The organism is Clostridium sp. CM039, from assembly GCF_055081075.1.
The window spans coordinates 57,672-519,044 of record NZ_CM143649.1 but is presented as its reverse complement, the minus strand read 5'-3'; the positions used below and the strand labels follow the sequence as shown (position 1 = coordinate 519,044).

The 461,373-nt window shown below is 31.1% G+C and carries 436 protein-coding genes, 2 tRNA genes, 1 other RNA gene, 4 pseudogenes and 1 riboswitch (2 of these 444 running past the window's edge); of the genes and pseudogenes, 49 read left to right on the top strand and 394 right to left on the bottom strand.

Annotated elements, in window-relative coordinates; genetic code table 11:
* On the bottom strand, positions 1–794 hold the 5' portion of the coding sequence (locus ACWJJ2_RS02395) for a MurR/RpiR family transcriptional regulator (RefSeq protein WP_216303110.1). It extends 79 nt beyond the left edge of the window; the window shows 794 of its 873 coding nt (coding positions 1–794); it begins with the start codon at positions 792–794; its stop codon lies off the left edge, out of view.
* 83 nt (positions 795–877) lie between these two features.
* Positions 878–1,588 carry a pseudouridine synthase gene (locus tag ACWJJ2_RS02390; RefSeq protein WP_216303111.1) on the bottom strand — a complete coding sequence of 237 codons (711 nt, stop codon included), beginning with the start codon at positions 1,586–1,588 and terminating at the stop codon, positions 878–880.
* A 416-nt stretch (positions 1,589–2,004) separates the two neighbouring features.
* Between ACWJJ2_RS02390 and ACWJJ2_RS02385 the strand changes: the two genes are divergently transcribed.
* Positions 2,005–3,105, top strand: a complete 1,101-nt coding sequence (locus ACWJJ2_RS02385; RefSeq protein WP_462952926.1) for an iron-containing alcohol dehydrogenase family protein — start codon at positions 2,005–2,007, stop codon at positions 3,103–3,105.
* Positions 3,106–3,200: 95 nt separating this feature from the next.
* Here ACWJJ2_RS02385 and ACWJJ2_RS02380 read toward each other — a convergent pair whose 3' ends face one another.
* From ACWJJ2_RS02380 to ACWJJ2_RS02290, 19 genes are all read right to left on the bottom strand, one after another.
* On the bottom strand, positions 3,201–4,619 hold the full coding sequence (locus tag ACWJJ2_RS02380; RefSeq protein ID WP_462953384.1) for an IS1182 family transposase: 1,419 nt from the start codon (positions 4,617–4,619) through the stop codon (positions 3,201–3,203).
* A 164-nt stretch (positions 4,620–4,783) separates the two neighbouring features.
* A complete protein-coding gene (locus ACWJJ2_RS02375) occupies positions 4,784–6,796 on the bottom strand; it encodes a complex I subunit 5 family protein (RefSeq protein WP_462952925.1) in 2,013 nt (670 codons plus the stop codon).
* Positions 6,797–6,813: 17 nt separating this feature from the next.
* Positions 6,814–8,259: a monovalent cation/H+ antiporter subunit D family protein gene (locus ACWJJ2_RS02370; protein WP_216303051.1), complete on the bottom strand. Its 1,446-nt coding sequence runs from the start codon at positions 8,257–8,259 to the stop codon at positions 6,814–6,816.
* 16 nt (positions 8,260–8,275) lie between these two features.
* The gene (locus ACWJJ2_RS02365; RefSeq protein WP_220285877.1) at positions 8,276–9,748 is read right to left on the bottom strand and encodes a complex I subunit 5 family protein; all 1,473 of its coding nucleotides are present in this window, start codon (positions 9,746–9,748) and stop codon (positions 8,276–8,278) included.
* A gap of 1 nt (position 9,749) precedes the next feature.
* Complete coding sequence (locus ACWJJ2_RS02360; protein ID WP_216303053.1) at positions 9,750–10,112, bottom strand: sodium:proton antiporter; 363 nt, start codon at positions 10,110–10,112, stop codon at positions 9,750–9,752.
* 2 nt (positions 10,113–10,114) lie between these two features.
* Complete coding sequence (gene mbhE / locus ACWJJ2_RS02355) at positions 10,115–10,837, bottom strand: hydrogen gas-evolving membrane-bound hydrogenase subunit E (protein WP_220285878.1); 723 nt, start codon at positions 10,835–10,837, stop codon at positions 10,115–10,117.
* Positions 10,834–11,073 carry a hydrogenase subunit MbhD domain-containing protein gene (locus ACWJJ2_RS02350; protein WP_216303055.1) on the bottom strand — a complete coding sequence of 80 codons (240 nt, stop codon included), beginning with the start codon at positions 11,071–11,073 and terminating at the stop codon, positions 10,834–10,836. Before ACWJJ2_RS02350 ends, mbhE begins: the two co-directional genes overlap by 4 nt.
* A complete protein-coding gene (gene mnhG, locus ACWJJ2_RS02345; RefSeq protein WP_216303056.1) occupies positions 11,060–11,380 on the bottom strand; it encodes a monovalent cation/H(+) antiporter subunit G in 321 nt (106 codons plus the stop codon). The genes ACWJJ2_RS02350 and mnhG overlap by 14 nt, the downstream gene beginning before the upstream one ends.
* The gene (locus ACWJJ2_RS02340; RefSeq protein ID WP_216303057.1) at positions 11,377–11,646 is read right to left on the bottom strand and encodes a monovalent cation/H+ antiporter complex subunit F; all 270 of its coding nucleotides are present in this window, start codon (positions 11,644–11,646) and stop codon (positions 11,377–11,379) included. Before ACWJJ2_RS02340 ends, mnhG begins: the two co-directional genes overlap by 4 nt.
* A complete protein-coding gene (locus ACWJJ2_RS02335) occupies positions 11,639–12,109 on the bottom strand; it encodes a Na+/H+ antiporter subunit E (protein ID WP_216303058.1) in 471 nt (156 codons plus the stop codon). Before ACWJJ2_RS02335 ends, ACWJJ2_RS02340 begins: the two co-directional genes overlap by 8 nt.
* Positions 12,110–12,468: 359 nt before the next feature.
* Entirely contained in the window at positions 12,469–14,457 is a 1,989-nt protein-coding gene (locus ACWJJ2_RS02330; protein ID WP_220285879.1) for a sigma-54-dependent Fis family transcriptional regulator, read from the bottom strand.
* A gap of 132 nt (positions 14,458–14,589) precedes the next feature.
* On the bottom strand, positions 14,590–15,069 hold the full coding sequence (gene msrA / locus ACWJJ2_RS02325) for a peptide-methionine (S)-S-oxide reductase MsrA (protein WP_220285880.1): 480 nt from the start codon (positions 15,067–15,069) through the stop codon (positions 14,590–14,592).
* A gap of 65 nt (positions 15,070–15,134) precedes the next feature.
* Positions 15,135–15,464, bottom strand: a complete 330-nt coding sequence (locus ACWJJ2_RS02320; RefSeq protein ID WP_220285881.1) for a single-stranded DNA-binding protein — start codon at positions 15,462–15,464, stop codon at positions 15,135–15,137.
* 102 nt (positions 15,465–15,566) lie between these two features.
* Positions 15,567–16,742 (bottom strand): ABC transporter permease, encoded by a 1,176-nt coding sequence (locus ACWJJ2_RS02315; protein ID WP_462953764.1) that lies wholly within the window; start codon positions 16,740–16,742, stop codon positions 15,567–15,569.
* A gap of 47 nt (positions 16,743–16,789) precedes the next feature.
* Positions 16,790–18,028, bottom strand: a complete 1,239-nt coding sequence (locus ACWJJ2_RS02310; RefSeq protein WP_462953763.1) for an ABC transporter permease — start codon at positions 18,026–18,028, stop codon at positions 16,790–16,792.
* Between the two features lie 20 nt (positions 18,029–18,048).
* Positions 18,049–18,987 (bottom strand): ABC transporter ATP-binding protein, encoded by a 939-nt coding sequence (locus ACWJJ2_RS02305; protein ID WP_216303064.1) that lies wholly within the window; start codon positions 18,985–18,987, stop codon positions 18,049–18,051.
* 134 nt (positions 18,988–19,121) lie between these two features.
* Complete coding sequence (locus tag ACWJJ2_RS02300) at positions 19,122–19,778, bottom strand: response regulator transcription factor (protein ID WP_216303065.1); 657 nt, start codon at positions 19,776–19,778, stop codon at positions 19,122–19,124.
* A gap of 14 nt (positions 19,779–19,792) precedes the next feature.
* Positions 19,793–20,983 carry a sensor histidine kinase gene (locus tag ACWJJ2_RS02295; RefSeq protein WP_216303066.1) on the bottom strand — a complete coding sequence of 397 codons (1,191 nt, stop codon included), beginning with the start codon at positions 20,981–20,983 and terminating at the stop codon, positions 19,793–19,795.
* 38 nt (positions 20,984–21,021) lie between these two features.
* The gene (locus tag ACWJJ2_RS02290; RefSeq protein WP_220285884.1) at positions 21,022–21,657 is read right to left on the bottom strand and encodes a HutD/Ves family protein; all 636 of its coding nucleotides are present in this window, start codon (positions 21,655–21,657) and stop codon (positions 21,022–21,024) included.
* 428 nt (positions 21,658–22,085) lie between these two features.
* On the opposite strand from ACWJJ2_RS02290, the gene ACWJJ2_RS02285 reads away from it, so the two are divergent.
* The gene (locus tag ACWJJ2_RS02285; protein WP_220319505.1) at positions 22,086–22,940 is read left to right on the top strand and encodes a cell division protein; all 855 of its coding nucleotides are present in this window, start codon (positions 22,086–22,088) and stop codon (positions 22,938–22,940) included.
* A 245-nt stretch (positions 22,941–23,185) separates the two neighbouring features.
* On the opposite strand, the gene uvsE is transcribed toward ACWJJ2_RS02285, so the two are convergent.
* The 44 genes from uvsE to ltrA all read right to left on the bottom strand — a co-directional run bounded on the left by uvsE (position 23,186) and on the right by ltrA (position 75,342).
* Positions 23,186–24,430, bottom strand: coding sequence for a UV DNA damage repair endonuclease UvsE (gene uvsE / locus ACWJJ2_RS02280; RefSeq protein WP_220285885.1), 1,245 nt, complete (start codon positions 24,428–24,430; stop codon positions 23,186–23,188).
* A 9-nt stretch (positions 24,431–24,439) separates the two neighbouring features.
* The gene (locus ACWJJ2_RS02275) at positions 24,440–24,766 is read right to left on the bottom strand and encodes a CGGC domain-containing protein (RefSeq protein ID WP_165412195.1); all 327 of its coding nucleotides are present in this window, start codon (positions 24,764–24,766) and stop codon (positions 24,440–24,442) included.
* Positions 24,767–25,039: 273 nt separating this feature from the next.
* On the bottom strand, positions 25,040–26,017 hold the full coding sequence (locus ACWJJ2_RS02270; protein WP_462952924.1) for a tyrosine-type recombinase/integrase: 978 nt from the start codon (positions 26,015–26,017) through the stop codon (positions 25,040–25,042).
* Positions 26,018–26,109: 92 nt separating this feature from the next.
* Positions 26,110–26,370 (bottom strand): HPr family phosphocarrier protein, encoded by a 261-nt coding sequence (locus ACWJJ2_RS02265; RefSeq protein ID WP_165412193.1) that lies wholly within the window; start codon positions 26,368–26,370, stop codon positions 26,110–26,112.
* A gap of 100 nt (positions 26,371–26,470) precedes the next feature.
* Entirely contained in the window at positions 26,471–27,667 is a 1,197-nt protein-coding gene (locus ACWJJ2_RS02260) for a pyridoxal phosphate-dependent aminotransferase (RefSeq protein ID WP_462953762.1), read from the bottom strand.
* A 191-nt stretch (positions 27,668–27,858) separates the two neighbouring features.
* Positions 27,859–29,415, bottom strand: a complete 1,557-nt coding sequence (gene rny / locus ACWJJ2_RS02255; protein ID WP_224578977.1) for a ribonuclease Y — start codon at positions 29,413–29,415, stop codon at positions 27,859–27,861.
* A gap of 297 nt (positions 29,416–29,712) precedes the next feature.
* Positions 29,713–30,768, bottom strand: a complete 1,056-nt coding sequence (recA, locus tag ACWJJ2_RS02250) for a recombinase RecA (protein ID WP_165412191.1) — start codon at positions 30,766–30,768, stop codon at positions 29,713–29,715.
* A gap of 163 nt (positions 30,769–30,931) precedes the next feature.
* Entirely contained in the window at positions 30,932–31,477 is a 546-nt protein-coding gene (gene pgsA, locus ACWJJ2_RS02245; protein ID WP_216303072.1) for a CDP-diacylglycerol--glycerol-3-phosphate 3-phosphatidyltransferase, read from the bottom strand.
* Positions 31,461–32,798: a 30S ribosomal protein S12 methylthiotransferase RimO gene (rimO, locus tag ACWJJ2_RS02240; RefSeq protein ID WP_216303073.1), complete on the bottom strand. Its 1,338-nt coding sequence runs from the start codon at positions 32,796–32,798 to the stop codon at positions 31,461–31,463. Before rimO ends, pgsA begins: the two co-directional genes overlap by 17 nt.
* Before the next feature lie 184 nt (positions 32,799–32,982).
* Positions 32,983–35,301 carry an FtsK/SpoIIIE family DNA translocase gene (locus ACWJJ2_RS02235; RefSeq protein ID WP_462953761.1) on the bottom strand — a complete coding sequence of 773 codons (2,319 nt, stop codon included), beginning with the start codon at positions 35,299–35,301 and terminating at the stop codon, positions 32,983–32,985.
* Positions 35,302–35,484: 183 nt separating this feature from the next.
* Positions 35,485–36,150, bottom strand: a complete 666-nt coding sequence (locus ACWJJ2_RS02230) for a ClpP family protease (RefSeq protein ID WP_258280654.1) — start codon at positions 36,148–36,150, stop codon at positions 35,485–35,487.
* A 56-nt stretch (positions 36,151–36,206) separates the two neighbouring features.
* Positions 36,207–37,397: an aspartate kinase gene (dapG, locus tag ACWJJ2_RS02225; protein WP_462953760.1), complete on the bottom strand. Its 1,191-nt coding sequence runs from the start codon at positions 37,395–37,397 to the stop codon at positions 36,207–36,209.
* Between the two features lie 15 nt (positions 37,398–37,412).
* Entirely contained in the window at positions 37,413–37,688 is a 276-nt protein-coding gene (locus tag ACWJJ2_RS02220) for a YlmC/YmxH family sporulation protein (RefSeq protein WP_165412185.1), read from the bottom strand.
* Between the two features lie 85 nt (positions 37,689–37,773).
* Positions 37,774–39,048: a M16 family metallopeptidase gene (locus ACWJJ2_RS02215; RefSeq protein ID WP_216303076.1), complete on the bottom strand. Its 1,275-nt coding sequence runs from the start codon at positions 39,046–39,048 to the stop codon at positions 37,774–37,776.
* Positions 39,049–39,142: 94 nt separating this feature from the next.
* Positions 39,143–41,260 carry a polyribonucleotide nucleotidyltransferase gene (locus tag ACWJJ2_RS02210; RefSeq protein WP_216303077.1) on the bottom strand — a complete coding sequence of 706 codons (2,118 nt, stop codon included), beginning with the start codon at positions 41,258–41,260 and terminating at the stop codon, positions 39,143–39,145.
* Positions 41,261–41,353: 93 nt separating this feature from the next.
* Positions 41,354–41,617, bottom strand: coding sequence for a 30S ribosomal protein S15 (gene rpsO, locus ACWJJ2_RS02205; RefSeq protein ID WP_165412182.1), 264 nt, complete (start codon positions 41,615–41,617; stop codon positions 41,354–41,356).
* A gap of 131 nt (positions 41,618–41,748) precedes the next feature.
* On the bottom strand, positions 41,749–42,672 hold the full coding sequence (locus ACWJJ2_RS02200) for a bifunctional riboflavin kinase/FAD synthetase (protein WP_462953759.1): 924 nt from the start codon (positions 42,670–42,672) through the stop codon (positions 41,749–41,751).
* A gap of 12 nt (positions 42,673–42,684) precedes the next feature.
* Complete coding sequence (gene truB / locus ACWJJ2_RS02195) at positions 42,685–43,554, bottom strand: tRNA pseudouridine(55) synthase TruB (RefSeq protein ID WP_220285891.1); 870 nt, start codon at positions 43,552–43,554, stop codon at positions 42,685–42,687.
* On the bottom strand, positions 43,551–44,513 hold the full coding sequence (locus ACWJJ2_RS02190) for a DHH family phosphoesterase (RefSeq protein ID WP_462953136.1): 963 nt from the start codon (positions 44,511–44,513) through the stop codon (positions 43,551–43,553). Before ACWJJ2_RS02190 ends, truB begins: the two co-directional genes overlap by 4 nt.
* Positions 44,503–44,910, bottom strand: coding sequence for a 30S ribosome-binding factor RbfA (gene rbfA / locus ACWJJ2_RS02185; protein WP_216303080.1), 408 nt, complete (start codon positions 44,908–44,910; stop codon positions 44,503–44,505). The genes ACWJJ2_RS02190 and rbfA overlap by 11 nt, the downstream gene beginning before the upstream one ends.
* A 21-nt stretch (positions 44,911–44,931) precedes the next feature.
* Positions 44,932–47,007 (bottom strand): translation initiation factor IF-2, encoded by a 2,076-nt coding sequence (infB, locus tag ACWJJ2_RS02180; protein ID WP_216303082.1) that lies wholly within the window; start codon positions 47,005–47,007, stop codon positions 44,932–44,934.
* Between the two features lie 23 nt (positions 47,008–47,030).
* Entirely contained in the window at positions 47,031–47,345 is a 315-nt protein-coding gene (locus ACWJJ2_RS02175) for a ribosomal L7Ae/L30e/S12e/Gadd45 family protein (protein WP_187351404.1), read from the bottom strand.
* Positions 47,332–47,619, bottom strand: a complete 288-nt coding sequence (gene rnpM / locus ACWJJ2_RS02170) for an RNase P modulator RnpM (RefSeq protein ID WP_462953758.1) — start codon at positions 47,617–47,619, stop codon at positions 47,332–47,334. Before rnpM ends, ACWJJ2_RS02175 begins: the two co-directional genes overlap by 14 nt.
* 11 nt (positions 47,620–47,630) lie before the next feature.
* Complete coding sequence (gene nusA / locus ACWJJ2_RS02165) at positions 47,631–48,779, bottom strand: transcription termination factor NusA (protein ID WP_462953757.1); 1,149 nt, start codon at positions 48,777–48,779, stop codon at positions 47,631–47,633.
* Between the two features lie 13 nt (positions 48,780–48,792).
* On the bottom strand, positions 48,793–49,251 hold the full coding sequence (gene rimP / locus ACWJJ2_RS02160; protein WP_216303085.1) for a ribosome maturation factor RimP: 459 nt from the start codon (positions 49,249–49,251) through the stop codon (positions 48,793–48,795).
* A gap of 203 nt (positions 49,252–49,454) precedes the next feature.
* Complete coding sequence (locus ACWJJ2_RS02155) at positions 49,455–53,777, bottom strand: PolC-type DNA polymerase III (RefSeq protein WP_462953756.1); 4,323 nt, start codon at positions 53,775–53,777, stop codon at positions 49,455–49,457.
* A gap of 203 nt (positions 53,778–53,980) precedes the next feature.
* Entirely contained in the window at positions 53,981–55,030 is a 1,050-nt protein-coding gene (gene ispG / locus ACWJJ2_RS02150) for a flavodoxin-dependent (E)-4-hydroxy-3-methylbut-2-enyl-diphosphate synthase (protein WP_462953755.1), read from the bottom strand.
* A 12-nt stretch (positions 55,031–55,042) separates the two neighbouring features.
* Positions 55,043–56,080 carry an RIP metalloprotease RseP gene (rseP, locus tag ACWJJ2_RS02145; RefSeq protein ID WP_216303088.1) on the bottom strand — a complete coding sequence of 346 codons (1,038 nt, stop codon included), beginning with the start codon at positions 56,078–56,080 and terminating at the stop codon, positions 55,043–55,045.
* A gap of 14 nt (positions 56,081–56,094) precedes the next feature.
* Complete coding sequence (gene dxr, locus ACWJJ2_RS02140) at positions 56,095–57,255, bottom strand: 1-deoxy-D-xylulose-5-phosphate reductoisomerase (protein WP_462953754.1); 1,161 nt, start codon at positions 57,253–57,255, stop codon at positions 56,095–56,097.
* 435 nt (positions 57,256–57,690) lie between these two features.
* The gene (locus ACWJJ2_RS02135) at positions 57,691–58,497 is read right to left on the bottom strand and encodes a phosphatidate cytidylyltransferase (protein ID WP_462952917.1); all 807 of its coding nucleotides are present in this window, start codon (positions 58,495–58,497) and stop codon (positions 57,691–57,693) included.
* Positions 58,498–58,508: 11 nt separating this feature from the next.
* The gene (locus tag ACWJJ2_RS02130; RefSeq protein ID WP_253198183.1) at positions 58,509–59,213 is read right to left on the bottom strand and encodes an isoprenyl transferase; all 705 of its coding nucleotides are present in this window, start codon (positions 59,211–59,213) and stop codon (positions 58,509–58,511) included.
* Between the two features lie 144 nt (positions 59,214–59,357).
* A complete protein-coding gene (frr, locus tag ACWJJ2_RS02125; protein ID WP_216303094.1) occupies positions 59,358–59,915 on the bottom strand; it encodes a ribosome recycling factor in 558 nt (185 codons plus the stop codon).
* A gap of 15 nt (positions 59,916–59,930) precedes the next feature.
* On the bottom strand, positions 59,931–60,659 hold the full coding sequence (gene pyrH, locus ACWJJ2_RS02120) for a UMP kinase (RefSeq protein WP_216303097.1): 729 nt from the start codon (positions 60,657–60,659) through the stop codon (positions 59,931–59,933).
* A gap of 70 nt (positions 60,660–60,729) precedes the next feature.
* Entirely contained in the window at positions 60,730–61,650 is a 921-nt protein-coding gene (tsf, locus tag ACWJJ2_RS02115) for a translation elongation factor Ts (RefSeq protein WP_220285896.1), read from the bottom strand.
* A 112-nt stretch (positions 61,651–61,762) separates the two neighbouring features.
* A complete protein-coding gene (gene rpsB, locus ACWJJ2_RS02110; RefSeq protein ID WP_165412164.1) occupies positions 61,763–62,464 on the bottom strand; it encodes a 30S ribosomal protein S2 in 702 nt (233 codons plus the stop codon).
* Positions 62,465–62,696: 232 nt separating this feature from the next.
* Positions 62,697–63,473, bottom strand: a complete 777-nt coding sequence (codY, locus tag ACWJJ2_RS02105) for a GTP-sensing pleiotropic transcriptional regulator CodY (RefSeq protein WP_165414693.1) — start codon at positions 63,471–63,473, stop codon at positions 62,697–62,699.
* 223 nt (positions 63,474–63,696) lie between these two features.
* On the bottom strand, positions 63,697–65,808 hold the full coding sequence (gene topA / locus ACWJJ2_RS02100; protein WP_216303099.1) for a type I DNA topoisomerase: 2,112 nt from the start codon (positions 65,806–65,808) through the stop codon (positions 63,697–63,699).
* Between the two features lie 47 nt (positions 65,809–65,855).
* On the bottom strand, positions 65,856–66,938 hold the full coding sequence (gene dprA / locus ACWJJ2_RS02095) for a DNA-processing protein DprA (RefSeq protein ID WP_216303115.1): 1,083 nt from the start codon (positions 66,936–66,938) through the stop codon (positions 65,856–65,858).
* A gap of 199 nt (positions 66,939–67,137) precedes the next feature.
* On the bottom strand, positions 67,138–68,661 hold the full coding sequence (locus tag ACWJJ2_RS02090; protein ID WP_462952916.1) for a YifB family Mg chelatase-like AAA ATPase: 1,524 nt from the start codon (positions 68,659–68,661) through the stop codon (positions 67,138–67,140).
* 234 nt (positions 68,662–68,895) lie between these two features.
* The gene (locus tag ACWJJ2_RS02085; protein WP_220285898.1) at positions 68,896–69,369 is read right to left on the bottom strand and encodes a (2Fe-2S)-binding protein; all 474 of its coding nucleotides are present in this window, start codon (positions 69,367–69,369) and stop codon (positions 68,896–68,898) included.
* A complete protein-coding gene (locus ACWJJ2_RS02080) occupies positions 69,366–70,205 on the bottom strand; it encodes an FAD binding domain-containing protein (RefSeq protein ID WP_462953753.1) in 840 nt (279 codons plus the stop codon). Before ACWJJ2_RS02080 ends, ACWJJ2_RS02085 begins: the two co-directional genes overlap by 4 nt.
* Positions 70,205–72,535 carry a xanthine dehydrogenase family protein molybdopterin-binding subunit gene (locus ACWJJ2_RS02075; protein ID WP_462953752.1) on the bottom strand — a complete coding sequence of 777 codons (2,331 nt, stop codon included), beginning with the start codon at positions 72,533–72,535 and terminating at the stop codon, positions 70,205–70,207. Before ACWJJ2_RS02075 ends, ACWJJ2_RS02080 begins: the two co-directional genes overlap by 1 nt.
* Before the next feature lie 182 nt (positions 72,536–72,717).
* Positions 72,718–73,641, bottom strand: coding sequence for a polysaccharide deacetylase family protein (locus tag ACWJJ2_RS02070; RefSeq protein ID WP_216303106.1), 924 nt, complete (start codon positions 73,639–73,641; stop codon positions 72,718–72,720).
* A 291-nt stretch (positions 73,642–73,932) separates the two neighbouring features.
* Positions 73,933–75,342, bottom strand: a complete 1,410-nt coding sequence (ltrA, locus tag ACWJJ2_RS02065) for a group II intron reverse transcriptase/maturase (RefSeq protein ID WP_462952630.1) — start codon at positions 75,340–75,342, stop codon at positions 73,933–73,935.
* A 582-nt stretch (positions 75,343–75,924) separates the two neighbouring features.
* Here ltrA and ACWJJ2_RS02060 point away from each other — a divergent pair.
* The 3 genes from ACWJJ2_RS02060 to ACWJJ2_RS02050 all read left to right on the top strand — a co-directional run bounded on the left by ACWJJ2_RS02060 (position 75,925) and on the right by ACWJJ2_RS02050 (position 79,153).
* The gene (locus ACWJJ2_RS02060; RefSeq protein WP_462953751.1) at positions 75,925–77,343 is read left to right on the top strand and encodes an IS1182 family transposase; all 1,419 of its coding nucleotides are present in this window, start codon (positions 75,925–75,927) and stop codon (positions 77,341–77,343) included.
* A gap of 233 nt (positions 77,344–77,576) precedes the next feature.
* Positions 77,577–78,260 (top strand): helix-turn-helix domain-containing protein, encoded by a 684-nt coding sequence (locus ACWJJ2_RS02055; protein WP_258280590.1) that lies wholly within the window; start codon positions 77,577–77,579, stop codon positions 78,258–78,260.
* A gap of 74 nt (positions 78,261–78,334) precedes the next feature.
* Positions 78,335–79,153: an IS3 family transposase gene (locus tag ACWJJ2_RS02050; RefSeq protein ID WP_253198320.1), complete on the top strand. Its 819-nt coding sequence runs from the start codon at positions 78,335–78,337 to the stop codon at positions 79,151–79,153.
* 113 nt (positions 79,154–79,266) lie between these two features.
* On the opposite strand, the gene ACWJJ2_RS02045 is transcribed toward ACWJJ2_RS02050, so the two are convergent.
* The 4 genes from ACWJJ2_RS02045 to ACWJJ2_RS02030 all read right to left on the bottom strand — a co-directional run bounded on the left by ACWJJ2_RS02045 (position 79,267) and on the right by ACWJJ2_RS02030 (position 83,367).
* Complete coding sequence (locus ACWJJ2_RS02045) at positions 79,267–79,461, bottom strand: DUF6199 family natural product biosynthesis protein (protein WP_216302552.1); 195 nt, start codon at positions 79,459–79,461, stop codon at positions 79,267–79,269.
* Between the two features lie 505 nt (positions 79,462–79,966).
* A complete protein-coding gene (locus tag ACWJJ2_RS02040; RefSeq protein ID WP_220319502.1) occupies positions 79,967–80,890 on the bottom strand; it encodes a DUF2935 domain-containing protein in 924 nt (307 codons plus the stop codon).
* A 248-nt stretch (positions 80,891–81,138) separates the two neighbouring features.
* Entirely contained in the window at positions 81,139–82,689 is a 1,551-nt protein-coding gene (locus tag ACWJJ2_RS02035; protein WP_220319501.1) for an FAD-dependent oxidoreductase, read from the bottom strand.
* Positions 82,690–83,004: 315 nt separating this feature from the next.
* Positions 83,005–83,367, bottom strand: a complete 363-nt coding sequence (locus tag ACWJJ2_RS02030; protein ID WP_165414002.1) for a phage holin family protein — start codon at positions 83,365–83,367, stop codon at positions 83,005–83,007.
* A 427-nt stretch (positions 83,368–83,794) separates the two neighbouring features.
* On the opposite strand from ACWJJ2_RS02030, the gene ACWJJ2_RS02025 reads away from it, so the two are divergent.
* Positions 83,795–84,955 (top strand): M20 family metallopeptidase, encoded by a 1,161-nt coding sequence (locus ACWJJ2_RS02025; RefSeq protein WP_216302549.1) that lies wholly within the window; start codon positions 83,795–83,797, stop codon positions 84,953–84,955.
* 131 nt (positions 84,956–85,086) lie between these two features.
* On the opposite strand, the gene ACWJJ2_RS02020 is transcribed toward ACWJJ2_RS02025, so the two are convergent.
* Entirely contained in the window at positions 85,087–85,479 is a 393-nt protein-coding gene (locus ACWJJ2_RS02020; protein ID WP_216302548.1) for a DUF1523 domain-containing protein, read from the bottom strand.
* A gap of 249 nt (positions 85,480–85,728) precedes the next feature.
* Here ACWJJ2_RS02020 and ACWJJ2_RS02015 point away from each other — a divergent pair, with 249 nt between their 5' ends.
* Entirely contained in the window at positions 85,729–86,097 is a 369-nt protein-coding gene (locus ACWJJ2_RS02015; protein ID WP_216302547.1) for a YraN family protein, read from the top strand.
* Between the two features lie 38 nt (positions 86,098–86,135).
* On the opposite strand, the gene ACWJJ2_RS02010 is transcribed toward ACWJJ2_RS02015, so the two are convergent.
* The 21 genes from ACWJJ2_RS02010 to pta all read right to left on the bottom strand — a co-directional run bounded on the left by ACWJJ2_RS02010 (position 86,136) and on the right by pta (position 104,223).
* Positions 86,136–86,939: a ribonuclease HII gene (locus tag ACWJJ2_RS02010; RefSeq protein ID WP_369811891.1), complete on the bottom strand. Its 804-nt coding sequence runs from the start codon at positions 86,937–86,939 to the stop codon at positions 86,136–86,138.
* 179 nt (positions 86,940–87,118) lie between these two features.
* On the bottom strand, positions 87,119–87,970 hold the full coding sequence (ylqF, locus tag ACWJJ2_RS02005; RefSeq protein ID WP_216302558.1) for a ribosome biogenesis GTPase YlqF: 852 nt from the start codon (positions 87,968–87,970) through the stop codon (positions 87,119–87,121).
* Between the two features lie 7 nt (positions 87,971–87,977).
* The gene (gene lepB / locus ACWJJ2_RS02000) at positions 87,978–88,490 is read right to left on the bottom strand and encodes a signal peptidase I (RefSeq protein WP_220285905.1); all 513 of its coding nucleotides are present in this window, start codon (positions 88,488–88,490) and stop codon (positions 87,978–87,980) included.
* A 114-nt stretch (positions 88,491–88,604) separates the two neighbouring features.
* Complete coding sequence (rplS, locus tag ACWJJ2_RS01995) at positions 88,605–88,955, bottom strand: 50S ribosomal protein L19 (RefSeq protein ID WP_165414008.1); 351 nt, start codon at positions 88,953–88,955, stop codon at positions 88,605–88,607.
* A 225-nt stretch (positions 88,956–89,180) separates the two neighbouring features.
* Positions 89,181–89,906, bottom strand: a complete 726-nt coding sequence (trmD, locus tag ACWJJ2_RS01990; protein WP_216302545.1) for a tRNA (guanosine(37)-N1)-methyltransferase TrmD — start codon at positions 89,904–89,906, stop codon at positions 89,181–89,183.
* The gene (rimM, locus tag ACWJJ2_RS01985) at positions 89,903–90,394 is read right to left on the bottom strand and encodes a ribosome maturation factor RimM (protein ID WP_165414010.1); all 492 of its coding nucleotides are present in this window, start codon (positions 90,392–90,394) and stop codon (positions 89,903–89,905) included. The genes trmD and rimM overlap by 4 nt, the downstream gene beginning before the upstream one ends.
* Before the next feature lie 84 nt (positions 90,395–90,478).
* The gene (locus ACWJJ2_RS01980; protein WP_165414011.1) at positions 90,479–90,706 is read right to left on the bottom strand and encodes a KH domain-containing protein; all 228 of its coding nucleotides are present in this window, start codon (positions 90,704–90,706) and stop codon (positions 90,479–90,481) included.
* 34 nt (positions 90,707–90,740) lie between these two features.
* The gene (gene rpsP, locus ACWJJ2_RS01975; protein ID WP_165414012.1) at positions 90,741–90,983 is read right to left on the bottom strand and encodes a 30S ribosomal protein S16; all 243 of its coding nucleotides are present in this window, start codon (positions 90,981–90,983) and stop codon (positions 90,741–90,743) included.
* A gap of 44 nt (positions 90,984–91,027) precedes the next feature.
* On the bottom strand, positions 91,028–92,377 hold the full coding sequence (ffh, locus tag ACWJJ2_RS01970) for a signal recognition particle protein (protein WP_216302544.1): 1,350 nt from the start codon (positions 92,375–92,377) through the stop codon (positions 91,028–91,030).
* Between the two features lie 10 nt (positions 92,378–92,387).
* Positions 92,388–92,735 carry a putative DNA-binding protein gene (locus tag ACWJJ2_RS01965; RefSeq protein ID WP_216302543.1) on the bottom strand — a complete coding sequence of 116 codons (348 nt, stop codon included), beginning with the start codon at positions 92,733–92,735 and terminating at the stop codon, positions 92,388–92,390.
* A gap of 110 nt (positions 92,736–92,845) precedes the next feature.
* Entirely contained in the window at positions 92,846–93,757 is a 912-nt protein-coding gene (ftsY, locus tag ACWJJ2_RS01960; RefSeq protein WP_216302542.1) for a signal recognition particle-docking protein FtsY, read from the bottom strand.
* Positions 93,758–93,809: 52 nt separating this feature from the next.
* Positions 93,810–97,364: a chromosome segregation protein SMC gene (gene smc / locus ACWJJ2_RS01955; RefSeq protein ID WP_216302541.1), complete on the bottom strand. Its 3,555-nt coding sequence runs from the start codon at positions 97,362–97,364 to the stop codon at positions 93,810–93,812.
* Positions 97,365–97,381: 17 nt separating this feature from the next.
* On the bottom strand, positions 97,382–97,480 hold the full coding sequence (locus ACWJJ2_RS01950; RefSeq protein ID WP_165414017.1) for a DUF4044 domain-containing protein: 99 nt from the start codon (positions 97,478–97,480) through the stop codon (positions 97,382–97,384).
* Between the two features lie 123 nt (positions 97,481–97,603).
* Positions 97,604–98,695 (bottom strand): elongator complex protein 3, encoded by a 1,092-nt coding sequence (locus tag ACWJJ2_RS01945; RefSeq protein ID WP_216302540.1) that lies wholly within the window; start codon positions 98,693–98,695, stop codon positions 97,604–97,606.
* Complete coding sequence (gene rnc, locus ACWJJ2_RS01940; protein ID WP_369811881.1) at positions 98,688–99,389, bottom strand: ribonuclease III; 702 nt, start codon at positions 99,387–99,389, stop codon at positions 98,688–98,690. The genes ACWJJ2_RS01945 and rnc overlap by 8 nt, the downstream gene beginning before the upstream one ends.
* A 197-nt stretch (positions 99,390–99,586) precedes the next feature.
* A complete protein-coding gene (acpP, locus tag ACWJJ2_RS01935) occupies positions 99,587–99,820 on the bottom strand; it encodes an acyl carrier protein (protein WP_304518712.1) in 234 nt (77 codons plus the stop codon).
* Between the two features lie 41 nt (positions 99,821–99,861).
* A complete protein-coding gene (gene plsX / locus ACWJJ2_RS01930) occupies positions 99,862–100,884 on the bottom strand; it encodes a phosphate acyltransferase PlsX (RefSeq protein ID WP_220285907.1) in 1,023 nt (340 codons plus the stop codon).
* Between the two features lie 183 nt (positions 100,885–101,067).
* Complete coding sequence (gene rpmF, locus ACWJJ2_RS01925; protein ID WP_165414022.1) at positions 101,068–101,253, bottom strand: 50S ribosomal protein L32; 186 nt, start codon at positions 101,251–101,253, stop codon at positions 101,068–101,070.
* Positions 101,254–101,265: 12 nt separating this feature from the next.
* Complete coding sequence (locus ACWJJ2_RS01920) at positions 101,266–101,766, bottom strand: YceD family protein (RefSeq protein WP_165414023.1); 501 nt, start codon at positions 101,764–101,766, stop codon at positions 101,266–101,268.
* A gap of 212 nt (positions 101,767–101,978) precedes the next feature.
* Positions 101,979–103,172: an acetate/propionate family kinase gene (locus ACWJJ2_RS01915; protein WP_165414024.1), complete on the bottom strand. Its 1,194-nt coding sequence runs from the start codon at positions 103,170–103,172 to the stop codon at positions 101,979–101,981.
* Positions 103,173–103,212: 40 nt separating this feature from the next.
* Entirely contained in the window at positions 103,213–104,223 is a 1,011-nt protein-coding gene (gene pta, locus ACWJJ2_RS01910; RefSeq protein ID WP_165414025.1) for a phosphate acetyltransferase, read from the bottom strand.
* A gap of 301 nt (positions 104,224–104,524) precedes the next feature.
* Between pta and ACWJJ2_RS01905 the strand changes: the two genes are divergently transcribed.
* Together ACWJJ2_RS01905 and ylbJ are read left to right on the top strand one after the other, a co-directional pair.
* Positions 104,525–105,748 (top strand): nucleotidyltransferase, encoded by a 1,224-nt coding sequence (locus ACWJJ2_RS01905; RefSeq protein WP_216302536.1) that lies wholly within the window; start codon positions 104,525–104,527, stop codon positions 105,746–105,748.
* A 125-nt stretch (positions 105,749–105,873) separates the two neighbouring features.
* A complete protein-coding gene (gene ylbJ, locus ACWJJ2_RS01900) occupies positions 105,874–107,052 on the top strand; it encodes a sporulation integral membrane protein YlbJ (RefSeq protein WP_216302535.1) in 1,179 nt (392 codons plus the stop codon).
* Here ylbJ and ACWJJ2_RS01895 read toward each other — a convergent pair.
* The 6 genes from ACWJJ2_RS01895 to ACWJJ2_RS01870 form a co-directional block, all read right to left on the bottom strand.
* Positions 107,035–107,559 carry an ATPase gene (locus tag ACWJJ2_RS01895; protein WP_165413702.1) on the bottom strand — a complete coding sequence of 175 codons (525 nt, stop codon included), beginning with the start codon at positions 107,557–107,559 and terminating at the stop codon, positions 107,035–107,037. The genes ylbJ and ACWJJ2_RS01895 overlap by 18 nt on opposite strands.
* 9 nt (positions 107,560–107,568) lie before the next feature.
* Positions 107,569–108,051 carry a pantetheine-phosphate adenylyltransferase gene (coaD, locus tag ACWJJ2_RS01890; RefSeq protein WP_165413701.1) on the bottom strand — a complete coding sequence of 161 codons (483 nt, stop codon included), beginning with the start codon at positions 108,049–108,051 and terminating at the stop codon, positions 107,569–107,571.
* A gap of 73 nt (positions 108,052–108,124) precedes the next feature.
* Entirely contained in the window at positions 108,125–108,697 is a 573-nt protein-coding gene (gene rsmD / locus ACWJJ2_RS01885; RefSeq protein WP_216302534.1) for a 16S rRNA (guanine(966)-N(2))-methyltransferase RsmD, read from the bottom strand.
* Between the two features lie 77 nt (positions 108,698–108,774).
* Positions 108,775–110,811, bottom strand: coding sequence for an ATP-dependent DNA helicase RecG (recG, locus tag ACWJJ2_RS01880; RefSeq protein WP_216302533.1), 2,037 nt, complete (start codon positions 110,809–110,811; stop codon positions 108,775–108,777).
* A 289-nt stretch (positions 110,812–111,100) separates the two neighbouring features.
* The gene (locus ACWJJ2_RS01875) at positions 111,101–112,744 is read right to left on the bottom strand and encodes a DAK2 domain-containing protein (RefSeq protein WP_220285908.1); all 1,644 of its coding nucleotides are present in this window, start codon (positions 112,742–112,744) and stop codon (positions 111,101–111,103) included.
* A gap of 10 nt (positions 112,745–112,754) precedes the next feature.
* Positions 112,755–113,105: an Asp23/Gls24 family envelope stress response protein gene (locus ACWJJ2_RS01870; protein WP_165413697.1), complete on the bottom strand. Its 351-nt coding sequence runs from the start codon at positions 113,103–113,105 to the stop codon at positions 112,755–112,757.
* Positions 113,106–113,299: 194 nt separating this feature from the next.
* Between ACWJJ2_RS01870 and rpmB the strand changes: the two genes are divergently transcribed.
* On the top strand, positions 113,300–113,491 hold the full coding sequence (rpmB, locus tag ACWJJ2_RS01865) for a 50S ribosomal protein L28 (RefSeq protein WP_165413696.1): 192 nt from the start codon (positions 113,300–113,302) through the stop codon (positions 113,489–113,491).
* 756 nt (positions 113,492–114,247) lie between these two features.
* On the opposite strand, the gene ACWJJ2_RS01860 is transcribed toward rpmB, so the two are convergent.
* From ACWJJ2_RS01860 to ACWJJ2_RS01760, 21 genes and pseudogenes are all read right to left on the bottom strand, one after another.
* Positions 114,248–114,883 carry a thiamine diphosphokinase gene (locus tag ACWJJ2_RS01860; protein WP_165413695.1) on the bottom strand — a complete coding sequence of 212 codons (636 nt, stop codon included), beginning with the start codon at positions 114,881–114,883 and terminating at the stop codon, positions 114,248–114,250.
* Between the two features lies 1 nt (position 114,884).
* Entirely contained in the window at positions 114,885–115,535 is a 651-nt protein-coding gene (gene rpe / locus ACWJJ2_RS01855) for a ribulose-phosphate 3-epimerase (protein WP_220285909.1), read from the bottom strand.
* The gene (gene rsgA, locus ACWJJ2_RS01850) at positions 115,532–116,401 is read right to left on the bottom strand and encodes a ribosome small subunit-dependent GTPase A (protein WP_165413693.1); all 870 of its coding nucleotides are present in this window, start codon (positions 116,399–116,401) and stop codon (positions 115,532–115,534) included. Before rsgA ends, rpe begins: the two co-directional genes overlap by 4 nt.
* 70 nt (positions 116,402–116,471) lie before the next feature.
* The gene (gene pknB, locus ACWJJ2_RS01845) at positions 116,472–118,466 is read right to left on the bottom strand and encodes a Stk1 family PASTA domain-containing Ser/Thr kinase (RefSeq protein WP_220285910.1); all 1,995 of its coding nucleotides are present in this window, start codon (positions 118,464–118,466) and stop codon (positions 116,472–116,474) included.
* Positions 118,441–119,193 carry a Stp1/IreP family PP2C-type Ser/Thr phosphatase gene (locus ACWJJ2_RS01840; RefSeq protein WP_165413691.1) on the bottom strand — a complete coding sequence of 251 codons (753 nt, stop codon included), beginning with the start codon at positions 119,191–119,193 and terminating at the stop codon, positions 118,441–118,443. The genes pknB and ACWJJ2_RS01840 overlap by 26 nt, the downstream gene beginning before the upstream one ends.
* A gap of 2 nt (positions 119,194–119,195) precedes the next feature.
* Positions 119,196–120,242 carry a dual-specificity RNA methyltransferase RlmN gene (gene rlmN / locus ACWJJ2_RS01835; RefSeq protein WP_165413690.1) on the bottom strand — a complete coding sequence of 349 codons (1,047 nt, stop codon included), beginning with the start codon at positions 120,240–120,242 and terminating at the stop codon, positions 119,196–119,198.
* A gap of 12 nt (positions 120,243–120,254) precedes the next feature.
* Complete coding sequence (gene rsmB / locus ACWJJ2_RS01830) at positions 120,255–121,583, bottom strand: 16S rRNA (cytosine(967)-C(5))-methyltransferase RsmB (RefSeq protein WP_216302530.1); 1,329 nt, start codon at positions 121,581–121,583, stop codon at positions 120,255–120,257.
* A 27-nt stretch (positions 121,584–121,610) separates the two neighbouring features.
* Positions 121,611–122,288 carry a zinc metallopeptidase gene (locus ACWJJ2_RS01825; RefSeq protein ID WP_216302529.1) on the bottom strand — a complete coding sequence of 226 codons (678 nt, stop codon included), beginning with the start codon at positions 122,286–122,288 and terminating at the stop codon, positions 121,611–121,613.
* A gap of 15 nt (positions 122,289–122,303) precedes the next feature.
* Positions 122,304–123,233 (bottom strand): methionyl-tRNA formyltransferase, encoded by a 930-nt coding sequence (fmt, locus tag ACWJJ2_RS01820; protein ID WP_216302528.1) that lies wholly within the window; start codon positions 123,231–123,233, stop codon positions 122,304–122,306.
* Position 123,234: 1 nt separating this feature from the next.
* Positions 123,235–123,687, bottom strand: coding sequence for a peptide deformylase (gene def / locus ACWJJ2_RS01815; RefSeq protein ID WP_165413686.1), 453 nt, complete (start codon positions 123,685–123,687; stop codon positions 123,235–123,237).
* A 40-nt stretch (positions 123,688–123,727) separates the two neighbouring features.
* Positions 123,728–125,929, bottom strand: a complete 2,202-nt coding sequence (gene priA, locus ACWJJ2_RS01810; RefSeq protein ID WP_216302527.1) for a primosomal protein N' — start codon at positions 125,927–125,929, stop codon at positions 123,728–123,730.
* 48 nt (positions 125,930–125,977) lie between these two features.
* Entirely contained in the window at positions 125,978–127,168 is a 1,191-nt protein-coding gene (gene coaBC / locus ACWJJ2_RS01805) for a bifunctional phosphopantothenoylcysteine decarboxylase/phosphopantothenate--cysteine ligase CoaBC (RefSeq protein ID WP_216302526.1), read from the bottom strand.
* Between the two features lies 1 nt (position 127,169).
* The gene (gene rpoZ, locus ACWJJ2_RS01800; RefSeq protein WP_165413683.1) at positions 127,170–127,388 is read right to left on the bottom strand and encodes a DNA-directed RNA polymerase subunit omega; all 219 of its coding nucleotides are present in this window, start codon (positions 127,386–127,388) and stop codon (positions 127,170–127,172) included.
* Positions 127,381–127,992: a guanylate kinase gene (gene gmk / locus ACWJJ2_RS01795; protein ID WP_165413682.1), complete on the bottom strand. Its 612-nt coding sequence runs from the start codon at positions 127,990–127,992 to the stop codon at positions 127,381–127,383. Before gmk ends, rpoZ begins: the two co-directional genes overlap by 8 nt.
* On the bottom strand, positions 127,992–128,264 hold the full coding sequence (remA, locus tag ACWJJ2_RS01790) for an extracellular matrix/biofilm regulator RemA (protein ID WP_165413681.1): 273 nt from the start codon (positions 128,262–128,264) through the stop codon (positions 127,992–127,994). Before remA ends, gmk begins: the two co-directional genes overlap by 1 nt.
* 14 nt (positions 128,265–128,278) lie before the next feature.
* On the bottom strand, positions 128,279–129,157 hold the full coding sequence (locus ACWJJ2_RS01785) for a YicC/YloC family endoribonuclease (protein WP_165413680.1): 879 nt from the start codon (positions 129,155–129,157) through the stop codon (positions 128,279–128,281).
* A 339-nt stretch (positions 129,158–129,496) separates the two neighbouring features.
* Positions 129,497–130,651: pseudogene (locus tag ACWJJ2_RS01780) on the bottom strand (aminotransferase class I/II-fold pyridoxal phosphate-dependent enzyme).
* Positions 130,652–130,882: 231 nt separating this feature from the next.
* A complete protein-coding gene (locus tag ACWJJ2_RS01775; protein WP_165413679.1) occupies positions 130,883–132,238 on the bottom strand; it encodes an NCS2 family permease in 1,356 nt (451 codons plus the stop codon).
* A 149-nt stretch (positions 132,239–132,387) separates the two neighbouring features.
* Positions 132,388–133,383: an asparaginase gene (locus ACWJJ2_RS01770; RefSeq protein ID WP_165413678.1), complete on the bottom strand. Its 996-nt coding sequence runs from the start codon at positions 133,381–133,383 to the stop codon at positions 132,388–132,390.
* 256 nt (positions 133,384–133,639) lie between these two features.
* Positions 133,640–133,840, bottom strand: a complete 201-nt coding sequence (locus ACWJJ2_RS01765) for a hypothetical protein (protein WP_165413677.1) — start codon at positions 133,838–133,840, stop codon at positions 133,640–133,642.
* 278 nt (positions 133,841–134,118) lie between these two features.
* On the bottom strand, positions 134,119–134,262 hold the full coding sequence (locus tag ACWJJ2_RS01760) for a hypothetical protein (RefSeq protein ID WP_165413676.1): 144 nt from the start codon (positions 134,260–134,262) through the stop codon (positions 134,119–134,121).
* 321 nt (positions 134,263–134,583) lie between these two features.
* Here ACWJJ2_RS01760 and ACWJJ2_RS01755 point away from each other — a divergent pair, with 321 nt between their 5' ends.
* Positions 134,584–134,769 carry a hypothetical protein gene (locus tag ACWJJ2_RS01755; RefSeq protein ID WP_165413675.1) on the top strand — a complete coding sequence of 62 codons (186 nt, stop codon included), beginning with the start codon at positions 134,584–134,586 and terminating at the stop codon, positions 134,767–134,769.
* A 196-nt stretch (positions 134,770–134,965) separates the two neighbouring features.
* Here ACWJJ2_RS01755 and ACWJJ2_RS01750 read toward each other — a convergent pair whose 3' ends face one another.
* From ACWJJ2_RS01750 to ACWJJ2_RS01740, 3 genes are read right to left on the bottom strand one after another with little or no spacing between them, the layout of a single operon-like run.
* Positions 134,966–135,388: a putative ABC transporter permease gene (locus ACWJJ2_RS01750; RefSeq protein ID WP_462953750.1), complete on the bottom strand. Its 423-nt coding sequence runs from the start codon at positions 135,386–135,388 to the stop codon at positions 134,966–134,968.
* 47 nt (positions 135,389–135,435) lie between these two features.
* Positions 135,436–136,713 (bottom strand): FAD-dependent oxidoreductase, encoded by a 1,278-nt coding sequence (locus tag ACWJJ2_RS01745; RefSeq protein ID WP_216302524.1) that lies wholly within the window; start codon positions 136,711–136,713, stop codon positions 135,436–135,438.
* Positions 136,710–137,672, bottom strand: a complete 963-nt coding sequence (locus tag ACWJJ2_RS01740; RefSeq protein WP_216302523.1) for a sulfide/dihydroorotate dehydrogenase-like FAD/NAD-binding protein — start codon at positions 137,670–137,672, stop codon at positions 136,710–136,712. The genes ACWJJ2_RS01745 and ACWJJ2_RS01740 overlap by 4 nt, the downstream gene beginning before the upstream one ends.
* Positions 137,673–137,799: 127 nt before the next feature.
* Here ACWJJ2_RS01740 and ACWJJ2_RS01735 point away from each other — a divergent pair, with 127 nt between their 5' ends.
* Complete coding sequence (locus ACWJJ2_RS01735) at positions 137,800–138,486, top strand: phosphatase PAP2 family protein (protein ID WP_216302522.1); 687 nt, start codon at positions 137,800–137,802, stop codon at positions 138,484–138,486.
* 48 nt (positions 138,487–138,534) lie between these two features.
* Here ACWJJ2_RS01735 and ACWJJ2_RS01730 read toward each other — a convergent pair whose 3' ends face one another.
* Entirely contained in the window at positions 138,535–140,853 is a 2,319-nt protein-coding gene (locus ACWJJ2_RS01730) for an ATP-dependent Clp protease ATP-binding subunit (protein ID WP_165414968.1), read from the bottom strand.
* Between the two features lie 212 nt (positions 140,854–141,065).
* Complete coding sequence (locus ACWJJ2_RS01725) at positions 141,066–141,218, bottom strand: hypothetical protein (RefSeq protein ID WP_165414967.1); 153 nt, start codon at positions 141,216–141,218, stop codon at positions 141,066–141,068.
* 238 nt (positions 141,219–141,456) lie between these two features.
* Between ACWJJ2_RS01725 and ACWJJ2_RS01720 the strand changes: the two genes are divergently transcribed.
* On the top strand, positions 141,457–143,049 hold the full coding sequence (locus ACWJJ2_RS01720) for a recombinase family protein (protein ID WP_165414966.1): 1,593 nt from the start codon (positions 141,457–141,459) through the stop codon (positions 143,047–143,049).
* Positions 143,050–143,341: 292 nt separating this feature from the next.
* Here the strand turns inward: ACWJJ2_RS01720 and ACWJJ2_RS01715 are convergent, their stop codons facing one another.
* Complete coding sequence (locus ACWJJ2_RS01715; protein ID WP_216302521.1) at positions 143,342–144,472, bottom strand: D-alanyl-D-alanine carboxypeptidase family protein; 1,131 nt, start codon at positions 144,470–144,472, stop codon at positions 143,342–143,344.
* A gap of 99 nt (positions 144,473–144,571) precedes the next feature.
* On the opposite strand from ACWJJ2_RS01715, the gene ACWJJ2_RS01710 reads away from it, so the two are divergent.
* Complete coding sequence (locus ACWJJ2_RS01710) at positions 144,572–145,144, top strand: DUF2953 domain-containing protein (RefSeq protein ID WP_216302520.1); 573 nt, start codon at positions 144,572–144,574, stop codon at positions 145,142–145,144.
* Positions 145,137–145,559: a GerW family sporulation protein gene (ytfJ, locus tag ACWJJ2_RS01705; protein ID WP_216302519.1), complete on the top strand. Its 423-nt coding sequence runs from the start codon at positions 145,137–145,139 to the stop codon at positions 145,557–145,559. Before ACWJJ2_RS01710 ends, ytfJ begins: the two co-directional genes overlap by 8 nt.
* A gap of 123 nt (positions 145,560–145,682) precedes the next feature.
* On the opposite strand, the gene scpB is transcribed toward ytfJ, so the two are convergent.
* The 6 genes from scpB to spoIIM form a co-directional block, all read right to left on the bottom strand.
* Positions 145,683–146,282: an SMC-Scp complex subunit ScpB gene (gene scpB / locus ACWJJ2_RS01700; RefSeq protein ID WP_216302518.1), complete on the bottom strand. Its 600-nt coding sequence runs from the start codon at positions 146,280–146,282 to the stop codon at positions 145,683–145,685.
* Positions 146,269–147,024: a segregation/condensation protein A gene (locus tag ACWJJ2_RS01695; protein ID WP_216302517.1), complete on the bottom strand. Its 756-nt coding sequence runs from the start codon at positions 147,022–147,024 to the stop codon at positions 146,269–146,271. Before ACWJJ2_RS01695 ends, scpB begins: the two co-directional genes overlap by 14 nt.
* 303 nt (positions 147,025–147,327) lie before the next feature.
* Positions 147,328–148,509 (bottom strand): D-alanyl-D-alanine carboxypeptidase family protein, encoded by a 1,182-nt coding sequence (locus ACWJJ2_RS01690; RefSeq protein ID WP_216302516.1) that lies wholly within the window; start codon positions 148,507–148,509, stop codon positions 147,328–147,330.
* A 225-nt stretch (positions 148,510–148,734) separates the two neighbouring features.
* A complete protein-coding gene (locus ACWJJ2_RS01685) occupies positions 148,735–149,613 on the bottom strand; it encodes a tyrosine recombinase (RefSeq protein WP_216302515.1) in 879 nt (292 codons plus the stop codon).
* Between the two features lie 43 nt (positions 149,614–149,656).
* Positions 149,657–149,884: an endonuclease III gene (locus ACWJJ2_RS01680; RefSeq protein ID WP_220285920.1), complete on the bottom strand. Its 228-nt coding sequence runs from the start codon at positions 149,882–149,884 to the stop codon at positions 149,657–149,659.
* Positions 149,881–150,531, bottom strand: a complete 651-nt coding sequence (spoIIM, locus tag ACWJJ2_RS01675; protein ID WP_165412064.1) for a stage II sporulation protein M — start codon at positions 150,529–150,531, stop codon at positions 149,881–149,883. Before spoIIM ends, ACWJJ2_RS01680 begins: the two co-directional genes overlap by 4 nt.
* 299 nt (positions 150,532–150,830) lie before the next feature.
* Between spoIIM and ACWJJ2_RS01670 the strand changes: the two genes are divergently transcribed.
* On the top strand, positions 150,831–151,643 hold the full coding sequence (locus tag ACWJJ2_RS01670; protein WP_165412065.1) for a hypothetical protein: 813 nt from the start codon (positions 150,831–150,833) through the stop codon (positions 151,641–151,643).
* Between the two features lie 205 nt (positions 151,644–151,848).
* Here ACWJJ2_RS01670 and spo0A read toward each other — a convergent pair whose 3' ends face one another.
* From spo0A to spoIIIAA, 21 genes are all read right to left on the bottom strand, one after another.
* Positions 151,849–152,664 (bottom strand): sporulation transcription factor Spo0A, encoded by an 816-nt coding sequence (spo0A, locus tag ACWJJ2_RS01665; protein WP_165412066.1) that lies wholly within the window; start codon positions 152,662–152,664, stop codon positions 151,849–151,851.
* A 205-nt stretch (positions 152,665–152,869) separates the two neighbouring features.
* Positions 152,870–154,099, bottom strand: a complete 1,230-nt coding sequence (spoIVB, locus tag ACWJJ2_RS01660) for a SpoIVB peptidase (protein WP_216302514.1) — start codon at positions 154,097–154,099, stop codon at positions 152,870–152,872.
* A 292-nt stretch (positions 154,100–154,391) separates the two neighbouring features.
* A complete protein-coding gene (gene recN, locus ACWJJ2_RS01655; protein WP_216302513.1) occupies positions 154,392–156,080 on the bottom strand; it encodes a DNA repair protein RecN in 1,689 nt (562 codons plus the stop codon).
* A gap of 11 nt (positions 156,081–156,091) precedes the next feature.
* On the bottom strand, positions 156,092–156,544 hold the full coding sequence (locus tag ACWJJ2_RS01650) for an arginine repressor (RefSeq protein ID WP_165412069.1): 453 nt from the start codon (positions 156,542–156,544) through the stop codon (positions 156,092–156,094).
* Positions 156,513–157,394, bottom strand: a complete 882-nt coding sequence (locus tag ACWJJ2_RS01645; protein WP_165412070.1) for an NAD(+)/NADH kinase — start codon at positions 157,392–157,394, stop codon at positions 156,513–156,515. Before ACWJJ2_RS01645 ends, ACWJJ2_RS01650 begins: the two co-directional genes overlap by 32 nt.
* A gap of 31 nt (positions 157,395–157,425) precedes the next feature.
* Positions 157,426–158,265, bottom strand: a complete 840-nt coding sequence (locus ACWJJ2_RS01640; RefSeq protein WP_216302512.1) for a TlyA family RNA methyltransferase — start codon at positions 158,263–158,265, stop codon at positions 157,426–157,428.
* A 35-nt stretch (positions 158,266–158,300) separates the two neighbouring features.
* The gene (gene dxs, locus ACWJJ2_RS01635; protein WP_462953749.1) at positions 158,301–160,163 is read right to left on the bottom strand and encodes a 1-deoxy-D-xylulose-5-phosphate synthase; all 1,863 of its coding nucleotides are present in this window, start codon (positions 160,161–160,163) and stop codon (positions 158,301–158,303) included.
* Between the two features lie 157 nt (positions 160,164–160,320).
* Positions 160,321–161,193: a polyprenyl synthetase family protein gene (locus tag ACWJJ2_RS01630; RefSeq protein WP_216302557.1), complete on the bottom strand. Its 873-nt coding sequence runs from the start codon at positions 161,191–161,193 to the stop codon at positions 160,321–160,323.
* Positions 161,194–161,237: 44 nt separating this feature from the next.
* Positions 161,238–161,471, bottom strand: coding sequence for an exodeoxyribonuclease VII small subunit (locus ACWJJ2_RS01625; protein WP_216302510.1), 234 nt, complete (start codon positions 161,469–161,471; stop codon positions 161,238–161,240).
* Positions 161,471–162,676, bottom strand: a complete 1,206-nt coding sequence (xseA, locus tag ACWJJ2_RS01620; RefSeq protein ID WP_216302509.1) for an exodeoxyribonuclease VII large subunit — start codon at positions 162,674–162,676, stop codon at positions 161,471–161,473. The genes ACWJJ2_RS01625 and xseA overlap by 1 nt, the downstream gene beginning before the upstream one ends.
* Entirely contained in the window at positions 162,666–163,514 is an 849-nt protein-coding gene (locus ACWJJ2_RS01615; protein ID WP_216302508.1) for a bifunctional 5,10-methylenetetrahydrofolate dehydrogenase/5,10-methenyltetrahydrofolate cyclohydrolase, read from the bottom strand. Before ACWJJ2_RS01615 ends, xseA begins: the two co-directional genes overlap by 11 nt.
* Before the next feature lie 146 nt (positions 163,515–163,660).
* Positions 163,661–164,056, bottom strand: coding sequence for a transcription antitermination factor NusB (gene nusB, locus ACWJJ2_RS01610; protein ID WP_216302507.1), 396 nt, complete (start codon positions 164,054–164,056; stop codon positions 163,661–163,663).
* A 98-nt stretch (positions 164,057–164,154) separates the two neighbouring features.
* Positions 164,155–164,544, bottom strand: a complete 390-nt coding sequence (locus tag ACWJJ2_RS01605) for an Asp23/Gls24 family envelope stress response protein (RefSeq protein ID WP_165412078.1) — start codon at positions 164,542–164,544, stop codon at positions 164,155–164,157.
* 81 nt (positions 164,545–164,625) lie between these two features.
* Complete coding sequence (locus ACWJJ2_RS01600; protein WP_216302506.1) at positions 164,626–165,129, bottom strand: SpoIIIAH-like family protein; 504 nt, start codon at positions 165,127–165,129, stop codon at positions 164,626–164,628.
* A gap of 38 nt (positions 165,130–165,167) precedes the next feature.
* The gene (gene spoIIIAG / locus ACWJJ2_RS01595) at positions 165,168–165,821 is read right to left on the bottom strand and encodes a stage III sporulation protein AG (RefSeq protein WP_216302505.1); all 654 of its coding nucleotides are present in this window, start codon (positions 165,819–165,821) and stop codon (positions 165,168–165,170) included.
* A gap of 53 nt (positions 165,822–165,874) precedes the next feature.
* The gene (gene spoIIIAF / locus ACWJJ2_RS01590) at positions 165,875–166,468 is read right to left on the bottom strand and encodes a stage III sporulation protein AF (RefSeq protein WP_216302504.1); all 594 of its coding nucleotides are present in this window, start codon (positions 166,466–166,468) and stop codon (positions 165,875–165,877) included.
* Positions 166,469–166,527: 59 nt separating this feature from the next.
* Positions 166,528–167,673 carry a stage III sporulation protein AE gene (spoIIIAE, locus tag ACWJJ2_RS01585; RefSeq protein ID WP_216302503.1) on the bottom strand — a complete coding sequence of 382 codons (1,146 nt, stop codon included), beginning with the start codon at positions 167,671–167,673 and terminating at the stop codon, positions 166,528–166,530.
* Between the two features lie 48 nt (positions 167,674–167,721).
* Complete coding sequence (gene spoIIIAD / locus ACWJJ2_RS01580; RefSeq protein ID WP_165412082.1) at positions 167,722–168,105, bottom strand: stage III sporulation protein AD; 384 nt, start codon at positions 168,103–168,105, stop codon at positions 167,722–167,724.
* A 9-nt stretch (positions 168,106–168,114) separates the two neighbouring features.
* Complete coding sequence (gene spoIIIAC / locus ACWJJ2_RS01575; RefSeq protein WP_216302501.1) at positions 168,115–168,312, bottom strand: stage III sporulation protein AC; 198 nt, start codon at positions 168,310–168,312, stop codon at positions 168,115–168,117.
* A 15-nt stretch (positions 168,313–168,327) separates the two neighbouring features.
* On the bottom strand, positions 168,328–168,846 hold the full coding sequence (spoIIIAB, locus tag ACWJJ2_RS01570) for a stage III sporulation protein SpoIIIAB (RefSeq protein ID WP_216302500.1): 519 nt from the start codon (positions 168,844–168,846) through the stop codon (positions 168,328–168,330).
* A gap of 1 nt (position 168,847) precedes the next feature.
* Positions 168,848–169,765, bottom strand: a complete 918-nt coding sequence (spoIIIAA, locus tag ACWJJ2_RS01565; RefSeq protein WP_216302556.1) for a stage III sporulation protein AA — start codon at positions 169,763–169,765, stop codon at positions 168,848–168,850.
* A gap of 337 nt (positions 169,766–170,102) precedes the next feature.
* Between spoIIIAA and ACWJJ2_RS01560 the strand changes: the two genes are divergently transcribed.
* On the top strand, positions 170,103–170,786 hold the full coding sequence (locus ACWJJ2_RS01560; RefSeq protein WP_258280590.1) for a helix-turn-helix domain-containing protein: 684 nt from the start codon (positions 170,103–170,105) through the stop codon (positions 170,784–170,786).
* Positions 170,787–170,860: 74 nt separating this feature from the next.
* Positions 170,861–171,679 (top strand): IS3 family transposase, encoded by an 819-nt coding sequence (locus tag ACWJJ2_RS01555; protein ID WP_253198320.1) that lies wholly within the window; start codon positions 170,861–170,863, stop codon positions 171,677–171,679.
* A 105-nt stretch (positions 171,680–171,784) separates the two neighbouring features.
* Here ACWJJ2_RS01555 and efp read toward each other — a convergent pair whose 3' ends face one another.
* The 11 genes from efp to dapF all read right to left on the bottom strand — a co-directional run bounded on the left by efp (position 171,785) and on the right by dapF (position 179,955).
* Positions 171,785–172,342 carry an elongation factor P gene (gene efp / locus ACWJJ2_RS01550; protein WP_165412085.1) on the bottom strand — a complete coding sequence of 186 codons (558 nt, stop codon included), beginning with the start codon at positions 172,340–172,342 and terminating at the stop codon, positions 171,785–171,787.
* A gap of 275 nt (positions 172,343–172,617) precedes the next feature.
* Positions 172,618–173,040 (bottom strand): hypothetical protein, encoded by a 423-nt coding sequence (locus ACWJJ2_RS01545; RefSeq protein ID WP_220319494.1) that lies wholly within the window; start codon positions 173,038–173,040, stop codon positions 172,618–172,620.
* A 2-nt stretch (positions 173,041–173,042) separates the two neighbouring features.
* Positions 173,043–173,498, bottom strand: a complete 456-nt coding sequence (locus ACWJJ2_RS01540; protein ID WP_462953748.1) for a hypothetical protein — start codon at positions 173,496–173,498, stop codon at positions 173,043–173,045.
* Between the two features lie 6 nt (positions 173,499–173,504).
* Positions 173,505–174,281: a hypothetical protein gene (locus ACWJJ2_RS01535; RefSeq protein WP_462953747.1), complete on the bottom strand. Its 777-nt coding sequence runs from the start codon at positions 174,279–174,281 to the stop codon at positions 173,505–173,507.
* Between the two features lie 27 nt (positions 174,282–174,308).
* Entirely contained in the window at positions 174,309–174,755 is a 447-nt protein-coding gene (locus tag ACWJJ2_RS01530; protein ID WP_216302496.1) for a hypothetical protein, read from the bottom strand.
* Positions 174,745–175,188: a type II secretion system protein gene (locus ACWJJ2_RS01525; RefSeq protein WP_216302495.1), complete on the bottom strand. Its 444-nt coding sequence runs from the start codon at positions 175,186–175,188 to the stop codon at positions 174,745–174,747. The genes ACWJJ2_RS01530 and ACWJJ2_RS01525 overlap by 11 nt, the downstream gene beginning before the upstream one ends.
* Positions 175,185–175,595: a hypothetical protein gene (locus ACWJJ2_RS01520; protein ID WP_216302494.1), complete on the bottom strand. Its 411-nt coding sequence runs from the start codon at positions 175,593–175,595 to the stop codon at positions 175,185–175,187. Before ACWJJ2_RS01520 ends, ACWJJ2_RS01525 begins: the two co-directional genes overlap by 4 nt.
* 16 nt (positions 175,596–175,611) lie before the next feature.
* Positions 175,612–176,055: a prepilin-type N-terminal cleavage/methylation domain-containing protein gene (locus ACWJJ2_RS01515; protein WP_216302493.1), complete on the bottom strand. Its 444-nt coding sequence runs from the start codon at positions 176,053–176,055 to the stop codon at positions 175,612–175,614.
* On the bottom strand, positions 176,055–177,251 hold the full coding sequence (locus ACWJJ2_RS01510) for a type II secretion system F family protein (protein WP_216302492.1): 1,197 nt from the start codon (positions 177,249–177,251) through the stop codon (positions 176,055–176,057). Before ACWJJ2_RS01510 ends, ACWJJ2_RS01515 begins: the two co-directional genes overlap by 1 nt.
* Before the next feature lie 54 nt (positions 177,252–177,305).
* On the bottom strand, positions 177,306–178,985 hold the full coding sequence (locus ACWJJ2_RS01505) for a GspE/PulE family protein (RefSeq protein ID WP_462953746.1): 1,680 nt from the start codon (positions 178,983–178,985) through the stop codon (positions 177,306–177,308).
* A 148-nt stretch (positions 178,986–179,133) separates the two neighbouring features.
* Positions 179,134–179,955, bottom strand: a complete 822-nt coding sequence (gene dapF, locus ACWJJ2_RS01500) for a diaminopimelate epimerase (RefSeq protein ID WP_220286024.1) — start codon at positions 179,953–179,955, stop codon at positions 179,134–179,136.
* Between the two features lie 184 nt (positions 179,956–180,139).
* On the opposite strand from dapF, the gene ACWJJ2_RS01495 reads away from it, so the two are divergent.
* The gene (locus ACWJJ2_RS01495) at positions 180,140–181,879 is read left to right on the top strand and encodes an Rqc2 family fibronectin-binding protein (protein WP_220285928.1); all 1,740 of its coding nucleotides are present in this window, start codon (positions 180,140–180,142) and stop codon (positions 181,877–181,879) included.
* A gap of 414 nt (positions 181,880–182,293) precedes the next feature.
* Here ACWJJ2_RS01495 and ACWJJ2_RS01490 read toward each other — a convergent pair whose 3' ends face one another.
* The 25 genes from ACWJJ2_RS01490 to mraZ all read right to left on the bottom strand — a co-directional run bounded on the left by ACWJJ2_RS01490 (position 182,294) and on the right by mraZ (position 204,869).
* The gene (locus ACWJJ2_RS01490) at positions 182,294–182,755 is read right to left on the bottom strand and encodes a hypothetical protein (RefSeq protein WP_216302489.1); all 462 of its coding nucleotides are present in this window, start codon (positions 182,753–182,755) and stop codon (positions 182,294–182,296) included.
* A gap of 404 nt (positions 182,756–183,159) precedes the next feature.
* Positions 183,160–184,299, bottom strand: a complete 1,140-nt coding sequence (locus ACWJJ2_RS01485; protein ID WP_216302488.1) for a THUMP domain-containing class I SAM-dependent RNA methyltransferase — start codon at positions 184,297–184,299, stop codon at positions 183,160–183,162.
* Between the two features lie 151 nt (positions 184,300–184,450).
* Positions 184,451–185,734: a uracil permease gene (uraA, locus tag ACWJJ2_RS01480; protein ID WP_220285929.1), complete on the bottom strand. Its 1,284-nt coding sequence runs from the start codon at positions 185,732–185,734 to the stop codon at positions 184,451–184,453.
* A gap of 96 nt (positions 185,735–185,830) precedes the next feature.
* A complete protein-coding gene (pyrR, locus tag ACWJJ2_RS01475) occupies positions 185,831–186,367 on the bottom strand; it encodes a bifunctional pyr operon transcriptional regulator/uracil phosphoribosyltransferase PyrR (protein ID WP_220285930.1) in 537 nt (178 codons plus the stop codon).
* Between the two features lie 222 nt (positions 186,368–186,589).
* Positions 186,590–187,501, bottom strand: coding sequence for an RluA family pseudouridine synthase (locus ACWJJ2_RS01470; RefSeq protein ID WP_216302485.1), 912 nt, complete (start codon positions 187,499–187,501; stop codon positions 186,590–186,592).
* Positions 187,502–187,948, bottom strand: a complete 447-nt coding sequence (gene lspA, locus ACWJJ2_RS01465) for a signal peptidase II (RefSeq protein WP_216302484.1) — start codon at positions 187,946–187,948, stop codon at positions 187,502–187,504.
* Between the two features lie 103 nt (positions 187,949–188,051).
* Positions 188,052–188,651 (bottom strand): TraR/DksA C4-type zinc finger protein, encoded by a 600-nt coding sequence (locus ACWJJ2_RS01460; RefSeq protein ID WP_216302483.1) that lies wholly within the window; start codon positions 188,649–188,651, stop codon positions 188,052–188,054.
* A 118-nt stretch (positions 188,652–188,769) separates the two neighbouring features.
* Positions 188,770–189,462: a 5'-methylthioadenosine/adenosylhomocysteine nucleosidase gene (locus tag ACWJJ2_RS01455; protein WP_165412104.1), complete on the bottom strand. Its 693-nt coding sequence runs from the start codon at positions 189,460–189,462 to the stop codon at positions 188,770–188,772.
* A 106-nt stretch (positions 189,463–189,568) separates the two neighbouring features.
* A complete protein-coding gene (locus ACWJJ2_RS01450) occupies positions 189,569–190,189 on the bottom strand; it encodes a DivIVA domain-containing protein (protein ID WP_165412105.1) in 621 nt (206 codons plus the stop codon).
* 15 nt (positions 190,190–190,204) lie between these two features.
* On the bottom strand, positions 190,205–190,978 hold the full coding sequence (locus ACWJJ2_RS01445; RefSeq protein ID WP_462953745.1) for a YlmH family RNA-binding protein: 774 nt from the start codon (positions 190,976–190,978) through the stop codon (positions 190,205–190,207).
* A gap of 24 nt (positions 190,979–191,002) precedes the next feature.
* Positions 191,003–191,254 (bottom strand): YggT family protein, encoded by a 252-nt coding sequence (locus tag ACWJJ2_RS01440; protein WP_462953744.1) that lies wholly within the window; start codon positions 191,252–191,254, stop codon positions 191,003–191,005.
* 71 nt (positions 191,255–191,325) lie between these two features.
* A complete protein-coding gene (locus tag ACWJJ2_RS01435) occupies positions 191,326–191,772 on the bottom strand; it encodes a cell division protein SepF (protein ID WP_165412107.1) in 447 nt (148 codons plus the stop codon).
* Positions 191,773–191,774: 2 nt separating this feature from the next.
* On the bottom strand, positions 191,775–192,446 hold the full coding sequence (locus ACWJJ2_RS01430) for a YggS family pyridoxal phosphate-dependent enzyme (RefSeq protein WP_462953743.1): 672 nt from the start codon (positions 192,444–192,446) through the stop codon (positions 191,775–191,777).
* Positions 192,447–192,583: 137 nt separating this feature from the next.
* On the bottom strand, positions 192,584–193,282 hold the full coding sequence (locus ACWJJ2_RS01425) for a DUF881 domain-containing protein (protein WP_462953742.1): 699 nt from the start codon (positions 193,280–193,282) through the stop codon (positions 192,584–192,586).
* A 12-nt stretch (positions 193,283–193,294) separates the two neighbouring features.
* Positions 193,295–193,633, bottom strand: coding sequence for a small basic family protein (locus tag ACWJJ2_RS01420; protein WP_165412109.1), 339 nt, complete (start codon positions 193,631–193,633; stop codon positions 193,295–193,297).
* 10 nt (positions 193,634–193,643) lie between these two features.
* Positions 193,644–194,372 carry a DUF881 domain-containing protein gene (locus tag ACWJJ2_RS01415; protein ID WP_216302479.1) on the bottom strand — a complete coding sequence of 243 codons (729 nt, stop codon included), beginning with the start codon at positions 194,370–194,372 and terminating at the stop codon, positions 193,644–193,646.
* Positions 194,373–194,412: 40 nt separating this feature from the next.
* Positions 194,413–195,231, bottom strand: coding sequence for a cell division protein FtsQ/DivIB (locus ACWJJ2_RS01410; RefSeq protein ID WP_216302478.1), 819 nt, complete (start codon positions 195,229–195,231; stop codon positions 194,413–194,415).
* 256 nt (positions 195,232–195,487) lie between these two features.
* Positions 195,488–196,594: a stage V sporulation protein E gene (gene spoVE, locus ACWJJ2_RS01405; RefSeq protein WP_165412112.1), complete on the bottom strand. Its 1,107-nt coding sequence runs from the start codon at positions 196,592–196,594 to the stop codon at positions 195,488–195,490.
* 20 nt (positions 196,595–196,614) lie between these two features.
* Positions 196,615–197,568 (bottom strand): phospho-N-acetylmuramoyl-pentapeptide-transferase, encoded by a 954-nt coding sequence (gene mraY, locus ACWJJ2_RS01400; RefSeq protein WP_220285936.1) that lies wholly within the window; start codon positions 197,566–197,568, stop codon positions 196,615–196,617.
* A complete protein-coding gene (locus ACWJJ2_RS01395) occupies positions 197,565–199,019 on the bottom strand; it encodes a UDP-N-acetylmuramoyl-tripeptide--D-alanyl-D-alanine ligase (RefSeq protein WP_462953741.1) in 1,455 nt (484 codons plus the stop codon). Before ACWJJ2_RS01395 ends, mraY begins: the two co-directional genes overlap by 4 nt.
* Entirely contained in the window at positions 199,020–200,465 is a 1,446-nt protein-coding gene (locus tag ACWJJ2_RS01390) for a UDP-N-acetylmuramoyl-L-alanyl-D-glutamate--2,6-diaminopimelate ligase (protein ID WP_462953740.1), read from the bottom strand. It lies immediately after the preceding gene.
* Between the two features lie 281 nt (positions 200,466–200,746).
* Positions 200,747–202,942: a stage V sporulation protein D gene (locus ACWJJ2_RS01385; RefSeq protein WP_462953739.1), complete on the bottom strand. Its 2,196-nt coding sequence runs from the start codon at positions 202,940–202,942 to the stop codon at positions 200,747–200,749.
* 39 nt (positions 202,943–202,981) lie between these two features.
* Positions 202,982–203,467, bottom strand: a complete 486-nt coding sequence (locus tag ACWJJ2_RS01380; RefSeq protein WP_216302473.1) for a hypothetical protein — start codon at positions 203,465–203,467, stop codon at positions 202,982–202,984.
* Between the two features lie 27 nt (positions 203,468–203,494).
* Positions 203,495–204,427 (bottom strand): 16S rRNA (cytosine(1402)-N(4))-methyltransferase RsmH, encoded by a 933-nt coding sequence (rsmH, locus tag ACWJJ2_RS01375; RefSeq protein WP_165412118.1) that lies wholly within the window; start codon positions 204,425–204,427, stop codon positions 203,495–203,497.
* A gap of 13 nt (positions 204,428–204,440) precedes the next feature.
* Entirely contained in the window at positions 204,441–204,869 is a 429-nt protein-coding gene (gene mraZ / locus ACWJJ2_RS01370; protein ID WP_165412119.1) for a division/cell wall cluster transcriptional repressor MraZ, read from the bottom strand.
* Between the two features lie 308 nt (positions 204,870–205,177).
* Between mraZ and ychF the strand changes: the two genes are divergently transcribed.
* The gene (ychF, locus tag ACWJJ2_RS01365; protein ID WP_165412120.1) at positions 205,178–206,275 is read left to right on the top strand and encodes a redox-regulated ATPase YchF; all 1,098 of its coding nucleotides are present in this window, start codon (positions 205,178–205,180) and stop codon (positions 206,273–206,275) included.
* Between the two features lie 89 nt (positions 206,276–206,364).
* On the opposite strand, the gene ACWJJ2_RS01360 is transcribed toward ychF, so the two are convergent.
* A complete protein-coding gene (locus tag ACWJJ2_RS01360) occupies positions 206,365–208,656 on the bottom strand; it encodes an AAA family ATPase (RefSeq protein WP_165412121.1) in 2,292 nt (763 codons plus the stop codon).
* 249 nt (positions 208,657–208,905) lie between these two features.
* Between ACWJJ2_RS01360 and ACWJJ2_RS01355 the strand changes: the two genes are divergently transcribed.
* Positions 208,906–209,319 (top strand): hypothetical protein, encoded by a 414-nt coding sequence (locus ACWJJ2_RS01355; RefSeq protein ID WP_216302471.1) that lies wholly within the window; start codon positions 208,906–208,908, stop codon positions 209,317–209,319.
* Positions 209,320–209,405: 86 nt separating this feature from the next.
* Here the strand turns inward: ACWJJ2_RS01355 and ACWJJ2_RS01350 are convergent, their stop codons facing one another.
* Positions 209,406–211,931, bottom strand: coding sequence for a calcium-translocating P-type ATPase, PMCA-type (locus ACWJJ2_RS01350; RefSeq protein WP_462953135.1), 2,526 nt, complete (start codon positions 211,929–211,931; stop codon positions 209,406–209,408).
* Between the two features lie 361 nt (positions 211,932–212,292).
* Here ACWJJ2_RS01350 and ACWJJ2_RS01345 point away from each other — a divergent pair, with 361 nt between their 5' ends.
* Positions 212,293–213,939, top strand: coding sequence for a putative manganese-dependent inorganic diphosphatase (locus ACWJJ2_RS01345; protein ID WP_216302470.1), 1,647 nt, complete (start codon positions 212,293–212,295; stop codon positions 213,937–213,939).
* 71 nt (positions 213,940–214,010) lie between these two features.
* Here the strand turns inward: ACWJJ2_RS01345 and ACWJJ2_RS01340 are convergent, their stop codons facing one another.
* The 11 genes from ACWJJ2_RS01340 to ACWJJ2_RS01290 form a co-directional block, all read right to left on the bottom strand.
* Positions 214,011–214,790 (bottom strand): hypothetical protein, encoded by a 780-nt coding sequence (locus ACWJJ2_RS01340; RefSeq protein WP_216302469.1) that lies wholly within the window; start codon positions 214,788–214,790, stop codon positions 214,011–214,013.
* A 289-nt stretch (positions 214,791–215,079) separates the two neighbouring features.
* Positions 215,080–215,232, bottom strand: coding sequence for a hypothetical protein (locus ACWJJ2_RS01335; RefSeq protein WP_216302468.1), 153 nt, complete (start codon positions 215,230–215,232; stop codon positions 215,080–215,082).
* A gap of 40 nt (positions 215,233–215,272) precedes the next feature.
* On the bottom strand, positions 215,273–216,022 hold the full coding sequence (locus ACWJJ2_RS01330) for a protein-glutamine gamma-glutamyltransferase (protein ID WP_462953738.1): 750 nt from the start codon (positions 216,020–216,022) through the stop codon (positions 215,273–215,275).
* Between the two features lie 49 nt (positions 216,023–216,071).
* A complete protein-coding gene (locus tag ACWJJ2_RS01325; RefSeq protein WP_216302466.1) occupies positions 216,072–216,827 on the bottom strand; it encodes a hypothetical protein in 756 nt (251 codons plus the stop codon).
* A gap of 271 nt (positions 216,828–217,098) precedes the next feature.
* The gene (locus ACWJJ2_RS01320; RefSeq protein WP_216302465.1) at positions 217,099–217,977 is read right to left on the bottom strand and encodes an aminotransferase class IV; all 879 of its coding nucleotides are present in this window, start codon (positions 217,975–217,977) and stop codon (positions 217,099–217,101) included.
* Positions 217,978–218,090: 113 nt separating this feature from the next.
* A complete protein-coding gene (locus ACWJJ2_RS01315) occupies positions 218,091–218,735 on the bottom strand; it encodes an HAD-IB family hydrolase (RefSeq protein ID WP_216302464.1) in 645 nt (214 codons plus the stop codon).
* Positions 218,736–218,881: 146 nt separating this feature from the next.
* Positions 218,882–219,292, bottom strand: a complete 411-nt coding sequence (locus ACWJJ2_RS01310; RefSeq protein ID WP_165412130.1) for a DUF1292 domain-containing protein — start codon at positions 219,290–219,292, stop codon at positions 218,882–218,884.
* A gap of 151 nt (positions 219,293–219,443) precedes the next feature.
* The gene (nifJ, locus tag ACWJJ2_RS01305; RefSeq protein ID WP_220285942.1) at positions 219,444–222,956 is read right to left on the bottom strand and encodes a pyruvate:ferredoxin (flavodoxin) oxidoreductase; all 3,513 of its coding nucleotides are present in this window, start codon (positions 222,954–222,956) and stop codon (positions 219,444–219,446) included.
* Between the two features lie 208 nt (positions 222,957–223,164).
* Complete coding sequence (locus ACWJJ2_RS01300) at positions 223,165–223,590, bottom strand: flavodoxin (RefSeq protein ID WP_216302462.1); 426 nt, start codon at positions 223,588–223,590, stop codon at positions 223,165–223,167.
* A 236-nt stretch (positions 223,591–223,826) separates the two neighbouring features.
* Positions 223,827–225,218 (bottom strand): MBL fold metallo-hydrolase RNA specificity domain-containing protein, encoded by a 1,392-nt coding sequence (locus tag ACWJJ2_RS01295; RefSeq protein ID WP_216302461.1) that lies wholly within the window; start codon positions 225,216–225,218, stop codon positions 223,827–223,829.
* A gap of 175 nt (positions 225,219–225,393) precedes the next feature.
* The gene (locus ACWJJ2_RS01290) at positions 225,394–226,467 is read right to left on the bottom strand and encodes an undecaprenyldiphospho-muramoylpentapeptide beta-N-acetylglucosaminyltransferase (RefSeq protein ID WP_220285943.1); all 1,074 of its coding nucleotides are present in this window, start codon (positions 226,465–226,467) and stop codon (positions 225,394–225,396) included.
* Positions 226,468–226,689: 222 nt separating this feature from the next.
* On the opposite strand from ACWJJ2_RS01290, the gene ACWJJ2_RS01285 reads away from it, so the two are divergent.
* From ACWJJ2_RS01285 to ACWJJ2_RS01275, 3 genes are all read left to right on the top strand, one after another.
* Positions 226,690–226,875: an alpha/beta-type small acid-soluble spore protein gene (locus ACWJJ2_RS01285; RefSeq protein WP_165412135.1), complete on the top strand. Its 186-nt coding sequence runs from the start codon at positions 226,690–226,692 to the stop codon at positions 226,873–226,875.
* 52 nt (positions 226,876–226,927) lie between these two features.
* A complete protein-coding gene (locus ACWJJ2_RS01280) occupies positions 226,928–227,113 on the top strand; it encodes an alpha/beta-type small acid-soluble spore protein (RefSeq protein ID WP_165412136.1) in 186 nt (61 codons plus the stop codon).
* A gap of 291 nt (positions 227,114–227,404) precedes the next feature.
* Positions 227,405–227,587, top strand: a complete 183-nt coding sequence (locus tag ACWJJ2_RS01275; RefSeq protein ID WP_165412137.1) for an alpha/beta-type small acid-soluble spore protein — start codon at positions 227,405–227,407, stop codon at positions 227,585–227,587.
* A gap of 151 nt (positions 227,588–227,738) precedes the next feature.
* On the opposite strand, the gene recJ is transcribed toward ACWJJ2_RS01275, so the two are convergent.
* Both recJ and ACWJJ2_RS01265 read right to left on the bottom strand, forming a co-directional pair.
* A complete protein-coding gene (recJ, locus tag ACWJJ2_RS01270) occupies positions 227,739–229,508 on the bottom strand; it encodes a single-stranded-DNA-specific exonuclease RecJ (RefSeq protein ID WP_462953737.1) in 1,770 nt (589 codons plus the stop codon).
* Between the two features lie 2 nt (positions 229,509–229,510).
* Entirely contained in the window at positions 229,511–230,770 is a 1,260-nt protein-coding gene (locus tag ACWJJ2_RS01265; RefSeq protein ID WP_216303994.1) for a M16 family metallopeptidase, read from the bottom strand.
* 157 nt (positions 230,771–230,927) lie between these two features.
* On the opposite strand from ACWJJ2_RS01265, the gene ACWJJ2_RS01260 reads away from it, so the two are divergent.
* Positions 230,928–231,395, top strand: a complete 468-nt coding sequence (locus ACWJJ2_RS01260) for a GtrA family protein (RefSeq protein WP_165412140.1) — start codon at positions 230,928–230,930, stop codon at positions 231,393–231,395.
* A gap of 35 nt (positions 231,396–231,430) precedes the next feature.
* Here the strand turns inward: ACWJJ2_RS01260 and ACWJJ2_RS01255 are convergent, their stop codons facing one another.
* The 7 genes from ACWJJ2_RS01255 to ACWJJ2_RS01225 form a co-directional block, all read right to left on the bottom strand.
* On the bottom strand, positions 231,431–234,355 hold the full coding sequence (locus ACWJJ2_RS01255; protein ID WP_462953736.1) for a DNA topoisomerase IV subunit A: 2,925 nt from the start codon (positions 234,353–234,355) through the stop codon (positions 231,431–231,433).
* 16 nt (positions 234,356–234,371) lie between these two features.
* Positions 234,372–236,327 (bottom strand): DNA gyrase/topoisomerase IV subunit B, encoded by a 1,956-nt coding sequence (locus ACWJJ2_RS01250; protein WP_462953735.1) that lies wholly within the window; start codon positions 236,325–236,327, stop codon positions 234,372–234,374.
* 227 nt (positions 236,328–236,554) lie between these two features.
* A complete protein-coding gene (locus tag ACWJJ2_RS01245; protein ID WP_216303991.1) occupies positions 236,555–236,941 on the bottom strand; it encodes a hypothetical protein in 387 nt (128 codons plus the stop codon).
* Between the two features lie 120 nt (positions 236,942–237,061).
* Positions 237,062–237,670 (bottom strand): GDSL-type esterase/lipase family protein, encoded by a 609-nt coding sequence (locus ACWJJ2_RS01240; RefSeq protein WP_216303990.1) that lies wholly within the window; start codon positions 237,668–237,670, stop codon positions 237,062–237,064.
* A 95-nt stretch (positions 237,671–237,765) separates the two neighbouring features.
* Positions 237,766–238,266 carry a GNAT family N-acetyltransferase gene (locus ACWJJ2_RS01235; protein WP_216303989.1) on the bottom strand — a complete coding sequence of 167 codons (501 nt, stop codon included), beginning with the start codon at positions 238,264–238,266 and terminating at the stop codon, positions 237,766–237,768.
* Positions 238,267–238,616: 350 nt separating this feature from the next.
* Entirely contained in the window at positions 238,617–239,975 is a 1,359-nt protein-coding gene (gene rlmD, locus ACWJJ2_RS01230) for a 23S rRNA (uracil(1939)-C(5))-methyltransferase RlmD (protein ID WP_216303988.1), read from the bottom strand.
* Between the two features lie 17 nt (positions 239,976–239,992).
* On the bottom strand, positions 239,993–240,331 hold the full coding sequence (locus ACWJJ2_RS01225; protein WP_220285945.1) for an RDD family protein: 339 nt from the start codon (positions 240,329–240,331) through the stop codon (positions 239,993–239,995).
* Positions 240,332–240,624: 293 nt separating this feature from the next.
* Between ACWJJ2_RS01225 and ACWJJ2_RS01220 the strand changes: the two genes are divergently transcribed.
* The gene (locus ACWJJ2_RS01220) at positions 240,625–241,377 is read left to right on the top strand and encodes a TSUP family transporter (RefSeq protein ID WP_216303986.1); all 753 of its coding nucleotides are present in this window, start codon (positions 240,625–240,627) and stop codon (positions 241,375–241,377) included.
* A 52-nt stretch (positions 241,378–241,429) separates the two neighbouring features.
* Here the strand turns inward: ACWJJ2_RS01220 and purD are convergent, their stop codons facing one another.
* From purD to ACWJJ2_RS01140, 16 genes are all read right to left on the bottom strand, one after another.
* Positions 241,430–242,680, bottom strand: a complete 1,251-nt coding sequence (gene purD, locus ACWJJ2_RS01215) for a phosphoribosylamine--glycine ligase (RefSeq protein ID WP_216303985.1) — start codon at positions 242,678–242,680, stop codon at positions 241,430–241,432.
* Between the two features lie 11 nt (positions 242,681–242,691).
* Complete coding sequence (gene purH, locus ACWJJ2_RS01210; RefSeq protein WP_462952895.1) at positions 242,692–244,194, bottom strand: bifunctional phosphoribosylaminoimidazolecarboxamide formyltransferase/IMP cyclohydrolase; 1,503 nt, start codon at positions 244,192–244,194, stop codon at positions 242,692–242,694.
* 2 nt (positions 244,195–244,196) lie between these two features.
* Positions 244,197–244,817 (bottom strand): phosphoribosylglycinamide formyltransferase, encoded by a 621-nt coding sequence (purN, locus tag ACWJJ2_RS01205; protein WP_462952894.1) that lies wholly within the window; start codon positions 244,815–244,817, stop codon positions 244,197–244,199.
* On the bottom strand, positions 244,805–245,803 hold the full coding sequence (purM, locus tag ACWJJ2_RS01200) for a phosphoribosylformylglycinamidine cyclo-ligase (protein ID WP_216303982.1): 999 nt from the start codon (positions 245,801–245,803) through the stop codon (positions 244,805–244,807). Before purM ends, purN begins: the two co-directional genes overlap by 13 nt.
* A 9-nt stretch (positions 245,804–245,812) precedes the next feature.
* Entirely contained in the window at positions 245,813–247,237 is a 1,425-nt protein-coding gene (purF, locus tag ACWJJ2_RS01195; RefSeq protein ID WP_216303996.1) for an amidophosphoribosyltransferase, read from the bottom strand.
* A 60-nt stretch (positions 247,238–247,297) separates the two neighbouring features.
* Positions 247,298–247,963, bottom strand: coding sequence for a phosphoribosylaminoimidazolesuccinocarboxamide synthase (purC, locus tag ACWJJ2_RS01190; protein ID WP_253198258.1), 666 nt, complete (start codon positions 247,961–247,963; stop codon positions 247,298–247,300).
* Between the two features lie 95 nt (positions 247,964–248,058).
* A complete protein-coding gene (purE, locus tag ACWJJ2_RS01185) occupies positions 248,059–248,538 on the bottom strand; it encodes a 5-(carboxyamino)imidazole ribonucleotide mutase (protein WP_216303980.1) in 480 nt (159 codons plus the stop codon).
* 254 nt (positions 248,539–248,792) lie between these two features.
* The gene (locus ACWJJ2_RS01180) at positions 248,793–252,587 is read right to left on the bottom strand and encodes a phosphoribosylformylglycinamidine synthase (protein ID WP_216303979.1); all 3,795 of its coding nucleotides are present in this window, start codon (positions 252,585–252,587) and stop codon (positions 248,793–248,795) included.
* 294 nt (positions 252,588–252,881) lie between these two features.
* Positions 252,882–254,225 carry an alanine/glycine:cation symporter family protein gene (locus ACWJJ2_RS01175; protein WP_216303978.1) on the bottom strand — a complete coding sequence of 448 codons (1,344 nt, stop codon included), beginning with the start codon at positions 254,223–254,225 and terminating at the stop codon, positions 252,882–252,884.
* A gap of 144 nt (positions 254,226–254,369) precedes the next feature.
* Positions 254,370–254,499, bottom strand: a riboswitch (glycine riboswitch).
* Between the two features lie 179 nt (positions 254,500–254,678).
* Positions 254,679–255,064, bottom strand: an RNA gene (gene rnpB / locus ACWJJ2_RS01170) — RNase P RNA component class A.
* Positions 255,065–255,115: 51 nt separating this feature from the next.
* Entirely contained in the window at positions 255,116–255,931 is an 816-nt protein-coding gene (locus ACWJJ2_RS01165) for a Nif3-like dinuclear metal center hexameric protein (protein WP_216303977.1), read from the bottom strand.
* The gene (locus ACWJJ2_RS01160; RefSeq protein WP_216303976.1) at positions 255,922–256,611 is read right to left on the bottom strand and encodes a tRNA (adenine(22)-N(1))-methyltransferase; all 690 of its coding nucleotides are present in this window, start codon (positions 256,609–256,611) and stop codon (positions 255,922–255,924) included. Before ACWJJ2_RS01160 ends, ACWJJ2_RS01165 begins: the two co-directional genes overlap by 10 nt.
* Before the next feature lie 11 nt (positions 256,612–256,622).
* Positions 256,623–257,510: a PH domain-containing protein gene (locus tag ACWJJ2_RS01155; protein WP_216303975.1), complete on the bottom strand. Its 888-nt coding sequence runs from the start codon at positions 257,508–257,510 to the stop codon at positions 256,623–256,625.
* Between the two features lie 119 nt (positions 257,511–257,629).
* The gene (gene rpoD / locus ACWJJ2_RS01150) at positions 257,630–258,727 is read right to left on the bottom strand and encodes an RNA polymerase sigma factor RpoD (RefSeq protein ID WP_165414745.1); all 1,098 of its coding nucleotides are present in this window, start codon (positions 258,725–258,727) and stop codon (positions 257,630–257,632) included.
* 22 nt (positions 258,728–258,749) lie between these two features.
* Complete coding sequence (dnaG, locus tag ACWJJ2_RS01145) at positions 258,750–260,519, bottom strand: DNA primase (RefSeq protein ID WP_216303974.1); 1,770 nt, start codon at positions 260,517–260,519, stop codon at positions 258,750–258,752.
* Between the two features lie 223 nt (positions 260,520–260,742).
* Complete coding sequence (locus ACWJJ2_RS01140; RefSeq protein WP_216303973.1) at positions 260,743–261,771, bottom strand: deoxyguanosinetriphosphate triphosphohydrolase; 1,029 nt, start codon at positions 261,769–261,771, stop codon at positions 260,743–260,745.
* Between the two features lie 181 nt (positions 261,772–261,952).
* Here ACWJJ2_RS01140 and ACWJJ2_RS01135 point away from each other — a divergent pair, with 181 nt between their 5' ends.
* Positions 261,953–263,017 (top strand): CotS family spore coat protein, encoded by a 1,065-nt coding sequence (locus tag ACWJJ2_RS01135; protein WP_216303972.1) that lies wholly within the window; start codon positions 261,953–261,955, stop codon positions 263,015–263,017.
* Between the two features lie 88 nt (positions 263,018–263,105).
* Here ACWJJ2_RS01135 and ppdK read toward each other — a convergent pair whose 3' ends face one another.
* From ppdK to gpr, 23 genes are all read right to left on the bottom strand, one after another.
* Entirely contained in the window at positions 263,106–265,742 is a 2,637-nt protein-coding gene (gene ppdK / locus ACWJJ2_RS01130; RefSeq protein ID WP_220285956.1) for a pyruvate, phosphate dikinase, read from the bottom strand.
* Positions 265,743–266,143: 401 nt separating this feature from the next.
* On the bottom strand, positions 266,144–266,752 hold the full coding sequence (locus ACWJJ2_RS01125) for a DUF4342 domain-containing protein (RefSeq protein WP_216301806.1): 609 nt from the start codon (positions 266,750–266,752) through the stop codon (positions 266,144–266,146).
* Between the two features lie 64 nt (positions 266,753–266,816).
* Entirely contained in the window at positions 266,817–267,599 is a 783-nt protein-coding gene (gene recO, locus ACWJJ2_RS01120; protein WP_165414669.1) for a DNA repair protein RecO, read from the bottom strand.
* Entirely contained in the window at positions 267,596–268,477 is an 882-nt protein-coding gene (gene era / locus ACWJJ2_RS01115) for a GTPase Era (RefSeq protein ID WP_165414665.1), read from the bottom strand. The genes recO and era overlap by 4 nt, the downstream gene beginning before the upstream one ends.
* A 54-nt stretch (positions 268,478–268,531) precedes the next feature.
* On the bottom strand, positions 268,532–268,930 hold the full coding sequence (locus ACWJJ2_RS01110; RefSeq protein ID WP_216301805.1) for a cytidine deaminase: 399 nt from the start codon (positions 268,928–268,930) through the stop codon (positions 268,532–268,534).
* Positions 268,931–269,076: 146 nt separating this feature from the next.
* Positions 269,077–269,775 (bottom strand): diacylglycerol kinase, encoded by a 699-nt coding sequence (locus tag ACWJJ2_RS01105; RefSeq protein WP_165414663.1) that lies wholly within the window; start codon positions 269,773–269,775, stop codon positions 269,077–269,079.
* 63 nt (positions 269,776–269,838) lie between these two features.
* Positions 269,839–270,339 (bottom strand): rRNA maturation RNase YbeY, encoded by a 501-nt coding sequence (ybeY, locus tag ACWJJ2_RS01100; RefSeq protein WP_216301804.1) that lies wholly within the window; start codon positions 270,337–270,339, stop codon positions 269,839–269,841.
* Positions 270,340–270,355: 16 nt separating this feature from the next.
* Positions 270,356–272,485 carry an HD family phosphohydrolase gene (locus ACWJJ2_RS01095; RefSeq protein ID WP_462952893.1) on the bottom strand — a complete coding sequence of 710 codons (2,130 nt, stop codon included), beginning with the start codon at positions 272,483–272,485 and terminating at the stop codon, positions 270,356–270,358.
* A gap of 81 nt (positions 272,486–272,566) precedes the next feature.
* Positions 272,567–273,733, bottom strand: coding sequence for a sporulation protein YqfD (yqfD, locus tag ACWJJ2_RS01090; RefSeq protein WP_216301802.1), 1,167 nt, complete (start codon positions 273,731–273,733; stop codon positions 272,567–272,569).
* On the bottom strand, positions 273,717–274,001 hold the full coding sequence (gene yqfC / locus ACWJJ2_RS01085; protein ID WP_165414659.1) for a sporulation protein YqfC: 285 nt from the start codon (positions 273,999–274,001) through the stop codon (positions 273,717–273,719). Before yqfC ends, yqfD begins: the two co-directional genes overlap by 17 nt.
* A 341-nt stretch (positions 274,002–274,342) precedes the next feature.
* A complete protein-coding gene (rpsU, locus tag ACWJJ2_RS01080) occupies positions 274,343–274,519 on the bottom strand; it encodes a 30S ribosomal protein S21 (protein WP_165413737.1) in 177 nt (58 codons plus the stop codon).
* A 208-nt stretch (positions 274,520–274,727) separates the two neighbouring features.
* The gene (locus ACWJJ2_RS01075) at positions 274,728–275,021 is read right to left on the bottom strand and encodes an HIT domain-containing protein (protein ID WP_253198067.1); all 294 of its coding nucleotides are present in this window, start codon (positions 275,019–275,021) and stop codon (positions 274,728–274,730) included.
* Positions 275,022–275,249: 228 nt separating this feature from the next.
* On the bottom strand, positions 275,250–276,002 hold the full coding sequence (locus tag ACWJJ2_RS01070; RefSeq protein ID WP_220285958.1) for a 16S rRNA (uracil(1498)-N(3))-methyltransferase: 753 nt from the start codon (positions 276,000–276,002) through the stop codon (positions 275,250–275,252).
* Between the two features lie 69 nt (positions 276,003–276,071).
* Entirely contained in the window at positions 276,072–277,007 is a 936-nt protein-coding gene (gene prmA, locus ACWJJ2_RS01065) for a 50S ribosomal protein L11 methyltransferase (RefSeq protein WP_216301799.1), read from the bottom strand.
* Positions 277,008–277,065: 58 nt separating this feature from the next.
* Positions 277,066–278,190 (bottom strand): molecular chaperone DnaJ, encoded by a 1,125-nt coding sequence (gene dnaJ / locus ACWJJ2_RS01060; protein ID WP_216301798.1) that lies wholly within the window; start codon positions 278,188–278,190, stop codon positions 277,066–277,068.
* A 345-nt stretch (positions 278,191–278,535) separates the two neighbouring features.
* Positions 278,536–280,392 (bottom strand): molecular chaperone DnaK, encoded by a 1,857-nt coding sequence (dnaK, locus tag ACWJJ2_RS01055; protein ID WP_216301797.1) that lies wholly within the window; start codon positions 280,390–280,392, stop codon positions 278,536–278,538.
* Positions 280,393–280,500: 108 nt separating this feature from the next.
* Positions 280,501–281,109, bottom strand: coding sequence for a nucleotide exchange factor GrpE (grpE, locus tag ACWJJ2_RS01050; protein WP_462953166.1), 609 nt, complete (start codon positions 281,107–281,109; stop codon positions 280,501–280,503).
* Between the two features lie 107 nt (positions 281,110–281,216).
* Positions 281,217–282,263, bottom strand: coding sequence for a heat-inducible transcriptional repressor HrcA (gene hrcA / locus ACWJJ2_RS01045; RefSeq protein ID WP_216301796.1), 1,047 nt, complete (start codon positions 282,261–282,263; stop codon positions 281,217–281,219).
* Between the two features lie 215 nt (positions 282,264–282,478).
* A complete protein-coding gene (hemW, locus tag ACWJJ2_RS01040) occupies positions 282,479–283,600 on the bottom strand; it encodes a radical SAM family heme chaperone HemW (RefSeq protein ID WP_216301795.1) in 1,122 nt (373 codons plus the stop codon).
* Positions 283,601–283,621: 21 nt separating this feature from the next.
* Entirely contained in the window at positions 283,622–285,427 is a 1,806-nt protein-coding gene (gene lepA, locus ACWJJ2_RS01035; protein ID WP_216301794.1) for a translation elongation factor 4, read from the bottom strand.
* A 179-nt stretch (positions 285,428–285,606) separates the two neighbouring features.
* Positions 285,607–285,864 carry a hypothetical protein gene (locus ACWJJ2_RS01030; protein ID WP_462952892.1) on the bottom strand — a complete coding sequence of 86 codons (258 nt, stop codon included), beginning with the start codon at positions 285,862–285,864 and terminating at the stop codon, positions 285,607–285,609.
* 92 nt (positions 285,865–285,956) lie between these two features.
* Complete coding sequence (locus ACWJJ2_RS01025) at positions 285,957–287,117, bottom strand: stage II sporulation protein P (protein WP_462953734.1); 1,161 nt, start codon at positions 287,115–287,117, stop codon at positions 285,957–285,959.
* A 52-nt stretch (positions 287,118–287,169) separates the two neighbouring features.
* Positions 287,170–288,144, bottom strand: coding sequence for a GPR endopeptidase (gpr, locus tag ACWJJ2_RS01020; RefSeq protein WP_216301791.1), 975 nt, complete (start codon positions 288,142–288,144; stop codon positions 287,170–287,172).
* A 250-nt stretch (positions 288,145–288,394) separates the two neighbouring features.
* Between gpr and rpsT the strand changes: the two genes are divergently transcribed.
* Positions 288,395–288,667, top strand: a complete 273-nt coding sequence (gene rpsT / locus ACWJJ2_RS01015; RefSeq protein ID WP_165413726.1) for a 30S ribosomal protein S20 — start codon at positions 288,395–288,397, stop codon at positions 288,665–288,667.
* Positions 288,668–288,788: 121 nt separating this feature from the next.
* On the opposite strand, the gene holA is transcribed toward rpsT, so the two are convergent.
* The 15 genes from holA to ACWJJ2_RS00940 all read right to left on the bottom strand — a co-directional run bounded on the left by holA (position 288,789) and on the right by ACWJJ2_RS00940 (position 302,443).
* Positions 288,789–289,823, bottom strand: a complete 1,035-nt coding sequence (holA, locus tag ACWJJ2_RS01010) for a DNA polymerase III subunit delta (RefSeq protein WP_220285961.1) — start codon at positions 289,821–289,823, stop codon at positions 288,789–288,791.
* Entirely contained in the window at positions 289,820–291,607 is a 1,788-nt protein-coding gene (locus tag ACWJJ2_RS01005; protein WP_462952890.1) for a ComEC/Rec2 family competence protein, read from the bottom strand. The genes holA and ACWJJ2_RS01005 overlap by 4 nt, the downstream gene beginning before the upstream one ends.
* Before the next feature lie 314 nt (positions 291,608–291,921).
* Positions 291,922–292,068, bottom strand: coding sequence for a hypothetical protein (locus ACWJJ2_RS01000; protein WP_165413723.1), 147 nt, complete (start codon positions 292,066–292,068; stop codon positions 291,922–291,924).
* A 199-nt stretch (positions 292,069–292,267) separates the two neighbouring features.
* A complete protein-coding gene (locus tag ACWJJ2_RS00995; protein WP_165413722.1) occupies positions 292,268–292,813 on the bottom strand; it encodes an MORN repeat-containing protein in 546 nt (181 codons plus the stop codon).
* Between the two features lie 153 nt (positions 292,814–292,966).
* Positions 292,967–293,131, bottom strand: coding sequence for a zinc-ribbon domain-containing protein (locus tag ACWJJ2_RS00990; protein ID WP_165413721.1), 165 nt, complete (start codon positions 293,129–293,131; stop codon positions 292,967–292,969).
* A 188-nt stretch (positions 293,132–293,319) separates the two neighbouring features.
* Positions 293,320–293,502: a hypothetical protein gene (locus tag ACWJJ2_RS00985; RefSeq protein ID WP_165413720.1), complete on the bottom strand. Its 183-nt coding sequence runs from the start codon at positions 293,500–293,502 to the stop codon at positions 293,320–293,322.
* A gap of 254 nt (positions 293,503–293,756) precedes the next feature.
* Positions 293,757–294,377: a V-type ATP synthase subunit D gene (locus ACWJJ2_RS00980; RefSeq protein ID WP_165413719.1), complete on the bottom strand. Its 621-nt coding sequence runs from the start codon at positions 294,375–294,377 to the stop codon at positions 293,757–293,759.
* 1 nt (position 294,378) lies between these two features.
* Positions 294,379–295,761, bottom strand: coding sequence for a V-type ATP synthase subunit B (locus ACWJJ2_RS00975; protein WP_165413718.1), 1,383 nt, complete (start codon positions 295,759–295,761; stop codon positions 294,379–294,381).
* Positions 295,762–295,803: 42 nt separating this feature from the next.
* Positions 295,804–297,561, bottom strand: coding sequence for a V-type ATP synthase subunit A (locus ACWJJ2_RS00970; protein ID WP_216301788.1), 1,758 nt, complete (start codon positions 297,559–297,561; stop codon positions 295,804–295,806).
* A 16-nt stretch (positions 297,562–297,577) separates the two neighbouring features.
* Positions 297,578–298,189: a V-type ATP synthase subunit E gene (locus ACWJJ2_RS00965; RefSeq protein ID WP_216301787.1), complete on the bottom strand. Its 612-nt coding sequence runs from the start codon at positions 298,187–298,189 to the stop codon at positions 297,578–297,580.
* Positions 298,190–298,238: 49 nt separating this feature from the next.
* Entirely contained in the window at positions 298,239–298,547 is a 309-nt protein-coding gene (locus ACWJJ2_RS00960; protein WP_216301786.1) for a V-type ATP synthase subunit F, read from the bottom strand.
* A gap of 19 nt (positions 298,548–298,566) precedes the next feature.
* On the bottom strand, positions 298,567–298,992 hold the full coding sequence (locus ACWJJ2_RS00955; RefSeq protein ID WP_216301785.1) for an ATP synthase subunit C: 426 nt from the start codon (positions 298,990–298,992) through the stop codon (positions 298,567–298,569).
* Between the two features lie 88 nt (positions 298,993–299,080).
* A complete protein-coding gene (locus ACWJJ2_RS00950; RefSeq protein ID WP_220285962.1) occupies positions 299,081–301,048 on the bottom strand; it encodes a V-type ATP synthase subunit I in 1,968 nt (655 codons plus the stop codon).
* A gap of 38 nt (positions 301,049–301,086) precedes the next feature.
* The gene (locus tag ACWJJ2_RS00945) at positions 301,087–302,127 is read right to left on the bottom strand and encodes a V-type ATPase subunit (protein ID WP_462953733.1); all 1,041 of its coding nucleotides are present in this window, start codon (positions 302,125–302,127) and stop codon (positions 301,087–301,089) included.
* Entirely contained in the window at positions 302,111–302,443 is a 333-nt protein-coding gene (locus ACWJJ2_RS00940) for a hypothetical protein (RefSeq protein ID WP_216301782.1), read from the bottom strand. The genes ACWJJ2_RS00945 and ACWJJ2_RS00940 overlap by 17 nt, the downstream gene beginning before the upstream one ends.
* A gap of 312 nt (positions 302,444–302,755) precedes the next feature.
* Between ACWJJ2_RS00940 and ACWJJ2_RS00935 the strand changes: the two genes are divergently transcribed.
* Complete coding sequence (locus tag ACWJJ2_RS00935) at positions 302,756–303,016, top strand: hypothetical protein (RefSeq protein ID WP_220285963.1); 261 nt, start codon at positions 302,756–302,758, stop codon at positions 303,014–303,016.
* Between the two features lie 375 nt (positions 303,017–303,391).
* On the opposite strand, the gene ACWJJ2_RS00930 is transcribed toward ACWJJ2_RS00935, so the two are convergent.
* The gene (locus tag ACWJJ2_RS00930) at positions 303,392–304,174 is read right to left on the bottom strand and encodes a helix-hairpin-helix domain-containing protein (protein ID WP_462953732.1); all 783 of its coding nucleotides are present in this window, start codon (positions 304,172–304,174) and stop codon (positions 303,392–303,394) included.
* A 150-nt stretch (positions 304,175–304,324) separates the two neighbouring features.
* Between ACWJJ2_RS00930 and ACWJJ2_RS00925 the strand changes: the two genes are divergently transcribed.
* The gene (locus tag ACWJJ2_RS00925) at positions 304,325–305,575 is read left to right on the top strand and encodes a D-alanyl-D-alanine carboxypeptidase family protein (protein WP_220285965.1); all 1,251 of its coding nucleotides are present in this window, start codon (positions 304,325–304,327) and stop codon (positions 305,573–305,575) included.
* A gap of 65 nt (positions 305,576–305,640) precedes the next feature.
* On the opposite strand, the gene ACWJJ2_RS00920 is transcribed toward ACWJJ2_RS00925, so the two are convergent.
* The 36 genes from ACWJJ2_RS00920 to ACWJJ2_RS00745 all read right to left on the bottom strand — a co-directional run bounded on the left by ACWJJ2_RS00920 (position 305,641) and on the right by ACWJJ2_RS00745 (position 339,702).
* Positions 305,641–306,597 (bottom strand): RluA family pseudouridine synthase, encoded by a 957-nt coding sequence (locus ACWJJ2_RS00920; protein WP_165413707.1) that lies wholly within the window; start codon positions 306,595–306,597, stop codon positions 305,641–305,643.
* A 178-nt stretch (positions 306,598–306,775) separates the two neighbouring features.
* The gene (locus ACWJJ2_RS00915; protein ID WP_462953731.1) at positions 306,776–308,050 is read right to left on the bottom strand and encodes an LCP family protein; all 1,275 of its coding nucleotides are present in this window, start codon (positions 308,048–308,050) and stop codon (positions 306,776–306,778) included.
* A gap of 4 nt (positions 308,051–308,054) precedes the next feature.
* A complete protein-coding gene (gene yqeK, locus ACWJJ2_RS00910; RefSeq protein WP_165412896.1) occupies positions 308,055–308,627 on the bottom strand; it encodes a bis(5'-nucleosyl)-tetraphosphatase (symmetrical) YqeK in 573 nt (190 codons plus the stop codon).
* A gap of 10 nt (positions 308,628–308,637) precedes the next feature.
* Entirely contained in the window at positions 308,638–309,291 is a 654-nt protein-coding gene (gene nadD / locus ACWJJ2_RS00905; protein WP_216301778.1) for a nicotinate-nucleotide adenylyltransferase, read from the bottom strand.
* Between the two features lie 44 nt (positions 309,292–309,335).
* Complete coding sequence (locus ACWJJ2_RS00900) at positions 309,336–309,626, bottom strand: YhbY family RNA-binding protein (protein ID WP_165412894.1); 291 nt, start codon at positions 309,624–309,626, stop codon at positions 309,336–309,338.
* A 52-nt stretch (positions 309,627–309,678) separates the two neighbouring features.
* Positions 309,679–310,962, bottom strand: coding sequence for a GTPase ObgE (gene obgE, locus ACWJJ2_RS00895; RefSeq protein ID WP_165412893.1), 1,284 nt, complete (start codon positions 310,960–310,962; stop codon positions 309,679–309,681).
* Positions 310,963–311,004: 42 nt separating this feature from the next.
* Positions 311,005–311,586 carry a Spo0B domain-containing protein gene (locus ACWJJ2_RS00890; protein ID WP_216301777.1) on the bottom strand — a complete coding sequence of 194 codons (582 nt, stop codon included), beginning with the start codon at positions 311,584–311,586 and terminating at the stop codon, positions 311,005–311,007.
* 53 nt (positions 311,587–311,639) lie between these two features.
* Entirely contained in the window at positions 311,640–311,942 is a 303-nt protein-coding gene (rpmA, locus tag ACWJJ2_RS00885) for a 50S ribosomal protein L27 (RefSeq protein ID WP_165412891.1), read from the bottom strand.
* Positions 311,943–311,946: 4 nt separating this feature from the next.
* Positions 311,947–312,279 (bottom strand): ribosomal-processing cysteine protease Prp, encoded by a 333-nt coding sequence (locus tag ACWJJ2_RS00880; protein ID WP_216301776.1) that lies wholly within the window; start codon positions 312,277–312,279, stop codon positions 311,947–311,949.
* A 2-nt stretch (positions 312,280–312,281) separates the two neighbouring features.
* The gene (rplU, locus tag ACWJJ2_RS00875; RefSeq protein WP_165412889.1) at positions 312,282–312,593 is read right to left on the bottom strand and encodes a 50S ribosomal protein L21; all 312 of its coding nucleotides are present in this window, start codon (positions 312,591–312,593) and stop codon (positions 312,282–312,284) included.
* A gap of 136 nt (positions 312,594–312,729) precedes the next feature.
* On the bottom strand, positions 312,730–314,172 hold the full coding sequence (locus tag ACWJJ2_RS00870) for an Rne/Rng family ribonuclease (protein WP_220285966.1): 1,443 nt from the start codon (positions 314,170–314,172) through the stop codon (positions 312,730–312,732).
* Between the two features lie 20 nt (positions 314,173–314,192).
* Entirely contained in the window at positions 314,193–314,930 is a 738-nt protein-coding gene (locus ACWJJ2_RS00865) for a TIGR03936 family radical SAM-associated protein (RefSeq protein ID WP_462953730.1), read from the bottom strand.
* Positions 314,881–316,728 (bottom strand): TIGR03960 family B12-binding radical SAM protein, encoded by a 1,848-nt coding sequence (locus ACWJJ2_RS00860; protein ID WP_165412886.1) that lies wholly within the window; start codon positions 316,726–316,728, stop codon positions 314,881–314,883. Before ACWJJ2_RS00860 ends, ACWJJ2_RS00865 begins: the two co-directional genes overlap by 50 nt.
* Positions 316,729–316,901: 173 nt before the next feature.
* Complete coding sequence (locus ACWJJ2_RS00855; protein ID WP_220285967.1) at positions 316,902–317,762, bottom strand: M50 family metallopeptidase; 861 nt, start codon at positions 317,760–317,762, stop codon at positions 316,902–316,904.
* 171 nt (positions 317,763–317,933) lie between these two features.
* Positions 317,934–318,320 (bottom strand): hypothetical protein, encoded by a 387-nt coding sequence (locus ACWJJ2_RS00850; protein WP_220285968.1) that lies wholly within the window; start codon positions 318,318–318,320, stop codon positions 317,934–317,936.
* Between the two features lie 147 nt (positions 318,321–318,467).
* Positions 318,468–318,839, bottom strand: coding sequence for a methylglyoxal synthase (locus ACWJJ2_RS00845; protein WP_165412883.1), 372 nt, complete (start codon positions 318,837–318,839; stop codon positions 318,468–318,470).
* 32 nt (positions 318,840–318,871) lie between these two features.
* Positions 318,872–319,981, bottom strand: coding sequence for a rod shape-determining protein RodA (rodA, locus tag ACWJJ2_RS00840; protein ID WP_369811907.1), 1,110 nt, complete (start codon positions 319,979–319,981; stop codon positions 318,872–318,874).
* A gap of 98 nt (positions 319,982–320,079) precedes the next feature.
* Positions 320,080–320,343 (bottom strand): cell division topological specificity factor MinE, encoded by a 264-nt coding sequence (gene minE / locus ACWJJ2_RS00835; RefSeq protein WP_165412881.1) that lies wholly within the window; start codon positions 320,341–320,343, stop codon positions 320,080–320,082.
* Positions 320,344–320,357: 14 nt separating this feature from the next.
* Positions 320,358–321,164 (bottom strand): septum site-determining protein MinD, encoded by an 807-nt coding sequence (minD, locus tag ACWJJ2_RS00830; RefSeq protein ID WP_165412880.1) that lies wholly within the window; start codon positions 321,162–321,164, stop codon positions 320,358–320,360.
* A 14-nt stretch (positions 321,165–321,178) separates the two neighbouring features.
* Complete coding sequence (minC, locus tag ACWJJ2_RS00825; protein WP_216301769.1) at positions 321,179–321,811, bottom strand: septum site-determining protein MinC; 633 nt, start codon at positions 321,809–321,811, stop codon at positions 321,179–321,181.
* 237 nt (positions 321,812–322,048) lie between these two features.
* Entirely contained in the window at positions 322,049–324,910 is a 2,862-nt protein-coding gene (locus ACWJJ2_RS00820) for a penicillin-binding transpeptidase domain-containing protein (RefSeq protein ID WP_268064112.1), read from the bottom strand.
* Between the two features lie 40 nt (positions 324,911–324,950).
* Positions 324,951–325,442: a rod shape-determining protein MreD gene (gene mreD / locus ACWJJ2_RS00815; RefSeq protein ID WP_165412877.1), complete on the bottom strand. Its 492-nt coding sequence runs from the start codon at positions 325,440–325,442 to the stop codon at positions 324,951–324,953.
* 10 nt (positions 325,443–325,452) lie between these two features.
* Positions 325,453–326,304: a rod shape-determining protein MreC gene (mreC, locus tag ACWJJ2_RS00810; protein WP_216301768.1), complete on the bottom strand. Its 852-nt coding sequence runs from the start codon at positions 326,302–326,304 to the stop codon at positions 325,453–325,455.
* A 2-nt stretch (positions 326,305–326,306) separates the two neighbouring features.
* Positions 326,307–327,314: a rod shape-determining protein gene (locus tag ACWJJ2_RS00805; protein WP_216301767.1), complete on the bottom strand. Its 1,008-nt coding sequence runs from the start codon at positions 327,312–327,314 to the stop codon at positions 326,307–326,309.
* A gap of 20 nt (positions 327,315–327,334) precedes the next feature.
* The gene (radC, locus tag ACWJJ2_RS00800) at positions 327,335–328,021 is read right to left on the bottom strand and encodes a RadC family protein (RefSeq protein WP_165412874.1); all 687 of its coding nucleotides are present in this window, start codon (positions 328,019–328,021) and stop codon (positions 327,335–327,337) included.
* An 11-nt stretch (positions 328,022–328,032) separates the two neighbouring features.
* Positions 328,033–328,608, bottom strand: coding sequence for a Maf-like protein (locus ACWJJ2_RS00795; RefSeq protein ID WP_216301766.1), 576 nt, complete (start codon positions 328,606–328,608; stop codon positions 328,033–328,035).
* A 10-nt stretch (positions 328,609–328,618) separates the two neighbouring features.
* Complete coding sequence (locus tag ACWJJ2_RS00790) at positions 328,619–328,879, bottom strand: DUF4321 domain-containing protein (protein WP_165412872.1); 261 nt, start codon at positions 328,877–328,879, stop codon at positions 328,619–328,621.
* Between the two features lie 201 nt (positions 328,880–329,080).
* Complete coding sequence (locus tag ACWJJ2_RS00785; protein ID WP_216301765.1) at positions 329,081–329,833, bottom strand: SPOR domain-containing protein; 753 nt, start codon at positions 329,831–329,833, stop codon at positions 329,081–329,083.
* 138 nt (positions 329,834–329,971) lie between these two features.
* The gene (locus ACWJJ2_RS00780; RefSeq protein ID WP_216301764.1) at positions 329,972–330,484 is read right to left on the bottom strand and encodes a GNAT family N-acetyltransferase; all 513 of its coding nucleotides are present in this window, start codon (positions 330,482–330,484) and stop codon (positions 329,972–329,974) included.
* A 213-nt stretch (positions 330,485–330,697) separates the two neighbouring features.
* Entirely contained in the window at positions 330,698–331,219 is a 522-nt protein-coding gene (locus ACWJJ2_RS00775) for a hypothetical protein (protein WP_165412869.1), read from the bottom strand.
* 144 nt (positions 331,220–331,363) lie between these two features.
* Positions 331,364–331,486: a hypothetical protein gene (locus tag ACWJJ2_RS00770; RefSeq protein ID WP_258280648.1), complete on the bottom strand. Its 123-nt coding sequence runs from the start codon at positions 331,484–331,486 to the stop codon at positions 331,364–331,366.
* A gap of 179 nt (positions 331,487–331,665) precedes the next feature.
* Positions 331,666–331,747 (bottom strand) — tRNA-Leu (locus tag ACWJJ2_RS00765).
* 119 nt (positions 331,748–331,866) lie between these two features.
* Positions 331,867–332,427 carry a lytic transglycosylase domain-containing protein gene (locus tag ACWJJ2_RS00760; protein WP_216301763.1) on the bottom strand — a complete coding sequence of 187 codons (561 nt, stop codon included), beginning with the start codon at positions 332,425–332,427 and terminating at the stop codon, positions 331,867–331,869.
* Complete coding sequence (gene coaE / locus ACWJJ2_RS00755) at positions 332,427–333,038, bottom strand: dephospho-CoA kinase (RefSeq protein WP_462953729.1); 612 nt, start codon at positions 333,036–333,038, stop codon at positions 332,427–332,429. Before coaE ends, ACWJJ2_RS00760 begins: the two co-directional genes overlap by 1 nt.
* Positions 333,039–335,654: a DNA polymerase I gene (polA, locus tag ACWJJ2_RS00750; protein WP_216301761.1), complete on the bottom strand. Its 2,616-nt coding sequence runs from the start codon at positions 335,652–335,654 to the stop codon at positions 333,039–333,041.
* Between the two features lie 127 nt (positions 335,655–335,781).
* On the bottom strand, positions 335,782–339,702 hold the full coding sequence (locus ACWJJ2_RS00745) for a 5'-nucleotidase C-terminal domain-containing protein (protein ID WP_462953728.1): 3,921 nt from the start codon (positions 339,700–339,702) through the stop codon (positions 335,782–335,784).
* A 282-nt stretch (positions 339,703–339,984) separates the two neighbouring features.
* Between ACWJJ2_RS00745 and ACWJJ2_RS00740 the strand changes: the two genes are divergently transcribed.
* Positions 339,985–340,071, top strand: a tRNA-Leu gene (locus ACWJJ2_RS00740).
* A gap of 181 nt (positions 340,072–340,252) precedes the next feature.
* Here the strand turns inward: ACWJJ2_RS00740 and ACWJJ2_RS00735 are convergent.
* The 12 genes from ACWJJ2_RS00735 to ACWJJ2_RS00680 form a co-directional block, all read right to left on the bottom strand.
* A complete protein-coding gene (locus ACWJJ2_RS00735; RefSeq protein ID WP_165412864.1) occupies positions 340,253–340,804 on the bottom strand; it encodes a Fe-S-containing hydro-lyase in 552 nt (183 codons plus the stop codon).
* A gap of 12 nt (positions 340,805–340,816) precedes the next feature.
* A complete protein-coding gene (locus tag ACWJJ2_RS00730) occupies positions 340,817–341,659 on the bottom strand; it encodes a fumarate hydratase (RefSeq protein WP_220285977.1) in 843 nt (280 codons plus the stop codon).
* 74 nt (positions 341,660–341,733) lie between these two features.
* Positions 341,734–342,906 (bottom strand): NAD(P)-dependent malic enzyme, encoded by a 1,173-nt coding sequence (locus ACWJJ2_RS00725; protein WP_220285978.1) that lies wholly within the window; start codon positions 342,904–342,906, stop codon positions 341,734–341,736.
* Between the two features lie 234 nt (positions 342,907–343,140).
* The gene (locus tag ACWJJ2_RS00720; RefSeq protein WP_216301757.1) at positions 343,141–344,751 is read right to left on the bottom strand and encodes an FAD-dependent oxidoreductase; all 1,611 of its coding nucleotides are present in this window, start codon (positions 344,749–344,751) and stop codon (positions 343,141–343,143) included.
* A 51-nt stretch (positions 344,752–344,802) separates the two neighbouring features.
* Entirely contained in the window at positions 344,803–345,483 is a 681-nt protein-coding gene (locus tag ACWJJ2_RS00715) for a 4Fe-4S dicluster domain-containing protein (protein WP_216301756.1), read from the bottom strand.
* A 60-nt stretch (positions 345,484–345,543) separates the two neighbouring features.
* A complete protein-coding gene (locus tag ACWJJ2_RS00710; protein ID WP_216301755.1) occupies positions 345,544–346,401 on the bottom strand; it encodes an FAD/NAD(P)-binding protein in 858 nt (285 codons plus the stop codon).
* On the bottom strand, positions 346,385–347,437 hold the full coding sequence (locus ACWJJ2_RS00705; RefSeq protein ID WP_253198054.1) for a 4Fe-4S dicluster domain-containing protein: 1,053 nt from the start codon (positions 347,435–347,437) through the stop codon (positions 346,385–346,387). The genes ACWJJ2_RS00710 and ACWJJ2_RS00705 overlap by 17 nt, the downstream gene beginning before the upstream one ends.
* The gene (locus ACWJJ2_RS00700; protein WP_220285981.1) at positions 347,434–348,417 is read right to left on the bottom strand and encodes a 4Fe-4S dicluster domain-containing protein; all 984 of its coding nucleotides are present in this window, start codon (positions 348,415–348,417) and stop codon (positions 347,434–347,436) included. The genes ACWJJ2_RS00705 and ACWJJ2_RS00700 overlap by 4 nt, the downstream gene beginning before the upstream one ends.
* Positions 348,405–348,869 (bottom strand): hydrogenase iron-sulfur subunit, encoded by a 465-nt coding sequence (locus ACWJJ2_RS00695; RefSeq protein ID WP_165412857.1) that lies wholly within the window; start codon positions 348,867–348,869, stop codon positions 348,405–348,407. The genes ACWJJ2_RS00700 and ACWJJ2_RS00695 overlap by 13 nt, the downstream gene beginning before the upstream one ends.
* Positions 348,860–350,845: an FAD-dependent oxidoreductase gene (locus ACWJJ2_RS00690; RefSeq protein WP_462953727.1), complete on the bottom strand. Its 1,986-nt coding sequence runs from the start codon at positions 350,843–350,845 to the stop codon at positions 348,860–348,862. Before ACWJJ2_RS00690 ends, ACWJJ2_RS00695 begins: the two co-directional genes overlap by 10 nt.
* A 47-nt stretch (positions 350,846–350,892) precedes the next feature.
* Entirely contained in the window at positions 350,893–351,303 is a 411-nt protein-coding gene (locus ACWJJ2_RS00685; protein ID WP_216301752.1) for a 4Fe-4S dicluster domain-containing protein, read from the bottom strand.
* A 19-nt stretch (positions 351,304–351,322) separates the two neighbouring features.
* Positions 351,323–352,111, bottom strand: a complete 789-nt coding sequence (locus ACWJJ2_RS00680; protein ID WP_216301751.1) for a CoB--CoM heterodisulfide reductase iron-sulfur subunit B family protein — start codon at positions 352,109–352,111, stop codon at positions 351,323–351,325.
* Positions 352,112–352,564: 453 nt separating this feature from the next.
* On the opposite strand from ACWJJ2_RS00680, the gene ACWJJ2_RS00675 reads away from it, so the two are divergent.
* Entirely contained in the window at positions 352,565–353,458 is an 894-nt protein-coding gene (locus ACWJJ2_RS00675; protein ID WP_462953726.1) for a LysR family transcriptional regulator, read from the top strand.
* A 612-nt stretch (positions 353,459–354,070) separates the two neighbouring features.
* Positions 354,071–354,556, top strand: a complete 486-nt coding sequence (locus ACWJJ2_RS00670; protein WP_462953725.1) for a DUF4883 family protein — start codon at positions 354,071–354,073, stop codon at positions 354,554–354,556.
* A gap of 21 nt (positions 354,557–354,577) precedes the next feature.
* On the opposite strand, the gene folK is transcribed toward ACWJJ2_RS00670, so the two are convergent.
* From folK to ACWJJ2_RS00590, 16 genes and pseudogenes are all read right to left on the bottom strand, one after another.
* A complete protein-coding gene (gene folK, locus ACWJJ2_RS00665; RefSeq protein ID WP_220285984.1) occupies positions 354,578–355,393 on the bottom strand; it encodes a 2-amino-4-hydroxy-6-hydroxymethyldihydropteridine diphosphokinase in 816 nt (271 codons plus the stop codon).
* 33 nt (positions 355,394–355,426) lie between these two features.
* Complete coding sequence (gene folP, locus ACWJJ2_RS00660; protein WP_220320161.1) at positions 355,427–356,233, bottom strand: dihydropteroate synthase; 807 nt, start codon at positions 356,231–356,233, stop codon at positions 355,427–355,429.
* Positions 356,234–356,274: 41 nt separating this feature from the next.
* On the bottom strand, positions 356,275–356,781 hold the full coding sequence (locus ACWJJ2_RS00655) for an HD domain-containing protein (RefSeq protein ID WP_258280787.1): 507 nt from the start codon (positions 356,779–356,781) through the stop codon (positions 356,275–356,277).
* Positions 356,782–356,966: 185 nt separating this feature from the next.
* Positions 356,967–357,517 (bottom strand): annotated as a pseudogene (locus ACWJJ2_RS00650) (RNA-guided endonuclease InsQ/TnpB family protein); the annotation flags it as partial.
* Positions 357,517–358,290, bottom strand: coding sequence for an aminotransferase class IV (locus ACWJJ2_RS00645; protein WP_220320159.1), 774 nt, complete (start codon positions 358,288–358,290; stop codon positions 357,517–357,519). The gene ACWJJ2_RS00645 and the pseudogene ACWJJ2_RS00650, both read right to left, overlap by 1 nt.
* Positions 358,291–358,363: 73 nt before the next feature.
* Positions 358,364–359,713 carry an aminodeoxychorismate synthase component I gene (gene pabB, locus ACWJJ2_RS00640; protein WP_462953724.1) on the bottom strand — a complete coding sequence of 450 codons (1,350 nt, stop codon included), beginning with the start codon at positions 359,711–359,713 and terminating at the stop codon, positions 358,364–358,366.
* A gap of 9 nt (positions 359,714–359,722) precedes the next feature.
* The gene (locus ACWJJ2_RS00635; RefSeq protein ID WP_462953723.1) at positions 359,723–360,316 is read right to left on the bottom strand and encodes an anthranilate synthase component II; all 594 of its coding nucleotides are present in this window, start codon (positions 360,314–360,316) and stop codon (positions 359,723–359,725) included.
* A gap of 146 nt (positions 360,317–360,462) precedes the next feature.
* Positions 360,463–361,578 (bottom strand): hypothetical protein, encoded by a 1,116-nt coding sequence (locus ACWJJ2_RS00630; RefSeq protein WP_462953722.1) that lies wholly within the window; start codon positions 361,576–361,578, stop codon positions 360,463–360,465.
* Between the two features lie 4 nt (positions 361,579–361,582).
* Positions 361,583–362,800 (bottom strand): hypothetical protein, encoded by a 1,218-nt coding sequence (locus ACWJJ2_RS00625; protein ID WP_216301744.1) that lies wholly within the window; start codon positions 362,798–362,800, stop codon positions 361,583–361,585.
* A gap of 2 nt (positions 362,801–362,802) precedes the next feature.
* Entirely contained in the window at positions 362,803–363,666 is an 864-nt protein-coding gene (locus ACWJJ2_RS00620; protein ID WP_462953721.1) for an ATP-binding cassette domain-containing protein, read from the bottom strand.
* 115 nt (positions 363,667–363,781) lie between these two features.
* Entirely contained in the window at positions 363,782–364,795 is a 1,014-nt protein-coding gene (locus ACWJJ2_RS00615) for a sensor histidine kinase (protein WP_462953720.1), read from the bottom strand.
* A complete protein-coding gene (locus ACWJJ2_RS00610) occupies positions 364,785–365,477 on the bottom strand; it encodes a response regulator transcription factor (protein ID WP_462953719.1) in 693 nt (230 codons plus the stop codon). The genes ACWJJ2_RS00615 and ACWJJ2_RS00610 overlap by 11 nt, the downstream gene beginning before the upstream one ends.
* A gap of 149 nt (positions 365,478–365,626) precedes the next feature.
* Complete coding sequence (locus ACWJJ2_RS00605) at positions 365,627–366,982, bottom strand: HAMP domain-containing sensor histidine kinase (RefSeq protein ID WP_462953718.1); 1,356 nt, start codon at positions 366,980–366,982, stop codon at positions 365,627–365,629.
* Positions 366,966–367,655, bottom strand: coding sequence for a response regulator transcription factor (locus ACWJJ2_RS00600; protein ID WP_462953717.1), 690 nt, complete (start codon positions 367,653–367,655; stop codon positions 366,966–366,968). The genes ACWJJ2_RS00605 and ACWJJ2_RS00600 overlap by 17 nt, the downstream gene beginning before the upstream one ends.
* A gap of 40 nt (positions 367,656–367,695) precedes the next feature.
* The gene (locus tag ACWJJ2_RS00595; protein WP_462953716.1) at positions 367,696–370,014 is read right to left on the bottom strand and encodes an ABC transporter permease; all 2,319 of its coding nucleotides are present in this window, start codon (positions 370,012–370,014) and stop codon (positions 367,696–367,698) included.
* Positions 370,001–370,669: an ABC transporter ATP-binding protein gene (locus ACWJJ2_RS00590; protein ID WP_220285991.1), complete on the bottom strand. Its 669-nt coding sequence runs from the start codon at positions 370,667–370,669 to the stop codon at positions 370,001–370,003. Before ACWJJ2_RS00590 ends, ACWJJ2_RS00595 begins: the two co-directional genes overlap by 14 nt.
* Positions 370,670–371,015: 346 nt before the next feature.
* Between ACWJJ2_RS00590 and ACWJJ2_RS00585 the strand changes: the two genes are divergently transcribed.
* Positions 371,016–371,849: a PHP domain-containing protein gene (locus tag ACWJJ2_RS00585; protein WP_216301737.1), complete on the top strand. Its 834-nt coding sequence runs from the start codon at positions 371,016–371,018 to the stop codon at positions 371,847–371,849.
* A gap of 489 nt (positions 371,850–372,338) precedes the next feature.
* Here the strand turns inward: ACWJJ2_RS00585 and ACWJJ2_RS00580 are convergent, their stop codons facing one another.
* From ACWJJ2_RS00580 to ACWJJ2_RS00570, 3 genes are all read right to left on the bottom strand, one after another.
* Complete coding sequence (locus ACWJJ2_RS00580) at positions 372,339–373,745, bottom strand: aminopeptidase (RefSeq protein WP_216301736.1); 1,407 nt, start codon at positions 373,743–373,745, stop codon at positions 372,339–372,341.
* A gap of 120 nt (positions 373,746–373,865) precedes the next feature.
* Positions 373,866–374,786, bottom strand: coding sequence for an HPr(Ser) kinase/phosphatase (gene hprK, locus ACWJJ2_RS00575; RefSeq protein WP_165411867.1), 921 nt, complete (start codon positions 374,784–374,786; stop codon positions 373,866–373,868).
* Positions 374,787–374,839: 53 nt separating this feature from the next.
* The gene (locus ACWJJ2_RS00570; protein WP_216301735.1) at positions 374,840–375,007 is read right to left on the bottom strand and encodes a DUF896 domain-containing protein; all 168 of its coding nucleotides are present in this window, start codon (positions 375,005–375,007) and stop codon (positions 374,840–374,842) included.
* Positions 375,008–375,343: 336 nt separating this feature from the next.
* On the opposite strand from ACWJJ2_RS00570, the gene ACWJJ2_RS00565 reads away from it, so the two are divergent.
* The gene (locus tag ACWJJ2_RS00565) at positions 375,344–375,520 is read left to right on the top strand and encodes an aspartyl-phosphate phosphatase Spo0E family protein (protein WP_216301734.1); all 177 of its coding nucleotides are present in this window, start codon (positions 375,344–375,346) and stop codon (positions 375,518–375,520) included.
* Positions 375,521–375,537: 17 nt separating this feature from the next.
* Here the strand turns inward: ACWJJ2_RS00565 and ACWJJ2_RS00560 are convergent, their stop codons facing one another.
* Positions 375,538–375,936, bottom strand: coding sequence for a hypothetical protein (locus ACWJJ2_RS00560; protein ID WP_216301733.1), 399 nt, complete (start codon positions 375,934–375,936; stop codon positions 375,538–375,540).
* A 231-nt stretch (positions 375,937–376,167) separates the two neighbouring features.
* Positions 376,168–377,343: an FprA family A-type flavoprotein gene (locus ACWJJ2_RS00555; protein ID WP_462953715.1), complete on the bottom strand. Its 1,176-nt coding sequence runs from the start codon at positions 377,341–377,343 to the stop codon at positions 376,168–376,170.
* Between the two features lie 299 nt (positions 377,344–377,642).
* Here ACWJJ2_RS00555 and ACWJJ2_RS00550 point away from each other — a divergent pair, with 299 nt between their 5' ends.
* On the top strand, positions 377,643–378,479 hold the full coding sequence (locus ACWJJ2_RS00550; protein ID WP_216301731.1) for an SDR family oxidoreductase: 837 nt from the start codon (positions 377,643–377,645) through the stop codon (positions 378,477–378,479).
* A 52-nt stretch (positions 378,480–378,531) separates the two neighbouring features.
* On the opposite strand, the gene def (ACWJJ2_RS00545) is transcribed toward ACWJJ2_RS00550, so the two are convergent.
* The 15 genes from def (ACWJJ2_RS00545) to ACWJJ2_RS00475 all read right to left on the bottom strand — a co-directional run bounded on the left by def (ACWJJ2_RS00545) (position 378,532) and on the right by ACWJJ2_RS00475 (position 393,107).
* The gene (gene def, locus ACWJJ2_RS00545; RefSeq protein WP_462952871.1) at positions 378,532–379,002 is read right to left on the bottom strand and encodes a peptide deformylase; all 471 of its coding nucleotides are present in this window, start codon (positions 379,000–379,002) and stop codon (positions 378,532–378,534) included.
* A gap of 150 nt (positions 379,003–379,152) precedes the next feature.
* Positions 379,153–379,794, bottom strand: a complete 642-nt coding sequence (locus ACWJJ2_RS00540) for a V-type ATP synthase subunit D (protein WP_253198064.1) — start codon at positions 379,792–379,794, stop codon at positions 379,153–379,155.
* Positions 379,795–379,826: 32 nt separating this feature from the next.
* On the bottom strand, positions 379,827–381,209 hold the full coding sequence (locus ACWJJ2_RS00535; protein WP_165411875.1) for a V-type ATP synthase subunit B: 1,383 nt from the start codon (positions 381,207–381,209) through the stop codon (positions 379,827–379,829).
* Positions 381,202–382,974 (bottom strand): V-type ATP synthase subunit A, encoded by a 1,773-nt coding sequence (locus tag ACWJJ2_RS00530; protein ID WP_216301728.1) that lies wholly within the window; start codon positions 382,972–382,974, stop codon positions 381,202–381,204. Before ACWJJ2_RS00530 ends, ACWJJ2_RS00535 begins: the two co-directional genes overlap by 8 nt.
* Positions 382,975–382,991: 17 nt before the next feature.
* Positions 382,992–383,300, bottom strand: a complete 309-nt coding sequence (locus ACWJJ2_RS00525; protein WP_165411877.1) for a V-type ATP synthase subunit F — start codon at positions 383,298–383,300, stop codon at positions 382,992–382,994.
* Complete coding sequence (locus ACWJJ2_RS00520; RefSeq protein WP_216301727.1) at positions 383,293–384,294, bottom strand: V-type ATP synthase subunit C; 1,002 nt, start codon at positions 384,292–384,294, stop codon at positions 383,293–383,295. The genes ACWJJ2_RS00525 and ACWJJ2_RS00520 overlap by 8 nt, the downstream gene beginning before the upstream one ends.
* A 79-nt stretch (positions 384,295–384,373) precedes the next feature.
* Positions 384,374–384,973 carry a V-type ATP synthase subunit E gene (locus tag ACWJJ2_RS00515; RefSeq protein ID WP_216301726.1) on the bottom strand — a complete coding sequence of 200 codons (600 nt, stop codon included), beginning with the start codon at positions 384,971–384,973 and terminating at the stop codon, positions 384,374–384,376.
* Positions 384,974–385,006: 33 nt separating this feature from the next.
* Positions 385,007–385,483, bottom strand: coding sequence for a V-type ATP synthase subunit K (locus ACWJJ2_RS00510; RefSeq protein ID WP_216301725.1), 477 nt, complete (start codon positions 385,481–385,483; stop codon positions 385,007–385,009).
* Positions 385,484–385,496: 13 nt separating this feature from the next.
* A complete protein-coding gene (locus ACWJJ2_RS00505) occupies positions 385,497–387,464 on the bottom strand; it encodes a V-type ATP synthase subunit I (protein ID WP_216301724.1) in 1,968 nt (655 codons plus the stop codon).
* Positions 387,451–387,777 (bottom strand): ATPase, encoded by a 327-nt coding sequence (locus ACWJJ2_RS00500; protein ID WP_165411882.1) that lies wholly within the window; start codon positions 387,775–387,777, stop codon positions 387,451–387,453. Before ACWJJ2_RS00500 ends, ACWJJ2_RS00505 begins: the two co-directional genes overlap by 14 nt.
* 264 nt (positions 387,778–388,041) lie before the next feature.
* A complete protein-coding gene (locus ACWJJ2_RS00495) occupies positions 388,042–389,775 on the bottom strand; it encodes a B12-binding domain-containing radical SAM protein (RefSeq protein ID WP_462953714.1) in 1,734 nt (577 codons plus the stop codon).
* Entirely contained in the window at positions 389,750–390,289 is a 540-nt protein-coding gene (locus ACWJJ2_RS00490; RefSeq protein ID WP_165411954.1) for a class I SAM-dependent methyltransferase, read from the bottom strand. The genes ACWJJ2_RS00495 and ACWJJ2_RS00490 overlap by 26 nt, the downstream gene beginning before the upstream one ends.
* 104 nt (positions 390,290–390,393) lie before the next feature.
* Positions 390,394–391,095, bottom strand: a complete 702-nt coding sequence (locus tag ACWJJ2_RS00485; protein WP_216301722.1) for a zinc dependent phospholipase C family protein — start codon at positions 391,093–391,095, stop codon at positions 390,394–390,396.
* A gap of 95 nt (positions 391,096–391,190) precedes the next feature.
* The gene (locus ACWJJ2_RS00480) at positions 391,191–392,489 is read right to left on the bottom strand and encodes a hypothetical protein (protein ID WP_220285994.1); all 1,299 of its coding nucleotides are present in this window, start codon (positions 392,487–392,489) and stop codon (positions 391,191–391,193) included.
* Between the two features lie 63 nt (positions 392,490–392,552).
* Positions 392,553–393,107, bottom strand: coding sequence for a ferritin-like domain-containing protein (locus tag ACWJJ2_RS00475; RefSeq protein ID WP_462953713.1), 555 nt, complete (start codon positions 393,105–393,107; stop codon positions 392,553–392,555).
* Between the two features lie 421 nt (positions 393,108–393,528).
* On the opposite strand from ACWJJ2_RS00475, the gene spoVB reads away from it, so the two are divergent.
* Positions 393,529–395,028, top strand: coding sequence for a stage V sporulation protein B (gene spoVB / locus ACWJJ2_RS00470; protein ID WP_216301719.1), 1,500 nt, complete (start codon positions 393,529–393,531; stop codon positions 395,026–395,028).
* A gap of 86 nt (positions 395,029–395,114) precedes the next feature.
* Here the strand turns inward: spoVB and ACWJJ2_RS00465 are convergent, their stop codons facing one another.
* The 5 genes from ACWJJ2_RS00465 to ACWJJ2_RS00445 all read right to left on the bottom strand — a co-directional run bounded on the left by ACWJJ2_RS00465 (position 395,115) and on the right by ACWJJ2_RS00445 (position 401,780).
* The gene (locus ACWJJ2_RS00465) at positions 395,115–396,743 is read right to left on the bottom strand and encodes a putative polysaccharide biosynthesis protein (protein WP_462953712.1); all 1,629 of its coding nucleotides are present in this window, start codon (positions 396,741–396,743) and stop codon (positions 395,115–395,117) included.
* A 201-nt stretch (positions 396,744–396,944) separates the two neighbouring features.
* On the bottom strand, positions 396,945–397,898 hold the full coding sequence (locus ACWJJ2_RS00460) for an RluA family pseudouridine synthase (protein WP_216301717.1): 954 nt from the start codon (positions 397,896–397,898) through the stop codon (positions 396,945–396,947).
* Between the two features lie 152 nt (positions 397,899–398,050).
* Positions 398,051–399,208 carry a M20 metallopeptidase family protein gene (locus ACWJJ2_RS00455; RefSeq protein WP_253198063.1) on the bottom strand — a complete coding sequence of 386 codons (1,158 nt, stop codon included), beginning with the start codon at positions 399,206–399,208 and terminating at the stop codon, positions 398,051–398,053.
* Between the two features lie 153 nt (positions 399,209–399,361).
* Complete coding sequence (locus ACWJJ2_RS00450) at positions 399,362–399,661, bottom strand: hypothetical protein (protein ID WP_165411963.1); 300 nt, start codon at positions 399,659–399,661, stop codon at positions 399,362–399,364.
* 88 nt (positions 399,662–399,749) lie between these two features.
* Positions 399,750–401,780: an ATP-dependent helicase gene (locus ACWJJ2_RS00445; protein ID WP_220286030.1), complete on the bottom strand. Its 2,031-nt coding sequence runs from the start codon at positions 401,778–401,780 to the stop codon at positions 399,750–399,752.
* 157 nt (positions 401,781–401,937) lie between these two features.
* Here ACWJJ2_RS00445 and ACWJJ2_RS00440 point away from each other — a divergent pair, with 157 nt between their 5' ends.
* Complete coding sequence (locus ACWJJ2_RS00440; protein ID WP_165411964.1) at positions 401,938–403,416, top strand: nicotinate phosphoribosyltransferase; 1,479 nt, start codon at positions 401,938–401,940, stop codon at positions 403,414–403,416.
* 44 nt (positions 403,417–403,460) lie between these two features.
* Positions 403,461–403,820 (top strand): hypothetical protein, encoded by a 360-nt coding sequence (locus tag ACWJJ2_RS00435; protein WP_165411965.1) that lies wholly within the window; start codon positions 403,461–403,463, stop codon positions 403,818–403,820.
* A gap of 76 nt (positions 403,821–403,896) precedes the next feature.
* Here ACWJJ2_RS00435 and ndk read toward each other — a convergent pair whose 3' ends face one another.
* The 3 genes from ndk to ACWJJ2_RS00420 form a co-directional block, all read right to left on the bottom strand.
* Positions 403,897–404,388: a nucleoside-diphosphate kinase gene (gene ndk / locus ACWJJ2_RS00430; RefSeq protein ID WP_216301715.1), complete on the bottom strand. Its 492-nt coding sequence runs from the start codon at positions 404,386–404,388 to the stop codon at positions 403,897–403,899.
* Positions 404,389–404,476: 88 nt separating this feature from the next.
* Entirely contained in the window at positions 404,477–404,686 is a 210-nt protein-coding gene (locus ACWJJ2_RS00425; protein WP_165411967.1) for a hypothetical protein, read from the bottom strand.
* A gap of 185 nt (positions 404,687–404,871) precedes the next feature.
* On the bottom strand, positions 404,872–405,513 hold the full coding sequence (locus tag ACWJJ2_RS00420) for a lactate utilization protein (protein ID WP_462953711.1): 642 nt from the start codon (positions 405,511–405,513) through the stop codon (positions 404,872–404,874).
* Positions 405,514–405,670: 157 nt separating this feature from the next.
* On the opposite strand from ACWJJ2_RS00420, the gene ACWJJ2_RS00415 reads away from it, so the two are divergent.
* The gene (locus ACWJJ2_RS00415) at positions 405,671–406,030 is read left to right on the top strand and encodes a winged helix-turn-helix transcriptional regulator (protein ID WP_165411969.1); all 360 of its coding nucleotides are present in this window, start codon (positions 405,671–405,673) and stop codon (positions 406,028–406,030) included.
* Positions 406,031–406,531: 501 nt separating this feature from the next.
* Here ACWJJ2_RS00415 and ACWJJ2_RS00410 read toward each other — a convergent pair.
* Entirely contained in the window at positions 406,532–407,146 is a 615-nt protein-coding gene (locus ACWJJ2_RS00410; protein ID WP_216301712.1) for an NUDIX hydrolase, read from the bottom strand.
* Positions 407,147–407,418: 272 nt separating this feature from the next.
* Here ACWJJ2_RS00410 and ACWJJ2_RS00405 point away from each other — a divergent pair, with 272 nt between their 5' ends.
* Positions 407,419–408,636: a D-alanyl-D-alanine carboxypeptidase family protein gene (locus ACWJJ2_RS00405; RefSeq protein ID WP_309550645.1), complete on the top strand. Its 1,218-nt coding sequence runs from the start codon at positions 407,419–407,421 to the stop codon at positions 408,634–408,636.
* 214 nt (positions 408,637–408,850) lie between these two features.
* Positions 408,851–409,138, top strand: coding sequence for an ArsR/SmtB family transcription factor (locus tag ACWJJ2_RS00400; RefSeq protein WP_165411973.1), 288 nt, complete (start codon positions 408,851–408,853; stop codon positions 409,136–409,138).
* 116 nt (positions 409,139–409,254) lie between these two features.
* Here the strand turns inward: ACWJJ2_RS00400 and ACWJJ2_RS00395 are convergent, their stop codons facing one another.
* Positions 409,255–409,530, bottom strand: coding sequence for a hypothetical protein (locus tag ACWJJ2_RS00395; protein WP_462953710.1), 276 nt, complete (start codon positions 409,528–409,530; stop codon positions 409,255–409,257).
* Positions 409,531–409,819: 289 nt separating this feature from the next.
* On the opposite strand from ACWJJ2_RS00395, the gene ACWJJ2_RS00390 reads away from it, so the two are divergent.
* A complete protein-coding gene (locus tag ACWJJ2_RS00390; RefSeq protein ID WP_462953709.1) occupies positions 409,820–411,580 on the top strand; it encodes a phosphoenolpyruvate carboxykinase in 1,761 nt (586 codons plus the stop codon).
* A 215-nt stretch (positions 411,581–411,795) separates the two neighbouring features.
* Here ACWJJ2_RS00390 and radA read toward each other — a convergent pair whose 3' ends face one another.
* From radA to ACWJJ2_RS00370, 4 genes are all read right to left on the bottom strand, one after another.
* Positions 411,796–413,181 (bottom strand): DNA repair protein RadA, encoded by a 1,386-nt coding sequence (radA, locus tag ACWJJ2_RS00385; RefSeq protein WP_216301708.1) that lies wholly within the window; start codon positions 413,179–413,181, stop codon positions 411,796–411,798.
* A gap of 90 nt (positions 413,182–413,271) precedes the next feature.
* Complete coding sequence (locus tag ACWJJ2_RS00380) at positions 413,272–415,269, bottom strand: DNA topoisomerase (RefSeq protein ID WP_216301812.1); 1,998 nt, start codon at positions 415,267–415,269, stop codon at positions 413,272–413,274.
* A gap of 136 nt (positions 415,270–415,405) precedes the next feature.
* Positions 415,406–418,237 (bottom strand): AAA family ATPase, encoded by a 2,832-nt coding sequence (locus ACWJJ2_RS00375; protein ID WP_216301707.1) that lies wholly within the window; start codon positions 418,235–418,237, stop codon positions 415,406–415,408.
* 13 nt (positions 418,238–418,250) lie between these two features.
* Complete coding sequence (locus ACWJJ2_RS00370) at positions 418,251–419,633, bottom strand: metallophosphoesterase family protein (RefSeq protein ID WP_462953708.1); 1,383 nt, start codon at positions 419,631–419,633, stop codon at positions 418,251–418,253.
* Between the two features lie 144 nt (positions 419,634–419,777).
* On the opposite strand from ACWJJ2_RS00370, the gene ltaE reads away from it, so the two are divergent.
* A complete protein-coding gene (gene ltaE / locus ACWJJ2_RS00365; RefSeq protein ID WP_462953707.1) occupies positions 419,778–420,815 on the top strand; it encodes a low-specificity L-threonine aldolase in 1,038 nt (345 codons plus the stop codon).
* Positions 420,816–421,433: 618 nt separating this feature from the next.
* On the opposite strand, the gene ACWJJ2_RS00360 is transcribed toward ltaE, so the two are convergent.
* From ACWJJ2_RS00360 to ACWJJ2_RS00350, 3 genes are all read right to left on the bottom strand, one after another.
* Positions 421,434–422,048 carry a GerMN domain-containing protein gene (locus tag ACWJJ2_RS00360; RefSeq protein ID WP_462953706.1) on the bottom strand — a complete coding sequence of 205 codons (615 nt, stop codon included), beginning with the start codon at positions 422,046–422,048 and terminating at the stop codon, positions 421,434–421,436.
* Between the two features lie 156 nt (positions 422,049–422,204).
* The gene (locus ACWJJ2_RS00355) at positions 422,205–422,954 is read right to left on the bottom strand and encodes a hypothetical protein (protein WP_216301704.1); all 750 of its coding nucleotides are present in this window, start codon (positions 422,952–422,954) and stop codon (positions 422,205–422,207) included.
* A 106-nt stretch (positions 422,955–423,060) separates the two neighbouring features.
* Positions 423,061–425,373 carry a VIT and vWA domain-containing protein gene (locus ACWJJ2_RS00350; protein ID WP_462953705.1) on the bottom strand — a complete coding sequence of 771 codons (2,313 nt, stop codon included), beginning with the start codon at positions 425,371–425,373 and terminating at the stop codon, positions 423,061–423,063.
* A gap of 281 nt (positions 425,374–425,654) precedes the next feature.
* Between ACWJJ2_RS00350 and ACWJJ2_RS00345 the strand changes: the two genes are divergently transcribed.
* The gene (locus tag ACWJJ2_RS00345) at positions 425,655–426,884 is read left to right on the top strand and encodes a 6-phosphofructokinase (protein ID WP_216301702.1); all 1,230 of its coding nucleotides are present in this window, start codon (positions 425,655–425,657) and stop codon (positions 426,882–426,884) included.
* Between the two features lie 103 nt (positions 426,885–426,987).
* On the opposite strand, the gene ACWJJ2_RS00340 is transcribed toward ACWJJ2_RS00345, so the two are convergent.
* The 15 genes from ACWJJ2_RS00340 to ACWJJ2_RS00270 form a co-directional block, all read right to left on the bottom strand.
* A complete protein-coding gene (locus ACWJJ2_RS00340) occupies positions 426,988–427,626 on the bottom strand; it encodes a hypothetical protein (RefSeq protein ID WP_165411984.1) in 639 nt (212 codons plus the stop codon).
* A gap of 182 nt (positions 427,627–427,808) precedes the next feature.
* A complete protein-coding gene (locus ACWJJ2_RS00335; protein ID WP_462953704.1) occupies positions 427,809–428,585 on the bottom strand; it encodes a prepilin peptidase in 777 nt (258 codons plus the stop codon).
* A 316-nt stretch (positions 428,586–428,901) separates the two neighbouring features.
* Positions 428,902–429,294, bottom strand: coding sequence for a prepilin-type N-terminal cleavage/methylation domain-containing protein (locus tag ACWJJ2_RS00330; protein ID WP_290441233.1), 393 nt, complete (start codon positions 429,292–429,294; stop codon positions 428,902–428,904).
* Between the two features lie 308 nt (positions 429,295–429,602).
* Positions 429,603–429,935, bottom strand: coding sequence for a DUF3267 domain-containing protein (locus ACWJJ2_RS00325; protein WP_216301700.1), 333 nt, complete (start codon positions 429,933–429,935; stop codon positions 429,603–429,605).
* A 244-nt stretch (positions 429,936–430,179) separates the two neighbouring features.
* Positions 430,180–430,710, bottom strand: coding sequence for a PulJ/GspJ family protein (locus ACWJJ2_RS00320; protein ID WP_216301699.1), 531 nt, complete (start codon positions 430,708–430,710; stop codon positions 430,180–430,182).
* A gap of 6 nt (positions 430,711–430,716) precedes the next feature.
* A complete protein-coding gene (locus ACWJJ2_RS00315) occupies positions 430,717–431,091 on the bottom strand; it encodes a type II secretion system protein (protein ID WP_216301698.1) in 375 nt (124 codons plus the stop codon).
* A gap of 27 nt (positions 431,092–431,118) precedes the next feature.
* Positions 431,119–432,468, bottom strand: coding sequence for a DUF7305 domain-containing protein (locus tag ACWJJ2_RS00310; RefSeq protein ID WP_462953703.1), 1,350 nt, complete (start codon positions 432,466–432,468; stop codon positions 431,119–431,121).
* Between the two features lie 14 nt (positions 432,469–432,482).
* Positions 432,483–433,169, bottom strand: coding sequence for a hypothetical protein (locus tag ACWJJ2_RS00305; RefSeq protein WP_220286008.1), 687 nt, complete (start codon positions 433,167–433,169; stop codon positions 432,483–432,485).
* A 28-nt stretch (positions 433,170–433,197) separates the two neighbouring features.
* Entirely contained in the window at positions 433,198–433,725 is a 528-nt protein-coding gene (locus ACWJJ2_RS00300; RefSeq protein WP_220286009.1) for a PilN domain-containing protein, read from the bottom strand.
* A 3-nt stretch (positions 433,726–433,728) separates the two neighbouring features.
* The gene (pilM, locus tag ACWJJ2_RS00295; protein WP_216301694.1) at positions 433,729–434,757 is read right to left on the bottom strand and encodes a type IV pilus assembly protein PilM; all 1,029 of its coding nucleotides are present in this window, start codon (positions 434,755–434,757) and stop codon (positions 433,729–433,731) included.
* Positions 434,758–434,851: 94 nt separating this feature from the next.
* Positions 434,852–435,247 carry a type II secretion system protein gene (locus ACWJJ2_RS00290; RefSeq protein WP_220286010.1) on the bottom strand — a complete coding sequence of 132 codons (396 nt, stop codon included), beginning with the start codon at positions 435,245–435,247 and terminating at the stop codon, positions 434,852–434,854.
* A 77-nt stretch (positions 435,248–435,324) separates the two neighbouring features.
* Positions 435,325–436,530 (bottom strand): type II secretion system F family protein, encoded by a 1,206-nt coding sequence (locus ACWJJ2_RS00285; protein ID WP_462953702.1) that lies wholly within the window; start codon positions 436,528–436,530, stop codon positions 435,325–435,327.
* 31 nt (positions 436,531–436,561) lie between these two features.
* Positions 436,562–438,262 carry a GspE/PulE family protein gene (locus ACWJJ2_RS00280; protein ID WP_220286012.1) on the bottom strand — a complete coding sequence of 567 codons (1,701 nt, stop codon included), beginning with the start codon at positions 438,260–438,262 and terminating at the stop codon, positions 436,562–436,564.
* Between the two features lie 393 nt (positions 438,263–438,655).
* A complete protein-coding gene (ade, locus tag ACWJJ2_RS00275) occupies positions 438,656–440,356 on the bottom strand; it encodes an adenine deaminase (protein WP_216301690.1) in 1,701 nt (566 codons plus the stop codon).
* A gap of 117 nt (positions 440,357–440,473) precedes the next feature.
* Positions 440,474–441,151 carry a ribonuclease H-like domain-containing protein gene (locus ACWJJ2_RS00270; protein ID WP_216301689.1) on the bottom strand — a complete coding sequence of 226 codons (678 nt, stop codon included), beginning with the start codon at positions 441,149–441,151 and terminating at the stop codon, positions 440,474–440,476.
* A gap of 218 nt (positions 441,152–441,369) precedes the next feature.
* Here ACWJJ2_RS00270 and ACWJJ2_RS00265 point away from each other — a divergent pair, with 218 nt between their 5' ends.
* The 3 genes from ACWJJ2_RS00265 to ACWJJ2_RS00255 are packed head-to-tail and all read left to right on the top strand — an operon-like array spanning position 441,370 to position 443,602.
* Positions 441,370–441,594, top strand: coding sequence for a FeoA family protein (locus ACWJJ2_RS00265; protein ID WP_165414912.1), 225 nt, complete (start codon positions 441,370–441,372; stop codon positions 441,592–441,594).
* A gap of 33 nt (positions 441,595–441,627) precedes the next feature.
* Positions 441,628–443,391, top strand: coding sequence for a ferrous iron transport protein B (feoB, locus tag ACWJJ2_RS00260; RefSeq protein ID WP_165414911.1), 1,764 nt, complete (start codon positions 441,628–441,630; stop codon positions 443,389–443,391).
* Between the two features lie 55 nt (positions 443,392–443,446).
* The gene (locus ACWJJ2_RS00255; protein WP_165414910.1) at positions 443,447–443,602 is read left to right on the top strand and encodes a FeoB-associated Cys-rich membrane protein; all 156 of its coding nucleotides are present in this window, start codon (positions 443,447–443,449) and stop codon (positions 443,600–443,602) included.
* 63 nt (positions 443,603–443,665) lie between these two features.
* On the opposite strand, the gene ACWJJ2_RS00250 is transcribed toward ACWJJ2_RS00255, so the two are convergent.
* The 14 genes and pseudogenes from ACWJJ2_RS00250 to ACWJJ2_RS00185 form a co-directional block, all read right to left on the bottom strand.
* The gene (locus ACWJJ2_RS00250) at positions 443,666–444,385 is read right to left on the bottom strand and encodes a ribonuclease H-like domain-containing protein (RefSeq protein ID WP_216301687.1); all 720 of its coding nucleotides are present in this window, start codon (positions 444,383–444,385) and stop codon (positions 443,666–443,668) included.
* Positions 444,386–444,558: 173 nt separating this feature from the next.
* Entirely contained in the window at positions 444,559–446,283 is a 1,725-nt protein-coding gene (gene argS / locus ACWJJ2_RS00245) for an arginine--tRNA ligase (RefSeq protein WP_216301686.1), read from the bottom strand.
* Positions 446,284–446,786: 503 nt separating this feature from the next.
* Positions 446,787–448,865: a thioredoxin domain-containing protein gene (locus ACWJJ2_RS00240; protein WP_216301811.1), complete on the bottom strand. Its 2,079-nt coding sequence runs from the start codon at positions 448,863–448,865 to the stop codon at positions 446,787–446,789.
* Positions 448,866–449,169: 304 nt separating this feature from the next.
* Positions 449,170–449,607 (bottom strand): SRPBCC domain-containing protein, encoded by a 438-nt coding sequence (locus ACWJJ2_RS00235; protein ID WP_216301685.1) that lies wholly within the window; start codon positions 449,605–449,607, stop codon positions 449,170–449,172.
* A 15-nt stretch (positions 449,608–449,622) separates the two neighbouring features.
* Positions 449,623–449,820: a hypothetical protein gene (locus tag ACWJJ2_RS00230; RefSeq protein ID WP_462954364.1), complete on the bottom strand. Its 198-nt coding sequence runs from the start codon at positions 449,818–449,820 to the stop codon at positions 449,623–449,625.
* A pseudogene (locus ACWJJ2_RS00225) lies at positions 449,821–449,928 on the bottom strand (hypothetical protein); the annotation flags it as partial.
* A 362-nt stretch (positions 449,929–450,290) separates the two neighbouring features.
* A pseudogene (locus ACWJJ2_RS00220) lies at positions 450,291–450,482 on the bottom strand (DUF255 domain-containing protein); the annotation flags it as partial.
* Positions 450,483–450,608: 126 nt separating this feature from the next.
* The gene (locus ACWJJ2_RS00215; protein ID WP_216301683.1) at positions 450,609–451,001 is read right to left on the bottom strand and encodes an acetyl-CoA carboxylase biotin carboxyl carrier protein; all 393 of its coding nucleotides are present in this window, start codon (positions 450,999–451,001) and stop codon (positions 450,609–450,611) included.
* A 96-nt stretch (positions 451,002–451,097) separates the two neighbouring features.
* Entirely contained in the window at positions 451,098–454,385 is a 3,288-nt protein-coding gene (locus ACWJJ2_RS00210) for a condensation domain-containing protein (RefSeq protein ID WP_462953701.1), read from the bottom strand.
* Complete coding sequence (fabD, locus tag ACWJJ2_RS00205; protein ID WP_216301681.1) at positions 454,375–455,604, bottom strand: ACP S-malonyltransferase; 1,230 nt, start codon at positions 455,602–455,604, stop codon at positions 454,375–454,377. Before fabD ends, ACWJJ2_RS00210 begins: the two co-directional genes overlap by 11 nt.
* Positions 455,597–456,301: an ABC transporter ATP-binding protein gene (locus ACWJJ2_RS00200; protein WP_216301680.1), complete on the bottom strand. Its 705-nt coding sequence runs from the start codon at positions 456,299–456,301 to the stop codon at positions 455,597–455,599. The genes fabD and ACWJJ2_RS00200 overlap by 8 nt, the downstream gene beginning before the upstream one ends.
* A 26-nt stretch (positions 456,302–456,327) precedes the next feature.
* The gene (locus ACWJJ2_RS00195; protein WP_216301679.1) at positions 456,328–458,841 is read right to left on the bottom strand and encodes an ABC transporter permease; all 2,514 of its coding nucleotides are present in this window, start codon (positions 458,839–458,841) and stop codon (positions 456,328–456,330) included.
* A gap of 24 nt (positions 458,842–458,865) precedes the next feature.
* On the bottom strand, positions 458,866–460,209 hold the full coding sequence (locus ACWJJ2_RS00190) for an MFS transporter (RefSeq protein WP_216301678.1): 1,344 nt from the start codon (positions 460,207–460,209) through the stop codon (positions 458,866–458,868).
* On the bottom strand, positions 460,199–461,373 hold the end of the coding sequence (locus tag ACWJJ2_RS00185; protein ID WP_216301677.1) for a non-ribosomal peptide synthetase. The gene runs 5,818 nt beyond the window's last position; 1,175 of the gene's 6,993 nt are visible here — the last part of the coding sequence; the start codon falls outside the window, past its right edge; its stop codon occupies positions 460,199–460,201. The genes ACWJJ2_RS00190 and ACWJJ2_RS00185 overlap by 11 nt, the downstream gene beginning before the upstream one ends.

Sequence of the window (461,373 nt, the reverse complement as noted above, 5' to 3'; positions counted from 1 at the left end):
TCTTTTTCTCTTAATCCCACAGCAATAATTAATGCGTTTATTACACTGAGTGGCGCTACTAAAGAATCAACAAATGAAGCCATATTACTTTGAGCTATTAATGTATAGTCGGCTTTAGCAGCTAGTGGAGATAATAAACCATCTGTAATTGCTACAACATTAGCATTTCTACTTTTAGCAAAAGCCAAAGCTTCAACTGTTCTTGTTGCGTACCTTGGAAACCCTATTCCAATTACTACGTCTTTTTCATTAACATTAAGCATCTGCTCAAATATATCGCTGACACCATATGCTACAACCTTAACATTATCTAAAATAAGATTTAAATAAAAACCCAAAAATTCTGCTAATGCAGATGAACTTCTAAGCCCGATTATGTATATTCTTTCAGCCTTAAATAGTGAATTTACTATCTCCTCAAAAGTTTTATAATTAATCTTCTCCAGAGTAGCTCTAATATTTTCCATATCAGCTTTTAATACACCTTTTAATGCATTTTCTTGCGTAATGAAGTCGTTAGACAACTCAATTCTTTGAACGGTAGTTAGTTTGTTTTTAATTAATTCTTGAAGAGCTTTCTGTAGTTTTGGATAACCAGTGAAATCTAACTCATTAGCAAATCTTACAACAGTAGATTCACTTACTCCTACACTAGTACCTAATTTGGCTGCGGTCATAAATGCTGCCTTATCATAGTGTTTTAAAATATATTCTGCTATTAATTTTTGCCCCTTGCTTAACCGTGGAAACTTGATTTGAATAGACCTCATCAAATCTTGTTTGCTGTTTTCCATAACTAACTCAATCCTTTCTATGTTAATTCCAACCAAATAAAATGAAAAACTCCTTCATGTCCCACATAAAATGCATCATTTAATTATAGATTTTTCAAATATTTTATTTCATCTTCAGTCAAGTTTCTCCATGAACCCTTTTCCATATCGCCTAATAAAATATTGCCCACAGAAACTCTTTTTAATGCAATAACTGGATGTCCTATTGCATCACACATTTTTCTGATTTGGCGATTTTTTCCTTCATGTATAGTAATTGTAACCCTGCAGTTGAATCCAACCCTCTTATTTATTTGAAGATCCGCTTTCGCTGTAATGTATCCTTCAATATCTATCCCATTACAGAACTTAGATATTTCTTCTTCATTTGGGCATCCTTCTAGTATTGCTAAATAAACTTTGTTGATTGCTTGTCTTGGGTGAATAACCTTATTATAGATATCTCCATCATTCGTTAATATAATTAAACCGCATGTATCATAGTCTAACCGTCCTATGGGATATATTCTTTCTTTTACCTTCACCAAATCTAGAATAGTTTTTCTTTCTTTTTCGTCCTTTACAGTAGATACTATCCCTTCTGGTTTATTTAGTGCAATGTAAACTTTGTTTTCTTCCATATTGATAATTTTATTATCCACATGTACCCTATCTTTTTCAGGGTCAACTTTATGACCAAGTTCTGTAACCATTAAATCATTTACTTTTACTCTTCCTGCTGTAATTATTTCCTCACATTTTCTTCGTGAAGCAACACCACAGCTCGCCATGAATTTTTGCAATCGTTCTTCCACTATATCACTTCCTAATATTATTTTAGTCACTGTATAAATATATATCTCCTATTAAAAAAATTTCATAAGCTAAATTCCACTTAATAAATGAATATCACTATAAATGTATTTTTCACCAAATATTTCTAACCACATTTCATAATCTATTATGAAATAAAATTGATTTAAAATTAAAATTAATATATATATAAATAAGTCTTCACGGATAATTATATAGTATATTAATAAAAAATCAATTGTTGAAAAATTATTTTTCATTTTAAAACACAAGCACCGTTAATAATGCAATATATTTCCAAGGAAATATATTGCATTATTAACAACTTCAATTACTAATAGATTTGACTTGTTTTTATTTTGATGTATCTAATGCTATAATATACACAAAATATATTATTATAAAAGGAGGATATACTATGAACTTTACTAATTACTACATGCCAACAAAAATATTACTAGATGAAGACGTAGTACTAAAAAATAGCAATTTATTTTGTAATTATGGAGAAAAAGCTTTAATTGTTACTGGTAAAACCTCTTCAATCACTAATGGTTCATTAAAAGATGTTACTAATGCGCTGAAAAAAGAGGGAATTAAATATGATGTTTTTAATAATGTAGAAGAAAATCCCTCTTTAGAAACTGTAGAAGCCATTGCAAAACTTGGAATATTACAAAAATCTAATTTCATTATTGGAATCGGAGGGGGATCTCCCATTGATGCCGCAAAGGCAGCCGGTGTGCTCATAAATAACCCAAATGATACAATATGTAATTTATTTGAAAGCCCAAATTTAAAATCTATACCTATAATTGCCGTGCCAACAACAGCTGGAACAGGAACTGAAACAACTCCTTATTCTATAGTTACAGATAATGAACTACAAACAAAGCATGGTATATGTCAAAGAATATTTCCTGAATATGCTCTGCTGGATGTAAAATATCTAATGTTTTTACCAGAAAAAATAACTATTAATACTTCAGTAGACGCTTTATCACATTTAATAGAAGGATATTTGTCAACAAACGCAAGTATATTAAGTGATGCTTTAGCAGAAAAGGGATTAAAATTATTTGGTGAATGTCTAAATATGATAAAAGAAAAAGATTTCACCTACACTATAAGAAAAAAACTAATGGTAGCCTCTACTTTAGCTGGTATGGTTATAGCGCAATCTGGAACATCTCTTCCACATGGAATGGGTTATGCTCTTACATATTTTCATAATATACCTCATGGGAAAGCAAATGGAATACTTTTAAAGTCATATTTAGAATTTTGCGGTGATAAAAGTAAAGTTAAAAAGATTTTATATCTATTAACCCTAGAGAATTTAGATGAACTTGGCTATTTTCTAAACTCTATGCTTGGTGATGTAAATAGTGTAACTTATGAAGACGTATGTTCTTATAGTGACAAAATGACCTTAAACAATAATAAGTTAAAAAATCATCCCACACCTGTAAAGCGAGAAGATATACTAAATATTTATAAGAATAGTTTCAAATTATAAATATTTTAAAAAAAAGCAAATTAACATTTGCTTTTTTTCAGGTTGTTTACAAACCCAGTATAATTTTTTTATTATACTGGGCTTTTTACATGCAATTATGCGATAGCATTTTGAGTTATGGATAAATGTAAAATAACAACTATCTTCTTAGTTAGAAAATCAAAAAACAGTAAAGATAGCAGGCTAGCTATCTTTTTCATATTCTGCACTGCTGCTGTAAGCAGACACTGCTCTTGCACATTTTCTAATCCACGCATATGGCAATAGCGAAGCCCATGCAGTTGTTTTGAATCTGCGAAGCTTCGCTCTATAGTTTCTTTTCTTCTTCTATATATATTTCTGCCTTTATCTGTTCTGGTGAACTTTACAACATCTTCTTTATACGTTTCCCAAACATGTCTTCTAATAGTTTTAAACTTGCTTTTTGCAGAAAAGCATTGAGCTCTATTTGGACATATCTCGCAATATTTTGCATTACCAACATATTCTTTATATCCTTCTCTTGTTGTCGTTTTATAATGTAAAGCCCTTAGGTCAGGGCATACGTAAATGTCCTGTTCTTTAAGATATTGGAATTTATTTTTTGTGTACATTCCTTTTGTATGTGGAGACCTACGGTATCCCATTACAGATTTTAATTCCCTCTCATATAGTTCTTTACATATAAGATTTGTAGCATAACCAGCATCTGCACCAACATATTTTGTATTAAAATTAAACTTTTTTATTTGCACATCTAATCTATCGATATAAGGATCAACATCATTTATGTTTCCAGGAGTAACATACACATCAGTAATTATATTATGTCTGCTATCGACAGTTCTGTGATCTAAATATGAGAAGCCTTCCGGCTTGCCATCTCTCATCATATATCCACTGTCAGGGTCGGTTGTGCTAACTTTAGTTTCTTTTATTTTGGTGACAGGTTCTTTTTCCTTTAAAGGTTTTTTACCATGGTTTATTCTATCTTCTTCCACTGCTTTATTAAGTTCAGCTACATATTCTTTCGGCGTTTTTTCAACTTCAATTTTCACAAGCTTTCGCTTATTAGCATTTGCTTTTAGGTGTGTAGAATCTGTGTAAAGTATTTTACCGGTTACCATCTTAAGATTTATAGCCTTAAATACTACTTCGTCAAATATTTTTTGAAACACATCTGTACCTTTAAATCGTCTACGCCTATTTTGGCTAAGTGTTGAATGATCTGGAATAGGATCAGTAAGACTTAGTCCTAGAAACCATCTATAAGCCACATTTACTTCAATGTCCTTTACAAGTTGTCGCTCAGATTTTACTCCAAATAAGTACCCAATAAACAGCATTTTAAAAAGTATAATAGGATCTACGCCAGGTCTTCCATTATCTAAGCAGTAATATTTTTTAGTCAGTTCTCTTATAAAAGAGAAATCCATGTATTTATCTATATTTCTCAGAATATGGTCTTTAGGAACTAAATCTTCTAAATACACCATTTCTAGTTTTTGTTGTGTGAAGTTCTTTTCATTAATCATAATAATGCCCTCCGAATTATAAAGTTTGTATCCTATATATATTCGACATTGATGTCCTAAAATCCTTTTTGAATATGAAAAAAACACTCCAATTTTAAATTAGAGTGTTTTACATTTTATGTTTGTCAACGGTCTGAAAAAAAGCAAATTAACATTTGCTTTTTTTAGGACATTAAAAATAACAAACACACTACGAGTAATATACCAAATATAAATAGTGAGTAAGTTAAACTATTCATGTTATACCCTATTTCTTCTATTTTTGATTTTACATTTATAATTTCTGACTTTTCCTCTGCCATCTCAATTTTGCATTTATTAATATCTTGAGTATTAAATAAATTGATGAATACGCTTCTCATCCTTCTTATAATAGCTTTTCCATAATCGATTTCCCTTTTATTAATTGAATCAATACTTCTCCCTATAAAAGTAACACTGTTAACTACTAAGCGATCAATTATATGAAAAATAAAGCAACTAATAAAAATAATACCTTTTCCTAGAGGCTTATATATATGTTTTTCTAAACTTATCCAATTTAAAGTTGGGTTCACATAATACCAATTAGTACCTTCCCCTTTTTTTAACACTTTTCTTATAAATCCCATATAAATTACGATACCAATTAATATTATTATAAAGGAGCTTTTAATATTATTTAAAGTGTAGAAATCCACGGCTATTGGCTCAGCATTTCCAAATGGCTTTAAAGCTTTATCTAGCACATGTAAGATTACACTTGGATTAAGTCCAATATAAATACTCATTAAACTAAATATAACCATTGGTAAAAGTGTCATTTTAGTTATCTTTGCCTTTACCTTTTCAATATTTTGATTGCTTTTTTCTATAAATACAGCTACAAATATTTTCAGTAAATAGGCTACAGTAAAGCTACTACTTATTATAAACACAATTTCACATGTTTTAAAAAACACCCCCCCATACATATGCTCCGCTTCGATAAGTGCCTCATGCAGCATTGTTTTACTAGTGAATCCATTAAAACCAGGCATCCCTATTACCGATAGAACGCCTATAAAAAACATTATCTTTAATGCATGTTTATTAATTCCAAAGCCACCAATTTTATTTATGCTAACCTCATTTAGCACCAAATATATGGTTCCTGTGCCCATAAATAATAAGGCTTTAAAAATTCCATGATTTATAACATGATACATTGTACCATAAATAGCTATAGTTCTATGCTCTTTCAAAACCCCTATTAATCCTATTCCAACAAGAATATAGCCAATTTGACTCATGCTACTATATGCAAGAATTCTTTTTATGTTTCTCTGCATCATGGCTAGAAAACCACCAATGAACATATTTAGAAGACCTATCACTAGAATAATAATTGAAATCATAAAATCTCCACTCATAATTACTTCAATAGTTAATATAATTCCAAATATACCGGTCTTCGCTAAAACTGCAGATAAAACAATAGTTGCAGGCGTTGGCGCTGCAGGATATGCCTTCGGTAACCATATGTGTAATGGTACCATTCCTGCTTTTACACCAAACCCTATAATAATTAGAGTTACGATAAGATACTTTACATCACCTAACTTGCTTACGCAAGCTCTAAGTTCACTAATATCTAATGTTTGAGTATAATTATACAGCAAAAATAATCCCATAAGCAAAATAAGACCACCAGTTACTGCCATTATAATGTAAGTATTTCCTGCATCATGCGAATAATCATCTTCATCGTTAATTATTAAAGCATATGATGTAAACGACATAATTTCGAAGAAAGTAAACAAATTTAAGAAGTTTTCTGATATGAAAATTCCAATAGTACTCGCTAGAGTTAACATAAAAAACAGATAATATCTATTCCTATTTTTAGGATTTTTTAAATACTGTGTTGAATATATTGTAGTTAAAAACCATATCATAGCTGTAAGCCAGACAAAAACATACCTAAACATATCCAATTTTAAATGAAGGCCTGTACCCATAATATAAGGTATAGATAGCTCTATTGGCTGTACTACAACATATTTATATAATATAGTAGTAACCACAAATACAATGGCAGTCATTACAATATTAAAGATATCTCTATATTTTTCATTTTTCATGCCTATAATGTAGCCTATTAAAGAACTAATAAGTGGGAACAGCAGAATAAACAGTAAATACGTAGTGGATTTCAATATAATACCCTCCTTTCTTAAATTACCTCACTAGCAATTTTCTGAATAAATGAGATAAGCATATTAGGAAATAATCCAAGTAAAACAATTATAATGGTTATCATAACTATGGGTAGTAACATTTTTATTGGTGCTTCCTTAACTATAGTGTTCTCCCCTTTTTTGAAAAAGGCTTCTTTTATAACTGGAAGAAGGTATAAAGCAGTTAATAATGCACTAATAAGCAATATTGCAGGAAAAACCATTTTCCCTTCTGTAAGTCCGCCTTGAGCTAGAAACCACTTACTAACAAAACCATTTGTTGGTGGAATTCCGATAAGTGATATTGCAGCTACACTAAAACACCCCATTGTTATTGGCATCTGTTTGCCAATACCTCTAATCTGACTAATCTCTGTTTTCCCCGTAGTGTACATTATCGCTCCAACACAGAAAAAAAGAACAATCTTAATTACTGCATGATTAATTAAATGAAGCAGACCTCCAACAAATGCATCTTCATTTAAAAGAACCACGCCTAATAATACATATCCTAATTGACTAATGGTTGAGTAAGCTAACCTCTTTTTTAAATTTTCTTGATGTAATGCTAAGAATGAACCCATTAAAATTGAAATTACTATCAGAATACTTAAAAATATATTTATATGGAGCTGCCTAATTATTTCTGTCCCAAAGATAAAATAACTCATCCGTATAATAGCAAAAATTCCCGATTTTACAACAGCGACTGCATGAAGCAGTGCACTAACGGGAGTTGGAGCAACCATTGCTGCAGGTAGCCATGAATGGAATGGCACAAGGGCCGCTTTAACTCCAAAACCTAAAAACATGGAAACGTAACTTACCAAATATAGGTTTTTATTATCATTTGTTAGTGCTGGCAAAATACCATGAGCATCAAATGTTGTATCCTTCGTAATGCTGAATAATAAAATCATTCCAAGCAAAACCAATGTGGCTCCTACAAATGAATATATCAGATATTTTTTCCCGCTTTTTAACGCTTCTTTTGAATCAGTGTGAATTACAAGCGGGAAGGTTGACAATGTAAGAAATTCATAAAAAGCGTAAAGTGTTATAAGATTTCCCGAAAAGGCAATTCCTATGGTTACACCGAGTGTTGCAAGAAAAAAAGTATAAAATTTTCTCTCTTTGCCTTCGTGTTTCATATATTCTATGGCATAGAAAGCAGTGAAAATCCATAAAATTGCAACTAATAAAGAAAACAATATACTTAACTTATCTATTTTAAAATAAATATCTAGAAATTCATTTATTTTGAATAGATGAGTTCTACTTTCTCCAAACACATAAAATATAGTAACTAGAAAAATAAAATTTAATATAACGCCCATACTAACAAAAATATTTCTTTTCTTTTCATCTAATTTTATTGTTGCCATAATTATTGCTAATATAAATGGGAATAAAATTGGTATTATTATTGTGATATTATTCAACTGCGAAGCATCTCCTCTACTTAAGTCCTAGGCTAATTAAATCTATAATACCACTAGATGTTAATCCCACGTAAACCATTGAAATCACTAGAAAAATTACAGGCATCAATTCTTTTACAGGTTTGCTTTTAGATTTATATACTTTATCTTGTAAATTTTCTTCTCCAAAAAATCCATTTATTATGATTGGAAAATAATATACTGCATTTAATAAGCTGCTAAGCAATATAACCGCTACTAAAATTGTATCTCCAGATGCTATAGATGCTAAAGATAAGTGCCACTTGCTTACAAATCCAGGCAATATCGGAATTCCTATCATAGATAGTGCACCCATAGAAAATAATCCTAAGGTTAGTGGCATTTCTCTCCCTATTCCCTTTAAATGTTCTAATGTTTTATGTCCTGTTTGTTCTATCATTCCACCAACTAATAAAAACAAAGCTGATTTAGTTACCGAATGCCCAATAATATGGAATATAGCAATGGAAACTCCTAAATCAGTTCCAAGACCTATACCAAGAAATATATACCCCATTTGTGCCACAGTAGAATATGCTATAACTCTTTTTATATTTTTTTGAAAGATAGCAAAAACTGAGCCCATTATCATTCCTAAACTACCTAATATCAGTATAATATTCAAAACAGAATAATACTTAATTATTTCTATTCCATAAAGTCTATATAATATTTTAATTAAAAGTAAAATAAATGCCTTTAAAACTAAAGAAGATAAAAGTGCACTTGAGGAGGTAGGTGCACTTGAATGGGCATCTGGTAGCCAATTGTGAAGTGGGAACATAGCACTTTTTACTCCAAGACCAACAATAAATAAAACTATAGAAATCAGTACTGCATTTGGATAATTTAAGTGGCTTTTAATTAATATTTCATGAATGTAGTCTATATTCAAATGCCCAGTCATTGAATACAAATAAGCAATTCCCATAAGTACAAGGCCGGATCCGATGCAACTCATAATTAAATATTTCATAGTGGCTTTTATGTTTTCTTTTTTGTCTTTAACAATAATAGTGCCACAAGACGCAAGTGTTCCTACTTCTATAAATACAAAACAGTTAAACAAATCATTAGAATATACTACGCCGAGTAAGGAACCTATTAAAATGTTTATAAGTAAATAATATAAAGCTACCTTTGATTCTTTGATTTCCTTTTCTATACTATAAATTGAATACCAAATTATCATAAGTGAAACAAATGTAAAAACCAAACCCATTATAGCCTCAATTATTCCAATGCGGAATTCAATTCCATAAGGTGCATTAAAATGTCCAATTCTATATAAATATCCTCCCTTGTTAATAACAAAGATTAAATTTATCACTGCTAAAATCATTACTATTGTCATTGATATTAAACTAATACCCTTAACAATCTTTGTGTTTTTAATTAAAGGCATTATAAATGCCGAAATGAACAATATCAATATAATTGTAAGTGGAAAACTCTCGATTAGGCTCATTTTAATCACTCCTCATCTTAATAATTTCATCTAGTTCAATGGTACCGTATCCTTCATACAACCTCACTGTTAGTGCAAGGGCAAATGCTGTTGTACTGACTGCTACAACTATCCCAGTAAGCATAAGCGCAGATGGAACAGGATTGATGTAACCTTGAATTCCTTTATGCGCCCCTATAATAATGGGAGCATCTTTACCTAAAATATATCCTTTTGCAATAAAAAATAAAAAAATTGCTGTATCCATTATATTCATACCAATTATTTTTTTTATTAAATTATTATGCAATAATAATATTGCAAAACCAATTCCAAACAGTATGATTGCGCCAGTCTCATAATAATTATTTATTAATCCTTCCATAATTAAATTTCCCCTCTGTCAAATAAATTGAAAAAAAAGTATATAGTAATCGCTACAATACTTCCTACTAATATGTTAAGTGGCAATAAAAATCCACCACTGAGTATATTGCCTGGTGTTCCTAAACTAGGCTGCGGAAGCCCTAAATGATTTCCACCAGTTATAAAACTATACCCTTTTAATAACCCATAAAACATAATTGCTCCACATAGATAGGTTATTAATCTTGCGTATGGTAATTTTTTATCTGTAAACTTTTTACCATAAATTATTCTATATAAGATGAAACTTGTGCCTATAATTGTTCCACCTGCAAATCCCCCACCTGGGCTTAGATGTCCATAAAAAATTATATAAATCCCAAAAATCTGAATGCAAGGTATTAGCACTTTACTTACTTCTTTTAAAATAGTACTTTTTATAATGATTTCGTAAGTACCTGTATCCTTAGGGTTCCTTTCTTTCTTTAGAAGTAACAAAACTATAATTGAAGCAGTAAACAATACACTTGACTCAACAAAAGTGTCAAAGGCACGGTAATCTAAAATAATACCTGTAACAATGTTCATTGCACCAGTTTCTTTTGTTGTTTTCTCTATATAATAATGTGCAACTTCATTATTGGCGGGATTATCATATTGTCCAAATTTGGGGAGTTCATTAACTCCCAAAAGTAAAATCATAATTAGAGTTGCTGTAATCCCAATAGATAAAAATTTTCTCATTTTCTTACTCCTTTAACTCTTTTTAGTGTAAGTATAAATAAAATTGTAGTAATACCTGCTCCAACTGCGGCTTCAGTTATTGCTAAATCGGGAGCATTTAGCTGTTGCCATAGAATTGTCATGATAAGGCTATAAACCATAAATACTATTATTGCACCAAGCAAACTTTTTATAGTAGAAACGACTACAGCAGAGCCTATTAAGAACATCAGCATTATCAAACTAAATATCTTCATGTTTTTTCACCCCATTTATTTTCGCAAGAGACGCTTGCCGGGTATACTCAGCCTTAGCAATTAAGTGTGTAGCTGTTGGATTCGCAATCCATACAAATACAATAATTAATACAATTTTCAAACTAACCATATTTAATCCATTTAATACTACCAATGCAGATAGGCATAATATAGCCCCTAAGGTATCACATTTAGCCGCGCTATGGGCTCTTGTAAACACATCTGGAAATCTTATAATTCCTAGTGTTCCAACCATGAAAAAGAATAACCCTCCAAAAAGAAAAATAGCAACAATCAACTCTCTCATATATTTCTCCCTTCTGAATTTCCAATAAATTTAGCTATTACAATAGAAGATAAAAAACTAATCAAAGCATATACTATTGCTACATCCACAAAATAAGTTTCATTAAGTAAAAATGAAACTATAAGAATAAGTACAATAGTTTTAGTGCCTATAACATTAATAGCAATAAGCCTATCTGCTGCACTTGGCCCCTTAATCGCTCGCAACATACATAAAAAAATTGTAGCCGCTAAAAATAAAATAGAAAAAATCAATAGTTTACTCATAAATGTCTTCCTCAACTTCTAAAATTATTTTTTCAAAATCTGAATCAATTAGCCCATTTACAAATTCATTTTTCAAACAATGCACAGTAATTTTATCTCTATCCATTGAAATGGTTAAGGTTCCCGGCGTTAATGTTATAGAATTAGTAAAAATTGTTTTAAGAAACCCAGATTTTATTTTTGTGTTAATTGTTACTATCTGTGGCGATATTACTATTCGAGGGCTCAAAACTATTTTTGCCACACTAAAATTGGACACTATTATTTCTTTTATCAATATAATAGTGTAAGATAACCATTTTCCAGTGCTTTTCTTGAAATTTACTCGTCTATTACTACACATCAAATCTTTATTTAAATTTCTAACTAATAAACTTATTATTATACCAATGCAAATAGTTTCAACTTTCACATTTGCTGATAGAATGATCCAAAATAATAAATATACAATTCCAAAATACATTTTAAAAATCCCCCTATAAATTTTCACTTAGTTTCTTTATATATTCAATTAGCAATAAACATGCCAAATTTTCTTTGACAAAAAAATGAAGTTTATAATCCATTGATTTTCAACGGTTTATAAACTTCATTTTTTTATTTTAAATAAAATTTTTGTTTTTCATAAAAGCACCTTATTTAAAATCGTACCAATACGATACACTATATTATTATAGCTAACGATTACATGCACCATTTTGAAACACTTGTGCCACATTGATACGATTTTTATAATTATATTAACTGGTAATGGTTACTCTATTCTACACTAATCATTATTGGTGTAGAAATTCAACTTATTACAGAACCGCAGGTGATTATTTAACTAATCTTATATTTTTCCATCTTTCTATACAATGTGGTTCTCCCTATACCTAATATTCTGGAAGCTGCTGCCATATTATCATTTACATTAATCAATGTTTGCATAATAGCATCTTTTTCAATTTGTTCTAATGTAAGTAGTTGCTTTGCGCCACTTACTTCTCCAACATTTTCTTTTTCATTTATATAACTTGGCAAACTCTTATTTGTAATTACACTATTATTTTCAGCTACATTTAATACAAGTTGCATAACATTTTGTAATTCCCGAACGTTTCCGGGCCAATTATAATTAATCATACTTTTATAAAAGCTTTCACTTATTCCTTTTATATTCTTTTCATTAGATTCACTGAATTTTTCATAAAAATAATCAATAAATATCTTAATATCCTCTTTTCGGTCTCTAATGGAAGCAATATAAATTGGCATAACATTTATCCTATAAAACAAATCACTTCGGAATTTTCCTAGTTCAACTTCTTTTTTTAAATCTTTGTTAGTAGCTGCTATAACCCTAACATTTATTGGTATAACATCATGTCCTCCAACTCTTACTACCATGTGGTCTTCTAAAACCCTAAGTAAACTTATCTGAGCGTCTAAGGGCATATCGCCTATTTCATCAAGAAATATTGTTCCGCCATTTGCGAGCTCAAATTTCCCTGGATGTCCACCTCTTTTAGCTCCAGTAAAAGCCCCCTCTACATACCCAAAGAGTTCACTAGAAACTAGATCACGAGGAATAGCACCACAATTTAAAAATACAAAGGGCCTATCTTTCCTTCTACTAGCATTATGTATAGCTTGTGTAAACATTTCTTTGCCTGTGCCACTCTCGCCTTGTAAAAGTATAGTATCATCAGTCTTAGCCGCAATTGATGCTAATTTAATAGAATGGGTTATACTTTGACTTTTTCCAAATATATCATCAAAGGTATATCTTGCATTAGCTCCAACAATTTTATTAATCATACTTAGAACTGCTTTATTCTCTTTAAAAGTAATTAGCACCCCACCTAAGTCACTAGAGCTAAAAATCTTTATGGGGGTAACGTTAACTATACAAGTTTTATTTCTACCCATTTTTGTAGTAAAATCTATTTCTTCCTCCTGATACTCTTTTCCATTATTCATAACATTTATAATATCCTTACCACTATTAGTATATAAAACATTACTTATGTGAATATTATGTACATCTTTCCCACTATATCCCAAGAGTTTTCTTGCAAACCTATTCATACTAATTATATCACCTTGATTATCTATTCTAATAATGCCCTCGGAAATTGATTCTGTAATTTGGTAAAATTGTTCATTTACTATTCTCAATTTTTTATTGTAATACTCTAACTTCATTTCTTTTTCTATAGCCTTTGCTGCGGCTACTACCATACCTAACGTATGTGGATGTACAAATTCATAATTACCTGTAATACTTAATACCCCTAAAACTTTTCCCTTTTCATTTTTTATAGGACATGCAGATGAAGTCCAATTATGATACTCATGTAAATAATGTTCGCCACCAAGTACTTGTATTGGCTCACCAGTTATTAATGAAAGACCAATTGCATTAGTGCCTATTACTTCTTCTTTTACATTATATCCGTCTTGTAATACCAGAAATTTATTTTGCCGCATTAAGCTATCCTCTCCAATATGATCTAATACATATCCATCTCTATCTGTTAAACGAATCATAAAATCAGAATTTTGTAGTAGATTGTACAGTGTTTGCATAAATGGTTTAGCTGTCTGTAATAGAGGCATAAATTCCTTATACTTATTTTTTAGATCATCCTGCGTAAGTTCAATTGTAAAATCCTTTTTAAATGGATCTATATCATTCAATTTGCTTCGTTCCCAAGACTTTGAGATAATATCTCGAAGTCCATTTTTATTTAAAATACCCTTTGAAACAAATAATTGCCGCTTTTTTATAATATCTTCAGAATTACCAAGCAATCTTTTATTTGGCAAATAAATCCTCCCTCTCATAGCATTTTAATATCATTATATATCTAATTATATAAAATGGCTATTGAAAATATCAAATAAGCAAAAAAAATTCCCTGAAAAAACAAGGAATTTTTAAGAATCAATTAATTTAACTTAATCATCATTTAAATTGATATGACAGTAACCACCTGGATTTTTTTGTAGATATTTTTGGTGATAATCTTCAGCATCATAAAAACAAGAAAGAGGTTGTATCTCTGTAACTATCGGCTTATCCAATCTACTTTGGACCTCATCCTTTGTTCTTAATATAATGTCTAAATCTTTCTTATCAGTATAATAAATACCACTTCTGTATTGATGACCGATATCAGCTCCTTGTCTATTATAAACAGTAGGATCTATTATTCCCCAAAATTTATTCAATATTTTTTCTAGAGATATCACACCTTCATCATAGCTTATCAAACAGGCTTCTGTATGTCCAGTATTTGCCTTACAAACCTCTTCGTATGTAGGTTCCTTCTTTGTACCATTAGCATATCCAACCTTAGTTTGGGCGATACCATTTATTTTTGACATATAAGCTTCTACACCCCAAAAACATCCTCCCGCTACAACAATGCTTTCCATTAAATCATCCCCTTTTGAATTGCAACCTCTTCATAGAAGATGCAATAACGACCTCAGAAGTATATTTATACTATTTGCTGTTTGTTATCCAAAAATTTAAAATCTTCTGCGACAACTTCTATGCTATATCTTTTATTTCCATCTTTATCTGTGTAGCTATTACTAGATAGTCTACCTGTTATAGCAATTTGACTTCCTTTTTTCAAATATTTACACAGCGTCTCTGCCATTCCATTCCATGCCACAATGTTTATAAAATCAGCTTCAGGTTGTATATCTTTATGTGATACTTTATTAATTGCCAATGTGAATCTAGTATAAAACCCTTTACCCTCATTAAAACTCTTAAGTTCCAGTTCTCTTGTTATTCTTCCAATTATTGATACATTATTCATATAATATCTCTCCTTTTTATTTAGTAACTTTTTAAAATTATTGACAATAAGAAGAGGTTTTATACAAACAAATGTTTGTTATTCTTTTAAATATTAGTGTGCTTATACTTCAACCATTTCCTTTAATGATTTTGATCCTGCTGTGAAAAAGACAAGTGCAAACAGAATTAAGATCCCTAACTTTGGAAGGATATCTATAACACCACTATTTTTTAATGCCACATCACTAAGTGCAGACAGTGCCCAGTTTTGCGGAGTAAAATAAGATATTTTCTTAAATACTGCTGGAAGAAATTCAAGTGGCATAAATGTTCCACTAATAAGACATGTTGGGGTTACTACTAAATTAACAATACCAACAGCCTGAGATTGATTTTTAGCATACCTTGATATTAATAATCCAAGACTTAAAACAACCACTATAAAGATAGTAAATATCAGAAAAACTGCAAGCATTGATTTCCCCCAATATATATGAAAAATATATTTTGTTACTGTTACCATAAGTCCTATTTGAATCCAACATAAGAACAGCATAGCTAAAAGCACAGAGCCTATTATGCTACCATTTTTATTTGGCGTAGAAATACTTCTTCTTAGGGTTTTATTATTTCTAAGTTCAACCATTTCTATGACAATGTATATCATTGAGAACATAAGAAAATTAATTATAAGACTTGTAGATAATGAACCTGATAAAGTACGCGTTCCATCCTTTTTAATCTCTTCTAGCTCCACTTTTACCGGATTATTACTTAAAGACGTATCTATTTTCCTTGAAATTTCACCATAGCTTTTATTTATCACAATATCATTCTGTTTTATAACGGATATAACTTTATTTGAAAGAAGTCTTTGAGTTACAAAATTATTTACTTTTTTAGAAATAATAATATCCATATTACCATCTGACAATTTCATTATATCTAATTTCTTTAAGTTACCACTTTCTAAATTTTCAGTGAATTCTTCAGATATAACCAAAGCTACTCCTGTCTTATTCTGTTTTATTCTTATTTGCGCCTCTTTAATATTTAATTCTTTGATTTCAAAATATTTATCTGTCTTTAATTCTTCTATAAGTTTAATACCTAATCTTCCCTTGTCTTTATTGACTATTGTAATATCAACAGTCTCATTAAATGAATCTTTAGAATCTCTTGTAAAATATGCAATTGTGCCTACTACTATAACCGGTATTAAAATCATTGAAAATATAGGTGTTTTTTGCTTTAACATTCTTTTTAAATGTAAAAATGCCATATAAATAACCTGCATTCTTGTCGCCTCCTTATCCTAACAATAAATTCACTTAAACTTTTTTACTATATCTGAACCTTTTCTCCCTTATTTAATGTTTTAAATAGATTATTCCATTCTTTTTTTCTCATGAAAAATGCACCAAAAGCTATTCCTAAAATTCCAATACTTAAGAGTACTATAATATTTACTGTTAGCTCTTTTATGCTTCCTCCAAGTGTTATTTTATTATAGCTATCCTGAATCCAATAATTAGGGGTTGCTTTAGCAATTTCCCTCATGATTTTCCCACTGTTTCCAAGAGGATAGAAACTTCCACCAATCATAGCAAATACCATAATTACTGCTGTAAAGATTGCATTTAAATTTTTCTGGCTTTTATATAAGTTCATTATGAAAGCGCTAATACCTGTTATAGCAAAGGCGTGTAAAATACTAATTAAAATAAGCTTCACATAACTGTCTCCAACGCTTATTCCAATGACCTTGCAAATACCCATGTATAATGTAATATCCACTAGAGTTATAAAAAACACAAAACATATTTTAGCCACATATAAATTTCTCATACTTAAAGTGGTAGATTTTAATCTTGCAAATGTACCCTCCTCTTTTTCTCTTACCATATTTTGCGCTCCAATTACTGATAGATAAAGACTAATGAATGCTAACATCGAGATTGTAAAAATTTGTTTACCACTAAGCTTTTTATCTTTAGTTATATTAACTGTATTTATAAAATTTTTACTATTTAAAGTGATTGTCTGAGTTATAACTGCTTCTTTCAACATGTCTATAGAACTTTTATCATTAACACTCACGTCTATTGCAGAAAATATATTTACATTATTATTAAGTATTTGCACATAAGAATTTACTATATCAAAAATAATCTGTGATTCAACACCAGAGGAGGAGGCCTTTAAAACTTTTATATTAACAGTTTCACCTTTTTCAACCTTTTCTGAAAAACCCTTTGGTATCACTATGGCAGTCTTAAGCTTTCCTTTTTGAAGATTAGCTTTTACTTCATCTATATCAGGTGTCTGGCTAAGTTCTACAAATTTTTTCATATCATCATTTGTAAGAATATCCTTTAAAGGAGCTGTGTATGAGCTTTTGTCCATATCTATTAAGGCTACATTTACTATAGGAATATGCCTATCTGGATTAAGTTGTTTTTCATACATCATACCGTAAAGAACTCCTAATAAAAGAGGCATAATCAAATATATAAGTACATAGAATTTTATATTTCCTAAAAATACCTTGATGTCTTTTATAAATATCCTAAATATTTTCACTTATCCCACCTCCACATTTTTTAGTCTCTTAAGTTCTTTCCAGTTAAACTTAAAAATACAGTTTCTAAGTTTGGTGAATCAACACTTATATTATTTATTCTTACGGATGAAGACATAAGGATTATAATAATATCCTGAAGATTCCTCTGCGAATTTTCAACAGTGAAAATTAGCAACGGATCACTATATTTTATTCTCTTAACCCCCTCTATCCTCTTCAATTTTAATATGATTTCTTCTTTAAAATTCTCTACAATAATTTCTAATTTCTCTTCATTTGTTACCATTCTCTTAATTTCATCTTTAGTACCACTAGCAACAACCCTGCCTTCATCTATTATTGCAATCCTATTACACAAACTCTCTACTTCTTCCATGTAATGACTTGTATATATAACAGTTGTCCCATATTCACTATTTAAGTTTTTAGTAAACTCCAGTATATGATTTCTTGATTGGGGGTCAATCCCCACTGTTGGTTCATCCATAATGATAATATCTGGATGGTGCATTATTGCCGCTGCAATATTAAGACGTCTTTTCATACCTCCCGAATATTTTTTTACTTTGTCCTTTGATCTTTCAGTAAGTCCTGTAGCTTCAAGAACCTCCTTAATTCTATTTTTAAGCGTGCTTCCCTTTAATCCATACATGCTACCCCAAAATACAAGATTGTCATATGCATTTAAATTCTCATATAGTGCCACTTCCTGAGGTATAAATCCTATGTGTCTTTTAGCTTCTACAGGTTTTTTATTTATGCAATTATCAAAAATTTTTATATCACCTCTATCGGCTTTTAATAATCCACAAATCATTGAAATAAGAGTGGATTTTCCAGCACCATTAGGTCCAACCAATCCAAACAATTCCCCTTTTTCTATATTAAGATTTATACTATCAACAGCTAATTTATCCTCATATCTTTTTGTTACATTGTTTATCTCAATTATTGACAAATTCAACACTCCTTTAAATAATTTGCTTATAATTATATTATATAAATTTCCAGTATCTATAGCAATTGAGTTAAGTAATGACTATAAAAAATTGACCATTACTTAAGTCATGTTCTTAAGTAATGGTCATAAAATTAAAAATCCACTAAAGAATTCTTAAGTGCGAAAATTGCTATTTGAGTTCTATCTCTTAATTCAAGCTTTGAGAGTATTTCTGTAATGTGATTTTTTACTGTTCCCTCTGTAACAAAAAGATTGCTAGCAATTTCTTTGTTTGTAAGCCCTGTTCCTATCCCAATTATAAATTCTACTTGTCTTAACGTTAGCTTATATTTATCCATAATATTACTTAGTGTATTTTTGGAATTGGACTTAGTATTATTTATAATTTTGGCTGCTACCTCAGGGTGCATAACTACATTGCCTCTATACACACTTTTAATGCCATCCATAATAATATCATAGGATGTATCTTTTAGAAGATAGCCACTTGCACCATGCTTCATAGCATCATATATATACTCATCATCTTTAAATGTAGTTAGTATTAGAATTTTTATATCCTTAAACTCACTTTTTATAAGTTTAGTACCCATAACTCCATCGCACAAAGGCATTCTTATATCCATTAGGACTACATCTACTTTTTCATTTCTACATAATTTTAGAGCTTCTTCTCCATTACCACATAACCCCACTACATTTATTTCTAAATTAGAGCTTAAAATAATCTTTAATCCTTCTCTTATAAGTACTTCATCATCTGCAATTGCTATATTAATCTTTTCCAAATTCCTGCCCCCTGTTATTCTATAAAGCTTTCAATTTTTGGTATGGACATACTAATTTCAAAGCCTTTATCACCATGAACATTAACTTCTCCCCCAAGACTTTTAACTCTCTGTTCTATACCCTTTAATCCAAAACCACTTTTAATTTTAAGACAGCCTTTTCCGTCATCTTTTATATGTAAATATAACCTATCTTCTAAAAACTGAAGTGATATAATCACACTAGATGCATTACCATGATTAAGTGAATTATTAAGTGCTTCCTGAACTATTCTATATAAAGTGAAGCTCTGATCTCCATTCAATGTCCATTTTTCATTAGAAACAATAAAACTTACCTTAACTCCACTAAGTTTTTCAAAATTAGAAGTAAGTTCTTGAAGGGCAAAAACCCCTTGATAACTGTCAAAATCTGTTGGTTTAAGCTCTTTTACTGCCCTTCTAACATTTTCAATTCCATTTTTAGTGAAATGGATTAAATTACTCACCATTTTTTCACCTTCATTTTGGTCATTTTTCATTACATAAGGAATTGCTTGAAGCTGAATAAGCAGTGTAGATAAGGTATGACCAACAGAATCATGGATTTCTCTCGATATTCTATTTCTTTCTCTCAAAATAGTTAGTTCTTCCACAGTATTTGAATACTGCTGTAATTTTTCGTAGGTCTCTTTTAAATTTTCCTCTGATATTCGTAGCTTATCATATAAGTGCTGTGCTTCACTTTTCCTCTCGCTTTCTTCTGCAATATATCTTCCCAAGACTCCAAATATAACTACAATTACCGTATTAAAAATCACATTAACTAAAATATAATTCTGCATCTTACCATAAACTGGTTTACTACTTTGAAATACTACCGCTGCATATAAAAATGAAATAACTACGTATGCATATGCTTTAGGAAGCATCAAAGCAGCATCCAAAACTGAAATGAAATAATATATAAAAATAAACCCACCAAAACTATAATAGATTATAGAAATTAATACTAAATCTATAAAAAGAGAAATTATCACTGCATATTTTTTCTTATATAAAAAATACATTCTTATCTGAGTATTCAATATATATAGCAGCATACAAATAATGAATTTAGTCATAATATTCATAGAATATTCACCGGTCATAACAACTGAAAGCGCTACTAAAAAATATACTATATATTTAATTAATTCTAAAAACGGATAGTTATTTTTCTTCAATTTACCACATCCAATTTATATATATATTAATTTTAAAATTATTCACAATAAAATATAGAAGCTCTTATAATTTTAGATTCTTCCTGACTGCTACTATAAACCTTAAGTTCTAAATTGTTTTCTTTCTCTGTTGTAGTTACTAATGCTAAATCACCTTTGTTAAGATTTATTTTTTCCTTTGTTTCTGTAGCTATTTCTACATCACCTTTCACTATATAAAATGCTTCTGTGATTTGATGAGATTTTTCAGCATCATTGATATTATTGTGTAACAATATATCTTTAAACTCCCCTTTATTAACTGAAATTGATTCTAATCTCCCCGTGTAGCCTTGTGCCATCATTAAATTAAAATCTACAACTTTACCAAAACTTGTTGTTTTCCACTCTCCACTAAAGCTATCCTGCTCGAATGCTTTTAACACAGCATTATGATGACCTTCATGGCCAAGAAGTAGTTTTCCTTCAATAATCATAATAATCCTTGATATTCCGGGTAAAGATGTAAATGTAGATTGTTCTACTCCAACCTTTGCAGAACTCAGCCTCCATTTAAAATTACGATTACCATATAGTGAATCATTAGGATAAATATAAAGCTCTGTTGTTGTACCACCAGACCATTCACTTGTTTTATGTTGATTTTTTCTAATTATTTCAATATTGTAAGACATTTATAATTCCCCCCTATTACTTATCATATTTACATTCTATTTTTATATGTATTTTCCTTTTATTTCGAAAGTAGAAGTCATAATTTTTAGTTTGTACTTTAATCTGGGACTTAATTAAAAATATTTAGGATTAACAATTTCTAAATCTGAACTTGATATCGTGTAAACTATCCGATATTATTATATCTTAAGTGATATAATAATAAAGTAAAACAACAGTTAAAGTTATTTGCAGTATGTTTGATATTTCAAAGCCAACTTTATACAAATCAATAGAGGAAATAAGTAAAACTAATAATTTATAAATACTTTGGAGAGATTAAACCTAATAATTCTAATAATATATTCATATCAGTTAATTCAGGATTGTATTTTATCATTCATTAATATAAATTCCAAAATAATATTTATTTGGTAAGGAGTTAAAAATGAAAAAATTGAGGTTATTGAATTTTATACCGTTATTGATGGCAGTACCATCAATAACTATTGGAGGGATAGCAATGTACACCACTAAAGTACCAATTGCTATTTTTGTTCAAAACATTTTTTATTTAGTATTAGCTGGAATAATTTCATACTTTATACTATTAAAAAAATCTAAAGTTAAAAATAATGCAAGCACTAATACCACTACTATTATAGTTGCAGTTATTCTTTTATTTCTAACTTTTATTAGTTCAGGAATAGAAGGCGTTCATAGATGGGTATCTGTTGGGCCAATTAAGTTTTACGTTGCAGTTATTGTCCTACCTATTATAATTATAAATCTATGGGAATTGTTACAAATAAGAGATTGGTGGTTTTCAGCTGCTATTACAATAGTTATATCAGTTTTGCTTGCTTTACAACCTGATGCTTCTATGCTAACTGCATTTGCTATTCCAATGATAATGTTGTTATGGAATAAGATTAATAACAATATTTTTCGTTCTTGTATTGTAGTGTTACTTTCTGCGTTGATTATTATTTCATGGGTGTTTTTAGATGGATTACAACCTGTATCTTATGTTGAAAATATAGTTAGTTTGGTAGCGAGTATGGGAATAATATGGCTTAGTTTAGGGGTTATTTCTCTTGTAATATTGCCATTGCCATTTATATTTTTTTCACCAAAAAAATATAAATTGTTATCACTAAGCATTGGTATGTATTTTATAATTATTTTAATTTCTACTCTATTTGGAAATTTTCCAGTTCCATTGATGGGATACGGAGTTTCCCCGATAATAGGATATTTTATATCTATAACTTGGTTCGCAAAATCCAAAATTAATTCATAATATTCTTAACGTTCGGCCCCCCTTTTGGAGTATCAAAATCAAGAAATTTGCGAGCAATACCCCTAGTTATTTAGTACTAACAAGGATTATTAAAGGATATACTTCTGAAGTCGTTAATATGCAGCTCCGCAGGAGATGATTTAATCCAGAAATTTTATATTCATAGTTTATTCAAACAAATTCTTGATATAAAAAATTGCAAATAAAAAACACCATATGGCGTTTTTCATTTGCAACAATCTTTATTAATAATAAAAATAATAGGAATTAAGTATATATTCAGCATTATATCTAACACTTAATTTTTTCAAATAAAGCTTAACCTTTTCTTTATGTTCCATATCTAAAAGGATTTTTTTAAAATGAGTTAGTTCTTTATCCGAAGCAGCATTTTTAACATATCCCCAAACATGCTCTGCAGTACTTACAAAACTTCCATTCTCTACATCAAAATTTATTATTTCATCCGTATACTCATAGAATTCCTCAATACTGCAATTCTCTTTTATCAATTTACTACACTCTTTATAATATTTATAATTTCTTTCCATTAATACATATTTATATTTAGCCCACTGTTTTTCTATAATTCCAGCCTTTGATTTCTTATCCCTGTTGTTAATTATAATATTGCATTTTATAGCCGAAATATCTTTGTCTTTTACCTCTAGCATAATATCAATATTAAATTCTTTAACTTCATCATAGTATTCTAGAAAGGTTTTAACTATTATCGTATTTGAATGAGCCCCTATCTGTTTATGCAAATTTTGCTGACTATAGTGGGCTTTTATATTACCATCTTTTTTCTGCCATGTTTTAGCTACCTTCCTCATTATTTCTTTTATAGGCACCTCTATTTCATGATTACACTGATGGTGAAGGTTATCAAATATTACTGGTATATTAATTTCCTTACTTACTAAAAGTACATCATCAATATTAAATATTTTTCCATCATTTTCAATTACGAGCCTATCCTTTACCGAAGATGATAATCTTTTAAAATTTTCAATAAACCTATTCATAGCAGCACTTTTATCACCATAACCGCCACCAATATGAAGTATTATCTTATTGCTTGAATCCACACCTAATGAATCAAGGAATCTAGCATGGTATTCCAAATCTTTAATTGCTTTTGCTACAATCTCTTCTTTTTCTGCATTGAGTACTGTGTACTGACCTGGATGCATAGACACTCTCATGCCATATTCTTTTATATACTCGCCTATTTCATTTAATTCGTTTTGAAAATGTTTATGCCATGGAATTTCATTAATACTGTGACTTCCTAATGGAACTATATCTGAACTTATTCTAAATAACTTTATGTTATACTTCTCATTATTCTCTAATATTCCTCTTAGATCTATTAAGTTTTGCTCTAATATTTCTAAAAACATTTCTTCCGAAAAGTTTTTGAGCGTTAATCTTCTATTTGTTCTTGCATTTGTTGTAAGTGGTATGCATGCATATCCGATTTTCATATTTACCTCCTATTTTTTCCTCCCATGAGTGTATCCAACAACCTCAAATTCCTTTGAAAGTCCTTTAACAAATTCATTATAATAAGGACATGTTGCTCTAATGCATGTTGATAAATGTATACTGCTTACACCCTGTTTTTTTAATTCCTCTGAGGAATTAAGCATTTCTTTTAATGAATCTGCGTTACATCCGCTACATGGTATTTGCATTACCATGTCTAAACTAGCATCATAATCATTGAATGAGGCTGTCTTATTGTTAAATGCCTTTATACAACCAGAACCTGAGCATTTACTAGAAACTTTAAAACATCTTAATACAGCAATCTTTTTCATATTTATAACCACCTTAATAATTTATATACTATATTATATCTAAATACAAAAGTATAAGATGTGATTTATATAACATATTTAATTAATGTTTTATAACAAAATTGCCTTCCTTATTTAAAACCCCTACTTATTACATGTTTAAACCAACCTTATGCCTTCTTAGAGGTACAAAACCAAGTTAAAGGTATAATTGCATCCTAATGCTTTCGGCTATCCATATAGCCATATTTATCATTATTTTCAATATACGCTAACCCTTTCCGATACTTCAATTTAAAATACATCAATTAAATCTCCAGCATTATTTTTCAGCTTATCTACGGAGTGAATGTACCTATTAGTAGTAGCTAGATTTTTATGTGCAGCAAAATCCCTAACTTTCTCTACTGTAGCCCCTGCTAAAATTGCTAGTGTAATAGCTGTATGCCTGGTAGAATGAACTCGTAAATCTTTATCTATACCTGCATTTTTGCATACTCTTTTTATCATGTAATTTAAAGTGCTTGCATCTAATTTTTCTTTATTATTCCCATTAGTTGAATGTCCAATAAATAAATACTCCTCGCCACTAGATAACTTATTTCTTTTAGTCAACCTAATATATTCATTTATCATAGTAAGAACGTTCCCTTGAATTTTTACTATATCCTCTTTACCGCCTTTTCTTATTACTTTTACTACATCATAACCTGTATGCGTTGTAATATGCTTTATCTTAATATTTATAATCTCAGATTTTCTTAAAGCAGTTGTTAAAGCAAGTACTAATATAGTTTTATTTCTATGTCCTAATATAGTGGATGTATCTATACTATTTAATAAGACTTTACACTCTTCTTTTGTTAAAAACTCAGTTTCCTTATTATTTATCACTGGTTTTTCTTCTTTTAAATTTCCAAAAGGATTATATTTAATTATATGAATGCCTGTAGAATTATCTTGATATTTTAATAACCACTTATAGAGAGCACTCAATGATGATATTTTCCTGTTTATAGTAGCAGAGGACATATTTTCATTCATTAAATTCATTATAAAATTTTGCGAATGTAGTATAGATACCTTTTTAATATCTTCTATAGTGATGTCATAAATAGAACTTACGCAAAAAAAATCTTTTATATCTCGTTCATAGCTTTTAGCAGTATATTTACTTTTTCTAGACTTGATTTCAAGAAAATACCATATAAAATTTTTGTTATCTAAAGTCAAATCTGAATTATAGTTGAATTGTGTAATATTGTTTATCATATGTATTCCCCTTTAATATTTTTTAAATTTCTATACATTTTAAAAAGCTGCAAACAGTAAGTTAGCAGCTTTTTAAAATATACAGGCTATAATTATTCTTCTAAATCATTAATTAAGTTTACTATTTCTTCTAAAGCTAATTTTTCATCATCACCATTAGCTATAACGTTTACAGTTGTATTAGGACCGACTCCTAGAGATAAAATGCCTATTAAACTCTTAATATTAGCTTTTTTGCCCATATATTCTATACCTATATCTGATTTAAAAGACGCGGCTTTTCTTACTAATAATGTAGCTGGTCTAGCATGCAATCCTTTAGAATTACTAACGAGAACTTCCTTTGTTACCAATTAACTTCACCTCGATACTTTATTTATTATTGCATGCGATAATATAAAATATCTTATCTATTAACGCATGCTATTATAATATCATTAAAAATCATGTAAATCAATTTTTAATATTTTCAACAAACCTCGCTATTCTATCAAGTCCAATTTTTATATTTTCCATAGAAGTAGCATAAGACAATCTTATAAAATTATCTACTCCAAATGCTATACCTGGTATAACAGCAACTTTTTCTTTTTCAAGTAAAATATCTGAAAAAGCAATCGAATCTTTTATAACTTTTCCGTCGATTGATTTATTTAAAACATCCCCTATATTCACCATAACATAAAAAGCGCCTTCAGGTTTTATGCAAGATAAATTATTAATGCTATTAATTTTTTCCACCATATAATCTCTTCTTAGCTTAAATTGTCCAATCATTTTAGCTATATCATCTTGATTTCCATTTAAAGCTTCAACTGACGCATATTGCGCAATTGAATTGGGATTTGATGTAGTATGACTTTGAATATTAGACATTAACGATACTATTTCCGTGCTGCCAGCAGCATATCCTATTCTCCATCCTGTCATAGCGTAAGCCTTAGAAAGGCCGTTGATTACGATAGTTCTTCTGTAAGCATCCTCTGAAAGACTTGCTATACTAATATGGTCATTACTACCATACAACAATTTTTCATAAATTTCATCCGATATTATGATTAAGTTATTTATTTTTGCAAAATCAGCAATTTCCATAAGTTCTTCCTTTGAATATACGGTACCTGTAGGATTATTGGGACTATTTAATATTATTGCTTTAGATTTAGGCGTTAATGCTCTATTAAGGCTCGCTATTGTTAATTTAAATTCATTAATTTCTTCTGTTTCTATATAGATAGGTTCTCCATCTGCTAATTTAACCAATTCTGGATAACTTACCCAATATGGAACTCCAATTAAAACTTCATCTCCTGGATTTAAAATAGCTTGAAATACATTAGCTAAGCATTGTTTTGCTCCAGCTGAAACTATAATTTGAGCTGGTGTGTAAGTTAAGTTGTTTTCTCTCTTTAACTTTCCAATTATTGCCTGTTTTAGTTCAATAATACCTGAAGCCGCTGTATATCTTGTCCTGCCTTCTTTAATTGCTTTTATAGCTGCTTCTTGAATGTTTTTGGGTGTATCAAAATCAGGTTCACCAGCACCAAATCCTATGACATCTATGCCCTCAGCCTTCATTTTTTTAGCCTTTGCAGTTATATCTAGTGTTAAAGATGTTGTTATTTGCTTTGCTTTTTTAGATAATACCATTTTTCTTACCCCCAATACTTATATTAATTTAATTCTTATGATACTAATATATCACTTTTTTTTTGTGATGTAAATGAAGCAACCTGATTCCACATTACATACTTTTCCAAATAATATGTAATATGAAATAAAAAACCCTCTTAGGGTTTAGAAATATTCTAAATCTCAAGAGGATTTAATCTTACATTTAATTATTTAGCATAGTCAATAGCTCGTGTTTCTCTAATTACATTTACTTTAATTTGACCAGGATATTCTAGTTCATTTTCAATCCTTTTAACTAGATTTCTTGCCATTTCAACAGCACCTGCATCATCAATTATTTCTGGTTTAATCATAATTCTAACTTCTCTTCCAGCTTGAATAGCATATGACTTTTCTACACCTTCATAAGAATTTGCAATTTCTTCTAATTTTTCCAATCTTTTAATATAAGCTTCTAAAGTTTCTCTTCTTGCACCTGGTCTTGCCGCTGATATAGCATCTGCCGCTTGAACTAGTATTGCTTCAAGGGATTCTAACTCAACGTCACCGTGATGCGCTGCAATAGCATTTACTACAATAGAGGACTCATGGTGTTTTTTAGCTATTTCTGAACCTATAAGCGCATGTGGACCTTCAACTTCATGATCTACAGCTTTACCTATATCATGAAGTAGACCGCATCTTTTAGCGAGTGTTGGGTCAATTCCAAGTTCAGATGCCATAAGTCCAGCTAAATATGAAACTTCTATAGAATGCTTTAATACATTTTGACCATAACTGGTTCTGTATTTAAGCCTTCCAAGCAGCCTGATAATTTCCGAATGAAGTCCATGCACTCCTGTTTCAAAAGTTGCTTGTTCTCCTTCTTCTTTTATGTCACTATCAACTTCTTTTTTAGCTTTTTCTACCATTTCCTCAATTCTAGCAGGGTGAATTCTTCCATCCACTATTAGTTTCTCAAGTGCTATTCTAGCAACTTCGCGCCTTATAGGATCAAATGCTGAAAGAATTACTGCTTCAGGTGTATCATCTATTATTAAATCTACTCCTGTAAGCGTTTCTAGAGTTCGAATATTTCTACCCTCTCTACCTATTATTCTTCCTTTCATCTCATCATTAGGAAGCGAAACCACATGAACTGTTGTTTCTGCTACATGATCGGCTGCACATCTTTGAATAGCATAAGTAATAATTTCTCTTGCTTTTTTATCAGCTTCTTCTTTTGCCTTAGTTTCAATTTCTTTAATCATAATTGCAGCATCGTGTTTAATTTCTTTTCTAATTTCATCTAATAAAACTTGTTTTGCCTCATCAGATGTCAACCCTGATAATCTTTCTAATTCTCCTCTTTGCTTTGTGTATAAATCTTGTACACTTGCTTCTAGCATTTCACTTTCTTGTTGTTTTTTATTAAGATTTTCTTCTTTTCTCTCCAGCACATCACTTTTTTTATCTAATGATTCTTCTCTTTGGATGTTTCTTCTTTCTAACCTTTGAACTTCATTACGTCTTTCTCTTGATTCTTTTTCTAAATCAGTTCTAAGTCTGTGAACTTCTTCTTTGGCTTCTAAAATAGCCTCTTTCTTTTTTGATTCAGCATCTTTTACACTTTCATCAATAATTTTTTTAGCTTCTTTTTCGGCCTTGAAAATATTTGCTTGAGATATATTTTTTCTAATATAAATTATAACAAAAATACATGCTAAAACAACAACCAAAATAGCACAAACTACTATGAGCATTGTTTGACTTTTAGTATCCATTGATTATCAACACCTCCTTTGCTTATTTCAAATCTATTTAAGAGTAAATATGAAAGCTAGAAAAGGTGCTATATTTAATTGGTAACAATTTAAATATACTAAACCAGTATTTGTATTTATTTTATATTACTTTTCAGTTAATGTCAAGATTTTAACGTTTAAATAAGTCTTTATTCTTACTATTATATAGTAGTTATGATAAACTTTAGCATATTGCATCATAGAATGCAATGCCTGATACCATAATAATATTCCTTAATTATAAGTTAAAGAAAAAAAGCAAGTAAAAACTTGCTTTTATGCTTCTTTTTTACTTGCTTCTTTTTTGCTAACTTCTTTTTTACTAGTCTCTGCGTTCTTGTATAATGGTAGGTTATGTTTTGCTCTAATTTTGTTTTCTATCTCTAACATAACCAAAGGGTTTTCTTTAAAATATTGTTTTGAATTTTCTCTTCCCTGTCCAAGTCGTATATCTCCATATGAGAACCATGCTCCACTTTTTTGTACAATCTCTTCTACAACTCCTATATCTAGAACATCGCCCTCTCGAGATATGCCGTGACCATACATAATATCAAATTCAGTTTTCTTAAATGGAGGAGCTACTTTGTTTTTAACTATTTTTATTCTTGTTCGATTACCCATAAATTCATCGCCTTGTTTAATTGTATCTATTTTTCTAATATCTAGTCTAACAGATGCATAAAATTTCAACGCTCTACCACCAGGGGTTACTTCTGGGTTACCAAACATTACTCCTACTTTTTCTCTTAATTGATTTATAAATACAAGAACACATTGGGATTTATTTATAGAACCCGCAAGTTTTCTTAAAGCTTGCGACATAAGTCTTGCTTGGAGTCCTACATGGGAGTCTCCCATTTCGCCTTCAATTTCAGCTTTAGGCACTAAAGCTGCTACCGAATCCACTACGATAACATCTATAGCCCCAGAGCGAACTAAAGCCTCTGTAATCTCTAACGCCTGTTCACCAGTATCTGGTTGTGATACTATTAAATTTTCTATATCTATTCCTAGTGCTTTAGCATATTCAGGGTCTAAAGCATTCTCTGCATCTATAAATGCAGCTGTACCACCATTTTTTTGAGCTTCTGCAACTATATGAAGTGCAACTGTAGTTTTACCTGAAGATTCTGGTCCAAAAACTTCTATTATTCTTCCTCTAGGTACACCACCTATGCCTAGGCCTATGTCAAGTCCTAAACAACCAGTGGAAATAGCCTCTATATTTAACTTACTATTTTCTCCAAGTTTCATTACAGAGCCTTTTCCGAATTGTTTTTCTATTTGACCCATAGCTACTTCTAGCGCTTTTAATTTTTCATTATTCATAAATTTCCCCTGCGGGTTCACCATCCTTTTTCGACGAACGTTTGTTCTGAATTTAAGTATACACCATTTATTTTATATGGTCAACATACAAAGCAATATCTGCCATTTTCATTTACTAAAGAAATCCTTTTATTTGTATTATTAACAAACTCTAATAATTTAATCACTTATCGACTCTAATTGTACCTTTGTTTTTTACAAAATAGTCAACACCAGATATTATTGTAATAATTACTGCGGCAGCCATGAAAATATTGGTTAACGCATTTAATAACGTATTTGCGTAAGATAAATTTATCAATGCTGTAATTATAGCTACTATTTGAATAACGGTTTTAAGTTTCCCCCATTTACTAGCCGCAATTACTTTTCCCTCTGAAGCAGCTATTGTTCGAAGTCCTGAAACTGCAAATTCTCTAGCAATTATAATCATAGCTACCCAACTAGACACAATCTGAAGCTCCACTAATGAAACAAGTGCAGCAGTTACTAAAAGTTTATCTGCTAGAGGATCCATGAATTTTCCGAAATTAGTTATTTGATTTCTGCTTCTAGCTACATAGCCATCCAACTTATCAGTGAGAGATGCTACTATAAAAACAATTGTCGCCAGTTCTCTTCCATAAGGTATTCCTTTAACCGCCATAAATACTAAAAATATAGGTACTAAAAAAATTCGAATCATTGTAAGTTTATTTGCAAGATTCATAGCACACAACTCCTATTAAATCATATTCTAACGCTTTGGTAACCCTTACTGTTACGAATTCTCCCTTATTATAATCTTTGTCAGATTCAAAGAAAATAGTTCCATCAACTTCTGGTGCCATTTCATAACTTCTACCAAAATAAGTTTTACCATTAAATCCTTCTACTAAAACTTTGTAAATTTTGTCTATTTTTTTACTATTTATCTCTTTTGATATATTTTGTTGCACAATCATTAATTCTTCTTCACGTTTTTCCTTTATTTCTTCTGGAATTTGATTTTTCATCTCTGCAGCTGCAGTACCATCTTCCATTGAGTACTTGAACACTCCCAATTTATCAAATTTAGTTTCATTAATAAACTGTTTCAATTCTTCAAAATTTTCTTCCGTTTCTCCTGGAAATCCAACGATTAATGTAGTTCTAAGGGTTAATCCCTTAATACCCTTCCTCATCTTATTTATGTTTTCTGTTATGATATTTTTTCTTCCTTTCCTTTTCATGGATTTAAGAAGATCATCGCTTATATGTTGAATTGGTATATCTACATATTTGCAAACTTTATCATTTAAAGAAATTTCATTAATAATATCATCCGTCATTTCTTCTGCATAACAGTAAAGTACTCTAATCCATTCAATCCCACTTATTTGAGAAATTTTTCTTATTAATTTATGTAGGTTTTTTTCACCATATAAATCTATCCCGTATCTAGTGGTATCTTGAGCAACTAAAATAATTTCCTTGCAACCATGTTCACTTAAATCCTTAGCCTCTTGTATTATATTCTCCATTTTTCTGCTTCTATATTTTCCTCTAATATTTGGTATTGCACAATATGCACAAGCATTATCACAGCCCTCGGAAATTCTAATATAAGCAGAGTATGTTTCTGTAGTTAATACTCTTTGTCCTTCATTAATATTATCATCACTATAAGTGCAATGTTGTACTTTAATATTTTTTAAAAGAACCTCTTCTATACTACTTACTAACTTGTCATAATCATTAACACCGAGGATTATATCAAGTTCTGGCATCAATTCAATCAGATCCGACCCATAACGCTGAGTAAGGCAACCCGTCGCAATCAATACTGTGCAATTATATTTCTTTTTGTATTCTGACATTTCTAGAATAGTGTCTATTGATTCTTGTTTTGACGATTCTATGAATCCACAAGTATTCACTAAAATTATATCTGCTAGTTTAGGATCATTTGTCATATCATATTTCCCACTTAAACTGCTTATTACAATCTCACTATCAATTCTATTTTTATCACAGCCTAAATTTATAACTCCAACTTTTAATTTTTCCACCAGTCATCCTCCTTGTTTATCAACCTGAGTAACTCCTATTTACCAAATATCATACTACTTGTTTGACTCTTTATGTAAATAATAGCTAATTATTTTTATCTTCCTACATTTGTACCCATAAATTATTGTAAATGTGATTTGCAAATTAAACAAGGGTATTTACAATTATTCTTACATTTTTTTTTTATTGTTCCTTTAACTCACTATCACTTAATAATATTTCCCTAGGTTTGCTTCCATTTCTACCTGATATAATCCCTCGTTCCTCCATTTGTTCAATAATTCTTGCTGCTCTATTATACCCTATTTTTAGCTTACGTTGCAATAAGGAAGTAGATGCTTGTCCATTTTCAACTACTATTCTTATTGCTTCATTTAATAATTCATCAATATCATCATCAATACTTTTATTATTTGAACTACTCTCTATTTCATCTATTATTTCTTTTTCATAGTTTACTTCTGTCGTCTGATTCTTTATAAAATCAACAACTCGTTCAACTTCTTCTTCTGACACAAAAGCTCCTTGTATTCTAAATGGTTTAGCCTCTCCAACCGGATAAAAAAGCATATCACCTTTCCCAAGTAATTTCTCTGCACCAGAGGAATCCAAAATTGTTCTTGAATCTATTTGACTCGAAACTGCAAAAGATATTCTTGAAGGTATATTGGCTTTTATTACACCCGTAATAACGTCAACTGATGGTCTCTGCGTCGCAATTACTAAATGCATTCCTGCCGCTCTTGCCATTTGCGCAAGTCTTCCAATATATTCCTCTACATCATTAGCACAGACCGTCATTAAATCTGCTAACTCATCAATTATAATAACAATCCACGGCAATTTATTTTCAACAATGCCTTTATTTACTAATTCATTATATCCTTCTATACTTCGCACATTGTTTTCAGCAAAACTCTTGTATCTTCTTGACATTTCGTTTACAGCCCAATTTAAAGCACCTGCAGACTTTTTGGGATCTGTTACAACTGGTATTAATAGATGAGGTACCCCATTATAAATATTTAATTCGACAACTTTAGGGTCAATTAATAATAGCTTAACCTCCTCTGGAGAATACTTATAAAGTATGCTTATTATTAATGAATTTATACAAACACTTTTTCCAGAGCCTGTAGCCCCTGCTACCAGCAAATGTGGCATTTTTGTTAAATCCGAAACAACACAGTTACCGCCTATATCTTTTCCTAAACTAAAGGATAAATTTTTGTTTGAAGCTGAAAATTCATTAGATTCTATTACTTCTCTTAAGTATACTGCGCTTAACTCTTTATTTGGTACTTCAATGCCTACAGCTGCCTTACCAGGTATCGGTGCCTCGATTCTTACCCCGGAAGAAGCTAAATTCAGTGCAATATCATCTGCTAGATTTACAATTTTACTCACCTTAACACCAGCATTTGGTTGAAGTTCAAACCTTGTCACTGAGGGTCCTTTTGTAACTTGAATAACCTTTGCTTCAACTCCAAAGCTACTTAGTGTCTCTTGTAGCTTATTGGCACTATTAAGCAATTCTTTTTTATCGTTTTTATTCATTTTGGAAGTATTATTTTCATTTAATAAATCTACAGTGGGGTATTCATATTTATAGTTTGGCTTTGAATTTACACTATTTAATTGAATTTCTTTCTCCAACTCTTGGTTGATAGAATTATCTATATGCCTTTCTTTTAAAGTACGTGCATTGTCATTCCTAACACCACTAACAGTTTCTTCTTTATTTAATCCTTCCGCATCTGTAGCAATTTCATTTGATTTTATAAAATCGATTATTTTAATTTTATCGCTGCTAATATCTTTAATAAATTTATTTTTTTCTCCATTTGGAACTACTAATTCTTCTTGCTTATCATTATTTTCTATATATAAATCCTTACTATCATTTTTACTCGCAGTCTTTTTAATAATAAATTTATCCTTTAAATAAAAAAAGACATCATTAAGCGATACGTTTAATATTATAATAAAGCATATAACATAAATAGCAATAAAAATTATATAGCTACCCGCAGCTCCAAATAGTGTATGTAATAGTACATCAATTGAATAACTAATAATCCCACCATGTAGTACACTTTCTGAATTGTATATCTTATTTATTCCGAGCAAAAAATCTCCTTTAGTGTAATACTTATTTAAAGATAACATTTGTATAAATAATAGTGTATTTATTATAAAAAGTATTATTCCACAAAACTTCTTACTAAAATTTATCTTACCTTTCTTAACGATTTTGCAAATACCAATAAATACTATAAGGAACGGCGAAAGATATGCACCCACTCCTAATATTGCAAAAAGCACATGATTAATCAGATTACCTATCATACCTGATATGGAATTAGAATTTGAACCCCTAGTTGAGAAGATACTTAATAAAATTAATATGCCTATTGTTATTAAAATAATTCCATAAATTTCACTATTAGCATCTACATTACTTGCAACTTTAGATTTAGTTTTAGTTTTTTTTCTAGCCAAAGTATCACCTCTATCCTTATTATTTCTACAAAGTTTAGAAATCTCCTCTAACTTTCAATAGATTTATAAATCAATTTTAAACTAGTTATATAAAAAAATTATTAGATTATATTTGTCATAGTAACAAATCATTAAAAATAGACATAAATAGGCTATTTTAACCTGTTTATATCTAATTTATTTTTAACCTATCATTTCGTTTAATTTTGATAATGCCTCACTAATGCCACCAACCTCATCTATTAACCCATTATCAACTGCTTGTTTTCCTATAAGTATAGTACCCATATCATTTAAAAGCTCATCAGTTTGAAGCATTAATCTATTTACCGTTTCCTTATCAATCTTAGAGGTTCTAATAATAAATTCTGTTATTCTTTCTTGCATTTTATTGAAGTATTCAAAAGTTTGAGGTACCCCTATTATTAGACCATTCATTCTTATAGGATGAATTATCATAGTTGCAGATGGGGAAATGAATGAGTACTTAGCTGCTGTTGCCAGTGGTATACCTATTGAATGGCCTCCACCTACTACAAGTGATACAGTTGGTTTGCTAAGGCTTCTAATCATCTCTGCTATTGCAAGACCCGCTTCCACATCTCCTCCTACAGTATTTAAAACTATAAGAATACCTTTTACTTTATCATCCCTCTCCATAGCAATTAGCTCTGGAATAACATGTTCATACTTAGTAGTTTTTGTTTGAGGGGACAACATCATGTGTCCTTCTATTTGACCTATAATAGACAAAACCTGAATTTTAGTATCCTGAGTTGGGATGTTAGTTGTTCCCAGTTCTTTAATATTTTCAACCTGTTCATTTACGTTTTTTTCAGTTTTCAACATTTTCATTCCTCCTAATCCATTTTATTTTGTGCATTAAGAGAAACTATATACATTTTTTATCCTAATTTAAATTCCCTGTGTAGAGCGTTAATTGCTTTTTCAACATATCCTGTTTCTACAAGGCACCATATAGTCATATTAGAATCTGCTGTTTGCAGTACTTCAACATTTTCTTTAGTTAACGCCTTAAGTATTCTCGCCATAACGCCAGGCATACCTCTCATTTTTGAACCTATAATTGAAAGTTTACTACAATCCTTCACAAATGAATAGGACATATTAAGGTCTCTTATTAAATCAGCAAATTTAGTAAAGTCTTTTTCATCAATAGTAAATATTTTTTCCTTAGGAAAAACATTTATAAGATCTATACTTATAAGATTCTCAGCTAAAATATCAAATATATCATCATAACTAGAACCTGAATTTTCACATATTTTTATTTGAATTCTATTATTCATATGCGTAATACCTGTAATTATATTTTCATAACCTTCATTTCCCAAATTACTAATTACTGTTCCATCACAATCATTCATAGTATTTTTTATTACTAATGGTATATTATACTTTCTAGATATTTCAACTGCCCTTGGGTGTATAACATTTGCTCCTTGATCTGCAAATTGAAAGATTTCATCATAACTTATTTTTTTTATTAAAGTCGCTTCAGAAACTATTCTTGGATCCGCTGTCATAATCCCATCTACATCAGTGTATATTTGAGTCTGAGAGGCCTTAAGTGCTGCCCCTAGTATTGCAGCAGTAACGTCACTCCCACCTCTCCCAATAGTCGTAACATAGGCATTTTCATCCATGCCTTGAAATCCTGCTACTACTGGGGTTTTCCCTTTTTGTAAAATATCCAATATTTTTTTTGTGTCCACATTAAGTATTGCTGCATTGTTATAATTAGAATCTGTGATTATACCTGCTTGTCCACCAGTTAAAGGCACAGCATCAATTCCACTATTATTTAGTTCGCTACACATTATTACAGTGCTTATAGTTTCACCACAACTCATTAGCAAATCTATTGCTAATGGATTTGCTACTTTGAAATTATCATCTACCAAAGATAGCAATGTGTCTGTAGCGTAAGGCTCACCTTTTCTTCCCATTGCAGATACTACTACCACAGGAAAATATCCTTGAACCTTTGCATTTAAAACTTTGTTTACTACAAGCTTCCGCTTTTCCTCTGTTGAAACAGATGTACCTCCAAACTTTTGCACTAATATCTTCATTTCTGTCCTCCAAAATTATATATGAGATTTTTTTAAAAATTCATTATCAACATCAATTATTATAGTTCTGGAACCAATTTTTTTAACATATTCCCAAGGTACTTCAATAATATCATTATTTTTTAAAAAACTAAATTTAGAGCTTCCTTCATTTATAATTAAAAATTTTAAAAGCCCATTCTCATCAATAACTACATCATTATTACCTAAATTGCTATATTTGTCACCATCATTGATATTGATAATTTCATATCTTTCCATTTCACTATACAGTTTTATATTATCTTCCATATTATCATCTCCTTAACAACTCTCATAAAATACTATGAAATCTGTTAAGGATTTATGCATAATTTCTACATTTTTATAGATAAATTTACTTATCCATAGAAATAATATTACCTTTAAAAACTTTTTTAAGCATCTCTTTTTCTTTTCCTACATATGCAGAATTTATTATACCTTTTTCAAAAGTTTTTTGCATGACAGAATTTACCCTTTCCATGTCTATTTCATTGATTTTTCGCAATACGTCTTCTGGCGTATTAATTTTGTTCATAAACATTACTGATCTCCCATTACTAAACATTCTACTGCTTGTGCTTTCAAGCCCTAGGATATAACTACCCTTTAACTGCTCTTTAGCTTTACTTAACGTTTCATTGTCAATTCCGAGTTTAGCGAATTTACTAACCTCTTCTTTTATTGCATTAATAGCAACTTCCACGTTCATTGGACTGAGTCCCGCATAAACGCTTACAACTCCTGTGTTTTTAAACGTAGATATATAACAGTAGATTGAATAGCACAAACCTAGCTCTTCACGGATTTTTTGGAATAGCCTTGAGGATGCTCCTCCGCCTAATATATTGCTTAGTAAGATTAACGTGTATGTATCATCATTTCCAAGACCTACACCAGGTATTCCAAGACTCACATGGAATTGCTCAATATCTTTTTTTCTGAAATAATGTTGATTTAATATTTCAGGGCTACTATATTTAGTAATATTTTTGTCTTTACAACGCCATTTACCAAAATACTTTTCAACAAGACTTTCTATCATTTTCATGTCAAATTTACCTGAAATAGATATTACTGAGTTTTCGGGTATATAATGCGAGTCAATATAATCTGCTATCATTTTTCTACTAAAAGATTTTACAGTATCAATCGTTCCTAAAATCGGTAACGAAATAGAATCTGCACCCCAGATTGCTTTTGTGTGTAAATCTGCTAAAACATCTTCTGGCGAATCTTCACTCATATTTATTTCTTCAACAATTACGCCTTTTTCCTTCTCAATATCATCTTCTGATAAATTACTATTGAAAATCATATCTGAAAGAATATCTAAGGATAGTTCTAAATGAGTGTCTAATGCTTTTATATAAAAACATGTAGCTTCCCTACCTGTAAAGGCATTTATTTGACCACCAACATCTTCAATCGCTTCAGCAATTTGTTTTGCAGTTCTATCACACGTTCCTTTAAAGAGCATATGCTCAATAAAATGTGATATCCCACTGCTAGTTATATTTTCATTTCTTGACCCATTTTCTACCCATAAGCCTACACTAACCGAATTTACATACTCAATATTTTCCACTACAACTCTTAACCCATTATTTAACTTAAACAAATTATACATATGCGCCTCTCCTTAATGAGAATTTATATTTACTATGTGCATATTAAGGCAATATTATTAAAAAAAATAAAAAGGCATCTAAGCCCTTCTATTATTATTCTTTATCTTTGTTTTCATTTTCATTTTCGCTATCTTTCATAGCATCTCTTCTCGAAAGATTTACTCTTCCTTGATTATCTATTTCCATTACTTTTACTAATATTTCATCACCAACTGAAACTATATCTTCTACTTTATTTACTCTTGTAAAATCAAGTTTAGAAATATGCACTAGGCCTTCTTTATTAGGAAGTATTTCAACAAAAGCTCCAAAAGCAGCAATTTTTGTTACTTTTCCTAAATATATTTCTCCTACTTTAACAGATTTAGTTAGTTCTTCGATAATTTTTACTGCTTTATTGGCACTAACGCTGTCGCTCGACATAATTACAATTTGTCCATCGTCATTAGTATCTATTTTAACGCCGGTTTCTGCTATAATTTTCTTTATAGTTGCTCCGCCTTTACCTATTACGTCCCTAATCTTGTCTGGTGCTACATTTAGCACATACATTCTAGGAGCATAAAGTGACATTTCACTTCTTGGTTGCGGTATACATTCGTTCATTTTTTCTATTATATGAAGTCTAGCTTTTTTGGCATCTATAATTGCAGTTTTAATGCAATAATTAGATAATCCATGAAGCTTTGTATCAACTTGTATAGCTGTAATACCTTTAACAGTTCCAGCTACTTTAAAGTCCATATCTCCAAAGAAATCTTCTATGCCTTGAATATCCGTTAATACTTTTTCTTTAGATAAGTCAGCGTTTGTAATTAGCCCCATTGCGATACCCGCAGCAGGTCTTTTAATAGGAACCCCTGCATCTAATAGTGCTAAAATACTTGCACTTACACTAGCTTGAGATGTTGAACCATTAGAACTTAATACTTCTGACACTACACGAATAGCATATGGGAATTCTTCTATAGATGGTAAAAGTGGTTCTACTGCTTTTTCTGCTAGTGCTCCATGACCAATTTCACGTCTTCCAGGTCCACGCATTGGCTTAGTTTCTCCTACGCTATAGGCTGGAAAATTGTAATGATGCATATATCTTTTAGTATCTTCAGTACTTATTCCATCTAGTATCTGGGCTTCTTTTAATGCTCCGAGTGTTGCAACTCCCATTACTTGAGTAAGTCCTCTTGTAAATAAACCAGTACCATGAGTTCTTGGAAGTATTCCTACTTCACAACTTATTTGTCTAACTTCATCAAAAGCTCTTCCATCTGGTCTTCTATTTTCATTTAACATCATATTTCTAACTATTTCTTTTTGAATATTATAGAAAACTTCACCGATATCTGATTTTTTATCTGCGTATTTTTCATTAAATTCAACACTTATTTTTTCTTTAATTTCGTCCACTTTTTTGTTTCTCTCATCTTTATCCATTATGTACATTGCTGTTTTTGTCATATCAACTGAAAATTCTCTTACTTCACTTTCGAGAGTTTCATCTATTTTATTTAATAAAGGTATAACTTTTTTCTTTCCAAACTTAGCTACAGCTTCTTCTTGGAAAGCTACAATTTTTTTACATGCTTCAAAAGCAAAGTCAATTGCATCTATCATTACATCTTCAGGTATTTCGTCTCCATTTGCTTCTATCATTGTTACATTATCTTTTGTTGCACAAACTGTAAGTTTCATAGAACTAGCACTTCGCTCTTCTACAGTAGGACTCAATATAAATTTACCATCAATTAAACCCACTGAAACAGTTGCAACAGCATCCGTATAAGGTATACTTGATAAACATAATGCCAGTGACGCTCCGTTCATAGCAAGTATCTCAGGTGAATTATCTTGTTCAACTGACATTACTGTACAAACAATTTGGACATCATTTTTATAGCCTTTAGGGAATAATGGTCTTAATGGCCTATCAATACCTCTTGCTGTTAAAATTGCTCTTTCTGATGGTCTTGCTTCCCTCTTTATGAATCCCCCTGGAATTTTACCAACAGCATAAAGTCTTTCTTCATATTCTACACTTAGTGGGAAGAAATCAATACCATCCCTTGGTTTTTCTGATGCATTTGCATTAATTAAAACTACTGTTTCTCCATAACTCATGACTATTGCACAGTTTGATAGCATTCCAACTTTACCATATTCAACTTTAAGATTTCTGCCTGCTACAGTAGTTTCTATAATATGAATCATATATTTGCCTCCCTTCAATTTGCACTAATATTATTAGCTAATTGTATATATTTCCCCTAATCTAAAATAATAGAGCGGCTAAGCCGCTCTGAATTATTTTCTTAGTCCGAGTTCTGCAAGAATTGCACGATATCTTTCGATATCTTGGTTCTTTAAGTAACCGATCATACCTTTTCTTTGTCCAACCATCATTAATAGACCTCTTCTTGAATGGTGATCTTTTTTATGGATTTTCAAATGTTCATTTAACTCTTGAATTCTTTCAGTAAGTAGTGCGATTTGCACTTCTGGAGAACCTGTATCTCCTTCATGTCTTGCATGTTTTAACATTACTTCTTGTTTTTTAGCTTTTTGCATTTTACAACACCTCCGAATATAATCCCCATATTCCAAGTACACCGTTGGTGATTCGGTGAACTTAGCATAAGGTTCAAATCAATTATAACAAACTAAGATTAAATTGTAAATTAATTTTTACATCTTAGCACTTATTTTTCTATTTTTTGATTTATTGCATATTCCTTATCCTTTAAAAGTTGCTTTTTTAATTCATCAATAGAATTAAATTTAACTTCATCTCTTATTCTGTTTATAAAATAAATTTTAACTATTTCATTATAAATTTTTTTATCAAAGTTCAAAATATGCGTTTCTACTGATAGCTTGCCACCTTCTACAGTAGGATTGTAACCTATGTTGGTTATAGCTCTGTAAAAGTTATTATCATACTCCGCTAAAGTATAGTACACCCCTCCCTTAGGAATGATATACTCTTTATTGTAATTTAAATTTACAGTTGGAAACCCAATAGTTCTCCCAAATTGTTTTCCCTTAATTACTTTCCCACTAATAGTGTGTGGTCGTCCTAAAAGCTCATCTGCTTTAGTGATATTACCCTCCGCTATTAGATGGCGTATTTTTGAACTACTTACAATTTCATGGTTAATACTAACGGCTTCACAAACATATAGTTTATATCCTAAAATAGTACTATATGTTTTAAGCATTTCTACATCACCTAAATTTTTATATCCAAATCTATAATTAAAACCAACAACTATTCCCTTTGCATTATAAAACTTCACCATATTTTTTATGAACTCTTCCGGAGTTATCTTCATAAAATCCTTATTAAAATTAACTAAGTTAACAATATCAATACCAGTGTTTTTTAACAAATTTATTTTGGTGTCATTATCCATTATCAACTTTGGACAAATTTCCTTGTTAATAACAGACAATGGATGATTTTTAAAGGTACAAATCATACTTTTAGCATTATTTTCTTTTGCTAATACTACTGTTCTATTTACAAGAGACATATGCCCTAAATGGATGCCGTCAAAACTTCCTAAAGCAATGTACGTTGGTTCTTTAAGTTTTGTTTTAAAATTATCTTTTATAACTAACATTTTAATATACTCCTATATAAATGATTTTATTAGCTTAACACTATCATTACTTCTATGTGCAATTCCAACAAAGTCATTATCTTTATTATATATATTATATATTATATCAACTTCAAATTTGCGAGTTAGTGCTCTATCTTTTACTACAACACCATTTAATAAGAATTTAACAAATCTATCTTCTATGGTAATTTTACTATTGTTTTGAAAAATCTTTTCTATAGGCATAACATGTTTGTTTATGTTTTCCTCGTTTAAATCTTCAATATTTATAGCATCTTCAATATGAAATGGCCCTGTAGCAATTCTTTGTAAATTCCACATCATACCACCGCATTTTAATAATTGCCCAATATCATAACATAGACTTCTAATATATGTACCCTTAGAGCATTTAACCCTAAACTTTACGTAAGGTGTTTTAATATCAATAATATCTATATCATAAATTACTAAAGTCCTTGCTTCTCTCTCTATTTCTATTCCAGACCTTGCCAATTCATAAAGTTTTTTCCCATTAACCTTTAGAGCTGAGTACATAGGAGGAATTTGTTTTATTTCACCTATAAATGAATTAATAGCGCGAATAATTTCTTGTTCGGTTGCATTAACTTCACTTTCACTAAGAATCTTACCTTCTCTATCATATGTATCTGTAATAACTCCCAACTTTAATTCAGCTTCATAAATTTTAAAGTCACCCATTATATAGTCAATAGCCTTCGTTGCTTTTCCTATACAAACAGGTAAAACCCCGCTAGCCTCAGGATCTAGAGTGCCAGCGTGGCCTACTTTTTTTACATTGCTGATTTTTCTTATTTTACGTACTACATCAAAAGAAGTAATTCCGGTAGGTTTAAATACATTTAATATACCGTTCATTTCATCAACTCTTTTTCTAAAATTTCTATTAATTTAACTTTAATATCATCAAAATTTGCTTCTGCATAAAAACCTGAAGCTCTAATATGACCTCCACCACTAAAACCTTCTGCAATTTTACTAACATCTACTAAAGACTTAGATCTTAAACTTACTTTAACACCATTCTCAGCTTCTTTTATAAGAATAGTAACTTCAACGGTATCTATTGAATCACCAAAAGTAATAACATCTGATGTATCCGAGGACGCCAAATTGAATTTTCCAAGTACATTTTTAGATATATGCATAATACAGACTTTACCATTGAGTTCTACTGTCATATCACTAATAATTTCTCCATAAAATTTTATCTTTTCAAATTTCTTATTTTCAAAAATTTTTCTATGGATGTTACTGAAATCTATACCTGTATTTATAAGTTCACCAGCGATACCATGAGTTACTGCTGTGGTATTCGAATGTCTAAAGCAGCCTGTATCTGTAAGTAAGGAAGTATACAAACATGTAGCTATTCCTTTGTCTAATTCTACATGGAGAAGTCTAAGAACTTCGTATGCAATTTCTCCCACTGCAGAAGATTTTGTATCGACAAAATTTAAATCTCCATATAAATCATTAGATAAATGATGATCTATATTTATTAATTCAAACTTTTTGTTTTGCATACATAAATTAGCATTAATTCTTTTAAAATCACCACAATCTAACACTATTACACATTCCGTATCCTTTAACGGCTGACTTGTTTCACCATTAATTTCATCAGAGCAAGGCAAAAATAAAAAAGTTTGCGGAATAACTTCTTTTGAAATTATATATACTTCCTTGTTTAATTTTCTAAGACCAATAAGCAGCGCTAATGCGCTACCAATTGAATCACCATCTGGTGAAGTATGAAAAGTTATAGCAATTTTTTTGAATAACTTAATTCTGGTAACAATATCATTAATCTTCATTGTTATCTTTTTCGTTGCCATCTTCCTCATTTATATCTTCATCATTCTTAGTTTTTTCTTTTATTTGATTAAAAATGCCTTCTAAATGTATTGCACGTTCTATAGTTTCATCTACCTCTATAATAACCTGAGGAACATGTCTTAACTTAACATGACTCCCTATTTCTTTTCTAATGAGACTAGTTGAACTTTTAAGTGCTTGAAGTGTTTCTTTCTTAGCATTTTTGTCACCAAATATACTAACATAAATTTTTGTATAGCTTAGGTCTTTTGTTGTGTCTACTTTTGTTACACTTACCATAGCACTTAATCTTGGATCCTTTATTTTGTTTTGAATTGTATTGCTTACATCTTTTTTAATTTCTTCATTTATTCTACCATTTCTATAACTAACCATACAATTCACTACTCCTTATACTTATATTAATTTTGGTTTTACTTCTTCCATTATGAATGCTTCAATAATGTCGCCTTCTTTAATATCATTGAATTTTTCTACACTTAATCCACATTCAAATCCAGCAGCGACCTCTTTTGCATCATCTTTAAATCTTTTTAAGGAAGCTAAAGTTGATTCAGTAATTACTATTCCATTTCTAAGTACTCGTACACTACTGTTTCTCGTGATTTTACCGTTCAATACATAAGACCCTGCTATTGTTCCTACACTTGAAACTTTATATATTTGTCTTATTTCAACTCTACCTAAGACAACTTCTTTATATACAGGATCGAGCATTCCAACCATTGCATCTTTTATATCATCAAGAGCGTCATAAATTATTCTATAGGTTTTAATTTCTACATTTTCTTTCTCACCAATTAAAGAAGCATTATTATCTGGTCTTACATTAAACCCTATAATTATTGCGTTTGAAGCTGCTGCAAGTACAACATCTGTTTCTGTAATAGCGCCAACTCCAGAATGGATAACCCTTACTTTAACATTATCAGTAGATAATTTTTCGAGAGATTGTCTTACAGCTTCTACAGATCCTTGAACATCAGCTTTAACAATTACACCAAGTTCTTTAACAGATCCTTCTTGTATTTGGCTATATAGGTTTTCCATGGAAACTCTATTACTAGATTCAAAATGTTCTTCTCTTAAATTTGTTTTTCTAGTTTCTGCCATATTTCTTGCAGTTTTCTCATCTTTAACTACATTAAATCTATCTCCAGCTGCTGGAACTTCAGATAATCCAAGTATTTCTACTGGTATAGAAGGTCCTGCTGTCTTTATTTTGTTACCCTTATCATCGAACATTGCTCTTATTCTTCCATAAGTTGAACCAACTATTATAGAATCTCCAGCTTTTAGTGTACCATTTTGCACGAGTAAAGTAGCAAGTGGTCCGCGACCTTTGTCAAGTTTAGCTTCTACTACAGTTCCTTTTGCAAGTCTACTAGGGTTTGCTTTTAGCTCTAACATTTCTGCTGTAATCACTACCATTTCAAGCAAAGTATCTATACCCTCTTTAGTATGAGCTGATACTGGAACACAAATTGTGTCTCCGCCCCAATCTTCTGCTACAAGTCCATGTTCTGTTAATTCTTGCTTAACTTTATCAACATTAGCTCCTGGCCTATCTATCTTGTTTATAGCTACTATCATTGGTACCTTAGCCGCTTTACAGTGATTTATAGCTTCTTCAGTTTGTGGCATAATACCATCATCTGCAGCTACAACAAGTATAACTATATCTGTTATTTGGGCACCTCTTGCTCTCATTGCTGTGAAAGCTTCGTGACCAGGTGTATCTAAAAATGTAATTTTTTCACCATTAATATCGACAGTATATGCACCTATATGTTGTGTTATTCCGCCCGCTTCTGTTTCTGTAACTTTAGCTTTCCTAATACAGTCAAGTAGCGATGTCTTGCCGTGATCAACATGACCCATAACTGTAACAACTGCTGGTTTTTTGTCTGTATCTATTTCAACTTCAACATTTCCGAAGTCTTCTTCATCAGCAATTTTTCCTTCTTCTTCATCTTTTAGTACAGCAAGTGCACCATATTTTTCTATTACTTTTTCAGCTGTAGCGAAATCAATTTCTTGATTCATCCCAGCCATAACACCTATAAAAATAAGTTGTTTTATTACTTCTACATAAGGTCTCTTTAACGTATCAGCTAAGTCTTTAACTGTAATAGTACTTTTGATTACTACAACTTCATCATCTATTGCTTCAACGGCATTGTTTCCGCTTCCTAATTCATCTCTACCTTTTCTACCTCTTTTTCTAATAACAACTTTATTAGCATCTTCATTAGCTAAGTTTTCATAGTGTTCCACTGTTTCATTTTTATTATCCTTAAGTCCTGAATTTTCATCACTATAAAGTTCCTTTATTAACTCAGCATCTTCTTCCTCAATCACACTCATATGATTTTTGGCCTTTATACTAAACTCTTCTAATAGTACATTAATTAATTCTTTACTTGACACTTCTAACTCTTTTGCTAATTCATATATTCTGACTTTTGCCAAATCATTCACCCCCGAAATTTAATTTATTCATCATTTTCATTCCATAAGCTTAATAGCTTATTACTCATTTTTTTGTCATTTACGCACAAAACATTGATTTCTGCTCTACCTAAGCACTTGCCTAAAGTCTCATTGGATATTCCTTCTATAAGAGGTATAACCCTTTTGATAGCTAATCTTCTAAATTTATCTTTAGTATTGGTAGCGCTCTCCTCTGACAAAATTATGAGGGTCCCTCTCCCGTGTGATAGTGCATCTTCACATTGATTGTACCCTTCAATAAGTTTGCCTGCCTTTTTAGTTAAACCCAAAAATTGAAAAAATTTATTGTTCATGATTTACCTCATCCTCGTAATTTATCTTATCCCTTAGTTTACCATAAATTTCTTCACTTATTTTTTCACCTAAGTTTCGCTCTAATCTTTTTGTTTTAAAAGATTTTTCAAAGCATTCCATATTCTTACAAACATATGCGCCTCTACCTGGTTTTTTTCCTGTTAAGTCTATAGAAATTTCGCCTTCTTTGCTATGAACTATGCGTAATAATTCTTTTTTGCATTTCATTTCCATACAACCTGTGCACATGCGCTGAGGTATTTTTTTCACTTTCATAAAGCTATCACCTACTCTTCAGTAATGGTTTCAATTACTTTATTTTCATTTTCAATAACTTGAATATCTTCAATATCTTGAATATCTTCAATATCTTCAATATCTTCCATGTTATATTGGGCTTGTGTTCTACTTTTTATGTCAATTTTCCAACCTGTTAATCTCGCTGCCAATCTAACATTTTGACCTTCTTTTCCAATAGCTAATGATAATTGATTATCTTCCACTATAACTTTTGCAGATTTAGAAACTTCTTCAACTACTACATTCAATACTTTTGCAGGGCTTAGCGCATTTGAAATGTACTCTTCAGATTTCTTACTCCATTTAATAATATCAATTTTTTCATTTCTTAATTCATTAACTATGTTTTGAACTCTGATACCTTTTGGCCCAACACAAGCTCCCATAGCATCAACATTCTCATCGTTTGAATATACCGCAATCTTAGTTCTTGATCCTGCTTCTCTTGAAATACTTTTTATTTCAACCACTCCACCAAAAACTTCTGGCACCTCTAATTCAAATAATCGTTTTACAAGACCTGGATGCGTTCTTGATACGCCTACTTGAGCACCTTTAGTAGTATTTTTAACTTCAACAATATATAGTTTCAACTTTTCATTAAAATTATATTCCTCGCCAGGCATTTGTTCATTAGCTCCAAGCACAGCTTCAATTTTACCTAAATCTATAAATACATTTCCTCTATCTTTTCTTATAACACTTCCTGTAATAATATCAAATTCTTTGGTTATAAATTCATTGTAAATTATATTTCTTTCAGCCTCTTTAATTCTTTGAATAACCACTTGTTTTGCAGCTTGTGCAGCTATTCTTCCAAATTTTCTTGGAGTAACTTCAATATCAACAGTATCATCAATTTGATATTTAGGGCTATATTCTTTAGCTCCTTCTAGTGATATTTCATTGGCATCCTCAAATACTTCTTCTACAACTGTTTTTTGACCATAAATATGTATTTCACCTGTTTCTCTATTCATTGACACTTTTACACTTTGGTTACTATTAGATAGAGTAGCAAAATTCTTCTTATATGCTGCAACTAATGCATCCTCAATAGTTTCAAAAAGTAAATCTTCACTGATTCCCTTTTGTTCTACAATTTCTCTCAATGCTTCAATAAATTCCTGATTCATTTTAACTTCCTCCTTACAGCACCGGTTTCAAACTCACAATGGAAATCTTTTCTTTCGGAATAGATATATTATTCCCATCATATTCAATTTCTATTTGCACATCCGAAAATCCTAATAAATTGCCTTCAATTTTTTTTGTTCCCTCATATAGACTATTTAAATTAATTAATACGTTTTGGCCTATATATTTTTTCAGATGATTGTCATCATATAAAATTCTCTCAATTCCTGGAGAGGAGACTTCTAAACAGTAACTATCAGTTATTAGATCTTCTACATCTAATATTTCACTTACAGCTCTACTTGTTTTTTCACAATCTTCTAATGATATCCCATTAGAACTATCTATATAAATCCTCAAGAAATTTTCTCCTGATTCTTTTACATACTCCAAATAATATAATTCGCAATTATTTTTTTCTGCTATTGGTTGAATTATTTTTCTAAGTTTTTGCAACAAGGCATTTTTCATTTTAACACCCTCCTTTTATAAAAATTTTCTACAATTATTACATAATTAATCGTAATATTATAATTAAAACGCAACCATGAGTTGCGTTTCAATAAATAGAGAGTAGGACGAGCCTACTCTCTTGAAATAAAATTACCAACGGTAACTAATATATATTATTCTATCATATAAAATTTGCTATTTCAAGGGTTAATTGCATTTAGCTAAAAAAACGACAACTGATTTGTATCAGGTAGTTCTTTTAAACACCCATGATTATCTAAGGACTCAATAACTGTTTTGGAAACCTTGCAGCGAATTCTCAAATCTTCTTTAGATATAAACTCCCCTTCAGGTCTTTCCAAAACTATGCTTTTAGCGGCATTTTCACCTACACCTTCAAGCCCGCTTAGTGGAGGCCTTATCGCGTCATCTTCAATTGTAAATTTAACTGCCTCAGACTTATAAAGATCTACATTTAATAATTTTATCCCTCTTTTATACATTTCAAAAGATAACTCCAGCGCTGTAAGAAGTCCTTTTTCTTTCATACCTATGTCCTTACCTAGAGCTGTTAGTTCATCCATTTTAGCACTTATAGCACTCTCACCTTTTACAATCAAATTAGCATCAAAGTCATCTGCTCTTATAGTAAAGAAAGTAGCATAGTATTCCTTTGGGTAATAAACCTTATAATATGCTATTCTTACCGCCATCATTACATATGCAACTGCATGTCCTTTAGGAAACATGTACTTTATCTTTTTACATGACCCTATATACCAATCTGGCACGTCATGCTCTCTCATTACTTTCTCATCGTCTTCCGTAAGCCCTTTACCTTTTCGTACCTTCTCCATGATAGTAAAAGCAGTCTTAGGTTCAAGATTTTTCTGCATTAGATAAACCATTATATCATCTCTTGTAGAAATACAATCTTTAAGTGTAGTAAATCCTTCTTTAATATAATATTGTGCATTATTAATCCATACGTCAGTACCATGAGAGAGTCCAGAAATTCTAACCAAGTCTGAAAAAGATTTAGGCTGTGTATCTAAAAGCATTTGTCTAACAAATTTCGTACCAAATTCTGGAACACCGTAACTTCCTACTTCACAGCCCAACTCTTTAATGGTGAGCCCCAGTGCCGCAGGAGATGTAAATAAACTTATTACACTCGGATCTGATAGTGGAATAGTTATAGGGTCGAGTCCAGTTAAATCCTGAAGCATTTTAAGCATTGTAGGATCATCATGTCCAAGAATATCCAGTTTTAATAGCCTTCCACTTATGGAATGATAATCAAAATGTGTTGTAATAATATCTGAATTCGGATCATCAGCAGGGTGTTGCACTGGGCAAAAATTATATATATCATTGTCACTTGGGACAACCATTATTCCACCTGGATGTTGCCCTGAGGTTCTCTTAACGCCAGTACACCCTAGCACAAGTCGTTCTATTTCAGCTTGGGGGACCATAACGTTTTTTTCACCTAAATATTTTTTCACATAACCATAAGCAGTTTTGTCAGCAATTGTTCCAATTGTTCCAGCCTTAAAGGTATGCCCCTTTCCAAACAACACCTCTGTATACCTATGTATATCTGCTTGATTTTCACCTGAGAAATTTAAATCTATATCTGGCTCTTTGTCTCCTTCAAACCCTAAAAAAGTTTCAAATGGAATATCATGACCATCTTTTTTATATAGTGCACCACAATTTGGGCACTCTTTATCAGGTAAATCAGCACCCGAACCAATAGATCCATCTAAAAAGAATTCGCTCTTTTTACAATCAGGACATACATAATGAGGCGGAAGCCCATTTACTTCTGTTATATTAGACATATTAGCTGCAAAAGAAGATCCAACTGAGCCTCTCGACCCTACTAAATAACCGTCAGCAAGTGATTTTGCTACTAATTTTTCAGCTATTAAGTAAAGTACAGCATATCCATTATTTATAATAGAGTTTAACTCCTTCTCCAATCTTTTTTCAACTACCTCTGGTAAGGAATCTCCATATATTGAATGAACTTTATCTGATGTCATCTTGCGGATGTCCTCTTCTGCACCTTCTATTTTAGGGGTATAAGTTCCATCTGGTATTGGTTTTATAACTTCTACCATTTCAGCAATTTTATTAGGATTACCAATTACAACTTCTCTGCATTTTTTTTCACCTAGATATGAAAATTCTTTTAACATTTCATTAGTAGTTTTAAAATATAGTGGCGGTTGATCATCTGCATCTGAAAAACCTTTGCCAGCCATTAAAATTTTTCTGAAAACTTCATCAGAAGCTTCTAAAAAATGTACATCACCTGTAGCAACTACAGGCAAATTATTTTTTTCTCCTATATCACATATTTTTCTATTAATATCCATTAATTCACTTTCATCTTTTACTGTTCCATTTTTAATCATGAATTTATTATTTAGAAGAGGTTGTATTTCTAAATAATCATAGAACTTCACAATCTTCCTAATATCTTCTTCCGATTTCCCATGTAGAACTTCCTTATACACTTGCCCGGCTTCGCAGGCTGATCCTACTATAAGACCATCTCTATACTTCTCAATTAAGGTTTTAGGAAGCCTAGGTCTTCTATGAAAATGTTCTAAATTGGAAGCTGAAATAAGCTTGTAAAGATTTTTAAGACCTACTTGATTTTTTGCCAAAATAATCACATGATAAGTATTTGCCTTTTTTATATTAAAGTCACCTAAAAACTCTTTGTTTAAAGTATCTAAGTCAAAAATGTTATTTTCTTTAAGTAAACCAAAACAATGTAATAATATTTGCGCTGTGGCTTTAGCATCATCTACAGCTCTATGATGGTTCTCCAGGGTGATGCCCAAATGCTTAGCTACTACATTCAGCTTAAATGTTTTAAGGTCTGGAAGTAAATATTTAGCTAAAGGAATTGTATCCATAATTGCATTTCCAAACTTCAAATTCAACCTCTCTGAATTTTTTTTGATAAAAGATGTATCGAAGTCAGCATTATGGGCTACCACTACGCTACCACGTGCAAACTGCAAAAAATTAGGAAGCACTTCTTCAATAGAAGCAGAGCCTGCAACCATATCATTTGTAATTCCAGTTAGTTCAGTAATTTTATAAGGTATGTCTATCCCCGGATTTACAAATTCATTAAATCTATCTACTATTTTCCCATTTTCAACTTTAACTGCACCAATTTCAGTAATTCTATCATTTTCACTAGAAAGCCCTGTTGTTTCTAAATCAAAAACTACAAAACAATCATCTATATTTTCATTTTTACTATTAATAACAATTGGTACTCCATCGTCTACTAAATAGCCCTCTACACCATATATAACCTTTATTTTATTCTTTTTAGCTGCATCCATAGCTTCTGGAAAAGCTTGTACCACGCCATGGTCAGTTATCGCTACTGCGCAGTGCCCCCATTTAGCCGCTCTTTCTACAAGTTTAGCCGCAGGGCTTATCCCATCCATTGCACTCATTTGTGTATGCAAATGAAGTTCAACTCTTTTCTCCTGCGCAGTATCCATTCTTTCTATTTTCTTAAGTTTAATTATATCCCTAGCCATTACAACAACTTCTTTTGCGTAGGTATCATAACTTGCTTCTCCTCGCACCTTACAGAAAAGTCCCACTTTAATTTCGTCCATTATCTTTTCTACATCTTTAGGCTTTGGAAAACATTTCACTGTAATTGAACTTGAATAATCTGTAATATAGAATGTAATGATTATTCTACCCGTTTTTGTTTCAATTATTTTAATTTTAAAGATATCTCCACAGACACAGACTATTCCTGAAGCTTCATCTATCTCTCCTATCGCTATGGTCTCACTTTTTATATTTCTTCCCATTATAGTGTTTGCATCCGCTGCTTCATCTTTTCTGTAGCCCGGTTTGCTAAATTTATTTGTTTTATCATTATTTTGATTATTACTTTGAGGTTTGTCCTTCTTTTCTATATTAATATTTTTAATAATTTCTTTTATAATAACTTCATTTTCTTTTTCCTTTTTACCAAAATAATCTTCTTTAGAAAGTTTACTGTTATGTTCCAATTTCACTAATGAACTAACTCCAAACATATCGTTTATAGTATCTTTTATAAGAATTTCTATGTTCTTATCTCTTAAAATTTTGCACATAAAATCATTTCCACACTGGATTTTTAGAGTGCCGTTTTCAATTATTCTAGAAGATTTAAGTAAACTATCCTTACTTGACGGCTGTGAGGTAGCTATTACATTTACAACATCTACCCAAAACTTATCTTTTATATCTTCTATAGTGGCATTTGACACATCTTTGTAGCAAATTAACTGTATATCCTCAAAACTACCTACTCGTTTTGAAATAATATTTTTGATTAGTAGCTTTTTATTATCATCTATATCCTCTAAAGATTTGATTAACACCCTTAATTTATTGCTTTTTTTAAGGTATTGAACTCTCAATACCTTAATATCAGCTGCTAATGTTTCTTCATTTAAGTTAAAATCATTTTTCAGCATTTCAGCTAAATTTACATTCATTAATATTCCTCCTGATAAGACATTTTAGGCACATGAAATCATCTCCTGGGTCGCTGCAACATCTTCGTAGAAGATGCATTAACGACTTCACAAGGAAATTTATACTCCAACTTAAGTTTTCTATTTGTTAGGGTAAGTAACTCCTACTTATAGAAGTAGGAGACTTTCCTTCTGAAATGTCGTTAAAATAACTTTGAATGTGCCTATAATTTATCTATCTCGCGAATAAGTTCTTCCACTAAATCTTCTTCTTTAACGGTTTTAATTATTTCACCTTTTTTAAATATGAGACCAACTCCGTTACCTCCGGCTATGCCAATATCAGCTTCTCTTGCTTCACCGGGGCCATTAACGATACATCCCATTATTGCAATCTTTATGTTCTTATTGCAACATTCTAATCTTTTTTCTACTTCATTTGCAATTTTAATAAGATTAATTTGAGTTCTACCACATGTTGGGCATGATACAAATTTAATTCCATCATCTATATACCCTAAGGATTTCAGGATTTCTATGCCGACTTTAACCTCGTCTACTACATCCCCCGTTAGTGACACCCTTATAGCATCTCCAATCCCCTCAGCTAAAAGCGCCCCAATACCTATACTTGATTTTATTGTCCCTCTCCATGTAGTTCCAGCCTCAGTAACACCGAGGTGTAGCGGATAATCTACTTTACCTGATAATAATTTGTAACTTTCAATCATCATGACCACATCTGACGATTTTATAGAAATAACTATGTCATAAAAATTAAAACTTTCAAGTATTTTAACATGTCTTAACGCACTTTCAACTAGTGCCTGCGCGCATACATGACCATACTTTTCAAGAATATCTTTTTCTAGTGATCCTGAATTCACACCAATTCTAATGGGAATGCCATTCTCTTTAGCTGCTTCTGCGACTAATTTTATTTTATCGCGGCTTCCAATATTACCTGGATTAATTCTTAATTTGGATATCCCGTTCTCAATAGATTTTAAAGCTAGCCTATAGTCAAAATGAATATCTGCCACAAGTGGTATGTGAATTCTTTTCACTATGTTCTTAACAGCCTCAGCCGCTTGCATATCTGGGACCGCGCATCTTACAATGTCACACCCTACCTTTTCTAGCTGAAGAATTTGATTTACTGTAGCTTCTACATCCCTTGTGTCTGTATTGGTCATCGACTGTACTGCTATCTTTGAATCTCCACCTATATACACATTTCCAACTCTAATCTTCTTCGTTTTGCGCTCCCTCATAGTCTTCATCTCCTAGAATTTTAGCGGACTAACTATATCCTTAATAACTACTAACACCATAAATGCCATTAAAAACATAAATCCAATGTAATTTATAGTTGCAACTTTATTATCATCTAATTTTTTACCTGATATTATTTCAAATAACAACATAAAAATCCATCCTCCATCTAGTGCTGGGAAAGGTATTATATTGAATATTCCTAATTGCACACTCATTAATGCAGTAAAATACATTAAGGTTGTAATTCCAGCTTGTGCCGCTTTTCCAGAAAATCTTATTATGCTTATTGGTCCTCCGACATCATTTGCTGAAACCTTCCCGTGGAATACGTTACCGAAAAATTCAAAAATTTGTTTTACAGTATTACCAATTTGATCAAATCCATAAATCACAGCTTTGCCAGGGTTCATTTTTTTCTCAACCATAGAAGGAGAGACTCCTACAAAAAATAATTTTTCTTTCACGTTCTTAATGGGTTTAAGGGTGATTTTTTCTACTTTTGAATTTCTTACTATTTCAATATCCATACTTTCACCTTTAGAAACAAAAATCTCATTTTGAACTTGATCCCATCTATCTATTTTAGTCTTATTAATCTTAGTAATTTCATCTCCAACTTGTATCCCAGCTTTCATGGCTGGACTATTAGGTACCAACTCCCCAATTATTGGTAATATGTATCCTTTAGACGCACCTACCATAGCAAATAAAACTACTGCCAATATTAAATTCATAATTGCTCCAGCAGAAACTATGCTTAGTTTTTGACCCGGGGTTTTATTTGTGAAAGATCTCGGATCATTACTTTCTCCATCTTCCCCTTCCATTTTAACATATCCTCCAATAGGAAATGCCTTAATCAAATACTCCGTTTCTTTTCCTTTAATTCCAAAGATTTTAGGTCCCATCCCTAAAGAAAATTCACTTACTTTTACTCCATTTAGCTTACATAGAATAAAATGACCTAATTCATGTATTATAATCAGAAGACTAAATGCTAACATAGCCATAATAAAGTATGGTATGTTTGCTATAATATTACTCATAATAATTTTCCTCCCTACTCTTTATCATAATTATTTCTTACATATTCTCTTACCTTTAAGTCAATTTCTAAAATTTCTTCTAAATCTGGATTAATATTATGCTCAAATTTATTCATGCATTTTTCTATAATATCTTCTATTATAAGATACTTAATTTTATAATCCAAAAATAATTCAACAGCTACTTCATTAGCAGCATTCATAATAGCAGGCATATTTCCGCCCATTTTACCTGCTTTATAGGCTAATTTAAGACATTTGAACGTATCCATATCCGGTTTTTCAAAAGTTAAATTACCCATATTATAAAAGTCCAATTTATCGATAACAGCATTATTTCTTTCAGGATAGTTTATAGCATATTGAATAGGAAGTCTCATGTCAGCAGAACTCATTTGTGCTATTACACTTGCATCCATGTATTCTACCATAGAATGTATTATACTTTGAGGATGAACTACCACTTGTATATTTTCGTAATCTACCCCAAATAACCAGTGTGCCTCTATAACCTCTAGGCCTTTATTCATAAGTGTTGAGGAGTCAATAGATATTTTTCTACCCATTTCCCATTTAGGATGTTTAAGCGCCTCTTCCGGTTTTATTTCTATTAATTGTTGCTTATTTTTGCCTCTAAACGGACCACCTGATGCGGTTATTATTATTTTGTTAACAGATTCCGACTTATTACCCTGTAGACATTGAAAAATAGCACCATGTTCTGAATCAACCGGTAAAATATTTACATGATTTTTTTTAGCAGCATCCATTACTAGTCCACCTGCTGCAACTAGTGTCTCTTTATTAGCTAAAGCAATATCCTTACCAGCATTAATTGCTTTCATAGTGGGAACTAAGCCTATCATACCCACAACTGCGGTTACTACAATATTAACTTCAGGTAGTGTACTTATATAATTTAGTCCCTCCAGTCCCTGCAATATTTTTGTTGAATATTTTTTTAGCATGCAATGTTTTTTAAGTTTTAATGAAGCCGCCTCGTCCATCATGGTAACATATTTAGGCTTAAATTCTTCTATGATGGGTATAATCTTCTCATAGTTGGTGTTAGCAGAAATTCCCATAATAGTGAAATTTTCAATATCATTTCGAATAACATCTAAAGTTTGAGTTCCTATCGACCCAGTAACTCCTAAAATAGTAATCTTCTTCATGTACTCTCTCCATTCACGTAATTCTGTTATTTATACTTCAAAATCTTGTTTTTTCCTTTAATTTCACACTTATAAATTTACCTGTTTTTTTTAGTAAGCAATTCTTCTACAGCATATAATATAACATATTTATGTTCTAAAATAAAGTAACTAGTAATATTTACAAATATATGGGTAATTATTTCACATATATTATATAGTGCTCCTTTTGATTATATTCATTAATCAACGCAGATATTAATATAAAATATAACCCAATTATTATTTTAAAATTTTACGTAATAATAAAATCATATATTGCCAGTAATGCTAATTTACAACTAATTGTTTATCTGCATTCTGTTCAATATATGATTTTATTAATCACTAAAGTATATTAGATCATCTCCTGCGGAGGTGCACTATTAATTTCTTGTACCTTTAGTATATATGAATTTAAATTACTAATATAAATGTAATATAATAAAATGCTACCACAGACACAAATAGAATACTATCAAACCGATCTAAAACTCCACCATGTCCTGGAATAAGGCTACTGTAATCTTTGGCTCCTACAAATCTTTTTATAGATGACGCAATTAAATCTCCAAGTTGTCCGAAACTGCCACAAAGAACGCCAATTATAGCGTAATGATATAATTGAATAGGTACACCATATTTTGAAATAACATAGCCATAAATTGTACACCCTATAGTGCTGCCTAAAAGGCCTCCTATTGAGCCCTCAATTGTTTTATTAGGGCTAACTTTAGGGCAGAGCTTATGTTTGCCACCTTTACCTAAAAATCTTCCACAATAATAGGCTGACGTATCACAGACCCACGAGCAAATAAATATAATCCAAACTAAATATTGACCGTAGGTTCTATTGTTTATAAACACTATAAAACTAAAAAATACTGCCACATATAAAAATCCGAATATAGTGAGGGCCACATCAACAAAATTATATTTTGTATAAATGACCGGAATACATAATAGTAAAAGAATTGTTACTATTAAAATGTATACATTAAAACTTGCTGAAAAATCCTTGCTCATATTCAAGTAATATACTATACATAAAATATATCCTATAATTCCAATTGGCTTATAGTGTTTTTTTCTAGAAACTTTATAGAACTCATACATTCCAAAAAGCGAAAGTACCATTACACTATATTTTAAGTACTCTCCACCTAAAATTAAAAATATTATTAACGGAGCTAACATCAGTGCTCCTATATATCTATTATTCATAATTTTCTCCTCTATTTAACCTTTCCAAATCTTCTGTCTCTTTTTTGATAATTCAATATTGCACATTTCAATTGCTTCTCATGAAAATCCGGCCAATTAATATCTGAAAACCAAAGTTCTGAGTATGCACTCTGCCATAGTAAAAAATTACTTAATCTTAACTCCCCACTAGGTCTTATTATAAGGTCTGGGTCGGGCATTTCTTTTGTATACAAATACTTTGAAAATAAACCCTCAGTTATTTCATCTTCATATATTTTTTTATTCTTCAAATCTAAACAAATTTCTTTTACAGCATCTACTATTTCGTTTCTTCCTCCATAATTTAAAGCTAGATTTAAAATTAACCCCTTATTATTCTTTGTCCTTTCATAAGCAGAGTTTAATTCCGTTATGCAAATCTGTGGTAATTTTGATATGTTACCAATAGAATTGATAACAACATCATTGGCGTTCAATTCCTCGAACTCATTTTTTAAATATTCTACTAATAATTTCATTAGAGCGTCTACTTCTTGTAAAGGTCTATTCCAATTTTCAGTTGAAAATGCGTATAATGTTAAATATTTAACCCCTAATTTGTTGCACTCTTTTACAATTCTTCTTATTGCTTCTACTCCAGCCTTATGTCCAAGTGCTCTCGGCAAATTACGCTCCTTAGCCCATCTACCATTCCCATCCATTATAATTGCAATATGTTCAGGTATTCTCGACATATCTAACTCAATATTATTACTTGTATTTTTATTTTTTTTAAAAAAAGCGAATAATGTTTTCAATAAAATTCCCTCCTTTTTATTAGTTATATTATAATCTTAAATAGAACCTGCATAACTGCAGGTTCTATTTAAAATTATATATTAAACGGCCATTACTTCTTTTTCTTTAACCTCTATTAATGTATCTATTTCTTTAATAAATTTATCTGTTTCTTTTTGGATGATATCTTCTGATTTTTTAGCTTCATCCTCAGTAATTTCGGTGTTTTTTTTCAAAGCCTTAATTTTATCATTAGCATCTCGCCTAATAGATCTTATAGCTACTTTAGCATCTTCTCCTGTTTTCTTTACAGTTTTAATTAAAACTTTTCTTGTTTCTTCTGTAAGTTCAGGAATAATTAATCTAATTGCTGATCCATCACTTGATGGGTTTAATCCTAAATCGGATTTCAATATAGCTCTTTCTATATCTTTCATAGAAGATTTATCCCATGGCTGGATAAGTAATACTCTAGGTTCCGGTGCTGAAATGTTTGCTATTTGATTTAATGGCATAAGACTTCCATAACATTCAACATGAACCCTATCTAGCATTGTAGCATTTGCTCTCCCTGCTTTCATACCTGAAATCTCATGTTTAAAAACAGCAATAGTTTTATTCATTTTTTCATCAGCAATACTAATAATTTGTTTAATCATAGAATTCCCTCCATTTTATATTGATTCTTTAGTACAATCTGATACTAAAGTACCAATTTCTTCTCCTAAAATTGCTCTTTTTATATTTTCAGGATTATCTAGTCCAAAAACTAATATAGGTATATTATTGTCCATACATAATGATGTAGCCGTAGAATCCATAACTTGTAGACCTCTTTCAAGAACATTAAGATATGTAAGATTATCAAACTTCTTCGCATCATTATATTTATGAGGATCCTTATCGTAAACTCCATCTACTTTTTTAGCAAGCAAAATTACTTCAGCTTCTATTTCTGCCGCCCTAAGTGCCGCTGTTGTATCTGTTGAAAAATATGGATTGCCTGTACCAGCTGCGAATATAACAACCCTACCTTTTTCTAAATGCCTCATAGCTCTTCTTCTTATAAATGGTTCTGCTACCGCCTTCATTTCAATGGCAGTTTGTACTCTAGTATTTACGCCTATATTCTCCAAAGAGTCTTGAAGCGCTAATGCATTAATGCAAGTTGCCATCATTCCCATATAATCCGCAGTAGTCCTGTCCATGCCTTCACCACTTCTACCACGCCATATGTTTCCGCCTCCAACAACTATGCCTATCTCAACACCTAACTCAACCAATTCTTTTATTTGAAGTGCTATCTCATTTGTAATTTCAAAGTCTATTCCAAATCCTTTTTCACCAGCTAAAGCTTCTCCTGAAATCTTTAACATAACTCTTTTATATTTAGCAACCTCCATAAACATTATACCTCCAATTTATAGTATTACTTATTTTAAAAAAGAGAACACGTAGTGTTCTCTTTAATTGTTATTTACCCTGTACTTGTCTTTGAACTTCTTCAGCAAAGTTTTCTTCCTTCTTTTCTATGCCTTCTCCTCTTTCAAATCTCACATATCTTGTTATAGTTATGTCAGCACCAAGTTTTTTAGATTCTTCTTGAAGATATTTTTTAATAGTATAGTCAGCATTTTTAACCCAAACTTGTTCAAGCAAGCAAACTTCTTTATAATACTTATTTACTCTACCCATAACCATTTTTTCAATGATTTTTTCTGGTTTTCCTTCGTTTATTGCTTGTACTCTGTATATTTCTTTTTCTTTTTCTAAAGTTTCACTATCAACACAAGTGTTATCTAAGAATAAAGGACTAGTAGCTGCAATTTGCATTGCAACATCTTTAGCAATCGTAATTAATACATCATCTTGTTTTGCGCAAGCGAGTTCTACTAAAACACCTATTCTGCCGCCACCGTGAATATAGCTTTGAACTATACCATTTTCAATAGAAAACTTTTGAAATCTTCTTACAGACATGTTCTCGCCCAATTTTGCTATTAAAGCTGTTACGGCATCCGTAACAGTAATTGCTTCATCAGCTATGTATTTTTCAGAAACTAATTCATCAATAGTAGTTGAAGTAGTTTGTACTGCTTGCATTGTTATGTTTTTCGCTAAAGTAACAAAATCTTCATTATCAGCTACAAAATCCGTTTCGCAATTAACCTCTACAACAGATCCAACTTTCATGTCATCTGAAATATATGAGTTTACTAATCCTTCTGCAGCTATTCTTCCAGATTTTTTTGCAGCTGCTGCTAAACCTTTTTCTCTTAAAAGTTCAACCGCTTTTTCTATGTCACCCTCTGTTTCACTTAGAGCCCTTTTACAATCCATCATACCGGCTCCAGTTTTTTCTCTTAACTCTTTAACCATACTTGCACTAATCATTATTATTTCCTCCTATTCCTATCTAATTTAAAAGGTAAATGAAAGAATTAACTTTCACCTACCCCCCAACTGTTATATCAATAATTATATTATTAGATAAATATAGTTACTATTATTCAGCTAATTGTTCACCTTGTCTGCCTTCTATAATAGCATCAGCTAATCTTTCAGTTATTAATTTAACTGCTCTTATAGCATCATCATTACCTGGAATTACATAATCAACTTCATCTGGATCACAGTTTGTGTCAACTATTGCAACTACAGGAATTCCAAGAATTTTAGCTTCAGAAATCGCATTCTTTTCTTTTCTTGGATCTACAACAAATAGAGCTCCAATTTTATTTGCATCCATGCTTCTTATTCCGCCTAAATTCTTTTCTAGTTTTTCTCTTTCATTTAGAAGGTGACTAACTTCTTTTTTTGGAAGAACTTCAAATATTCCGTCTTCTTCCATTTTAAATAACTCTTCTAATCTTTGTATTCTTGTTTTAATTGTTTTAAAGTTTGTTAACATTCCACCTAACCATCTATTGTTTACAAAATGCATTCCTGCTCTTACTGATTCAAATTTAATAGCTTCTTGAGCTTGTTTTTTTGTTCCTACAAATAGAACATCCTTACCTTCTTCAGATACAGATTTTATGAAATCATATGCCTCATCTATTTTTCTAACTGTTTTTTGTAAATCGATAATGTATATACCATTTCTTTCTGTAAATATGTATGGTGCCATTTTAGGATTCCATCTTCTAGTTTGATGTCCGAAGTGAACACCTGCCTCTAATAATTGTTTCATTGAAATAACTGCCATTAATAATAACCTCCTTGGTTTTTACCTCCATCACCATCATCTTATTGAAGTCCAAATATCGGAACCCTTCCATAATCAAGCAATGTGTGTATTTTCTTACCTACATAGTATATCACAATGTGATAATGTATTCAATATTTTTTTTAATAAAATTGAAATACTTGTTTCATCTATATTTATATTTTAATAATTAAAAACAATTTAAGGCAGAACAAAATTGCTCTGCCTCAAATTATTTTATTTTTTTAAGCTCGTCAATTAGCTTCTCATTTAATATTTTGATATGAGTACCCTTCATTCCAAGTGATCTTGATTCTATTACTCCTGCACTTTCAAATTTTCTAAGTGCATTAACAATAACAGATCTAGTTATTCCAACTTTGTCTGCTATTCTAGATGCTACTAACAAGCCTTCAATTCCGTCTAATTCATTGAAAATATGTTGTACAGCTTCTAGTTCAGAATAAGATAGTGTTCCAATAGCAAGTTGCACTACTGCTTTTTTCCTTTCTTCTTCTTCTATCAAATCATTTTTAGCTCTCAAAATCTCAAGTCCAACTATAGTAGCACTATATTCAACTAAGACTAAATCATCATCTGTAAACTCTTTATCAAATCTAGCAAGTAAAAGAGTACCTAATCTCTCTCTGTTACCATTTATCGGTACTATGGTGGATAATTTATTTTCTATTGAACATTCCCTATCATCTTGGAATACACAAATATTTTTATTCGTAAGATTAGCCCTTGTTTCGTTGACATTAAGCAAACTATTATTGTAATTTTCCGGAAATCTCATATTTTTTATAATTTCATCCTTTACGATTTCACATTCAAATCCGCTTGATAAATTATAACCCAATATTTTTCCTTTTCTGCTAATAATATATACATTACATTGCAATACATCGCTTAGCAAATTACAAATATCATCAAAAACTACTGGCTCCGTTCCTGATTTTTGCAATATTTTATTTAGCATTCTTGTTTTAGCTAATAGTGACACAATATTCCTCCTCATTTATGTTATAAAACACAATCTATATTATTTAATCCAATTCATAAATCTATCTTGCTTTAGCATAAGCAAAATTCAAAATATTTCAAATTTTTAGAATCGTTCCTTGTCCACTTAATACTATCACAACATTCATGCTATATCAACAGTGTTTTTTAAATTTCGACATTATATTTATTAAATTCTAGTAAATTTTTGACTTATTGTATAAATTTTACTTTTCCTCACTACTCTCTTCCCTATTTTCTTCGACTTTGTATTCCTTATGTTTACATTCTTTATTAGAACATTCCATATAATCGCCTTTAGTTTTACTATATCTTTTTAACATATATGTACCACACTCAGAACATTTTATTTCGGTAGGCTCAAACCAGCTTACAAAATCACATTCTGGATAATTACTGCATCCAAAAAATCTAGTTCCTTTCTTACTTCTTCTTTCTAAAATTTTCCCGCCACATTTAGGGCATGGAAGTTCTAGTTCTTTAGTAATTGCTTTTGTATTTTTGCATTCTGGGTAACCAGGGCATGCCATGAAATCACCAAATCTTCCATGTTTTATTACCATTAACTTGCCACATTTATCACATTCTACGTCTGTAACTTCATCTTCTATTGTGATTTTAGCTATCTCTTTTTCAGCAATTTCAATATCTTCTTTTAATGGTGTAAAAAATTCACTAACTATATTTTGCCACTTTTCCTGTCCTTGTTCTATATAATCTAAATTATTCTCCATTTGTGCTGTAAATTCAATATCCACTATCTGTTTAAAGTATTCACTTAAAATGTCATTCACAATATTTCCTATTTCTGTAACTTCTAAAATCTTTTGGTCTTTTTCTACATACTTTCTATTTAGAAGAGTTGTAATAATAGGTGCATAAGTACTAGGTCTTCCTATGCCATTTTCTTCTAATGTTTTTACAAGAGATGCCTCAGAAAATTTAGCAGGTGGCTGAGTAAAATGCTGCTTTCCTTCGGTTTTTTCACATTGCAGAATGTCTCCTTCATTCAATTCTGGAATTTTCAAAGTATTTTCTTCTTCATCTGGCTCTTCATCATAAATTTTTCTGAATCCATCGAAGGATACTTTAGACCCCGATGCCTTAAACACATAGTCTCCATTTACTATATCAATAGATATGGTATTTAGTAAACATGATTCCATTTGACTTGCTACATATCTATTCCAAATTAATTTATATAGTTTGTATTGTGGAGCTTTAAGAGTTTTTTTTGCTATCTCTGGCGTTATTTCAACATAAGAAGGTCTAACAGCTTCATGAGCATCTTGTATGTTTTTTTTACTTTTGTATATTCTAGGGGTACTCGGATAGTACTTCTCCCCATATTTACTCTCAATAAATTCTTTCGCATTTATTTGAGCTTCTTCAGCTATTCTAGTAGAATCAGTTCTCATATATGTAATTAATCCCACTGTTCCATGTCCTTCTATCTCCATACCTTCATATAATTGTTGCGCAATAGACATAGTTCTTTTAGTTGCAAAATTAAGTTTTCTATATGCATCTTGCTGCAATGTACTTGTTATGAATGGTGGTAATGGTTTTCTAGTCTTCGATGATTTCTTTATTTTGCTTATAATGAATTCTTTTTCCTTAAGTTCATTAATGACATTATCACTTTCTTCTTTAGAATTCATTTCAACTTTTTCTTTACCCTTAGAAGCTAATTTAACATTTAATTTCTGAGAATCTCCTTCTTTGTACAACTCGCATTCTATAGTCCAATACTCTTTGCTTATAAATTTTTCTATTTCCTTTTGTCTGTCACAGATTATTTTAAGTGTAACTGATTGAACTCGACCTGCACTAAGTCCCCATTTAACTTTTCTCCAAAGTATAGGACTAATTTCATATCCAACCAATCTATCAAGTATACGCCTTGCTTGTTGGGCATCCACAAGCGTCGCATTTATTACCCTTGGCGACTTTATAGCGTTTTTAACCGCTGTTTTGGTTATCTCATTGAATTCTATCCGACACTTATCTTTTTCATCTATTTTTAAGGCTTTTGCTAAATGCCAAGCTATAGCTTCACCCTCCCTATCAGGATCTGTTGCCAAATAAATCTTGTCGCTTTTTTTTGCTTCTTTTCTTAGTTTCGAAAGAAGTTCTCCCTTACCACGGATAGTTATATATTTAGGTTCATAATTATTTTCTATGTCAACCCCCAATTGGCTTTTTGGCAAATCTCTAACATGCCCCATGGACGCCTCAACTACATAACTACTTCCTAAATATTTTTTTATAGTTTTAGCTTTAGCCGGCGACTCAACTATAACAAGTTTTTGTCCCATCTTATCCCCTCCATCAATGTATTCTAATATAGTTAATATATATTTACTTATATTTTGTCATTTACTTTTACATAATAGTTTCCTGATAGACATAATATTTCATTTTTAATCTGCATTTCAAATAATACCTCATATAATTGTTTTATGTCAATGTTAGTTATTCTAATAATATCGTTTATATGTAGTGGACTATCATTTATAATGCTATATATCTTTTTGTTAATTTGACTATTAAAAGACCGCACAGTGGTTTTTTTTTGATTCTTCATCTCTATCCCCATTAAATTAAATATATCATCAGAACAAGTCATAGGGTATGCTCCATCCTTAATTAATTTATTGGTTCCTTTGCTTTCATATGAAAATATAGAGCCTGGCACAGCCATAACATCTTTGCCTTGTTCGAGTGCTAAATTTGCAGTAATTAAAGATCCACTTTTTTCACCAGCCTCTATTACAATAATAATATCACCGAGAGCGCTTATTATTCTATTCCTTTGGGGAAAGTTGTAAGCATGTGGTGGTGTTCCTGGTAAAAACTCTGAAATAACAGCACCTTTTTCAATTATCTCATTGAAAATTTTAAGATTTTCTTTTGGGTATACTATATCTAACCCTGAACCTAAAACTGCACAAGTATAGCCTTCGCCTTCTAAACAACTTTCATGGGCAAAAGTGTCAATGCCCTTAGCCATTCCGCTAATAATGTTAATATTATTAGCACATAAATCCGAGCATATAATTTTAGTAACATCCTTACCATAATTTGAATACTTCCTCGAACCAACTATAGAAATATTGAATCCATCCTCTAATGGCAATATGTTTCCTTTATAAAATAACGCAAATGGTGCATCATCATAATTTTTTAATTTTTTAGGATATTCCTCTTCTAAATAAGTAACTGATTTTATTTCATTAACCTCTAATTTTTTTTTTACCTTATCAATTTCACCCTCATTCCAAGCATCTGTAAGTACGTCAATTAAATTATTTTTAAAATATTCTGTTTTTTTATTATGTACACCATAATACCATATTTTTTCTGTATTATGAAAATCATTTATTAATTTCAGTTTATTTTTAGGGGATAATTTAATTAAAGAAAACCATATATCATAGTCATTCATTTTTTTCACTCTACCTCCACTAACTTAAATTTATTTTTTTATATTACCAATTAAATCATCTCCTGCGGAGCTGAAACATCTTCACAGAAGATGCATTGACGACTTCAGAAGGAGATTTACACTCCCACTGAAGTTTTCTCTTTGTTATAGTATGGAACTCCCACTTATAGAAGTGGGAGACTTCCCTTCTGAAATGTCGTTAAACTATCTTTTCATCTATAAATTTTCTATATTGCATAGCTTCAATTATATGTTTATCTAAGATATTCTCACTTTCATCTAAATCTGCAATAGTCCTTGCTACCTTAAGAATTCTAGAATAAGCTCTTGTGCTTAGAGTAAATTTATTATACATTAATTCCATGATTTTACTAGCTTTATTATCTAAATGGCAGTACCTTTTAATTAGCTTTTGGCTCATCTCTGCATTACAGTGAATTTCTTCCGTTCTAAATCTTTTTTCTTGAATATCTCTTGCTACCTCTACTCTTTTTTTAATAACATTAGATTTTTCACTACTTTTCCCACTAGCTATTTTATTATAAGGCAGAGCATTTACTGCTGTAAATATATCAATGCGGTCTAGAAGTGGGCCTGATAGTTTACTCAAATACCTTCTTCTTTCATAATCACTACAACTACATCGCTTCTCATAAGATCCGTAATATCCACAAGGACATGGATTTAAGGCACTTACAAACATAAAGTTTGATGGATATTCTACAGTTCCATTTATTCTTGAAATATTAATTTTTCTATCCTCTAAAGGTTGCCTTAGTATTTCTATTACATTTTTTTTAAATTCTAATATTTCATCTAAAAACAATACTCCTTTATGCGCTAAAGAGATTTCTCCAGGTATTAACTTATTTCCACCACCAACCAAAGCAATTCGTGATATAGTATGATGCGGACTCCTAAAAGGTCTTTGCAGAATAATCCCTCCATTATCACCAAGATTTCCAGAAACACTATAAATTTTAGTAACCTCAAGTGATTCCTCTTGACTTAAAGATGGTAGTATAGTAGGAATTCTCTTAGCCATCATGGATTTACCTGAACCAGGTGGACCATACATAAGTAAATTATGATTTCCTGCAGCGGCTACTTCAATAGCACGTTTTGAGCTTTCTTGTCCCATAACGTCTTCATAATCTAACTCTTCATTTATTAATATTTCTAAATCATTGCACTGCTTATAAGGCAACAAGTCCTTATAAGTTAAAAAACTCACTACTTGATTTAAATTATCTAAAGGAAATATCTTTGCAGATTTAACAAGACTACATTCTTTTGCGTTGTTACTAGGAACAATAAATTTTTCAATTCCGTTTTCTACTCCTTCCATAACCACAGGTAATGAGCCTCTTACTTTTCTTAACTTTCCAGACAAAGATAATTCTCCTATAAAAAGATAATCGTTAATATCGTTAACGATAATTTGTTTAGTTGCCAGAAGTATCCCTATAGCTATAGGCAAATCAAATAGAGACCCTTCTTTTTTTAAATCTGCAGGTGCTAAATTTATAGTTATTCTATTTACTGGAAAATCAAACCCTGAGTTTAGTATTGCAGAACGTACTCGCTCTTTTGATTCTTTAACTGCAATATCTGCAAGTCCAACAATGTTTAAAGCAGGCAACCCTCGAGTGATATCAATTTCAACAGTAACTATAACCCCTTTAATTCCTGTAAAAGCAGCAGACATAATTTGTATTGCCATATTATCACCTTAACCTTTATTATTCCTTCTATTTCATAATTATTGACAAAATAATTTTCTGTAGACTCATTATTCATATAATTTAGTTCATTAAAGCTTTTTATTTTAAACAAAAAACAAAAAACACAGGCATAATAACTTTACCTGTGCTATAAGTTGGGTTAAATCTGACCTAATACAATGCATCCAAACTTAGATACCATGCTACTTATTCCGTTAATTTTTACATAACCCTCATTTTTTATTTAAGAGTAATACTGATTTTACAGCTTCTCTAATCTCTTCATATGATGTGCATCTGCAAATATTGGATTGAAGCCATTCCTCAATAGTTTCGTCATCTGCATCCGGGTGAATGGTTATAAGTCCATAACAGTTCATTATGAAACCTGGAGTACAATATCCACATTGAAAACTCCATTTATCTATAAAAGCTTTTTGAATTGGCTCTTCTTTTAAGCCCTCAATAGTGGTCACTTTATGTCCAATAGCTTCAACAGCTAGCATAATACATGATTTAACAGGCAATCCATCTAAGAGTACAGTACATGTACCACAATCTCCATTTTCGCACCCAGCCTTTGCTCCAGTTAGTCCCAATTGTTCTCTAAGCACCCTAAGTAGGGTATCCGCAGGCCTAATAACTAACTTTCTCTTTTCGCCATTAATATTGAGTTCTATTTTTGATGTCTCAATATATGATATCATTTCCCTCCACCATCCAGTATTTCCAAAGTATAATCTAGCAAATTTCTTAATACGAACTTCTTATATCCAGAGGAACCTTGCATATTGCCCAATATAGGAGCAGGCAAATGACTTATCGCCTGTTCTATCCTTTTCTCCTTTGAAACATTTTTGTTATTTATATACCCTTCCATTTCTATAGACCTAAATGGAAAAGCACAGACCCCGCTAAATGCCATTTGAATATTATTGTGTTTCCTAAGTGCAGCCATACTAATTAAAGGGTACCCTATCTTTTCTTGTTTGGTCTTCTTTATACATATATTAGGCAAATCGGAATAACTCACATCTGTTGTCAATTGAAAAAGCAATTCTCCTTTTTCCAGTTGAAGACTTTGATTAAAAGCACGATTTATTGGAACTATCCTTTTACCTTTTTCTCCATATATAACTGCATTGCTATCTGCAATTAAATAGCCTAAAATCGCTTCCTTATATATGATTTTACCACAAATATTCCCTCCTACAGTTATCAAATTACGCGATGTATGATCTGCCGGAAAGTTTGCTGTCTTACTCAAGAATGGGATTAATTTATTCTCGGCAATGCGAGCAAGCGTAACTGCAGCTCCTATTACTAGCTGGTCGCCTCTTTTTTCAAATACATTGCACTCAGAAATTCCTTTAGTGTCTATTACTGCCTTTGTAGATATATCATTTCTCCTTGCCCTAGTGATTATTTCTGTACCACCCGAATAATATAAAGGCTCCTTACCGCTCTGGCGAAGATTGTGATACAGTTCTACTGCCTCATCTAATGAATCAGGTTTATAATACTCAAAATCCAATGCAATCATTATTGTCCTCCCTCTTTTGCTTTCCATATGAACTCAGGAGTTAACGGCAATTGGTTAAGGGGGACATTTGCCGCATAAGATAAGCCGTTTGCAAGCGCTGCTGGCATTCCAATTACACCATGTTCTCCAATTCCTCTTGCACCATATGGGGCGTCTATTTGTGGAGTTTCTATAAAGTCTACAAGATACTCTGGAGTTTCTCCAAATCTCGTAATTTCATATGTTCTTAGCTGCTTATTCTGAATAATGCCTTTATCCGTAAACAAAAATGCTTCTCTACTAGCAAAACTCAATCCCTGGTTCATACCACCAGAAATTTGACCTTTTGCAATCGCTGGATTAATAACCTTCCCTGCATCTATAACACAAGCTGCCTTTGTAATTTTGTAGGTATATTCCTTTTTATCAAATTCTACTTCTACAGCTGTTGCACCAACAGTCCACTCTGGACCTGGATTACCTTTGCCAGTTTCAGGATCTAATCCTGTTAGATGTTTTAAAACAAAACTTCCTCTTCCAATAACCTGTCCTCCAACTGAATTTCCATTGGGATAGGTATAGCCAAATGCTATTTTACTTATTTTTATTCCTATTTGGGGATTGTCTTTTAAAAATACTCTTCCCCAACCAACTTCCAGTTCATCGGTGGAACACCTTAAAGGAATAGCTGCTGTTATACATAGTTGATCAATGGCATCCTCAGCTGCTCTAAGTATTGCTCTACCAATCAGCAAAATAGTCCTGCTTGCAGCTGTTTTCCAGTGATCTGGAGATATCTGAGTATTAACATCCATCACTACATGGATTTGATCTACATCCATTTTCATTTTTTCTGCTAATATCTGTGCCAAAGCTGTTTTAGTTCCCTGCCCCATTTCAACTGCACCACAAATAAGATTAATGCTTCCATCCGGATTAAAGGTAAGAATTGCTCCTCCTCCTGCATTTAAAGCTGTATTTGAATTCTTCCAGAAGAAGCTTATACCTTTAGCCTTCACTTTACCATCCTCGGTTTCAGCTATTCTTCCCTCTTCCCAATGTATTAGTTCAGATAACCTTCCAATACACTTCGGTAAATTTCCCAAATTACTTCTAGTGAGTAAAGTTTGAGTAGGGCTAGTATCCCCTGGTAATATTGCATTTCTTAATCTTAATTCTAAAGGATCCATCCCAATCTTATCCGCTAGTATATCGATTATTCTCTCTATTGGGAATGTAAGCTCCGCATGACCGAAGCCTCTGAAAGCTGCAGCATAAGGATGATTTGTATACATACACAATGAATCACACCATACATTTTCAATATTGTATGGCCCTGTACAGTCTATAGCAGCTGCCCTGCTTATAATTACCGCTCTATCTGAGTATGCACCTCCATCAAATAAATATGTTATCTTTACAGCAGTTAGCCTCCCATATTTTGTGCATCCTAGCTTAACTTTTGCATCAAGACCTATATGAACTGGAGATGTAATCATATCTTCTTCTCTTGTATTTGTAAGTTTAACTTGTCTTCCTCCAACCGCCTTTGAACACAAATAAGCAATGAATTCTAGCTGTACAGCTGTTTTACCTCCATAAGCCCCACCTACTAAAGGTACATTAACAATAACCTTACCAGGGTCAATTTTAAAGAAATCACTTATAAGCTTTTTTATTACAAAGGGTGCCTGAGAAGCAGAGTATATAATAACCCTACCATCCGGTAATATTTCTGCCCGTACACACCTGGTTTCCATAGCAGCATGATCTGAGGGTGGAAAAGAAAAGCTAGCTTCGACAGTTACCTCACTTTTATCCAAAGCCTTTCTAATATCACCTTTTCTTATTTTAGTTCTGTTAGCAATATTTGTATTAGCTTCTGGCAGCGTATCATCTATAATTGTATATTGACCAAGATTTTCATGAACCAATGGGGCATCTTTTTTAAGAGCCTCGCCAGGAGAATTCACAACTTGCAAAGGTTTATACTGTATTTTTATAAGCAAAGCCGCTTTTTCAGCCTCGATTTCGCTATCAGCCACCACCACCGCCACGGGTTCACCATTGTATCTTACTTTATCTATTGCAATAGGAGGTCTATCAATAATAGTTGATCCTATAAGCTGCGGAAAGTACTTGCCTGTTATTACCGCCCTAACTCCTGGAGATTTTAATGAATCTGCATATTCAATAGATTTTATTTTTGCATGAGCATGAGGACTTGTTATCATTCTTGCATATAAAAGTCCTGGAATTTGATAATCATTGGTATATTTAGCCATACCTGTCACTTTATCTAAAGACTCTTTTCTAGGCACACTTTTACCTATATTATTTATTTTATGCATAGACTCTCCTTTAAATAATATTCATATACTTTTATAATGTATTTATTATTGTTAATCATTATGAATTTATTTCAGGCTGAGGTGCTCAAATGAATTATCAAAGAAATAGTAGCATATGATCCTGATATCTTATGGATACAGTGTAATTGACTAAAGCAAATTGACATTCAGTTAAGTTTTAATTATTTATATGCTGATATCTCTAAAAGCTTATCTACAGTAACGAAGCTGTATCCCATTTCTTTAAGCTTTGAAATAATTTGTGGCAGTGCCTCGGTAGTGACTTTTTTATCTTCATTACAATGCATTAAGATTATTTCTCCAGGACGTACGTTTTCAACTGAATTTTTAACAATATTATCAACTTCGCGTTGCTCCCAATCTAAGGTATCGGTGGACCAAATTATGTTTTTGTAATTTAATGTTGTTAAAGAATTCTGAACAGCATCATTTGTATCACCATAGGGTACTCTTATTAATGCAGGCGTTTTTCCTATTACCTTATTGATTTCATTTTCAGTTAAAGTTACTTCATTCCTAATTTCAGATGCATTAATAGTGGCGAAGTCTTTATGAGCCCAACTATGATTTGATATTACATTTCCATCTTCATAGGCCTCTTTAATTATGGATTTGCATGCTTCGATTTGTTTACCAATACAGAAAAAAGTGCCTTGAATATTATTCTCGCGTAATACTTTAATAATTTTAGGAGTATTTATGGGGTCTGGACCATCATCAAATGTAAGTGCTACTACCTTGTTTACATTTTGGCCATTAATATATAAGTCAGAAGGATATTTTTTAGCTAAGTTCACTACATTTTTTCTCCATTTTGTCATTGCTGCATCGGGATAGATTGTAGGTCTACTACTTGTACCTAAAATATCATAAATGACTTGAGCTTTTTTCGTAGCTGTGTCCGAGGAAGTTTGAGGTAGCGTGAGTTCACTGGCAGTAGGTTGAATTATGTTTTCTTTATCTGTAGTCTTATCTACAGAAGATTGCGTCTCTGTTATTTTAATCGGAGCATGTATTTTATAAGTAATAAATACTGAACCTATAAGTAATACTAAGAGGCCAAATACGTTAAATAATTTTTTCATAAAATAATCAAACCTTTCTTAAATTATTAAGTTTTCATAATTTTGCTATTATATAAAATGAGTTAGAGTGCCAGTAATACAATACATAGAATTCTTTATATCCCTCAAAGCATTTACATCCACACCCTCACCTCCCACTCTTTTAACTTCTATAAAAGAATGTAAAACCCTTTAATTACTATAAAAGCAGCAGGCATAATTTGAAATCGAGTAGGAGCTAAATAATTAATTTATTTAGCGACCTCTCACACCACCGTGCATACCGTTCGGTACACGGCGGTTCAATAGAAATTAATGTTTTAATAAATATGTCTCAGATATAGAAACTAATCCTATATTTTTAAGGTATTTATTGGTCAATGTTTTGTTTAATATAGGGCTATTGGATGTTCTCCAATAGCCTTTCCTTGTATTTGCATATTGCAAAGCTTTATTGTTTGGTATTCCTAATTTAACAAGGTTCCCATATTTTGTTTTAATCTTTTTCCATTGTTTCCAAAAACACATTCTAATTCTTCGCCTTAACCATTCATCAAGTGTTTTAAGAATACTTTTAATGTCTGCAATAGCAAAATAATTTATCCATCCAACTATCACTTGCTTAAGTTTCATAAACCTATATTTCATGCTCATCGCATTACTTCTTGAAGTTAATTCTTTTAGCTTTGCTTTGAATTTGATTATAGGTTTTTGAGGAACTCTCATTCTGTATTCACCTTTTGCTCGGTAAAATGAAAATCCTAAAAATTTAAGTTTCCAAGGTCTATCTACTGTACTCTTTTCTTTATTCACTCTAAGCTTTAACTTTTCCTCAATAAATCTCGTAATACTCTTCATTACTCTATTTGCTGATTTCTCACTTTTGACGTATATATTCGCATCATCAGCATATCTACAAAAGTTTAGTCCTCGTTTTGTTAGTTCTACATCGAGTTCATGTAACATTACGTTACTTAATAATGGGGACAAAGGCCCGCCTTGAGGTGCTCCTTCTTCTGTATTCATAAATACCCCATTTATCATCACTCCACTTTGTAGATACTTTCGTATCAGAGAAATTACTCTACTATCTTTAATATCTTCCGATAGTATCCTTATTAATTTATCATGATTTATCGTATCAAAGTATTTAGAAAGGTCTATATTCACCGTCCATGTATGTCCAGCATTAATATATCCCCTACATTTTTCAACAGCTTGTTTTCCACTTCTTAAAGGTCTAAAACCGTAACTATTATCAGAAAATTTCTTTTCATATATTGGTATTAGAGTTTGTGATATCGCTTGTTGAATAACTCTATCTAATACAGTAGGTATTCCAAGTAGCCTAATTCCACCGTCAGGTTTTGGTATTTCTACCCTTCTTACGGCTAGAGGTCTATATCTACTTTCTAATAATGATTGCCTTAATTCTTGTCCATGCTCTTTTAGATAATGTAGAAGTTCATCTACTGTCAAACCATCAATCCCATGACTTCCTTTATTGGCTTTTACTCTTTTATATGCTTTATTCATATTATCTCTCGATAATATCTGCTCGAGTAAACCATTATCATATTCATTCACATCGTTTCTTCCTTCTTCTGACATAGAGGAAATACTATGCACTTCTACATTACCTTCGAGTTCCACTCTATTCTCTCGTAGAGAGCCTTCTTTATGAAGTTGTCTGCTTTTATCATATTTTCTCGTATCCTTCAAAATTCCAAACCTCCTATTGTTCAGTCCTTCCCACGCTAACGCGTTTTGCATGGTACTATGACGTCTGCTGACTTCTGATAGTTCAGCCATACATCACTGTATGGGTTGTTATTTCTAAATTCATATCCACAACTTACCTATCAGATCTCCCCGGGTAAGAACGCAATCTTTCACTCCATCTATCTGCTACATTTACACCACTTGTTTCGAATAGTTTTGGGCTTCGTTTTGTATTGCAAACTTACCCACAAGCATATGCCTTATATGTAGTTTCTGTTCGTCAGACCGGAGTTTGGCCGCCAACTTCCTTCAGATTCCATCTCACGATGGACACCCTTGTCTTAAGCTATGCACTTGGCACTATTAACCCGTGCTAGGGACTTTCACCCATTAGATTGCGCCCATGCCGGGCGCACAATAAAAACCGCTAAGTATAACTTAGCGGTCAGACCGTTGACAAACATAAAATGTAAAACACTCTAATTTAAAATTGGAGTGTTTTTTTCATATTCAAAAAGGATTTTAGGACATCAATGTCGAATATATATAGGATACAAACTTTATAATTCGGAGGGCATTATTATGATTAATGAAAAGAACTTCACACAACAAAAACTAGAAATGGTGTATTTAGAAGATTTAGTTCCTAAAGACCATATTCTGAGAAATATAGATAAATACATGGATTTCTCTTTTATAAGAGAACTGACTAAAAAATATTACTGCTTAGATAATGGAAGACCTGGCGTAGATCCTATTATACTTTTTAAAATGCTGTTTATTGGGTACTTATTTGGAATAAAATCTGAACGACAACTTGTAAAGGACATTGAAGTAAATGTGGCTTATAGATGGTTTCTAGGACTAAGTCTTACTGATCCTATTCCAGATCATTCAACAATTAGCCAAAATAGACGTAGACGGTTTAAAGGTACAGATGTGTTTCAAAAAATATTTGACGAAGTAGTATTTAAGGCTATAAATCTTAAGATGGTAACCGGTAAAATACTTTACACAGATTCTACACACCTAAAAGCAAATGCTAATAAGCGAAAGCTTGTGAAAATTGAAGTTGAAAAAACGCCGAAAGAATATGTAGCTGAACTTAATAAAGCAGTGGAAGAAGATAGAATAAACCATGGTAAAAAACCTTTAAAGGAAAAAGAACCTGTCACCAAAATAAAAGAAACTAAAGTTAGCACAACCGACCCTGACAGTGGATATATGATGAGAGATGGCAAGCCGGAAGGCTTCTCATATTTAGATCACAGAACTGTCGATAGCAGACATAATATAATTACTGATGTGTATGTTACTCCTGGAAACATAAATGATGTTGATCCTTATATCGATAGATTAGATGTGCAAATAAAAAAGTTTAATTTTAATACAAAATATGTTGGTGCAGATGCTGGTTATGCTACAAATCTTATATGTAAAGAACTATATGAGAGGGAATTAAAATCTGTAATGGGATACCGTAGGTCTCCACATACAAAAGGAATGTACACAAAAAATAAATTCCAATATGTTAAAGAACAGGACATTTACGTATGCCCTGACTTAAGGGCTTTACATTATAAAACGACAACAAGAGAAGGATATAAAGAATATGTTGGTAATGCAAAATATTGCGAGATATGTCCAAATAGAGCTCAATGCTTTTCTGCAAAAAGCAAGTTTAAAACTATTAGAAGACATGTTTGGGAAATGTATAAAGAAGATGTTGTAAAGTTCACCAGAACAGATAAAGGCAGAAATATATATAGAAGAAGAAAAGAAACTATAGAGCGAATCTTCGCAGATTCAAAACAACTGCATGGGCTTCGCTATTGCCATATGCGTGGATTAGAAAATGTGAAAGAGCAGTGTCTGCTTACAGCAGCAGTGCAGAATATGAAAAAGATAGCTAGCCTGCTATCTTTACTGTTTTTTGATTTTCTAACTAAGAAGATAGTTGTTATTTTAAATTTATCCATAACTCAAAGCGCTATCGCATAATTGCATGTAAAAAGCCCAGTATAATAAAAAAATTATACTGGGTTTGTAAACAACCTGAAGAGTTATATTATAGAAATATAATATAACTCTTATTTTACTTTTTATATATTATTTAGTCACAAGCATAGTGTTGAAAACATGGCAATTTCTAAGGGAATCCCTTTTGATATGCTCCCCTTATGGTAGACAGTTAAAATAATAAAACTGTTTACTATAAGGAGGGCTATTTTTTTATGGGAAGAAAATCAACTATATCAGACCAACAAAAAATTAAGGCTGTAACATCATATTTAAATGGAAAAGCTAGTATGTTAAGTTTATGCAACAAACTTCAAGTACATAAGAGTTCTTTTCAAAAATGGGTAATACGATATAAATCAGAAGGTGAAGCTGGGTTAAAACATTCTAGCAAAAATACTTCTTATACTGCCAAAATCAAGATTAACATTGTAAAAGAATATCTTGATGGGCATGGCTCACTGAATGATTTATGCATTAAGTATCATATTTCGTCAAATACAGTTTTATGCAATTGGATAAAGAAGTATAATGGTCATGAAAACATAAAATCTTCTGGAACAGGAGGAAAAATAATCATGACCAAAGGACGCAAAACTTCTTATATTGAACGCATTGAAATCATAAAGTACTGTATTGAAAACAATAACAGTTATAATAAAACTGTTGAAAAATATAAGGTATCTTATCCTCAGATTTATACCTGGATGAAGAAGTATAATCAGTTTGGTATTGAAGGGCTTTTGGACCGACGTGGAAAGCCAAAGGCTGAAGAGTTAATGACAGAAGATGAAAAGCTAAAAGCTCAATACAAGCTTTTAGAAGCACAAAATAGAAGATTACGGATGGAGAATGCTCTTCTAAAAAAAATCCAAGAGATAGAAAGAAGGCGATATTAAGCGAAGCTAGATACGAAGATACTTATCTTGCAATCCAAGAATTATCTAACAAAGATAAATTTCCTATAACTGAGTTGTGCATTATAGGCGGCGTTAGCCATTCTGCATATTATAAATGGCTACACAGAGAAAAAAGTAACCGAGTATTGAAAAACGAAGAATTATTAAAGCTTATTTGTGAGTTATATGAGGAAAAAGACGGTATCTTAGGCTATCGCCAGATGACGATTAAAATCCGTAGAGAATATAATAAAAAAGTTAATTATAAACGAATTTATCGTCTGATGCAGATATTAGGATTAAAATCCGTATGCAGAAAAAAAAGATATAATTATATTAAGTCAACTCCTGAAGTTACTGCAGAAAATATTTTGGATAGAAATTTTAAAGCAGAACAAGTCAATAAAAAATGGCTTACAGATGTAACCGAGTTTAAATATGGGAGAAGTGGACAAAAGGCTTATCTAAGTGCAATATTTGATTTAGGTGATAGAAGTATTGTTTCATATGTCATTGGTCATTCTAATAATAACCAATTGGTTTATCAAACCTTTAATCTTGCTGTTAAAGTATACCCTGATGCTAAACCAATATTTCATAGTGACCGAGGTTTCCAGTATACTTCAAAAATATTTAAAGAAAAACTAAAAAAAGCTGGAATGATACAGAGCATGTCGAGGGTTGGGCATTGTATTGATAATGGTCCAATGGAAGGATTTTGGGGAATCTTAAAAACAGAAATGTATTATCTTCATAAATTTGAAGACTATGAAAGCTTAAAGAAATCGATTGAAGACTATATAGAATATTATAATAATAGACGTTATCAAAAACGTTTAAAGTGCATGACACCAATGGAATATCAGCGATATCTATTAGGTAATGCAGCATAAATAAAGCGCCTACCAAATGATAGACGCCTTACATAAAATCTTTAATTATTTCCACTGTCTACTTGACAGGGGGCAGTTCATTTAGCTTCCCTTAGTTGCTGTTTTTACAATTATTACATCTTAAAAATTGCAAAAATACCACCTATAACTAAAATACAACCACCTATCCGTATAATTACCATATATAAATCAGTAGGTTCTGCATTAGTTTTTGTTTTCCATGATTCTGCAATTTTCCACATTGCTTTAGGCTTAATTAGCATTACACATCCGATAATAACCAAAAATATACCAACTGTTAATTCCATTGGACATCCTCCCTCGTATAATATAAATAACACCCTCGAGATATTAACAAGTATTTCTAAATTATACTTCATTTACATAATTGCTATAACATAATTTCAATTATAAGAACCATAATTATACATAAATTACTTCCCCTAATAAGACCTCCTCTTGTTGCGTTTAAGAGATATTTGATTTATAGTGGCAAAGGGAAAACAGTGGGGAAAGGTCATTTATGGAATTAATTTCTCGTATTCCTGGCTATCCATGTGGTTCAATACAATTATGACAAAAATACCCTACAAAGTAGAGTCAGTTAACTTTGAGACAATTATGCCTCTTTTTTTAACTGTATCCCTTATAGGGTCCATTTTATACTTGTATAATATGATTCTTATTTTATTTTTTATGTCCTATTTAATAATAAGTACTATCAAAATTTAACTTGTTTATCCATTATTTTTATACTCATAGAAAAACTTTATTTCCCATGTAATCCTTCTTTACTTTAACATATTAAATGTCCTACTTGTCACGGAATAACTCTAAAAGGTTTATATAATGATTGGCTTCTCTAAGGACATGATCTGCCAAAAGCGGAACAATTATTGACTTGATTTTACAATTTAAGAGTCCTTCAGTAGCCTGAGTCTTAAATTCTCTAATCTTAATAGTTTGTCTTAAAGTGTTATCCGTAAGGCCAGATAACTCTAATGAAGATTTATTCACAGCAGATGCTTCTTTTCTTAGTGTTTCAAATTCTTTCCCAAAATTATTTGATATATCGAATAGTTCCACTTCAGTAGGATCTAATAACCCTCTAATAAAGTAAGAATGCTCTGACATTATTCTGTTCCAAAAGGTTTCCTGTTCAACTATATCTCTTTGCACATCAATCTCAATACCATTTTGTAATCTTGTTAATAACGTTGCAAAGAATATTGCCTCCCTAAGTATATGATCTATTAACAATGGATAAGCGGTAGTAAATACCTTGCAGGATAAAACATCGCTTTTAAGTTTGGCTTTGAATTTAGCAATCATATTAGTCGCTGCTATAGAATTGTAATTCAGCGCATAAACATGTTCAGTTAACATGGATAGGTTCATATTATTCATTCCAGGTACTAATGAGTTCTCCATAGCAGTTACGCTTGAGTCTATAAAAATTCCAGTAGCAAATTGAGTCGCCCTCTCAGCATCCATTGTATATTTAGTCGAAATTTCATTTGCCTTTAACACTCTAACAGGAATTACTCCGTCAGACAAGGATATTGCATGTGAAAGCAATCTAGTAAATTCATTTTTAAAGGCATCCGCTTGATTGATTAAATTTCTATCCTTTATAACAAATGCTGCCTCCAAAAATATGGAGTGCTCCTTCATTATTCTTAGAAAGAATAGATTTAACTCTAAAGATTGATTTATAAATTTTTGATTTGATATCATAACATACTCCTAAATTATTATTTCATCATTAATAATATATTCAGAATAAATGTATTAAATGATTATAAAAATAATATTTTACAACAACTTTTATTTCAATCATAATACTCTTGATGAAACTGTGACGTCCAAAGGTCTGATGGACAATAAATCACCGAAGGCTTTCACCGTAAAATAACCCCATACTATTATTGTATGGAGTATACTAATTTTATAGATGAAGCTTATTGAATTTTGACGTAGATCTTTCACTCCATATTATCACTTTCTTTGTAGTGATTTAACCTGTTAACGGCTGGGCCTTCTATAATATCGCCTTCAAAAGTAAATCTTGATCCATGACAAGGGCAATCCCAGGATTTTTCCGCACTATTCCATTTCAGTTCACAACCTATGTGCGTACATGTTATATCAACTATATGCAGTTTTCCATTTTTGTCCCTATATGCTCCATACCTTTCTCCATCAATCTCTACCATCTTTCCCTCATCATTTTTTAATTCAATATTATATTGTCCAACTTGAAGTTTTCCCTTTATTAATTGCTTTGCAACATCAAAATTCTCCTTAGCAAAATTCTTAATCCCATCAGTTGAAATATTACGCGATGGATTATATACGTCTTGATAAGGACTTACCTTATTAACTATAATATCCCTTAGTATATTCGCAGCCGCTGTTCCATTTGTCATTCCCCATTCACCATAACCTGTAGCAACATAAATATTTTCTGATGAAGAAGTAAGATTACCTACATATGGCACACCATCTATTGTTATATAGTCTTGAGTCGACCATCTATACAAAAATTTTTCAATACTAAAGTTTTTTTCAGCATACTTTTCTAAATTAACATAATGTTTTATCATATCACCACCATGAGCAGTTTTATGATCTTGGCCCCCGATAATTATCATCTGGACATCCTTATACTTTTGTGAACGAAAATACCAACCTTTCTCCCCTGCATCTACAAATGTACCTTTTGGCAATTCATCCTTTATTTTTGCAGTTATTACATATGACCTTTGTGGTCGAAGCCTTGCAAAATACAGCCCTAACCCATCATAAAAAGGAAAATGTGAAGCTAAAACAACTATTGGAGCTATTACTTTAAAGCCTGTGTCTGTTATTACAGTGTATAAATCATCATGTTCAATATCTACAGCTCTGGTATTTTCATATATGTTACAATCATTGCTAGAAATGTTTTTAGCAATTTCAAGGAGGTATTTTCTAGGGTGAAATTGAGCTTGATTTTCAAAACATAATGCACCCTTTATTGAAAATGGCAAATCCAACTTTTCAACATATTTTGCTTTTATACCTAGCCTTTTAGCAGCTTCTGCTTCTTCCTTAATAGTATCTATATAGTTTTCATCCGTTGTATAGATGTATGCTGGTAGCCTACAAAAATCGCAATCAATATTATATTTTTTTACCATACATTCTATAAAATCTATTGCCCCTTCATTAGCATCTGCATACTGCTTAGCTTTTTCAATTCCCACACTTCTAATTAAATTACTATATATTATATCATGTTGTGAAGTAATATAAGCTGTGGTGTGCCCTGTAGCTCCCTTGGCTATTTTATCTGCTTCAATTAACGCAACTTTGAACCCTTCATTTTTTAAAAGGAGAGCAGTTGTTATGCCTGTAATACCTCCCCCTATTATTGCTATATCAACTTTAACATCTTTTTCTAAAGCTTTATAGTTTGTTTCATTAGTTGAATCAATCCAATAAGATTTTGATTTTAATTGTTTATTAATACATACATCATTTTTTTCATCCATAAAATTACTTCCTCCCTTTAATAATAAAAGAACAATTTTATTTTGTGTTTACAAATTAAAAATATGTACATTAAAAATTATGTCACAAATTTTCAAAAAAAGATTGATAGAAAATATAGAAGTAGTTTGTGCATGTCACGGGTGAATAATATTGTATCTGTATTGATTTAATGTGATGAAAATGGTTAAGAGGAGCATAAGCTCCTCCTAACCATTTTAAAAATATTCAATATTCAAATATAATTTATTATTTGCTGTTTATTACAAAAATGTACTAACTATAAATTTTAATTTTTAATGCTCTCACTCCAGCGATTATATTGCTCTTCCTGGTAGTATAGCATCTAGTATTCCAATGACTATTGAAGCAAATATTGCACCTATCATAGATACTCTCATCCCAGGTACTAGGAATTGCGCTATATATAATATTATAGCCGCTATTACAAACCCTTTTATTCCCTTCCCAAAAGGCGATGCATCGACGCGCATAAGTTTTTCCACTAAATAATCTATTAAAGATATAACTACCGCCGCTAATATAATTGACCGTAGACCCACAAGTACAAAACCTGGTGTTAAAAATGACGTTATAGCTAATATAATTGAAGTTACTACAAATCTTATTATCATACCTGTTAAGCTATTAAAAGCACCTTTTTTCTCTTTATTTTCCATAATTAAATTACCTCCTTATTTAAATTTTTTTATACTTATATGTTTACCAAGAAGCTGAAATTTTATTATGAAAAATAAACAAACATTATTTCACTAACTATTACCATAAAATAAAAATTATAAATTAATAAAAGCTGTTAATAATATAAGTAGTAATTAATAAGAAAGTGTTACCGTGAATGACCATTTAATAACCAGTTACAGCTATCTTACTTCTACCTTCCATTAAAACTACATTTTAAAAATTCTTTTATACTTGATACTCAATTAACTTTATAAAGTGAACACAGAAATCATGCTTACTTATATTTGACAAAAAATATTAATCACCGTATAATTATGCATATTTCCCATTTTAAATATAGCAAATGTTACAACCATTTTAATTATTATGTTATATAAGCCTAAGAACAAAGGAGTATACAAGATGAAAAATCAAATCATTAATGAAATTGAAAATATAAAAGAAGATCTATTGGAAATAAATGATTATATATATAATAACCCAGAATTAGGTTGTGAGGAATTTAAAGCGGTTGAAAAATTAACATCTTTTCTTGAAGAACATTCTTTCAAAGTCGATATTAATATAGCAAACAGGGAAACTGCATTCAAAGCTATATATGACAGTAACCTAAAAGGTCCAACCATTGCATTTTTGTGTGAATATGATTCATTACCAGGAATAGGACATGGCTGTGGTCACGACATGATAGGAACAATTAGTGCCGGAGCAGCTGTTGCTTTAAGCAAAGTAATAAGCCAAGTTGGTGGGAAAATAGAAGTATATGGAACCCCTGCCGAGGAAACATTTGGTGCGAAAGTTGATATGGTTGAACAAGGAGTATTTGACAATGTTGATGTTGCTATGATGATGCATCCGTATGGCAAGACATGTTCAAGTGGATCATCCTTGGCTATGGAAGCACTAGAGTTTGATTTTACAGGAAAGTCAAGCCACTCTGCAAGCACACCTGAAAATGGAATTAACGCACTGGATGCTGTGCTATTAATGTTTAATGGTATAAATGCAATGAGACAACATGTGACCTCAGATGTAAGAATACATGGCATTATCAGCGAAGGTGGTGTAGCTGCCAATATAGTGCCCGATAAGGCTGTTGCAAAATTCTACATAAGAGCCCAGAAAAAGGCCTATCTTAAAGAAGTGATACAAAAGGTGAAAAACATTGCAAATGGAGCCGCACTCATGACTGGGGCGAGTGTAAAAATCAGCTTATATGAGCCCTCTTTTGATGATATGAATACTAATAAAAATTTATCTGATGCATTTAATGAAAACTTGAGAATGTGCGGTATAACAGATATCAACCCACCAGAAAATATCGGCTCACTAGATATGGGAAATGTAAGTTACATTGTACCATCAATACATCCTCTGCTTGGAATAGGAAACCCAAAATTGAACTTACATACCGATGAAATGGCTAAAGCAACAATAACGCATCAGGCCCATAATTCTTTGATTATAGGGGCTACGGCACTCGCTTGTACTGGGTACGATGTTATTACTGATAACAACCTGCTTTCCATGATAAGAAAAGAGTTTGATGACAGTTTAAAGTAATCATTCCTAATAAAAAGCAAGAGCATTAACTTACTGTATAAATATGCACAAAAACATATAATAAATGTATGTCTCATGAAAATAAAAAAAGAACAAAAATTGATATCGTAACAACGAATCAATATATAACTTCATTTTTCCCTATTTAACCCTTTAATTTTTGTGATATTTTGATAATACGATAATAAAGGTATACTCAAGCCATATGCTTTAATTTCGTATTTTCTATTAATTGTCAATCCCCAGTACACATCTTCAGAATGAATTTTAAATTCTAATAAACTATTAGCATCCTCAAATACCTTTATATCGCCATTCTCCATTTGTGCATAAATTAAATACCTATCAATATTATCATGTCTTATTATTCGTTTATTTGCAATGGTTACTGTATAAGTATTTCTAAAAAAATGCGGAAAGAATATACCTACGCCTACCATTACAATAATGATAATTATTATTTTTCCAATCTTAAATTTCGAAAAAAATCTATCCCTAAATTTATAAGAAATGTTTTTTATCATAAAATCTCCTTTATTTTAATAAATTCATTTACTTTAATTGTTACTCCTTTTTCTAGATATTAGAACATAATATATATAAATTTTTTCTAAACTAATTTTGTTTTAATACATAGCATAAATAAATGGATTGAGGTAAACTAGAACATTATCCAATCTACAGACTTTTTGAATTTATAAACATTATATTGATTTTTAATCTATTTTAATTTATTATTAGTATATATAGAAATTTATGGAAGGATGTTTGCAATGAAAACTTTCAATAAAGATATCGGAGCACTTGGTGAAGATATATCAGAAAATTATTTAGAAAATTTAGGATACAGAATATTAGATAAAAATTTTAGATGCAAATGTGGTGAAATTGACCTAATAGCAATAAATAAAGGCTATATTTGCTTTGTCGAGGTGAAAACTAGATATGGAATACATTATGGAACACCCGCTGAATCGGTTACCTCCTCTAAACAGAAGAAGATTTGTAAAACAGCTCAAGTATATATTTCTAGAAAAAATATTATTGACTACAATTTCAGATTTGATGTTGTAGAAGTTATGTTGAATAATGATAATAATAATTTTTTAATTAATCATATTGAGGACGCTTTTCAATTATAATTTTAGATAAAAAATAAAAATAAAAATTAAAATATATTTTAATTTTTATTTTCGTCTAAAATATTTTTCAAAAAACTTTTTCTATGTATTGGAATAGTTCCGTATTTTTTTATTGCAAGCACATGTTCTTCTGTGCCGTAACCAACATTTCTATCAAATCCGTAATTTGGGTATTCATTATGATACTGTGCCATCAGTTCATCTCTATATACTTTTGCAATTATAGAAGCACACGCTATGCTTATACTTAATGCATCTCCCTTTATTACAAACTCATTTAAATCTGAAAAGTTTTTTATTTTATAACCATCTGATAATACTAATTCTGGTTTAATAGTTAGCCCCGCACAGCATTCTATAAATACTTGATTATTGCACCAACCAATGCCTTTTTCATCAATCTCTTTATTGTCAATAGCAATAATTTTATAGGCTAAGGCTCTTTCTTTAATAATATGAGCTAGCTCTTTTCTGCTAGATATTGATAATTTTTTAGAATCGTTAGCTCTTAAGATTAAATCTCTATCCTCGTTTGATTTTAAATCTAATACTACTGCCGCTGCAACTATAGGTCCAGCTAAAGGGCCTCTTCCAACTTCATCTACTCCAGCAACATATTTATAGTCCCCAAAGCTTCTATCAAATTCGTACATTTTTTTTACTCTCTGAATTTCCTTTTCTTTTAGCTCAATCATTCTAGATATTTTAATACCTAATTTTTGAACGGTTTTCCTCTTGTCTTGTAATAGCATATTAGATATGATTTGCTTATCACCATCAGAGAAATCGTTTTCAGCATTCTCTAAACTCAACATATATGTAGATATTTCCTTGTAACTCATGTCTGAAAATTTAATATTAAATTCCATGGTATTGTCTCCTTACTATTTCTTAATAGTGTTATTTAGGCATCTTAAAAAACAAGTATAGCACTAACGTTTTTTTAAGATGCTCTATTTATTTTTTAAAATGCCTACCTGTTTTCAGATAGGAATTGCATATGATTTTTTTATATAAAAATTTAAACTTCATCTAGTCTTTCTAATGATATAGGTCCTAATTTTCCACCTCTAAATTCATCTAAAAGCATAACTGCGACTCTATTATAGTCAATATTACCTCTAGAAATTACTGATCCTCTTTTTTTAGCAATATTATCTAGATTGTCTAAAGGATTCTCCATAATCTCATCAAGTTTATATCTTTCCATTAGCCTTTCTCCATTATTAACTTGTAGTCTTTCTACTAATCTAAGTGCTAATTCCTCTATATCTATGACTTCATCTTTTACAGCACCTGTAAATGCCAAATTAAGTCCAACTGTCTCGTCTTCAAATCTAGGCCATAATACACCTGGAGTATCCATTAATTCTATACCTAAGCTAGTTTTTATCCATTGCTTGCTTTTAGTAACTCCCGGTCTATCACCAGTTTTAGCAATATTATTTTTTCCTAATTTATTTATAAAAGAAGATTTACCAACATTAGGTATACCAACTACCATAACCCTCGTAACTATGTTAACTAATCCTTTTTTTCTTTGTCTATCATGTTTTTCTTTTAATAACTCATCAAGCGTAATCTTTATACTTTTTAGACCTTGACCTGTAATACAATTTACAGCCAATGGCTTTATAGTATCAGTTGTAAGCTTTTTTATCCAGTCTTTGGTTACTTTGTCTTCAGCTAGATCACTTTTGTTTAGTAAAATGACTCTAGGCTTATCTTTACATATCTCATCAATTTGTGGATTGGCGCTTGATTTAACTATCCTTGCATCTCTAATTTCTATTACAGCATCAACAAGTTTTAAACTCTCTCCAATTTGTCTTCTTGTCTTAGCCATATGACCTGGAAACCAATTTATTGTCATTGCCATACTATTTAATCCCTCCCATTTTATTGAATGGATAAAGCCTTATAACCGCTTTTCCTTCCAACAGATTGAGTTTTACAAACCCAACATCACTACTACGACTATCTTTACTGAAATTTCTATTATCTCCGAGGACAAAAATTGAATCTTGTGGCACCAAAACTTCATTATAGTCTTCCATAAAATTTTCATTTTTATAGTGCTCATTAATAATTTCATCATTTATGTACAATATATTGTTGTTAATTTTAACTTTATCTCCAGCAACTGCTATAACTCTTTTTATTATTCTTTGACTTATATCAGCAGGGTACTTTATTACTACAATATCATTTCTCTTAGCCGATGTTATTCTATATGATACTTTTTCAATTATTAATTTATCATTATTTTGCACCGTAGGAACCATAGATTCGCCATTCACTGTAACTATTTGGAATAAGAAATTTATAATAAATACAGCGATTAAAAGTGAAATTGCTATAGATTTTACTACTGCAAAAACTTCTTTTGTCAATATATTCACCTACTTAATAAACTACTTAAATTACTTAATTGAAAACTTATGAAGAATATTTACACCTAAGTTTAATTATCTTTAAAAGTAAAAAGGGACTTTTCAGCCCCAATTTTATTTTCTCATTCTTTCTTTAACTTTTGCAGCCTTACCAACTCTATCTCTTAAGTAGAATAGTTTAGCTCTTCTAACTTTACCTAGTCTTACAATTTCAATTTTCTCGATTACTGGAGCGTTTACTGGGAATGTTTTTTCAACACCAACACCAGATGCTACTCTTCTTACTGTGAAAGTTTCTCTTAAACCGCCGTGTTGTCTTTTAAGAACGGTTCCTTCGAATACTTGGATTCTCTCCTTGTTACCTTCACTAATTTTGATGTGAACCTTAACAGTATCACCTACACTAAATTCTGGTAAGTCAGTTCTGATTTGTTCTAATTCTATTGCTCTTATAATTTCTAACATGTGCATTCCCTCCTAAAATTTTATTGTGACGTTCATGCTTATTATAATATAACAGAGGACCGTCCGTACTAGCACAAACTATATTTTATCATAAAAAAATATATATATCAACATAAAAACACTTTTTATACTTATATATAAGATATTTTTAATTTTAAATAACTCTCCGGAAATTAATTAACCACCTGTAAAAAATAACTAGTCAGTATACTAGTACATTTATACTTATTGCTTTCTTTCAAAAGCCTTACTTAATAGTTTTTTATCTTCCTTCGTAAGATTAAGTTTTTGAAATAAATCTGGTCTTTTTTCTTTAGTTATTAAGAGTGACTGCACTCTTCTCCATTTTCGTATGTTTTCATGGTGTCCTGATGTCAATACCTCTGGAACCTTTTTACCCTCAAAGCATTCTGGTCTTGTATACTGAGGATATTCTAGTACGCCATCATAAAAGGATTCTTCTGTGAAACTCTCCGGGCAAGATAATACCCCTGGAATTAATCTACAAATACTATCGACTATAGGAATACATGCCATTTCTCCACCTGTCAAAACATAATCACCTAAAGAAATCTCCATATCTATATAGTCATAGGTTCTCTCATCAATACCTTCGTAATGTCCACATACAAATATTAATTCTTTTTCCGTGCTGAGCTTTTTTGCAATATCTTGGGTAAAAGTAATACCCCGTGGCCCCAAAAATATTACCTTTCCACCATTATGCAATTTAACATCATTAATACAGTGAACTAGCGGTTGAGTTTGCATTACCATACCTGCTCCTCCACCATAAGGAGTATCATCTACCTTTTTATGTTTGTTTATTGCATAGTCCCGAATATTACGAGGAGAAATCTCCAGTATATTTTTCTCTATGGCTCTTCCAATGATACTATAATTAAAAATATCAAACATTTCAGGGAATAGAGTTAGAATGTCTATTTTCATTCTTGCCATTCTTTTATTGGCTTAATTATTATTTCGCGTTTATTAATGTCTATACTAACTATAATATCCTTAAGCACTGGAATTAGCACTTCTTTATTTCCCTTAACCCAATATACATCATTACCCGGAGTATGAAGAACATCATATACTTTTCCAAGTTCTTCTCCGCCCTGCTCGAAAACATTGCAATTTAATAAATCAGCCACATAGTAACTATCCTCAGTCAGTTCAACTGCATCTTCTCTTTTAACCATCAAGTACTTATTTCTATACAATTCTGCTTGCTCTATGCTGTCTATACCTTCAATTTTAAGTATTGCGTTAGCTGCTTGAAGTTTGCAACCTTCAATTTTTCTAATTTCACCATCAATATACACACTTTTTAATTTTTTAAATCTTTCAAGACTATCCGTTAGCGAAAAGACTTTAACTTCACCCTTTAAGCCATGTGTCTTGCCTATCTTACCTACGCTCATAAAATCTTCCATTTAAAATCCTCCTTTCAAAATCACTTATATAAATAACTAAAACTCAAAATTTAATTAAAATAAGAGTTAGGCAGAACCTAACTCTTACTTTATTTCAACAACTACTTTTTTATTTTCTTTAACAGCAGCTGCCTTAACAACCGTTCTAATAGCTTTAGCTATTCTACCTTGTTTACCTATAACTTTTCCCATATCCTCATGAGCTACAGATAATTCAAGAAGTACTGCATGCTCATGTGCTACTTCGTTTACTACTACCATTTCTGGTTTATCAACTAAATACTTTGCCAATACTTCAAGTAACTGTTTCATGGAAAACTCCTCCATTCATTACTTACAAACTTTTCTAGTTGACTGCTATTTTGCTAAGTAACCTTTTAACTGTATCAGATGGTTGTGCACCATTTTTCATCCACTTAGTTGCTTTTTCAACATCAATTTTAATAGTAGTTGGCTCTGTTGTTGGGTTATAGTATCCTATTTCTTCTATAAATCTTCCATCTCTAGGAGCTCTTGAATCTGCAACTACTACTCTATAAAATGGAGCATGTTTAGCACCCATTCTTTTTAATCTTATTTTAACTGCCATGTATAATCACCTCCTTAAATTTAATCATTGCTCAAGTAGTTTTATTAAAAAGGCATTTTACCAAACAGACCTTTTTTACCAGGTTTTTGGAATCCTTTTGCTTGCTTCATAAATTTCTTTGCCATTTCAAAATCTTTTAACAGCTTATTTACTTGCTGTACCAATGTGCCTGACCCATTAGCAATTCTCTTTTTTCTAGAAGAAGAACCACTAATTAAACTAGGATGCGTTCTTTCTGATATAGTCATTGATTTTATGATAGCTTCAACTTTTCCCATTTCTTTTTCGCTTTGAGACAAATCTACACCCTGTAATTCTTTTTTATTTACACCTGGCATCATTTCAACCAATTTATTCAATGGTCCAAGCTTTTTCATCTGTTGCATCATTGCTAAAAAATCATTTAGATTGAATTCTTGAGATAGCATTCTGCTTCCAAGTTCTTTTGCTTCATCTTCATTTATAGCTTCCTGAGCTTTTTCTATTAATGAAAGCACATCCCCCATACCAAGTATTCTTGATGCCATTCTATCTGGATAGAAAACTTCCAAATCATTCATTTTTTCGCCAACACCAACGAATTTTATAGATTTACCAGTTATTGCTTTAATTGATAAAGCTGCACCACCTCTTGTATCACCATCTAACTTAGTCAAAATTATTCCAGTTATATCCAGCTGCGAATTAAAACTATCTGCTACATTAACTGCATCCTGACCAGTCATAGAATCTACAACAAGCATTATTTCGCTTGGCTTAACACTTGATTTTATATTTTGAAGTTCCTCCATTAAAGTTTCATCTATATGAAGTCTTCCTGCTGTATCTATTATAACTACATTATTACCATTATCTTTAGCAAAGTCTAATGATGCTTTTGCTATATCTACAGGGCTCACATTCTCTCCCATGGTAAAAACCGGAACATCAATTTGTTTTCCTACTACCTGTAATTGTTTAATTGCAGCTGGCCTATATACATCACAAGCAACCAATAGTGGTTTTTTGTTTTTTCGTTTCAGTGAAAGGGCAAGTTTCCCACCCATTGTGGTTTTACCGGCACCTTGAAGACCAACAAGCATTATAACTGTTATCCCATTTATAGAAAACTCTAACTTACTTTCTGAATTACCCATTAAATCAGTTAACTCATCATTAACAATTTTGATGACCTGTTGCCCTGGTGTTAAGCTTTCTAATACTCCATTACCTAAACACTTTTCGCTAACATTTTTCACAAAATCTTTAACCACTTTATAGTTAACATCTGCTTCAAGCAATGCTAATTTTACTTCTCTCATAGCATTTTTAATATCTTTTTCGGAAAGCTTACCCTTACCTTTTAATTTTTTTATGGTATCCTGTAACTTAGAAGATAACCCTTCAAAAGCCATAATAAACCTCCTAAATGTTTTCAATAATCTGGGTTTTTATATCACATATAATCTTATTTATATTTTCATCTTTTATATTAACTTGTAAGTTATCTAATTTTGATATAATGTCTTTTAAAGTTTCTTTTAGTTCATGATTTTTATTTAATAACTTTAATTTTTCTTCATATACTAAAAGCACATTATCAGATCTTTTAATGGTATCATGAATAGCTTGCCTGCTAGTATTATTTATCTCTGCTATTTCTGATAAAGAGAGGTCATTATTAAAATACATATCCATTATGTTTCTCTGCTTTTCAGTAAGCAATTCACCATAAAAATCTAATAATAAAGAAATTTCAAATCTTTTTTCCATTTCATCACCTTGCTCACAAGTCATATATTATCAGATTTTAAATGCAGTGTCAAGTAGTTTTACTTAACAGGTCAATATTTTTATATGAACCAGTGTCTTAGATCTACATTTTAAAATAAAGCCTCTACGAAATCCTTTGAATTAAACTCTTGTAAATCATCTACACCTTCACCAACGCCTATATATTTAACCGGTATATCAAGTTGATTTTTTATTGATATTACAACGCCACCTTTAGCCGTGCCATCTAATTTAGTTAGTATTATACCATCTATAGGACATATCTTCATAAATTGTTTAGCTTGCTCAACTCCATTTTGTCCTGTTGTACCATCAATTACTAATAAAGTTTCCATATGGGCCTCACTATACTCTCGCTTAATCACCCTATTTATTTTTGCTAATTCATCCATAAGATTCTTTTTATTATGTAGCCTACCTGCCGTATCACAAATTAGAACATCAACTTTCCTTGCTTTGGCTGCTTGAACAGCATCAAAAACCACAGCCGCAGGATCAGACCCCTCTTGATGTTTTATTAATTCCACGCCTGCTCTACTGCTCCAAATCTCTAACTGATCAATTGCTGCCGCTCTGAACGTATCCGCTGCAGCAATGAGAACTTTATATTTCTTGTCTTTTAGCGATGCAGCGATTTTACCAATGGAAGTGGTTTTACCAACACCATTAACCCCAATTATCAAAAGTACCTCCGGTAGATTTGCATGTTGTATTGGGTTTTCATTTTCACCTAATATGTCAATCAAAACTTCTTTTAAACATGGCCAGATTTCTTCTGGTTCTTTTATTTTGTCTTCCTTCACCTTTTTTTTAAGCTTTTCAATGACATGAATAGAAGTCTCTACCCCTATATCTGATGTGATTAATATTTCTTCTAGTTCCTCATATAATTCATCGTCAATTGTAATGGCTAAGTTTAGTACTTCACTGACTTTTTCTGTGATGCTATTTCTTGTTTTTGCTAGTCCGTCTTTTAATTTTCCAAAAAAATTTCCAAACATTTCTACTCCTCCTTGTTTATTTTTTGTAACAAAGTAATTATTATAAATAATTTTACTTATTCAAATCCACAGATACTATTTTTGACACTCCCTTTTCCTCCATGGTAACCCCATATAATACATCTCCAGCTTCCATAGTTCCCTTCCTGTGAGTTATTATAATAAACTGAACATTATCCGAAAATCTCTTTAAAAATTCAGCATACCTAACTACATTCGCATCATCAAGTGCTGCTTCAATTTCATCTAAAATGCAAAAAGGTGTTGGCTTCATCTTTAATATTGCAAATAATAATGCTATTGCGGATAAAACTTTTTCTCCACCAGACATTAAACTTATGTTTTGAAGTTTTTTCCCTGGTGGTTGAACATTAATATCAATTTTGGCAGTAAGTTCGTCGCCTTCTGTAAGTATTAAATCTGCACTTCCACCCTTAAATAATTCCGTGAAGGTTTCATTAAAATTTTGTCTTAATATAATAAAATTTTCTGCAAATATTTGTTTCATTTTTTCAGTCATTTCACCTATTACAGTTAATAATTCGTTTTTCGCTAAAACCAAATCTTCTTTTTGACCATTCATAAAAGTGAATTTATCTTTAACTTCTTTATATTCTTCAATCGCACTAACATTAATTTTACCAAGCATTGATATTGCCGCTTTTAGTGCTATTATTTCCTTTTTAAGCTTATCAATGTCTTCAATTTCATTTTTAAATTGCAATGCTTCCGCATATGTTAATTCAAAGTCATCGTTCAGTTTCTGATAGTAAGTATCCTTTTCCATTTTAACTTTCGCAAGGGCTAATTCACATTTGTGCATTTCTTTTTCGGTTTTTTCTAGCACTTGCGAAACATTTTCTAAATGCTCCACACTTATTTTTATATGCTCTTTAATTTTAATTCTTTTAATTTCATTGTCTTCAAATTTTTTTTCCGTTTTTTCTAGTATACTCATTATTTCTTTTACTTTTACTTCGGCACTTTGAATTGAAAATAAATTTTTGTTTTTATTTTTCATGGATTCTTCTATTTCTCTAGAAAATACAATTATTTTTTCATTATATACCGATATTTCATCATTTAATCTTTGAATTTCAGATCGCTTATTATGTATTGTTTCATCAATTTGAGCTTTTTTTATCTTAGCATCAATAATTGATTCTTTTATATTTTCAATTTCTTGCAATTTATCTTTTAATTTAAAATCAACCTTGTTAAGACTTTGTTGTATTTCATCTTTCGCATGAATAAATTTAGCAACAGATTCATTTTTTTCATCAATTTCTTTATTTCCCTTTTCAAGTTTACCCTCTTCTAATGACTTTTCAGTGTTTAGAGCCATTATATTGTTTTTTAATCTGTTTGTTTCATTAATTATTGAGCTTACTTTAGCTTCCACCTTCGTTACTTCAATATTTTCAAAGTGAACCTTATCCTTTAAATTTAAGTTTTCTTCGTTTAACCCTAAAATTTCAGATTTGCTTTGTTTTATTTTTTCCAAGTAAATAATTGATTCATCTTTTAACACATCTAAATCCTTAGCCAACTCTTTTATTTCTCTTTTTCTACCAATTATGCTTGAAGTCTTTGAATATACGCTTCCACCAGTTAACGAACCGCCAACGTTTATAATTTCTCCTGATAATGTAACGATTTTATATCTAAAATTATTTTTTTTAGATATTTGGAGGGCCGAATTCATATCTTTACATATAATTGTCCTACCTAAAATAAATGCAATAACTTCACTAAATTTCTCATCATAACTTATTAATTCATTTGCCATTCCAACAAATCCAGGATTGTTTTTAGTTTCATTATCAATTGTAAGTCTTTTACCCTTAATAATGTTTAAAGGTAAAAATGTTGCTCTTCCGAGATTGTTTACCTTCAAAAAATCTATTAATAATTTTGCCACGGTTTCATCTTTAGTTATTATATGTGATATAGATCCCCCCAAGGCAATTTCTATAGCTACTTCTAAATTTTTTTCCACCTTTATAATTTCTCCAAGTACAAAACACTCACGAATATTTCCTACTTTACCTTCATTCACGTGTTGCATTAAATTTTTTACCGATTTATTATAACCTTCATGCTTTTTTTCCAAAGTTGTAAGTACATTAAAATTAGCTTCTGTTTTATTAATTTTAAAATTACAATTTTTCATAGTTCTTTCATTAAACGTTAGAATGTTTTGTAATTTATCACTTTCTTTTTTATTATCCCTAACCTTACTTTCATAGCGAACTATTTTATCTTTAAATTCTTCCATTTGACTTTCAAATACTGTTTTTGTATTCGCATTGATTTTTATTGAATTGTCGAAATTTTCAATGTTATTTTTCAAAGTATCAATTCTTTTTTTAGAGATATCCATGTTATTTTTTAAAATTAATAGATTATTGGTAAATTCAATAGTTTTATCAATGCTGCTTTGCTCTTTTTCCTTAAGAGTTTTAGCTTCATCACTTTCAATCGCTATATTTCCCTCAATACCCTTAATTTTTATTTCTTCATATTGAATTTTTTCTACTATTTCCATTTGAGTATTTTTTATAATATTCAAAGAATCTTCTGATACATCCTTATTGCGTTTAAATTCCAATAAATTTTTACGAATAATATCGCTCTCATTTGATGTTTTATCAATTGCTTTTGCTAAATTATCTATTCTTTCATTTAGTATCTTTATTTCAGAGACATTATTTTGGTAAATCAACTTATTGTTGTAATATATTTGTTTTTCTTCTCGGTTTTTATTTTCAAATGTTTCAAATTCACTGTTCCAGTATTCAACATCTTTCTTAAATTGGGTTTTTCCCTTTGTGCTTTGTATTACTTCGCCATCTAATTCAGTACCTTCATCGTGTAATCTTTTAATTTTTTCTTCAACCTTATTAATGGAGTCAATAATTATGCTAACCTCTTTGCTTTTTAATTCTTCAAAAAGTTTTAAAAATTTCTTTGCCTTTTCGCTTTCATTCATTAATGGTTCTAGTCTTTCTTCATAAGTGCTTAAAATATCTTCTATTCTAATCAAATTTTGATCTGTACTATCTAATCTCTTTTCTGCTTCTTCTTTTCTTGTTTTAAACTTAACAATTCCTGCAGCCTCTTCAAACAATTTTCGTCTTTCCTCAGTTTTACCACTTAAAATAGCATCAATTTTACCTTGACCAATAATTGAGTATCCTTCTTTTCCTATACCAGTATCCATAAAAAGCTGTTGAACATCTTTTAATCTACAAGATGTATTGTTTATTAAATATTCGCTTTCTCCTGAACGATATAATCTTCTCGAGATTGTAACATTAGAATAATCAATGTCCAGTCCAGAATCGCTATTATCCAAAATCAAGGAAACTTGCGCCAGGCCAACCGGTTTCCTAAACTGTGTGCCAGCGAATATAATATCCTCCATTTTATCTCCTCTTAAGTTTCGTGCACTTTGTTCTCCGAGGACCCACCTAACAGCATCAGATATATTGCTTTTACCACTTCCATTTGGCCCAACTACTGCCGTAATTCCCTTCGTGAATGTTAACTCTGTTTTATCTGCAAAGGATTTAAATCCTCTTATTTCAATAGATTTTAAGAACATTAAAACACTCTCCTATTTTACCTAAATAGCATTGGCGATATAAATCCTATAATAAAAATTACAACTATACTATAAATAAATACCTTTGTATATTTATCTCTTGTTTTCTTTTTCATAATTCACCTCATATTTTTATTTTTTTCTTTAATATAAATAAAGTATATATTACTACAAATAATTTAACGTAATATATACTTTATTTAACGTGCAAGGATAGACACTATATTCTATACACCAAATTAAAATCCTTCTTTATACTTTGAGGACACATACTCATGTATGGTCATAATAATGCATTTTTCTTCTTTAGATATACTAATACTTCCACGGCTAATGGTAATATCTTGGGATATTTCTATTGAAACTGTTTTTATTTGTTTTTTTATGCCATAAAAAAAACTTTTGCCATTAGCGTAAAGTTTTGAAATGTCTTTTGGATTTATTTTCACTAAAACTTTATTAACGCCCGTGTCACTTTTAAAATTATTCACTATAACATCATATAATAAATCATTATATATACTGCCTTCAACTAATTCTCTAAATGCAGGATGAAATGGTCCTGCAACTAAATCATTGCCTTCTGAGATTTCAACAGTTGGCTGTAATCCTATCCTGATCACATTTATTTGGTTTGCTACCATCATAATGTAAATAATCTTACTTATGTTTACTGCTTCACTTAATGAATAAGGTTTGAATTCTTGCTTTATATACATGCTCTCCATAGGTGTATCTTTAATCACAAGTGCCGGATATATCCGACAAATATCTGGCTTAAGATCAATCGCTCTTTTGGCTGTCTCTATATCTTTATTTATATTATCTCCTGGAAGGCCTATCATTATTTGGTGTCCTAAAACAAAACCATACTGCTTTATAAGTTTTGAAGCATTCACTACATCACTTGCAGTGTGACCTCTTCCAGACTTTAATAACACTTCTTCATCAAGGGATTGTACTCCGAGTTCTATAATATCTACAGAGTATTTTTTTAGATTGCTCAATATTTTATCATTAATATAATCTGGCCTTGTAGATAATCTAATGAATTTTATTTTATTATCATCTTTTAATTTCTTAGCAACAGTTAAAAGTTCTATTTGCTTTTCCATTTTTATAGCTGTGAAAGTTCCTCCAAAAAATGATACCTCAATAATAGCATCATCATTATTTATTGTTTTCAAATATTCATTTACCGTTTGCTCCACATACATTGCATCAACTTTTGTTGATGTTCCTGTTATGCTATTTTGATTACAAAATACACAATCATGTGGGCAACCCTCATGTGGAACGAAAATAGGAATAATGTAATGCAAATTACTCATGTACATCCTCCTGATTCATCATAACCTGTTTTGCTGCATTTTGCTCTGCTTCTTTTTTACTATAACCTTGCCCTGAGCCTTTTACACAATCATTTATTAATAGGCTTACAAAAAATTTTCTCTTGTGTGGTGGCCCTTCAAATTTCACAAGTTCATAGCAAATATTTACTTCCCCATTCTGCTGAAATATTTCCTGAAGCTTAGTCTTATAATCCAAAACTATCTCGTTGCTAATTGCTTTCTCAATGATTTCTTTAAAGTTGTTAAGTATAAATGAATTAGAATATTCTATTCCTTTATCCAAATATACAGCAGCAATTATTGCTTCAACACAATCAGCCAATATTGAAACTCTATTTCTACCACCAGTAATTTCTTCACCTTTGCTCATGTTCATGTACTTTCCAAGTTCCCATACGTTTGCAATATCGCACAGCGAATTTTCGCAAACAATTAGGGACCTAATTTTAGTTAAGTATCCTTCAGGTTTTTCCGTAAAGCGACTGTATAAGTATTCGGATATTACAAGTTGTAATACAGAATCGCCCAAGAACTCAAGCCTTTCATTAAATTCAACCTTCTTTTTCTGATTTGCATAGGAACTGTGGGTTATTGCTGTTTTCAATAACTCTTTATCACTAAAATTCAATTTCAGTTCCTTCTCAAGTTCCTGTAATTTTATATCGTACTTCATAATCATTCCTCCTTTTCGGAAGTTTATTTAAATAATGTTTTCTTCATTCGCAAGATTCTTCAAGTTTATTATTCAATTTACTTAGCCTGACAAATAAAACAATACATTTACTGGTTATCTTAGAAAGATAACTTTTATAGTAAATTCAAAAATAAGTTTGAAAAAGCTAAAGGCCCGCAATACTGCGGGACCTCATGTTACTCTTCTGAGTGAATTTTAATATATTCCACTATATCGCCAACAGTCGCAATTTTCTCAACATCTTCATCCGGAATTTCTATATCGTACTCTTCTTCGAGTGCCATAATTAATTCTACGATATCAAGAGAATCAGCGCCTAAATTATTCATAAAAGATGATTCCATTTTTATTTCTTCTTCATCTATGCTTAATTGCGATGCTATACACGCTCTAATTTTTTCAAACATAATATACTCACCTCCTTACCTTTCTATATTATATCTAACAATTATTACAAGTTCTCATTTATGTTCTTTTCCTGCTGAGATAATTTTTCAATTTCTAATTTTAATTTATCTACAACATTATTTTCATAAAATATTGTAGCTTGTCTAATTGCATTTTTAAAAGCTTTAGAATCTGAACTACCATGAGCTTTTATGCAAATCCCATTTACTCCGAGAAATGCAGCTCCGCCATATTCTTTATAGTCGAAATCCTTTTTAAAGCTTTTAAAAATTGGTTTTAATAGCATTCCTCCAAATTTAGTTCTGAAGGATCCCATTATTCTTGTTTTTAATAAATCAAATACACTAGCAACAACACCTTCATATAGCTTTAAAATTACATTTCCTGTAAACCCATCACAAACTATAACATTGACGTCTCCAGTTGGAATTTCTCTAGCTTCCACATTGCCTACAAAATTTAAATCTGCTTCTTTTAATAGTTTATGAGCTGATTTTGAAAGTTCATTACCCTTTTCTTCTTCAGTTCCTATATTCACAAGACCTACTGATGGATTAGCTATTTTTAAAATGTTTTCAAAATATGTTTTCCCCATAAGTCCAAATTGCACTAAATAATGAGGTTTACATTCTGCATTTGCTCCACAGTCAATTATCATAAAGGGGCCTTTTTTACCTGGCACTATTGGTGCTAGAGCCGGTCTATCTATACCTTTTATTCTTCCTACTATAAGTGTACATCCAGCTAAAAAAGCACCTGTACTTCCAGCTGAAATAATAGCATCTGCCTCTCCATTTTTCACAAGATTCAATGCTTTTACGAGGCTTGAATTCTTTTTGCGTTTAACCGCCATTACAGGATGTTCATTTGTACTAATAACTTCTATAGCATCAACAATTTTTATTTTGTTACAATCATAAGTATACTTCTTTAGTTCTTCGCGAATTAATTGTTCAGGACCAGTTATTACTATATCTATATCATATTCTTTTATAGCTGCGATGCAACCTTCAACCACAGCATTTGGAGAAAAATCTCCACCCATTCCATCTACAACAACTACCATTTTAAACCCTCACTTTAAATGTGCATTATAACAAACAAATAAATACAAATAAATATTTATTTATATTTATTTGTTTGTTTATATTATATACCATAGTGCGCAAATAATTCTAGTATTAATAATACCAGAATACAAATATAATTGTATTTAAAAAATAAAAAGAAAGTCTTTCGACTTTCCTTTTTATTTTTGCTCCATTGAAACAACTTCTCTATTTTTGTAATATCCACAGTTTTTACATACTCTGTGCGAAAGTTTCATATCGTGGCACTGAGGACACTCAACTATTCCTGGTAAACCAAGTTTAAATGTTTGCGCTCTTCGAGAATCTCTTCTACCTTTAGAAAATTTTCTAGCAGGATTTCCCATTGTAACACCTCCTTAATCAGTTAAAAACAGTTCTTTTAGTTTTGCCAACCTTGGATCAACATCGTCAATTGCACATTTACATGCACTATGATTTAGATTGATTCCACAATGATGGCATAACCCTTTGCAATCTTTATTACAAAGTTTTTTTATAGGCAGCATAGAAATGATATTATTTTCCATAATTTCATTTAAATCTAATCTATCATTTTCAATAAAAATAATATCCTCATCTTCACTCTTTAGAGTTTTTGACAATCTTTCATTTAATTCAATATGTATTGAATAAGAAAAAGTCTCAAGACACCTAGAACAAGCAAGTAATAGTTCTGTCTCCATACTTCCAGTTAAATCTATTTCATCATCGATAGATTTTAAAATTAAATGCGTTTTAACTGGTTTAGAAAATTGTACAAATTCATTATCATAGAAAAACTTATCTTTTTCCAAATCTAAATGAAGTTCTTTTCTTTTGTTTTTATTACTAAATAATTCTGAAACGTCTATTACCATATTATCCACTCTGAAAAACTAAATACTATTTAGTTCTAGTTCTTCTCATATAAAGAAAATCTTTATACCTTGTATAAAAAAATATACAGCTCGAGCAAAGCTTCCGCGTCCCTCCTAACTAAATAGTTTTTTACTTACATCAAACACAGTTAATTATATAAACAATACAGTAAAAAGTCAAGAATTATTTATTATAGACATTAGCAATAATTTTATTTTATTAAAGCCTTCGTGTCTCTTGCTATTACTAATTCTTCATTTGTTGGTATAACAAGTATTTTAGTTTTAGAATCTTCTGTACTTATTTCTGCCTCTTTTCCGCGAATCTTATTCTTTGCCTTATCTAAGACTGCTCCCAAGAACTCTAGTCCCTTGCATATATCTTCTCTTGTTTCTGGAGAGTTTTCACCAAGTCCGGCAGTGAATATAATTGCATCTACTCCGCCCATTACTGCAGCATAAGATCCTATAAATTTCTTAACTTTATAGACAAATATATCAAGCGCTAACTGTGCTCTATGATTTCCATCTTTCCATGCAGCATCTTCTATATCTCTAAAGTCACTGCTTACCCCTGATATTCCTAAAACGCCTGATTTTTTATTCATTAAATCATTAGCTTCATCAATTGTTAATTTTAATTCTTGCATTATATATATTATTATAGCTGGGTCTATATTTCCGCATCTAGTTCCCATAGCTATTCCTTCAAGTGGAGTAAATCCCATACTTGTTTCTACTGATTTACCATTTTGCACTGCAGAAATACTTGCTCCATTTCCTAAGTGACAAGTAATTAATTTTAGATCTTTTATGTCTTTACCCATCATTTTTGCAGCTTTATCTGAAACATATTTGTGAGATGTTCCGTGGAATCCATATTTTCTAATACCATGTTTAGTATAAAGGTCATACGGAAGTGGGTATATGTATGCAACTTCTGGCATTGTCTGATGAAACGCGGTATCAAATGTAGCTACCATAGGCGTACTAGACATTAATGCTTTACAAGCATTAATCCCGATTATATTAGCTGGATTATGAAGTGGTGCAAGTTTTGCACATTCTTCTAAGTTCTTCATCACTTCATCATTAATTATAACTGATTCTGCATATTTTTCTCCACCATGAACAATTCTATGTCCCACTGCATCTATTTCTGATAAATCTTTAATAACACCATGATCACAATCTACAAGTGCGCCAATTACTAATCTAATAGCATCTGTATGATCTTTCATAGTCTCTTCAATAATATATTTTTCCCCATTAACCTTTTGCGTTAATTTTGAACCTTCCATTCCTATTCTTTCTATTAATCCGAGTGCTAAACATTCTTCATTTTCCATGTTTATTAATTGATACTTAAGTGATGAACTTCCACAGTTTATGACTAATACTTTCATTAAATTTTCCTCCTAATAATATATATTTAAATTATATGTTTTATATAAGTTTATTTTGAATTTGAGCTTGAACCGCAGTAACTGCAACAACATTAACTATGTCATCCACACTGCATCCTCTTGATAAATCATTTATAGGCTTTGCAAATCCTTGACAAACCGGTCCGATAGCTTTTGCTTTAGCAAATCTTTGCACTAATTTATATCCAATATTTCCAGATTGTATGTCTGGAAATATTAAAACGTTTGCGTTTCCAGCTACAGTACTATTTGGTGCTTTTTGTTTTGCTACACTAGCAACAATCGCTGCATCTAACTGAAGTTCTCCGTCAATTTGTAAATCAGGTCTAGCCTTCTTTGCAATTTCAGTAGCATTTACTACTTTATCAACTAATTCATGCTTTGCACTTCCTCTAGTTGAAAAAGACAACATTGCAACCTTAGGTTCAAAATCGCATAACAATCTTGCATTATCTGCAGTGCTAATAGCTATAGCTGCTAGGTCCTCCGCATTAGGGTTTATATTAACAGCGGAATCTGCAAATAAAAGCAGTCCATCTTCTCCATATTCATCGTGAGGCAATTCCATTATAAAGAAACTTGAAATAATCTTAATTCCTGGTGCAGTTTTAATAATTTGCATTCCAGGCCTAAGTAAATCTCCTGTATAATGTACAGCTCCGGAAACCATTCCATCAGCTTCTCCCATCTTAAGCATCATAGTTCCAAAATACACACAATCTTGCATTGTTTCAGACGCTTTTTCTAGAGTCATTCCTTTATTTTTTCTTATCTCATAAAATTCCTTTGCATAAAAATCAGTTCTTTCAGAAGTTTTTGGGTCTACAATTTCTATACCTTCAATGCTAACTGATAACTTAGCTGCTTTTGCTTGTATTACACTTTTATCTCCTATTAATATTACCTCGGCTAGTGAATTATTTTTGATGATTTCACTAGCTTTTATAGTCCTCTCTTCTTCTCCCTCTGGAAGTACTATTCTTTTTTTATCTGCCTGTGCCAATTTACACATTCTAGCTATAAATGCCATTCTTATTGCCCCTCTCGTTTATTATCAACTTAATATACAATAATAATATACACCCTTTGCCCTATACATTTCAACATAAAACTACAAAATCATTTACATATATTATATTTTAAATATTCTTAATTTTCATCCTTTTTGTCTTTTTTGAAATATATGTACTTTAATTAATTCATTTTATATTATATAATATGTATAAGTTTTAACGACATTTCAGAATATAATTATTGCATTATTTTTAGTGGTTTCTCTTTAGACATAAATTATTAGCTTATATTTATATGAGCTTTCATGAGGTGATTTAATGAATATTTCAGGTATAATTGTTGAATATAATCCATTACATAACGGTCACGTATATCATATTAATAAAACCAAGGAGCTCACAAACTGTGATGCCTTAATTTGTGTTATGAGTGGGAATTTTACTCAACGTGGTATTCCATCAAGTATAGACAAATGGACAAAAACTAAAATGGCATTAAATAACGGAGTAGATTTAGTAATAGAGCTACCAACTATCTACAGCGTATCATCAGCAGATTTTTTTTCCTTTGGCGCTGTAAGTCTTCTAAACAGCCTAGGAGTAGTGGATAATATTTGCTTTGGTAGTGAACATGGAAATATTAATGATTTATATAATATTTCCAATATATTACTTCAAGAACCTATTGAATTTAAATCACTGTTAAAAACTTATTTATCAAAAGGTATCACTTACCCTTTAGCAAGATCTAATGCACTTTATGATTATTTGATGAATTCAAAATTGGACATATCAGACTTATTATTAGATAACTGTTTAAATTCACCTAATAATATACTAGGTATAGAGTATTGCAAAAGCTTAATCAAGTTAAAAAGTTCTATTACACCTTACACATTAAAAAGAGAAGGTGCATCTTATAACAGTGATCTTTTACATAATGAATTTTCAAGCGCGACAGCTATAAGAAAATTTTTGAAAGAAAATGGTTCTTTAATAAAACTTGCAGGTCATATCCCAAGTTCAGTATTAACTGAACTTCAAAACTTATACTCGAAAAATTATGAATTTACATTTGAAGATTCCATGTTCCCGTATATTAAACATAAATCTGCTACATCAAAAAATTCTTTAGTAAATTTACCAGACGTATCTGAGGGTCTTGATAATAGGATTATTAGCTCCTTACAAAATAGTTTAAGTTACTCTAGTGCACTGGCCAATATAAAAAGCAAACGCTACACTTACACTCGCATTAGTAGAATATTATGTCAATATTTTATAGGATTTGATAGCTTTGATACTAAAAAATTAAGATCAATGCCTTGCCCTTATGCTCGAATTTTAGGATTTAACTCAAATGGAAAGTCAATTCTAAAATCTATAAAATCAAACAGTAGCATTCCGCTTTATACTAAAATTCCTAAAAAGTGCAATGACACCATGCAACTAGATACTCAGTCTACAAGGGCTTATAGCATTATAAATAGTAGTATAAGTCATAATAGCGATTATTTGATATCGCCTATAATTATAAAGTAAAAATAAATGCTGCTATCATAAATAGATAGTAGCATTTATTATATTTAAAATTAGTGTTTCCAACACATAAATTTATGAAAATTTAAATATATTTAATACAGTAATACTTAAAAAGGGGTCTAACATTGAAATTACTATTAATTATATTATTAATTTTCATAATATTATTATTATTTGAACTATTTAAAGCTTTGAAGATAAATCTATCAATAACATTAATTTGTTCTCTTTTTATTCTACAAATAATAATAGCTCCTAATATTTGTATCCAGTACACTATCTCTGGTGCAAAATTGTTTTTCAATTCAATTTTTCCTTCTCTTTTTCCATTTTTAGTTGTAATAAATATTATAATAAGCTACGACGGCATTCATATTTATTCTAAATTGTTAGGCAATCTAATTTGTAAACCCTTAAAGCTACCAAAAGAATGTAACTTTGCTCTTTTAGTTAGTTTACTATGTGGTTATCCCCTTGGTGCGAGATACACTTGCGATTTGTACGAAAAAAATATAATTGATTTAAATACCTGTGAACGATTGCTAAATATAGCTTCTAATGCAAGCCCACTTTTTATTATAGGCGCAGTGGGCGCTTCTATGATGTCAAATGCTAAAATTGGTTATATGTTAATACTCTCTAATATTCTCTCTTGCATGTTTATGGGATTTATTATTCCCTCAAAAGATTCTTATTTTAAAATTAAAAATAGAGGTGACAATTTTTCAAGAAACCATCCACCCACCACAAATATTGGCATGATATTGAAAAACAGTATTGAAGATGCCATGAAGAATGCCTTAAATATCGGTGGTTTTATTGTAATATTCTCCGTAATAACAGGATTAATTAAAGACAATGTAATATTTCACATTGCCCTTAATAAGTTTTCTTTAATTATTGGCTGTTCTGGGAATTTTATAGAAGGGTTATTATTAGGAATGTTAGAGATGACTAACGGATGCTATTTAATATCCTCTAGTAATTCAAATCTGTATGTAAAACTTCCAGTTTTGAGTTTTTTAATTGCTTTTAGTGGTTTGTCTATAATTTCTCAAGTTTATAGCTATACCTATAAATATGATGTCTCAATAAAAAAATACATTGCTCGAAAGTTTATTCAAGGCATAATTTCCTCAATTTTAACGCTGATTCTATATTGTATTTTTCTACATACTACATCGGTTTTTACTTTTAATAATGTAAGTATATATAAAGTTAGTAATTTATATTTTTTAATATTAATCATTTTATTTATCCCGATATTACTTATAAATATAGTTAAACTATTTCATACTTCTTAGCTCTTTTACATTATCTCTTATTGAAGTTGTGGTATCCGTAACTTCTCCTTGTAGAGATATTAAAAAATCTTGAACATCGCCCTTAATCTTATGAAGCATTTTCTGACCTTTTAATTCAATCTCTTTATCTAATTGGGATAATATTTCATCCGCATAATCTTTAGCCCCAAGCCTCATAATTTTAGCATCTCTCTGAGCTGATGCTATAATTTCTTCAGCTCGAGTTTGTGCTTCTTTAACTAAGTCTTGCTTTTCAACTCTTCTTCTTATTTTATCAATGGTCTCTTCTTCAAAAATTTCAGCTTGTTTTTTTGAATCAACAAGAATTCTTTCTTTTTCATCACAAATCCACTGAGCCTTTTTAAACTCATCTGGCAAATGACTCATAATTTGATCAATTATATCTAATATTTCTCTTTTATTTACAACCACCTTACCTGTAACAGGTATTTTAGAAGAACTTTCAACAATTTCTTGAAGGTATTCTAAAAGTTTTATAACATCCATATTTCCCCCCTATTTAGAATTAATTTTCCTAATAATATCTGGAATAATTTCCTCAGGTACTAATTCTTCAATACATCCTCCAAGCATTGCAACCTGTTTAACTGAAGAGGAACTTATATAGCTATATTCTGTCTTTGTCATCATGAACACAGTTTCCTTACTTGGATCCAATTTGTTATTCATTGATGCCATTTGAAACTCATATTCAAAATCTAAAACACTTCTGAGTCCCTTCACAATGACACTAGCACCCTCTTGATTCATTAGTTGAACAAGTAAACCACTAAACTTCTTCACGCGTACATTGGGTAAATTTTTAACTACATTTTTTATTTGTTCTATTCTCTCATCTACAGAGAAGAGACATTTTTTCTCAGGGTTAACAAGCACTCCTACGATTAATTCATCATAAACTCTAGACGCCCTCTTAATAATATCCAAATGTCCGTTAGTTATTGGATCAAAACTTCCAGGGCAAATTGCTTTTTTCATCTTATTCCTCCACGTTTTCCTCTGAGGTAGGTAACAATTATAAATTGTTACCCTCATGTATTTTCTTAAGGAACTAATAATTCTTAACTATTAGTTCCTTATATTTGTAAAGCAATACAGTAGTATTACCATATTTTCTTAAATCGGAAAGCTGAATAATAGAATTTCCTTCATATATTTCTTCTGAAGAATCTATTTTACAAACAATCAACCCATCTTCCCTTAAAAGGCTATTTGATGCAATAATCTCAATAGCAGGTGGAATCATGTCTTTAGCATATGGTGGATCTATAAAAATCAAATCAAACACAATCTTTTCATCTGCAAATTGTTGCATGTATTTATATGTGTCACCTTTTAAGCACTTGCATTTATCGTTAAACTTTAAATTATCTACATTCTTTTGTAACATATCAAATGTAGTATCACCCATATCAATTAGATAACATTTCTCAGCTCCCCTACTTGCGGCCTCTAGACCTAAGCTACCAGTACCTGAAAACATATCCACGACTACAGCATTTCGTGTTCTATCCTGGATTATATTAAATATAGCTTCTTTTATTCTATCTAATGTGGGCCTCGTTCCCATCCCTACAGGGGACAACAATTTTCTTCCTCTTGCACTTCCTGAAATAATTCTCATATGTTTATTCCTCCATTTAAGCCAGTTTCGATAATATTTTAACATATATATATAATTTATACAAAGAAATTTTTTCTTTAGTTAAAACAAATGTAGTTAGAACTTTGCTCGATTTTTTCTATTATTGCATCCTTTATTTTAACGTCTTCAACATTCCTACTTTGCATTAACTTTTTTGCTTCACTATTTGCAAGTTTTAAAATATCTATATCTTCAATTAAATCTGATAAAATCAACCCTGATTCACCATGCTGCTTGATGCCAAATAATTCTCCTGCGCCTCTATTTTTTAAATCTTCTTCAGCAATAAAAAAACCGTCATTACTTTTTATAAGTATTTCTAATCTTCTTTTCACTATATTATTTGTAATATTCGCCAGTAGTATACAATATGACTTATGCTTTCCTCTTCCTACTCGTCCCCTAAGTTGATGGAGTTGTGCAAGTCCAAATCTTTCTGAGTTTTCAATTATCATAACTGTAGCGTTTGGTACATTTACTCCAACCTCAATTACTGTAGTTGCAATCAGCGCTTTAATTTCTCCGAGTTTAAATTTATCCATGATTTCATTTTTTTGTTTACTTGGCATTTTACCATATATCATCCCTATTTCTATAGAGTCAAAATATTCTTCTTTTAATTTTTCGTAAAGCTTCTCGACTGAACTTAACTTCATCTCCTCATTTTCTTCCACTAATGGACAAACTATGTAAACTTGCCTCCCCATATTAATCTCGTTTAAAGCAAATTCATACACCTTTTTACTATAGGACATACTTTCATAGCTTGTATCAATTTTCTGCCTGCCTGGAGGCAATTCATCTATAATAGATACGTCTAAATCACCATATAAATATAAAGAGAGTGTCCGGGGAATAGGGGTAGCTGTCATTACAAGAATATCAATGTTTTTACCTTTATTAGAAAATCTATTTCTTTGTGATACTCCAAAACGATGCTGCTCATCAGTAACAATCATTCCTAAGTTTTTAAACTCTACATCATCTTCAATAAGTGCATGAGTTCCAACAATAATATCAATGGTTCCATCTTTTAACTCCTGTTTAATTAATTGTTTATTTTTTGCTGTAACACTTCCGCTTAGTAGTTGTATTTTTAGTGAAAAATTTTTTAATACATTTTGAATTTCTTCATAATGTTGCTTTGCTAAGATTTCAGTTGGTGCCATCATAGATGCCTGATACCCATTTTTCACAACATTAAACATAGTAATTATAGCCACTATAGTTTTACCACTTCCAACATCTCCCTGCACCATTCGATTCATTCCTATATCCTTCTTTTGATCTATTAGAATTTCTCTTACAACTTTACTTTGTGCCTTAGTAAGCTGAAATGGAAGTTGCTCCTTTAAGATTATAAGCTCTGGTGCTATTTTAAATTGAATACCATTATTATGATATTTTATAAACTCTTTTAGCATTAATATTTTTAATGAATAAGTGAATAATTCTTGAAATTTAAGCCTTCTCTTTGATTTATTAAGGAGTTCTAAGCTTTTAGGGCTATGTATATTTCGAGCAGCATTATCTAAAGAACAAAAATCATATTTTTCCACAAGCCATTTAGGCAAATTCTCCGTTATTTCAACATCACATAATACGTCAGATATAATTTTATTAAAAAAATTATTTGTAACATTATTTTTAAGTGGATACTTGGCAATAATGTTATTTGTAGCCATAGACGTATTTTTTACTATCTTAGGATTCATAATTGTGATTTCTTCCCTGAATTTATTAACTTTGCCTGTGATAATATATTTATTTGAAATTTTAAAACTATTTTTTGCATAGGTTTGATTAAACCATTTACCTTTGAATCTATTATCCCCTTGGCAAAAAACTATGGTAGAAAGAGTTTTATTATTTTTTAACCTAACATCTTTTAATATATTTAGCACAGTACACTCTACAATGAGTTTTTCACTTTCCGCGCATTTCAGAATGCTTTTATTCGCAGATACATTCTCATAATCTCGTGGAAAATATAATATCAGATCTAATACGTTAAAAATTCCACACTTATTCAAATTTTCTGCCATTTTAGGTCCAACACCCTTTATATATTTTATATCGCTATGAATATCCACCTATACCACTCCAAAAATAAGATTTTAACGAGATTTTAGAAGGAAAGACTCCCACTTCTATAAGTGGGAGTCGCATACCCTAACAGATAGCAAACTTCAGTGGTGGGAATAACAATTGAGAATTGTTATCTACTCCAGAGGTTTACAAAGGGGTAACTCTCCTTTCGAAGTCGTCAATGCATCTTCTGCGAAGATGTTGCAGCTCCGCAGGAGATGATTTAATATTAGTTTTGTTCGTTACTAATCTTTAAGGTACATTAAATACCTAAGAAAAAAAGCCCTAAGGCTTTTATTCAACTGACGCAATAAAATAATAAAGTGGTTGTTTTCCATTATAATGTTGAATATCTAAATTCGGATATTTGTGTTCTAGGGCAGAAATAAATTCTTCCACTTCGCTTATTATACAATCTTCACCATAGAAAATTGTAATAAGCTCACTATCCTCTGTAACCATACTGTCTATAGTATCTTCGCAAACTTTATAAATATCTGTTCCAACTTCTTTAATTTTTTGCTCAATTAAACCTAGAATGTTTCCTTCTTTTATTAGATTACCATCAGATTCAGTGTCTTTAACTGCATATGTTACAGAAGCTGTTGCAACATTTTTTATTGCTTCTTTTAATATATTTTCATTTTCTTCTACACTAACTTCTGGATTAAACATTGTTACAGCAGTTATTCCTTGTGGGATAGTTTTCGACGGAATAACAATTACATTTTTATCTGACAGTTCGACCGCTTGCAGCGCTGCCATAAGTATATTCTTATTATTAGGTAATACAAATACATTTTCCGCATTAACTTTATTAATACTCTCTAATATATCTTGTGTACTTGGATTCATGGTTTGGCCGCCTTCTATTACAACGTCCACACCTAAATCCTCAAAAATATTCTTAATTCCTTCTCCAAGCGCAACAGATATAAATCCATATTTTTTATTCTCAATAATGTTTTCTTTCACTGGTCCTTCAACTTTCTCATCCGCAATGCCTAATAAATTTCTATGTTGTTCTCTCATATTTTCAATTTTCACCTTAGACAGTTCCCCTAGTGTTACTGCTTTTGAAAGCACTACCCCTGGATCATTTGTGTGTATATGGATTTTAACAAATTCATCTTGCGAAACCACAACCATTGAGTCTCCAAACTTTTCTAAATATCTCTTTAATTCATTAGCATCAACATTTTCAGCGATAACTAACAATTCAGTACAGTATCCAAACTTTATGTCTACAGGCATATCTAAAGCTGCAGGTGTTTTTGTTTGTGATTTTGTACTTTTCTTTTCCGATTTGCTAATTAGAGATTCCATATTATTACTTAGAGCTTCATGCATTCCTTTAAACAATATTAAAAGTCCCATTCCACCTGCATCAACTACTTTTGCTTGTTTTAATGCTGGAAGCATATCTGGAGTTTTATCTAGCATAATTTCACTACACTTGCAAACTTCTTGCATGAGCGCAACTACTTCAGTTGCTCCGCTATTAACTGCACTTTCACCCGCAGCTTTAATAATAGTTAAAATCGTACCTTCAGTGGGTCTCATAACCGCCTTATACGCAAAATGGGCACCTTCTAAAATGCTTTTAGCCAATTCTTCAGAAGTAGCTTCATCTACGCCTTCTAGCCCTTTTGCAATGCCTCTAAATATTTGTGATAATATAACACCTGAATTACCCCTTGCGCCCATCAGCGCGCCCCTAGCTAGTTTTTGAGATATCTCAGCAATAGACTTAGTTGACATACTTTCAATTTCTTGCACTGCGGCTTTAAAAGTCATTGACATATTAGTACCTGTATCTCCATCCGGAACAGGAAATACATTTAACGAATTTACATATTCTTTTTCTTCTTCTAACCTATTAGATGCGTTTATTACCATATTACGAAAATTTTGTCCGTTAATTTTTAAGTATTCCATTGCTACCTCCCTAGACCCTTACACCTTGGACGTTTACGGTTATTGCTGCAACTTTCAGTCCTGTATAATTTTCAACATTATATCTTGTTTTTTGAATTATATTATTTGCTATTACAGATATTTTCGTGCCATATTCAACTATTATAAATAATTCAATAAATAGTTGGTTTTCCTTAGAATTAATTTTAACTCCTTTATTTAAAGCGTCGCTCTTAATCAATTGCCAAAATCCATCCTTGGCATCTTTGAGTGCCATCCCAACAACTCCATAACACTCTGTTGTAGAAATACCAACTATGTTTGCTAACGCTTCCTCTGAATAATATATATTACCATTCTCTCTTGCAATGTTACCTTTCATTTTAATTCCTCCTTATACCGCTATATAGATTATTTTATAGTATAATACTAATTTATTCAACAAAATTAATTTTATAATTGCTTTAGTTACGAATAATTTCTTATTTAACTTGCAAGAGTAGTAATATTCATGTTACAATTATGCGTGTTTCAATTGAGAAGATTTTTTTCTTCGTAGTCAAGGAGGTGTTTTCATTGTCAAGAAAATGCGAAATATGCAATAAAGGTGTAATTTCAGGTAGCCAATATAGTCACTCACACCGTGAATCAAAAAGAAAATGGGCTCCAAATATTCAAAAAGTTAAAGCTATAGTTAGCGGAACGCCTAAATCTATACATGTATGTACTAGATGTCTTCGTTCAGGTAAAGTCCAACGTGCTATATAATTAAAAAATAAAAATGCAGCTTTTAAAGCTGCATTTTTTATTTAAATCCAGCTTTAAAAGCTACATCGCTTATTTAAATCCAGCTTTAAAAGCTGTTTTTTTTAAACCCACCTCTAAAAACTGATTTTTTTTGTAATAACTGAGTTTTTCTATGTTATTTTTTTAAAAAAAATCTAATTATTCGAGATATAAATCTCGGTAACTTAATAGCCATAATTTTCATCTCTCTTACCTCCCAAACATGAAATCCGTAAAATTTCTTCTAACTTTCACTATCTATCTGAACCTCACTAACAATGATGGTTATGATCCATTATAGTAAAGCCATAATAAACAATTCCTCCTCCTACAACAATTATCCACCACCAAAATGGGACTATTACTACTGTTATGATTCCTATGCCTAAACATGCAATGATTACTCCAAGCTGCTTTTCTAAACACTTATAAAACCTTTTCGTAAGTTAATCCCCTCTCAAAGTATTCCAATATTATTATATGAATTACTTTCAATAATATTGCCAAAAATAAAAAATAAAAAAGTATATATTACTATTAATGCATTCACTTCGCTAATAACTACTAATTTTATTTTTAATTAATCTGTTAAAAACATAAACTCGATTTCTACTCAACCATATGTTTTCCTTAACGCATCTTAATTAAAAATAAAATAAGAAGTTCTAAAGCTCGCTTCAATGCATTATACGTAATATATACTTTTTTTGCGCATAAAAATATTTATTAATTGAAGTATTAATCTGATGATAATATTATCATCAGCGTTCCAGATTTAAATTTAAGCTGAACCTGAGGTCCTGCAAACTCATTTGAAATAGTTATACTCTGTCCAATTTTCAAATTGTAATTATTTAAAGGATATTTTGCGCCTTTAATAGTTAATCCTATTATTTCATCGCCATAAGATTGTACCGAGAATATATCGCCTACGGTGCCACTTAATGAAGTCCCGGCATCAATCAACCTAATATTATTGTTTTCATCCTTAATGCATGCACTAACGCCATTTTCTAAGCAACTTTTTAGCATTCCAATATTTCCAAGCAGATGATCAACTCTACTTCCAGTGCACCCTAATAATACTATTTCATTTGGTTTCATTTTCAAAGCCTTTTTAACTGCAATTTCAGTATCAGTAAAATCTTTTTCTGTAGGATAAATATCTATTATAGAATTATTTTTTTTAAAATAATCCAAGGCCTCTTTATCAATAGAATCAAAATCTCCTACAAGTAAGTGAGGATTTATATTATAGTCATATAGGCAATTGGCACCACTATCTGCTCCAATTAAAAATGCATCCTCAGTAATTTCATTCATGAGTAATTGTTGTGATGGTGGATTTCCTCCTGAGATTATTATGACTTTCATGTTAAATACCTAATCTTAATGCTTTTATGTTTTTCTCAATTTCATCATTCTTAAATACTGCCGACCCAGCCACAATAACATTAGCACCACTATTAACAACTTCTTGAATATTACCTACATCAATGCCACCATCTACTTGAATCATAATGTCTTTATTATAAATATCTGCAAGATCTCTAACTTCTTTAATTTTATCCGAGCAGTATTCAATATACTTTTGCCCACCAAATCCAGGGTTTACTGACATAATAAGTACCATATCAAGATTACTCATTAAATGTTTTATGCATTCTACAGGTGTAGCAGGATTTAATGCAACACCCGCTTTAATCCCAAAACTTTTTATGTAATTAATAGTTCTATCAATATGCCTATCGGTTTCATAATGGACAGTTATAATGTCAGCTCCCGAATTTACAAAGTCTTCTACATATCTAGACGGTTCTTCTATCATAAGGTGCACATCAAATGGTAATTTTGTTAGTTTTCTAATGCTCTTAATAACTGGAATACCGAAAGAAATATTAGGTACAAACATACCATCCATTACATCAATATGAATCATATCAGCACCGCACGCTTCTAGCTGCTTAATATGTTCCCCTAGCCTTGAAAAATCCGCTGACAGTATAGATGGTGATATTTTTATCATTTTTTATTCCCCCTAGCAATAATTTCTTCTAATGTCTTTATATAAAATTTATATCTATCCCTGTAAATTTCATTATCTTCTACAGCTTGCTTAACTCTACAGTTAGGTTCTTTATAATGCATGCAATTAGAAAACCTACATTCACATCTATGTTTTTCAAATTCCGGGAAACAATCTTGTAATTGTTCTTTCTCAATGAAATCTAAACTTAAGGCTGAAAATCCTGGAGTATCTAACAAAAATCCTTCTTCATATTCAATAAGTTCACTGTGCCTTGTAGTATGCTTACCCTTTTGCGATTTTTTACTTATATCTCCAGTTTTCATAGCTTCTCTTCCAAGTATACTATTAAGTATAGTTGACTTTCCAACTCCAGACGGTCCACAAAAAACGGTAATGTTATCTTTTATTCTAGTCTTAAGTTCAGAAAGTCCATCACCCTCTTTTGCTTTTAAAAATACTATGTCACATCCTACGCTTTTTAATTCTTTTATAAGGCCCTCATCAACTTGCTCAACTAAATCCAACTTATTTAAACAAAGAACTATCTTTAACTTGTAATGTTCACAAAGCACTAGAAATTTATTGAGCAAATCCATATTTAAGTCAGGTTGTTTAAAGGCAAAAACTACAAAAGCTTGAGTAACATTAGCAACCACTGGACGTATCATCTCAGTCTCTCTTGGAAAAATCTTTTCAATTACACCTTTGCTCTCATCTGTCTCAAGCATTATTTCCACTTTATCACCAATAACAGGGGAAAGCCCAGTATACCTGAACTTCCCTCTTGCCTTACATTCTATGACTTTGTCTTGAACTTTTACAAAATATAGCCCGCCTACACCTTTTATGATTACTCCTTGCATATATCCCTCACCATTTACCTTCTATTTAATATTTTTGAATATATTTCATATATCTTGTAATTACTTATTCTTATTGAGGAGTCGCTGGGGGTGTTTCAGTTGTTGCTGGGGGTGTTTCAGTTGTTGCTGGAGGTGTTTCAGGAGTTACTGGAACTTCCGCAGCCTTAGATGTTAAAGTTATAGTATCCCCAACATTTGCCTTAGTCCCTGGCTCCTTGTCTTGCGACTCAATGATATCTTCATCATTACCAGAAACTACTATGTTTATATTCGATTGTGCAGCTGACTCACGTGCTGCTTTAACAGTTTTCCCCTTAAAGTCTGGAACATCAAATTGTTCTTTTTTAGGTTCTTCATACTTGTAATAATTAACTCCTACAGAATTACCTTCCGTAACTTCCGTATTTGCAGCAATACTTTGATTGAATATTTTACCATCAAGTGACTTATCATGAGTTACCACCGGGTGTCGCTCACCTAATTTTAAATTTGCATTTTGCAATACTCTCTCTGCATCATTTAAAGATACGTCATTTAGATTTGGAACCTTTGTTAATTTAATCTCTACACCCTTACTTATTACTAAATCTACTTTATCGCCTTTTTGAACTAAACTACCCGGATCTGGGTTTTGGCTTATTACTAAACCACTAGCAATGGAATCATTGAATTCAGATGTTACATTTCCTAGCACCAATCCATTTTGTTCAATAATAGCAGTAGCCGAAGCTTTATCAGTCCCCTTGACAGAAGGAATTTTGAAACTTGCAGGCCCTTTACTCACCGTAACTCTTACTTCACCCTTAGCCTTTAATTCTGTTCCCTCATCAGGAAAACATAACAGTACCTCGCCTTCGGGTTTTTCGCTATTTTCTTCTCCAGCCACTACAAAATTCAAGCCTTTTTCTACAACTAATTTTTCTGCCTCTACCTTATCTAAGCCAATAATTTTAGGCACCAATATCTTATCTGCCACATTAACTTGCTTGTCAGTAAGATAGTTCTTTAATGTGACTCCCGCAACACTACCTAAAACAATCAATAAAATTACTGCAACAAAAGCCATTATTATCGTTTTATTTTTTTTGTTATTTTTAGACTTCGGTTTTTTAATTACTTGTTCTTTTTCTACTACTTCTTCTTTTTCTTCTTCATGATCATCTTCTTTTTCATAGTCATCTACATTTACAGCTGCCATAACCCTAGTGTATTCATTTTCCATGCTATTTGTTGCGATAGTATATGAACTATTCTTTTGTATTCTCTGCAGATCTAAAAACATCTCATTCGCAGTTTGATACCTCTTTATAGGTTCTTTTTCTATAGCCTTTAATATTAATTTGTTCAAATTTTCAGGAACATTACCATTTATTTTCTTAGGTGGCACAACTTGTTCCTGTATATGTTTTAATGCTACTGATACAGGACTTTCTGCATCATAAGGCACTTGCCCTGTAGACATCTCATAAAGTACTATTCCAAAAGAATAAATATCTGTTCTACAATCTACAAAACTTGCTTTAGCTTGTTCTGGTGAAAAATAATGAGCTGATCCCATCACTGTGCTGGTATTAGTTATAGTTACAGAACTAGCAGCTTTTGCTATACCGAAATCTGTAACTTTAACCGTTCCATCTTCAGTCACTAAAATATTATGAGGTTTTATATCTCTATGTATAATGTTATTCTTATGAGCACACTCAAGTGCTTTTGCAATTTGCATTCCATAGTCTATTATTTGATCATAATTCATACTACCATTTTCAAGTATAATTTCCTTTAAAGTCTTTCCTTTTATATATTCCATTACAATGTAGTTAATATCTCGCTCTTGTCCAACATCATAAATATTAACTATATTATTTGATGAGAGACTAGCTACGGATGAAGCCTCTTTTTTAAATTTATCCATAAAATCTATATTATTTGAAAATTCTTCTTTTAATATTTTTACAGCAACATAACGATTGAGCAAACGACATTTAGCTTTATAAACTATCGCCATTCCACCCTCTCCAATTTTTTCAAGGAGTTCATATCTACTCCCTAATATGGTTCCTATCATCTCTGCACTCTCCTTCAAATACGATAACCGATATGTTATCGCGTCCACCCTTAGATTTACTTAAATCCACCAACATTTTACAGCTAGAAATATTGTCATTTTCATTTTTAATAATAATATCATACATTTCAGAATAAGTCACATCGTTAGTAAGGCCATCTGTGCATAAAATACATTTGAATATATTGGTCAAATTAACATCAAATAAATCAACTTCTACTAACTCATTTGTTCCAAGTGCCCTTGTAATAATATTTTTATTCGGATGAGTTCTAGCTTTTTCTTCAGTTATAGTACCATTATCTAAAAGCTGTTGTACCAAAGAATGATCTCTTGTAATTTTTAATAATTTTTTGTTATTATCAATAATATAACAACTACTGTCACCTACATTTGCAACAACCATTTCATTTTGTTTTTTAAAGCAGATTGTTATAGTTGTCCCCATCCCTTTAAGCGAATCATTACCACTTGCCATGTCATAAATTTTCTTGTTTGCAGATTTTATTCCTTCAGAAAGCACTTCTTTGAGATCTAAACCATGATGATTCTTCTTTATATATTCTATTATAACCTTAATAGCTAGCTGACTTGCAACTTCTCCTGCATTATGACCACCCATACCATCTGCTATAGCATAAATACCAAAATCAGTATCTTCAAAATAGCCTACCGAGTCTTCATTTGTTTTTCTAACATTTCCAACATCAGATAAAACCCCAAGCATTTTTACACCCCCTCATTTAAGTTTTCACTTTTAATATAGCTTCTCCGAAGTTGACCACAAGCCGCATTAATATCCAGGCCCATTTCGCGCCTTATTGTTGTCTGGATATTATTAGTTTCAAGTACCCTCTTAAACTCAGCAACGTCATCATTTGAAGATCTTTTTAATTCATTCTCTTCTATTTCATTAACTGGAATTAAATTAACATGGCATAACATATCCTTTAACAATACACTTAATTTTTCTGCATCTTGCGTGCTATCATTAAGACCCTTTACAAGAGCATATTCAAAAGTTATGCGTCTATTAGTCTTATTTATATAGTATTTAGATGCATCAATAATTTCTGCAATAGAATACTTATTTGCAATTGGCATACTCTTCATTCTAATCTCATCCGTAGATGCGTGAAGTGAAATAGCCAGTGTCGTTTGCAAGTTAATATCAGCAAACTCTTTAATCTTTGGTACGATACCACAGGTAGAAATAGTTATATGTCTTTGACCAATATTTAACCCATTTTCTGAATTCACAATTTCAAGAAATTTTATTACATTATGAAAATTATCAAATGGCTCCCCACTTCCCATTAATACAACATTAGAAATTCGCTCATTAATTAGATGCTGTGATTTCATTATTTGAGCTAGCATTTCCCCTGGAGTTAGATTTCTAATCATTCCTCCAATGGTAGATGCGCAAAATTTACATCCCATCCTACATCCAACTTGAGTCGATATGCATATAGAGTTCCCATGTTTATATTTCATAACAACGCATTCAATTAAATTACCATCGTTTAAAGCGAAAAGATATTTTCTTGTATCATTTTGTTTTGAAGTATATTCCTCTACGAGCTCAGGTATTCCTATGTAAAAATTATTTTTTAACTTTTCTTTTATACTGAGCGGAATATTATTCATATTTTCGAATTCCCATATTCCCTTATAAATCCAGTCTAATACTTGCTTAGCTCTAAATTCACTTTCCCCATTACTTTTCATCCATTGCTTTAACTCTACTAAATTCATATCTAATATATTTATCATTTTATACACCTACTATGATTTTATAATTTTGGCTATGAAAAATCCATCCATGTATTCATTCGGTAAAATAGTAACATACCCTTTATCACTATAGTTTATATTATCAAATTCACCGTAAAATACTGGTTCAATCTTAAATTCTGAATGAGACTCTAGGAACCATTCAATATTGCTTTCATTTTCTTCCTTATTAAGGGTACATGTTGAATATACAAGTACTCCACCTTTTTTTATGTATTTTGAAGCATTCTCCATTATTTTTCTTTGTGTGTGAATTATATTTTCTATGTCTTTTATATGTTTACTCCACTTTATCTCAGGTTTTTTTCTAATAATTCCAAGACCAGAGCAAGGTACATCAATAAGTACCCTATCTGCAGATTGAAGTAAACTTGGATCATAAATTGTAGCGTCCATAACATCACAAGTTGTATTTACAATTCCTATTCTATTTAAATTTTGTTTTATTAATGATAACTTATTTTCATGTAAATCAAATGCAAAAATATGTCCTGTGTTTTTCATAATTTCTGCAATGTGTGTTGTCTTTCCACCTGGTGCACTACAAAGATCTAATACTTCTAGATTTGGCAAAAGGTCCATAGAAAGAGCTGTAAGCATTGCGCTTTCATCCTGGACTGTTATACTTCCTTCATTAAATAAAAGGTTATTCTCTATATTTTTCCCTTTAATAATTCGTATTGCCTCAGAACACGCATAGCCTTTTTCTATATTATACCCATTTTCTATAAGTTTTTCCCATATTTCCTCATAAGTTAATTTCAGAGTATTAACTCTAACTGTAACATCAGGTTTTTGATTTAAGCCACTTAGAATTTTCTCAGCGCTTTCAATCCCATATTGCTTTATAAAGAGTTTAGCTAAAGCCTTAGTGAAGGAATACTCAAAGCATAATCTTTCAATATCATTTTTTTCATTATAATACACCGCGGTGTCGCCCCTTAGATAGTTTCTAAGTACTCCATTAACAAATTGTGCCGCTCCTACATTACTCATCTTTTTTGTTAAGTTTACAGCCTCATTAACCACAGCAAAACTTGGTATTTTATCCAAAAACCTAATTTGATATATTGATATTCTTAATATGTTTAAAACAAAACTATCTACCTTTTCAAAGCCTTTTTTTAAAAAACTGCTCAATATTTTATCTATTGTGTATTTATATTTTAAAGTACCGTAAACTATTTCTGTAACTAACGCTTTATCCTTATCATTTAAATCGGATTTATTAAGTTCCAGACCCAAAACTATATTAGAATAAGCGTTTTCATTTATTACTTTTTCTATAACTACAATTGCTACTAACCTACTATTGTTCATGTTATTACCTCAATTTTCTATTTGATTTTATCTATCGCGACTTAAAAGAACAAGACGTATAAGCTGAGAAACTGCCATAAGTGTTGCCGCCACGTATGTCATAGCAGCTGCACTCAATACTGCTTTAGCTCCTTTTATTTCATCTCCATAAAGTATACTTTTGGATTCTAAAATTGTAAGTGCTCTACTAGATGCATTAAATTCAACTGGCAAGGTAATTAACTGGAATACTACCACTGCTGAAAATAATATAATTCCAATATTCACTAGAGAAGGTACACTTAAAATTATTCCTATTAAAAATAGTAACCAGGATACATTAGAACTAAAATTAACTGCTGGCACTATAGCGTTCCTTATTTTTAAAGGCGCATATTTTTCTTTGTCTTGAAGCGCATGCCCAGTTTCATGAGCCGCAACCCCTATAGCTGCAACTGTTGTCCCATTATAAACCTCCTTGGAGAGCCTCATAACTCGTTTAGAAGGGTCGTAATGGTCAGTAAGCTTTCCACCTACTATTTCCACTGGTATATCAAAAAGCCCTCCATCATCAAGTAGCATTCTAGCTACCTTCTCCCCTGTATATCCATTTGCACTATTCACCTTTGAGTATTTACTAAATGAAGACTTAATTTTAAGTTGTGCTAAGCCTGATATAATTATAGCTGGCAATAATACAACCATAGTATTATCATAAAAAAGCATATTATTCACCCCTTCTTATTTCAAAATCGAACCTTCATTTATCTTATTTCCTATTATATAATCCCTTACTTTTAAAGGCTTCTTACCCGGAAATTGTATCTCTTCAATAAGTAAAACACCACTACCAGTCGCTACCTTTAATCCTTCTTTTGAAACCTCTATAATACTCCCAATCATTTTATTTGATTGTTCGTTTATTACTTTTGACTTATATATTTTCATTACTATATTCTCATAATGAGTATATGCAATTGGCCATGGATTTAATCCTCTTATAAAATTATGAATATTAACATTACTACATTCCCAATTTATCTTTGCCATTTCTTTGCCTAACTTAGAAGCATATGAACTAAATTCATTTTCCTGTTTAACTGGCTCTATTTCGTTACTTACTATACCATTTATTGTTTTAACTAAAAGTTGTGCTCCGCTATTCATAAGAATATCGTGCAATTCTCCCGCAGACATAACACCTGGCAGTTCCATTTCCTCTGTTAAAAGTATATCACCTGTATCAAGACCAACATCCATAAGCATTGTTGTATTTCCACTTTTACTCTCACCATTAATAACACACCAATTTATAGGAGCCGCGCCTCTATATTTGGGTAATAAAGATGCATGTAGATTTATACATCCATATTTAGGAATACTAAGCACTTCCTTTGGAAGGATTTGTCCAAACGCTACTACTACAATAAAATCCGGTTTTAAGTTTTTAATCATTTCTATCATTTCTTCATTATTTCTGAGTCTTAAAGGCTGATATACCGGTATATTATAAGTCACAGCTAACTGTTTAACAGCGGACATTGCTAAATTTTTACCTCTTCCTTTTGGTCTATCAGGCTGAGTAAAAACAGCAGAAACTTCAAATTCATTTATAAGTTGCGAAAGGGATGGCACTGAAAATTCTGGCGTACCCATAAAAATTATCTTCATATTATTTTTCCTCACCCTCTATTGCTTTGTCTATAAATAATATCCCATCTAAATGATCAATTTCATGGCAGAGTGCTCTTGCAAGAAGACCTTCTCCATCTATTATTATCTCTTCTCCATTTTCACTTAATGCCTTCACTTTTACTGTTTCTGGCCTATCTACATTTTTTTGTACTCCTGGTATGCTTAAACAACCTTCATTGTCTATTTGTGAACCTTGTATTTCTACAATCTGTGGGTTAATAATTGCCATAGGTCCATTACCAACATCAATAACTACTATCCTCTTTAAAATGCCAACCTGCGGTGCAGCAAGCCCTACTCCCTTAGACTTATACATAGTTTCTTTCATATCTTTAACTAATAATAGAATCCTAGGGTTAATTTCATCTACCACTCTACTTTTTCTCCTTAATATGTCGTCGCCATAGGTTCTAATCGTTCTTATAGCCATACGAAAACCTCCTTGTCATTAATTATCACCAAAGGTGCTGTTAGATCATGTTACTTGGATTAATATCTATACTAACTCGTATACTAGTATAAACATTCTTAAGCAATTCATAAACCGATTTTTTTATTTCCTCTGCAATTGTTTGTTCAATATTTCCTTTAATTATAATTTGCCATCTATAGAAATTTTTAATTTTTGAAACTCCACAAGGGCATGGACCTAGCAATGTAATTTTATCATTGTTTTTAATCTTATATTTTAAATTTTCACCAACATTTTGTGTACTTTTTATTAACAAATTTTCATCCTCAGAACTCATAGTTATGACTAGAATACTTGTAAAAGGTGGATAGTCCATAACTTTTCTCATCATGATTTCATTTTTATAGAAACTATCATAGTCATTCTCCGCTGCATACTGTATGGTCAAATTGTCAGCATTATATGTTTGGATAACTACCTTGCCTTCTTTCTTACCTCTACCTGCTCTTCCTGAGACTTGAGTAAGTAGTTGAAACGTCCGCTCAAAAGCCCTGAAATCCGGTAAATTCAATGATAAATCCGCAGCTATTACTCCTACTAAAGTAACATTTTTAAAATCTAATCCTTTAGCAACCATCTGAGTTCCAATTAAAATATCTGCCTGTTTATTTTTAAAGGTATTATATATATATTCATAAGAATTTTTTTTCCGAGTTGTGTCAAAATCCATTCTTAGAGTTTTTGCACTTGGAAAAATCCTATTAATTTCTTGCTCAATTTTTTCTGTTCCAACTCCAAAATATTTAACATAACTACTTCCACAATTAGGACATGTTTTACTTATTTTTTCTTTTTCTCCACAATAATGGCAAGTTAGGTATTCACTTGAATTATGGTAGGTTAATGATATATCACATTTTTTGCATTTGAAAACATAACCACATTTCCTACAGGATACGAAGGTCGAAAAACCTCTTCTATTTAAAAACAAAATCACCTGCTCGTTTCTGCTTAGAGATTCAATAATACCCTCATGCAGTGGCTTACTAAATATTGAACGATTGTTATTCATTAACTCTTCGCGCATGTCAACGATTTCTACTTTTGGCATGGCAGCACCATCTGCCCTCTCATTAATAGTAATTAATTCTAATTCCTTTATGGTAGACCTATAATAACTTTCAATAGATGGAGTAGCTGACCCCAATATTAATTTGCAATTTTCTAGTTCACATTTCATATAAGCTATTTCACGAGCATCAAATTTTGGATTACTGTCGGATTTATAACTCGCTTCATGTTCCTCATCTATAACAATTAATCCTAAGTTTTCAAAAGGTAAAAATATAGCTGACCTTGCCCCAATAGCAATTTTAACATTTCCGAGCTTTACTCTCATCCATTCGTCATATCTCTCACCATCTGATAGCCTACTATGAAAAACTGCTATATCACGTCCAAATCTACCTTTAAACCTTTCAACCATTTGTGGGGTTAACGATATTTCTGGTATAAGTATTATAGACTGCTTATTCTCTTTTAACATATAACTAACTAAATTCATGTATATCTCAGTCTTTCCACTACCTGTAACTCCATGTATCAAGAATTTTTTCGCCTTAGAATTTATTATAAAATCAACTGACTGCTGTTGTCTTTCATTTAGTGTTTTTTCTTCATACCTAGAATAGTTTTTTTCGCTATACCTATTAATTATAACCTCTTGCGTGGTTAAGAATCCATGCTTAATCATTGTATTTATTGATGACAGTGATTTATTAAAATTTTTACTGAACTCAGTCTTATTATATTTCATATTATTTAATTGTATTATCTCATAAATATTTTTGTAAGGTTCATTTAAAAATTTGCCTTCTAGTTCCTTGCTCGCAGTTAATACTTGCATCGTCTTATTCTTTATACCTTTTGTTATACCTCTTGGAATAATAACTTTTATGCATTCCAAATATGTACAAAGGTATTTTTTTTTCATAATCTTTACAAGTTCAATATCAGTTATTTTAAGGAGTGGCATTTCATCACATATAGTTGTTATCTCCTTAATATTCTTCACATTCTCACATTGCTTATAAAGTTCCAATACAAAAGCGTCCACTGTCCTGTTTCCTCTACCAAATGGCACTTTAACTCTAAATCCTAAATGGACACTGCCTATTAATCTAATAGGTATTTTATATGTAAAAACCTTATCCACTTGAACCGAATCATTATTCACCACAACTCCAGCATACTGATACACTTAATCACCCTTTTAATTTTATGATTTTATATAACATAAAAAAGCGCATTAGCGCTTTTTATTTATTAAATCAAACAATTCCCTAGCAACTTCTTTTTTTGGCATTTTGTCTATTGTTATTGGACTATTGTCTTTGCTTAAAATAATCACTTTATTATCTTCAGTTCCAAACCCAATATCTGTTCCCGTTATATCATTGGCAATTATGTAATCTAAATTTTTCTTAAGAAGTTTTGATTGCGCATTTTGTAGCAAATCATTACTCTCAGCTGCAAAACCCACTAATACTTGATTCTTCTTAAGCGATCCTAATTCTTTTAAAATATCATTATCACGCACAAATTCTAAGTTTAATCCATTTCCACTTTTCTTAATTTTGCTACTACAGTATGTTTTAGGCTTAAAGTCAGATACAGCTGCTGCTTTTATAACTATATCACTATCGTAAAAATTATCTATTACAGCAGTTCTCATCTCTTCATTAGTATTAACCTTTATGGCATTTATACCAAAAGGTGTTTTTTCACCAGATGGTCCAGATACTAAAGTTACAACCGCCCCTCTATCTCTAGCTTCTCTCGCAATTGCATATCCCATTTTGCCTGTTGACCTATTTGTTATAAATCTTACAGGATCAATAGGCGCAATTGTAGGCCCAGCTGTAACTAAAACTTTAGTGCCTTTCATATCTTTTATAGGATACAACTTGCTCATGATTTCTTCAAAAATATCTTCAGTTTGTGCTAACTTTCCTTCTCCTATGTCCCCACAGGCGAGTCTTCCTGATGTTGGCGCAATAAAATCATATCCAAAAGCCTTAAGCTTTTGAATATTACCTTGCAGTATTGGATTATTGTACATATTGACATTCATTGCTGGAGCAAAAATCACTGGTGCCTTTGTTGCCATAATAGTAGTAGTTAACATATCATCTGCAATCCCATTTGCAACTTTACCAATTATATTGGACGTTGCTGGAATTACAGCAAATAGATCTGCTTTTTTAGCAAGAGATATATGTTGTAGTTCCCATGCTTTAGGCTCATCAAACATATCATGAATGACAATGTTCTGACTCATAGATTGAAAACTTAGAGGGGTTACAAACTCCGACGCCGCTTTAGTCATGATAACATGTACGCAAACATTTTCTTTTCTTAATCTACTAATAACATCTAAAGCCTTATATACTGCTATCCCACCTGTTACACCAATAACTACTGTCTTTTTGTTTTCCATACTATTTTATTCCTTCTTTTGTTGTCATCGCCACAATAGCTCCTTCATAAATTTCATGTATAGATATAGTAACTGGCTTTGTGGAATCTACCTGTACAAGTGGGCTTTGACCTTCTATTATTTGTCTTGCTCTTTTTGATGTTGCTACAACTAACGAATACCTATTATCTACTTTTTCTAATAAATTTACTATTGATGGGTTAATCATTGAATTATTCATTACTAATTTCCTCCTTTAGAAAATCTCCATTCATTCTATCGACTCTACATCTTTCTGCAATTACAATGCTTTGAATTTTTTCACAAGCATTATCTACAGTGTCATTTACAACTGCATAATCATATTTTGATACAAAACTAATTTCTTCATGCGCCGATGTAAATCTAGTAATTAAGGACTCTGGCGTTTCACTGCCCCTATTTGTAATTCTATTTTTCAATTCCTCCATAGACGGTGGAAGAATGAAAATAAATAAACCGCTTGGATAAGCCCTTTTCACCTTAAGTGCGCCTTGAATATCTATTTCTAGTATTACATCCCTACCGCCATCTAATATTTTTAGAACTTCAGATTTAGGAGTACCATAACAATTTCCATAAACCTCTGCGTATTCAAGAAAATCTTCTAATGCGATTTTTTCTAGGAATTTCTCTTTAGTTATGAAATAATAGTTTATTCCTTCTATTTCATCGCTTCTTGGGCTTCTTGTAGTCGCAGAGACCGAAATCCAAAAATTGTTTTTTTCGAGAAGCGCCTTGCATACAGTCCCTTTACCAGCACCAGAAGGGCCTGAAATAACAATTAGCTGTCCTTTACTCCTCATTATTCATCAACCTCGTCTAACCTTTCATCATCTTTAACAGATAACCTATGCGCAACAGTTTCAGGTTGAACAGCTGATAGAATAACATGATCACTATCAGTTATAATAACTGCTCTGGTTCTTCTTCCATAAGTGGCGTCAATTAGCATACCTCTATCTCTCGCTTCCTGAATTATTCTTTTAATTGGAGCCGATTCAGGACTAACTATGGCTACTAATCTGTTTGCTGAAACAATGTTCCCAAAACCTATGTTTATCAATTTTATACTCATCGTGTGCCTCCTGTTTATTCTATGTTTTGTATTTGTTCTCTAATTTTTTCTATTTCGCTTTTCATATTAATTACTGTATTTAAAATTTCTAAATCATTTGCTTTTGATGCTATAGTGTTAGTTTCTCTATTCATTTCTTGAATAATGAAATCAAGCTTTCTGCCAATTGGTTCGTCTAAAATTAAAGTTTCCTTCATTTGCTCTATATGACTATTTAATCTTACAATTTCTTCATCAATTCCAGCTTTGTCAGCAAAAATCGCAACTTCCATGGCAACTCTATTCTCATCAAACCCTACTTCTTTATGCAAAGCATTTAGTTTTTGAACTAGTTTTTCTTTATACTCACAAACAATAAACGGTGCTCTTTCCTTGACTTTTTCAACTAACCCATTGATTAAATCACATTTAATGATAACATCCGCTAATAATTTTTGGCCTTCTCTTTCTCTCATAAAAAGAAGAGCTTCAAGAGCTTTTTTTAGTGATTGTTCAATCTGATCAAAAGTTTCTGAACCCTCTTCTTCCTTTTGTTTAAGAGTTATTACCTCCGGCAATCTAGCTATTGTGTCAACTAGAATGTCGCCATCCAGATTATATTTATCTTTTAATGTTCGAAAGCAGTTTATATAGCTTTCAGCTAATTTTTCATTCAAATAAGCCTCAACATCTTCCTTATCATAATTCCCTTGAGTTACAAAAACATCAAGCTTTCCCCTTTTTACTTTTTCACCAATTATCTTCCGAATTTTATCCTCAAACGCTATTAATACTCTAGGCATTCTTATATTAGTTTCGAAATATCTATGATTGACACTTTTAATCTCTATGGTAAAGCTTTTACCATCTTTTTCACAACTTCCTCTTCCAAACCCAGTCATACTCCTAATCATAACAACGCATCCTTCCAATGTTCATTGTGAATCTTTATAATTATACATAAACTATCACCTAAGTTTCAAGCTAAAATTATAAGTTCTCACTTTATTACGATTTTCATATAAAAAAATACTTTTAAATTCTCACTTAAGTGATTCAATATTAACGAATTCAGAAGGGAATTTATACTTCTACTGAAGTTTTCTCTTTGTTATAGTATGTACCTCCCACTTATATAAGTAGGATATTTTCCTTCTGAAATGTTATCAAATTATAAATCGACTTATTTTAAAAACAGCTCATCCTTATATTAAAATATTTCCTATATAATTTATATTATACCAATAATAATATTAATCACCACATTTTTTTAGAGATTTTAAAGCTTTTTCAATAATAAGCTTATCTTTAGTCAATGCTATACGGAAATAATCGTATCCAAGTTTTCCAAATACATTTCCAGGCGTAACCACAATCCCATAATTCTCCAATAATTCTTCACAATACTCATTTGTTGTATAATTTTTAGGTGTTTTGCACCACAAATAAAAAGTGCCCTCTGCATCAAAAAAATCAACATTCTTTTGTAGCAAAACACTTTTAGCAACTTCACGTCTTTCATCATATATTTTTCTTGTATTATGAATATAATCACGTTCTAAATTAAGAGCAGCAATAGCAGCCTTTTGAATTGGAATAAATTGACCAGAGTCACAATTGCTTTTTATCTTTAAAAGAGAGTTTATTACCTTAGCATTACCTACAGCATACCCTATTCTATACCCTGTCATATTGTAAGTTTTAGATAAAGTTCCAAACTCTACGCATTTCCTTTTTTAATCATATTGCATAAGACTTATATTTTTTTTATTTACTTGAATTATTTCATTATATGCTGAATCATTGCATAAAACAATATTATTATCATAAGAAAACTTTATAATCCTCTTATAGAACTCAGAACCCGCTACTGCACCTGTTGGATTATTGGGATAATTTATAAAAATAAGCTTACATTTTTTAACAATTTCTTCGGGGATGACCTCAAGATTCATCATATATCCATTGTTTTGTGTTAGGGCTACAGTATATGGCACGCAACCCCAGAGTTTTGAACAAGTACTGTAAACAGGATATGCAGGCTCAGGCACTATTACACAATCCCCTATATCACATACAGCTGGTATTATATTGCTTATACCTTCTTTTGATCCTATAAGAATTATTACTTCATCCAAACTTAGACTTACGCTGTAAACCTGATTATAGTACCTTATAACTGCTTTTTTAAGTTCCATTAACCCATCGTAGGGAGGGTAATTATTATATCTATCATCCTTTAATCCCTCTATTAAGGCATCGGTAATTTTTGAATGAACTGTTAAATCTGGATCCCCTATACTAAGGTCAATAATTTTTTTCCCATTCAGCAAAGCTTCATTTTTTTTATCGTTAATCTTTTTAAAATGATATTCATAAACATTGGATAGTCTATTATTTATTTTCATAATATCACCCTTTATATATTTCTTTTATTATGTTATTCGGGCGGCACTAACCTTGTTACAGTTATTTTACTTATCCGCGTTAAATCACTGTCGAAGTTATTTATTATATTCAAAACTACAATATTAATGACTTCTAAATTTTCGTTAAAAAATATACTAAAGCACGATAAGTTATACTATCATGCTCTAGTATATTCATAATACACATATTATTACTGCTTTACAGATAATTTAACCAGTTACAATTAATTTGATAATAAACAATACTGCTAAGATATAAATTACAACTGAAACCTTCTTCTTTTTACTAGCATCCCTAGTAAATATATTGTTTACTAGGTTTAACACCGCATAAGAAAGAATACCTATAGTTAAACCATCTCCAATACTATAAGTCAAAGGCATTAATGCGATTGTTAGGAAAGCAGGAACTCCCTCTGTAAAATCACTGAAATCTATTTTAACTATATTCTCCATCATAAAGAATCCTACAATTATCAAAGCAGGTGCAGTTGCACATGATGGTATTGCAATGAACAAAGGTGAAAAGAACATTGCTATTAAAAATAATATTCCTGTTACAACGGAAGCGAGTCCAGTCCTAGCACCTTCTGCAACTCCCGCTGAGCTTTCTACAAAAGTGGTTACAGTTGATGTACCAAGAAAAGCTCCCACAGTAGTACCAACGGCATCTACTAGTAACGCACGTCCAGCATTTTTTACCTTACCATCTTTATCAAGCATTCCAACCTTTGAAGCAACTCCTACTAAAGTTCCTACAGTATCAAAAAAGTCAACAAATAAAAACGTTAAGACTATTGTCATAAATCCCAATATTCTAGTTGTATCAGTTAAGTATGAAAAATCTAGTTTACCTGCAATTGGTTTTATTGATTCAAATTTAAATATACCTTGTGGTGTACCTATTTTATAAGTTGCTGCAGCTTCTGGTAATATTATTGCAAATAACCAAGCCAATACTGTACTTGCAACTATTCCCCATAATATAGCCCCTTTAACTTTCTTTTTAGACAACACCACTATTATAATTACTCCTATTACAGTTATTAATACTGTAGGACTTCTAAAACTACCCATAGAAACCTTTGTTGCTTTATTAGTAACTACAATACCAGCATCTACAAAACCAATAAATGCAATGAAAAGTCCAATACCTGCGGTAACTGCCAATTTTAAAGTTGTTGGTATAGCATTAACTACAGCTTCGCGAACATTAGTTAATGATAATATAATAAAAATAATTCCTTCTACAAAGACAGCTGCTAATGCTACTTGCCACGGAACTTTCATTCCTATTACTACAGTATATGCAAAGAATGCATTTAATCCCATTCCTGGTGCTAAAGCAAAGGGCAAGTTAGCATATAACCCCATAAATATAGTAGCGAAAGCCGCTGTTAAACAAGTTACAGTTACTATAGCGGGTACAGGCATTCCTACACCAGGATTACCTAATGTGTTTGCATTAACCGCAATAATGTATGCCATGGTTAAAAATGTAGTTATCCCTCCAATAACTTCCTTTTTTACGTCACTTCCGTTTTCTTTCAATTTAAAATATTCCATTTAGTTTCCCTCCATGTGTTTGCAATACAAAATAAAACCACTATGGTTATTAATAAACCATAGTGGTTATTTTACTTTTATACAAACATAATAACAAAAATAGGCATGTACGTCAATACCATCACGAATATTTAAGCTTAATTTGTTTTTTAAATTCGGCTTTTGTACCGACCGCTTTCAAATATGCATTTAATTTCTTCTCTCCTAGTTGTACTTGCAAGTGCAAGCATAAGTTTAATTCTAGCTTTTTGGCCTGGCAGGCTATCTCCAAAAATCACACCATCATTTCTAAGTTCTTTTCCACCACCTGGATATCCATAAGAATCTAATACTCGTCCTTTAAAACATCTAGATACCATAACTACTGTCACTCCATTTTCTATAGCTGATTTTACTCCATCCGCCATTTTAGGTGGAATATTTCCTCTTCCCATAGCTTCAATAACAATCCCTCTTGCCCCTTGCTGCACACAAAAGTCAATTAATTTCGAATCCATCCCAGCACAAGCTTTTATTAAATCTACTCTAGTTTCTATTTTTTCTGTTATAATATGTTCTTTTTTTAAACTTTCCCTATAGAATATTGCTTCATTATTATCTATAATCCCTATTGGTCCAAACTCTGGGCTCTGAAAAGTATTTAAGTGCATTGAATGTGATTTAGTAACCTCTCCAGCACAATTAAGTTCGTCATTTAAACATACTAATACGCCCCTATTACGTGCATCTTCCGAAATAGCGGTACAGATGGAAGCTGATAAATTTGCTGGGCCATCATATCCAAGCTCCGAACTATTTCTCATTGATCCTGTAACAATTACAGGCTTTGGATTATCAATAGTTAGGTGTAACAGATACGCTGTTTCCTCAAGTGAATCTGTACCATGAGTAACTACAACCCCACATATATCGTCTCTACATAAAAAACTTTGTATATATTTAGATAAATCCATCATTAGTTCCGGTGTCACATGAGGTCCCGGTAAATTTGAAAAAGTATGTGATTCTATTTCTGCATAATTTTCAATTCCCGTAACCATAGACATTATTTCTTCTCCACTTAGCGTTGGAACCGCAGCCTTTATTCTTTGGTCAACCGTCATAGAGATTGTTCCTCCATTAAAAATAACCACAACTTTTTTCAATTAAAATTCCTCCTACCCTTATTAAAAACAGATATTTTTTTGTTTATTTTTAAACTGTAAAATAATTATAACCTTAAATAGCTTATCACACAAATATTAGCAAATGAATTTTTCGTGTATTTGCATACTCACCTGCCGGTCTAACAAAAAAATAAGATATGCTTATAGTTATAAGCATATCTTATTAACATCATTTTCATTATACATAATTTATTACTACATAATCGTTTATGGATTTGGTAGCTAGAGAACCATACTATTTACTTTTTAAATATTCAAATAATTTTTTTTCTATTTCATCGGCACAATTATCATCTAAGGTTATATACTGCCTATATCCGTCTAACGCCTTAACTTCAATCTTCCCTACCTCTTGACCAGTAACTTTATCAATATCACGTTCAAACTTCATTATTTTATAACCTTCACTTATAAAATCCTCTATTTTACTTATCATTAAATCACACTCCTTTTCTTTTTATAGTTAAGACTTTAAACTAAAAAAAACTGTAGCTTTTAGTATGAAAATTTATTTTAATTTCTTTTTTCTTTCTTCACACCTTTCTGCTTATCGCTAGCATCTGTTCTTTTAGTCCCAATATTAATTTCTTGACCATTAACTTCACTTTTTTTGCCTTTTTGCATATTATTAACCTCCTTCATATATCTAATATAATCTAAGCCACATGTATTCATTTGATTTAGGCACGCAATACTAGCCACTAGTTTTATAACCTAATCAAGGGTTTTTCCATTGAAATTTTCATACAAAGGTGGTTTTTTCTTATCCCCTTTGCTTTTCTTAGGTTTATTGATATCGTCGCGTTTAACATCAATATTACTATTTTTACTACCTCCAACATGTTGATGATCAGGCATCGTTAAAACTCCCTTCAAATTTAATTATGTTCCGCTTTTAAATAAAGTCTGAAACTTTTACCTCAATAACGATATTTGTGTTAAAATTCTTTACATTCACTTTATTATTTTCCTCAATATAATATTTATTATACCCAGCATCTTTACTTAGAATTTATTTTCATATATGTCAAAGTTTTAGTTTTACAATCAATTATTTTAGTTTATTTCCACAATTGAATGATAAAATTTATAATAATCATGGAATTATTCACAAATGGAATATTAATTTATATGTAGATAATATATATAAATAAGTAATTGATTAATGAGGTGTATTAAATGGACAATGACTTTAAAAAAATTATACATGAAGAAATTAATAAACCACTTAATAATATTGTTGATGTTTTCACTCCAAAGGTAAAAAAAAACGATTATAAACTAGCTGTTTTTTGGATTATAGTGGGTATTCTAGCTATGTTATTACTTTACTATACTTATAAAATGCTATACATTTATTTTTAAATTCCAATTTCAAATTATATTAACAGTAAACTCATAATAAAAAAGAAAAAAGCAAATATTTCTATTAATGCATCATTTCAGTTCCGCAAGCTGTTTCCTATATAATAAACGAAAACTTGATGAAGTAAGTTTAATGTACTTGTTACATTAAACCTACGTCATCAAGTTTTTATAATTTTTAAGACCTAATCTAAACCTAATTAGAATTACCACTGAGACTGTTTTCAATGCGTACTATAACATCATGTATTTTTTCAAACATAATTCCGTAGGCCATCCATACCGGTGCATAACCTAATGTAATTATCCCACATATTGAATTTTTTTTATTTACATAGTTCCATGGACACTCACCTAAAAACGCCCTAAGCAGTAGTCCGCTAATTAATTCTACTGCAAATATAAGGACCATATATATGCCTCCCCTCACAATAAGCGGAAGATGTTTTATCCTATAATGCACAGGTTCAAGAAATACAGCAAGCCCATATATAGGAAACATCCAGATACAGGTAGTGCCCCTAAGTAATACATCGCCCTTAATCATTGCTCCAAACCCATTCCACAAAATCTCTGCTAAAAGCCCTAAAAATCCGTATATAATAAATCTTTTCCACATGAGAATATTGTGTGTATTACCTTGTAAAATATACTACTAACCCTCTTTTATATAAGTTTTTCATTAAATATATTAGTTAAATTTAGTTTTTCTACTTTCCCCTTAATTTCATCTTTATCTAAAGTATAAAGTCCAAGTTCTTGCATTCTCTTAAAATACCCCGCTCCCGCAAAAGTATATCTGTTTCTTCTTCCTTCTTTAGATTTCATTTTTTCATTCGCATAGGCCATTATGTCTCCAACGGCAAGGGACCTTGGCAACATCAAAAGAGGCATTCCTATATAATTTCTTATGGCATTGTGTCCGGCTAAAGCCCCTGTTATCATTGCTTCTGTGTGACCTACAAATAATCCAGACTTCTCGCCTGCACAGAACAAATTATCCAGGCCTATAACCTTCATACTATTTGTCCTTGGAGCTACTGATAGATACCTTATAGAGTTTCCCTTTCCCCCTGCATATGGATCTATATATTTTGCATTTTCAAGTCCTTTAATTTTTCTTAACTTATCTAATGGATAATATGAAGTCATAAGCTTTACATGACCTGTATCTAATAAAATTACATTTTCTGCAAATTCTTTAAGGGCATACTGCTGACATACCTTTAATTTAAGTTTTTCTAAATTTATATCTTCTTCTGGAATCTTCAAAACAACCACTCCTGCTTCATCTAGTTGTTTTACAACGTCATCGGCTAAAGAATCCTTAGCTAGTTTACACGAGCCGCTAAAAGCTCCATATACGTCTTCTTGTCTTTCTCCTTTTAAGTCTTCAACTCCTGCTCTGTAGCTTATGCTTACCCTTGGCCCAAAAGCTGGACATCTTAAAATACACATTGAACATCCATTTCCATATTTTAAGCAGTTACCCATTGGCCCTGTTGAACCTGTAGTTTCTATAAATACATCTGCCTCAACATATTCCCCGTCTGATAGATATATTCCTTTTATTCTATTGCCTTCTTTTTCAACATCTACCACTCTTGTTATCATGTTTAATTCTATATCCATAGCTTTTAAATATTTTACTACTGCTGGTTCGATCTTGTTTACATCGTAAAGCCAGGCATGTTTATGCCCCGGAAAATCAATATTTTTATGTCTAGTGTTTTCATCAGTCAAATGTATTAAATCTCCTGCCCCAAGCGCTATCATTTCTTCTGCCGCAGTATACCTTCCATTATTTCTCATTATACCGCCTACATTGCCAAGTCCTAAGAGCATATCTGTTTTTTCATATAACGCAACCGTAGCTCCTGCTTTTTTTGCTATTATTGCCGCGCTGCAACCAGACCACCCACCACCAATTACGATAACCTTCAAAATATTCTCCTCCCTTCTAATACATATTTAGGTTCTGTCTGCATTTTGCAGAGCCGCCTTAATTTAAGGTCGTTATTTATTCTTGTGCAACAGCCACACACACCTTCTCCACAGCACATTTTGGCATTATTACAACAAGAATATTTAATGTTTTTGTCCATATCTTCTACGACCTTCATCAATTCATAATTTAAAACATCTGCAGCATCACAGTGAACTAAACTAATGTTATTATTACTAATTAAATCATTTAATATATTATTAAATTCATCTGTTACTCTTCCATTCTCTATAGTATTGCACTGTATAACTTTTGAAGCATACTTTTCTAAATACTCACTCACAAAACTATTTTTATAAGGGGAATTATCAAGCACAACTATATTTTCATTATTATTTGCATGCAAATATTTAAGTACTGGTATCATAGGTGCCTGCCCTATACCTCGTGCTACAATTAAGCATATACTATTTTTAACTTTATATATGTTTTTTAGTCCTAAAGTACCATTCCAAAATGGCCCTTTTACAAGCAACTCTTCCCCTAGCTTTAACAAATCTAATGCTTTGGTTTTAGTCCCCTTAAGTTCTATAGCAATAGTTATAGTATTATTTCTGGTATCCGTATCCAATATTGATATTGGCGTATCAAACCTCGTTTCTGTATCTGGTCTTCGTGCAAAAATATAACTTCCCGCATAAACTAATTCACTTACCAATTTATCACTTGCACCTACTGTAAGTATAATAACATTGTCCTCTAATTTATTTTTTTCTAATATTTTACAATGATAATATTTCCTACCCTCTTTAGCTTTAAAATTGTTTGAAACATATTCTTGATATATACATACCCCATTAAAGTTGCAGCAGTCGCAGAAATCTTTACCTGCTAGCTGTGAACATAATATGCAGTCCCCTGTTTCTGCCAGATGGCAAGGACATGGTTGAGACGCCAAACTACGATATTCTTTTAATCAAGTCTATACTTATATACATACAATCACTTAATTTTCATATTAATTACATAATATTCATAAAAACTTTTTACAAAAATCATTGAAATTATTGTTATTTTCCGTTAAAATGGTCATTGAAGAAAGGACTGATTATTTGAAAGCTCTTTTAAAAAAATTATTGCCATTATTACTTATTGGTTCTGTTCCTTTTTCCAATTTATTCTATTGGACATTAAATAATACTCAAAGAGGAGTTTATGATCTAACTACTGATTTAGATAGATCTTTACCACTTATAAAAATTTTTATAATACCTTATATGACTTTGTGGTTTTTCTTAGCATTTTGTTTTATTTATTTATGCTTTAAGAACAGAAAAGTTTATTATAGGATTATGCTTACTTTAGTCCTATGTTATGTTGTTGCTTTTGTCACTTATTACTTTTTTCAAACAACTGTTCCAAGGCCTATTGTTACAGGGGATGATATATTCTCGAAGCTGATTTTATTTACCTATAATTCTGATGGACCATATAATTGTTTTCCAAGCATCCATGTAATTACTGCATACCTAGCTGTTAAAGGGATTAACGCTGCTAATGCTAGAAAACGTATTAAAATTCCAGTTAATATCTTAGGATTTCTCATTATTATATCCACTGAATTTGTTAAACAACACGTAATAATGGATATTTTTTTCGCAATATTCTTATGTAATGTGATATTCACTTCAATCATTTATGTAGAAGAACATTACAAACTTTATAATTCCAAAAAAGTTTATACCTTCACAAAACAAGATATTGAACAATAATACTGCTAAATCAAAAGCTGCTGAATAATTTTCAGCAGCTTTTTAACTTTATATTATAACAATTTTGTCATCTTTTAATTCTATGGATATATTTGATCCTTCACTAAATTTATTCTCAAGATAATGCTCTGCAATTTCATCTTCAATGTATTTTTGAATAGTTCTTCGAAGTGGCCTTGCACCGTATTTATCATCGTATCCTTTTTCTAATATAAAGTCCTTTACATCTTCTGAAACATGCACTGTAATTTTCTTTTCCTTTACCTCTCCTATTACTTCCATCATCATTAAATCTACTATTTTACGTAGCTCTTCCTTTTTAAGAGTGGTAAATACAATAATCTCATCTACTCTATTTAAAAATTCTGGTCTAAATGTTTCTTTTAAAGCGTCCTTTACACGTGATTCTAAGATATCATAATCACCTTGAACAAAACCAATATTACCTGAATTAAACTTAGTACCTGCATTAGACGTCATTATTATTACAGTGTTTTCAAAGGAAACAGTTCTGCCTTGACTATCTGTTAGTATTCCATCTTCAAGAATTTGAAGCAGCATATTAAATACATCCGGATGAGCCTTTTCAATTTCATCTAAAAGAATCACTGAATATGGCTTTCTTCTGACTTTTTCAGTTAATTGTCCACCCTGATCATATCCTATATACCCTGGTGGTGCACCAATTAGCTTCGAAACTGTATGTTTTTCCATGTATTCAGACATATCTATACGAATTAATGACTCCTCACTTCCAAAAAGCTCACAAGATAGTGCTTTAACTAGCTCTGTTTTTCCAACTCCTGTTGGTCCTACAAAAATAAAAGAAGATGGCTTTTTCTTTTTTCTAAATCCGGAACGATTCCGCCTAATTGCTCTAGATAAGCTTATAATAGCTTCATTTTGACCTATAACTCGTTTGTGTAGCCTACCTTCCAAATTTAATAGCTTTTTCGCTTCTTTTTCTGTAATTTTTTTAATTGGAATTCTAGTCCATGACTCAATCACAAAAGCAATATCCTCTAGAGTAATTTGAACATCACTATATTTTTCTTGAGTTTCGTTAATATCTTCTTTTACTTTGCATAGCTTCATCCTATATTCTGCAGCCTTTTCAAAATTTCCGGCAACCTCAGCTTCCTTCTTTCCATTTTGAATTTTTTCTGATTCCTCTTTTAATTCTGCAAGTTCGACAAGACCTTTATTTTTTAAATTAGCTCTAGAACCGGCCTCATCAATAACATCAATGGCTTTATCTGGCAGAAATCTTTCTGTTATGTATCTTTCAGATAAATTTACAACTTCTTCAATTACTTCATCAGATATTTTAACTTTATGGTATTCTTCATAGTAGCCTCTTATTCCTTTTAAAATTTCTATTGTCTCAGCTATACTAGGTTCCTCAACTAGGACTGGCTGAAATCTTCTCGCGAGTGCTGCGTCTTTTTCTATATATTTTCTATATTCCTCCAATGTAGTAACTCCAATAACTTGTATTTCCCCCTTGGCCAAAGCTGGCTTCAAAATATTTGCTGCATTCATTGCACCCCCCTGAACCTCACCAGCACCCATAATATTGTGCACCTCATCAATAACTAATATTATATTTCCATTTTCCTTAGCTTCTTCAATAATTGACTTCATGCGGCTTTCAAATTGCCCTCTAAATTGTGTACCTGCAACCACCGCAGTTAAATCAAGCAGGTAAACTTCCGCATTAAATAATTTTTCTGGAACTTGTTTTTCTACAATTCTTACAGCTAACCCTTCTGCAATAGCTGTTTTACCAACACCTGCTTCTCCAATTAATATTGGATTATTTTTGCTTCTCCTATTTAAAATCTGTACCACTCTATCGATTTCTTTATCCCGTCCAACAACCTTGTCGACGCCATTTTGATTTGCTTTGTTAGTTAGATTTATACCATATGTATCTAAATTCTTTCGCTTCTTTTTAAACCAATTCTTTTTTGATTTATCTTCAGCTGTTTCTTTAATCTTTGATGAGATTTGACCTTCATCCTCTATAAAATCACTATTTTCATCAACAGGTGAAAATAATCCATTAAAAATATTACCAATGGTCTTTTTTTTATCACCATTCTCAATATCCATATTGGGAGCATTTAAATCCTCAAGATCTATATCCTCTAAATTCATATTTTTGAACATATTACCCATTTGTTCATTTAAGTTTTCAATATCCTCTGAGGATAATCCAGCTTGTTGCACTAATTGATCCATAACTGGAATACCCCTTTTTTTAGCACACTCTATGCATAATCCTATAGTTTCGGTTTTTCCATTCTCAATTCTTGATGTTAATATCATTGCAATATTTTTTTTACATATTTCACATAACTTCATATAAATCATCTCCATATTTTATGTTGTATACAATATTATAACAGTATATCATCTTTCAATAGAATTTGTTCGATATATTCTGATTGTTTATTTCTCATTAATAGAATAACTGCTCCTTATTATTTTAACTCTTTTACTTTTCTATTTTATTCTACTATTATACATATATTCCTTTTTATTGTAGTGCTGTTTTTCCTGCAATTTGAAATATCTTAGCTAATCATTAACTTTTCTATTAATTCGTTCATTTCTTGTAACGTAAGCTCTGAAGCTATTATTTTCGCAACAGTCCTTGTATACTGCTCATCCAAGAGTTCTACTTCTTTTTTATTTAATTCTAAAACAATTGTAGAATTAACTTTCATTTATAATCCTCCAAATAAACTATTATATTATAGTATGCATCTTTAAACCTTAGTGTTACGTAATCATGTATATACCTATATATATTTAATTATATACATGATTACGTAATATTATTTTTCTAAAATACATATCTTTATTTTGTGAAGAAATTATAGTTTATAGAATATATCATAATTATTTATAATGCTTATATAAGCTTTTATAAATTTTATAAATCAATTATTAAGGAGTAATAAATTGAAAATTGCCGCTATATACTCCAGAAAATCAAAAATCACAGGAAAAGGCGAATCGATAATTAACCAAATTGAATTATGTAAACATGAATGTAATCATTTAGAAATCGAAAAATTTATAATATATGAGGACGAAGGTTTTTCAGGAAAAAATATCAAAAGGCCTCAGTTTCAAAAAATGCTCATTGATGCAAGGGAAAAAAAATTTCATGTACTAATTTGTTATAGACTGGATAGAATTAGTAGGAATATCTCTGATTTTACTACTCTTATAAATGAATTAGATAGTTTACACATTAGCTTTATAAGTGTTAATGAACAGTTTGATACATCAACCCCTATGGGTCGTGCCATGATGTATATTGCATCTGTTTTTGCGCAGCTAGAACGTGAAACTATTGGTGAAAGGGTTCGTGACAATATGTTAGAACTCGCTAAAAGTGGAAGATGGTTAGGAGGTCAAACCCCTTTGGGGTATGAAAGTAGAAAACTATCCTATTTGGATGGTGAATTTAGAGAAAAATCTATGTATACATTATCACCCATAAAAAAGGAATTAGATGTAGTAAAAATTATTTATGATAAATATCTACAGTATAAATCTATTAGCCAGGTTTTTATTTTCATCTTTAAAAAGAATATTAAAACAAAAAACGGCGCTGACTTTAATAAGAAAAGGATTCAACTTATATTAAGAAACCCCCTTTACGTTAGAGCAAATGAAGCTGTTATGAATCACCTTCAGCTTATTGGCATGAATGTAATGGGAAAAGCTAATGATAAACAAGGTATTATAACTTATAATAAGAGTAAAGGTGCTAGGATTAAACGAGATATAACTGAATGGATAGCTGCTATTTCTAAACACGAAGGAATTATTGATGCTTTCAATTGGCTTAAGGTTCAACAAATATTAGATGATAATAAAAACAAGGCACCACGGCTCGGAACCTCTGCAGCAGCATTACTTACCGGAATTTTAAAATGTTCTAAATGTGGTAAAAGTATGATTGTTAAACATGGTCATATTAGTGCAACAACTAATAAAAAAATCCAGTATTATGTTTGTAGTACTAAAGATTATTCAAAAGGCGAGCGATGTAATAATCCTAATGTACGCGTAGATGAACTCGAAAAGGTAGTTATAGATAATTTAAAAAATATCACAATTTCAAGAAATATTTTATTAGAGGAGTTAAATAAAATAAAATCCGAACTATCAAAAACTAATTTGGTACAATCTGAAATAGAGAGTTTATCATCACAAATAAATATAAAACAAGATCAAATAGATATTCTAGTAAATCAATTATCTTTGGACAATGAAATATCCAAATATATAAGGCCTCAAATTTACAAATTAGGAATTGAATTAGAAAAATTAAGTGTTAAATATAAAGACTTAGCCTCTACTTCCTATAAATTTAAAAATAATAATCCGATTGTCGATAAATTTTTAAATTCTTCAAATAGCTTTTCATCAATAATGGATATCTTAGATTTTAATAACAAACGCTTATTAATTAATAATATTGTAAACTCAATATACTGGGATGGCGCTAGAGGCATTGTAAAAATTAAAACACTAAACTGATTATCGCAGTTTAGTGTGGCAAGGACAAAATTCACTTCCTACATCAATGCAATCGTAGGGTTCATAACTCATCATTCTAACCTCCTAAAGTACTATACTATTAAAATATTTGAAATTGTGAAATTTGTTACAACTTAAATTTAATATTCATAATTAATCATTCCCACATATTAGAAAAATCTAAATTATATAAATCATTATTATCAATGAATCACCTTGAAAAATAACCAGAAATTGTATTTGTACACTGTTAAAGTTTTCTAACAAATAAGAGAGAGACTTATATTCTCTCTTATTTGTTAGGTATAATTAAATCTTTAATTTTATCAAATTCTTGTCTAACCTTATTTTTCTTTTTTATAGAATTTTTAGCCACTAAGGCTTCTGTAAATAAGAGTTTATTATTTGCATATACATCTATCCTACCAACCTCTTCCCCTTCATGTATTGGGGCATAAATCTCATTTAGTGGCTTTCTAATTTTGACTTCTATTTTTTGATTGTTTTTTACTGGAATTATAATATCTCTTTTACTTACTATTTCAACATTACCCACTCCGTCTTTTATGCTTAGATGTTCTAAAATGTCATTTTTACTGATTATTTTTTTGTATTCATAATTTTTTTCAACATACTTACTTATTTTCTCAGTTTCCTTCCATCTAGGTGTACAATTTAGTGTAATTATAATAACATCTCTATTTTGAATTTTAACAGAAGTTACTAAACATTTACCTGCCTTTCCAGTAGATCCTGTTTTTACTCCTGTTGAATTTGGTAAAAGATATAAAATTTTATTTATATTGTGGTAACTTCTAGTAAAGTTATTCTGTTTACCATCCACATCTTTAGATCCTACTATATCATTAAAAAATTTAATTTCTTTTGCCTTTGCAGTAACTAAGGCTAAATCATACGCTGTAGAATAGTGATTTGCACTGTCTAACCCGTGAGGAGACTCAAAGTTGCTATTCAATAATCCAATTTCTAAAGCATACTCATTCATAAGCTTTGAAAACTCATCAACACTTCCACTAATTCCTTCAGCAATTGCAATTGCGGCGTCATTTCCAGATCTCAACAAGAGTCCATACAACAATTCTTTTAAGGTTACTTCCTCTCCTTTTTTTAATCCTATTTCTGAACCGCGTATAGATGCTGCTTTCTCTGATACAATTATTTTCTTGTTTAAATCTCCACATTTTATTGCTACAAGCGCCGTTAGTATTTTTGTAGTACTTGCAATTTCAATTGGTGTATATGCATTTTTTTCATATAAAACAATTTTCGAATCAGCATCTATTGCTATAGCACTTATAGCATTAACATATAAATCCTCTGCAAAAACATTTTCAACAAATGACGAAAATAGAAAAAACAAACTTAAACATAATGATAAATATACTTTAAAATTTTTTCTCATTATTTCACCTCTCTTAAATTTGAATATTATATACACAAGTTGATATTTTTATAAATTATTGGACATAATACCAGTTATTAGATAGATTGGGAGGTTAAGATGTTTAAATGTATAATAGTATTTCTTTTAACTATAATAATTATATTATTTCCAATCCATTTAAAAATAACCCTTAAGTACTCAAACAAAATTTTGGGAATTTACATTTATAATAAGAAATTAAAGGTTAAAAAAGTTTTAAAAAATGGTAATAAAAATGATTTAAAAGGTAGCCTAAAAGAAAATTTCTTTAAGTCTTTAATTTTAAGCGATATAAAATTAATTACCTATAAAATTAAGAAATTAAAATTCAAACCAACATTAACTTTAAATACTAAACTAGAATATGGATTTGATGATGCTGCATTGGTCGCTATTTTATTTGGCTTAATTCATTCAACTTATAGTTTTTTGTATTTAATATTAACAGATTTTGTAAAAGTTAAAAATATTGATCTTAAAGTTAACCCTCATTTTAAAAAAAATGATTTTGTTATAGAAATTTCGAGTATAATTTACGTCAATTTAGCAAAAATTACTTATATAGCATTTATTATGTTAATTTGCCTTATAACCATAAAACATAACAAAATGAATATAAAAAAATATAAAGGAGGAAATATACATGGATAATCATCCAATTGAAAATTTGATGAGGAGCACGATGGAAAGCATAAAAGATATGATAGATGTGAATACCATTGTAGGAGAACCTATCCAATCATTAGATGGGACTACAATTATCCCTATTTCAAGAGTATGTTTTGGTTTTGCATCTGGAGGTAGTGAATTCAATAGTGTTACGTCTTCTGACTCAAGTAATAACTATCCTTTTGGTGGTGGTTCTGGAGCTGGAGTCACTGTTAAGCCCGTTGCATTTTTAGTTGTTAAAAACGATTCAGTAAGACTATTGCCTGTAGATCAGCAAAATACATATGATAAAATCGTTGATACTGTACCACAGGTTATCGATATTATTAAGGGTATGTTTAAAGATAGTTGTGATAAGAATACAGAATGCGAAGATAGCGATAAGTATTCTGAATAACTTCTCTTAATTGTTCAAATTATATATTAAAAATATTAACCCCACCATAATAAGAATTTTCCACTGGAAATTTTATTATAGTGGGGTTAATAAGTGTATACATCAGTTGCCTTCAAAAAATATCTACTCAGTTTGATTGCTATCAATATTTTGTTGTACTTTTCCTTTGTTAATCTCCTCTAAAGAAGGCATTTCATTTAGACTCTGAAAATCAAAATGTTTAAGAAATTCATCCGTGGTTGCATAAATAATTGGTCTTCCCGGAACATTTTTTCGTCCAGTTTCTTTAATTAATTTTTTATCTGACAATGTATAAATTGCTCTATCGCTCTTAACTCCTCTTATCTCCTCGATTTCCACTCTGGTTATGGGTTGCTTGTACGCAATTATTGCTAAAGTTTCAATAGACGCTTGAGATAAAGATTGTCTAATACTTGTCTTTAATAGCTTTTGTACATATTCACTATTGCAAGATTTTGTAACAAATTGGTATTCATCATTAGTTACTATAATTTTAATTCCTCTTTGCTCTTCTTCATATTTTGCTCTTAATTCATTTGTTAATTCTCTTGTGAAACCAATGCTACATTCTAATATATTCGCTATTTCAGTTAGCTTTAATGATTCACCGGCAACAAACAACAATGATTCTATAATAGAAAAATATATATTTTTAGTAGAAACTTCTTCAATCTCTAATTGTTTAGTGTTAAATTCGTTCATATTCATTTACCCTTTCTAAATATATATCTTTAAAATTACTTTCTTGAATTACTATCACACTTCTAATCTTTATAAGCTCAAGTAATGCTAGAAACGTAACAATAATTTCTAACTTTGATGAATATCCATATATTAACTTTGTAAAATGAATTTTTCCAAAACATTCAAGCTCTCTTTTTAATTCCTCCATTTTATCTTCTATTTTATATTCATCTAATAGGATTTTTTTATTTATAATATTATCAGTATTCATTTTATTTATATATACTTGCATTAAATTATTGTATGAATTGTACAAATCAAGCATTGTAATATTTTTCAAAAAATCCATTTCCTTAGTGTTTTCATTATCCTCTTCAATTATTTCTGGTTTTTTACTAATCATTATACCTGTACCCTGTTCCAACACCTTTAAATTTTCAGCTATAGTTTTATATTTTCTATATTCTATCAATTTATTTAGCAATTCCTTTTCTACATCAATTTCTTCTTCTTCGCTATGATCCTCTTTATTTTTAGGCAACAAATATTTCGATTTAATTTCAATTAAAGTTGCGGCTATAACTATGAATTCTGATGTCACCTCTAAATCCATTTCCTTCATACTTTTAAGACACCCCAAATACTGATTTGTGATTTCAACAATATTGATATCATATATGTTCATCTCATTTTTCTTAATAAGATGTAATAACAAGTCAAATGGGCCTTCAAAATTAGTTACCTTTATACTTAATGGCATGTACACTCTCTCCTAAATAAATAATTTTAAAGAAATATAAGTTTTACTTTGATTTCTTTATATCAAGTCTATTCTAAGTATAATTCATCTTTGGAAAAATAACTAGTCAATTTACTAGCTTGTTTTATTTCATATTACACTTTTCAAGTCCTTTAATATTTATAATATTCCCAATTAAGTCTGACATTTTAATTCCTAAAGTATAATATTTTATAAAAACTTAGCTTCTAAGCAAATAATTTATTGCCCAGAAGCTATATTTTTATATCTACATAAATCTGTAAACACTACTATAAAGTTTTGTTAAATCGCCTTATCAAATAAGTCTGTAAAGTTATTTTTAATATTATCCCACACTCTAGATTTTTTTATATCCCTATCGCTGTAAATAACAATCTTACCACTTAACTTATTATCGACATATATTTCACAAAATCCAATTGCGACATCCTTTTTATACTCTTTCAAACCTTCCTTCATAACAAATTTTTTAGTTATTTTATTTTTATTACCTTTTTCAAGGGTTATAAGGAAATCTTTATGTGCTTTAGCTATTAGGAACTTATCACCTTTCTTATTTAAAATTACTTTTTCTAATCCTTGATCTTTTGCTATTACTTTTTTCGTCTCAAATTTTGTAAATCCGTAATTCATTAACATGCTAGCATCTCTATTTCTTTTTGTGTAAGTTGGCGCACCCATAATTATTGCAAGCATCCTTACATTGCTTCGTGTTGCAGTCGCAGACATACAATACATTGCCTCATTTGTAAATCCAGTCTTGAGTCCATCACATCCAGCAAAGAATCTAACAAGCTTATTATGATTTACAAGACCTATAGGTGACTTTCTGCCCTCAGAAATAGTTTCCATGTAGGTTCCCGAATATTTTAATATTTTAGGATGTTTTAATAGCGCTCTAGACATAATTGAAATATCATAGGCAGTTGTAAAATGCCCTACTGCACTTAGACCAGTGCAGTTTTTGAAAGCAGTATCTTTCATATTAAGACTTTTTGCTCTTTCATTCATCATATTTACAAAAGCACCTTCACTGCCACCTAGATATTCTGCCATTGCCACTGCTGCATCATTTCCTGATGCAATGGCAATCCCTTTTAAAATTTCTTCCACGGTTCTAATTTCACCAGTTTCAAGAATCATACTACTTCCACCCATTTTTTTCGAGTTTTCACTTACGGTTATCTTATCTTGTAATTTAATCTTACCAGAATCTATGGCCTCCATAGCTAATAACATAGTCATTATTTTAGTTACTGATGCTGGTGCAAATCTCTCATGAGAATTTTTTTCATATATTATTTTGCCAGTGGATGGTTCCATTAGTAGTGCTGACTTTGCTTCTACTACAATTCCTTTATCATCCTTATTTTCTCCTTCTGCCTTAGCTGGCAGACAGAAAAACTGTGTTGTAAAAATCAACGTTAAAATTAAACATAATACGTTCCTAAAGTTCCTTTTCATATGTATCCTCCTCTTATTACTTTTCGCTAGACAAAAATGTCTGCGTTGATTAAAATTCATAACATTATTTTTACCAATTTGCATTAATATTATCACTATTTATTTATAATAAAATAAAAAAATTATTATAGTTAAAAACAAAAATAAAAACCCGCCTTCATAATTAGTGAAAGCGGATTTTTCTATATTCTATTTAAATTCTACATTGTAGTTAAATCATTTATCTTATGCTCTAGGATGAGTATTCTTATAAATTTCAGCAATTTTGCTCTTTTTAACTATAGTTGAGTAAATTTGAGTTGTAGACATACTATTATGACCTAATAGTTCTTGAACTGAGGCTATACCAGCGCCATTTTGCAATAAATGCACAGCAAATGAATGTCTTATTGTATAAGAATTTATAGCTTTTTTAATATTAGTCTTTTTAGCATACTCTTTAATAATTTTCCAATAGCCTTGCCTTGTCATTTTATCCCCTTTTATATTTAAAAAGAGTAAACTTAAATTATTTAAGTTTATAATAGATCTTGTCTTTAAATACTGCGATAGACATCTAACCGCCTGGGTACCAATAGGAATTATTCTTTCATTTTTCTTACCATTATTGCACCTTATGTATAGCAATTCTAAATTAATATCATATGTTGTTAAACTTAAAAGTTCTGAAACCTTTATGCCTGTAGCATACATTAATTCTAGCATTGCTTTATCTCTACATCCTTTAATCGTTGACTCTTCTGGTTGATTTAATAATTCATCTATCTCCTCGATAGATAGAATTTGAGGTATATTTCGTTTAATTTTTGCAATTGAAAAATAGGCTGTTGGGTCATGTTCTGCAAAATCGTTTTTAATAAGATATTTATAGTAATTTCTGATGGAAACTATACTTCTTGCTATGGAACTATTTGCACGACCTTCTTTTCTAAGATACTCAGAATATGCCATTATTGTTATGCAATCAACCGTTTTTATACTTTCATTTTTATATTCTATAAATTCAATAAAACGTTTAACATCTCGAGTGTAAGCTTCAATAGTATTTCTCGTTAGTTTATTGTTTTTTAAATTATCGCTATAGATTTTTAATAAATCATTCATAATGTATCTCCCATATTATAGAGAATATTAATATATACATACATTATACTCTAAAGAATAAATAAAATGTAAGAATATAATTATAAATTAATTTATAATTATTATCAACTAATTTGTAAACTACAACACTATTTTTGTAGATTTTTGTATTATTAATTAAATTTTGAAGCAAGTAATCCACAGCTTTAGGCAAGTAAATTCCAATTACTAGTAAAATCACAAAACATTTTATTGTTAACATTATAAAGTGCAATACATCCTTATGCTTCATTTGCTTACTGCTCCCAAATTATTAATAAGATTTTTAACAAAATGCGGTGCAATATAAGATTCTATAATTATCCCTATAAACAAGAAAATTATTATTACAATGAATATTGCACTATAATATATTATTCTGCTAGATAAACTACTTGTCCATTGTTTATTGAACTTACTCTTAAGTAGCATTATAGAAAATTCCATTGATACTACAGATGCAAAAATAATGCATGGAATATAAATTAAATTCTGAGGTATCACCCCTAGTATTGCTATACCAATGCCATTCTTTCCTAGGCCGCTAATCATAAAGCTAAAGGTAAATCCAACTGTAAATCCTTTCAATAAATCAATAATTATAATTATTGGTATCCCGACAATAGTTAAACCTAAAAACCAAAGAAAAATAATCACAGGCAGATTATTTTTAATCGATTGTAAAAATATTAATTTATAACTAATCCCACTTGTATTTGAAGGATCAATAAAATTCATCAAGTAATTTACTAAATCATTTCGTTCAAAATCCCCCATGTACTTCACACTGTAGATTCCTAAAATTATACCTGTAAATACGCAAAGAATACTTATAATATATAGCCAAAAATTTTCTTGTATATGTTTGTTTATGTTTCCCATTAAAGTATTAGATGACATAATTTTTCCCCCTTTTGTTGATCATTCTGCTTGTTTTTTAGCTATTCATAATATATTGTTAAAATTCACTTACGTTATATGTATGCTAAAATCCCCCTTATATGAATTAAATTATCACCTGCGGTGCTGCAATATTATAACTTAATTCATATTTATGATATCAAAGATGGTTATATGCATATTTAATTTAATTTACTTTACTACATAAGTGAATATTTTTTTGCCATGTCCCAGAAATCGCTAGCATTAAAATTTATGATTATAAACATACTATAAAATAAAAGGTAGGTGTTATTAAATTGAAAACTTATAGAAGATACTTATGCGTGTGTGCCTTGGCCTTATCTATTAATACTTTCGATAATAATTTAACATTTGCTATTAAAAATGACAGAATATCTCCGAATAATAAAACAGAAAAATTTCAATATGAATTACTATTTCGTATTCCATCCACTAAAAATTTTCAAGGATTAACATTTTTTGATGGACATTTTTATTGTGGCTTTGATTTAGGAGCTGGAAACGGGAAAATAATTAAATATGATATGTCAGGAAAGAAAATATGTGAAACAGCATCTATGTCTGTAGGCCATTGTGCTGAACTTGGATATAGAACCAAAACAAACAAAATTTATATTGCTAATGGTGGAGGAACTAATTTAACTCATATTTATGTTGTTGATTATACTACAAGTACAATATTAAGTAATTTAAGCTATGAACGTTTGGGAACATCAGCCTTACTTGCTATAGATAATGTCCATGATTATTTAATACTCCATACCATTTCAAGTGGAGCTGATATTGGTAATCCAACATTTACTATTATAAATTTAGCCAACATGAATGTAATAAATACTTTTAATATTGCTACGCAAGGTGTTCCACAAGGCTTAGAAACAGATGGCAAATACATTTATTTATATACAAATAATAAGATTACAATATTAAATTATGAAGGTATAATAATTGCAACTTATCATTTTAATAACCCAGGAGAAAGTGAGGGTTTAACTTTTGCTTTAGAATATGGAAAGTCCTATTTAGCTATGGGATACGCTTCTCCGAATAGAATTTATATAATAAGAAGTATGATTTTCAAAAAATAAACTCATATTTCTATATCAAAATCCCCTATGAAACTATTGGCTAATCTACTACATTTTATGAGTATCAATTATTTCCATAAAAATAAACTTATTCATTTACTTAATAAATGAATAAGTCTATTAGTTTTTGGTTTATAACTCAATATTAACTAAATAATTAACTTCGATAAAAAACAAACCGGTCTGAAACCGTCGTTATATAAGGCTAAGAAACCCTGTTTTGTAATCTTAACTTATCGGCTACCATAGCTATAAATTCACTATTGGTTGGTTTACCTTTAGCATTATGTATGGTATAACCAAATATTTTATTTATTGTTTCAACTTGACCACGTCCCCATGCTACTTCTATAGCATGCCTTATTGCTCTTTCTACCCTACTAGCAGTTGTGTTGAATTTTTTAGCAATAGATGGGTATAATTCCTTCGTCACTGCGGATAGAAGTTCAATATCATTAACTACCATAGTGATTGCTTCTCTTAGATACATGTATCCCTTAATATGAGCTGGAACGCCAATTTCATGAATTATATTTGTAATTTCAGCTTCTAAATCCATTGGTTCGTTATGATTACTTTTTCTAGTTTCAGATGTATCAATAAAAGATATTGATTTTTTGCTGTTATCACTTGAAATTGTATTATTAAACATTTGTCTTATTCTCTTTGTAAAAACTTCCATATCAAATGGTTTTACTACATAATAATCTGCTCCCAATGCAATAGCTCTTTGTGTAATCTTATCTTGTCCAACTGCAGATAATACTATTATTTTTGGTATTGGTTCAAGGTCCATACTACCCAATCTTTCTAGTACCCCAAGACCATCTAAATGTGGCATTATTATGTCTAATACTACCAAATCAGGCTTTCTCTCTTTTATTAACTTAAGAGCTTCTATTCCATCTTTTGCAATACCTGTAACCATAATATCTCTTTGGCTTAATAAATAATCATTTAAAATATTGCAAAATTCTTTATTATCATCTGCAATAAGCACACTAATTCTAGCTTCTTCCATATTATAACTCCCCTTTATAAATAAATTCCCATATCTTAACAAATATTAATTCGACAAAAGAATTACAATTCCTTCTTATATTAAGAAAATTTACAAATAAATAATTATTTATCATTATTTATCATTTTTTATAAAATAAAGGATAGCATCCGCTATCCTTTATTGCTTAATATCTATTTTAACCCCTTTTTTTAAATAATGCTAGTTAATTTGATAAAATACCTGCATCTTTCAACATCCATTCTATATATATTCCATATCCTAAATCAGGTTTATTAATTAAAACATGGGTTACCGCACCAATAATCTTATCATTCTGAATTATTGGACTACCACTCATACCTTGCACTATGCCGCCAGTTTTTTCTAGAAGCCTAGGATCTGTAATTTTAATGACCATACTTTTCGATCCGGATTTATTTTGAGGTAATAGTTTCTGAATTTCTATTTGAAACAATTGTGGTTCACTACCATTTATAGTGGTTAAAATTTGAGCTTTTCCTTCTTTAATTTCATTTCTTAGTCCTATTTTCATAGGTTTACTAAATTTATTATTTATAAGACTTTTAGTTCCTTCTCCAAATATACCACATTCAGTATTTTTGGTTATTTGACCTTTTATTTTGCTTTCATCTATGAAAAGTCCTCTTAACTCTCCTGGAGTTCCTCTTGTTCCTTTTTTTACTGATACAATATTAGATGATATAATTACACCATTATTAACATTCAATATTGTTCCGGCATCAGCATCTGTAATAGGATGACCTAACGCAGCAAATTTTTTAGTTTTATCATCATATAACGTTAATGTTCCTACACCAGCAGTTGAGTCGCGTACCCATAAACCAATTTTTTGTTTTCCATCTTCTGAATCAATAGTTGGTTTAATTTTAACTTGAAAAAATGTTAAATCATTTTTACGTTGTAATTTAAGAGTGAGTTCTGTATTTTTTTCTTTATTTATAAATCTTATTACATCTTCTGCATGATTTATTTCAACATTATTTATACTTATTATACTATCACCTATTTGTACACCTGCATTTGCGGCAGGACTTGGTGTTTTACCATTTATACCTTGAATATCAGATAAAGCTACTACTAAAACACCTTTAGTATTCAATTTAACACCAATTGGTTGTCCTCCTGGATAAACCATTAAATCTGATTTGTCTTTTATAAATGTTGATTCAACTTCTAAGCTATTTTCTAAATTAACTTTTTTCTCATTTTTCTTTTTATTATTTATATCTGGTTTATTAAGAATAATGTCTTTATCGTCTTTTACTTTTACAAGTTTGTTAGAATATAATGTTTCCATTGGTCTATCATATGCTGCAACAATTTTATTTTGGACTTTAAGATACGCACTTAAAGCAATTATTACTACTAAAGGTGTTATAATCCAACATATTATATTTAACCTTTTCTTCATAAGCTTTACCTCCTTTTCTCTTATATTTATAACTTTAAGTTACCCTCGAATTCTCCATATTATGCTATAACATTAATTCAAAAATAGTCAAAGACATAGATTCAAAACTAATTTATACTAAATTAAAAAAATTACCCTCTATTGCAATTATTTTTACATTTTTATTAATTATACAAACTTAGAGGCTTTATACTTTAGGTTAAAAAAAACGAAAAAAATAAAGCCATAAAATTATGACTTTACTTTTCCCTATTAACCTATTTTTATAACTATGCTAACCTAAAAAACAAAATTAATATTTTTTTTGTTTCTTTGCCATATTTATCATTTCTTTAGAATTTTCCAAGGTTAATTTAGTAACCTGTGTACCACCAATCATTCTAGCTATTTCTTGTTGCTTTTCTTCATCATTCATTTTTATAACATTGGTATAAGTTTTATTTTTTAAAACATTTTTAGATATTAAATAATTTGTATCTGCCATACTAGCTATTTGGGGCAAATGTGTTACACAAAGGATTTGATGGTTTAATGATATTGAATACATCTTTTCTGCAACACATTGCGCGATTCTACCACTAATACCAGTGTCTATTTCATCAAATATAACAGTAGGTATTTCATCCTTATTAACGAATACAGTTTTGAGTGCAAGCATTATACGTGATAATTCCCCACCAGACACAATATTTTCTAATGGATTTAGTGGTTCTCCAGGATTAGTAGATATACAAAATTGAACTTTATCACAGCCATTTTCATAAAATTCATTTACGAGTTTTACTTCTATGTAGAACTCACTTTTTTCAAGGCCAATATAATTTAATTCATCTTTTATTTTACCTTGGAGTTTTTTTGCTGTATCAGATCTAATTTCATGAATCTGATCTGCTATAATTTTCATTTCACGCTCAAGAGCTATTTTTTCTTTTTTAAGAACAATGATTATATCACTACTATTAATTAATTCTTCATATTCAATTTGGATTTTTTCTTTATATTCATAAATTTCCTCAATGGTAGGTGCATACTTCTTCTTACAAGTGTTAATCAGGCTTATTCGACTATTCATATACTCTAATTCTTTTTCATCATAATAAATTGTCTCTTTTAAGTTTCTTAAATCCGTAATATTTTCCTCTATATTAAAATAGCTTTCTTCTATAGAGTCTGCAATTAATTTTATTTTTTCCATGTGCTTTTCTATACTTCTTAATTCCCTAATAGCCATAGCTAAATTATAAAAAACCGAAGTATTTTCCTCATCACTGGTATCTAATAATGCATAACTTTTTGATAAATGTTTTTCCAAATTTTCTGCATTGCTAATGATTGCATATTTTTCTAAAAGATCCTGGTCTTCACCAATTTTGAGATTGGCGCTTTTAATTTCTTCTAACTGGTAATTCAAGAAATCGATTCTTTTTTCTCGCTGTCCTTCATTTCCTTCAAGTTTATTAATTCTATTTTTGATTGTAGTCATTCTTACATATTTCTCATTATATCCCACAAGAACCTTATGAATTTTATCAGTTCCAAAGGAATCCACATAAAATATATGATTGACTTTATCTAATAAATTATGATTATCATGTTGACCATGAATATCCAATAAATTTTTACTAATATACTTAACCTTTGAGAGTAGCAATGATTTACCATTAACTTTTGCAATACTTTTCCCAGATTGAAAAGTTTCGCGACTTATAAATACCATGTCCTCATAATCAATATCCATCTCATCTAAAGCATTTTTGTTATTTTTAGTATCAATGCTAAATATTGCCTCAACATAAGTTTTGTTTTCACCTGTCCTGATTAAGTTCTTATTGAATTTACCCCCTAATACATAATTTATAGCATCAATTAAAATTGATTTTCCCGCTCCTGTTTCACCAGAAAGGACATTAAATCCTTTTTCAAAATTAATACTTAACTTTTCAATTAGGGCAAAATTGTTAATATTTAATTGTAGGAGCATACTACCTCCTCCTATTCACTAATCATTTTTTTAATTTTTTGGATTATCTCTTTTGTCTCTTCTTCTTTTCTAACTAAAATAAATATAGTATTATCTCCAGCTATAGTACCTACAATACCATTGAACTTTAAAGAATCTAAAGCTTCAGCAGCAGCAGCTCCAGCTCCAGAAATCGTTTTTAATACTATAAAATTATCTACATGGTCAACATAAAGAACTGTTTGAGAAAAAATATTAACCAATTTATTTGATAAAAAGGTATCTGCCGGAGAACTAGTTGCATACTTGTGACTTCCATGTGCATTCATAACCTTAATTAATTTCAATTCCTTTATGTCTCTCGATACAGTTGCTTGAGTAATATCAAATCCATTGTTTTTTAGTTCTTCTGCTAACTGCTCCTGAGTTTCAATCTCATTAGCTTGGATAATCTCAATTACTTTTGCATGACGTGAAATCTTCATTTTTTTCTCCCTCACAATCCATTGTTCTAGAAATTATTTTTTTTCTCAAAATTTCAAAATAATTATAATCATTAAATTTAACCAATCTACACTTCTTATTTGAAACACTTACTAATATTTTCTCATAGTTATTTAGCTTTATTGCCCGTTGTCCATCTAATGTCAAAAATATGCTTTCATGTTCACTTTTTATATTTATAGATATTTCACTTTTACAGTCCAGCACTATAGTTCTCATATATAAAGATAATGGGCAAATAGGAGTTACAGCTATAACATCTAAGTTAGGATAAATTATAGGCCCTCCTGCAGATAATGAATATGCTGTAGACCCTGTTGGCGTAGATATTATAAGCCCATCCCCTGTAAACTCAATGTAAAACTTATTATCTATGTGTAATTCATATTTAACAACTCTCGCTAGTGTTCCCTTTGATACAATTATATCATTTAAAGCAGTATATTCTTCAGTTTTATCTCGATATGGCAAAGTGCAATTAAGCATCATTCTGTCTTCTACATAATAATCATCTTCACTAAATCTTTTCATAGCATTTTCAAACTCTAGTAACTCCACACTAGAAAGAAATCCCAAATTGCCTATATTCACACCTAAAATTGGGATATTAGAGTTGTTTAAATTTCGCGATGTTCTTAAAATAGTTCCATCTCCACCTAAAGCAATAATAATATCTAAATCGTTATATTTTATATTTTCAAGGCCAATGGAATCTTTAAATACAAATATGTTAGTATCATCTATATACTTACTAATAATATTTTTTACATACTTACTTATTTTCCCATCTTCATCCTTAGTTGTATTTATATTAATGCCAATTTTTTTCATATTCCCTCCTTGCCGCCTTCTATATCATATATCAACTATTATTTTTATCCTCGCTTACCCTATTTAAATCTTTATGAGCTTCACTAACTATGTGAGTTATATTATCTTCAATATAATTCACATAGTTCTCTTTAGATTTTGTAAAATAAATTAAATATTCAATATTCCCATTAGGTCCTTTTATCGATGAGTAATTAACATTAATAACCTTTACATCTAGACATCTCAGAAAGTTTAAAACTCTAACTATTACCTTTACATGTTCACTAGGTTTTTTAACCACACCTTTTTTATTTACGATGCCTACCCCTACTTCAAATTGTGGCTTTAATAGTGCTACAACGCTACCATCATTTTTTAATAGGTTAAGTAAATTGGGAATAACTTTTTCCAGGGATATAAATGATACATCAATACTTGCAAAATCGGCAAGTTCTCCTATACTATCTACATTTAAATATCTTATGTTTGTATTTTCCATGGATACTACTCGCACGTCGCCTCTCAATTTATCACCTAACTGATTTGTTCCAACATCTATAGCGTATACCTTGCATGCTCCATGTTGAAGCATGCAATCTGTAAACCCGCCTGTAGATGCGCCTATATCTAGGCAAACTTTATCTTTAAGTTCAATATCGAAAGAATTTATAGCCTTTTGAAGCTTTAATCCACCCCTGCTTACATAAGGAATATCTTCTCCTATGAATTCAATACTAGATGATATATCTACTTTTTTCCCACATTTAGTAGTCATAATACCATCCACAAATATATTTCCGGAAATTATATTTTCCTTTGCTCTTTCTCTTGAAAATAGAACTCCCCTTTTAACTACAAGAACATCTAATCTTTGTTTATCTTCTAACATAAAAAACTCCTTAAGACTCCACTAAAGTGCATTATTTAAACTAACCCTAAAATACTTTCAAAAATTCCATCTACATCTAGTTTATGTAATTTATACAGTATGTCAACTGTTCCGTGAGGAATAAACTCATCTTTAAATCCTAAATTAATGACCCTTGTTTTTGTCGTAAGTGAATTCACATATTCTAGTACTAAAGAACCTAATCCCCCATGCACAAGATTATCCTCTATAGTTACTAAAGAATATTTTTTATTCACTAGCTCTAAAAGTAGTTCTTTATCAATAGGTTTAATAAAACACGCATTAATTACAGTAGCTTCTATTCCCATATTGTTTAATTTTTCTCTAACCAATATAGCATTTTGAACCATTTTACCTGTAGCTATAAAGGCTATTTTTCCTCCGCCTAAAAGGGTTTCCCATTTCCCCCTCTTAAAGTTTTCAATAGGAGACATTTTAACATTGCAATTATCCCCACCCCTTGGGTATCTTATAGCAATTGGGTAATCTTGTTTAACTGCAAAAGTTAACATTGACTTCAATTCACTTATACATTTTGGAGCCATAATTGTCATATTGGGAATATGAGATAAATATGATAAATCAAATACTCCTTGATGTGTTTCTCCATCGGCTCCAACAATGCCCGCTCTATCTATAGCAAAAATAACAGGTAACTTTTGAATGCATACATCATGTACAATTTGGTCATAAGCTCTCTGAAGAAAAGTTGAGTAAACCGCAAAAATAGGTTTTAAACCTTGCGATGCCATTCCTGCTGCCATAGTAACTGCATGTTGCTCCGCAATTCCTACATCAAAAAATCTATTAGGAAACTGTTTTGAAAACATTTCTAGGCCAGTACCCTCAGGCATGGCAGCTGTTATTGCCACTATATTTTTGTTCTCCTTTGCAAGGCTTACAATCTGCTCCCCAAATCCATCAGAGTAACTTTTCTTAGAACTACCACATAGCTCTCCAATTAAGGGGTTAAATGGACCTACGCTATGGTATTTACGTGGCTGGTTTTCAGCAAATTTATAACCCTTGCCCTTTTTAGTTATAACATGAATAATCACTGGTCCGTCTATTTCTTTAGCTAGCTTCAATACCTTGCTTACCTCTTTAATATCATGTCCATCTATAGGTCCTAAATATTTAATACCCATATGCTCAAAGAGCATCCCTGGCACAATAACCTGCTTAATTCCATTTTTAATCTTTTGAATTGAACTAACCATACCGTCTCCTACGCTAGGAATTTTTCTAAGCGTAGAATTTATTTCTTTTTTTATTCTATTATAAGTTGGGTCAATTCTAAATTGGCTTAGGTACTTAGACATGCCTCCAACATTTTTAGAAATAGACATTTGATTATCATTAAGCACAATAATCATTTTAGTTTTCCTAAAGCCTATATCATTTAATGCCTCAAAAGACATACCTCCTGTAAGTGCACCATCACCTATTACCGAAATAACGTTATAATCTTCCTTTTGTAAATCTCTAGCCCTTGCAATGCCCAACCCTGCAGAAATAGAAGTACTACTATGTCCTGATTCAAATATATCATATTTGCTTTCTTCTTTTTTAGGAAAACCACTTAATCCACCGAAATTTCTAAGTGCATCAAATTTATCTTTTCTTCCTGTAAGAATTTTATGTACATAAGATTGGTGACCCACATCCCATATTAATTTGTCTTTATCAAAATTAAAAACATTGTATAAACTTAATGTTAATTCTACTACACCTAAATTAGAAGCTAAATGTCCTCCAGTTTTAGATACTTTTTCAATTAGAAAACTTCTAATTTCTCCTGCAAAAACATTCAACTCTTGTATAGACATTTTTTTCACTGAATTTATGTCATTAAAATCATCTAAAATTTTACTCATATACATCTATCCTCTTTTATTAATTATATTATCATACCCACATTTATGGAGATATTATATCATATAATAATATTTAATTCAAAAGCTGTTTCGACTTAAAATACAATTTAATGACATTTAAGGTGTAGTTCATTAATCAAAGAATATTAGTAAATTTTCAATATTCCCTTTTTAATAAAAATTCCGTCATTTCTTCTAAATACTTTGTATTCACCTTAAGATTTTTTAATATCTCAAAACACTCTTCGCTTAAATCATTACACTTTTCCTTACATTTTTCCAAACCATACATGGTTATAAAAGTAGTTTTATTATTACACTCGTCGCTTTTTACATTTTTACCTAAAACACTAACATCTCCAATTACATCTAATATATCATCCTTAATTTGAAATGCCAAACCTAATTTGTCACCATACTCTTTTAATTCACTTAACTCTTCTTCACTGGCATTGCCTAAGATAGCACCACATATTATTGCTACTTTAATTAGTTCTCCAGTTTTATTTCTATGCATATACAGAAGTTCTTCCTCTGATATTGCGATGCCTTCACTTAAAATATCACAGATTTGTCCAGCTATCATCCCCTGAGCTCCAGAAGCTTTTGCTATGAAGGCACTTGCCTTAATTTTATTTAAACTTCCATCTAAACATTGATTTAGCATTATAATCATAGCTTCATTTAATAATCCATCTCCTGCGAGTATTGCAATTGCCTCTCCATAAATTTTGTGATTTGTAGGCTTCCCTCTGCGCAAATCATCGTTATCCATACTGGGCAGATCGTCATGAATAAGGGAATATGTATGAATCATTTCAAGGGCCGCTGCAAAAGGTAAAATATCTCTATAATCTTCCTTGTACATATTGTATGTAAGAATCATTAAAATCGGTCTGACTCTTTTCCCACCGACTTTTATACTATAAATCATCGATTCGAAATTTCTATTGTCAATTTCTGGTTTATTATCAAAATAATCATTTATCCAGTGTTCTACTACATCTTTTAGCAATTTTATATTCATTATATCCCTTCTTTTCATGATAGGTTGTAAAAATAATATAGTGTAATCTAATCTTTAACGACCTCCGCAAGAGTCATAAAATCCCTTTCACCTTCAGCTGTTAATATCTTTATTTTACCTTCTGTATCATTTAAAATTTTGTATAAACTGTTGCAGATTTTTATACCTTCTTCATAATTAATCATAGTTTGTTCTAACGTAACTTCATTCCCATTCATCAGGTCTACAATATCTTCAAGACGAACCATCATATTTTCGTAAGATTCTTTTTTCTTTGCCATTAGAACTCCTCCAAATTTCTTACATTAAATCTACCACTACCGTCCTTTAATGTAATTTTCACCTCTTTTATATTTTTCAAATCACTAATTTCACTAATAACTTCATTTTCATTGTTTTGAAGTATCGCATATCCCTTATTCAATACATTTAAGGGGTTATGAGCATGCAAAAGAGCATTGCACTTGGAAAGTTTCTGCTTTTCTAGTGAAATTTTCGCATTAAACCTGTAACTTAGATTTTCTTTTAAATTATCTATATGGATATATTGATTAACTATAAAATTTAAAGGACTATTTATTTTCAAAGTTTTATTTAATAAATTAACTTTATTATATTCTTTGTTAACCTTAAATTCCACAGATTTTAGTAAGAGTTCTCTAAGTGATTTAATTTCATTATTTAACTCTTTTAAATTTCTCACAGCAATTTCTGCTGCGGACGATGGAGTCGGCGCCCTAAGGTCGCTTACGAAATCTGCTATAGTAAAATCCGTTTCGTGACCAATTCCAGTAATTATAGGTATTTTAGAATTATAGATAGTGACTGCTAAATTTTCTTCATTGAATGCCCATAACTCCTCAATTGAGCCTCCTCCTCTTGCAATAATGATTAAATCAACATTTTTTAGTTCATTAAAATATTTTACACCTTGCGCAACACTCTCGCTAGCATTTACACCTTGAACAATTGTTGGGTATATAAGCATGTTAACCTTTAAGTTACGTCTTGTTGCAACATTAATAATATCTTTAACTGCAGCTCCTGTTGGGGATGTAATTATTCCTATTCTAGTAGGAAATGAAGGTATACTTTTCTTGTGTTCTTTATCAAATAATCCTTTTTTCTCTAATTTCTCTTTTAGATTTTGAAAAGTCAAATATAACTGGCCTTCTCCATCCTGCTCCATGGAGTCACAATAAAGCTGATAAGACCCCTCTTTTTCATAAACAGAAACCCTACCACTGATGATAACATTCATGCCATCTCTAGGTGCAATTTTAAGTTTAAAAGCCTGCGATTTAAACATTACACAATTTATCTTTCCAAATGCATCTTTTAATGAAAAATATATGTGCCCGCTAGAATGCAATTTTACATTAGATAGTTCGCCTTTAACATTTGAGTTTTTTAATATAAAGTCACTGTCTATTATTTTCTTAATATATCCATTAAGATCAGTTACTGTTAATACTTTAATAAACATTATCCCTCCATGCCATGCAAGCATTTTTTATAAGCATTGTCGTAGTCATTAGTCCCGTTCCACCTGGTACTGGTGTAACATAACTTGCATGATTAATAACATCATCAAAAGATACATCCCCAGTTACTTTATTATTCACCATTGTTGTCCCAACATCTATAACAACTGCTCCTTCTTTAATAAAATCACTTGTTACAAAACCTGGTTTACCTATTGCGGCAACTATTATATCTGCTGTTTTGCAAACTTCCTTTAAGTTTGTTGTTTTAGAATGACATATTGTTACTGTTGCATCTTCATTAAGTAGCAATTGTGCTCCTGGTTTTCCAACAATATTACTTCTACCAATAACAACAGCATGTTTCCCTTTAATAACGCATCCAGTACTTTTAATCATTTCAATGACTCCTAAAGCAGTGCAAGGAATAAAACTTTTCTCTCCCTTATAAAATCTGCCCATATTTACATCACTTAATCCATCAATATCCTTTTTATATGAAATTTTAGAAGTGATTTCCTTCTCATTAAACTTTTTCGGTAAAGGCAATTGAATGATTACACCATCCACAGTATTATCTTCATTCAATTTTTCTATAATATCTACAATATCTTTTTGATCAACGTCTTTATCCAAGTGAATACAAGTATAAGATATACCTAATTTATTGCAGAGGTTATTCTGACTTTTTACATATGACGTGCTACCTCCATCGTCACCTACTAATATGGTTTTAATTGATGGCACCCTAAGTCCCTTACTAATACCGCCTTTTATAACTGATTTAATTTCATCTCTGTACTTTTCAACTATCACCTTGCCATTAACTTTAATTCCCATATTATCCTCTCCTTGTTATGTGTTTTTTAAATACTAGTTATTATAATACAGTTCTAACACGCTTTCAAAATTCCTCTTTTATTAAAAAAAATAACTAGTCAAAGATGCCCTAGTTATTTTATTGTTATTTAATTATCTTGCCTTTTTTAAATCATCTTCGCTAAGATACCATTTATAAAAGCTGGGGAACTATCTTCCCCATATTTCTTAGCAAGTTCTATTGCCTCATTTACAGAAACCTTACCTGGTATTTCTTCCTCGAATAATATTTCATATGCACCTACTCTTAAGATAGCTAGATTCATTTTTGATAATCTAGCCAACTTCCACTTAATTAAGTGCTTTTCAATATTTTCATCAATCTCCTTGCTATTTTCATGAATCCCGGCTAGCATCTTGGTAATATACGACATATCAATTTCATTTAAATCAACATCTGTGTTCTCTTTAAAATTTTCAATTATATCCTCATAGTTTTCTTTATTTATTGACATTTCAAAAAGTAATTTCATTGCTATTTCTCTTGACTTTCTTCTATTCATTAGTAATCCTCCTAATTTTCTCATCCTAAATTATACTTTTAATATAAAAATAACAAGCATAGTAATAAACACCCTCTGATTACAGAGGGTGTTTATTACTATGCTTCTATTTCCTCTAGCTTTTCTGTTTTAGATAATACAACATTTTGTACATACACATTTACGGCTGTTACTGTAAGGCCTGTCATAAGCTCTACAGATTTTTTCACATTTATTTGTGCTTTTTCAGTTACTTCCGGAATTTTAATACCATATTCAACTACAACGTGTAAATCAATTACTGCACTACTTTCTCCTACATTGACTTTAACGCCCTTAGATAAATTCTTCTTTCCGCTTAATATTTGAGTTATTCCACCAACGAGACTAGCACTCATACCAACGATTCCCTGTATTTCAGCAACAGCGAGTCCTGCTATTACACTAACCACATCCTCGGATATCTTAACAGTGCCCATTTCTGTTTCATTTAAAATTTTATCTTCCATATTAGTACCCCCTTATTTAGCTTAGGTAAAACATGACAATGCTATATTTATTATATCAGATAAATATAGCATTTACAATTACTATTGCTTGATTTTAACTTCAATTTTTTCTAATTTTGTTTTGTTCATTACAACATCATTAATGCTACGAAGTTCTTCCTCTGAAAGTTGTTTTTTATCACTTTTAACTAATATTTGTACCTTATCATCTACTATACTGCACATTGCTTCTTCAAACCCTAGAGCTTTTAGTGCAAGTTCTATGTCTGATTCATTCTGTGAAGCCATTGATATGTTTAGATATTGCTCAGACGCAGTTGCCTTTTGTGCTTTTGGAGTATTAGTATCATCAATTAAAGCTTTAATCGATTGAAGAGTGCTTACACTTTCTTGATCTCTTGATAATTTTGCTTCTTCAAAATAGGATGAATTACTTTTACTTTCCTTTAGAGATATTGCGCTCTTCTCACTGCTAAAATCACCATCATTTACATATAATGGTCCATTCACCTTTGCCGCAAGATACCCTGCAAACACAATAAGTACTACCAACGCAACAATTATACCAGACTGTTTTTTATTCATAATATTCCCCCCCATCTACCTTTCTTTGAAATTATATGCTACTTATTCATAGGATATACATTAACTTTGTTTTTAGGTAAATTAAATAAATCAATTACCGCCTGCCTAATTCTAAGTTCAGTGACTTTTTCATTAGATCCTTCTGCCACTACGCATACACCAGTAATAATAGGCTTAATTTTTTTCACAATTAATGGTGCATTTTCATTTCCATTATTGGACATAACAACAGCACTTCCGTTATTTTCTTGAGTGATGTTTCTTTTTCCGCCTGTTGTATCATTTTCTTGTGTAAGACTTTTAGAATCATTAACATTTACCGCTGGAACACTCTCCTCTCCACTCTCAAAATAGATCATAAGCTGCACCTTTCCAACTCCTTGAATCCCTTCAAGTGTTGATTTAAGTTTGCTTTCTAATTGTGCTTCATAATCATTTAATTGTAGTGCTTTATTTTCCTTAACAATTTTATCATTTTGTGCATCGCCTGCGACAGCTGAAGTTTGCTTTGGAGATTTAAAAAAACTACTTGCTAAAATTATTACAACTGCCACTAAAATCACTAATACCAAGTTTCCCAATAACTTGTCAGATTTTTTGATTTTATTGTTTTTATTGTTGCCTTGACCACTATTTAATAATTCTGTTTTAATATACTCAGTAAATTTACTAAGCAAATTATCATTGTTCATAGAATCCCCCCCCTCCTTTCTTGTTTTTATATACTGATTAACAATTATAGGTTTTATGAATTTAATTTATAAACAGTAATAGCATCACCAGATATCTTGAATTTACTACTTAGGAGCCTCTTTATTTTGTTTCCTTGTTCGCCTTGCATAATATTTTTTTTAGATGCATTTACACTTTTTGTATTAATTTCTATGTTTTCTATCTTTTTAACCCCTTTTTCCACAATTCCAATTTCAACCGTATTAATCTTAAATATTAGATTTTTACTATCGTAAACAATCTCTATATCAGCATTATACTTATTCTCTGGATATTCCTCTTCTAAGTTTATAATGCATTCATTCTCTAAATTCTTTTTAAAATTTTCCGTTGTATTAAGTATGTTAATATCTTTATACTTTTTAATATCTTTTTCGGTATTACTACCCTCCATGTAAGTTGTTGCTTTATTTGAATAAGAATTAAAATCAAAGTCCTTATCAAAAATCTTCATTATGGGATTTATAATTACCACAATTAACATCAGTCCTAATACAAATTTAGCATATTTTCTCATGCTATTGTCTGGCAAAATCATCTCCACTGCAGTAATAAAAAATATAGCAATGGTAATGTTTGTTACCCAGACTTTTAATCCTTCTATCAAATTATCACCACCTCCTTTATGAATAAATTTATATAGGATAGTAACCACTTTCTAGATTATTAGCTTATTATGCCTTTGCCAGTTGAAGCTACTATTGCAACCATTATGAAAAACATTACACTTACTGATATTACACAGGACATTAAAAGAAGAATAGAATCACCTACTGAATTCATACAATCTACTGTACGGCTGTCACTTATTGGTTCAATTAATGCAGCTGCTACTTTATATAAAAAAGCCATAATTAACAGTTTTATAATAGGGAATAAAACAATTACTATAATAATAACTAATCCTAACCCACTTATAGCATTTTTTAAAAGAAGTGAGTATCCGGCTACTGTTGAAATCGCATCAGATAAACATTTTCCAACTACAGGTATAAAATTATCTACTGCAAACTTTGCTGTTTTTATAGTAACTTGATCTATTGTTTTTGCTGCTATGCTTCTTAAAGTAATTACCGCAATAAATACTGTCATCACTATTCCTTGTGACCAAATAGCAATTTGCTTAAAAAGCTTTGTTAAATTATTTATCTTATAATCACTGGATATATTCTTAACAAATTGAAGTACGAAGCTCATAAATATTATAGGAATGATCATATCTACATAAATTCTAGAACTTAGAGTAGCAAAACCCATTATTATAGGGTCTAGTAAGGTCGCTTCTGCAAATCCTCCCACACTAGCTAGGAGCATCATTAGTACTGGCATAAGTGCCGCCATAAAATCTGTCATATTAAGAATAGTACTTTTAGCAAGTTCTGCTACTATATAAAAGCTTTTAGTTATCATCACGATCATTACACCGTAACACGCAAAATAAGCGATGTTAGATAAACCCTCTTTATTAAAGGCACTTTGAAGATTATTAAGTAACGCGCAAATAACCGCAATAATCATAAGACTACCTATTAACTCCATTGATGCAACTACTTCTTTAAATGTGAATCTAATAACGTAATTAGAGGTTTCTTTAAAACTAAAACCATTTTCACCAGTTTTTATAAATTGTTCTACAAAAGTTCGTGGGTCCATATCATTAAATATTTCATATTTTGTTTTTATGTTAGTAATATAATCATATAAATTGCTTATTTCTTTTTCTTCTTTTTCTCCTAGTTTACCTGGTTGTGTGGCTTGTACACTAATAGGCAAACATATTAAAAATAGTAAAATTATTATTATTTTTTTCATATTATACCTCTGTATTAAAATTAGTAATATTTTTTTCATACTATACCTCTACATTATTTTCAAAATAGATTGCATTACTGCCATCAAAATAGGAATTGCCAAAACTAAAATTAGTATTTTTCCAGAAAATTCCACTTTAGTTGCAATGCTATTCTCACCAGCATCCCTGCAAATTTCACTACAAAAGGAAGCTAAATAGGCAATGCCAAGTATTTTAAAAACTGTGTTTAAATACACAACATCAATATTGGCCTTATTTGCTAATGTTTGCAAAAAACCCATTATTATTGTAAGTTTGTTTATCATAAATAAAAAAATTAATATTCCGGCTGCAATGCTAACTTGAATAGCTAAATCATCCCTTCTACCTTTAAATATAAGTACGATAAATAATGCTGTGAAAGCAAATGCAACAATTTTAATTATTTCCATTATATCCTCCTAAAACTGAAACAAAGTTTTTACAGAATCAAATAGCTTGTTTACTAAATTTATCACCATTATAAGAAGTAGTATTACTCCTGCTAAATTTGCAACTACAGCAATGTCCTCCTTGCCGCCACTTTTTAAAACCTTATCAATAATAATGATCAGAATACCTGTTGCCCCTATTTTGAACAGCAAACTAACATCTAACACTTAAAAACCTCCTCCCTATATTAGTACTATTACCAGCATCGCTCCAAAAGAAAATCCTAAATATCTGTACATTTTTATATTTTTGTTCATAAACTCTTCTGATATTTTAATTTGTTTTTTTAAATTTGCTATAGTCAAAGAAAAAATATTATTTTGCCCTTCAATATCAGATTCCCCTAAGGTTTTTGTTAAATCTAAAATAACATTTATGTCATCAGAGTTTAAATATAATCTGTTTTTCATTAAGTTTACTGCACTATTCGTGGCCTCATATACATTCTCATATTCATTGTCAGATAGTAATTCACTGGTTTTATTAAAAAGTTCCCTTATAGGCTCTTTACTTTTATGTGCTATATTTTTAAAAGCATCCGGCAAAAGAGCATGTACATAAGTTATTTCATTTTGAAGTTGATAAACTGCCCTTTGAACTTCATTTAACTGAAAAACTCTATACTTTAATCTTTCACTGTATATAAATCCTGCCATAGTTGAAGCACATAATATTACAGCACATCCAATTATTTTAATCATATTATGACCTCCATATATCTTTACCTTTAGTAAAATCATAAATACACTCTATTGTTCCAATTCCTTTTTTATTACTAAGAACTATAGCTCTTGAAAATACGTAATTTTCCACAATCTCTTTAAACACTAATCTTTTATACAAATCCTCAATTCCAAAACCATGAATAGTTGTAATTAAACTAATTCCAGAATTTAATGCCATTAAAATGCTCTCCATATCATTTTGGGTGCCAATTTCATCACAAACTATAACATCAGGTGACATGCTTCTAATTGCCATCATAATTCCTTGGCTCTTTGGACAATTATCTAACACATCCGAACGCACTCCCACGTCCATTTGCGGTATTCCTTTAAACGAACCAGCTATTTCTGATCGTTCATCAATTATAGAAACATTTTTACCGTTAAAGTTTTTGTTTTTATCCCCCTTTGATATTTGCCTCGAAATATCTCTAAGTAGGGTTGTTTTACCACATTTAGGAGGAGATATAATAATTGTATTGTGCACTGAATTATTATAAGTAATATAAGGCATCACTTTATCAGCACAACCGATAATTTCTTTACATGCTCTTATGTTTATAGATGAAATGTCTTTAATAGTTTTAATGCTATTGTTTTCAATAACACAAATCCCACATAGTCCAACTCTATGTCCACCTTTTATAGTTATATATCCTTGTCTAATCTCATCTTCAAAAGCATATATTGAGTAATTGCTTATCCTCTGCATTATGTATTTTATATCTTCTGGAGTTGCGATATAATTCCAGATTTCTTCTTTACTGCCAATGTGAATAAACAGAGGCTTGTTTACTTTTATTCTAATTTCTTCAAGTTGCTGCAAATTATCAATCTGTTCCAATTTACTTCTAATAGTCTTAGGTAATATTTCAAATAAATCTTTTGTAGCCAACATTTTTCTCACCCTCTCATATATAATTTGTATTTTACCACCTCGTAAAATATTCCATATAATCGAATTTTTTTAATGACATTCCAGAAGGAAAGTCTCCCACTTCTATAAGTTTGAGTATAAATCACCTTCTGAGGTTCATCAATTCATCTTTTGCAAAGCTGTGCATCACCCAGGAGATGATTTAATGTGATTTAAATTAATTTAATCATCTGAAAAAAATATATGTCTTCCCTCTCAAAAAAAGAACAAAAAAAAAGAACCAAATTGATATGCTCCCCTTATGGTAGACAGTTAAAATAATAAAACTGTTTACTATAAGGAGGGCTATTTTTTTATGGGAAGAAAATCAACTATATCAGACCAACAAAAAATTAAGGCTGTAACATCATATTTAAATGGAAAAGCTAGTATGTTAAGTTTATGCAACAAACTTCAAGTACATAAGAGTTCTTTTCAAAAATGGGTAATACGATATAAATCAGAAGGTGAAGCTGGGTTAAAACATTCTAGCAAAAATACTTCTTATACTGCCAAAATCAAGATTAACATTGTAAAAGAATATCTTGATGGGCATGGCTCACTGAATGATTTATGCATTAAGTATCATATTTCGTCAAATACAGTTTTATGCAATTGGATAAAGAAGTATAATGGTCATGAAAACATAAAATCTTCTGGAACAGGAGGAAAAATAATCATGACCAAAGGACGCAAAACTTCTTATATTGAACGCATTGAAATCATAAAGTACTGTATTGAAAACAATAACAGTTATAATAAAACTGTTGAAAAATATAAGGTATCTTATCCTCAGATTTATACCTGGATGAAGAAGTATAATCAGTTTGGTATTGAAGGGCTTTTGGACCGACGTGGAAAGCCAAAGGCTGAAGAGTTAATGACAGAAGATGAAAAGCTAAAAGCTCAATACAAGCTTTTAGAAGCACAAAATAGAAGATTACGGATGGAGAATGCTCTTCTAAAAAAAATCCAAGAGATAGAAAGAAGGCGATATTAAGCGAAGCTAGATACGAAGATACTTATCTTGCAATCCAAGAATTATCTAACAAAGATAAATTTCCTATAACTGAGTTGTGCATTATAGGCGGCGTTAGCCATTCTGCATATTATAAATGGCTACACAGAGAAAAAAGTAACCGAGTATTGAAAAACGAAGAATTATTAAAGCTTATTTGTGAGTTATATGAGGAAAAAGACGGTATCTTAGGCTATCGCCAGATGACGATTAAAATCCGTAGAGAATATAATAAAAAAGTTAATTATAAACGAATTTATCGTCTGATGCAGATATTAGGATTAAAATCCGTATGCAGAAAAAAAAGATATAATTATATTAAGTCAACTCCTGAAGTTACTGCAGAAAATATTTTGGATAGAAATTTTAAAGCAGAACAAGTCAATAAAAAATGGCTTACAGATGTAACCGAGTTTAAATATGGGAGAAGTGGACAAAAGGCTTATCTAAGTGCAATATTTGATTTAGGTGATAGAAGTATTGTTTCATATGTCATTGGTCATTCTAATAATAACCAATTGGTTTATCAAACCTTTAATCTTGCTGTTAAAGTATACCCTGATGCTAAACCAATATTTCATAGTGACCGAGGTTTCCAGTATACTTCAAAAATATTTAAAGAAAAACTAAAAAAAGCTGGAATGATACAGAGCATGTCGAGGGTTGGGCATTGTATTGATAATGGTCCAATGGAAGGATTTTGGGGAATCTTAAAAACAGAAATGTATTATCTTCATAAATTTGAAGACTATGAAAGCTTAAAGAAATCGATTGAAGACTATATAGAATATTATAATAATAGACGTTATCAAAAACGTTTAAAGTGCATGACACCAATGGAATATCAGCGATATCTATTAGGTAATGCAGCATAAATAAAGCGCCTACCAAATGATAGACGCCTTACATAAAATCTTTAATTATTTCCACTGTCTACTTGACAGGGGGCAGTTCAAATTGGTTCTTTTTAAATATATAATTTAAACTCTTAGCATGTAGTCGCCATTTCTAGTGTCTATTCTAATAGTTTCACCTTCATTAACGAACATTGGAACTTGAATTATTGCTCCTGTTTCCACAGTAGCGGGTTTTGTTACACTTGAAGATGTGTTACCTCTAACCCCAGGTTCAGTACTAGTTATAACTAGTTCTACAAAGTTTGGAGCTTCTACTGAAAAAGCATCATCTTTATAAAATTTTATTATAGCAAACATATTTTCTTTTAAGTATTTTATGGCATCTTCTACTTTTTCATAATTAAGTGGTATTTGTTCAAATGTTTCTTGATCCATAAAGTAGTATAATCCTTCTGATGCATATAAATATTGCATTTCTTTTCTTTCTATAACTGCTTCTTGTAATTTTGTAGTTGGGTTAAATGTTTTTTCTGTAACCCCTTGATTAATAACGTTTCTTAATTTAGTTCTAACAAATGCAGCTCCCTTACCTGGTTTTACATGTAAAAAATCTATTACGGTGTAAACTTGTCCACCTTCATCAAATGTAGTTCCTTTTCTTATGTCTCCCGCTGATATCATTGTGTATCCCTCCAAAATTCATTAGTAATTCAATTAACCATTTATATTATAACCTTACTCGATAAATTAATACCAATTTCTATAACCACTCTAGATAAAAACATTACAGTGGAACAATGTTATTTTATCAAAACTTAATGACATTTGCAAATATAATTATATATTATTTGAAAATGTTGCATCTTTTTTATAAAAACACCATTTTAAGTCCATATAGCTTCATAAAAACAAACATATCCAATTCTTTTTATAAAAAAATTAGATATGTTTATAACTTACTTATTCTTTTTAAAGTCGATACTTATATTTGTAGTATTAGTATCTTTATTAATACTAATACTCTTAACCCCTAAAAAATTTTCACTTTCATTTAAAGCAGATAAAGAACTTCTCAATAATTTTATATCTCCGTTGTAATTCACTTCAACATTACATTTCTCATTTTCCATCATATTAATAGATTTCATTTCAAAATCTTTGTTTTCTATTAGACATTCCAAAATATCACTGTATCCATATTTCTCTTCATTATTATCATTTTCGTCCTTTGTAACATTTGCGTTTTTTGTAACATTAAATACGACCTGTTTTTTATATGCAATAAATTTATCCTTCACAAACATAAGTTTAAAAGATAACATTGCCATTAACATTAATAATATAGCTAATGTTCCCTTGAATTTTCTAGTTTTACACATTTTTATACCTCTAATATAACTTTGAAGTTAAAAGTCCCTTCCTCTTTATTATTTGGAGTTAAATTTTTTATTGAATACTTATTTTCTATATATCTTATCACATTAACATATTCCTCATAACTCTTAACTTCAATGTCTATTTCCAAACCAGCTTTAGTTATAATAATATTTTTGTAACTAAACTTGTTTTCCCCAAAAAAATCACTGAGCTCTTTATATTTTTCTCTAGTAATTATATCAGTCTCAGCAGCTTCTACCACACTAATATTATTTTTATTTTCTTTAACTTGCTCTTGCTCTTGCTCTATAATTTTTATTTTATTGGAAATATTTAGTATAAGAAATAATAAAAAAATGTTTGCTATTAAAGTTACTATAATACATACTTTTATTTTTTTATTCCTTATTTTATCTTTTTTATCTATGTACCAATTTGGAATGAATGTTCTTTTTACCATACATTTCTACCCTCTTATTACTATATATTTCAGCAATTCTTCTCGATTTAACTCACCTAATATTTGATGATTTAATCCTAAATATTTAAATTCATCAATATTCAATTCCTCAATATTTGCATAATATATCTTCTCACATAGTTTTGCATAGTCATTGTACTTTTCTAAAAATTTGTTCATTATATTTGAAAATTTAAATAATAGTAAGTCCTTAACCCCTATAATATTATTAACCACCATTTCATCATTATGACATATTAAAAAATACAAATTGGAATTATAATAGAAAACTAGAACATAGTTTTCCATATTCATTTGGTTAGAATAATAGTTTTTAAAGCAAAACTGAATTAAGTTTACTTTTTTCAGATTAATATTATTATTAATGCTGTCTTCTAAAATATCTAGTCTATTTCCATTTAGGCAAAAAACTAATATTTCCATATTGAATTTGTCTTGTTTAATCAACTTATAGGTATATGCAATATGATCTATGTCCTTATAATAATATCTTAATTCATTTTTAATCATATCATTAATTAGATATTTTTTAACTAAAGGCAATTTTACCAGCTTAATATATACTGTCTCTCCTTCAACAAGAACATATAAATTTTTATCTTTTATATCAATTTTGAAATCTTTTATATTTAGCGTATCCTTATAATATGTATTTTCACAAGCAATCTTTACAGCTTTATTTAATATAGATCTTTTAGAAAATTCTATGCCTGATACTCTTTGCTTTGAAACTTCTAAAATCATATTTTTTCTAAATTTCATTTTTTACCTCCTTTATTTACAAAATAATCAGATTTTATAAATATATTCAGTTTCTATAAATATAATCTGAAATTTTTCATCAATAATTTCTAATTTAAAATAATCATTTCTAGTTGTTCTATATTGGTCAACTGTTTTAATAATTAATTCATTTGTTTTTTTAGAGTAAATCGCCTTAGCTGTATCATACTCTATTATTTTATACTCTGGTATGTCGCCTGTAGAATCATTAAAAACCTTAGTTGTTCCATCTGTTTTCATTTTCTCCTTATTTTCATTAATATAAGTAAAAAATAAAGTCATTAAATATTCTTTGTCTCTTTGATAATTATCCTCTTTTAATATATGTTTTTTATTACTTGCAGAATACTCCACTTCTGACATTTGAATATCAAATATATACATCATGATAGTTAAGCAGATAATCCCTAACAAAATCGTATAAATCAATATAAACCCCTTTTTAGTTTGCATTTTCTATCGCTAAACACCTCTCAATACTTTGCCCGTTGTACCAAACCACTTTAATATAAAGAATTTCCCCGGATTTTATAGCCACAAATTCTTTCACATCATCAATAATTGTATTATTGCCCAAATTACTCGTTTTGTTAGAAGAAACAACAAGTTTCTCATTAAGCAGTTTTATATATTTGGGACTACTTCCTTTGTAATAATTTATCGTAATAATATTTCCAGATGTTTCTACTTCTCTGGCATTCTGATTCACTCCTTTTTCTATTATACATATGGCATCATTCAAGTAATTAAACCCCCTGTTTTGTAATATACTGCTTTTATAGCTTTTCACATAAGATATAAGCAAACTACCTACCACCCCTATCATTAGAAATGCCAATGCCATAACAACTACTATTTCTATAAGTGTAAATCCCTTTTTCTTCATTTATGGTCACCTTTATAGAAACTGCACTGTAATTCTGAAACATTGTTTAGCTTTCCAGAGTATAATGAAAGATTTAGCTTATAAACCTTCTTATCTGGACCTGAAAATGTTAATTCCATATACGGACTCGAAACAGGCCGCTGATTTGAAAACACATTCCTCACATCAGTTTCACTCTTATCAAAACTTAGATTTTCTTTGTTTACAAAAAATTTTTTATCTGTTTTTAACTGTTCTAATTCTTCATATGTCATAGAGTATATAATATTGTTTTTTAAACTTTCCATTAGAAGCACATTATTATTCATAGTTTTAATATCCTTTTTTATATTTAAAGAAGCTATTTCATAGGACATCATGCAAATGAAAATGATGGAGAATACTGCGAGGCTACACAATACCTCCACTAATGTAAATCCCCTTTTACTCAATAATTTTAATATATTCCGTACCTACTCTCACTGTAATTTTATGTTTCACTAAATTATTTTCCTTTAAGGTTATTGTGTACGCCTCCTTAATATAGCCCTCATTATCTATACCCATTTTACTTTGGTCCACATTTACATTATCTAATACTATCTTATTTGATAATGCTAGATTGTTTATCGGCACACCATCAGCATGTAACATCATTTGATTTCCTGGTATATCAAAAGTTATAACGGCACTACAAGAATTTTCTTTGCAATACATTTTTGAATTATTAATAAAACCTACTACAGCATTACAATAATAATCCGCATCTATTTTGTTTCTTATTGTTTTATAATACCTAACAGAAATAGCGCTACATCCACCGATTATACTCATAATCGATATAACTATTATCGTCTCAATTAATGTAAATCCACTCTTTTTCATCATTAAAATTTACCCGCAGAGTCCATAGCATTAAGCATAGGTAGCATAACCGCTAATATAATTGTGCCAATCATAATTCCTAAAAATATTATTAGAATTGGCTCTAATAGTACTGTGGCTTTCTCTACATTTTCCTGAGCATCTTCATAGAATATATCTGCAGCTGTTAAAAACATTTCATCTAAATTCCCCGTTTCTTCGCCTATTTTTATCATAGCCACAAAAAATTGTGGGAATAGGTTCATTGCATCTAATGAATTCGATAAACTTTCTCCTTTTTTTATATCATTAAAAACTGTTTTAAGCTTTAACTTAAAATATCTATCACCAATAACATCATCAATTATTTCAAACGCTTTAAGTAGCCCCACTCCACTGCTTAATAAAATATTAAGCCCTCTAGAAAACCTTGTATAAATAATCCTTTTATGCACCGGACCTACTATAGGACACATAAATTTAAATTTGTCAAAAATAACCTTTCCACTTTCAGTTTTAAGACATTCGATAAAAACAAAAATAAGAATTAAAAAAGTTATTAAAATCCATAATGAATTGCTACGCACAAAATTACTGAATTCTAAAACAAGCCTAGTTATTAGTGGAATATCTGCATCAAGAGAATTTAAGTTTGATATAAATACTGGGATTATCTTTATAATCAAAAACAATGATACAACCATTAATGTTAGAAATACTGTGCAGGGATAAATCATAGAATTAGTAAACTTTTTTAAGAGCTTATACTCTTTTTCATAATACTTAGACAATTCCCCTAGAATTATATCCAGTTTTCCACTCTCTTCACCCAAATAAATCATATTTAACATAAACTCAGGGTATACATTTACAGTCTTCTTCATACTTACAAATAGTGAATTACCTTTTTGTACATTTTCTCTAATGCTAATAAGACTCTTTTTTATGGATTTATGAATCATTTGCTCGTAAAGCAAATTAAGAATATCACATATTGGTATACCCGATTTAATACATATTGAGAATTGCTTGCAAAATATAGATATCATTTTTAAATTAGGTTTACTTGAAATACTAGTTATTTTTTTTATCCGCTTACTTTTTATTAAAAATATTTCTTTTTCACGTAAGCTTAATGCTAGTTCGTAAGTACTGTCGCTTTCTGTACTGCCCTTTATTAAAGTTCCATTTGATGTTTTAGCTGTGTATTTATATCTCATATTATATTTCACCTATCACTTGTCATACTTGACTTGTTATTATTTTCAGCTACATTATTTTAAATTGTAGCTATAAGTAGCATTTACAAATTCTTCTATTGAGGTTACACCATTAATCACTAGCTCTTTACAACTCTCCATAAACGAACTTGACTTTTTTTCATTGCAATATTTCCAAAGCTCATCACTTATTCCACTTTTTGCTATAATAGATTTATGATTACTATCTAATTTTAATAATTCATATATCACAGTTCTCCCTTTATATCCAGTCTCATTGCACTTATTACATCCTAAAGCACTATATGTTTTTTCTCCGCCCTTAAATCCTAAACGCTTAGATTGCTCATAAGTAATCTCATATTCAATTTTACAATAAGGGCATAATTTTCTTACTAATCTCTGAGCTACTACCACGACTAATGAATCTGCAACCAAATATGATGGAATACCCATATCTATCAGCCTAGATATTGAAGTATTTGCATTATTCGTGTGTAGCGTTGATAAAACTAAATGTCCCGTTATTGATGCCCTCACAGCTATTTGTGCTGTTTCTTCATCTCGTATTTCTCCAATCATTATTACATCTGGATCTTGCCTTAATACACTTCTGAGCCCATTTGAGAAAGTAAGACCCGCTTTATTATTTACATTTACTTGATTAATTCTAGGCATATTATATTCTATAGGATCCTCTATAGTAATAATATTTTTGCTTTTACTATTGATTTCATTTAGTAGCGCATATAATGTTGTTGATTTCCCGCTTCCTGTAGGTCCCGCTACCACTATCATTCCATGAGAAAGTTTTAATGTATCCCTTAAGATCATAACTTTATCGGGGCTAAATCCTAATGAGTCCAAATCAATGAATCTTTCCACTTTGTATAAAACCCTTATAACTAGTTTTTCTCCATACATTGTTGGCAACGAGGACACTCTGAAATCGTAGTCTACTCCATCTATATTTTCAGTTATCTTGCCATCTAACGGGATTAACTTAGTGGCTATATCCATATTTGCCATTATTTTTACCCTTGTGCATAAGGATTTATATACATTACTAGGAATTTGGTTTATTTCATTTAGTATGCCATCTACTCTCATGCGAATTATAGTGAAATTCTTAAAAGGCTCCAGATGAATATCACTAGCTTCTTCATTTACAGCCTGTTTTAGTAAGGATTTTGTTATCCTTATAACAGGTGCGTTTTCAATAGAAAATGTTGAATTACCATCTTCATTTTTTTGCTTGGCTTCTAGCATATATTCTTGTTTCATTTCTTCAACTGCAACATCGACAATTTGTTTTCCATAACAATTTTCGATAGCATCCGAGATTTGGCTAGCTCGGGCAAAGAATATTTTAATCTTTTTATTCGTTATAAATTTTAGTTCATCAAGAACTTTTATTTCGAAGGGATTTGAAAAAGCCACATATACTTCATTGTTCTTATCATAAAAAGGTATTAAACAATATCTTTTTGCTATTTCTTTTGAAACTAGATTAAATGCTTTATTCCTTGTACAAATAGATTCTATATCAACATATGGTATGCTAAAATCATTCTCTACTATTGAAATAAGAGCATTTAAATCTATCTTTATGTCATACAGTATTATTTGTTCTTCACTACAATTTTTCTTAAGTGAAATCTCCTTTACCTCTTTATAACTCTCTGTGGTAATTAGGTTTTTGTCTAATAATAACTTTAGTAAATTTTTTTTCATGTTATTTTACCTTTCCTTAATGTGTAAAATTTATAAAGCGCATCATGTTTGTAATCATTGTCACTTTTGGAAATTATATTCACTTTTTAAAAAACAAATACAATAAAAAAACAACTGCGCTATTAGTAAATAGACAGTTGTATGCAAATTAATTTAGAAAAAATTTTCCGTCGAATGTAATTTCTGCAGGCCCTTCCATTAGAACCTCTTCTTTAACAATCTCTATATTAAGTAATCCACCTGGAACCTGTACCGATACTTTTTTCTCTATATACCCTAATCTATTGGCTGCTACCACTGATGCACAACTACCCGTGCCACAGGCGAGAGTTGGCCCTGCACCTCTTTCCCAAGTTTTAACCTTTATCATGTTTTTAGCTACTATTTCACAAAAGTTTACATTTGTTTTTTCAGGAAATAAACCGTAATTCTCAATTAATTTCCCTTCCTCTACCTTATAATCTTCATGTTTCCCAAAAACAATAGTATGTGGTACACCCATAAGCAATGACGTAATATAGTACTCCTTATTGTTAATCTCTAACTTTTTATTAACTATTTCTCCCTCTTCTAAAGCTGGAATACTTTTAGTGTTAAAATTATATTTTCCCATATTTATAATTACACTTTCAGCAACTCCATCTTTAATGCGTATACTTGCGAGCTTTACACCATCACCAGTTTCAATTTTTATATTCTCGCCTTGCACATATTTTTTTTCCCAAATATATTTGGCAAAGCATCTTATGCCATTACCACACATAGACGCATATGAACCATCAGCATTAATAATTATCATTTGTATATCTGCAATATTACTTTTTCTAACCATTAAAATACCATCAGCACCTATTCCAAAATGCCTATCACAAAGTTTACTAGCTAACTGCTCTAAATTGTCATATTTACCCTCAAAATCTTCAATAACAATAAAATCATTTCCCGTTCCTTGCATTTTTGTAAACTTTATAATTTCCATATAACTCCTCCTCTTTGCTATCCGCATACCATGACTTTTCAATAATTTTCTTTAATGGTATACTATTAATAGTAATACATCTTAATAATAGTATATTATATAATATATTATTTACAAAGCATAAATATAAATTTATGCTGATTTAACTACATTTCAGAAGGAAAGGATGATATATATGGCATTAGATGGAATTTATTTATCTAGCCTCGTTGAGGAAATAAAAGATATAATCATAGATTGTAGAGTTGATAAAGTAACCCAACCAGAAAAAGATGAAATTATATTAAGTTTCAAAAAAAATAGAAAAGTCTATAAGTTATTAATAAGTTCAAGTTCCAATTATCCTAGAATTCATTTTACAGACTTTAATAAGCAAAACCCAATACAGGCGCCTAAATTTTGCATGGTTCTAAGAAAATATTTAAATACTGCCACAGTTTTAGATGTAAGACAACTAAATTCAGATAGATTACTAGTTATTGACTTTAAAAGCAGCGATGAATTAGGATTTGATAGTGTATACTCATTAATAGTTGAAATAATGGGCAGGCACAGTAATATTAGCCTAGTTCGTACCCGTGATAATTTAATTATGGATAGCATTAAGCATGTTAGTTCAGACGTCAACAGTTATCGTGTTTTATACACTGGTGTAGAATATATATACCCTCCCGCTTCCACAAAACTAAATCCTTTTAATTTTGAGTATGATGAATTCTATAAATATCTAATAGATAAAAACATACCATTCGCCGAAAAGTTTTTCACTGGTGCTTTTACAGGAATAAGCTCCAACTTATCATCAGAACTTGTTTATAGGTACTACGAGGAAAATATTGTTTTTGATTTAGATCACGCTAAAAACATTTATGATTTCACTATAAGCATCTTTAAAAACATGCATGATAATATTTTTTTAGCGGCCTATGCTATGAATGATAAACTAAAAGATTTCCATTGTATAAAACTTACTTCATTAAAAGATTGTGATTTTGAAGAATTTGAATCACCATCTATGTTAATAGAGACTTTTTATTTTAGAAAAGATAAACATGATAGATTAAATTCTAAAAGCTCAAACCTTCAAAAAATAGTTAATAACAATATTAATCGTTGTGATAAAAAAGTGAAAATACTAAACGCGACCTTAAATGACTGTAAAACTAAGGGCACCTATAAATTACATGGTGAACTCTTAACTGCAAATATACACTCCCTTAAAAAGGGTGACAAAGTTGCTAATCTTTTAAATTATTACAGTGAAGATGGTGAGTACATTAAAATAAAACTTGATGAAAACAAAACTCCATCGCAGAATGTTCAATACTATTATAAAAAATATAATAAATTTAAGATAGCAGAAGAAATGGGCCTAATTCAAATGACTCTCACTGAAAACGAGTTAAAATATCTTCATTCTGTACTCACCAACATACTAAATGTAGAAAATTATAATGGAATTGAAGATATTAAAAATGAATTAATAGAAACTGACTATATTACATTAAAAAAACACAGTAAAGGTAAAAATAAAAAGGCAAAGCCGACCAAACCTATGCACTTCATCTCAAGTGAAGGCATTGATATTTATGTTGGTAGAAATAATATTCAAAATGATTTTTTAACTTTAAAACTTGCCAACAAAAACGATATGTGGCTTCACACAAAGGATATACCTGGTTCTCATGTTATTATTAAAAACATTGGTGATATACCTGAAACCACCCTACTCGAGGCTGGAAACTTATCAGCATTTTATAGTAAATCCCAAAATTCCTCTAGTGTACCTGTTGATTATACCCAGGTGAGAAATGTAAAGAAACCTTCTGGTTCAAAACCTGGTATGGTTATTTACTCAACAAATAAAACTATGTATATAACCCCTATAGAAAGTACTTTAGAAAGAGTTGAATAAATAAATAAAGTATATATTACGCGTATTGCAATACGATTAATGCATTCGCTTCTCTAAGAACTACTAATTTTAGTTGTACTGAAAATCCAACCCCTTATATTGGTAAAACAGAATATATATCGTGGGGTTTTCTGCTTTTCTGACCTGAATATTTTTGTATCATAGTATCCTTTTATTTAAACTAAATTTTTATAAAATAACTTACTTTTAAAAAGGTTCCTATAATGTCCAGTGTAGGAACTTTTTTGAGCTCAGTTTACTATATCGATCTAAAATACTCAACAAAATGCTTTTAATATACCTAGGTTCACTTTCCAAAATAAAAACCGGAACTTCTAATTTAAAGATTGCTTTAGCTATTACCATATTTAGAAATTGAGTTTTCAGTACAGGACAGTCATGTTTTTCATCTCCCTATTGAGGATTAGTTTGTAACTGTGCTTGTATAGGTAAATTTTCTTTTAGAATAGTAATAACTTTATCGTAATCACTCTTTTTAAAATGAAATGTCTGCTCCATAAACTCACCTGCTAACTTAACCTTTATATCCTTTGAACTAATTACCATAACTTTTTCAATTTCATTCCATGAAATACTCTCTTTACATCTATTCATTGATATGAAGCCTTTTGAGTTAATTCCTTCTTTAATCCACATGCTTACAAACATAAAAATAGCTAGTACCCCTGTTACATAATGAACCCAGGTATTAGCATAAAAATATATAATACCAATGAAAATAATCACACCAAATAATACAGTAATAATTTCTACATACCCTTTTCTTGTTGGCACCATTAATGCTTTCATATCTCTTAACTGTTTTAAAATAATCACAATAAAAAATAATGGAATAATAATATTAATAATACTCATAAAAACTCTCTCCTTCGCAAATAATTTTAGTTGTTAATACTTGATATATTTTTTATTTAAGTCTAATACCATAAAATAACATTTTATGGTGTGTTTTGTTCCGTATTCAACATTAAATCATCGTTAAATCCAGCATTTTTTTGAAATTATATAACTACTTTTCTGATCCATTCAACGAACTTTAAGTCAAAAGATAAGACAAGTGATATATGTATATATCACTTGTCTTATCTTCATTTAGAAATTCTTCTTTTGCTAATATAAAATTCTCGTGAACCTGACAATAAATGGAGTGCGAACGTCAGAAAATTTTATATTCGCAAAAGATTAGAATTTATTGATTGAATTTCACGTTTTGAGTCTTATTTCAAGGCACGTAGGAGAATTTCCATACGGCTACACTCTTAGTCTTCCTTTTTTTTCCTAGGTATCTCTTTTATATATTGATAATAATAACATAGTAATCTTCCATTATATAATTTCCTATTTTTATCTGCTTTCTTTCCAAAGTCCCTCTGAAACTCACGGTTAGCTGTTATAACAAAGCAAGACCATTCATTTAAGCTTGAATACATTTCTCCAAGATCAACATGCAGTCTTTTTACTTCTTCTGCTTCACCTAATCTTTCTCCATATGGTGGGTTTGTTATTATAACTCCATATTTCTGCCTAGACGCAAAACTTTGCATTGGTATTTTTTGAAATTTTATAAAATCCTTGACTCCTGCTTTCTCTGCATTGTCAATTGCTGTCTTTAATAGTCTTCCATCAATATCAGAAGCTAGTATTTCAACTTCATTAGGACTTACAGTTTTTCTTGCACCTTCCCTAACTTGCGTCCAAATATCACTCTCTATATTAGGCCAAGTTTCACTTACAAATTTTCTATTTATCCCTGGGGCAATATTTTTAGCTATAAGAGCTGCTTCTATTGCAATTGTTCCCGAACCACAAAGCGGGTCAGCTAAAACTCTTGAGCTATCCCATTTACTTATTAACACAAGGGCTGCAGCTAAAGTTTCTTTTAGTGGTGCGTCACCAGCATATTCTCTATATCCTCTCTTATGTAATCCCGCACCCGAAGTATCTACTGATAAAGTTACTACGTCTCTTAAGATTGCAACCTCTATCTTATACTCAGGTCCTTCTTCTGAAAACCACTCTTTATCATATTTTTTCTTCATAGACTCAACTACCGCTTTTTTTACTATGCCTTGACAATCTGGCACACTGTGGAGTTGTGATTTTACAGATTTGCCTACGATATGCATATTGCCGTCTTCTGGTATTAGATTACCCCAATCGACTGCGAGTGTTCCTTGAAATAAGTCTTCAAAAGACAATGCCTTAAATTCAGCCATCTTTATAAAAAGTCTTTCTGCTGTTCTTAGCCAAGTATTGCATATAGCAATATCCATTTCATCCCCTTCAAAGGTTACCCTTCCATTTTCAACCTTTAAATCTTCGTATCCAAGTGCCTTTAGTTCCTTTGCTGTAACCGCTTCTATTCCAAAAGTAGTAGTGGCAATTAAAGTATACATCATATATTATCTCTCCCATTTCTTCTTACGTTATTTCTCGTATCTCTCTTATATTATAATATCTCTATTTGTTAGTATTGTCTAGAATTTTTAAATTAAGCACATTGAAATAAAAGTGTCTGAACTACTCTGGCACTTTTGTTTGAAAACCTTATTAGTTATCTCCTGACTTACTATTTTCAGGTAAAACTAAGTTCAATATTATACCCACTAAAGTTGCTAAAGCCACTCCTGCAATTTCTACCTCTGCCCCTGCTAATGGAACCTTAATACCGCCTCCGCCAATACCTAAAACTATTATCACTGAAGCAATAATCAGATTTCTCTTTTTACTAAAATCAACTTTATCTTCTACAAAAATTCTAAAACCAGAGGATGCAATTATTCCAAATAACATTACACTAACTCCCCCAATTACAGGTAGTGGAATATTTCCTATTACCGCAGATACTGGTCCTATGAATGATAATATAATTGCGATGATAGCGGCTCCTCCAATTACCCAAACACTATAAACCTTTGTGATTGCCATAACTCCTATGTTTTCACCATAAGTCGTATTAGGAGGACCACCTACAAACCCAGCAAATATGGTAGCAACACCGTCTCCAAGGATTGATCTATGAAGCCCCGGATCTTTTGCGAAGTCTTTTCCGCAAACATTACTTGTAACATATACATGACCGATATGTTCAGCGAGTGTTACGAAAGACACTGGGGCAATAAGCATAATAGCATTTATGTTAAAGGAAGGCATAACAAAACTTGGTAATGTAATAAATTTTGCAGACCATATTTCCTTTAAAACTTCACTCGGAATTACTCCTAAAAATACAGAAAGTGTATATCCTACTACCATTGCAATCAAAATTGGTACTACCCCGAAAAATCCTTTAAAATACATAGTACCCATTATTGCTATGACAAGTGTTGCCATTGATATAAATACCCATGTACCTCTAGATACACCTTCAAGTGCTGGGGTTGTAAATGATGCATTAAGACCCGACCAATCTATTGCTACGCTAGCTAAGCTAAGTCCTATTACAATTACAACGGAACCTACCACAACTGGGGGCAGTACTCTATCTAGCCATTTGGTTCCTGCAAGTTTAATAATTAAAGCTACAATTACATATACAAACCCTGCTGCAATAATGCCCGACAACATAGAACTTTGTCCATATAACTTTGTTGCAACTGACATCGGTCCTATAAATGCAAAAGATGATCCTACATATGCTGGAAGCCTAGCTTTTGTACATAAAATATACAATAGTGTTCCCACACCACTGCAAAATAGCGCAATTGATGGGCTAAGACCTGTTAACATTGGTACAAGTATAGTCGCACCCACCATAGCAAATAAGTGTTGGCAACTTAATGGGATAGTCTTTATTAAAGGTAATTTTTCATCAACATCTACAAAATTTTTCATTTAGTTCCCCTTTTAGTCTCGCTAGACTATATTAAACGATTATTTATCTTCTTCGAAGCTATTTATCTTCTTCGAAGCTATGCATCTTCTTCGAAGCTACAGTTCAAATATGCTTACTGAATCTTTCCCATCAATTTCTAAAAGTTCAACAGAAATAATTTCTTTACCTGAAGTAGGTATATTTTTTCCTACATAATCTGCCCTAATAGGTAGTTCTCTATGTCCTCTATCTACTAAAACAGCTAATTGTATCATTTGAGGTCTACCTTTATCTATTATGGCATCAATAGCAGCTCTTGCAGTTCTTCCAGTATACAGAACATCATCTACTAAAATGATTTTTTTACCTATTACATCTATTTCCAAGTCTACATTATTTAATACTGGCTGATTGTCTATTGATGTAAGATCGTCTCTATATAAAGTAATGTCGACACTGCTTACTGGAATTTTAATTTCCTCAAACTGTTCTATTAAAAGGGCAATTCTTTCTGCAATTGGTACTCCTCGTCTTTTAATTCCTACAAGCATAATGTTTTCTGTTCCTTTGTTTTTTTCAATAATTTCATGTGCTACTCTTGTCAATGTTCTTTTTATGGCTTTTTCATCTAACAGCACTGATTTAAATTCCATAACCTAGCCTCCTACTTAATAGTATTATTTCTTTTAATGAGCTTAATATAAAAAAGCCTTCACCAAAAGGTAAAGGCATACTATACTTAAATAATAGTATTACTATCTTTATCCTTATGATCTCTCTGGAACATTTAAAGGGATAAATATTATATTAATAACACAATACACCTGACATGTGGTATTGTATTTCCACCATAATATCACATGTTATGCGCTATTTCAACTATTTTTCAACTTAGTAATCAGTTTTTCAAAATAACTTGGAAGGGGTGAAATAAATTCCATGTATTCATTAGTACTTGGGTGTATAAATCCAAGTTTTTTCGCATGAAGAGCTTGCCCTTTTAAATTAAAGCTCTGCTTTTTATAACCATATATCAAATCGCCAACTAAAGGATGTCCTATCCTTGCCATATGTACTCTTATTTGATGCGTTCGCCCTGTCTCTAAGTTACATTCTACTAATGTATTACTATCAAATCTTTCTATTACTTTAAAATGGGTAACAGCCTTCTTACCACTTTCAACTACTGCCATTTTTATCCTATCTTTAGGGTGTCTTCCGATCGGTTCATCTATTGTGCCTACATCACTTTTAATTATACCTTCTACAAGAGCTAAATAACTTCTTGTCATTGAATGATCTTTAAGTTGTGCGGCAAGAGAATTATGGGCGTTATCATTTTTAGCTACCACTAATGCTCCAGATGTGTCCTTATCAATCCTATGAACTATCCCTGGTCTAAGCACACCATTGATGCCTGATAGATCTGTGCAATGATTTAAGAGTGCATTAACCAAGGTACCACTATAATTGCCTGGTGCAGGGTGAACAACCATATCCTGTGGTTTATTAATCACAATTACGTCACTATCTTCATATAAAACGTCCAAGTGTATTTCTTCGGCTTTTACGTCTAACTCTACGGGATCTGGAATACCTAATGTAATTAATTCATCTAGTTTTAATTTATAATTACTTTTTCTGCATTTTTCATTAACAGCCGCATTTTCACCTTCAATTATTCCTTGAATATACGCTCTAGATTTATTTTCAAACTTACTAGAAACAAAAACATCTAATCTTGTACCAACTGAACTTTCATCAACTTTAAACTCATATCTGTCCATTTATACCTCTTCCTTTACTATAGAAATTGCCAAAATCGCGGTTCCCACAACTACTAACATATCAGCTATGTTAAATGTTGGGAAGTAATATACCTCTTTATAATGAATTAAAATAAAGTCTACTACATATTTATAAAATACCCTATCATATAAATTTCCTAGTGCTCCACTTATAATAAAAGCAAAGCTTATCCTTAAAAATTTCGATTTTGGCTTGTACTTAATAATATAATATATCATACCTGATATAATAAGTAACGTGACTAAAGCTAACAATATCAATTTATTTTGCAAAATCCCAAAAGCCGCTCCTCTATTCTCTAAATATTCAAATTTAAAAAAGTCTTTAATTAATACAACTCCATTTTTTTCTCTCAAAGAACTTAGTGCCCAAACTTTGGCTAATCTGTCCAATATAAGCCCTAAGAAAATAATTAATGCCTCCATACCCTTCCTCCTATTTAATATAAAAAAGAAAAGTACATATTGCTACAAATGTAGTTTTAAACTAAAATTTCTTTGCAATATATACTTTTTTAGTCTGCCTAAATTAATCTGGTAACTGATTTTTATATTGCTCATTGCTTATTTTCTCTATAGGTTCAACATAACCGTCGTCGTCATCATCATAAAACTCAGATATATTTTCTAATTTATTAAAACGTTCTACTGTTTGGTAAGTATCTTCAGCATCAATACCTACTTCACCGCTATTACTGTATCTAAAGGGTATCCCAAGTACATCTTCCTCAACGCATCTATTGTTTTGTTCTGCTGGCTTGTTATTATCTATGGATTTTTGACATAACACACAGTTTTCTGCGTATGGTGTAAATTCTAACCGTTCGTCACTTATATCGGTGCCACAACTCTTGCATTTACCATAGGTATGATTTTCAATGCTTTTTAAAGCATCTTCAATTTTTTTGATAGTTGACATCTCATTTCCCTTAAGTGCGAGCCCCTTTTCCTTATCAAATAATTCAGATGCAGTATCAGATGGGTGATTGTCATAAAAAGACAACTCAGTTGCCATCTCACTGTTAGAATCTATAACACCATTTTGTTTCATTTGATTAATAATATCAAGGACCCGCACCTGTTCACTTATTAATTTTTCTTTAAAATATTGTATTTTATTCTTTTCCATGATAACAACTCCTCTAGTTTTAATATAGTCGTAATATTAAACAAATAAAACTTCTATATGCTTATGTTTTCTCATGGAAAGAATTTTATTACACTTATTTAATAATAATTAATTTTTTTTAAATAAGTTTCAACATATTATTTAAAATGTTTGTAGAATTCTCCACAGCAATATCTTTAAATTCATCATACTCCATATGAGCCCCATTACTTGCATTGTCCGATATCGATCTAATAACAATAAATGGAATCTCATTTAAAAAGCACACCTGAGCAATACTTGCTCCTTCCATTTCACAAGCCAAACATTCAAATTCAGAATTAAGCCAATTTATTTTAGAAGCTTCTGCAATAAATTGATCTCCTGATACAATTCTTCCAGTAAAATACTTATGTCCTTTTATATCCTTACATGCTTCTTTCGCATATTGAATTAGTGTCTTATCACATTTGAAATCAAAAGTATCTAATCTTGGAATCTGTCCCTTTTTTTCACCGAATGCAGACACATCCATATCATGTTGTACTAAATTTTCACCTATTACAACATCCCCCGGATATATATTATCGACAGTCCCACCTGCAATACCAACATTTATAATATAATCCACATTAAAATCATCAATTAATATTTGAGTACACACCGCAGCATTTACTTTGCCAATACCACTAGTAACTATAACTACATTTTTACTATGTATAACACCAAGCCTAAATTCCATTCCGGCCTTCACATCTTTTCTTTTAAAATCCATATCCCTAACTAAAAATTCAACTTCTTCTTTCATTGCTCCAATAATACCTATATTCATTTTTCTATTCCTCCTTAAAATATCTAGTGTAGTACACGCTACACTCATTCGATTTAGCAGTTTTGTTACATAAAAAATCTCACCCAGTGAGTGAGATTTCTATGTTTTACCCTTTTGCAAAAAAGGTTTTTATTTCTTCTATATCATTGCTATTAAACTCTTTTTCGTCAATGTTTTTGAGTGTTACATCAGAATATTTTAACGAAACATCTGTTTCACTATCGCTTATATTATCATTATTTTCATAAACTTCATTACCCAAATTGTAATTTCTAAAATAGTCATTTTCTAAGCCTTCAAACATCTCAAATTGACAATTCATAAAATTTCTAAATTTCGTTCTAAACTTTGCAAATTCTTGCTTAGTTATTTCATATTCATCATTTATCTTAAGTACATCATTATGAGCCTTATCTATCAATCTTTGAGAAGAGTCATTTGCATTTTTAATAACCAATTCCGCTTCCTTTTGAGCGCAAAACTTTGCTTGTTCTGCTGCATTTTGAGCTAATACTAATGTATTTTGAATTGTAGATTCTATTTTAACATGATGCTCTAATTTTTCTTCTAAAAAGTTCTTTTTTTCTTTTAAAGTTGAATTCTCTTTATACATAATTTCATATTCTTCAGATACCTTATCTAAAAATTCATCGACTTCATCAGCATTATATCCCCTTAAGCCTTTTTTAAACTCTTTATTGTTAATATCCATAGATGTTATTCTCATCTTGCTCCCCCTCAACTAAATATATTGCTTTATTGCAACTTTTAAACGATCCTTTTGAGTGACTCCTCTAATATCTGCAATTTTTAGCTTTCCATATCCCCTAATTGTTAAAGTATCATTGCTTTTGATAACCTTATCTTTTTTTAAACACTGAAAGTAATTCACTAATATTTTACCTGAAGATATTAGTGCAACTGAATTATTTCTTGAAATATTACATATAGCTGAAACCATACTATCAAGGCGAAGTGACGTAGATATAATGATTTTTTCTTGGAATTTTCTCTCTGGAAGGCCCTGTAATTTATAATCATATTCACTAACTTCACATGGACAATTTCCTATATTATTCAAACTATTAATTATGTAATTACTAATGTCACTAGTAACTGGTGCATAACATATTGCATCTTGAATTATTAAGTCACCTAGTTTTTCTCGATTAATTCCTAGAGACATTATTGCACCTAAATAATCCTTATGCTCTAATTTGTTAAATTTGGATTTGTTGATTATTTTCAATAAATCTATAGGATATTCTTCAGGTTCTCCGCCAACTGAAAATGATAACATTCTCCTGTCAGCCTCTTTAAATATACCATTAGTGAATGCTTTTGTTTTATAATTTTCGCATATAGCGGAAGTTTGATTCCATATAGCTGGAGTTATAAAATCATTAGTAAATATGATTTTATTTGTCTTTTCAGCTATTTGCATTTTATTAAATATATTAGAAATTAAATTTTTATCATCACAATCTATACCATTAAGAAATTCCTTTTTTTCCATTTAAATCCTACCTCACTAAATTATTCACAGTATAATGTACACAATTTTTCTTAAAATCATCAAAGTAATAAGTGCAATTATTGGTGAAAAATCTACCATTGTATTACTAAAATATTTCTCTTGAACTTTTCTACCTGGCTCTAATAGAGGTCCAGTGATTTTATGTAATAATTCTATATATTGGTTTGACCTCCCCCTATAAACCCAAGACAAACCCACTTCTATTATAATTGCATACTCTAACACATTAAAAATCATTCCAATTAATCTATACAAGTTTTATAACCTCCTGAACTTCTCAAATGGTAACAACAATTATTCATTGCTCCCCTTAAAATGTTTTCATTCTATTTATTCCAATTAAAAATTCCTTTTGAGCTTAGTTCATTTTTCAATGCATTATCAACTTCTACATTAGAAGGAGACATTATATACACTCCTTTTTCTACTTGCTGAAGCTCACCACTTAAAGCGTAGCATACTCCTCCAACAAAATCTAATAATCTTTGACCAGTTTTAGCTTCTAATCCATTAGTGTTAACTACTACGATTTTTCTAGCTTTTAAATTATCGCTTATGGTAGTTGCTTCATCAAAATCATCTGGTTTTATGATAACTACTTTTGTAGATGTCGAGGTATGAATATTTACTACCTTACTTTGCTTTTTGTTTGCATTCATCAATGATTCAATATCCACATTTTCCTCTTCATTCTCCATTTCTTGAACTTCATCCTCTTCTTCCTCTGCCATACCTAAAAACCCCATAACCTTATTCATTACTTTACTTGACATTTTTATACCTCCAGTTTCTTGTAATCTCGTTTACCAAATATTTTCTCACCAAGTCTTATCATATTAGCGCCTTGTTCTAACGCAATTTGAAAATCTTTACTCATACCTAATGATAGGATTTCCATGGAAACATTTTTATATTTAAAAGTTTTTAGATCATCAAATATAGTTTTCATCTGGGTAAAGTATCCTCTAGAACTTTCATCGTTACCGATAGGAATTGTAGCCATTAGTCCTTTAATTTTGACATTTTTACATTCTTCACACACTTTTATTATAGAACTTACTTCTTCAACAGCTATACCTGTCTTTGCAGCTTCTTTTCCTATATTAATCTGAATTAAAACCCTGGCAATTTCGTTTTTAGAAGCATAACGCTTTTCAATTTCTTGCAATAAATGTACGCTATCTAAAGAATGAATAAGATAAACTTTTCCAACTATATATTTCACCTTATTTGTCTGTAAATGTCCTATAAAGTGCCATCTAGCATCAATGTCTAAGCTATCATATTTTCCAATTAATTCTTGTACTTTATTCTCTCCAAAATCTCTAGCCCCAGATGTGTATGCTTCTTTTATTTCATCAATTTGTCTAGTCTTAGAAACGCATATTAGTGTTACATTTTCTGGAATCTCGCTTTTTATTTTGTTATAAGCTTCCCCAATAGTCAACTATCCGTCCCCTCCTTAATAATCTTTCTGACATAAAACAATTATTAATTGTCATCTCCTATTTCTACTTATTTCTTCATTAAACATAAAATTCCTTCATTTTTTTATAAATTAATATTATTTTTAATTATACCAATTTATTTTTTTGTGGGATTCATATAATTATATTTAAAATAGCCCGTATATGCCGCTATTTCTACATTATCCGTCTTAAGAATATTAACTTTAACATTTCTAGTCTTCAATAATGTCATATAGGTTTGGTCTAGCGTTAAATAATTATACAACACATCTTTATTCCCTATGGCATTGATATAAAATGGGCTTACTATCTTAACCCCATGTAAATTGATATAAGGCCCACCGCAAAATCCATAATTATCATAAATAATCCTTTCTCCATTAACAGAAATTGCTTCTGCCCCTGCATTTTTGAGGTCATTTATCACTTGAATAACATCATTATCATGAATTAACTGATCACTATTAACATAATTATCAGCATCATCTAATATAATTTCAATTCCAGGACCTTCAACGTCAGTCTTCCCTAAGAATATATTATTATTACTAACTTCATCTTGAATAACTTTAGTAATTTCAGCTTTTTTTTCATCGCTACTATCATATTTTTCGAGCTTTGAATAAGTTTTATAATATTCTTCTTTTAAATTGCTTAATTCAGAATACAATTTAGTTCTCTCATTGTAGGCTACATCATACTGTTTTACATCTAAAACAGTATTTTTCCCCTCAAATCCGATATTCATAGCAATAAGAAGTCCTAGGATTATTGAAGCAATAAAAACAAAAACGGTAGCTTCATTATTTTTCATTTAATCACCTCATTAATGAGATTTTGTTTTATCTATTAAAAGCCGCCTAATAATCGCAAAATTTTCAAATATTCTTCCGCCAAATACTATAACTGCAGCTAAATAAATTGGAATTCCTAATTTATCGCCTAGATAGACCATCGCTACAGCTAACACTGCATTTCCAAAAAACCCTGATATAAAAATATCGGCTCTAAAATTATGTGAAATTGAACCTCTTAATGCACCAAAAACTGAATCTAAACACGCAAAAATTGCTACAGAAATATACGGAGAAAATCCAACTGGAATATCAACATTCCACACAACTCCTAATATAATTCCTATTAATAACCCTACGAAAGCAACCATTTAATCACCTCTACTTCTTTTCTACTGGTCTTGCATACTCGAATTTATATACTTTGTTATATTTAGAAATCACAACTTTATCTACTGTATTAGTAGTTACATCACACGCACTACTCAAGAATTGTGAGATTGTTCCTGGGAATTTTATAGCGCCTTCTAATCTAGTTTTATCTCCAATTGCTTTAATAGTGACCCTTTTACTATAAGAAATCCTTTCATCATTTATAATAATTGCATTTCCAGCATTTCTTATTCCACTCCTGGTAGTTAACCTAATATCATTAATAGAAATCGCTTCAGCACCTACTGAATTTAACTCATTTACTATATGAGCTAAATCCACATCGTTTATCGCCTGCTGATTTTCAGTGTTACTACCAAAAATGTCACTCTTAGGATCTATATAAACTATAATACCTTGACCTTCTACTTCGATTTGTCCAGTAAGAATTCTTGTTTCTTCCAATTCTTTATATAGTAACTCACTTTTTTCATTATCTCCCATGTTCGTCTTTTCATATTTTGCCGTTTTAGCATCTAAATCATCTATCTTTTTCTGCATAACTTCTTTGCTTATTTTAAGTTGTTCGTTTTCAGTTATAATTTCTGGTGTATTCTTATTGGTATCTACTACTGCTGCTGAATTTTGTTTTCCTATCATTTTAAATTGGTAAGAGATCATAAATCCTAATAATACACATACTATACCAATAGATATTTGGGATCTAAACTTCTTCATAGACTTCCTCCTTGCTACTCTCCGGGGGAGATAAATATTGTTATTTTTTACCCTTTTGTTCTATAAAAACAACTGGATTGCTTTTTGAACTAACATCTACATATCCCTTTGCACTCTTATATTGAGGTTGTGTAATAATATTTATCGACTTATTAAATTTGTTTTTCAAGTCTTCGCTTGTACCAAATTTAATACACATTTCCCCAGCATAAACCTTGATATCCAATACATTGCTTACATCTACCATTGTTATAATATTATTGCCTTTATTCTTTCTATAATCATTAATAATATTTGTTATTTCCACTGCAATATTTATTTTCCTATCATCCTTTGGCGCAATTAAATTGCCCACTTCACACTTTTCAAAATCGAATCCAATTAAATTCACTAAGTTCATATCTTTAACGTTCGACCTTTTTTCAAGCAAAATACCTTTGTTATCTAGAATATAATAAGCGTTGTTTAATTTACCATAAAACACAGCTACTCTTTCCTCTATTTCTATTACAATCTTATTAGGAAGGTCTTTCCTAACTTTTACACCTACTATATACGGATTTTTCATGATTTGTTGCTTGCTATCGTTGAAACTTTCAGAAAAAATATTACCCCCTAAGTGAATACTCGCCGTATCATTGATTTCGACTTTAGAAGCATTCATATTTCCTACAATTTCAATAGTTTTAACGTTAAAATAAGGTAATTTAATGCATAATGTAATTAATGTAGATATCATAATTATTACTAGTAACATTAAATACTTTACTTTTTTTTTGCTTTTTCTTCTATGTAATAATTTTTCTTTATTTTTTATAATATAATTTCCTCTTTTAAGATTATTACTCTTTTTTGTCATTCACTTCCTCGCATTCAATAATATATATTTTTTTACAAATTAGCTTATTAAAATACAACACACTAAATTTGTAGATTATACCGAATAACCAAGTTTATTTACATAAATGTGGTCTAAAATTTGTCTCTATTATATAATAACACTTAACTTAATTATTTACATCTCAATTTCAATGTATTTATCAGTATTTAAAAAAAATTAATATTTTGCAATATTAAGCATAGAAAAAGGCATGCACATATGCATGCCTTTTATTCTAATTTTTATTTACAGTTTGCCTTGACACATTTAAAAGTATTCCCATTGCAAACATATTGAAAAGCAGAGCTGAACCTCCATAACTTATAAAAGGTAGCGGCACACCTGTTACTGGCATTGACCCAGTAACTACTGCTATATTAATAATTGCTTGAACAGCTATAACAGATGTAATCCCTATAGCTAAAATAGTACCATACATATCTTTCGCTGTAACTGCTATTTTAATACCACGCCATACAAAAATAATGAATAATAAAATTATAAAACCGCATCCGATTAGCCCTAATTCTTCTCCAATTATTGCGAAAATAAAATCCGTATGTGGTTCGGGTATATATAAACATTTTTGCCTTGATTGTCCAATTCCTGAACCAGTAAATCCTCCTGACCCAAGTGCAAGTAATGATTGAACTAATTGATACCCCTTACCTTGGCTATCATCAAAAGGGTTTCTAAAATTCATAACCCTAGCCAATCTATATGGTTCAAAAATTGCTAGAGCAACAACCGCAGCTACTAGAGATGACCCTATAGCAAAAAGATGTTGAAATCTTGCCCCTACTGCAAATAAAATAATTACAGTAACGATCATTATAATAGCTGCTATACTTAAGTTTGGCTCCAACAAAATTAAACCTGCATAAAAGCCCGAAACTAATAGGTATGGAAGTACCCCTTTAACGAATTCTTTGACTTTTTCCCCTTTTAAATCTAAGCTTTTAGCCATATATAATACTATAGCATATTTTGCAACTTCTGATGGTTGAAATTTTGCAAATCCTAATGGAATCCACCGTCTAGAGAAATTTATGGGTGAGAATGCAAATACAGCAAGTAAAGATATTGCAGTAAATATCATAATAATTCCAGTGTATTTTTTTATAATATGATAATCAGTTTTAATAGCTGTAACCATAAAAACACAGCCAATGCATGCCCACATAAATTGCTTTTTAAAAAACAATTCTGGATCGTTAGATTTAAAAGCCGCATAATATGAGCTAGAACTATAAACCATTACCACTCCGATTGCCACAAGAAGCATTATGGTTGCAAATAATACAAAATCTATTTGCCCCATTTTAACCTTGTATTTTTTCATACTATATCCTCCTTACGTCACTAATAGGAAAAGGATAGAAATCCAATTAAACAAAAAATCACTGTTACAATGGAGAATACTGCAACAACCTTAGTTTCGTGCCATCCGCTTAATTCAAAATGGTGATGAATTGGAGACATTTTAAATACTCTCTTACCTGTAGCCTTAAATACTGAAACTTGAATAATAACAGATAGAGTCTCTATAACATATACGCCACCTACAATTGCAACTAAAAAAGGTGATTTTAGTATCATACCAACTGCAGCTACTGCGCCACCAAGTGCAAGTGCTCCCATATCTCCCATAAAAATTTGTGCTTTATAAGAATTGTATTTTAAGAACCCTAATAATGCACCCGCAAGCGCAGCACAGAATATCGCAAGAGTCGTATGAAACATCATATTACTAACCAATGCAAAGAATGTCATAACTACTATTGTAACTGAGGTAGCTAGACCATCTAATCCATCTGTTAAATTAACTGCGTTTGTGGTTGCTGCAAAATATACAATAATAAAAGGCACATACCAAACACCCAATTTTATAACTCTATCAGAAAATGGTAACATTATATCCGTTCCTATTTTAAGTGAAGAGTAATAACCAATTAAACCTGATACTACAACCAAAAGTAACATCTTTTGTTTAGATGTAAGTCCTTCATTTTGTTTACGTATTATTTTTAACAAATCATCAATAAGTCCTATTAATCCAAATGCTATAAAACAATACACTGCAATCCTAGCTTCAGCGCTTGTATGTCTAACAAGGATTAACATTGTAATTATTGTAGAAATCATAAATATTATGCCACCCATAGTAGGTGTCCCTGCTTTTTTCAGATGACTTTTAGGTCCTTCTGCTCTTATATTTTGACCAAATTTAAGCTTATGTAACATAGGGATTATTAATGGCCCTAGTATAATTGATAGGAAAAATGCAATTAAAACCGAATAAATAATTAAGCTCATTTTTCTATCACCTCTTTAGCATTTATATTCGTATGTGAATCTAGATTCACAAACGAATGTAAATTCGTTAGTTTGCTAACTATGCTCTCAAATTTCATATATCTTGAAGCTTTAACTAAAACAACATCATTTTGATTGATCATTCCATCCAAAAAGGAAACTACCTCATTATAGGTTTGAAAACTTCTATATTTATCTATATCGTTAAATCCTTCTTTATATGCTTCGTTAAACTCACCTAAAGTAATTAATAAATCAATATTTTTACGTTTTGCATATTCTCCGACTTGTTTATGTGCCTGCGTGGCACTATTTCCGAGTTCCCTCATAGTACCAAGAATCGCAATTTTATAATTCCCACTAATATCGCAAAGCACATCAATTGCGGCCATCATTGAATCTGGGCTAGCATTATAGCAGTCATTAATTATAGTAAACTTTTTACCTTTTGTTATATCTAAACGCATAGACGTAGCTTCTAACTTTTTAAACCCTTGAGCAATTTCATTATAACTCATGTCCATTGCCCTTGCACAAGCTACTGCTAGCATTGAATTTAGTATATTATGCCGTCCTGGTATATTCACCTCAATAATATTATCTATTAAATTTTTCTTGTCCATTATGCGAAATGTTATTTTATTTTCTTCTACATTTAAATCGCATGCTTTTAAATCAGCTTCAGAATCAATTCCTGTTCTTATAAGTCTATAATTTGCCGTGTTCACATCTTCTAATAAATCATTATCTGAATTTACAATTAAAATACTGTCTTTACTAAAAAAATCTGTTATCTCCATTTTAGCTTTTAATATATTTTCTCTAGTTTTAAGATTTTCAATGTGAGACATTCCAATGTTAGTAATAATAGCAATACTCGGTTTTGAAGTCTCACATAAGTTATGAATTTCTCCAAAATCACTCATACCCATTTCGAGGACTGCAACATCATAACTTTTATCTAACTTAAATATCATCATAGGTAACCCTATTTCATTATTAAAATTGCCCAAAGTTTTAAAAACTTTGAATTTTGCGCCAAGAACTGCTGCAACCAAATCCTTTGTGGACGTTTTGCCTGTAGATCCGGTAATTCCTACTACTTTTAAATCTAGCTTATTTATATAAAATTTTGCAAGATTAAGTAGTGCTTTTCTAGTATCCACCACCTTAATTACAGCTGTTTTCTTATTAAGCAGCGCTTTATCAAACTTCATTTCATCAATTATGCAAATTGAAGCTCCTTTTTTGCTAGCCTCAACGATAAAATCATTAGCATTAAAATTTTCACCCTTTAATGCGATAAAAATATCCTTCTCTTTTATAGTTCTTGTATCTATGCAAACATTATTATATAATGTATTCTCGCCTTGATGCAAGGCGCTTTCACCTTTAACTACTATTTTACCCCCAGTTGCCTCTAATATCTCGTCAAAACTAATATATTCCATCTAAAATAGCTCCTTTATTATCTCTGAGACAACTTCTCGCTCATCAAAATGTATAGTTTTTTCTTTCAAAACTTGATAGTCTTCATGCCCTTTTCCTGCGATAACAATTATATCACCGCATCTTGCAATTTCAATTGCTCGTTTTATAGCCGCGCGCCTATTCTCTATAATTTCGAAATTATGTTTTTCAATACCGAATGCTACATCATTAATTATTTGCATAGGATCTTCAGTTCTTGGATTATCTGAAGTTATTAATGAAAAATCGCTTAGCTGAGTTCCAATTTTGCCCATTATAGCTCTTTTGGCTTTATCTCTATCTCCACCACAACCAAAAACGCTTATAAGTTTACCCTTTGTAAATTCCCTGACAGTTTTTAGTATATTTTCTAATGCATCTGGCGTATGTGCATAATCTAAAATTATTTCAAATCCCAACTTATGGTTATTGTAAGCAAGTTCACAACGCCCAGGCACTTGAATCTTTTGTAGAGCTAGTTTAATTTTAGCTAGGTCCACTCCCTGATTTAAGCAAACTGCTATAGACCCAAGCGCATTATATATATTGTAATTTCCTGGTATACTCAATTCTATTTCAAAAGAGTTTCCTTTGTACTCTAATGTAAATTCACTTCCCCTTGAATGCATTTTTATATCACTTGCCATAATATCTGCATTGCCATTTAATCCATAGCTTAATTTGCTACTTTTAATTAAACTATAGACTTTTGCTCCATATATATCATCAATGTTAATTACAGCGCTTTTACTTAACTCAAATAACTTTAATTTTGCATTAAAATAATTTTCAAAGGTTTTATGGAAATCTAAATGATCCTGAGTTAAATTTGTAAAAATACTTTCGCAAAACTCTATTCCATATACTCTATCTAAACTTAAAGAGTGCGAAGACACCTCCATAACACAATAATCCACACCCGACTCCACCATTTCCTTGAAAAGTTCATGTAATTCAAGTGATTCAGGAGTAGTCCTCTCTGTATGAATTTTCTTTTCTCCAATATAATTTGCTATAGTTCCAATAAGTCCAACTTTGTATCCTTGCTGTTCCAAAATAGCTTTAATCATAAAAGCTGAAGTTGTTTTTCCATTAGTACCTGTAACTCCTATCATTTTCATGTTACGACTTGGATTTTCATAGTAATTAGCTGCACTTATGGCCAATGCTTTTCTGCTATCTTCTACTCTAATCACCACACAGTTTAAATGCTCTTCTATATTTTTCTGGCACACAACAGCAACTGCTCCATTGTTAATTGCATTTTGTATATATTTATGACCATCAAGATTATACCCTTCTACAGCGAAAAACACATCCCCTTCTTTAATTTTTCTTGAATCATATTGAATTCCCTTTATATCAATATCAATGTTACCCTGGATTAAATTGAAATTAATATTCTCCATAATTTTTTCAAAATTCATATTACCACTCCTTTAAATCATCACATAAAATATGCTTAACAAAAAAAATATCTATTCCCCTTTTACATGGCAAATCCGACAGCTCAGAATTGCTGAGTCCTGTCGGTTTTATTTTCATGTGCCTATCACCTAATTATACACTATATTTAATGACATTTCAGAAGTAAAATCACGCTTTTCTAAAAGTAGGTGTTACATACTATAATAAAGTAAAATATTCAGTGGGATATAAATTTACTTCTGAAGTCATTAATATTACAGCATCGAAGATGATGCTTTAACTAATCAGCCGTAATATCTAAATGAATTGTTATCGTAGTTCCTTTTTTCACTTCTTTGCATTCTATGCTTTGCTCTGCGACTATTCCATTACCAACGAATTTAGCTTTTAGTCCAAGACTTCCTAGAAGTGCAGTAGTTTTTTCCGGGCTACTTCCTATTATATTTGGAACCATGACCATATTATTATCTTTTTTTAATTCACCAGTGTGTAAAATAATTTCAGTTCCTTCCTTAACCGTATATCCAGGTTTCGGAGTCATATCAGTAATAACTTCTCCATCTGAACTTAATTTTACCTTTAAATTATTATCTTTCAATGACTTTTCTGCCTCCGACTTCTTAAGGCCCCTTACTTCAGGCACAATAACATCCTTTAATAAGCTTTTTGAAGTTTCCTCCTTTGAAGCATCAGATTTAAATGATAAATAATTAAAAACATCATTAAAAACTTGCTTTCCAACTACTGTTGCAATCTGACCACCATAATACCAAGAGGGGTCTGGTTCATCAATATTAATTAATAAGGTTATCTGAGGATCATTTGCAGGCGCCATTCCTGCAAATGATGATACATATTTTCCTGGTGCATAGCCAGCTCCTGCAGTATTAATTTTTTGAGCTGTCCCTGTCTTTCCGGCAATATGGTATCCTGCAATAAATGCCTTTTTACCACCACCATTTTCTACAACCTGCTCAAGGTAAGATCGAAGCTGCTTTGCAACTCCTTCATCCATTATTTTTCTTTCATTATAATTTGAATATTTTTGCAGAACTTTTTTATTATTTAAATCATCATAATTTACTATCTCTTTCATAACATGAGGCGTTATAAGTTTTCCCCCATTTGCAATAGCGTTAAAGCCCTTCATATACTGTATACAAGATAAGGTATTCCCTTGCCCAAAGGATGTTACTGCTACATCAAGAGCAGTCATATCTTTAGCTTTTCTAATTATTCCGAGTGCTTCTCCATTTAAATCAATACCAGTTTTTTTACCAAATCCAAATAATTCAATGTATTTATTTAGTTTTTCTGGACCAAGTCTTCTACCAAGTTCCATAAATCCAACATTACAAGAGTTTTTTAATATATCCACAAAATTTTGAGATCCATGCCCTGTGGTTTTCCAACACTTTACTGCTTTACCTAAAACTACAGTGCTACCAGTACAGTTAAATTTATCATCTTCCTTAACTAGCCCTTCTTCCATAGCCCCTGTAGCCGTAAACACTTTAAAAATAGACCCCGGCTCGAACGTATCACTTACTGCTCTATTTCTCCATGCCTTTTGATTTTCATCAAAATTTTTAGTAAGGTCCCAAGGGTCATTAGGATTATAATCTGGTTTATTAACCATCCCCAATATTTCTCCATTTTTAGGATTCATTGCAATTATACTAACTGCTTTCGCTTTATTGTCAATCATAGCCTGCGAAGCTGCTTTCTCACAAAAATATTGAATCATCTCATCAATAGTAAGTACTACATCTTTACCCTCTATAGGCTTTGTATAATCTGAGATTGTATAAGGCAATTCTTCACTTTTTCTATCGGTTTCTGAAATTTTTATTCCAGGTATACCTGATAGATATTTATTGTAATACAATTCAACACCTGTAAGTCCATTGCCATCAGAATTCGTATGCCCTACAACATTTGCTAAGAAATTCCCATTGGGATAATATCTTTTTGTATCTCCAGTAATAACAATTCCTCGAAGCTTTTGATTTTTCGAAAAATCATTAATTTTATCAGCTGTAGCTTTATCTATTCTTCTCTTTAAAATCGCTGCTCCAATAGGTTTCCCCTTTGAATTAGTCTTAGTCAAAACAGGTAAAACTTCACTAGATTCCATTCCAAGTATTTTAGCGATTTCTGGTGCAATATCGTTCATACTTAGCTTGTTTTTTTTAGTAGTTTCACGTAGCGAATTAAGATCTAAATCCACTCTAAATACATTTGCACTTATAGCTAAATCTTCTCCATTTCTGTCTAAGATCCTTCCCCTCTTTGGTGCAATCCGAACGTCACTTGTCCACTGCAAAATTGCTTTTTCTTTATATTCCTTCCCTTTAGCTATCATTACGTAGCTCAACCTACTAATTAATAGAAAAAGCAAAAGAAAAAGCATGAAAAAGACAACCAACATTCTACGCTTAACTACTACCTTGTCTCTATACTCTCCTTTTGCCAATTTATGTCCTCCTTGCTAATTCTTCAAAGCAAACAGTAATTAAAAAATAATATTTTTAATTTTATCTATTACGTCGTTACTTGTTTTCGCTTCTAACTCTTCTTTTGTTTCTAAATTGTTTTTACTCAAATTTAAGTATTGTATGTCACTAACCTTTGGGTTAACCATATGAAGTTTTGTCGTCGCTGTTTTCTCAACGTAACTTATATTTCTAAACTTCATTAGTTCTACATCATACGCGTCATTTTCTTTACTGACCATTTCTATTTCAGCTTTAACTTTAGAAGTCGCATCTTGATAATTATAAATCATACAATATCTAGCAATGGTTATCATTCCAATAACAAACCCTAAACTAATATTTAAAAGAACTCTTTTTTTCTTTTTCATTTCCTTCAGATTTTTACTGCTTTGTGTCTGTTTTCGTGATTTTTCTAAATCTTCATATTTTCGTTTTTTTAATGGCTCATATGGTGCTAAAACTGTATTTCCATCCATTATAAACTTATTTTTTTCTATTATCACTTTATTCACCCCATCCACAATTTAGAACTAATTTTTTTGCGCCACTCTTAGTTTTGCACTTCTACTTCTTGAGTTTATTTCTATCTCTGTCTCTGTTGCCCTTATAGGTTTTCTACTTATAAGTTTCACGATTGGTGTTTTACCACACACACACATAGGTAACTCTTTTGGACATTTGCATGGATCTTCTAAACTTTTAAATTTAACTTTAACAATTCTATCTTCAAGTGACTGGAATGTAATTATCGCCATTCTCCCACCGCGATGTAGTCTAGCTATTCCATCCTCAATTGCTTTATCTAATATTTTTAATTCCCCATTAACTTCGATTCTTATTCCTTGGAATGTTCTTTTAGCTGGATGGCCTCCATCTCTCTTAAACTTTGCGGGAATCGCTGCATCTATAACATTCACTAGTTCCAAAGTAGTATTGATTGGTTTATCTTTTCTTCTATCTACTATGAAATTAGCAATTCTTTTCGAAAATTTTTCTTCGCCATAATTTCTTAAAACCTCTGCTATCTGTGGCTCTTCGTAGTTATTTACCACATCATATGCTGTTATACCTTTGCTTCTATCCATTCTCATATCAAGATTCGCATCCCTCATGTAGCTAAACCCACGTTCCGCATTATCTAATTGATATGACGACACCCCTAAATCCATAAAAATCCCATCTACTTTTTCTATTTTAAGTTTGTCAAGTATTGCTCCAATGTTATAAAAATTATCATGTACATATGTAACATTGTTATATTCTTTGATTTTTTCCTTTGCAGCTTTTAATGCATCTTCATCTTGGTCAATTCCAATTAACCGTCCTTTAGGTGACAGTCTTTTTAAGATTTCTAAGGAGTGCCCTGCACCTCCTAATGTACAATCAACATAAATTCCATCCTCTTTAATATCTAGCGCATCAATACACTCATTTAATAAAACTGATACATGTTTAAATTCCATTTTTAATCTCCTTTTATATGCCTAATTCATTCATTTTTTCTGCTATTTCATCAAAATTAATATCTGATTCATTATATTTATCCCATTTATCCTTAGACCATATTTCTATTCTAGTTGATACTCCTATGCTTACTATTTCCTTTTGAAGGCCTGCATATTCGCATAAATTCTGTGGTATTAAAGCTCTGCCTTGCTTATCTACTGTTATTTCATTAGCACCTGAGAAGAAAAACCGTACAAATGCCCTGGCATCTTTACTCGTCAATGGAAGTTTCTTTAATTTTTCCTCCATTATATTCCACTCAAGCGTTGTATATATGTATAAGCATCCATCTAGGCCCTTAGTCAATATAAATTCACTGCCTAATCCCTCTCGAAATTTGGTGGGAATAATCATTCTGTTTTTACTATCAATGGCATGTTGATATTCACCAATAAACATTTTATCCCCTACCTTATGAACTTACTCCACTTCGAACCACTTTAAACCATTTTAAACCACTAACAAGTATAATTCTATAGAAAAATGAAAATTCCTTCTTGTTTTATTGTTTTATTTTTATTTTTTAAAAACAATTAAACTTTTTTATGATTTTATTTGAATTTATTAACTTAAAATACATAATTATCAGACTACGCATTTCAAATTAAACAATTGTGCTAATTTACTTTCTTGAAATGCATTACGATGTAGGGTATAATTTATAAGAAATTAATAATATTAAATGCAAGAAAGGAATGTACATATATATGAAGCTAGGAATTGTAGGTTTACCAAATGTAGGAAAAAGCACACTGTTTAATGCAATAACAAAAGCAGGTGCAGAATCTGCTAATTACCCATTTTGTACTATAGAACCAAATATAGGTGTTGTAAGTGTACCTGACAAAAGATTGGATGTACTACAAACTATTTATAATAGTAAAAAAATAATTCGTACTGCAATTGAATTTTATGATATAGCAGGCCTTGTAAAAGGAGCAAGCAAAGGAGAAGGTTTAGGTAATAAATTTTTATCTCACATCCGAGAAGTAGAGTCTATTGTTCATGTGGTAAGATGTTTTAATGATGACAACATCATACATGTAGACGGTAATATCGATCCTACACGTGATATAGATACTATTAATTTAGAACTTATTTTTTCTGATCTTGATGTATTAGAAAGAAGAATGGAAAAGTCAGTAAAACTTGTTCGTTCTGGTGACAAAACAGCAAAAATGGAATATGCTCTTATGGAAAGAATAAAGGAACACCTTGAAGCAAATCTTCCAGTAAGAACATTAGAGTTTAACGAAGAAGAAGCCGCTTTTGTAAGTATTCTTTTCTTAATTACTGCAAAACCAGTATTATATGCTGCAAATATAAGCGAAGATGATTTAATGTCTGGTAACACAGAAAATGATATGGTAAAAAAAGTTAAAGAATTTGCTGCGAATGAGAATTCAGAAGTAATTGTAGTTTGCGCCAGACTTGAAGAAGAATTATCCACTTTGGATGATGATGAAAAAATGGAACTTCTAAAGGAATATGGTCTTACTGAGACGGGCCTTGATAAACTTATCCACTCAAGTTATAAACTACTCGGTTTAATGAGCTTTTTAACTGCAGGACCTCAAGAAATAAGAGCATGGACTATAAACATTGGAACTAAAGCCCCTGCTGCCGCTGGGAAAATCCATTCGGATATAGAAAGAGGTTTTATAAGAGCAGAAATAGTTTCCTTTGATAAATTAGTTGAATGTGGCTCCGAAGCTGCTGCTAAAGAAAAAGGACTGTATAGACTTGAAGGAAAAGAGTATATTATGCAAGATGGCGATGTAGTTAACTTTAGATTTAACGTGTAGCAAAGCAAGCAGGACAATTTAGTCCTGCTTATTTAATATCTATTATTAAATAATAACCTAGGAAGCTTCATCTCCCGCGGAGCTGTTCATCATTTTTTGCTATATTTTTTTAATTCTTTGTTAATAGCTATCATTACAGCATCAAAGCTAATATCAGGATTTCCCATTAGCACTCCAATTGCATCCTCTATAGATGTCATCGTATATATATGAAAGTTTCCATTTTTAATTTCGCTTTCAACTTCTTCATTTAAAACCAAGTCTACTGCATTTGACAAAGGTATCATTACACCTTTATCCTTTATTGAGTCAATTGCTTTGCATGCTGCAAAGAAACCTTCTATTTTATCGTTTACTCCTCCTATAGGTTGGACCTCACCAAATTGATTTACCGAACCAGTGATTGCAATGCTCTGTTTTATAGGTATCTTACTTAGCGCTGAGAGCATACACATTATTTCTGCAACCGATGCACTATCACCATCTATTTTTCCATAGATTTGTTCAAAGCTTAGGTGAAAATCTACCGGTAATTTAGTAAATCCGCCATTAATAGTACTTATATATCCCTTTAAAATATTAATAGATTTACTATGGATACTTCCACTTAGATTGCTCTCCTTTTGGACATCTATAATATTACCTTCTCCCTTATAGCAGCAACAGGTAATCTTTATTGGCTTACCAAAACTAAAATATCCTGTATCCATTACCGATAATCCATTCACTTGTCCAATTCTACTATTTATAACATCAATAAGCATCTTTTTTTCAGTATAATTGTCTAAAATTTCCTTTTCCATGATGTCTTTTTTATAGCCTACCTCAATTATATCTCCTTCACTAATCTCTTTTTTATTTTCTCCTATAACCTTATTGTTAGCTAAGATTAGTAGCTTATTTATTTCATATTTGTCATAGTATATCTTTTCTCTACTCTGTGCTTTCCGTGATAAAATCTTTGCTACTTCTCTTATAGCTCCTTTTGTAAGAAACTTATAATTGTTTTCGCAACAAGTTTTATTTATCTCAAATACAAGAGATTTCTTTAAATAATTGTCTATATTCTGCACTGGATTACATTCTGCTTTTATAGTGAAAATTTTTCTAAAGTCTTCATCATAGTTATAAAGCAAGTCATAAGTCTCATAGTTTCCAATAAGAATTATCTTTTCCTTAACTGGTATAGGTTCTGGGTTAAATGCATTTAAAGATCCAATCTCATAAGAGTTTCTGTTATAAGCCGAATCTACCTCCTCTGTTAATAATGTTTTTTTCAAATTATGATAAGCCGCAGCATCCTTTAGTAAATCATTTGCTCTAATTATCAAACACCCTTCATTTGCTTTTAGTATACTACCGCTTTTTATAAATTCTATACCTGTAGAATAAACCCCTTTGTGATTTTCATACTCTATATTTCCAAGTAAGTTTGTCAAATTAGGATCTTGTTCAAATATTACTGGACGAATTTGATTTTCACTATTATCTACCATTACATTTATAGCATATTTGTATATAATTTCATTTATCTTTTCCTCGTCATCATCATAACTTAAAGAATAATTATCTATAAGTCTTTTTTCAATATCATTGCATACTATATCAAAATAATTTTGTACAGATTCATCTTCCATAAACAAATTTTTATATTCTTCTTTTAAATCATTCATTTCATTTTTATAGTACACTTCCATTAGTTGTTTTATTTTCTCTAAGTCTTCTCCTTCAGAATCTTTTAGTTCCTCTAATGTTTCGCGAGCATTCTCTTTTAACATAGTTGCCGTGTATAAAATATTATCTTTTTCCCCTTTATCCAATGTTTCATATTCATTTTCAGACATTTCCTTTTCATCACTTAAAGGAATGAATGTGAATCCGCTATTAGTGGATTTTATATCAAAACCTTTCTCTTTTGCTGTATCTATTAGCTTACCAATTAATTTATTTCTTTTCTTTTGAATATTTTCCTGAATGTCTTCAATTTCCTTATTTGCAGAATTGTTATAAAACTGAAATGTGCACCCTAAATATTCATTCTGCATTTCTTCAAATGTCTCTTTTAGCTTATTAGCCCCTCCATTACTTACAAAAATAGGTTTAGGAGATTTTTCATCTTCATATAGTACATAACAAATGTCTTTTGGTTTGCTCTTATTTTCGAAACTTTTATTTACATATTTCATAATCTCTTTAATGGTTTCTTTTGAAAAGTCATCTATTAAATAAATATTAAAACCCTCTTTATCTATACTCATGGCAGTTTTAATATTTTCTATTACATCATAATATTGAGGCATAGTATATAATTCTTCTTTTGTACTCATATCTTCAATGTCAAATTCATATATAATATCTTTTGGAGTTAATTCTCTATTCATATTCCTCCTCCTTTCAATTCTTTATTATATTAATATTCTCAAATCACCAATTTAGGAACAAATATTATCATTAAGAAATAATAATATTTTCTAAATTTATGCGTATATATTTTTTTCTTATAGAATTTTAATAATAAATATTAATAGTAGCCATTTTTTTAATACTTGAGTTAAATTACAACATACGATATAATAAGCTTATTGACTTTTTATATTTTTTATAATTTTTGTTGTGAAGGAGTAATACTGATGGGATTTAAAGACAAAATTACTAATAGTTATACACAGGCTTATTTAAAGAGATATGGCGATAGACTTACTCAAGCACAAGGTCGAGTTCTATCAGTCAAAGTAGCAGAAAAAAATTATCTAAGAATATTTTATAAACTAACTGTAACCATCTTAGTAAAGGCCGAAGGAAGTAAATCTATTTCTAAGTGCATATTCAAAAAGCACCGTTGGTTCAAAAAAGTTAACTTTATATCTGTGCTTCAAGGTCATTCTGTTATAATTCAAGGAATGAAGGGTAAAAAAGGTAAAGAACACAGCGAGCAGATTCAAATTGCAAACATTAGAAATATGACTACCAAAAAGGACCTGGTTCCAATGCAGGGGAATGCTCCAAAAGTTCAAAGAATAAGATCTGACAGACGTTTTAAATAATGAAAGCTATATGACTATGTCATATAGCTTTCATTATTTGAAATCGCATCAATACCTCACTGTGATATATCACTGCCAAGTGGCACTTAATGCTTATGCATTAAATACAAGTACAAACTATTTATAAAGGAAATAATACCCGAGAAAAATAAAATAATTAACCATTGCCCTAAATTAAGTGGGATGGTATGAAATACATTCTGTAAGAATGGAATATACACTATGCTAATCAGCATAATTATGGATATACCTACAGCCCCAATTAGGTACAAATTTGTAAAGGGATTAATTTCAAATAAAGATTGTTTTTCTGATCTACATTCAAACACATGTATGAGTTGAGATAAAACTAATGTTCCAAGAGCCAATGTTCTACATGCCTTAATATTCATACCATAATATTTACCACCGATAAACGCCATTATTGTACAAACACCAATTAGGCACCCGCGAATGACAATTTTTTCTGTAAGCCCTCTTGAAAATACACTTTCATTCTTTCCTCTAGGTTTTTCAAACATGATATCACTATCAGCTGGATCCACGCCCAAAGCAATAGCGGGAAGTCCATCTGTGACTAAATTTACAAATAAAATTTGTATTGGAAGTAGAGGATTTTCTAAGTAGAATAACGAAGCCAAAAACATGGTAAGCACTTCCCCTAAATTACAGGATAGTAAGTACCTGATAAATTTCCTTATATTGTCATATATTACACGTCCCTCTTCAACTGCTGCAACAATAGTTGCAAAATTATCATCTAAAAGAATCATAGAGGCCGCCTCTTTAGTTACATCCGTTCCAGATATTCCCATAGCTATCCCAATATCTGCTTCTTTTATAGCTGGGGCATCATTTACACCATCTCCAGTCATGGCCACAATATAATTTTTATGTTTAAAAGCTTTTACAATTCTTAGCTTGTGTTTTGGACTTACCCTTGCGAATATTTTTAAATTATCAATATTCTTATCTAGTTCCTTATCACTTAATTTATCTAGCTCATCTCCAGTTATAACCTCCTCCGAATATTTACATATATCTAAATCTTTTCCGATAGCATAAGCTGTATTTTTGTGGTCCCCTGTTATCATTACAGGCTTTATACCTGCAATCTTGCACTTTATAACTGCATCTTTTACTTCTTTTCTTGGGGGATCAATTATACCTGCTACGCCGATAAAGATTAAATTAGTTTCCAAATTATCATTTTTCATGATACCAGACACCTTATATGCACAAGCAATGCACCTTAATGCCTTATAGGACATTGACTCTACAGCCCTTATTAGATGATTCTTATAATTCGGAAGCATCGGCTGCACCAATCCGTCTAGCAATATATAATTGCATTTTTCTATAACCCTTTCTGGAGCACCCTTTACATAGCAAATTTCTTTATCATTTTCTTTAACAATGACAGACATAATTTTCCTTGTTGAGTTAAATGGTATTTCATATAAACGTCTTGATTTATTCAAAAATCCCTGTAATTCCTTAGAATTTTCAAAAAAAGCTTTAATTAAAGCAGTTTCTGTAGGATCACCAAACAAGCATTTTTCAAATTTTTTTGCGTTAAAATCGTAATTACAATCATTGCAGTATGTAAATGCTTTTTTCATAACTAAATTCAATGGAATTTCACCTTTATCAACATCGTAAACCTGTCCATCAAAATACAATGATTTTACCGTCATATTATTTTCAGTTAGAGTTCCCGTTTTATCTGTACATATTACAGAAGTACAACCTAAAGTTTCAACTGCTGGTAATTTTCTAACTAAAGCTTTCCTTTTAAGCATTCTAGATACACCTAGTGCTAATGCAACCGTAACTATAGCAGTTAACCCCTCTGGTATTGCAGCTACTGCAAGGCTTACTCCCAATAAGAACATTGCATATTTATCTTGTCCACGCGAGATGCCCATAAAAGTTACAACTACGCAAATTATTATACAAAGCATAACTAATATTTTCCCAAGATATGCTAGTCTCTCTTTAAGTGGAGACTTCTCCTCTTCAATACTATGAAGCATATCTGCTATTTTCCCCATTTCTGTATTCATACCTGTTGTTATAACTTTTGCTTTAGCTTTTCCTGTAAGAAGTATTGTTCCCATATAAATGTTATTATCCTTAGAACTGGCGCTTTTGTTTACTCCAGCAGATTCTCCAGTAAGTAAAGATTCATCTAGCATTACATTATTTTCCTCAGTCAAAATGCAATCAGCCGGAACTCTATCTCCACTTTCTAAAATCACTAAATCACCTGGCACTAAATATATTGCATTTATTACCAATACTCCACCATTTCTAATCACTTTAGCCGTTGGCGCTGCTAGCTTACTTAGTGCCTCCAGTGATTTCTCAGTTCGAAACTCTTGAATAAACCCTAGTATTCCATTCATTATAACTATAATAAATATAGTTATTGCATCCGCTTTTTCTCCCATAAGTCCTGAAAGTACTGTTGCTACAATTAATATCCAAGTAATAAAATCATTGAATTGTGAAAAGAATATTTTAAGCGCGGATATCTTTTTTTTATTTTCTAATTTGTTAAATCCATATTTTTTTAATCTACCTTCAGCCTCCTCTATGGTAAGACCCATTGATAATTTCTTACTATCACGTACAGATCCTCTTGGCTTATTATCATCCTTTGTATTATTATTTGGCACTTGTTCGTTAATCACTTTCTTACCCTCCTTATACTTGTCTAAGATAGATAACATTTGCTAACCAATGCCGCTCCCATAAGTCACTATATTTTCTATTCATACTAATATATGTATTTATTCACTTACATATGAACAGAATATAGTGTATTATTTAATTAACATTGGTTTTTTCTTTACAATATAAGAGTTTGATTATAAAATAATATTAGCAACGATTGCTAATTAAAAATGACAATGAGTATAACAACTAATAATTGTTATATTCTCAAGAACAATACAAGGAGGCCCATACGTGAAAAACATTATTTATATTACTGGCCATAGAAATCCAGATACTGATTCTATTTGCTCTGCTATTGCTTATGCAGAGTTTAAAAATAAAATGGGGAAAATACCTGCAATTCCTATAAGACTCGGTGAAGTTAATAGCGAAACGGAATTTATTCTTAACTACTTTAATGTAGATCAGCCTGAGCTTATAACTACGGTTAAAACGCAAATTTCTGATTTAGATATAGACGTTGTAGCTCCAATTTCACCAGATATTTCTCTTAAAATGGCCTGGTCCATTATGAAAAAAAATGGCACTAAAACTCTACCCGTTATCGACGAACATGATCAATTAGCTGGTGTGGCATCAGTTTCGAATCTTGCTGCAAGCTATTTAGATGTTTGGGACAATACTATTCTTGCCAAAAGCAATACAACTCTTGATAATATTTTAGATACTCTATCAGCTAAATGCGTGTGCAAACCAAAAGATGCATTTGAAATAACTGGAAAAATTATTGTAGCTGCTATGCATCCAGAAAGCACAAAATCTGTAATTGAGGCTGATGATGTTGCCATATGTGGAGATAGAGAAGATACCCAGCTCTTAATAATTAATTGTAATGCTTCGCTTTTAATAATTACAGGAAACCATTCTCCAACAGATGAAGTTATTGAACTTGCAAAAACTAATAACTGTACAATAATAGTAACCCCTTTTGATACTTTTACAGCTTCTAGACTAATAACTCAAAGTATCCCCATCGATTATGTTATGAGCAAAAAAAATATTGTAAGCTTTAATACAGAAGATTTTATTGATGAAATAAAGCATATTATGATTGAGACTAGATACAGAAGTTATCCTGTTACTGATGAAAATAATAAAGTCATTGGAAGTATATCTAGATACCATTTAATATCAGAAAACAGAAAAAAAATCATACTTGTAGACCATAATGAAAAAGCCCAATCTGTATTAGGAATAGAAGATGCTGAAATACTAGAAATAATTGATCATCATAGAATTGCAGATGTGCAAACTGGCATGCCTATATATTTTAGAAATGAACCTGTAGGTAGCACTTCAACAATCGTAGCATCCATATTCTTTGATAATGGGATTAGGCCTTCAAAAAGCACTGCTGGTCTTCTATGTGCAGCAATAATTTCTGATACATTACTACTAAAATCTCCCACCTCTACACTAGTCGATGAACTTATTTTAAATAAATTAGCTCAAATTGCTAATTTAAATGTGGAAGAGTTTGCAAAAAAAATGTTTAAAGCCGGTACATCACTTGAGGGTAAAACCGCTCAAGAAATTTTTTACCAAGACTTTAAGACCTTTACCCTTAATACTTTTAAAATAGGAGTATCACAAGTTGGTACAATGTATATTGAAGGCTTTGACCCACTGAAAGATAGCATGATAGATTTAATGAATAAAAAAGCCAAAGAAGGTGGCTATGACTTGATTTTACTAATGCTAACTGATATATTAAATGGCGGTTCAGTATTAATAGCTACAGGGGAACATAAGGACATTATTTCAAAAGCCTTTGATGTTACTCTAACTGATAGCGGTGTATATATTCCTGGTATAGTTTCAAGAAAAAAACAAGTTATACCCCCTATTACAGCTGCCCTAAGTAAAATAAACAAATAAAAACAAAGCATATATTATTTATAATATATGCTTTGTTTTTATTTATATATATTATAATTCTAAAAATTCCCCTATAAAAATTGTAGAACTAAGAATACAGTAAAAACTATAAAACATATAGAATAACTTATACTTAAATAATCCTTAATGCATGCATCATCAACCTTGTCACTATAACCACCATAACTTTTCAGATAGTGCATGTCATTACCATTATAATGAAAATAAAAATTAACAGATTCTATATACGCGGCTAAAATATCAACATTTAGAATAGGTTTATTCCAAATATTATTAGCGTAATCTCCTTTAAAATCTATCTTTACTTTTTGGTTTCTAAAAACATAAATTATATATAAAAATATTTCTGCGATTATTGCTGGGATTATCGTAGCACATGTCAGCAATATACCTAGTATGTTCAATTCCTTGTCAAGGCTTATAATATAGAGTAAAGTAAATACAATAGCTGCGCCATTTCCTAGTATTAGAATATAAAATAAAGGCGCAATAAATCCGCATATAAGTGATCTAGATATAGTAGATATTGTGTCGTAAAAATGCTTTCTTTCAGTATTATTTAAACTTTTCCGCTCTGTATTACTTATATCTATTACCATAAACGCTGTTATAGCATTAAATACTTGATTGCTTTTTATAAAAGTAACGCCTGCCAGAAAAGTAATCCCACTATATATAGCTATTACTCCACATAAATATAAAAACTGCAGCATATATATACTCTTAATTTTTTCCTTCAACTTTACATTAATAAAACCAAACAACCCTTGCCTATCTACTCTCCATAGCAATATACTAATTAAACATCCAATTGTATATCCCATTCCCATTTTCATCCCTCCTATGATTATATGATAGTGTTAACACTATTTTTGTTTATCTATTTTAAACCCTGTTTTTTTCATAAGTTAGTTACCACTATCGATTATATTATTATGTACTTACTAATAATATATGAAGGGTTTGCTTTAATTAAAACCATTTTTTAATTATTTCTGGCAAGCAAAAATAAGACATACTATTAGAAGTACATCTTATACAAAAATAAATTTATTTGACCCGAAGGTTATTAGCCATTTGCCGGATTTGCTCAGCAGTTTTTAAAGTAGTAGATCTAAGTTAAAGCTCTCTTTGAGTTACAACACCATGTGAATCCACACTAAAATTGTCTTTTCTCATACTCTTAACTTCACCTTTAGTTTCTGCAAGTTCACGCTTCAAATTTTCCTGATCAACTGATATAACATCAGTTTTATGCTCTAAAGATCTCAATATTTGAGGAATAACCCCCAAATCTAATGGACATCAATAGCTATTTTATAGCGGCTAAAGCTTTAAAATCTAGTCGTGCAGCTGAATCTAATAAATAAGATGATATTTTTGCACCCTCTATTCTAAGTTCATTTAAATCACTAATTATTTCATTAGCAGTTCCTATGCCTATACCATGTCCAAAATAAATCCCATTACCTAGGTCTATAACATTTTCTCCTTGCCATTCAGGCCTTACTGGATCTACATCGGGGTTATTAAAGTATCTTCTATCCCCTGGGAAATAATCACTTTGCTTCTCTAAATAACCTGCACTCTCAAGGATTTTATCCATATAATGCCAATTCATTAATTGTATTTCTGGAAACAATTCATTGAAAAGTTTCTCAGAAAATATATTAAGCAATGCTTGATAATAAATAATGATTATTGCAGTGGCACATTCAGTACCATATTTTGAACTATTTATAGAAATATCCTCAATGGCTGCACTGGGAGTTATTCCCTTTTTTAATATAAACCCCCCTTCATCAGTACGATCCCAATAATCAAGATTACACATTGATTTACGAAAGGTTTTAAAGGACATATCACCTTCATTGAGTTTTTTAGCAGCAATAACAATATTATTTCGTAATTTTAACTCGAACTGTAATTGATCTAATGAATCATATTCATACTTTTCTTTACTTAAACCCATCTTTCTAATGATATCTTTCTCAATATTATTTGGTTTATATTCATTTATAAAAGTATCAGATTTATAAGTATTGTTGGAAATTATTATCATTTACTAACCTCCCTATATTCCTTATATTAAGAACAATAATTATAGATTACTAATCTCTTAAGCTAGCTTTTGCAATGCGTACTTGTTTATTTATGGAATGGTTAATCCATGATTTCCATAAATATATGCTTTCATGATGAATTCTAAGTGAGAATCTCGATAACAATAGCTTGTTGTTTTCATCTAAGTTGTTAAAATAACCTAATAAGTTCTTTTCTTTTGCAGTGTATGGTATGAGTGGTTTTTTAGTATAAAGTGATACCCGTCTGCACAGATATTTTGCATCTAAAACTACGATATAGGGTATTGGTTTACTGGTTCTTTGAAAACTTTCCCCAGTAAAATATAAAAACGGATAATTCTCTTTAAGCCAGTAAAAAAAAGCTTTATGTTGTTTACTACCTTCTCCCACATTCATATCTATGGAAGGTACAAAGTCTAGAAGTTTGCGTGCCAATTTAACATCGTTTACGTCATCTGAATCTAAATAATTTGCAATTAACATTAAGCTACAGGGCTCTCTTGCTTGGAAGAAAGCCCAAATTAGATCATGAGTAAAAAGACCTTCTCTATTTCTAAAAAAAATCATGTCTACTATAGTATGTAAAATCGTTTTATCCTTGTGGGTTTTTATTAAAAGTCTGGCAGTAAGATCTAAAAATTCATCATGCTGATTGCTTAACCCATGCTGAGCTATTCCTTTTTCAAACATATCTTTCAAATCAGAGTGAGAAATTTCTTTATGATTAGAATGTAGATATTCTATTTTTGAAGAAATTGAGGTGTTTACGCTATCTAAATACATATAATCTCCACCTTCATATTTTATTTTTGATTTTTATATAAATAAATGGCTACATCATATAGTATTATCAATGTAGCAATTATGTTAAAAGTATTATATTAAAATGATCAAAAAATATAAATAGATGGATTTATTTTTTAGAAATCACTACTATCCCAGCAGACTGTTGTACCCTTGATTGACTCATTACCATTGATAGTACACTTATATCCGTTAAAACGCCTCCCGTTAACTGTTCCTAAAATCTTAATTGTTGTATCTCGGCAATAGCCTAAGTCGTTCTATTGTGAATAAACTTTACAAATTTCTGTTTATCTTCTGTTAATTCATCATCAAATTTCTTCATTATTGAATTTATTATTTGATTTTTTGATGAATCAAAAGAAAATTCATCCACATTTTTTATTGGAAGTACATTTGGAGAGGTTCCGGAAATAAACAAACCCGTCAATGATTCAAGGTCCCTTTCATGGATGTTTTTTTCTTCAAACACGATATTTAACTTTTCGCAGGTTTTTATAACAAATTGTCTTGTAATGCCAGGTAATACATTTGCAACCTTTGATGTTACGACTGTTGAGCCTTCGACCATAAAAATATTAGATTTACTGCCCTCCGTAATAAATCCCTCATCATCCACTAAAATTGCTTCATATACGTCTTTACTATTTATTTGCTCATTTACTTTGTCTCTAAAAACACTATTAATAACTTTAGCATTTGGGTTACTTCGCTCTCCATGATAAGTAATAGTTTTTACGCCTTCCACGTACTGCTCTTTTGAAGGGTAAGAATGTGGCAAAAAATATAATAAAACCTTTTCATTAAAGTCATTTTTATTATTGCATTTCTCGTCGCTTGGGCTATAATTTATAACTAATTTTATATTTCCAACCTGAGCTTTATTCTTATATATTAGTTTAAGAATTTCATTTATAATTTCATCCCTAGTAATAGTTAAATTGTATTTCATAATTTTTGCGGAATCGTAAAGACGATCTAAGTGTTCCATAAGAAAAATGGGGATTCCGTCACTTATCCTTATAACTTCATATAATGATTTCCCTTTACTTCTATGGTAATTTTCAAATTCCTCACATTTTTTAATTTCCCCTCCGAATAAAAAATATGCATTTATACACTTATCCATATAAACCCCTCCTTGTTTTTTTGAAAGATAGATTAACTAATTGTATCTTATAATAATTAATATCAACCCATCACGAGTAATACTAATTTAAAGTAACCTCTATAAATATCCTACTACTTCCATTTTAAAATTTCAATCTTATCCTGTGTTTTTTTGAAGTTTATTAAATAAGGATGTCCCACTAAATTAAAAAGAGGTAAATCTGATAGAGAATCAGAAAACATATAGGAGTTTTCAAAATCAATTTCGATATTTTCTATCTTCAAGATTTCTTTTAGTCTCTTTACTTTTTCTTCCCCTTTGCAATTTTCTCCTGAAATTTTATTTCTATGTAAGCCATTCTCCTTAACGAACCTCGTCCCTATTACTTTATCCACTTCCTTTATATTATAGAATTCATTTAAATAGAATTCAGCAGATGCAGAAATTAAATAAATTTTGTATCCCTGTATCTTCATTTTTTTTATGGTATCTATAGCATCTTTATATAATATTTTGCTTAAACGTGTTTCATAAAATTCTTTGACTATCTTTTTCATTTCATTTTCTTCTATGCCATCAATAAATCTTATAAAGGTTTTTTTAGCTTTTGAAGCATCATATATCTTAAAAACGTAAAATATAGATGAAAATATACTTTTAGGCAGATATCTTATGAATTTAGGGTTCTTTTTTATCATAAAAAAATAGAATTCTACTAAAGTCTCGCGTTTTGTTAAAGTGTAATCCACATCAAAAATAGCTAATTTTTCTTTCATTATTTATCCTCCTTTAATCCTCTCCTGGGCCGCCGCAATATTACTTTTAAAGCAACAATATTAACATTATTACCATAAGATCGCTATTAATTCTTTTAAAAAAACTTAAAAAGAGCCGATGCATTTGCAACGACTCTTTTTAAGAATTACTTTTCGCTTTTAATCAATTCTTCATAATATGCAGTTACTTCTGCGAATTCTTCATCTTCAGGGATAACTAACTCACCTGTTTCTTCATCTCCAATTACTTTGAAAAGATATATTGAATCATCCTCAGGATTTTGAACTAGCGCAAATTCATTATCTTTATAAGTAAATCCATCTACTATTTCACAAGGAACTATGTTCCCATTTTCATCTTCTAAATCTACTGTTAAAGCTTCGCCCTCGCCACAACCACATCCACAACCTTCATTCTCGTCATGTTCGTGACCACCGCATCCACAGCCTTCATTCTCGTCATGTTCATGACCACCGCATCCACAACCTTTATTTTCTTGGTCCTGTTCGTGATCACCGCATCCGCATCCGCATGATGTTTTTTTATCTTCATTCATAATGTAGTACCTCCTACTTTGAGTATAGTTTAATTCTACCCTAAATGATAAAATAATAAAAGGGTTTTTTGAATTCTTTTTATTATTTTATTTAAAAGTAAAAGGAAGATGAAATTTAATCCATCTTCCTTTTACTTTATAATTTTAAATACTATTTTTCACTAGCAAGTTTTTTGTATCCTGCTAATCTTTCCTTAGCATCATTTTCTGTTTTAACAAATAATTCTTCTGCTACTTCTGGGAATGTTTTTGCTAGTGAAGAATATCTTACTTCACCCATTAAGTATTCTCTAAATGAAGTAGTTGGTTCTTTAGAGTCTAATATAAATGGATTCTTTCCTGCTTCTTTTAAAGTTGGATTAAATCTATACATAGCCCAGTATCCAGATTCAACAGCTCTCTTAGTTTCAAGTTGTGTACAACCCATTCCAACCTTAAGACCGTGATTGATACATGGAGCATAAGCAATTATAAGTGATGGTCCTTTATAAGCTTCTGCTTCTTTTATAGCTTTTAGTGTTTGAGCTTTATCAGCACCCATAGCTATTTGAGCAACATAAACGTATCCGTAAGTCATTGCCATCATACCTAAATCTTTTTTCTTAGTTCTCTTACCAGTTGCTGCAAACTTCGCAACAGCAGCAGTTGGAGTAGATTTTGATGATTGACCTCCTGTATTTGAATATACTTCTGTATCAAATACAAATATATTTACATCTTCACCAGATGCTAATACATGATCAACTCCACCAAATCCTATATCATAAGCCCAGCCATCTCCACCAAATATCCATTGAGATTTTTTAACTAAATGATCTCTCTTACTGAATATTTCTTTTAATGCTTCATTATTGTCTTTTTCAGCGTTTAATAATGGTAGCATTTTAGATGTTGCAGCTTTTGAACCCTCAGCATCTTCCTTATTTTCAATCCATTCATTAAGAACTGATTTTAATTCATCACTTGTTTTCATTGTTAATGCTTCTTTAGCTGACATTTCAACTTTATTTCTTAATTGGCTAGTTCCAAGGAACATTCCAAATCCAAATTCAGCATTATCTTCAAATAATGAGTTAGCCCAAGCTGGTCCCTTACCACATTTATTAACTGTGTATGGTGAAGCTGGTGAACTTCCTCCCCAAATTGAAGAACATCCTGTAGCGTTCGCAATGAGCATTCTATCTCCAAATAATTGAGTAATAAGTTTAGCATATGGTGTTTCTCCACATCCAGCACAAGCTCCGCTGAATTCCATTAATGGTTGCTCAAATTGGCTTCCCTTAACATTTGATGTTCCCATTGGATTTTCTTTCTTAGGTAAATTTATATTGAATTTCCAATTTGGCATTTTATCTACTTGAGACGCATATGGCTTCATGATTAAAGCTTTTTCTTTTGCAGGGCATACTTCTGCACAGTTACCACAGCCACTACAATCTTCATTACTTATACCTATTGAAAAATGTAGACCTTCAAAACCCTTACCTACACCTTTTTTACTTTCATAAGTCTTTGGAGCATTTTTAAGTTCTTCATCATTTGTTAAGAAAGGTCTTATTACAGCATGTGGACATACATACGCACATTGATTACATTGTATACATTTATCTACTTGCCATTCTGGTACATTAACAGCAATTCCTCTCTTCTCAAATGCAGCTGTTCCTGGCATTAGTGTTCCATCTTCTATTCCAACAAATGCACTAACTGGTAAAGAGTCTCCTTCTTGTCTGTTCATTACATCAGCAATATTTTTAACGAAATCTGGTCTAGCTTCTTCTGTTTCATTATTATCTTTAACAGTTTTCCAGCTCTCTGGAACATTAATTTTAACAACTGATTGAACACCTTTATCAATTGCTGCATTATTCATGTTAATAACTTTTTCGCCTTTTTTACCGTAAGATGTAATAACAGCTGCTTTAAGATACTTAACTGCATCTTCTACAGGGATAATGTCTGCAAGTTCAAAGAAAGCAGATTGCATTATCATGTTAACTCTTCCGCCAAGACCTATCTCTCCAGCTATTCCAACTGCATCAATAGTATTGAAGTTGATATTGTGATTAGCAATATATCTCTTCATTGAAGCTGGTAAATGTATTTCTAAATCTTCCATATTCCATATGCAATTTAATAGGAATGTTCCACCATCTTTAATTCCTTTTAAAACATCATATTTAGTTACATAAGCTTGATTACCACAAGCAACATAGTTTGCAGAACTAATTAAATATGTTGATTTTATAGCTTTCTTACCAAATCTTAAGTGAGAAATTGTTACTCCACCTGATTTTTTAGAATCATATGCAAAGTACGCTTGAGCAAACATATCTGTATGGTTTCCTATGATTTTTATTGCACTTTTGTTAGCTCCGACAGTACCATCTGATCCAAGGCCCCAGAATTTACATTCTTTAGTTCCTTCAGGTGTTGTTGTTATAGCTTCTCCAATTGTAAGTGATTTGTTAGTAACATCATCAACTATTCCTATAGTAAAGTTATTTACTGGAGACTCCGCTTTTAAAGCATCATATACAGCAACAATTTGAGCTGGAGTAGTATCTTTTGAACCGAGTCCATATCTTCCACCAACTATAACTGGTCTGTTTTCTTTATCAAAATAAGCACTTCTAACATCTTGGAATAATGGTTCTCCAATTGATCCTGGCTCTTTTGTTCTATCAAGTACTGATATTTTCTTAACTGTTTTAGGTATGTATTTAAAGAAATGATCTAATGAGAATGGTCTGAAAAGATGTACTTTAAGCACTCCAACCTTTTCTCCTTTTGCATTTAAATAATCTATAGTTTCTTCAATTGTTTCACAAACTGATCCCATTGCTATTATTATTCTATCTGCATCAGGTGCACCATAGTAATTAAATAAATGGTAGTCAGTTCCGATTAATGAATTTATTTTTCCCATACATGTTTCAACTTTTTCTGGAAGAACATCATAGAATGTGTTTGAAGCTTCTCTTCCTTGGAAATAAACGTCTGGATTTTGTGCTGTTCCACGAGTTACAGGATGTTCTGGATTCATTGCACTATTTCTAAATGCTTCTAGTGATTCTTTGTTTAACAAACTTCCTAGAGTTTCATAATCCCATGCCTCAATTTTTTGTATTTCATGAGAAGTTCTAAATCCATCAAAGAAGTTCACAAAAGGAATTTTCCCTTCGATAGCTGTTAAATGAGCAACTGGTGAAAGATCCATTACTTCTTGTACACTATTAGATGCAAGTAAAGCAAATCCAGTTTGTCTTGTAGCCATTACGTCTTGATGATCTCCAAAAATATTAAGTGCGTGAGTAGTTAATGCTCTAGCAGCTACATGGAATACTCCAGGTAAAAGTTCTCCTGCTATTTTATACATATTTGGGATCATTAATAATAATCCTTGAGAGCAAGTAAAAGTTGAAGTTAATGCTCCTGTTTGAAGTGAACCATGAACTGCTCCTGCAGCTCCCGCTTCTGATTGCATTTCCATCATTTTAACTTTTTGACCAAATACATTCTTTGTTCCTTTAGCTGCTAATTCATCACAATACTCTGCCATTGTTGAAGATGGTGTTATTGGGTAAATTGCTGCCACATCAGTATATGCATAGGCAACGTGTGCTGCTGCTGTATTCCCGTCCATAGTTTTCATTTTTCTCATTTAATAGGCCTTCTTTCTTAAATAATTTTATCAGAATTACAAATAAGCGTATTGTATTAAAAATAACTCTACACCTAAAATAATAACTTTCTAACAGGTTTTGTGCAAAACTAGCTAACACTCCTAAGCATTAGCTAGCCATGATAGGCTTTTATAATCTACATAATTTGCAAACTACCTCATTATTACATATTTCTGTAATAAAAAGTTACTTAGCTAACATTCTACCCATTTCTTCTGCTTTAACTAATTGTTCATTAGTAGGAGCTTCATTAACAGTTAAGCTTTGTATAACATTAAATTCATATTCTTTCATTAGACTTACCCATTTGTTCATAAATTCTCCATTATCCCATCCATAAGATCCAAATAAAGCTGTGACTTTATTATTAATTGGGATTAATTTAAACTTATCAATAAAAGGTTGCATCTCTAGTTGATCAATTCTATTATTATCCATTGATGGACTTCCAAACGCAACTGCATCTGCTCTAGTTACATCTTCAACTGTAGCTTCACTAGCTAATTTAACTAGAACCTCAGCCCCTGCATCTTTTGCACCTTTAGCAATGTGATTAGCTAAAACTTCAACGTTTCCACCATTGCTCAAATAAATTATTGTTAATTTTTTCATTACTATCACCCCATACTTTCATATTATTAGATAGTTTATATTACCCCTTAATTATACATCAAAATGAAAAATATTCAAGTTTTTTTGTTATAATTGGTGTATTCTTCTTTATTTTTTTCATACAATAATAAAACAACTGACTTCCACTAGCATCCTACTGTACGTTTACATATTAGAATATATCAATTTTAGCCATTAATTGTTATTTTTTTATCAATACTATAAGGTCTTACTCGTTATTCTAGCTTATATTTTTCTCCACTCTTAACAATTACAGACTCGTATCCTTTTAAATCTAATAATTCTTTAAAACTTTTTTGAGAATTTTCGTCACCATGTACAAGAAAAACCTGTTTAGGTTTTCCCTCAATATTTTTTATCCAATTAATTAAACCATTTCTATCTGCATGGCCAGAAAGGCTTTGCAAATTATATATTGACGCTGCAACCGAAATATCTTTCCCAAAAATTTTTACCATTTTATTCCCTTCTAAAATTTCACGACCCAAAGTACCCTCAGCTTGATATCCTACAAATACTATTGAGCTTTCGCTTCTCCATAAATTATGCTTTAAATGATGTTTTATTCTACCTGCATCACACATTCCGCTTGTAGATATTATTACTATCCCCCTTTGCATTTTATTTAATTCCATAGATTCTTCTGAGGAATGAGTAAATTTTAACCCCTCAAAATCCAGTATGTTAGTATCATGTTTTTCTAATTCCTTTGCCTCATCATCAAAAATTTCTCTGTTATTTTCAAATATTTTTGTCGCTTTTTCCGCAAGAGGACTATCCACATATACGTAGCAGTTTTTAACCAGCCCCTCTTCAATATACTTATTCAATGCATATAGAACCTCTTGGGTTCTACCTACTGCAAAAGATGGGATTATAACATTTCCTCCTCTATCGAAAGTTTTTTTTACTATATCTGATAATTCTTTCATTACATTTTCGAAATTATTATGCACTTTATCACCATAGGTTGTTTCCATAATTACATAGTCTGCAGCGCCAATAAATGTAGGATCATTTATAAGCGGTATGTTAAAATTACCCAAGTCACCACTATAAACAAGTTTAATATTTGAGCCTTCTTTCTCTTCCATTTGAAGCTCTATAATAGCTGACCCCAATAGATGCCCTGCATCCTTAAAGATAACTGTTAATCCATCGAAAGGTTTTATTTCTGCGTTATATGAATAACTTTTAAAGAGTTTTAAACATTCTTCTGCAATTTTGGAAGAATACAATGTTTCTTTAGGTTGTAACCCTCTTTCTTTGAGTTTTCTATTTTTCCACGCTACTTCCATCTCCTGAATATGACCACTATCTGTTAGCATCACCTGACATAATTCCATTGTAGCTTTTGTGCAAATTATTTCGCCTTTAAATCCCTTCCTATATAGTAAAGGAATTCTACCACTATGGTCTATGTGAGCATGAGATAATATAACTAAATCTATATCTTTCGGGTTAAATTGAAACTTTTCATTTTTTCCATGGTCTCCGTCTCTTCCTTGGTATAATCCACAATCCAATAAAATAGTTTTATTTCGCACTTTTATCAAATGACATGACCCTGTAACGCATTCTGCTGCTCCTAAACATTGAAGTTCCATCTTTTTTCTCCTTTATTTTACATTGTAAAAATATTTTATATTTATATAATAAGCAAAAACATATTCTTATAATTACAGTTTGCACTCTTTTTTGTTTTTTATATAAAAAATGTTGCTTTTTAAATAATATTTATGATTTTATTAAATAAAAAAAGATGAAGAAATTTTACTTTCTTCATCTTTTCCTATATTTTTCTATTAATTCTACTATTAAATCAATGCTTTTTTCAGTGTTGCTAGAATTCATTTTTTCAATATATTTATACCTACCATTATACAGTTCTTTAATTTTCATTTCTAAATTTTCAGGCGTTAACTCCTCGTCTTGAATAACCATACTATAACCGCTTTTTTCAAAAGATTTTGCATTAAGTATTTGATCGCCACGGCTAGCCTTAGCTGATAATGGAATTAATAAATTAGGTTTTCTAAGTGCTAAGAGTTCAAAAATGACATTTGCTCCTGCTCTAGAGACTACAATATCTGCACTAGCTAATAAATGAGGCAATTCATCCGTCGTGTATTCAAACTGCTTATAACCATTTTTACTTTGGAGTGATTTTTCAAAATTACCACTTCCACAGATATGAATAATATTATACTCCAAAATTAATTTTTCAAGCATTGACCTCACCACTTCATTTATAACTTTAGAGCCTAAACTACCACCAATAATCATTAATGTTGGCTTTTTATTTTTAAATCCGCATATTTCGTTCCCTTTTATTTTACTTCCTTCGAACAATTCGTATCTTATAGGATTACCAGTTATTACCCCTTTCCCATTTTTTATTTCATTTAATGCTTCTGGAAAAGTTACACATACTTTTGTGCAGTAAGGAGCTACTAATTTATTAGCAAGTCCTGGTGTAATATCACATTCATGAGCAATTACAGGTACTTTATTAAAAAATGCAGCAAGCACTACAGGTACGGAAACAAATCCGCCTTTAGAGAAAACAATATCCGGTTTTTGTGTTTTTATTATTTTTTTTGCTTCAAATATACCCTTAATTACTTTTAAAGGATCTGTAAAGTTTTTCACATCAAAATATCTTCGGAGTTTCCCGCTAGATATAGGATAATACTTTATATTTTCACTCTCTATTATCTTTCTTTCAATACCTTCTTTTGTACCAATATATTCAACTTCATAACCTAGCATTTTAAGTTTTGGTATAAGTGCAAGATTTGGTGTTACATGTCCTGCTGAACCGCCACCGGTCATTATTATTTTGTGTTTTTCCACTTTAACACCCCTTCTAAAAAACATACTTTATGCAGTATGTACTAAATCATTATATACCAATTAGACTAAAAAGTTTAGTATTTATTAAAAATCATCTTATCCATAATTTGCTAAAGGGTTTATAATTTTCAAAATCACCCTTCAATTCACTAATATAAAAATCGAATATAGGGATAAACTACTATCATAAAGTAATTACAAAAAAAAAGGAGGGAATTTATTATGGCAAACAGAAATTTGGTACCACAAGCAAAAGCAGGTTTAAACAAATTTAAAATGGAAGCTGCTCAGGAAGTTGGTGTTAATCTAACAGAAGGTTACAACGGAGATCTTACTTCTAGACAAAATGGATCTGTTGGCGGACAAATGGTTAAAAAGATGGTAGAACAATACGAAAAGAACTTATAATAAGAAACACTATGTCAGTAAAAAAATAAAATATAGAAGGAGTGATTTATAAATGTCAAACAAAACATTAGTACCACAGGCTAAAGCAGGTTTAAACAAATTTAAAATGGAAGCTGCTCAAGAAGTTGGAGTTAATTTAACAGAGGGTTACAACGGAGATCTTACTTCTAGACAAAATGGATCTGTTGGTGGACAAATGGTTAAAAAAATGGTAGAACAATACGAAAAAAACTTATAATTTAAAATTCTAAATTGTTAAGAGGTATATGCTAGTTATATGCCTCTTAACTTTGCTATTTTGACCTAAGTTGTATAAATATATGTACTCTTTATTTAAATACATTGAAGTAAAATCCAACTTAATTACATGTAATTATATGCATGTTATTAAAATATTTCATATGCTAACAGGTATTAATTTAAAATGTTGTACTTACCTTATTTCCCTTAAGTATTCTATTATATTTTATAAATTTCTGCACAAGATACTATCATAACAAAAATAAAATATAAAAGGAGTGATTAACAAATGTCAAACAGAAAGTTAGTACCTGAAGCTAAAGCTGGATTAAATTCATTTAAAATGGAAACTGCAAAAGAGTTAGGAGTAAATTTTACTGATTATAATGGAAACTTAACTTCTAGAGAATGCGGTTCTGTTGGTGGAGAGATGGTAAAAAAAATGGTAGAGCAATATGAGAAAAATTTATAATTTAAAAATAATATGATAAAAGTACATAGACCAAGGTCTATGTACCTTTATTTAACGAAGGCTTCAGCTCTGCCGGAGATAACATCTCTGAAAGAGATGATAGCTCATTAGGCGATTAGCTTGAAAAAGATGCAGCTCCGTAGGAAATAATTTAACTAAGTTTAAATTCTAAGATTTTTAATTGAATAGATTTATATCCGTTATATTCATTAATTTGAGGTGAAAAAATTAAATCTATTTTCATTCCTTTTGGGCTCTTAAGATAGTTCATATATTCTTCTCCATATTTATCTTTTAGCATTTCTATAAATTCTTCCACTCTATTAAAACATATTCCATTAATTGTTTTATTTACACCGGGCATTACGCATTTTATTTTTAATGTATTTGCATTTTTACCTAATATATCTATTTTTAAAACAGGAATATTTTTTTCTGCAAGTAATGGGGTTGAATTTCCTTTACCAAAAGGCTCTAAAATTTCTAATTCATGAATCATCTCATAATTTATTTTGTTTAATGGCATTCGCTGGTCTATTCGTACCTTAGGTACAATATCATCATTGGTTAACTTGCAAAGAGAATTTAATTTCCACCTCAATTTTTCTATATTTTCTTCTTTTATAGATAAACCCGCAGCCATTGGATGACCCCCGAATTTTTCAAGTAACTCTCCGCAATTTATTAATTCCTCAAATAAATTGTATTCATCAATAGATCTTGCTGAACCTTTTGGGTTCTCTTTTCCTTTAGTTAAAATTATTGTTGGTACATTGAAAGTTTCCCTAACACGGCCTGCTACAATTCCTGCGATGCTCTCATGAATAGTATCTTTATAAATTACTAACACTTTGTCATTTTTAAAAGTGGAGTGATGTATAAGTTCTATTACCTCTTCCACATTTTCGGTTGTCATCTCTTGTCTTTTTTTATTAAGTTCAAATAATGTTTTAGCTAGTTCTTTTGCTCTAGTCTCTTCTTCGCATAGAAGTAATTCTACTGAAATCGCTGCCGATTCTAACCTTCCAGTAGCATTTATACATGGTCCTATTTGAAACCCAACATGATAACATTTTATCTCTTTATCATTAATGCTTAAAATTTCCTTTAAACATTTTAGCCCAAGATTTTTTGTATTTGTTAACATAACTAAAGCATTTTTAGCAATTATTCTATTTTCAGAAATTAAATCTACCACATCACAAATAGTACCTATTCCTGCTATTTCTATAAATTCCTTTACATATTCCTTATTAATTCCAAGTTTTATATATAGTGCTTGTACAAATTTAAAAGCAATACCTGCACCACACAATTGTTTAAATGGGTAATTACATTCCTTTTGCTTTGGATTAATAATAGCATCTGCTGGTGGAACCTTGAAAGTTCGAATGCCCTTATCATCTTCTTCAAATGATAATTCATGGTGATCAGTTATTATGACAATCATTCCTAGTTCCTTTGCCAATTTAACCTGCTCAGTAGCTGCGATTCCATTATCGCAAGTTATAATCACTTCAAAACCTTGCTCATTTAGTTTTCTTATCCTATCAATATTTATTCCATAACCTTCATGTTCCCTATCCGGAACATAGTATTCTACATTTGCGCCACAATATTTTAATGCCTTATACATTATAACAGTACTAGTAACACCATCCGCATCATAATCACCATATACTACAATTTTTTCATTGTTTTCAATTGCTAATTTAATTAAATCTGTAGCTTTCCCCATATCTTTCATTAAAAATGGGTCATACAAATCCTCTATACTTGCTCTCATAAATTTTTTTATGTCTATTTCATTATTAACCCCCCTGTTAATTAGAATCTTAGCTATAACCTCACTTACACCTGAACTTTTAGCTATTGAACTAATGTCTTTAGAAGTATTCCTTATCAACCACTTTTTTCCCATATTTATTTCCCACTTTCCTTCTGAAATGTAGTTAAAACCTGTATAGTAGCATTCACTAAAACTTTGTTAATTACTCTCACTATTTCTTCATCCACAATGTTTCTCATACCATCAAATTCCGAGAAAATTTGTGAACTGTCTCCATACATAATTTCATATACACATAAATTTACACTAGTTTGAATAGATTTTTCAAGGGCTATCATTCTTCTTAATTTGTAACTTTTGCATAGCTTTAAAATACACTGCTTATCAAAAAAATTCCTAAGATCTTTAACTTTTTCAATTTCATCATTAATAATTCCTATGGTCTTTTTAACATTTTCACATGAAGTTCCAAGGGTTATTGTGAAAAGTTTTATTCCTGTTTCATTTTTTATTTTGCTACTTATATCATATACAAGCCCTCTTTTAGTCCTAATTTCATCATACAAAATACTGCTTGTACCTTCTCCAAAAGCTAAGCTAAATAGCTTTAAAGCACTAATTTCTCTCTGGTTTAAATCATGTATTGGAAAACAATATTGGATTTTTGCACCTTGCAAGTCATCTCTATATTGAAAATAGGTGCCTGGCTTATTAATTTCATATAGACACCCTTTATCCCTTTCCAAATGGTCATTCCCACTAGATAATTTAGGATTTAAATTACCCATATACTTCTCCACTATCTCTGAAACCTTTTTAATGCCCATGGAAGATATTACACTTACTACGCAATTATCCGAGGTGTAATGCCTCTCATAAAAATCTTTGATTTGCTTAATGGTTATAGCACGGATGCTTACCTCTGTACCTATAATTAAATTCTTTATTCTTCGCTTTTCAAACCCATTATAGAGCATGGAATCTTCGCAAAACTGGTACGAATCATCTTTCCATTCTTTTAGTTCAGCGCTGATCACTTCTATTTCTTCTTTGAACCCATGCACTTTAAATGAAGGATTCAAAAGAATATCAGAGTAAATTTCAAACCCCTTTTCAAAATCTTCATCTAATGTGGTTCCGTAATATACTGCGTAGGGATAATTAGTCATCGCATTACAAAACCCAAAGGTTTCATCACATAATTTGTTTATTTCATATTCCGTGCGAGAAGCCGTCCCCTTAAAAAGCATATGCTCTACCACGTGAGCAATTCCTAAATATTCACTTTTCTCTTGATTTGCCCCTGCATTAAACCCTATTGTAAATGAAGTTAAATTATTTTCCGCTTTCTTGTACAATAACTTTATTCCATTTTCAAATATTACTTTTTCCATACATCCACTTTCCTTCTTTTATTTGTTTTTAAAATATTTTCCTTTTATTTTGTTTTCTTTTGTTGTACACTAATGTGTATGAGTGCATCATAATATTCTTTTCATAAAAAGGGTGGTGACTAATTTCTTAACATATTTTATTTAAGAATAAAGTTCTATGAATAATAAAAATAAAACACTGCAGTCCTTATCTCAATTTATAAATTATACTTTAGTTGGTGCTACTAACATTATAATAGAAATTATAATACTAAATATTCTTTCATTTACCACAGGCATAACGCATGGAAAAATATTGTTTGTTTTTAACATAATCGCATTCTCAGTTTATTCAATTTCTAGTTATAAATTAAATAAGAAGTTCACCTTTAAAGAAACTCCGCAGCAAAAAGGCTACCTTCAATATGCATCTGTACTATTTTTTAGTATGATTTTAAACAGCTCTATGTTAGTGCTATTAACAAGTAGGAATCCTTTAATTTCTCTTCTGCATTACCATAGTAATATAATACACTTAAACCACTTGTGGTTTAACATATGTATCCTAATAGATTCTACCATTATAGGCCTACTTGGTTTTTTAATTAACAAGTTTTTTGTTTTTAATAAAAAGAAGACATGCTAAAATTAACTTTTATTGCATGTCTTATTTATATTTTTTCAGATGCCTAAGATAACCTCCTCTACATAATCATCTATGAGAGCACTGGTTAAGTTTTTACCTCTACCTGCTCTATTTTGAACGTTTATATCCTCAAGTCTTATAATCTTTTTTTCCCCTTTAAATGAATTGACTGTTAAGCTTAAATTCTCGTCAAGCGTCACAACTATTTCATTACAGCCATCTACCTTTTCCGTTACTGAATTTACCAAATCTACAAATATAACTTCATCATCATCTTTTAAGCTTATGCCTGTTACCCCAGATGCAACTTTCCCCATAAAACTAATGTTATTTACGTTAAATCTTATGCACATTGCCTTTTTTGTCACCATTAACACATCTTTATCTACATTATCTAAGTTAATTTTTACAAAGATTAATTTATCTTCTTCTGTTTTAAGTTTGCACACCAACGTAGAGAAGAAATCCCCATCTAATTCACAAATTTTAGTTCGTTTTGTAAATCCTTTCTTTGTAAAAAGATATATACTTCTTTCTTCGTTGAAATCATCAACAGACATAATCCCTATTATTTTATCATCAATATTGAAATTATCCAGCAAAGTATTAATACATATGCCTTTCTTATTAATATTCTGAACCATATAACTCGGTAGTTTATGTACTAATCCTTTTTCCGTAAATATAAGCAATGTAGCCGATGATTTGGTATAAGTGCTTAATGGAGTATTAGTTTTTTTACTAGATATTTTTATTGCACCTTTTGCATTTATACTAAAATTAAATTCTTTATAATCATAACCCTCTGTAAATTCTAATTTTACCACAACGTCTCCTTGCGTTAAATTAAATAACTGAGTACCCAATATATTTCTAGGAACATCTTCAAGTATAGGTTCTTCTACACAAAATTCCAGGCCTTCTTTAGTTACTATCTTTATAAACCTTTCCTGTCTTTCCACAGGGATTAACTTAACTTCAAGAAGCTTTTCATTTTCTCTTAGTTTTAAAGCTAATAATTTAGTATAACCCGTAATGAATTTATCTAACTCTGTTTTCTTTATGTTTCCTTTGTTAGTAAAGAACATAAATTCCTTATTAGCTGATAAGTTTCCCAATAAGAAACAAGAAACCACCTTTTCTTTTGTTAAATCTATCCCGCGAATAAGGGTATCAATTCTTTCGCCCTTTTCCTTCCACTTATATTCCGGCACTAAATCTCCTCTTAGTTGATACATATTGCCTAGATCAGTAAAGATAATTAATGTATCTTTAGTATTGGTCTGTAGTAAATATGTATTAAAATCTCCCTCTCTATAGTCTATATCTTCTATGTTAATATTTGATCTATTATAGGATTTCATAGGCACTCGCTTTATATAACCCTCGTTAGATAAAGTTATCATAACATCCTCTACTACTAGTATATCTTCTACTTCTATTTTAGCTTGGCTATCATCCTCAATAATTTCCGTTCTTCTCGGATCATTATATTTTTCTTTAATTTCTGAGATTTCTGCTTTTATTACTTTAAGAAGTTCATTCTCATTTTCAAGAATTTTTTTATACCCCTTAATTAGTATTTCTAATTTTTTGTATTCCTTTAAAAATATCTTTATTTCAAGTCCTGTTAGCTTATATAACATCAGTTCAAGTATTGCTTCGGTTTGAAGCGCCGTAAAATTAAACTTATCTATCAGGTTCTGTCCAGCATCTTTTTTAGATTTTGAGCTTCTAATTGTTGCAATTATTTCATCCATTACATCTACAGCCTTAATAAATCCTTCTACAATATGGAATCTACTTTCTGCAACTTCTAGTTCTCTTTGGGTTCTTTTAGTAACAACATCCTTTTGGTGATTTAAGTAGTGCATTAATATGGTTTTAAGCCCCATAGTTTGGGGTTTGCCATTGGCCAAAGCTACCATGTTAAAAGATATATTGCACTGAAGTTCTGTTTTCATCATTAAATATTTAAGTACCTTGGTGGCAGTTTCCTTATTTGTTGACTTTTTAAATTCAATTACTGACCTAAGTCCGCTTCTATCAGATTCATCTCTAATGTCTACAATAGACTCTAAAGATTTTAAATGTTTTTTATCTGCTGTCATATCAGAAATAGATTGAAGTAATTTCGCCTTGTTTTTTCTATATGGAAACTCCGTAATAACTATGCCAAGTCGTCCACTTTCTAAAGCTTCAATTTTCATTTTGGAACGTAACGTTACCTTGCCTTCCCCAGTCTCATAGGCAGATTCCATAGCATTTTTGCCAATTATTACTCCTCCTGTTGGTAAATCGGGACCTTTAATATACTGCATAAGCTCTTTTGTTGTAAGCTCCTTATTATCCGCATAAGCGAGTAACCCATCAATTACCTCTCCTAAATTGTGAGGTGGTATATTTGTTGCTATTCCTACTGCTATACCAAAAGTTCCATTTACTAATAGATTTGGATATCTTGATGGAAGTACCGATGGTTCCTTCTCTGTATCGGAATAATTATCTACCATATCCACAACGCCTTTATCAATATCTCTTATCATCTCAAGAGCAATAGGAGAAAGCCTTGCCTCCGTATAACGCATTGCAGCTGCATTGTCCCCATCTTGACTTCCCCAATTCCCATGGCCATCTATCAATGGTTTTCTTGTGGCAAAAGATTGAGCTAGTATTACCATGGCACCATAAACAGAGCTATCTCCATGCGGATGGTATTTACCAAGAATATCTCCAACTATTCTTGCTGATTTATAATAAGGCTTATCTGGAAATGCCTTTAGCATATATGCTCCATAAAGAATCCTCCTATGCACTGGTTTTAAACCATCGCGTACATCTGGCAGTGCTCTTTCTCTTGCAACTTCCACGGCATATGGAAGATAGTTATCCGGCATAGCTTCTTCAATTGGAATCATTACTATATTATTATCTCTAGGTACATCAATTTTTTTTGCCATTTAGCAAATCCCCCCGTTAAAACTCAGCATATTTATACATATAATTTTTTCTAGGTGCAACAACATCGCCCATTAGAAGTGAAACCATCTTCTCAGCCTTTGCTGCATCCTCTATAGTAACCTGTTGAAGCGTCCTTGTAGCTGGGTTTAGTGTAGTTTCCCAAAGTTGATCTGGATTCATTTCTCCAAGACCCTTATATCTTTGGATAAAAGCGCCTTTCCCAATTTCTTTTTTCGTCTCAGCTAATTGCTCATCACTATATGCATACTTAGCCACTTCGCCATTTTTCGTGTTCCTATAAACCTTATAAAGTGGAGGCATTCCCATATAAAGATGACCTTTTGCAATTAGTGGCCTCATATACCTATAAATAAACGTCATCCATAATGTTCTAATATGATAGCCATCAACATCTGCATCACTTAAAATAATTATTTTATCATATTTTAAATCTTTTTCATGGTAATTTTCTAAAACTCCTGTTCCAATGGCAGTGTTGAATATTTTTAACTCTTCGCTAGCTAGTACATTTTCTAGCTTTTGCTTTTCTGTATTCATAATTTTACCTTTTGATGGCATTATAGATTGAAACCTTCTATCTCTAGCTTGCTTGGCACTTCCACCAGCTGAATCTCCTTCAACTACTATAAATTCTGTAACATTTGAATCTTTTATTGTACATACTGCAATCTTCCCTGCAAGAGGAGCTGCTCCCTTACCTACTTTTTTTCTTTCCGCTTCATTAATCTTTTTTATTTTATCCCGCCTAGATGCGGCAGACAGTGCATTATTTATTATGTTAGTAGCCATTTCTTTATTGTCTTCTATCCATTCTAAAATTTTAACATAACACAATTCATTCATCATGCTGTATGCCTCATTATTTCCTAGTTTGCTTTTAGTTTGGCCTTCAAAGATTGGGTTACTTATTTTAATTCTAACTATTGCTGTCATGCCTTCTCTCAAATCGTCACCTTCAAATTCCTTATCTTTCTCTTTTAAAAGATTAAGCTTTTTAGCTCCTTCTTTAAAAGCCCTTGTCATCCCTGTTTTAAATCCAGTTTCATGAGTTCCAGATTCTGTAGTTGGTATGTTATTGACATAGCTCGCAATGTATTCTGTAGTAGAATCAGTAAATTGAATACATATTTCTCCATACAATTGCATCCCATTTATCTCCTTTTCACCTTGAAAGAATATAGGGTCCTTGTGAAGAAGCGTTTTGCTTTCATTTAAATAATCAATAAAATCTAGAAGACCCCTGTCAGAGTAATATTCCTTTATGATGTTTCCGTCTTTTCTCTTATCTTTAAACACTAATGTAATTCCTTTATTTTGGAACGCCAATTCTTGTAATCTTTCATCAATAAAATCGTAACTGAATTCCAAAGTAGTAAATACATTTTTATCCGGCATAAAAGTAATCTTACTGCCTGTTTTTTTTGTTTCTCCTATGATTTCAAGCTTACCTACCGGTGTACCTGGCATAAGTCTTTTTAACTCAGCATCATAAGCATATTCAAATCTTTGAGTAAAAATTTTCCCCTTTTGTTTTATTTCAACTAGTAACCATTCTGATAATGCATTTACAACTGCTGCTCCAACACCATGAAGTCCACCAGAAGTTTTATAATTTTTATTATTAAACTTTCCGCCAGTATGAAGCTCAGTAAATACCATTTCTACACCAGATTTATTTTTTATAGGATGTATTCCTGTTGGAATACCCCTACCATTATCAACAATAGTGACACTTTTATCTTTATTTAATATAATTTCAGCTCTATCGCCGTAGCCATTAGCTATCTCATCTATAGAATTATCTAAAATTTCCCATATACAATGATGTAGACCTTTGCTGCCTGTAGACCCTATGTACATACCAGGTCTTATTCTCACAGGCTCCAGCTTTTCTAGAGAAGTTAAGTCTGTTACATCATATGTTTGAATTTCTTCTTTATCAAAACTCATAAAAATCCTCCAATAAAATTTTATCATACATTTGTTATTTTATATGTTTATTAGCAAAAGGTAAAGGGATTTATATAAAAAATCAGAACATTAGTTTCTGTTTTCAGAGGAGTTTTTATTCTTTTATATGGTTTTTACCCAATTTTATATAAAAATATTGACCGGCAGAATAAGCTTTTTCTACTGGTCAATACAGTAATTCGCTCTAATTTTAGTCACCAATATGCTCAATCTATTTTTTTATTAGTTGGTGGCAATAATGCCGCAGCTAATCTTATTAAATATTTTACGCTTTCATCATCTACATCACTATGAAAATTCAGTAAATTAATTCCTTCTTTTACAATTTTAAGAGCCTCTTCTTCTTTAAGGGTATTTTTGCTGTTTTTATAGTTAGTTTCTACATATTGCACTGCTTTTGAAACAATTCTAATAATCTTCTTAGCATTTTCAGGTGTAGATTCTTCAGCTGTTAAAGAATCAAGTATTATATAAGCAAGACCAAAATAGTCATCCTTAATATTTACACCTTTTTCTTTTAACAAATAAGCTAAATATCCAAGTCCCATTACTAAAAGCACTATTAGTACATATTGTGTAATTATCTCTACCATCACGTACCCTCCTTATTTGAGTTTATACTACTTTAATATGCCATTCAAATAAAAAAGGGTACATGTTTTAATTGAATTACAGAAATAATTGTGCTCATATTAAATATATTATTTTTCAATCTAATTATTTATAGTAATAATTTTTAATTTCCTCTCCTTAATTGGTAAAATTTTTTTATATATTATTTCAGCTATTTCTTTATGAATTTCTTTTGATACATGTATTCCATCAGCTAAAAAATATTCTTCCATATTTATGGTCTTTGGTATAATATTTGCTAAATCTATGGATATAATACTTTTTTCATTTCCATACTTAATTAATAAATTCCGCAGCTCTACTAACTGCTTATTAACCTTTGTATAATCCATATCCTCAAACATTAATTTTATTAAAATATCTTTTTTAACCGGTAATGGTATTAGTATTATCGGAACTATATTATTTGTTTCAGACATTTCTACCATGCTTTTTATATTTTTAAAAATAGTATCAATACCTACTTCTGAAAATATATCATTTGTTCCTCCCATAATTAAAACCCTTGATGGATTGTAATTAACAACATCTTTTCTGAACCTTTCTTTCATTTCGTACGTTGTGTCTCCCGGTATCCCTTTATTAATAATTTTTTCTTTTATTCTTTTAGCTATAAGGCTAACCCAATTTTCTGATTTATTAACTCCATAGCCAAAGGTTAAACTATCTCCAATACATACTATACTCACTTAATTCTCTCCTCGTTACTAATGCGTTTTGAAGGTCTACAATTAAAAGTGCTACATATATCCTAAATTAAATCATTTGCACATAATGGGGATAATTATTTTTCTATTGCCATATCATAAATCCCCCATTTATCATTTCCATACGTGAAGACCCCTTCATTATACTTTTCATCTACAATGCCTGTTGCTTTGTAGCAATAATGAGCAGATAGATTGTTATCAAATACACCCAAAGTAACTCTCTTTACCTTTAATATGTCAAAAGCATATCTTATGGCTAAAGATACCATCTCTTTTCCATACCCCTTTCCTCTAATCTGTGAATCTACAATAATAAATCCTAAATGGATGCTTTCATTTTGATAGTCTGCCATACGCATTAAAAAATGACCTACAGGTGTTCCTTCTTTATTAAGAGCACTCATTATCCACGCATTATCATCCTTTTCATAATTATGATAATACTGATTCAATTGCTCTTTAGTTAATGGATATGTGAATTTATCTGCACACCATTGTGCGAAAGTTAATTCATCGTTAAACCAATTTAAAATATATTGCGAATCGCTTAATTTATATGGTCTTAATCGAATCATATTCCCCCCCTAATATATAAGTAATTTTTTTTACAAGTTTTAATAACTCCATTTATTAGCTTATATTAATTCGTAGATTACTGATTGATGTACTCATTATTGAAAATTTATTTCTAATTTTTGAAAGGTGACAGCTATCTTTCAGATAATCTTTATGCCTAATACTACACTTTTAAAACAACTTCCACGAATAAATTATAACATTTTATACAATAATTAACTACTGACTAATACGGATTTTCGGCGTATTTATTCCGAGTTTTTATCTGGCTCCGCCCCTGAAAAAAGCAAAAAAAATAGAACTAAGGAACATCACTCCTTAGTTCTATCTTAGCCCTTGATATATATGGCTACACAACTTTTACTATATCTACAATAGTCTCTATATGAGGAGTGTGTGGGAACATATCCATTAGTATTACCTTTTGCACCTTATAACCTCTGTTGATCATTTCCTTAAGATCAACTACTAGACTTTTAGGATTACAAGAAACATAAACTATGTGCCTGGCATCAAATTTTATTACATAATCTAATGCTGTAGGATGTACTCCAGCTCTTGGAGGGTCTAGAATAATGCTATCTGGTTTATCTTTTACCTCTTTAATAACCTTCGCTATATCCCCTGCTATAAACTCACAATTGTCTAATTTATTAATTTTTGCATTTTCATTTGCAGCATCAACTGCTTCTTCTATTAATTCAATTCCCAAAACTTTTTTTGCTTTAGCTGCAACAATTTGTCCTATAGTTCCCGTTCCACAATATAAATCAAAAACTACCTTTGATTCTGATTCGCCTAAAAAATCTCTAACTAAGCTATAAAGCTTTTCTGCTCCTTTTGTATTAGTTTGAAAGAAAGCAAAAGGATTAATTTTGAACTTAAGATCTAATAATTCTTCCATAATATATTCTCTTCCATATAATGTTTCAGTTTTATCTGCTTGAACTATATCTGATAATGAGTCATTAAATGTATGTATTATTCCTGTAATGACTCCCTCACATTTTAATTCCTTAAGCATATTAGTTATTTCACTAAAATCAAAATCTACTTGAGATGTAGTTACTATGTTTACTAATATTTCACCAGTGTTTTGGGCCTTTCGAATAACTAAGTTTCTTAAATATCCCTCACGCTCCATTACATTATAGTGTGTAAATTTTAACCCTTTAAAATAGTTTAATACTAATTTCAGAATTTCTCTAAAATCCACATCTACTATTCTACAATCATCAACAGTAACTATACTAAAGCTTCTTCCTTTGGTATGCATTCCTAGAGTTAATTCTTCACCCTTTCGAAAGTCACCAAATGTAAATTCCATCTTATTTCTATATTCGAACTGTTCAGGACTCTTTTCTATACCTAGAAACTCAAAATCTTTTATTTCTGCTTGTTCAAACAACTTTAATACCTGTTGCTTTTTAAATTCTAATTGTTTTTCATAAGAAAGAAATTGATGGCTACATCCTCCACATAAATCTGTAATCTTGCAAAGAGGCTCAATTTTGTAGTCTACATCTTCAAGTATTTTTACAAGCTTTGCTTCTACTACATCTTGTTTCTTTTTTGCTACTTTAGCAATTACCTTTTGCCCTGGCAATGTATTTTTTATCAAAACTTTTTCACCTTCGTAAAATGCTATGCCCTGTGCTGGAAATTCTAAGTTTTCTATATAAAATTCATATTCTTTTCTTTTTTGCATATTGTTTTCTCAAACTCCTATCTTTTTGTAATAATTAGTCCAGATACTTTGTTACCAAATGTAGCAGACGTTTTTCCACTTTCCATAATGCTCATGTATAGTACCATAACAACCATAAAGATTATAAATGACATTTGGAACTTTTGAGCTACAGCATATCCTGCTAATTTAATCACCGCATCTATCACAAATACTCCTACTGTTGATATTGCCCCTATAACTATCAAATCTATAAGGCTAGCTGTAAAAGCATCTACAAAAGTAGGTTTAATAGCTTTGACCTCATTTGAATTTCCACATCTAATACCCTGTTTGTTACTATCCGCTTCAATTGTTTTTTCATTTTGTTCTACCATTTTAAATCCTCCCCATATTATATTATTTTCATAAAGTTTATTTTGTTAATTTCGCATTAGAGAAATATTTATAATTTTTTAATCCCATCTATATATAATACGTATATATTACATATAAATCAATAGGCTATTAAGGAGTATTCAAATAAATTACAAATTAGTATGCTACTCTATTTTGATTATTACTTGACTTAAATCATCACTGTACTCCTTTACAACATCTTAGAAATCATATATATTAATAGTAGGACTTTATATTCATTCTTAAATAATAAAACTTAGGTAGGTGCCATATGATTACTAAAATTATTCTTCTATGCATAGCTGGTTTTTTAGCATCCTTTGTAGATTCCATAGCAGGGGGTGGTGGTTTAATAAGCGTCCCTGCCTTTATGCTTGCAGGTCTGCCTCCTCACATGGTGCTTGGCACTAACAAATTCAGTGCCACTGCTGGTTCTTTTACTAGTTCTCTCGGATTTATAAAATCAGGCAAGGCTGATTTTAAGCTTTTAAAATATCTTATTCCCTTTACATTCATAGGTGCAATGTTAGGTGTTAGAACGGTACTAAATATAGACCAAAAATTTCTAAATGGATTGGTATTAATTCTCATCTTATTTATCGGAATTTATACTCTTTTTTCTAAATCTTTAGGACTTGAAGATAAATTTCAAGGGCTTACTAAAAAAAATGTTATATACGGTATAATACTTGCTCTCTCTCTAGGTTTTTATGATGGTTTTTTCGGTCCTGGAACTGGTTCCTTTTTAGTATTTGGATTTATAAGTATCTTCGGGTTTAACTTTGTAGTATCTTCCGCTAATGCCCGCATTTTAAACTTTATAAGCAATATTACAGCCCTAATTTTGTTTGCCATAAGTGGTAAAATAAATTACATGATAGGAGTACCTGTTGCAATATCTATGATTTTAGGGGCTAAAGTGGGTACAAGCGTTGCGTTAAATAAGGGTTCAAAACTTATAAAACCTATATTTGTAACCATGTCTTTAGCTGTTGCCGTGAAAATGCTTATAAGCATTTTTTAATAGGCTTACATAATGAAAAGGTAGATGATTTATAAATCATCTACCTTTTTTGTTATTTTAATATCCCAATATCCATTCTATAGTACATTGCATCAAACTGAATTTTCTTCATATCATCATAAGCTATTTCCCTTGCTTTTTTAAGTGTTTGCCCAAGACCTGTTATTCCCAAAACCCTACCACCAGCTGTCCTCATAATACCATCATCGCATGTGGCACCTGCTAGAAATAGCTTGCCTTCTAATTTACTACGCTCACTTATTTCAAATCCTGTATCGTATTTTCCCGGGTAACCCTTCGATGCCGCAATTAGGCAGCAAGAATATCCTTCATTCCATTCTAATCTAAAGTTTTTAAGTTCACCATCTATAGCGCTAATCACAAGCTCTGTAAAATCACTTTTCATAAGTGGAAGAACCGCTTGCGTCTCTGGGTCTCCAAACCTTACATTATATTCAAGCAAATATACACCCTTTTTCGTTATCATTATACCAAAAAATATTACGCCTGTATAATCCATTTTTTCCTCTTGAATTCCTTTAAGAGTAGGCTTTAATATATTTTCACAAAATTCATCTAATACCTCTTTATCACAATATGGATTTGGTGCTATAGCTCCCATCCCTCCTGTATTAGGTCCATTATCATCGTCAAATATTTGTTTATGATCTTTTGAAGATACAAAAGGAATTATAACTTTTCCATCTGTTATGGAGAGTATCGACGATTCTACGCCTTCTAAAAACTCTTCAATTATAATTTTCTTTCCGCTACCTTTAAATATATCTAACACCATAAAATCATTTATGCTTTTCTCCGCCTCAGTAAAGTCATTACATATAATAACTCCTTTACCTGCTGCCAAGCCATCTGCTTTAATTACTATAGGATATTCACAGTTTTTCAAATACCCTATAGCTTCATTCTCATTTTCAAAAACTTCATATACAGCTGTTTTTATACCATATTTTTTCATAAACTCTTTAGAATAAGCTTTACTTCCTTCAAGCCTTGCCGCTTTTTCACTAGGTCCTAATATCTTAAGTCCTTTTTGTTTAAACTTATCTACTATACCTTGTACCAGCCATTCCTCTGATCCAACTATTGTGATATCTATCTTATTTTTTATAGCGAATGCTAAAAGCTCATCTATTTGCCTAATATTAATATTCTCACACTTGTTTTCTCTGCATGTGCCACCATTACCAGGCGCACAATACACCTTCTCGACAATGGAATTCTCTGCAACCTTTGATACTAAAGCATGCTCGCGTCCTCCAGAACCAATAACTAATACCTTCATAAATCAGCCTCCTAATGTTTGAAATGTCGAGTGCCCGTAAACACCATGGAAATTCCATTTTCATTACATGCATCTATTGATTTTTGATCATTTATAGATCCACCTGGTTGTATAATTGCTTTTATGCTGTATTTTGCAGCTAGCTCCACAACGTCTCCAAATGGGAAATATGCATCTGATGCCATTATTGTAGCATCTACTGCCCTTTCTAATGATTGCTCTGCTGCCCATATTCTATTTACCTGACCTGCACCAATCCCCTTAGTCACCCCATCTTTAACCACTACAATAGCATTTGATTTAACATACTTAACTACTTTCATGGCAAATATCAAATCTTTCATTTCATCATTTGTTGGGCCCTTCTTTGTAACTACTTTTATATCATCTATTAATTTATCATCTGAACTTTGTACCAATATTCCACCATCGACGTTAACAATATTTTTTGTGCCAACTGCTTTACTTAAACATTTTATGACTCTTAAATTTTTCTTACCTTTTAAAACTAGTAATGCTTCCTCATCAAACTCTGGTGCAATAATAACCTCTAAAAATATTTTTATAAGTTCTTCTGCAGTTTCTTTATCTATCTTTTTGTTAAAAGCAACAATGCCCCCAAAAATAGACATTGGATCACATTCATATGCCTTTTTATATGTATCAAGTACGCTGCTACCAGTAGCTACGCCGCAAGGGGTATTGTGTTTTAACGCGCAACAAGCAATTTCATCAAATTCGCATACTACCTTCCAAGCAATATCCATGTCCTTTATATTGTTATAAGATAATTCCTTGCCATTTAATTGATTAAAATCCTTCATTGCTCCATTTCCTGCAGCCGATATATAATAAGCTGCGCTTTGATGAGGATTTTCACCATATCTTAAATCCATTTGTTTTTTATAAGAAACAGCCAAATAATCTGGATATGAATCCTCACCCAGTAAAAAATTACTTATTGCTGCATCGTAAGCTGATGTTAAATTGAACACTTTGCCTGCTAGATATTTTCTAGTTTTTAAATCCACTTCTTCTTTATCATCCATTTTCTTTATAATATTTTGATAATCTGTTGTGTCACTTAGTACAATAACATCTTTGAAATTTTTAGCTGCTGCCCTTAGCATAGTTGGTCCACCGATATCAATAAATTCAACTTTCTCTTGAAAATTTATCTCTTCGCATACTTTATCAAAGAAAGGATAAAGATTAACTACTACCATATCAATAGGTTTTATTCCTTTAGCTTTTATAGTTGCCATATGTTCTTCATTATCTCTCACTGCTAGTATTCCACTATGAATAACTGGATGTAATGTTTTAACTCTCCCACCTAATATCTCTTCAAATCCTGTAACATCAGATATTTCCGAAACTTTTATGCCATTTTCTTTTAAGTACTTAAAAGTTCCACCTGTAGATATAATCTCTACTCCATTTTTTTGAAGGGATGTAGCAAGTTCTAAAATATTCTCTTTATCAAAAACACTTATAAGCGCTGTTTTAATCATTATTAATCCACCTTTCCAATAGCTAATACTTTTCTTCCTTTAATTTCTATTTCATTCTCACTTATTAATTTAATGGCTTCTGGTAGTGCTTTATGTTCCTCATTTAAAACCCTTAGCTTTAAATCTTTTGCTGAATCTTGACTATAAACATCTACAACCTTTTGAATTATAATTGGTCCTGAGTCTGTACCTTCGTCTACGAAGTGGACAGTACATCCTGAAACTTTAACACCGTATTCTATAGCTTTTTCATGAACTTTCATACCGTACATTCCCTCCCCACAAAAAGATGGAATAAGCGCTGGGTGAATATTAATAATTTTATTTTTAAATACACAAAGAAGTTTCCCTTGAAGTATAGATAAAAACCCAGCAAGCACTATTAGATCTACTTTTCCGTCGACAATTCTTAATATTTCATCTGAAACCCCAGTACCTAACTGTTTTCTATCTAATATATATGTCTTTATATTTTTAGATTTTGATCTTTCTATGCCATATGCATCTTTTTTATCACTAATTACTGCTTCTATAGAGCAGTTTAAGTATCCACTTTCTATATTATCTATTATTGCTTGAAGATTGCTTCCGCTCCCTGATATCAGTACAGCTATTTTAAGCAAACTCCTGCACCCCCAGCTTCAACGTGCCCAATTTTATATGCTCTATCCCCTAAATCATTAATTGTCTTTATAATCTTTAAAGTATCCTTATCTTCAACGCATAATACATATCCTATTCCCATATTATATGTATTAAACATATGTTCCTGCGTTACCCCGAGAGACATAAGATGCCTAAAAATATCTGGAGTATTAAAACTATTTTTATCTACCACTGCTGTGAATTTTTCACTAAACATTCTAGGTATGTTTTCATAAAAACCACCACCTGTTATATGTGCCATTCCCTTTATATCAAATTTTTCTAAAAGACTTAATATAGTTTTCACATAAATTTTTGTTGGAGTCAAAAGTGTCTTTCCAATCTTTTCACCATTAAAATCAATATCTAAATCTGGTATTAATTTTCTAACTAATGAATACCCATTGCTATGAAGACCTGTTGACTCAATACCTATAAGTGAATACCCATCTTTGATTGCAGATCCGTCAATAATTTTGTGTTTATCCACTATGCCAACAGTAAATCCCGCCATATCATATTCCCCATCTCTATAGAACCCTGGCATTTCCGCAGTTTCACCACCTATAAGTGCACATCCTGATTGAATACATCCATCAGATACACCTTTTACCAGTTGTGATGATACTTTAGAATCTAATTTACCACAAGCTATATAGTCTAAAAAGAAAAGTGGTTTTGCACCATGGCAAAGGACATCATTTACACACATAGCAACACAATCAATTCCTACAGTGTCATATTTATTCATTCTAAATGCAATATCAAGTTTTGTACCTACTCCATCAGTGCCTGAAACTAAAATAGGATTTTTATAACCCTCGCCTATTTCGAACATACCAGCAAAACTTCCTAAATGGTTTAAAACACCTTTTGTAAATGTGGCTGCCGCATATTCTTTTATAAGCTTTACTGATTTGTATCCTTCTTCAATATTAACACCTGCATCTTTATAAGTTATCATGAATATCCCCTACCTTTCTAATCTTTCTTTTTCATTTTCATATGGAGCTGATACTGGATATGTACCATTAAAGCACCCTAAACAAAATTCAGTATGACCAAGAGATTTTAATAATCCATCTATGCTTAGATATCCTAAACTATCTGCACCTATTTCTTGTCTAATTTCATCTACGGAAGTATTCGCCCCAATTAAATCTTTTCTATAAGGTGTATCTATTCCAAAATAACATGGATATTTCACTACTGGTGAGCAGACCCTAAAATGAACTTCTTTCGCTCCAGCTTTTTTTAATATTTCAACTAATCTTTTACTTGTGGTTCCGCGAACTATTGAATCATCTATTAGAATAACTCTTTTACCTTCTACATTTATTTTTAATGCGTTTAGTTTTACAGACACTGCCCTTTCCCGAATTTCTTGAGTGGGACTTATAAAGGTTCTACCTACATATCTGTTTTTTATAAGACCCATTCCAAAAGGTATTCCAGATATTTTAGAATATCCTATTGCTGCGGCCATACCTGAATCTGGAACCCCTATAACCATATCGGCATCGACTGGTGATTCTTTAAATAGCTGTTCTCCAGCTGCCACTCTTGAAGTGTACACGTTAATCCCATCAATAGTACTGTCTGGTCTTGCAAAATATATATATTCAAATGAACAAGTTGCATTTTTAATTTTTTCCGCAAAATTAATTGATGTAAGTCCATTTTTATCTATTATTACTATCTCACCAGGCTTTACATCTCTTAAAAAGTCTGCACCTACTGCATCAAGTGCACAACTTTCCGATGCAAGAATATAATTATTACCTATTGTCCCGATGCAAAGAGGCCTAATACCATTTTGATCTCTAACTCCTATTAACTTTTCCTTTGTAAGCATTACTATTGCATAAGACCCTTTAATAGCCTGTATTGCATCCACTACGGCCTTTTCAATTCCTTTTTTTGCGCCTCTAGCAATTAGATTTAATATAACTTCTGAATCTATGGATGTTTGAAACATATATCCACAATCCTCTAGTAATTCTCTTATGACATCTTCATTTACTAAATTACCATTATGCGCTATAGCTATGTCACCAAGACTAAATTTACTTAAAAGTGGCTGTGCATTTTTTACTTCACTGCCTCCTGTCGTTGAATATCTAACATGCCCTATGGCAGCATGACCCTTCATTAGTTTAATCTTTTCATCATTAAAAACATCACACACAAGGCCCATAGCCTTTTCACAAGTGAGGGTAGTTCCATTCGAATATACTATCCCAGCACTTTCTTCTCCCCTATGCTGCAAAGCATAAAGTCCATAATAAGTTAAAGATGCAACATCTAAGTCTTTATCCGGTGAAAAAACCCCAAAAACACCACATTCCTCTTTAAACTTATCTTCATCTTTTAGCTTATTTTCATCATTAATGGATATTTGGTTTAATTCTACAACTTTATTCAAAGAAATCCCTCCCCACTATTTCTTGTATATATCTTATTTATTATTTATTCTACTTAATATTTCCTCGTAAGCTTCTGTAACATTACCCAAATCTCTTCTAAATCTATCTTTATCCAATTTTTCTCCAGTTTTAACATCCCAAAATCTACAAGTATCTGGTGATATCTCATCTGCCAAAATTATTTCTCCATTAAATCTCCCAAACTCTAATTTGAAATCTATTAAATTAATATCTTTTTCAAAGAAAATTTCCTTTAGAATATCATTTATTTTTGAAGCCATTTTATATATTTCTAATAATTCGTCAAAAGTCGAAAGGCCCATTGCTACTGCATGATAATCGTTTATAAGTGGATCACCTAATTCATCATTTTTATAACTTAACTCGAGGACTGTTGTTTTTAGCTTAGTTCCTTCCTCTATTCCATATCGTTTTGCCATGCTACCAGCGGCAACATTTCTTACGATTACTTCTAGAGGCACTATTTCAACCTTTTTACAAAGTTGTTCTCTATCGCTTATTTTTTTAATAAGGTGAGTTTTTATACCTTTTTTCTCTAATAACTCAAATAACATAGTAGTTATGCTATTATTTAAAATTCCCTTTTTCTCAATTTGAGCTTTTTTAATTCCATTAAATGCTGTTGCATCATCTTTATAATATACTCTGACCTCATCCTTATTATCTGTGCTAAACATTTTTTTTGCTTTTCCTTCATATAACAATACTGAATTTTCCACTAACAATCACTCCTCAAATTTTAATTTATAAACCGCATTCCTTAACTTTCATTTTAAAATTCTATATCTTCTTCATTCTCTGCTATAAATTTTTCTTTCATTTCTTCTCTATATTTAATTAATTTATTTTTAAGTTCAATATACTTAAGGGATAAAATTTGAACTGCAAGCATTCCAGCATTATAGCTGTTATTGATGCCCACAGTAGCAACCGGAATTGCTTTTGGCATTTGAACAATTGAAAGTAGTGAGTCTATACCACCAAGAGCCGCTTTAATGGGCACTCCAATCACCGGCATTACTGTATGTGATGCAATTACACCTGGAAGATGCGCTGCAAGTCCTGCCCCTGCTATGATACATTCTACCCCATTATATTCCATTTCATTTATTACTTCCTTTAATTTTTCTGGTACTCTGTGAGCTGAGAGAATATGTACTTCATAATCTACATCAAATTCCTTAAGTGCTATCGCTGCATTTTTCATTATATCCTTATCTGATTTACTTCCAAAAATAACTCCTACCTTCATTTTATTACCTCCCCAATGTAATTAAATAACAACTTTTATAATTTCATCTTAACAGTTTTTTTTCGTTAAGTCAATGCATTAATGCCATTTTTATTATTATCGTTCGTGTTTCTTCTGCATATATGTACGTTTAATTACTATCATTAATAAATTGTTCGCATTTTTAAGTTCAACTAGTTTTTTATATCCGAATTCCAAAAAAATAAAAAAGAAGCAGCAAGGGCACAATTTGTACCCTTACTGCTTCTTATCTTTTATTTAAAATAATTTACTCCTGCCTCAAATATCTTTTGATCCTTCTCACCAATAATATTTTTTAAAGTGTTAACGCCTACTCTTTCAGAGTGACCCATTTTACCGAAAACCCTTCCATCCAAACTAGTGATTCCTTCAATAGCATGCATTGAACCATTAGGATTAAAGTTTATATCATAACTTGGCATTCCGTCGAAGTCTACATATTGAGTGGCTACTTGACCACTTGCGAATAATTTTTTAATTACTTCTTCATTTGCTACAAACCTACCTTCTCCATGTGATACTGGAATTGAATGCACATCTCCAACTTTTAAATTACTAAGCCAAGGAGACAGGGTTGAAACCACTTTAGTTTGCACTGTGCAAGATACATGTCTACCAATTTCATTATACGTTAAGGTTGGGCTGTTTTGTGTTATATCCGTTATTTCACCAAAGGGCAGTAACCCAAGTTTTATTAAGGCTTGAAAGCCATTGCATATTCCGAGCATTAACCCATCTCTATTTTTTAATAACTGATGTATGCTTTCGCGTATTATAGGATTTCTAAAGAATGTAGCAATAAATTTACCAGACCCATCTGGCTCATCACCAGCACTGAATCCACCTGGAAGCATAACAATTTGAGAGCTTTTTATTTTTTCTGCTATAGCTTTTATAGATTCTTCAATATGCCTTGATGATAGATTCTTTATTACCATAATTTCCACTTCAGCTCCAGCCCTTTCAAAGGCTCTCATAGAATCATATTCACAATTAGTACCCGGAAACACAGGAATTATAACTCTAGGCTTTGCTATTTTAATTGCAGGAGCCGATTTAAATTTTGGATTTTCAACACTTGCATAAATTTTATCATTTCTGATATTTAATTTACTAGTATTTACTTTCGTGCTAAATACACTTTCTAAAGGTCCTTCCCAATTACTTAACGCTTCTTCTAGACTAATAGTTTCCCCTAAGACTTTGATAAATGGTTCTACCTGAGTATGCCCAAGTATCTTAATATTTAAATTCTCTTTAATTAACTCTGAAAGCGTGCATTTATCTATTTCCATTACAATGCTGCCATAATCCTCTTTAAATATGCTTTCCACCTGAATATCTTCTTTAAATTCAAATCCTATTTTATTACCAAAGCACATTTTTGATATAGCTTCTGACAGACCTCCCATCCCTACTGCATAGGTTGATAACACCTTGCCACTATCTATTAACTTCTTTACCAATTTATAGTTTTGACGAAGCTCTCCAAAATCAGGTAATCCATCTTCACAAGTATTTGCATAAACTAAAACAACCTGACTATCTCCATTTTTAAACTCTGGAGATATAACCTTATCTGTATTTATAACATCGACAGCAAAGGATATAAGCGTTGGCGGTACATTCATATCATTAAAGGTACCTGACATACTATCTTTTCCACCAATAGCCGCTATGCTGAATTGTTTTTGTACATGTAATGCCCCTAAAAGTGATGAAAATGGTTTACCCCACTTATACGGTTCTTTTGACAATTTTTCAAAATACTCTTGAAATGTTAGTTTAATATTTTCATAATTAGCCCCACTAGCCACTACCTTTGTTACAGAATCTATTACTGCATAAGCAGCTCCATGGAATGGACTCCATTTTGATAATTTAGGATTGTACCCATAGGACATTATTGTACCAGTGGTTGTATCTCCGCGAAGTACAGGTAATTTTGCTACCATGGACTGAATTGGTGTTTTCTGAAATTTTCCACCAAAAGGCATTAACACCGTTCCTGCTCCTATTGTGCTATCAAACCTCCCAGCTAATCCTTTTTGACTACAAACATTTAAGTCTGATAGATTAGAATTCCATAAATCTTTTATTGATTTTAAATTACCTTCGCTCCATTTTAAATCTTTTGAAAAGTAGTATTCATTCTCTTTAGGTGCTGCTACTTTTACATTAATACGCTGATTAACTCCATTTGTGTCTAAGAAACTTCTACTCACATCAACAATAGTTTTTCCCTTCCATACCATTTTAAGCCTATTATCATCAGTTATTTTCGCCACCACTACAGCCTCTAAATTTTCTTCTTCTGCTAGCTTTATAAATACGACAGCATCTTCGCGCCTAACAACAACAGCCATACGTTCTTGGGATTCTGATATAGCAAGCTCCGTACCATCTAAGCCCTCGTATTTTTTAGTGACTTTGTCTAAATTTATTATAAGTGAATCTGCGAGTTCCCCTATAGCTACGGATACTCCGCCTGCACCAAAATCATTACATCTTTTTATAAGCGTCGTAACCTTTGGATTTCTAAATAATCTTTGAATCTTTCTTTCTGTAGGCGCATTACCCTTTTGAACTTCTGATCCTGAAGTTAGTATTGAGCTCTCGCTATGCTGCTTAGATGAACCCGTAGCTCCTCCGCATCCATCACGTCCTGTTTTGCCACCAAGAAGTATAACAACATCAGATGCCATTGGTTTTTCACGGACTACGTTCTTATAAGGTGCAGCTCCAATAACTGCCCCTACTTCCATTCTTTTAGCCACAAAGTCTTCATCATAAACTTCAGAAACGAGTCCTGTAGCAAGTCCTATCTGATTTCCATAAGAACTAAATCCATGAGCAGCTTCAAGGGTTATTTTTCTTTGAGGAAGTTTGCCTTTTATTGTATCTGAAATTTTCGTCCTTGGATCACCGCAGCCAGTAACACGCATTGCCTGATACACATAGCTTCTACCTGATAATGGGTCTCTTATTGATCCACCGAGACAAGTAGCTGCACCACCAAAAGGTTCTATCTCAGTAGGGTGGTTGTGGGTTTCATTTTTAAACATTACTAGCCACTTTTCCTTCTCTCCTTCAATGTCTGCTTTCACAATTATACTGCAGGCGTTTATTTCGTCTGAAACATCAAGGTCCTTTAATTTCCCTTGTTTCCTTAAATCTTTCATGGAAATAACAGCCATATCCATAAGTGTTACGTCCCTATTTGATTTATCATAAACAAACTCTCTAGTATTTAAATATTCCGCGTAAGCCATCTTAATTGGTTTAGAATATTTACCATCTTCTATGTAAACATCCTCAATTACAGTATTAAAAGTTGTGTGCCTACAGTGATCTGACCAATACGTATCTATAACTTTTATCTCCGTTATAGATGGGTCTCTCTTTTCAGTTTCTTTAAAATAATCTCTACAATATCTCAAATCCTCAAAGCTCATAGCAAGTCCATTACTTTTTAAGAACTCTTTTAAATCCGTATCATTCATCTCAATAAAAGATTCTACTGTTTTTACTTGTTCTGGCTCATTAAACCTTTGCTGTAAATCATTCTGTTTATCAAACCCTGTTTCTCTAGAGTCTACGGCATTTATGCAATACTCTTTAATTTTATTTAGTTCGTCATTAGTAATATTTCCCTTTAACACTATAACTCTTGCACTTTTAACTATATGTTTATCCTCTTGAGTTAAAATTTGTATACATTGAGCAGCTGAATCTGCCCTCTGATCATATTGTCCAGGCAAAAATTCAATAGCAAATACAGTATCGTACTTTTGAATATCTAACTCTTCATCATAAACCTGATCTACTGTAGGTTCTGAAAATATTGTATTCCTTGACATTAGGTACTGCTCCTTGGTTATTCCCATAACATCATATCTATTAACTAGTCTAAGCCCATCCAAGTTCGATATACCTAAATTTATTTTTATATCTCTTAATTTTTTTTCACCTTCAACATTATAGTTCGCTTTTTTCTCTACATATAACCTATATATCTTATCTTTCATGATTAATACCTCCAAAATTTATATTTATACGAATATTAAACAATGATTTTCTTTTATAATTCGTTATAATCACATTATAATATACTTCATCTAATTATAAAAGCATATTTTAGAATAAAGTGGTTTTTAATTTTTCTATAATATTATTAAATTACGAAATTTAATAATATTATAGTAATTATGAAATTTCTTATCTTAATGTAGTTCCATACTTCATTGTTTTAATACTAACAAAAAAAACAGGATGGCATAAATCTGCCATCCTGTTTTTTTCTAAAAAGAAAATTATAAAATTTAGTTTTTCTTTTCAAAATCATTTTCGTAATTTTTCAAAGTCTTTTTAACTAAAGCTCCAAGACCTAATAATGCAATTAAATTCGGTATAACCATTAATCCATTAAAAGTATCAGCGAGTTCCCAAACTAGATCAACCTTTAGAGCTGCTCCTAATACTATAAATACAAGAACCAATCCTCTATATGTCGTTAACGCTTTTTTTCCAAATAAGTATTTAACATTTGCCTCTCCAAAAAAATACCAAGCTACTATGGTAGAAAAAGCAAAGAAAAATAACGCTATAGCTACAAATGGACCTCCAAGACTTCCCATACCATTCGAAAAAGCTTTTTGAGTTAACGCTATACCAGTAGTTTTTCCATCTAATGCTCCTGTAGTTAATATAACAAGTGCAGTTAATGTTAAAATTATAAAGGTATCAATAAATACACATACTATTGCAACGAGTCCCTGCTCAGTTGGATGATTAACTTTTGCAACTGCGTGTGCATGTGGTGTTGACCCCATTCCAGCTTCATTAGAAAATAAACCTCTTGCAATGCCGTATCTCATAGCTTCTTTTACGCCAACTCCTATTAAACCGCCAGTAGCCGCTTTAGGGTTAAAAGCTCCTACAAATATCATTTTAAATGCTGGTCCTAAATTAGCAAAATTCACTATAATGATTCCTAAACTACCCAGTATGTAAAATATAGCCATAAACGGAACTACTTTTTCAGTAAAGGCTGCAATTCGGCCTACTCCTCCAATAAAAATCATACCCGCTAATGCTGCAACTATCACACCAATGATTATACGAATATTGGTATTTGGGCTTATTGCTGCACTTATTGAGTTAGATTGTACCATATTCCCTATAAATCCTAATGCAATTATTATAGTTACTGAGAAAAATGCTGCCAACTTTTTACTCCCAAGGCCTTTACTAATATAGTAAGCAGGTCCTCCCGTCACCTCACCGTCAACTGTCTGTTTATACTTTTGACCAAGCACTGCTTCCGCAAAAATAGTTGCCATGCCAAAGAAAGCACTTAGCCACATCCAGAATATAGCACCCGGTCCTCCTGATGCTATAGCAGTTGCGGCTCCTGCTAAATTTCCTGTTCCTACTTGAGCCGCTATTGAAGTTGTCATGGCTTGAAAGGATGACATTCCATCTTTTCCTGCTTTATTGCCGAATTTAGCTCCTCCAAAAGTCTTTTTAAATGCATCTTTAAATTTTCTTACTTGAACAAATTTTAACGTTATTGTAAAGTAAATTCCAGTACCACATAACAAAAATATTAGTACATACCCCCACAAAACACCGTTAATACCTTTAATAATTGATAAAAAATCCATAAACACACGCTCCTTCTAGTTATTAAAATTTTTTCAGATAAAAAATTTCTTGTGTAAAGAATATATTTATACCAATTAATACTCTGTGAGACCATTATTTTTTAAAGCACACAAAAAATAGAGATCAAAATAAAATGACCTCTTGAAAATAACCCTGTCCTTTTACCTGAGAGTTTCACTAATGCACTATTAAATTTCATACAAATAATATGTAATTAAATAATGTTTAGCTTTCTCCTTCGGTGCTTATATAAGTCTCTCCAGAGGTTCGTCCGATATCAGTACTTCTCCAAAAATGGATACCTGAAAGTTTAACTTCTTCGGTGGATGTTATACATCTCTCTCCAAATATCTTCATCCGAAATTATTAATTTGTAATACTTCGCATGACTATAACATATTTTGAATTTTTAGTCAATAAAAAAAACACTCACTGTAAAGTGAGTGTTTTTTGGTACGACTAAGCCTATAAGCCGAGTCCTGTATTAGACAATCATCTATCTAGGCCCATTGTTACCAATAGGCTCAAGCGATACACCCGAGAACGAGACGGGCAGCCTCATAATGTTCTCCTATTCGATCTTGCTCCAGGTGGGGTTTACATAGCCGCAAAGTCGCCATTGCGCTGGTGAGCTCTTACCTCGCCTTTCCATCCTTGCTAGTACATTCAAAAATTTAGAAAAACTAAACTTTTGAATGCCTTTAGCGGTATATCTCTGTTGCACTTTCCTTAAAGTCACCTTCACTGGGTGTTATCCAGCACCCTGCCCTATGGAGCTCGGACTTTCCTCTCCTAATTATCGCACGCAATAATTAGCAGCGATTGTCTGGCTTACTCGTAAAACCAATGATATCATACTATTAAAATAAAAGCAAATAGTATTTTATTATTACTTAACTTTATATGGATCATGTGTATTTTTAGAAATTATAACCTCATTGTCATATCCATTTTCTATCAGTTGCTTTTTGAACTTTTCTGCAAATATTATGAGTGGTGTCCACTCAGTTGCAAAATGCCCAGCATCAATCAGCGCTATGTTTTCTTCTAATAAATCACTAACATGATGGTATTTAGTATCTCCTGTAATAATGCAATCTGCACCCAATTTTATGCTCTCCTCAAAAAAGTCTTCTCCACTGCCATTTATAATCGCAATGGTTTTTATTACTTTATTATGGTCGCCTGCATACCTAATATACTCAGTATTTAAAAGTTCTTTAACCTTTTCACATAAGGGCATTAATAAAATTGGGGTATCCAGAATCACTAGCCTTCCAATACCATTATCACCATTATTATACCCTTGAATTGTTGAATTCTCTATTACCTTATAATTAGTAAACCCTAAAATTTCTGTGACAATATCATTAAGTCCGCCTTTAACTGAATCTAAATTTGTATGACTAGCATATACATTTATACCATTCACAATTAGCTCAATAATTTTTTTTCCTACTAAAGTGTCTGTGGTAATAGTTTTGGGTTTAACAAAAAGAAGAGGATGATGAGTCAATATAAAATTGCACCCCTTATTCTTTGCCTCGCGAATTACGTCCATTGTACAATCTAATGCAATTAAAATTTTTGTAACCTGCGCATCTTTATCCCCAACCATTAATCCTACATTATCATAATCCTCTTTTAGTATATGTGGAGCAACCTGCTGCATAATATGCTCAATAGTACTTACTTTTAAAAGCATTTCAAAAACTCCTTAAGCCGTATTATAACAAGATAAAGTTGTTGTTTTCTATTTTTAGATAAAATTGTATCTTCATTTAAAGTATCATATATTTTCGAATATTTTTGCAACTTATATTCTATAAATTTTTGCATTACTAATTGTTTTTTATCTAATAATATTTTACTTATCTCGTAATATATACTGTCTACTTCTACTGGTTTAGTATTATACCTTGCCTTGATAATTTCATAAAACCTACCATCATCATTGCAAATTTCTTCATCAAGGATATCATACCCAGCGACATATAAATATTCTCTCAAAACCTCAGCATTTTGAACTGGCTGAAGTATCATATAATTAAATTGTTTAACAACATCTAAGTCAGCTTCTAAAATGTCTCTTATTAAATTGCCACCCATTCCTGCAATAATAGCTACCTGGACTTCTCCCTTTTCAACTGTAGATAGTCCACTTCCCAGTCTACAAGTAATTTGACCACGCATATTATTGTGAATAATATTATTTTTGGCCTTCTCAACAGGCCCTTTATTTATATCAGAAGCAATAGCTTTTTTTATTACACCATTTTTCACTAAATTAATAGGAACATACCCATGATCCGTGCCTACGTCGATAACACTATCACATTCTTCTATCATACTTGCAATCCATTTTAATCTTATACTAAGCTCCATATCTCTCATCCTTATCTAAAATTTATTAATATTTTAAACTGCAATATTAAAAATATCATTGCCACAATTAGTGCCATATAAATATATTTATATGCTGATTTCCTATCATGTTTTGCGCAAAAATAACTTGCATAATACATACAAAAAAGCAACGCCATATTTAATACCCCGTAAATCATCTGAGTAAATGCAAATTGTTTGCCTGTCCCCATTTGTATTGGATTAAAATTCGCATCAAAGTTTAAGGGCATAATATTAGGTATATTACGTTTCAAATATAATATAAGTGGATTTAAGGTTAATATTATTATTATTATACTTACACCCATTAAAGGTAAAATGAAGTGCTTGTCTTTATGAAGATTATAGCTATTATTTACTTTATATTTCCACTCTACCACATGTATATCATGATGTATTAAAGTTTCCTCAAATTTTTTATAATCTAGAGGCGAAACTGCATAATTCATGTTTTTAGTTTTTATGTAAAAAACATTTTTATTATTTGTAACAAACATTCTACACATTCCTATTTTTTCAATTACAAATCTACCCATTGCAAAATTATTAGTAGCTATACCATTAAGCTTAACCCCCTCAATTGTACCAGTTGAGATAGTGTATCCTCCAATTTCATTTAATGGTATAATTATTTTTTTTAATGATCCAACAGCATAAATTTTAAGATTTTCGTCATCAATAGTACATTTAAGTGATGCATAAAGCAAGATGTAATATCCTTGATATATATTACAAGACACTAATAAGACCTTTAATAAACTAACTACGATGTATGAATTAGTAAACCTGAGCACTATTAATATTAATATATTATATAATGCAGTCGTGAGCAAAATAAACCCTAAACCGCGTCCCCTCTTTGATATGTACTTTCCCATTTAATCACCTTCTAAAGCATATTATAGCATATTTAAACCGACCTTGTAAATATTCATACATGATTCTACATGGAGTAGAAAAAACACCTTAAATAAGGTGTTTTCTTAAGTATACTGTTCTAATCTAAGTAATCTTTTAGTTTTTTACTTCTACTTGGGTGCCTTAATTTACGTAAAGCCTTTGCTTCAATTTGTCTAATTCTTTCACGAGTTACATTAAACTCTTTTCCAACTTCCTCGAGGGTCCTTGCCCTTCCATCATCTAGTCCAAATCTTAATCTTAAAACCTTTTCTTCTCTAGGAGTCAAAGTATCTAAAACGTTGATTAATTGCTCTTTTAACATTGTAAATGCAGCAGCTTCTGCTGGTGCAAGAGCATCATCATCAGGAATAAAATCGCCTAAATGACTATCTTCTTCTTCACCTATAGGAGTCTCTAGCGATACTGGCTCTTGTGCAATTTTCATAATTTCTCTAACTTTTGCTACAGGCATTTCCATTTTTTCAGCAACTTCATCTGGTTGGGGTTCACGTCCAAGTTCTTGTAGCAATTGCCTTGAAACTCTAATAAGCTTATTTATAGTTTCAACCATATGTACAGGTATCCTTATAGTTCTTGCTTGGTCGGCTATTGCTCTAGTTATTGCCTGTCTAATCCACCATGTAGCATAAGTACTAAATTTAAAGCCTTTTCTATAATCATATTTTTCTACGGCTTTTATTAGTCCTAAATTACCTTCTTGAATAAGATCTAAAAATAGCATTCCGCGACCAACATATCTTTTAGCTATACTTACCACGAGTCTTAAATTAGCCTCTGCTAGTTTTTTCTTAGCAGCTAGATCTCCTTCTTCATTTCTTTTAGCAAGATCAATTTCCTCACTTGATGATAATAAAGCAACTTTTCCAATTTCTTTTAAATACATCCTAACAGGGTCGTCTATAGATACGCCTTCGGGTATGCTAACATCCAGTTCTTCAGTTTCTGGTTCAGTTTCAGCTTGAGCTCCAGTCGCAGGTGCAGCAGCTTGATGCATATCACCAATAACCTCTATCTCCATTGATTCTAAAACTTCATAAACCTTTTCTATTTGTTCTGGACTTAAATCTATCTCATAAAGTTCTTCCATTATTTCTTTATAAGTTAAAGATCCTTTTTTCTTCCCTTTTTCCATAAGTTTTTTGACTATAGTCATTTTCGAACTTTTATCCTTCATCATATTACCTCCTTTCAAATTACTATAATTGTTTTAGATCTTTTTGCATTTCTATAAGTTTTTGGGCTAATTGTATAGATTCTTCTAGCAAACCTTTTGATTCATATTGTTTGATTTTATTCATAATTTCTTTTTTCGACTCCTCTAACTTGAATTTTTTAAGTTCTTTAATGCAGTCATTTATAAGTTTTTTATGATCCTCTTCATCTCCTGAAAATTCAATTTCCATAGTATTTATCCACTCTTTTGTACATTCTATATCATTACATATAAATTCAATTTTTTTAGTTTTTTCATCTTTTGTTAAGTTTTTATATTTAACAATTAATGTATATATACTTTTATGACTTTGAAGTACCAATTGTTCTAGGTCCAAGTTTTCTGTGATATAATTACAATTTTCTTCATTTATAAACATAAATTTCAACAAATTTCTTTCAGCCTTAATATAAGCTGGCTCTAAGTATAATTTTTGTCCAAAATCTTGTTGCATATTCATTTTTTTGGTTTTTTTTGCATTTTTGTTGATTTCGTCACTTAGTAGGTCATATATTGCCTGTTCTTTGATGCCTGTTTCCTCAGAAACCTTTTTTATATAAACATCTTTTTCGACAGGATCTAAATCTGCAATAATTTCAGTAACCTTTTTCACATATTGTATTATCATTTCACTATTCGAAAAATTTATTCCGTCACCTGCTCTTTTAATCCTATAATATATTAAGGGGAGAGCATCATCCACTAATTTCTGAAAAGCCTGCTTTCCGTTGTTTTTTATATATTCATCAGGATCCTTATCCTTTGGAACTATCAGCACCCTTAAATCAAAACCTTCAGTCCTTAATATCTCAAGGCCCCTTAATGTTGCTGCTTGGCCTGCTACATCAGCATCATATGAAATAATAACTTTGTCTACATGTTTTTTCAATAATTTTGCTTGATTAATAGTAAGTGCCGTCCCCAGGGACGCAACGGCATTTGAAAACCCATATTGATGAAGTGAAATACAATCCATATATCCCTCTACAATTATTATTGTTCGAGACCTATTATTTTTTATTACAAAATTCAATCCATAAAGATGTAGCCCCTTATGAAATAATGGTGTCTCAGGTGAATTTAAATATTTAGGTTTTGAATCATCTAAAACCCTTCCTCCAAATCCGATGACGCTGCCTTTATAATCAAACACAGGAAACATTATTCTATTTCTAAACCTATCATAATAGGAATTTTTAGGACTTTTAATAATTAATCCTATACTAAGTAAATCTAATTCGGAGTAGCCTTTCCTTTTCAGGTATAATAACAATCCATCCCATTTATCAAACGAAAACCCTAAACCAAATTTTTTCATAGTAACTTCCGTAATTCCTCGGTTTAAGAAATATGTTTCAGCCTTCTTGTCCTTTCTTAAATTGTCATAAAAATACCTAGCCGCTGCTACATTAATATTGTACATTTTTTTATACATGTCTTTTTGAACATTATTTTCCTCATTGTCCATTTCTATACTAATGTTAGCTCTCTCGGCGAGTACCCTTGCTGCTTCAGGAAAATTTACATTCCTATCCTTCATAATATAACTAATTACATTCCCAGCTTCACCACATCCAAAGCATTTATAAATTTGCTTTTCCTCAGACACTGTGAAAGAAGGACTCTTCTCATTATGAAAAGGACAAAGACCAATATAATTTCGCCCCGCTTTCTTAAGTTTAACCCTTTCAGATATTACATCCACAATATCATTTTGTTCCTTAATTTTTCGGATAACATCTTCAGCAATCAATAGATTATTACCACCTTACTTATATAAGTTCACAATATAATTTTATTCGACAAAAAAGTGTATTATCCTTCTTTAAAATCATTTTTTTTAAAAAAAATTATGTTTGCTTATACTATATTCTTTATAAAACACAAATTTCCTTCAATATTTGTATTTTTTATTTTTTATTTATAAATTTTATATTAATATGTTTTCCAAACCCAATATTTGTTTCTATCATATTTTAATAAATAACAACCCTAGGCACATATAAATCATTAAAAAGCATTAAACAATAGTCATCACTCATACCAGAAATATAATCTGCTACTCCTATATGTAGACCTTCATACTTAACTATGCTTTTATAAAAGTCCGGCATAGCCAGTGGATTATTATAGTAATGTTTAAATACATGCGTTACCACAAATTGTGATTTTTGTCTTTCTGCCTTTAAGATTTCACCTTTGTATATATTTTCAAACATAAAATTTCTTAATTCACCCAATGCACTTCCAACACCTTCACTAAGTGATACACCTATATCCCCTATATCTAAGTTATTTATGGTGTTATAAATACAGTCTTTAACTAAAGTATCTATTCGCTTGCCATGATTTGCCCCTAATACTTCAATAGCACCTGGAGGTAGCATTGCTTCAGTTAACAATCCTGCTCTTATAGAATCGTCTATATCATGATTTACGTATGCAATCTTGTCACTATACCTAACAACCTGACCTTCAAGTGTTGAAGCCTTTCCAATTTTAGAAGAAAACCCACTATGATTGAGAATTCCATCTAGCACTTCCGCGCTCAAATTAAGACCAGCACCTAATTTTTCAATTTTTGTTAAAACTCTAATACTATTTTCATTGTGCCTAAATCCTTGTGGCAAAATATCATTAAGCACCTCTTCACCATTATGAGCAAAAGGTACGTGCCCTATATCGTGACCCATTGCTATAGCTTCTATTAAATCTTCATTTAAGCCTATGCCTCTCCCTATAGTTTTAGCTATCTGTGCAACTTCTAAGGTATGTGTTAATCTTGTTCTATAGTGATCACTACTAGTCTTTATGTATACTTGAGTTTTATGCTTCAATCTTCTAAATGATTTACTATGTATTATCCTATCTCTATCCACCATATAACAGGTTCTTACCTCATCCTTATCCTCTAATACTTTCCTTCCTTTTGAGTTTAGAGATAACGCCCCATATCGTATAATGCTATTACCTTCATTAGTTTCTATTTTTTTGCGAATATCCATGGTTTTCCTCCTAAATTTAGGCATCTTCTAAAAACGGTTGATAAGTATGCATATTATTTTTTAAAGACGCTTTAGTTAGTATTCTACGAATTAAATTAATTTCCCTTTTTTAATGTTAAATGTATAATATTAAAGTTTTATTAATATCCTAATAATGTAATAATTTTTTAGGAGTGTTAAGATGCCATCTACGGCTAAAAACTTTAATAACATAAATTTATTGTCTGCCGAAAATGTAAAAAGACACATTCTGCCTCAATATAACTTAACTAATGCTGATATCACGCAAATCAAATTTAAAGATACAGATAAACAAAGGGCTGTATATAAAGTGCAAGACTTTGGTAAATGCTATTGTTTAAAAAAAGTTTATTATTCTATAAACGATTTATTATTTGTATACTCAGCTATAGAATGGTTATACAGAAATAATATCCATGTACCTCGCATACTTCCTACAAACACAAATAACAGATTTGTAAACTATAATAATATGTTATTTATACTCACCCCCTGGATTAATGGTATAAAATGTGATTATGATAATATTAATCATATTCTATTATGTAGTACCAACCTTGCAAATATGCATAAAGTCAGTATTAACTTTATGCCTATATATGGAAGTTCCATAAAAGAGGACTTTAGCCCTTTGAGCCCTTCCATATATAAACACTATGAAGGCCTTCTTAATTCCTCTAATTTGGCTTATAAATATAATGATGCCTTTTCAAATCTATATCTTAATCATTTTGAAACAAGTAGTAAGCTAGCTAAATATTCTGCAAACATTGCTTATGATATCAACCCCAATAATCTTACAAAATCATTATGCCACCTTGACTATGTTAATAAAAATATTATATTTGATACTAATAATGAAATATGGGTAATTGATTTTGATAAATGTAGAAATGACTTTTGCGCCCATGATATTTCCTATTGTTTAAGGCGCCTACTGAAAAGAGATAGTACAAAATGGGATTTAGAGCTAGCAATAAATTTTTTAGAATTATATGATAAAATCCTACCTTTAACCTTGGATGATTACAAATATATTTTTGTTTATTTGGCTTTCCCCCAAAGATATTGGAAAATATCAAGAGATTATTATGGTAATATTAACAAATGTAATAAAAAAGCCTTCTTACGCCTGCTAGATAACGCAACTAACAATAATGAATATCAATTAGATTTTGTTGAAAAGTTTAAAACGTATATTAAAAGTAAATTTAAAATAACATAATAAATTTGATATTTTAATTCTGTTAAAAGTAAAAAGCCACTGCTTTGCAGTGGCTTTTTACTTTTAATTGATTAATTACATTTAAATATTATTTTTTTCTCGGATTATTTATTTCAGCCTGAGCCGCTGCAAGTCTTGCAACCGGAACCCTAAATGGTGAACATGATACATAATCAAGTCCTACATTATGACAGAATTCAACAGAAGATGGATCTCCACCATGTTCTCCACATATCCCAAGTTTTATACCTGGATTAGCCTCTCGTCCAAGATCAGCTGCCATTTTGACGAGTTTGCCTACTCCTGTTTGATCTAATTTTTGGAATGGATCAAATTCATAAACTTTCTTTTCATAGTAATGTTTTAAGAAGTTTCCAGCATCATCTCTTGAAAATCCAAAAGTCATTTGCGTTAAGTCATTTGTTCCAAATGAGAAGAAATCTGCTTCTTTTGCTATTAAATCAGCTGTAAGTGCGGCTCTTGGTATTTCAATCATTGTACCAACCATGTATTTTAAATCAATGCCTAACTCAGCTATGATTTGATCAGCTACCCTTACTACTATATCTTTAACATATTTTAATTCTCTAACTTCCCCAACTAAAGGAATCATTATTTCTGGAACAATATTGTATCCTTTTCTAGTTTTAACATCTATAGCTGCTTCAATAACCGATCTAGTTTGCATCTCAGCTATCTCAGGATATGATACTGCAAGTCTGCATCCTCTATGTCCCATCATTGGGTTAACTTCATGCAATGATTCAACAGTAGCTTTTAACTCTGCAAAAGTTATTCCCATGTCTCTTGCTAATTCTTTTATATCTTCATCAGCATGCGGTAAAAATTCATGTAGCGGTGGATCTAAAAATCTGATTGTAGTTGGTCTTTCTTCAACTTCTTCATAGATTCCTATAAAGTCCTCTCTTTGCATTGGTAATAATTTTTGTAATGCTAATCTTCTTGAATCTTCATCTTTAGCAACAATCATTTCTCTTATAACCATTATTCTATCGGCATCAAAGAACATATGCTCTGTTCTACATAGTCCTATACCCTCAGCTCCATATTTAACTGCTTGAGCAGCATCCCTTGGAGTGTCGGCATTAGTTCTAACTTTTAATCTTCTTATTTCATCAGCCCAGCCCATAAATATTTCAAAATAACCATTTATTTCAGGCTCAACCGTTTTAATTGTTCCAGCGTATACATTTCCTGTACTTCCATCCATTGAAATAAAGTCGCCTTCATTATATATCGTTTGTCCAATTTGGAAACTCTTAGCTTCTTCATTAACTTTTAAGTCTGAGCATCCAGCAACACAACAAGTCCCCATTCCTCTTGCAACAACCGCAGCGTGCGATGTCATTCCACCTCTCACTGTTAAGATACCTTCTGCAGCAACCATACCTTCGATGTCTTCTGGTGAGGTCTCAAGCCTTACAAGGATAACTTTATTTCCAGCTTCATGTTTAATTTTTGCATCTTCAGCCGTAAAGTAAACTTTTCCACAGGCAGCTCCAGGAGATGCTGGTAAGCCTTTAGCTATTACTATAGCTTTCTTTAATTCTTTTGCATCAAAGTTAGGGTGGAGTAATGTATCTAGTTGTTTTGGCTCAACCTTCATTATAGCTTCTTTCTTTGATAACATTCCTTCTTCAACGAGTTCTACCGCAATTTTTAATGCGGCTTGCACCGTTCTCTTACCGTTTCTTGTTTGTAAAAAGTATAATTTTCCATCTTCTATTGTAAACTCCATATCTTGCATATCTTTGTGGTGAGTTTCGAGGGTCTTAACAATTCCCATGAATTCTTCATATACTTTTGGCATATCTTTTTCAAGTTGTGATATATCTTGTGGTGTTCTTATCCCTGCAACAACGTCTTCCCCTTGTGCATTCATTAAGTACTCAGCATATATTCTTTTTTCTCCTGTAGATGGATTTCTTGAGAAAGCAACACCCGTTCCTGATGTTTCTCCTTTGTTACCAAATACCATTTCTTGAACGCTTACCGCAGTTCCCCAATTTCCTGGAATATCATTTAATCTTCTATATACATTTGCACGAGGATTATCCCATGATCTAAATACTGCCGAAACAGCCTCTATTAACTGACTTTTAGGATCACTTGGAAATTCTTCACGTTTATATTCTTTGTAGAATTCTTTAAATTGTTTAACTAATTCTTTTAGGTCACTCGCATCTAATTCTGTATCAAATTTTACGCCTTTTTCTTCTTTCATTTTATCCATCATGTTTTCAAAGTTTCTTTTTTCAATATTCATAACAACATCAGCAAACATTTGGATAAACCTTCTGTAAGAGTCATAAGCAAATCTTGGATTATTCGTTAATTTTGCCATAACTTCTACTGTATCATCATTTAATCCAAGATTTAAGATCGTATCCATCATACCAGGCATCGATGCTCTTGCCCCAGATCTAACTGATACAAGTAATGGATTTTCTAAACTTCCAAACTTCTTTCCTGTAATGTTTTCAAGTTCAGCCATTTTAGCATGAATTTCATGAATAATCTCGGATGCGATCAATTGACCATCTTCATAGTATTTATTACAAGCTTCTGTAGTTACTGTGAATCCCTGTGGAACTGGAATCCCAAGACTTGTCATATCTGCAAGATTTGCACCTTTCCCACCTAAAAGGTTTTTCATTGACATATTACCTTCACTAAATAAGTATACATATTTTCTGTTTTCCATTTTAACCCAACTCCTTCTAAATTATATATGATAATTAGTATATAAATATACCATTAACTACAATTAACACCATATTAACGAGATTTCGGAAGGAAAGTCTCCTTATGAATTCGTTAATGTTACAGCTTCGCAGAAGATTATTTAACCTTACTCAGGCTTTCTAAAATGGTATATATTTGAAATAAAACGTTTCCACAAAATGATGTTATACTAAATTTTTAACATACCCTTCCTAACATTATACCACGTTTTTACAATCAAATGTATCATGATTTAATCACTTTTTGTTTAAGATATAGTTAGATTTTCACTTATATAAAGCCAGCAACTAATAAGTTGCTGGCTTTATATAAGTGAAAATAGCATTGATCAAAGTTTTAAAATATAGAAAGGAGAATACATTAGTTACTCTTTTCTTCTTCTTTTTTCTGCTCATCAAATTTAACAGTATATTGATATACATTTTCATTATTGCTATCTTTGATATCTTTGCTACCTTTGCTAAGACTGTCTTTTGTTTCATTAATTTTTTCTATTACATCTTCACTTATATCACTCACTTTGCCTTTTACTTCTTCAACTGTGTTTTTAATAATAGTATTAATAAACTCCACAGAACCGTCCTCTTTAGTTATCTCAATATTAACCTTTGTGATTACTGCTGTTAATAATCCTATGCCAATTAAAGAGGGCATATATAATCCAACGAGACCTGCTGCAATACCAGCATTAACAGGTATATCTATAATCACAGTTTCATCTTTTTTTATTTTTATTCTTGTTACAGTTCCTTTTCGTGCTGTATTTTTTATCCAAGTTACAAATTCATCCTTAGTCGTGTACATTTCTTTCATATTAAATTTTTCAGTTTTTTTTTGTTTTGCTTCGATATAAATCAAAGCATTAACTACATCACCATCACATTCTTCTAATGCTTCCTTAGCATCAGTGTACGTAACTCCTGTTCGTTCTTTAACAATATCAATCTTCTCTAGTGTAATTTCTGCCATTAAAATATTCCTCCTTATAATTTGTCCAGTTGTAAATAACAATTATTCATTGTTATTCACCCACTTATAAAAGTGGGCGACTTTCCTTTTGAAATGTCATTAAGTAATTAAACATTTCTAAGCTCTTCGGCTTACGTGTATAATTTTGGGAAATAATAAAGGATAAAATTTTATACAACTCGAGCTTGGATGTTTTTGAAACAATAATTCTATTAATTTTATCCATACCAAAATTGTTTAAGAATTTTAATGTATTATATGTAGGATTTGAAATATATATACTATTTAATTTTTCACACTCTTTACAAATTGGACCATAAGATATTAAATCAATGTTATTAGACATGGTTATTTTTTTTCTACATTTAACGCAGTAGTTAAAATTTAATGCATAACCTGTTGCCTTTAGAATTCTTATTTCAAAAGTTCTGGCTAGGACTTCTATATCCATAACGTCATTTTTTATGAAATAAAAGGCAGTAACTAAATTTATAAAAAGTTCTTTATTAACCTCTTCATTCTCCATTGTTATATCAATTAATTCATTAAAATACGAGGCATAAGTAATTGTATCTAGGTCCCTTAATAATTGCTGAAAAGAATCTATAATTGTAATTTCATTTATTGTATATAAATTTTTCCCTTTAAAAAGCACAAATTCTCCATAGCAGCAAGGTAAGGTCGATGATATATATCTGCTTTTATTTTTTCTGGCTCCCTTTGCTATGGCTGTTATTTTTCCAAATTCTTCAGTAAAAAGCCAAACTAACTTGTCAGTCTCTTTAAACTCTTGTGTCTTTATAACAATGGCCCTAGTTTTTAAAATTGACAGAAAATCATCCCCTATTTATATCCTAACTCTTTCAAAATACTCGAAGTATCTCTCCATTCCTTCTTTACCTTTACCCATAATCTCAGATGTATGTTTTCTCCTAATAATTTCATTATATCTTGTCTTGCATAAGTAGAAATTTGTTTTAAGGTTTTTCCACCTTTTCCAATTATTATTCCCTTATGAGAATCTTTTTCGCAAAGCAAGTTAACTTCAATATTGTAGATCTCTTTTTTATCTCTTTTCATAGAAATAATTTCTACTGCTATTCCATGAGGCACTTCTTGCGATAATAATTTCAAAGCTTTTTCTCTTATAATTTCAGTAATAATGAATCTTTCTTGCTGATCTGTAATCATATCTTCTGGGTAATATAAAGGTCCCTCTGGAATGTGCTCTTCTACAAGTTTAGTAACTATATCAATATTTTTACCTTTTATAGCTGCAATTGGTATTATTTCTTTAAAATTAAAATACTCAGAATAACCTTGAATAGTTTTAGCTACCCTCTCTTGAGTATTCTCATCAATCTTATTAACTAATAAAAACACGGGTATCTTAGTATCTTTAAATTGTTCAAGAATATGCATATCACCTTTATCAATTTCATCTCCTGGCGTAGTTATAAATAATATAACATCTACTTCACTAGCAGATTGCTTTGCTACTTTAACCATATATTCTCCTAGTTTATGTCTAGGTTTATGCATTCCTGGAGTATCTACAAATATTATTTGAGATTCTTTAGTAGTTAAAATGGTTTGTATGTTATTTCTTGTAGTTTGGGGTCTATTAGACACAATTGATAATTTCTCCCCCATAATATAATTTATTAATGTAGATTTTCCTACATTAGGTCGTCCTATAATAGTTACGTATCCCGATTTAAACATATATCCTCCTTTTGATTATCTTTAGTAAATAGTATTTATTAATTATTTGTTATCTTACTTTAATAAATCTTCTTTAGTAAAAGCACCTGGTAAAATTTCATCCATAGTCTTAATTATATAATTTTCTTCATTTTTTACTAATATAATATCAATATCATTTGTGGCAAATTCTACTATAACTTGTCTGCAAATACCACATGGATAGGTATTAGTTGACATATCTCCAACTATAGCAATAGCCTTGATTTTTTTATGCCCCTCAGATACAGCTTTGAAAATTGCTGTCCTTTCGGCACAATTAGTAGCTCCATAGGAAGCATTCTCAATATTGCATCCAGTATATATTGACCCATCTTCAGTAACAACTGCTGCGCCTACCTTGAATTTCGAATATGGCACATATGCATTTGCTCTAGCATCTATTGCTATTCTAGCTAACTTTTTATAATCCATTAGTACACTCCTATTCAAATAATTTGACAGTTATTCTTCACATATACACGAAAAATCACGTATACCAATTATATCACTAAATATTAGTATTTCAATAATATTATAATTATATTTCGGATATTAGTCATTAGACATAAAAAAATTAATTATCCTAAAATTTTAAATAGTAGCAATGTTAATAAAGTCCCAAAAACACCACCAAAAACCACTTCCAAGATAGAATGAATTTCTGAATCAACCCTACTTTGTGCAACAATTACAGCTAGCAAGTATGATAACACCATAATTAAAGGTTCATTCGTTAATAATGTTATGGCTGTAGCTACTGAAAAAGCTATGGTACTGTGACCGCTAGGCATTCCTCCTCTGAGTGGTGTTCCTTCTCCATAAATTGCCTTAACTATTACTGTAGCAATGCAAATTATAACCAGCATAAAAAAGATCATGTCAGGGTCAGATTTTTTAAGTTTTAACATAACTGTCATGTTAAAAGGAGTTATTCTATCCCAAAATATCACATAACCAACTAAGACTGAATTTATAGCGGTTACTAGTACTGCGCCAGCAGCGACATTTTTAGCAATTTTGGCTAGTGGATGATAAAAATTTGTTGTAGCATCTATGGCACATTCTACTGCCGTATTTATCATTTCAGCAACTATGACCATTGTTATAGTCATGGTAATAATTAAAAGTTCAATCTTTGACAAATCATAAAAAAAAGTGGCAGTAAGCACTACTATTGTCGTTAACATATGTATCTTCATATTTCTTTGCGTGCGAATGGAATATATGATTCCTTCAATAGCATAATTAAAACTATCAACTAATTTCTTAACCTTCATCCTTAACCACCTTTAAAAATATTCTCATGCAGTAAGACACATGAAACTAACCATAAGTGTATCCTACCTAGATATTTTAAAATTGTTCAATATTTCTTCTTCTCTTTTTCTCATAATATCTTTTGGGTCTTCCTCCATGTGGTCATAACCTAACAGATGTAAAATTGAATGCACTGTAAGATACGCACATTCGCGAGTAAATGAATGACGGAACTCTTCACTTTGCTGCTTCGCTTTTTCCAGGGATAATGCAACATCCCCAATTACTAGCCTTTCATCATATAAATCACTTTGGTCAAATTCATAATTTACATACACATCTTTAAACACCTTATTTTCTGGATAATGTAACATAGGGAAAGATAGCACATCTGTAATTTTATCTATTCCCCTATGCTCTAGGTTTATTTTTCTGATTTCTTCGTTGTCAATAAAGATAACACTTACCTCATTATCTATAAAAAGTTTTTCTTCTTTAAGCGTATACTCAATGACATTTTTTATAACAGTTTCAAGTTCACTCGAAACTTCAATCTTATTTTGCCTATTATCAATAAAAATCATACTTATTTTTACTCCTTTATTCTAGCCTCATTTTTTTATCTTCATGTTCCTTATCTTTTTGCCATTTGTCCATTGGATACTCTATTCTCTCATGGTATATTCCAGAAAGCGCTTTTAAAAATGCCTTTCTTATCTTTTCTAAATCTTTTAAAGTTAAATCGCAATTATTTAGTTGTCCATCATTAAGTCTGCTTTTTATTAGCTTATTAACCATTTCCTCAACTTTACCTTTTGTAGGATTTGGAATTGATCTTACAGCTGCTTCCACTATATCTGACAACATTATAATTGCCGCTTCCTTGCTTTCAGGACTCGGTCCCTGGTATCTAAAATCTTCTTCTTTAACTTCATCTGGATTGTCACTAGAATTTTTCATAGTTATATAAAAATAATTAACTAAAGTCGTCCCATGATGCTGCCTAATGATATCTTGAATTACTTTAGGTATTTTAAATTCTTTTGCAAGCTCTAACCCATCCTTTACATGAGAAATAATTATAAGTGTACTTAAATTTGCAGTTATTCTCTCATGTGGATTATCATTTCCTAATTGATTTTCTTTGAAAAAATATGGTCTCTTTATCTTCCCAATATCATGATAATATGCAGCAGCCCTTGCAAGAACAGGATTCGCTCCAACAGCTTCTGCTGCAACCTCTGACAAGTTAGCTACAAGCACAGAATGATGATAACTTCCTGGAGCCTCCAAAAGTAGCCGCTTTAGTAGTGGGTGATTAGGGTTTGATAGTTCCAAAAGTTTCACTGTAGTCACTATATCAAAAAAGCTTTCAAAAAACGGCAAAAATCCTATAGTAAGTACTCCAGATATAAGACTTGCGAGATACACTAGTCCTGCCTTTTTTAAAACATCAATTATACTATTGCTTAGCAAAAATCCCATAGATAGATACACCATAAGGTTTATTATTGCAATATATATAGCTGAATATAATATATCGTTTCTTTGTTGCATTTTCTTTAATATCATAACCCCAACAATAGAATTTAGCACAGCTAATATTGTTATTTCAAAATTAAAATTAACTGCAACACTAATTAGAATGCAATTAAGAATATTTAGAGCTATTGATACTTCATCATCAATTAAAATGGTCATAAGCATTGGCACGCAGGCTAATGGAATTACAAACAAAGAAATTATACCTAATGTTCTAGCCAGTAGTATAGCTATGATGCTAAGAAGATTAATCATAACTAATTTTTTTGTATCATTAAAAATTGCCGTATGATACTTATATAAATAAAACCATTGAAGTAATATTACTAGACATACAAGCGCTGCTACACTTGTATATAATGACCATTCAAAATTACTAGTATTATCTAGAAGCCCTAAGGATTCTAAAAGTGCCTTTTGCTCAGAGGTTATTGGTTCCCCCTCTTTTACAATGATCTGTTCCTTCTTAATCATAACAGGTTTAACACTTTTCCTTGCTTCTTCTATTAACACATCTGTACTTTTTTTATCATAAATTGAATTAGGACGAACCTCTACATTTGCGATAGACATCCCTATTGTTCTTATTTCCTTAGGAAAATTTGAGTTATTAATAAGTGTAGCAATAATCCCCTTTGCCAATATAATTTCCTCGGGTTTATTTTCATTTATTGTGGTTATATCATAAAGGGTTGTTATCGTATCTTTAAGAAATATTTCTAATTCCTTGGCTTTTTTAATTTCTAAATTTACTAAAGTCTGATAATTCTCATCGGTAAAATTAGGAATTGGGTTGCTCTTTTTGAGTGAATCTATTTTTTCCTCTTCCGATAATGTTTTTTTAGATGCGTCTACGCTATTATTCTCGGGTGATTTACTAGTGTTTAACTGGGACACTGCTGAAAATAATTTACCGATATTTTCTATAGCCTTGTCATTTACTGAAACTTTAATTGTTTTTTTTCCTACGCTCTCTACAGCTTTTGTTCTATTGATTTCTGTGGCTCCTTCATTTTCAACTTCCCTAGGAGCTTTTATATCTACTTTTGCAATACTTCCCACATTTATTGTATACTTTTTTGGAACTAAAGCTGTTACTAAAATTGAATACATTATAATCGCCGTAACTATAAAAATCAAATATGATTTTGCTTTATTAAGCTTCATAAGTTCCCTTATATTTTTCATATCCCATCCCCACCTTTTCTTCTCGAGTAAACTATAAAAACATATTTTCTTTCTTAAATGTTTAATGTTTTTTGAGATGCACTATTTTTTTTCGGGTATACTCACTTTTTCGGGTGTTATTTCTCCTTCTGAAGCAATATTTTCTTCAGCAACTACCACCACTCTTATTAGATACTTATCTTTCTCCTTTTTTACATCTTTAATTTTATCTATTATTTTTACACTTTTGTCTAAATTTTTTAAAATATTAGAATACATCCCCTCTACTACCTTACCCTCATCCGCAGGTATATTTTTTTCTTCAATTTCATAGTAGATTTCTTTTTTTATAAACTTACTGTTATTTTCTATTTTATCATAATTACTATATGGAATTATGTTATTTTTTAGATAAATTTTTTTATTTGCAAATTTAATATATAAATTGCTTATACTGTTTCCTGTTTTAACCTTTGATATATTGTTTAATGGGACTTCTTTAATCTCCTCGTAAAAAGTTTTTGCTATAACTTCCCCCTTCGCATGTACAGGATAAACATTTTCCTCCTTGCCCTGCTCTCCTTTAACTAACAGCTCCCCCTTTTGTATCATTTTCCCGGCTTCTACAACGGCTGTACCTTCCGTAGTGTATACTCTAACTACCATACCATGTTTGCTTGCTACTAAATTACAGGGTGTTTGGTTACTAATTATAATAGGCGGTGATTGTCTTTCTATTACATCAACCTTTAGCTTAACACCGTCAATCCTTGCTTTTACCCACATTATTTCATCATTACTTCTTGTGATTTTATTTTCAATATCATAAACATCTATATTTTTCTTTTTAAGTCCTGGTCTTATCCCAAAACCTTTAATTTGTTGACGCAATTCATATGGGCTTATATAATTTTCCGTATTGATTTCTATATTCCATACAAATGTAGATAAATAATATATTACGCTCCCAAACAAGATTACTCCGAGTAGAAGTGCAGATCGACTTCTTAACTTTATTAAAAAAAATGCTGCTCCGCTCCTTACTATAATTTTAACTCTAGTGTCTGTTCGTTTTGCCACTTTACTAATCTCTCCATAGTCGCTTAATCTCACTTCTAAAACTACAGTTGTTATATTTATTTTTTTTATGTTCTTAACTTGAATACCATTTCTCCACAATAAATTTATAAACTTTTCTGGCATTAATGATTGTATTTCCATTGTGATATTACCTTTTTTATATTTTTTAAAATTATTCATGACTTTCATACACAACCGACTTAAAGTTGCCACTCAAAGTTATTGTGTTTCCCCCTATAAATAGTATTTTAAAATTTTTACCGTATATCGAAATCGGACCCACATTGGAATTTATTTTTATTTCTTCTTCTTCAAAGATTACTACACCCTTATGGTTTTCTATATTTATTTCACTGTTAGCTAAAATAGTTATTTTCGGTAAATCTAACAGGATATCTCTTGGCAATTCTAACTTACTTGCTATAATTTCTTTCGTTTTATAAAATTTATTATCCATACACTCACCTCATAAAATACTTCATATTAAATTTATGAAAAAAAAGTCTAACAAATTACAGTTTTTAAATTTTATAATTTTTTTCAATAAAAAAAAGACTCAGCAATCGCTGAGTCTTTCATTTATTCAAATACTATTTTACTATTTTACTATTTCACTAATAAGCTTACCATCTGCATTACTTATAACTTTAAGCAATAAGGCAAACATAATTTTTTCAATGTATTTTATGCCATTATCCACCAATTACACAACTGCCTTTTTGAATAGCTCTATAATTTCTAATCTAGTTAACTGCTGAGGAAGGCACTCTAACATTGCCTGTTTCCATTTTAAAAATTTTATTTAAATTTTCTCTTTCTTGCAGCTTCTGATTTCAACTTTTTCTTAACGCTTGGTTTTTCATAGTGTTCTCTTTTTCTTACTTCTCCGAGCACTCCACTTCTTGCGCACTTCTTCTTAAACCTTCTTAAAGCATTCTCAATTGTCTCGTCTGCTCCAACCTTAATTTCTGACATCATTATCCCTCCCTCCGCTAGCTCAATTCAATTTAAAAGCAGCTAATGCGGGGCCTAAATAGCACATTTTTTATTATACAACACACTTTTACATTATGTCAACATTTTCATTGCTGTTTTGTTATATATAAAATACTTTTAAAAATTCAACATTTTGTAAAGTAAATTAGAATACCGCCTCATTATTTGTTTGAATAAACCTTATATGCTAACCAGGTGGCCACTTAAGCATTCTTCCACCCAACAGATGAAAATGTATATGTTGAACGGTTTGTCCCCCTTGTTCTCCACAATTAGTTATAATTCTATATCCACTATCAGCAATTCCTAGAATTTTTACAATTTTCTTTGCGACAATAAATATATGACCTATTATTTCTGATTCCTCTTGTTTTAAGCAATTTAAGTCAGCAATATGCTGCTTTGGAATAATTATAACATGTACTGGTGCCTCAGGGCTTATGTCCTTAAATCCTATAACTTTTTCATCCTCATAAACCATTTCACAAGGGATTTGCTTTTTTACTATTTTACAAAAAATACAATCTTCCTCTTCCACATAATCACCTCCTTGCATAACCTTAGTTATATTATAGTATTCAACATAATTTTTTTTTCTCCTGCTACATATATTTATTGCTCAAAATTTTTATAATTCTTGCACTTCCTATCATTGCTTCTGATTCATACTAATTTACCGTACATCCTAAGGTAGCGATTGCAACTTTCATTACACCTTCCCTCCCAAGTCTCCCAGTTCATACATTATAAGGCTTAAACATGTAAAGCCTGCAGTCTCAGTTCTAAGTATTCTCGGTCCCAAAGTAACGATCCTTGCTCCTATTTCTTTAAGTTTTAATATTTCACTTTCTTCAAATCCACCCTCTGGCCCTATTATAATAGCAACTTTATTAATATGTATTTTCTCCATATTTTCTACTAATTTTTTTATACCATAACCTTCTTCATTTTCATAGGGAACCACTACTAAATCCATGTACTTTAGTTCTTGTAATAAGTTGTCAAACCCTATAGGAACATTTATTTGAGGCACCAGACTTCTCTTGCACTGCTTGCAGGCTTCTAGTGCTATCCTATTCCATCTATCCACCTTTTTAAACTCCTTAAGATCAGTTTTAACTACTACTCTCTCTGTAATTATAGGTGTTATTGCTTTAACCCCAAGTTCCGTATTTTTTTGAACTATTAAATCCATTTTTGTTGATTTAGGCATACCTTGAAATAAGTGTACTTCAATAGGACTTTCATTATTTATAGAATTTTCTTCTAATAAATTTATATTTACTGCCTTTTTATCTATAAAGGTTATTTCACCTACATATTCTTTACCTTCACAGTTATTAACACTTACCTTATCCCCGATTTGAAGCCTTAATACCTTATATATATGTTTTACATCCTCACCATCAATAACAGCATTGTTTCCATCTATACTATCTTTTGATACAAAAAATTTATGCATTATTTATTCTCCTTAAGCCTTGGTACATTCAAATAAATATACTGGTCTATTTTCATGCACCTTATTTTGCTATAACTTTGCAACTATGCAAACCCATTCACCCTCTATATTTATTTCTTCAATTTTAAAGCCACACTCAGTTAACTTATTTATTACATCATCTTTTTTACTTAAAATTATCCCTGAAGATATAAAATATCCACCTTCTACAATAAACGCCTTAACTTGCTGCGTCAAAAATATAATTATATCAGCCATTATATTAGCTATAACTATATTCGCTTTTCCTTTAACAACTTCCATTAAGTCTCCGTATAATATTTCAATATTACCTATATCATTGTAGCTAACATTTTGTTTTGCAGAGTCTACTGCTACTGGATCTAAATCAACTCCTATGACTTTCTTAGCCCCAAGCTTAGCCGCAGCAATAGCTAATATCCCAGAACCTGTTCCTATATCAAAAACTGTTGAGTTAGCGTCCACGTGCCTCTCAAGTGCCTTTATACACATTCTAGTAGTCTCATGAGATCCTGTTCCAAAAGCCATACCTGGATCTAGTTCCACAATTATTTCATCAGTTTTTTTATTGTATTCTTCCCATATAGGCTTTATAACTATCTTTTCCCCTACCTTTATTGGCTTATAATACTTTTTCCAGTTATTTTCCCAGTCTTCTTCATTTACTTTTTCTGCCGTTACAGATCCAACACCTTTGTCTAATCCACACTTTGGCAAATTATTTACCCCTGCTTTAATATCTTCTAAGTGCTTTTCAAATTTTTCATCCTTTTTATAGTATCCCTTAATTACAACACCACTCTTTGTATCTATAATAGTTTCATCAAAATAGTCCCAATCTGTAGTATGATCCCGTCTAAAAATCAAATCTAAAGGATCTAAAATAGAGACCCCTTCGACTCCCGTATTGTATAGCATTGCAGATACAGCTTCAACAGCCTCACTACTTGTTATTATAGTTACTTCAATCCAATCTTTATTCATTATTAATCTCCTTATTTATAATAAAAAACTCCGTTTTACAAAACGGAGTCTTTTATTATTATTTGCCAAATATTTTATCTACAATAGACTTTTTATTTTCTTCAAAAAAATCTACATTCTCGCCACTAGCTTCCATAAACAATTTTAAAGCTTCCTTTTGCTTATCATTTATAGCTTTTGGAATATCAACAATAACCTTTACGTATTGATCGCCTCTTCCATGTCCGTTTACTCTAGGTATTCCCTTACCCTTAAGTCTAAATACAGTCCCAGATTGTGTTCCTCCTGGTACTTTGTATTTAACGTCTCCATCAACGGTTGGCACTTTAATTTCAGTTCCCATAGCTGCATACCCAAAGCTTATATGAGATTCTATATGAATATCAGTTCCATTCCTCTTAAAACTTTTATGAGGAGCTACTCTAATATTTATATATAAATCTCCTGATGGGCCGCCCTTTTCACCCTGTTCCCCTTGACCTCTTAGAGGCATAACATTTCCAGTATCAACTCCACCCGGAACATCAATTTTAATTTTTTTATTTTTTCTCTGTTTCCCAGAACCATGACAAGTTTTACATGGCTCAGAGATCATTTGACCCTTGCCACCACACTTATCACAAGTGCTCATGCTAGCAAAACTTCCAAAGGCAGTGTTTCTCTGTACTTTTATCTGCCCAGCTCCCCCACATTTATCACATGTTTTAGGCGAAGTACCGGCTTTAGCACCACTACCACTGCAATCCCCACATTTTTCATTTCTTGTAATGGATATCTCTTTTTCTACCCCAAAAACAGCCTCTTCAAAATGCAGGTTTAGATTATATTCTAAATCTGCACCTTTTTTAGGTCCATTCTGATTTCTTGAAGAGAATCCTCCACCTCCAAATATGTCGCCAAATATATCTCCAAAACCACCAAATCCTGAAAAATCAGAGCTACCCTCAAAGCCTGCTCCATTTGCATCAGCTGTACCATATTGATCATATCTTGATCTTTTCTCTGAATCAGATAAAACTTGGTATGCTTCATTCATTTCTTTGAATTTGTCTTCCGCCGCTTTATTATCTGGATTTCTATCTGGATGATACTTTAATGCACCCTTTTTAAAAGCTTTCTTAACTTCTTCCTCACTGGCACCTCTTTCTATGCCAAGAGTTTCATAATAATCTTTTTTTGACATCTAGCTTTTCACCACCTAAAATATATATACTTCTATATTATAAACTAATCTCTAATATAAAGTAATCCTTAAAATAATTTAACCATCACTATTATATAGTTTTTCTATGCATATTGCTAATATTTCTTTACATAACTCATCTCCTGCGGAGCTGTGTACATTAAATCATATCCTGCGGAGCTGCATATCAATGACTTCATAGGGATATTTTTACTCCCACTTAAGTTTTATTCTTGTTAAGGTATTTAACTCCCACTTATATAAGTGGGAGTCTTTCCTCCTGAAATGTCATTAAAATAAGGGAAGGGTAGTTACCCATCCCTTATTTTAAATTGATTTTACTAATTATTTATCTTCTTTTTTTTCATCTTCTTCTACTTTAAAGTCAGCATCCACTACATTGTCATCTTTATGATCATTTCCATCTGCGTTAGTTTCGCCTGGGTTTGCTCCTTGCTCTTTTTCTGCTTCTGCTTGATATATTTTTGTAGTTACTGCATAGAAAGCCTCAGTTAATTCTTCAGTAGATTTCTTAATAGCTTCTATATCTTCTCCGTCTTTAACTTTTTTAAGAGCTTCTAATTTAGCATCAATATCTTTTTTATCATCTTCTGTTACTTTTTCTCCAAGCTCAGTTAAGCTTTTTTCAGTTTGGTATACTAACTGTTCTGCATTGTTCTTAACTTCAATTTCTTCTTTTCTAGTTTTGTCTTCTTCTGCAAATTTTTCTGCTTCTTTTACTGCTTTATCAATTTCATCATCACTTAAATTAGTTGATGCTGTAATTGTTATCTTAGCTTCTTTTCCTGTTCCTTTATCTTTAGCTGATACATTGACTATACCGTTAGCATCTATATCAAAAGTAACCTCTATTTGTGGAATTCCTCTTGGTGCTGCAGCAATTCCCGAAAGAGTAACTCTTCCTAAAGTCTTGTTACCTGCAGCCATTTGTCTCTCACCTTGAACAATGTTAATTTCAACTGATGTTTGACCATCTGCAGCTGTTGAGAATACTTGACTCTTTTTAGCTGGGATTGTAGTATTTCTTTCAATTAAAGGAGTAGCTATTCCACCTAGAGTTTCAATTCCTAGTGTTAATGGAGTTACGTCAAGAAGTAAAACATCTTTAACTTCCCCACTTAATACTCCTGCTTGAACTGCTGCACCGAGTGCTACACATTCATCTGGATTTACTCCCTTTGAAGGATCTTTTCCAGTAAAGTTTTTAACTGCTTCTTGAACTGCTGGTGTTCTTGTTGAACCACCTACAAGTACAATTTTATCTATTTCATTAAGTGATAACCCTGCATCTGCAAGTGCTTTTTTCATTGGTTCTATTGTAGCATTTACTAAATCGTGAGTTAACTCATTAAACTTAGCTCTTGTTAAATTTATATCTATATGCTTTGGACCTGTTGCATCTGCAGTAATAAATGGTAGATTAACATTTGTTTGCATTGATGATGATAATTCAATTTTAGCTTTTTCAGCAGCTTCTTTTAATCTTTGAAGTGCCATTTTATCATTTCTTAAATCTATTCCATTATCCGCTTTAAAAGTGTCGGCTATGTGATTCATAACCTTTTCGTCAAAGTCATCTCCACCAAGTTTAGTGTTACCATTAGTTGATTTTACTTCGAATAAACCATCACCAAGTTCTAATATAGATACATCAAATGTACCGCCACCTAAATCATATACTAATATTTTTTGGTTAACATCCATTTTATCTAAACCATAAGCTAGAGCTGCCGCTGTTGGCTCATTTATTATTCTTTTAACTTCAAGTCCAGCTATTTTTCCTGCGTCTTTTGTTGCTTGTCTTTGGCTATCATTGAAATAAGCAGGTACAGTTATTACAGCTTCTGTAACTGTTTCTCCTAAATAAGCCTCAGCATCAGCTTTTATTTTTTGTAAAATATACGCCGAAATTTCTTGTGGTGTATGTGATTTTCCATCAATATCTACTTTATGATTGGAACCCATTTCTCTTTTAATTGACATTATTGTTTTGTCTGGGTTTGTAATTGCTTGCCTCTTTGCTACTTGACCTACTAATCTTTCTCCATTAGCTTGGAATGAAACTACAGATGGTGTAGTTCTTGCACCCTCTGAATTAGAAATTACTACGGGTTCTCCACCCTCCATAACTGCTACACATGAGTTTGTTGTACCTAAATCTATTCCTATAATTTTTCCCATTATTATTTCCTCCTCATATTCCTTTTAGACCATAACAATTATAATTGTTATAATTCTTATATTTTATTATAATATTTTTTTATAATATTTTTTTTATAATCCAAATCTTTAATTTGCAACTTTAACCATACTATGCCTTAATACCTTGTTATCTTTTTTATAACCTTTTTGGAATACTTCTACTATTTCATTAGTTCCATATTGTTCATCTTCAACATGCATTACTGCATTATGAAGATTTGGGTCAAATTCACCTTCTGAGACTAATTCTTCTACCCCTAATTTAGTAAAGGCATCATTAAATTGTCTTACCGTCATCTCCACACCGACTCTTAGATCTTCCCCAGTTCCTTCAACAGAAAGTGCTCTTTCTAAGTTATCAAGTACTGGCAAAACCTCTTTTAAAACATCGGCGCAAGCATCTGTGTATATACCATGTTTCTCTTTTACTGTTCTTTTTCTAAAGTTCTCATATTCAGCAGATGTCCTTAAATATTTGTCTTTAAAATCATCTAGCTCACTCTGTAATTTAATGTTTTCTTCTTCTAATTTTTTCTTATTTTTTTTCATATCTTTTTCACTTTCTAAAAGTTCTTCAACTTCTTCTACTATTTCAGCTTCTTCTGCAGTTTCCTCTATAGAACCCTCTGTCTCTTCCATAGTGCTTTGACTTTCGCCAGCTTCATCAACTGAGCTTGAAGCCCCATTATTAGGTATTGATGTGTTTTCTTCTTTTAAATCTTCTTTTAAAATTTCCTGATTATTTGTATTCACTAAATCATCCCTCCATTTCTGGCTCAAAGTAAATCTTTTAATTTTAAAATTTATCTATGATCATCATAAATTTGAGCTATATTATCATTTAATTCTTTAACTATCCCAGTTAGTACAGATATAACTTTTCCATAAGGTATTCTTGTTGGTCCTATAACGCCAATAGATCCGAGCGGTATTCCGGACGCGCTATAAACAGCTGTTATAATACTGCATTCGCGAGCACATTCAACAAAATTTTCTTCACCAATTTTAATTGTAATATTACCTGTAATGTCCCCTACTCCTAGTAAACTATTTATACTCTCTTTATTGTCTACTAAAACTAAGAACTCACGAGCTTTAGTAATATTGTTATATTCTGGGTAGTTAAATATATTTGCAGCACCCTGAATATATACTTCTGAAGTCTCAACACCAGACAAACTATCATATAGAGCTGGAATAATTCCATCAAAAATTTCTTGATAAAATGCTAAATCTCTTTTTAAATTATTAATAACTTCTAAATTTATTTGCTCAATTGTAAGCTTTCTCAATCTAAAATTAAGCATATTGTTAAGTTTTGCAATGCTATCACTACCAATAGGTTTTCTAATCTTAATAACATTATTTTTGATGATACCACTGTCTGTAATAATTACAAACAAAATACTCTCAGCATCTAGATTCATTAGCTGAATATATTTTATACAGCTCTTTTGAACAGATGGTGCCTTAACTATAGATGTAAGATTTGTAAGAAGAGAAAGCATTTGTGTTGCTTGCTTAACGATTTTATCAACCTCATATAAAGCAGCATTAATAAGGTGATTTTTGATCATATATTCTTCCTCATTGGATAATTTCGTAAGTTCCATAAGTCTATCAACATATAATCTATAACCCTTATCTGATGGTTTTCTACCAGATGATGTATGCAACTGTTCTATATATCCCAGCTCTTCGAGGTCTGACATTTCATTTCTTATAGTAGCTGGACTAATACCTAAATCGTACTTTTTAGCTATGGTTCTGGATCCAACAGGCTCACCATTATTTATATAATCTGTAATTATAGCCTGAAGTATTTTAATTTTTCTTTCATCCATTTCCATAATATCACCTCTTTTATTAGCACTCACTACAGTTGAGTGCTAACGAGTATGTATTAAAAATATCATTTGCTAATGTATTTGTCAATAACCTTAATTTTTTAATTTAGCCACTATATGTTGATTATATCGATTTAAATTAAGTATACTACGCTTTCCTTTGATTTTCGTGGTGCTATAATATTAATATCTTTAGACAAAAATTTATGGCAATGCATTTATAGAAGAAATTCTGCCATAATCACATTCGATATTTCAATACCTTCATAAGTTAAAAAAATATTGTTATCATTTTCCTCCATGAATCCATTACTTACATATTTATTTATTACTTCCCTATAAACACTATCTATATCTTTGTCAAATCTTTTCCTAAATTCACTTTTGCTTATGCCTACATTCTTTCTAAGACCCATAAACATAAACTCTTCCATATCATCTTTAAATGAATTCTTTATTTTTTCCACTATTGCACAACAATCAACATTTATTTTCTTAATATATTTTTCTATATTTTCTTCATTTCTATACCTAAACCCATCCCTATATGAATGAGAGGAAGCGCCGCATCCTATATATTCGCCCATTTCCCAATATACTAAATTGTGTCTACATGACTTATTGATTTTTGCAAAATTTGAAATTTCATATTGTATATACCCTTTTCCTCTTAAATATTCTATTGTCTGTGCGTACATAGTTCGTTCTATTTCCTCATCCGGAAGCTTTAATGTGCCTTCTTCAAGCCCTTTATAAAAAGCCGTTCCCTCTTCCACTATTAGACTATAGCAAGATAAGTGTTCTGGATTAAGGTTAGTTACATTCTCTAAAGTCTCTATCCACTGCTTAAGCGTTTGAGACGGAAGTCCAAACATTAAATCTACATTGATATTATCAAAACCTAGATTTCTAGCCATTTGAAAGCTTTGTTTAAAATCTTCAATAGTATGGATTCTACCCAGCTTTTTAAGCAAAGAATCTTGAAAGGCTTGAAGTCCAATGCTGATCCTATTTACTCCTATTTTTTTTAAAAAGTTTAATATTTCCCCTGTAAATGTTCCGGGGTTTCCTTCCACTGTAAACTCTAAATCGTCACACATATCCAATCTATCAATACTTTTCCCTATCATTTCCCAGCCCGCTAAAGATAAATAGGTGGGAGTTCCCCCACCTATAAATATAGTTTTTATTTTTTTATCTCTTATACTATTTATTTCTTTTGCTAGAGCTGCGGCATAATCAAGCATACACTCCTCTTTACCAGCAAATGACGGAAAATCACAATATAAACACTTCTGCTTGCAAAAAGGAATATGTATATACAACGCAACATTCTTCATAGTTTAAGCCTCACTTTATTCCTAATCTACTTTAAGTATAGCCATAAATGCTTCTTGTGGAACTTCTACACTTCCCACTTGTCTCATTCTCTTTTTACCTTCTTTTTGTTTCGATAATAATTTTTTCTTTCTTGAGATATCTCCACCATAACATTTAGCTAAAACATCTTTTCTAAGTGCCTTTACAGTTTCTCTTGCTATTATCTTTGAGTTTATAGATGCTTGTATTGGTATCTCAAACATTTGTCTTGGTATAAGCTCTTTTAGTTTTTCAGCCATAATTCTTCCTCTATGGTAAGCTCTTTCCTCCGGAACAATCATAGACAGCGCATCTACTTTATCTCCTTTAAGTAAAATATCTAGTTTTACGAGCTGAGTCGTGGTATAACCCTTAAATTCATAATCAAAAGATGCATATCCTTTTGTTCTTGATTTTAAGGCATCGAAAAAGTCGTATACTATTTCATTAAGAGGCATGTCATAATTGAGCACTACTCTAGTGGTTTCTATATATTTCATATCAATATATACGCCTCTTTTTTCTTGACACAACTCCATAACTGATCCTAAATATTCTGATGGTGTTATGATAGACGCTTTAACTACTGGCTCTTCCATATAACTAATTTCCGTTGGTTCTGGAAGATTTGTAGGATTTGTTATTTCTATTAATTCTCCATTAGTTTTCATTACTTTATATATAACTGATGGGGCTGTCGTAATGATTTCTATATTAAATTCTCTTTCTATTCTTTCTTGTATTATCTCCATATGAAGAAGGCCTAAGAATCCACATCTAAATCCAAATCCTAAAGCGATAGATGTCTCGGGTTCAAATCCTAGCGCTGCATCATTTAACTGGAGCCTTTCTAGTGCCTCTTTTAATTCTCCATATCTAGCACCATCTACCGGATAAATACCACTAAACACCATAGGCACTGCTGGTTTATATCCCTTAAGCGGCTTAGACGCTGGTCTAGACGCTTCTGTTATTGTATCCCCAACTCGTGCATCCCTAACATTTTTTATAGATGCTGTTATATATCCAACATCCCCAGCACTTAGCTGCGGTACGGTCAGATAATTTGGAACAAATACTCCAACTTCTACTACATCGTATATTTTATTAGTATTCATCAGTTTAATCTTTGTTCCTGCTTTAACAATTCCATCTTTGATTCTTACATAACATACAACACCTTTATAACTATCATATGAAGAATCAAAAATTAAAGCTTTGAGTGGTGCTTCTTCATCTCCACTAGGAGGTGAAATCTTTTTTACTACAGCTTCTAGAACATCTTCTACATTAAGCCCAGTTTTCGCAGAGATTAGAGGAGCATCCTGAGCTTCAATACCTATTACGTCCTCAATTTCCTGAATTATCTCGCTTGGCCTTGCACTAGGAAGATCTATTTTGTTAATAACTGGTGCAATATCTAGGTTGTTGTCCAGAGCAAGATAGCAATTTGCTAAAGTCTGAGCTTGAATCCCTTGTGATGCATCTACTACAAGCACTGCACCTTCACAAGCAGCTAAGCTCCTTGAAACCTCATAGTTAAAATCTACATGTCCCGGAGTATCTATAAGATTGAATATGTATTCTTCTCCATTCTCCCTTTTGTAAACGAGCCTTGCTGGTTGAGATTTAATAGTAATACCTCTTTCTCTTTCGAGGTCCATATTATCAAGTACTTGTTCTTCCATTTCCCTTTTAGTTAAAGTGCCTGTCTTTTCTAATAATCTATCTGCAAGAGTAGACTTGCCGTGATCAATATGTGCAACTATCGAAAAGTTTCTTATGTATTTTTGTCTATTACTCGGCATTAATTTGTACCCCCGTTATTCTATATGAATCAAATCATTTGCTTTAGTTTAACATAAACATACTTATCCTAAAGCATATTAGTTTTATAAATTAAATTATATCATAAATATCTCTAGTTTTGTAAGCGTATTATGATTCTACATTATACTTTATTTCGCTTAATATATGTATTTTTATATTATTTTGAAAAAATACCATTGTATGTACTAATGCATTTTTTTTTCATGTTATCAAATATTTTATTATTCACATAAAAACCATAGTCCTTAGTCTCTATTCTAAAATCTACAGGTTTTAATTTAAAACCTATTGTAAATTTCGACTTATTTCTCACAAGTTCTGTCTTATTAATATTAACTTTGATGAATCCATAAATTAAAACAGAAAAAGAAATAAAAATCACAAGAAAATATTTAATTCTACCCTTTTTAAGCATAAAAAGTGCCTCCTTACAATTGCCCTAAATAGATAATAATTATTAATTATTATCTTCTCCTTAGTAAGGATGCACTTTTTAAAATAAATTATTCATTTTTTCCCATTTAATTGTTCTGCCATTATTCTTGATAAATACTTACCAGTATTTTTCACCTCTTGGACAGTATTACTCTCGGCACCTACTTCAATTAGCATAGCATTATCACTTCTATCTTGATTATAAAACCTAATTCCACGATGATAAGCATGGATTTCATTGCCTCTTATAAGATTTGGGTATAATTTATTTGATATTCCTATCATGGAATTTATTAATTTCTTTTGCTTTGCGTATCTAGGGTTTCCATCTGTCACTACAAACATATATTTAGCTACATTTTGCCCATTTATTTTAGTAGTTACTGCATTCTTATTCGGTACACTATCTCTATGTAAATCTATAATTAAATCGAATTTTTCATATTCCTTTAAATACCTGTCTAAAGTAACTCCAGATTTTTTGTAGGCACTATTATAATCTCCTTTATCATGCACAGTTTTATCATGTATAACTGCAATTCCATATTTTTTTTCTAGTTCATCTTTAATTACATCTCCTACAGTGCAAACATTTCTTGTTTGATCTAAACTACAATCAATTTTAGATCTATCATTATCTGATGTGCGATAAGCTTCACAGGTATGAGAATGGTATATAAGCACTCTAGGCTTTGCATTATTTAAAGCTTTTTTCAAATCAGGATTATCAAGGGGAGCTACCTGATTAGAATCTTTATCTTTAGCTTCTGCTTCCGCTTCCGACTTACTTACCTGTTTATCTTCTAATTTAAAGGGATTAGGACTAAATTTTGAATTGCTTACATCAGCGCTAGCGTCATCGTTATCCAAAAATGCAACTTCTTTCACTATTATAGATATAGGATTTAAGATATCTACTCCTAAAAATGATAATGCTGAAAGTTTCACGCTATTTTCACTGTTAGTATACTGCTGCTCTGTGTTTGAGGACTTAATTACTGCTAATGTATTATTAATAACATTAACATAAAAGTAATTTCTATATTTCCCTTCATTATCCGCCTTGGCACTTTTAGGTAAAAACAGGCTTAATAAAAAAATAATGAGTAATATGAAAACACAAAAAAATATTCTAACATTACTATTTTTTTTAATAGCATATTTTGAAAAATTCATTTTTTTACTTAGCATATTCTTATATTTACCTTTAATTTCTATACCTTTGTAACTCATCTTTATCCCCCCCGCTTATACAATATATATGAGGGAATATATGAAGTTATTACTAGTTCAAATACTTATTTATGTCCTCTAAGTCTAATGCTGGTTGTAGCGCTATATTAATACCATTTGCAATAATTTTAGAAACTGAATTTATAACCATATCAATTTCTTTTGGTGTAACTACAAGGTTACCAACATATGGATTTAATATTTCAGCAATCATTTTTTGTTTTTCTACCTTATCAATTGACTTAAGCATATTGTAAAATTCTTTGCCTTCATTTGCGGATTTAATCATTTCATCAAGTACTAAATCAATGGTATCATTCGCTAGTGTTGCCGCATCAACTACTGTTGGAATCCCAATAGCAATAACTGGCACGCCTAAGGTTTTTTCACTTATTTCCATCCTCCGATTCCCAATTCCAGCTCCTGGAGAAATTCCAGTAGTCCCTATTTGTATAGTTCTGTTGACCCTATCCATTTTTCTAGAAGCCAATGCATCAATGCAAATAACTAAATTAGGTTTGATTTTCTCCACTATGCCGCGGATTATTTCACCAGTTTCCATACCAGTTATTCCTAGTACTCCAGGGGATATGGCACATACTGGCCTTATACCTTCATCTATAGAGTCGGGTACTAATTGTTTTAAATGCCTAGTCACCATTATTTTTGAAATAACTTTTGGTCCTACAGCATCAGGAGTAACGTTCCAATTACCGAGTCCAACCACGAGCGCTGTCATACTATCCTCTAATTTTATTAGCGGAGCGAGCACCTCTCCCATTACAACGCTTACTCTGTCCATAGCATCACCATCATAGTGAACAAATTCAGGAATATCAATAGTTATATATGTACCTTTTGGTTTTCCCATCATTTCTTCGCCAATATCACTTACTATTTTTACATTAGTAATTTTAATATCGCCCTTGCTATACTCTTCTACATCAACACCTGGCATCTCACCATTGTTTTCTGCTTTGTATATTTCTTTAGCTTCAACAGCTAAATCCGTTCTTACACTTATCATAATTTCACCTCAACTATATTTTTAATATTAGCTTTTCCTAATAGCCCTTTCCTATCCCTTCAAAATTTTTTTTTAGGCTTTTCACTTATTTAAAATGCGCCTTATATTAAAAATTATATATATAGATTAAATTACACTTGAAGTGATTAAATTTTAATGCTATAATATCAGTTGAATAATTAAAAAGATTCGTACGCAGTTTTACCCAAGACTGCTGACATGTTATTAAATACGAGGGTGGTGAAATTAAATGGCAAATATTCAATCAGCAAAAAAAAGAATTAGAGTTACTGCAGTTAAAACACAAAGAAACACAATGATTAAATCTGCTTTAAAAACTAAGGTAAAGAAATTTGAGACAGCTGTCGTTACTGGCAATGTTGAAGAAGCTAAAGTTACATATGCAAGCGTGGTTAAAGCTTTAGATATGGCTGTAACAAAAGGAATACTTCACATAAACAAAGCGGCAAGAAGAAAATCTAGACTAGCAGCTAAGTTAAACGCTTTAAGTTTAACAGCATAATAAAAAACCGGTGATTTACACCGGTTTTTTGTTTTTTTGTATAAGATATTTAAAGTAATAACAATTCAAAAGTAGACACGCTTAGAAATGATATTAAATCGTCATCTACGAAGCTATAATGTTACATAACAGTTTTTATCATAAAAACTTCAATATTAAGCTTATCATCAGTAGACGCACTTTTTAAGATTTTTTCTGTATCGACACATAGTTCAATATTTCTCTTTAGTGCCTTTATTGTAAACTTCATACTCTGCGAGATCATTTTTTCACAAATATACGGATGAAGCTTTAATTCGCTCGCCAAAATTTCTTTTGTTTTCCCGCTATCAATGCCTAATTTAAGATTAAATAAAAGATTGAATTGTCGTCCTAGCATAAATAAGATAAGTGGTATCTTCTCTCCTTTGTATATAAGTTCATTTAAAACGTCTAGAGCTTTCTTAATATTTTTCTGAGACAAATAATCAACTAAATTAAAAATATCATTTTCACTCTTTTGAGGCATCATCTCCAAAATATCTTCTTTAGTAATTTCTCTTCCCTGCGTAAATGAAACTAATTTCTCTATTTCATTTAATATTATATCCATGTTATTGTCTACCTGGCTACAGAATAAAGTAAGTTCTGATCTCCCAATTTTCGTTCCAGCGTTTTCAAATAAATTCTTGCACTTTTTTTGAAGCGATTCCCCCCTTAATTTATCAACTTTTATGACACATGATTTTTTATCTAGTTTTTTTATTTTATTGCTTGGTTTTTCTCTGTCACTTAAAAACACATAATATATGACTAAAATGCAATGTGGTGAAGGATTTTTCAAATATTCGCCTAGCATAGCGAAATTTTTGCTTTTTATATCTCCCGAATTTTTACTTCCACCACTATCATCTAAAAATGAAGCCCTGTATACAACCACAACCTTTTTATCACTCATAAACGGCATGGTTTCACAAGCATCTATAATTGTCTCAAAATCAATTTTGCTACCATCAAATTTCGAGTAATTCAAATCCATGAAATCCTTACTTAATACATTATCGGTTATAAATTCAACATGATTTTTTATTAGTTTTTCATCCGATCCGCAAAATATATAACAATTATCTAGTTCATGTTTCTTGATTTTTTTCTCAAGCTCTGTAAAGTTAATCAAAATATTTCCTCCAACCCCTGTGAAAATTTTAATGTTCTGTTTCCTATAATTACATATTTATTTATTATTGTACCTGGTAATGTGTATGTTTCATCCTTTTTTAGCTTTACAATACATTTAAATGGTATAATTTCTTCACCGATATTATTAGATAATGCACTATCATTAAATACCGCCCTATCGGGTTCTACATTTGTGTTTTTCACAAAACACACTTGTGCTTCTAATTTATTACCATTACTAATTAGCCTAATTGCATATCTCTGTGAAAGTCTGATAGTTGAATCTCCCGTGTAACCCTTAAAAACTTTATCTACCTTCACAGGCACTTTTAAATCCTTCACATTAATATTGCCTGTGGTCACCGCAATTGTAGTTTTTTTATATTGTAATAAAACTATATCATTCTTATTTATATTTATATAGCTAATCTCGGGAAAAACCTTATAATTTTGAAAAGCAAAAATAAAAACAATGCAAATTGGAACATACTTAAATTGCCCATAACCTTTTTTAATTCCAACATAGCACAGATATAGTCCAAATACAACTAAACTCTCTAAATAAGAGAAGTATATTATTTCTGGTAATAATATACCTAGCATTTTTTGAATAAATTCTATAATCATTAAAACAGTATATAGTCCGTAGTTTACTAAATTGAACAATTGATAAATTGGGCTAAGTACTAAACCCATATTCCCCAGCACCACAACTATCGTATAGAATGGCAATAACAATAAGTTACTAAAAAGGAATCCTAAACTAAAAGTTTTAAGGGCTCCAATTGCATAAGGCATAGAAAATATTTGGGAACTTAGACTTAAACTAAAAGATTCGTTTAAAGCAGATGGTAATTTGTATAGCACCTTTTTCATTTTCTTATTATATACTATAATTCCCAGAACACAAAGGAATGAGAGCATAAAGCCTATATCAAGAATATAAAAAGGTCTAATTATTAATAGTATAATTGCCGCTAGGCTAAGAGAAGATAAGCTATCATATTTTTTATAAACCATACTTGATATTTTCAATATAAAAATCATTATAAATGCTCTTATTGTAGAGGCTTGACCTCCCGTAAATATCATATATCCAAAAGAAAATAATAAAGCTATTTTATAACCCATAATAATTTCTAAAGCTTTATATACTATTGACATGTGTAGTCCTGATACACTTATAACATGACTGATACCTAATTTTTTAAAATCTTCTTTTTGCGTTTTTTCTATGTATCCACTGTCTCCAAAACATACTGCCATAACTAAAGCAGATTTTTCTTTTCCTAATACTTCTGAAAATTTTCCATATAAGCCTCTTCTAAAACTTTCAATTTTCGATATTAAATCTTCATTACAAATCTTATAATTTTTAACTGTATATGTTCCAACGATGCCTCTTTCATACACTGCCAATTTTCGAAAATTACCATTTATCCAAAAACTTCTTCCCTGCGTTAACTCAAAGATATCGCCTTCCAAAACAATTTTCTTATTATCATATTTCGCAGTGCAATAATATGTACTTTTTTCTGAAATCCTCACTTTTAACTTTTGCTTACTTGGCAGATTAGTATTAAAATAAGAATAATAATTTATAGTTCCAATAATAAAAAAGCAAACTACTATATAAAAAAACTTTTTATCTATAGTAAAAAACATTATAGCTAAAAAGGATGCAGCTATAACTGCACCTAAAATAGGATTATTTATTAAAATCAAACAAGTAAGGCATCCCATCAATATTGTTATTGCATAATACACTAAAGGTCTAACCATAATAAACTATTCTACTTGAAAATTTATCTATTAAAAAGAACATATAAATTTGTTCCATATTTTTTTGTTTCCTTATAATTTAAGCATTATTAAAAATATACTTTCAAGCATTTTCACACCTCCACAACCTTTATTTTGTCCAATAAATATTCATACTAATCAGCTTCTTCTTATTTATTTGAATAGATTAGTATAGTATAAATATACTTTTTAATAGTAAATAGAAGACTTTAGAATAAATATCTAAAGTCTCCTTAATTTTAAATGCTTAATTTAGTTTTTTTATACTAACATTCAAAACCCTTATAACAATTTTAGAAATCGCATCTATTACGGTTTCTTCTATGATGTCTCTTATTGCAATTTATTACAACAGTATTGCAACAACAATCATCTCTGTCACAATCATTCCTGCCACAATCATCAGCTAGTAATAATAATATTATCCACCAACAACACATATATATTCCCCCCCTCTCCGAAGGCAAATATTTTTGTTTAAAATCATTTTTCCTAAGTTTCTGCCATTAATGCTTCTTTTGTTGTTATATAATATTATGCTTACTACAAAAAGGTTCCACTTAAATCATCTTCGAAGCTGAAATGTCATTAACGATAAAAAAATAACAGAATTTTTCATCTGTTATTTCAACAATTACTTCACCTTATTAATTTGTTATTTTTAGACTCTCCAATTTGAATTTCTCCATCTGAATAAATATACATTCCTTGCCCTTCTCTTTCATCATTTTGCCACTGCCCAATATATTTTTCTCCCTGGGCCCAAGTATGAATTCCTTCTCCATGCCTAAGTCCATTCTTTAAGTCACCTACATATGTGTCTCCATCTGGCCATGTACAAATACCTTGACCACATTTTTCACCATTTTCCCAAAATCCTATGTATTTTTCACCATCAGGCCATGTATATATTCCATATCCATGTTTTTCATCATTACTCCACTCTCCTATATATTTTTCTCCACCTGAAAAAGCCAGTGTACCTTGGCCATGCATTTGATCATTTTTCCAAAGGCCTACATATTTACTTCCATCGCTATAACTAAAAGTGCCCTCGCCATGTTTCTTACCATCAACTCTTCCTCCTTCATAGGTTCCCCCATGAATATGTTGTGTTTTTGCAATTATAACATTATTTATTCTAATTTTATTTAAATTAGCTTTACTTAATTTTATGTTTTTCATATTCAAATCGCTCCTTTACTTATGTACTTATAATAATGCATATGCATTATCTTCTATATACTATACCATATTCTTTTTAAAATTATGCAATAATTTTCTACAAAACAAAACCTATAGGAATTAATTCCTATAGGTAATTTTTCTTAGATAATATTATCTTTGAAATCCTCTATTGTTTTGTTGTTTTTTAGCTCTTCTACAATCAGGACATCTTTGTGGTTCATTTTCGAATCCTTTTTCTTTATAAAATTCCTGTTCACCCTCAGTGAATACGAATTCTTGTGAACAATCTTTACATACTATAGTCTTATCAGCCATTTAAACATTTCTCCTTTTTAATTATATTAAGATTTAAGATCTGATTTACTTTATATGCCTAAAAAGGTAATGTTTTAATCATATCAAATATCTTGTTGTTGTTGATTTTGCAATCCCAACTCATTAAGAATAACATATATTTTGTTAATATGCAATGTTTTTTTAACACTTTTTAAAATACTAAATATTTATTGACTAGCATTTCGAGCTATTGTTAAATTAATTGTTCCCTTAACAAAATCGATAGCTTGCAGTTTACTATGCCCCTTATGTTTTATTTCCTGCTCTTCTTTTATTGCTATTGCTTTATATGGATATTCTTTCTCATTGTTTTCTACAACTTCTATTACGTAACCCCTATATTCTTCCATACTCCACCTCTTATTATTTATTTAAAATTTTGTTCATAATTATATATTTCACATATATTATTTGAAACTAAACAGTAATTTTTTTAAAACTTCCTTAACATTAACATTTGTTCGTAAAATTTAAATCTAGTTATAATTTTTCTTTTTTATCCTCCTATTCTAATGTCATTATAACACATTTTGAATAATTTGAATATTCTTTTATTAATATTATTATTCAACTTCTAACGACATTCACCTTCGCAGAAGATTATCTAATCCTCCTTTCTATGTTTCTTTTTTACTACTTTAAGTCTAAAAAAGTCTTCTCTTTCTTTTTCTTCTAAAACTTCTGTAACAAATTTGACCATTTCCTTAAATTTAGGGATTTGTATATTTTGAAGTGCATTTGCTCTCTTTTGAGTTTTTTTTATTTCCATGGCTAATCTGTAGACAGCATTTTCTACTTCTGCCAGCTCATAGGTTAAATATTTCACGTTATTAAACTCTTTCATAGACTCATCAATAGCCGCACTGCTTCTATAAAATCCATACTTTGGTTCTATTTCTTTTCTTTCAAAAATAATTTTAGGAACTTCTACACCCATAACACTTTTAAATAAAATTTTATAGTCTTTAGCTTCGCCTATGGTCATAGCTACGTCTTCTATTTCTATTATTCCTGAATTTATATTTGCAGATTCTAGCGCTTTATATGCCTTTGAAAAAGTTATATTTACCTCATCTTGAAGTTCGCGCGCCTTAGATACATAAGACATCATTTCTCTTATAAGTACATTTCTCTTTTTATCTAATAGTTCAAAGCCTTTTTCAGAAAAGTCCAAGGAATTTTTAGCAGCCATTAATGTAGATTTAGTTGGTGCAAATGTTTCCATATTACTCCACCACTATTTTATAATATTTTTCTAAAATCTTAGGTGAAACCCTATCCAACTCATTACTCGGCAATATGCTAAGAACTTCCCAAGCTAAATCTAAAGTTTCTGTCATATCTCTATTTTCATCATACTCCTGTTTTAAAAACTTTTCTTCAAATGCTCTACCAAAATCCATATATATCTTATCTATTTCTGAAAGCTCATCTTCTCCTATAACTTGAGCTAGTGCTATTACATCCTGAACCCTAGAGTAGGCTGCAAATATTTGATTTGATACATCTCCATGATCTTCCCTTGTAAAGCCTTCGCCAATGCCATCTTTCATAAGTCTCGACAGGGAAGGAAGGATGTTTACTGGCGGATAAAAGCCTCTTTGCTCTATTCCGCGACTTAAAACAATTTGCCCTTCGGTTATGAACCCTGTAAGATCTGGTACTGGATGCGTTATGTCATCATTAGGCATAGTTAATATAGGTATTTGTGTTATACTACCCTTTCTCCCTTTCATCATTCCAGCCCTCTCATACAGTGACGCTAGATCCGAATATAAATATCCTGGATAACCTTTTCTACTTGGAACTTCTTCTTTTAAGGAAGAAAGTTCTCTTAACGCTTCACAATAATTAGTCATATCTGTAAGTATTACAAGTACATGCATGTCCTCTTCAAATGCTAAGTATTCTGCAGCAGTCAATGCACATCTTGGAGTTATTATTCTCTCAACAATAGGATCGTCTGCTAGATTTGTAAACATAACCACCTTTTCAAGCACACCCGCTTCTTCAAAACTTTTCTTAAAGAAGTTAGAATCATCATACTTTATGCCCATAGCTCCAAATACTATACAAAATTTTTCATCAACCTCATCAGAAATTTTTGCTTGCCTTACAATTTGTGCTGCCAGTTCATTATGCGCCATACCATTTCCAGAAAATATAGGAAGCTTTTGCCCTCTTATTAATGTAGCAAGACAGTCTATAGATGATATTCCTGTTTGTATATAGTTTCTAGGGTATTTTCTAGCTACAGGATTCATAGGCCTTCCATTTATATCGTATTTTTTTGAAGAATAAACTTCGCCACCATTATCTCTTGGATCGCCTATCCCGTTAAATTCTCTTCCCAATATATCCTTTGTAAGAGCTATTTTAAAAGATTCCCCTCTGAAATGAACTGATGTATTGTTGACAGACATACCAGTTGTGGTTTCAAAAACTTGTATTATAGCCTTGTCTTTATAAATTTGAACAACCTTCCCTTTTTTGTTATACTTTCCATCCACCACTATATCAACAATTTCATCATATGCTACATCTTCAACACTGGAAAGTATAATTAAAGGCCCTTGAATTTTATTTAACATTAAATATTCTTTTTTCATATTGGACCTCCCTGCTGGTCTCTATAATGTAGATAATAATCATTATCTATATTTTTCTATAATTCCATCAAAATAATTCACTAATTCACTTTCTAAATCATCTATTATCGAAAGCTCATCATTGGGTACATTGTATTTCATTTTATAAAGCTTTTCCATTAATTCTTTGTTTATTATAACAGAAATTGGTATTCCAAATTTCACAGCCCTGCTTGCATTATCATAAAACGATTCTATAACTTTAAGCATTTTATATTGTTTGTTTAAAGGTGCATAAGTATCTACAGTATTATAGGCATTTTGTTGCAAAAATGATATTTTAAGGCATTTCGAAACCTCTATAATCAACCTTTGCGCGTCCGGCAGCACATCTTCACCTACCAATTTAACTATCTCCAGAAGCTTATTTTCTTCATATAAAAGTTTAAGCATCTTTGCTCTTAAGTCCATTACGTCTCCCGCCACGTTTTCCTCATACCACTCCTTTAAAAGTGATAAATAGCCACTATAACTAGCTAACCAGTTTATTGCTGGATAGTGCCTTGCATAAGCTAATTTTTTATCAAGTCCTAAAAAAACAGAAACGAATCTTTTAGTATTTTGAGTAACAGGTTCTGAGAAATCTCCTCCCGCAGGCGACACTGCCCCAATTACAGTAACAGAACCCTCTGTATTATTTAAGTTTTCTACATAACCCGCTCTTTCATAAAACTCTGCAATTCTTGATGGGAGATAGGCTGGATAACCTTCCTCAGCAGGCATCTCTTCAAGTCTTCCAGAGATTTCACGTAAGGCTTCTGCCCATCTCGAAGTAGAATCCGCCATTATAGCAACGTGATATCCCATATCCCTAAAATATTCCGCTATAGTTATTCCTGTATAAATACTTGCTTCTCTTGCAGCTACGGGCATGTTTGATGTATTAGCTATAAGCACAGTCCTATTCATAAGTGGTAAATCCGTTCTAGGATCTATAAGTTTCGGGAACTCTTCTAGAACTTCTGTCATTTCATTTCCTCTTTCTCCGCAACCAATGTACACTATAATATCTGCATCAGACCACTTTGCAAGCTGATGTTGGGTTATAGTCTTTCCAGTACCGAACCCCCCAGGGATAGCGCAAGTTCCTCCTTTAGCCAAAGGGAAGAATATATCTATTATTCTTTGGCCCGTGATAAGTGGTTTAAAAATAGTTTTTTTATCTTTTACCGGTCTTGGCGTTCTGCAAGGCCAATATTGATAAAGTTTAAGTTCATAATTTTCCGCGCCTTGCTTTAATTTTGCTACTGTGGTTTCTATATTGTATTTTCCATTTTCGCATGCCCAGGTTACAGTTCCAAAAACCCCTGGAGGAACCATTATCTTATGCATAATGGATGCAGTTTCTTGAACGTTTGCGTATATTTGTCCTTCTTTTAATTCATCTCCAAGCTTTACGATAATGTCTACATCCCAAAGTTTTTCTTCATCAAGAGAAATGAGCCCTATACCCTCTGGTAAAAATCCATAAGACATTTCATTTATCTTTTCTAGTGGCCTCTCAATTCCATCAAATATATTTCCGAGTATTCCTGGCCCTAATTTAAGAGAAAGAGGACTCCCAGTAGAAATTACAGGTTCACCTATCTTAAGACCGCTAGTTTCTTCATAAACCTGAATAGTTGCAAAGTCTTCTTCTATTATTATTATTTCACCTATAAGCTTCCTCGCGCCTACCATAACCATTTCTCTCATTTTGAAGCCCTTCATGTGTTCAGCTTTTATAACTGGACCATTTACTCCGATTATGTTTCCTACCATGTTATTCCTCCCCTTTTTAGGCCAGCATTTCCATAACTCTAACACCAATTGTTTCTTTACTATCTTGTAATGCAGCATATATACTATTATTTATAATAAATGTTCCTTCAAAATCTTTTAGTATATGTCCACCTATAAAGTCTTCTTCTGAAATTTTCACTTCAAAATTATGATCACAATACTCCTTTAGTATAAGTCCAATTTCACTTTGAAATTTTTCGTAATCCCTTTTTAGTACTATAATATAGTAGTTTCCTTTATCCATCGCATTTAAAGTCTTTTTAAGGTTACTTATGAAATACGGTTTATATTCCTCACAACTAACAAATTGTACAAGCTTTACCCGAACATTTTCTAGAGCATCACTAATCAACTTATCCTTAAGGAACAACACTTCTCTTTGTTTATTAAGCCTTTCTTTTGCTACTATTCCATTTGCTTTAATATTAGTTTTTTTTGTAACTTCCCTTTGGATGCTCCGTCTAAGCTCTTCTATCTTTTCTTTTTCTATATTGATTTTTTTTTCAGCCTCAAAACTGAATGTTTCTAATTTTTCTTCTTTTTCTTTATTTACCTTGTCATATATTATCTTAGAAAATAAATTTATCTTATCTTCAATTGTGGTCATAACTAACCCTCCTGCGAATTCTTATGCTCCTATTATACTTGTATAATTATTATATCTTAATCCCTATAGCCTCTTTAACGTATCTTAATATAGAGTCACTACCACGATTCCAGCCGTGCCTATCTGGAATTTCCACCAAAAGGGGTCTTTCCCTTGATAATTTTATGACGCTTACCTCGTCTGGTATTAAAAGAGCAATTTTCTCTGTTATTATTATTATTCCTATTCCCTGATTTTTTTTTAATTCTTTTATTTTTTCTAATATTTTTTCTTTTTCATGAAGAACAATGCCTTCTATTCCTGCCATTTTCATCCCTACAAAAGTATCCACATTATCACTTATTAAATAACTTGTCATAATCCTCTCTCCTAAAAAATTATAATTTCGAAAGTATCATTATTGATATAATAAGTCCGTATATAGCAATACCTTCTCCAAGGCCAACAAAGATAAGCGTTTTTCCTAGTATCTTAGGATCTTCTGATACCGCACCTAATGCTGAAGAACCAACTGCCCCTACAGCATAGCCTGCGCCAATAGTTGCAAGTCCTGTGGAAAGCCCAGCTGCTAAATACCCAAGTCCAGCAGCCGGGTTCACTGCAACTGTTCCCGCTGCGCGTGCTACGCTTGGAATATTCACGATCAAAGCTCCCATCATAACTGGTATAAATACACCTAAATTTATTTTTAGCGCTTTTTTTACCTTTTTCCTCCCCAAAACATCTATTTTACTTTGAGAAACGACTCCATACGTAATAGTAACTATAACAACACAAAATGTTAACATTAATAAAATAGTCATAATTCTTATTCCTCCTTCTAATATCTAGTGCATTAACTTCCATTAACTTCCATTAACTTTTCACACAGAATACATATTTATATATATGTTACTTAATTTCAATCTGCACAGGTTCAAAAGCAATCCCTGCCCCTTCATAATACTTACTGAATAATTCATAATACTCAAGTCTTAACCCTTGTATAAATACGATTAACCCTTCAAGGCATATAATTATTACATTTCCAATTATTAATATTAGCACTGAAGCAAATCCACTCTTAGTCATAGAAGCCATAGCAGAAAATGCAACAAACAAACCCACATGATTTAATGCAAATGCACCTACTCTTATGAATGAAAGTGTATTAGAAAACATAGATAACAATGTTTCTATTACCTCAAAACCTGATTCTATAAAATAATCCTTAGTTCCAGATTCAAATAATATTTTTTTACCTTTAATAATATTCGCAAGCGGCTCCTTTAGTAATATCAGTAATAAAAAGAAAAGAAAATATATCATCCAAATAGCTTTCGGTAATAATGGCTTTTTATAGATTATAGATACTATTAGTATTAAAGCTCCAATATAGAACATAAAACCTGCTAGTCCTTCTTTTCCAAAAAGTCCACGTTCTATATCTTTCCTTCTTAAACTATTAGTAATCCCTAATATAAAGCCTAAAATTAAGAAACCACATCCAAATATTATAGCTCCAATTAACATATCGTTAATATCTTCCATCGGTCTAATTAGCAATGCATTAATTACTCTTTCAGAACCAAATACACTCCCATATAGAAATCCAAATATTATAGAACTTACCCCCAGGGTTTCAAAAATCCCGCCTATATTACTTCTACCTGACTTACTTTTCAGCATAACTCCTGCTAAAAGCAATACTAATCCTTGTCCTGCATCACCAAACATAGCACCAAACATTAGAGTATAAGTTATTGCCAAAAACCTAGTAGGATCGATTTCATCATAGCTAGGAACACCATACATGAAAAGCAAACTCTCAAATGGTTTAAACAATTTGTTGTTTATAAGCATTGTTGGTGGAGTTATAGCTTTATTAGTTCTCTCATTAGGCTCTTTTTTAATAATCAATATTCTATCATCAAAACTCAAAAGTAACTTATCAATGCTCTCCATAAAACTTTTAGGTATCCAACCAGAAAGATAAAAAAATTCATTTGTGCACGCCGCACTCTTTTTAATTTCTCCAGACTTTTGCTCCAATTCATAACTATTTTCTATATTTTTTATAGTTTTGTAATTTTCCTTTAGAAAATCACTAAGTTCCATTTTAATTTTCGTTGTAGATTCTTGCACTTGATATATTTCCGCACGAACAACCACCGCCACGTCCCTTGGAATGCCTATGTAATGATTAGGCACTAGAATTCTTTCGCAATTTGCCGATTTAAAAATTCTTTCCGTTTCTGTTAGCAAAAGCATTGGAGTAAATGCTATAAATGTAACAAAATCTTTTTCCTTATAGACAGTTTCTATTACTGATGGAATATTTTCATAATTGGCTTTTAGTTTAACCATGTTTTGCTCTGGCACTTTATATAAATCCATTTGGAAATTTTTCATATCAGTAATCTCTTCCATAGGAATAGATACATCATTTAAAAATCCTAAGGCCTCATATGTGTTTTTAAGGTATTGCTCCTTTTGTTTTAAATCCTCAAATTCTTTGTTTAAACCCATATATTTATCATATACTTCCGCTAGCTTATTCTCTATGGTATCAAAATCAAAAATCATCTCTTTAATATATTCGCAACTTATATCAACAGTATTTTGAGCCTTTGCAAGCTTCTCAACATGTTTTAAACTTATATTATATTCTTTATCATATAAGTAAGGTCTTATATAGTTTACATCCATTAAAGCCTCTATATTGCCCTCTGAAGTTTTTAATACAAAATCTGACGAGTTTATTTCTTGCAAAGCACTTACTGGCTGCATGCAGCCTTCTAGTGCTAATAATTTAGTTAATTTATCAAAATCGGACATTTCACCTACTAAATTAACCATATGCATTTTTTCTATAGACACAAAATCACCTCCTGCTTTTTTCTGGGGTAGATAAGCATTTATAATGTGACAGAAACATAATTTATACCTTCATTCATATCCATATCGTATCTTTTTTGTTCTACTATAGATATAATATCTTTTATTTCAATCCTATAAAACGCAAGATAACTCATAGCCATGCTAATATTTGTTTTATTCTCTCTAAGATTTTTTTTGAAATATTTTTTTTGAAATTCACGTTGTCGTTTTTCAATGGAATTAAAATCATCTTTTTCATATATCTTTGCATATGGTGTTTTTTCTATTATATTATAAAATTCTTCCATATTTTTTATATAACAAAGCTTTCTAATATTTTCCTTTGAAAGCTTATACCCATTATATATGGTGTAGTTAAACAGCTCCTCAGAAGGTATATTGTAAAAAATCTTTCCTCTATATATCCATCCTAAATTTAAAAGATCTGCTTCCAATCCTAATATACTGTGTACCACTTCTTTATTCTCATTGTCCAAATGCTTGAGTTCGCGTCGTACAGACATAAAATAAACAAAATCAAGTTCTGTTTCAATTCTAAACAAACCTTTTTCACTGATGCCCCTAGCTAAATTTTTTAGACTTTTATAATATATGCTCCCTTTTAGTCCATCTATTACCTCTTCTGTATTTTTTAAGGCTAATAAATAATCATAATTTATTGTATTTAAAGAACTTCTTGCAATTAGCTTGTTTTCTATTTCGTCGCAACGTAGGCCTAAATATTTGCCTCTAATAATTATTTTTAAATCTTCTATTTCCCATCTTACAAAAAAAACTTTTATAAGCTTCCTGTATTCACCATCAAAATAATTTATAAATTTGCTATAAATACTTGTATAGTATCTATTTAAAATAATCTCTAAATTACCCCTATGTATTTTCTCTAAGTTGTATTCTCCTAAAAGCTCCCCATAGCTCGTATCCTCTTTTAATACTTTAACAGTACTTTTAAAATCTTTACACTTTAGTAATTTCAAATATTGATCTCCGCTTATCATCTTTCCCATCATTGCCTTTACTTTAGAATTAATAGCACTAAACTTAACAATACTTCCCATATATTCCCACCCCTATGATAGCGTTAAATACTTCATCTACTATTTTTAATTTATTGTTTTGATATTTTTTATTAATATTTTTTAATACTTTTTCTTTTTCTTTTCTTATGATTTCAGCTTTAAACTCCGCCTCCATCATCTTTTCATTACTTATAGTATTCTTAATGTTTTTAGATTCTTCTTGAAAGCTAACCTTCATATCCTTTATTATATTTTCAAATTCATCTTGTTTTTCTTTTAACATTTCATCAATGCCCTTCCTATAGCTTTCAGCATCTTTGTCTATACTCATTATTTTATTAGTTATAAATTCCAAAACATCACCCCCAATATTTATAAATAATACTTATTTTTATATTTTCTCATAATTTGGAATGTTGACTATATTCTCATTATATTACCTTTAATGCATAATGTCGAAAGCGATTTTGGGCATAATATAAGCCTTCGATAAGGGATCTGAGCTTTATTACAATATATACCATACAAAGCTAACGCTACCTATGTTTATCTCTTGCCCCCTACATAAAAACCATGACAGTTTCTTAGATAATTTTTCTTTATATTACCTAATGTATGTAGTATACTTATATATTATGGCTAAATACGCTAATGAAGGAGGATATTTATGAAAGATAACATAAAAGAAATTGAAGATAGCATATTAAACTATCTGTATGAAAATAGAACCGCATCCCCACAAAGCATCGCAAAAATAAAACTTGCGCTTAATCTAGGTAATGGTAAAGGTGATATTAGGGTTTTGAAATCTTCTCTTGAATCTTTAATGAAAAAAAGGCTTATAACTAAACAAGCGGTTAGAGGAAATTATAAAATTGAACTTACCGGAATAGAATTTATTGAAGAGAATTTTAAAAAAGAGTTATAAACTCTTTTTTTTATGGAATACAATATAAAAAGCGGCTCAGATAGCATAAAACTATGTATCTAAGCCGCAATATGTCTATTTAATTATGAAACATGTGTAAATTGAATTCATTCGTCGTATTAGCACTACAACATAGTTTTAACTCGGCAGGCACACTATCACCTACCCCCATGTATGTTATTAATTTTAGCATATTTCACCGATATATTCAATATCAATGTGCATAATCTTGTCGAATTGTTTAATCCTACACTCCATGCTTTAAATCTCCCTCGTTCATCTGTATATTGTATCCTTAGTTCATATAAATATACAAATATCCCATATAAACTTTATTAGTTTAACGACATTTCAGCGACCCAGGAGATGATTTAATTACTTTATGTCTATCTTATCTATAAATTTGCTTAAGGTCTTTTCTCCAATACCGCCCACTTTTGTTATCTCTTCTACAGACTTAAATCCTCCATTTTGCTGCCTATATTCGATTATAACATCAGCTTTAGCATCCCCTATTCCTGTAAGAGTCTTTAGTTCTTCTTTGCTAGCAGTGTTTATGTTAATAATAGCGCCCTTTTCAGTGCTACCCGAGTTTGAAGTCGCAGAATCGTTAGAATTGCTCTTTAGAGTAGTATTCAGGGGCGTTTGTGTTTTGTTTACCTCACCCTTTTTACAAATCACAATACAATCTTCATCATTTAGTTTTGCAGAAAGATTTGTCGCATCAAGGTCTGCATCACTAGTTCCCCCACCTGCTAGTTTTATAAGATCGGTAACTCTACTTCCTTTTTTTATATCATAAACACCAGGATCTTTTACAGCACCTTTTATATCCACTTTTATATTACTATCTTCTACTTTTGCATTACTACCTTCTACTTTTGCATTACTACCTTCTACTTTTGCATTACTACCTTCTACTTTTGCATTACTACCTTCTACTTTTGCATTACTACCTTCTACTTTATTTGATCCAGCTGCAATAACGCCCTCTGCATCTTTTTTTTCTGAAGTTTTATCAGTTTCTACAAATATATCCTTATAATCCGAAGCATTAACATTTCCTTTTGGACTTGACAATTTGTAGCCAGCAATTATAAATGCAATACTTATGCATAAAATAACTATAGAACCAATTATTTTCTCTTTATTTTTCATAATATCTCCTCGTTAACCTCCTAGAGCACAGGACACTTGCTAATTATTTTGCCATCCTATATAAAATTATTGACAAGTTTACGTAAATACTATCGCTAAGAAAGATTTTTTTTGATATACTATAAATGTTGAAAAACTTGGAGGTAACCTATGAAAAAATTAATCACAATAGCACTTGCATCATTTTTTTTATTTTTTAATACGGCCCCAACAGTTAAAGCACTATTAAAACCGCCAGTGGTGTCTGCTGATAGTGTGGTTTTAATGGATGCCACTACTGGTAAACTACTTTATGAGAAAAATAAAGATTCTGCTTACCCACCAGCTTCTACCACAAAGATAATGACTATACTTCTCGTCTTAGAAAACTCTAATTTAAACGATGTGGTAACTGTAAGTAAAAACGCAGAGATGACTGATGGTTCAAAAATATATCTCCTTAAAGACGAAAAAGTTTCTGTAAAAGAATTGTTATACGGATTAATATTAGCCTCTGCTAATGACTGTGCCGTAGCTTTAGCAGAACATATAAGTGGTTCCACAGGAAAATTTGCAAAGCTTATGAATGAAAAGGCAGAATCTCTAGGTTGTAAAAACACTAATTTTGTCAATCCAAATGGGCTATATGACGTAAATCATAAAACTTCAGCCTATGATTTATCCCTAATTATGCAAGAGCTAACTAAGCATCCCGAGTACAATATGATTTCAACAACGCCTTCATATAAAATGGCAGCAACAAATAAATCCAAGGAAAACCGTCCTCTTTGGAATGAGAATAGACTAATACAAAAGAATGACCCACACTACTATAAAGGCTGTGAAGGTGGAAAAACAGGATATACTATCCAATCACAGCATTCCTTTATTGCCGTAGCTAGTAGAAATGGTCAAAAGCTTATAGTATCTCTTGTACATGACTCTGAAAAGACATTTTTTCCAGACAGTAAAAAATTATTGGATTATGGCTTTGATAATTTTGAACTCTATAAACAATTTAATAAGAATGATAAAGTATCAAATTTAACTTTAGATGACGGTACGAATGTTCCGCTACTTGCTTCAACTGATCTTTATATTGTTAAATCTAAAAATCCAACTTTAACTCCAACTATTAAAACTGAGGAAAAAAAAATAGGCCTTTCGCCAATTAAGAAAGGTGTTCTAATAAGTAATGCTACAATTACTTATGGTAAAGATTCTTATTCTTTAGATTTGACTAGTGGAATAGATTATGCTAAAAAGCACGTTCAAACCCCTTCACTCTCAACAAACACAATAAATGCACTAAAATATCTTGCACTTGCTTTAGCACTATTGTTATTTGTTATAATATCAAAAAAAAGGAAAATAGGAAAAAGGAGAAACATAATAGAGTATATTCCCAGACACTTTAAATAGTAAAACATAACATATAAAAAAGCACCAAGTATAAACTAGATTAATAGTTTATACTTGGTGCTTTTTTATATGTCACTTTCAGTTTTAAGTTTACTTACCAAATTCGCTATATCATCTGGAAGTTTTGATTTAAGTATAAGCTTCTCACCAGTTCTTGGATGCGGAATAATTAATTTATAAGCGTGAAGTGCCTGCCTATCAATATAGTGGCTTTCGCACTCTCCATAAAGGCTATCTCCATAAAGTGGATGACCGATATGACTTAAATGAACACGAATTTGATGTGTTCTACCAGTTTCCAAAGTTACTTTTAACAAATCACCATTTTCAAAAGAATCAATAACTTCATAATGAGTTATACTTCTTTGTCCATCTGCCCAAACTTCTCTCCTTGCACTTTCTTCATCGGGGTTTCCAATAGGCAAATCAATAGTACCTGTCTTATTTTCCATATTGCCATGTACAACAGCCATATAACTCTTCTCGAAAGTTTTGCTATGCATGTCGCTTTCCTGCATATCTCTTACCTGCAAATCACTGCTATGCATATCTCTAGCTAATGCCATATGTGAAAATTGATTTTTTGCAATTATTATAAGACCTGAAGTATCCCTGTCTAATCTACTTACGAGTCTAACAATGCATTTTTCATCTCTTTCCTTAAAATAATACAAAACTCCATTGGCAAGAGTACCACTGGGATAACCCCGAGTTGGGTGAACTACTATTCCCGGGCTCTTATTTACAACAATAAGGTCTATATCATCATATACCACGTCTATATCCATCTTCTCAGGCTCAATATTTTGATGTTCGTCTTTTTTCATATCAATTTCTATTTTATCCTCTGAATTTATTCTAAGATTCAACTTAGCTACTTGATTGTTTACCCTTATTTTCCCACTAAGCCCTGAGCTTTTTATAAATCTGCCAGATAAATTTTCTGTGTACTTTAAATAATCTCTTATCTTTACGTCAACGATGTTTGCTCCAACTACATATGTTAATTTATCATTACTCAATGGCAATTACTTCCATTTCAACTATTGCATCCTTAAGAAACTTTCCTACCTGAACGCAATCTCTAGCCATTAACTTTGTGCTAATAATATATTTTCCCATTTTTTCTTCCCCTCATAATTAAATAGTATTGGTAAGTTAAATCATCTCCTTGGTGGCTGAAATCTTCTTTGAAAATTATTAATGCATTAATTTATGATCTTTACCTAAGAAAACTATTATATCGAATTTTTCATCACTGGAGGATAAAAATTCAATATTGTCTATTTTAAAATCTTTTTCTAAATCATTTTTCATGTCTTTATTACCATTATATACTAAAATTTTGGTTTTACTAGTAGCTTTACCATTTCCTGTTACCGCTTTATTATAGCCGTTTTCTACAAGATATGTTGAAAAGTCACTAGCGAGTCCTGGTGTTTTAGTCCCATTAATCACCTTTATTTTAAGTTTTGACTTATCAATATTCTGTACCTGGCTGCCCTCTAATTTTGAAATAATCTCTTTATTTTGAGCTTTATTATATACTACATATGATACACCATGTACGCTCTTTAAATCGCCCTTAATGGTATCCATGGAGAGCTTATCACTACCAATGGTTGCAAATATGTATCCATATTTAAGTATATCATTAGCATCCATATTAGTTTCTACAGAACTTTTTATTGCTGATAAAATGCTTGGAATCTTAATTACTGTAATAGGACTTTTTACTTTCTTCATAACTTTAGAAATAAACATATGCTGATTTTCTATTCTTCCTAAGTCACCATTTTCAAAACCACTACCATCGGAATTTTTTCTCCACCTAAAAAATTCCTCAGCTTTTTTACCATCCAAATGAACATTCGTCCCCTTTTCAAAATGAATGCTTAAATCTTGATCAGGATCTTTATAATCCATTTTCCTTGTTATGTCAATATTTACTCCACCAATAGCATCAATTAGTTTATTAAATCCTTTATAGTCAATTTTGCCATAGTAGTCAATTTGAACACCTAATAACTTTTGTACAGCAGCAACTGCATAATCCACGCCACCAATAGCATGGGCAGCATTAATTTTTTGATTTTTACCATTTATCGTAACTAAAGTATCTCTGGGGATAGAAACCAAATTAACTTTTTTATCATTTGCATTATAATGTGCTAATATCATTGTGTCTGTCCTCTTTGGATCGTCAGCATTTGTAGCACCTGGAGTACCCACATCTACGCCCATAACCAGTATATTGCAAGATTTCCCATCTTTCTTAATCTTTTCTATATCATCCTTATTTAATTCCGATGCTAATCCTTTTTGGGTTAAATCTAATGCACTATTATTAAAGCTATTTAAGTAGAAATAAAGATAACCAAAAATTAACACAAGCACTGTCACCACTAAAGTACTGATAACAATTGCAAATCTTTTATAATTTACTATTTTTCTCTTTTTTTTATTATCACTCATACTCTCACCTACTATATTTACTTAATAAATAATTTCTTGCTTCTATTGTATCCGTATGCAATAATCCCTTTTGACCTATAACATATTTTATAGTATTGTCAAAAGATTTTATGACTGCTGCATCTAAATCAATATTACTTAAGCTTCTTAGTTCTTCTACCCCATCAAATTTTCTTAATGGCTCAATATAATCTGCAATATAAATTATTTTCTCTAAAAGGCTCATGCTTTTTCTACCAGTAGTGTGATAACGAATAGCATTTAAAATATCCTCGTCGTAAATCCCCATTACTTCTCTAGCTAGTATACTTCCAACTAATCCGTGCAAAATTGGTGGGTTCTTTAGGTATATTTCATCTAATTGTATTTCATGTTCTATAGCCAGTTTTATAAGCTCCTCATCAGTCTTATTCTTAACACAATCATGTATTAAGCCTGCAATTCGTGCTTTTTCTACATTTTCTCCATAAATAACTGCTAGCGTTACTGCAGTTTCACTAACGTTTAAACTATGTCTTAATCTACTTTCTTTTAAACTTAATTTCAAATAATGGAGCATTTCTTTCTCATTCCACATTTAAATCCCCCTATTTATATAACTGAAGATTATCAATTATTACCTCTACACCCTTAGGAAGAAGATAATCAACATTTCTACCTTTTTTTATACCACCTCTAATGTTCGTTGAAGATATGTCTATAATTGGCATATTAAGAAAAATCACTTTACCATTGAACTTTTGTTCTACATGATTTTTCTGCTTTAACAATTCTTCCACTGTAAATCCTGCTCTACCATAAACCACCAACTTACAACTTTTGAGTATTCTATCTACATTTTTCCAATTATCTAAATCCATTAGGCTGTCTCCACCAATTAAAAAATACCACTCTATATTAGTTTGCGATTCACTAAAAAGTTCAAGTGTTTCATAAGTATAGCTATTCTCTTTTTTATTAATTTCATAATCGCTTATTTCAAAGTGGCTTTCGTGCTCTATTGCCTTTTTAACTAAATCATATCTAATTTGAGCATCTGTTATTTTTTTATTAATTTTATTCGGTGGATTCCCTGCTGGCATAAATAAAATCTTGTCTAAATGTAAATTGTATAATGCTTCATAGGCAATATGAACATGCCCTATGTGAATTGGATCAAAGGTTCCTCCAAAAATAGCCTTTTTCACTGTAACACCTTCTTTATAGTATAATAAGGTACCTTCTGTAAAATAATAACACATTTTCTAATTTATATAAAGGAAAAAGCATGTAAAATTACATGCTTTTATGGTAATTCAATTTTAGGCTTTTTTAATGACCTTTTGTACAATACGCATTTACTACCAATACTTTGTATTCCTTCAGCATTTATAGCCGTGCAAATTATATCTGATGCTTCTCTAGCAGTTATTCCACTATTGTTTAAAATTTTAATTTTAACAAGCTCTCTAGATTCTAATATGTCTTCTATCTGTTTTAAAAAATTTTCTTCTATTCCAGCTTTTCCAACCTGAAATACAGGTTGTAATGGATTTGCAAGAGTTCTCAAATAACTTCTTTGTTTACTTGTAATCATAATATCCTCCTAGTTACATTCTTATAAGATAAGAATTATCGCTCATTATCTTTTATAATAAGAATTCAAATTCAAACTTTTGTAGTCTTACTAAATCACCGTCTTGAATTCCTTTTGCAACTAATGCGTCAAATACTCCCTTATTCTTTAACACTTTGTGGAAATATTTAAGAGAATCCGGTTCATTTATATTAACAGCACTTAACAATCTTTCAACAAAACTTCCTTCAACAACAAAAGTTCCTTCTTCATCAACCTCAACAGTGTAGGTGAATCTCTTTTCTTCTATTATGAATTTATCTTCATCATTTATTATTAGTTCCGTAACTGGGATAGTAGTTAACATTCTAGCCGCTTCTTTCATAAGTGCATCCACACCTTGATTTGTAGCTGCAGATATTTTAAATATCTTACTATCATCATATCCCAGTTCATTTAATTTCTTCTTAAAGTTTTCAAATACTTCATCATCAAACAGCAAATCACTCTTATTAGCGGCTATTATCTGAGGTCTATCCCATAACTTAACGCTGTATTTTCTAAGTTCTTCATTTATTTTTACAAAGTCTTCTACAGCATCTCTACCTTCAATTCCTGAAATGTCAACCACATGAATAAGCATTCTAGTTCTTTCAATATGTCTTAAAAAACCTATTCCAAGACCTACTCCTTCAGCTGCACCTTCAATTATTCCTGGTATATCAGCAATAACAAAATTCTGTGCACCCTTAACACTTACTACTCCTAAATTCGGTTTTAAAGTTGTAAAGTGATAATTAGCAATTTTAGGTCTTGCTTTTGATACTACTGAAAGCAATGTTGACTTGCCTACATTTGGAAAACCTAATAATCCAACATCAGCTAAGCTCTTAAGTTCAAGCTTAATCCATCTTTCTTCTCCTGGCATTCCTGGTTCAGCAAAGTTTGGCGCTTGCCTTGTAGGTGTACAAAATTTAACATTACCTTTTCCGCCTTGTCCAGCTTTGCAAACTCTATAACTATCACCATCATGAGCTAAATCATACATTATTTTTTCTGTTTCCATGTCACGCACAATAGTCCCCATTGGAACTTTAACATACAGATCCTCTCCAGCTTTTCCATAACACTTAGAACCAGAACCGTTTACTCCATTTTTTGCTACGAATTTTCTTGCATATGAAAAATCTAATAGGGTAGTCATACTAGGATCAACTACTAATATTACGTCTCCACCGTCTCCACCGTCTCCACCATCTGGTCCACCCAGTGGTATATATTTCTCTGTTCTAAACGAAACGGCTCCACTGCCACCATTTCCTGATTTAACAAAAATCCTGGCTGTATCAATAAACATATATTTCACCTTACCTTAGCTCATTTTCTATTTTGTTTAATTTTAATTTATTAGCCCAGCGCCGCAGGTGATAACATCACTTATGGTACTGAATATTAATCTATAAGCTATATTATTATCAAAAACACATTTATAAATTCTTAAATCATCTATTTCTGTTTCTATTTGTTGCCATTCATCCATCCAACTCATTTCGTCAGACATAGCTTCATTATTAGTAATCAGTAAACTTTCACCTAATTCATCTTCGAATATATAAATATATACAAATTTCTGATTAGTAACTTCTAGTTCCATAAATATAGTGTTAAGTAAATCGCCTTTTTTATTATATCCAATTTCAAAAATTTTACTTTTAAAATTGCTAATTTCGATGTTTATTTCTACTTTTACTTCATTTTGCCATAGTTTTTTAATATTATTCTCAAGGCATAGTGAAAATCCATTATCTTGTAATCTATAAATTTCACTGATAATTTCATTTTCCTTGGATAACCTATCTATGTATTTCAAAGCATCTTTCGGTCGCCTCGTTTGCAAATATCCAGATATAACTTGCAGATCATTCATAAAATCATGTCTTTGTTTTCTAATTAAGTTTATAAAACTTTCTAAATCACTCATTACTATCCTCCAAAAGAGAATTTTAAAAAAGCACCCTTTAAGGGTGCCTTAAATTATTCAGCAATACACGTTTCTACATCAACAGGATAAACACTTGCTTTTTTCTTCATTTTGCCCATTCTTTCGAATTTTACAACTCCATCAATTTTAGCAAAAAGAGTGTCATCTCCACCTATTCCAACATTGTTTCCTGGATGGATTTTTGTTCCTCTTTGTCTTACTAAAATATTGCCTGAAAGAACAAATTGTCCATCTGCACGTTTAGTCCCAAGTCTCTTAGATTCACTATCTCTACCGTTTCTTGAGCTACCTACTCCTTTTTTATGAGCAAATAACTGAAGGTTCATAACTAACATTGTACTACACCTCCTCTGTTTCTACTTTTATATATTCACCATAAGTAATTTCTATACTTTTAAGTCCAAGTATCATTGTTTCAAGTAAAACTTGACATCTTTCGATATCTTTTAGGGTTTGATCTTTTAAATCTAAATTCAAAAATCCATCCTCTATATCATACTTCACCTTAATTTTTAGAACTTTCTCAATCCCAATAATTGTAGTTTGAGAAATTGCTGAAATAGCAGCACAAATTAAATCTACATCTAATTCTGCTTCTTTAGGCTGAGCATGACCTTTTATTTTAAAAGAAACTATTTTACCTTTTCTTCGAACAAATTCAACTTTAACCATAACTAAGCTTCTATCTTCTCGATTTGAATTTTAGTATATGCTTGTCTGTGTCCTTGTTTCTTTCTGTAATCTAACTTTCTCTTAAATTTGAAAACTATAATTTTCTTAGCTTTTCCTTGTGCTAATACTTTAGCAACAACTTTAGCTCCTTCTACTACAGGTTTTCCAACTATTAAGCCTTCTTCCTTGCCTACTGCAAGAATTTCATTTAATTCAATGGTTGTTTCAACTTCAGCATCCAATTTTTCAACGAATAAAACGTCTCCTTCTTGAACTCTATATTGCTTTCCACCAGTAACTAAAACTGCGTACATAAAATACACCTCCTTGATCCAGTCTCGCCATCCCAGGTACATACCTTTATGTAAAATAAGCAAGTATGTTTATAACCTTACGTGTGCGGTCTACAAATGACATTCTAACATATATCCAAATGTTTGTAAAGTGTATTTACCCATATATCTTCTGTGTTTGCAAATTTCTTATTTGATTTGCGAAAATTAGCGATTCTACTTTGAATTTTTCTAAATGGGGAATAAAATTCACATAAATTTTATTATCTAACGCTCCTATTTGACGTGCAAATTCTAAAACATCCTCCATAATATCCTTTTTGTAAATTCCGTCAATTTCAATATATATATCTTTAATGCCCTGTTCCTTATGTATCTTAAAAATTTCATTTTTAATTAAAAATTGAATATAGGCTAGCTTAACCCTGCTACTCTTCCCACCGCAATGCTTGCAAGGTTCCTCAATAAACTCGTATATAGACTTTCCGCGCCTCCGTCTTGCAATTTGAACCAAATTTAGCTCAGTAAATGGATAAATTACAGTCTTGTTTTTATCATCCGCAAATCCTGCTTCTAAAACGTCTAATATAATTTTTCTCACTTCTAAATCCTCAATATCAATAAAATCTATTATAATGATTCCGCTTAGATTTCGAAGTCTAATTTGTCTTGCAATTTCTGTCGCCGCCTCAATATTGGTGCTTTGTGCAGTTTTTCGAAGTGATCGACTCTTTGTATTCTTCCCAGAATTAATATCAATTACATACATTGCCTCAGTTTTATCAATTACAATATTTCCTCCACATTTTAGTGGAATCCTATGATTGCGAAGACTGAGTATTTCTTTTTCTATTCCGTAATAATCCAGTAACATTCTGCTTTCACTATGAAATTCAACTTTTACATTGATGTCCGATCGTTTTTCTGTAAATTTCTTCGTATACTGAAAATCACTTTCATTATTCAATACTATTTTAAAAGTGTTTTTATCTAAAATATCACGTAGAGTTCTGTTTAAAGCTCCAGCATCACTAAATAGCAAAATAGGATTTCTTGAATACTTCGCTCTGTTTATAACGGCCTTATATATTTCATATAATTCACGAACTTCATCGTTTAGGGTATCAATGTCTACATCAAAGGCATTAGTCCTAATCATTACCCCTATATCCTCTGGCTTGTTAAGTTGATTTGCCACCATAGTTTCAAAAGTTCTATTATTTATTTTTTTAGAAAAGCTTATGTCTTTATTCATATTTACAAGCACGCAGTAAATACCTGCAATGCCGAAAGCACTAGTAACTTTAGCTCCCTTTTTATCGATCTCTTCTTTTAAGACTTCAACTATAATCTCATCGCCTTTTTTTATCTTGGTATTCTTAAACTTTTCATCAAGATACATATAGCAGTCTTTGCCCTTCCCAATATCTATAAAAGCACATTTAATTGCTGGAACAATATTTTTTACGACTCCCTGATATATTTCTCCTGGAATAGGGCCACTATCCTCTTCTTCTATGAAGCATTCCTTTAATTTGTTATTTTCCTTTATAGCTATTCTTAAAAATTCTTCTTGCCTTTCAATATATATTTCTTTCACTTTAATCCACTCCTATTTTACTAATTTTTGAAAAGCTCGCTAAGAGTGACTAATTTATCATCTTTATATGCATACATTTCTTCCCGCTCTATATCAACAAAAGCTTCTTTATTAATAGACTCTATATTTTCCTTCAAATAGTCTGCTAATAACCGAGCTGATAAATTAGCACGACTTCCACAAGCAATAAGTGCTGAAATACAAATTACTGAGCTATCTACTTCATATTCAAATTTATGCACTAATGGTTTTATATTAATCATTTTTTCTCCGCTTTTACTCATCTTAACGATGTTCCATTCGCCTGCACTACAAATACTCTGCAATGTTTTTAGTGCATCCTCTCCACCCGTGCATTTTAGTTTAATTGTATATTTAGCAACATCAATAATCGCCATAGCTTGAGCTTTCTTTTTTCCCTCAACTGGAATAACTTTTACCACATCTAAAATTTCAATTCCACGTGGCGTATTTTCATTCATTTTATCCATAATATATTTTTCTTCTAACTCACTGTTTAACACTACATCCATGTATTCCCCCTCAGAATGTACCCCTACAGACAATGGTTGTGCAATAGATACCGCCATGTGAGGATTAAAGCCTTTTGAATATTCTATTGGAAGAACTGACCTTTTAATAATTTTTTGGAGGGTTCTCATTAAATCTAAATGAGCAACAAATTTAATTTCACTGCCTTTAGTATACTTAATTAAATAACGCACCGTTGAAACACGTCCCTTCTTTAAAATTAACATTAACGCCGCATTCCGTGCAGCCTAACATGCAATTTTGAGTTAATTCTACTTTTTTTGCTTTTTCATTTTCGAGTATTAGATACTCTTTATTAACACCAATATCTATAAAATCCCAAGGAAGTATTTCATCATAACTTCTTTCGCGATAAGCATAAAATTCTCCTAAAACGCCACATTCATCCATTGCTTCTTTCCATATTTCAAAATTAAAATACTCAGACCAACCATCAAATTTCGCACCCTTTTCAAATGCCTTAATTATAACATCACAAATTCTTCTGTCTCCTCTAGCAATTACCGCTTCTAGAAACGAAACTACAGATTCATGATAATTATAAATAACCGCCTTACTTGTTATAGCATACTTAACTGCTTTTATTTTTTCAACTACCGCATCCATTGTTGCTTGCGGCGCCCATTGGAATGGAGTAAATGGTTTTGGTACAAATATAGCGGAACTTGAAGTAACCCTTAATCCTCTTTTTCGTGTTTCCTTAGGGATTTTAAAGTATTCTGCTACAACTTTATCCGAAAGCTCTGCAATGCCTCGTACATCATCCATAGTTTCATAAGGAAGCCCAACCATGAAATAAAGCTTTATAGTTGACCACCCTGAAGCAAAAACGCTGCTGGCAGCTTCTAATATTTGTTCCTCTGTAACTCCCTTATTTATAATGTCGCGCATTCTTTGGGTTCCAGCTTCCGGTGCAAAAGTTATACCAGTTTTTTTAACCTTTTGTATTTCCTTAATTAAATCTACAGAGAAAGAATTTATCCTAATTGAAGGCAGAGATACACTCACGTGGTCTTCCTTATGTTTTTCAATTAGCGTCGTTATAAGGTTTCGTATATCTGAATAATCACATATGCTTAAAGAACTTAAAGATATTTCTCTATACCCTGTGCTCTTTAATAATTTATCTGCAGCATCGATAATGTTAGCTGTACTCTTTTCTCTAACTGGTCTATATATCATGCCCGCTTGGCAAAATCTACATCCATTAGTGCATCCCCTAAATGTCTCGAGTATTACCCTATCATGTACTATTTCAGTATACGGAACTACGATTTTATCTGGAAAAGCAACTTCATTAAGATCTGTTACGAATCTTTTCTTAACGATTTTAGGAACATCATCATATTTAGGCTTAAATTCCTTGATAGTGTTATCTTCATTATAGGACACCTCATATAAGGAAGGCACATATATTCCTCTTATCTTAGATATTTCTCTTAGGAATTCTTTTTTACGACCTTTGTACTTTTTGTAAATATCTAACACATCATTCATTATTTCTTCGCCTTCGCCAATCTCAAAGAAATCCACTATATCGTGAAGAGGTTCAGGATTATAAGCACATGGTCCCCCAGCCATAACTATGGGTTCATCTTCACCTCTCTCTGAAGCTCTTATAGTAATACCCGACATATCTAACATGTTGAGTATATTAGTGTAGCTCATCTCATATTGCAGAGTAAACCCTAAAATATCAAATTCCTTTAAAGAATCTTTGCTCTCAAGAGCATACAAAGAAATATTATTTTCTCTCATTTGTTTTTCCATATCTGGCCAAGGAGCAAACGCTCTTTCGCAATAAGTGTCGCTTCTTTCGTTTAATACATGATAAAGTATTCTACTACCTAAATGTGACATTCCCACTTCATACACATCAGGAAAGCAAAAAGCAAATCTTATATCAATTTTTTCTAAATCTTTATAACAACAATTAAGTTCTCCACCTATGTATCTAGCAGGCTTTTCGACCTTAAATAAGATATCATCTGAAATTTTATTCATAGAAATCACTCCTCGTTTTTTCTCTAGGCTAGATAATAGTTATCCTTTGTATCTGCCATAGACACATTACATTATTTTATTCTAACACATGAGCGTTAAATCTCAAAATGAAAAATATCTTAAAGTAAAACACCCAACCTTTAATAGGCTTTGTTTTACTTTAAGATATCTTATTATACATTATTTTTTAATTTTTTAATGTCAATGTACTCACTTAGGCTTATATTACCATAGGCTTTTATTGCCTCAATTATTTCTTCTTCATACAACGTATCTAGCAATGTCATATTTTCATCTAGTATTGTAAACAAATTGTACTTATTCTTATCAATTATTCCTAGTACCGATAATAAATTTTTTTCACAAAAAACAGATATACTTTTATTCTCTACATATCCTCTCTTTATAAATCTATGTTTCTTCCTAATAATATAACCCATAATCAAATATACTATCCTTTCCTTTTCTTTAATCGAAGATATTAAAATAAATATAGAAATTAAGCCTAAATTAAAGTTGCTTTTATTTGCTGCTACACTTACAAAATATATAAACATGAAAATACTTCCAAGAATCATACTAACCCTAATAGAAATTTCATTTGCCCTTCTATATATAGTCTTAATATTAAGTATATCCCTAAGCACCCTTCCTCCATCCAGTGGAAAGGCTGGTATAAGATTAAAAATGCCTAAAGCTAAATTGCTTTTATAAATTAAATGCAAATAAGGTCTATTAAATAATATAAATAAAATATAAAAAATAACTGCTAATAATAAGTTTAATAAGGGACCCGATAAAGAAATTATTAAATCCTCTTTAGCACTTGCTTCATCTAAATCTTTCACCTTAAGTACGGCTCCTACAGGAAGAATTTCGATATCAAAGCCTGAAAATCCTAAAATTCTAGCAGTTAAATAATGCATCATCTCATGGATGAATACAAAAGCAAAAGCTATTACTAATTCTCCTTTAAATCCTAATATTATTAACAAAATAATATACGGTATAAATAACTTACTTATTCTTATCAATTAATCCCCCAAAGCAATTGCTGAACTGTCATTAAATCATCTCCTGCGGAGCTGCAATATTAACGACTTCAGAAGGAGATCTATATTCCCACTAAAGTTTCTTTTTTGCTATAGTATGGACCTCCTACTTATAGAAGCGGCCGGCTTCCCTTCTGAACTGTCATTAAACCATCAAAAATTAATATCTTTACTATTTATTCCATCCCCACTTGAAATTTTGCTTTTAACCTTCTCTATGAAATTCACTGTAACAGATTCTACATCTTTAAATTTAACGCCCTTCGCTTTATCTATTAATGTACCATAATCATACTCTTTGTTTATTGCTTGCTTAGAATAATTATAAACATATTGAGTTTTAGGTGTAACTACTACTTTTAAGCATAATACAAAAATAAACAATACTAGTACACCAATCAATTCCCTGGTTAATCTTTTTATATAAAAATTAGGCATTCCACTTTGTTTGTTATTTTCACTATGAAAACTATTTGCGCTTCTATGCCTTTTTGCCAAATTATTATAATAGCTTTGATACTGCGTATTATAATTACCCATTTTATCCCCCTCTAACAATCTTTTACTATTTATATATATTTAATTTCTACCATTTATATTACATATTATAAGAAAAAAGTATATATTATATCATCTTAAACAAAATAAGCACTGCAAACTATGCAGCGCTTACTCGATTATGTTGTTCTATTTACGATTTTTTAAACTTCTCATTAAAACTTCAGCTGTACCTAAATTTGTGGCAAGTGGAACACAATGTACATCACATAATCTAAGAAGTGCTGAAATATCTGGTTCATGAGGTTGAGGGGTTAGTGGATCCCTTAAAAAAATTATCATATCCAATTCTTCTTGTGCAAGCTTTGCACCTATTTGCTGGTCACCGCCAAGTGGTCCTGATAAAAACCTAGTAACATCAAGTCCCACTTGTTCACTTATTAATTTTCCTGTTGTCCCTGTTCCGTATAAATCATGTTTTTCTAAAACATCCTTGTACCTTGTTGCAAAGTCAATCATATCAGCCTTTTTTTTATCATGGGCTACTAGTGCTATTCTCATATCTATTCCCCCTCATGATTTATTGAATATTATCAAAAATTTATTTTTTTCCTTCTCATACCTACATTAAGCACTAATCCTAATGATATAAAAGTTGTTAAAAGTGAGCTCCCACCATAACTCATAAATGGTAGAGTTATTCCTGTAATAGGCATAAGTCCCATTGTCATTCCCATATTTTGCATTATTGAAAATAATAAATTCGAAATAAATCCCACACACAACACAGTGCCAAAAATATCTTTCGATTCTTTTGCAATTTTTACTAACCTGCATATAAGTAGTCCATATAATAATAATAATACTAATGCACCAATAAGTCCCCATTCTTCTGCTAAGACGGCAAAAATAAAATCCGTCTGATTTTCTGGAACAGAGCTAAACTGCACTCCTTTTCCAAACCCTCTTCCTAGTATTCCTCCCGAGCCTATAGCGAGTCTTGCTTGAATAAGCTGATGACCATACCCTTGTGCAAATTGCTCAGGATGCAAGAATGAAGTGAGTCTTCCTTTCCAATAAGTTTTCATAATTGGAGAATTCCATACACCTACAACTATAAGCAATATTGAAGTCATTCCTCCAATTATCACTTTGTAATTTAGTCCAATACAATAAAATATCCCTAGTACTATAAAAAAGCTTACCATAGTCATTCCCATATCCGGTTGAATAATAATTAATAACATTGGCACTGCCACATAAAATGCTAACTCCAACAAATTTTTAGGATCATTAATTCGCCCTTCCATTTCATCTAATTTCTTAGCCAGCATTATTATCATGCCAATCTTAGCAAATTCTGAAGGTTGCAGGGTGCCTATGCCTATATTTATCCAAGATCTTGCACCATTTACAACAGTTCCAAAAACATCACCATATATTAACAATGCAACGCCTGCCCAATATATTATAACGGCATAATTTTCTATTAACATATAATCAAAGACCAAAAGAACATACATCACAGCAATACTTACTATCAACCATATAATTTGCATTTTAACTAACTTAGTTCCATAATTCTTCACTGTAGCACTATAAATATTTATGCATCCAAAAATCACAATAGAAATTGCTACTATAATCACACTATAATCCAATTCTCTTAACAGTTTTTTATTAAGTCTTAGGTTTTGTAAAATTTTCATGGTTTAACCTACCTCCATCTCAAATATGATTATATCATATTAATAAAAAAAAGCTATGCATAAGTTGTTAATTATACAAAGCCTTTGCTAACTTATCTCTTTATTTTTTTAATAGGTATATTTGCAATTAGTGCTGGTGAATTTCCTTCATATTCTTCCGTTGTTGTTAATCTAACCTCAATTTCCCCCGTTTCTATTTCGGCGTATTTTGAAATTACCTTTAGTATGTCGGCCTTAATCATTTCTAGAAAATTAGGTGAAAAGTCCGCTCTATCATGTATTAAAATCAGCTTTAATCTATCACTTGCAATATCCTTTGAAAAAATTTTATTAGAAAACATTTTAAATAAATTCATTAATGCCCTACCCCCTATATCCCTTTAAATATTCTTTTTAGAGAAGCAAAGAATCCTGTCCCACTACATGATGATCCATCTAGTGAAGCATATGATACTTCCTCTCCCATTATTCGCCTTGCTATGTTTTTAAAAGCTAGACCCGCCAAAGACTTTTCATCAAGAACGATTGGTTCCCCTTTGTTTGTTGAAATAGTAACCTTCCTATCATCTGGAACGACGCCTATTAATTTAATGGCCAAACATTCTATAATATCATCTACAGATAACATATCCCCATTTTTTGTCATTTCATAGTTCATTCTGTTTATTATAACCTCATGTCTATCTATACCCTTAGAATCTAATTTTCCTATTACCCTATCTGCATCTCTAACTGAAGTAAGTTCAGGATTAACCACTATAATAGCTCTATCAGCTCCTACTATAGCATTTTCAAAGCCTTGCTCAATACCTGCAGGACAGTCTATAATAACGTAATCAAAGTTTTCTTTTAATTCCTTTACTACTAAAAGCATATCCTTTATATCAATGTCATTCTTGTCTCTTGTTTGAGCTGTTGGTAACAAATATAAATTGTTAAACCTTTTATCTTTTATTAGGGCTTGCTTTAACCTGCATTTTTTTTCAATAACATCTACTAATGTAAATACTACTCTATTCTCAAGTCCCATTAAAACATCTAGGTTTCGAAGTCCTGTATCTCCATCAATAACTACTACTTTTTTGTCCATAGATGCGATAGCTGTTCCAATATTTGCTGTGGTAGTTGTCTTACCTACCCCACCCTTACCCGAAGTTATAACTATAGATTCTCCCATGTGCATTACCTCCATTATATATATTTATTTGCTAAATACGGTTCCACAATGATATTGCCATTTTTAATTTTTGCCACCTCCGGATATAGAGGCTTTACTTCATCCTCAGGGGACCTCGTTACTATGCTTCCTATCTGAAGTATTTGAGGTTGCAACTTAACTGCCGCAATTATAGCTTTTTCATTACCATTAGTACCCGCATGTACAACCCCTCTTAAAGTACCAATAACAATTATATTTCCTGCCGCATATATTTCAGCTCCTGGGTTAACATCACCAACTATAACTACATTACCAGGATAATTTATACTTTGTCCGCTTCTTATAGTTTTCCTCAAAAACTTAGTTTTCCCCTCATAAATTCCAGTAAACACTTTTCCTACGGAATCTTCTTGCTCCTGAAAAATACAATCACTAATTAAAAATTCATCAAATAATATTTCCTTTAATTTTATACTTTCCCTTTCATTTATGTATTTAAGTTCAGTAGTAATTTTCAAAGTGCTACCTTTGTAAAATTTCCTCCCTTGTGATAGCTTATCAATTAAAGACTCTAGCATGTCATCAAAATCACTGAAATGATTCATATTTATAACTACATTTAATCCCTCTTTATTTCCCTTAATGATTATTTTATCTGTAACCATAATTTTAACCTCCTAGTTCTCATCTGGTGTACGTAACTTTTAAATAAATAATCGTTTTGCTCCATAATTGAACTTAAGCTATTATTTCAACATATTAACAGTAAATTCCTGCTTAATTTCAATATAAATATATTTTTTTATTTTTTCACCATGCTTTTACAATTAAATAAACTCTAACAAACAAATTTGTCAGAGTTTATTTAAAGTTCTAATTTATTTATAATTTAGATTTTTTTACTAATCGTGACCATTTCCATTAGTAGTATTATTTAAATCTATATTACTAGTTCCCTTATCTGGATCAACCATAAATTTATATTTAGGATCTTTTTTAAGTAATTCTGCTTTAAAATATTGCTCATAAACTGCTTTTGCAACTGGAGTAACATAACCACCATGACCTCCATCAAAAACCACTGCGCAAACAGCTATTTCAGGTTTGTCATAGGGAGCAAACCCAATATAATATCCGAAGGAAGTCCTTCCGAGAGCTGTTTGAGTAACCTCATTAAAAGTAGCGGAACCTGTCTTCCCTCCATTTTGTATAGGAAAATCTTTAAATACCCCATATGCTGTACCTTGAGGATCACTAGTAACTTCTAACATACCCTCTTTAATTATATTAGTTGTATTCTCACTTATACCAGTTTTTTCTAAAACTACAGGCTTAGTTTGCTTAATTACATTTCCATCCGCATCTAAAGTTTTATCAACCAAATGCAGTTCATATCTATTTCCTCCATTTACCAGGGTAGATACATAATTTGCTAACTGCAGTGGGGTAAAAGAATCAAACCCCTGACCTATAGCTGCATAGTATGCATTAGCTGCAGTATTAATTTCAGTATTACAATCACTTATTTCTGAATTTATAGTTTCAGACATTGCTTTGATATCTTTATCTGTATAATTATTACCTTTTAATGCTGAGGAACCTTCAATGAGCTCCTTTATCATATTTGAATTAATAGAATCTACCTTGTCTTTTTTCATTTTTTCCTTAATTATAGCAAGATACTTACGTTTGTTTTCATTTTCTTTTTTTATTTCATCTATTTCTTTAGTAGTGCCACTTTCAGCTTTTGGTTCAATATCAAGAGGTTTAAATTTTACTCCTCCATTATTTATTCCGCTTTGTAAAAGTTTCACTAGATTACTTATATGAATATTAGCTAATATTTCTTTACTAGATTCATAATTATATACCTGTCCAAAGTTTTCTGGAATCTCTATACCTGTAGCAGGTTTTTTATTACTGTTCGGATCTATTCCAAGACCAAATTTCCATGCATATTTTGCTAGTAAGTCTAATCCAGCTTTGTTTTCACCAGCCTTTTCAAAAAGTTTATCAGCCACATCATAAAAGTAAAAATTACAAGATTCTCTCATTGCCTTTTGAATATTTACCATTCCATGCCCATAACCATGCTCGTTATATATCCAACATGCAGCTGTAACGCTTTCATAACGGTGATTGTATGGTCCATTATCATTTACTTGACTGTCCTTGGTTATAACGCCTTCATCTAGCCCAGCAATAGCTGTCACTGGTTTAAATGTGGAACCAGGTGGTATTAGAGATTTAGTTGCATAATTGAAAGTTGCTTTGGGGAAAATATCATTATTATCCTTCCTAATTGTAGTATTCCCTTTTACACTTTTATCTATCGGGAACATATAATCAAGTACTATTTTCTCTCTTTCTTCTTTGGATTTTGACATATCACTATCGGTTAGTACCCCTTTAATATCTGCAAGCCCTCTTTTTTTAATATAATCTAGTCCAATTTTCTCTGTGACTGGACCTAACAACTCATCATATTGAGCACTAGTTAACCCTTGCCTAAACATATTAGGATCATACCCAGGTCTACTTGCAAGTGCTAATATCTTGCCCGTCTTAACTTCAATTACCACCGCCGCGCCTCTGGTTGCATTTGTTGTATCAACAGCTTGAGATATGTCCTTCCCTTTTTTTTGTAGATGGAGCATCACAGCATCTAAAGATTTCTCTGCAGCATATTGCATATTTTTATCTATATTAAGCTGCACTGTTTGTCCAGGATAAGTTGCAATCTCACCTAAAGTATTAACTTTACGCCCTTGTTTATTAACTGTTATACTTTCTTGTCCTTTAGTTCCCTTTAAAACATCTTCAAAAGCTGATTCAATTCCTGACGTACCTATAGAATCCGTACTTATATCATAACCTTTTTCTTCATACTTAGATGAATCCCAAGGATTTATCTTAGAAATATAACCTAGGAAAGCTGAACCTAGATCCTTATTAGGATAGACTCTAACAGGCTGAGTCATAACACTAATACCAGGAATTTCAGGTTGCATTTGTTCAAAAATAAATGCAACGTCCTTAGATAAATCGTTAGCGATAACTACTGGCTTATATCCAGAAAGGCTCTGAATTTTTATATTGTCCTTAACTACCATATACCGTCTGAGCTCTTCTTTGCTTTTAGAATCCTTGATTTCGTCCAGCTTATAATCCACTATTAGTTGATTATACACTTCTTCTGGCGTAATCTTTAAAAGTTCTTCATCAACTTTTTTAAGTTGATCAGCGGTTAAATCATCTTTCTTTTTACCCTTATAGAGTTTTTTAATAACTGTCTCATCAAACCCTCTATCTTTTTTAAATCTAAGTTCCATCCAATCTTGTGATGTTTTATCTGAGGTTTTAAATTCAAAACTATACTCTACATCTTTTTTATCCTCACTAGTCTTTACTTTAAGTGCAAACTCATCTACCTGAGTTTGCTTGTTATCATCAAGAATTTTAAATACCTTATCAATAGTTGGCAAGAATTTTTCTTCACTCTCTTTTGTTTTAGTAAATGTCACTATATAACTTTGCTTGCTTGTAGCGAGTTTCGCACCATTTCTATCTATTATCTCACCTCTTGGTGCTACTTTAGATATTATCTTATGATTTTGTTGATTTGCAGTTTCCATATACACCCGGCCATTGATTACCTGTATATTCACTAATTTGAAAATAATAACTGAGAACATCAAAATCATAATTACAATTAAAGCATTAAATCTAGAAAATTTATTATTATTTTTATTTTTCTTTCTCACTTTTGCACCAACCTTTTAAAAATCATATAAATGTACTGCATCAAAATTTCCACTCTTTCTTCATATATTCTTTTTGTGAAAGTTTATATACAAATTTATACATAAAAATAGAAACTATTAGATTATATATTCCATGATATAATACTACCCCCATATGTGTATATTGCTTTATCAAAAACAATATAGAAAATACTATTAACCCTTTTACTAAACTTAACACAAAAGTTGAAACTATTGGCAAAAACGGTTTTTCAACAAATATATTTTTACCTATGTTTGCAGCTATAGCACACATAAGCATATTACTTAGCATATTGATTCCAAATCCATTTAAGAAATAGATGTCCTGCAGTGCGCCGGTAAAAACTCCAATTATTACTGCGTCTTTTGGCGAACTAACAATCGAATAACACAGTGCAAAAGTAAATATTAAACTTGGATATGTACCGTTTATTTTGAGTAAAGGCATCAACGTATTATCTAATATTAGGAATAGAATACATAACCATACTACTGTTAATATTCTCTTCATACTACAACTCCTAATATATTATTTCACCATCTTTTATATGTTTTGGTACCACAATAAAAACTTCTTCAATTTTTGAAAAGTCAACATATGGCTCGATTATAGCACTTTTCATTACTTCACCTTTATCCTCATGAACACTTAGCACTTTTCCAATTCTAATTTTAGCTGGATATTTGCCAGCGAGACCAGATGTTACTATTATATCGTCTTTTTTTATACTTGAATCTACAGATAGATGCTGTATTTCGGCTAGTAATTTATTGTTTTCATCTTTATATCCTTTAACCATACCATTATTATCTCTTGTCCTTTGAACAAGACCTGCCACTGCAATATTTTCATTAGATAAACATTGAACGGTGGCCCAATCATCAGCAACAGATGTAACCTGACCTACGAGCCCGTCTCCAGTCATGGCTATCATATTTTTTTTTATGCCTTTATTTGTGCCTTTATTTATTATAAAGCCATCTGAAAAACTATTTCCACTTAATCCTCTTATTTCAGCACCTACATAGTTGTATTCATCTCTTTGCGTTGAAAAATTAAGCATTTTTCTTAACCTCTCATTCTCTTTTATTGCAGTATCATATTCTAATGCTTTAACTTGTAACTCGCTATTAGTTTTTAGAAGTTTTTCATTTTGCGCTTTAATATTTGACAAGTTTGTTATAAATTTAAAAGAACCCTTTATTTTATGAAACCCACCATAAAATATACCCTGCACTGAATTTATCGTTACACCCACACCATTCTCCACGAAAGATATTTTTTCTCGATTTGCACTATATCCTATTAAAGATAAAAATGTAACTGACAGTATTATAATAACTACTGCCAGTTTATTTTTTAAAAATCCCATATTTATCTTCTTTTACTCATGACGTCTATATTAACGAGAGCTTTTCCTGCTCCTATGGCAACACAATCAAGTGGATTTTCAGCTATGTGTACAGGCATATGCGTTTCGTGATTTATAAGTGTATCTATTCCTTTTAATAACGCTCCGCCTCCAGTTAACATAATTCCTTTTTCCATAATATCTGACGCAAGCTCTGGTGGGGTTTTTTCAAGGGTTGTTATTATTGCCTCAATTATTGCTTGAACTGGCTCACTAAGTGCTTCTCTTACTTCCTTTTGCGTTACTTCGATCACTTTGGGTAATCCAGTTATCAAATCTCTTCCTGTTATTTCCATACTCATATCATCATCTTCTAGCTCGTATACTGATCCAAGCTCTGTTTTAATATTTTCCGCAGTTCTCTCACCTATCATAAGGCTGTACTGTTTTTTAACAAAGGCTATTATTGATTGATCTAACTTGTCCCCTGCCACTCTTAGAGACTTGCTTGTTACAATTCCACCTAATGAAATTATTGCCACTTCCGTAGTTCCGCCCCCAATATCCACTATCATACTTCCGGTTGGTTCATTTACAGGAAGTCCAGCTCCAATTGCTGCAGCCATCGGTTCTTCCATTAAATATGCTTCTCTTGCACCTGCTCTTTTAGTTGCTTCCTCAATTGCTCTCTTTTCAACCTCAGTTACACCAGACGGAAATCCGACTACAATTCTTGGACTTGTAAGACCTTTTGAACTAATTTTATTTATAAAGTGTCTAAGCATTTTTTCAGTAATCTCAAAATCTGCAATTACTCCATCCTGCATAGGTCTAATGGCAACAATGTTACCGGGTGTTCTACCTATCATCTGTTTAGCTTCTTCACCAACGGCTAATACCTTATTAGTATTTACATTTATAGCTACAACAGAAGGTTCTCTTAGTACAATTCCTTTCCCCTTCAAGTAAATTAATGTATTTGCTGTTCCTAAATCTATTCCCATATCTCGAGTTGTTCCAAATATTCCCATTATAATTTCTCCCTTCGTATCTAAAGTATTCCTTTTTCTTTTAAACTCGTATAAGTTCCATTCCCAATAATTATATGATCAAGCACTTCTATCCCTAGTAATTTACCACATTCTTGAAGTCTTATAGTAATGTTTACATCTTCCTTGCTAGGAGTTGGATCTCCAGACGGATGATTGTGACAAATAACCACGGAAGCACTACATCTTTTAATAGCTTCGTAAAACACTTCTCTTGGATGAACTATCGAAGTGTTTAAATTACCAATTGAGATATCCTTTATACTTATAATGACATTCTTTGTGTTTAGCATAACTAATTTAAGATATTCTTTTTTTAAATATCTCATTTCCTCCATAAGATATTCTGCAACATCTTTTGGGGAAGTAATTTTGTACTCTTCTCCTGATTTAAAACTTCTAAATCTTTTTGAAATTTCTGTAAGTGCTAAAAGTTGTGTTGCTTTAGCATTTCCAACACCCTTTAAATTCATAAATTCTTCTGCACTTGAACTTAGAAGTCCATTTAGTCCGCCACACTCAGAAATTATTCTATCACAAAGACTTATAATATTTTCATTTTTTGATCCTATTCTAAGTATTATAGCTAATAGCTCATTGTTGGATAAAGTTTCAGCACCGTATCTTAACAATTTTTCCCTTGGCCTTTCATTTTGAGGCAAATCCATGATTTTGCACGTCATACCCATAAACAACTCCTTTATAGATTGACCCCCATCTCCCTTAACATAAAATATAATTTATTTACCGGTAGCCCCACCACACTATAGTAACAGCCCTTTATTTCTTCAACAAATAGAGATGCTGCTCCTTGTATTCCATAAGCTCCAGCCTTATCAAGTGACTCGCCCTTTTCTATGTAATTGTTTATTTCTATTAAAGACAATTTTGAAAATTTTACTTCCGTACAAACATACTCAGTACTAATCTCTTGAGTTTCGGTGTTTATTACTGCAATTCCTGTATATACCTCATGTGTATTATCACTTAAATCACTAATCATTTGAAAAGCTTGCTTGTTATTTTTAGGTTTTCCAAGCACTTTGCCTTTGAAATAAACAATAGTATCACACCCTATTATAACAGCTGGTTTTTTAACGCTACTACAAACAGCTACAGCCTTTCCTTTTGCTAAGGCCATAACGTAGTCTCCACAATTCGCAGAAAATAATACGTCACTCTCTTCAAAGTCACTTACTATTACCTTGAAATTGCTAGTTATTTTTTTTAAAAGTTCCACCCTACGCAAAGATGCAGAAGCTAGAATAATATCCACTACATCACTCCTAATATTTTCTATATAATATTATTGCCAAAACAATGCCTATAATAGACATTATATTAATATTAAAATTTATACCGAAAGTTACTGCTAATACTTTAAAATCTATAAGCATAGGAGTATTCATTCCTATGGTGTATGTACTCTTTAAAAATTTGAGTGCGCTTACGTTATCTCCTAATAGTTCACCTATAAAACTTCCAGAAATAGCTCCAATCAGTATAAAAAAAATAAAATACGGATTTCTTCCTTCTGCACTTTTCAAATCGTACCCCCCACTTTACTTATATCCTATACATTTTAACATTTAATAAATTCATACACAAGTGTATAAATTTAATATTCAAAAAAAGTTTATAATTGTAATTTATTTAGTTGCAAAAATATCCACTAGCATTTAGATAAAAAAATACAAATAGATTCAAATAATCTATTTGTATTTTTAATGATTTAATTCCACATCATTCTACTTCTTTAATATTTTCTTTATATATTTATAGATGTAGATATACCCCTCCTCTGTTTTTTCCTTTTTTAATTCCGCTGGCATTGCAGTTAAATATGATTTCATTTCTGTCATGGTACTATAATTTTTACTTTTTTCTTCCGCACCCTTTAAAGAACCTATCCATTTTTTTAATTCTACAGTTTTAATTGATTTAGTATCTTTTTCTGAAAGTTTATTTAATATTTTAAGATCAGCACTTATCATTTCATTGGTTTGTGCACTTGTTGAATCCTTTCCACTCAATTGAAAATTAATTTTAGTATACATTATTTTTTTTGCATCAAGTTGTTTAATAATATTACCAATCCCATCTTTAGGATAAACACCAACCAAGACTTTATATAATTTATCTTCTTCAAGAATAAATGGTGTACTAAACTCCATTAAACTTTTTTTCAAAATTAAAGCATTTTCCTTCGCGCTAAAAACGCCACATTGTATTGCTACATAATCTTTAATATTAGTTTGAGGAATCTCTTTAGAAACATCTACGCTCTCTTTGTTCACTTTACTATCTTGATTTACTTTACTGTCTTTTACTACATCCGTTTTAGTAGTTTTATCACCTGTACCCGTTTTTACGTTATTATTAGGTATTAGCTTGGACAACATTGTGCCCAAGGCAATGGCTGCTATCAAAGTTAATGTAATTACAATCATAAAATTATTATTTTTCCTAGGCGTCTTATAATTATATCTAGTATATCTCACTTTATCATCCCCTAATTTAATAAATCTTTAAACATCTTTTAAAAAATAACTAGTAACTTGTAGTCTATTTTTTTAGATGCCTTATTTAAAATACTATTATTTTAAAATTGATTTTAGAATAAAAAAAATATATATATATTAAATTGTTTTTTTTAGAATTATTATATCCTTGTCTTCGCTATTTATCTTAAAAAAATTGCTTGTTACCCTACTTTCTTCAAAGTTATTGCGTTTCCAAAATTCCACCATTGCATTATTATTAGATGAAACAAAAGTATAGAAATCACACATTCCATAATTTTCATGTAAATGCTTTGAAAACTCATTAATAATTATGTTTGATATATCAGCATCATATAGTCTAATTTCTATTAAATAACACATAATCCATACTTCATTTGGATTTTTAAATTCTATTCTACCTTTTATAATACCTATAAGTTCACTACCATGTAACACTTTAAGAAAGTATTCCCCTTCACTCACATAACACTCTAAATATCTTTCATAAAATTCCTTAATATCATAATTTAACCTTGCCTCTATATTAAAATCTTGCTGTTTATTAGTCCAATTTTTAATTTTTAAAATATCCCCTTTTTCTACATTCATAATGCTAACATCATCAAATTTAATATCTATATTAAACATAATTACACCTCTTCAATTTACTCCTCTTTAACATTTTATGCCTCTTTAATAATTAAATTCTACGTTACTTTTAAATCCCCTTCAAAAAAAATTATATTAGCACTTCTATATTTTTATTTTTTTGTCAAATCATTACAAATCAAATAACCCTATAAGTTTTTATAGGGTTCTAGATGAATTTTGTTTTTCTTTATGTTAAATGATTACTATTTTTTATTCATCTCTGTACATAAGTGTTACTCTAACGATTCTTCTAACTATTTCTTTTGCTTCTAAATATGGTATCCCACACCTATTTAACCTCCTAAATATGGCTGGGTTATACCTCTCAATTCTTCTTACAATGGACTCAACATCATTGTATTGGGGATTAGGTCTATCAAATGGGGATCTATCTTGATAATTATCCAATTGTCTTAAATCTTCATCCCCCTGCTCAAAACCTTTCATAGATACATCTCCATACGTCATACCCATTGGATTGGACCCATTCATGAACATGTCTTCATTAAATTGGTTCATTCCCATAATCGAATTAATCCCCATATTTGGATTTACATCCTGCATATCTCCCATTTGCATTCCCATGTTTGGGTTCATACCCACATTTGGGTTCATGCCCATATTCGGCATCATATTCATTTGCCCATATCCATACATCATAGGTTCTAGTGGAACCATTTCATATTCTTCCTTCATGTCTATATCTTCAATATTTCTGTCCTCTAGTTTCATAACCGCCCTCCCTATTTATAACTTAATACATTAACAATTTATGCTAGAGGCCGTGTTTTGATACTAATTTTATGACAATATGCAAAAAAAAATAAAGAGGATGTAATTACACCCTCTTTATAGCGCTCACTTTTTATAGCGCCTCTACTTTAATCCTCTTACAGGCTTTCTCATGTTACTATCACCATTTATAGTAACTGGATTATTTTCTTTATTTTTGAGTGGTTTCTCCTGTTTTTCATTAGAATTATTGTTTTTGTTTTTCATAAATAACACCTCTTTCAGATGTTAGTTTTTCCATATTTCTTAAAAAAATTCACTTTTCATAGGTTTTTATCTTACCAATTAAATCATCACCCGCGGTACTGCAATATTAACAACTTCTGAAGGAAAGTCGTTAAAAAAAAGAGGTATTTCTACCTCTTTTTTAAAGTAATATAATTTTTTGGTGCGACAGACGGGACTTGAACCCGTATGGTCTCCCACACGTCCCTTAAACGTGCGCGTCTGCCATTCCGCCACTATCGCAAATTTTGTTTATTTAATATAAAGGATCAAATCTTATAGTCATATGTATTTTAAAACTTGTAACTACAAGATTGATTATATATTATTCTAGTATAAATTGTCAATAGTTTTTTCTGTTTTTATTTGATTTCATCACCATATAATTTCAAATAAATATTATAATTTGTTTTTACCTTTTTAACATATTTATCTGTTTCCCCGAAAGGTATTACATTTAATGTTTTTCCATCGCTAGAGTATTCTTTATCATTAAGCCATTTTTGTACATTTCCACGTCCACCATTGTAAGCTGCCAACACCAAGTCTATATTTCCATTAAATTCAGTGTTTAAATTATTAATATACCAACATCCCATAGCAATATTAATTTCACTTTCATATAATTTTTCCACATCAAAATCTTTTAATTTCATATTTTCTGCAATCCACAATGCAGTATCAGGCATTATCTGCATAAGCCCATAGGCACCTTTTGGAGAAACAGCGTTTCCATCAAAATTACTTTCTGCCCTAATTACAGCTGCAACCAAACAAGGATCCACATTATACCTTTGCGAATACTTAACTATTTGATTTCCATATTTTATAGGGTAAAAGCTTTTGAAAATGCTTTTAATGTTAATCACTATAATAACCAAAAAAATTAAGATTAAGATTTTTATAATTTTTTTAAATTTCATCACTTCACTCCTAACCTTTCTAACTTCCTAATAATCAAATCTAGTTGTAACTTTGTATTTTCAATACTCCCGCCATTATCAATAACAAAATCTGCAAATTTTTTCTTTTCATCTATTGGCATTTGAGCTCTTATTCTATCCCATGTTTCGTCTATTTTTAAAGCATCTCGATTCATAACCCTTTGTACTTGAATGTCACTACTCACCCACACTAAAATAGTTACATCCATACTAGTATGAAAATTGTTTTCTATTAAAGTAGGTGCATCTAAAAAGCAAAATTGCCAATTGCCTTCTTCGTACATTTTTATTCTGTCTTGTATTTCTTTTTTTATAAACGGCATCATTATACTTTCAAGCTTTTTTCTGCGATTATCACCCTTAAATATATAGTTTCCAAACTCTTTCCTATTAATATTACCTTCACTGTCAAAAAACTCATACCCGAATTCCCCTTTAATTCTACTTATCATCTCAGGATATATTATAAAAACCTCTCTAGCTACAATGTCTGCATCAACAACCGGAAGACCCTTCTCTATTAGCATATTAGTTATTGTGCTCTTTCCACTACCGATTCCACCTGTTATCCCAACCCTTAGCGTTTTCAACTATTTTGCCTCATACCAAGTTTCTCCAATGCTTATTTCTACTTCTAGTGGAACTGAAAGTTTAACTACATTTTCCATCTGTTCCTTAACCAAATACTCAACTTGCTTAAGCTCATCCTTATATACATTTAGTATTAATTCATCGTGTACTTGGAGAATTAAAGTGCTCTTTAATCCCTCCTGCTTTAATTTATCAAATACATTTATCATAGCAAGTTTAATAATATCTGCTGCACTTCCTTGTATCGGTGTATTCATAGCAAGCCTTTTACCAAAGGACTTCACAATTTTGTTTGTTGAATTTATTTCATAGATAAATCTTCTTCTATTCATTATTGTAGTAACACTATTATTTTTCTCAGCTTCAACCACTATATCCTCCATGTATTTTTTAACATTTGGATATCTTTCAAAATATGTTTCTATGTATGCTTTAGCTTCTTTTCTAGATATATTTAAGTCTTTTGCTAAGCTAAATTCTCCAATGCCATATACTATTCCAAAGTTTACAGCTTTTGCATTACTTCTCATAAGCGCCGTAACTTCTCCTATCGGTACATTAAATACCTCTGAAGCAGTTTTAGTATGAATATCACAATGTTTAATGAAAGCCTCAATTAAATTTTCATCCCCTGCTATATGAGCTAATACTCTAAGCTCTATCTGTGAATAATCCGCAGATAAAATAACACACTGATCATTGTGTGGTATGAATACTTTTCTTATAGCTCTACCCATTTCATGTCTTATAGGGATATTTTGCAAATTAGGTTCAGTACTTGATAGTCTTCCTGTTGTTGTAACTGTTTGTGTAAAGTTTGAATGTATTCTACAATCTGTATCAATTACTGCTTGTAGACCCTCTATATAAGTAGAAAAAATCTTTGTTAACTGTCTATACCTTGTAATTTCTGTGATAATGGGATGCTTATCTGCTAGCGCCTCTAAAACCTCAGCATTAGTTGAATATCCCGTTTTTGTTTTCTTTATAACAGGTAAATCTAACTTTTCAAATAATATCTTGCCTAGTTGCTTTGGAGATTTAATATTAAATTCTTCTCCAGATAAAACAAAAATAGTGCTTTCCATTTCTTTTATATCTTGAGCGAATTTTATGCCAAGTTCCTCTAATCTATCCTTGTCTATTGTAAATCCTTCTGCCTCCATATATGATATAGCTTCTGTTAATGGTTGCTCCACATCATATAGCAGTTCTTCCATTTTGTACTCTTCAATCTTCTTTTCTAAGATTTCATAAAGCTCTTTTAGTAATGCTACTTTATTAATCTCTCTTTCATGACCCTCGCCTATAATACAGATTCTAAGAATTTTATCTATAAGAGTTTCCAGGCTATACTCCTTTTTAGCTGAATCGAGCAAATAAGCCCCCAGTTCTGTATCAAATTTTACCCCTTGTAACTTAATGCCTTTTTTATTAAGTGCAGTGTAAGCATTCTTTACGCCGTGACTTACCTTTTTAATATCATTACTCTCAAGTATAGTTTTCAAATAACTTATAGTTTTTTCTTCATCTTCATTAAATAAATCAGTAACCATAATCAAATAGTTTTTTCCCTTATAATTAAAATATATGTTATTTACGCTAATTTTAGAAAACACACTAGAATCTTCAATATCAAAAGTTATATAAATAGTCTCTTTAATTTCACTAATAACTTCCAGAAGCTTCGACAATTTATCTATTACCGTAAAATCCGCAGAAAATGTTTCTTCGATTGAATCCTCATCATCTGGTATTTTCCCTATTAAAGATTTAAATTGTAATTTGTAGAATAAATCTTTTACAGCCCGTACATCATATTTTTCTTTTGATTTAATTGAACTTAATTCCATTTCCATAGGCACACATGTAATAATAGTAGCTAATTTTTTACTGAAAATAGCCTGTTCACTATAAGCAGTTAAATTTTCCACAAGTTTTTTACCACTAATCTTATCAATATTCATAAGAAGGTTTTCTATACTCTTATACTCTTTAATTAGCTTATAAGCAGTTTTTTCACCAATTCCTGGTACACCTGGAATATTATCAGAAGCGTCCCCCATTAGCCCTTTTACATCTATAAATTCTGTAGGAGTTACTCCAAACTCTTCTATTATTCGATTTCTATCATATATTTCCTTTTGTGACATTCCCTTTTTGTTTATTACAACTTTAACATTATCTGTGGCAAGCTGGAGTGCATCTCTGTCTCCTGTTATTATAAAAACTTCAAGTCCTTGTTTTTCTGCAAATACAGATAATGTTCCTATTAAATCATCTGCTTCAAAGCCATCTAATTCAAAAATATCTATAGCCATTTTCTCTAAAAGTTCCCTAACTAGAGAAAACTGATCGCGGAGCTCATCAGGCATTTTTTTTCTACCTGCCTTATAATCTTTATATTCTTCATGACGAAAAGTAGGCGCCTTCCTATCAAATGTTGTAACAATATAATCTGGCTCAAACTCTTCCTTCATCTTTAAAAGCATATTTGTAAAACCATAAACTGCATTAGTGTATATGCCATCCGAATTTGTTAGGGCTGGTAATGCATAAAAAGCTCTATACATAAGACTATGGCCATCTAAAATTAATAGTCTTTCCTTAGACATTGTAAATCCCTTCTTTCTAGTATGTTTATATATTGTGCTATATTCTACATTATAATATACTTCGTCAATAAAAACATCAACGATTTAAATAAAATGAAGGCAGATACAAATGTACCTGCCGCCAAAATTATTTTTTCTTATCGATAACAGTTACGTCGCAGGTCGCCTTATACCCTCCATCTAGTGAAGTAACCGTCACTTTAGCCTTTCCGGTAGATATTCCAATTACTGAAATACTCTTTCCATTTTTCTCAATAATTTTTATTATCGAACTGTCACATTTCCAAATTACATCCTTAATATCTGAATTTCCCGGTCCAACTAAAGCTGTTAATTTTTCATTTTTGCCTACTTTTATAATTATATCCTTTTTATTTATTCTAACTTTATTAACCGGCTTACTTACAACAGCAACAGTACATTCGTCCTTGTAATTCCCGTCATCGGTTGTAGCACTTATTTTAGCTAACCCAATTTTATGTCCTGTAACCTTTCCATTATCATCAACTGACGCCACTAAAGTATCACTTGATTTCCACGATACTTTTTTATTTGTTGCATTGCCAGGTAGTAATGTTGCCTCTAAGGTTTCACTCATCTTAGGGCCAATGCTAAAATAAGCTTTTTCAAGTGATATTCCAGTCACCGGAACCTCTTGCTTTATTGATGATGATAATATCTTCCAATTTCTTGCTGAAGATGGTGTTATAGTCTTATTATCTTTAACATATTTCATCATTAAACTTCTAACCTGACCATCATCACCTAGAGCCTTAGCTGAATTATAAGTAACTAAAGATGTATCAACGCTACTTATTCCAGCAGCAGCCATGAATCCTCCGCCGCCGTTGTATCTATAGTTGTTTATTGCAACTGTAAATACATCTGAATCCTTAATCACTCTTCCATTAAACTTTAAGTTCTTAATTCTGTTTCCAGATATCATTTTTTTAGTAACTGAATCAATTGCTCCTGCTGGCTCTGTTAAGTCGATGTCATAACTTGCTCCGTACAATTGATCCAAGTTATAATCTGCAATATTAAGATCTGCGTCCTTAACTATTGGATCTGTTGAACCTGATGTTCGTTTGTAGTATCTTACTGTATATTCCATCCAATCTTTTATTTGTTTTCCATTCATCTTCACTCCATAAAGAAAATTCTCGTATACATATACGCCCATAATATCTTTAATAGTAATATCACCCTTTGGAATATATGATGATAAACTTAGTGGAGCTGCTATTGAGAGTTGTGTTCCAGCTGCACCAGCTTGAACTTTGTTTATTAACTCCATTATTTCAGTTGGTTCAGTAATTTGCTTATTGCCTTTATATTCTCCCTTAGATTGTCCAAGTATTGTTGAAGTATATTCTAAAGTTTTAGCTTGATATGGTGCAATTAAAGCTGTTATATCATGATCTTCAGCGATAGTGTCCATAGCTACATTTTTAGTAGTTAATCCTGTAACAATTCCTGCAGCATTAACCGCTATATCAATTTGTGAAACGTTTTGTGCCCATTTACCTGGTTCTAATATTGGAACCACTTTGCCTTCTGGATTTTTTAAATTGATGTCATTTAAAGTACTATGCGCATGTCCTGCAACTATAGCATCTATCCCACTTACTTGAGTAGCCAATGCCTTAGCTTGATTTTCCGGAATAATATCTGCTACTCCTTCTTCTCCAGTATGTGCAGCTACTATTATTACATCTGCTCCATCTGCCTTTACTACTGGAACCCATTTTTTAGCTTCGTCTACTAAATCATTAAAATGTAATCCATCATAATGAGCTGGATCCTCCCAACTAGATATAGTTTTTGTTGTAAGTCCAAGTACCGCTACGCTAATTGTTTTGCCATTAACTACAAAAGACTTCATAGTATATGGTTTAACAAAATTTTTATTATCAGCTTTGTAAGTATTAGCAGATAACACGTCGATACCTTGATCCTTCGCATCATCCTTAATTCTATTTAATACTTCAAGTCCATAGTTAAATTCGTGATTCCCTAGAATCCAGCTGTCATATCCCATTGCTCCCATAACTGCTGACATTGGATAAGTTGTGGTTTTATCTATCATATTATAGTAATAAGCAAGTGGAGTTCCTTGAATAGTGTCTCCATTATCTATTAACATAACATTTGGATTAGTTGCTCTTAAGCCCTTAACATAAGTTGAAACCTTTGCGAGTCCCTGTCCTTTTGAAGGCGCTGCATTTGTTCCATAATCAAAGTTTAGAACATTTCCGTGTACATCTGAAGTTGCTACTACTGAGATAGTTGCTTCAGTATCTACATCTTTCATTTGATTGTCTATTCTATTTTTCATTACAACTGTCATCTTGCCCTTATCTCTAACATCAGCATTTAAAGCGTCTCTTACATTTTCATGCGAATCTACTAAACTAGCTACTATCTCAGGTGCTAAGAATCCTGTAAATGTGTCCCCTCCAGTAGCAACAAAATCTGGTGCATTTACTTTTAGTGTGTCTGTATCCTTAACAACTGTGCCATTGCTTTCTCTTATCATGCTAAGGACCTTTTGACCTGGTATTTCTGGTGTTGTGACTGTCCCATTTGCATCTACTACAGCTGGTTTATACGACGGTTTTGAAGAATCATATACAAATTTAACTCCAGAAATTTGTATTCCTTTGCCATCATTTTGAACAGCTTGTTCAAAAATGAATTTTAGCTGTGCCCCCGTCATGATTGTAGTACAAATCGTATTATCAAATGGCATTATATTAAATATTGTTCCAACAGTTATATCGCCTGATGGAATTGGACTTAATCTAATCCCTCCGTTATTCACCATTCCCACCTCTGCTGGTGATTTTGAATAGTTCTTTACAACATCTGCCATCCAATTTCCAAGTTGAGATTCTCCATAAGGTGAGTCAACTTGGCTCTTAGTTAAAGCATTGTCATTAGTTCCAATTACTTCATTAAATATTGGAAGTAATGACGTACTTGCATCATCAACAATTTTCTTACAATCTGGGTCTGTCGCTGATGTAGTTGTCACTGTAAGTCCTTTCCAGTTTGAACCTTTAGGTGAGAAACCTACTATTTTGTTTGTAGAGTCTACAGTAATCTTTAAATTTATAAAACCTTTACCAGTAGCCGCTGCTATTAATGTAGGTACGTCCAACCCATCTGCATCTTTGTTTACAACATCACCAATACTATGTGTATGTCCACCAAATACCGCATCTACGCCATGTAATTTATTAACCATAGTATTAAGCGATGAACCACCATCATGTACATCTGCTAGTACTATATCAGCTAGATTTCCATCTCTGATTTCCTTTGCAACTATATTAATTTCTGTAGCTGGGTCCCTAAAATCAAAAGGATCTACTAAAGCTGGCATAATTATACCTGGAGCTTCCTTAAGTATTGCTCCTATTACTGCTATTTTAACACCATCCTTAGTAATTATCTTATAAGGCTGATATGGTCTATTGCTTGTCCCTTTTTTATACATATTAGCACAAACAATGTTGTAATTTGCACCAATCATAGTTTCAGTATTAATTATATCAAGTCCCCAATCAAACTCATGATTGCCTAAAGCTGTAACTTCCATTCCCATATTTGATAACACCTTTTGAACTGGAACTCCTCTTAGTACATTAGAGGTGGGTGTTCCTTGATATAGATCTCCTCCACCAATGATAAGTGTTCTTCCAGGATTTGCAGTTTTCACGTCTTTAACTACTTTTGCTAATGCAGCTCCTACAGGTTTTGTATTAGTTGAATCCAAAAGTTGTCCATGAAAATCTGTAATTTCTACTATATCAAATGTTTTATTTGTAGCATTAACTGGAGCTACTGATGGAGACGTTACTTGTCCAATTCCTAGAGTAAATGCATTTGGTTCCAAGCTCTTTCTGGCAACGGTTACATTTGTCGATGTATCAATTCCAGCCGCCTCTACAATTTTAGTTCCAATAACACCGTTAAAATTAAATAATATTAATGCTAACGATAGTATCCAGCTAAGTATTCTTTTCTGTTTCTTTCTAAGCAATGAAATCCCTCCTTATTTTGTTATTCCTCCTTTTAGACTTTTAAATAAAATCTAAAAATTAATGTTTAATATATACAACTTACTTTTGATTTTAGCATTATGTGGCTATTAATTCAATATATTACTTCTATTATAAATAGTTTTATTTATGTAATTTTATTTCAACACATTAATACTTAACATAAAACCTTTATCTATTAAGATATAAAATTTATTAATAAAAATATACTATAACTATTGCATTAATTATAAATATATGTTAGAATTCATATTGTCAGACATGCCGAAGTGGTGGAACTGGCAGACGCGCTGGACTCAAAATCCAGAGGTAGCAATACCGTGCGGGTTCGATTCCCGCCTTCGGCACCATAAGGCTTTCAAGTATTTCTTGAAAGTCTTTTTTTATGCCTAAAATGGCAAAAAGGTGACACAAAATTTTTATTCGTGGATTAGCTTTGCTATGCCCATATTTAAGTCTTTTATATTTAAAATAAATTTCTTTCAAAGAAATAAAAACTGTATTGGAATTTCCCAATACAGTTTTTATTTTTTATTTCTGATATTTTATTCTTTCTGTTTCATAAAGATTATTGCCTTTGGTGTCTATTATAACCACAGCCGGAAAATCCACTACCGTCAGTTTACGAACGGCTTCTGGACCCAAATCTTCAAAAGCAATAATTTCGCATTCTTTTATTGTATTAGCAATAAGAGCTCCAGCTCCTCCTATTGCAGCAAAATAAATTGCGCCATTTTTTTGCATTGAATCTACTACAGTTTGACTTCTAAGCCCTTTCCCAATCATTCCAGTAAGACCTAGTTCAAGCAATGGAACAGTCAAATCATCCATTCTATAACTAGTAGTTGGACCAGCAGAACCTATTACATTTCCAGGTTTAGTTGGAGCAGGTCCCACATAGTATATAATGGCATCTTTAGGATCAAAAGGTAACTCATCCCCATTATTAATTGCGTCTACTAGTCTCTGATGAGCTGCATCTCTACCTGTATACATGGTTCCTGATATTAAAACACTATCTCCCGATTTTAAATCCTTCAACTTCTCCTGTGTTAAAGGAGTAGATATATGTTTGATTTCCATCTTTTCCCCTCCCTATATAATTGTTACTGCATGTCTTGCCACATGACAGTTAATATTTACTGCCACAGGTAATCCAGCAATATGTGTTGCAAAAGCTTCCACATTTACAGCAAGGGCTGTGGTATTTCCCCCTAGTCCTTGAGGTCCTATGCCTAGTGCATTAATTTGTTCTAGTAAAGTTAATTCAATTTCTTTTAAATGCTCTGTTTCATTATGGCTACCAATATCTCTTGTTAAGGCCTTCTTGGCAAGATACATTGCCTTATCAGATGTGCCACCAATTCCAACACCTACAACAATAGGTGGACATGGATTTGGACCTGCAAGTGAAACGGCTTCTACAACAAAATCAAGTACACCTGCTAAACCATCTGATGGTTTAAGCATTTTTAATCTACTCATATTCTCACTGCCAAAACCTTTTGGGGCTATAGTTACTTTGACTTTATCCCCTGGTACAATATCATAATATATCACAGCCGGAGTATTATCCCCTGTATTTTTTCGTTTTAAAGGATCTTCTACAACAGATTTTCTTAAAAATCCCTCTTTATATCCACGTCGTACACCTTCGTTAATGGCATCTGTAATATTTCCGCCGATTAACTGAACTTCTTGACCTACTTCTACAAATACTACAGCCATACCTGTATCCTGACAAATTGGTACTTGATCAGTTTTTGCAATTTCAGCATTTTTCAACAAATTGGCTATAATATCTCTTCCTACCGGAGATGTTTCTTCCTTTTGGAATTTATGAAAGGCATCTAATACGTCTTCTCCCACATAAAAATTAGTCTTTATACTCATATCTTTTAAAGCATTTTCAATTTCTTTTACATCTACTTTACGCATGAATCCACAACTCCTTCCAAATATTTTTCTTGTAAAAGCTGTTCAAAAATTTTGAACAGCTTTTATTATTATTATTATATTCTAGCTACTCCAGATTTTCTAGCAGCTTCCATAACAGCTTCAGCTACGGCTTTTGCAACTCTTGGATCAAATGGTAGTGGAATAACATAGTCTTCATTTAAATCTTCATCACTCACAAGCTCCGCTAAAGCATTTGCTGCGGCAATCTTCATCTCATTATTGATATCACTTGCTCTAACATCTAATGTACCTCTAAATATTCCTGGGAATGCTAATAGGTTGTTTATTTGATTTGGAAAATCTGATCTTCCAGTACCAACAACTCTTGCACCGGCTTCTTTTGCTAAAGATGGTAAAATTTCAGGTACTGGATTAGCCATAGCAAATAGTATAGAATCTTTCGCCATAGTCTTTACCATATCTTGGCTTACTTGGTTAGCATCCGATACTCCTATGAACACGTCTGCTCCAACAATAACTTCCTTTAATGTACCACGTACTTTTTCTTTATTTGTAATCGTTGCCATCAAAGTTTTTTCTCCACCTAAATTTTCTCTTCCTTCATAGATGGCACCTTTTCTATCACAAAGAATAACATTTTTTGCTCCCATACTCATTAATAATTTTGCACAAGCAATACCTGCAGCTCCTGAACCGTTTACTACAACTTTAACATCCTGCATATTCTTCTTTACTAATTTTAGAGCATTAATTACACCAGAAGCAACAACAATAGCTGTTCCATGTTGATCATCGTGGAAAATTGGGATATCACATACTTCTTTTAGTTTCCTTTCGATTTCAAAACATCTAGGTCCACTTATATCCTCTAAATTAATACCACCAAAACTACCTTGAAGTAAACTAACCGTTCTTACAATTTCATCAACATCTTTAGTTTTTAGACATAAAGGAAAAGCATCAACATCTCCAAATGCTTTGAATAGTACACATTTACCTTCCATTACTGGCATTGCAGCCTCTGGTCCTATATCACCTAAACCTAAAACGGCAGTACCATCTGTTATAACTCCTACAAGGTTCCATCTTCTTGTAAGCTCATATGATAAATCTATATTTTTTGAAATTTCAAGACAAGGCTCTGCAACCCCCGGTGTATAAGCTATTGAAAGATCTTCCTTAGTTTTTACTGGCACTGCAGAAATCACCTCAATTTTACCTCTCCATTGTCTATGTAATTTCATTGCTTCTTCTTTAATATTCATATTTTTCATTCTCCTTTTTTGTTTTATTCTTATTATGACAATAACTATTTTAATATTTCCTACCGACATAACCCAATATAATTTTATGAAGAATTCAACATGCTAATTATGTATTTTACTGTTCATATCACCACCTTTAAATCTACTACGTCAATTGATTTTATAAATATTAACTCTATTTTTGTTACGAAAAATAAATACTCTTATTCATAGTAAAAATCAAACTAAATAATATTATTTATCATTTTCTCTTCCATGGGTATAATGGGGCAGTAGTACAGGAGAAATCTTGTCTGTATTCACACCGTTTTCCTCAAGGTTTTTGTGGTATTCTTTAACATGGTCAAGGCTCAGTTCTTTTACTTTAACCACTTTGCACTTTTCACCTGCATGGAACCCTGTCCTACGTCCGAAAACAATAATATCTAATAGTGAATTACCCATCAATCTGTTTCTACCGTGTATCCCTCCTGAAGCTTCTCCTGCCACATAAAGGTTTTCTACCTTGGTTTGACCGTTTTCATCAATTAAAAGTCCTCCGTTTTGGTAATGAAGGGTAGGATATACGAGAATTGGCTCTTTTCTCATATCAATACCAAATTTTTGATACATCCTCAGCATGGCAGGAAGTCTTTTCTCAATCGTTCCTTCCCCATTGATGATTTCGATTAAAGGAGTATCCAACCATACACCCTTTACCCCTAAAGGTGTCTCAATACCATTATTTCTTACATGACATTCTCTAATGATTGCAGATGTTTCCACATCTCTTGTTTCAAGATGATAAGTAAATTGCTCACCATGGATATTTAGAGGTGTTGCCCCTAAACTACGGACCTTCTCCGTAACAAGTGCCCCAAAAATTTGAGAAGGGTATGCTACCCCAGTAGGGTGATACTGCACAGCATCTGCGAAGACAAGTTCTGCTCCGGCTCTGTATCCCAAAACAAGTCCATCCGCTGTTGCACCATAATGATTTGATGTTGGAAAACCCTGATAGTGAAGTCTTCCAGCACCTCCCGTGGTTATAATAACTGTTTTAGCCCTTGCGATTAAATATTCCTCTGTTTCAAGATTGAATAATACGGCTCCAGCAGCTTTACCATCCTTGTCTAATAGGATCTCCACAGCAGGTGAAAATTCCACCACTTCAATCCCTTTGTTAATCACTTCATCCCTAAGCACACGCATGATCTCAGCTCCCGAATAGTCGGCAGCGGCGTGCATCCTCTTTCTCGAGGTTCCACCTCCGTGGGTAGTAACCATTGTGCCATCCTCTTCTTTATCAAACATTACCCCAAGGTCATTTAACCATTTGATTGCTTCCGGAGCATCCTTTACAAGGGCATTAACAAGTTCCTTTTTGTTAGTAAAGTGTCCGCCACCCATTACATCCATGTAGTGTTTCGCAGGAGAATCTTCTGGCTTATCAGCAGCCTGGATCCCCCCTTCGGCCATCATCGTATTAGCGTCGCCAAAACGTAATTTTGTGGTAATCAATACATTGGCGCCTTTTTTATGGGCCTCTAGGGCTGCCGATGCTCCAGCTCCTCCCCCACCTATTATCAACACATCTACGTCATAGTTTACTTTAGTTAAATCCATGTCCAGATCTTGAAGTCTACTTTTAGCTTCAATAATATCCGCTAACTCTAGGGGAACCTTTGATCCTTTGTTTGGCCCTAAACTTAGATTTTTGAATTCATTATCTCTATAATCAGGATAATTTTCCTTTAATATATCTTCCTTTTCTTGGGGACTCATTCTTGGAAACTGAACTCCTAATCTTTGGGAACGGGTGGCCTCCACCTTCTTTATTAGCCCCCTCATTTCTGCTGTATACATTTAAATACCTCCCTGGTAATACTATATTTTTATGTAATTCTAAGCTAATTTTTACGTTTCAATATCCCTTGTATTGTATAATCCCTTTAATTCATCAACATTTTTAGCCATTAGTTCTCTCAATGAATCATCATGCATGCCTTCTTTAATATGTTGTACCCTCTCTGTCAAATGTTCTGTTTCATGGGCAATGTATTTACCTGTAAGCCGGCGTGCAATCACCCCTACTTGGTAATGAGTTATATTGGCAGGACACCTAGAAGCACAGATTCCGCACATAACACAGTCGAAAGATTCATGGGCACATTTCTCAATGTCTCCTCTTTGGGCATAGGCAATATACTGCATAACATTAAGGTCCTGGGGGCATCCCTTCGTACAAGAGTTACATCCAATGCAGCTGTATATTTCAGGATAAAGCTTCATCATTGTATCAGCCGTTGGCTCTAATTCATTCATATCATATAATTTTTTGTCTCCAGGAAAGAATGGCAATTGAGTAAGATACATACCATCTTCAACCTTGGTTTGACATGCTAAACATACCTTTAATTCTTTCTTACCTTTAATTCTATATATCGTGGCACAGGCACCGCAAAAGCCCGACCTGCATCCACAGCCTCTAACTAATTGATACCCTGCATATTCCATTGAATCCATGATTGTAAGGCTTGAGGGTACAGAGTACTTTTTATTTAATATATATATTTCCACCATTTCTTTATTGGACATTTTTATGCCTCCTTTGTTTATACCTAATCTCTAATGGGTTAAACGGTTTTAGTGTTTACATTAATATTCATCGGGAAGTTGATCTATTTCATCGCATCTAAATACAGGACCATCTTTACACACATATTTATCTCCGATGTTACAACGTCCGCATTTCCCTACGCCACATTTCATCTTTAATTCCAATGTGGTGTATACCTGATCCTTCTTAAATCCCATTTCTTCAAGCGTTTGAAGAACAAATTTAATCATAATTGGCGGTCCACATACCAAAGCCACTTTATTTGTGCTAAATCCAATCTCTTTAATATAACTGGGAACAAATCCTACATGTCCTTCCCATCCCTCGACTTCTCTATCAACCGTCAAATAAACGTCTGTATTAGACCTTGATGGCCAATTTTCAAAGATGTCTTTTGTCTGGACAAGATCTCCAGGCGTTCTTGCTCCATATAAAATATCTACCTTTCCATAATCGTCTCGATTATCCATTACATAGTTTATAACGGAACGAATGGGTGCTAGTCCTATACCCCCACCGATGAAAAGAAGATCTTTTCCTTTTAGCTCATTCTCTACTGGGAAATTATTTCCATATGGTCCTCTAATACCTATTTCACTCCCAACTTCCAAACCATGTAGATATTCTGTAACTACTCCACATCTTTTTACACTAAACTCCATATAACCCTTTTCTGTTGGAGAAGAAGTGATTGAGAAAATCGCTTCTCCAAGTGGAGGAACCGAAATCATCGCACATTGACCTGGCATATGTTCAAATGATTTTCCACCACCAGGTTTTGTAACCCTAAATGTAGTTACATCGTGTGTTTCTTCCCTAATGTCCACTATTTCAGCTAGTTCTGGCATTAAAGGATTTACATGTTTATGTTCATGTACATTACAATTGCAGCTCATTTTGTCCACCACCTAACTTTTTAATTACTTTAACAATATCCAAATGAACTGGACATTTTTCTATGCACCTTCCACATCCAACGCAAGCGTATACACCATTTTGTTTATTTGGATAATAAACAAGCTTATGCATAAACCGCTGTCTGAACCTTTCCTTTTGCGTTTTTCTGATATTTCCATGAGCCATCAGGGTAAAGTCCGAAAACATACATGAATCCCAGCAACGGAATCTTTCTCCAGATGTATCACCCTTAAAGTCACCAATATCGTAACAATGACAAGTAGGACATACATAAGTACATGAACCACAACCTAAACAACGTTCACTAAGTTCTCCCCAAATTTTAGATTCAAATAACTCCTTAAGCTCTCCCGTTATTTTTTTAGGGTCTATATTTGCTAAAGGAAGATTTTTAACTTTCACTTTTGTAGCCTCTTTCAATGCCTTTAATTCACTTATATCCTGCTCAGTTGCATCTTCTAAAATGTCCTTTAATTTCTCCGTTAAGTTTTCACCTTTTGATGTTTGTGGATTCCAAAGTATGCTATCTCCCATATCCCATGTGTTAACATCTACTTCTTTAGAAGCTGTCTGTGGTTCTATTCCAAATGAACTACAAAAGCAAGTTTCCTCTGGATCAAAACAGGCCATAGAAACGATGGTTCCTTTTTCTCGTCTTTCCTCGTATAAAGCATCTACAGGATCAACGAGGAATACATTGTCAAGTAGCTTAAAGCTCGCTGCATCACAATGTCTCACACCAAATAGTACATAGTCCTCTTTCTTTCCTCCTACATTTTCTAGTTCAAGTTTCTTTCCATCTCTTTTAAACTTTAAGTAGGTTTCACTTTGGGGGAAAATAAAACTTTTTGGTGAAATATTAGTTTTCAGTTTTTCTACATTCACCGTATCTCCTTGTTTCCACAGGTTGAAGTTTACATCTCCATCCACTTCAATAGGCAAAAACAATTCATAGGATTTATCAATCATACTAAAAAGCTGCGAAAACTGATTCTTTAATATTTTCTTCATCATTTTTTCCCACCTCCATGCGATGTAAAGGAATCACTATCATCCAGTTTATACATTCCGATTGGGGCTTGTTTAGATGGATCTACCCCTGCATCATATTCACCGTAAAGTTCATTTATATCTTTCATAATTTTACTATTTAATAGGTGAAGTGGGATATTTGCTGGACATACTCTGCTACATTCTCCACAGTCCACACAACGACCACCAACGTGATAAGCCCTAATAATATGATAAAACTGCTCTTCACTATCTAATTTTGCTTTACCTGATACGTCTGCCTTATCATTGTCAAAAATACATTTTACACAATTACATGCAGGACATATATTACGACAAGCATTACATCTTATGCATTTTGAAAATTGAGCAGCCCAAAAATCAGATCGCTGCTTATCTGTTAGGGATTCAAGTTTTTCCACATCTTTAAATCGTTCTAGTGGATCCACTTCTCTCCCTACAAAGTCCGACATCAACTGGTCATATACTACAGGATTCGGCTGTCTACATTTAATGCATTTGTCATATTCAAATTCACTTGCTGAAACCTTCTTTTCACCATCATTTTTCACAAATATAATTTCATCCCCAGATCTTTTCACGCTTAGAATGCCTTTATTTAACCCTCCTTTTTTTACTTTTTCTGGATCAATCATACCAGAGCAACTTACTCCATAGACCACAACCTTCGCGCGGTCTATTCTGTTATCATTTATCAGTTGGTTAAATCCAAGAGAATCGCATCCTTTTAAAAATATACCTACTTTTTTATTGTCCTTTAATTCCTTAAGTAAATATTTACTTAGGTTATTAACACAGAAGCAGTCCCATATTAAAGAATCTACTTTACCCGCTTCTGTAATAAATACGGGATAGGAATCATCAAAGGTATCTCCCTTTTCCCATCCTATAATTTTTTCTACTTCCCCATTTTCTAGGGCAAGTTTTGCGGTCGCTCTTATTTTTTCAGTTATCTTATCCATCTTTCATCCCTCAACTTTCTATTAGGACCAAGTTTATGAACTTTCTCTAATACATCATTCATAACGCTTGAAAATTTTTGTCCCTCTGCTGCTGAAATCCAATCCACTCTAAAACGTTCTTTTTCTATTCCCATAAATACAAGTAAATTTGTCAAAACTGAAAAACGTCGTCTTGTATGATAGTTTCCACTTGTATAATGACAATCCCCTGGATGACAACCGGCAATTACTACGCCGTCAGCTCCATGTTGGAATGCTCTGAGTATGAAGTTTTCACTTACTCTGCATGAGCATGGAACCCGAATAATTTTAACATTGGCAGGATATGCTAATCTGCTTGTTCCTGCTAAATCTGCTCCTGCATAACTACACCAGTTACAACAAAAGGCTACAATTAAGGGTTCAAATTTATTTTCATCTATTCCCTCGATTTTTTCGGCTTCTATCGACATATGGCATCCACCTCCGCTAAAATCTGTTTATTTGTAAATCCTTTAAGATCAATGGCACCAGGGCGACAAGCTACTGTGCATCCACCACAACCTTGGCAAAGTGCTTCATTTACCTTTGCAACTATTTTTGTAATTGTTTTCCCGTTCTCTTTAACTTCAATTGTACTTGATGAAATTGCATCATATGGACATATTTTAGTACACGCAAGGCATCCACTACAAATTGATTCATCTACTTCTGAAACACAAGGATTGTTAACCAATTTATCCTTACTTAATACCCCAATTACCTTTGCTGCTGCAGCACTAGCTTGTGCCACCGTTTCTGGGATATCTTTTGGTCCTTGGCATGCTCCCGCTAAATATATTCCTGCAGAATGAGTTTCCACTGGACGAAGTTTTGGATGAGCCTCTGTAAAGAAATTATTTGTATCTGTACTTATACCTAATATCCTTTTAATTGTAGTTGAATCGTCTTTGGCCTTAGTCGCCGCTGCGAGCACTACTAAATCTGCATCAATTTGAACTGTTTCTCCAGTCGAAGCATCAATAGCATTAACTTGAAGATTCTCTCCATTTGGAAAAACTTTACCAACCATACCTTTAATATAATGAACACCATATTCTTCAACAGCTCTTCGCTGGAACTCTTCAAAGTTTTTCCCTGGTGTACGAACATCAATATAAAAAACATAGGCTTCCATATCGGGATAATGATCCTTGAGTAACATTGCATGTTTTGCTGTATACATACAACAAATTTTAGAACAATAAGGTTTACCCCTAGAAGATTTGTCCCTTGATCCCACACATTGTATAAACACTACTTTTTTAGGCACTCTATGATTCGATGGACACACAAGATGGCCTGCTGTTGGCCCTGCAGCATTTGTTAATCTCTCAAATTCAAGAGATGTAATTACATCAGGGTGCTCACCATACTGATATTCTCCAAATTTATCTAAACCTATAAGATCATAACCTGTGCATACCACTATAGCCCCATATTGTTTTGTCATTTTAGTATCTTCCTGAGAAAAATCAATGGCACCCGCTGTACATACTTTTTCGCAAAGTCCACATTTCCCTGTTTTAAACTTGATACACTGTTCTCTATCTATAACAGGTACGTTTGGCACAGCCTGAGCAAAAGGCATATAAATAGCTCCTCTGTTATTTAAGCCTTCATTAAATTCATTTTTAGCTTTTTTTGAAGGACATTTTTCAGCACAAACGCCACAACCAGTACACTTGTCCATATCTACACTTCGTGTTTTTTGGTTAATGGTTGCTTCAAAGTTTCCCACATATCCCTTAACTGACTCTAGCTCACTGTAGGTGTATATGTTTATATTTGGATGAGACGCCGCATCTACCATTTTCGGTGTTAAAATACAGGCAGAACAATCCAATGTAGGGAATGTTTTGTCTAGCTGAGACATTTTCCCACCAATGCTTGGTGACTTCTCAATGATATCCACTTGATAACCAGCCTCAGCAATATCAAGAGCCGTTTGGATTCCTGCAATTCCTCCACCAATAATAAGTGCCCTTTTCGTTACATCTATTTCACCTGGTACAAGTTCGCTATTTAATGTTGCTTTAGCCACTGCAGCCCTAACAAGCGCTATGGCCTTCGGGGTTGCTATCTCTTTATCTTTATGAATCCAAGAACAATGTTCGCGAATATTTGCAACTTCTAATAAATAAGGATTTAATCCCGCTGCCTTTGCCGCTTTTCGAAATGTTGCCTCATGCATTCTAGGAGAACATGATGCTACCACAACTCGATCTAATTTTTGCTCTTTTATCGCATTCTTAATCAAATTCTGGCCTACTTCGGAACACATATATTGATAGTCTTTAGCATATACAACTCCAGGCATTTTTTCAGCTTCTTTTATAACTTTATCAATGTCCACGGTAGCTGCTATATTGCTTCCACACCAACAAACAAAAACTCCAATTTTCTGCAATTTGATCCCTCCTTTAAAATAACAGTATCATTATTTTTTTGTAAAAATTATTTATTATACTTTCTAAATGCACTTACAATTGCCTGCTGGGGCATTTTATCATCTATTTTTCCAAAGACCTCTTCAGCTTTTATTCTGTTTTCTCCTGTACGTCTAAGGATTATAAGCCTAACTGCCTCTAAAACGTTTGCAATATCTATATTCCTAGGACAACGCTGGGAACATGTAAAACATGAAGCACAAGACCAAATGGTTTTACTCTCTGTAACCTTGTCTAATTCTCCTGTCTGAAGTAATCTTATGACCTGATGAGGCAGGATATCCATACCTTCACTTGCAGGACAACTTGCTGAACATTTCCCACATTGGATGCAATCTTGTATCCTCTGCCCACTAATTTGAGAAATTTGATCTAACTCTTTTAATTTTTTGTCAGAATATATTTTCACTCTTTTCATTGCACTATCCCCTCCTATCTTATTTGACACCTAACGCTTCTGCTAAAAGCTCCGTGAAATAGCTGATAGATAGTTTATTTTTGGCCCCATCATTACTAATTTCTAGATTATATTTACAAAGTGGGCATGCAGTAACAATTTCTTCTACATCATTTTTTACAGCTGATTGAATTATAGTATTTGTCATCTTATTTACAAGATCCTTTTGATCTAAACAAAGATACCCTCCACAACACTCCGTTCTATAAGGATATATTACAGGAGTTGCACCAATGGCTTTTATAAAATCTTCTATAATAGAAGGGTTTTCTGGATCATCGAAATTCATTGTTCCACTGGGACGAAGTAGCAAGCATCCATAATATGCACCAATTTTACGATTAGTAAGAGGATTTGTTACTTTTTTAGCGAGTTCATCAAATCCTATTTCATCCCTGAGCACCTCAAGATAGTGAAGGACTTCCGTCTCTCCCGCGTATGCTTCTGTTAGCTCCAAGTAATTGTTAACCTTTGTTCTTATGTCATCTTTGGTCCTCATATCTTCATTGACCCTTTTAATCACGTGATGGCATGCTGCACATAAAGTAACTAGTTTTTCACCTTTGTCCCGTGCTCCTGCTAGGCTTCTTACTGAGGATAATTTAGTAGCTATTTCATCAGTGGCCATGGGATATACAGCACCACAACACTGCCACTCCTTTTGCTCTTCTAACTCAAACCCCAAAACGTTTGCAGCATCCAGTGCAAACTTTTCTAATTCCTGAGCTTTCGTCTTTAACGTACAACCTGGATAATAACTATACTTCATATTTATTCATCTAGACTTTTAAACAAACGAACAAGTCTAGATTTACACCTCCCTTCGACTTTGTTAATATTTCAACACTTATTAATAGAATAATATGGCATTTATCTTTTTAACATTTATGATTTAAAAAAAACAGTGGTGTTTATTTGATTTATTGATAAAGCTATAACAAATGTTATTCTAAATTAAAAAAACCATTAAACTATGATATAATGGTCTAAGCTTATAAAAGAGTGGAATATACGTTGTGAATTTAAAACGATTACAGTATTTTATCCCTTTAATCATGTTAATATTTTTACATTTATTAAAAAGAAGTACTGCTTTTCTCTTTTTAACATTTATGTTATTTTATTTAAATCCTTGTTAAAACTATAACACACGTTGTTATAAATTAAAACTATCATTTAACTATGATATAATAGTTAAAACTTATAATTAGGGGGATATGTTATGGAATTAAGACAGTTAGAGTATTTTCAAATGGTATGTCAATTAAATAATATTACACAAGCTGCCAAAAAACTTTATGTAACTCAACCTTCTATTACCAATTCTATCAAAAATCTAGAAAAGGAACTGTCCATTGTGCTCTTTGACCGCTCTAAAAAACAGCTTTCCCTCACAGACGAAGGCAAAATCTTCTTAAAAAGAGTAGATGATATTTTAAGACAAGTAACCAATGCCGTTGCAGAAATGAAGGATTGCCAGGATCTTAAAAATGTGATCCTGACAATAGGTATCCCTCCACTGATCAGTACTTTTATATTTCCAAAAGTATTTATTGACTTCCAAAAATCACATCCAAATATTAAACTCAATATTTCGGAATATGGGTCCCTTACAACAAAACAAATGGTAGAAAATGGAGACCTTGATTTAGGTCTGATTATCATCGATTCCTCCGATAAGTCCCTAGCTTACCTTCCCATTTTAAATAGTGAGCTCTTCGTTTGCTTAAAAAAGGAACACCCTTTAAGCAAACAACCAACCATTACATTTAAAGATATTAAGAACGAACCTATTATCCTACTAAAAGAAGGCTTCTACATCAGACAAAAGATATTAGAATCTTTTAATGAATGCAATATTCAGCCTAATGTTATTTTATCATCCACCCAATTAGAAACCATCAAGGGCCTTATTACCAATGGGGTTGGCATTTCTTTTTTACTAAAGGAAATTGTTGAAGATAATGAAAATATAACAAAAGTTCCATTTAGTACTGCTATTCCCATAAAAATTGCTCTCGTTTGGAAAAAAGATCGTTATCTATCCAACGCTTCAAAGGCATTTATTGATTTCTTAATTACAAACCCCATAACCCCTCTTAAGAGTTCATATTAGCTACGAATAATTTTATAATATAATTAATTACATAATTTAAGATGATAGTGAACTACCCCCCCTTTAGATGCACTAAAAATGAATATGCTCTGATCAATGTAAATGAAGAGTATATTATTGAGTATAAGTGGAATCGCCTTAAACCAACTGTCGGAAAATTGGACAGTATAATAAAACCTCGATCCTACAAGAAATAATAAGATGTTATATGGAACAAAAATGAAAAAACCACCTGGCTTCAGGTGGTTCTTTCATTTTTGTTTTGATTTCTTAAAGCCTTTAGATAATTATATATATATATGAGTTCTTTTGAAATCAATATATTTAACGAACCCTTTTTAATCTTTTTCGTCACCATATAAATATTAAAATATCCAAACATTACTATTTTGTGTACTAAAAGATAATTAATCAACATATTTTATTTAAAGGAGGTTAACTTATCTCCTAGGGAGCTGAACTGTCGTTAAATCATCTCCTGCGGAGCTGCATTTACGACTTCAGAAGGCGATTTATACTCCCACTGAAGTTTTATTTTTACTATAGTATGGAACTCTCACTTATAGAAATGGGAGACTTCCCTTCTGAGCTGTCGTTAAAGGATGTGGTTATTTGAGTATTAATAAAAGCAAATGTATTTTACTCGTAATTTGTGTGTTTTTTTCTTTAAGTCTCTTCGGCTGTAGATACAATTTTGATAAAAGCATTTTTATAAAAAGTAAACCAAACAATTTTTACTATACCAAGTTATTAATGAAAGATTTATCTCTAGAAAAGCCTACTGAGCATTATGCTCTATATATGAATTTTTATAAGAAGAAAGATTTTTCCAATGAGGATTTATCTTCATTCACCAAGTTTTTTAATTCATTAAATAATGATAGTTTCATAGATAAGCCAGCGAACTTACCAGATAAACCAATATATAAGATATTTTTAACCTTCAGCAAAAATAAATATATGATAAATGTCTATAACGAAAAATTCATTTCCATATATCCCTGGGATGGCTCCTACAAAATGGATTACATTGATACAAGTAAAATGTACAAAGCCTATAATCTTTATGGATTATGCAAATACCTTATACCTAAATAAGGTATTTGTTTTTTTATCCGGTTATTCCTTTAAGGATGCCTTGATTTCAATTATAGATTTATTTAAAATTGGATGCATAACATAAGGTGCTATATCACACAGTGGCTCTAAAACAAACATTCTTTCCTGCATTCTTGGATGAGGCAATATTATTTCATCTAAAGAACTAATAATATCATCATACAGTAGTACATCCAAATCTACTGTTCTAGGACCCCATCTTATAACTCTCTCCCTTTTTAATTCTTTTTCTATAGATAGCAGGAATCTTACAAGCTCTAATGGATTTAAAAGTGTTTTTATTTCAATAGCACAATTTAAGAAATCATCTTGCTCTAGATATCCTACTGGCTTAGTTTCATAAAATTTTGATGTTTTTGTTATTTGGGTATGATAAGAATTGTTTATAAGCTCTAATGATTCTTTCACATTTTTCTCTTTGTCCCCCATATTTCCACCTATACCAATATACGCTGTATGCCATTTTCTATCTATTTCTACCGCTGCATATTGAAGTGGTTTTCCAATAGGCGCCCAAGGTTTTTTTATTTTAACCTTTACTCTTTGAACTAAATCATATTTTAAGAGTATAAATTCAGCTAATTTTTCTGTAGCTTTCTCTATTAAATCATAACTTTCCTTATTAAATTCTTCCTCAACCAATTGACAAAGCTCACCATAATGAACCGTCCTAGTTAAATCATCAGTGATGCCTGCCTCTCTTAAACTAAGGAAAAGCTCCAATGAAATTAAAAAACGTTGTCCTAAGGTTTTTTCTTCCTTAAAGACACCATGGTGTCCGTAAACCTCTAAATCTTTTATATACATTTTGTCCATAGTATTGTCTCCTTTATAAATAAGGGTGTTTTCTTAGCTTCTACATATAGCATCTGTCATAACGCAAACCCTTTTATTCTCTAATACATCGTGTACCCTTATAAATTCGCAGCCCTTCATTATTCCAATAGTTGTAGTTGCAAGTGTTCCCTCAAGCCTATCACTTGCAGGTAAGTCTAGTGCAAACCCTATCATGGATTTTCTTGAGGTTCCTAGAAGTACAGGATACCCTAAACTATTTAGCTTTTCCAGGCTATTCATAGTTTTTAAATTATCTTCATAACTTTTTGCAAAACCAATGCCTGGATCCAAAATAATATTTTCTTTTTTAACTCCTGCTTTTAGTGCAATTTGGATACTTTCTTCCAAATCATTAATTATATCACAAACTAAGTTAGTATAATTTTTATTATCTCTATTGTGCATTAAACAACAAGGCACATTATACTTAGCAGCAACGCTTGCAATATATGCGTCCTTCTTAAACCCCCATACATCATTAATCATTGCTGCCCCTGCCTTTACTGCAAGCTCTGCAACTCTGCCTTTATATGTGTCCACAGAAATTGGGACGCTTATTTCCTTCTTTAAAGCCTCTATAATAGGTACTACCCTTTTAATTTCTTCTTCTTCACTTACGGGGTCATGTCCAGGTCTTGTGGATTCGCCACCAATATCAATAATATCTGCCCCGTCAGCAACCATTTTTTTCGCATGATTTATTGCTGAGCTAATATCCCTAAATTTTCCGCCATCAGAAAAGGAATCAGGAGTTACATTTAAAATCCCCATTATGTAAGTTCTTTTTCCTATTTCAAAATTTCGGTTTCCTATTTCCATAAACTTCCTCCTCATAATCTCATTCACTCTCAACTGTATTCCTAGTATGTTACCTTCAAATTCCTCTTCTCTACTGGCCATTTACAGCCATCAATAGCTTCGCAATTAAAACAATTTCTTGAAAGCTTGTCACACTTATATAATACATCACTTAAACTATTTAAATTTTCAGTATTGCTTCTATGTTTTCCTATAGCCTCTAGAATCTCATCTATTTCCTTAGCACTATATTTGCACTGCTTTAATATGTTTTTAGCAATTTCCCGGCTAGCAATATCATGAGGTGTCCCATTTTCATATTCTTCTCCCCGACCTATATCATGCAAAAGTGCAGTTGTATAAATTATGTGTTTTGGTATATTCAAATGCTTTTCTAAACTCATTATGTACATAAGTCGTGCCACGTCTAAAAAATGCTGCATATCATGCAGGCAAAAGTCTCTATGTTCTTCGAAGTTTTCTATCTTCCTTAAATTATACACAAAGCTATAGTTTTCTATAATAAGATTTATTTTATCATTCATTAAATTATTATCTATAATTTCCACCGTTGCCAAAAATCTATATAAATCTATAAATATTGTTTAATTCCCTGTTCAACGTGTCCGATTTTGCAATCTTTTCAGATATGCTACTTTGGTTTATATAACACTCCAAGGGCTTAAATTCCCATACAACGCATGGTACATATTAGTAGTATCGTTTAAGTGATTAATTATCATCTGCGATGCTATTAAACTACTAATTCATATCTACTTAGATTGATACTTGCATTATAATCTCTATCTATAACACAGCCACATTCCTCGCAGATATATGTTCTAACTGATAATGAAAGTTTTGGATTTATATGACCACACTCACTACAGGCTTTTGATAAATGTCTATTTTTCATCATTCCTTTTATATTAAGTGTTTCCATAACAACTCTTGAAGGCTTGGTTTTCACTATCGTATTCGTTGCTTGGTGATTATGATTACTTCTTATATTAGTTATTTTTCTATGAAGTAATTTAATCTGCTTTTCGATTTTTATAACATTACTTGTTTTGACAAACTTACTCCATTCTTTATTTTTTAGGTATTTGCAAGATACCCTACGTTGTAATCTACGTAGCCTTTTTTCATGTTTTTTACACTTTTTGTTTTGTTAATATTTTTAAATGTCATTCCATTGGAGCATATAGCAAGGTCTTTTATTCCGACATCTATCCCAATGCTCTCACTTGTTAATGCTACTATTGGTTGTTCTTTATCAATTCCAACTGATATAGAGTAGTGCCTTATTCCTTATGATTTTCTACATATCTATCATAATACCTTTTTATTTCAGATACAACTGTGCTTTCATTCACAACTTTATCTTCGATCTTATTCACCTTCATTATACCCATAATACTATTAGTTATAAAAACACCCTCAGCTTTCATTAATTCTTCTAATGTAAACTCGCCTTCTTGTACAATAAATCCTATAGGCAACAAATTTCGAATAACAAAATCTCGTACTATACCCGGTAATAACCCACATTTAATCTTTGGTGTAAATATAATTCCATTCTTGATGAAAAATATATTGCTTACAGCTCCCTCACTTATAAATCCCTCTGTGTTTAGAAATAGTGCTTCATTGTACCCTTTATCTATAATTTTATCTCGTTCAATTATGTTTTCAATGTAGTTGAGGGATTTCATATATGTTAAATTTGAATGCGCATTTCGCCTAACCTCACTTAATCCTAATGCAAACCCTTCATCATAATCACTTTGTTTATAGGCCATTTCTCTTTTAGTAATTATAGTGTTTTTCTCAGATACCATAATTTTGAGCACGCAGTTTTTACAATTGAGTTTTTGAGTAGCAGCATAAATTTCTGTTTCAGTAATTTTTTTATTTACGTTTAGTGTGTTAAGCCCTCTATTTAACCTTTCTATATGCTCAGCTAGAAATAATGGTTTTTCTTTAACTAATATAGTCTCAAATGCTCCCCTTCCAAATGAAAACCCACTATCTAAGGATATCTTATCCACACTTAATTCACCATTTACAAATATCATAATACCCCCTTAGGTTCCACCCATGTGACACGTGGCAAATTCTATAATTTAGTTTACAACTTTATTCACCAGCCTATAACACTCGCATTAACGCTTTTGCTTTATCTAAGGTCTCATCATATTCACATTCTTCATTGGAATCCCACGTTATTCCACCACCTACACCAAAATAGGCTTTATTGTCTTTTATTAAGATCGTTCTAATAATTATATTCAAATCTACATTTCCGTCAAACCCTAAATATCCAAGCGCGCCCGTATATATGTTTCTACGCACAGGCTCTAATTCCTCAATAACTTCCATGGAGCGTATTTTAGGTGCTCCTGTTATGGACCCTCCTGGAAAACAAGCTTTAATGCATTCTAGTGAGCTTACCGGCTCTTTTAATTCACCTACTACTGTAGATACTAAATGAAATACTGTACTGTACTCCTCTAATTTAAAAAGTTCCGTTACTTTAACTGAACTCGGCTTACAGACTTTACTTAAATCATTTCGCTCTAAATCCACCACCATTAGAAGTTCAGACTTATCTTTTTCGCTATTTATAAGTATGTTTTTATTTTTAAGATCTTCCCCTGCATCCATCCCTCTTGGCATAGTTCCTTTTATAGGTCTAGTTTCTACCATTCTATTTCTAATCCGCAAAAATCTTTCTGGAGAAGAACATATTATATTAAAATTTTCAAAATTCATAAATGCAGCAAAAGGAGCTGGATTTATATTTCTTAGATCTTTATATATTTCATATGCGCTTTTACGAGTGTTACAACTAAATCTTTGAGTTAAATTCGTGATATATATATCTCCACTTTTTATATAAGCTCTTACCTTTGATACAGTATTTATATAATTGTTCTTTTCAAAGTCCGACGTAAATTTATTCTTTATAACTCCTACTTTTTCATATACAATTTTATTGCCCTTTTGTATACGCTGCCTAATACCTTCAATACTGTCTTTCTGAGATTTAAGTATTCCTAGCGCAGATATATAAATACTTTTCTTAAAATTATCTAAAATTATAATGTTATCATAAAAATTATAATAGCAGTGAGGTATATCTACATCATCCTTTGCTATATTGGGTAGCTCTTCAACTTCCCTAGCCAGGTCGTAGGAAAAGTATCCTATACCGCCAGATACAAAAGGCAGCCCAGTATTATTTTCTATAGCGTATTCTTCAATAATTTTATTTAACTCTTCAAATGTATCCCCTATATATACTTCTTCGCCCTTATAGCACGTACCATTTTTACTTTTAAAGGTTAAAAAGCAGTTAATCCCTATAAAAGAATATCTTCCCAACGTTTTCTCGTCTCTAGCACTATCCAATAATATAGTATTTAAATCTTCTTTAAATAGTGAATATATTTCAAACCCATCCAGTTTTGTGTGAACTTTTTCAATTAGTAGTTCCATTTTTTCTCCTTAGCCTTTAATAACATTATTTTTAATTCTAACTTCATCGATAAAATTTTTAAGAATCTCGTGTCCATATTCAGTTAACTCTGCTTCAGGGTGAAATTGTACACCTTCAATAATATAATGCTTATGTCTTATTCCCATTATAACTCCATCCTCAGTTTCACTAGTTATTTCTAATACCTCTGGTAGAGATTCTCTCTCTATTACTAATGAATGGTATCTTGTAACCTTCATTGGACTCACGATATTCTTAAACACATATTTTCCACTATGCTTTATTTCAAATACTTTCCCATGCACTGGTTCATTTCCCTTAATAATTTTAGCACCAAACACCTTACCAATAATCTGATGACCTAAACATATTCCCAAAATAGGTATGCTACCTTTAAAGTTTTCTACTATTTCCATGCATTTACCTGCATATTCAGGAGATTTTGGACCAGGTGAAATGATTATTCCTTCGGGTTTAATTTTCTCAATATCCGCAAAGGAAATTTTATCGTTTCTATATACTAATATTTCCTCACCTAGCTCTTCAAAGTATCTAACTAGGTTGTATACAAATGAATCATAATTGTCTATCATCAAAAACATAAACTATCTCCTATTCTCTTATAATTACTTATATTATATCAAATAGTTTGCGTAAAATCATTAGGATTAAAATCAACTTTCATTGTTGGTTGTGGGCGTGTGCCTATGAGTAATTATATCATATAAGATTTTCAAAAATGATTTAATTATATTTCCTCTCTGCAAACTGCATGACTAAGCAACATACCGAATGCAATAAACACCAAAACCATACTTACCATAACTGCATATGGTCTCCAAATCCCCATGTCAAACTGAAATCCAGACACTTCATTTATAATTTGTGATGATGCCAGTGGCAATGCATTTAAGATAAATTGAAAAAATTTCCACGGAAGCTTAATAAATAAAGCCATGATGATATAGAAAATATTTATTCCTATTCCTATTGATGTAGCAAGGCTTGTACTTGCTGTTTTGTAGGATATCCATCCCATAATAGTTGTTAACGATAGCACCCCTAAAAGTTCACTTACAAACATTAAGAGTATTCCACTTCCTAATGTAGCATTACCTATAGAAAATAATGCAAATACCTTTAAACTACTCTTTAAAGTCTGAAGTCCAGTAGCTGAACCTAAAATTAATACGCTGCAAAGTGTTGCTGCCAAAGTTAAAAGCAAACCATATATCATAACAGGAAGAAGGCGAATGCCCATCATCCTTTTGCCAAAAACTGTTGCATACATAATTTCCATACTACCGTCTTCCATGCTATCAGAATAGGTGGATGCCGCAAAAAATGTTACCATAAATATAATTATTAGATAAAGAACCTTAAGAATGTTAAAGCTTTCAGTCCAAAGATAATAGCCTTCATATTGATAAAAAGGTGTTTTCACCTTATCTAGTTTTTCCAATGCTTTTGCTTGATTATTTTTAGGTATTTTTTCTATAAGTGCAGTAGATTTTTTTTCCCAACATGCATAAAAATTTTTAGCATAATAATCAGGAAATTCGGTTAGTTTATCTTCATTGTATAGTATTCCGGGATGAGAATAAACTAACCGACTTATAAAAGCTATAAGTGGGCTATATTTTATTTCATCTGACTTTTTGTCTCGCACTTTTTCTAGACCTAGCCATAATTTATCTTCAGTCATTTCACCAGCATATACAGACTCTTCTTTAATGACTTCATGTAGATTTTCATTTATTGCTATAGTGCGTAGATTTAATACACATGTAAGCAAAAGTAGACCTATTATTGAGAAGAAAACATATCTTGTAAAAAGGCGACGCTTTAATTCTTGATATATCATCTCCTTACCTCCTTCTATAGTTAAGTGTTGTAAAAATGGTACTAAGTAAAAATATAATTGAGCTTGCTATGAGCAAAATGGATGGCATCCATAGAGTCTTCCCTAAAATTGTAATGAATGGAAATTCTGTAGATTGTAAATATGAAAATACTATTCCTCCTGGTATAATCATCTTAATTATATCCATATTCCTAGAGTGACTAGTGATAGATACGCCTAAAATAAAAGAACCTAATATTGTAAGTATCGAGAATTGGATGGCTTTTGAGGATTTTTTAGATATAGATGAAATCCAAGTAGAAAAGCTTGACACTATTAAAATTCCTATCCAGCCTATGATAAATACATTTCTAAGTAAGTCACCTTGAGTATATGGAAGAAAACTTCTACTTGAAACCTGTATTGAAGTATTTAAAGCATCAGCAGGTAATAAGTACTTTAATAGCAAAACATAAAGACCAACTCCACAAAGATATATAATAGATGCCATAATTAAAGGTATACTAATTTTTGCTATAGTGAGGTTTTTCCTGCCTTTTGCTGTAGTAGTTATAATTTCATCCATTCCATTTTCTTTATCATTGGTTATTATGGAACTTGAAAAAACCCCTAACATAACCATAAGTACAAATGAGAAAAATGCAATATGCACAATTCCAGCGTTCCATTGCATAAATCCAGTGTAATAAGTATAAGGTTTTTTCACTTTATCCAATAGAGAGAGCGCTAAGGTCTTTTCATTTTTATTAAGTGCATTTTTATCAATATAATTACCATAGAATAAATCTTCATTTTCATAAAAATTCATTCCTGCATCCTTAGGAATATGCAAAAGGTCACTTGCTGATTCTCCTATCATAGTTTTCAAGCGAAACTCCTGGAGAATTAATTGGTCAGCATAGACAGTATATTTCAACAAGTCTTTAGTAATTACTACATCCCTGTCATTATCACCTTTTAATGACTTTAGAAAAATATCACAGCCACTTTGAAATTTATCTAAAGTCATTTTACCTTCAGTGCCTACTCTATCCTTACCTGCTGCTTCTATTGCTGATCTACCTTTATATTCTTTGTAAACTCCTTGCTGCAAAAAGTCTTCAGTAGCTCCCCCTACAATAAACCATGTCCATAATCCTGCCAAAGCAATTGCAATTAAAACATATGTTAGAAGCCTTTTAAAATTTAGTTGTCTTTTTAACTCTTGAAAAAACACATCCATTTTTATACCTCCTTAACTTTTGAAAGGTAAAAATCATTAAGAGAAGGTGAAACTAATTTACTATTTTTTAATGGAATATCTGCAACATAACGAATTGAAACCTTCCCACTAGATTCATTACGAAAATTCATAATTTTATATTCATTTTCTAGCCGTGAAAGTTCATTTTCATCAATAACAGTCTCAAACACATTACCATCAAGTGTTTCAATTAAAGAATGAGCTTCTCCTGCTGCAATTACTTTACCTTTTTCCATAAGCACAAGGAAATTAGCAATAAATTCAATGTCTGAAACAATATGTGTAGATACAATAATGATTTTTTCTTTGCTTATTGCAGTTAAATACTTACGAAATTTGTTTCTTTCCTCAATATCTAAACCAGCAGTTGGTTCATCTACAATTAAAATATCAGGATTATTTAACATAGCTTGACATATTCCAACTCTACGCTTCATACCTCCGGAAAGTTTATCAATCTTTTTTTTTCTAACTTCCGACAAATTAAATCCATTTAATAATTCACTGATTCTTTTATTTCTAATTTCTTTATTAAGCCCTTTTAAAGTTCCAATATAATGGAGAAAATCTTCAACAGATTGATTTTTATCATATCCAAAGTGCTGAGGCAAATATCCTATTTTATCTAGATACGAATCCTTAAGGCTGGCGATATTTACATCGTCTAACATTACTTTACCCTTACTTGGAGTTGTATTAGAAGCTAGCATTCTCATTAATGTGGTTTTCCCCGCACCATTTGGTCCTAAAAGTCCCCAAATCCCTGGAGTAAATTCAAGATCTATATTATCAACAGCCTTTAAATCTTTAAACTCCTTAGAAATATTATAAGCAAATAATTTCATATTTTTTTCCTCCTTATTAAAGCAAAAGCAATAAAAAACCTTTCTTCTATCTTCAGTATAACTGAGATAAAAGAAAGGTTTATTCATAAATTATTTAGTATTTATAAAGATTTTGTTAAGAATTGGGTAGAGTAATAATAAATACAGTATGTCCATCCTGACTTTCCGCTTCTAAAGAGCCCTGATGCTTTTGTACAATTTCTCTTGCAATAGCCAAACCAAGTCCTGCCCCGTTTGATTGACTTCTTGACTGATCTCTTCGATAAAACTTTTCAAATATAAGTTTTAGTTCCTGTTGATTTATTACGTCACCATCATTTTCTACAAACAATTGCATACTACATTTTCCCATTTCGGACTTTATTTTTATGACAGAATCCTTGTGGCTATATGCTATAGCATTCTTTAATAAATTGTTTAACACCCTGGCAAATAGTGATCCGTCGGCATAAATCTTAATACTCGGAGTAAGGTTTATATTAAATTTTAAGTTTTTCTCCTTAAGTAAAGGATATAGTTCCTCAGTCAACTGCTCTAGGAAAAACTCTGCATCTAGTATACTTTTATTCAAAGGGATTTCCTGAAGACTAAAACGAGTAATATCAAAAAACTGATTAGTTAAATCTTCCATTCTATAGGATTTTTCCAAAAGTTTCTTTATATAGTCTTTACGAACCTCCTCTGGCACCTCAGATTCATCTAAAATTGTGAGATAGCCAACGATGCTTGTTAATGGAGTTTTTAAATCGTGTGCTAAATAGGTTACAAGGTCATTTTTCTTGCTCATCTCCATTAATATCTCCTGCTTCACAAGTTCATTCTCATGTCTAAGTTCATTTATCTCAGAATCAATTAGTTTTAGTTCTTGAACTTTTTCAGGTACCTCTCCCTTGCTGAGCAAAGATATTCTTTGCTCTAACTGATTTATTATTTTTTTTCGTTCCTTACTTTGTGAGTATCTTGATGTATAGTAAACAACAATCGCTAAAAGAAGAAAACTTCCAATAACCATATCTCTCAAAAATTCTGCCACAGTTGATTGCAATTTCAAATCAATAAATAACATTAATCCTATAAATATAAAAAAAGCTAAAATATAATAATTCCAGTTCCATTTTTTAATCTTCAATGATATAGCCTACCCCCCAAACAGTTTTAATATATTCCGGATGTTCAAAAGACTCCTCCATTTTTTCTCTTAAGTTTCGAATATGAACTGTTATTGTATTTGTAGATTTTGAATAATACTCATCATCTCTCAACAAATGAAATAGCTTTTCTCCATTTAAGACATGTCCTTTGTTTAATAGTAATATTTCAATAAGGTTAAATTCTGTAGGTGTTAGTTTTAGTTCCTTGCCATTTAAATTAACATGCCTACTATTTTTATCTAAGATTAACCCTTTATAATATATAGTATTATCATCTTCCTTTGTACCTTCCCCATACTGCTTGTATCTCCTAAGCTGAGCTTTAACCCTTGCCATAACTTCCAAGGGATTAAAAGGCTTAGTTATATAATCATCTGCACCATAAGTAAGACCTATTATTTTATCTTGATCCGCTGTTTTTGCAGTGAGCATTATTATAGGAAATTTGTATTTGGTGCGTATATTTTTACAAATGTTTAGCCCACTTATATCTGGCAGCATTAAGTCCAAAATAACTAAATCCAGCTCTGTATCTTCAAGAACTTCAAAAGCCCTCTTACCATTTTCAGCTTCCAATATTTCGAAAGATTCAGCTTTCAAATAGATTTTTAATATATCTCGAATATCTTTATCATCTTCCACAATCAAAATTCTCTCCATTTAATTCCTCCATATGTTTATATTAAAAAGCTTACAATATTCTCAATTCCATTTAAACATATATAGTGTCACCTGACCTAGTAGTATTATATCAAATAATTCCAATAAAATCATTATGATTAACATACACTGAAAGCTTTCACTTGCTATTATTTTATATATAATTTAAATACTACCTCTTCCCTTTCTTTAAAACCTTTTATAATCCCTCCATGAAGTTTTACAATATCCTTCACAATAGACAGTCCTAAACCACTACCCTCATCATGCCTAGACTGATCCTTTTTATATAATCTTTCAAAAAAACTATCCACTTCTGCTTCTGAAACTGTCTCTCTAGGAACATTGCTCACGCAAAAAACTCCATAGCTTATGCTATTTAGTTCTTCTTTGAAAATTTTAATTTTCACTACAGTATTTATTTTAGAGTATTTTAAAGCATTACTTATGATATTATTAACTGCCCTACCAATCAAATCAGGATCACCATTTATGTAAACAGGCTCCTTTGATAGCTCCACTTCTAGTTTTAATGAGTTCTCATCAAATCCACTTGCTTCATCCTCGAATATCTGTCTTCCCAATTCATTTAGCTCTAAGTTTTCAAAATTTAATATTATATCCTTTGATGTTAGTTTTGAATATTGAAAAAAGTCCTCCAGCATAGTTCTAAGATATACACCCTTACGTTCTATGATGCTTATATACTTACTTAGCTCTTCCTTAGAATTGTATTTGTCCTTCTTAAGAATATCAATATATCCAAGTATTGTTGTCAGAGGAGTTCGTAAATCATGTGAAATATTGGTGAGAAATTCGCTTCTTTTTCTATCTTCTTTTTCAAGTTCAGATGCCATAAAGTTAATACCTTCTGCAAGCTCTCTTAATTCGTTGTTATAGTGAATGGGTACTCTGTGAGATAAGTTCCCTTTGGCTATAATTTGCACTGAGAATTTCATTTTTGAAATATAGGATACCCTCCCCCAAACTAATATAAAAAAGATTATTACAAATCCTATTAAGGCCCAGAGCATCATCATGCTGTCACCATTTCCATATCCAAGGTAAACGTAATATAAGAAATATCCATCCTTTAAATATTCACAGCCAGATACTCTGAAATCCTTTTTATATTTGCTTGGCACAGAATATTCTCTTTTGCCATCTTTTAGCTCATTCTTGTCTATGACTTGTACTCCTTTACTATTTTGAACTATAACATTACCCCTCTGATCTACTATATAGAAACTGTACCCTTGATTATATGAATATTTATCATTTATAAGTTGCTTTAGCGCTATATTATTACTAAGATTACTGTTTTTCAATTCCTTCTCTAAGTTCGGTATACACTTATCATAAATATTATTTATTCTAAGTGTAGGATTTTTATTATAAATTCCCACTCCTTTATCTTTTATCATTGCGGAACTCAAAAATGAAATCACAAAAGCAATTAATGCTATAATAACTAACTCACCCTTAAGCTTAACAATCCTTTTCAACTTTATACCCCATTCCCCAAATAGTTTTTATATACTTACCCACTTTAACCTTATCACCTAATTTATCCCTAAGGTTTCTCATGTGTACAATAACGCTGTTATCATTTTCTAAAAATGTATCCTTCCATATTTGCTCATACAGCACTTTGGTTGAATATACTCGTCCCTTATTTGAAGCTAAGGTGCTTAAAATCTCAAATTCCTTAGGGGTTAACATGATTTCTTCCCCAAATCTTTGTACTGTATGTTCTAAAAGATTTATTTCTAAGTCCTTTATTTTTAAAATACTATCTATAGCCACATTACTATCTGATGTTCTTTTTAATATTGAAAGAACTCTTAATGATAATTCTGTAAAGTCAAAGGGCTTAACTACATAGTCATCGCATCCCTTAGTAAATCCCTTTATTTTGTCCATTTGTTCACCTTTAGCAGTTAACAGAATTACAGGGGTATCACAAAACCCCCTCATCTTGGCTAACATTTTATAACCATCCATTTTAGGCATCATAATATCTAATAATATCAGTGAAAAGGCCTTATTTTTACTAATTATTAAACCTTCCTCTCCATCACAGGCGTAATCAATTTCATAACCTTCTCTAGAAAAATAATTACCTAACATTTCTCTTATGTCTAAATCATCATCCACAATTAATATATTTTTCTGCATTTTACCACCTATCTTTAAGTTTTTTCTTAATTATACAATTTTAGTTCTCTCTTAAAAACTCATAAGAATTATATTTTATCATAGTGATAAACGGATAGATGAAGGTAGCCACAGTGAGAGTTAGGCTACAAAGTAATAATACAATCAAGTCCCATAAAGAATATACTGCATTAATTCCTAGTAGCTTAAAAAACAACTTTGAAACCGAAACATAGAAGCCATAAGACAGAACACATGACACTATGATAAGTATGCTTCCTTTAAAGATGTAAACTTTTGATATAAACCCTTTTCCTAGGCCTAAAGCTCTTATTACCGTTTCTTCTTTTCTTTCTTCTAGAAACGTAATGTTCAAAAGATTAATATTAAAAATTAATGATGCAAACACTACCATAAAAGAAAGTGCTTTAAATATATTAAGAAATTTCCCTATATATGTTGACATAGCGCTACCTAGAATATCAATTGATATAACAGGACTGTCCCCTAGTTTATCCATCCATTTAGTGCCGTCAGCCTTAATGTAAAATTTAGAATCATTGCTATATCCACGATAAGGCAGTAGAATGCACATACTATCTATAATCGAATTATCATAAACGCCCTTTATTTTTATATTTACTGTTTTATCTTTATAATATATGTGAAGTATATCTCCAACCTTCAACTTATTTTTCTTTTGGTACTCAGAAGTAATCAAGCACCCGTCTTCTCCGTCAAAAAGTTTTTTACCTTCCACCATTTTAAACTCCAGCTTGTAATCTTCCTTTTTTATTTCTATAAAGGCAATTAATTTTAGTTTAATATTATTGTTTAGGACTTTACCTGTTGAATTATAATTTTTAATATACCCTTCAACCCCATTTTCTTTTGTAAGAACATTTTCCAGATTTAGGTTTTCTTTAGAAGGCAAAATATAGTTATATGGCAGCGCTGTAGCTAAAGATTTATTCATGCTATTTTTAACATTGTTGTTTAGATTTAATGTGATCATAATAAATACTAGAGTAATAGAAAAACTTACAGTAAGCAAAATAAATGTTAAAAAGTTTTTCTTCATATTTTTAAAGGAATACATTAATAATTGACTTCTGTAATGAATGGAAGAAAAAATCTTCATCAATACTGCGCTTGCAATCAAAAATATTAAAATGATACATATTATACCTAATGAGGTTGCAAAATTTACAGAACTTCCTATATAAACCGAGTATACGAATAGCATTACAGGTATTAATAATATGAGGTAGATAAATATACGCTTTTTTACTATCCCATTCTTTTCTTCATTTTCTCTTAGAAGCCATAAACCTTTAAAATCATCTATTATTAATAAAGGTATATTTGAAAACATCTCGAAGAATAGTGTATTTATAATAATTCCTTTTGAAAATATCCGCAATTCTTCTATAAAACTTATACTTTGAGGAATATAATTCATTTTTAATATGAAATTGGATATTAAAATAGTGGTTAAAACAGATAAGATTACGGGCAATAAAACTATAATAGATAATTCCATTCTTAGAGCATTTTTTATATCCTTATTTTTAAGGGATAAAAGCTTCATAATAGATATATCTCTTTTTCGTCTTATTATGAGCATTATTGAGGTCGTTATTATTACTATTGAAGATAGTATATACCCCATAGTGGTCAATATTCCAAAAGAAGCAAATTGTACATCTGTCTCACTTTTAAGCGTTCGCTCTTTATCCTTTATTGAACTATACATATATCCATCTTCCTTAGACTTTATACGCTGTTTCAACTCTTCTCCATCAGTATTTCCACCGATATAAATTAAATTACCCTCACTTCCACTGACACTTTCACTTATTTTTCCGTAACCAATTATTGTTTCATCATTAGTTACCCCTTTAGGAATTGTTTCTATTTCTTTAACCGTATAGGCTTTTGTTCCCCCATCAGTTTTTATATTAATTTCATCTCCGATTTTAACAGCAAGATTCTTTGCCATAGATGAATCCAAAATTATTTCATCCTTTTTAATGTTCTGCTCACCTAATATCAAATTAGCGTAAAATTTACTGCTTTTACTGTTTTGAAAAAAGGCAGGAGTAGTTTTTTTATAAGTAACCTTATAACTCTCTTTTTTTAATATACTTATTTCTTCATTAAAATCTTTAGATTCATAAAATGACTTTATAAATAAATCCCCACCGTTAGCCTCCTTTATACTTTTCTTATTGTATTCATTTATATTTGCGGAAATAATAGGAGCAGTAATGGATAACGTTGTAGTAAGCAATATAGCGATCATGGTGAATAATAAAATCAGCTTTTCCTTTCTCAAATTTTGCAAATTGTATATTTTAAAAATCTTAAGCCAGTTCATTCAAAACACCATCCTCAAGGAAAAATTTTCTATCTCCCAAAGAGCCTATTCTTTCATCATGCGTTACTATAGCAAGGCAGCAACCACTTTCCGCTTTAACCCTCATTAAAAGTTCAATAACCCTTTTACCATTTTCAGAATCTAGAGCACCTGTAGGTTCATCACATAGTATGAATCTAGGACTGTTAACAAGTGCTCTCACTACAGCTACTCTTTGGGCTTCTCCACCAGAAAGTGAGGTTGCTTTAGCATTTTTCTTATCTAACAAGCCTACCTTTTTTAATAAAGCTTCACATTTTTCTATTTTCTCTTTTTTACCTTCTTTGCTATCCATAGCTAACAATAAATTTTCTAAAGGTGTCAAACCCGTTATTAAATTAGAATTTTGAAAAATAAGTCCGATATTTTTACGTCTTAATACCTCTATTTCTTTTTCTTTCTTACCACTGATAATCTTATTGTCAAAAAAGACTTCACCAGTACTTGAAGCTTCAAGCATTGACAAAATATATAGAAGTGTAGACTTTCCACCTCCTGAAGGACCCATTATAGTAATAAAATCCCCTTCCTCGATTGCCATGTCTATGTTTTTCAGAACCTCCTGCTCCATATTTTCGCGTTTATATTTTTTATTCACAGCTTTTAATTGAATCATATAAGTACCCTCCAAATTTTTATAATTGTAATCAAGTCACATTTACAATTATAAAATATGAAATGTATGAAATATATGTCTTAAAAATAAGCAAATTATAAAGATTAGTTATACGAGTAACTATCTCGCAGGCTACCACCTATACAATTGCAAATAAAAAGAGCCTAACATTTAATAAATATTCAATAATAATTATTATTTATTATAATTCCCTTTTAATATTCACCAATATTGGTTAAAATGGTATTAGGCACATAAAAATAAATAGGCTACAATAGACTCGTATATTGTCTTGTTATTTATTTTTATATCCCTTAATGCTAAACTTTAAATTTGAGGTGATTATATGTACAATCGAGGTGATTTCCATCTTCATACAAATGCGTCTGATGGAAAACTAAGTCCTAAAGAACTAATTCATGAAGCGTCTTTAAATGGTTTGGATATTATTGCAATAACAGATCATGACACAACTTTAAATGTTGAGGAAGGAATCAGAGAAGGTCTAATTGAAAATATAAGGGTAATACCTGGAATAGAACTATCTACTATTTATAATAACGAAAGCATTCACATATTGGGTTATTTTAAAGATGATAAATATAAAGATGTTGCTTTTCAAAATTTCTTAAAAGACATAGATGATTTCAGAATATTAAGAGCTAAAAAAATAGTGGAAAATTTAGATACGTTTTTTAAAATAAAACTAGACTATCAAAAAGTTTTAGATGAAGCTAAAGGAGTAATAGCTAGGCCCCATATAGCTAAAGCAATAATTGATGCTGGTTATAAATATGATTGGAAATATATATTTGATAATTTCCTTTCAAACAGTAGCCCTGCATATGTACACATTAAGAGAATTTCAACAGCCGATGGCATAACCATATTAAAAAAAGTTAATGCATTAGTTGTACTTGCACACCCTGTTCTAATTAAAAAATCAACCATAGATGAAATGCTAAGCTTAGATTTTGATGGTATTGAAGCAGTTTACCCAATAAATACAAAAAAGCAAAAATCACTATTAAAGTCAAAAGCTAAAGAATATGGCAAGTTAATTACTGCAGGTTCAGATTTTCATGGAATTACAACCTCAGATACCAGTCATGGCGTCGTTGGTTCAGTTTCCTTAAGCCATAATGAACTAGCTACCTTTGTAAATGCCTTAGAATCATAAAAGAAAAAAAGTATATATTACTATTAATGCAATGCATTAATAGTAATATATACTTTTTTTACACATAAAAATATTTGTTATTTATTTTGATACCCTATTATGCAGTTATGCTAATATGTATATAAGAAGGATGGCAGGTAAAGTAATAATAAATCTCAATATTACCTACCAAAAAGTCTTTTAGCCGGTAGGCTGCAGATGTGGTAGATATGCTTTGAATTTAATATTCGCAAAACAAATATCTATCGTCTAAAGAAGAGCTCTTGCGCAACTGTGGAACAAAATCGTAAACTAAAGAAAAAAAGCATATATTACGTAAGCTGCATTTGAACAAGCATTAGCAATTTTTTGCTAATGTTATGAAATATACGTTAAGAAAAGTACATGTTTGAGCGATAGTGAGTTTGTACTTTTTAGTGTCTTTCATAATATTAGCTTAGAATTACTCAGCGAAGTGAAAAGCAGTTGTAATAATATACACTTTCTTTTCTATATTTCTATTAAGAAAGCTTCATAAGCTCTAAAAGCTTCATATATGTCTGCTTTGCTTGCAATTTCCCATGGCGCATGCATATTATGAAGAGCAACCCCTGAATCTATAACCTGCATACCAAACCCGGCTAGTATATAAGCTATTGTACCGCCGCCGCCTTGGTCCACTTTTCCAAGCTCTGATGTTTGCCATGAAATATTATGTTTTTCCATTATGGTTCTAAGCTGCGCAATAAATTCTGGATTTGCATCGTTGCATCCTCCTTTTCCGCGAGCCCCAGTATACTTGTTTAAAACTATACCTTTTCCAAAATATGCAGAATTACGTTTTTCCATAACCGAAGGAAAGTTTGGATCATATGCTGCACTTACGTCTGATGATAACATTTTTGAATTTGCTAATGCCCTTCTTACTTTTAAATCACTATATTCTCCCATTAAATTAACAACCTCAGCTACTGTGTTTTCAAAGAATTTTGATTGCATTCCTGTTGCACCAATACTTCCAACTTCCTCTTTGTCCACAAGTAAAACAATACAAGTTTTGTCTGTTTCCTTAATGTTCATTAATGCTTCATAAGAAGTGTACGCACACACTCTATCATCTTGTCCATAAGCCATAATCATACTGCTATCTAGTCCATAGTTTCTAGCGCGTCCTGCAGGTACTACTTCTAATTCTGATGATACGAAATCTTCTTCATCTATATCATATTTATCATTTAAAAGTTTTAATATATTTAACTTAACTCTATTTTTTGCATCCTTATCTTCTACTGGTATACTTCCCATAAATACGTTTAAATCTTCACCTTCGATACCTTTGTCTAAAGTCTTTTTCAATTGATCTGCTGATAAGTGAATTAGAAGATCTGAAATTCCAACTACTGGTTCTTTTTCATCTTCTCCTATTACTACATTTATTACTGTACCATCCTTTTTAACAATAACACCATGAATAGCTAAAGGTAACGTAACCCATTGGTACTTCTTAATTCCACCATAGTAATGTGTTTTAGCTAATGCTAGATCTGAATCCTCATATAATGGATTTTGTTTTAAATCGAGTCTTGGTGAGTCCACGTGAGCACCTAAAATTTTAAAACCCTTTTCAATAGGCTCAGACCCAATTAAAAACAATGCTAAGGTTTTTCCCATACTGCTAGCGTAAACCTTATCACCAGCTTTTAATTTAGTGCCTTCACTTATATAAGTATCAATATTTTTGTAACCGTTTTTTTTAGCTAGTGTAACAAACTCTGTAACGCATTCTCTTTCAGTTTTGCATTTTGACATGAAGTCTATATAATTGTCAGATAATGCAAATACCTTTTTAAAATCACTTTTTGTGTATTTATCCCAAGCTACTTCATATTCTTTTTCTAAACTTTTAATTTCAGACATGTTTATTCCCTCCCTATTATAAATGCTTCCTGCACTTACTATTCTACTAAATATTTCCTAAAATTACAAACATTTAAAGTTACAAAAAAAAACATTATACTCTATGTTAATTCCATTTTTTTATTTCTTAAGAGTTGCAGTTACTTCCTCTATTCTCATATTTATGGTTTCAACAGGAGTTATCTTAGAATTTAAACTGTATCTATAATTAGCTGCAGCTGCTTCAATAATTACTGCTATATTCCTACCTGGCCTAATTGGCAATGTTATTTTTCTTACAGGCACATTTAGAATATCCATAAATTCATTATCTATACCAAGCCTATCATATTCTTCACTCTCATTCCACTGAGTAAGTGATATCAACAAACTAATAGTCTTAGTGTTTAGAACCGAACTCATACCATATATTGCTGGAATATCTATTATCCCCATACCTCTGACCTCCAGCATTCCTGAGGTTATGTATGGGCAACTTCCAAGTAATACACCATCAATTTCTTTAATGTCAACTGCATCGTCTGCGATCAGCCTGTGACCCCTTTTTATAAGTTCTAACGCACATTCACTCTTACCTATCCCACTTTCTCCACTTAATAACATGCCTATACCATAAACATCTACTAGAACACCGTGAAGTCTAGTTTCTGGAGCTAACTTAGTATCTACGTAATTTGTAAATTTACTAATAAATCTTGTAGAAATTAATTTTGTTCGTAAAACCCATCGTCCATTTCCCCTTGCTGCCTCCATAAGTTCCTTATGAGGTTGCATCTGCCTAGTGACTATAACGCAAGGTATATCTAATTTAAAGTATTTATTCAATCGTTTCTTCCTAAGGTCTTCTTCCATACAATCTAGAAAACTCCATTCTGCCATACCTATTAATTGAACTCGATTATTATCGAAATACTGGTAAAAGCCTGCAATTTGAAGCCCCGGTCTATTAATATCACTAACATTAATTAAGTTACCCTTTTCTCCTTCTACTAAAACCTCTAACTTAAAATGCTCTATTAATTCCTCTATAGTAACATCCATTAAAACTCCCCCATTTTTACTGATTTTAAAATTTATTGTTTTTAATAAAGATATTATACTTTTTTAATTGTATCTAATTGTGCTCTAAAATTTCTTTTAACATTGTCAATGTACTTTTGCCTTAACTCTTGTTGTTCTAATTTCTCTTCCTCTGTAAGTTGACTTTCTTTGCTTTTATTATAAAGGTAATTTATTCTGTTAGTTAATTCATCAATATTCATAATATCACTCCTAGACTATTTTTAACTTTTCTATTATACCAAAATATTTTATTCATAAATAGTATAAATGAAACATATTCTGATTTTATAATTATAACACAAGAAAATTAAGACTTTTTTCGTCATTTACATATTATTCCATGTAAGTTTTTTCAACATCTGTATAGATTTTTTTGTTATATTTTACCATTATATAGATGTTTTATTTAACAAATTATAGTATATTTTGTATTTTTTTATATTTTATTGGCTAACTAAAAATTTAACATAGATTGAATAATATGTTATTATATATTTATTCCACAAAAACAAAATAAAGCGAAGAGGTGTTGATGTATGGATATTAAATTAAAAATTATAAAGGAAGAATTAGAATCATTAAGAACAATATTACATTTTTTACTAAATTGTAAAGAGCCTACAGATAAAATAGTTGTATCATGCAGTCAGCAATTAGATGAAGTTATAATTAAATATCAGAAATTTCAAGCCATTTCGGAAAAAGTGGCTTGATAAATCCACACATGATCTTAGATATCCAACTCAATTAAAATATCATCAATTTCAATATTTACATCTGCACCATAAAAAACTACCGCGAATTCATTAAATTCATATGCATCTTCTGATATATCACAACCAATGAATTCATATTCAATTTCCATTTCCTCAGCGCATTCTTCCATTATATCTTCCACATTATCTGCTGAAATATCACTTAAATAAGGCAAGAAAAACTCTTCATACCAATCTTCTTCATTTTGTTTAAAATCTCCTTCTTCATTTGCATAAGATGTAGCAGCTTCAATTTCTACTTCATCATAATAATATTTAAATTTCAGTGCTATAGTGTCCTTTTTATATTGAATTTCAACTATGTCACTTAGGCCATTCTTATTTAGAAAATTTATTATATTTTGCTTATTCAAATATACCCCTCCATAAATCATTTGTGAATTATTTACTGCGATTTAATTCTTGTCTGGATATTATTGCGAAACTTTGTTTTACAATAATATTTAGTATCCTGGTCATTATATTCTTTGCATTTGAAATATTTTTAATTCTTTATAAAAAAAAAGAAAAATTTCACTAACCAAGTGAGATTTTCTTTTATTTACTATAATAAACGTTGTAGCCTAAGTATCCCTAGTAACTTATTAATTCAAGAGTTGTAAATACTCCTCCACAAATTTATCAGCTTGCTCAAATTCCTTGCTGTCTGGGACGAATTTAAATTTAAGTCCTTCCTCGACTACTTTAAATTTTAAAGATTTTAGTCTTTGTGTAAGCATCGGAACTCCTTCACCACTCCATCCATATGATCCGAAAGCTGCTGCGACTTTACCTCTATTTGTTATTGGACACACAAGAGACAGAACATCCCAAGCAGGCTTTACAGCATCTTGATTGATAGTTGGAGAACCAATCATAATACCTGAGGCTTCTTCAATTAATGATACAATCTCACTTAAATTCATAGATGTTATTTCATGAACTTCAGCCTTTATTCCCTTTTCATTAATTTTATTAGCTATATATTTTGCCATAGCCTCAGTATTATGATAAGCGGATATGTATAATATTTGAATGTTTTTTTCTTTTATCTCGTAAGTTTTAGCCCACTTTCTATAAAGGTCTACATACATTTTAATATCCTCTACATGTATAGGACCATGGCTTGGCGCTACCATATCTAATTCTAAATCTTTGATTTTATCTAATCCCATATTAACAAATTTTTTAAATGGTCCCATTATAACGTCAAAATAATATTTCATTTCGTCGAAATAATCACCTGAGCAAGCATCCGTTATACAATTAACTGGTGAATAATGACAACCCATTACGTCACAAGTAAACAATACTTTTTCTTCCTTATCATATGTAAACATTGTATCAGGCCAATGTAAATTTGGTGCTGAAATAAATTGTAATGTGTTTTTACCTAAGCAAATCTCTCCTACTGCTGGCCTACTATTAAATTCCTTGTTAGTAATTTCTTTTAGATACGTTATAGCAGGTTTTGAAGCTAGAACAACAGCCTCTGGATAAACTTCTAAGAGCTTACCTAAAGAACCACTATGGTCGAGTTCTGTATGTTGAACAATTATGTAATCAACTTTTCTTTCTCCAATAACACCTTTTATTTTATCTAAAAACCCTTCAAAGAAACCATTTTTAACACAATCTATTATAGCAACTTTTTCATCATCTATTAAATATGAATTATATGTAGTTCCTTTCTTTGTTTCCATTATAATATCAAATACCTCGAGCTTAGGATCGTTTACCCCAACCCAATAAATATTGTCTTTTAACTTTGTTGTTTCCATTCTCAAAGTCCTCCTTTAGTTCTCTTAGTGTCTAACAATTATTAATTGTTAGACATCCTATAAACCTATATGATTTTAATCATCTTACATATAATATATTTTACCACATTTATCAAATCCATTCAACTAATAATGATTATTAGTTGAATGGATTTGATATACATGAAAATGCATATACTTTATAGTTTGTCACTTAAATATTAAAATATTCTATTATTCACCCTGAAAAATAAAATATTTTTTAATAATAAGGATACTGAGCCATATACTTTAATAGCACGAACTTTAAGGAGGGCTCTATGAATATTTTAATAACTGGCGCAAAAGGTAATATTGGAACTTATCTTTGTAATATCTTGTCTAAATCACATACTATATATGGATTAGATAAAACTGAACTTAACATAACTGATAAAATAACTACCGAGAAAACTCTGTATGAATTAAAGCCTGACGCTGTAATTCATACTGCGGGCATGACAAATAAATATATTTGTGAATACCATGAATCTTTAGCCTATGATGTAAACACTGTAGGAACTTTAAACATTGCTAATTGTTGTAATTCGCTTAGTATCCCCCTAGTATACCTATCTAGCACAGATGTATACGGAGATACTAATACAACACCCTACAGTGAAGTTGATGAATGTACCCCAATAAACGCCTATAGCAAAAGTAAATTAGGTGGAGAAGAATTAATACAAACCATTTGTGAAAAATATTTTATTGTCCGCACCTCAAATATATTTGGTGGCAATGATTGTTTTGTGAGAAAGCTCATAAATGGCAAACATACAGCAATTTATCTATTTTCGGACCCCACCCTTTCCGTAACTTATATTGAAGATTTAACTATAGTCCTTCAGAGACTATTAGAAACTGATAAATATGGGATATATAACTATACCAATGAAGGTTGTTTATCAAAGTCAATGCTAATAAATAGTATTATAGAATTTAGTAATCTCGATGTTCCGTTAGTTGTGAATTCAGATAAGCTTTTATCCAATCTCATTAAAGAACCTAAATATACCTGTGTAAATAATTCGCATATAAAACATTCTCTTGGCATTGAAATTGCTCCTTGGGATGATAGACTTAAAGATTACATTAATAAACACCTTAAATTGTAAAAAAGAGCATGCCTTATGATTTTAATAATCTCAGGCATGCTCTTGTACAAAATTATTCTGTTGTTACTTCGTACATTTCCTCAGCTCTAGACATATATAATACTCCATCTAGATGGTCAATTTCATGACATAAGGCCCTTGCCAGTAATCCTGAAGCTTCATAAGTTACTGGTTTCCCCTTAATATTAATTCCTACAACTGTAACGTTTGTAGGTCTAAATACTTCACCTTCATATCCTAAGTAGCTTAAACAGCCCTCATAATCCTTTTCATTTCCTGACTGAGCTGTTATTTTAGGATTTATAATTATTATTGGATTTTCTTCTTCTTCTCCTAAATCAATTAAGATAACCCTTTTTAAAATTCCTATTTGAGGAGCCGCAAGTCCTATTCCATTACCCTCATAAAGCGTATCCATCATATCGTCAATTGTGTTTAATACCTTCCTATCTATTTTTCCTACCTTCTCACAAATCATATTAAGACGCTCGTCTCCATATTGTAAAATTTTCCTAACTGCCATATGCATTCTCCTTTTCTTTATACTAATTGCGTTTCACAGCAATAACTTTTAAATGTATACATATATTCTATTCTAAATATATGTATACATCAACTAAAATCTCAGCAAAAAAATTAAGGCATCACTAAAGACACCTTAATTCCACCTTATTTATGTGCTAATTCTTTTTGCATCTGCTAGCTCTTGAGCTTTCTCCATCATACTTTTAACCTTCATAAGTCTAGTTAAAGCTCCACGCTCATTTTCCTCAAGCTTCATTCTTATATACTTTATAGTTTCATTGAGTTGAGGTATAGTCATGTATTCAAGTGCATTAACCGTTCTTCTAGTTTTTTCAATCTCATCTGCCATGAGCTGACAAGATTTTTCTACTTCTGCAAGTTCTAAAAGCTCCGGCAAGGCTAAATATAACTTTTCTATAGCTCCATCAAGATCTGCCGAAGTGCTGGCAAATCCATATGGATATATACTGCCAGGATCATCTTCTAATTCTCTTTTAAACTTCATTATCGGAACATTAACACTCATAAGATTTTTTGTCTCAACTTCTACAGAAATTTTTTCTTTTGGTTGCGCTATTGCTTCCTCTAGAAATTCTGATGACATTAATGCACTTGCCATAACAAAATCCTTAAAAGAGTTCTGTAATTCTTCTTCAACTTTCGCTCGTAGTTTATTGTTATGTTTTATAAGATCAATGAATCTTCTCATAAGCTCATCTTGCTTATCCTTTAATAATTTATGACCACGAGTAGCTGTACCTAATCTTTTTTTTAGTTTAGTAAGCTCCATTCTAGTTGGATTAACATTGAGCCTCGCCACGTTTACTCACCCTCTTTTTTTGGTAAGTATTTTTCTACATATTCATCTCTAATTCTCTTAAGTTCATTTCTTGGGAGAATAGATAGAAGCTCCCATCCTAAATTTATTGTTTCATCAATAGTCCTATTAGTTTCAAATCCTTGGGAAACATATCGTTTTTCAAAAGCATCTGCAAATATTGCATATTTTTTGTCTGCATCAGATAATGCTGACTCTCCTAATATAACTGCAAGCTCTTTTGCTTGCTTACCTTGAGCATATGCAGCAAATAGTTGATTCATCGTATCAGCATGATCTTCGCGCGTTTTGCCTTTGCCTATACCTTTATCTTTAAGTCTTGATAACGACGGTAGAACATCTACTGGTGGCATAATGCCTTTTTTATAAAGTTCTCGGCTTAAAATAATCTGACCTTCAGTTATATATCCCGTTAAGTCAGGAATTGGATGAGTTATATCATCTTCCGGCATTGTAAGTATAGGAATTTGAGTTATTGAACCTTCAAGTCCTTTAATCCTACCTGCTCTTTCATATAGCGTCGAAAGATCAGTATAAAGATATCCTGGATATCCACGTCTACCTGGAACTTCTTTTCTTGCAGCTGAAACTTCACGCAGAGCCTCACAGTAATTTGTAAGATCAGTCATAATTACAAGTACGTGAAATCCTTTTTCGTAAGCAAGATATTCAGCTGTAGTTAGTGCCATTCTAGGCGTAGCTATTCTCTCAATAGCTGGGTCATTTGCAAGATTCATAAATAATACAGTTCTGTCTATTGCACCAGTTTTTGTAAAATCATCTACGAAAAACTGTGCTTCTTGAAAAGTTATTCCTATAGCTGCAAATACAACAACAAATTTCGTATCTGAATTTAATACCTTTGCTTGCCTTGCTATTTGAGCCGCAAGTTGCGCATGTGGGAGACCCGAACCAGAAAACACTGGTAATTTTTGTCCACGAACTAAAGTATTAAGTCCATCAATAGCTGAAATACCTGTTTGAATAAACTCTGACGGATAGTCTCTTGCCACAGGGTTCAATGCCTCTCCATTTATATCGAGTCTCTTGTCAGGAATAATTTTAGGTCCACCGTCTTTAGGCCTACCAAGTCCATCAAAGACCCTTCCAAGCATATCTTCTGAAACTCCAAGTTCTAGTGGTCTTCCTAAAAATTTAGCCTTACTACCTTTTAAGTTAATTCCAGCAGAACTTTCAAATAACTGAACCATTGCTTTATCTTCATTTATTTCAAGTACTTTTCCGCTACGAATTTCACCGTTCTGTAGTTCTATTTCCACTAGTTCATCGTACCGAACGCCTTGAACTTTTTCTACAACCATAAGTGGCCCTACAACTTCTGTTATAGTTTTGTATTCTTTAATCATTTACAGCTCCTCCTTCCGTTATTAATTCTTCAATATCATTAGATAGGGCCGTAAATATATCATCAATTTTTGACATATCAGTTTCTGCAATATATTTTGCTCTTGCTATTTTATCACGCGCAGGAATTTCTAATATCTTTTTCAAATAAATCCCTGAACTCAATGCTTTTTCACCCTCAACATGGAATTCTAAAACTAATTTCAACATTTTATATTGTTTGTTAAGTGACGTAAAAGTATCAACCTCATGGAATGCATTCTGTTGTAAATAATCTTCTCTAATTGATTTTGCAACTTCTAGTTTTAACCTGTCCTTTTCAGAAAGAGCATCTACACCTACAAGTCTTACTATTTCATCAAGTTTTGCTTCTTCTTGCAAAATGGTCATAGCTTTAACCCTAAGCTCAGTCCAATCGGCAGCAACGTTCTCATCCATCCAATTAGCTAGCTGATCCAAATATAGTGAATAAGAATCCAACCAATTTATTGATGGAAAATGTCTTCTATAAGCAAGTTGCGCGTCTAGTCCCCAAAACACTTTGACTATTCTAAGCGTTGCTTGAGTAACTGGCTCTGATAAATCTCCACCAGGAGGTGATACTGCGCCAATAACTGTAATTGCGCCTATTCTTTTGTCGTCTCCAATGCAAACTACCTTTCCAGATCTTTCATAAAAATCTGCTACACGTGAGCCTAGATATGCTGGATACCCCTCATCACCTGGCATTTCCTCAAGTCTTCCTGACATTTCGCGTAGAGCCTCTGCCCATCTTGACGTAGAATCTGCCATTAATGCTACAGCAAATCCCATGTCCCTAAAATACTCTGCAATAGTTATACCTGTATATACAGAAGCTTCCCTAGCTGCAACTGGCATATTAGAAGTATTTGCAATGAGCACCGTTCTTTTCATTAGTGATTCACCTGTTTTGGGATCTTTAAGTTCTGGAAACTCATTCAAAACATCTGTCATTTCATTGCCACGTTCACCGCAACCTATGTAAACAACTATTTCTGCATCTGCCCATTTTGCAAATTGATGTTGAACTACAGTTTTTCCACTACCAAAAGGACCCGGAACACATGCCGTACCACCTTTAGTTACTGGAAAGAAAGTATCTATTACTCTTTGACCTGTAACTAGTGGTTCTATTGGATTTAATTTATCAGCATAAGGTCTTCCACGTCTTACTGGCCACTTTTGCATTAACGTAATTTGCTTAATTCCGCCATCTGTTTGCACCTCTGCTACTACATCTTCTACAGTATATTCTCCTGCAGTTATAGACGTTATAGTACCCTCTATTCCTTTAGGCACCATTATTGTTTGAGTTATAACAGTAGTTTCCGCAACTGTTCCTATAGCTACGCCATATGAAACAATATCTCCAACGGACGCCGTAGGAACAAAGTCCCATTTTCTTTCTCTATCTAGTGGCGAAACATTTACACCTTTTGTTAAGTAATTACCAGCTATAGCTCTTATTTTATCAAGCGGTCTTTGAATACCATCAAACATTGATTCTATAAGTCCTGGTCCAAGTTCAACACTTAGTGGTTCACCGGTAGTAACTACTGGATCTCCTGGTCCGAGGCCTGATGTTTCTTCATATACTTGAATAGAGGCTCTATCTCCTCTCATTTCAATAATTTCGCCAATAAGACCCTTATCTCCAACCTTAACTACGTCATATATATTAGCTTCGTCCATATCTTTTGCAACAACTAATGGACCTGAAACTTTTACAATTTTACCGATTTTCAAGTTATCTCCCTACCTTTCTATAAAATATTTACGCCCACTGCTTTTTCTACATTATCGCGAATTCTTTGCATTCCTATATTTAGTGAGCCTTGATTACTTGGTATTAATATAATGGCAGGAATCATCTGTCTGTTATATCTTGCTATAGTTTCATCTAAGTGCTGAGCTATCTGCTCAGTTACAAATATAACTGCATAATTACTTGACGCCATTTTATCTATAGCTTTTTTAGCTTCTTCTACTTCAATAACCGGATATACGTCAATTCCAAGAGCTTTGAAAGCAAGTATTGAATCTTTATCTCCAACTACTCCTACTTTATGCATAAACTTCACGCATCCTTTCTCTTATGATCGTCGTATCAACATTATTTAATTTCCCAACCGTAATTATTCTTATTATCTTTATTTCTGTTTCCTTTGCTGCGATATACGCAAATATTGGCTCAGGTCCAAAAGTAACATACTTAGCGGCCCTTAGCTTCTCCATAATATAGTTTTCTGATAATTTTTCTAAACTAGAAAGTTTACCAGTTTTAATATATTCTTCTAGTCCAATTCTTACAACTTCTCCATATTTTGATGAAGAAAATTTAGTTGCCATATTTTCAATTGGATCACTAAAAGCTGTTAATAGAACATCACTAGATATATCTCCACCAATTAATATAACTTCTTTAAAAAAGTTAACATCCTTTTGTTGTTTTTTTAATCTAATTATTGACTTAATATTAGAAAAATCTATACTTTTCTTAACATATTCAATTATAAAATCAATTTTTGTTTCTTCTGCCCTAGCTAACATATCTACATACATATACCTATCCAATATAATATCTATCTTTTGAGGATCATTAAGTTCTTTGTATACTTTTTCCACCTCAATTATAGCTTCCCTCATATTAGGGTCTAATTTCTTATATTCCATAGTTGTCATGTAAAATTTTAATTCCTCTATATTTACTGTACCTGCTGGAATTAGCATATGAGAAAAGTCCTTATCTAAAGTTCTTCCTTTTAACAACACTTTTATATTATGATAATCATATTTCAAACTCATAATATCTACTATAGAAGGATATGGAGAAACTTCATACATAAGGGAGTATACTCTATTTAGCTCATCCTTAAGTAATATATTGTAGTCCTCTGCTCTTTTTACATTTCCCATCAAACTTGCATATTCGGTTTCCTTCAAAATTTTAAGTACTTCATCCGCCGAGGAGCTGTCAATCATTCTCTCAATCTTTACTTTACTCAGGAGTCTTTTTTCTAATACTCTTAGCCTAGCCACAGCTTGTGTAAAATCCATATTATTCATATATGGCTATCCTCCTTGTTTTGATCCGGAGTGGATACCAATTATAAATTGGTATCCACTCCTTAAATTTTATTTACATTTATTTAAATAATGCGTTAACAATTTCAGGTTCTAGTTCATCCCTTAAGGAGTTAACTAGACTTTCAAAAGTATTATTAATCTCTATACCATTTTTAAGTACTACAAATCCACTTTTTATATCTCGATTATCGGAACTTAATTTTAATTCACCTATTTTTCCATTAGTTTTTAGTGAAATATTAATTCCAGATAAATATTCATCGCTTACAATACTTTTATATTTCCCAGGAAGTATTATTTCTTCATCCCCTGCTATTGGCATTGATAAAAGATATTTTTTTATAAGTTCCAAATAATCATTATCATTTATCGCCATAAGTTTTTCTAGCGCACTCTCAAATACCTTATCAATCATTTTTTGCATAGCCCCTAGCTTTTCATTTCGTGCTTTTAGCTGAGAATTTGATACAATTCTCTTACTCACCATAATAGCTTCAACCTTAGTTTTTTCTATCATTTGTTTTTTTACTAGTTCTGCTTCTTTTGTTTTCTTTTCTATTAATAAAATTTCATTGTTTTTAGCTTCTTTCAAAATAGTTTCTGCTTTAATTTTAGCATCTTCTATTATCTTGGCAGCTAATTTATCTAAATTTGACATATTCTCACTTCCTCTAGCTCATCACTTTTTAAATTAGAGTGTCTTACTTACGAGTATTATTGAAACAACGAATGCTAAAATGGCATATGTTTCAACCATTGCTGCAAGTATGATAGCTTTTGTGCTATGATCTGGTTGTTTAGCTACTATTGCAATACCGGCAGCAGCTGCCCTAGCTTGATATAATGCTGAAAAATACCCTACGAAAGCTATTGGTAAACAAGCCATCAAATAATAAAATCCAACATCTAAAGTCATACCCGAAGTTAATTTAAGCAATACCATAAGTCCTATAACGAAACCATAAAGTCCTTGAGTACCTGGTAATAATTGAAGAATAAGGGCTTTACCAAATTTTTCAGGTTCTTCTGTTGTAAGTCCTGCAGCTGCCTCACCAACCATACCTACTCCTTTTGCTGATCCTATACCTGGTAAAATTACCGCTAAAGCCATTCCTAATGCAGCGAAGATAAATCCACCGTTTTTACTCATAAATTCCATGAACGTCATAATTAATTCCTCCTTAAATTTGCTTTCCTTTTATTACGTTAATATATTGATTCTTTGATTTAAACACCTTAAATGCTTTTCCTCCGCCTTCATAAAACTTGCTAAAGTACTCTACATACTGAAGCCTAGCACTGTGAACAAAAGCTGATAATGAACTTAATAATAGATTAAATGTTTGTGCAAACACGAATATAAATATACCTATAATAATATTAAATGGTGTTGGCATCATTTTAATAAGCATATTAAAAGCAGATGCTATAAATCCTCCTGCAAGTCCAAGAGCCATGATTCTTGAGTAGGAAACTAAGTCACCTATATAACTAGATATACCATATAAACCATAAAGACCTCCACCAAGTTTTGCACCAATGCCTTTGTTTTGTCTTCCTTGAGTTAATACTAGTGCAACCATTCCAACTATCATAACCCATTTACCTATATTAACTACAGCAGGACTTAATCCTATTTGTGCTCCACCTAATAATAAAAATGCTCCAGTTAATGCAGCGTACCATGTCACTACATCATAAATAGCATCCATTGGCTTTCCATCGCGAATTAACATATAACCTTTAACTCCAAGGCCAAAATAGATTTGGATTGCACCTATTACTATTGATATAATCAGTAATAACATTATATCTTCTCCAGGATTTATTAAACTGTGAGTTGATATAAATGGAATTATATCCCCGAAGAAACCTCCGTAAACAACGCCTGCTAGTGCAGTTGGTATACTTAGTAGTAAGAAGAATTTAGCAAATTTTTTCTGTCCTTCTTCTAAATTAAATTTTTTCAATGCAATTGCACAAGCTATGAACATTACTAACCCGTACCCAAGATCAGCGAGCATCATCCCAAAGAATACCATGTAAAAGGGTGCCATTACGGGTGTTGGATCTATCTCTGAATATTTAGGTAAACTATACATTGATACTATTAGTTCAAATGGTTCTACAACTGCACTATTCTTTAAAAGTATAGGCACCCTATCATCTTCCTTGACAGCTTTTTCAATTTCTAAATAGAACTCTTCCTTAGTTGTAGACTTTATCAAATTTTCTAAATCTTTTGCTGATTCTGTTGGTACCCATCCCTCTATGGCAACGGTGTTCTCTGTTTTTAAGAAATTTTTACAAGCTGAAGCTTTTATATGTTTATTTGATAAATATTCATATACTATTTTAAAATCCTCTAAATACTGGCAATCATTTTTTATTTCAGCATTTATTTTTTCTTCTTCTTTAGATATCTCATCTAATCTTTTGTTAAACTCGCGTACAATTTCTGCTGAAATTCCATCATATTTTAAATTAGTAGTATTAAAGCTATAATGTTTAAGTATTTCACTAGCTTTATCTTCATACTCTTTATACACTAGTGCTATTACATTAATTGCATTTTTTCCGTCACTAATAACTTCTAAGTAAGAACACGGAATTTTACTTTCAAACTCTTCTCTAAAAGCATCTTTAAAAGCTTTTGGCAAAGACCCCATTAAGAATATTGAAGAATTTAATGATTTTAAATCCTTAAAAGAGGCATCTAAGGATATCCATGGAGTTAATGACCCTATTTCAGAATTAATTTTGGCTTTTTCACTCTTCATTTGAATCAAATTATTATCTCGATCCTTTAACTTTTGATAGTTTTCTTTATAGTTTGATTTTTTCGCTAAAGTTTCTAACTCCTCATAATCCAAAGAACTTTTACCTTTGATTAAAGATTTTAGAGCACCCTCTTTTTCTGAGTGCTTCATTAATAGATCTAGGGCAAACTTTACTTTTGCTTGCTCTCCTTCTAAATGAGAAACTTTTTCATTTTCCGAGTCTTTTACAAGAGATTGCAAATCTTCTTCTGCACTTTCTTGTAGGTTTACAAATTGAATATTTTCAAATTTGTGAAAGTTATCAAGCAACGCTTCTTTTTGTGATTCAAAGGCAAACAATGTAAATTTGCTCATTTTAACTATTGCCATTATTTTTCACTATCCTCTCAACCACCATGTTAACCGACCTATCAAACCTTTGTTTATCTAAATTTAGTATATTCGTGACCTCTATCTTACCTGTATCAAAAATTGGTTCAGACTTACTTTTACCTTCTTCTTTAGCATTTTTAATGATTTTTTTAGTTTCTTCTCTTGCATCATCCAAAACCTTTTTGTACTGATCTTCGGCGTAAATTTCAGATTTTTTTAATATATCCTTACTATCCGAAATTGCCTTACTTACAATATCTGCTGCTTTTTTTTCCGCTTCTTTTATACTTTTTATTGCTTCTAATGCCAAAATATCACCACCTTTTACTAATAACTAGCCATAATGAGTATATATAAATTATTAATAATTTATATAATAGTAAATACTTAGTATAGTATTTACCTTTATTCTATTTTATATAATATTGAATACATCTTAATTATACTAATTTTTATTGAAAGTTTCAACTTTTTTTTAACATTAACAATATTCGTAATATTAACTTATTCCAATGTGACAAATGTCATTTTTAATAATTTATCATTTTTTCCGTTTTATAACTTTTATCATATTCTAATCTAGGATAGAAGTTATATCCTTTATGTTATCCTCATCATTAATATCATAAACTAAATAATGATCTTCTTTGCGTACAGTATTATTATCTATATAATCTAAAATATCAATCATAAATTTTTCAATATGAATATTAGATGTATTGTTTATATCATTGTTATGTAGCAACTTATCCTTAATCGATCTTTCTACTTTCTTACCTAAATCTCTGATTAGAAAATCTGGAAGCCACTTCTTTTTGTTATATTTAAGGTAGTCATATTTAACAATTTCTTTTAAAACGAAATCTTCTTCTTCAAGTTTCTCCTCATTAAATTCAATAAATATCTTGTAATAATCTACTGAGGAAATGTTTCTACTTAAATATCCCTTTTCATAGAAAAACACTCCCAGTTCGTAATAAAATTCAAATGGTGTATTAAATTTTTTCACAAAATATTTTAGAATAGTACTAAACTTTTGTGAATTGTAATATTTGTCCACAATTTTTTCTACCCTTTTTAAGCTTACTAATTCCTCATAACTTATATCCCTTGTCTTTAGAATTTCATATGGTGGATAAGGTGCATAGACCATTCCCCAAAGAGTTGCTTCACTCCTCATATCCGAACCTTTAAGTAATTTTAAAAATCCTAATTGTATTACTTCTGGATGAATGCTATAAACATCATTAAAAGATTTTTTAAATGATTCATAATTTTCTCCTGGGAGGCCCGCTATTAAATCTAAATGTTGTTTAATATTTTTTATTTTTTCTAATTCCTCCACCATTTCCTTTATATCATTAAAGTTTACAAATCTATTTATATTGTTAAGAACTAAGGGATTTGTTGTTTGTACACCCACTTCAAATTGAAATCTACCCTTTGGTGCCTTAGCTAAAATGTCTAATTCCTGTTTGTTTAGAAGATCTGCTGAGATTTCAAAGTGGAAAGTTATTTCAGTATCCATCTTTATTAGAAATTCCCAAATTTCTACCGCAAATCTCGAATTGCAATTAAATGTTCTATCAACAAACTTTATTAATTTTACCTTCTTGTCCACGAGAAATTTCAATTCTCTCTTTACTCTTTCAGTACTTAAAAATCTAACTCCATGAGTAGTCGAGGAGAGACAATATTTACAATTAAAAGGGCATCCTCTTGATGCTTCATAATAAACTATTTTATTGGTAAGTTCTTCTTCATTATATGGGAAAATAACTTGCTCCATATCCATTAATGTTCTCTTACCACCATAGTTAATTTTACTATCACATCCTATATTTTCATAATATTTATAATATAGCCCTAGAATATTTTGAATGTTACCACTATTCTCATCATTGATTTCAGAATCATCCTTTGAATTAATTCTCCATTTAATAAATTCTTTATACGTTACCTCTCCTTCCCCTTCTATTACATAATCCCCTACGTTTTCCTCAAGAAACTCTTTACAATTAAAGCTAACCTCTGGTCCTCCATAAAGGATTTCAATCTCACTATTTACAAGCTTTATAAGAGATGATACAGCCTTAACGTACTCAATGTTCCATATGTAGCAAGAGAATGCTACAAGGTCTGGCTTGCTACTCAAAATTTCCTCTACAATTCTTTCGATTTGATCATTAATAGAAAACTCCATAATTTTGCATTCGTAATTTAAATCCTCTGTATATGTTTTTAAATATCTTACTGCCAAGTTACTGTGAATATATTTTGCATTAATTCCTACTAGTGTTACTTTCATCTTTTGATTTCCCTTTCTTTTTGCATATCATATAATAAACATTATCTGAATTTTTCAAAGTTAATATTTCAAAATAAGGTTGTAAAATTTTGATTGTATTCTCTTTGGAACTATCTTTAAATATATTTAAGTCTATTAAATGTATTTGTTTTGTATTTTTATCAGGTGACACAATCTTTATTTTAGAATTAAAGATTTTAGCAAATCCCTTATCTACATCCCATATATATAGTAATCCATCTTCTTTCAGAAATTTATATATATCTTGTATTAATTTACTTTTGCTTTTTGTAAATTTTATATCACTCAAAGTAAAAAACAGTGCACAGAGATCATACTCACCTTCTTCTATTCCAGTCTTCTCACCTTTCCCCTCTATATAATCTAAGCTACTACTATCATCAACATATTGTTTGTATATATTATATATAATTCCATGATTAGAAAAACCTATATCTAATATATTTCCTTTGAAAATTTCTTTTTCTAAATTTATAAAAACCTCCTTTTTCAATTGTTACTCCCCCTTTGTTAAATATATTTCATATATTTTTACCTATTTTTACCTATTTTTATCTTATTCTTCAAAAATAAAATAATTCCTCTAAAATAAAGGAATTATTTATTAATTTCATTATAAAAATTAATCATTAAACCTGCAGTAGTCTTTTGTGCCCGTTGCACTATAAGTGTAGATATTTTCTTGTACCTATCTTCCTTGTTTTTTATGTTTGCATTAGCAATATAAGTTTCATTCGCAAATAATGCATTTTTTTTTATATAGTCTTCTATATTCTCCTGTTTTATTACTTCATTAAAAATAGGAAATGAATAATCACTCATTAATCTACTTATAATCCAAAGTTCAAAATTTCTGTGGCTTTTAAGTAGCTTATTGTTCACATGTTGAGGCACCGTAGCATCTTGAATTAAATGACAGGCTGCTCCAAAATAAAACAGGGCTTGCCTTGTGTCCCCTTCTTTAATAAATCTTAATGCACATTTATAATATTTTTCGAATTCGGTTAATGCATTTGAAAATCCATAAAGGCCAGTACCCTTAATGTGATGATAAAAATGGTTTGAGCTTTTAAAATCTTGATCTGCCCAAGTAACCCCCTTATTTAGTTCTTTTATGTGTCCCTTGTAAAAACTAGAAATTTCACTATATTCCTTATTTTTTAAAATTTCTATAGCTTGAATATTTATAAATTTATGAACAATGCAATGAGTTTTCATGACCCTTTTTTTAATTGGATTTATTGTTATCATTAAGCCTTTTAAAGTTTTTCCATAAGTAACTTCCATTCTTTTCTTCAACCTGTTCACCTCTCACTTTAGTATACAATAAATATGATCTGAAAACATACCTGAATATTTTTTAATAATTAACAACAATGTATATTGACTATATTCTAATTCTTTTTGCTTAAACTAACAAGTAGGCTAATTATTAAAGTTAGCACAATTGTTAATAAATAGTAACTTAATCTCCTCCCTTCTATCCCTATATCATTCTTTATATTTTTTTTAATTTTAATTAAATATCCACTTTTAGAGTCTAACACTATTAAATCATCAAAAAACTTCATACTAGATATATAAGTTTCATCCCCAAATCTTACTTTTTCTTTAAGCGCACTACTTTTATTTAAACTATATATACTATTATCATTCTTTTCATAGAAATATATACAGTCTATGCTACCTATTATACCTTTTTTATCAATTGCTAACCCGGCTAAACTATTTACTTCTTTATGTTGATAAATTGGTGCGGGAGGATTTGTTGTAGGGTGCTGGTCTAAAATAAATGGTATGTCCCCGTTAAGTAAGCCTTTAAATTTAGGTGAACTTATTGGATCTCCTCCAGTATAATCTGGGAAACCATACCATGATTTTTTTTTAATTTTGTATATATAATCACTATCTCCCTTTACAGGCCTTAATCCCCTGTCCTCCATTCCACCAACAGCAACTAATATTTTGCCCTCACTATTAAAATCTATAGCCTTCATATTTCTTATACCCCAAGCAAAGTTTCCCTGTGCTCCAGTTTTTAAATTATAAACTATTATAGATGAATTTCCAATCATATGTTCTGTTATTATTTGCCCCTTTACGTTCCTAGTTTTATATGGAACAAATGCTCCGGTCTTTTTCTTATCAAAATTAATTCCTTTTATAGTTATACTTTTAGGCGAAACATCATGATTTTGAGGGTAATCATCTAACCATTGATTATCCGGTCCAACTACCCCAGAATTTGTTGCAGCTCCTATTGTAACAAATAGATATTCTCCATTAATTCTAACTAAACTGTCATTATAGTCTCCATAATTAGGCATATTCTTGATAATTTCTTTATTTGCCTTTGTTACTAAATCATATGAGTAGACTTTTGTTCCGGATGCATAATACAATACTTTATTATTATAATCTAAACTAGTTATGCTCAGCTTCTTATTTGTAAATATATTGTATGACCTGCCTACTTTATCTATGTACTGTACTTTGTCTTTGAAAGCTACATAGTAGTTTCCTTCACTATCTTTCGTAAAATCTACCGCCTTACTTAATCCTTTAAATAGTATCTGTGATTTTATAACTTCATCTTTAACCGTAACCCTATATTCTTTAAACGAACCTTTCATTGAAAATAGTGCAAAAGCCATTGCAGCTAAAATAACTATAAATCCAATGGTCTTCTTCATACTTACCCCCTAAATTATAAATACTCTAATTTATATATATTTATATAAATTAGAGTATATGTGTTAATACTTTCTAGCAATTTGTATATGGCTTCTTTCAACCTCCGCCAAGGCAACAAATACCTCTTTAACAATCAAATTATTTATTTCCTTTGCATGTTTTTCATAAAACTTTGTAGCATGAACTTCTCTATTTTCTGCGAGTTTCATTAAGCTTGTATCGTTTTTATATTTACTGTAATCTATATTCACGAGTTTTGGAAGTTCTTTGAACCCACCTAGTTTTTGATGCACAATAGCATGTATTTTTTCAATTTTTGAAAGTGCTTTAAAAATTTCTTTAACATGGTTGTTACTCGCAAGCTTTGCCGCCGACATATAAAACTCTGAATTAAATATTTCAAGTTTCATGGCATGATCTAATACTACTAAAGTATTGGGATCCAAACTTTGCGCACAAACCTTGTAGGCCTCACCAACAGATTTTAAATACTTATAAGTTACGCCACAAAACGGGCAATATTTAATATGCTCTCTTTCATTCACTTCTAATAAACCATCATTATTTATATTGAAATTATTTATATTTATCTCCATACCACATATCAAACATTTCATATCGCTCTATTTCCTCCGCACTTTTATTTGGAGTAAATAATAATATTATTTATTATTCTCCTTAAGACACTACTAAAATTATTCTAACATAAAAAGCTCCTCCCTAGAAGGTTTTTACAATTTTTTTATAAAATCATAAACTACACTGGTATCATAATTAATAAACTTTTTATTTTAATTACATTTCAGATGGAAAGACTCCCACTTCTATAAATGGGAGTCTCATACTATAACAAATAGAAAACTTCAGTAGGAGTATAAGTCTCCTTCTGAAGTCATTAATATTGCAGCTCCCCAGGAGATGATTTAATTACATTTCAACATCTCAGATGATGATTTACAGAATATAATTATTAAATTTCACATACTAATTATAAATAACTGTTATCTCCCCAGGTAGAAGAACAAGGAGGATCCTTTTATGATTAAAGATAATTTCTATAGAGACTCAATAATACTCACCGTATCAAATTTAACTGCTGGTATATTAAGGTTTATGTTTTCGATTTTACTTTCAAAAAAATTAGGTGCAGAAGGTATGGGATTATATAGCCTTGTAATGCCTATTTATGATTTATTCACTTGCCTTATTTGCGGTGGAATGGTAACAGCTATTTCAAAAGAAGCTTCATCCTATTACGAATTAAAGGATTACGGTAGTTTAAACAAATCTATACATACTGCCTTAGTTTTTGATTTTGCATTTTCTATATTAATAGCAGCTTTAGTATTTATTTTTTCACCTTTTATTAGTACATATATAATAAAAGATCAAAGAACATTATACTCCCTTTGGGTTATTTGCCCGGCTTTAATCTTTGTTGCTCTTTCATCTATATATAAGGGTTATTTCTACGGTATTTCCAATGTTAAAGTACCTGCAATCATAGATATTGTTGAAAAGACCGTAAGAATGGGCATAATACTTGGAATTATAAATTTTTTCGCATTAAAAAATGTAACTACTACCGTAACTGCTACATATATCGCCTTATCCATTGGGGAACTTATAAGTTTTATTCTACTCTTTATCTTCTATGAAAAAAGTAAAACCAAATTTAAGAATTACAATAAAAAAACTGAAGGAAGGGCCCAACTTTTATTTAATGTCCTTGTTGTTTCATTCCCATTATGTTTAAATGGCTTTTTAAACACTGTAATTTCCGCGCTATCAACATTGATTGTCCCTGGGCGACTAGTTTCTGCAGGCATAGAGTATACGCAGAGTTTATCCTTAATAGGTAAATTTTCAGGTATGGCTATGAGCATTGTGTTCTTTCCTTTTATTATTGTAATATCCATGTCAACCATCTTAACTCCAGATATTTCTAAAAGTATTAGTAAAAATGATTATAACGGTTTGGAGCGTAGAGTCCGCGAAGTTATAAAAGTTTCGTTTTTACTAGGAGTTTCAACTATGATAATATGTTTATGTACTGGAGACTCCCTTGGAAAATTATTTTTCGACAGATATGACTTAGGTGTTTACATACAACTTGCTTCCTTAAGTGCGCCATTCATGTATATGTCTGGTTCAACCTTTGGAATTTTAAACGGACTTGGCAAACAAAAATCTCTTTTAATAAATTCTATAGTAACCTCTATTCTTGAACTTGTTTTACTATATGTATTATTAGGTATCCCAAAATTAAACATTCTAGGTTACGGCATAGCTCTCATTATAAGCTCTATTATAAGCTTTATATTAAATATTATTGCAATAAAAAAAAGCTGCTATATACAGTTTTCAGTAGGCGAAATTTTAACTGATGTCTGTCTTAGCATACTCTTATACTTTGTATTAAAAATTTTAAATACTACGTTACCAAATTCTATCTTTATTACTAAAAACATAATAATTATTGCTACTGGCTTCTCCCTTTTACTATTTTCTATCCTGCTTACAAAAAAAAGAAAATAATTAGATATTTTTTTGTGGATTGGAGAGATGAATAGAAAAAAGTATATATTACGTATAAAATGCATTAATAGTAATATATACTTTTTTTATTTAATTCTTTGTAAAATATACTTAGGTATAAGTTTCTTAATCTTTCTTGGAAATACATCCAAATCATCTTTAGTTATTCCACCTATAATCACTAATGCGAAGAAATAAGTTAATATAGCTAAGCATATAGTAAATAATATAGAAACAGCATTAGCAAAATATCCTTGTTTAATATGACTGAATATAAAATTTAAGATAGTATACATGAACCCTGCAACTACAGCCATAACCCCTGATGCTATTATGGGTTTTATTGCATGACTAGCTAGTTTAATTCTAATCCCTAGCGCTTTGTTCATAGTATTATAGTTCAACATCAAAATTATTGTAAAACTTACTCCGTTGGCCATAACAGCCCCTAATACATTAAGTGTTGGAATTGCTACAAAAATATAATTAGTAATTATTTTTCCTATTAATCCCAGAACTGCATAAATTGTAACTAAGTAAAGTTTTCCAAGCCCCTGAAGAATTGAAGTTTGAATACTAACCACAGCCATAAGTATTATTACTACTGATCCATATGTAAGTAATCTTGAAACGTCAGACCCATATTGGATTAAATATACTATGGGTTTAGCTAAAACTGCAAGTCCAACTGCGGAAGGTACTGCCACCAAAAAACACAGCCTAAAAGCATAATCAATTTTACTTCTTACAGCTTTTTTGTCCTTAAGTGCCATTAAGCCGGATATAGAAGGCAGAATAGTCATGGCTAGAGCTGTAATAATAGCTATAGGCACATTTATTAATGTCGTATATTTACTTAACACACCCCATAAAATACTAACCTGCACTTTATCCATTCCAGAAGATAACATTCTTGATTTAACTACCCCTAAATCAATCAATAATCCTGATTGTTGTATTCCTAAACATATTGTCATTGGCACGGCAACACCCAATAGCTTTTTTATTATTTTTTTAGTAGTTAATCTCTTTATATTTAACTTATTATACCCTTTTGGAACTATAAAAATTCTATTTTTTTTATAAGCATAAATCATATATATTACCGCAACCAGTGCTCCTACAGTTGTTCCAATAGTTCCGCCTGCCGCTCCTTCTGCTAGCCCATATTTTATAAAACACGCTGCAAAAACTAAACTAAATATAGTATTTGCAATTTGTTCTAATACTTGTGATACAGCAGTGGGGGTCATATTCCCTCTCCCTTGAAAATAACCTCTATAAGCTGATAATACAGAGGATAATAGAATAGTTGGAGCGAGTGCCATGATTGCTAATTTTGCAGTATCACTCTCGGTTGCATTAGCTATAGGTACTACGAAAATAAGCATTAAAAGCGACATAACTATCCCTAATATCAAAAGTGAAAATCTAGCTATTTTAAAGGTCTTTACAGCATCCTTATAATTACCTACCGCTATGAGCTCTGATACTATCTTAGAAATAGCCACAGGAATACCAGCATTTGTTAATATATATACATATGTAAATATACTGTATGCTGAATAATATACCCCTAACCCATCCTCTCCTAGTATTTTCCCTAAAAAAGGTATATAAAGTAGTGATAAAACCTTAACCATAAAACCGGCCGCAGATAATATGGCAAAACCTTTTGTTGTAGATTGTTTATTTGAATTTGCTTGTTCACTCATTAAATCATCTCCTGGGTCGTTAAATCATCACCTGCGGTGCTGCAACATCTTCACAGAAGATGCATTGACTACTTCAGAAGGAGATTTATACTCCCCCTGAAGTTTTCTATTTGTTAGGGCAAGTAACACCTACTTATAGTAGGTAACTCTCACTTATAGAAGTGGGAGACTTTCCTTCTGAAATGTCGTTAAACTCATCCTCTAAAATTTAAATACATCCTTTTTAATCTTTTTTAATATTGGTGGTAAACTCTCTGCAATAGTTTTATTCTCCATATAAGATAAATCATCCGGGCAATTCTTAAACATTGCCTTATACGCATATAAATATTGGTAATCTAAACCATATTTGTTGTTAAAGAAACTATTCATTTTTTTATCTCCATATTTTGAATCACCAACAATAGAATTACCCAAATGGCTTAAATGCGCTCTAAGTTGATGGCTTCTTCCTGTTAAAAGATTAATATCTATTAAAGAAAATGTACCACAACTTTGCAACGTTTTAACTTCCATTGCTATTTTTTTTGTATCTGGCATCTCGGTGTCAAATACCTGTGATATATTTGCATCCTCATTTTTATATATATATCCCTCGTAAACCCCATCTTTAATTCTGTTTCTTACTAAAGCCATATAATATTTTTCAACATTTCTTTCTCTTACCATTTCATTTAAAAGTTTAAGAGATTTAAAGTTCTTACCAAACATAACTATACCTGAAGTATTTCTATCTAATCTATTACAAGGTGCTGGTTTAAATGTTATTTCATTTTCTGGCTGATAATCTCCCTTATCATATAAATAAGAAAGCACATAATCTATTAAAGTAGCTTCGCCATCTTTTTTATCAGAATGAACTAAAACTCCCGGCCATTTTTCAACCATTAATATATTAGCATCCTCAAATGTAATTTTTAAATTGTTTTCAATTCTTTTAAACTCTTCTTTTTTAAACTCACTTGTAATATATTTTGTTTCAACAATATCTCCTTGTACTAAAGAATGTTTTTCCTTGATTTTGTTACCATTAACCCTAATATCACCTTTTCTAAAAGCTTTATATATTTTACTTAACGGCACATCACCAAGTACTTTTCTCATGAATTTATCCGTTCTTTGTCCCGCTTCATTCGCTCCAATTTCTATCCTCATATAATCCTCCTATTTCTTTTATCTCTTGTTATCTATTGACGAATTCTATATATAATCTAATTTATTTTATAAAAAATCACCCTTTTATTTTGTAATAAATTATAATACATTTAAAAAAATCACATCAAATATCAATTATATACTAATATGTGTTATGAATTCAATAAAAATTCATAAGCTAATGTACATTGCATAGCTACACCTATTGATATACAGCTCTCATCTATATCAAATAAACTACCATGAGCCGGGTTTACTATACCTTTTTCTTTATTACCACTTCCTAAAAAATAAAATAGTGCTGGCCTTTCCATAGAGAAATAAGCAAAACTTTCCACACCCATAGTAGGCTGATCTAATTTATAAACATTACTCTCAGAAATAACTTGACTTGCTTTACTTTCAAACATCTCTGCAAGCTTATCATTATTATAAAGACAAGGATAGCTTTCCTCAATACTAATTTCACATTCCCCTCTCATAGCGGTAACGATGCCTTCCACTACCTGAACTAATCTGGTCTTTATATATTCTCTATGTTCACTCTTCATAGTTCTAATAATTCCCGATATTGTAACCTCTTCGGGTATAATATTTTGAGCTGTACCTCCATGAATTGATCCTATAGTAATTACTGCAGGATCTGTAGGTGGAATTTCGCGGCTTACAATGTTTTGAAGTGAAATAATAACATTGCTAGCTATTACAATGGGATCAACCGTCATATGTGGGCTTGCACCATGTCCTCCTTTACCTACTACTTTTATAGTAAATGGATTTGATGCTGCATAAGCTACGCCTCTTTTTAAACCAACGGTTCCAGCCTCTAAAAATTCTTCTACATGAAGCCCAATAATAGCATCCACATTAGGATTTTCTAGTACTCCTTCTTTAATCATTAAAGGTGAACCACCAGTTGTTTCTTCTGCTGGTTCAAATAAAAGTTTAACATTTCCTGGAATTTTATCCTTCATGCTATTTAATATCTTAGCTGCACCCAAAAGTATAGTGGTATGAGCATCATGTCCACAAGCATGCATTTTACCATTAATTTTAGAGGAGTAATCACATATTTTCTTATCTTGCAATGGAAGTGCATCCATATCTGCCCTTAAAGCAATAGTTTTTTCACCTTTGCCTCTAATAATAGCACAGATTCCCGTTTGTGCTACCTCATAAAACTCAATGCCTTCCTTTAATAAAAAATCTTTTACCTTCTGGGAGGTTTTAAATAAATCAAACCCTAATTCAGGGTTTTCATGAAAGCCTCTTCTTATGTCTATTAATTCACTTTCAATATTTTTTGCCATATCTAAAAAATTCACTATATACACCCCTTTACGCTATTTTTCCCAATATATTTCAATTACATTCCTATTATTCCCATCACTGTAAATTAAATTATTAAGCTCATATTCATAGAATATGAGCTTAATAAAATTATATTGTAACATTCAATAAAACTACTGTAATAACTTAATTACACCGGAACTTTCTGATACATAAGGTAATTTTTTTATAATAGTATAAATGTATTTTGGTTTTGATTTATCATCTTTTAAAGCCTGTTCCAATGATAATTCATTATAGTACAATAGCTTGCACCAAAAATCCACGAAGTCATCTCTTGTAATAAAAATTATATTACCTCTCTCTTTAACTGTAAATCCACAGTTAAATCTCTCCACAATTTCTATATCTGAGTGCTTTCCATTTGACAAAATTAACCTTACATCATCCCACATTTGCTTAAAGGCAACCATTAAATACCCTCCTTAATACACAATTCATTTTTCAGTATACCATATTTACATACTTTGTCAATTGTTGTTATGTATTGCATTACATTTGCTATACTTTTGAAATTAAAGAGTTATTATACAATACATTGACGTCAAATTTTCTTATAATTTCTCCCTCAAACTTAATCTCTAACTCTTTACTAGTAATTGCAATTACGACTCCACTCCCAAAACTTTTATGCATCACCGCATCGCCTTCTTTAAAAGGTAAATCCGAATCGCTTGATCCTAAAATATTGCACTCTCTAATAAATCGTGAGGTTTCTTTCGCTTTTCCTTTTACATTTTTACTAATGCATAGCCAAACATTGTTTATAGCTCTTGTAATTCCAACATAAAATAGTCTTCTTTCTTCCTCTAGGTTATTATCTATACTATTTACATGGGGGATATTTTCCTCATTGCAATTTATTAAGTATACATTTTCAAACTCCATACCTTTAACACCGTGAATTGTACTAAGTATTACTGCATCCTCATCTATATTTTTCTTATGCTTACTAATTTCCTCTTTAACCTGGTCCACATGGGCTAGAAAAGTTATTATAGAGTTATATCCTTCTGCTGATTGTCTAAACTCGTCAATAACATCCTCCATCTCACCTAAATCTATCTTAAATTTAGTGCAATACCCTTTAATATAATCATGATATCCTATACTTAAGACTAAATTATCTATAGCGTTTTCTAATGAAATTTTATTTAAAAAATGTATATCCTTTTTTAACTTATCTAGCATCTTCATTTGAAATACCGGTATTTCTTCAATATCTTTTAGCATTTCAAAACAGTCTTCTTTTACGGGATTTCTTTTTAATTTATCTAAATTTAGTTTACTTATATATCTAAAGGGCTTATTAATTATTCTGACAAAACTCTCTCTATCACTTTTATCAATACTTAATTTAAAATATGCAATTATATCTTTACAAATGAAATGTTGAAAAAAGTCATACTCCTTGTCTAAAAGCTTAAAAGGTATTCTTTTTTTGATAAAGACATCTATTAGACTTCTGCACTCTACGTTTGTTCTGTACAATATGGCATTATCTCTATAATTTTTTTCATTATTTTCCTTATATTTTTGAATAATACAGCTAATTTCCTCTGCCTGTGAGTTCTCATTTACATTGTTAAGTACTGCAACGATGCCATCATACTGCTTAAATGCTGTTATATCCTTTTCATTTCTCAAGTCGTTATTTTTTATAATGTTCATGGATATTTCTACTATATTCTTTGGACATCTATAGTTAGTAGACAAGGGTAATTTCCCTCCACCTACAAAATGCTCTGAAAACTTAACCATGCACTCAGGATTCGACCCTCTAAAACCATAAATACATTGGTCCTCGTCTCCTACTGCAAAAATAGAATTTTCTTCATTTAAAAGCTTTAGTATCTCAACTTGCATAGAATCACAATCTTGAAATTCATCTACTAAAATATGTTTAAATAAACTTCTATACCCCTTAAGTATTGTGTAATTTTTTATAAACAGATCTCTGCACCCTATTTGAAGATCATCAAAATCAAATAAGTTTTTTTCTTTTCTATACTGCTCATAAATGTTATAGGCCGCTATAAAGATTCCTTTATCAATACTTGGAGAGAAATTTTCCATTAGCTTTCCACTTGTTTTGAATACTGAAATATTATTTATAACTTCCTTTACTTTTTCATCACCTACCTCATCCAAATATGACATAAGTACATTTTTTATGAGTTTATATACCTCTAGTGTATCTACTATGTTTATCTGTCCGTAATAGTTCTTAAGAATCTTATAAAACAAACCATGAAATGTTCCAAAAAACGGAACCCTCTCCTTTCCATTAATAGCAACATATCTACTTTTCATATTAATAGCCGCAGCTCTTGTAAAAGTAATGACAATAATGTTTTTTGGTTTAACATTTTTCTCATTTATTAAATGAACAATCCTATTAACAATAACTACTGTTTTACCACTACCCGGTCCTGCTGTTACTAATAAATTTCTGTTAACAGAATAAACAGCATCCTTTTGCTCTTTACTTAATTTCGAATTTATTTTCTTGCTTACTATTTTATTATCCATATTATGTTTTGTCTCCACTTTCATCCACCTACTTTAATTTGCTCATATATTATGCTTATATCCAATTTACTATTTTAATAATCTTATCTAAACATTAATATATAATTATGTTATAATTTCATTATATACTTTTATTAAATTTCAAAGGGGAAAAATTATGAAACACTCAAAAGATTTTAATGTGAGGAACGAAAGAAACCTAACAATGCTGGTAGACTTTTACGAATTAACTATGGCAAACGGTTATTTAGATAATAATGTTCAAGATAAAATTGCCTACTTTGATATGTTTTTTAGACGAATACCTGACGGTGGTGGATATTGTATTATGGCCGGGGTACAACAATTACTTGAATATCTTTCTAATTTGAAATTTTCAAATGATGATATATCCTATCTAAAAAGCAAAAATGATTTTTCAGATGATTTTATAGATTATTTAAAGGATTTTAAATTTTCTTGTGATGTCTGGGCGGTGCCAGAAGGTTATCCTGTTTTTCCTGGTGAACCCTTGGTTATAGTTAAAGGACCTATTATACAAGCTCAATTTGTTGAGACAATGATACTACTCACAATAAATCATCAAACTTTAATAGCTACAAAAGCGAGTAGAATATGTAGAGCCGCAAAGGGTAGACCTGTTATGGAATTTGGTTCTAGGCGTGCTCAAGGCTATGATGGCGCTATATATGGAGCACGTGCCGCCGTTATTGGTGGTTGTGTTGGTACTGCTTGCACTATCGCTGAAGAAATGTTTGATATCCCAGCCATTGGAACTATGGCTCATAGTTGGGTACAGCTTTTTGATACTGAATATGATGCCTTTAAATCTTGGACTATAACCTACCCCGATAACTGTGTACTTCTTATAGATACTTATAACGTACTACGCTCTGGGATTCTAAATGCCATAAAAGTATTTAATGATGTACTTAAACCTATGGGTAAAAGACCTAAAGGAATACGAATTGATAGTGGTGATATTACCTATCTAACTAAAAAAGTTAGAGTAATTTTAGATGAAGCTGGATACTCAGATGTAAAGATTACGGTTTCTAACTCACTGGATGAATATATTATAAGCGGTGTTTTGGAAAATGGGGCACAAATTGATAACTTTGGTGTTGGTGAGAGACTTATTACTGCAAGATCGGAACCAGTGTTTGGCGGTGTTTATAAACTCGTTGCAGTTGAGAATGATGGAGAAATAATACCAAAAATTAAGATTAGTGAGAATGCAGAAAAAATCATCAATCCTGCTTTTAAAAAATTATATAGAATTTTCGATAAAACATCACACAAGGCCATTGCAGATTTTATTACCTTACATGATGAGAAAATCGATGAAAGTAGACCACTTGAAATATTTAATCCAGTTTATACCTGGAAAAAGAAAAATCTTAAACATTACTATGTAAAAGAACTTATGGTTAAACTATTTGAAAATGGACAGCAGATTTATGAATCTCCGTCTGTTATGGAAATAAAAGCATTTTCTGAACAAGAAGTATCTAAGTTATGGACAGAAGTTTTAAGATTTGATAATCCTCATGCATATTATGTGGATCTTTCTTGGAATTTATGGAACCTAAAGCAAGGTCTATTAACTCATTATTCTGAAACCCTCGAGGAGTAACAGAAATATATTTGTTATCCCCAAGAGTTATACTAGGAGGACTTATGGCACAACCTTTAAAAATCAAGCTTTCAAAAATTGCTCTTGATAATCTTATGGAAATGATTAAACTTGACGATGCTTATGATAGTGTGCGATTTGTATACGTCAGCGGTTGTTGCAAAACTGCAAAAGTTGATATTTACTTAGATAATTTTAAAACTGGAGACATAAAAAATAATATTGATAATTTACCAATATTATATGATGAAACTCTTTTAGAAAACATAAATGAACTCACAGTAGCCTATAAAGATTCTAGATTTTGGATTAAGACATTATTGCCGAAAGATGCCAAGAGCCATTGTTCTAGTGCTGGCAAACAATCCTGTAATGGTTGCGGTGGACATTGTGGTTCTCATTAACCACATGTAATATGTGATTAATATGGAAATACTTAAAAAGGCTAGCCAATATTATTGGTTAGCCTTTTAGTTAAAATTATACATTTATTGATAGACCATCTGTTTTTGAAAACAAATCAACAGTTCCCTTATACTGATCTTGGTATGTAAGCTTTTGAAGGCTCGCAAGCTCCGGAAACCATAACGCAATCTCATGTTCTGCACTTTCAATGCTATCAGAGGCGTGAACTAAATTTTTAGTTTTATCCAAAGTGAATTTCCCTCTTATACTGCCAAGTTCCGCTTTTACAGGATCCTTATCTCCATTGATTTTACGCACTACATCAACAGCTTTTTCACCCATTAAAATAATTGCACATATTTTACCTTCAGTAATATAATTTATTAACGCATCAAAAAATTTCTTTCCTGCGTGTTCACTATAATGTTTTTTAGCAATGTCCTTTGTAGCAGTAATCATTTTGAGCGACACAATTTCTAATGATTTCTCTTCATATTGATTAAGAATTTTCCCAATAAGTCCTCGTTTAACTCCATCTGGTTTAATTAAAACCAAAGTTCTTTCCATTTAAATTCACTCCCCCGCATTGTATATTTATAAACTAAATTATATCCTATTATTAGATATTATACACAAACTTTCATTAATATTCCTACTAGTATTCTTTGTATAGTAATCTAAGTGGTGAAGTTTTATCATCACTAAATAAATCATAATCAGAAATATTTTTAATATCAAATGGTTTATAATTTCTCAATTCATCAAACGGGCATTTCCCTCCATTATCTACCCATTTATGTAATGCACACTCCTTAAAGCAGTCTACTTCTTCTTCTATAGTTGTCAGAAAATCACACTGTAACATTTCATCACCTCGTCCCATATTTTGTTATTTAAGTAACATCATTGCTCTCATAACATTATAAGACATTCTAGTGATAATTTGAAGTGCTTTTTTAAATTTTACATATAAATATATAGACAAAAATATACAAATTATCTTCCCTTCTGAGATGTCATTAAATCATCACCTGCTGTGCTGAAATATCGTTAAAAACCGAAGTCCTCACCAATTACAACTACAGTAATATCAGTTCTCATAGGCTTTCTTTTAATTACAGAATAGATCCTACAGATTCTAGTATCTGTTTTGCAGTCATTGCAAACTCCCGTCTTAGTACAAGGATTGGGCATATTTAGTCTCATATTATTCTTTGGTGCCGCAATTTGTTCTATTCGTTCAAAAGCTGAAGCTTCATTTTTACAAATTTTATTAACCCCTACTACAACAATGACTTTTTTAGGTCCAAAGCTCATTGCTGCCACTCTATTTCCTGCCCCATCAACGTTAACAAGCTCTCCATCTAAAGTTACAGCATTAGAACTACATAAATAAACATCACTAAGGAGCTCACCCCTCATAGTCTCCACTTTTTCGTAAGGTGTTAAAGTTGGATCACCATGATCTAACACAACTCCTCCCATGGCCTTTACCTTTTCTTGTATACCAAGTTCACTTATAGTCATTGATCCTCCAAAACCTACTCTGTCACCCTTGTGTACATTACTCATTATAAATTCTGAGGCTTCCTCACCGTTTTCTAAATAAACTGCTGAAAAACCATTTTTTTTAAGAACCTCTACTACTTTTGACCCAATAGTCTCTTTATGCCATGTATGAATTTCTTTCATTTCTTTCCCTCCTTTTTTAAGGAGGATTATATCATTGTATATAAAATATATCAATGATATAATTGTATATACCAAAGGTTTTTTAATCAAGTACTCACTTATAAGTTACTTAGTATACTAAGAACTGTTACCACTCGAACTAACACTAGGAGGTATTATGAGCGATAAAATTATGAAAATAAATAATAAAGAATATAGTTGTGCCATAGAGTTAACACTAGATATAATAGGTGGTAAGTGGAAGCCAATTATTCTTTGGAAATTAGCCCAAAACGGTGTATTAAGATTTAGCGAATTGAAACGCTCCATGGGTGGAATAACACAAAAAATGTTAACACAACAGCTTAGAGAATTAGAATCATATGAAATGGTTCATAGAAAAGTTTATGCAGAAGTTCCTCCTAAGGTAGAATACTCTTTAACAAAACAAGGCAAAAGTGTAATGCCTATATTAGACGTTATGTGTAAGTGGGGAACTGATTATTATGAAGGCATCGTCTCTGACAACAAAGAATAGTGATTTTTAAAGGGTGGACTTTTCCACTCTTTTTTTGATATGTTCAAATTAAGTATGCTAATCATCAGCTAACTAAACATATTTTTTAACTTTTAGGGCATATTAATTGCTAAAAGGAGTGATTTTCTTGAATGTAACCAGTACTTCATTATCATATATGTTTTTTGCAATTTCTATAGTATCATTTATATTTTTCTTGTATTACAAATTTCTAGTAATTAACACAGGTGATAAAAGTAAAAGACGAGATAAAATCATTGGATCAATGAAAGACCCTGAGCATTGGAGACACGGAAATAATATCATGGCTTTTATTTCTCTATTTTGGGCCTTAATATCGCAAAGTGCGTTTATTTATCTAAAATTTTTCTATAAATCAGGATTAGTTTCAATTATATATGTTTTTATCTATTTGGTTCTTATCTCACTAAGTGTTTTATTATTCATTAAGAAAAACAAAGTCGCACGCAGTAAATAATATAACTACAAAACAGTAATAATCTATTTCTTATTACTGTTTTGTAAAATTTCAATAAAACTTTTAATAATCTGCCCTGTAAAACCCCATATCTTATAGTTATTATATTCATAAAAATGCTCATCTAGATACCCTTTTCTAAACTTATAGTCTTTTCCTCCATTTATTAAATGAAAAGGAAAACCCTCTTGGTTTATGGGACCTATCTCCATTCTATAAAGCAGTGGTTCATTTTCCAAAAAGAATTTTAGTGGAACTTTAAAAACGTGATCTACTTCATCCTCATTAGGATTTATTTCACCATATTTTAGTTTGCCTACAAAAGCATATAGCAAGTTACCATAAGGGCTTATATAATAATCCATATCCCCTATAATTTCAATTTGATCGATTTTCAAATTTAATTCTTCCATAGTTTCTCTTATAGAAGTTTCCCTTGGATTTTCATCTAGTTCCACCTTTCCACCTGGAAGACAAACATCACCTGGCTGGCTTCTTAATTTGTGTGCACGCACTTCAAATACAATAGATAATCCCTCTGCATCCTCCGTAAGTAATATCATAACTGCACTTTCTTTAAATTCTCCAATAACCTTAGAATCTCTATTTTTAAATATTTTTTCTAGCTTATTTACCATACCTATTACCTCCTGATTCAACCTACTTATATACTATACCAAGATACTCAAATAATAAACCAAACCTTTCATTATTTTGGTTCTCACATATCAAACATAAATATATTGTATTAACTTCATCCTAAATACATCTTCATTAATCAATGTACCTTGTTCTTAATATCTTAAAATGATATACTTGCTTTATAATTATCAATAGATAAAGATAAAATTCAATACAAATGGAGAGATGAAAATTGAAAAGAAAAAATCGGCTTTTATTATTTACACTAGTGTTTACTTTAATATTTTCTACAACTGTTTTAGCTGCTGTTAACCCACCAGAATTAATTGGTAAAGCTGCCATTTCTGTAGATATGGATACTAACGAAATTATTTACACCAAAAACATTGATAATAAGATGTACCCAGCAAGTATTACAAAGCTTATTACAGCTTTACTACTAGCTGAAAATAAAAAATCAACAGATAATTTAAATTATACAAAAACTGCAAAAGAACAACCATCTTACTCTTATAATCTAAATGTACAGCCTGTAGCAATTGGAGATACAATGTCCGCTGACAACGTAATGGATGGACTTCTTCTTTATTCGGGAAATGATATAGCCTATATGATTGCCGATAACGTTGGTCAAAATCCAACTAATTTTGCTAAAATGATGAATGACAAGGCTACGAATCTAGGAATGAAAGGCTCTCATTTTATCACACCTAATGGTTTGGATGATAAAAATGATCAACATTATACAACTGCTTATGACCTAACTCTTTTAGGTAGAGCTGCTTATAAAAATGATTGGGTAAAAAAGTCTATGGGTAAAAAAACAAGTATAATAAAATCTGCTAATGGGGTCGAAGCTACTGTTCAGAATAGAAATAAACTTCTTGGCATAGAAGGCAACATAGGTGGTAAAACTGGCTATACAGAAAAGGCTGGAAGATGCTTAGTTTCTATATATGAACGTAACGGTCGCCATATCATAGGCGTTGTTATGAATTCTGAGAATGATGCAAAAGATACAAAGGTATTTGAAGATATGAAAAAACTAATTGACTTTAGTTATGACGCTAAAAAAGAAGTGCTTAATAAAAAAGCTACTGAAATCAAAACAATTTCTGTACCCTATAAGGTTATTCCATTCATAGGACCAGAAAAAACAATTGATGTGCCATTAGAGTCAAAGGAAGATGTGACTTTTTATAAAAATGATGTCGCACCACAAACTTCCTCTAAAGTTTCCCTCACGAATGCATGGAAACTTAATAAAAAGACTTCTGTTGGGACATTACTTTTCAAACAAAAAGATGCTGAAAAAAGCTATAAATTATATCCAATGATTTCAAAATCTGCTCTTATTAAAGATAATATAATTATCTATGCTGCAGCTGCCATTGTACTAATCGTAGTTTTAGCATTAATTGTATTATTAATTTCTTCTATCAACCGACGTAAAAATCGTCATAGTAGAGGAATGAGATTCAAATAGGTATTTGCGAGTTTAAGGACTATATTAATTCAAAAATTAATATAGTCCTTTTTTAGGCTTTTCAAATAATTTTTTTGCGAGTATATTGACATTTATATCGTAATATACTAATATAAGAATATTAATATATTATAAGTTGTTATATTTTTCATTACATATAATGTATAAAACAAATCTAAGATAAAATTTATTGATTTTTAAAAGGAGATTTTTTATGAATGCGAATTTTGAACAATATACAGAAATTGCTGATTTATTAAAAGCTATTGCTCACCCTGCACGAATATGTATTATTAGAGGACTTATGAACAAAGGACGCTGCAATGTTAGCTATATGCAGAACTGTTTAAACCTTCCTCAATCCACCGTCTCTCAGCATCTTCAAAAACTAAAATCTTTTGGAATTATCAAAGGTGAAAGAAATGGTCTACAAATTAATTATAAGATTTGTAATGAAACCATCATAAACGTTATAAATGCGATATTTCCTGATGAACATTAGTTGTCTTTTCAAAAAATTAGCGCTATGCGCTTTTTCTAATAGTAGGTTATAATAATTACCCCTACATAATTTCATAAGTATTTATAGTTATAACTTTATAATTCCCTTTAAAACTACTACAAACAATGTTGTAAATCATCCAAGAAAATACTGCTCCAAGAGTCATCAAGTCTCCTATTCTCAAATATAAAATATAGTGTTACTCCAAAGAGACCACCCAAGGCAAATTTAAACTTCTCCTCTTTTAAAACTTTTTCCTTATGGAATTTCACTTTTAATGTTATAAATAAAATTATTGCAGCTAACATAAATCTATAAAATGCCGATAATGTTGGCTCTACGGCTCTACCTCTTCTGATATAACCTTTATGCTTAAATATGATAAGCTCCACATAAACATTAAGATAGTTGCCAATATCTAGTTACTCTAATATATTATTATTATAAAGCCCATTTTAAAAATAACAATTCAGTATCCTAGTATGTCTATATCCCTATATATTTTCATGTGCATAATATATTAAAATACGATTTATGCAATTTAGGTGTTGTTAATATTTCATTTTTGCAGTATTATATTATAGTATTCAAGTTTCAACCGTCACTTATGAAATGTTTTTTTATATTAATTTCATTTCGTTAAAACGCAAAAATTATCTACTCACATATGGAGGTGCCAATTTGAAAAAAGAATTTTCTTTAAGTAACGATAAAGTAATGATAAATTTCACTGCAAAATACTGTAATAGTCCTGAAACCCTATTAGAAAGTGCTGGCTTTCGACGGGTTTTCAACGCATATCTCAAAAAAATAAAAAAGAAAAAATCGAATATATATAAATATTTAATCCAAAATGCACACACAGACAATGAGAATTTAGATGTCTTCATTGTACATTTATTTAAACTCTTATCTGTATTAAATGTACATGAGATTACAAATTTAAACACTAAATATAGTTCCCTTATAAGTAGCAAGGATACTTTTATTGATTTTATAGAAGATTTCTATGGCTTTTGGAGAAAACTTGAAAGATACACTGTAATTCACAACAATAAAATCAATGATGGCCTTGAGAAAACAAGCTTTGTTGAAGCTAACAATGATTTTTCAATGCTTATACTTAATTTATACAGAAAAATTGAAGAGAATGTTGTTGGATATAAACCTAAGGTTTACAGGCAACTGCCCGCAGGTGGCAATGCTGGTCTAATTGTTAATAATGCATATTGGCCAATGCCTTCTGGATATGAGCTATTAAAAGACGTTCCATTTATTGATTCAATAATATTAGATTTACCTTATATAAGCTACCCTAAAAAGAATACTCGTAATGGAATTTTTAATGAATGCTTTGAAAACCCATTGAAAAATTGTACTATAAGCACAGACCATTGGTTTTGTTATCCAGCTAAATTAGGCACTTTACTTGCATTCATTTATATTCACAGAGATTTTATGGCCCATGCAATAACGCTATGTAACCTCTTTGAAATGGCAAGTGAAAGCGAATATAGGGGCATTAAGCCAGATATAGTTTTTGTTTTTGGTGGTAAAGATTCTTCTAATATTAAAAATTCCTCTTCTAAAGGCAGCACAGTATTTTATGATGATGTAGCAAATAATATCATGCTTGGCTATATAAGTTATGGCGATGAAATTGATTATTTCGGATATGTAAAAAAGATGACCTTAACACTTCATAACTTAATAATGATTAAACGCGGTTCTCTGCCAATTCATGGCGCAATGGTAAACATTATTATGAATAATGGTAACAGCGCAAATATTGTTATCATGGGTGATAGCGGTGCGGGTAAGTCTGAATGCTTAGAAGCCTTTAGAAGTTTAAGTGAAGATTATATCAGTGACATGACCATAGTCTTTGATGACATGGGCGTTCTTACTCTAAACGAAGGTGCTAAACCATTAGCCTTTGGAACTGAAATTGGTGCTTTCGTAAGACTCGATGATTTAGATGCAGGTTATGCCTTTAAAGAAATTGATAGAAGCATATTTATGAATCCTGATAAAATTAATGCAAGACTTGTTATGCCAGTAGCAAGCTATAAAGATATTATTAAGGGTTATCCCATAGATTTATTTCTCTATGCAAATAATTATGAAGAAGTAACCTGTGATATTGAAGAAATTAATTTCTTTACGAATCCTGCGGACGCTATTGATGTTTGCAAAAGAGGGTCAAGGATGGCAAAAGGTACTACTACTGAATTAGGTCTTGTAACCTCTTATTTTGCAAACCCTTTTGGTCCTGTTCAAAAACAAGAACTAGTAGATGTACTTCTAGTGAACTATTTTGACGAATTCTTCAAAACAGGGGTAAAAGTTGGACAAATCAGAACTTCCTTGGGTGTAAAAGGACAAGAAAAAGATGGTCCTAAAAAGGCAGCTAAAAAACTATTTGAATTAATTATAAAATAAGAGTGCAATCCGTATGAAGTTTCTCCTGCGTGACTCCAAATAAGAGCTTGAAAAGTGAAGTTCCATACTATTGTGCATCTCCATATTCAAAGATGGAGCTCTTGCGCGACCATGGAAGAGAACGGTCTGGCGGCTAACAATGAGAGGTGGGACAGACCCGCGACCTATCGGAAAAGGCCACTGAAATATGTATAAATATTTCAGTGGCCTTTTCATTATTGCTTGAATTCTTTTTCAATAACATCGGTTAATTTTTTACATGGGATAACCTTTAATTTCTTAAATTTAACCCCTGCTTTTAAACAATTTTGAGGTATATAAGCCTTTTTAAACCCCATCCTGTCTACTTCTTTTAGTCTTTGCTCTAAAGATGGGACTTTTTTTAATTCACCAGTAAGACCCAGTTCTCCAATAAATACTGTATCTGTAGCTATCCCATGATTAAGCGTAGAAGATGCGATGCTCATAACTACAGCAAGATTCACCGATGTTTCAGTTAATTTAAGACCCCCTGTTGCTTTTATAATAACATTCTTATCATAAAGCCCTATCCCTCCCCTTTCTTCAAGAATAGAAATAAGGGTTCCCAGTTGCTCCTTCCTTGAAAAACACTCACTTAACCTACTCGGGTAAGGAGTAAAAGATTTAGATACAAGACTTTCTATTTCTATAACAATGGGTCTTGTTCCATCCTTTATAACAGCTAAGGCACTTCCTGGAACCAACTCATTTCTTTTGGTCATAAAAAACTCAGAAGGATCAGTAATCTCTTCCATTCCTATGTCCGAAAGCCTAAACATACCACTCTCTTCCGTATTTCCGAAACGATTCTTCTTACTTACCAAGTGTTTTAGCTCTTCTCCATCTTCTCCTTCAATATATAATACAGTGTCTACTAAATGCTCTAATATGCGCGGTCCTGCCATCTCGTCTGCCTTTGTCATTTGCCCAACCAGAAAAACAGCTCTTGGCCTCTCTGGATTTTTTGCTTTATCCTTTAAAGCTGTGGCGCATTCAATTACTTGAGTAGGAGAACCAGCCCTCGAACTTGAATATTCCTCCAAAGTGAATGTTTGAATACTGTCAAGTATTATCAAATCAGCATCGACAGCTTCTATATGTTGTACTATTTCATCTAACTTTGTATCTGAAACAACCCAAAAATTATCAGCGATCTCTTTTACTGTTCTGTCAGCTCTATTTTTAATTTGGCTATTACTTTCCTCTCCAGACGCATATAAAACTTTATATCCTTTTAATGACAGTGAATTTGCGAGTTGTAGCAAAAGTGTAGACTTTCCCGCCCCTGGGGGAGCAGATATAATAGTCACACTATCTCTAACTATTCCTCCACCCATAACCCTATCAAACTCTGAAACTCCAGTAATTATTCTATCACTGTTCGCCTGTACAACCGCCTTTAGTTTTGTAGGTTTAGTTGTTGTTCCCATACTATTTAAAGTATTTGATTTAGCAGAGCCCGCCTTAACCACTTTCTCTTCATATGAATTCCATGCACCGCAATCATTACATTTACCCATCCATTTTGGAGCATGTGACCCACACTCTTTACAAACATAGATTATTTTATCTTTTGCCAATTAGAGCCATCTCCCTTTAATTATAATATCAGTGAAATTCAGAAAAAAGATAAGCAGAAGATATATTTTACGTTCTGCTTATCTTTTCTATTATTCCACCTTAGCTTTTGAATTTTTGTAAAACCCACTTACCATATCAAAATTGTTTTTAAGCCTTTGTCCATTATTCAGTTTAAGTACCCTATCATTATTTTTAATAATATAATTTTCAAGCTTTTCCATGTACAAATCTCCAGCTATTTCTTTTTGAGTAACCATGGTTAATCCTTTTTCCCAACTAGCTGTTAACTCTGGATTTAAAAGCGTGGGGATAGAATTTTTCACCACATCATAGATAATTTCTCCAAGTAGAGTAGGCATAACTACTTGTGTTTTATTATTAGATTTAATGTATTCTATTTTTTCAAGCTTCGTTAAAATCCCTGAACGAGTGGCACTTGTACCAATACCTGACCCTTTTATATGTTCTCTTAGTTCTTCATCTTCAATTAGCTTACCTGCATTTTCCATAGCTATAATAATTGAACCTGTGGTAAACCTTTTAGGGGGAGAAGTTTTACCTTCTTTTACAACTAAATCTTCAATTTCTACACTTTGACCTTTTTTTAATGTACTCAAAAATTTCATATTTGTGCTTTCACTATCATTGCTATCCCTATCCGGTTTTAAAACCTCCAAATATCCAAGTTCAACGCACACCTTGTCTGAGGTGAAAAATCTTTCTTTGTCAATCTTTGTTATAACAGAGACCTTACTATACACAGCAGGCGGATAAAAAATCGCCAAAAACCGTCGTAACACTAAGTCATAAATTTTCTTTTGTATATCCTTTAATGATGAATAGTTTTGAAGCCCTTCACCTGTTGGAATAATAGCATAATGATCTGTTACCTTGCTATCATCAACATATTTTGTTTTAGCTATATTACTATACCATTTTTTCCCTAAAATAGTCTGAGCTATATTATTTATCTCAGCATTTCCATTTAACTTCGTTAATTTTTTTATATTCTCATCTATTTCTTTTGCTATCGCTGTAGTCAATACCCTAGCATCCGTTCTTGGATATGTAAGCATTTTCTTCTCATATAATGCTTGAATGTGACTAAGCGTTTGCTCTGGATTTATTTTAAATTTCTTAGAACACTCATTTTGTATTTCTGCTAAATTAAAAAGCAGCGGAGCATTTTTGTTTTCTTTTTTCTTAGTAATATTTTCAACGAAAACTTTACCATCTATACTTGAATCCCTTAGTTCTCCCATCAACTTTTCCGCAGTTTCCTTGGTTTTGAACCCACCCTCATTATAAAGCATAGGTGAATCAAAATACTTAGAACCTTCTACGGCTTTCCATTCTCCCTCATAATTACAACCTTCATCTACCTTAAAACTGACCATAATCTTATAAAAAGGAGTAACAACAAACTCGCGAACTTCTCTTTCCCTTTGAACTACCATTCCAAGCACACAAGACATTACTCGCCCCACAGCAATAACTATATAATTTTTTCCAAGATAATTGCTTACAGTTTTTCCATATACTAAACTTAAAAGCCTTGAGAAATTAATTCCCATTAGATAATCCTCTTTTGCTCTTAAATAGGCCGCTTCAGATAAATTATCATATTCACTCAAATCCTTTGCTTCTTTAACTCCTCGAATAATCTCAGCTTCCGTTTGTGAATCTATCCACACTCTTCGTTTTTGCTTATTAGGAGTCCCCGCCATTTCATCTACTAATCTATATATGTACTCCCCTTCTCGCCCCGAATCTGTACAAACATAAATTCTATCAATATCTTCACGTATTAGTTGGCTTTTAACTATATTAAATTGTTTTTTCACTCCATCTATAACTTCATATTTATACTTTTTAGGTAAAAATGGCAAAGTATCTAAAGACCACTTTTTAAGTTTTGCATCATATTTTTCTGGGTAACTCATAGTAACAAGATGTCCCACGCACCATGTAACAACAGCTTTATCAGACTCTATATATCCATCAAACTTTCTACCATTTATTTTTAAGACTTTGGCAAATTCCGCAGCAACACTTGGTTTCTCTGTAATAAATAACGCCTTACTAATAATTACCACTTCACTTTCCATTAAATCATCTCCTGCGGAGCTGAAGTATTAACAAACTCTATAATACATGCTCTAATAATTGTATTAAGCAATCTATTATACCATTTTTTACGCACCTATTTCAAAGGAAATGCACTTATAGTTCTTTTAGATATTTTTTCAAATCTCCCCCTGTGATTTTTTCAAACTTACCCTTGTCTAATTTGAAATATTGTGCCTGCTTCTCTAGATCATTTATTAACTCTACTAAAGTTGCATGACAGGTAAGTACAAAAATCTGATGAGTTTTTGAAAGCTGTACTAATGCCTTAACTGTATTTTTCGTATGTGCAATATCAAAGTTAACAAAGGAATCGTCTAAAATCACTGGTAAACTTGGCTTAATTTCTTTTATTCTGCTTATACGAACTGCCAAAAATAATTGTTCTTTTGTGCCCCTGCTTAACTCTCTTGAACTCTCCTTAACACTCTCATCTCGTAATACAGTTTTAAAGTCTCCCTGCATTAAATCTTCCATAGGGACAATATCTTTGTATTCCCCAGAGGTTATTTCACTTAGAATATCACTAGCTCCTTTTAATAACTTATCCTTAGTACTTTCTAAAAACTTTTCTCTGATTTTTTCGAGTAATAAAGCTGCTGTATTATAAACAGCATATTTTTCTGCAAGGGGCCGCAAGTGGCCTCTTGCCTGTCTAATTTCTTTATCGTATTGCACTAACATCTCATCAGAATTTAAGGCTAGGAGTTCATCTTTTAAAGTTTGTTTTTCATTCTTTAAAATATCCAATTGCCCTATCAATTCTTTAATTTCAGCATTTAATCCCTCATATTCATAAGTGAGTTCATCTATATTGATATACTCCCTATATAAATTTTCGAGGATTTTTAATAGATTTGCATCATCACTGGGCGCAGCTTCTACTTTCCCATCATATAATATTTTTTTTATACGCTGGCTTTTTACCGATTGCAATAACTTCTCCTGAATAATTTTTAATTCGTTCTGCATATTTAAATATTTTATATACTTTTCTCCCTGACTTATATACTTTTCTATATTTAATATTATATCCTCTAAGTAATTGCTTCCAAGGAGCCCCAATATTTCATGCTCTACCATGTTTAATTTTAAGTAACTTTCATGGGCTTTTTCCACCAGTATCAAATGCTTATATAACTCCTCTAACTTTAGCAGTATGTCGCTACAAATATTTTCAATATTATCTAAATTTATTTCCTCTGGATTTTTAGTATTAAACTCAGTAAATTTTTTAAGCACCTCACCAATACTACTTAAAGATTCATTAAGGGTATTAAAGTGACTGCTTAGTTTTTTCTTTAATAAATAGTACTCCGATATTTCATCCTTTAAATAAGACACGGTTTTAAAATAATCCTTGATACCTTCTACTGAGACTCTTCCATCAAGCTTTAGAATGTCCCTATACTCGTCCATTATGTTGTTTAGTTCTCTTAAATCCTCATCTAAGCTTATTATTTCCTGGGAATTATTACTGATATCACCTGATCTATTCTCTATCTGAGTTTTAATTTCTATATTTCTATTTATAATTAGTTTGCTATTTGAGTAATTTATAAACAAATATAGGGCTGATCCTATTGCCCCAATTATTATTAGTGAACACCCAAGCAATTTATCTATAAAAAATAATGCCAAGCCTAAAATCATAAAAGATATTGTAAGATAAAAATACTTTTTCATATAAGTTGCAGAATCGCAGGTTACTATTTGTTTTTCTAAGATCTCCCTTTGGATTTTGAGGTCTCCACTTCTTTTATCACAAAGTGCTCTATCGTATTCTGCCTTTTTAAATTTTTCAATATTCTGTATTAAAATGCACTGTTGCACCTCATCACAATTAATCTCTGAAATACCTTTAAAACTAGACCAGTTATCATTTGATTTTTTAATTTTATTCATTAATAACTGTGTTTTCTCATAATACTCATTTTTTTCACTTAGTAGGTTCTTGTTCATTTCCTTAATGCCTGATATTCCATTATAAAAATCACTAATTAAATCCTTGCTACCTAAAAGCAATTCTTTCATAGGTTTCTCTGTGATTATTTCTCTTTGAAATCCATTGTTGTCATTATTGTACTGTTCTAACTCTTTAATATATTGAGTTTTTAGGGTCTTTGCTTTTTCTATATTATATTCCTTTATATCACTATGACTAAAAAAATATGTTTGAAGCTCACCCTCAATATTTTTTCTGTCTTGGTTAAGCTCGTAATTGTGCCTTAAAATGTCTAATTTAATTATATTATTATTGCTAATCTCAAGCTGCTTCTCCTTTGAAATTATGGTAGCCTGAAGATGGGACAAGCTATTTTTCTTTTCAGCAAAAGTATCTAACATGGATATGGATTTTTTCCTTCCCTCTACGCCTTTTTTAATATTCTCCGTGAAGGGCTTAAACATTTTAGTTGATGGATTTCCACGAGTTCCACCGATTGTATTAGCTTTTTCCCTTAACTCTTTAGCAACTCCAGGAATTTTTGCAATATGCTTAAAACCTGCACCCAGTAGCATAGACTGTAGGTTACTATCTTCCTTGCCAGAGCTTTTATTGAGTTCATCAAGACTTATGGTAAAGAGTTCTCTGTAGGCTGATTTATCTATATTATATAACCCTTTATTAGCTTTATTGTCTGTAGCATTATTATAAACTATCTCCGGATTACTAAATCCTTTTAAAAGTACATTTACGCCATTTCCATCATCTAATAATAAATCACATCGTACATTGTATTGGAATTTAGCTGGGGGTATACCGCTATTCTTTGAAAACCCAAAGGGGATATTTCTAAGTACCTGCATTAAGGTAGTTTTACCAGATCTATTTGCACCACCAATAACTATTATGCCGCTACCCAAGTCTTCCAGTTTTTCACCTTGAAACACGCCAAAATCTCTAATATCTAGCTGTGTTATTTTCAAATTCTCACCACCCCTACATTATTTCTAAAGCTTCTGCCAATTTTTCAATAAGCAATTCTCTAGCTTGTGATATAATATCCTGCATAATCTCTTCATCAAAATCAAATTTATCTTCATCTATATTTTCTGTATAAATTTGTTTTTTCCAAATGGATCCCCAATTTTTTGCAAGTTGGTTTTTATGCTCAGGGTCCTCAGTATATAAGCTAATTATTTCATCTAAATCCTTAAAAATAGAGTTTTGCATTTTTAGACTTTCAAAATCCTGCATAAGTGGTTTGGTTCTAAATATTATGGAATCTATCCACAGAAAATATTTTTGGGCGACCAGTTCTTCATTTATATCCTCTATAAACTGCTTATAATCATCTTCCGTCATGTTATTTATATCACCGTGCATATCTGTTCTTCCTTTTATTATAAGCTTCACAATATAGCCTTTAAATTCATCCAATAGATCTTCGTTTAAAGGCGTACTTTCCTTAGAATATGTATCTTCATTTAAAGGAACAATCTCGCTATAAATTTCAGGAAGACTATATGTTAAACTACTTATCTTATCGTAAATTACTCGAAGTAAATCACTATAATTTTCTATTTCATTCTCATCACCTATTATTACTTCTACCCTTTTATACATAACTGTTGCTACAGGTATGAATTCCATATGGGCAATTTCTTTCTTGCATGCTGTAACTAAGAAAACTCCCCCTACTCCCTGTTCTCCCATATCACGCCCTTGAGGAATCCCTGGGAAAGCTATAATAGGTTTCATAGTGCTTAAAATACTTAGTTTATGAATATGACCTAGAGCCCAATAATCTATATTAGGCACCACCTTAAGTTCCTCCAAAGTGCAAGGAACATAATTTTTATTATCCCCTTCTAAAGCAGTATGTAGCATTGCAATATTAAAAACATCATTATCCAATAAATAGTTTTCATATATTTTTTCTCTTTCGGATCGATGCTTATAAGATTTCCCAATAATTTTTGCTATAACTTTCCCTTCTTTGTATACCACAAAACTCTCTGCTTTATCAGCGCTTAATATATGAACATTTTGTGGCATAGCAAATAATTCCTGTGCATCATTTATAGCATCGTGATTACCGTAAATAGCATATACACTTATATCTTTTTCATTTAGTCTTTCGCATTGATTAATAAAAAAACTATTTCCTCTTACTGATCTTAAATAGCTATCATAAACGTCTCCACAAAGTAATATAAAATCTACCTTGTATGAAATAGCTTTATTACATATCCTTTCAAAGGCATCATAGACAGCGTCTTTACACAAGCCTTGAATTTCCTCCTGTGGTTTCCCATTTATATTAAGAAAGGAACCTAAATGCAAGTCTGCAGCATGAATAAATCGAAATGTTCCACTCATTACTTTACCACCCCCTAATATAGATTTTACCATAAAAACCAAAAGTAATATTACTACTACTCCATTAAGATTTTATTATTCCCTACAATATAAAAAAATTTAAGTTATAATAGTATCTATAAATATTTTAGGGAGGTTATTAAAATGAAATTTATAGATTTAAGAAGTGATACAGTAACGCAGCCTACACAAAATATGAGACAAGCTATGTTCACAGCTGAAGTTGGAGATGATGTTTATGGAGATGATCCAACTGTAAAAACACTAGAAGAGTATGCTGCTAAACTTGTTGGCAAAGAAGCTGCGCTATTTGTACCAAGTGGTACAATGGGTAATCAACTAGCACTTTTTACTCATTGCACTAGGGGTAATGAAGTAATTCTTGGTGATGATTGCCATATAGTAATGCATGAAGTTGCTGGTGCATCAATAATTGCTGGGGTTCAGCTTAGAACTCTAATGAGCAATAAGGGTGAATTAGATCCTAAAGAAATTGAATCTAAAATCAGAAAAGAGGAAGAAGACATTCATTATCCTAGTACAGGCCTTATATGCATAGAAAATGCTCATTCCTTCGGTACAGTAATACCTCTAAGTACAATGAAAAAAATTTACACCTTGGCAAAAGGGCATGAAGTACCTGTTCACTTAGATGGAGCAAGGCTTTTTAATGCTTCTGCTTACTTAGATGTGGATGCAAAAGAAATTACTAAGTATTGTGATTCTGTTATGTTTTGCCTATCCAAAGCTCTTTGTGCACCTATAGGTTCTATGCTTGCGGGCAGTAAAATTTTTATTGATAAGGCAAGAAAGAAAAGAAAAGTTTTAGGTGGAGGTTTAAGGCAATCCGGTATTCTAGCTGCAGCAGGCCTTGTAGCACTTTGTGAGATGATTCCACAACTTAAAATAGATCATAAAAATGCTATAGTTCTAGGCGAAGAATTGTCAAAAATCCCTGGCATAGTAGTCAATAAGGAATATATCCATATTAATATGCTATTCTTTGATATGAGGAGTACTGGATTTAGTAGCGATAAATTAGTAGAGAAATTCTACAATAGAGGAATAAAAATTAATGGAGAAGAAGATGGATTAATGCGTTTTGTTACTCACAATTGGGTTTCTGATAAAGATGTTGAATTTGTTATATCCTCTCTGAAAGAAATTCTTACTCTTGGCTAATTTTTATAATTTATTTATTATGCCTTATAGTATAATAAATAAAAAAAAGCATACAATAATCTTAGTAGATGATTTATTATGGTTGAGTCTAGAGTGCTCGTAGGCTGGAAATGGCTTTAGAGTATTCGGCCAAAGGTGTATGCGAGATCTGCTAAGGTTTTGTATATGCTGGAGGGAAGATTATTATGGGTTCTTAACAGCTGGATATGTGCCTAACCGTATATATATGGTTCTCCCGGATGTGTAATATTCGAGCTAAGATGATATAGGTTGCCGCAGGTTTTATTAACTTATAACTAGGGGTTATTCTTAATCGAGAGATTGTTTTTGGCTCCCAAGGTGTTCTATATTGTCGAGCAAAGATGTATATATGTGCTGTAATGCTTGTATGTTGTTGAAAGATTACAAATAGGTGTGTAGGTATGTATATGGGTTGTAGCGAAGACTGTTCTAAGTTGTCAAATAATCCCTAGGGTTAAAAGGCAAGTTATTAGGTACATGAAAATAAATAACAAGTCAAATAGGCTAGCATATTGACTTGTTATTTGTTTAAATGTATTTATAATAAACTTGCCTTTTTGTTTTTCAGTAATCTATAAATCTGAAACCTTGTGGGTATTATTTTTTTATCATTTCTTTATTTTCACTCATAGGTTTACTAACATCATAATGGCCTTTGATAGTATCTACCTTTTTCCCGTCAACAAGAAATTGAACCTTTGTTATTCCTAATTCCTTATCTAAAACCAATGTGTTTATTATTGAAAATAAAGCCATTCCCTCACCTGCAGAGCCACCCTGCATTTTCTCACTTAAGTTACCTTTAAAATCAACATAAGCTATATGTTCTTTAATCTGCACATCTAGTACTTGTGCTCTAACAGGCAATGTTGCATACAATTTTCCTGCTCCTTCGCTCATTGCACTAGGTCCTTTTACTAATTCCTCTACGATAGATTTAGCTGTAGGCTTTGTTATATTTCTTTTCTCTCCTACTAAGTACATAGCTTGATCATCACTAAAATACAGCAGCACTTCACTACTTTTCACTTCTTCTTTAGGCTCTGATTTAGTTTCTTCTTTAGGTTCTGATTTAGTTTCTTCTTTAGGTTCTGATTTAGTTTCTACTTTAGTAACTGCTTTTGGCTCCTCTTTTTTTACCTCAGATTTCCCACAAGCGACCAATGTAAATATTACCACACTACATAATATTACTGAAAGAGTCCTCTTCATTTTTGTCACCTTCCTATTTACATCTCATGTAGCACATGCTACACGTATTGATTTTGCTTATTATATTAATCGTTGACAAAATATAAAAACATCTTAATTTCGTTAGCAATTATTTCTAATTATATCATAAATTATGATGTTATGTGACAATCTTTTTTAAAAATTAAGTTTCTCTAATTGTACATACCATTTAGTATATGCATTTCCATATCCATCTCTATAAGTGCCTTTTGAATCCTTCACCATAACTATTGCTCTTTTATTTATTTTATAAATGAACCCACTATATTTTTTACCTGCATTCACAAAACTCACCTTTTGTCCTATTATTAAACCGTATTTTTGTGAAATTACCTCCTTTTGACTTGGCAATTGGTGATACACATCCGTATGGGCAAATAAGTTATTAACCATAGTTTTAAACCTAAGTTTTTTGCAACTAGATTCTTTATAAATATGTAGTTCAATTAAATGGCATAATTCATGTTCTAATACTATTTGGAATGCCTCTAAGGAATCTTTTGTATTTATACCAGATACTATTTTGTCTCTGTCTACCTTATAATACTGAAAAAAGAATTTTATTCCCATCCTGATTTCATAACTTTCTTCTGCTTCCTGCAATAGTTTTATCTTTCTACTATACATAGTTTTTCCTGCAGCAGAAGTCATCCTAGTGGATAATGAAAAAATTAAGCTCCCTTTGAATCTTTTACTAAAGTAATCATAAAAAAATTCTTCATCATACAAATAGAATAAAATTTTCAAATCCTCATTTGACATGCATTGTATATTTCCATTTTTTACATTAATAGATCTTACTATAAATTTCTTTCTTATGCTATTTCTTTTTTCAATTATTTCTGACCTGCCATACTCTAAATCTTTTATATTTTCATTTATCATTGCCTTACTTCCTTATTCTTAGGTTGATTCATAAAAATAAGTAGTCAGTATATCCTGACTACTTATTTATTTCCATGTGCCTAATACTTAAAAACTCTAGTGAATTTTAAACAGTTTTTAAAATAGCGGTGTCAATTATAAAATTAAGTGTGTCTTTAGGCTCATTAGAACTTTCCCTTAACCTATTAATAAATTCATCTTGCATTTCAATTACATCAACATTCTGCAATTCAAATTTTTCTTTGATTTCATTAATTTTCTTATCAATATTTTCTTTGTGAAAAGATAGTGCTATATTCTTTTTAATAGCCAATTTAAAAACTAACAATAAATTTAGGTATTCTTCTTTGTTTATTTCTAAATCATTCTTTCCTAATGCTCCATTTAAAAATTCTATAGATTTATTTAATTGATTAGTATACTTCTTAGTGTCTTCACTGCCTATGATAAATGCTAATATAGCTTTTACAGTGTATTTTATATTTTTTTCTAATTTATCTTCCACATTAATACCAAAAGCTCCGCTGGCAAATTGGTTCGACGCCAAAATCCTTAATAACTCATTTCTTTGAAAATTAGAATATTTATCATTGCCTTCTTTTAGTTTTAATAAATCTTTATAATAAAATGCTGTTGATTCAGAGTCTTCATCTAAACTTTCACAGGAAATCCCTAATTTTTTCGTTGTTTTAACGGGTAAAATCTCTCTTATTCTTATTCCTATTATTGGATCTTCCATCTCTTCATAAAGAATAAAAGAAGTTTCTTTGCAAATTATACCAACCTTTTTAGAAATTTCAACAATTTTATTGCTCATTGCATCACGAAGTTCCCCTCGTTCATACTTGACTCTGTGTTGAAGAGATTCTATACGTTTTTTGTACCACATTTTTTCAATTAAATTCACATTTTCTTCTAGTTCAAGTTCATTAAGCATAATTATTCTTTGAATTCTATTGTTACCAACTTTTCCTTTTAAAGTTACAACCCCGCCCACTTCTCCTTTAATTTTAGCAAAAATTGAAAATGGTTCTTTATCATACATATATTCAATAGTTCTTGGGAATGTTGTTTCCACATTCATTTTACCCCAATCAATTTCAATGTCAGTAATTTGAGGATTTTTAATTCTATTAAATTGTCTAAGCACCTTATCTTCAATTCTCTCATCTGGGGAAATAACTTCTGCGGCACCATAGCTAATACGAGCTAATTTATTTATGAAATAACTGTTTACTGAAGTATCTATTCCAAAAGTAAATATTCGGCTTTCTTTAATGTTCTCTTCCACAAAATTCAATATTTCTTTTTCATTTTCAACCACATCATCTGTAAATAAGAATATTATATTTTCTTCTTTTTCACTTTTCCCAAGTAGTGCATATTTTATTGCATCAAAAATTGCTGCATCTTTTTCTGTTGTAAGTTCTTCAATCCACTTGCTAGCACTGCTTAAATTTTCTTCGTTAAACTCAACCCTCATCTCTTTAGAGAAGTAACTAAGCTTATCTCCAAACGCTGCAATATTAAAGGTATCTCCTAGTGTTAAATTTCTTAAACATAGTTGAAGCGCATTTTTACCTTCTATTAACTTATCTTCATCCATTGATATATCCAACAGCAATATATAATTTTCTCCAGTCGGTTTTTGTTCTATTTCAATCTCTGGTATAAACCTTAAATATAAAATCCCCTTATCATCTCTCGGATAATCATATATCATTCCTGTAGTTTCTAATTTTTCTTGCTCTTCTAGTATTATTTCTAAATCTTGATCCATTTTTTGATTTTTTCCATCTAACGTTACTTTATATAAATTATTTTCTTCATATTCAACCTTGAGTTTATGCGAAGAACATTTAAATTTTAATTTTGTTAAGGATTCAACTAATAGGCTTAAAGTGAACTTATAATTTTCATTGGTGCTACTATCTTTATTAGATAGTAAATTATTATTAGTAGAAAGATTTATTGGAGTTATTATAGTTGGAATAATTAATTTTAAGTTTCTATTTTCATAACTAAGTTCTTCTATATAAGACACTTTAATTTTCACAACTTCATTAGTAATTATCTTGCCAATAAATATTCTAACTATATTATCTTTAAATTCTTCCAGCATAAAAGTGTTATTATCTTTTCCCTTAAGATTTTCGTATAGTTTATTTGCTTCTTCCTTATCTTGTATTAATCCCTTTATAGTCCTACCGCCAAGCACTGCTTCAAAACCAGATATTACAGCTCCATCTGGAATTGGGAAAGTATAAATTGCTTCTACATTATTGCTTCCTTTATTCTCATATACATGGTCAATAGTATACTCCGCAAATTCCCCACATAAATTTCCTCTTATATTAACTTCTTTTAAAATTATATTATTTTTCAATTCTTTTTTATGTTTATTTTTATTAATCGACATTGTATCCCTCCTGATTTTAATACCAAAAACTTCACAGAATTTTTAAAATATTATATATATATTTTATCATTAATTTCAAAATTAGTCTTCGAATTTTTGCAACAATTTTATTATTAAACGAAACTTCTAATAGTTCTATAGATTTTCGTCTTTTTTTTTAACATCACCTGTTACGCTATAATACTGGCTTGTTATTTGTTTTTATGTGCATTATAATAAATAGGTATGTGCTATAAGAACATACTATTAATTTAAGTTCTATTGAAAGGGGAGATTCTCTAATGAAAAATTGTATCGTAGCGCAATCAGGAGGTCCAACTTCCGTAATAAATGCTAGTGCTATAGGATTACTAGACGCAAATATAAATTCTCACTATTATGATAATGTTTATGCTGGTATATATGGAATACAAGGTATTTTAGACAACCACATTGTAAACCTATCCACCATTAACTATGATGATGTTAAAGGATTAAAATACACGCCTTCCTCTGGTCTTGGTTCTTGCAGATATAAATTAAAACCATTTGAAAAAAGCACCGAGGAATACATAAAACTCTTTGAAATATTAGAAGAATATGAAATAAAAACATTCTTCTATATCGGGGGGAATGATTCACAAGATACTGTTCATAAATTTAGCGTTTACGCAACTGAGCATAATAAGGATATAAAATTTATTGGCATTCCTAAAACAATAGATAATGATCTACCAATTATGGATCATACCCCAGGCTTTGGAAGCGCAGCTAAACTAATTGCCACTCAAGTTCTTGAAAACTTCCTAGATGCCAGTGTTTATCCTGCAAAAGGGGTTTTCATACTTGAAACTATGGGACGTGATACTGGGTGGCTCGCTGCTAGTGCTTGCCTTGCAACTATTAACGGTAAACCTGCCGCGGATTTTATATATCTACCAGAAGTAGCTTTTGATGTAGAGAAATTTTTGAAAGATGTCAGTAAAAAACTTACTGAAAAAAATCATGTTTTCGTAGTAGTATCTGAGGGCATCCGAACTAAAGAAGGTAAATTCTTAGGTGAAATGGGAGCAACATGCCTCGATAAATTTGGTCATGTTCAATTAGGTGGTGTTTGTGCCTACCTTAAGGATTTAATTTTAACTACGAGTACCGCTGAAAAAGTTAGAGTTTTAGAACTTTCTACAACTCAACGTTGTTCAATGCACTGTGCATCTCAAACAGATATTGATGAAGCATATGAAGTAGGAAAAGCCGCTGCTATTTATTCTATAGATGGAATAAGCGGAAATATGATAGGTATAAGAAGACTTTCAAACGATCCTTACACCTCTGCAACTTTTGCGCTCGATACTGTACATGTTGCAAATAACATAAAATACTTCCCTTTGGAATGGATAAATTCGGAAGGTAATAATGTTACGCGCGACGCATACGAATACACCTTGCCATTAATAATGGGGGAACCAAAAATATCAATAGAAAATGGTCTTCCTAAATATACATTTTTAGAAGAATCCTTTAAATTTTAAAACAAAACCGTAACAAGGTTAGTTTAATATTTCCTAAAGGTAATAAAAAAGGTAGATATTTTTGCTGTTGCAGAAATATCTACCTTTTTAGCTTTTAACTATCCTATGATAACGGGTTCTCATTACCATATTTAAAATAAATTAATGAATTTAAAAATCTCTGGTATTTATTAATTTCAGAACTAACTTCGCGTCCTCTAAATATTACTATTGAAATAACTTCCCATAAAAATACCCAGCCGCCTATGTTAAATCCTTGTTGCAATGTTTCTAAGATTATGTTTTCACCAACTATTGTACCTAAAAAAATAGACATTGCTAGTAAACTAAATGATGAAACTAAATATTTGAATAACCTACTATAATTCCCCTTTAAAACTCTAATTTCTTGATGCAAATAAAAGGAATAATAAGTTTTAATACCTGCAATTAACAATTCTTCTCTGGTTACATCTTTTCCCTCTTTAGGTAAGTAGAAACATATATCTACTCCATGTTTAGCCGGAATATCTTCAAAACAGTTTTCAAGAAAAAGTGCTAAATCCGGATCCATATCTCTTTTTCTAAAAGGAGCACGATCCCATTCATTAAATATGTCAGTGTATTTATCTATAGCTACCTGTATAACATAATTTCCTGTACTAGTATTTTTCTCGTAAATTTTTTGAAGATAATCACTTTTTTTAGCCTTCATGGGTTTTTCCTTTCCTCTATTATTCATGTTCTGCAAAATGTTTTGCATATTATCAACCTTCCATAACCGATTCAGTTATGACTTATTATACAACTTTTATTCACAAGAGCCAAAGGTCGCCATTCTAGGTAGTTTAGCGATTACCTAAACTATTCGAGTAATCCTCTAGTTTTCATTAAAGTCCTTATGTTTAGACTGTCATTTGCAAATATTTGAAATTTTACAGTTAATTATAAAATTAAATTCAAGTACCAGTTTAAAATTTTATCACCCCAAATTATCATTAAAAAAGCGGCTATTATAATAGATGGACCAAAGGGCATTTCTGCTCTACCATTCTTTTTCTTGAATCTCATTAAATAAACACCAATGATTCCCCCAATTATAAAAGAAAAGAACATCATCGCAATGGTTAGTTTAAACCCTAAAAACAAACCACAAAGCCCGCAAATCTCTGCATCTCCCCAACCCATACCCTCTGTCCCAAGAATAAGTTTTGACAATAATATAATAAAGGTAATTGTACCTGCTCCGAGTATCCCTCCATAAATGTAGGTAACTATTGATTGTCCCATGTAGATATTCACTCCTAGTAAAACAATACCCATAGCAACAGCCAACCATATTGTAGTGGTATATACTTCCATAGTATCATAATCTATCATAGCTATAACTATTAAAAAAGGTATAAGTATTAAATACCGTGCTAGATAAATACTGGCTCCATATTGAAAATAAGTTAATAAAAAAAATATAGCTGTTGTAATTTCTACCAGTGCATATCTGCTAGATATCCTCTCTCCGCAATTTCTACATTTGCCCCTTAAAAAAATCCAACTGAATACTGGTATAAGATCATAAGGTTTAATATCACTGCCACAAGAAGTACAGTGCGATGCTGGGTATGCTATATTTTCTCCTTTTGGAATTCTATATATACATACATTTAAAAAACTTCCTATTAATAATCCTAAGATAAAAATAATTATTCCGAAAATACTTTCCATAGGTAGAACCTCCTTGAATTTGCTTTTATATTTAAATACAAAGAAGCATTTATATTAATCTATTTTAATATAAGTTTTTAACTCTATTGTATTTATTTTCATTATTACTGTAACATATATAAGCAAATAATAACATTCAAAATATAAATTAATGATAATTAAATCCACAAAATAAGATGTTTTAGGAGGATTACTTTAATATAAAGTTTTTTCAAATATTAATGCAACGTAATCTTGTGAATGTCTAATAATTCAAAGTCCAAAGTCCAAAGTCATTAAAACTTTGGACAAATAAATAAGACTACAGATATGCTTATTATTTTGCGGGAGGATAAACTCCCTTTTGTTTAGGATACAACTGGGCGCCACCAACTGTAACAAAAACATTGTCATTACCATCGATTTCAACAAAAAACTCACCATCAGTAACTGCCTTAACATCAGGCTCTACTTGAAGATAATCCGTTATTTCTTTGCCTAAATGACTTGGTTTAAAGTAAGTTGCTTTTGTTATGCCATCCTTAGCAATAAGAGTATTTGTGGCATCACCAATAACCTTTGCGCTAGCTACATCAACTTTTGCTTTAGCATCCTTTTGTACCCCACTAAACTTAGGCACCGCAATTGCCGCTAAAATCCCAATAATTGAAATTACAATTATTAGTTCAATTAGGGTAAATCCTTTTTTCTTTTTAACATTTTTCATCATTCTTTGTTTCCCCTTTTGTTATCTTTTTATTTTAACTCCTTTTGAGAGCTAATAACTTTTAATTGAGTTGAGTTTTACATGTGAGACCCGCTTTATAGGACTCTGTATTTCTTCCATAAATAAGTAGCCAATTTATAGAAGAACTATAAACTGACTACCATGGTTATATTTACAATGTTATCCTTATTTATTATTTATATACATATTTGCATGCATCAGTTTCTGCTCACATTAGTTAAGTAAAAGAAATCTAGATGCTATTAAAAAAATAGGAACGCTATGGACTGCTATTTCAACCCATGGCTTTCCTACACTACATCAAATCCATATTTTTTATCAACTATTTTACTATTAAAGTCATACCTTATTAGCTTAAAAGACATATACAAGTCCCCTGAAGCTCCTAGTAAATTAATCAGGAATATTATACCTCCCAGCCAAATAGGTAGCAATAATGTTATAATAGATAGTACTGTTAAAGGTGCCATAAGGATGATTAGAAATTTAGTGCGATCTATAGGTAGCTCAGATATTTCCTGGGTATATGCATAAATGCCTTTGAATCCATACCTAACTTTACCACCAAAAGCTAAAAATGCTAATCCATGTATACTCTCATGGACAATTGATATAGGAATCATAAGAAGCAACACATATATGTAAAAATTAATGATTAAGTTTGACGTTGGGTAAAAAATAAAAGGTTTTAGAAAGAAATTATCTAGTATGTTATTTGCGCTACTCCCCAGGAGCTTTACGGTTATAAATGTTATTAAAATGCATATTACATGCGTTTTCCACGTAATTTTAAAAGACATGCCATCACCTCTTTTGAAAGTGTTGACATGTCTTTAAATTGTTAAACTATTTTTATTATTTATTACTTTAATTATTTGCATAATATATAATTGGTGTACTGGCACTAGGTAACACAACCGTACTTATGTTATCAAGTACAACTTCATATGTTACACTATAATTTTGTCCGTTAGCATTATTTGTTACTTTATACTTTAGCATCCCCTTATCCGTAGCAGTCAAAAAAGATAAATCTGTTAGCATATCACCTATGGTTATTTCACTAACTAAAGTTTCATCACTATTTTTCCTTACTTGCTTTACTAAGTGATTACCTGTGTATGCTAATACATAATAATTAACATTCACATTTTGTTCTTTAACAATTGTTTTGTCACTATTTATTATTTTAGCACTTCTAATATCTTTTTTAATATAATCTCCAACTAGTCTAACAACTTGTTGATTATTCATTTGTATATTAGTTTTTTTGAAATATCTATTTCCAAAATCTCCAATAGAAAAAATTAAAGCTATAGCCATTATCATTATTGGAATTGTTACAACCAATTCCAATAGTGTAAATCCCTTTTTATGAAAGCCCTTATTTTGATTCATTTAATATTACTCTCCTCTAAGCGCTTCATCCAACGGAACAAAGGTAGATAGCGTTGTTTGGTTGTCGCCACTTTTATCAAAAGTAAACACCGTACCTTTAATGCTTCCAGGTGTTAGTATCATTATGCCCTCAGAATTTTTCAACGTCATTGGAATCATCTTGCTTGTTTGAACTACACCTGTAGTCGAATTACCTTTTATTGCATTCCCAATTATATTTTCAGCAGAAGAAACATTTATAGTCCTATTACCATTAACATGAATATTTTTTAAGCTACCTGTAATAACTGGTAAAAATGTAACTAATACTATTGAAATTATTGCAAGCGAAGCGATTTCTTCTACTAATGTAACCCCGCTTTGTTTTGAAACAGTTTTCATAAACTCACTTCCTAAAAATAATTTTTTTTATTTCCAATAGGAGATTTCGTATCTATCTGAATTAACAGATAAAGGTGGCAGATCGCTAGGTAACTTTATTACAAATCCGCTATTAGTGACGGTAACTGTATTTCCAATAACAGCGCCTGTAATCTTTCCACTATTTAAAGTAATATCTGCATTAGGTGCATATAAAATTTGTGAACCTAAAAAGCTTCCACCATCAAAAAGAATGGATGTTCCTATGGAGGTCAAATTTCCTATAATCGCACCTGATCCAGTTAATATAATCTCCCCTGTGCCCCATGTTACAGAACCATAAATATGAGTTTCAGCATCCATAGTAAATGGAGTAGTATTGTTACAATAAAATTGTAATTTGTTTTTATCTCCATTTAATTTTCCATCGCTGTTAACATATCCTTTTAGGTTAGTACAATAGTCCACATATAGATTAACTTTATTACCTCCAGTAATTACAATTCTACCTTGTTTCATGTTTAAATTTTTTATTCTTATATTTCTATCCCCTGTACTTGTATTAATAGTTAGAGTAGTGTCATCTAATATTTCAATTTTTTCATAACATCCATCAGTGCTAATATTTACGCTACTAGCACCATTAATCGTAATATTACCCATATTTGCAAGACCATTTGGGAATCTTGGCATAACTGGCGTTGGGTAATTTCCAACAACAGTGTTAGGTGAATTCTCTACGGGTACAAGTTTAATCCAATTTCCTTGCTTTTTTACTACTGCACCTTCTAATTCACCATTGTTCCCAGTATTAGGAATTATAATTTTATGACCGCTCGTAATTACATCCTTATAATACTTAATTGAATTAGCAGCTATAGAGTTGGTCCCAATATCTCCATCCACACTACCGCCATTAAGAATAATACTACTATTAGCAAAAATAGCTGTAGTAATGATTGTAGGTGATATAGTATTTTTAAGAACAACTGTAACTGTATCTGTAATATATTTTGGACTTCCACCGTAGTCTTTACCATTATTAACTTTACCTGTTGATTTAATTAGTAATTTTCCATTTGTTATAGCCGGTATTGTTATGTTGAAATAACCATTACCAAAAATAGTATTATCAGAATGGAGTGGAAGTTGAGATACCAATGTACTCACATCCTTACTGTTCATAGATTCTATATATTTAGCCGCGGCTTCCGCCCCCGCTCTTGCTATATAATATGCTTGTGTCTTTTTTTCTTGATTTCTTGCATTGTTAGCTTCCCAAACTACACTAGTTCCTAAAGCCGAACACAAGATAAGTAAAACACCAACTATAGCAATTACCAGTAATAAAGAAGATCCCTTATTCCTTTGTAACTTTATATTTCTGCTCCTAGACACTAATATCAAGCCCCTTAATTAAACAAATTACTTTTCCCAACATTATCATCCTTAAAATCATAGCTTGGTTTGTTTTTAATAGTACCTTCAGTAGAATAGTAGTTCAAAACAATAGTTGCTTGTGTCCCCTTGCTTTCTCCCTGTGTTGAAGACATACTTATATCAACTATCTCAGCCAATCTACTATCCCCTTCTATGTCACTAATGAAACTTAAAACAGATGAATAATCACCGTTAATTATAACTGTTACTGGCACAAACATTAATTTATGATTTGTACTGTCAATAGAACTATCTACTTCATTGGCATTTGCAGTGATGTTTGCAGAATTATTCACACTATTTTTGGAAGAATAATTTACACTTTGCCCAAAGGCAACAGAAATTAGTTTAATTTTATTCTTAGCGGCAAAAGTATTTATGCTATAAGATATCTCAGGATTTCTTTCATTTTCAGGAAGCACCTTTACTGATTCATTATATATATTTTTAATATCTTCTAGCTTTTCAGTATTACTTATATTTGAACCATTAAATTTTTCAATCGAATCACATTCTATCTTTTTATCGCTTATGCTTTGATTTACAATCTTTATTTTTTGACTTATTGGTTTTAGAAAAAGATTGTAATATGGATACAAGATTACTAAAATGGTTCCTACTATAACCAGAAGTTTCTCTCTCTTACTAAAACTGCTCAATAAAATCACCTCAAAATTCTAAATATTTCTATTCACTTATCTCTATAGTAAATGTATACCCTTTTGTCTTAATATCAGAGTTATTTATGTTACCAATTTTAGCTATTGGATACTCAACTGACATTTGAAGATTTGCAGCAAAAGTGCTAATTGAAGCATAATTTGTTGAAGCTCCACCTATCATTATTGTTCCCTTTGAATAATTAATATCTGTAAGTGATACATCAACCGGAATATATTTTTCAAGATTTTTAATTTTGTTTGTGACACTTACCTTTTGCTTTATTAATAAATCTACTTCATTATTATATAAGTTATAGTTTTTAATATCTGACAAAATCTTTTTGTTTTCTTGAACGACTTCGTAATTGTCAGCAATTTCAGTTTTAAAATCCGATTCATCTGAAATAAGCTTATTCAAATAAAGCTTCGGGACATATACAATTGTAAAGAGTATTGCAAGAACTATAATTCCCATGGAAATATAGTTCTTGGCTTTTAATTTCCTCTCTCTTTTAACCTTTAGTTCGTAGGGTATTAAATTTAATTCAGACATGAGTTACTCCTTTCTAAGTAAAAGGCCTAGGGTGCCAATAAAATGTTTTATATTGCATTCAGTAGGAATTATTGTCTTCACTCCAATACTCTTAGCATCATCTAAAATATATACAGAGCAGTTAAAATAATTACTAACGTATTCACTTAAACCATTAATTACACAACCTCCGCCAATTAAATATATACTATCCAAATTACCCTTAGTTTTACCTATTGTAAAGAAAGTGACTATTTTTTCTAAAGATAATAAAACATTATTAAAAAGTGCTTTTATTCTGCCTTCAAGTTCATTATCATCTTTATTTTCTATAAAATTAATATTTTTTTCTAAATATTCAAATGCACTAATGTGCTCAATGTTTTCTTTTTTAATAATTTCCTTGAGTATATTATTTACACCAAATGGAATTTCTCTTTCAATAAAAAGTTTTCCTTTATCTAATATTATTATATTGGTATTGTTACTACCAATATCTATAACTCCAATATTCTCTGATGAAGTACTCTTTTTTGAAGCATCTTTAAACACTCTTCGTGCACAGTTAGAAGAAATATCTATTGCTACAATCTCTAAATTTAACATTTGAGAAATTTTAACTAATTGGTTGATTTTTTCTTTAGGTACAGCCGAAACTAAAAGTCTTAATGCTTTTTTTTCTGAGGTATCTATTTTCTCTATAATTTCATAATCGATAGTGTATTCGCTTATATCTCTTGGGAGATACTGATTCATTTCCCATTCAAGTGAAGTTTTTATTCCTCTATCATCCATTATTGGCATTTCTGTATGTCTTGATATAACCTCTTGTCCATGGATAGTAAAGGCAATCTCCTTTGTTCTAATGTTGTTCTTCTTTAAAAACACTCCAAGTGAATCCTTGATTTCTTCAAGATTCACTATTTTATCATCTTTAATGCTACCCTCTGAGGTTTTTATAGTTTCAAATAACTTAACTTGTTTTTTATTACCTATCATTATTTTCATACTGGTAGAACCTAAGTCTAGAGCAATTCTATCCTTTTCAAACACTTAATTCACCTCATGTTTAGTAATAAAATTTCATTCAATAATAAGCTTAACCAAAGCATTGAATCACCTTGATTAAGCTAAAAACCTTAAATTATTAGTTAGATGTTACCATTCCATTACTATCAAGAATTATATGATCTTTGCCAGCAGCTGCAATCACCTTTAATTGTGCTAATGTTGTGACCTCAGAAAATTCACTAGGTTTTACCTCTATAACTTTTCCAGTTCCAGTTCCTATAATTGCATCTAATCCAAGTTTAAAAGTACCTGTATCTGCAATTTGTGCAGTTTCATGATCAGCATTGTAGGCTGCTGCTGCATTCACTATAATTTTAGCATCCGATATAGCCTTAGCTTTCTTAGCACTGTCGGAATAGCCTGTAATTTTTGGCACCAAAATAGCACCTAGTATAGCAAGTATTGCTATAACTGCAATAAGCTCGATAAGTGTAAATCCTTTTTTCTTCTTTTTAATAATCGTTTCAATCATTTTATAATTCCTCCCTTTTCATATAATATTTATATTCATCAAAGTATTAGCTTTGATAATTATCAAATTTAGACCCTTTAGACCCCTACTGCATCATACATGCCAAAGATAGGTAGTATTATTGATACCACTATAAATCCGACTACCATTGCTAATCCTATTATTATAAGGGGTTCTATTAAAGCAGTCATTTGTGCTGTAGCGTTCGCTACCTCATCATCATAAAAATCAGCCGTTTTCTTTAAGACCTCATCCATATTACCAGATTCTTCACCTATTTTAATCATTTGAGTAAGCATCAGTGGAAAGATTTCCCTAGTTGACAAAGCATCACCAAGACCTATCCCTTTTTTAACTTCTTCTTTAATAGAAAAAAGTATATCACTAATTGTTCTACTATTAAGGACCTTCGCGCAGGTTTCTAAACTTTCAATCATTGGTACTCCACTAGATAAAAGTATTCCAAATGTTCTAGCAAATCTAGCTGTTACAATCTTCAAATATAGCTTCCCAAATATAGGCATTTTCATAGTATATCTATCATTTCTCAATTTTCTCTTACCCTTATTGCCCAAAATTTTAAACAATAGAAAAGTAAATAACATAATTAAAGTTACAGCTATTATATTTTCTCTAAAAAAATTACTGATGCCCATAACAATTTTAGTAGGAAGTGGAATTTTTCCTCCTGCGTCTATAATCATATTTGTAAATGTAGGCACCACAAAGATTACAATCCCAGTTACAACAATAAATGAAAAAATAACAATAACCTTTGGATATGTTATGGCCTGCTTTATTTTTTGCTGTAGTTTATGCTCATTCTCATAATACTTAGCTAATGTTCCCAAAATTGTGTCCAAATTCCCGCTAGTTTCTCCAACCTCAACCATATTTACTAGCATATCTGGAATATCTTTGTGTTCTCTAAGGGATATTGAAAAAGTTTTACCCTTTTGTATCTCTTCACTCACAACATATAAAACTTTTTTAAGCTTTGGATTTTCTGTCTGTTCTTTAACTATATCTACAGCCTTAACTATACTGATTCCCGCAGAAACTATAACTGAAAACTGTCTGCAAAATATTGATATATCCTTTGTACTAACCATTTTAAGAGAGCTTAAATCTACATTTAAGGATTTCTTATATTCTTTTATTCTAACAGGATAATAGCTTTTCTCTCTAAGCATCATACTTACAGCTCTTTCATTTGAGGCCTCCATTTTACCTTTTAATGAAACACCTTGAACGTTTTTTGCCTCATATACGAAAACCGACACTCATACACCCCCTTTATAGTTAGCACGACTGCTAACTATCCTTTGAAAAAGCTATTTTTATTAATTCATCTATTGTAGTTTCACCACTATAAACCAGCTCCTCACAGGATTTTTTAAGGGTTTTCATTCCATTTCTAATGCTTATATCTTTAATTTGATCTATGCTTTTGTTAAGTAGAATGCTTTCCCTTATTTCTCTAGTAATTTCCATAATCTCATAGACACCTGTTCTGCCCGAAAACCCACTGTTATTACAGTAGGTACAACCCTCGCCCTTATAAAGCTTTAGCGTCTCTTGCTCTTCTAATCCTAATATTGTTTTTTCATAACTACTAGCTTCGAAAGAAGTTTTACAGTGCTTACATATCCTCCGCACAAGTCTTTGTGAAATAACTCCACTTACCGAAGTTGCCACTAGGTATGGTTCTATTCCCATGTCCGAAAGTCTTACTACTGCTGAGGCCGCATCGTTGGTATGAATCGTGCTTAAAACCAAATGTCCTGTAATAGCGGACCTAATCGCTATTTCTGCTGTTTCACTATCTCTGATTTCACCTATCATTATTATATCTGGATCTTGTCTTAAAATAGATCTAAGGCCTGACGCAAAGGTTAGTCCCGCCTTAATATTCACATTAACTTGATTTATATCATCTATTAAGTATTCTACTGGGTCTTCTACAGTTATAATATTAGTATTTTCCTTATTCAAATCACTTAAAATACTATATAACGTGGTAGACTTACCACTTCCTGTAGGCCCCGTTACTAAAATAATACCGTAAGGGCTTTTAATTATACCCTCTACCTTTTCTAAGTCATCTTTACTTAATCCTAGTTGCTTCTTAGATTTAAGAAAGTTTTCTCTGTCAAGCACTCTAATAACCACTTTCTCTCCATAAACCGTAGGAAGAATAGATACGCGAAGATCGTAATCTTTTTTCTCTATATTCATTAGTATTCTTCCATCTTGAGGAAGTCTTTTCTCTGCTATATTCATGTTACCAAGTATTTTTATTCTTGTTACCAATGCAGCTAAGGTTTCCTTGGGAGACTTCAATACTTCATGAAGCTCACCATCGATTCTATATCTAACCCTAACATACTCATCAAAGGGTTCTATGTGAATGTCACTAGCCCTGCTTTTTACTGCATTTTTAACTAGAGAATCTACAAGCCTTACCGCAGGAGCATTCTTAATGTTTTCAAGACTATCAGATTCCTCCACGCTAAGTCCCTTTATATCACTTTGAGTTTGAGATTTTACTAGTTCATTTGCTGCCTTTTGAACATATTGCGACGAGTAATATCTATCTATAGACTTTTTAATGGCTGTTTGAGTTGTAATTAAAGGTTCTACCTCGTAACCTGATGATATGCCCACATCATCGATTGCAAACACATTTAATGGGTCTGCCATAGCAACTTTGATTTTATTGTCTTCTATATCTATAGGAATCAAATTGTATCTAAGAGCTAGACTTTCAGATATACATTTAACTGCTTCCATATTTACAACAGTTCTTTCTAAATCTACTCTCATAATTCCTAGTTGTATTTCAAGTACATCTATTATTACATCTTCCGTTAAAATATTGTCCTCTATAAGTTGTTCTCCAAGTCTTTTCCCAGATATTCTTTGTTTTTTCAAAACTGATTTCAACTGTTCTTCAGTTATTTTCTTGGTTTGAACAAGTATATATCCTAATTTCTGTTTATTTTGAAGACTCATATTTCCCCACTCCTAATCATGTTTTCACTGTTATTAAATTTCTCATTAATAGCTTCATAACACATTATATAATATTTAGTACGCTAAATTTAAATACCCCTCTGACAGTATATGTACTCATATCAAAAATATTTACGGATTTTTTATTTTTTTAAATCCAATCACAATACCCGCCATCAGTGCACCCCTTATTTTGCAAATTATATGCATAGTTTTTTATGAATATTCAACATAATTCTAAAGAAAACGTTAATTTTGTGGGATAAATAAATATCCCTATATCTCCTTTTCATAAATATACTTTATTAATTAATATGTTCATCATTTAGAAATGGGTTTAAAAAAAATCTTACAATAATATTAATTATTATTGTAAGATTTTTATTTCCGCTATTATTCGACAATAAGCTTTATAAATGCATGCTTATTATAGTCAAACAATCCTCTAGTAGTAATTTTAACTTCAGGTATTACTGGAAGTGCCATAAAAGATAAGCTTACAAAAGGGTCATATTCCTCTCGTACTCCAAAGCCTCTGGCAATTCTACTAAGCCTATTTAGGTGCTCTGACACCATATATGGGGACTCAAAGGTCATTAGCCCCGCAATTGGCAAGCTTAGCTGAGCAATAACTTTCCCCTCAGACACCATAGCTATACCTCCACCAATCGAAACAAGAGTATTAACTGCCACCTCCATGTCCTTATCATTATCTCCAACGACTATAAGGTTGTGAGAATCATGGACTATAGTTTGTGCTATGGAGCAATGTTTTAATCCTAATCCTTCTATAAATCCAACAAAATGCTTACCTGTATTATGATGTCTTTCAATTACTGCTATTTTTAATACATCTCTTTCTGCCACTCTCTTTATATAACCAAGTTCACTTTCTGTTTTCCTCTGTACCAATTTAGTTCGCAAGGAATTCGGAATTAATTTTATCACATTTACAGCTTTAGCATTACTTTTAACTTTGAAAATTTCACTATCTATAAAATCCATATGCATGGACGATTTTATTTTTAAGTCTACATGTTTTGTGCCCGGTAATTCTTTATACTCTTTACCATTTTTTATAACTTTCATTATATTTACGCCCTTTAAGTCTTCAAATAGCACTAAATCTGCTTTATATCCTGGTGCTATAGCTCCTCTATCCAACAAACCATAACATTTAGCTGCATTAAATGAGGCCATTATAAACGCATTTATAGGATTAATTCCCTGCTTTATAGAAATTCTAATACAGTTATCTATGGAGCCACTCTCTAGTAAATCGTCTACATGTCTATCATCCGTGCAAAATAAAAATCTTCCGAAGTTATTCTTGGTAACAGCGGGAAGAATGTCCTTTAAATTTCTTGCAGCTGATCCTTCTCGCAGCATTACGTACATTCCCCTACTAACTTTTAGTAAGGCTTCTTTGGCATTTTCGCTTTCATGATCTGTTCTTACACCGCAGCTTAAGTATGCATTTAACTCCCTAGGCGATATATTAGGACAGTGACCATCTATATGTTTGTGCTTTGCTATATCTATTTTTTTTAATATATTTTCATCCTTATTTGTAACTGCGGTCACATCCATTACTTCACCGAGACCTAAAACTAGCTTATTATTGATTAATTTATCAAAATTATTAGCATTAAGAACGAATCCACTATCCTCAAAGTTTGTTGCCGGAACACAAGAAGGTAGCATAAAAAAAACATCTATAGGTGCTTTTTTACTATTATTTATCATAAAGTTAATACCGTTCATTCCTTCTACATTAGCTATTTCATGTGGATCTGCTATTATTGTAGTTACACCTTTTTTAATTATCACCTCCGCAAACTGCTTGGGCATAATCATGGAGGATTCTATGTGTACATGCGAATCAATGAATCCCGGCGAAACATATAAATCTGAGCAATCAATTTCAGCGGTTCCATCGTATTCACCAATTCCTATAATAGTATCGCCTAGTATAGCAATATCCCCTCTATCTATATTTTCAGTAAACACATTTATAAAATTCGCATTCTTTAGCACTAAATCTGCTTTAACCCTTCCCATCGCTGCATCAATGTTTCTCCGAGTCTGCTCCATATGCTTCCCTCCTCTAATAATTTTAAAACACCCTTCTATTAAATTATTATGGAAATGCTTACAGTATTCCTCATTACTAAGTTAATCTAAAATTTTTTAGCAAATAAAAAAACACAGCTATTGATGTGCTATGCTTTCCTCAGTTTTTAACTGTATTTTATTGTACCAATCAACATATATATAAAATAAACTAACAACATCTTGTTGATTATATAATAATATTTTTTCTTTTTTTTCTTTAGGCATTCTATTTATATACTCAGCATCTTTTACTATTTTACCAAAGGTTTTAGCTAAATTAGAGCCACTAATTACCTCACTTTCGCGATCAATCTCAAATATCTTTTCTAGAGCTTTAAGCCCAATACATGTTCCTTCAGCTTTTTCATAACATTTCTGCAAATCTACTTCGCCAAAATACCCTTCTAGTATAAAATCTATTTTATGAGCTTTTAACAAATAGTTTATAACTGTAAAATCATTATTCCCTGAAAATGTAACGATGAATTTTTTATTATACTTCATCTTCATTTCTTCAAAATAATTTTTAGCTAAAGATAATATTTCTATAGCATCTTTTTTATTTTCCGCCATATATTGGGTAACCTTTAACTCATTTGAAATTTCATCATAATAGCAGCACCCAAAAACTCCTATACATATGGGCTTTTTATAAATGTAATGTTCTAAATCAAAAAACAATGCATCTTTAAAGAGTTGCTTATTTCCGTCTATAGTAAGGGCCCCTTCCACTGAAATTTCCCCTACCTTAATACTACTAAGTTTTGTAATCACAATATCACTCTTTTCTACTAAGTTTTCTAAAAAGCAAAACCGTAAATTTGCACATGTCTAATTTAAACCTCTGCTCTATTTATATGTTATCACATTTCCACTATTTTATAAAATCATTTTTAAAATTTAATGATTTTTCTTGTTACTTCATATTGACACTAATAGATAAACATGTTAAAATTACAATTGAGAATTGTTTTCATTAAGGAGTGATTATTATAAGTATTTACGATTTAAAGCCAGGAGATAAAGCGCTCATTGACTCCGTTTGCGGGGATGATAAATTTGCTAAAAGATTACTCGCATTAGGCTTCATAGAAGGTACTGAAGTTAAATTAGTAGCTACCGCACCTCTAGGGGATCCTATAATTATAAATTTACGCGGTTTCAATTTAGCCATTAGAAAAAATGACGCTAAAAATATATCTATAAAAATTGCATAATTATTATAGCGAGATATAATAAGGAGGATTTGAATGATTACTGCTGCTTTACTAGGTAATCCTAATGTTGGCAAAACAACTCTATTTAATGCACTTACAGGTTCTAACCAATACGTAGGTAATTGGGCTGGAGTGACCGTAGAAAAAAAAGAAGGCTTTATAGCTAATAAAATTAAAATTGTTGACTTGCCTGGTATTTATGCCATGGACACTTATTCAAACGAAGAAAAAGTTTCCAAGGAATTTTTGCAAAGCAGTAACGTAGATGTAATTGTAAATATTGTTGATGCATCGAGCCTTGATAGAAATTTATACCTTACAACTCAATTAAAACAATTTAACAAACCGATAATTTTAGTATTAAACATGATAGACGTAGCAATATCTAAGGGAATAGACATTAATTTAAAACTTTTAGAACAAAAACTAGGGGTAAAAATAATACCTATAGTAGCTTCAAAAGGTAAAGGTATTTCTGATGTTCGCGATTGCCTCCTCAAAAAGGATTACATTACCACTTCTACAAACAGTCTAAAATTTAAAGATGAAAAAGAAACTTATGATTACATTGAATGTTTATTAAAATCAATTACTAATAAAAACACTGATAATAAAGCTTCTATTACAGAAAAAATAGATAAAATTGTGCTTAATAGAATACTTGCTTATCCGCTATTTTTCGGAAGTTTATTTTTAATTTTTATGTTTACATTTACCTGGGTTGGACAACCTTTAGCTGATCTTCTAGATAGTTTGCTTAATGATTTTTTCGTTCCATTTTTACGTATTGTACTTGCGAGTAACAGCGCTTGGTTTTCTTCTCTACTAATTGATGGTATCGTAGGCGGAGTTGGTTCCGTAATAGTATTTTTACCTGTTATATTGACATTATTCTTAGGTATCTCATTTTTAGAAGACAGTGGATACATGGCAAGAGCTGCTTTTATAATGGATAAGTTAATGAGAAAAATGGGCTTATCAGGTAAAGCTTTTATTCCTTTAATTGTTGGTTTCGGTTGCTCTGTTCCAGCTATAATGTCTGCTAGAACTCTAGAGAGTGATAAAGACAGAAAATTAACAGCACTTTTAGTTCCTCTTATGTCCTGCAATGCCAGGCTTCCAGTTTATGCATTGTTTGCATCAATATTTTTTCCTGGAAGAGAAACCTTCATGGTATTTTCATTATACTTACTAGGTATTGGTTTAGCCTTTGGAATTGGCCTACTATTTAAAAATACTTTATTCAAAAAGGATGAAGAACCTTTTATTATAGAATTACCTGTATATAAATTACCAGAACCAAAAAGCTTATTAATACACACTTGGCAAAAAGGTAAAGGCTTCTTAAAGAAAGCCGGCACTATAATTTTCTCAATTTCCGTAATAATATGGTTTTTATCAAATTTCAATACTACAGGTATGGTTGATATAAACATTAGCTTTTTAGCTTCAATAGGAAAATTTATAAATCCAGTATTTATACCACTTGGATTTGCTTCATGGCAAAATTCGGTAGCACTTTTAACTGGTCTTATGGCTAAGGAAGTAGTTGTAGGTACAATGGGTGTTATATATGGAGGTAATTTAAAACATATTTTAGCTAATTATTTTACGCCACTATCGGCTTATAGTTTCTTAGTTTTCGTATTATTATATACTCCCTGTGTATCGGTAATCGCAACTATGAAAAAGGAATATGGAAATAAAATGGCAATTTTTTCTTTAACATATCAATTGCTATTAGCTTGGATAGTTTCTTTTATAATATTTAATGTAGGTAGTATTATAATTGGATAATAAAAAATTTATAGCATAAAATATATAGTATAAAATATAAAGAGGTGATGCTAGCGTGGAATTTATTATTGTTGGTGTGATTATAGTTGTAGCTGGATATATCTTGTATTCTAATATAAAAAAGCAAGCAAGTGGTGATTGTGGTTGTGGAAATGGCTGTAAAGGCTGTAGCCATAGTTGTGAGATAAAGCCCCCCAATAAAATTCAATAAAAAAAGCAGTGGTATAGTACATTTTTGTACTATACCACTGTTTTTTTTAATCTTAACTCTGCACTATTTTGCTAATATAGATAACCTGGTACTCACCATTTTTAGTGGTTCATTAGTGGTTCTATTACTTTTCAAAAAAGCTATTTGTTTTTTAGCTAATTTTTCTTTTCTCTTAAGATCCAAATCATTTTCAATAATATCAACTACATTGAAAATTTTAGGCAAATTCACAACATCCTCATAATTATGAAGCATAAGAATTTCCTTAGACTTTTCATCATGTTTTACTAGGTATTCATTATATAGTTCAACCCACATAGCCCCATTTATTTCATCTTTTCTGTTAATACCAGTGAACTGCTCTACACTTTTTAAACTGCAATTTTTAATTCCCATTTTTTTATGAAAAGGTCTTATAATCCTAAATAAATCTATATGTTCCCTTGGCATTCTAAACCCAAGATTATATCTGTACATCTTTCTAATTATGAAGGGCTCATCAAAGGCTGTTCCATTATAAGAACACCATCTTTTAAAATTACCCATCGCTTTCTTAAGTTCTTTCAAAAGACTCTCCTCGTCGCTTGGCGCCTCCGCAAAATATTGAACGATTTCAAATTCATCTTTGTTTAAGTAATACCCTAAAGATATCAATACTATTTTATCATATTCCATATCGAACCCTGTAGCTTCAATATCTAAATACGCAATAGTGTCCATCTTATATTTGGTGAAAATTTCGTTAGGCAAAATAACCTTAATTTTGTATTTTTTGATAAACATAGTTCCCCCTAATCTATAAAAAAAGAAAAGTATCTATTACAACAAATGTGTTTTTTATTTGCTAAATAATTCTAAACAAGTTTTACATTTTTCTATAATCTAATAATACATTAAAAACAGCGTTATTGCAAATAATTGCAATAACGCAAATCCAAAGGAATACCGAGTATATGCTACATTCTGTCTACAACTTCTATCCCTATAAGGTTTAACGCGTTCTTGATTACTTGGCAAGTAGATTCTACCATTTTAATTTTTGCTTTTTTATTCGATTCATCTTCTAAATTTGATATATTGTGCTGATTATAAAATTTATTAAATGCCTTTGCTACCTCAATAACATATCTTGTAACCATAGATGGTTCTAATTTATCAATAGCAGCCATAATTGCACTTTGGAAACCTTCTAACTGCTTAACAAGTTCAAATTCTTCTTTAGAATTTAATTTATTATAATCAGGTTCTACATTAGTTCTAACTTCATTAGTTTCAGGTTTATTGCTATTTTCTCCAACTTTTCTTAATATGCTTTTTGCTCTTGCATAAGTATATTGCACATAAGGACCTGTTTCCCCATCAAAGCTAAGCATTTCTTCCCAATTGAAGACAATATCTCTTTCTCTATGATTTTTTAAATAAGTGAATACAATAGCACCTATTCCTACTTTTTTAGCTACATCTTCTTTGTTTTCAAGCTCTGGATTTTTTTCATTTATTACTTCAAGAGTTTTAACCACTGCTTGATCTAATAATTCATCTAAGAAAATAACATCGCCTTTTCTTGTAGATAATTTTTTATCTGCAAATCTTACTGTGCCAAAAGGTACATGCACACAATCATCTGCCCACTCATTGCCCATAAGCTTTAAAGTAGTAAATACTTGCTTAAAATGAAGAGCTTGATCTTTTCCAACTACATAAATATTTTTATGAAAATCATAAGTCTTCTTTCTGTAAGTTGCTGCAGCTAAATCACGAGTAGCATAAATTGTAGCACCGTCTGATTTTTTAATTATGCAAGGTGGTATATTGTATTCATCGAGCATTACAACTTTAGCTCCATTACTGTCTACAAGTAGGCCCTTTGAATCTATGTCTTTTATTATGTCATCCATTTTATCACAGTAAAAACTTTCCCCAGCATAAGAATCAAATTCAACATTTAAAGTTTTGTAAAGTTTCTTAAACTCTACTAGGCTTAAGTCTCTAAATTTAGTCCAAAGCTTAACTTCATCAACGCAACCGTCTTCTAATTTCCTAAAATACATTTTTGCTTCATCATTAAGTGTTGGGTCAATATCAGCCTCTTCATGGAATTTCACATAAATTCTTAATAATTCATTAATAGGCTCTTTTTCTAATGCATCTTCGTCTACCCAGTTTTTATAGGCGTAAATAAGCTTACCAAATTGTGTTCCCCAATCCCCGAGATGATTAATTCCAGTACAATTATATCCTTCAAAAGAAAGTATCTTATATAAAGAGTTACCTATAACTGTAGTGAATAAATGTCCTACGTGAAATGGCTTTGCTATATTAGGTGATGAATACTCTACTATCATATTCTTACCTTCACCTATTTTAGATGAACCATAGCTTTCTCCCTCTTCTAATATTTTTTCTATAGTATTTTTAATAAATACTCCTTTGTCTAGGAAGAAATTTAAGTAAGGACCAAAGCACTCTATTTTTTCAAAACCCTCATTTTCAATTTTTCCTTTTAGGTCATTAGCTATCATATTAGGCGCTTTTTTCATAGTTTTTGCTAATTGAAAACACGGAAAAGCAAACTCTCCCATTTCAGGTCTTGGGGGTATTTCAATTAACTTCTCTATTGTTTCTATATCGAGCTCCACCAATTGTTTAATTCTTTCTGCAACTATTTTTTTATAATCCATAAAAATTCCCTCCTGTATTGCTCTGCGGTAGATAACAATTGTTATCCCTCCTGCGCTGCATTTCACTTGATACACTTATTAATTGTAATCCTAATTTCAAAATCCATATATATTGTAATATAACAAAAACCCATCTCTAAATAAAGAGACGGGTTATACTTCCGCTGTACCACTCTAGTTGACTATAAAGTCCACTCAATGTGTTAACGCTACTCGCGGCTTACCCTATAAGAGTCAAAAATACTTTTAACTAGTTCAGGCAGCTTCTCCAAGGTTCTCTTCCTAAAATTAATTTAATACTAATTTTGTTAAATAGTTGCCCACTTAACTTCCTATACCTTACAAGGCTTACACTCTACCCTTGCTCGCTTTAAGATTAATAAGAAAGTACTGTCCTTTTCATGGAATTTAATGATTATATAATTATATAATTACTCAATAATAGCTTAAATTATATCACTACAGTACATATTTGTCAATTTTTTTACAATTTGTTTTGCATATTAATAAATCTTAATATACTCAGAGAATTTTTTCAAATCAGTAATTGGCTCTTTGCAAGTAAAATTCTCACAAATATAGGCAGTAGTCTTTCCCTGCAAAGGTTTATGTGCTCTTAACTCATTATTAATGGAATTTAACCTTTCATCGCCAGTGTTTATTACTACTGTAGCAAATGGGAGGTAATTACTATTAATCTCTTTAATCATAGCTTTAGTAACACTACCCTGCCCCTCTCCTGCGATAATAATATCCTTTCCTGGTATCTTGCTATATAATAGTGCCGTCATAAAATAAGCATGAGCACTTTCTATAGTTTTAACCTTTGAAGCAAAAGCCTCAAATTGCCCGTATGCCTCATTTTCTAATTCACTATTACCACTTAATCTAGCAAGCCTTAACATATTTAAAGTAGCCACTGAATTACCTGATGGCATAGCACCATCATATATATCTTTTGGCCTAACAATTAGTTCTTCTCCGTCAACTCCATATAAAAACAATCCACCTTGCTCTTCATCTTTAAACAACTTAAGCATATTTTCATTAAACTCTATTGCTCTAGCTAAGTATTTTACATTAAAAGTAGCTTCATATAACTCAATTAAAGCATGCACAAGGAAGGCGTAATCCTCTAAATAGCCTAAATGGGCTATTTCGCCTTCTCTGTATCTAGCCATTAATCTTCCTTTTTCATTAATCATGTTACTTAAAATAAAATCCATAGCCTTTTCTGCCTGGGTAATATAATCGCTATTTTCAAAAACTCTTCCACCATAAGCGAGCGCCGCAATCATAAGCCCATTCCAGGAAGTTAATATCTTGTCATCCTTATAAGGATGAATTCTTTTTTCCCTATATTCAAATAACTTTTGTCTCATCTCTTCTAATTTGCGTTCTATTTTTTCATCTATCTTAGAGCTACTTTTTTTGCCAATAAGATTTGGAATATTCCTACCTTCAAAATTACCTTCAACCGTTATATTGTAGCGTTTACAATAGGTTTCATAAAGCTCCTCACCTAAAACTAAACCTATTTCCTTTAATGTTAATAAATAATATGTGCCTTCTTCTCCCTCACTATCTGCATCCTCTGCTGAGTAAAAGCCACCCTCTGGAGAGGTCATATCCCTTAAGATATAAATAAATATTTTTTCAGCTACTTGTTTGTAGAATACTTTGCCTGTAGCTTCAAAAGCCTCAATATATACTGTAGCTAAAAGTGCATTATCATATAACATTTTTTCGAAGTGAGGTATGAGCCATCTCCCATCTGTTGAATACCTTGAGAATCCAAACCCTATATGGTCGAAAATCCCGCCCTCATACATAGCTTCCAAAGTTTTTTCTACCATCTCTAATGCTTTAGGCTCATTATAATTTCTCCAGTATTTCAATAAAAATTGCAAGTTATGAGGCGCTGGAAATTTTGGAGACCTTCCAAATCCACCATAATCACAATCAAATACACCCTTGAAGCTATTATATGCATTATGTATTTCATCCTCGCCTATTTCTTCTCCTAGTTCTACTAGATTAACCTTTTTATCAATGTTTTTTATATGCTCTACTATTTTTTCACTAGATGCTATAATATTCTCTCTTTCTTCATTCCACTGCTGTGCTATAGAATTCAGTACATCCTTTATGCCTGGCATTCTATGTCTACTTTCCCTTGGAAAATACGTACCAGCATAAAATGGCTTTTTATCTGGTGTCATAAAAATAGTTAAGGGCCATCCACCACTTCCAGTTAAAGTTTGGCATACGGTCATATAAATACTGTCTATATCTGGGCGTTCCTCTCTATCTACCTTTATTGATACAAAATATTTATTTAAAATAGCTGCTACTTCTTCATTTTCAAAAGATTCTTTCTCCATGACATGACACCAATGGCAAGTTGAATAACCGATTGAAAGGAAGATTGGTTTATCTTCTGCTTTTGCTTTGGTAAAGGCGTCTTCACCCCAGGGATTCCAACTTACTGGGTTATATGCATGTTGCAGAAGGTATGGAGACTTTTCATTAATTAATCTGTTAGGTTTTCTGTTTTGTTTAATAGTGTCTAGTTTAGTCATAGCTACAACAACTCCTATCAAATATGTATTAACGATATTATGCCCAATGTAACTACTTTAAGTCCATAAAAATAAAGAATAACATTTTATCCAAGTGGTTTAATTTTGTGTTGCATACCTATATCAATACAAAAACACTTGTGTCGTCCGTAAAGAAAGTTTTATCTTATTTCATAATTTCTAATGCAAACGCCCGATTAACATCATTTTATCAGTCAGATATAACCAGCCTTCCATAAAAATAACCTAGTATCATTCTTTAATCCAAGATACTAAGTTATTTTTTTATATTCAATTTTCTTTATCAGTGCTTCCAAGGAAGCGACGGAAGTGGTTCTCCTGTTTCTAATAGAGTTTTTATTCCACAAAGAATAAAAGTCCATCCAGCAGCAGCTTGCTGGAATTTTGCATCTTCAGCATTTATATCTTGCAAAATCGTTAATTTTGTTAAGGGTCCCATCTCTTGTATTTCGAAAACCACTGTTGTGATCTTTTCTTCAGTATTTTCTTGAAACTTTTTCCAAGTATAGGAAAGTCTTTTGTTTGGGTTATATTCAATAACTTCGCCTCTCACTTCCTCTTTTCCTTCGGGTGTAATAACTGATACAGAGGAACCAACATTCCATTTAGAAATTACACTGCGTCCGAACCAATATTTTTTTGTATATTCAGGTTTAATAAGAGCTTCCCATACTTTCTCCGCACTGGTCGATATAACTATTTGATACATAAATCCTTCCATAATATCCTCCTTAGTTTATTTTTCAAGATTTCCTTTCAATTCCATCAAGTCTTCAATTCTTATTTCATCAAACTTATTTATCCACCTCAAAGAAATTAACCTTAATGGAACAGTATTAATATAATGAATCTTCTCTCTCCCCCTCCATATGGGTACTATAATATCGGCGTTTTCTAGTATTAAAAGATGTTTTGATACTGCCTGTCTTGACATTTCAAGCCGGGAACATAGTTCAGAAAGAGATTGACCATTCTTTTCATAAAGCAGATCTAATAAGTAACGACGTGACTTGTCAGCAAGAGCACTAAATATTTTATCCATAGTTTTATATTAGCAACCTTTTAGTTGCATGTCAAGTTTTTTTCAAATTACTACTAATGTCATCCATTGTGCCTCAAATTTTCTTTTATTCATGTAATAATACTCCTCGTCTTCATAGGAGTATTATTACATTATTTTAGGTGACGGGTTATTTGTCGCTTACATATATATAACATACACAGCTTTAGTTAATAGTAATTGTTCTGTAACTATATTATTTAATAACAATTTAAAAAGGCATAAAAAAACAATACCTACAATTAAGTTAGTGCTTATATAGGAATTGAAGTTTTAGTGCAAAAGCATCTTAATACATTGATTTTAAATGGTTTCTTCTTTGTCATAAATTGCAGTCTTTAGGTTACATGACACCAATGGCAAGTTGAATAACCGATTGAAAGGAAGATTGGTTTATCTTTTGCTTTGGTAAGGGCGTCCTCACCCGAGGGATTCCAACTTACTGGGTTATATGCATGTTGCAGAAGGTATGGAGACTTTTCATTAATTAATCTGTTAGGTTTTTTGTTTTGTTTAATAGTGCCTAGTTTAGTCATAGCTACAACAACTCCTATCAAATATGTATTAACGATATTATGCCCAATGTAACTACTTTAAGTCCATAAAAATAAAGAAGCAACATAATCTTGTTACTTCTTTATATAATCCCTTAAATTTGACTCTTACATAACAATCTTAAATAGAACTTCGCCATATTGAATCATTGATAGATTTCTAACACATATTTCACTAACATATCCACATACACAAGATTTTATTTGAATAAACAAGTTTAGATATTCTATAACGCACAATAAATCACCTACTTCAACCATTTGTCCTAGAGTAACAAATGGTTGATGGCTTTCATTATCTATGATTTTTACAATTCCAACGTACTTTGATTTTATTAAATAAATATCTTTATTTTTTATAGCGCATGCAATTTCGTCATTTATGTTATGTTTTTTTTGCATTGCAAGTTTTAAACTTATGTTACTATCTTTATATTCTAAATATGAAATTGATGACTGTTCCATTTGATTAATAATTTTTTTTAATATATTAATGTCCATTTTGATTTAACTCCTGTTATAAAAACGTATGACCAGGTCGCATATACCCTTCATGAATTTAAAAGCTGCTTTAATAAATTACATGAGAGCAAGATGTTATTTTAACATATGAATAGTTACTTTACTATTTTGTTTTCCATAGATTTGTATTTTATTAATATTAATTTCTGGATTTTGTGTTATTTGATCAATAATGTCATAAAATGAATTAATAAATTGAACAATAGTTTCATCTTTAAATAAATCAGTATCATATTCAAATTCAAATTTAAATCCATCATCTAACGTATAAATTGTTAATAATAAATCATATTGTGATGTAGATGTATTAACATCTTTTAAAGTATATCTTATCCCTTGAACTTCAGGATACATAAAATTCTGATAAACAAATGCTATATTAAATAAGGGCGTTGTACTAGAATCCGTCTTAATTCCTAACTTTTTAATTAACATATCAAAAGGATATTCTCCCTTATCAAGTGCATTTATTACGTTATTTGATACAATTTTTAACAATTCACTGAATTTCACTTCATCATTAAAATTATTACGTATTGGAACCATATTTATAAACACACCTAACATATCTTGAATTTCATTTAAATGTCTCCCCGCCACAGGTGTTCCAATTACAATATCATTTTCTCCAGTATAAAGATTTATAAAAATATTATATATAGATAAAAATGTCATAAATTCAGTTACATTATATTTATTTCCTATATTTAATACCTCTGTTATAATTTCTTTATCTAACTGAAAGCTTATTCTTTTACCATTATATCTTTTAACTTTTAATCTATCAAAATCCTCCGGTAAATATACTGGTGATACCTCTGTGTTAAATTGTTCAATCCAATATTTTTCCATTTCTTGAATTTTTAAATCATATTCCGAACTATTTTGATAATCTACATAATCTTTAAATTGGAATCTTGGTGGCTGAAGTTCTCCTCCATAATATATATTTAAAAATTCATTAAAAAAAAGTGAAATAGTTGTACCATCGCTAATAATATGATGCATATCTATTAAAATAATCGTATCATTTTCGACATTATTTATTTCTAAACGCATTAAAGGAGATTCTGTTAAGTTAAATGGTCTTACAAATGTTTCAATAACGAGCTTTAACTCTTCTTCATCTATTTCCCTATACCCAACATTTATCTCAACGTTATTGTGCACCTTTTGCATAGGAGATAAATTCACAAGTTCTATGCTAGTACGTAAAATTTCATACTTTTGAACTAACATATTAATAATATTTTGAGCCTTTACTGGATCAATCAAACAATTGTATATCCTTGCAGCTATAGGAATATTATACACAGTATTATTTTCTGCAAGACATGCACTAATGTAAATTCTAAGTTGTTCTTTACTTAATGGATAATACTCTTCTTTAGGATTATTCTTCAATGTAAAATTATTTTCACTATTCATTTTATCTATAATAACAGATAAACTTTCTATAGTAGGATTTTTAAATATTACAGATGCAGGGATCGTCTTATTTAATCTTTCTTTTATTAACCCAACCATAGCAATAACTTTAATAGAATTTCCACCTAATAAAAAGAAATTATCACCAACTCCATACTTATCATTTTTCAAAACATCACACCATATATTAAAAAGTATCTCTTCTGTTCCAGTTTTAAGACTTTTTAAATATTTAGATCCGCAATCTATAGTATTAATTTGTTGCTTTATTTGGTTAAATTCACCTTTTTTATAATCCTCTGCTAATTTGTAACGTTGTTTCTTACCACTTAGTGTTTTAGGTATACTACTCACTGGTAAAATATCATCAATTATTAAACCATAGTTTAATGCCATATATGCTTTTATTCGGAGTGCCATAATTTTAAATTGATCAAATGTTATATCACTTTCAATAAATATAACTGCTCTGTCTCGCTGTGAGATAGAATCAAAAGCTGCCACAGCTACTACCTGTAATTCTATACATTCTCCTGAGTCTTCTACATATTTCTCAACATCATGACAGTAGATATTTTTTCCATTAACAATTATTAAATCCTTTTCACGGCCTATAATAGTTAATCTACCCTTATTTAAAAAACCAATATCTCCAGTCTTTAACCAGTCATCATCAGTATAAAGATTTTTCGTAGCCTCTTCTAACTCGTAATATCCTGGAGTCAAAGCGTCTCCCCTCAACTGAATTTCACCCGCCACTCCTTCTTCTACTAAAACTTTATTGTTATCGCAGATTCTAATTTGTATTCCATTCAAAGGATATCCAACATCTACCAGACAGATATCATTACTTTGTTCATCACCTAACTCAACCTTTTTTCCACCAATTAAACTTTCACGTTTATAATATCCTGCATAAATATGTTCATTAACAGGGGATATAGTTACGCAAACCGTTGCTTCTGACATTCCATACACAGAAATAATTGAATTATGTGATAACTGTAACGGTTTTAATATATTTACAAAACTTTCGCATGCCTCAAAAGAAATTTGCTCTCCACCATTAAAAATAACTTTTAATGATGATAAATCGAATTTAGGAAGTCCTAGCTTTTGAATTGCTTGTAATACATACTTAAATGCAAAGTTTGGTGTTGCAGAAAAAGTTATTTTGTGCTCATCAATTTTTTGTAACCAATTAAGTGGATTTTGTAAAAACATTGATGTTTGCATTATATGAGTGTTAACTTTATATACTAAAGGCAGTACCACAAAAGGTATTAACGCTAAGTTATGTGTTAATGGTGTCCATGTTAATATTTCACTTTCTTTTGTACCGCCAACGGCTTCATAAATGCCTGATACATTTGAAATCAGCGCTTTATGTGTCACTTGAACTCCTTTTGGTAGACTAGTTGAACCTGATGAATATTGTATTAAGCAAATATCATCTTCTTTAGGGTTGCAAATTTTTTGTGATTCATTAAATTCAGTATAATTTTCGTATCTAATGGCTTGTTTTTCAAATTTTTCTATCAATGCACTATCATCTGTATGTTCAATAATTTGTAAGACACTATTTAATACATAATCACTTGTAATAATCCATGAATTAGGCATCTTTTGTAATATCCCTTTAATTCTTTCTATGTTAAATTTATTTTGTATTCTATCAATAGGCACAGGAATAATTCCACCTATAATACACGCTATAAATGTAACTACGAATTGTTCATTATCGTCGAACTGAAAAATTAGTGTATCTCCTTTAACTAATCCGTTCTTCTGTATCATGTGTAAAACTTGCTTACCTTTTCCTAAAATATCTGAATACTTAACTTTATATTCATCATTATGGAGAATAAAGGTTATTGACTCTTCTCTACATTTATCAAGATCAAGTATGGCTTCCGTAATTGTTTTATAATTCATATTCACGCTCCTTATATACATTAAAAGATGATGTTATGTTCGTTAATATACTATTTTGCTCGTTCATAGGAACATTTTTTAACATTAAACATTTTTTTAATAACTCAACACACTTTTCCTCTATATTTTCATGACTTAAACTATTGGACTGTTCTAAATTATTACGAATTAACTCAAGTTTTTTATAATTTTCATTTAACCCTCTATGTGCTTCAACTATATAATTTTCAAATTTTGTTCCTGTTACTTCAGCTAAACATAAATTTACTATATATAATAATGATACTGATTTATTCTTATTAAATTTAATTAAGTCATTAAGCTGCTTTCTATCAGCATATTCATCCATTGCATATGCTGATATCTCATTGTAATTTTGAATAGCTATCCTCGTTAATACATTCCCCGCCCCAAATTCTATGGCATTCTCTATGCCTCGCCTTCTCAAAGTTTTCATACATTGAGTGAAATTTACTGGCTTGTATATTTGCTGTATAAGTCTTTTTTTAATTAATTCTTCCTTATGTACTTCCGCTGTTACATTAGATATTACATGAAACTCTGGCTCTGAAAATTTACATTTATTTATATACTCTTCAAATTTAATTGCAACACCCTGCATAATTTCAGTATGAAATGGTTGAGATGTCTTTAATCTTTTTGTGTTCCCACCTAATATTTCAATTTCTTTTTCAAATTTTCCAATAATATCTGCCTTAGCAGATATAACAACTTGAGTTGGAGAGTTATAATTGGATATATATATTTTTTCACTCATTTTTGCTATTACTTTTTCAAGATTTTCATAACTAACATTAACTACTGCAGTCATAGCATAGCCATTGTCTACAGTACTCATTAATTTACCTCTCATGCTCACAAGTTCCAATGCATCTTCAAAACTTATACACCCTGCACATGTCAATGCTGAAAACTCTCCCAAGCTATGTCCTAATGCTATATCTGGTACGTCCCCTCCAAGTTCTCTATAAAGCTTGTACATAATATAACTTACAGTTAATATAATTGGCTGTGCAAATTCAGTTTTGAAAATATCCTTATTTTCTTCATTACACATTTTCTTTATATCAATATTTAATTTATTCGATGCTTGTTCTAATATTAAGTTTACACATTTATTGTCTGCAAACTTATTACACATTCCAATATATTGTGAACCTTGTCCTGGAAACAGTGCTGCTATCTTTTTATTATTCATTCGTTACAACTCCATCTCTATGGTTAATAATCCGTCCATCACGCATTCTAATTATTCTATTTCCATATTCTGCAGATTCATTTGAGTGAGTAACTTGAATTATCGTAACTTTTTGTTCATCATTTATCCTTTTAAAAAGTTTCATTACTTCGTTTCCAGATACACTATCTAAATTTCCAATTGGTTCGTCTGCTAGAAGTACACTAGGATTTGTTATAAGTGCACGTGCAATTGCTGTTCTTTGTTGCTGTCCTCCTGAAAGCTGATGAGGACGAAGCTTTTTTTTATCTGTCAAGTTAACTATTTTAAGTAATTCCTCTAACTTTTCCTTCACATCCGCTCTCTTTTCTCTTGCCATTACTACTGGAAGTAATATATTTTCCTCTACAGTTAATCCTGGGACAAGATTATAAAATTGAAATACAAAACCTAGTTCTGAGCAACGTAATCTACTCTTTTTAGAATTAGATAATTTATTAATATCTTGATTATTTAATATAACGTTCCCTTCGGAAGGTTTATCTAATCCTCCTAATAAATATAGTAATGTACTCTTCCCACACCCTGATGGGCCCATAATTGAAATGAATTCTCCTTTTTCAACTTCTAAATTCACATCATTTAATATATTGGTATTTTCTTTTCCTATAGTAACTGTTTTAAATAAATTTTCAGTTTTTAATATTATGTCTTTCATTCACTCCATCTCCTACATATATTATTCTATTCATATTTCAATTCATCAATAATTTTCATACGTATTAATCCTAGTGAAGTTATTATAGTACCCAAAATCATTAGTATAAATAATACGATTGCTACAATACCAAATACTTTCCATGAATACAAAAATTTAAATGCAAGCCCTGTTCCCCAAAGCATTTTAGGAAGCATAATGCAAATTGTATAACTTAATATGCAACTAGAACCTAAAGAAATTATAAACAATGCTATAGTTTCTAAAAAAAACATACAAGTAATTTGAAGATTACTCATTGCAACAGAACTTAAAACTGCAATTTGACGTTTTCTCTGCAAGAAACTAATAAACAAATTATTAACAACTCCGAATCCAACTAAAACAAAAACTAGGGCCATTAATACGCTTAAAACCGAAATCAATCCATCTACTCCTTGCATACTATCATTTATACTTTGATTAATTGTTTTAACAACAGCAGGAGTGTCTATAAGTTCATCAGTGATATCACTTGTTGCCTTTTTCTTCTTATCATCTGATAATTTCACAAGTATTTGATATGGTATTTTAGTTACGCTTCTCTTCATATTATCAAGGCTTATAATTGCTGCATCCCTTGTTGTTGCAAACCCAGAAGAGTCTAGAAAACCTATGATCTCATATTTACTTTTTCGTTTTGTTAGTTTTTCAGAATCATAAGTAACCAATAATTTATCTCTAATTTTTAAATTGTTTTTATCTGCAAAGAAAGAATCAACCATTATATAATCTCCATCTTGTAATTTTTCAGCCAACTTCTTATCATACTTTACTCCATTCTTATGAAAATCACTAAATTGTTGATCTTTTGACATTCCAATTAAACTTAAATTTCCGAGAGTTTGTGTACCTGCTTCAGCTGCTTCAGCTGCTTCAGCTTTAGGAAATGCTAAATATTCATAATACATTTTATTAACACCATCTATTTTACTGATCCTGTCGTAAGTTTTAATATCTGAACTAATGCTAGTAATAGATACGTCAAAATCATTCTGATTAAGCATTGACACCATTGACGATTGAACACTCGTAATTACTATGGATATAGTTAATATCATCGTTATCATAACAGTTATTAGTGTTATATTTCCTTGTAAAAATTTATCCGTTTCCAAATTCTTCATTGCCAAATTCAGTGTGCCACTAAACTTACCTAATGTCTTTGATACAAGCAATGTGAAAATATTAACTACAATTGAGGAAATTAAAATTCCCCCTATTATCAAAAATAAAAAGCTTATTGCACCTATAATACTATTGTAGTTTTTGTTGTAAAAATACAATCCTGCACTTACGCCAAAACTTATTATTCCAAAAGCTACATGAGCAATGCTTACATCTTTTGTTAGCTTTAATGTATTTATTATTTGATTTTTCACTTGAATTTTATTAATATTGAAGGTTATAGTTAAACTACTAATCAAAGATATCCCTACAGCAACAGCAAAAGCTATTAGTATATTAACTGGTTCCATTATAGGAATAGCATTTGTATTACTTGTCTGAAATTGATTTAGCATAGAATATATATTTGATAGTGTAAAATTACTTACCCCTATCCCTAATATAAATCCTAAAATTCCATAAATTAAACTTTCACCAATAAACAATAGGCTTATCTCACCTTTAGTTGCTCCTACACTTTGAAAAGTCCCAATTACGCTTATTCGTTCTGCTCCCATTACCTTAAATAGAAATGAAATTAAATATACACTTATAAATATTGTAATTACCAATACAAATAATAAAGCTAATGATATAGAGTCAGTTTGAGTTTTATAATCCTCAATTGAATGTGTAGCCTGTGCATCTATACCGCTGTTATCATTCTCTATATTTTTCATAACATTATTTATATCTTTACCATCCTTTACAGCTACATATATGTTGGTTATTTTATTTTCCGAATGATAAAATTGTTCTACAATTTTTTTAGGTAATACCATAGTAATGTTATTTTCATCATCCTTAGAAAGCACTCCACTGTTATCAGCTACGTTTACTACAGTATTCCTATATTTTTGTCCCAGCACATCCAATTCAAGTTCTGATCCTATATTGACCCCTAAATAGTTTAATGCCTTTTTAGATATTACAATTCCGTTATTATTATCATTTTCCTCATTATCAATAACTTTTAATTTCTTAAGTTCATTTGTATCTGCACCAATAATATTTATCTTTATATTTTTCCCAGCTTTATTTTTAATTTTTCCGAGTCCACCAAATATTTCTGAACTATTTTTAACATCGCTGCTATTAAGTTTTATACTACCTTGCTTAATTAATTCATCACTATTTTTTGATGCACTTATAACAATATCTATATTTCCTAATAAATACTTAACATTTGTATCATATGTGGCCATGAAATAATTATTTATACCTAAATTAGCCATTACCAACAATGTTGTAATCATTATAGAAAAGATAATGATAAAAGATCTTAACTTTTTATTCCATATGTTGTATAAAAAATATTTTAATATAAGTTTCATTTTCCCCTCCTAATTATTCACCATTTATTGAATATTTACTGACTTTCTAAAACTATTGAAATCTTTACTAAATACCGATATTAAGATTGCCATTAAAATTGATACTGCTGACACTACGATTACTATTATTGAATTAAAGTTTTGTAGAAGTTGTCCATAAATAACAACCCCTAGTGGACCAGAAATACTCAATGCTGTTGTCGCTATTCCAAAAATCCTGCCTCTCATATTCTCCGGAACATTTAATTGAAGATAAGTATAGGTTGGAACAATTATCATTGTGTATAGTACACCCATAAAAAACATTATTACAGAAAAAATTATAGTAGTGTTCCAAGTATTCCATCCACTTAAAATACCTTGAATAAAATTTGGTACGTTTAAAATAGTTTGTTGATTCTTAATTGCATACTCTATTCTAACTGGTATAACCCACGCAATTACACTAATACCTAAAAGCAAAAATAAAATTGGTAATTTTCTTAGGACTGAGTTAGTATTTTTTATTATACCTACTAAAATTGCACCTGCAATTACTCCTATACCTAATGCTGCAAGTATAAACGATAACTGATATTCTGATGATACTATCTCAATTCTCATAATATATTGAATTGCGACCATTGTAAGTGGAGAATACACGAATGTTAATATTGCTAATATAATCATAAAAAACTTTATACCAGTTGTTTCTTTAACATATTTGAATACAAATTTTAAATTATCGATAAATTTATCAGTCTCATGTTCGTTATAATTTCTATTGCTTGTAAATACTAATGAAAATGTAAGAATAGCTCCTATAATATAAGAAACTCCATCTATACACATTATTAGTTTAATTCCTATTACCTTATAAAGCAGTGCACTAATTACTGGGCCTAGAATTGTTATAATAGCACCCATACCTTGAAAAAATGAATTTGCTTTTGGAAGCTTGTCCTCTTCTACAATGTTCGCTAGACAGGAATTAATACCCAAATTCAAAAATGATTGAACTACACTTACACTAACAACGCATATTCCTAGAATGAAAATATTATTTCCTATCATTTCTAATGATATAAACATACTCAAAACTAAAATACTGCTAATAATATCTGCCCAAAGTATTATCTTTTTCTTGTCATATTTATCTATAATTGTTCCAGCAATTATACTAATTAATATCCCTGGCATCATACTCAGTGTCAAAATAAGTGAATATATTGCTGGTGATCCTGTAGCGTCTAAAATATAAAGACTTAATGCAAATTTAAATACGGCTGATCCCAAATCACTAATAAATCTACTTAAAAACAAAATAGGTATGTTTTTTTTCGGAAATTTTTTAATATAAATTTCATTTGAAACAGTTTTATTTACCATATTTAATCTCCTTGCACTCTTTAATATTTTCTATATTGCTTTTAAAAAACTCAATTATTGTATTATCTTGCGTATCAAATGGAATATTTATATCCACTTGTATTTTATTATTTGAATATCTAGTCATAAAGTGTATATTTACTGATTCCTCCATATTTAGCTCATGCATTAATCTTTCATATAATACGTCTTCAAATAATTTCATTTCTTTTTCTTCAAGCTTGCCTTGAAAATTAAACACTATAGATGATTTTTCATTTGTTTCTGTAACAAATCGGCATATCTTAGGTGTCCTTACTTGTTGTGACTTATTAGTTGCTAAATTTGAAAAATTAATATTATGGGTTTCAGAAAGAGCTATTGCATCTTGAGTTACCTGTACCATATTAGAAAGCTCTAATTTTCCATCAATAAATACTGGTATCATATCAATAAATTCTCCAACTGTGTCGAAATACCCCTTATTCTCATAATTACGTCCATAATAATAAAACATTATCGGAAGATTCTTCACTCCCATATAATCTTGAATAAATATATTAAGTACTTCAAATGCAACCTCCCATGCATTATCCTCACTTACACCCTCTTGTTTTTCAATTTCAAACTTTATATAAGTACTTTTATCACGATTATATTTATTTATCTTTTCATTTAGCAAATTAGTGTATTGTACATATTTACCAACTTCTAATTTTTTAACTAACTCTTCGTCACTTATATTTACAGGTCCTTTTCTTATCTGTTCAATAAAATTCTGATATTGGTTACTATTTTCCATTCCAATTACTTCACCGTCTAAAATTCTATTATAAAATTCATTAATACTGCCCTTAACAATTTCTCCACTCATCGCATCAAATATTGCATGATTTACTGGTAAAAATAAATAGAAGTCTCTTTCAGTTGATTTAACAAGCAAAGTTCTATATAACAAACTATTTTCATCGTTACTGTTTGCTGTATTATGCACACATCTAGAAATTTGTTCATAACTTTTAAAATAATAGTCACTTGCAATATTTCTCATGAGATTTACTTTACTTTCTTTTGTTACATTACTGATATCTATATAGGGAGCTTGTACATTATTTATTAATTCGTGTTGACTCCAAAACAATATATCATTTCTCTTTACTAGTGTTGATCTAAAAATACCTTGAT

What these genes read in the sequence shown, in the direction of transcription:
- ACWJJ2_RS02385 (WP_462952926.1), top strand. Translation starts at nt 2,005, where the DNA reads ATGAACTTTACTAATTACTACATGCCAACAAAAATATTACTAGATGAA.
- ACWJJ2_RS02380 (WP_462953384.1), bottom strand. Translation starts at nt 4,619, where the DNA reads ATGATTAATGAAAAGAACTTCACACAACAAAAACTAGAAATGGTGTAT.
- ACWJJ2_RS02365 (WP_220285877.1), bottom strand. Translation starts at nt 9,748, where the DNA reads ATGAGCCTAATCGAGAGTTTTCCACTTACAATTATATTGATATTGTTC.
- ACWJJ2_RS02360 (WP_216303053.1), bottom strand. Translation starts at nt 10,112, where the DNA reads ATGGAAGGATTAATAAATAATTATTATGAGACTGGCGCAATCATACTG.
- mbhE (WP_220285878.1), bottom strand. Translation starts at nt 10,837, where the DNA reads ATGAGAAAATTTTTATCTATTGGGATTACAGCAACTCTAATTATGATT.
- ACWJJ2_RS02350 (WP_216303055.1), bottom strand. Translation starts at nt 11,073, where the DNA reads ATGAAGATATTTAGTTTGATAATGCTGATGTTCTTAATAGGCTCTGCT.
- mnhG (WP_216303056.1), bottom strand. Translation starts at nt 11,380, where the DNA reads ATGAGAGAGTTGATTGTTGCTATTTTTCTTTTTGGAGGGTTATTCTTT.
- ACWJJ2_RS02340 (WP_216303057.1), bottom strand. Translation starts at nt 11,646, where the DNA reads ATGAGTAAACTATTGATTTTTTCTATTTTATTTTTAGCGGCTACAATT.
- ACWJJ2_RS02335 (WP_216303058.1), bottom strand. Translation starts at nt 12,109, where the DNA reads ATGTATTTTGGAATTGTATATTTATTATTTTGGATCATTCTATCAGCA.
- msrA (WP_220285880.1), bottom strand. Translation starts at nt 15,069, where the DNA reads ATGGAAAGCATTGTTGTAGCGGGAGGATGTTTTTGGGGTGTAGAAGCT.
- ACWJJ2_RS02320 (WP_220285881.1), bottom strand. Translation starts at nt 15,464, where the DNA reads ATGAATAATGTATCAATAATTGGAAGAATAACAAGAGAACTGGAACTT.
- ACWJJ2_RS02315 (WP_462953764.1), bottom strand. Translation starts at nt 16,742, where the DNA reads ATGCAGGTTATTTATATGGCATTTTTACATTTAAAAAGAATGTTAAAG.
- ACWJJ2_RS02290 (WP_220285884.1), bottom strand. Translation starts at nt 21,657, where the DNA reads ATGTCTTACAATATTGAAATAATTAGAAAAAATCAACATAAAACAAGT.
- ACWJJ2_RS02285 (WP_220319505.1), top strand. Translation starts at nt 22,086, where the DNA reads ATGAAAAAATTGAGGTTATTGAATTTTATACCGTTATTGATGGCAGTA.
- uvsE (WP_220285885.1), bottom strand. Translation starts at nt 24,430, where the DNA reads ATGAAAATCGGATATGCATGCATACCACTTACAACAAATGCAAGAACA.
- ACWJJ2_RS02275 (WP_165412195.1), bottom strand. Translation starts at nt 24,766, where the DNA reads ATGAAAAAGATTGCTGTATTAAGATGTTTTAAAGTTTCTAGTAAATGC.
- ACWJJ2_RS02270 (WP_462952924.1), bottom strand. Translation starts at nt 26,017, where the DNA reads ATGATAAACAATATTACACAATTCAACTATAATTCAGATTTGACTTTA.
- ACWJJ2_RS02260 (WP_462953762.1), bottom strand. Translation starts at nt 27,667, where the DNA reads ATGGTATTATCTAAAAAAGCAAAGCAAATAACAACATCTTTAACACTA.
- rny (WP_224578977.1), bottom strand. Translation starts at nt 29,415, where the DNA reads ATGGATACTAAAAGTCAAACAATGCTCATAGTAGTTTGTGCTATTTTG.
- recA (WP_165412191.1), bottom strand. Translation starts at nt 30,768, where the DNA reads ATGAATAATGAAAAATTAAAAGCGCTAGAAGTAGCTATGGGTCAAATA.
- pgsA (WP_216303072.1), bottom strand. Translation starts at nt 31,477, where the DNA reads ATGAATCTTGCAAATAAACTTACAATGATTCGAATTTTTTTAGTACCT.
- ACWJJ2_RS02230 (WP_258280654.1), bottom strand. Translation starts at nt 36,150, where the DNA reads ATGTTGAAAACTGAAAAAAACGTAAATGAACAGGTTGAAAATATTAAA.
- dapG (WP_462953760.1), bottom strand. Translation starts at nt 37,397, where the DNA reads ATGAAGATATTAGTGCAAAAGTTTGGAGGTACATCTGTTTCAACAGAG.
- ACWJJ2_RS02220 (WP_165412185.1), bottom strand. Translation starts at nt 37,688, where the DNA reads ATGGAAGATAATATAAAACTGTATAGTGAAATGGAAAGATATGAAATT.
- ACWJJ2_RS02215 (WP_216303076.1), bottom strand. Translation starts at nt 39,048, where the DNA reads ATGTATAATTTGTTTAAGTTAAATAATGGGTTAAGAGTTGTAGTGGAA.
- ACWJJ2_RS02210 (WP_216303077.1), bottom strand. Translation starts at nt 41,260, where the DNA reads ATGATTCATATTATAGAAACTACTGTAGCAGGCAGAAATCTTAAAGTT.
- rpsO (WP_165412182.1), bottom strand. Translation starts at nt 41,617, where the DNA reads ATGCAAAAAGCTAAAAAACAAGAAGTAATGTTAAAACATGCAAGACAT.
- ACWJJ2_RS02200 (WP_462953759.1), bottom strand. Translation starts at nt 42,672, where the DNA reads ATGTTAGTTATAAAAGATAATTTTAAAACAAAACTTAAAGAACCAACG.
- truB (WP_220285891.1), bottom strand. Translation starts at nt 43,554, where the DNA reads ATGAACGGTATATTAAATGTATTTAAACCTACCGGAATTACTTCTTTT.
- ACWJJ2_RS02190 (WP_462953136.1), bottom strand. Translation starts at nt 44,513, where the DNA reads ATGAAGATTAATGATATTGTTACCAGAATTAAGTTATTCAAAAAAATT.
- rbfA (WP_216303080.1), bottom strand. Translation starts at nt 44,910, where the DNA reads ATGGTTAGTTATAGAAATGGTAGAATAAATGAAGAAATTAAAAAAGAT.
- rnpM (WP_462953758.1), bottom strand. Translation starts at nt 47,619, where the DNA reads ATGAAAGTGAAAAAAATACCTCAGCGCATGTGCACAGGTTGTATGGAA.
- nusA (WP_462953757.1), bottom strand. Translation starts at nt 48,779, where the DNA reads ATGAATCAGGAATTTATTGAAGCATTGAGAGAAATTGTAGAACAAAAG.
- rimP (WP_216303085.1), bottom strand. Translation starts at nt 49,251, where the DNA reads ATGAAAAATGCCTTGTTGCAAAAACTTAGAAAAATAATTCAACCAATA.
- ACWJJ2_RS02155 (WP_462953756.1), bottom strand. Translation starts at nt 53,777, where the DNA reads ATGAATGTAAATTTAGCTGAAATGCTGAAAAATGATTTTAACTTAAAT.
- ispG (WP_462953755.1), bottom strand. Translation starts at nt 55,030, where the DNA reads ATGAGGGAGCGCAAAACGAAGAAGATTAGAGTTGGAAATGTGTATATA.
- rseP (WP_216303088.1), bottom strand. Translation starts at nt 56,080, where the DNA reads ATGAGTAATATTATAGCAAACATACCATACTTTATTATGGCTATGTTA.
- dxr (WP_462953754.1), bottom strand. Translation starts at nt 57,255, where the DNA reads ATGAAGAAGATTACTATTTTAGGAGTTACTGGGTCGATAGGAACTCAA.
- ACWJJ2_RS02135 (WP_462952917.1), bottom strand. Translation starts at nt 58,497, where the DNA reads ATGAATAATAGATATATAGGAGCACTGATGTTAGCTCCGTTAATAATA.
- ACWJJ2_RS02130 (WP_253198183.1), bottom strand. Translation starts at nt 59,213, where the DNA reads ATGTCGAGAATACCTGAACATATTGCAATTATAATGGATGGGAATGGT.
- frr (WP_216303094.1), bottom strand. Translation starts at nt 59,915, where the DNA reads ATGATTAAACAAATTATTAGTATTGCTGATGAAAAAATGAATAAAACT.
- pyrH (WP_216303097.1), bottom strand. Translation starts at nt 60,659, where the DNA reads ATGGAGGTTGCTAAATATAAAAGAGTTATGTTAAAGATTTCAGGAGAA.
- tsf (WP_220285896.1), bottom strand. Translation starts at nt 61,650, where the DNA reads ATGATTAGTGCAAGTATGGTTAAAGAGTTAAGAGAAAAAACTGGAGCC.
- rpsB (WP_165412164.1), bottom strand. Translation starts at nt 62,464, where the DNA reads ATGGCAGTTATTTCAATGAAACAATTATTAGAGGCAGGTGTTCACTTC.
- topA (WP_216303099.1), bottom strand. Translation starts at nt 65,808, where the DNA reads ATGGGACAAAAACTTGTTATAGTTGAGTCGCCGGCTAAAGCTAAAACT.
- dprA (WP_216303115.1), bottom strand. Translation starts at nt 66,938, where the DNA reads ATGAATGACTATGATATATGGTTTTCTTTAATTAAATTATCCCCTAAA.
- ACWJJ2_RS02090 (WP_462952916.1), bottom strand. Translation starts at nt 68,661, where the DNA reads ATGGCAATACAAATTATGTCTGCTGCTTTTACAGGAATTAAAGGGGTT.
- ACWJJ2_RS02085 (WP_220285898.1), bottom strand. Translation starts at nt 69,369, where the DNA reads ATGATATCATATATTGAGACATCAAAAATAGAACTCAATATTAATGGC.
- ACWJJ2_RS02080 (WP_462953753.1), bottom strand. Translation starts at nt 70,205, where the DNA reads ATGATTGCATTGGATTTTGAGTATTATAAACCTGATTCATTAGATGAG.
- ACWJJ2_RS02075 (WP_462953752.1), bottom strand. Translation starts at nt 72,535, where the DNA reads ATGCATAAAATAAATAATATAGGTAAAAGTGTGCCTAGAAAAGAGTCT.
- ACWJJ2_RS02070 (WP_216303106.1), bottom strand. Translation starts at nt 73,641, where the DNA reads ATGAAAAAATTATTTAACGTATTTGGCCTCTTAGTATTACTTATAGGT.
- ACWJJ2_RS02060 (WP_462953751.1), top strand. Translation starts at nt 75,925, where the DNA reads ATGATTAATGAAAAGAACTTCACACAACAAAAACTAGAAATGGTGTAT.
- ACWJJ2_RS02055 (WP_258280590.1), top strand. Translation starts at nt 77,577, where the DNA reads ATGGGAAGAAAATCAACTATATCAGACCAACAAAAAATTAAGGCTGTA.
- ACWJJ2_RS02045 (WP_216302552.1), bottom strand. Translation starts at nt 79,461, where the DNA reads ATGGAATTAACAGTTGGTATATTTTTGGTTATTATCGGATGTGTAATG.
- ACWJJ2_RS02040 (WP_220319502.1), bottom strand. Translation starts at nt 80,890, where the DNA reads ATGATATCAAATCAAAAATTTATAAATCAATCTTTAGAGTTAAATCTA.
- ACWJJ2_RS02035 (WP_220319501.1), bottom strand. Translation starts at nt 82,689, where the DNA reads ATGGATGAAAAAAATGATGTATGTATTAATAAACAATTAAAATCAAAA.
- ACWJJ2_RS02030 (WP_165414002.1), bottom strand. Translation starts at nt 83,367, where the DNA reads ATGGAAAATAAAGAGAAAAAAGGTGCTTTTAATAGCTTAACAGGTATG.
- ACWJJ2_RS02025 (WP_216302549.1), top strand. Translation starts at nt 83,795, where the DNA reads ATGAAAAATCAAATCATTAATGAAATTGAAAATATAAAAGAAGATCTA.
- ACWJJ2_RS02020 (WP_216302548.1), bottom strand. Translation starts at nt 85,479, where the DNA reads ATGATAAAAAACATTTCTTATAAATTTAGGGATAGATTTTTTTCGAAA.
- ACWJJ2_RS02015 (WP_216302547.1), top strand. Translation starts at nt 85,729, where the DNA reads ATGAAAACTTTCAATAAAGATATCGGAGCACTTGGTGAAGATATATCA.
- ACWJJ2_RS02010 (WP_369811891.1), bottom strand. Translation starts at nt 86,939, where the DNA reads ATGAGTTACAAGGAAATATCTACATATATGTTGAGTTTAGAGAATGCT.
- ylqF (WP_216302558.1), bottom strand. Translation starts at nt 87,970, where the DNA reads ATGACAATAAATTGGTTTCCAGGTCATATGGCTAAGACAAGAAGACAA.
- rplS (WP_165414008.1), bottom strand. Translation starts at nt 88,955, where the DNA reads ATGTTAGAAATTATAAGAGCAATAGAATTAGAACAAATCAGAACTGAC.
- trmD (WP_216302545.1), bottom strand. Translation starts at nt 89,906, where the DNA reads ATGAAAATAGACATTCTAACTCTATTCCCTGAAATGTTTGATATTTTT.
- rimM (WP_165414010.1), bottom strand. Translation starts at nt 90,394, where the DNA reads ATGGAAGATTTTATGAGCGTAGGTAAGATAGGCAAGACACATGGCTTA.
- ACWJJ2_RS01980 (WP_165414011.1), bottom strand. Translation starts at nt 90,706, where the DNA reads ATGAAACAGTTACTTGAAGTATTGGCAAAGTATTTAGTTGATAAACCA.
- rpsP (WP_165414012.1), bottom strand. Translation starts at nt 90,983, where the DNA reads ATGGCAGTTAAAATAAGATTAAAAAGAATGGGTGCTAAACATGCTCCA.
- ffh (WP_216302544.1), bottom strand. Translation starts at nt 92,377, where the DNA reads ATGGCTTTTGAAGGGTTATCTTCTAAGTTACAGGATACCATAAAAAAA.
- ACWJJ2_RS01965 (WP_216302543.1), bottom strand. Translation starts at nt 92,735, where the DNA reads ATGGAAAAAAGATTTGAAATTTCTTTATTATTAGATTTTTATGGTGAA.
- ftsY (WP_216302542.1), bottom strand. Translation starts at nt 93,757, where the DNA reads ATGTTTGGAAATTTTTTTGGAAAATTAAAAGACGGACTAGCAAAAACA.
- smc (WP_216302541.1), bottom strand. Translation starts at nt 97,364, where the DNA reads ATGTTCTTAAAATCTATTGAAATAAGAGGATTTAAATCCTTTGCAGAT.
- ACWJJ2_RS01950 (WP_165414017.1), bottom strand. Translation starts at nt 97,480, where the DNA reads ATGAAAAAGAAAACAAGAGATAAATATACAAAGGTATTTATTTATAGT.
- ACWJJ2_RS01945 (WP_216302540.1), bottom strand. Translation starts at nt 98,695, where the DNA reads ATGAGTAATTTGCATTACATTATTCCTATTTTCGTTCCACATGAGGGT.
- rnc (WP_369811881.1), bottom strand. Translation starts at nt 99,389, where the DNA reads ATGAAGTACGATATAAAATTACAGGAACTTGAGAAGGAACTGAAATTG.
- plsX (WP_220285907.1), bottom strand. Translation starts at nt 100,884, where the DNA reads ATGGTAGTTGTTGTAGATGGAATGGGTGGAGATTTTTCTCCAAATGCT.
- rpmF (WP_165414022.1), bottom strand. Translation starts at nt 101,253, where the DNA reads ATGGGAAATCCTGCTAGAAAATTTTCTAAAGGTAGAAGAGATTCTCGA.
- ACWJJ2_RS01920 (WP_165414023.1), bottom strand. Translation starts at nt 101,766, where the DNA reads ATGGTAATAGACGTTTCAGAATTATTTAGTAATAAAAACAAAAGAAAA.
- ACWJJ2_RS01915 (WP_165414024.1), bottom strand. Translation starts at nt 103,172, where the DNA reads ATGAAAGTATTAGTCATAAACTGTGGAAGTTCATCACTTAAGTATCAA.
- pta (WP_165414025.1), bottom strand. Translation starts at nt 104,223, where the DNA reads ATGGCATTTATAGCTAGAATGTGTAAATTGGCACAGGCAGATAAAAAA.
- ACWJJ2_RS01905 (WP_216302536.1), top strand. Translation starts at nt 104,525, where the DNA reads ATGAATATTTCAGGTATAATTGTTGAATATAATCCATTACATAACGGT.
- ACWJJ2_RS01895 (WP_165413702.1), bottom strand. Translation starts at nt 107,559, where the DNA reads ATGGATGTTATAAAACTTTTAGAATACCTTCAAGAAATTGTTGAAAGT.
- coaD (WP_165413701.1), bottom strand. Translation starts at nt 108,051, where the DNA reads ATGAAAAAAGCAATTTGCCCTGGAAGTTTTGATCCAATAACTAACGGA.
- rsmD (WP_216302534.1), bottom strand. Translation starts at nt 108,697, where the DNA reads ATGAGAATTATTTCAGGAAGTGCAAGAGGAAGAAAATTGTTGTCCCCT.
- ACWJJ2_RS01875 (WP_220285908.1), bottom strand. Translation starts at nt 112,744, where the DNA reads ATGGAATACTTAAAAATTAACGGACAAAATTTTCGTAATATGGTAATA.
- ACWJJ2_RS01870 (WP_165413697.1), bottom strand. Translation starts at nt 113,105, where the DNA reads ATGAAAGGTAACATTGCAAGAGAGAATGGTAATATATATTATTCAGAG.
- ACWJJ2_RS01860 (WP_165413695.1), bottom strand. Translation starts at nt 114,883, where the DNA reads ATGAAAGTCATAATAATCTCAGGAGGAAATCCACCATCACAACAATTA.
- rpe (WP_220285909.1), bottom strand. Translation starts at nt 115,535, where the DNA reads ATGATAAAAATATCACCATCTATACTGTCAGCGGATTTTTCAAGGCTA.
- rsgA (WP_165413693.1), bottom strand. Translation starts at nt 116,401, where the DNA reads ATGCAAGGAGTAATCATAAAAGGTGTAGGCGGGCTATATTTTGTAAAA.
- pknB (WP_220285910.1), bottom strand. Translation starts at nt 118,466, where the DNA reads ATGATAGGAACCATATTAGGGAGTAGATATGAACTCCTTGAAAAAATT.
- ACWJJ2_RS01840 (WP_165413691.1), bottom strand. Translation starts at nt 119,193, where the DNA reads ATGCTTGGGGTTTTATCTGATGTTGGAAATGTTAGAAAAACAAATGAA.
- rlmN (WP_165413690.1), bottom strand. Translation starts at nt 120,242, where the DNA reads ATGATAAATATATTAGATATGAATTTAGTAGAGTTAAAGCAATGGATG.
- rsmB (WP_216302530.1), bottom strand. Translation starts at nt 121,583, where the DNA reads ATGAACAATAGTAGGTTAGTAGCAATTGTAGTTATAGAAAAAGTAATA.
- ACWJJ2_RS01825 (WP_216302529.1), bottom strand. Translation starts at nt 122,288, where the DNA reads ATGCTTTTTTATGATAATACTATGGTTGTATTATTGCCAGCTATAATT.
- fmt (WP_216302528.1), bottom strand. Translation starts at nt 123,233, where the DNA reads ATGAAGATAATTTTTATGGGTACGCCAGAATTTTCAGTGCCATCCCTT.
- def (WP_165413686.1), bottom strand. Translation starts at nt 123,687, where the DNA reads ATGGCTATAAGAACGATTAGAACCTATGGCGACGACATATTAAGGAGA.
- coaBC (WP_216302526.1), bottom strand. Translation starts at nt 127,168, where the DNA reads ATGGAAAACAAAAAGACAGTAGTTATTGGTGTAACAGGTGGGATAGCA.
- rpoZ (WP_165413683.1), bottom strand. Translation starts at nt 127,388, where the DNA reads ATGAATAATTCAATGATTAACCCATCAATAGTAAATTTATTAGAAAAA.
- gmk (WP_165413682.1), bottom strand. Translation starts at nt 127,992, where the DNA reads ATGAGGAGTAAAGGACAGCTAATTGTTATTTCAGGCCCTTCTGGTGCT.
- remA (WP_165413681.1), bottom strand. Translation starts at nt 128,264, where the DNA reads ATGAGTATAAAATTGATAAACATAGGTTTTGGGAACATTGTTTCAGCA.
- ACWJJ2_RS01785 (WP_165413680.1), bottom strand. Translation starts at nt 129,157, where the DNA reads ATGATTAGGAGTATGACTGGGTTTGGAAGAGGAAGTTGTGAAAAAGAT.
- ACWJJ2_RS01775 (WP_165413679.1), bottom strand. Translation starts at nt 132,238, where the DNA reads ATGGAATATTTTAAATTGAAAGAAAACGGAAGTGACGTAAAAAAGGAA.
- ACWJJ2_RS01765 (WP_165413677.1), bottom strand. Translation starts at nt 133,840, where the DNA reads ATGATAAGTAAAATAGAGGATTTTATAAGTGAAGGTTATAAAATAATG.
- ACWJJ2_RS01760 (WP_165413676.1), bottom strand. Translation starts at nt 134,262, where the DNA reads ATGCCTGATCATCAACATGTTGGAGGTAGTAAAAATAGTAATATTGAT.
- ACWJJ2_RS01755 (WP_165413675.1), top strand. Translation starts at nt 134,584, where the DNA reads ATGGACAATGACTTTAAAAAAATTATACATGAAGAAATTAATAAACCA.
- ACWJJ2_RS01750 (WP_462953750.1), bottom strand. Translation starts at nt 135,388, where the DNA reads ATGTGGAAAAGATTTATTATATACGGATTTTTAGGGCTTTTAGCAGAG.
- ACWJJ2_RS01735 (WP_216302522.1), top strand. Translation starts at nt 137,800, where the DNA reads ATGGTCATTGAAGAAAGGACTGATTATTTGAAAGCTCTTTTAAAAAAA.
- ACWJJ2_RS01730 (WP_165414968.1), bottom strand. Translation starts at nt 140,853, where the DNA reads ATGAAGTTATGTGAAATATGTAAAAAAAATATTGCAATGATATTAACA.
- ACWJJ2_RS01725 (WP_165414967.1), bottom strand. Translation starts at nt 141,218, where the DNA reads ATGAAAGTTAATTCTACAATTGTTTTAGAATTAAATAAAAAAGAAGTA.
- ACWJJ2_RS01715 (WP_216302521.1), bottom strand. Translation starts at nt 144,472, where the DNA reads ATGAGAAAAAATTTTAAAGTATATTTATCATTATGTTTAAGTTTGTTT.
- ACWJJ2_RS01710 (WP_216302520.1), top strand. Translation starts at nt 144,572, where the DNA reads ATGTTTAAATGTATAATAGTATTTCTTTTAACTATAATAATTATATTA.
- ytfJ (WP_216302519.1), top strand. Translation starts at nt 145,137, where the DNA reads ATGGATAATCATCCAATTGAAAATTTGATGAGGAGCACGATGGAAAGC.
- scpB (WP_216302518.1), bottom strand. Translation starts at nt 146,282, where the DNA reads ATGAACGAATTTAACACTAAACAATTAGAGATTGAAGAAGTTTCTACT.
- ACWJJ2_RS01695 (WP_216302517.1), bottom strand. Translation starts at nt 147,024, where the DNA reads ATGCCATTAAGTATAAAGGTAACTAATTTTGAAGGCCCATTTGACTTG.
- ACWJJ2_RS01690 (WP_216302516.1), bottom strand. Translation starts at nt 148,509, where the DNA reads ATGAAAAGGAACTTTAGGAACGTATTATGTTTAATTTTAACGTTGATT.
- ACWJJ2_RS01685 (WP_216302515.1), bottom strand. Translation starts at nt 149,613, where the DNA reads ATGAATGATTTATTAAAAATCTATAGCGATAATTTAAAAAACAATAAA.
- ACWJJ2_RS01680 (WP_220285920.1), bottom strand. Translation starts at nt 149,884, where the DNA reads ATGAAGCATAAGGATGTATTGCACTTTATAATGTTAACAATAAAATGT.
- spoIIM (WP_165412064.1), bottom strand. Translation starts at nt 150,531, where the DNA reads ATGTCATCTAATACTTTAATGGGAAACATAAACAAACATATACAAGAA.
- spo0A (WP_165412066.1), bottom strand. Translation starts at nt 152,664, where the DNA reads ATGGAAGAAGCTAGAATTAGTGTGCTTATTGCAGATGATAATAAAGAA.
- spoIVB (WP_216302514.1), bottom strand. Translation starts at nt 154,099, where the DNA reads ATGAAGAAAAGGTTAAATATAATATGTTGGATTATAACACCTTTAGTA.
- recN (WP_216302513.1), bottom strand. Translation starts at nt 156,080, where the DNA reads ATGCTCCTACAATTAAATATTAACAATTTTGCCCTAATTGAAAAGTTA.
- ACWJJ2_RS01650 (WP_165412069.1), bottom strand. Translation starts at nt 156,544, where the DNA reads ATGAAGATTTCACGTCATGCAAAAGTAATTGAGATTATCCAAGCTAAT.
- ACWJJ2_RS01645 (WP_165412070.1), bottom strand. Translation starts at nt 157,394, where the DNA reads ATGAAAAAAATTGGCATTAATATAAATACAACTAAGGATGAAGATGGG.
- ACWJJ2_RS01640 (WP_216302512.1), bottom strand. Translation starts at nt 158,265, where the DNA reads ATGTTAGAAGATAAACAAAGATTAGATGTTCTTGTAGTTAAAAGGGGA.
- dxs (WP_462953749.1), bottom strand. Translation starts at nt 160,163, where the DNA reads ATGAGTAAAATTTTAGATGATTTTAATGACATAAATTCAGTGAAAAAA.
- ACWJJ2_RS01625 (WP_216302510.1), bottom strand. Translation starts at nt 161,471, where the DNA reads ATGGCAAAGAAAAAAGAATCTTACGAAAATATGATGGTTCGTCTTGAA.
- xseA (WP_216302509.1), bottom strand. Translation starts at nt 162,676, where the DNA reads ATGTTTATTAAAGTATTAACAGTAACTGATCTTAATGGATATATTAAG.
- ACWJJ2_RS01615 (WP_216302508.1), bottom strand. Translation starts at nt 163,514, where the DNA reads ATGGGAATTAAAGTTAATGGCAAGGTGATAGTTGAAAAGTACAGAGAT.
- nusB (WP_216302507.1), bottom strand. Translation starts at nt 164,056, where the DNA reads ATGAATAGAAGAAAGTCAAGAGAAATAGCAATGAAATTACTTTTTGAA.
- ACWJJ2_RS01605 (WP_165412078.1), bottom strand. Translation starts at nt 164,544, where the DNA reads ATGGAAGATAAAATTTTAAATGAAACAGAAATGGGCACTGTTAAGATA.
- ACWJJ2_RS01600 (WP_216302506.1), bottom strand. Translation starts at nt 165,129, where the DNA reads ATGAATAAAAAACAGTCTGGTATAATTGTTGCGTTGGTAGTACTTATT.
- spoIIIAG (WP_216302505.1), bottom strand. Translation starts at nt 165,821, where the DNA reads ATGAACAATGATAATTTGCTTAGTAAATTTACTGAGTATATTAAAACA.
- spoIIIAE (WP_216302503.1), bottom strand. Translation starts at nt 167,673, where the DNA reads ATGAAAAAAATAATAATAATTTTACTATTTTTAATATGTTTGCCTATT.
- spoIIIAD (WP_165412082.1), bottom strand. Translation starts at nt 168,105, where the DNA reads ATGGAAATAATTAAAATTGTTGCATTTGCTTTCACAGCATTATTTATC.
- spoIIIAB (WP_216302500.1), bottom strand. Translation starts at nt 168,846, where the DNA reads ATGATTAAAATAATTGGATGTGCTGTAATATTATGTGCTTCAACTATG.
- ACWJJ2_RS01560 (WP_258280590.1), top strand. Translation starts at nt 170,103, where the DNA reads ATGGGAAGAAAATCAACTATATCAGACCAACAAAAAATTAAGGCTGTA.
- efp (WP_165412085.1), bottom strand. Translation starts at nt 172,342, where the DNA reads ATGATATCAGCGGGAGACATAAGAAAAGGAACTACATTTGATGAAGGT.
- ACWJJ2_RS01545 (WP_220319494.1), bottom strand. Translation starts at nt 173,040, where the DNA reads ATGTGTAAAACTAGAAAATTCAAGGGAACATTAGCTATATTATTAATG.
- ACWJJ2_RS01540 (WP_462953748.1), bottom strand. Translation starts at nt 173,498, where the DNA reads ATGGTAAAAAGAACATTCATTCCAAATTGGTACATAGATAAAAAAGAT.
- ACWJJ2_RS01535 (WP_462953747.1), bottom strand. Translation starts at nt 174,281, where the DNA reads ATGAAATTTAGAAAAAATATGATTTTAGAAGTTTCAAAGCAAAGAGTA.
- ACWJJ2_RS01530 (WP_216302496.1), bottom strand. Translation starts at nt 174,755, where the DNA reads ATGCAAACTAAAAAGGGGTTTATATTGATTTATACGATTTTGTTAGGG.
- ACWJJ2_RS01525 (WP_216302495.1), bottom strand. Translation starts at nt 175,188, where the DNA reads ATGAAGAAAAAGGGATTTACACTTATAGAAATAGTAGTTGTTATGGCA.
- ACWJJ2_RS01515 (WP_216302493.1), bottom strand. Translation starts at nt 176,055, where the DNA reads ATGATGAAAAAGAGTGGATTTACATTAATTGAGACGATAATAGTTATA.
- ACWJJ2_RS01510 (WP_216302492.1), bottom strand. Translation starts at nt 177,251, where the DNA reads ATGAGATATAAATACACAGCTAAAACATCAAATGGAACTTTAATAAAG.
- ACWJJ2_RS01505 (WP_462953746.1), bottom strand. Translation starts at nt 178,985, where the DNA reads ATGAAAAAAAATTTACTAAAGTTATTATTAGACAAAAACCTAATTACC.
- ACWJJ2_RS01495 (WP_220285928.1), top strand. Translation starts at nt 180,140, where the DNA reads ATGGCATTAGATGGAATTTATTTATCTAGCCTCGTTGAGGAAATAAAA.
- ACWJJ2_RS01490 (WP_216302489.1), bottom strand. Translation starts at nt 182,755, where the DNA reads ATGAGTATTATTAATATTATTATTCCATTATTTTTTATTGTGATTATT.
- ACWJJ2_RS01485 (WP_216302488.1), bottom strand. Translation starts at nt 184,299, where the DNA reads ATGATGTATACTTTAATTGCCACTACTACTTTTGGAATAGAAGCGGTT.
- uraA (WP_220285929.1), bottom strand. Translation starts at nt 185,734, where the DNA reads ATGAAAAATTTTGTAGATGTTGATGAAAAATTACCTTTAATAAAGACT.
- pyrR (WP_220285930.1), bottom strand. Translation starts at nt 186,367, where the DNA reads ATGGAATTTAAATCAGTGCTGTTAGATGAAAAAGCCATAAAAAGAACA.
- ACWJJ2_RS01470 (WP_216302485.1), bottom strand. Translation starts at nt 187,501, where the DNA reads ATGGACAGATATGAGTTTAAAGTTGATGAAAGTTCAGTTGGTACAAGA.
- lspA (WP_216302484.1), bottom strand. Translation starts at nt 187,948, where the DNA reads ATGGAGGCATTAATTATTTTCTTAGGGCTTATATTGGACAGATTAGCC.
- ACWJJ2_RS01460 (WP_216302483.1), bottom strand. Translation starts at nt 188,651, where the DNA reads ATGGAAAAGAATAAAATACAATATTTTAAAGAAAAATTAATAAGTGAA.
- ACWJJ2_RS01455 (WP_165412104.1), bottom strand. Translation starts at nt 189,462, where the DNA reads ATGAATATAGGTATTATTGGAGCAATGAAAGAAGAAGTTGAATTTTTA.
- ACWJJ2_RS01450 (WP_165412105.1), bottom strand. Translation starts at nt 190,189, where the DNA reads ATGAGAATAACATCTATGGATATTAACAATAAAGAGTTTAAAAAAGGC.
- ACWJJ2_RS01445 (WP_462953745.1), bottom strand. Translation starts at nt 190,978, where the DNA reads ATGGAAAAAAAGGAATTTCTTAATGGTATAGATTGTGATGATAAAAAT.
- ACWJJ2_RS01435 (WP_165412107.1), bottom strand. Translation starts at nt 191,772, where the DNA reads ATGTCAAGTAAAGTAATGAATAAGGTTATGGGGTTTTTAGGTATGGCA.
- ACWJJ2_RS01425 (WP_462953742.1), bottom strand. Translation starts at nt 193,282, where the DNA reads ATGAAAAATAATGAAGCTACCGTTTTTGTTTTTATTGCTTCAATAATC.
- ACWJJ2_RS01420 (WP_165412109.1), bottom strand. Translation starts at nt 193,633, where the DNA reads ATGGTTGCTTTCGTAGGGTTATTAATAGGAATTATATTAGGAGTTGTG.
- ACWJJ2_RS01415 (WP_216302479.1), bottom strand. Translation starts at nt 194,372, where the DNA reads ATGAAGAAGTTTAGATCCCAAATATCTATTGGTATAGTATGTGTATTA.
- ACWJJ2_RS01410 (WP_216302478.1), bottom strand. Translation starts at nt 195,231, where the DNA reads ATGACAAAAAAGAGTAATAATCTTAAAAGAGGAAATTATATTATAAAA.
- spoVE (WP_165412112.1), bottom strand. Translation starts at nt 196,594, where the DNA reads ATGAAAAAATACAAGGTTAAAATGGGGCAAATAGATTTTGTATTATTT.
- mraY (WP_220285936.1), bottom strand. Translation starts at nt 197,568, where the DNA reads ATGAGCTTAATTATTTATTCGGTTTTAATTGCATTTTTCCTATCAATT.
- ACWJJ2_RS01395 (WP_462953741.1), bottom strand. Translation starts at nt 199,019, where the DNA reads ATGGAATATATTAGTTTTGACGAGATATTAGAGGCAACTGGGGGTAAA.
- ACWJJ2_RS01390 (WP_462953740.1), bottom strand. Translation starts at nt 200,465, where the DNA reads ATGAATTTTGAAAAAATTATGGAGAATATTAATTTCAATTTAATCCAG.
- rsmH (WP_165412118.1), bottom strand. Translation starts at nt 204,427, where the DNA reads ATGGAATTTAAACATGTATCAGTTTTATTAAATGAGTGTATTGATGCG.
- mraZ (WP_165412119.1), bottom strand. Translation starts at nt 204,869, where the DNA reads ATGTTTATTGGTGAATATCAACATGCCATTGATAGTAAAAACAGAATG.
- ychF (WP_165412120.1), top strand. Translation starts at nt 205,178, where the DNA reads ATGAAGCTAGGAATTGTAGGTTTACCAAATGTAGGAAAAAGCACACTG.
- ACWJJ2_RS01360 (WP_165412121.1), bottom strand. Translation starts at nt 208,656, where the DNA reads ATGAATAGAGAATTAACTCCAAAAGATATTATATATGAATTTGACATT.
- ACWJJ2_RS01355 (WP_216302471.1), top strand. Translation starts at nt 208,906, where the DNA reads ATGGGATTTAAAGACAAAATTACTAATAGTTATACACAGGCTTATTTA.
- ACWJJ2_RS01350 (WP_462953135.1), bottom strand. Translation starts at nt 211,931, where the DNA reads ATGGGTCTTACCATAGAGGAGGCTGAAGGTAGATTAAAAAAATATGGA.
- ACWJJ2_RS01340 (WP_216302469.1), bottom strand. Translation starts at nt 214,790, where the DNA reads ATGGGAATGGGATATACAATTGGATGTTTAATTAGTATATTGCTATGG.
- ACWJJ2_RS01330 (WP_462953738.1), bottom strand. Translation starts at nt 216,022, where the DNA reads ATGATAATAATTTCCAACAATACTTATAAATCTGATACTTTTATAAAT.
- ACWJJ2_RS01325 (WP_216302466.1), bottom strand. Translation starts at nt 216,827, where the DNA reads ATGTATTTAGATAGCGTAAACACCTCAATTTCTTCAAAAATAGAATAT.
- ACWJJ2_RS01320 (WP_216302465.1), bottom strand. Translation starts at nt 217,977, where the DNA reads ATGGATAAGTGTATAAATGCATATTTTTTATTCGGAGGGGAAATTAAA.
- ACWJJ2_RS01315 (WP_216302464.1), bottom strand. Translation starts at nt 218,735, where the DNA reads ATGAAAGAAAAATTAGCTATTTTTGATGTGGATTACACTTTAACAAAA.
- ACWJJ2_RS01310 (WP_165412130.1), bottom strand. Translation starts at nt 219,292, where the DNA reads ATGAATGAAGATAAAAAAACATCATGCGGATGCGGATGCGGTGATCAC.
- nifJ (WP_220285942.1), bottom strand. Translation starts at nt 222,956, where the DNA reads ATGAGAAAAATGAAAACTATGGACGGGAATACAGCAGCAGCACACGTT.
- ACWJJ2_RS01300 (WP_216302462.1), bottom strand. Translation starts at nt 223,590, where the DNA reads ATGAAAAAATTAACAATAATTTATTTGAGCAATGGTGGAAACGTTGAA.
- ACWJJ2_RS01295 (WP_216302461.1), bottom strand. Translation starts at nt 225,218, where the DNA reads ATGGAACTTCAATGTTTAGGAGCAGCAGAATGCGTTACAGGGTCATGT.
- ACWJJ2_RS01285 (WP_165412135.1), top strand. Translation starts at nt 226,690, where the DNA reads ATGGCAAACAGAAATTTGGTACCACAAGCAAAAGCAGGTTTAAACAAA.
- ACWJJ2_RS01280 (WP_165412136.1), top strand. Translation starts at nt 226,928, where the DNA reads ATGTCAAACAAAACATTAGTACCACAGGCTAAAGCAGGTTTAAACAAA.
- ACWJJ2_RS01275 (WP_165412137.1), top strand. Translation starts at nt 227,405, where the DNA reads ATGTCAAACAGAAAGTTAGTACCTGAAGCTAAAGCTGGATTAAATTCA.
- recJ (WP_462953737.1), bottom strand. Translation starts at nt 229,508, where the DNA reads ATGGGAAAAAAGTGGTTGATAAGGAATACTTCTAAAGACATTAGTTCA.
- ACWJJ2_RS01265 (WP_216303994.1), bottom strand. Translation starts at nt 230,770, where the DNA reads ATGGAAAAAGTAATATTTGAAAATGGAATAAAGTTATTGTACAAGAAA.
- ACWJJ2_RS01260 (WP_165412140.1), top strand. Translation starts at nt 230,928, where the DNA reads ATGAATAATAAAAATAAAACACTGCAGTCCTTATCTCAATTTATAAAT.
- ACWJJ2_RS01255 (WP_462953736.1), bottom strand. Translation starts at nt 234,355, where the DNA reads ATGGCAAAAAAAATTGATGTACCTAGAGATAATAATATAGTAATGATT.
- ACWJJ2_RS01250 (WP_462953735.1), bottom strand. Translation starts at nt 236,327, where the DNA reads ATGAGTTTTGATAAAGAAGAAATTCAAACATATGATGTAACAGACTTA.
- ACWJJ2_RS01245 (WP_216303991.1), bottom strand. Translation starts at nt 236,941, where the DNA reads ATGGTAGAGATAATTACACAATATGTACTAATAGTGCTTTTAGTAATG.
- ACWJJ2_RS01235 (WP_216303989.1), bottom strand. Translation starts at nt 238,266, where the DNA reads ATGATTCGATTAAGACCATATAAATTAAGCGATTCGCAATATATTTTA.
- rlmD (WP_216303988.1), bottom strand. Translation starts at nt 239,975, where the DNA reads ATGCAAAAAAGAAAAGAATATGAATTTTATATAGAAAACTTAGAATTT.
- ACWJJ2_RS01225 (WP_220285945.1), bottom strand. Translation starts at nt 240,331, where the DNA reads ATGGTAGAACAAAATGAAAAAACAATTGAAGCGGATAGTAACAAACAG.
- ACWJJ2_RS01220 (WP_216303986.1), top strand. Translation starts at nt 240,625, where the DNA reads ATGATTACTAAAATTATTCTTCTATGCATAGCTGGTTTTTTAGCATCC.
- purD (WP_216303985.1), bottom strand. Translation starts at nt 242,680, where the DNA reads ATGAAGGTATTAGTTATTGGTTCTGGAGGACGCGAGCATGCTTTAGTA.
- purH (WP_462952895.1), bottom strand. Translation starts at nt 244,194, where the DNA reads ATGATTAAAACAGCGCTTATAAGTGTTTTTGATAAAGAGAATATTTTA.
- purM (WP_216303982.1), bottom strand. Translation starts at nt 245,803, where the DNA reads ATGATAACTTATAAAGATGCAGGTGTTAATATTGAAGAAGGATACAAA.
- purC (WP_253198258.1), bottom strand. Translation starts at nt 247,963, where the DNA reads ATGTTTAGCACAGATAATAAGGATGAGGTCAGAGTATATTATAAAGAT.
- purE (WP_216303980.1), bottom strand. Translation starts at nt 248,538, where the DNA reads ATGAAGGTAGGAGTTATTTTTGGAAGTAAATCAGATAAGGATATAATG.
- ACWJJ2_RS01180 (WP_216303979.1), bottom strand. Translation starts at nt 252,587, where the DNA reads ATGAAAGATAAGATATATAGGTTATATGTAGAGAAAAAAGCGAACTAT.
- ACWJJ2_RS01175 (WP_216303978.1), bottom strand. Translation starts at nt 254,225, where the DNA reads ATGGATTTTTTATCAATTATTAAAGGTATTAACGGTGTTTTGTGGGGG.
- ACWJJ2_RS01165 (WP_216303977.1), bottom strand. Translation starts at nt 255,931, where the DNA reads ATGCTTTTAAAAGTAAGTACTATTGAGCATATTATGCAGCAGGTTGCT.
- ACWJJ2_RS01160 (WP_216303976.1), bottom strand. Translation starts at nt 256,611, where the DNA reads ATGGAGCTTAGTATAAGATTAAAATGGATTGCAAGTATGATAGAAGAA.
- ACWJJ2_RS01155 (WP_216303975.1), bottom strand. Translation starts at nt 257,510, where the DNA reads ATGGGAAAGTACATATCAAAGAGGGGACGCGGTTTAGGGTTTATTTTG.
- rpoD (WP_165414745.1), bottom strand. Translation starts at nt 258,727, where the DNA reads ATGAAGGATAAAAGTTCGAAAATGACTATAGTCAAAAAACTTATGGAA.
- ACWJJ2_RS01140 (WP_216303973.1), bottom strand. Translation starts at nt 261,771, where the DNA reads ATGGATATTCGCAAAAAAATAGAAACTAATGAAGGTAATAGCATTATA.
- ACWJJ2_RS01135 (WP_216303972.1), top strand. Translation starts at nt 261,953, where the DNA reads ATGCCATCTACGGCTAAAAACTTTAATAACATAAATTTATTGTCTGCC.
- ppdK (WP_220285956.1), bottom strand. Translation starts at nt 265,742, where the DNA reads ATGGAAAACAGAAAATATGTATACTTATTTAGTGAAGGTAATATGTCA.
- ACWJJ2_RS01125 (WP_216301806.1), bottom strand. Translation starts at nt 266,752, where the DNA reads ATGGCAGAAATTACACTAGAGAAGATTGATATTGTTAAAGAACGAACA.
- era (WP_165414665.1), bottom strand. Translation starts at nt 268,477, where the DNA reads ATGTTTAAATCGGGATACGTAACTATTATAGGACGACCTAATGTAGGA.
- ACWJJ2_RS01110 (WP_216301805.1), bottom strand. Translation starts at nt 268,930, where the DNA reads ATGGATTATAAAAAGTTAGCTAGAATAGCAATAGATGCTAGAGCAAAT.
- ACWJJ2_RS01105 (WP_165414663.1), bottom strand. Translation starts at nt 269,775, where the DNA reads ATGAAGGTTAAGAAATTAGTTGATAGTTTTAATTATGCTATTGAAGGA.
- ybeY (WP_216301804.1), bottom strand. Translation starts at nt 270,339, where the DNA reads ATGATTTTTATTGATAATAGGCAAAATAAGATTGAAGTTTCGAGTGAA.
- ACWJJ2_RS01095 (WP_462952893.1), bottom strand. Translation starts at nt 272,485, where the DNA reads ATGAAAAATATAAGGGAACTTATGAAGCTTAATAAAGCAAAATCATAT.
- yqfD (WP_216301802.1), bottom strand. Translation starts at nt 273,733, where the DNA reads ATGAAAGTCATGAATAATTTTAAAAAATATAAAAAAGGTAATATCACA.
- yqfC (WP_165414659.1), bottom strand. Translation starts at nt 274,001, where the DNA reads ATGGATAATAAATTTTATAAAACGAAAGAAATTATAGCAAGTAAGTTA.
- rpsU (WP_165413737.1), bottom strand. Translation starts at nt 274,519, where the DNA reads ATGTCAGAAATTAAGGTTGGAGCAGACGAGACAATTGAGAATGCTTTA.
- ACWJJ2_RS01075 (WP_253198067.1), bottom strand. Translation starts at nt 275,021, where the DNA reads ATGGTTTATGAGGATGAAAAAGTTATAGGATTTAAGGACATAAGCCCT.
- ACWJJ2_RS01070 (WP_220285958.1), bottom strand. Translation starts at nt 276,002, where the DNA reads ATGCATAAATTTTTTGTATCAAAAGATAGTATAGATGGAAACAATGCT.
- prmA (WP_216301799.1), bottom strand. Translation starts at nt 277,007, where the DNA reads ATGAATAAAGATTGGATTGAAGTAACTATAATAACAAGTAGTGAGGCT.
- dnaJ (WP_216301798.1), bottom strand. Translation starts at nt 278,190, where the DNA reads ATGTCAAAAAAAGATTATTATGAAACTCTTGGCATAGAAAGAGGTGCC.
- dnaK (WP_216301797.1), bottom strand. Translation starts at nt 280,392, where the DNA reads ATGGGAAAAATTATAGGAATAGATTTAGGTACAACAAACTCATGTGTA.
- hrcA (WP_216301796.1), bottom strand. Translation starts at nt 282,263, where the DNA reads ATGGAAATGGATGAAAGAAAAATTAAAATACTTCAGGCTATAATTACA.
- hemW (WP_216301795.1), bottom strand. Translation starts at nt 283,600, where the DNA reads ATGAAGAATGTTGCGTTGTATATACATATTCCTTTTTGCAAGCAGAAG.
- lepA (WP_216301794.1), bottom strand. Translation starts at nt 285,427, where the DNA reads ATGCCGAGTAATAGACAAAAATACATAAGAAACTTTTCGATAGTTGCA.
- ACWJJ2_RS01030 (WP_462952892.1), bottom strand. Translation starts at nt 285,864, where the DNA reads ATGCTTAAAAAGGGTAGAATTAAATATTTTCTTGTGATTTTTATTTCT.
- ACWJJ2_RS01025 (WP_462953734.1), bottom strand. Translation starts at nt 287,117, where the DNA reads ATGAGTTACAAAGGTATAGAAATTAAAGGTAAATATAAGAATATGCTA.
- gpr (WP_216301791.1), bottom strand. Translation starts at nt 288,144, where the DNA reads ATGATAAGTGTAAGAACGGATTTAGCTGTTGAAGCTAAAGAAATATAC.
- rpsT (WP_165413726.1), top strand. Translation starts at nt 288,395, where the DNA reads ATGGCAAATATTCAATCAGCAAAAAAAAGAATTAGAGTTACTGCAGTT.
- ACWJJ2_RS01005 (WP_462952890.1), bottom strand. Translation starts at nt 291,607, where the DNA reads ATGGTTAGACCTTTAGTGTATTATGCAATAACAATATTGATGGGATGC.
- ACWJJ2_RS01000 (WP_165413723.1), bottom strand. Translation starts at nt 292,068, where the DNA reads ATGTGTTGTTGGTGGATAATATTATTATTACTAGCTGATGATTGTGGC.
- ACWJJ2_RS00995 (WP_165413722.1), bottom strand. Translation starts at nt 292,813, where the DNA reads ATGAAAAACATAAAATTAAGTAAAGCTAATTTAAATAAAATTAGAATA.
- ACWJJ2_RS00990 (WP_165413721.1), bottom strand. Translation starts at nt 293,131, where the DNA reads ATGGCTGATAAGACTATAGTATGTAAAGATTGTTCACAAGAATTCGTA.
- ACWJJ2_RS00985 (WP_165413720.1), bottom strand. Translation starts at nt 293,502, where the DNA reads ATGGAAGAATATAGGGGTTACGTAATAGAAGTTGTAGAAAACAATGAG.
- ACWJJ2_RS00980 (WP_165413719.1), bottom strand. Translation starts at nt 294,377, where the DNA reads ATGGAAACATTTGCACCAACTAAATCTACATTAATGGCTGCTAAAAAT.
- ACWJJ2_RS00975 (WP_165413718.1), bottom strand. Translation starts at nt 295,761, where the DNA reads ATGAAAAAAGAATATTTAATGTTAAATAAAATTCAAGGGCCTTTAATT.
- ACWJJ2_RS00970 (WP_216301788.1), bottom strand. Translation starts at nt 297,561, where the DNA reads ATGGTAGGAAACATAATCGGAGTAAATGGTCCAGTTATAAAAGCTGAA.
- ACWJJ2_RS00965 (WP_216301787.1), bottom strand. Translation starts at nt 298,189, where the DNA reads ATGACCACAATTGAAGATAAGATAAATTTATTTTCTAAGATAATATAT.
- ACWJJ2_RS00960 (WP_216301786.1), bottom strand. Translation starts at nt 298,547, where the DNA reads ATGACAAGTTATTTAATAAGTGATAATGTGGATACTTTTGTAGGGATG.
- ACWJJ2_RS00955 (WP_216301785.1), bottom strand. Translation starts at nt 298,992, where the DNA reads ATGACTATTTTATTAATGTTAACATTTTGTGTTGTTATAGTTACTATT.
- ACWJJ2_RS00945 (WP_462953733.1), bottom strand. Translation starts at nt 302,127, where the DNA reads ATGGGAAGTATTGTTAAGTTTAGTGCTATTAATTCTAAAGTAAAGGCA.
- ACWJJ2_RS00935 (WP_220285963.1), top strand. Translation starts at nt 302,756, where the DNA reads ATGAAAGATAACATAAAAGAAATTGAAGATAGCATATTAAACTATCTG.
- ACWJJ2_RS00930 (WP_462953732.1), bottom strand. Translation starts at nt 304,174, where the DNA reads ATGAAAAATAAAGAGAAAATAATTGGTTCTATAGTTATTTTATGCATA.
- ACWJJ2_RS00925 (WP_220285965.1), top strand. Translation starts at nt 304,325, where the DNA reads ATGAAAAAATTAATCACAATAGCACTTGCATCATTTTTTTTATTTTTT.
- ACWJJ2_RS00915 (WP_462953731.1), bottom strand. Translation starts at nt 308,050, where the DNA reads ATGAGTGATAATAAAAAAAAGAGAAAAATAGTAAATTATAAAAGATTT.
- yqeK (WP_165412896.1), bottom strand. Translation starts at nt 308,627, where the DNA reads ATGTGGAATGAGAAAGAAATGCTCCATTATTTGAAATTAAGTTTAAAA.
- nadD (WP_216301778.1), bottom strand. Translation starts at nt 309,291, where the DNA reads ATGTGTTATTATTTTACAGAAGGTACCTTATTATACTATAAAGAAGGT.
- ACWJJ2_RS00900 (WP_165412894.1), bottom strand. Translation starts at nt 309,626, where the DNA reads ATGATTACAAGTAAACAAAGAAGTTATTTGAGAACTCTTGCAAATCCA.
- obgE (WP_165412893.1), bottom strand. Translation starts at nt 310,962, where the DNA reads ATGTTTATTGATACAGCCAGGATTTTTGTTAAATCAGGAAATGGTGGC.
- ACWJJ2_RS00890 (WP_216301777.1), bottom strand. Translation starts at nt 311,586, where the DNA reads ATGAGTGATTTAGAAAGTTTTATAAACTTAATTAGAAAACAAAGACAT.
- rpmA (WP_165412891.1), bottom strand. Translation starts at nt 311,942, where the DNA reads ATGTTAGTTATGAACCTTCAGTTATTTGCTCATAAAAAAGGAGTAGGT.
- ACWJJ2_RS00880 (WP_216301776.1), bottom strand. Translation starts at nt 312,279, where the DNA reads ATGGTTAAAGTTGAATTTGTTCGAAGAAAAGGTAAAATAGTTTCTTTT.
- rplU (WP_165412889.1), bottom strand. Translation starts at nt 312,593, where the DNA reads ATGTACGCAGTTTTAGTTACTGGTGGAAAGCAATATAGAGTTCAAGAA.
- ACWJJ2_RS00865 (WP_462953730.1), bottom strand. Translation starts at nt 314,930, where the DNA reads ATGTTAATTTTAAAGAAGGGACGTGTTTCAACGGTGCGTTATTTAATT.
- ACWJJ2_RS00860 (WP_165412886.1), bottom strand. Translation starts at nt 316,728, where the DNA reads ATGAATAAAATTTCAGATGATATCTTATTTAAGGTCGAAAAGCCTGCT.
- ACWJJ2_RS00850 (WP_220285968.1), bottom strand. Translation starts at nt 318,320, where the DNA reads ATGGGTAATTATAATACGCAGTATCAAAGCTATTATAATAATTTGGCA.
- ACWJJ2_RS00845 (WP_165412883.1), bottom strand. Translation starts at nt 318,839, where the DNA reads ATGAGAATAGCACTAGTAGCCCATGATAAAAAAAAGGCTGATATGATT.
- minE (WP_165412881.1), bottom strand. Translation starts at nt 320,343, where the DNA reads ATGAATTTATTTAAAATGTTTTCTAATAAAATTTTTTCAAAGGATATT.
- minD (WP_165412880.1), bottom strand. Translation starts at nt 321,164, where the DNA reads ATGGGAGAATCTATAGTTATAACTTCGGGTAAGGGTGGGGTAGGTAAG.
- minC (WP_216301769.1), bottom strand. Translation starts at nt 321,811, where the DNA reads ATGGTTACAGATAAAATAATCATTAAGGGAAATAAAGAGGGATTAAAT.
- mreD (WP_165412877.1), bottom strand. Translation starts at nt 325,442, where the DNA reads ATGAAGAGAATATTAACAGTAGTATGGTTATGTATTCTATTCCTAATA.
- mreC (WP_216301768.1), bottom strand. Translation starts at nt 326,304, where the DNA reads ATGGGATTTTTAAAAAATAAACTGGCAGTAGTTATTATAATACTGTCA.
- ACWJJ2_RS00805 (WP_216301767.1), bottom strand. Translation starts at nt 327,314, where the DNA reads ATGGGAATATTTGGAACAACTCGAGATATGGGAATAGATTTAGGAACA.
- radC (WP_165412874.1), bottom strand. Translation starts at nt 328,021, where the DNA reads ATGGGTATGACGTGCAAAATCATGGATTTGCCTCAAAATGAAAGGCCA.
- ACWJJ2_RS00780 (WP_216301764.1), bottom strand. Translation starts at nt 330,484, where the DNA reads ATGTTTAATATAGATATTAAATTTGATGATGTTAGCATTATGAATGTA.
- ACWJJ2_RS00775 (WP_165412869.1), bottom strand. Translation starts at nt 331,219, where the DNA reads ATGAAACTAGAGGACAGAAATATTGAAGATATAGACATGAAGGAAGAA.
- ACWJJ2_RS00770 (WP_258280648.1), bottom strand. Translation starts at nt 331,486, where the DNA reads ATGAAAAACAAAAACAATAATTCTAATGAAAAACAGGAGAAACCACTC.
- ACWJJ2_RS00760 (WP_216301763.1), bottom strand. Translation starts at nt 332,427, where the DNA reads ATGAAATTTAAAAAAATTATAAAAATCTTAATCTTAATTTTTTTGGTT.
- polA (WP_216301761.1), bottom strand. Translation starts at nt 335,654, where the DNA reads ATGTCTAAGGAAAGACTATTAATTTTAGATGGCCATAGTCTTATGTAT.
- ACWJJ2_RS00735 (WP_165412864.1), bottom strand. Translation starts at nt 340,804, where the DNA reads ATGGAAATCAAACATATATCTACTCCTTTAACACAGGAGAAGTTGAAG.
- ACWJJ2_RS00730 (WP_220285977.1), bottom strand. Translation starts at nt 341,659, where the DNA reads ATGCGTAAAGTAGATGTAAAAGAAATTGAAAATGCTTTAAAAGATATG.
- ACWJJ2_RS00725 (WP_220285978.1), bottom strand. Translation starts at nt 342,906, where the DNA reads ATGAATATTAAAGAAGAAGCAATGAAATTACATAGACAATGGAGAGGT.
- ACWJJ2_RS00720 (WP_216301757.1), bottom strand. Translation starts at nt 344,751, where the DNA reads ATGTATACAGCAGAAATGAGGGGGCTAATAAAGAAGGTGGAGGCCACC.
- ACWJJ2_RS00715 (WP_216301756.1), bottom strand. Translation starts at nt 345,483, where the DNA reads ATGTCCAATAAAGAAATGGTGGAAATATATATATTAAATAAAAAGTAC.
- ACWJJ2_RS00710 (WP_216301755.1), bottom strand. Translation starts at nt 346,401, where the DNA reads ATGAGCTGCAATTGTAATGTACATGAACATAAACATGTAAATCCTTTA.
- ACWJJ2_RS00705 (WP_253198054.1), bottom strand. Translation starts at nt 347,437, where the DNA reads ATGATGAAGAAAATATTAAAGAATCAGTTTTCGCAGCTTTTTAGTATG.
- ACWJJ2_RS00700 (WP_220285981.1), bottom strand. Translation starts at nt 348,417, where the DNA reads ATGGATAAGATAACTGAAAAAATAAGAGCGACCGCAAAACTTGCCCTA.
- ACWJJ2_RS00695 (WP_165412857.1), bottom strand. Translation starts at nt 348,869, where the DNA reads ATGTCGATAGAAGCCGAAAAAATCGAGGGAATAGATGAAAATAAATTT.
- ACWJJ2_RS00685 (WP_216301752.1), bottom strand. Translation starts at nt 351,303, where the DNA reads ATGAAAAGAGTGAAAATATATTCTGACAAAAAATTAAAAGAGTTAGAT.
- ACWJJ2_RS00680 (WP_216301751.1), bottom strand. Translation starts at nt 352,111, where the DNA reads ATGAAGTATAGTTATTATCCAGGTTGTACGTTAAAGACGAAAGCTCAG.
- ACWJJ2_RS00675 (WP_462953726.1), top strand. Translation starts at nt 352,565, where the DNA reads ATGGAATTAAGACAGTTAGAGTATTTTCAAATGGTATGTCAATTAAAT.
- folK (WP_220285984.1), bottom strand. Translation starts at nt 355,393, where the DNA reads ATGGACAAAATGTATATAAAAGATTTAGAGGTTTACGGACACCATGGT.
- folP (WP_220320161.1), bottom strand. Translation starts at nt 356,233, where the DNA reads ATGGAAATAGGAAACCGAAATTTTGAAATAGGAAAAAGAACTTACATA.
- ACWJJ2_RS00645 (WP_220320159.1), bottom strand. Translation starts at nt 358,290, where the DNA reads ATGATATTTGTAAATGGTGAATTAAGTGTGGATAAGATATCCTTAGAT.
- pabB (WP_462953724.1), bottom strand. Translation starts at nt 359,713, where the DNA reads ATGGAACTACTAATTGAAAAAGTTCACACAAAACTGGATGGGTTTGAA.
- ACWJJ2_RS00635 (WP_462953723.1), bottom strand. Translation starts at nt 360,316, where the DNA reads ATGTTTTTGATGATAGACAATTATGATTCATTTGTATACAACCTAGTT.
- ACWJJ2_RS00630 (WP_462953722.1), bottom strand. Translation starts at nt 361,578, where the DNA reads ATGATATATCAAGAATTAAAGCGTCGCCTTTTTACAAGATATGTTTTC.
- ACWJJ2_RS00625 (WP_216301744.1), bottom strand. Translation starts at nt 362,800, where the DNA reads ATGGATGTGTTTTTTCAAGAGTTAAAAAGACAACTAAATTTTAAAAGG.
- ACWJJ2_RS00620 (WP_462953721.1), bottom strand. Translation starts at nt 363,666, where the DNA reads ATGAAATTATTTGCTTATAATATTTCTAAGGAGTTTAAAGATTTAAAG.
- ACWJJ2_RS00610 (WP_462953719.1), bottom strand. Translation starts at nt 365,477, where the DNA reads ATGGAGAGAATTTTGATTGTGGAAGATGATAAAGATATTCGAGATATA.
- ACWJJ2_RS00600 (WP_462953717.1), bottom strand. Translation starts at nt 367,655, where the DNA reads ATGCAGAAAAATATATTAATTGTGGATGATGATTTAGACATAAGAGAA.
- ACWJJ2_RS00595 (WP_462953716.1), bottom strand. Translation starts at nt 370,014, where the DNA reads ATGAACTGGCTTAAGATTTTTAAAATATACAATTTGCAAAATTTGAGA.
- ACWJJ2_RS00590 (WP_220285991.1), bottom strand. Translation starts at nt 370,669, where the DNA reads ATGATTCAATTAAAAGCTGTGAATAAAAAATATAAACGCGAAAATATG.
- ACWJJ2_RS00585 (WP_216301737.1), top strand. Translation starts at nt 371,016, where the DNA reads ATGTACAATCGAGGTGATTTCCATCTTCATACAAATGCGTCTGATGGA.
- ACWJJ2_RS00580 (WP_216301736.1), bottom strand. Translation starts at nt 373,745, where the DNA reads ATGTCTGAAATTAAAAGTTTAGAAAAAGAATATGAAGTAGCTTGGGAT.
- hprK (WP_165411867.1), bottom strand. Translation starts at nt 374,786, where the DNA reads ATGGATGTTACTATAGAGGAATTAATAGAGCATTTTAAGTTAGAGGTT.
- ACWJJ2_RS00570 (WP_216301735.1), bottom strand. Translation starts at nt 375,007, where the DNA reads ATGAATATTGATGAATTAACTAACAGAATAAATTACCTTTATAATAAA.
- ACWJJ2_RS00565 (WP_216301734.1), top strand. Translation starts at nt 375,344, where the DNA reads ATGGATATTAAATTAAAAATTATAAAGGAAGAATTAGAATCATTAAGA.
- ACWJJ2_RS00555 (WP_462953715.1), bottom strand. Translation starts at nt 377,343, where the DNA reads ATGGAAACAACAAAGTTAAAAGACAATATTTATTGGGTTGGGGTAAAC.
- ACWJJ2_RS00550 (WP_216301731.1), top strand. Translation starts at nt 377,643, where the DNA reads ATGAATATTTTAATAACTGGCGCAAAAGGTAATATTGGAACTTATCTT.
- def (WP_462952871.1), bottom strand. Translation starts at nt 379,002, where the DNA reads ATGGCAGTTAGGAAAATTTTACAATATGGAGACGAGCGTCTTAATATG.
- ACWJJ2_RS00540 (WP_253198064.1), bottom strand. Translation starts at nt 379,794, where the DNA reads ATGGAGCTTACTAAACTAAAAAAAAGATTAGGTACAGCTACTCGTGGT.
- ACWJJ2_RS00535 (WP_165411875.1), bottom strand. Translation starts at nt 381,209, where the DNA reads ATGATTAAAGAATACAAAACTATAACAGAAGTTGTAGGGCCACTTATG.
- ACWJJ2_RS00525 (WP_165411877.1), bottom strand. Translation starts at nt 383,300, where the DNA reads ATGCATAAAGTAGGAGTAGTTGGAGATAAAGATTCAATACTTGCTTTC.
- ACWJJ2_RS00520 (WP_216301727.1), bottom strand. Translation starts at nt 384,294, where the DNA reads ATGAATAATATGGATTTTACACAAGCTGTGGCTAGGCTAAGAGTATTA.
- ACWJJ2_RS00515 (WP_216301726.1), bottom strand. Translation starts at nt 384,973, where the DNA reads ATGTCAAATTTAGATAAATTAGCTGCCAAGATAATAGAAGATGCTAAA.
- ACWJJ2_RS00510 (WP_216301725.1), bottom strand. Translation starts at nt 385,483, where the DNA reads ATGACGTTCATGGAATTTATGAGTAAAAACGGTGGATTTATCTTCGCT.
- ACWJJ2_RS00505 (WP_216301724.1), bottom strand. Translation starts at nt 387,464, where the DNA reads ATGGCAATAGTTAAAATGAGCAAATTTACATTGTTTGCCTTTGAATCA.
- ACWJJ2_RS00495 (WP_462953714.1), bottom strand. Translation starts at nt 389,775, where the DNA reads ATGAAAGTAACACTAGTAGGAATTAATGCAAAATATATTCACAGTAAC.
- ACWJJ2_RS00480 (WP_220285994.1), bottom strand. Translation starts at nt 392,489, where the DNA reads ATGAAGAAGACCATTGGATTTATAGTTATTTTAGCTGCAATGGCTTTT.
- ACWJJ2_RS00475 (WP_462953713.1), bottom strand. Translation starts at nt 393,107, where the DNA reads ATGAAATGTTTGATATGTGGTATGGAGATAAATATAAATAATTTCAAT.
- spoVB (WP_216301719.1), top strand. Translation starts at nt 393,529, where the DNA reads ATGATTAAAGATAATTTCTATAGAGACTCAATAATACTCACCGTATCA.
- ACWJJ2_RS00465 (WP_462953712.1), bottom strand. Translation starts at nt 396,743, where the DNA reads ATGAGTGAACAAGCAAATTCAAATAAACAATCTACAACAAAAGGTTTT.
- ACWJJ2_RS00460 (WP_216301717.1), bottom strand. Translation starts at nt 397,898, where the DNA reads ATGAGGATAGAAATTGGAGCGAATGAAGCGGGACAAAGAACGGATAAA.
- ACWJJ2_RS00455 (WP_253198063.1), bottom strand. Translation starts at nt 399,208, where the DNA reads ATGGCAAAAAATATTGAAAGTGAATTAATAGACATAAGAAGAGGCTTT.
- ACWJJ2_RS00450 (WP_165411963.1), bottom strand. Translation starts at nt 399,661, where the DNA reads ATGGTTGCCTTTAAGCAAATGTGGGATGATGTAAGGTTAATTTTGTCA.
- ACWJJ2_RS00445 (WP_220286030.1), bottom strand. Translation starts at nt 401,780, where the DNA reads ATGGATAATAAAATAGTAAGCAAGAAAATAAATTCGAAATTAAGTAAA.
- ACWJJ2_RS00440 (WP_165411964.1), top strand. Translation starts at nt 401,938, where the DNA reads ATGAAACACTCAAAAGATTTTAATGTGAGGAACGAAAGAAACCTAACA.
- ACWJJ2_RS00435 (WP_165411965.1), top strand. Translation starts at nt 403,461, where the DNA reads ATGGCACAACCTTTAAAAATCAAGCTTTCAAAAATTGCTCTTGATAAT.
- ndk (WP_216301715.1), bottom strand. Translation starts at nt 404,388, where the DNA reads ATGGAAAGAACTTTGGTTTTAATTAAACCAGATGGAGTTAAACGAGGA.
- ACWJJ2_RS00425 (WP_165411967.1), bottom strand. Translation starts at nt 404,686, where the DNA reads ATGTTACAGTGTGATTTTCTGACAACTATAGAAGAAGAAGTAGACTGC.
- ACWJJ2_RS00420 (WP_462953711.1), bottom strand. Translation starts at nt 405,513, where the DNA reads ATGAAAGAAATTCATACATGGCATAAAGAGACTATTGGGTCAAAAGTA.
- ACWJJ2_RS00415 (WP_165411969.1), top strand. Translation starts at nt 405,671, where the DNA reads ATGAGCGATAAAATTATGAAAATAAATAATAAAGAATATAGTTGTGCC.
- ACWJJ2_RS00410 (WP_216301712.1), bottom strand. Translation starts at nt 407,146, where the DNA reads ATGGTAAATAAGCTAGAAAAAATATTTAAAAATAGAGATTCTAAGGTT.
- ACWJJ2_RS00400 (WP_165411973.1), top strand. Translation starts at nt 408,851, where the DNA reads ATGAATGCGAATTTTGAACAATATACAGAAATTGCTGATTTATTAAAA.
- ACWJJ2_RS00370 (WP_462953708.1), bottom strand. Translation starts at nt 419,633, where the DNA reads ATGAGTGGAACATTTCGATTTATTCATGCTGCAGACTTGCATTTAGGT.
- ltaE (WP_462953707.1), top strand. Translation starts at nt 419,778, where the DNA reads ATGAAATTTATAGATTTAAGAAGTGATACAGTAACGCAGCCTACACAA.
- ACWJJ2_RS00360 (WP_462953706.1), bottom strand. Translation starts at nt 422,048, where the DNA reads ATGAAGAGGACTCTTTCAGTAATATTATGTAGTGTGGTAATATTTACA.
- ACWJJ2_RS00355 (WP_216301704.1), bottom strand. Translation starts at nt 422,954, where the DNA reads ATGATAAATGAAAATATAAAAGATTTAGAGTATGGCAGGTCAGAAATA.
- ACWJJ2_RS00350 (WP_462953705.1), bottom strand. Translation starts at nt 425,373, where the DNA reads ATGTCGATTAATAAAAATAAACATAAAAAAGAATTGAAAAATAATATA.
- ACWJJ2_RS00345 (WP_216301702.1), top strand. Translation starts at nt 425,655, where the DNA reads ATGAAAAATTGTATCGTAGCGCAATCAGGAGGTCCAACTTCCGTAATA.
- ACWJJ2_RS00340 (WP_165411984.1), bottom strand. Translation starts at nt 427,626, where the DNA reads ATGCAAAACATTTTGCAGAACATGAATAATAGAGGAAAGGAAAAACCC.
- ACWJJ2_RS00335 (WP_462953704.1), bottom strand. Translation starts at nt 428,585, where the DNA reads ATGGAAAGTATTTTCGGAATAATTATTTTTATCTTAGGATTATTAATA.
- ACWJJ2_RS00330 (WP_290441233.1), bottom strand. Translation starts at nt 429,294, where the DNA reads ATGATGAAAAATGTTAAAAAGAAAAAAGGATTTACCCTAATTGAACTA.
- ACWJJ2_RS00325 (WP_216301700.1), bottom strand. Translation starts at nt 429,935, where the DNA reads ATGATTCCTATATCAATTGTCCATGAGAGTATACATGGATTAGCATTT.
- ACWJJ2_RS00320 (WP_216301699.1), bottom strand. Translation starts at nt 430,710, where the DNA reads ATGAATCAAAATAAGGGCTTTCATAAAAAGGGATTTACACTATTGGAA.
- ACWJJ2_RS00315 (WP_216301698.1), bottom strand. Translation starts at nt 431,091, where the DNA reads ATGAAAACTGTTTCAAAACAAAGCGGGGTTACATTAGTAGAAGAAATC.
- ACWJJ2_RS00300 (WP_220286009.1), bottom strand. Translation starts at nt 433,725, where the DNA reads ATGTCTGAATTAAATTTAATACCCTACGAACTAAAGGTTAAAAGAGAG.
- ACWJJ2_RS00290 (WP_220286010.1), bottom strand. Translation starts at nt 435,247, where the DNA reads ATGATTGAAACGATTATTAAAAAGAAGAAAAAAGGATTTACACTTATC.
- ACWJJ2_RS00280 (WP_220286012.1), bottom strand. Translation starts at nt 438,262, where the DNA reads ATGAGTCTTCAAAATAAACAGAAATTAGGATATATACTTGTTCAAACC.
- ade (WP_216301690.1), bottom strand. Translation starts at nt 440,356, where the DNA reads ATGGAGCAGACTCGGAGAAACATTGATGCAGCGATGGGAAGGGTTAAA.
- feoB (WP_165414911.1), top strand. Translation starts at nt 441,628, where the DNA reads ATGATTACTGCTGCTTTACTAGGTAATCCTAATGTTGGCAAAACAACT.
- ACWJJ2_RS00250 (WP_216301687.1), bottom strand. Translation starts at nt 444,385, where the DNA reads ATGTTTATCAAAAAATACAAAATTAAGGTTATTTTGCCTAACGAAATT.
- argS (WP_216301686.1), bottom strand. Translation starts at nt 446,283, where the DNA reads ATGGATTATAAAAAAATAGTTGCAGAAAGAATTAAACAATTGGTGGAG.
- ACWJJ2_RS00240 (WP_216301811.1), bottom strand. Translation starts at nt 448,865, where the DNA reads ATGACTAAACTAGACACTATTAAACAAAACAGAAAACCTAACAGATTA.
- ACWJJ2_RS00235 (WP_216301685.1), bottom strand. Translation starts at nt 449,607, where the DNA reads ATGGAAGGATTTATGTATCAAATAGTTATATCGACCAGTGCGGAGAAA.
- ACWJJ2_RS00230 (WP_462954364.1), bottom strand. Translation starts at nt 449,820, where the DNA reads ATGTCAAGACAGGCAGTATCAAAACATCTTTTAATACTAGAAAACGCC.
- ACWJJ2_RS00215 (WP_216301683.1), bottom strand. Translation starts at nt 451,001, where the DNA reads ATGGACATTAATATATTAAAAAAAATTATTAATCAAATGGAACAGTCA.
- ACWJJ2_RS00210 (WP_462953701.1), bottom strand. Translation starts at nt 454,385, where the DNA reads ATGAATTATAAAACAATTACGGAAGCCATACTTGATCTTGATAAATGT.
- fabD (WP_216301681.1), bottom strand. Translation starts at nt 455,604, where the DNA reads ATGAATAATAAAAAGATAGCAGCACTGTTTCCAGGACAAGGTTCACAA.
- ACWJJ2_RS00200 (WP_216301680.1), bottom strand. Translation starts at nt 456,301, where the DNA reads ATGAAAGACATAATATTAAAAACTGAAAATTTATTTAAAACAGTTACT.
- ACWJJ2_RS00195 (WP_216301679.1), bottom strand. Translation starts at nt 458,841, where the DNA reads ATGAAACTTATATTAAAATATTTTTTATACAACATATGGAATAAAAAG.
- ACWJJ2_RS00190 (WP_216301678.1), bottom strand. Translation starts at nt 460,209, where the DNA reads ATGGTAAATAAAACTGTTTCAAATGAAATTTATATTAAAAAATTTCCG.